Source organism: Clostridium pasteurianum, assembly GCF_001705235.1.
Taxonomy (GTDB): domain Bacteria; phylum Bacillota; class Clostridia; order Clostridiales; family Clostridiaceae; genus Clostridium_S; species Clostridium_S pasteurianum_A.
This window is the reverse complement of record NZ_MCGV01000001.1, coordinates 1,557,131-2,018,503: the sequence shown is the minus strand read 5'-3', so window position 1 is coordinate 2,018,503 and position 461,373 is coordinate 1,557,131. Positions and strand designations below refer to the sequence as shown.

General features: G+C 30.9%; 393 protein-coding genes, 6 tRNA genes, 9 rRNA genes, 4 riboswitches and 2 other annotated features (1 of these 414 running past the window's edge). Of the genes, 347 read left to right on the top strand and 61 right to left on the bottom strand.

The features are described from left to right. Positions 1-281: 281 nt before the first annotated feature. From BEE63_RS08800 to BEE63_RS08635, 35 genes are all read left to right on the top strand, one after another. Entirely contained in the window at positions 282-1,415 is a 1,134-nt protein-coding gene (locus tag BEE63_RS08800; RefSeq protein WP_066021029.1) for a pyridoxal-phosphate-dependent aminotransferase family protein, read from the top strand. Positions 1,416-1,498: 83 nt separating this feature from the next. After that, entirely contained in the window at positions 1,499-2,008 is a 510-nt protein-coding gene (locus BEE63_RS08795; protein WP_066021028.1) for a methyl-accepting chemotaxis protein, read from the top strand. Positions 2,009-2,153: 145 nt separating this feature from the next. Further along, entirely contained in the window at positions 2,154-2,906 is a 753-nt protein-coding gene (locus BEE63_RS08790) for an exodeoxyribonuclease III (RefSeq protein WP_066021027.1), read from the top strand. A 15-nt stretch (positions 2,907-2,921) separates the two neighbouring features. Next, the gene (locus BEE63_RS08785; RefSeq protein ID WP_066021026.1) at positions 2,922-4,043 is read left to right on the top strand and encodes a THUMP domain-containing class I SAM-dependent RNA methyltransferase; all 1,122 of its coding nucleotides are present in this window, start codon (positions 2,922-2,924) and stop codon (positions 4,041-4,043) included. A 161-nt stretch (positions 4,044-4,204) separates the two neighbouring features. Continuing rightward, positions 4,205-4,723 carry a GrpB family protein gene (locus BEE63_RS08780; protein WP_066021025.1) on the top strand — a complete coding sequence of 173 codons (519 nt, stop codon included), beginning with the start codon at positions 4,205-4,207 and terminating at the stop codon, positions 4,721-4,723. An 18-nt stretch (positions 4,724-4,741) separates the two neighbouring features. After that, positions 4,742-5,221, top strand: a complete 480-nt coding sequence (locus BEE63_RS08775; protein WP_066021024.1) for a GNAT family N-acetyltransferase — start codon at positions 4,742-4,744, stop codon at positions 5,219-5,221. 143 nt (positions 5,222-5,364) lie between these two features. Next, positions 5,365-6,030, top strand: coding sequence for a helix-turn-helix domain-containing protein (locus BEE63_RS21215; protein ID WP_081312502.1), 666 nt, complete (start codon positions 5,365-5,367; stop codon positions 6,028-6,030). An 87-nt stretch (positions 6,031-6,117) separates the two neighbouring features. Next, complete coding sequence (locus BEE63_RS08765; RefSeq protein ID WP_066021023.1) at positions 6,118-6,789, top strand: response regulator transcription factor; 672 nt, start codon at positions 6,118-6,120, stop codon at positions 6,787-6,789. Further along, positions 6,786-7,805 carry a sensor histidine kinase gene (locus BEE63_RS08760; RefSeq protein ID WP_066021022.1) on the top strand — a complete coding sequence of 340 codons (1,020 nt, stop codon included), beginning with the start codon at positions 6,786-6,788 and terminating at the stop codon, positions 7,803-7,805. Before BEE63_RS08765 ends, BEE63_RS08760 begins: the two co-directional genes overlap by 4 nt. Beyond that, the gene (locus tag BEE63_RS22310) at positions 7,786-7,911 is read left to right on the top strand and encodes a hypothetical protein (RefSeq protein ID WP_278326948.1); all 126 of its coding nucleotides are present in this window, start codon (positions 7,786-7,788) and stop codon (positions 7,909-7,911) included. Before BEE63_RS08760 ends, BEE63_RS22310 begins: the two co-directional genes overlap by 20 nt. Further along, positions 7,899-8,669, top strand: a complete 771-nt coding sequence (locus BEE63_RS08755; RefSeq protein WP_066021021.1) for an ABC transporter ATP-binding protein — start codon at positions 7,899-7,901, stop codon at positions 8,667-8,669. Before BEE63_RS22310 ends, BEE63_RS08755 begins: the two co-directional genes overlap by 13 nt. Continuing rightward, a complete protein-coding gene (locus tag BEE63_RS08750) occupies positions 8,656-10,560 on the top strand; it encodes an FtsX-like permease family protein (protein ID WP_066021020.1) in 1,905 nt (634 codons plus the stop codon). Before BEE63_RS08755 ends, BEE63_RS08750 begins: the two co-directional genes overlap by 14 nt. Positions 10,561-11,028: 468 nt before the next feature. Further along, positions 11,029-12,533, top strand: a 16S ribosomal RNA gene (locus BEE63_RS08745). A 97-nt stretch (positions 12,534-12,630) separates the two neighbouring features. Next, positions 12,631-12,706: transfer RNA gene (locus BEE63_RS08740), tRNA-Ala, on the top strand. Between the two features lie 5 nt (positions 12,707-12,711). Next, a tRNA-Ile gene (locus BEE63_RS08735) sits at positions 12,712-12,788 on the top strand. Positions 12,789-12,884: 96 nt separating this feature from the next. Continuing rightward, a 23S ribosomal RNA gene (locus tag BEE63_RS08730) occupies positions 12,885-15,791 on the top strand. A 164-nt stretch (positions 15,792-15,955) separates the two neighbouring features. Then, positions 15,956-16,072: ribosomal RNA gene (gene rrf, locus BEE63_RS08725) — 5S ribosomal RNA — on the top strand. The 16S, 23S and 5S rRNA genes sit together here with 3 tRNA genes alongside, the layout of an rRNA operon. A 5-nt stretch (positions 16,073-16,077) precedes the next feature. Beyond that, a tRNA-Phe gene (locus tag BEE63_RS08720) sits at positions 16,078-16,153 on the top strand. Positions 16,154-16,297: 144 nt separating this feature from the next. Beyond that, entirely contained in the window at positions 16,298-17,725 is a 1,428-nt protein-coding gene (locus BEE63_RS08715) for a TldD/PmbA family protein (protein WP_066021019.1), read from the top strand. Continuing rightward, positions 17,725-19,029, top strand: a complete 1,305-nt coding sequence (locus BEE63_RS08710; RefSeq protein WP_066021018.1) for a TldD/PmbA family protein — start codon at positions 17,725-17,727, stop codon at positions 19,027-19,029. Before BEE63_RS08715 ends, BEE63_RS08710 begins: the two co-directional genes overlap by 1 nt. A gap of 226 nt (positions 19,030-19,255) precedes the next feature. Beyond that, positions 19,256-20,020: a DeoR/GlpR family DNA-binding transcription regulator gene (locus BEE63_RS08705; RefSeq protein ID WP_066021017.1), complete on the top strand. Its 765-nt coding sequence runs from the start codon at positions 19,256-19,258 to the stop codon at positions 20,018-20,020. Between the two features lie 14 nt (positions 20,021-20,034). After that, positions 20,035-20,964, top strand: a complete 930-nt coding sequence (gene pfkB, locus BEE63_RS08700; RefSeq protein WP_066021016.1) for a 1-phosphofructokinase — start codon at positions 20,035-20,037, stop codon at positions 20,962-20,964. 3 nt (positions 20,965-20,967) lie between these two features. Continuing rightward, on the top strand, positions 20,968-21,411 hold the full coding sequence (locus BEE63_RS08695; RefSeq protein WP_066021015.1) for a PTS sugar transporter subunit IIA: 444 nt from the start codon (positions 20,968-20,970) through the stop codon (positions 21,409-21,411). 63 nt (positions 21,412-21,474) lie between these two features. Further along, positions 21,475-22,845, top strand: coding sequence for a PTS fructose transporter subunit IIC (locus tag BEE63_RS08690; protein ID WP_066021014.1), 1,371 nt, complete (start codon positions 21,475-21,477; stop codon positions 22,843-22,845). Positions 22,846-22,987: 142 nt separating this feature from the next. Beyond that, positions 22,988-23,920 carry an ABC transporter ATP-binding protein gene (locus tag BEE63_RS08685; RefSeq protein WP_066021013.1) on the top strand — a complete coding sequence of 311 codons (933 nt, stop codon included), beginning with the start codon at positions 22,988-22,990 and terminating at the stop codon, positions 23,918-23,920. A gap of 21 nt (positions 23,921-23,941) precedes the next feature. Beyond that, on the top strand, positions 23,942-25,006 hold the full coding sequence (locus BEE63_RS08680) for an ABC transporter permease (protein ID WP_066021012.1): 1,065 nt from the start codon (positions 23,942-23,944) through the stop codon (positions 25,004-25,006). Further along, positions 25,003-26,073: an ABC transporter permease gene (locus tag BEE63_RS08675; protein WP_066021011.1), complete on the top strand. Its 1,071-nt coding sequence runs from the start codon at positions 25,003-25,005 to the stop codon at positions 26,071-26,073. The genes BEE63_RS08680 and BEE63_RS08675 overlap by 4 nt, the downstream gene beginning before the upstream one ends. Positions 26,074-26,085: 12 nt before the next feature. After that, positions 26,086-27,195, top strand: coding sequence for a sensor histidine kinase (locus BEE63_RS08670; protein WP_066021010.1), 1,110 nt, complete (start codon positions 26,086-26,088; stop codon positions 27,193-27,195). Then, positions 27,176-27,802 carry a response regulator transcription factor gene (locus tag BEE63_RS08665; RefSeq protein ID WP_066021009.1) on the top strand — a complete coding sequence of 209 codons (627 nt, stop codon included), beginning with the start codon at positions 27,176-27,178 and terminating at the stop codon, positions 27,800-27,802. Before BEE63_RS08670 ends, BEE63_RS08665 begins: the two co-directional genes overlap by 20 nt. Positions 27,803-28,054: 252 nt before the next feature. Continuing rightward, on the top strand, positions 28,055-28,987 hold the full coding sequence (locus BEE63_RS08660; protein ID WP_066021008.1) for an ABC transporter ATP-binding protein: 933 nt from the start codon (positions 28,055-28,057) through the stop codon (positions 28,985-28,987). Positions 28,988-28,999: 12 nt separating this feature from the next. Continuing rightward, on the top strand, positions 29,000-30,136 hold the full coding sequence (locus tag BEE63_RS08655; protein WP_066021007.1) for an ABC transporter permease: 1,137 nt from the start codon (positions 29,000-29,002) through the stop codon (positions 30,134-30,136). After that, positions 30,133-31,242, top strand: coding sequence for an ABC transporter permease (locus BEE63_RS08650; protein ID WP_066021006.1), 1,110 nt, complete (start codon positions 30,133-30,135; stop codon positions 31,240-31,242). Before BEE63_RS08655 ends, BEE63_RS08650 begins: the two co-directional genes overlap by 4 nt. Positions 31,243-32,043: 801 nt before the next feature. Continuing rightward, on the top strand, positions 32,044-33,201 hold the full coding sequence (locus tag BEE63_RS08645) for an ABC transporter permease (RefSeq protein ID WP_066021005.1): 1,158 nt from the start codon (positions 32,044-32,046) through the stop codon (positions 33,199-33,201). Beyond that, the gene (locus tag BEE63_RS08640) at positions 33,194-33,865 is read left to right on the top strand and encodes an ABC transporter ATP-binding protein (RefSeq protein WP_066021004.1); all 672 of its coding nucleotides are present in this window, start codon (positions 33,194-33,196) and stop codon (positions 33,863-33,865) included. Before BEE63_RS08645 ends, BEE63_RS08640 begins: the two co-directional genes overlap by 8 nt. A 110-nt stretch (positions 33,866-33,975) precedes the next feature. Then, the gene (locus BEE63_RS08635) at positions 33,976-34,338 is read left to right on the top strand and encodes a sulfite exporter TauE/SafE family protein (protein ID WP_066021003.1); all 363 of its coding nucleotides are present in this window, start codon (positions 33,976-33,978) and stop codon (positions 34,336-34,338) included. Between the two features lie 87 nt (positions 34,339-34,425). Here the strand turns inward: BEE63_RS08635 and BEE63_RS08630 are convergent, their stop codons facing one another. Further along, entirely contained in the window at positions 34,426-35,379 is a 954-nt protein-coding gene (locus BEE63_RS08630; RefSeq protein WP_066021002.1) for a substrate-binding domain-containing protein, read from the bottom strand. Positions 35,380-35,930: 551 nt separating this feature from the next. On the opposite strand from BEE63_RS08630, the gene nifH reads away from it, so the two are divergent. From nifH to BEE63_RS08525, 21 genes are all read left to right on the top strand, one after another. Further along, a complete protein-coding gene (gene nifH, locus BEE63_RS08625) occupies positions 35,931-36,749 on the top strand; it encodes a nitrogenase iron protein (RefSeq protein ID WP_066021001.1) in 819 nt (272 codons plus the stop codon). 135 nt (positions 36,750-36,884) lie between these two features. Next, positions 36,885-37,211: a P-II family nitrogen regulator gene (locus tag BEE63_RS08620; RefSeq protein ID WP_066021000.1), complete on the top strand. Its 327-nt coding sequence runs from the start codon at positions 36,885-36,887 to the stop codon at positions 37,209-37,211. Positions 37,212-37,223: 12 nt separating this feature from the next. Further along, a complete protein-coding gene (locus BEE63_RS08615; protein WP_066020999.1) occupies positions 37,224-37,601 on the top strand; it encodes a P-II family nitrogen regulator in 378 nt (125 codons plus the stop codon). A 20-nt stretch (positions 37,602-37,621) separates the two neighbouring features. After that, complete coding sequence (gene nifD / locus BEE63_RS08610) at positions 37,622-39,217, top strand: nitrogenase molybdenum-iron protein alpha chain (RefSeq protein WP_066020998.1); 1,596 nt, start codon at positions 37,622-37,624, stop codon at positions 39,215-39,217. Further along, positions 39,217-40,581, top strand: a complete 1,365-nt coding sequence (nifK, locus tag BEE63_RS08605; RefSeq protein ID WP_066020997.1) for a nitrogenase molybdenum-iron protein subunit beta — start codon at positions 39,217-39,219, stop codon at positions 40,579-40,581. Before nifD ends, nifK begins: the two co-directional genes overlap by 1 nt. Before the next feature lie 188 nt (positions 40,582-40,769). Continuing rightward, the gene (gene nifE / locus BEE63_RS08600) at positions 40,770-42,149 is read left to right on the top strand and encodes a nitrogenase iron-molybdenum cofactor biosynthesis protein NifE (RefSeq protein WP_066020996.1); all 1,380 of its coding nucleotides are present in this window, start codon (positions 40,770-40,772) and stop codon (positions 42,147-42,149) included. Between the two features lie 14 nt (positions 42,150-42,163). Continuing rightward, positions 42,164-44,827, top strand: a complete 2,664-nt coding sequence (gene nifB, locus BEE63_RS08595) for a nitrogenase cofactor biosynthesis protein NifB (RefSeq protein WP_066020995.1) — start codon at positions 42,164-42,166, stop codon at positions 44,825-44,827. After that, on the top strand, positions 44,820-45,662 hold the full coding sequence (modA, locus tag BEE63_RS08590) for a molybdate ABC transporter substrate-binding protein (protein WP_066020994.1): 843 nt from the start codon (positions 44,820-44,822) through the stop codon (positions 45,660-45,662). Before nifB ends, modA begins: the two co-directional genes overlap by 8 nt. 26 nt (positions 45,663-45,688) lie before the next feature. Then, positions 45,689-46,546, top strand: coding sequence for an ABC transporter permease (locus BEE63_RS08585; protein ID WP_081312501.1), 858 nt, complete (start codon positions 45,689-45,691; stop codon positions 46,544-46,546). A gap of 69 nt (positions 46,547-46,615) precedes the next feature. Further along, complete coding sequence (locus BEE63_RS08580; RefSeq protein WP_066020993.1) at positions 46,616-47,140, top strand: flavoprotein; 525 nt, start codon at positions 46,616-46,618, stop codon at positions 47,138-47,140. A 56-nt stretch (positions 47,141-47,196) separates the two neighbouring features. Then, positions 47,197-48,234, top strand: coding sequence for a homocitrate synthase/isopropylmalate synthase family protein (locus BEE63_RS08575; RefSeq protein WP_066020992.1), 1,038 nt, complete (start codon positions 47,197-47,199; stop codon positions 48,232-48,234). A gap of 25 nt (positions 48,235-48,259) precedes the next feature. Then, positions 48,260-49,069, top strand: coding sequence for a homocitrate synthase (locus tag BEE63_RS08570; protein WP_066020991.1), 810 nt, complete (start codon positions 48,260-48,262; stop codon positions 49,067-49,069). A 60-nt stretch (positions 49,070-49,129) separates the two neighbouring features. Beyond that, complete coding sequence (locus BEE63_RS08565) at positions 49,130-49,627, top strand: TspO/MBR family protein (RefSeq protein ID WP_066020990.1); 498 nt, start codon at positions 49,130-49,132, stop codon at positions 49,625-49,627. 160 nt (positions 49,628-49,787) lie between these two features. Beyond that, positions 49,788-51,182: an amino acid permease gene (locus BEE63_RS08560; RefSeq protein WP_066020989.1), complete on the top strand. Its 1,395-nt coding sequence runs from the start codon at positions 49,788-49,790 to the stop codon at positions 51,180-51,182. A gap of 984 nt (positions 51,183-52,166) precedes the next feature. Beyond that, the gene (locus tag BEE63_RS08555; protein ID WP_066020988.1) at positions 52,167-52,910 is read left to right on the top strand and encodes an HAD-IB family hydrolase; all 744 of its coding nucleotides are present in this window, start codon (positions 52,167-52,169) and stop codon (positions 52,908-52,910) included. A gap of 849 nt (positions 52,911-53,759) precedes the next feature. Beyond that, positions 53,760-54,512: a hypothetical protein gene (locus BEE63_RS08550; protein ID WP_066020987.1), complete on the top strand. Its 753-nt coding sequence runs from the start codon at positions 53,760-53,762 to the stop codon at positions 54,510-54,512. A 49-nt stretch (positions 54,513-54,561) separates the two neighbouring features. Then, entirely contained in the window at positions 54,562-54,927 is a 366-nt protein-coding gene (locus BEE63_RS08545; RefSeq protein WP_066020986.1) for a GntR family transcriptional regulator, read from the top strand. Between the two features lies 1 nt (position 54,928). Beyond that, a complete protein-coding gene (locus tag BEE63_RS08540) occupies positions 54,929-55,633 on the top strand; it encodes an ABC transporter ATP-binding protein (protein WP_066020985.1) in 705 nt (234 codons plus the stop codon). A 287-nt stretch (positions 55,634-55,920) separates the two neighbouring features. After that, the gene (locus BEE63_RS08535) at positions 55,921-56,862 is read left to right on the top strand and encodes an L-lactate dehydrogenase (RefSeq protein ID WP_066020984.1); all 942 of its coding nucleotides are present in this window, start codon (positions 55,921-55,923) and stop codon (positions 56,860-56,862) included. Positions 56,863-57,096: 234 nt separating this feature from the next. Continuing rightward, the gene (locus tag BEE63_RS08530; protein ID WP_066020983.1) at positions 57,097-57,831 is read left to right on the top strand and encodes an ABC transporter ATP-binding protein; all 735 of its coding nucleotides are present in this window, start codon (positions 57,097-57,099) and stop codon (positions 57,829-57,831) included. Then, the gene (locus BEE63_RS08525) at positions 57,815-59,464 is read left to right on the top strand and encodes a putative ABC transporter permease subunit (RefSeq protein ID WP_242874754.1); all 1,650 of its coding nucleotides are present in this window, start codon (positions 57,815-57,817) and stop codon (positions 59,462-59,464) included. Before BEE63_RS08530 ends, BEE63_RS08525 begins: the two co-directional genes overlap by 17 nt. Positions 59,465-59,806: 342 nt before the next feature. Here BEE63_RS08525 and BEE63_RS08520 read toward each other — a convergent pair whose 3' ends face one another. Beyond that, complete coding sequence (locus BEE63_RS08520; protein WP_066020982.1) at positions 59,807-60,544, bottom strand: hypothetical protein; 738 nt, start codon at positions 60,542-60,544, stop codon at positions 59,807-59,809. 370 nt (positions 60,545-60,914) lie between these two features. Here BEE63_RS08520 and BEE63_RS08515 point away from each other — a divergent pair, with 370 nt between their 5' ends. From BEE63_RS08515 to BEE63_RS08470, 10 genes are all read left to right on the top strand, one after another. Next, the gene (locus BEE63_RS08515; protein WP_066020981.1) at positions 60,915-61,334 is read left to right on the top strand and encodes an acyl-CoA thioesterase; all 420 of its coding nucleotides are present in this window, start codon (positions 60,915-60,917) and stop codon (positions 61,332-61,334) included. Between the two features lie 146 nt (positions 61,335-61,480). Next, positions 61,481-63,340 carry an APC family permease gene (locus tag BEE63_RS08510; protein ID WP_066020980.1) on the top strand — a complete coding sequence of 620 codons (1,860 nt, stop codon included), beginning with the start codon at positions 61,481-61,483 and terminating at the stop codon, positions 63,338-63,340. Positions 63,341-63,466: 126 nt separating this feature from the next. After that, positions 63,467-63,722: a binding site (T-box leader), on the top strand. 73 nt (positions 63,723-63,795) lie between these two features. Beyond that, a complete protein-coding gene (gene leuA, locus BEE63_RS08505) occupies positions 63,796-65,472 on the top strand; it encodes a 2-isopropylmalate synthase (RefSeq protein WP_066020979.1) in 1,677 nt (558 codons plus the stop codon). An 850-nt stretch (positions 65,473-66,322) separates the two neighbouring features. Further along, positions 66,323-67,123, top strand: a complete 801-nt coding sequence (locus BEE63_RS08500; RefSeq protein ID WP_066020978.1) for an alpha/beta fold hydrolase — start codon at positions 66,323-66,325, stop codon at positions 67,121-67,123. Positions 67,124-67,297: 174 nt separating this feature from the next. Then, on the top strand, positions 67,298-67,765 hold the full coding sequence (locus BEE63_RS08495) for a GNAT family N-acetyltransferase (RefSeq protein WP_242874752.1): 468 nt from the start codon (positions 67,298-67,300) through the stop codon (positions 67,763-67,765). 554 nt (positions 67,766-68,319) lie between these two features. Beyond that, positions 68,320-69,717 (top strand): aspartate ammonia-lyase, encoded by a 1,398-nt coding sequence (locus tag BEE63_RS08490; protein ID WP_066020977.1) that lies wholly within the window; start codon positions 68,320-68,322, stop codon positions 69,715-69,717. A 683-nt stretch (positions 69,718-70,400) separates the two neighbouring features. After that, positions 70,401-71,905: ribosomal RNA gene (locus tag BEE63_RS08485) — 16S ribosomal RNA — on the top strand. A 176-nt stretch (positions 71,906-72,081) separates the two neighbouring features. Continuing rightward, positions 72,082-74,989, top strand: a 23S ribosomal RNA gene (locus tag BEE63_RS08480). Positions 74,990-75,153: 164 nt separating this feature from the next. Then, positions 75,154-75,270: ribosomal RNA gene (gene rrf / locus BEE63_RS08475) — 5S ribosomal RNA — on the top strand. A 5-nt stretch (positions 75,271-75,275) separates the two neighbouring features. Next, a tRNA-Lys gene (locus BEE63_RS08470) sits at positions 75,276-75,351 on the top strand. A gap of 73 nt (positions 75,352-75,424) precedes the next feature. Here BEE63_RS08470 and BEE63_RS08465 read toward each other — a convergent pair. Next, complete coding sequence (locus tag BEE63_RS08465; protein ID WP_242874751.1) at positions 75,425-75,691, bottom strand: hypothetical protein; 267 nt, start codon at positions 75,689-75,691, stop codon at positions 75,425-75,427. Positions 75,692-75,828: 137 nt separating this feature from the next. Here BEE63_RS08465 and BEE63_RS08460 point away from each other — a divergent pair, with 137 nt between their 5' ends. The 4 genes from BEE63_RS08460 (at position 75,829) to BEE63_RS08445 (ending at position 81,488) form a co-directional block, all read left to right on the top strand. Beyond that, a complete protein-coding gene (locus tag BEE63_RS08460) occupies positions 75,829-76,950 on the top strand; it encodes an HD-GYP domain-containing protein (protein WP_066020975.1) in 1,122 nt (373 codons plus the stop codon). 223 nt (positions 76,951-77,173) lie between these two features. Beyond that, a complete protein-coding gene (locus BEE63_RS08455) occupies positions 77,174-78,097 on the top strand; it encodes an AraC family transcriptional regulator (protein ID WP_066020974.1) in 924 nt (307 codons plus the stop codon). A gap of 19 nt (positions 78,098-78,116) precedes the next feature. Further along, on the top strand, positions 78,117-80,468 hold the full coding sequence (locus BEE63_RS08450) for an excinuclease ABC subunit UvrA (RefSeq protein WP_066020973.1): 2,352 nt from the start codon (positions 78,117-78,119) through the stop codon (positions 80,466-80,468). Next, the gene (locus BEE63_RS08445; protein ID WP_066020972.1) at positions 80,469-81,488 is read left to right on the top strand and encodes a serine hydrolase domain-containing protein; all 1,020 of its coding nucleotides are present in this window, start codon (positions 80,469-80,471) and stop codon (positions 81,486-81,488) included. A gap of 47 nt (positions 81,489-81,535) precedes the next feature. Here the strand turns inward: BEE63_RS08445 and BEE63_RS08440 are convergent, their stop codons facing one another. Further along, positions 81,536-82,387: a polyphosphate kinase 2 family protein gene (locus BEE63_RS08440; protein ID WP_066020971.1), complete on the bottom strand. Its 852-nt coding sequence runs from the start codon at positions 82,385-82,387 to the stop codon at positions 81,536-81,538. A gap of 95 nt (positions 82,388-82,482) precedes the next feature. Further along, the gene (locus tag BEE63_RS08435) at positions 82,483-83,796 is read right to left on the bottom strand and encodes an aspartate kinase (protein WP_066020970.1); all 1,314 of its coding nucleotides are present in this window, start codon (positions 83,794-83,796) and stop codon (positions 82,483-82,485) included. A 376-nt stretch (positions 83,797-84,172) separates the two neighbouring features. Here BEE63_RS08435 and BEE63_RS08430 point away from each other — a divergent pair, with 376 nt between their 5' ends. The 18 genes from BEE63_RS08430 to BEE63_RS08345 all read left to right on the top strand — a co-directional run bounded on the left by BEE63_RS08430 (position 84,173) and on the right by BEE63_RS08345 (position 103,211). Further along, positions 84,173-84,916, top strand: a complete 744-nt coding sequence (locus BEE63_RS08430) for a peptidylprolyl isomerase (protein WP_066020969.1) — start codon at positions 84,173-84,175, stop codon at positions 84,914-84,916. A gap of 114 nt (positions 84,917-85,030) precedes the next feature. Then, positions 85,031-85,774, top strand: coding sequence for an NAD-dependent protein deacylase (locus BEE63_RS08425; protein ID WP_066020968.1), 744 nt, complete (start codon positions 85,031-85,033; stop codon positions 85,772-85,774). Positions 85,775-85,909: 135 nt separating this feature from the next. Next, the gene (locus tag BEE63_RS08420; RefSeq protein WP_066020967.1) at positions 85,910-87,103 is read left to right on the top strand and encodes a Y-family DNA polymerase; all 1,194 of its coding nucleotides are present in this window, start codon (positions 85,910-85,912) and stop codon (positions 87,101-87,103) included. Between the two features lie 293 nt (positions 87,104-87,396). After that, the gene (bglS, locus tag BEE63_RS08415) at positions 87,397-88,134 is read left to right on the top strand and encodes a beta-glucanase (RefSeq protein ID WP_066020966.1); all 738 of its coding nucleotides are present in this window, start codon (positions 87,397-87,399) and stop codon (positions 88,132-88,134) included. A 319-nt stretch (positions 88,135-88,453) separates the two neighbouring features. Continuing rightward, a complete protein-coding gene (locus BEE63_RS08410; RefSeq protein ID WP_066020965.1) occupies positions 88,454-88,861 on the top strand; it encodes a PTS sugar transporter subunit IIA in 408 nt (135 codons plus the stop codon). A 23-nt stretch (positions 88,862-88,884) separates the two neighbouring features. Next, a complete protein-coding gene (locus BEE63_RS08405) occupies positions 88,885-89,370 on the top strand; it encodes a PTS system mannose/fructose/N-acetylgalactosamine-transporter subunit IIB (protein ID WP_066020964.1) in 486 nt (161 codons plus the stop codon). Between the two features lie 12 nt (positions 89,371-89,382). Continuing rightward, complete coding sequence (locus BEE63_RS08400; protein WP_066020963.1) at positions 89,383-90,204, top strand: PTS mannose/fructose/sorbose/N-acetylgalactosamine transporter subunit IIC; 822 nt, start codon at positions 89,383-89,385, stop codon at positions 90,202-90,204. Continuing rightward, entirely contained in the window at positions 90,188-91,006 is an 819-nt protein-coding gene (locus BEE63_RS08395) for a PTS system mannose/fructose/sorbose family transporter subunit IID (RefSeq protein ID WP_081312499.1), read from the top strand. The genes BEE63_RS08400 and BEE63_RS08395 overlap by 17 nt, the downstream gene beginning before the upstream one ends. A gap of 95 nt (positions 91,007-91,101) precedes the next feature. Beyond that, on the top strand, positions 91,102-92,376 hold the full coding sequence (locus BEE63_RS08390) for a neutral/alkaline non-lysosomal ceramidase N-terminal domain-containing protein (protein WP_066020961.1): 1,275 nt from the start codon (positions 91,102-91,104) through the stop codon (positions 92,374-92,376). An 84-nt stretch (positions 92,377-92,460) separates the two neighbouring features. Continuing rightward, the gene (locus BEE63_RS08385; protein ID WP_066020960.1) at positions 92,461-94,440 is read left to right on the top strand and encodes a BglG family transcription antiterminator; all 1,980 of its coding nucleotides are present in this window, start codon (positions 92,461-92,463) and stop codon (positions 94,438-94,440) included. A gap of 438 nt (positions 94,441-94,878) precedes the next feature. Further along, positions 94,879-96,383 (top strand): 16S ribosomal RNA (locus tag BEE63_RS08380). 176 nt (positions 96,384-96,559) lie between these two features. Next, positions 96,560-99,466: ribosomal RNA gene (locus tag BEE63_RS08375) — 23S ribosomal RNA — on the top strand. 164 nt (positions 99,467-99,630) lie between these two features. Next, positions 99,631-99,747 (top strand): 5S ribosomal RNA (gene rrf / locus BEE63_RS08370). A 6-nt stretch (positions 99,748-99,753) separates the two neighbouring features. After that, positions 99,754-99,829: transfer RNA gene (locus BEE63_RS08365), tRNA-Phe, on the top strand. A 6-nt stretch (positions 99,830-99,835) separates the two neighbouring features. After that, positions 99,836-99,909 (top strand) — tRNA-Cys (locus BEE63_RS08360). A gap of 146 nt (positions 99,910-100,055) precedes the next feature. Next, a complete protein-coding gene (locus BEE63_RS08355; RefSeq protein WP_066020959.1) occupies positions 100,056-101,021 on the top strand; it encodes a hypothetical protein in 966 nt (321 codons plus the stop codon). A 149-nt stretch (positions 101,022-101,170) separates the two neighbouring features. Beyond that, a complete protein-coding gene (locus BEE63_RS08350; RefSeq protein WP_242874749.1) occupies positions 101,171-102,991 on the top strand; it encodes a bifunctional homocysteine S-methyltransferase/methylenetetrahydrofolate reductase in 1,821 nt (606 codons plus the stop codon). Positions 102,992-102,995: 4 nt separating this feature from the next. Further along, entirely contained in the window at positions 102,996-103,211 is a 216-nt protein-coding gene (locus tag BEE63_RS08345; RefSeq protein ID WP_066020958.1) for a DUF3006 domain-containing protein, read from the top strand. A 571-nt stretch (positions 103,212-103,782) separates the two neighbouring features. On the opposite strand, the gene BEE63_RS08340 is transcribed toward BEE63_RS08345, so the two are convergent. The 3 genes from BEE63_RS08340 to BEE63_RS08330 all read right to left on the bottom strand — a co-directional run bounded on the left by BEE63_RS08340 (position 103,783) and on the right by BEE63_RS08330 (position 106,926). Then, positions 103,783-104,700, bottom strand: a complete 918-nt coding sequence (locus tag BEE63_RS08340) for a S66 peptidase family protein (RefSeq protein ID WP_066020957.1) — start codon at positions 104,698-104,700, stop codon at positions 103,783-103,785. Positions 104,701-104,716: 16 nt separating this feature from the next. Further along, complete coding sequence (locus BEE63_RS08335; protein WP_066020956.1) at positions 104,717-105,664, bottom strand: magnesium transporter CorA family protein; 948 nt, start codon at positions 105,662-105,664, stop codon at positions 104,717-104,719. 119 nt (positions 105,665-105,783) lie between these two features. Beyond that, the gene (locus BEE63_RS08330) at positions 105,784-106,926 is read right to left on the bottom strand and encodes an amidohydrolase (RefSeq protein WP_066020955.1); all 1,143 of its coding nucleotides are present in this window, start codon (positions 106,924-106,926) and stop codon (positions 105,784-105,786) included. Positions 106,927-107,089: 163 nt separating this feature from the next. Between BEE63_RS08330 and BEE63_RS08325 the strand changes: the two genes are divergently transcribed. The 14 genes from BEE63_RS08325 (at position 107,090) to BEE63_RS08260 (ending at position 118,601) form a co-directional block, all read left to right on the top strand. Then, positions 107,090-107,305, top strand: a complete 216-nt coding sequence (locus BEE63_RS08325) for a sigma factor G inhibitor Gin (protein WP_066020954.1) — start codon at positions 107,090-107,092, stop codon at positions 107,303-107,305. 19 nt (positions 107,306-107,324) lie between these two features. Then, a complete protein-coding gene (locus tag BEE63_RS08320; RefSeq protein ID WP_066020953.1) occupies positions 107,325-108,770 on the top strand; it encodes an aminotransferase class I/II-fold pyridoxal phosphate-dependent enzyme in 1,446 nt (481 codons plus the stop codon). 20 nt (positions 108,771-108,790) lie between these two features. Continuing rightward, positions 108,791-109,387 (top strand): guanylate kinase, encoded by a 597-nt coding sequence (locus tag BEE63_RS08315; protein WP_066020952.1) that lies wholly within the window; start codon positions 108,791-108,793, stop codon positions 109,385-109,387. Positions 109,388-109,823: 436 nt separating this feature from the next. Next, a complete protein-coding gene (locus tag BEE63_RS08310; protein WP_066020951.1) occupies positions 109,824-110,153 on the top strand; it encodes a cyclic-di-AMP receptor in 330 nt (109 codons plus the stop codon). A gap of 16 nt (positions 110,154-110,169) precedes the next feature. Beyond that, positions 110,170-111,114 (top strand): DNA polymerase III subunit delta', encoded by a 945-nt coding sequence (locus BEE63_RS08305; RefSeq protein ID WP_066020950.1) that lies wholly within the window; start codon positions 110,170-110,172, stop codon positions 111,112-111,114. A gap of 2 nt (positions 111,115-111,116) precedes the next feature. Then, positions 111,117-112,028, top strand: a complete 912-nt coding sequence (locus BEE63_RS08300) for a PSP1 domain-containing protein (RefSeq protein WP_066020949.1) — start codon at positions 111,117-111,119, stop codon at positions 112,026-112,028. Between the two features lie 14 nt (positions 112,029-112,042). Then, a complete protein-coding gene (locus tag BEE63_RS08295; RefSeq protein ID WP_066020948.1) occupies positions 112,043-112,246 on the top strand; it encodes a heavy-metal-associated domain-containing protein in 204 nt (67 codons plus the stop codon). Between the two features lie 113 nt (positions 112,247-112,359). Next, positions 112,360-112,530, top strand: a complete 171-nt coding sequence (locus BEE63_RS08290) for a DUF362 domain-containing protein (RefSeq protein ID WP_066020947.1) — start codon at positions 112,360-112,362, stop codon at positions 112,528-112,530. A 251-nt stretch (positions 112,531-112,781) separates the two neighbouring features. Next, on the top strand, positions 112,782-113,570 hold the full coding sequence (locus BEE63_RS08285; RefSeq protein WP_081312496.1) for a motility protein A: 789 nt from the start codon (positions 112,782-112,784) through the stop codon (positions 113,568-113,570). 2 nt (positions 113,571-113,572) lie between these two features. Then, on the top strand, positions 113,573-114,334 hold the full coding sequence (locus BEE63_RS08280) for an OmpA/MotB family protein (protein ID WP_066020946.1): 762 nt from the start codon (positions 113,573-113,575) through the stop codon (positions 114,332-114,334). Between the two features lie 168 nt (positions 114,335-114,502). Next, positions 114,503-115,237 (top strand): tRNA1(Val) (adenine(37)-N6)-methyltransferase, encoded by a 735-nt coding sequence (locus BEE63_RS08275; protein WP_066020945.1) that lies wholly within the window; start codon positions 114,503-114,505, stop codon positions 115,235-115,237. 9 nt (positions 115,238-115,246) lie between these two features. Then, positions 115,247-116,092, top strand: coding sequence for a 16S rRNA (cytidine(1402)-2'-O)-methyltransferase (gene rsmI, locus BEE63_RS08270; protein ID WP_066020944.1), 846 nt, complete (start codon positions 115,247-115,249; stop codon positions 116,090-116,092). A gap of 211 nt (positions 116,093-116,303) precedes the next feature. Next, positions 116,304-117,395 (top strand): NlpC/P60 family protein, encoded by a 1,092-nt coding sequence (locus BEE63_RS08265; RefSeq protein ID WP_066020943.1) that lies wholly within the window; start codon positions 116,304-116,306, stop codon positions 117,393-117,395. Positions 117,396-117,470: 75 nt separating this feature from the next. Next, positions 117,471-118,601 (top strand): NlpC/P60 family protein, encoded by a 1,131-nt coding sequence (locus BEE63_RS08260; RefSeq protein WP_066020942.1) that lies wholly within the window; start codon positions 117,471-117,473, stop codon positions 118,599-118,601. A 139-nt stretch (positions 118,602-118,740) separates the two neighbouring features. Here BEE63_RS08260 and BEE63_RS08255 read toward each other — a convergent pair whose 3' ends face one another. Then, positions 118,741-118,986: an AbrB/MazE/SpoVT family DNA-binding domain-containing protein gene (locus BEE63_RS08255; RefSeq protein WP_066020941.1), complete on the bottom strand. Its 246-nt coding sequence runs from the start codon at positions 118,984-118,986 to the stop codon at positions 118,741-118,743. Positions 118,987-119,441: 455 nt separating this feature from the next. Between BEE63_RS08255 and BEE63_RS08250 the strand changes: the two genes are divergently transcribed. From BEE63_RS08250 to BEE63_RS08240, 3 genes are all read left to right on the top strand, one after another. Beyond that, complete coding sequence (locus BEE63_RS08250; RefSeq protein ID WP_066020940.1) at positions 119,442-120,809, top strand: HD domain-containing protein; 1,368 nt, start codon at positions 119,442-119,444, stop codon at positions 120,807-120,809. 723 nt (positions 120,810-121,532) lie between these two features. Next, complete coding sequence (locus BEE63_RS08245; protein WP_066020939.1) at positions 121,533-121,976, top strand: MarR family transcriptional regulator; 444 nt, start codon at positions 121,533-121,535, stop codon at positions 121,974-121,976. 422 nt (positions 121,977-122,398) lie between these two features. Further along, positions 122,399-123,082, top strand: a complete 684-nt coding sequence (locus BEE63_RS08240) for a DUF4386 family protein (protein ID WP_066020938.1) — start codon at positions 122,399-122,401, stop codon at positions 123,080-123,082. Positions 123,083-123,252: 170 nt separating this feature from the next. Here BEE63_RS08240 and BEE63_RS08235 read toward each other — a convergent pair whose 3' ends face one another. The 3 genes from BEE63_RS08235 to BEE63_RS21645 form a co-directional block, all read right to left on the bottom strand. Next, the gene (locus BEE63_RS08235; RefSeq protein WP_066020937.1) at positions 123,253-123,909 is read right to left on the bottom strand and encodes a DUF1292 domain-containing protein; all 657 of its coding nucleotides are present in this window, start codon (positions 123,907-123,909) and stop codon (positions 123,253-123,255) included. Between the two features lie 11 nt (positions 123,910-123,920). Then, positions 123,921-124,577, bottom strand: a complete 657-nt coding sequence (locus BEE63_RS08230) for a PspA/IM30 family protein (RefSeq protein ID WP_066020936.1) — start codon at positions 124,575-124,577, stop codon at positions 123,921-123,923. A gap of 90 nt (positions 124,578-124,667) precedes the next feature. Next, a complete protein-coding gene (locus tag BEE63_RS21645) occupies positions 124,668-124,925 on the bottom strand; it encodes a hypothetical protein (RefSeq protein WP_175400839.1) in 258 nt (85 codons plus the stop codon). A gap of 492 nt (positions 124,926-125,417) precedes the next feature. Here BEE63_RS21645 and BEE63_RS08220 point away from each other — a divergent pair, with 492 nt between their 5' ends. The 8 genes from BEE63_RS08220 (at position 125,418) to BEE63_RS08185 (ending at position 133,960) form a co-directional block, all read left to right on the top strand. After that, on the top strand, positions 125,418-126,011 hold the full coding sequence (locus BEE63_RS08220) for a DUF1836 domain-containing protein (protein ID WP_066020934.1): 594 nt from the start codon (positions 125,418-125,420) through the stop codon (positions 126,009-126,011). A gap of 13 nt (positions 126,012-126,024) precedes the next feature. Further along, positions 126,025-126,555, top strand: a complete 531-nt coding sequence (locus tag BEE63_RS08215; protein WP_066020933.1) for a GNAT family N-acetyltransferase — start codon at positions 126,025-126,027, stop codon at positions 126,553-126,555. A gap of 504 nt (positions 126,556-127,059) precedes the next feature. Beyond that, entirely contained in the window at positions 127,060-128,061 is a 1,002-nt protein-coding gene (argF, locus tag BEE63_RS08210) for an ornithine carbamoyltransferase (RefSeq protein ID WP_066020932.1), read from the top strand. 536 nt (positions 128,062-128,597) lie between these two features. Then, a complete protein-coding gene (locus BEE63_RS08205; protein WP_066020931.1) occupies positions 128,598-130,088 on the top strand; it encodes a sensor histidine kinase in 1,491 nt (496 codons plus the stop codon). Positions 130,089-130,103: 15 nt separating this feature from the next. Continuing rightward, positions 130,104-131,282, top strand: a complete 1,179-nt coding sequence (locus BEE63_RS08200; RefSeq protein WP_066020930.1) for an efflux RND transporter periplasmic adaptor subunit — start codon at positions 130,104-130,106, stop codon at positions 131,280-131,282. A 21-nt stretch (positions 131,283-131,303) separates the two neighbouring features. Continuing rightward, on the top strand, positions 131,304-132,002 hold the full coding sequence (locus tag BEE63_RS08195) for an ABC transporter ATP-binding protein (RefSeq protein ID WP_066023196.1): 699 nt from the start codon (positions 131,304-131,306) through the stop codon (positions 132,000-132,002). A 1-nt stretch (position 132,003) separates the two neighbouring features. Next, positions 132,004-133,203, top strand: coding sequence for an ABC transporter permease (locus tag BEE63_RS08190; RefSeq protein WP_066020929.1), 1,200 nt, complete (start codon positions 132,004-132,006; stop codon positions 133,201-133,203). 64 nt (positions 133,204-133,267) lie between these two features. Continuing rightward, positions 133,268-133,960: a response regulator transcription factor gene (locus tag BEE63_RS08185; protein WP_066020928.1), complete on the top strand. Its 693-nt coding sequence runs from the start codon at positions 133,268-133,270 to the stop codon at positions 133,958-133,960. An 801-nt stretch (positions 133,961-134,761) separates the two neighbouring features. Here the strand turns inward: BEE63_RS08185 and BEE63_RS08180 are convergent. After that, positions 134,762-135,334: a TetR/AcrR family transcriptional regulator gene (locus tag BEE63_RS08180; RefSeq protein ID WP_242874747.1), complete on the bottom strand. Its 573-nt coding sequence runs from the start codon at positions 135,332-135,334 to the stop codon at positions 134,762-134,764. A 200-nt stretch (positions 135,335-135,534) separates the two neighbouring features. Between BEE63_RS08180 and BEE63_RS08175 the strand changes: the two genes are divergently transcribed. Together BEE63_RS08175 and BEE63_RS08170 are read left to right on the top strand one after the other, a co-directional pair. Then, a complete protein-coding gene (locus BEE63_RS08175) occupies positions 135,535-136,926 on the top strand; it encodes an NADH:flavin oxidoreductase (protein ID WP_066020926.1) in 1,392 nt (463 codons plus the stop codon). A 16-nt stretch (positions 136,927-136,942) separates the two neighbouring features. Further along, a complete protein-coding gene (locus BEE63_RS08170; RefSeq protein WP_066020925.1) occupies positions 136,943-137,965 on the top strand; it encodes an amidohydrolase family protein in 1,023 nt (340 codons plus the stop codon). Between the two features lie 203 nt (positions 137,966-138,168). Here BEE63_RS08170 and BEE63_RS08165 read toward each other — a convergent pair whose 3' ends face one another. Next, entirely contained in the window at positions 138,169-138,930 is a 762-nt protein-coding gene (locus tag BEE63_RS08165; protein WP_066020924.1) for an SDR family NAD(P)-dependent oxidoreductase, read from the bottom strand. A 541-nt stretch (positions 138,931-139,471) separates the two neighbouring features. On the opposite strand from BEE63_RS08165, the gene BEE63_RS08160 reads away from it, so the two are divergent. The 6 genes from BEE63_RS08160 to ilvD all read left to right on the top strand — a co-directional run bounded on the left by BEE63_RS08160 (position 139,472) and on the right by ilvD (position 148,688). Then, a complete protein-coding gene (locus BEE63_RS08160; protein ID WP_066020923.1) occupies positions 139,472-140,710 on the top strand; it encodes an EAL domain-containing protein in 1,239 nt (412 codons plus the stop codon). Positions 140,711-141,072: 362 nt separating this feature from the next. After that, positions 141,073-143,043, top strand: coding sequence for a sensor histidine kinase (locus BEE63_RS08155; protein WP_066020922.1), 1,971 nt, complete (start codon positions 141,073-141,075; stop codon positions 143,041-143,043). Between the two features lie 109 nt (positions 143,044-143,152). Then, positions 143,153-144,535, top strand: coding sequence for an NADPH-dependent glutamate synthase (gltA, locus tag BEE63_RS08150; protein ID WP_066020921.1), 1,383 nt, complete (start codon positions 143,153-143,155; stop codon positions 144,533-144,535). Positions 144,536-144,731: 196 nt separating this feature from the next. Next, a complete protein-coding gene (locus BEE63_RS08145; RefSeq protein ID WP_066020920.1) occupies positions 144,732-146,000 on the top strand; it encodes a serpin family protein in 1,269 nt (422 codons plus the stop codon). Between the two features lie 81 nt (positions 146,001-146,081). Then, the gene (locus tag BEE63_RS08140) at positions 146,082-146,765 is read left to right on the top strand and encodes a FadR/GntR family transcriptional regulator (RefSeq protein ID WP_066020919.1); all 684 of its coding nucleotides are present in this window, start codon (positions 146,082-146,084) and stop codon (positions 146,763-146,765) included. Positions 146,766-146,987: 222 nt separating this feature from the next. Next, complete coding sequence (ilvD, locus tag BEE63_RS08135) at positions 146,988-148,688, top strand: dihydroxy-acid dehydratase (protein WP_347464722.1); 1,701 nt, start codon at positions 146,988-146,990, stop codon at positions 148,686-148,688. Positions 148,689-149,518: 830 nt separating this feature from the next. Here the strand turns inward: ilvD and BEE63_RS08130 are convergent. Further along, positions 149,519-150,394 (bottom strand): AraC family transcriptional regulator, encoded by an 876-nt coding sequence (locus BEE63_RS08130; protein ID WP_066020917.1) that lies wholly within the window; start codon positions 150,392-150,394, stop codon positions 149,519-149,521. 186 nt (positions 150,395-150,580) lie between these two features. On the opposite strand from BEE63_RS08130, the gene BEE63_RS08125 reads away from it, so the two are divergent. After that, on the top strand, positions 150,581-151,993 hold the full coding sequence (locus BEE63_RS08125; protein WP_066020916.1) for an MFS transporter: 1,413 nt from the start codon (positions 150,581-150,583) through the stop codon (positions 151,991-151,993). Positions 151,994-152,125: 132 nt separating this feature from the next. Next, positions 152,126-152,728, top strand: coding sequence for a hypothetical protein (locus BEE63_RS08120; protein ID WP_066020915.1), 603 nt, complete (start codon positions 152,126-152,128; stop codon positions 152,726-152,728). Between the two features lie 289 nt (positions 152,729-153,017). On the opposite strand, the gene BEE63_RS08115 is transcribed toward BEE63_RS08120, so the two are convergent. Beyond that, positions 153,018-154,331 (bottom strand): replication-associated recombination protein A, encoded by a 1,314-nt coding sequence (locus BEE63_RS08115; RefSeq protein ID WP_066020914.1) that lies wholly within the window; start codon positions 154,329-154,331, stop codon positions 153,018-153,020. A gap of 434 nt (positions 154,332-154,765) precedes the next feature. Between BEE63_RS08115 and BEE63_RS08110 the strand changes: the two genes are divergently transcribed. Continuing rightward, a complete protein-coding gene (locus BEE63_RS08110; protein ID WP_066020913.1) occupies positions 154,766-155,470 on the top strand; it encodes a M48 family metallopeptidase in 705 nt (234 codons plus the stop codon). A 545-nt stretch (positions 155,471-156,015) separates the two neighbouring features. Here BEE63_RS08110 and BEE63_RS08105 read toward each other — a convergent pair. After that, positions 156,016-157,821: a peptidoglycan D,D-transpeptidase FtsI family protein gene (locus tag BEE63_RS08105; RefSeq protein ID WP_066020912.1), complete on the bottom strand. Its 1,806-nt coding sequence runs from the start codon at positions 157,819-157,821 to the stop codon at positions 156,016-156,018. Between the two features lie 305 nt (positions 157,822-158,126). On the opposite strand from BEE63_RS08105, the gene lgt reads away from it, so the two are divergent. Together lgt and cas6 are read left to right on the top strand one after the other, a co-directional pair. Continuing rightward, positions 158,127-158,891: a prolipoprotein diacylglyceryl transferase gene (gene lgt, locus BEE63_RS08100; protein WP_066020911.1), complete on the top strand. Its 765-nt coding sequence runs from the start codon at positions 158,127-158,129 to the stop codon at positions 158,889-158,891. A gap of 357 nt (positions 158,892-159,248) precedes the next feature. After that, positions 159,249-159,998 carry a CRISPR-associated endoribonuclease Cas6 gene (gene cas6, locus BEE63_RS08095; RefSeq protein WP_066020910.1) on the top strand — a complete coding sequence of 250 codons (750 nt, stop codon included), beginning with the start codon at positions 159,249-159,251 and terminating at the stop codon, positions 159,996-159,998. Positions 159,999-160,169: 171 nt separating this feature from the next. On the opposite strand, the gene BEE63_RS08090 is transcribed toward cas6, so the two are convergent. Next, complete coding sequence (locus BEE63_RS08090; RefSeq protein WP_066020909.1) at positions 160,170-162,977, bottom strand: sigma 54-interacting transcriptional regulator; 2,808 nt, start codon at positions 162,975-162,977, stop codon at positions 160,170-160,172. A 557-nt stretch (positions 162,978-163,534) separates the two neighbouring features. Between BEE63_RS08090 and BEE63_RS08085 the strand changes: the two genes are divergently transcribed. The 18 genes from BEE63_RS08085 (at position 163,535) to BEE63_RS08000 (ending at position 180,104) form a co-directional block, all read left to right on the top strand. Further along, positions 163,535-164,008, top strand: coding sequence for a PTS sugar transporter subunit IIA (locus BEE63_RS08085; RefSeq protein ID WP_066020908.1), 474 nt, complete (start codon positions 163,535-163,537; stop codon positions 164,006-164,008). Between the two features lie 29 nt (positions 164,009-164,037). Further along, positions 164,038-164,328, top strand: coding sequence for a PTS sugar transporter subunit IIB (locus tag BEE63_RS08080; RefSeq protein ID WP_066020907.1), 291 nt, complete (start codon positions 164,038-164,040; stop codon positions 164,326-164,328). A gap of 125 nt (positions 164,329-164,453) precedes the next feature. After that, positions 164,454-165,815, top strand: a complete 1,362-nt coding sequence (locus BEE63_RS08075) for a PTS galactitol transporter subunit IIC (RefSeq protein ID WP_066020906.1) — start codon at positions 164,454-164,456, stop codon at positions 165,813-165,815. Positions 165,816-165,857: 42 nt separating this feature from the next. After that, positions 165,858-166,523, top strand: coding sequence for a class II aldolase/adducin family protein (locus BEE63_RS08070; RefSeq protein WP_066020905.1), 666 nt, complete (start codon positions 165,858-165,860; stop codon positions 166,521-166,523). 90 nt (positions 166,524-166,613) lie between these two features. Beyond that, the gene (locus BEE63_RS08065) at positions 166,614-167,615 is read left to right on the top strand and encodes a dihydroxyacetone kinase subunit DhaK (protein ID WP_066020904.1); all 1,002 of its coding nucleotides are present in this window, start codon (positions 166,614-166,616) and stop codon (positions 167,613-167,615) included. 17 nt (positions 167,616-167,632) lie between these two features. Continuing rightward, positions 167,633-168,256: a dihydroxyacetone kinase subunit DhaL gene (gene dhaL, locus BEE63_RS08060; protein ID WP_242874745.1), complete on the top strand. Its 624-nt coding sequence runs from the start codon at positions 167,633-167,635 to the stop codon at positions 168,254-168,256. 31 nt (positions 168,257-168,287) lie between these two features. Then, positions 168,288-169,235 carry a class II fructose-bisphosphatase gene (gene glpX, locus BEE63_RS08055; RefSeq protein WP_066020902.1) on the top strand — a complete coding sequence of 316 codons (948 nt, stop codon included), beginning with the start codon at positions 168,288-168,290 and terminating at the stop codon, positions 169,233-169,235. Between the two features lie 191 nt (positions 169,236-169,426). Next, on the top strand, positions 169,427-170,047 hold the full coding sequence (locus tag BEE63_RS08050) for a TetR/AcrR family transcriptional regulator (protein ID WP_066020901.1): 621 nt from the start codon (positions 169,427-169,429) through the stop codon (positions 170,045-170,047). Positions 170,048-170,099: 52 nt separating this feature from the next. Further along, positions 170,100-170,981, top strand: a complete 882-nt coding sequence (locus BEE63_RS08045; RefSeq protein WP_066020900.1) for an ABC transporter ATP-binding protein — start codon at positions 170,100-170,102, stop codon at positions 170,979-170,981. A gap of 5 nt (positions 170,982-170,986) precedes the next feature. Continuing rightward, entirely contained in the window at positions 170,987-171,790 is an 804-nt protein-coding gene (locus tag BEE63_RS08040) for an ABC transporter permease subunit (RefSeq protein WP_066020899.1), read from the top strand. Positions 171,791-171,826: 36 nt separating this feature from the next. Next, a complete protein-coding gene (locus BEE63_RS08035; RefSeq protein WP_066020898.1) occupies positions 171,827-172,618 on the top strand; it encodes an ABC transporter permease subunit in 792 nt (263 codons plus the stop codon). Positions 172,619-173,083: 465 nt separating this feature from the next. Then, complete coding sequence (locus tag BEE63_RS08030; RefSeq protein ID WP_242874743.1) at positions 173,084-173,581, top strand: MarR family winged helix-turn-helix transcriptional regulator; 498 nt, start codon at positions 173,084-173,086, stop codon at positions 173,579-173,581. A 77-nt stretch (positions 173,582-173,658) separates the two neighbouring features. After that, entirely contained in the window at positions 173,659-174,849 is a 1,191-nt protein-coding gene (locus BEE63_RS08025; RefSeq protein WP_066020896.1) for an ArsA family ATPase, read from the top strand. Further along, the gene (locus BEE63_RS08020; RefSeq protein WP_066020895.1) at positions 174,842-175,048 is read left to right on the top strand and encodes a hypothetical protein; all 207 of its coding nucleotides are present in this window, start codon (positions 174,842-174,844) and stop codon (positions 175,046-175,048) included. The genes BEE63_RS08025 and BEE63_RS08020 overlap by 8 nt, the downstream gene beginning before the upstream one ends. Positions 175,049-175,063: 15 nt before the next feature. Next, a complete protein-coding gene (locus tag BEE63_RS08015; RefSeq protein WP_066020894.1) occupies positions 175,064-176,227 on the top strand; it encodes an ArsA family ATPase in 1,164 nt (387 codons plus the stop codon). Between the two features lie 20 nt (positions 176,228-176,247). Then, on the top strand, positions 176,248-176,760 hold the full coding sequence (locus BEE63_RS08010) for a thioredoxin family protein (protein ID WP_157797105.1): 513 nt from the start codon (positions 176,248-176,250) through the stop codon (positions 176,758-176,760). A 605-nt stretch (positions 176,761-177,365) separates the two neighbouring features. Then, positions 177,366-177,761 carry a DUF1284 domain-containing protein gene (locus BEE63_RS08005; RefSeq protein WP_066020892.1) on the top strand — a complete coding sequence of 132 codons (396 nt, stop codon included), beginning with the start codon at positions 177,366-177,368 and terminating at the stop codon, positions 177,759-177,761. 189 nt (positions 177,762-177,950) lie between these two features. Then, the gene (locus BEE63_RS08000; protein WP_066020891.1) at positions 177,951-180,104 is read left to right on the top strand and encodes an Ig-like domain-containing protein; all 2,154 of its coding nucleotides are present in this window, start codon (positions 177,951-177,953) and stop codon (positions 180,102-180,104) included. Positions 180,105-180,155: 51 nt separating this feature from the next. On the opposite strand, the gene BEE63_RS07995 is transcribed toward BEE63_RS08000, so the two are convergent. The 5 genes from BEE63_RS07995 to BEE63_RS07975 all read right to left on the bottom strand — a co-directional run bounded on the left by BEE63_RS07995 (position 180,156) and on the right by BEE63_RS07975 (position 187,202). Beyond that, on the bottom strand, positions 180,156-181,784 hold the full coding sequence (locus BEE63_RS07995; protein ID WP_066023195.1) for a glycosyltransferase 87 family protein: 1,629 nt from the start codon (positions 181,782-181,784) through the stop codon (positions 180,156-180,158). Positions 181,785-182,027: 243 nt separating this feature from the next. Next, complete coding sequence (locus tag BEE63_RS07990; RefSeq protein ID WP_066020890.1) at positions 182,028-183,569, bottom strand: glycoside hydrolase family 28 protein; 1,542 nt, start codon at positions 183,567-183,569, stop codon at positions 182,028-182,030. A 32-nt stretch (positions 183,570-183,601) separates the two neighbouring features. After that, a complete protein-coding gene (locus tag BEE63_RS07985; protein ID WP_066020889.1) occupies positions 183,602-184,243 on the bottom strand; it encodes a lactate utilization protein in 642 nt (213 codons plus the stop codon). A 155-nt stretch (positions 184,244-184,398) separates the two neighbouring features. Then, positions 184,399-185,943 (bottom strand): MFS transporter, encoded by a 1,545-nt coding sequence (locus BEE63_RS07980; protein ID WP_066020888.1) that lies wholly within the window; start codon positions 185,941-185,943, stop codon positions 184,399-184,401. Positions 185,944-186,116: 173 nt separating this feature from the next. Then, a complete protein-coding gene (locus BEE63_RS07975; RefSeq protein ID WP_066020887.1) occupies positions 186,117-187,202 on the bottom strand; it encodes a glycoside hydrolase family 88/105 protein in 1,086 nt (361 codons plus the stop codon). Between the two features lie 422 nt (positions 187,203-187,624). Between BEE63_RS07975 and BEE63_RS07970 the strand changes: the two genes are divergently transcribed. Further along, positions 187,625-188,632 carry a LacI family DNA-binding transcriptional regulator gene (locus tag BEE63_RS07970; RefSeq protein WP_278286429.1) on the top strand — a complete coding sequence of 336 codons (1,008 nt, stop codon included), beginning with the start codon at positions 187,625-187,627 and terminating at the stop codon, positions 188,630-188,632. A 257-nt stretch (positions 188,633-188,889) separates the two neighbouring features. Here the strand turns inward: BEE63_RS07970 and BEE63_RS07965 are convergent, their stop codons facing one another. Together BEE63_RS07965 and BEE63_RS07960 are read right to left on the bottom strand one after the other, a co-directional pair. Further along, on the bottom strand, positions 188,890-189,948 hold the full coding sequence (locus BEE63_RS07965) for an alpha/beta hydrolase family protein (RefSeq protein ID WP_081312490.1): 1,059 nt from the start codon (positions 189,946-189,948) through the stop codon (positions 188,890-188,892). A gap of 33 nt (positions 189,949-189,981) precedes the next feature. Beyond that, on the bottom strand, positions 189,982-191,469 hold the full coding sequence (locus tag BEE63_RS07960; RefSeq protein WP_242874741.1) for an MFS transporter: 1,488 nt from the start codon (positions 191,467-191,469) through the stop codon (positions 189,982-189,984). 337 nt (positions 191,470-191,806) lie between these two features. Between BEE63_RS07960 and kduD the strand changes: the two genes are divergently transcribed. Then, on the top strand, positions 191,807-192,589 hold the full coding sequence (kduD, locus tag BEE63_RS07955; RefSeq protein ID WP_066020884.1) for a 2-dehydro-3-deoxy-D-gluconate 5-dehydrogenase KduD: 783 nt from the start codon (positions 191,807-191,809) through the stop codon (positions 192,587-192,589). Positions 192,590-192,744: 155 nt separating this feature from the next. Next, on the top strand, positions 192,745-193,152 hold the full coding sequence (locus tag BEE63_RS07950; protein WP_066020883.1) for a hemerythrin domain-containing protein: 408 nt from the start codon (positions 192,745-192,747) through the stop codon (positions 193,150-193,152). 91 nt (positions 193,153-193,243) lie between these two features. On the opposite strand, the gene BEE63_RS07945 is transcribed toward BEE63_RS07950, so the two are convergent. Beyond that, positions 193,244-194,692 (bottom strand): MDR family MFS transporter, encoded by a 1,449-nt coding sequence (locus tag BEE63_RS07945; protein ID WP_066020882.1) that lies wholly within the window; start codon positions 194,690-194,692, stop codon positions 193,244-193,246. A 170-nt stretch (positions 194,693-194,862) separates the two neighbouring features. Continuing rightward, the gene (locus BEE63_RS07940; RefSeq protein ID WP_066020881.1) at positions 194,863-195,315 is read right to left on the bottom strand and encodes a MarR family winged helix-turn-helix transcriptional regulator; all 453 of its coding nucleotides are present in this window, start codon (positions 195,313-195,315) and stop codon (positions 194,863-194,865) included. 215 nt (positions 195,316-195,530) lie between these two features. Between BEE63_RS07940 and BEE63_RS07935 the strand changes: the two genes are divergently transcribed. From BEE63_RS07935 to BEE63_RS07860, 16 genes are all read left to right on the top strand, one after another. Continuing rightward, positions 195,531-199,046: an efflux RND transporter permease subunit gene (locus BEE63_RS07935; protein WP_066020880.1), complete on the top strand. Its 3,516-nt coding sequence runs from the start codon at positions 195,531-195,533 to the stop codon at positions 199,044-199,046. A gap of 182 nt (positions 199,047-199,228) precedes the next feature. Further along, the gene (locus BEE63_RS07930; RefSeq protein ID WP_066020879.1) at positions 199,229-199,462 is read left to right on the top strand and encodes a hypothetical protein; all 234 of its coding nucleotides are present in this window, start codon (positions 199,229-199,231) and stop codon (positions 199,460-199,462) included. Positions 199,463-199,476: 14 nt separating this feature from the next. Continuing rightward, positions 199,477-199,740, top strand: a complete 264-nt coding sequence (locus BEE63_RS07925) for a hypothetical protein (protein ID WP_066020878.1) — start codon at positions 199,477-199,479, stop codon at positions 199,738-199,740. A 257-nt stretch (positions 199,741-199,997) separates the two neighbouring features. Beyond that, positions 199,998-200,684, top strand: coding sequence for a response regulator transcription factor (locus BEE63_RS07920; RefSeq protein ID WP_066020877.1), 687 nt, complete (start codon positions 199,998-200,000; stop codon positions 200,682-200,684). Between the two features lie 27 nt (positions 200,685-200,711). After that, positions 200,712-201,722, top strand: coding sequence for a sensor histidine kinase (locus tag BEE63_RS07915; protein WP_066020876.1), 1,011 nt, complete (start codon positions 200,712-200,714; stop codon positions 201,720-201,722). A 103-nt stretch (positions 201,723-201,825) separates the two neighbouring features. Then, positions 201,826-202,593 carry an ABC transporter ATP-binding protein gene (locus tag BEE63_RS07910; protein WP_066020875.1) on the top strand — a complete coding sequence of 256 codons (768 nt, stop codon included), beginning with the start codon at positions 201,826-201,828 and terminating at the stop codon, positions 202,591-202,593. Then, on the top strand, positions 202,583-203,908 hold the full coding sequence (locus BEE63_RS07905; protein ID WP_066020874.1) for an FtsX-like permease family protein: 1,326 nt from the start codon (positions 202,583-202,585) through the stop codon (positions 203,906-203,908). Before BEE63_RS07910 ends, BEE63_RS07905 begins: the two co-directional genes overlap by 11 nt. A gap of 93 nt (positions 203,909-204,001) precedes the next feature. Beyond that, on the top strand, positions 204,002-204,808 hold the full coding sequence (locus BEE63_RS07900) for an ABC transporter substrate-binding protein (RefSeq protein ID WP_066020873.1): 807 nt from the start codon (positions 204,002-204,004) through the stop codon (positions 204,806-204,808). 24 nt (positions 204,809-204,832) lie between these two features. Continuing rightward, a complete protein-coding gene (locus tag BEE63_RS07895) occupies positions 204,833-205,957 on the top strand; it encodes an alanine/ornithine racemase family PLP-dependent enzyme (RefSeq protein ID WP_066020872.1) in 1,125 nt (374 codons plus the stop codon). 116 nt (positions 205,958-206,073) lie between these two features. Beyond that, positions 206,074-206,349, top strand: coding sequence for an ArsR/SmtB family transcription factor (locus BEE63_RS07890; RefSeq protein WP_066020871.1), 276 nt, complete (start codon positions 206,074-206,076; stop codon positions 206,347-206,349). A gap of 25 nt (positions 206,350-206,374) precedes the next feature. Next, positions 206,375-208,819, top strand: a complete 2,445-nt coding sequence (locus tag BEE63_RS07885; protein ID WP_066020870.1) for a DsrE/DsrF/DrsH-like family protein — start codon at positions 206,375-206,377, stop codon at positions 208,817-208,819. 117 nt (positions 208,820-208,936) lie between these two features. Next, entirely contained in the window at positions 208,937-209,500 is a 564-nt protein-coding gene (locus BEE63_RS07880; protein WP_066020869.1) for a GNAT family N-acetyltransferase, read from the top strand. Between the two features lie 21 nt (positions 209,501-209,521). Next, entirely contained in the window at positions 209,522-210,436 is a 915-nt protein-coding gene (locus BEE63_RS07875; RefSeq protein ID WP_066020868.1) for a helix-turn-helix transcriptional regulator, read from the top strand. A 40-nt stretch (positions 210,437-210,476) separates the two neighbouring features. Continuing rightward, positions 210,477-211,067, top strand: a complete 591-nt coding sequence (locus BEE63_RS07870; RefSeq protein WP_066020867.1) for a DJ-1/PfpI family protein — start codon at positions 210,477-210,479, stop codon at positions 211,065-211,067. A gap of 67 nt (positions 211,068-211,134) precedes the next feature. Then, positions 211,135-211,665 carry a PadR family transcriptional regulator gene (locus tag BEE63_RS07865; protein ID WP_066020866.1) on the top strand — a complete coding sequence of 177 codons (531 nt, stop codon included), beginning with the start codon at positions 211,135-211,137 and terminating at the stop codon, positions 211,663-211,665. A 100-nt stretch (positions 211,666-211,765) separates the two neighbouring features. Beyond that, positions 211,766-212,224, top strand: a complete 459-nt coding sequence (locus BEE63_RS07860; protein WP_066020865.1) for a hypothetical protein — start codon at positions 211,766-211,768, stop codon at positions 212,222-212,224. 312 nt (positions 212,225-212,536) lie between these two features. Here the strand turns inward: BEE63_RS07860 and BEE63_RS07855 are convergent, their stop codons facing one another. After that, positions 212,537-213,358 carry a methyl-accepting chemotaxis protein gene (locus BEE63_RS07855; protein ID WP_081312489.1) on the bottom strand — a complete coding sequence of 274 codons (822 nt, stop codon included), beginning with the start codon at positions 213,356-213,358 and terminating at the stop codon, positions 212,537-212,539. Between the two features lie 337 nt (positions 213,359-213,695). Between BEE63_RS07855 and BEE63_RS07850 the strand changes: the two genes are divergently transcribed. Genes BEE63_RS07850 through BEE63_RS07840 form a run of 3 tightly spaced genes read left to right on the top strand, consistent with a single transcriptional unit; the run spans position 213,696 to position 214,676 of the window. After that, the gene (locus BEE63_RS07850; protein ID WP_066023193.1) at positions 213,696-213,989 is read left to right on the top strand and encodes an ArsR/SmtB family transcription factor; all 294 of its coding nucleotides are present in this window, start codon (positions 213,696-213,698) and stop codon (positions 213,987-213,989) included. After that, positions 213,986-214,306, top strand: a complete 321-nt coding sequence (locus tag BEE63_RS07845) for a rhodanese-like domain-containing protein (protein ID WP_066020863.1) — start codon at positions 213,986-213,988, stop codon at positions 214,304-214,306. Before BEE63_RS07850 ends, BEE63_RS07845 begins: the two co-directional genes overlap by 4 nt. Positions 214,307-214,319: 13 nt before the next feature. Next, a complete protein-coding gene (locus tag BEE63_RS07840; RefSeq protein ID WP_066020862.1) occupies positions 214,320-214,676 on the top strand; it encodes a C-GCAxxG-C-C family (seleno)protein in 357 nt (118 codons plus the stop codon). 830 nt (positions 214,677-215,506) lie between these two features. On the opposite strand, the gene BEE63_RS07835 is transcribed toward BEE63_RS07840, so the two are convergent. Further along, complete coding sequence (locus BEE63_RS07835; protein ID WP_066020861.1) at positions 215,507-218,215, bottom strand: sigma 54-interacting transcriptional regulator; 2,709 nt, start codon at positions 218,213-218,215, stop codon at positions 215,507-215,509. A gap of 247 nt (positions 218,216-218,462) precedes the next feature. On the opposite strand from BEE63_RS07835, the gene BEE63_RS07830 reads away from it, so the two are divergent. The 13 genes from BEE63_RS07830 (at position 218,463) to BEE63_RS07775 (ending at position 234,027) form a co-directional block, all read left to right on the top strand. Beyond that, positions 218,463-218,789 carry a PTS lactose/cellobiose transporter subunit IIA gene (locus BEE63_RS07830; RefSeq protein WP_066020860.1) on the top strand — a complete coding sequence of 109 codons (327 nt, stop codon included), beginning with the start codon at positions 218,463-218,465 and terminating at the stop codon, positions 218,787-218,789. 18 nt (positions 218,790-218,807) lie between these two features. After that, complete coding sequence (locus tag BEE63_RS07825; protein ID WP_066020859.1) at positions 218,808-219,119, top strand: PTS sugar transporter subunit IIB; 312 nt, start codon at positions 218,808-218,810, stop codon at positions 219,117-219,119. A gap of 37 nt (positions 219,120-219,156) precedes the next feature. Next, entirely contained in the window at positions 219,157-220,563 is a 1,407-nt protein-coding gene (locus BEE63_RS07820; protein ID WP_066020858.1) for a GH1 family beta-glucosidase, read from the top strand. Between the two features lie 63 nt (positions 220,564-220,626). Next, complete coding sequence (locus tag BEE63_RS07815) at positions 220,627-221,985, top strand: PTS sugar transporter subunit IIC (protein ID WP_066020857.1); 1,359 nt, start codon at positions 220,627-220,629, stop codon at positions 221,983-221,985. 135 nt (positions 221,986-222,120) lie between these two features. Then, positions 222,121-222,399: a hypothetical protein gene (locus BEE63_RS07810; RefSeq protein ID WP_066020856.1), complete on the top strand. Its 279-nt coding sequence runs from the start codon at positions 222,121-222,123 to the stop codon at positions 222,397-222,399. Positions 222,400-222,576: 177 nt separating this feature from the next. Then, positions 222,577-223,830: a nucleotide disphospho-sugar-binding domain-containing protein gene (locus tag BEE63_RS07805; protein ID WP_066020855.1), complete on the top strand. Its 1,254-nt coding sequence runs from the start codon at positions 222,577-222,579 to the stop codon at positions 223,828-223,830. Between the two features lie 16 nt (positions 223,831-223,846). Continuing rightward, complete coding sequence (locus BEE63_RS07800; protein ID WP_066020854.1) at positions 223,847-225,127, top strand: lanthionine synthetase C family protein; 1,281 nt, start codon at positions 223,847-223,849, stop codon at positions 225,125-225,127. A 61-nt stretch (positions 225,128-225,188) separates the two neighbouring features. Further along, the gene (locus BEE63_RS21640; RefSeq protein WP_157797104.1) at positions 225,189-225,356 is read left to right on the top strand and encodes a hypothetical protein; all 168 of its coding nucleotides are present in this window, start codon (positions 225,189-225,191) and stop codon (positions 225,354-225,356) included. A gap of 91 nt (positions 225,357-225,447) precedes the next feature. Beyond that, complete coding sequence (locus BEE63_RS07795; RefSeq protein WP_066020853.1) at positions 225,448-226,329, top strand: glycosyltransferase; 882 nt, start codon at positions 225,448-225,450, stop codon at positions 226,327-226,329. A 12-nt stretch (positions 226,330-226,341) separates the two neighbouring features. After that, positions 226,342-229,479, top strand: a complete 3,138-nt coding sequence (locus tag BEE63_RS07790; RefSeq protein WP_066020852.1) for a lantibiotic dehydratase — start codon at positions 226,342-226,344, stop codon at positions 229,477-229,479. 25 nt (positions 229,480-229,504) lie between these two features. Continuing rightward, entirely contained in the window at positions 229,505-231,691 is a 2,187-nt protein-coding gene (locus BEE63_RS07785; protein ID WP_066020851.1) for a peptidase domain-containing ABC transporter, read from the top strand. A gap of 190 nt (positions 231,692-231,881) precedes the next feature. After that, positions 231,882-232,910, top strand: coding sequence for a LacI family DNA-binding transcriptional regulator (locus tag BEE63_RS07780; RefSeq protein WP_066020850.1), 1,029 nt, complete (start codon positions 231,882-231,884; stop codon positions 232,908-232,910). Between the two features lie 166 nt (positions 232,911-233,076). Then, the gene (locus BEE63_RS07775) at positions 233,077-234,027 is read left to right on the top strand and encodes a sugar kinase (protein WP_066020849.1); all 951 of its coding nucleotides are present in this window, start codon (positions 233,077-233,079) and stop codon (positions 234,025-234,027) included. A 272-nt stretch (positions 234,028-234,299) separates the two neighbouring features. Here BEE63_RS07775 and BEE63_RS07770 read toward each other — a convergent pair whose 3' ends face one another. Beyond that, the gene (locus BEE63_RS07770; protein ID WP_066020848.1) at positions 234,300-237,545 is read right to left on the bottom strand and encodes an Ig-like domain-containing protein; all 3,246 of its coding nucleotides are present in this window, start codon (positions 237,543-237,545) and stop codon (positions 234,300-234,302) included. Positions 237,546-237,741: 196 nt separating this feature from the next. On the opposite strand from BEE63_RS07770, the gene BEE63_RS07765 reads away from it, so the two are divergent. From BEE63_RS07765 to BEE63_RS07685, 17 genes are all read left to right on the top strand, one after another. Continuing rightward, the gene (locus tag BEE63_RS07765) at positions 237,742-239,676 is read left to right on the top strand and encodes a serine/threonine-protein kinase (RefSeq protein WP_242874737.1); all 1,935 of its coding nucleotides are present in this window, start codon (positions 237,742-237,744) and stop codon (positions 239,674-239,676) included. 10 nt (positions 239,677-239,686) lie between these two features. After that, on the top strand, positions 239,687-239,932 hold the full coding sequence (locus BEE63_RS07760) for a hypothetical protein (RefSeq protein WP_066020847.1): 246 nt from the start codon (positions 239,687-239,689) through the stop codon (positions 239,930-239,932). A 26-nt stretch (positions 239,933-239,958) separates the two neighbouring features. Further along, positions 239,959-241,416: an FHA domain-containing protein gene (locus tag BEE63_RS07755; protein WP_066020846.1), complete on the top strand. Its 1,458-nt coding sequence runs from the start codon at positions 239,959-239,961 to the stop codon at positions 241,414-241,416. Between the two features lie 104 nt (positions 241,417-241,520). Then, positions 241,521-242,300, top strand: a complete 780-nt coding sequence (locus tag BEE63_RS07750; protein WP_066020845.1) for a PP2C family protein-serine/threonine phosphatase — start codon at positions 241,521-241,523, stop codon at positions 242,298-242,300. Positions 242,301-242,326: 26 nt separating this feature from the next. Next, the gene (essC, locus tag BEE63_RS07745; protein ID WP_066020844.1) at positions 242,327-246,904 is read left to right on the top strand and encodes a type VII secretion protein EssC; all 4,578 of its coding nucleotides are present in this window, start codon (positions 242,327-242,329) and stop codon (positions 246,902-246,904) included. Between the two features lies 1 nt (position 246,905). Then, a complete protein-coding gene (locus BEE63_RS07740) occupies positions 246,906-247,169 on the top strand; it encodes a hypothetical protein (protein WP_242874735.1) in 264 nt (87 codons plus the stop codon). A 17-nt stretch (positions 247,170-247,186) separates the two neighbouring features. Beyond that, positions 247,187-247,459, top strand: coding sequence for a WXG100 family type VII secretion target (locus tag BEE63_RS07735; RefSeq protein ID WP_066020843.1), 273 nt, complete (start codon positions 247,187-247,189; stop codon positions 247,457-247,459). Between the two features lie 246 nt (positions 247,460-247,705). Continuing rightward, positions 247,706-248,008, top strand: a complete 303-nt coding sequence (locus BEE63_RS07730) for a WXG100 family type VII secretion target (RefSeq protein ID WP_066020842.1) — start codon at positions 247,706-247,708, stop codon at positions 248,006-248,008. 54 nt (positions 248,009-248,062) lie between these two features. Next, positions 248,063-249,154, top strand: coding sequence for a hypothetical protein (locus tag BEE63_RS07725; RefSeq protein WP_066020841.1), 1,092 nt, complete (start codon positions 248,063-248,065; stop codon positions 249,152-249,154). 20 nt (positions 249,155-249,174) lie between these two features. Further along, positions 249,175-250,281 (top strand): tetratricopeptide repeat protein, encoded by a 1,107-nt coding sequence (locus tag BEE63_RS07720; RefSeq protein WP_066020840.1) that lies wholly within the window; start codon positions 249,175-249,177, stop codon positions 250,279-250,281. A 62-nt stretch (positions 250,282-250,343) separates the two neighbouring features. Then, the gene (locus BEE63_RS07715) at positions 250,344-251,669 is read left to right on the top strand and encodes a tetratricopeptide repeat protein (protein WP_066020839.1); all 1,326 of its coding nucleotides are present in this window, start codon (positions 250,344-250,346) and stop codon (positions 251,667-251,669) included. After that, entirely contained in the window at positions 251,670-252,020 is a 351-nt protein-coding gene (locus BEE63_RS07710) for a hypothetical protein (protein ID WP_066020838.1), read from the top strand. A 34-nt stretch (positions 252,021-252,054) separates the two neighbouring features. Beyond that, the gene (locus BEE63_RS07705; protein ID WP_066020837.1) at positions 252,055-252,351 is read left to right on the top strand and encodes a WXG100 family type VII secretion target; all 297 of its coding nucleotides are present in this window, start codon (positions 252,055-252,057) and stop codon (positions 252,349-252,351) included. 53 nt (positions 252,352-252,404) lie between these two features. Further along, complete coding sequence (locus BEE63_RS07700) at positions 252,405-253,139, top strand: hypothetical protein (RefSeq protein WP_066020836.1); 735 nt, start codon at positions 252,405-252,407, stop codon at positions 253,137-253,139. A 92-nt stretch (positions 253,140-253,231) separates the two neighbouring features. Next, complete coding sequence (locus BEE63_RS07695) at positions 253,232-254,527, top strand: tetratricopeptide repeat protein (RefSeq protein WP_066020835.1); 1,296 nt, start codon at positions 253,232-253,234, stop codon at positions 254,525-254,527. Between the two features lie 27 nt (positions 254,528-254,554). After that, on the top strand, positions 254,555-255,688 hold the full coding sequence (locus BEE63_RS07690; RefSeq protein WP_066020834.1) for a tetratricopeptide repeat protein: 1,134 nt from the start codon (positions 254,555-254,557) through the stop codon (positions 255,686-255,688). 166 nt (positions 255,689-255,854) lie between these two features. Then, positions 255,855-256,205, top strand: a complete 351-nt coding sequence (locus tag BEE63_RS07685) for an arsenate reductase family protein (RefSeq protein WP_066020833.1) — start codon at positions 255,855-255,857, stop codon at positions 256,203-256,205. Between the two features lie 11 nt (positions 256,206-256,216). Here the strand turns inward: BEE63_RS07685 and BEE63_RS07680 are convergent, their stop codons facing one another. Together BEE63_RS07680 and BEE63_RS07675 are read right to left on the bottom strand one after the other, a co-directional pair. After that, positions 256,217-256,582, bottom strand: coding sequence for a hypothetical protein (locus BEE63_RS07680; protein ID WP_066020832.1), 366 nt, complete (start codon positions 256,580-256,582; stop codon positions 256,217-256,219). Between the two features lie 452 nt (positions 256,583-257,034). Next, positions 257,035-257,688, bottom strand: coding sequence for an HAD family hydrolase (locus tag BEE63_RS07675; protein ID WP_066020831.1), 654 nt, complete (start codon positions 257,686-257,688; stop codon positions 257,035-257,037). Positions 257,689-257,773: 85 nt separating this feature from the next. Here BEE63_RS07675 and BEE63_RS07670 point away from each other — a divergent pair, with 85 nt between their 5' ends. From BEE63_RS07670 to BEE63_RS07625, 10 genes are all read left to right on the top strand, one after another. Next, entirely contained in the window at positions 257,774-258,898 is a 1,125-nt protein-coding gene (locus BEE63_RS07670) for a hypothetical protein (RefSeq protein WP_066020830.1), read from the top strand. Positions 258,899-258,909: 11 nt separating this feature from the next. Continuing rightward, positions 258,910-259,605 (top strand): response regulator transcription factor, encoded by a 696-nt coding sequence (locus BEE63_RS07665; protein WP_066020829.1) that lies wholly within the window; start codon positions 258,910-258,912, stop codon positions 259,603-259,605. A gap of 76 nt (positions 259,606-259,681) precedes the next feature. Continuing rightward, positions 259,682-260,605: an ATP-binding cassette domain-containing protein gene (locus BEE63_RS07660; protein ID WP_066020828.1), complete on the top strand. Its 924-nt coding sequence runs from the start codon at positions 259,682-259,684 to the stop codon at positions 260,603-260,605. Next, positions 260,598-261,350 carry an ABC transporter permease gene (locus BEE63_RS07655; RefSeq protein WP_066020827.1) on the top strand — a complete coding sequence of 251 codons (753 nt, stop codon included), beginning with the start codon at positions 260,598-260,600 and terminating at the stop codon, positions 261,348-261,350. The genes BEE63_RS07660 and BEE63_RS07655 overlap by 8 nt, the downstream gene beginning before the upstream one ends. 18 nt (positions 261,351-261,368) lie before the next feature. Then, entirely contained in the window at positions 261,369-262,136 is a 768-nt protein-coding gene (locus tag BEE63_RS07650) for an ABC transporter permease (RefSeq protein WP_066020826.1), read from the top strand. Between the two features lie 6 nt (positions 262,137-262,142). Continuing rightward, entirely contained in the window at positions 262,143-263,051 is a 909-nt protein-coding gene (locus BEE63_RS07645; RefSeq protein WP_242874731.1) for a sensor histidine kinase, read from the top strand. A 253-nt stretch (positions 263,052-263,304) separates the two neighbouring features. Beyond that, complete coding sequence (gene licT / locus BEE63_RS07640) at positions 263,305-264,153, top strand: BglG family transcription antiterminator LicT (protein ID WP_066020825.1); 849 nt, start codon at positions 263,305-263,307, stop codon at positions 264,151-264,153. Positions 264,154-264,277: 124 nt separating this feature from the next. Beyond that, a complete protein-coding gene (locus BEE63_RS07635; RefSeq protein ID WP_066020824.1) occupies positions 264,278-266,155 on the top strand; it encodes a sucrose-specific PTS transporter subunit IIBC in 1,878 nt (625 codons plus the stop codon). A gap of 153 nt (positions 266,156-266,308) precedes the next feature. Then, a complete protein-coding gene (locus BEE63_RS07630) occupies positions 266,309-267,775 on the top strand; it encodes a glycoside hydrolase family 32 protein (protein WP_066020823.1) in 1,467 nt (488 codons plus the stop codon). Positions 267,776-267,872: 97 nt separating this feature from the next. Continuing rightward, the gene (locus tag BEE63_RS07625; RefSeq protein WP_066020822.1) at positions 267,873-268,703 is read left to right on the top strand and encodes a CPBP family intramembrane glutamic endopeptidase; all 831 of its coding nucleotides are present in this window, start codon (positions 267,873-267,875) and stop codon (positions 268,701-268,703) included. Between the two features lie 453 nt (positions 268,704-269,156). Here the strand turns inward: BEE63_RS07625 and BEE63_RS07620 are convergent, their stop codons facing one another. Then, positions 269,157-269,702, bottom strand: coding sequence for an ECF transporter S component (locus tag BEE63_RS07620; protein ID WP_066020821.1), 546 nt, complete (start codon positions 269,700-269,702; stop codon positions 269,157-269,159). Between the two features lie 298 nt (positions 269,703-270,000). Between BEE63_RS07620 and BEE63_RS07615 the strand changes: the two genes are divergently transcribed. The 3 genes from BEE63_RS07615 (at position 270,001) to BEE63_RS07605 (ending at position 272,157) form a co-directional block, all read left to right on the top strand. Further along, positions 270,001-270,870 (top strand): AraC family transcriptional regulator, encoded by an 870-nt coding sequence (locus BEE63_RS07615; protein WP_066020820.1) that lies wholly within the window; start codon positions 270,001-270,003, stop codon positions 270,868-270,870. Positions 270,871-271,400: 530 nt separating this feature from the next. Further along, on the top strand, positions 271,401-271,901 hold the full coding sequence (locus BEE63_RS07610; RefSeq protein WP_066020819.1) for an HD domain-containing protein: 501 nt from the start codon (positions 271,401-271,403) through the stop codon (positions 271,899-271,901). Continuing rightward, on the top strand, positions 271,885-272,157 hold the full coding sequence (locus tag BEE63_RS07605) for a hypothetical protein (protein ID WP_066020818.1): 273 nt from the start codon (positions 271,885-271,887) through the stop codon (positions 272,155-272,157). Before BEE63_RS07610 ends, BEE63_RS07605 begins: the two co-directional genes overlap by 17 nt. A 735-nt stretch (positions 272,158-272,892) precedes the next feature. On the opposite strand, the gene BEE63_RS07600 is transcribed toward BEE63_RS07605, so the two are convergent. Further along, positions 272,893-273,768, bottom strand: coding sequence for a YitT family protein (locus BEE63_RS07600; protein ID WP_066020817.1), 876 nt, complete (start codon positions 273,766-273,768; stop codon positions 272,893-272,895). A gap of 383 nt (positions 273,769-274,151) precedes the next feature. Here BEE63_RS07600 and BEE63_RS07595 point away from each other — a divergent pair, with 383 nt between their 5' ends. Next, the gene (locus BEE63_RS07595) at positions 274,152-275,168 is read left to right on the top strand and encodes a PocR ligand-binding domain-containing protein (protein WP_066020816.1); all 1,017 of its coding nucleotides are present in this window, start codon (positions 274,152-274,154) and stop codon (positions 275,166-275,168) included. A 148-nt stretch (positions 275,169-275,316) separates the two neighbouring features. Here BEE63_RS07595 and BEE63_RS07590 read toward each other — a convergent pair whose 3' ends face one another. From BEE63_RS07590 to BEE63_RS21635, 3 genes are all read right to left on the bottom strand, one after another. Next, the gene (locus BEE63_RS07590; RefSeq protein ID WP_066020815.1) at positions 275,317-276,645 is read right to left on the bottom strand and encodes a methyl-accepting chemotaxis protein; all 1,329 of its coding nucleotides are present in this window, start codon (positions 276,643-276,645) and stop codon (positions 275,317-275,319) included. A 39-nt stretch (positions 276,646-276,684) separates the two neighbouring features. Then, positions 276,685-277,152 (bottom strand): 2-C-methyl-D-erythritol 2,4-cyclodiphosphate synthase, encoded by a 468-nt coding sequence (ispF, locus tag BEE63_RS07585; protein ID WP_066020814.1) that lies wholly within the window; start codon positions 277,150-277,152, stop codon positions 276,685-276,687. 126 nt (positions 277,153-277,278) lie between these two features. Beyond that, on the bottom strand, positions 277,279-277,455 hold the full coding sequence (locus BEE63_RS21635) for a hypothetical protein (protein WP_175400837.1): 177 nt from the start codon (positions 277,453-277,455) through the stop codon (positions 277,279-277,281). 325 nt (positions 277,456-277,780) lie between these two features. On the opposite strand from BEE63_RS21635, the gene BEE63_RS07580 reads away from it, so the two are divergent. Beyond that, positions 277,781-278,665, top strand: a complete 885-nt coding sequence (locus BEE63_RS07580; protein WP_066020813.1) for a polysaccharide deacetylase family protein — start codon at positions 277,781-277,783, stop codon at positions 278,663-278,665. A gap of 277 nt (positions 278,666-278,942) precedes the next feature. After that, on the top strand, positions 278,943-280,841 hold the full coding sequence (locus BEE63_RS07575; RefSeq protein ID WP_066020812.1) for a sensor histidine kinase: 1,899 nt from the start codon (positions 278,943-278,945) through the stop codon (positions 280,839-280,841). A 52-nt stretch (positions 280,842-280,893) separates the two neighbouring features. On the opposite strand, the gene BEE63_RS07570 is transcribed toward BEE63_RS07575, so the two are convergent. Then, on the bottom strand, positions 280,894-281,136 hold the full coding sequence (locus tag BEE63_RS07570; protein ID WP_066020811.1) for a metal-binding protein: 243 nt from the start codon (positions 281,134-281,136) through the stop codon (positions 280,894-280,896). A 208-nt stretch (positions 281,137-281,344) separates the two neighbouring features. On the opposite strand from BEE63_RS07570, the gene BEE63_RS07565 reads away from it, so the two are divergent. Both BEE63_RS07565 and BEE63_RS07560 read left to right on the top strand, forming a co-directional pair. Further along, positions 281,345-282,217, top strand: a complete 873-nt coding sequence (locus BEE63_RS07565; RefSeq protein WP_066020810.1) for a DegV family protein — start codon at positions 281,345-281,347, stop codon at positions 282,215-282,217. A 98-nt stretch (positions 282,218-282,315) separates the two neighbouring features. Further along, on the top strand, positions 282,316-282,609 hold the full coding sequence (locus BEE63_RS07560; protein ID WP_066020809.1) for a hypothetical protein: 294 nt from the start codon (positions 282,316-282,318) through the stop codon (positions 282,607-282,609). A gap of 53 nt (positions 282,610-282,662) precedes the next feature. Here BEE63_RS07560 and BEE63_RS07555 read toward each other — a convergent pair whose 3' ends face one another. After that, the gene (locus BEE63_RS07555) at positions 282,663-283,130 is read right to left on the bottom strand and encodes a BON domain-containing protein (protein ID WP_242874729.1); all 468 of its coding nucleotides are present in this window, start codon (positions 283,128-283,130) and stop codon (positions 282,663-282,665) included. Positions 283,131-283,295: 165 nt separating this feature from the next. On the opposite strand from BEE63_RS07555, the gene BEE63_RS07550 reads away from it, so the two are divergent. Beyond that, entirely contained in the window at positions 283,296-284,054 is a 759-nt protein-coding gene (locus tag BEE63_RS07550) for a YdcF family protein (RefSeq protein ID WP_066020807.1), read from the top strand. Positions 284,055-284,586: 532 nt separating this feature from the next. On the opposite strand, the gene BEE63_RS07545 is transcribed toward BEE63_RS07550, so the two are convergent. Beyond that, entirely contained in the window at positions 284,587-285,924 is a 1,338-nt protein-coding gene (locus BEE63_RS07545; RefSeq protein WP_066020806.1) for a chloride channel protein, read from the bottom strand. A 163-nt stretch (positions 285,925-286,087) separates the two neighbouring features. After that, positions 286,088-287,269 (bottom strand): cation:proton antiporter, encoded by a 1,182-nt coding sequence (locus BEE63_RS07540; RefSeq protein WP_066020805.1) that lies wholly within the window; start codon positions 287,267-287,269, stop codon positions 286,088-286,090. A gap of 57 nt (positions 287,270-287,326) precedes the next feature. Then, positions 287,327-287,382, bottom strand: a sequence feature (sodium ion sensor (DUF1646 type); this cis-regulatory element may regulate processes involved in with the transportation of sodium ions). Positions 287,383-287,579: 197 nt separating this feature from the next. Here BEE63_RS07540 and BEE63_RS07535 point away from each other — a divergent pair. From BEE63_RS07535 to BEE63_RS07495, 8 genes are all read left to right on the top strand, one after another. Next, positions 287,580-288,338 (top strand): DUF2087 domain-containing protein, encoded by a 759-nt coding sequence (locus tag BEE63_RS07535; RefSeq protein WP_066020804.1) that lies wholly within the window; start codon positions 287,580-287,582, stop codon positions 288,336-288,338. Between the two features lie 929 nt (positions 288,339-289,267). Next, the gene (locus tag BEE63_RS07530; protein ID WP_066020803.1) at positions 289,268-289,885 is read left to right on the top strand and encodes an NUDIX hydrolase; all 618 of its coding nucleotides are present in this window, start codon (positions 289,268-289,270) and stop codon (positions 289,883-289,885) included. Between the two features lie 341 nt (positions 289,886-290,226). Continuing rightward, entirely contained in the window at positions 290,227-290,451 is a 225-nt protein-coding gene (locus BEE63_RS07525; RefSeq protein WP_066020802.1) for a FeoA family protein, read from the top strand. 2 nt (positions 290,452-290,453) lie between these two features. Continuing rightward, positions 290,454-292,214, top strand: a complete 1,761-nt coding sequence (gene feoB, locus BEE63_RS07520) for a ferrous iron transport protein B (protein WP_066020801.1) — start codon at positions 290,454-290,456, stop codon at positions 292,212-292,214. Between the two features lie 220 nt (positions 292,215-292,434). Next, positions 292,435-292,743 carry a PTS sugar transporter subunit IIB gene (locus BEE63_RS07515; RefSeq protein WP_066020800.1) on the top strand — a complete coding sequence of 103 codons (309 nt, stop codon included), beginning with the start codon at positions 292,435-292,437 and terminating at the stop codon, positions 292,741-292,743. A gap of 79 nt (positions 292,744-292,822) precedes the next feature. Then, a complete protein-coding gene (locus tag BEE63_RS07510; protein WP_066020799.1) occupies positions 292,823-293,302 on the top strand; it encodes a DUF3189 family protein in 480 nt (159 codons plus the stop codon). A gap of 972 nt (positions 293,303-294,274) precedes the next feature. After that, positions 294,275-294,958: a response regulator transcription factor gene (locus BEE63_RS07500; RefSeq protein ID WP_066020797.1), complete on the top strand. Its 684-nt coding sequence runs from the start codon at positions 294,275-294,277 to the stop codon at positions 294,956-294,958. Further along, complete coding sequence (locus BEE63_RS07495; RefSeq protein ID WP_066020796.1) at positions 294,959-296,209, top strand: sensor histidine kinase; 1,251 nt, start codon at positions 294,959-294,961, stop codon at positions 296,207-296,209. It abuts the gene before it with no gap. A gap of 427 nt (positions 296,210-296,636) precedes the next feature. Here the strand turns inward: BEE63_RS07495 and BEE63_RS07490 are convergent, their stop codons facing one another. Then, the gene (locus BEE63_RS07490; protein ID WP_066020795.1) at positions 296,637-297,815 is read right to left on the bottom strand and encodes an MFS transporter; all 1,179 of its coding nucleotides are present in this window, start codon (positions 297,813-297,815) and stop codon (positions 296,637-296,639) included. A gap of 526 nt (positions 297,816-298,341) precedes the next feature. On the opposite strand from BEE63_RS07490, the gene BEE63_RS07485 reads away from it, so the two are divergent. The 5 genes from BEE63_RS07485 (at position 298,342) to BEE63_RS07465 (ending at position 304,538) form a co-directional block, all read left to right on the top strand. Continuing rightward, positions 298,342-299,025 (top strand): ABC transporter ATP-binding protein, encoded by a 684-nt coding sequence (locus BEE63_RS07485; protein ID WP_066020794.1) that lies wholly within the window; start codon positions 298,342-298,344, stop codon positions 299,023-299,025. Further along, positions 299,022-301,526: an ABC transporter permease gene (locus BEE63_RS07480; RefSeq protein ID WP_066020793.1), complete on the top strand. Its 2,505-nt coding sequence runs from the start codon at positions 299,022-299,024 to the stop codon at positions 301,524-301,526. The genes BEE63_RS07485 and BEE63_RS07480 overlap by 4 nt, the downstream gene beginning before the upstream one ends. 138 nt (positions 301,527-301,664) lie before the next feature. After that, the gene (locus tag BEE63_RS07475; protein WP_066020792.1) at positions 301,665-302,381 is read left to right on the top strand and encodes a hypothetical protein; all 717 of its coding nucleotides are present in this window, start codon (positions 301,665-301,667) and stop codon (positions 302,379-302,381) included. A gap of 96 nt (positions 302,382-302,477) precedes the next feature. Next, positions 302,478-303,131, top strand: a complete 654-nt coding sequence (locus BEE63_RS07470) for a response regulator transcription factor (protein ID WP_066020791.1) — start codon at positions 302,478-302,480, stop codon at positions 303,129-303,131. After that, on the top strand, positions 303,132-304,538 hold the full coding sequence (locus tag BEE63_RS07465; protein WP_066020790.1) for a sensor histidine kinase: 1,407 nt from the start codon (positions 303,132-303,134) through the stop codon (positions 304,536-304,538). Between the two features lie 76 nt (positions 304,539-304,614). On the opposite strand, the gene BEE63_RS07460 is transcribed toward BEE63_RS07465, so the two are convergent. Next, positions 304,615-305,826, bottom strand: coding sequence for an MFS transporter (locus BEE63_RS07460; protein WP_066020789.1), 1,212 nt, complete (start codon positions 305,824-305,826; stop codon positions 304,615-304,617). Positions 305,827-306,136: 310 nt separating this feature from the next. On the opposite strand from BEE63_RS07460, the gene BEE63_RS07455 reads away from it, so the two are divergent. Further along, positions 306,137-307,045 (top strand): ROK family protein, encoded by a 909-nt coding sequence (locus tag BEE63_RS07455; protein ID WP_066020788.1) that lies wholly within the window; start codon positions 306,137-306,139, stop codon positions 307,043-307,045. A 268-nt stretch (positions 307,046-307,313) separates the two neighbouring features. Here the strand turns inward: BEE63_RS07455 and BEE63_RS07450 are convergent, their stop codons facing one another. Next, on the bottom strand, positions 307,314-308,354 hold the full coding sequence (locus tag BEE63_RS07450; RefSeq protein ID WP_066020787.1) for a S1C family serine protease: 1,041 nt from the start codon (positions 308,352-308,354) through the stop codon (positions 307,314-307,316). Positions 308,355-308,477: 123 nt separating this feature from the next. On the opposite strand from BEE63_RS07450, the gene cutA reads away from it, so the two are divergent. Further along, on the top strand, positions 308,478-308,810 hold the full coding sequence (gene cutA / locus BEE63_RS07445) for a YqfO family protein (RefSeq protein ID WP_066023190.1): 333 nt from the start codon (positions 308,478-308,480) through the stop codon (positions 308,808-308,810). Here the strand turns inward: cutA and BEE63_RS07440 are convergent, their stop codons facing one another. Continuing rightward, positions 308,811-309,602: a helix-turn-helix domain-containing protein gene (locus BEE63_RS07440; RefSeq protein ID WP_066020786.1), complete on the bottom strand. Its 792-nt coding sequence runs from the start codon at positions 309,600-309,602 to the stop codon at positions 308,811-308,813. It lies immediately after the preceding gene. A 164-nt stretch (positions 309,603-309,766) separates the two neighbouring features. Between BEE63_RS07440 and BEE63_RS21395 the strand changes: the two genes are divergently transcribed. The 8 genes from BEE63_RS21395 (at position 309,767) to BEE63_RS07400 (ending at position 315,562) form a co-directional block, all read left to right on the top strand. After that, on the top strand, positions 309,767-310,561 hold the full coding sequence (locus BEE63_RS21395; RefSeq protein WP_066020785.1) for an aminoglycoside adenylyltransferase domain-containing protein: 795 nt from the start codon (positions 309,767-309,769) through the stop codon (positions 310,559-310,561). 23 nt (positions 310,562-310,584) lie between these two features. Beyond that, positions 310,585-311,394 carry a lipid II flippase Amj family protein gene (locus tag BEE63_RS07430; RefSeq protein ID WP_066020784.1) on the top strand — a complete coding sequence of 270 codons (810 nt, stop codon included), beginning with the start codon at positions 310,585-310,587 and terminating at the stop codon, positions 311,392-311,394. Between the two features lie 16 nt (positions 311,395-311,410). Continuing rightward, entirely contained in the window at positions 311,411-312,118 is a 708-nt protein-coding gene (locus BEE63_RS07425; RefSeq protein WP_066020783.1) for an HAD-IA family hydrolase, read from the top strand. A gap of 30 nt (positions 312,119-312,148) precedes the next feature. After that, entirely contained in the window at positions 312,149-312,703 is a 555-nt protein-coding gene (locus tag BEE63_RS07420; RefSeq protein ID WP_066020782.1) for a 2'-5' RNA ligase family protein, read from the top strand. Between the two features lie 34 nt (positions 312,704-312,737). Then, positions 312,738-313,268, top strand: coding sequence for a GNAT family N-acetyltransferase (locus BEE63_RS07415; protein ID WP_066020781.1), 531 nt, complete (start codon positions 312,738-312,740; stop codon positions 313,266-313,268). Then, positions 313,195-313,773: a GNAT family N-acetyltransferase gene (locus tag BEE63_RS07410; protein ID WP_066020780.1), complete on the top strand. Its 579-nt coding sequence runs from the start codon at positions 313,195-313,197 to the stop codon at positions 313,771-313,773. Before BEE63_RS07415 ends, BEE63_RS07410 begins: the two co-directional genes overlap by 74 nt. Positions 313,774-313,855: 82 nt before the next feature. Continuing rightward, positions 313,856-314,746, top strand: coding sequence for an AraC family transcriptional regulator (locus BEE63_RS07405; RefSeq protein WP_066020779.1), 891 nt, complete (start codon positions 313,856-313,858; stop codon positions 314,744-314,746). Positions 314,747-314,842: 96 nt separating this feature from the next. Further along, complete coding sequence (locus BEE63_RS07400; RefSeq protein WP_066020778.1) at positions 314,843-315,562, top strand: MBL fold metallo-hydrolase; 720 nt, start codon at positions 314,843-314,845, stop codon at positions 315,560-315,562. Between the two features lie 146 nt (positions 315,563-315,708). Here BEE63_RS07400 and BEE63_RS07395 read toward each other — a convergent pair whose 3' ends face one another. Next, positions 315,709-318,054 carry a transglutaminase domain-containing protein gene (locus BEE63_RS07395; protein ID WP_066020777.1) on the bottom strand — a complete coding sequence of 782 codons (2,346 nt, stop codon included), beginning with the start codon at positions 318,052-318,054 and terminating at the stop codon, positions 315,709-315,711. A 260-nt stretch (positions 318,055-318,314) separates the two neighbouring features. On the opposite strand from BEE63_RS07395, the gene BEE63_RS07390 reads away from it, so the two are divergent. Both BEE63_RS07390 and BEE63_RS07385 read left to right on the top strand, forming a co-directional pair. Next, complete coding sequence (locus BEE63_RS07390; RefSeq protein WP_066020776.1) at positions 318,315-318,890, top strand: nucleoside recognition domain-containing protein; 576 nt, start codon at positions 318,315-318,317, stop codon at positions 318,888-318,890. Between the two features lie 17 nt (positions 318,891-318,907). Further along, positions 318,908-319,426 carry a spore maturation protein gene (locus BEE63_RS07385; RefSeq protein WP_066020775.1) on the top strand — a complete coding sequence of 173 codons (519 nt, stop codon included), beginning with the start codon at positions 318,908-318,910 and terminating at the stop codon, positions 319,424-319,426. 147 nt (positions 319,427-319,573) lie between these two features. Here the strand turns inward: BEE63_RS07385 and BEE63_RS07380 are convergent, their stop codons facing one another. Together BEE63_RS07380 and BEE63_RS07375 are read right to left on the bottom strand one after the other, a co-directional pair. Next, on the bottom strand, positions 319,574-320,365 hold the full coding sequence (locus BEE63_RS07380) for a sulfite exporter TauE/SafE family protein (RefSeq protein WP_081312485.1): 792 nt from the start codon (positions 320,363-320,365) through the stop codon (positions 319,574-319,576). A 24-nt stretch (positions 320,366-320,389) separates the two neighbouring features. Beyond that, the gene (locus BEE63_RS07375; RefSeq protein WP_066020774.1) at positions 320,390-320,956 is read right to left on the bottom strand and encodes a TetR/AcrR family transcriptional regulator; all 567 of its coding nucleotides are present in this window, start codon (positions 320,954-320,956) and stop codon (positions 320,390-320,392) included. Between the two features lie 226 nt (positions 320,957-321,182). Here BEE63_RS07375 and BEE63_RS07370 point away from each other — a divergent pair, with 226 nt between their 5' ends. The 14 genes from BEE63_RS07370 to nrdG all read left to right on the top strand — a co-directional run bounded on the left by BEE63_RS07370 (position 321,183) and on the right by nrdG (position 340,210). Beyond that, complete coding sequence (locus tag BEE63_RS07370) at positions 321,183-321,845, top strand: ABC transporter ATP-binding protein (protein WP_066020773.1); 663 nt, start codon at positions 321,183-321,185, stop codon at positions 321,843-321,845. Further along, positions 321,838-322,590, top strand: coding sequence for an ABC transporter permease (locus BEE63_RS07365; RefSeq protein WP_066020772.1), 753 nt, complete (start codon positions 321,838-321,840; stop codon positions 322,588-322,590). The genes BEE63_RS07370 and BEE63_RS07365 overlap by 8 nt, the downstream gene beginning before the upstream one ends. 20 nt (positions 322,591-322,610) lie before the next feature. Continuing rightward, the gene (locus BEE63_RS07360; protein ID WP_066020771.1) at positions 322,611-323,531 is read left to right on the top strand and encodes a LacI family DNA-binding transcriptional regulator; all 921 of its coding nucleotides are present in this window, start codon (positions 322,611-322,613) and stop codon (positions 323,529-323,531) included. Positions 323,532-323,934: 403 nt separating this feature from the next. Beyond that, positions 323,935-324,510: a nucleotide exchange factor GrpE gene (locus tag BEE63_RS07355; RefSeq protein WP_242874723.1), complete on the top strand. Its 576-nt coding sequence runs from the start codon at positions 323,935-323,937 to the stop codon at positions 324,508-324,510. 2 nt (positions 324,511-324,512) lie between these two features. Then, positions 324,513-326,168, top strand: a complete 1,656-nt coding sequence (locus BEE63_RS07350) for an Hsp70 family protein (RefSeq protein WP_066020769.1) — start codon at positions 324,513-324,515, stop codon at positions 326,166-326,168. Positions 326,169-326,182: 14 nt separating this feature from the next. Then, positions 326,183-328,261, top strand: a complete 2,079-nt coding sequence (locus BEE63_RS07345; RefSeq protein WP_066020768.1) for an Hsp70 family protein — start codon at positions 326,183-326,185, stop codon at positions 328,259-328,261. Positions 328,262-328,277: 16 nt separating this feature from the next. After that, the gene (locus BEE63_RS07340; protein WP_066020767.1) at positions 328,278-331,208 is read left to right on the top strand and encodes a double zinc ribbon domain-containing protein; all 2,931 of its coding nucleotides are present in this window, start codon (positions 328,278-328,280) and stop codon (positions 331,206-331,208) included. Positions 331,209-331,240: 32 nt separating this feature from the next. Then, on the top strand, positions 331,241-332,296 hold the full coding sequence (locus tag BEE63_RS07335; RefSeq protein WP_066020766.1) for an HD-GYP domain-containing protein: 1,056 nt from the start codon (positions 331,241-331,243) through the stop codon (positions 332,294-332,296). 24 nt (positions 332,297-332,320) lie between these two features. Beyond that, complete coding sequence (gene pepT / locus BEE63_RS07330) at positions 332,321-333,547, top strand: peptidase T (protein WP_066020765.1); 1,227 nt, start codon at positions 332,321-332,323, stop codon at positions 333,545-333,547. 180 nt (positions 333,548-333,727) lie between these two features. Beyond that, positions 333,728-335,032 (top strand): ectonucleotide pyrophosphatase/phosphodiesterase, encoded by a 1,305-nt coding sequence (locus tag BEE63_RS07325; RefSeq protein WP_066020764.1) that lies wholly within the window; start codon positions 333,728-333,730, stop codon positions 335,030-335,032. A 188-nt stretch (positions 335,033-335,220) separates the two neighbouring features. Continuing rightward, positions 335,221-335,490 (top strand): ACT domain-containing protein, encoded by a 270-nt coding sequence (locus BEE63_RS07320; RefSeq protein ID WP_066020763.1) that lies wholly within the window; start codon positions 335,221-335,223, stop codon positions 335,488-335,490. Between the two features lie 16 nt (positions 335,491-335,506). Next, a complete protein-coding gene (locus tag BEE63_RS07315) occupies positions 335,507-336,862 on the top strand; it encodes a PFL family protein (RefSeq protein WP_066020762.1) in 1,356 nt (451 codons plus the stop codon). Between the two features lie 307 nt (positions 336,863-337,169). After that, the gene (gene nrdD / locus BEE63_RS07310; protein WP_066020761.1) at positions 337,170-339,278 is read left to right on the top strand and encodes an anaerobic ribonucleoside-triphosphate reductase; all 2,109 of its coding nucleotides are present in this window, start codon (positions 337,170-337,172) and stop codon (positions 339,276-339,278) included. A 470-nt stretch (positions 339,279-339,748) separates the two neighbouring features. After that, a complete protein-coding gene (nrdG, locus tag BEE63_RS07305) occupies positions 339,749-340,210 on the top strand; it encodes an anaerobic ribonucleoside-triphosphate reductase activating protein (protein WP_066020760.1) in 462 nt (153 codons plus the stop codon). 3 nt (positions 340,211-340,213) lie between these two features. Here the strand turns inward: nrdG and BEE63_RS07300 are convergent, their stop codons facing one another. Continuing rightward, positions 340,214-340,849, bottom strand: coding sequence for an MBL fold metallo-hydrolase (locus tag BEE63_RS07300; RefSeq protein WP_066020759.1), 636 nt, complete (start codon positions 340,847-340,849; stop codon positions 340,214-340,216). Between the two features lie 184 nt (positions 340,850-341,033). On the opposite strand from BEE63_RS07300, the gene BEE63_RS07295 reads away from it, so the two are divergent. From BEE63_RS07295 to BEE63_RS07220, 16 genes are all read left to right on the top strand, one after another. Continuing rightward, positions 341,034-341,966, top strand: a complete 933-nt coding sequence (locus BEE63_RS07295) for a CPBP family intramembrane glutamic endopeptidase (protein ID WP_066020758.1) — start codon at positions 341,034-341,036, stop codon at positions 341,964-341,966. A gap of 69 nt (positions 341,967-342,035) precedes the next feature. Beyond that, positions 342,036-343,382, top strand: a complete 1,347-nt coding sequence (gene glmM, locus BEE63_RS07290) for a phosphoglucosamine mutase (RefSeq protein ID WP_066020757.1) — start codon at positions 342,036-342,038, stop codon at positions 343,380-343,382. 248 nt (positions 343,383-343,630) lie between these two features. Continuing rightward, a complete protein-coding gene (locus tag BEE63_RS07285; protein WP_066020756.1) occupies positions 343,631-344,476 on the top strand; it encodes a YihY/virulence factor BrkB family protein in 846 nt (281 codons plus the stop codon). A 105-nt stretch (positions 344,477-344,581) separates the two neighbouring features. Next, complete coding sequence (locus BEE63_RS07280; RefSeq protein ID WP_066020755.1) at positions 344,582-345,187, top strand: hypothetical protein; 606 nt, start codon at positions 344,582-344,584, stop codon at positions 345,185-345,187. 269 nt (positions 345,188-345,456) lie between these two features. Then, positions 345,457-345,795, top strand: coding sequence for a DUF6514 family protein (locus tag BEE63_RS07275; RefSeq protein WP_066020754.1), 339 nt, complete (start codon positions 345,457-345,459; stop codon positions 345,793-345,795). Positions 345,796-346,291: 496 nt separating this feature from the next. Continuing rightward, positions 346,292-346,666 (top strand): holo-ACP synthase, encoded by a 375-nt coding sequence (locus BEE63_RS07270; protein WP_066020753.1) that lies wholly within the window; start codon positions 346,292-346,294, stop codon positions 346,664-346,666. 1 nt (position 346,667) lies between these two features. Further along, positions 346,668-348,179 carry a bifunctional ADP-dependent NAD(P)H-hydrate dehydratase/NAD(P)H-hydrate epimerase gene (locus BEE63_RS07265; RefSeq protein WP_066020752.1) on the top strand — a complete coding sequence of 504 codons (1,512 nt, stop codon included), beginning with the start codon at positions 346,668-346,670 and terminating at the stop codon, positions 348,177-348,179. 37 nt (positions 348,180-348,216) lie between these two features. Then, positions 348,217-348,852 (top strand): germination lipoprotein GerS-related protein, encoded by a 636-nt coding sequence (locus BEE63_RS07260; protein WP_066020751.1) that lies wholly within the window; start codon positions 348,217-348,219, stop codon positions 348,850-348,852. Between the two features lie 130 nt (positions 348,853-348,982). Then, positions 348,983-350,143: an alanine racemase gene (alr, locus tag BEE63_RS07255; RefSeq protein WP_066020750.1), complete on the top strand. Its 1,161-nt coding sequence runs from the start codon at positions 348,983-348,985 to the stop codon at positions 350,141-350,143. Positions 350,144-350,261: 118 nt separating this feature from the next. Then, positions 350,262-350,582 carry a CopG family ribbon-helix-helix protein gene (locus BEE63_RS07250; RefSeq protein WP_066020749.1) on the top strand — a complete coding sequence of 107 codons (321 nt, stop codon included), beginning with the start codon at positions 350,262-350,264 and terminating at the stop codon, positions 350,580-350,582. Next, complete coding sequence (locus tag BEE63_RS07245) at positions 350,542-350,910, top strand: type II toxin-antitoxin system PemK/MazF family toxin (protein WP_066020748.1); 369 nt, start codon at positions 350,542-350,544, stop codon at positions 350,908-350,910. The genes BEE63_RS07250 and BEE63_RS07245 overlap by 41 nt, the downstream gene beginning before the upstream one ends. A gap of 145 nt (positions 350,911-351,055) precedes the next feature. Continuing rightward, positions 351,056-351,895: a YitT family protein gene (locus tag BEE63_RS07240; RefSeq protein ID WP_066020747.1), complete on the top strand. Its 840-nt coding sequence runs from the start codon at positions 351,056-351,058 to the stop codon at positions 351,893-351,895. A gap of 122 nt (positions 351,896-352,017) precedes the next feature. Further along, complete coding sequence (gene ftsE / locus BEE63_RS07235; protein WP_066020746.1) at positions 352,018-352,704, top strand: cell division ATP-binding protein FtsE; 687 nt, start codon at positions 352,018-352,020, stop codon at positions 352,702-352,704. Beyond that, complete coding sequence (ftsX, locus tag BEE63_RS07230; RefSeq protein ID WP_066020745.1) at positions 352,694-353,596, top strand: permease-like cell division protein FtsX; 903 nt, start codon at positions 352,694-352,696, stop codon at positions 353,594-353,596. The genes ftsE and ftsX overlap by 11 nt, the downstream gene beginning before the upstream one ends. Positions 353,597-353,868: 272 nt before the next feature. Then, complete coding sequence (locus BEE63_RS07225) at positions 353,869-355,077, top strand: S41 family peptidase (protein WP_066020744.1); 1,209 nt, start codon at positions 353,869-353,871, stop codon at positions 355,075-355,077. Between the two features lie 153 nt (positions 355,078-355,230). Next, positions 355,231-356,553, top strand: coding sequence for a PDZ domain-containing protein (locus BEE63_RS07220; RefSeq protein WP_066020743.1), 1,323 nt, complete (start codon positions 355,231-355,233; stop codon positions 356,551-356,553). Between the two features lie 419 nt (positions 356,554-356,972). Here BEE63_RS07220 and BEE63_RS07215 read toward each other — a convergent pair whose 3' ends face one another. Continuing rightward, positions 356,973-357,797: an undecaprenyl-diphosphate phosphatase gene (locus BEE63_RS07215; protein WP_066020742.1), complete on the bottom strand. Its 825-nt coding sequence runs from the start codon at positions 357,795-357,797 to the stop codon at positions 356,973-356,975. 253 nt (positions 357,798-358,050) lie between these two features. On the opposite strand from BEE63_RS07215, the gene BEE63_RS07210 reads away from it, so the two are divergent. From BEE63_RS07210 to BEE63_RS07110, 21 genes are all read left to right on the top strand, one after another. Continuing rightward, entirely contained in the window at positions 358,051-359,391 is a 1,341-nt protein-coding gene (locus tag BEE63_RS07210) for a helix-turn-helix domain-containing protein (protein WP_066020741.1), read from the top strand. A 314-nt stretch (positions 359,392-359,705) separates the two neighbouring features. After that, positions 359,706-361,706 carry an excinuclease ABC subunit UvrB gene (gene uvrB / locus BEE63_RS07205; protein ID WP_066020740.1) on the top strand — a complete coding sequence of 667 codons (2,001 nt, stop codon included), beginning with the start codon at positions 359,706-359,708 and terminating at the stop codon, positions 361,704-361,706. Next, positions 361,703-364,522 (top strand): excinuclease ABC subunit UvrA, encoded by a 2,820-nt coding sequence (gene uvrA / locus BEE63_RS07200; RefSeq protein WP_066020739.1) that lies wholly within the window; start codon positions 361,703-361,705, stop codon positions 364,520-364,522. The genes uvrB and uvrA overlap by 4 nt, the downstream gene beginning before the upstream one ends. Before the next feature lie 87 nt (positions 364,523-364,609). Further along, positions 364,610-365,071, top strand: a complete 462-nt coding sequence (locus tag BEE63_RS07195) for an FHA domain-containing protein (RefSeq protein ID WP_066023188.1) — start codon at positions 364,610-364,612, stop codon at positions 365,069-365,071. A 10-nt stretch (positions 365,072-365,081) separates the two neighbouring features. Then, positions 365,082-366,287, top strand: coding sequence for an FtsW/RodA/SpoVE family cell cycle protein (locus BEE63_RS07190; protein ID WP_066020738.1), 1,206 nt, complete (start codon positions 365,082-365,084; stop codon positions 366,285-366,287). 1 nt (position 366,288) lies between these two features. Further along, positions 366,289-367,740 carry a peptidoglycan D,D-transpeptidase FtsI family protein gene (locus tag BEE63_RS07185; RefSeq protein ID WP_066020737.1) on the top strand — a complete coding sequence of 484 codons (1,452 nt, stop codon included), beginning with the start codon at positions 366,289-366,291 and terminating at the stop codon, positions 367,738-367,740. 7 nt (positions 367,741-367,747) lie between these two features. Then, positions 367,748-368,356: a metal-dependent hydrolase gene (locus BEE63_RS07180; RefSeq protein ID WP_066020736.1), complete on the top strand. Its 609-nt coding sequence runs from the start codon at positions 367,748-367,750 to the stop codon at positions 368,354-368,356. A gap of 16 nt (positions 368,357-368,372) precedes the next feature. Beyond that, on the top strand, positions 368,373-370,244 hold the full coding sequence (gene uvrC, locus BEE63_RS07175) for an excinuclease ABC subunit UvrC (RefSeq protein WP_066020735.1): 1,872 nt from the start codon (positions 368,373-368,375) through the stop codon (positions 370,242-370,244). A gap of 4 nt (positions 370,245-370,248) precedes the next feature. Continuing rightward, positions 370,249-370,983 (top strand): phosphatase, encoded by a 735-nt coding sequence (locus tag BEE63_RS07170; RefSeq protein WP_066020734.1) that lies wholly within the window; start codon positions 370,249-370,251, stop codon positions 370,981-370,983. Between the two features lie 53 nt (positions 370,984-371,036). Next, positions 371,037-371,954: a UDP-N-acetylmuramate dehydrogenase gene (gene murB, locus BEE63_RS07165; RefSeq protein WP_066020733.1), complete on the top strand. Its 918-nt coding sequence runs from the start codon at positions 371,037-371,039 to the stop codon at positions 371,952-371,954. Between the two features lie 118 nt (positions 371,955-372,072). Then, positions 372,073-372,957, top strand: coding sequence for an RNase adapter RapZ (gene rapZ / locus BEE63_RS07160; RefSeq protein WP_066020732.1), 885 nt, complete (start codon positions 372,073-372,075; stop codon positions 372,955-372,957). Beyond that, positions 372,954-374,309 carry a gluconeogenesis factor YvcK family protein gene (locus tag BEE63_RS07155; protein WP_066020731.1) on the top strand — a complete coding sequence of 452 codons (1,356 nt, stop codon included), beginning with the start codon at positions 372,954-372,956 and terminating at the stop codon, positions 374,307-374,309. Before rapZ ends, BEE63_RS07155 begins: the two co-directional genes overlap by 4 nt. 1 nt (position 374,310) lies before the next feature. Next, positions 374,311-375,264, top strand: coding sequence for a DNA-binding protein WhiA (gene whiA, locus BEE63_RS07150; protein ID WP_066020730.1), 954 nt, complete (start codon positions 374,311-374,313; stop codon positions 375,262-375,264). A 3-nt stretch (positions 375,265-375,267) separates the two neighbouring features. After that, positions 375,268-376,575, top strand: a complete 1,308-nt coding sequence (locus BEE63_RS07145) for a DRTGG domain-containing protein (RefSeq protein ID WP_066020729.1) — start codon at positions 375,268-375,270, stop codon at positions 376,573-376,575. A gap of 16 nt (positions 376,576-376,591) precedes the next feature. Then, a complete protein-coding gene (locus BEE63_RS07140) occupies positions 376,592-376,876 on the top strand; it encodes a Dabb family protein (RefSeq protein ID WP_066020728.1) in 285 nt (94 codons plus the stop codon). 17 nt (positions 376,877-376,893) lie between these two features. After that, positions 376,894-380,382 carry a DNA polymerase III subunit alpha gene (locus BEE63_RS07135; protein WP_066020727.1) on the top strand — a complete coding sequence of 1,163 codons (3,489 nt, stop codon included), beginning with the start codon at positions 376,894-376,896 and terminating at the stop codon, positions 380,380-380,382. Between the two features lie 266 nt (positions 380,383-380,648). Beyond that, complete coding sequence (gene pfkA, locus BEE63_RS07130; protein WP_066020726.1) at positions 380,649-381,608, top strand: 6-phosphofructokinase; 960 nt, start codon at positions 380,649-380,651, stop codon at positions 381,606-381,608. A gap of 95 nt (positions 381,609-381,703) precedes the next feature. After that, positions 381,704-383,125: a pyruvate kinase gene (pyk, locus tag BEE63_RS07125; protein ID WP_066020725.1), complete on the top strand. Its 1,422-nt coding sequence runs from the start codon at positions 381,704-381,706 to the stop codon at positions 383,123-383,125. 316 nt (positions 383,126-383,441) lie between these two features. Continuing rightward, positions 383,442-384,719, top strand: a complete 1,278-nt coding sequence (locus tag BEE63_RS07120) for a dihydroorotase (RefSeq protein WP_066020724.1) — start codon at positions 383,442-383,444, stop codon at positions 384,717-384,719. A gap of 114 nt (positions 384,720-384,833) precedes the next feature. Next, positions 384,834-385,205 carry a DUF1540 domain-containing protein gene (locus BEE63_RS07115; RefSeq protein WP_066020723.1) on the top strand — a complete coding sequence of 124 codons (372 nt, stop codon included), beginning with the start codon at positions 384,834-384,836 and terminating at the stop codon, positions 385,203-385,205. 709 nt (positions 385,206-385,914) lie between these two features. After that, positions 385,915-386,322: a hypothetical protein gene (locus BEE63_RS07110; protein ID WP_066020722.1), complete on the top strand. Its 408-nt coding sequence runs from the start codon at positions 385,915-385,917 to the stop codon at positions 386,320-386,322. A gap of 189 nt (positions 386,323-386,511) precedes the next feature. Here the strand turns inward: BEE63_RS07110 and BEE63_RS07105 are convergent, their stop codons facing one another. Beyond that, on the bottom strand, positions 386,512-387,306 hold the full coding sequence (locus BEE63_RS07105; protein ID WP_066020721.1) for a Cof-type HAD-IIB family hydrolase: 795 nt from the start codon (positions 387,304-387,306) through the stop codon (positions 386,512-386,514). 152 nt (positions 387,307-387,458) lie between these two features. Between BEE63_RS07105 and rlmD the strand changes: the two genes are divergently transcribed. From rlmD to BEE63_RS07020, 19 genes are all read left to right on the top strand, one after another. Further along, on the top strand, positions 387,459-388,841 hold the full coding sequence (gene rlmD / locus BEE63_RS07100; protein ID WP_066020720.1) for a 23S rRNA (uracil(1939)-C(5))-methyltransferase RlmD: 1,383 nt from the start codon (positions 387,459-387,461) through the stop codon (positions 388,839-388,841). A 159-nt stretch (positions 388,842-389,000) separates the two neighbouring features. After that, the gene (locus BEE63_RS07095; RefSeq protein WP_066020719.1) at positions 389,001-389,561 is read left to right on the top strand and encodes a TetR/AcrR family transcriptional regulator; all 561 of its coding nucleotides are present in this window, start codon (positions 389,001-389,003) and stop codon (positions 389,559-389,561) included. 151 nt (positions 389,562-389,712) lie between these two features. Continuing rightward, positions 389,713-390,141, top strand: coding sequence for a hypothetical protein (locus BEE63_RS07090; protein ID WP_066020718.1), 429 nt, complete (start codon positions 389,713-389,715; stop codon positions 390,139-390,141). 167 nt (positions 390,142-390,308) lie between these two features. Continuing rightward, the gene (locus BEE63_RS07085; protein WP_066020717.1) at positions 390,309-390,566 is read left to right on the top strand and encodes a hypothetical protein; all 258 of its coding nucleotides are present in this window, start codon (positions 390,309-390,311) and stop codon (positions 390,564-390,566) included. Between the two features lie 347 nt (positions 390,567-390,913). After that, positions 390,914-391,135, top strand: a complete 222-nt coding sequence (locus BEE63_RS21200; protein ID WP_347464720.1) for a DUF6985 domain-containing protein — start codon at positions 390,914-390,916, stop codon at positions 391,133-391,135. A 374-nt stretch (positions 391,136-391,509) separates the two neighbouring features. Next, positions 391,510-393,696: a hypothetical protein gene (locus tag BEE63_RS07080; protein ID WP_066020716.1), complete on the top strand. Its 2,187-nt coding sequence runs from the start codon at positions 391,510-391,512 to the stop codon at positions 393,694-393,696. 12 nt (positions 393,697-393,708) lie between these two features. Continuing rightward, entirely contained in the window at positions 393,709-394,266 is a 558-nt protein-coding gene (locus BEE63_RS07075) for a hypothetical protein (protein ID WP_066020715.1), read from the top strand. Between the two features lie 249 nt (positions 394,267-394,515). After that, positions 394,516-394,896: a site-specific integrase gene (locus tag BEE63_RS07070; protein WP_242874720.1), complete on the top strand. Its 381-nt coding sequence runs from the start codon at positions 394,516-394,518 to the stop codon at positions 394,894-394,896. 357 nt (positions 394,897-395,253) lie between these two features. Then, a complete protein-coding gene (locus tag BEE63_RS07065) occupies positions 395,254-396,345 on the top strand; it encodes a hypothetical protein (RefSeq protein WP_066020714.1) in 1,092 nt (363 codons plus the stop codon). A 24-nt stretch (positions 396,346-396,369) separates the two neighbouring features. After that, entirely contained in the window at positions 396,370-396,699 is a 330-nt protein-coding gene (locus tag BEE63_RS07060; RefSeq protein WP_066020713.1) for a hypothetical protein, read from the top strand. A gap of 305 nt (positions 396,700-397,004) precedes the next feature. Beyond that, positions 397,005-397,214, top strand: coding sequence for a hypothetical protein (locus BEE63_RS07055; protein ID WP_066020712.1), 210 nt, complete (start codon positions 397,005-397,007; stop codon positions 397,212-397,214). 27 nt (positions 397,215-397,241) lie between these two features. Then, complete coding sequence (locus BEE63_RS07050; RefSeq protein WP_066020711.1) at positions 397,242-398,651, top strand: hypothetical protein; 1,410 nt, start codon at positions 397,242-397,244, stop codon at positions 398,649-398,651. Between the two features lies 1 nt (position 398,652). Next, complete coding sequence (locus tag BEE63_RS07045; protein WP_066020710.1) at positions 398,653-398,901, top strand: hypothetical protein; 249 nt, start codon at positions 398,653-398,655, stop codon at positions 398,899-398,901. An 88-nt stretch (positions 398,902-398,989) separates the two neighbouring features. Continuing rightward, a complete protein-coding gene (locus BEE63_RS07040; RefSeq protein WP_242874718.1) occupies positions 398,990-399,163 on the top strand; it encodes a hypothetical protein in 174 nt (57 codons plus the stop codon). 352 nt (positions 399,164-399,515) lie between these two features. Continuing rightward, complete coding sequence (locus tag BEE63_RS21950) at positions 399,516-399,641, top strand: TetR/AcrR family transcriptional regulator (RefSeq protein WP_198507936.1); 126 nt, start codon at positions 399,516-399,518, stop codon at positions 399,639-399,641. Between the two features lie 129 nt (positions 399,642-399,770). Further along, positions 399,771-400,088 (top strand): hypothetical protein, encoded by a 318-nt coding sequence (locus BEE63_RS21945; protein ID WP_198507935.1) that lies wholly within the window; start codon positions 399,771-399,773, stop codon positions 400,086-400,088. Further along, positions 400,081-400,845 carry an SDR family NAD(P)-dependent oxidoreductase gene (locus BEE63_RS07030; protein ID WP_066020708.1) on the top strand — a complete coding sequence of 255 codons (765 nt, stop codon included), beginning with the start codon at positions 400,081-400,083 and terminating at the stop codon, positions 400,843-400,845. Before BEE63_RS21945 ends, BEE63_RS07030 begins: the two co-directional genes overlap by 8 nt. Next, the gene (locus tag BEE63_RS07025) at positions 400,842-401,348 is read left to right on the top strand and encodes a hypothetical protein (RefSeq protein ID WP_139111558.1); all 507 of its coding nucleotides are present in this window, start codon (positions 400,842-400,844) and stop codon (positions 401,346-401,348) included. The genes BEE63_RS07030 and BEE63_RS07025 overlap by 4 nt, the downstream gene beginning before the upstream one ends. A 116-nt stretch (positions 401,349-401,464) precedes the next feature. Further along, entirely contained in the window at positions 401,465-401,803 is a 339-nt protein-coding gene (locus tag BEE63_RS07020; protein ID WP_175400816.1) for a hypothetical protein, read from the top strand. 191 nt (positions 401,804-401,994) lie between these two features. On the opposite strand, the gene BEE63_RS07015 is transcribed toward BEE63_RS07020, so the two are convergent. Then, positions 401,995-402,405: a hypothetical protein gene (locus tag BEE63_RS07015; protein ID WP_066020705.1), complete on the bottom strand. Its 411-nt coding sequence runs from the start codon at positions 402,403-402,405 to the stop codon at positions 401,995-401,997. Between the two features lie 402 nt (positions 402,406-402,807). After that, on the bottom strand, positions 402,808-403,365 hold the full coding sequence (locus tag BEE63_RS07010) for a TetR/AcrR family transcriptional regulator (protein WP_066020704.1): 558 nt from the start codon (positions 403,363-403,365) through the stop codon (positions 402,808-402,810). A 158-nt stretch (positions 403,366-403,523) separates the two neighbouring features. Here BEE63_RS07010 and BEE63_RS07005 point away from each other — a divergent pair, with 158 nt between their 5' ends. The 3 genes from BEE63_RS07005 to BEE63_RS06995 all read left to right on the top strand — a co-directional run bounded on the left by BEE63_RS07005 (position 403,524) and on the right by BEE63_RS06995 (position 409,077). After that, a complete protein-coding gene (locus BEE63_RS07005; RefSeq protein WP_066020703.1) occupies positions 403,524-406,625 on the top strand; it encodes an MMPL family transporter in 3,102 nt (1,033 codons plus the stop codon). A 781-nt stretch (positions 406,626-407,406) separates the two neighbouring features. Next, a complete protein-coding gene (locus tag BEE63_RS07000) occupies positions 407,407-408,102 on the top strand; it encodes an N-acetylmannosamine-6-phosphate 2-epimerase (RefSeq protein ID WP_066020702.1) in 696 nt (231 codons plus the stop codon). A 258-nt stretch (positions 408,103-408,360) separates the two neighbouring features. Beyond that, entirely contained in the window at positions 408,361-409,077 is a 717-nt protein-coding gene (locus BEE63_RS06995; protein WP_066020701.1) for an alpha/beta hydrolase, read from the top strand. A 77-nt stretch (positions 409,078-409,154) separates the two neighbouring features. Here BEE63_RS06995 and BEE63_RS06990 read toward each other — a convergent pair whose 3' ends face one another. After that, the gene (locus tag BEE63_RS06990; protein WP_066020700.1) at positions 409,155-411,137 is read right to left on the bottom strand and encodes a methyl-accepting chemotaxis protein; all 1,983 of its coding nucleotides are present in this window, start codon (positions 411,135-411,137) and stop codon (positions 409,155-409,157) included. 234 nt (positions 411,138-411,371) lie between these two features. On the opposite strand from BEE63_RS06990, the gene BEE63_RS06985 reads away from it, so the two are divergent. The 5 genes from BEE63_RS06985 (at position 411,372) to BEE63_RS06965 (ending at position 416,403) form a co-directional block, all read left to right on the top strand. Then, positions 411,372-411,995, top strand: a complete 624-nt coding sequence (locus tag BEE63_RS06985; RefSeq protein ID WP_066020699.1) for a TetR/AcrR family transcriptional regulator — start codon at positions 411,372-411,374, stop codon at positions 411,993-411,995. A 126-nt stretch (positions 411,996-412,121) separates the two neighbouring features. Beyond that, complete coding sequence (locus BEE63_RS06980) at positions 412,122-413,483, top strand: MATE family efflux transporter (protein WP_175400836.1); 1,362 nt, start codon at positions 412,122-412,124, stop codon at positions 413,481-413,483. Positions 413,484-413,684: 201 nt separating this feature from the next. Continuing rightward, complete coding sequence (locus BEE63_RS06975) at positions 413,685-414,371, top strand: GTP pyrophosphokinase (RefSeq protein ID WP_066020697.1); 687 nt, start codon at positions 413,685-413,687, stop codon at positions 414,369-414,371. Further along, a complete protein-coding gene (locus tag BEE63_RS06970; RefSeq protein ID WP_100369877.1) occupies positions 414,352-415,023 on the top strand; it encodes a response regulator transcription factor in 672 nt (223 codons plus the stop codon). The genes BEE63_RS06975 and BEE63_RS06970 overlap by 20 nt, the downstream gene beginning before the upstream one ends. A 150-nt stretch (positions 415,024-415,173) precedes the next feature. Next, positions 415,174-416,403, top strand: coding sequence for a sensor histidine kinase (locus BEE63_RS06965; RefSeq protein WP_066020696.1), 1,230 nt, complete (start codon positions 415,174-415,176; stop codon positions 416,401-416,403). 431 nt (positions 416,404-416,834) lie between these two features. Here BEE63_RS06965 and BEE63_RS06955 read toward each other — a convergent pair whose 3' ends face one another. Both BEE63_RS06955 and BEE63_RS06950 read right to left on the bottom strand, forming a co-directional pair. After that, entirely contained in the window at positions 416,835-418,235 is a 1,401-nt protein-coding gene (locus tag BEE63_RS06955) for an amino acid permease (protein ID WP_066020694.1), read from the bottom strand. Positions 418,236-418,332: 97 nt separating this feature from the next. Continuing rightward, positions 418,333-418,419, bottom strand: a riboswitch (glycine riboswitch). 367 nt (positions 418,420-418,786) lie between these two features. After that, positions 418,787-419,677, bottom strand: a complete 891-nt coding sequence (locus BEE63_RS06950) for an AraC family transcriptional regulator (protein WP_242874716.1) — start codon at positions 419,675-419,677, stop codon at positions 418,787-418,789. A 131-nt stretch (positions 419,678-419,808) separates the two neighbouring features. Here BEE63_RS06950 and BEE63_RS06945 point away from each other — a divergent pair, with 131 nt between their 5' ends. From BEE63_RS06945 to BEE63_RS06915, 8 genes are all read left to right on the top strand, one after another. Further along, the gene (locus BEE63_RS06945; RefSeq protein WP_066020693.1) at positions 419,809-420,696 is read left to right on the top strand and encodes a PHP domain-containing protein; all 888 of its coding nucleotides are present in this window, start codon (positions 419,809-419,811) and stop codon (positions 420,694-420,696) included. Then, on the top strand, positions 420,693-421,865 hold the full coding sequence (gene nagA, locus BEE63_RS06940) for an N-acetylglucosamine-6-phosphate deacetylase (RefSeq protein WP_066020692.1): 1,173 nt from the start codon (positions 420,693-420,695) through the stop codon (positions 421,863-421,865). The genes BEE63_RS06945 and nagA overlap by 4 nt, the downstream gene beginning before the upstream one ends. Positions 421,866-421,877: 12 nt before the next feature. Continuing rightward, a complete protein-coding gene (gene nagB, locus BEE63_RS06935; protein ID WP_066020691.1) occupies positions 421,878-422,603 on the top strand; it encodes a glucosamine-6-phosphate deaminase in 726 nt (241 codons plus the stop codon). Positions 422,604-422,673: 70 nt separating this feature from the next. Beyond that, positions 422,674-423,021, top strand: a complete 348-nt coding sequence (locus BEE63_RS06930) for a DUF4064 domain-containing protein (RefSeq protein WP_066020690.1) — start codon at positions 422,674-422,676, stop codon at positions 423,019-423,021. A 106-nt stretch (positions 423,022-423,127) separates the two neighbouring features. Beyond that, positions 423,128-423,265, top strand: a complete 138-nt coding sequence (locus tag BEE63_RS21630) for a hypothetical protein (protein ID WP_157797102.1) — start codon at positions 423,128-423,130, stop codon at positions 423,263-423,265. A 57-nt stretch (positions 423,266-423,322) separates the two neighbouring features. Beyond that, positions 423,323-424,591 (top strand): M48 family metallopeptidase, encoded by a 1,269-nt coding sequence (locus tag BEE63_RS06925; protein ID WP_066020689.1) that lies wholly within the window; start codon positions 423,323-423,325, stop codon positions 424,589-424,591. A gap of 276 nt (positions 424,592-424,867) precedes the next feature. Next, positions 424,868-425,359, top strand: coding sequence for a hypothetical protein (locus tag BEE63_RS06920; protein ID WP_066020688.1), 492 nt, complete (start codon positions 424,868-424,870; stop codon positions 425,357-425,359). Positions 425,360-425,591: 232 nt separating this feature from the next. Further along, a riboswitch (cyclic di-GMP riboswitch) is annotated at positions 425,592-425,674 on the top strand. A 706-nt stretch (positions 425,675-426,380) separates the two neighbouring features. Further along, a complete protein-coding gene (locus BEE63_RS06915; protein ID WP_066020687.1) occupies positions 426,381-429,065 on the top strand; it encodes a glycoside hydrolase family 9 protein in 2,685 nt (894 codons plus the stop codon). 382 nt (positions 429,066-429,447) lie between these two features. On the opposite strand, the gene BEE63_RS06905 is transcribed toward BEE63_RS06915, so the two are convergent. Then, positions 429,448-429,954 (bottom strand): hypothetical protein, encoded by a 507-nt coding sequence (locus tag BEE63_RS06905; protein ID WP_066020685.1) that lies wholly within the window; start codon positions 429,952-429,954, stop codon positions 429,448-429,450. A gap of 274 nt (positions 429,955-430,228) precedes the next feature. Here BEE63_RS06905 and BEE63_RS06900 point away from each other — a divergent pair, with 274 nt between their 5' ends. The 6 genes from BEE63_RS06900 to BEE63_RS06875 all read left to right on the top strand — a co-directional run bounded on the left by BEE63_RS06900 (position 430,229) and on the right by BEE63_RS06875 (position 437,068). Further along, positions 430,229-430,933, top strand: coding sequence for a response regulator transcription factor (locus BEE63_RS06900; RefSeq protein WP_066020684.1), 705 nt, complete (start codon positions 430,229-430,231; stop codon positions 430,931-430,933). After that, complete coding sequence (locus BEE63_RS06895; protein ID WP_066020683.1) at positions 430,917-432,419, top strand: sensor histidine kinase; 1,503 nt, start codon at positions 430,917-430,919, stop codon at positions 432,417-432,419. The genes BEE63_RS06900 and BEE63_RS06895 overlap by 17 nt, the downstream gene beginning before the upstream one ends. A 156-nt stretch (positions 432,420-432,575) precedes the next feature. Next, a complete protein-coding gene (locus BEE63_RS06890; RefSeq protein ID WP_175400835.1) occupies positions 432,576-433,661 on the top strand; it encodes an Ldh family oxidoreductase in 1,086 nt (361 codons plus the stop codon). Positions 433,662-433,913: 252 nt separating this feature from the next. After that, positions 433,914-435,926: a methyl-accepting chemotaxis protein gene (locus tag BEE63_RS06885; RefSeq protein ID WP_066020681.1), complete on the top strand. Its 2,013-nt coding sequence runs from the start codon at positions 433,914-433,916 to the stop codon at positions 435,924-435,926. 286 nt (positions 435,927-436,212) lie between these two features. After that, complete coding sequence (locus BEE63_RS06880) at positions 436,213-436,545, top strand: PadR family transcriptional regulator (protein ID WP_066020680.1); 333 nt, start codon at positions 436,213-436,215, stop codon at positions 436,543-436,545. 1 nt (position 436,546) lies between these two features. Further along, a complete protein-coding gene (locus BEE63_RS06875) occupies positions 436,547-437,068 on the top strand; it encodes a DUF6609 family protein (RefSeq protein WP_066020679.1) in 522 nt (173 codons plus the stop codon). A gap of 125 nt (positions 437,069-437,193) precedes the next feature. Here the strand turns inward: BEE63_RS06875 and asd are convergent, their stop codons facing one another. Beyond that, complete coding sequence (asd, locus tag BEE63_RS06870) at positions 437,194-438,273, bottom strand: aspartate-semialdehyde dehydrogenase (RefSeq protein ID WP_066020678.1); 1,080 nt, start codon at positions 438,271-438,273, stop codon at positions 437,194-437,196. A gap of 208 nt (positions 438,274-438,481) precedes the next feature. On the opposite strand from asd, the gene BEE63_RS06865 reads away from it, so the two are divergent. The 8 genes from BEE63_RS06865 (at position 438,482) to BEE63_RS06835 (ending at position 446,152) form a co-directional block, all read left to right on the top strand. Continuing rightward, positions 438,482-439,306 (top strand): PRD domain-containing protein, encoded by an 825-nt coding sequence (locus tag BEE63_RS06865; RefSeq protein ID WP_066020677.1) that lies wholly within the window; start codon positions 438,482-438,484, stop codon positions 439,304-439,306. 187 nt (positions 439,307-439,493) lie between these two features. Further along, complete coding sequence (locus tag BEE63_RS06860) at positions 439,494-441,509, top strand: glucose PTS transporter subunit IIA (RefSeq protein WP_066020676.1); 2,016 nt, start codon at positions 439,494-439,496, stop codon at positions 441,507-441,509. A gap of 267 nt (positions 441,510-441,776) precedes the next feature. Beyond that, complete coding sequence (locus tag BEE63_RS06855) at positions 441,777-442,091, top strand: PadR family transcriptional regulator (RefSeq protein WP_066020675.1); 315 nt, start codon at positions 441,777-441,779, stop codon at positions 442,089-442,091. 1 nt (position 442,092) lies between these two features. Beyond that, positions 442,093-442,668: an HAAS signaling domain-containing protein gene (locus BEE63_RS06850; protein ID WP_066020674.1), complete on the top strand. Its 576-nt coding sequence runs from the start codon at positions 442,093-442,095 to the stop codon at positions 442,666-442,668. An 11-nt stretch (positions 442,669-442,679) separates the two neighbouring features. Beyond that, complete coding sequence (locus BEE63_RS06845; protein ID WP_066020673.1) at positions 442,680-443,591, top strand: DUF4097 family beta strand repeat-containing protein; 912 nt, start codon at positions 442,680-442,682, stop codon at positions 443,589-443,591. 40 nt (positions 443,592-443,631) lie between these two features. Next, positions 443,632-443,772 (top strand): hypothetical protein, encoded by a 141-nt coding sequence (locus BEE63_RS21625; RefSeq protein WP_157797101.1) that lies wholly within the window; start codon positions 443,632-443,634, stop codon positions 443,770-443,772. Positions 443,773-443,933: 161 nt separating this feature from the next. Continuing rightward, positions 443,934-445,115, top strand: a complete 1,182-nt coding sequence (locus BEE63_RS06840) for an MFS transporter (RefSeq protein ID WP_066020672.1) — start codon at positions 443,934-443,936, stop codon at positions 445,113-445,115. Positions 445,116-445,249: 134 nt separating this feature from the next. After that, on the top strand, positions 445,250-446,152 hold the full coding sequence (locus BEE63_RS06835) for an alpha/beta hydrolase (protein WP_198507934.1): 903 nt from the start codon (positions 445,250-445,252) through the stop codon (positions 446,150-446,152). Between the two features lie 98 nt (positions 446,153-446,250). On the opposite strand, the gene BEE63_RS06830 is transcribed toward BEE63_RS06835, so the two are convergent. Both BEE63_RS06830 and metH read right to left on the bottom strand, forming a co-directional pair. Beyond that, on the bottom strand, positions 446,251-447,747 hold the full coding sequence (locus BEE63_RS06830) for an Ig-like domain-containing protein (RefSeq protein WP_066020671.1): 1,497 nt from the start codon (positions 447,745-447,747) through the stop codon (positions 446,251-446,253). A 190-nt stretch (positions 447,748-447,937) separates the two neighbouring features. Beyond that, entirely contained in the window at positions 447,938-451,570 is a 3,633-nt protein-coding gene (gene metH / locus BEE63_RS06825; RefSeq protein ID WP_066020670.1) for a methionine synthase, read from the bottom strand. Between the two features lie 73 nt (positions 451,571-451,643). Further along, positions 451,644-451,746: riboswitch (SAM riboswitch) on the bottom strand. A gap of 159 nt (positions 451,747-451,905) precedes the next feature. On the opposite strand from metH, the gene BEE63_RS06820 reads away from it, so the two are divergent. The 6 genes from BEE63_RS06820 (at position 451,906) to BEE63_RS06795 (ending at position 459,588) form a co-directional block, all read left to right on the top strand. Then, entirely contained in the window at positions 451,906-453,828 is a 1,923-nt protein-coding gene (locus BEE63_RS06820; RefSeq protein WP_066020669.1) for a PrkA family serine protein kinase, read from the top strand. Between the two features lie 4 nt (positions 453,829-453,832). Continuing rightward, a complete protein-coding gene (gene yhbH / locus BEE63_RS06815) occupies positions 453,833-455,002 on the top strand; it encodes a sporulation protein YhbH (RefSeq protein WP_066020668.1) in 1,170 nt (389 codons plus the stop codon). After that, positions 454,999-456,381: a SpoVR family protein gene (locus BEE63_RS06810; protein ID WP_066020667.1), complete on the top strand. Its 1,383-nt coding sequence runs from the start codon at positions 454,999-455,001 to the stop codon at positions 456,379-456,381. Before yhbH ends, BEE63_RS06810 begins: the two co-directional genes overlap by 4 nt. Before the next feature lie 562 nt (positions 456,382-456,943). Next, entirely contained in the window at positions 456,944-457,885 is a 942-nt protein-coding gene (gene cbiB, locus BEE63_RS06805) for an adenosylcobinamide-phosphate synthase CbiB (protein WP_066020666.1), read from the top strand. Positions 457,886-458,269: 384 nt separating this feature from the next. Continuing rightward, entirely contained in the window at positions 458,270-459,145 is an 876-nt protein-coding gene (locus BEE63_RS06800; protein ID WP_066020665.1) for a response regulator, read from the top strand. Next, entirely contained in the window at positions 459,127-459,588 is a 462-nt protein-coding gene (locus BEE63_RS06795) for a chemotaxis protein CheX (RefSeq protein ID WP_066020664.1), read from the top strand. The genes BEE63_RS06800 and BEE63_RS06795 overlap by 19 nt, the downstream gene beginning before the upstream one ends. Before the next feature lie 188 nt (positions 459,589-459,776). Here BEE63_RS06795 and BEE63_RS06790 read toward each other — a convergent pair whose 3' ends face one another. Then, positions 459,777-460,592, bottom strand: a complete 816-nt coding sequence (locus tag BEE63_RS06790) for a biotin--[acetyl-CoA-carboxylase] ligase (protein ID WP_066020663.1) — start codon at positions 460,590-460,592, stop codon at positions 459,777-459,779. A 418-nt stretch (positions 460,593-461,010) separates the two neighbouring features. Further along, positions 461,011-461,125, top strand: a riboswitch (FMN riboswitch). 118 nt (positions 461,126-461,243) lie between these two features. Between BEE63_RS06790 and ribD the strand changes: the two genes are divergently transcribed. Beyond that, positions 461,244-461,373: the 5' end (the start) of a bifunctional diaminohydroxyphosphoribosylaminopyrimidine deaminase/5-amino-6-(5-phosphoribosylamino)uracil reductase RibD gene (ribD, locus tag BEE63_RS06785; protein WP_066023185.1), read on the top strand. The gene runs 953 nt beyond the window's last position; 130 of the gene's 1,083 nt are visible here — the first part of the coding sequence; the start codon lies at positions 461,244-461,246; the stop codon falls past the right edge of the window.

Below are 461,373 nucleotides of genomic sequence, written 5' to 3'. Positions count from 1 at the left end.
TAGTGCTTCACTCGTCAGCAGGTGATAGGTTTATCTGCGGTAGGAGTTATGGTCGATTTTCTTTTGCTAACGGCTGCTGAAAGTTTAGAATTAAAAGCTTTCCGTAGAGAAGTGGAGGAAAGGTGTCATTAATTTTTTGTCACAGGCAAAACCCCGTACCTATTAACGAGCGCAGCAAAGTTAATACCCCACACTTCGGTTTTAGCCGATTATAGCCTTTTTCGTCTCAATAGATGACGAAAAACCCATAGTTTAATTTTAATTTATGAGGAGTGATAATGATGAAGACACCTATGGTAATGACACCAGGACCTACAAGTGTAAGGGAAAATGTTAGGTTAAGTAGAGCTCAAAAGACTACTAATCCAGATTTGGATTTGGAATTTTACGATTTTTATAAAGAAACCTGTGAGAAAATAGGAGAATTTCTTAAAACAAAAAATCAAGTGAGAATTTTATCAGGAGAAGGAATATTAGGACTTGAAGCGGCTTGTGCATCATTAACTGAAAAAGGAGATAGAGTTCTTGTAATAGAAAATGGTATATTCGGTGAGGGCTTTGCCGATTTTGTTAAGATGTACGGTGGTGAACCTTTCTTTTTTAGAGGAGATAGAAAACATAAAATAGATGTAAAAGAGCTTGAAAAGTTTCTAGAGAAGGACAGCAATTTTAAATATGCTACAGTAGTTCACTGTGATACTCCTTCAGGAATGTTAAATGATATAGATAAAATATGCCCATTATTAAAGAAAAAAGGCATTTTAACAGTAGTGGATAGTGTATCCGCAATGGGAGGAGAAGAAGTAAGAGTTGATGATTGGAACATAGATATTGTTTTAGGTGCATCACAAAAATGTATCTCTGCTCCTCCAGGACTTACGATTGTGAGTATAAGTGATGATGCTTTTAATGTTATGAAAAACAGAAAAACACCAATAGCTTCTTTTTATTGTAATTTGCTTTCATGGGAGGATTATTATGAAAAAAAGTGGTTCCCATATACTCCGCCTGTAAGTGATATAGTTGGACTTAGAATAGCAATTGAAAATCTTATTCAGGATAAAGATATAATAAAAAGGCATGACAAAATAGCATCGTCAACAAGAGCTGCCGTGGTTCTTGCTGGACTTTCTCTATATATAGAAGATGGATTTTCAAATACGGTTACAGTAATTAAAGTACCCCATGGGATGAACGGTGATAAAATAACAAACTTCATGAAGGAAAATTATGATGTTATGATAGCAGGAGCATTTGATTATCTTAAAGGTAAAGTTTTGAGAATAGGACACATGGGAGAAAATGCGTATCCTGACAAGGTAAGTTATACCTTATTCGCTTTACAAAAATCTTTAGAACATTACGGTTTTGAGTGCCAGCATAATATGACAGAAACTTTTTTGCAAAAAATTTAGATTATTATGATATTGGTAGATATGTTTTACAAAAAATGTTCGATAATATAGTATGTATTAAGTTTTTATAAAGGAGAGATCTTATGGACGATTATAAAGAAAATATTAACAAGGAATTAGATGAACTTAATAATTCAATAAAAGAGGTTTCTAAAAATGCAAATCACATGGCTAATTCGTCTGTTAAGCTTGCAGAGAATCAGCAGAACGTAATGAAATTAGCTAAGGAAACAGTAAATACTGTAGCTCAGACTGATAAGGTTTTGGAGCTTATTAAAAGCATTGCAGATCAAACTAATTTGCTTGGATTAAATGCAGCAATAGAAGCAGCAAGAGCAGGAGAAATGGGAAAAGGATTTTCTGTAGTTGCTGAGGAAGTAAGAAAGCTTGCAACTCAAAGTAAAGATTCTGTTGCTACAATAGAAGAAATCATAGGTAAAGTTAATAAGTCAATAAATGACATATCAGAGGCTATTAAAAATACAGTTGAAGTAAGTGAGGAGCAGGCAGCATCTACAGAGGAAATTAATGCTTCAATAGAGAGTGTTACTGAAAAGGTTGAGTCATTAAGAGATAAGGCAAATAATATATAAAATATTATATGATAAATTTACAATTAGGGGTATAGATGAAAGTTCAAAACGGGAAAGCTTATTTTTCCGTTTTTTATTTTGCCCAAATGTGAGATAATAAAAGAATATTAATAATAGCTTATTTTAAATAGAGGGTGATATCTATATGAAATTAATTTCGTGGAATGTAAATGGCCTAAGGGCATGCATAAATAAAGGTTTTTTGGATTATTTTAAAGAAGTAGATGCAGATATTTTTTGTCTTCAAGAAATTAAACTTCAGGCAGGGCAGGTGAATTTAGACTTACCAGGATACCATGATTTTTGGAATTATGCTGAGAAGAAAGGATATTCAGGAACTGCAATATTTTGTAAAAAGGAACCTATAAGTTATTCTTATGGAATAGGTGAAGAAAAGCATGATAAAGAAGGAAGAGTTATAACTCTTGAATTTGAAGACTTTTATATGGTTACAGTATATACTCCTAATTCAAAGGAAAAGCTTGCAAGGCTTGATTATAGAATGGAGTGGGAAGATAGTTTTAGAAATTATTTGAAGGGTCTGGATGAAAAGAAACCTGTCATTGTGTGTGGTGATATGAATGTAGCACATACAGAGATAGACCTAAAAAATCCTAAAAACAATACAAAAAATGCTGGATTTTCTCCAGAGGAAAGAAGCAAATTTACAGAGCTTTTAGCCTCAGGTTTTGTTGATACATATCGTTATTTTTATCCAGATAAAGAAGGAATATATTCCTGGTGGTCTTATAGATTTAAGGCTAGAGAAAGGAATGCTGGATGGCGTATAGATTATTTTTGCGTGTCGGAGAGATTTAAAAGCAGACTTGTAAGTGCTGATATTCATACTGAAGTCATGGGATCAGATCACTGCCCTGTAGAGCTAAATATTAAATAATAAGGAGAATACAAAATGGATTTTACAATAATAGCAACCTCAACCTTTGGACTAGAATCTGTGGTTGCAAAAGAACTTAAGGAACTTGGATATGATGATTTGAAAATTGAAAATGGAAAAGTTACCTTTGAAGGTGACGAAATGGATATAGTAACTTGTAACTTGTGGCTTAGAACTGCGGATAGAGTACTTATAAAAATGGCTGAATTTAAAGCAGAAAGCTTTGAGGAATTATTTCAAGGTACATTAAAAGTAGGCTGGGAAAACATAATGCCTCAGGATGCTTATATGCATGTTACGGGAAAATCTATAAAATCAAAACTTCACAGTGTTCCTGACTGTCAGGGAATAGTAAAAAAAGCTGTAATTGAAGCGATGAGAAGAAAATTCAATCTTGAAAGATTCACGGAATATGGTGCAGAGTACAGAATAGAGGTTGGAATACTTAAGGACATAGTTACCTTAACTTTAGATACTTCAGGAGAGGGCTTACATAAAAGAGGGTATAGAGAAAATTCAGGTGGAGCGCCTATAAAGGAAACTTTAGCTGCTGCAATGGTACTTTTAAGTAAATGGAATCCAGAAATTGAACTTGCAGATCCTATGTGCGGTTCGGGAACTATAGCAATAGAAGCTGCTATGATAGGAAAGAATATGGCTCCAGGACTTAAGAGAAAATTTGTGTCAGAACAGTGGGATATAATACCTAAAGATTTGTGGAGCGATTTAAGGAAGCATGCCAGAAGTTGTATAAATGATAAAAAATTCAATATTCTTTGTTCAGATATAGACGGATGGGTAATAAAGACGGCTAGAGCTAATGCAAAAAAAGCAGGTGTAGATGATTGTATATCTTTTCAGAGGATTCCTATGCAGGATTTTTCATCAAGTAAAAAGGGCGGCTTTATAATAACAAATCCTCCTTATGGTGAAAGACTTGGAGAAATACAGGAAGTAGAAAAACTTTATAGAGATATGGGAAGAGTTTTTAGAAAACTTAATAATTGGTCATACTTTGTGATTTCTGCACATGATAAGTTTGAAGAATGCTTTGGACAAAAGAGTGATAAGAATAGGAAACTCTACAATGGAAGGCTGAAATGCTATTATTACCAGTACCATGGCGGGATGAAGTAATAGTATTTTGAAACATTAAATAAAACTCATAAGACTAAGCTCCAAATTATAAAAATACTAAGAAATTTTAATAACTCGTTGAAAAGAAGCTCAGGCAAATTAAAATTTCTAAGTCTTTTTATAATTTTAATTTGTGAAGTATTAATGTGGGGGATGAATAGATGAGAACAAAACGCGTGATTGTTGTTCCATATAATTCTGAATGGAAGCACCAATTTGAAAGAATAAAATTATACTTAGAAAAAACACTTAAGGATAGTATTATTGCTATTGAACATGTAGGAAGTACTTCAGTGGAGGGGTTAGCCGCTAAACCGATCATAGACATTGATGTTATTATAAAAAACTATGATAATTTTGAGGATGTTAAATCTCGTTTGGAGACTTTAGGTTATTATCATGAAGGAAATTTGGGAATAAAGGATAGGGAAGCATTTGCATATGATGAAAAGCAAAAGAATGAATTTATGACTCATCACTTGTATGTTTGCCCACAGAATTCTAGTGAGTTAAAACGTCACATCGCTTTTAGAAATTATTTAAGAACTCATGAAGAAGAGGTAAAGAAATATAGTGAAATTAAATTACAGGCAGCAAGGATGTATCCAACAGATATAGATAGATATATAGAAACTAAAAGTCCTTGTATTAATGAAATTTATCGTAAAATTGGCTTGTAAAAATAGGGGGAGCGGCTTATGTGTAGTTTAAGAGTTTCATCAGATGATGATTATAAATTATTAAATACTGATAGCAATAATATTGATTTTATTAAGCTCATAAGACTATTGGATGATGATCTTAATGAAAGATATGGAGAGTTGCAAAAGAAATATGATAAGCATAATAAAGTTGATTTTATAAATGATGTAGTTGTTATTTATAAGGATGGAAAAGCCGCTGCATGTGGAGGCTTTAAGGAACATAATACTGATTCTATAGAATTAAAGAGGATATTTGTAAGAAAAGAATGTAGAAGACAGGGGTTATCAAGATTAGTAGTTAGCGAACTTGAGAAGCTAGCAAAAGATAAAGGATATACATATGCAATACTTGAAACAGGAAAAAAGCAGTATGAAGCAATTAATTTATATAAAAGTTGTGGATATGAAATAATAGAAAATTATTCACCTTATTCAGGAAACACAAATAGTATATGTATGAAAAAGAAACTGTAAATTTTTACTTAAAATCCAGTATGCAACTGATGGTTGCTAAAATTCAAAGCACAATTGGTAGTAGATTATTATTCTCGTTGATATGCTTTATAGGGAACTAAAGTTGGTGTTCCCATAGAAGAGCAAGGGAGGAATTATTCATTATGAGTTTAGGTGAAAAGATACAGTCACTAAGAAAACAGAATAATCTATCACAAGAACAATTGGCAGAAAAGCTTATGGTTTCAAGACAGTCAGTATCTAAATGGGAGCTTGATCAATCAATTCCTGATGTGCATAAGATTATAGAGATAAGCAATTTATTTGAAGTTACGACCGATTATTTACTTCGAGAAGATATGAAAGTACCAATGGAGCAAATAGTAGAAGATACTGTTTCAAGTGCTTATAGGCAATTCATAGGAAGATGGGTAAAAATATTTTTAGATGATAGAGGATTTGGAGGACTTTATCAAGTGGCTGTGCTTGATGTTAATAATGACTATATCTTATTTCAAAACAGGAAGGGCAAAAAAGGAATATTGACGGCTAAAAGTATAATTTCTATTTCTGATGCTGATGTGTATAAAAAAAGTTCAGATAAAATACCTGAAATTGTTTTGAGGGATGTGACTGAAATTAATTTTTTTGAATACTTTAAAGGTAAGCACTGTACTGTTCACTTTATCTGTAAATCAATGTTTGCTGGACCGCAAGGCTGCTTTGATGCTTTAGTTAAAGAGATAACAGACGATGAAATTTTAATAATTAATCGCAAAAGAAATAGTGTAATAAAAATTGAAAGAATTCTTATGATGGTTGAAAGATAATTATCAATATGCATTTATTCTATGCAGTAACTTTGCACATGAACTTCTTATAAATAATCTAATTTGCATATATTAGGGGGCTTATTGATGTATAAGATAATGATTGTTGAGGATGAAGAAAAGATAAGAGATATTTTAAAAAAATCATTAGAAAAATGGTCTTTTGAGGTTTGTGCAGTAGAAGACTTTAATAATATTTTTGAAGAATTTATAAAAGCAAAACCACATCTTGTTTTAATGGATATAAATCTTCCTGTTTGTGATGGATTTTATTGGTGCAGCAAAATAAGAGGAATATCAAAGGTTCCTGTAGTATTTTTATCATCAAGAAGCTCTAATATGGATATAGTTATGGCAGTTAATATGGGCGGAGATGATTATATAACAAAACCATTTTCTATGGAGGTTCTTATGGCAAAGGTAAATGCTATTTTAAGAAGGACATACTCTTATACTGAAACCAATATGGATACATTGGAATTTAAAAATGTTATAATTTCTCTAAAAAATAATACGGTTTATTATAATAACAACAGTATAGAACTCACGAAAAATGAATTTAAAATTATCTATGTACTTATGAAAAATCATGGCAATATAGTTAGTAGAGATGAAATAATGCAGGAACTTTGGCAGGATGAGAGCTTTATAGATGATAATACACTTACAGTGAATGTAAATAGGCTCAGAAAAAAGCTTAAGGAAATAGGCATTGATTTCATTAAGACTATAAAAGGCCAGGGGTATGCTATAAAATGATGTTTATTAGATATTTAAAGGATAATTTTAGATTTATACTACTGTATGTTTTTTTAGGGGCATTTGTGGCCTCTTTTACATATTTAGACGAAAAAAATAGAATGCTCTCATCTAATATTAAGTATATGATTTTTGTTATGGTAGTACTTTTAATGATTTTTATCTGTATAGATTACAATATAAAAAAGAAATACATAAAAAAGCTCATTTTAGATTTTAAGGCAGATGATAAAACGCCTATTGTACCTAAGCCTATGGAATATAAGGACGAAGTTTATGGCGAAGTTATAGAAAGCTTATATGAAACTTATAATGAAAAATTAAAAGTTTTAGAAAAAGAGTTTGAGGATAACAATGAATTTGTTGCAACCTGGATTCATGAAATAAAGACTCCAATTGCTACTTCAAAACTTCTTCTTGAGAGCGGTGAATTTAATCTCCAATCATATGAAGAGGAAATAGAAAAGATTGAGGATTATATAGAAAAGATATTGTATTACTCGAGAAGTGATAATTTTTCAAAGGATTATGTTATTTCAGAAGTAAATATAAATAAAGTCATTAATGAAAGCATAAAAGGCAATTCTAAAATATTTATAAAAAAGCATATAAAACTTAATTTAGATGTTAAAAAAGACTTATGTGTTGATACGGATAAAAAATGGCTTTTATTTATAATAAATCAGATTATTGTTAATGCACTTAAGTATACTAATGAGAGAGGCAGCATAACAATAAAGTCCTTAGAAAGTGATGATGAGAAGACAATAATTATAGAGGACAATGGTGTAGGTATAAAAGAAGAAGACTTAAATAGGATATTTGATAAATCATTTACAGGATATAATGGAAGACACGAGAATTCAAAATCTACAGGTATGGGATTGTATTTGGCTCATAAACTTGCAAAGAAGTTAGGGCATAATATTACCATAGAATCAGAATATAACAAGGGAACTAGGCTGTATATACATTTTCCAAAATGGTGTGACTATTATGATGTTACAAAAATGTAAGGTTAAAAAGCAAAATGTAAGTCAGAACGATGGCTGTACATTTTGCTTTTTTGTACAATTTAAGTATAAAGTGAATGATGTGGAGGTTTTAGAATGGAAGTTTTAAATATACAAAATCTAAAGAAGGTTTATGGCTCTAGATTTGGAGGAGTTAAATATACAGCACTTGAAGATATAAATTTAAAGGTAGAAAGTGGCGAGTTTGTTGGAATAATGGGACCATCTGGTTCAGGGAAAACAACGTTTTTAAATGTAATATCAACAATTGATAAACCAACAGCAGGTAAGGTTTTTATTGATGGAAAGGATATAGTGAGGCTTAAAGAACCTGGATTATCAAAATTTAGAAGAGAAAAGCTAGGGTTTATATTTCAGGATTTTAATCTTCTTGATAATATGACCATTAAGGAAAATATAGTTTTGCCTTTGGCTCTAGCTAAAATACCGTATGATGTAATCGAAAAAAGGTTAAACGATATAACTAAAAAACTAGGAATAAGTAAAATACTGAGTAATCACACATATGAAGTATCAGGTGGCCAAAAGCAGAGGGCAGCAGCCGCAAGAGCAATGATAACAAATCCATCTCTTGTTTTAGCAGATGAACCTACAGGAGCACTTGATTCAAAAGCGTCTAAGGAGCTTCTAAATTCCTTGAAATACTTAAATGAAAATAACAAGGCAACAATTCTTATGGTAACACATGATGCTTTTGCTGCATCGTACTGCAAAAGAGTAATATTTATTAAGGATGGGAAGTTATTTAATGAGATATATAAAGGAGATAGAGACAGAAAGAGTTTTTATGACAGCATATTAAAAGTGCTTTCAGTTATTGGAGGGGATACAAATGACGCTATGTAAAATGGCATTAAGTAATATAAAAAGTAATTTTAAAAATTATTGGGCGTATTTTTTAAGTTCTTCCTTCAGTGTTTTTGTAATATATTTATTTACAGCTATAACATATGATAAAAATGTTCACAATACATTAGGAACTATGAGATCTGCTGAAATGTTGTTTGATATGGGTTCTTGGCTAGCAATACTGTTTTCGGCTTTCTTTATATGGTATTCAAATTCCTTTTTTACAAAAGCAAGAAAAAAGGAATTTGCAACATATATGCTATTAGGAATGTCTAATAAACAGGTGTCACGCCTTAATTTTATTGAAAATTTAATAATTACAATTATGTCATTCTTAGTAGGAATTATTTTAGGAGTTATTTTTAATAAGTTTTTTATAATGCTTTTATTTGTACTTATAAAAACTCAAGGTAAAGCACAATTTCAATTTAGTCTTAAAGCCTTTAAGTTATCTGCTGTAGTGTTTGCAGTAATATTTGTAATAATAAGTATACAAAGTTATCTTATAATATGCAAAAGTAAATTAATAGATATGTTCAATGCATCTAAGAAAATTGAAAAAGGATTAAAAATATCTATTATAACGGTTGTACTTGGGGTAATATCTTTAACTTGCATGTGTTATGGATATTATATATCGATTAAGAAATTAGGTGATAATATATTGTTAGCACCTAAGGCGATTATAACGATTGTAATTGGCACAATACTATTTTTTACTGCAGTTACAGCTATAATAATAGATGCTATTAAAAGGAATCAAAAATATCTATTTAAGGGAACTAGGCTTATATCTGTATCACAAATTCACCAAAGATACAGGGGTAATGTGGGAAGCTTAAGTGTAATAACAATAACAACTACTATTGCATTATGTGCGCTTCTCTTTTGTTGGGGCAGTTTCAACAAAGCAGTAAAAGAAGCAAGAATTTTAAATCCACTTTCTGTAGAATATATTAACGGAAATGCCAATACTGATAAAATTTTTAATGATATATTAAATAAACACAAAGAGATTTCTATTAAAAATAAAGCAAACATGGAGTTTGTTTATGTAAGTGCTAAAGTTCCATTTACAAAGGAGTACGATAATATTTTATTATTAAATCAGAGCATGTTTAATAAGGTTAATTCATATGAGAACTCTAATAGGAAAGTAAATTTAAAAAGTAATGAATGTTATTATGTGCAGATTCAAGATTTAATGGGAGATCCGAAGAATGCAATAGGTAAAAATATAAATTTTAAATTTGCAGATAAAAGTTATAATGTAAAAGTAAAGAATACTGATAATAAATATTTCATATCAATAGATCATACTGGACCAGCTATTATTGTAAATGATGAAGTATATAATAGCATAAGAAAAGTTGCAAATGCAGAAAGTATTTATAAGATTACAGGATATACGCTTAAAGATGATTTCAAAGCAGAAAAGTTTACAAATGACCTCAGTAAAAAAATACCTAAGGAAAATAAGGTTGCAACGTTTTATGAACATTATACTGGTGGCATGAAGGTAATAGGTGTTATGGCATTCATAGGATTATTTATAGGAATCCTATTTATAATGGCGACAGGAAGCATAATATATTTTAAAATGTCAATGGAGGCAATAGAAGATAAAAGGAACTTTGTGATTTTAAGAGAGATAGGTGTAAGCAAAAATGAAACAACAAGTTCTATAGCAAAGGAAATTCTAATTCTGTTTGGGGTACCATTTTTGGTGGCATCTTTAAATTGCTATGTTGCATCCTTCTCTATAAGTAAATTCTTTTATATGAAAGTCACTAAAGAATTTATTATTATAGAAATAATTTATTTACTAATTTACAGTATATATTATCTAATAACGTTAAGGAAATATGTAAGAACTATAAGTGAGTAAAAATATATTGAGCATTATAAAAAATTAGCCATTAATATATCAAATGGCTAATTTTTTTGTGACATTTTATAAATATGTGCTTTACTTTTATCAAGATTAGAAGCTAAAATGTCGCAAAAATGGTTATTGACATAATAAACTTTTCCTATAGTATCATTATGCTTAAAACGTAGAAAATAAAAGAAAAGAGAAGTAAAATGGGAATAGTTGCAATTAAGTGGTATAATAGTATAAAACACATGTAAAAAAAAATGATATTATATTCAACGTTGTCGACGTTTTAGATTATTAGAAAATATATAAATGATAATGTTGACAATAATTAATAAAAGTGATATTATATAAAAGCTGCATGAGTGCAGTGAGAAATTGAACTTTGAAAATTAAACAGAGAATTAAAAACCAGCAATTCTTTTGAATAGAATTTATTCTATTTAATAAAATAGCGATGAGCTAACATCAAACTTTTAAATTGAGAGTTTGATCCTGGCTCAGGACGAACGCTGGCGGCGTGCTTAACACATGCAAGTCGAGCGGGGAACTTCGGTTCCCAGCGGCGGACGGGTGAGTAACACGTGGGTAACCTGCCTTACAGTGGGGAATAGCCTTCCGAAAGGAAGATTAATACCGCATAATACTCAGAGATCACATGATCTTTGAGCCAAAGGATTTATTCGCTGTAAGATGGACCCGCGGCGCATTAGCTTGTTGGTGAGGTAACGGCTCACCAAGGCTGCGATGCGTAGCCGACCTGAGAGGGTGATCGGCCACATTGGAACTGAGACACGGTCCAGACTCCTACGGGAGGCAGCAGTGGGGAATATTGCACAATGGAGGAAACTCTGATGCAGCAACGCCGCGTGAGTGATGAAGGTCTTCGGATCGTAAAACTCTGTCTTATGGGACGATAATGACGGTACCATAGGAGGAAGCCACGGCTAACTACGTGCCAGCAGCCGCGGTAATACGTAGGTGGCAAGCGTTGTCCGGATTTACTGGGCGTAAAGGATGTGTAGGCGGATATTTAAGTGAGATGTGAAATCCCCGGGCTTAACTTGGGGGCTGCATTTCAAACTGGATGTCTAGAGTGCAGGAGAGGAAAGCAGAATTCCTAGTGTAGCGGTGAAATGCGTAGAGATTAGGAAGAATACCGGTGGCGAAGGCGGCTTTCTGGACTGTAACTGACGCTGAGGCATGAAAGCGTGGGGAGCAAACAGGATTAGATACCCTGGTAGTCCACGCCGTAAACGATGAATACTAGGTGTAGGAGGTATCGACTCCTTCTGTGCCGCAGTTAACACAATAAGTATTCCGCCTGGGAAGTACGGTCGCAAGATTAAAACTCAAAGGAATTGACGGGGACCCGCACAAGCAGCGGAGCATGTGGTTTAATTCGAAGCAACGCGAAGAACCTTACCTAGACTTGACATCTCCTGAATTACTCGTAACTGAGGAAATCCCTTCGGGGACAGGAAGACAGGTGGTGCATGGTTGTCGTCAGCTCGTGTCGTGAGATGTTGGGTTAAGTCCCGCAACGAGCGCAACCCTTATCATTAGTTGCTAACATTCAGTTGAGCACTCTAGTGAGACTGCCTGGGTTAACCAGGAGGAAGGTGGGGATGACGTCAAATCATCATGCCCCTTATGTCTAGGGCCACACACGTGCTACAATGGTGGGGACAAAAAGATGCGAAACCGCAAGGTTGAGCCAAACTCAAAACCCCATCCCAGTTCGGATTGTAGGCTGAAACTCGCCTACATGAAGCCGGAGTTGCTAGTAATCGCGAATCAGAATGTCGCGGTGAATACGTTCCCGGGTCTTGTACACACCGCCCGTCACACCATGAGAGTCGGCAACACCCGAAGCCCGTGAGGTAACCTTTTGGAACCAGCGGTCGAAGGTGGGGTTGATAATTGGGGTGAAGTCGTAACAAGGTAGCCGTAGGAGAACCTGCGGCTGGATCACCTCCTTTCTAAGGAGTCGACGTGGAAATGTAATTTCCACGAAGGTTTTTAATTCTCTGTTTAATTTTGAGAGTTCAATTATTTTTTGTTAATAACTCTTAATGTGGGGGATTAGCTCAGCTGGGAGAGCACCTGCCTTGCACGCAGGGGGTCAAGAGTTCGAATCTCTTATTCTCCACCATTTGTGGGTTTATAGCTCAGCTGGTTAGAGCGCACGCCTGATAAGCGTGAGGTCGATGGTTCGAGTCCATTTAAACCCACCATGTACTTTGAAAATTGCATAGTAATGAATAAGAGTAATACTCTAAAGCAAGGCAAAGTTAATTCTTTGTTGTTTGAATTTAAATATATTTACTTAAGGTCAAGCTACAAAGGGCGCATGGTGAATGCCTTGGCACTAGGAGCCGAAGAAGGACGTGATAAGCTGCGATAAGCTTTGGGTAGGCGCAAATAGCCTGTGAACCAAAGATTTCCGAATGGGGAAACCCCCATGGATTGTATCCATGGACTGTATACTGAATTCATAGGTATATAGAGGTAAACCCGGGGAACTGAAACATCTAAGTACCCGGAGGAAGAGAAAGAAAAATCGATTTCCTTAGTAGCGGCGAGCGAAAGGGAAAGAGCCCAAACCGGAAACTTGTTTCCGGGGTTGCGGGCAGATCATTAAAGCTTTATATCTTAACCGAAGATTTCTGGAAAGTTAAACCGTAGAAGGTAAAAGTCCTGTAGGTAAAAAGAGAAAAAAGCCCGATCTGTTCCAGAGTACCACGAGACACGTGAAACCTTGTGGGAAGCTGGGAGGACCACCTCCCAAGGCTAAATACTACCTAGTGACCGATAGTGAAGCAGTACCGTGAGGGAAAGGTGAAAAGAACCCCGGAAGGGGAGTGAAATAGAACCTGAAACCGTGTGTCCACAACCGATCAGAACACATTAACGTGTGATGATGTGCTTTTTGTAGAACGAGCCAGCGAGTTACGGTATGCAGCAAGGTTAAGCACTTAAGGTGTGCAGCCGAAGGGAAACCAAGTCTTAATAGGGCGCATAGTTGCATGCTGTAGACCCGAAACCGGGTGACCTATCCATGGTCAGGGTGAAGCGGAAGTAAAATTCCGTGGAGGTCCGAACCACAATGGTGTTGAAAAACCATGGGATGAACTGTGGATAGGGGAGAAATTCCAATCGAACTCGGATATAGCTGGTTCTCCTCGAAATAGCTTTAGGGCTAGCGCTGTGAATGAGTACCGGAGGTAGAGCACTGAATGAGGTAGGGGCTGACAACAGTTACTGAACTTTATCAAACTCCGAATGCTGGATACTTGAATCACAGTAGTCAGACTGCGAGTGATAAGATCCGTAGTCAAAAGGGAAACAGCCCAGATCACCAGCTAAGGTCCCAAAGTATAGATTAAGTGGTAAAGGATGTGGGATTTCTAAGACAACTAGGATGTTGGCTCAGAAGCAGCCATACATTAAAAGAGTGCGTAATAGCTCACTAGTCAAGAGATCCTGCGCCGAAAATGTCCGGGGCTAAAATCTAACACCGAAGCTGTGGACTTGTACTATGTACAAGTGGTAGAGGAGCATCCTGCATGGGTTGAAGTCGTACCGTAAGGAGCGGTGGACTGTGCAGGAGAGAGTATGCTGGCATAAGTAGCGAGAACTAAGTGAGAATCTTAGTGGTCGAAAACCTAAGGTTTCCTGGGGAAGGTTCGTCCGCCCAGGGTAAGTCGGGACCTAAGCCGAGGCCGAATGGCGTAGGTGATGGACAATCGGTTGATATTCCGATACCGCAAAACAACGTTATGAGAAATGGGATGACGCAGAAGGATAGGATATGCGTATGTTATTGGAAGTGCGCTTAAGCATTGAGGATGGAAAGCAGGAAAATCCGCTTTTCGTAAGTCTGGGATGTAATGATGAGGTAGTTTACTACCGAAATATCTGATTTCATGCTGCCAAGAAAAGTCTCTATCCAGGAGTTTTGTGCCCGTACCGCAAACCGACACAGGTAGGTGAGGAGAGAATCCTAAGACCATCGGAAGAATTGCTGTTAAGGAACTCGGCAAATTGACCCCGTAACTTCGGGAGAAGGGGTGCCTGCGAGAGCAGGTCGCAGAGAATAGGCCCAAGCAACTGTTTATCAAAAACACAGGTTTCTGCTAAAGCGAAAGCTGAAGTATAGGAGCTGACGCCTGCCCGGTGCTGGAAGGTTAAGGGGAATGCTTAGCGCAAGCGAAGGCATGAACTTAAGCCCCAGTAAACGGCGGCCGTAACTATAACGGTCCTAAGGTAGCGAAATTCCTTGTCGGGTAAGTTCCGACCCGCACGAATGGCGTAATGATTTGGGCACTGTCTCAACAGCAAATCCGGCGAAATTGTAGTGCAAGTGAAGATGCTTGCTACCCGCGATTGGACGGAAAGACCCCGTAGAGCTTTACTGTAGCTTAGCATTGAATTTCGGTATTGTCTGTACAGAATAGGTGGGAGACTTGGAAGCAGTTCCGTCAGGGATTGTGGAGTCACCTTTGGGATACCACCCTGACAGTACTGAGGTTCTAACCGGAGGCCATGAAACTGGTCACGGGACATAGCTAGGTGGGCAGTTTGACTGGGGCGGTCGCCTCCTAAAATGTAACGGAGGCGCCCAAAGGTTCCCTCAGCGCGGTTGGAAACCGCGCGTAGAGTGCAAAGGCAGAAGGGAGCCTGACTGCGACACAAACAAGTGGAGCAGAGACGAAAGTCGGGCTTAGTGATCCGGTGACTCCTCGTGGGAGGGTCATCGCTCAACGGATAAAAGCTACCTCGGGGATAACAGGCTGATCTCCCCCAAGAGTCCACATCGACGGGGAGGTTTGGCACCTCGATGTCGGCTCGTCGCATCCTGGGGCTGAAGTAGGTCCCAAGGGTTGGGCTGTTCGCCCATTAAAGCGGCACGCGAGCTGGGTTCAGAACGTCGTGAGACAGTTCGGTCCCTATCCGTCGCGGGCGAAGGAAATTTGAGAGGAGCTGTCCTTAGTACGAGAGGACCGGGATGGACTGACCTCTGGTGTACCAGTTGTCTTACCAAAGGCACGGCTGGGTAGCTATGTCGGGACGGGATAAACGCTGAAGGCATCTAAGCGTGAAGCCCACCTCAAGATAAGATTTCCCATAACATAAGTTAGTAAGACCCCTGAAAGAACAACAGGTTGATAGATCAGAGGTGTAAGAGTGGTAACATTTTAAGCTGACTGATACTAATAGGTCGAGGGCTTGACCAATAAAGAGTAAATATATAAGTTACTATGCAATTTTGAAAGCACATACAAGTTTCTTTACGAAACTTAACTTGTACTTGTTCCAAAATACTAGCTTCAAAGTATTATGGTACATGTGGAAGTTAGTAGTTGAGTAGAAAGCTTGACTTTCAAAAACAAAATGTAAATCCGGTGATCATAGCTTGGTTGCAACACCCGTTCCCATACCGAACACGAAGGTTAAGAACCAAAGCGCCGATGGTACTGCAGGGGTTGCCCTGTGGGAGAGTAGGTCATTGCCGGGTATTTTGGCCAGATAGCTCAGTCGGTAGAGCAGAGGACTGAAAATCCTCGTGTCCCTGGTTCGATTCCTGGTCTGGCCACCAAAACTCAAGCAGATGCTTGAGTTTTTTATTTTTTTGTTTTTAATTTTAAGGGGTGTTGTAGTTTACCAAAGACATTATATGTTTCAATTTATACCTTTTTATACTATAATATATACATAAAATTCATTAAAGGTGGGAGTAGCAATGAAAGTTAAGATGTCTGAGTTTTTAATGGAAAAAAGAAAAATTATAAAAAAACTGATACAAATATTATCAAAAGATTTCAAATATGTATCTGTACTAGGAACAGATTCTCATGGTAAAAAATATTTAGTACAAAGAACTGGTGTGGATATCTCTGATTCATTTTGGAATGAAAGAGGATTTGTCGTAAGAGTCTATAACGGCATAGGATATTCTGAATATTCTTTTAATGAATTGGATGAAGATAATATTGATAAATTAGCTCAAAGCATAAAAAGTAGAGTAAATGAGCAAATAGCAAAACTAAAGAATAAAGTTTCCATAACGAATTATGATGTTATTAAGGAGAAAAAAATAGAAGATAGCCTTTTAGAAGAAGTTAAAATGCTTCCTGAAGATTGCAGTGATAAGTATATAATTGAGAAACTTAACAAGGTAAAGGATAAGGCACTTTCATTCTCTGAATTAATAATAGAGGCAAAAGCAATATTTCATGAAGTCCAGGTATCGAAAATATTTATTTCAAACGATAAAGATTTATATCAATCTTATATATGGAGTGAAGGTTATATAACAGTATTAGCAAGAAAGAATAATGTTACTAGATTTAATTATTCTGCATGTTCTGGGTTAAAGGGTGCAGAACTTTTGGACGAATTAGATGACAAAGTTAAAGATACTTGTGATATAGGAGTTAAACTTTTAGATGCTAAACCTGTTAATCCTGGCGAATATGATGTTATATGTTCACCTGATGTATCTGGAATAATTGCCCATGAAGCTTTTGGTCATGGAGTTGAAATGGATATGTTTGTAAAGAACAGGGCTAAAGCAGTTGAATATATAAATAAGCCTGTAGCCTCTAAGCTCGTAACAATGTACGATGGAGCTAAAAGTGCACATCATGTATCTTCATATTTATTCGATGACGATGGTGTTATAGGCAAGGATACAGTAATAATAGAGAATGGAATATTGAAAAGAGGAATGTCCGATATACTTTCTGCCATGAGGCTTAAAACTAAGCCAACTGGAAATGGAAAGAGATTTTCTTTTGAAAGAAAGGCATATACAAGAATGACAAATACATTCTTTTCAGCTGGAAAAGACAAGGTTCAGGATATGTTGGCATCCATAAAAGATGGATATCTATTAGATTGCCCATCAAGTGGTATGGAAGATCCTAAAAACTGGGGTATACAGTGCATGGTCAATTATGGAAAAGAAATTAAGGATGGAAAATTAACGGGAAAAATTGTTTCTCCAGTAGTTTTGACTGGATATGTACCCGATCTTTTAAAGTCTATTTCTATGGTTTCAGAAACTGTTGAGCTTGGTGGTAGTGGAGCTTGTGGAAAGGGATATAAGGAGTTTGTAAAAGTTTCTAGCGGCGGACCATATATTAAAGCGAAAGTGAGGTTGGGATAATGATAGAGAATATAAAAAACATACTACAAAAAGAAAGTATTGCTGGATATAAAATAATAGAAAAAAGAATAAGCTCTGAAGAAGCATTTTTTGTTAAGAAAGAGCTGGATATGAGCAGAAGTAAAGATGTACATCATTTTGAAGTAACAGTTTACAAGGATTTTGAAGAAAATGGAGTTAAATATAGAGGAAGTTCCACTTTTAATATAGAGCCAACTATGAGTGAAGCTGAAATCAAAAAAACAGTGGAAAATGGTATTTTTGCAGCTGGTTTCGTAAAAAATGAATATTACGAGTTGCCACAAATAAAAAGTGAAAAAGTAAATAATATTGAAAGTAAATTTTCTGAAAATAAACTTTCAGATTGGATGCCAAAGCTAGTTGAAGCTTTATATAAAAATGATAATGAAGAAAAAGGCTGTGTCAATTCTTCAGAAATATTTTTAAATAAAAATTATAAAAGAATTATTACATCTTATGGTGTTGACTCAAGCTATGAAAGTTATGATGGAAGTATTGAATTTATAACTACATGGAAGGAAACTCAGGAAGCGGAAGAGATAGAATTATACAAAATGTTAACTTTCTCAGATTATGATCCTAGTTATATATCAGATTCTGTTAAGGAAATGTTATTCTTAGCTAAGGAAAGAGCTAAGGCTAAAGAAACTGTTAAATCAGGAAAATATAAAGTTATATTAAGAGGTAGTCCTGTAAAAGAAGTTTTAAGTTATTATGTAAGTAGAACAAATACTTTTAACGTATATAATAAAATATCAACTTTAAAATTAGAAGAATCAATTCAGGGAAAAGAAGTTAAAGGTGATTTAATAAACTTAGTGCTTGATCCTGATATTAAAAATTCTATTTATTCAGCACCTATAGATAAAGATGGTTTACCTTTAAGCAAGCAGGAAGTTATTAAAGATGGTAAGGTAAAACTTTATCATGGAGATATTAGAAGCAGTTATTATTTAAAGACTAAACCTACAGGTGAAATTAGAAATTTCGTTATAGATGGTGGAAGTAAGAATATAGATGATATGAAAAATGAACCGTACTTAGAACTAGCAGCTTTTTCTGATTTCCAAATGGATTCAACTACTGGTGATTTTGGAGGAGAAATAAGATTAGGATGGTATTTTGATGGAGAGAAAACCATCCCTGTAACAGGTGGTTCTGTAAATGCTAACATAAGTGATATACATGATAATATTTTTCTGTCAAAAGAAATGCAGAATGAAAATGGGTTCATAGGACCTAAAGCAATAGAAATGCATAATGTAACTGTTGCAGGTAAATAATTTAATATAATATGGGGGCGTGGCGTTAATGCAATGCCCCTTATTTTTGCTTTGTAGGTAAAATTTAAATTTTTGCGTTTATGTTTGTTTGTGCATGTATGTTTGCTTATTTTAAAAATATTAAAAAAAAACATATTGACATTATGTTTGAATTCGTTTACAATATATTTAAACAAACAAATATAAACACAAACAAAACTGAATAAATGCTTGGAAGGTGGTTTATATGTTTGCAGAAGAAAGACAAAGAGAAATAAAATCAATTCTCGATAAAGAGGGCAGTATAAAAGTAAATGAAATATCAAATTATTTTAATGTTTCAGAAGCGACAATACGAAGAGACCTTCAAGAGATGGAAGAAAAAAGAGTTCTTAAGAGGACTCATGGTGGTGCCGTAAAAATAGATATAACAAATTTTGAGCCATCTTTTGTTGATAAAAAAGATGAAAAACAAAATGAAAAATTATCTATAGGAAGATATGCGGCTAATATGATTAAAAATGGGGATACTATAATTTTAGATTCAGGAACTACTACACTTGAAATAGCAAAAAATATAAATGCAGAAAACGTAACTGTTATAACTAATTCTATTGATATAGTATCAGAATTATCCAATAAAAAGGATAAGAGAATAGAGTTAATAGTAGCAGGTGGAATTCTTAGATTTAATACTAGAGCTATGGTAGGAAGCTTATGCGAAGATATTTTTAAGAACTTTAGAGTTGATAAAGCTTTTATCGGAGCGAATGGTATAACTTCAATTGAAGGCATAACTACACCGAATTTTACTGAAGCTCAAACTAAGAAGGCTATGATGGGTTCAGCTAATAAAGTAATAATAGTGGCAGATAGTTCTAAATTTCAAAAAGTATGTTTTTCAATGATTTGCAAGGCACAAGAGGTTACCTCTATCATTACAAGTGGGGATTTATCAAATGAAGTTGTAAAGGATTTTAATGATATAGGTGTAGAAATTGTAATTGCATAATTGGAGGTGAAAACGTGGTAATAACAGTAACATTAAACCCTGCAATGGATAAAACACTTAAAATTGATAATTTCAATGTAGGGATTGTAAATAGAGTTCAAAGTATAAGATATGATATTGGCGGTAAAGGAATAAATGTATCAAAAGTATTAAAAAACTTTAATATACAATCAAAGTGTACCGGCTTTATTGGAGGCATGTGGAAGGATAGCTTTGAAAATGAATTAAGTAAAAGGGAAATAGAAAATGAATTCATAAATATAAAAGGTAATACAAGGACTAATACTAAAGTTGTTGATGATTTAAATAGGGTATACACCGATATAAATGAATCTGGACCTGATATAACAAGTGAAGAACTTAATATGTTTATGAATAAATTTGAAGCCATGTGCAATAAGGATGACATTGTTGTTTTATCAGGAGGTGCGGCTCCTAAAATTCCTAAGAATATATATGGAACCTTGACTAAGATAGCTAAGAAACAGGGAGCACGTGTAATACTAGATGCGGAAGGAGAGCTTTTAAGTGAAGGAATAAAAGAAAAGCCACAACTTATAAAGCCAAATGATGCAGAATTTGAACTTCTTTTAAATAGAAAGTTTAAAAACAATGATGAGATGATAGCTGCGGCTAAAGAAGTAGTTAATTCAGGTGTTTCAAACATTATAATTTCGTTAGGATCTAAGGGCGCTCTACTTATTGACAAAGACAATGCATACTACGCTAAAGGATTGGTAGTACCAGTTAAAAGTACAGTTGGAGCGGGAGATTCAATGGTATCAGCTTTTGTATATGGAATGATAAATGGTTTTGATAAAAAGGAAATTTTAAGATTTGCAGTTGCATGTGGAGCAGCATCAGTATCAACAGAAGGAACTGAGGCATGCAGTTTAAATAGTGTAAAAGAATTATTAAAGCAAGTAAAAATTGAGGAGGTATAAAATATGGCTACTAAGGACATGTTTTCAAGAAATAGAGTTACATTTGATTTAAAAGCAAAAACTAAAGATGAGGCAATAGATGAACTTATAGAAATATTATATGCAGACGGAAAGGTTACAGACAAGGAAGAATTAAAAAAGGCAGTATTAAAGAGAGAAGAGGAATTCTCAACTGGAATAGGTATGGGGATAGCTATTCCACATGGTAAATGTAATGCAGTTAAAGAACCTACTATAACATTTGGATTAAGCAAAGAAGGAATAGATTATAAATCAATGGATGATAAACCTGCACACTTGTTTTTTCTTATAGCAGTTCCAGAAGAATCAAGCGATATCCATCTTAGAGCATTAAGTGAAATATCAAGAAAACTTATGCATGCAGATGTAAGAGAAGGACTCAAAAAGGCACAGAATTTTGATGAGTTCATAAAAGTTTTTGAATAATATTTAGTGTGTTAGTTTAAATTAATCATATAAAACAATTAACCAAGAGGAGGATATCAAAAAATGAAGAAATTAGTTGCTATAACGTCATGTCCAACAGGAATAGCTCATACCTATATGGCCGCAGAAGCACTTCAAATGGCAGCTGAGGAGATGGGCTATAGTATCAAAGTTGAAACTCAAGGTTCAGTAGGTGCAGAGAATGTAATAACAGACGATGAAGTTAAAGAAGCAGATGCGGTTATTATAGCAGCAGACACTAATGTTGATAAGTCAAGATTCGAGGGAAAAGTATTAACAGAGGTAGGAGTTCAAGAAGCTATAAAGGATCCTAAAGGACTTATAAATAATGCTCTTAATTCACATACTGTATATGGTGACAGCAAAAAAGCTGAAGTTCAGGAAACTAAAAAAGAAGAAAAAAGAACTGGTGTGTATAAGCACTTAATGACAGGCGTTTCTTTCATGATACCATTTGTTGTAGCAGGCGGAATATTAATAGCACTTGGCTTTGCCATTGGCGGAATTTATGTATTTAAAACTCCAGGTACTGTAGGTGAAGTTCTATTTAGTACAGGAAAACAAGCTTTTGCACTAATGTTACCAGTTTTAGCAGGATATATTGCATACTCAATTGCTGATAGGCCAGGACTTGTACCAGGATTTGTCGGTGGAGCGTTATCCAGTACTATAGGTGCAGGATTTATCGGAGCACTACTTTCAGGATTTATAGCAGGATATGTTGTTTTAGCACTAAGAAAATATATTAAACTACCTAAATCACTTGATAGTTTAATGCCAGTACTCATAATACCAGTTATTTCAACAGCAATAATGGCATTGTTAATGGGATTTGTTATAGGAGCTCCAGTAAAAGCACTTAATGATGGACTTACAGCTTTCTTAAAAGGATTAAGTGGAGCAAATGCAGCAGTTTTAGGTATAGTTCTAGGTGCTATGATGGCATTTGATATGGGAGGTCCTTTCAACAAAGCGGCTTATGTTTTTGCAACAGGAACAATTACAACAGCAGGAACAACTATAATGGCAGCTACAATGGCAGCTGGAATGGTACCACCTCTTGGAATAGCACTTGCAACAGTAATTGGAAAGAAAAAATTTACAGAGCAAGAAAGAGAAGCAGGAAAAGCAGCTTGGGCACTTGGAGCATCATTCATAACAGAAGGAGCAATACCATTTGCAGCAGCAGATCCTCTTAGAGTAATTCCATCAATCATGGCTGGCTCTGCAGTAACTGGAGCGCTATCAATGATATTTGGAGCTACACTTGCAGTACCTCACGGTGGAATATGGGTTCTCTTTATACCACATGTTGTTACAAAATTAGGTGGTTATATAATTTCAATTATTGCAGGAATGATAGTATCAGCATTATTGTTAGTTGCTTTAAAGAGAAATGTAACTGAAAAGTAAAATTTGTTTTAAATACCCTGTAAAACTATTTAAGGTTTTACAGGGTATTTTTTATGTTAAGAAAAATAAAAGAATTAATACTAATGTAAAAGTGGGCTTTATTTGATAAAATAGATTTATAAATATAAAAAGGATGGTAAGTATGCTGCTTGAAATAAAGAATTTAGTTAAAAGATATGGTGATTTTTTGGCTCTTGACAATGTTAATTTAAGCATAAAAGAAAAAGAGATATTTGGATTACTGGGTCCTAATGGAGCTGGAAAAACAACTATTATAAATTGTATTATAGGACTTAATAAAGTAGATTCTGGAAGTATAAAAGTTTTTGGTATGGACTTAGAAAAAAATAAGATGGAAGTAAAAAGACAGATAGGGATAGTTACTCAAGGAATATCTGTTTATGATGATTTAAAAGTGTATGATAATGTTATGTATTTTGGTGGTATATATGGACTTAAGGGAAAATATCTAAAAGAATGTACAGAGGAAGCACTTAATTTCACGGGACTCTGGGAGGAAAGAAAGAAATTCCCTAAAGAACTTTCAGGTGGAATGCTTAGAAGACTTAATATAGCTTGTGGAATTGTACATAGACCTAAACTTATAATTATGGATGAACCTACAGCAGGAATAGACCCTAAATCAAGAAGTAATTTAATGGATTCCATAGAAAAACTAAATGAGGACGGAGCAGCAATAATTTATACTTCACATTACATGGAGGAAATTGAAAGACTTTGTAGTGATGTAGCTATAATGGACAGGGGAAGAATTATAGCAAGAGGTACTAAGGATGAACTTAAAGACTTAGTAAAAAAAGACGAAAAAGTAAAATTAAAATTATCCTCACTGAATTATACTATTGTAGATGAAATAAGAAAAATATATGGTGTTAAGGAATGCAATGTAAATGGTGATTATATAGATGTAATTTCAGATAGTAACAGTAAAAATCTTGCTAAAATAGTTGATAAAGTAGTAAACAGTGGTTTGGAGGTTATGGATGTTATTATAGACAAGCCTAATATAGAAACAGTATTTTTAACTCTTACAGGTAGAAACCTTCATAACTAAAGGCTTTGGTGGTGATTAAAATTGAGAATATTACATATAGCATATTATACAATTAAGCAAAAATTTAAATATGGAATTGTAATGATGATTATATTTCCTTTAATTCTTATAGGTGGAATTGGAAATTCTCTTAAAGAAGTATATAAGGGAGGAAACATTTATTCGGAGCATGTAGATGTATTAGCATTTAACAAAAATGACTATGTAAGTATTACTAATTATTTAAAATCTAATTCTGCTTTTAAAGATAAAATTATTATAAAAAAAGTTAATAGTGAGAAAAGTGGAACTAACAATTTAAAAAGTGGGAAAATAGATGCGTACATATGTATGAGAGATAGAAATGATATTAAATTGTATTTAAAAGAAAAAATCGATGACTCTAGTGATTCAATAGTGAAAAGTTTTGTATATGCTTATAAAGCATCATTAGTTGAAGGAAAGCACACTTATAATATTCCAGCCCAAAAGATCTATGTTAATAATGTAAAAGGTTCAGCTATTGAGTATTATTCTGTTACAATGCTGGTCATGATAATTTTGTATGGAGCCGAGTTTGGAATTAAAGCTGCAGCAAATGATATGGAAAAAAGCATTGAACCAAGAGTTAAGAGCCTTCCGATAAAGACGTGTACTGTGATTATTGGAAGAATCGTAGGATTGGTTGCTATAATGGTAATAGACTGTTTAGCTATAATAATTGCAGCTAAGTTTATTTATAGAATGGACTGGGGAAATAACTATGCTTTAGTTTTGTTTGTTATAGTGTTTTTTTCTACATTTGCGGTTGCTTTAGGAATGTGTTTTCAGTTAATTTTTAGGAATAATCGGGTGTCAAGTTATATTGTACAGGTATTAGTTCCTATTTTTACTTTTTTAGCTGGAGGATATATGGATAGAAGATTTATGGGAGATGAACTCCGGAAGATAAGTGTTATTTCACCAAGTTATGCTGCGCAAAATTTGATTTTTCACTCAGTATATGGTGGCGAAGCTAATGTTCAAGGGTTTTGCCTAGAGATTATAATATTAGATGTAGTATTTTTAGGAATAATACTTATATTAGCGAGGAGGTCTTCAAATTGAGTATTATATTTTTTGGTATAAAAAGAATGCTTAATAAAAAAAGATCTCTTATAGCTATTTATATACTGCCTGCTATATTCTCTCTTTTTTTTATAAACATATATATATCAAGCTCAAAAATTGGTGTTATAGATAATGATAATACAAGGTTAACACAAATTTTGAAGAAAGGTATAGAAAATAATTATAAAATGGTTTATATACAAAAGAAGAATATCAAAAGTGAATTACAAAATGAATATGTTTATTCTGTTATTTCCATAGATAAAGGATTTACTGATGTTGTATTGAACAATAAGGAAGGCGTTAAATTAAAAATATATGGTGATAAAAACAGTGCGATTTATAATGTTTTTAATGAATATGTGAAAGCATTTATAACTAATTCTCAGAAAGAAAATTTAAATTCTAAAGGAAATACTGAAACCTTTTATAAAAATATGGGTAATAGTATATATGGGAATGAAATATATTTTTCTAATAATTCATCTTTAAATAAAATGAAAATTTTAGTTATGCTAAGGTTTTTAATTATGTTTATGCTTTTGGGATCACTTACTTTTGTAAAAGATTTAATGAATGATAATACAAGAACCTTTGCAGCGCCTATTGATTTAAAGAGCTATATTTTACAGAATTCGGTTGTGCTATTTATATTTGAAATGTTTCAGGTAATCTTAATATTTATTGAAACCACTGTATTATGTGGAGGCTTAATATTTAAATATTTGCTGCCACTTTTAATATTATTTTCAGCAGCAATCATTATGATTATTAATTTTAGTATATTGATTAGGTACAGATTTAAATATGGTCTTGTGAGTAATGCTGTGGTTATTATACCTATGTGCATGTTTGGAGGATGTTGGTGGAATATGGATTCCATGCCTCAAATATTTCAATTTATATCTCAATTTACACCTGTAAAATGGGTTGTAGATGGAATAGAAAATATATTATTTAATGGAGAGCCTAAAGCACTATTTATTGATATTTGTATGATTTTATTGTTTTCAGCTGCTTTTTTATTTATTGGTACAGTAAATAAAAAAGATTTAATGAATTAGAAGAGGTTCAATATGGAAAATAAATTTTTAATAATTCTAAAATTAATATTTTTCTTTTATATTGTGATAGAATTTGGCTTGAATAATGTACAAGGATATGTGGTTGTTGCGTTATTTTTAATTAATCTAATTGTATTTACTTTGAGAGAAAGATTTTATCGTTTTAAGTATATGGATATTATTGAGTTAATAACTGTTTCGGTAGCCAGCTTTTTTTATTCTGATTTTATATTTTTATTTCCGGCAGTTATACTTGATTTTGTTTATGATGAATTTTATTTGGGATTAGTTCTTGTACTTATAGCTGTTTTTTATTTCTTGAGTCATACTGTTAATTTAGTATTTATGATATTTTGTTTGATTTATGCTATGATTGCATATTATTTAATGCTTATGAGAAAGCGTGAAGATGTTTATAAAAGTACATTTGACGATGAAAGAAGACTTATATATGAACTTGAAGCAGCGAAAACAAAACTCATGCAATCTTCAATTGAAATAGCTCATATGACAGAAATAAAGGAGAGAAACAGAATTGCAAGAAGCCTTCATGATAATGTAGGACACAGTATTGCTGGAACTTATATGCAGCTTCAGGTTGCTCTAAAGTTATATGGAAAGAATGATGAGAAAGCAAAAAAGATTTTAGCTGAAAGTACAGAGAGAATTTCTGAGACTTTGACACTTATGAGAAATACAGTACATAATATAGTACCAAAAGAAGAGGTTGGAATTGAATACATAAAGAAAATAATTGATAATTTTAAATTTTGCAAAGTGAAGTTTGAATGTAATGGTGATGAAAGTTTAATATCTCCGGTTAATATGCAAGTAATGGCACTTAATATTAAGGAAGCACTTACTAATGCTTTTAAGTATTCCGGCGCTGATGAAATGAAAATAATTATAGACATAAATGAAAAGTATATTAGGCTTTATATAAAAGATAATGGTATGGGATGTAATAAAATTAAAGATGGACTAGGCATAAGCGGTATGAGAGATAGAGTAAAAAGTGTTGGTGGAACTATATCTACAAATGGTGATAATGGATTTTTAATAGTTTGTATAATTCCGAGAAATACCGATGGGGGGAAGATATTTGAAGGTACTAATAGTTGATGATGATGGATTAATACGAGAAAGCTTAAGCATATTGTTAGACTTAGAGGAAGAAATAGAGATTGTAGGTACATGTTCAAATGGAAAGGAAGCCTTTGATTTTTGTCAAAAGGAGCAGCCAGATATTGTACTTATGGATGTTAGAATGCCAGTTATGGATGGAGTTCTTGGAACAAAGATGATAAAAGGAAGTTTTAAGGATATAAAAGTTGTAATATTAACAACTTTTAAGGACGATGAATATATAAAAGAGGCCATTAAAAATGGGGCAGAGGGCTATATTTTAAAGAACCAATCCTCAGATAGCATAATTGATAGTTTAAAAACAGTTGTAAAGGGCAATATGGTATTTGAGAAAAATGTAGCTCAAACTATATCCAATTTTATCAAGAATGGAGAAAATAAAAGTGATTTAGAAAAGTACAATCTAACGGATAGAGAAAGAGATATATTGAAACTTATAGGTGACGGACTTTCTAATAAAGAAATAGCCGGAAAACTATATTTAAGTGAAGGAACTGTTAGAAATTATATTACAAATTTACTTGAAAAGCTTGAACTTAGGGATAGGACTCAACTGGCTATATTTTATTTGAAAAATAGCTAAGATCATAGATAAAGAATTTAAGAAAAAAGCAATACATCAAAATATTGCTTTTTTTGTGCTATAAAAAATAAATTAATTGCACTATGTTTGTAATTGCAAAAGTTACTATCTGTACATATTTTATGACAAATGTCATCTATGATTGTGATGAAGCTCACTATTTTATCTTGACAATATTTAATATTATAAAAGCATAGGAATTATTAAAAGGTTTCTGCATTTTTTATAAAATTTTTGTTGGAGGAAATAAGTATGATATTAGAGATTAAAAATCTTAAAAAGAAATATAAGGATTTTACAGCAGTAGATAATTTAAATCTTAAAATTGAAGACGGTGAAATTTACGGACTTTTAGGGCCTAATGGAGCAGGGAAATCTACAACTATAAATGCAATAACAGGACTTACTAAAATTGATAGCGGTGAAATTAAAATATTTGGCAAGAGCTTTAATGGAAATGATACTGAAATAAAAAGAAATATAGGGGTTGTCCCTCAAGACATAGCAGTTTTTAATGATTTATCAGCTTACGAAAATGTAGTGTTTTTTGGAAAAATTAATGGACTTAGAGGTAATCTTCTAAAAGATAGAGCTAAGGAAGCACTTGACTTTACAGGATTATGGGACAGAAGAAAGGATAAACCTAAGCAGTATTCAGGTGGTATGCAGAGAAGACTTAATATTGCATGCGCTATAGTTCATAGACCTAAGCTAATTATAATGGACGAACCTACAGTAGGAATTGATCCACAGTCTAGAAATCATATTTTGGAATCTGTTAAAAAGTTAAATGAACTTGGTTCTACAATAATATATACCTCGCACTACATGGAGGAAATAGAAGCTTTATGCAGCAAAATTACAATTATAGATAATGGAAGAGAAATAGCTACGGGAACAAATGATGAGTTAAAAGAAATGATTTCTAATGAGGAAAAAGTAGAAATTGAATTATCAAAAGTCTCAAAGGAGCTAATTTCAGCTTTAGAAGAAGTTAAAGATGTAAAAAAATGCAATCAAAATGGCAATTTACTGGAGATTATATCTCAAAAGAACAGCGAAAATATAAGCAGCATTACAGCAAAGATAGCTGAATTTAAAAGCAAAATTGTTTCGATTAATGTTGAGAAACCTACTCTTGAAGGTGTATTCCTTACACTTACAGGCAAAAAGCTTAGAGATTAGGGGGGAGTACTTATGAATATATTTTATATCGCATTTAACACTATTAAAATAAATTTATCTGATAAAAAAGTTCTTATTATGATGCTTTTAATGCCCATAGTTACAATATTAATTCTTGGGAATGCATTAAAAAGTGTAGACTCGTTTTCGGTAAAGGATATAGGTAAAACTAAAGTATATTATTATAATGCTGATAGTGGCAAGATATCTAAGAGTTTTGATGATTTCCTCAAAAATAAGAGTATTAAGGAAATATTAGATGTTAAAAAAGTAAGTTCTTATAACAAAGGCAAAAGTTTAGTTGATAAGGGAGAGGGAAATGCTCTTTTATATATAGACAAAGATTATTCTAATAATGTTGAAAAAGATAAAAAAAGCAAAATTCAAATATATGAGAGTCAGAGTAGTAAGGTTAGAAATGAAATTGTAAAAAGTCTTGTAGATAGCTTTAATGATGGTGCAAACACGGTTATGGTTTCATCAAAAATAGCTAGGATGAGAACAAATTATATTGAAAAAGATAATGTAAATGAAAAATATATTAGCGTACAGGGAAAATCTCCAAGGGCTATAGATTATTACTCTATAACAATGCTTGTGATGATATTACTTTATGGCGCTAATTACGGAAGTTCAGAACTTCAAAACATGTTTTTTGATAAAGTCGGAAGGAGAATAAAAACCTCAGCGGTTAAGACGTATGAACATTTAGCTGGCGTTGTACTGGGGGTTATATTTACACTTATACTTCAGTCAGTAGTTCTTATACTTTTTACAAAATATGTGTATGGAGCGAACTGGGGCGGTCATCCATTTATAGTTTTGGGTGTAATTTCAAGTTTTGCGGTATTAGCTGCATCTATGGGAATTTTCTTTATGACTTTAACAGGTGATGATAAGAAAGCATCAATGCTTATAAGTATAGTTGCACCGGTATTTACCTTTGTATCAGGTGGATATTTTAAATTTCCATTTGCTGATAGTAATTTAGTAAAGTATGTTCCAAATAGTCTTGCACAATCAGGATTATTTAATATGATTTATAAGGGTACTACTGTGACGGCAGAGAATTCAATAGCAATCTTGTTTGTAATGGCAATAGTAGTTTTAGCAGTTTCGTCTATTTTGGGAAGGAGAAAAATGGCATGACTATATTTTTTAATAATCTGAAAAGGATATTTAGAAGAAAAGCAAACATAGTAATTATGTTTATATTTCCTATAGTTTTTATTTCTGCTATAGCAGCATTTTCTAATGCTGGATCTGGACTTTCAATAGGAATAATAGATAATGATCATACTAAGCTTACATCTATTTTGAAAACAAAGCTTAAGGATAAGGGAACTATAGAGGTCATTACTAAAAATGATATAAATAATTATATAGTAGATAAAAAAATTGATACAGCAGTTGTCATACCTAAAGGATTTACTGAGAGTATTATAGATAGCTCTAAAACTACCAATATTGAGATATACGGTATAAAGGGTGTTTCAAATGATTCTTCAATAAAATATTATATAAATAGTTTTACAAATGCGGCTCAAAATATAGGAGCAGCAGCTAAGGGTGATAAAACTAAATTTTATAATGGAATTAAAGATTATGAAAAAGGAAATTTTTCGTCAATAGTAAAAAGTGCAAGTAGTGAAAAAAGTAAAGAACAAACTTCATCTACTGCAATTGGATTTCTCATTGCCAGCATTATATATTTAAGTACTATGATAACTACTCTTATTCTTGAAGATAAAAAGGATGGAGTATATAACAGAATGTTTGCAAGTGGTGTTAGCAGAAATAGTTACATTATTCAATGTGTATTAAGTTTTGTAACAGCAAATATAGTACAAATATTAGGTGTGTTCTTAGTTATTAAGTACATGTTAAAAGTAGATTTAGGTCCATCTCCAGCATCGTTATTTGTAGTACTTGTAGTATTTGGACTTGCATGTACAGCACTTGGAATATTAATTTCTAACAGAAGCAAAGATTTAAAACAGGCTAACTCTATGACAGTCCTTGTAAGCACACCTGTTGCTATGCTTGGAGGATGTTATTGGCCTAAAGAGGTTATGGGAAAAACTCTCCAGCAGATAGGGAACTTTGTACCTTCAAGTTGGGCTATGGATGCCACTAGTAAGCTTATAAGTGGAAATTCCTTTGCGAGTATTTATAAAGAAATAGGTGTAATGTTTATATTTGTTGTAGTGTTCTTTGTATTAGCAGTAGTAAAAAAAGTAGACGTTGCGAAGTAACAATATTTTGAAACATTAAATAAAATTAATAAATCTAAGGGTGATATTTTAAAAATCCTAAGAAATTTCAATAACTCACTAGCGTTCAAACAAATTGAAATTTCTAAGTCTTTTTAAAATATCACCCTTAGATTTATACAATTTTATTTAAACAGTTTTCAAAATACTGTTACTTCGCATAAGGGTAAAGGCAAGGAAGATTTTCTTCCGTTTGCATTGCGGAAAATCTGGAATAAAAGATTATATAAAGTAATGCTTAATATATGAAAATCCTAAGAAATTTCAATAACTCACTAGCGTTCAAACAAATTGAAATTTCTAAGTCTTTTTAAAATATCACCCTAAGATTTATACAATTTTATTTAAACAGTTTTCAAAATACTGTTACTTCGCATAAGGGTAAAGGCAAGGAAGATTTTCTTCCGTTTGCATTGCGGAAAATCTGGAATAAAAGATTATATAAAGTAATGCTTAATATATGAAAATCCTAAGAAATTTCAATAATTCACTAGCGTTCAAACAAATTGAAATTTCTAAGTCTTTTTAAAATATCACCCTAAGATTTATACAGTTTTATTTAAACAGTTTCCAAAATACTGTTACTTCGCATAGAGGTAAAGGCAAGGAAGATTTTCTTCCACTGGCACTGCGGAAAATCTATATTTAATTTATTAATTATAATTTAACATGAAAAACTATATATTTATATTGCAATTAAAGTTAAAATATAATAAAATTAAATAAATTATATTAAATAATAATAAATATTAATTACGAATTAGTACATAAAGGAGGGATAAAATGCTGGAATTCAAAATAGCTTCGAGATTTTTAAAATCAAGTAAAGGCCAAACTATACTTATTATATTGGGAATTGCCGTAGGTGTGTCTGTTCAGGTTTTTATAGGAACGCTCATTCAGGGGCTTCAAAAAAGTCTTGTAAATAAAACTGTTGGAAATTCATCTCAAATAACTATAACATCAACAAACAGTGATGGTACTATTGATGATTGGAGAGAAAAGGTTGATAAAATTAAAACTTTAAATACAAGCATAAAAGATATTTCTCCAAGTGTGGATTTTTCGGCTTCCATAGATAAGGATGGGAAAATGTACCCAATTTCAGTGAGGGGATTTGAAGTATCTAATGCTGAAAAAATATACAATATAAAAGGCAGTATTGTATCTGGAAGTGAACCCAAAAACGAAGATGAGGTAATGATAGGAACTGATTTAAAGAATGATATTTCTGCAAAGGTAGGGGATAACATTACAATATTTACACCAGATGGTTCTAAAAAAGAAGTTAAGATTTCAGGTATATATGATCTTAAATCATCAAATATAAATGATAGATGGGTAATAACGACAATGACTTCTGCACAGGATATTGGGGGTCTTGAAGATAAAGCAACTACTATAGAGATTCAGGTTAACGATGTATTTGACGCTGATTCCATTATGAATAATATTAAAAACGTAATACCGACAAATGAAATAAAAATTTCTAACTGGAAAGCTTCAAATTCTTCACTTTTAAGTGCACTTAATGGGCAAAATGCTTCCAGTATAATGATACAAATTTTTGTACTTATTTCTGTAATTTTAGGAATAACAAGTGTACTTGCTATAACTGTTATTCAAAAGTCAAAGCAAATAGGAATATTAAAGGCTATGGGTATAAGAGATAAAGTTTCAAGTAGAATATTTTTGTATGAAGGGCTTATTTTGGGGATCTTCGGAGCAGCTCTTGGAGTTACACTAGGGATATTATGGACGTATTGTTTTACAAAATTTGTGCTAAATCCAGATGGCACGCCTGTTGTACCTTTATATATAGATTACAAGTTTATAATATTTTCAGTAGCTATAGCGATATTTTCAGCTTGTATAGCTTCTATAATTCCAGCTAGAAAATCTTTGAAATTAGATCCTATTGAGGTGATAAAAAATGGATAACATAATAGAACTTAAAGATGTAACAAAAAGTTACGGTAAATTGGTAAAAACAGAAATACTTCACAATATAAATTTAAATATTGAAAGACATTCATTTAATTCTATAATAGGTGCATCTGGAAGTGGAAAAAGCACTATATTAAATATTATGGGAACTTTGGACAGACCAACTAATGGACAAGTTCATATAAATGGCAAATGCACTAATAGTATGAAGAAAGATGAACTTGCAGAGCTTAGGAATAAAACTATCGGGTTCATATTTCAGTTCCATTATCTTTTACCTGAGTTTACGGTGCTTGAAAATATTCTTATGCCATATCTTATTTCAAATTCAAAACCTGATGAAAAAATACTAAAAAGCGCGGAAGAACTTTTATACATGGTTGGTATAGATAAGGTTAAGAATAATATGGCAACTAATTTGTCTGGTGGACAGCAGCAGAGGGCGGCTATAGCAAGGGCATTAATAAATAATCCAGATATTATATTGGCAGATGAACCAACTGGAAATTTAGATTCAAAGTCCACGGAAAGCGTTTATGAACTTTTAAGGGAGATTAATAGAAAATTTAAAACGACTTTTGTAATTATAACGCATGATAGTAGGATAGCTAAAAGAACGAATAGGATTATAGAAATAAATGATGGTAGAATATGCTAAGAAAATAGTTTAAAAATATAAAACGTAATGAGATTTATATTAAAGTATATAAAAAATGCATATTTAGGGTATAATTACTGTATATTTATTAAATCAAAGGGGGCTAAATAATGATTGATTTTATAATTTATGCGGTAGTTGGCATTTTAGCAGGAATTTTAAGTGGATTATTTGGTATAGGTGGTGGAATAATAATAGTTCCTGGGTTAATTTTTTTAAAGGGATTTTCTCAAATAAAGGCTCAAGGGACATCACTTGTAGCAATGCTTCCACCAGTTGGCATTCTTGCATTTATGCAATATTATAAAAAGGGCAATGTAGATATAGTGGCAGGAATAATCATATGTATTGCTATGGTTATAGCAGCAAAATTTGGGGGACAGCTTGCTAATCAGCTGCCTGTAAGTACAATGAAAAAAGCTTTTGGTATATTTATAATTTTAGTTGGGATAAAAACTTTTTTTGGTAAATAGGTAAGAAAGTTATTTTAAATTGTAAAGTTTTATAAGGAATATAGATGTTTTGGGAACGCCATAAAAAGGCGTTCTTTTATTTTAATGCTATAATTCTGCTATTATGTTTCCCGTTTCACTTAAATCGTAACCACCTATGCCAGTTAATTCTGATTTAAAGGCATCAGATTTAATTATTTCTAGGAGTGCTCTAAAAGGCGGTTTTTCTATATCTTCTTTTCTGATAACCAAATCATATCTTTCTTTTTGAATTGGTATGAAGTCAATGTTTTTTACTTGAAGTCCTGTATTTTCATTTCCTATTCCAATATCAGCACCATTCCTTGAAATTATGCTGGCTATAGCCAAATGTGAAAGGCTTTCTCTTTCATAACCTTTTATTGAATTTTTATTTATACCAAGTAATCGTAAGTGTTCATCTAGAAGAATTCTTGTACCGCAACCTTTTTCTCTATTTACCATAGTTATGTCGTCACGCTTGAAATCTTCCCAGCCAGTGATTTTTTTTGGGTTTTCTTTTGCAACATAAAAGCCCATTATTCTATAGACTAAATTTATTGTTACAGTATGAATTCCTGGAATTAATCGTCTTATATATGGTATGTTATATTCTCCAGAGTCACCGTCCCACAAATGGGCAGTAGCAACTTGTACTTTGTTAAAATAAAGACCTAGTAAACCGGTATAGCTTCCAACATATGAGCGCAGAGCTGTTATTCCGTATGGATGAATTTGGAGGTAACGAGATAGTATATCTAAAAGTATATCTTGTCCACAAATTATAAATTCGTTTTTTGATGACTCATGTTGAAAGCCAAATAGACTATTATTTGAGGTGTTAAAGTAGTTATTACTGGTATCCTTTTTTGAATTAGTTCTAGATCTATACTTGTACAAATCAACGTCTCTTGAATCAATCCTTATTTTTTTACCAACTCTATAGCAATTTAAATCTCCACGTTTTATCAATTCGTAAACCGTGTTCTTTGAAATTCTAAGAATTTGTGCTACTTCTAGAGGAGTTAATATCTTATTCTCCAATTTAATCAACCTCTTTCTAAATTAACATATTATATATTAATATGGCAATATAAGTAATATTTTAATATAAATATAATAAAAATTCAATATGAAAATATTAAAATGATAATAGGGCGCAAGAGAGTAACAATTAAAAGTAAATTTATTTATATAATACAAAAAAATTAAAAAAATAAAAAATTGTATAGAATCATATGTAAGTAATTAAAACAATTCTAAAATAGGCTTTGCACTTAAAGAAAGGATAAAACGAATTAAAACTGAATAAAACACATTGATAATGTAAAATTATAACATTCTAAATAAGTGTTTAATTTAACAAAACTAATTATACTGTGCAAAATGATAGAGACTACTGAATTACACATTTAATAAAATACAACAAAATGAAATAATAAATTGTTAAATAAAAGGTAAAAATATTAACATTTAGTTAACAAAAACGTTGACTTTCAATATGTTTGTGATATAGTTGTACTTAAATATACCAATAAATTATGTTATTGGGATATATTGAACTTAATTACAGTTAATATAAAGGAGGAATATGAATGAGACAAGTAGCTATTTATGGTAAAGGTGGAATAGGTAAATCTACTACTACTCAAAATCTTACAGCAGGACTCTCAGAAATGGGCAAAAAAGTAATGGTAGTAGGTTGCGATCCTAAAGCTGATTCAACAAGACTTCTTTTAGGAGGTTTAGCACAGAAGACAGTTTTAGATACTTTAAGGGAAGAAGGAGAGGATGTTGATTTAAGTACAATAATGAAAACTGGGTTTGGAAACATTAAATGTGTCGAATCAGGAGGACCAGAACCTGGTGTCGGATGTGCAGGAAGAGGTATTATAACTTCTATAAATATGCTTGAACAGCTTGGAGCATATGACGATGATTTAGACTATGTATTTTATGATGTATTAGGTGATGTTGTTTGTGGAGGATTTGCAATGCCTATTCGTGAGGGTAAAGCAAAGGAAATATATATTGTTGCTAGTGGAGAAATGATGGCAATGTATGCAGCAAATAATATATCAAAAGGTATAAGCAAATTTGCAAACACAGGTGGAGTAAGACTAGGTGGAATTATATGTAATAGCAGAAAGGTAGAAAATGAAAAGGAATTGCTTGAGGCTTTTGCGAAAGAACTTGGAACACAACTTATTTATTTTGTTCCACGAAGTCATGAGGTGCAAAAAGCAGAAATAAATAAGCAAACAGTTATACAGTTTAATCCTAAAGATAAACAGGCTGATGAATATAGAGCATTAGCAAAGGCTATAGATGGAAATGACATGTTTGTAATTCCAAAACCAATGGCTCAAGATAAACTTGAAGGTATACTAATGGAACATGGATTATTGGACTAATAAAAGTATAAAAGATATCTTAGATTAAAAAATGTATCTCTTATGTTTTGATGGGACAAAAGAGGTACATCTAACGGTTAATTTAAAAATTATTAAGTTACCATATTATAACATAGGATAGGAGTTGATTCAATAGTGGTAATGATAAAGGCTGTTATAAGACCAGAAAAGACAAATGCTGTTTTATCAGAATTAGCTGATGCTGGATTTCCTGCTGTTACTAAATTTAGTGTGGTTGGAAGAGGAAAGCAAAGGGGAGTAAAGGTAGGAGATATTTACTATGATGAAATACCTAAGGAAATGTTATTAATTGTTGTAAATGACGATGATAAGGATGATATTGTAAATATAATTTCTAAAAATGCTAAGACAGGTAAAAAGGGAGCTTTCGGAGACGGAAAAATATTTATAGTCCCAGTAGAGAAAGCTTATACTATAAGTTCTGGAAACAATGGATTATAGGAGGCCTTAGCTATGAAAGAAATAATGGCTGTTATTAGAATGAATATGGTTGGCAAAACTAAGGAAGCACTTCTTAAAACAGGTAATCCAGCAGTTACTTGCTTAAAGGTTCTTGGACGTGGAAAGCAGAAGGTTAATTTTTCTATGATAGAAGATTATGTACCTGAGCTAGCAAATGAAAAAATAAGTGAAGAAATATCAGAAATTCATAGATTAGTATCTAAAAGGTTACTCATTATTTTAGTGAAAGATGAAGATGTTAAAAATATTATAAATATTATTATTGAAACAAATAAAACTGGAAGTCCAGGAGATGGAAAGATATTTGTTACAAATGTGGCTGATACTATAAAAATAAGGACAGGAGAAACGGGTGAACAAGCTATTTAATTTTATGAAAGGATGGTTTTATGAAAAAATTACCTGAACAGATTTTTGAAAAATATCCTGCGAAAACATTTAAAAATAGAAAGCAGCATATTGTAGTGAAAACAAAAGATAATAAAAAACCAGTAATACAGGCAAATGTAAGAACAATACCAGGAATAATAACTAATAGAGGCTGCTGTTATGCAGGTTGTAAAGGTGTTGTAATGGGACCTATAAAAGATATGATACACATAACTCATGGACCTATAGGCTGTTCTTATTATACATGGGGTGTTAGAAGAAATAAGGCGAGAGCAGAAAATGGTGGACAAAATTTTATAGAATATGTTTTTTCCACTGATATGCAGGAAAGAGATATAGTTTTTGGTGGTGCAAACAAATTAAGAAAAGCTATAGACGAAGCAGTAGAAATATTCCATCCAAAAGCCATAGGAGTTTATGCTACATGCCCTGTTGGCTTAATAGGTGATGATATAAACGCAGTAGCAAAGGAAGCAAGTGAAAAATATGGTATACAGGTACTTGCTTTTAACTGTGAAGGATACAAGGGAGTAAGCCAATCAGCAGGACACCATATAGCAAATAATAATATACTTGATACAGTTATTGGTACAGGAGATTGGGAGCATAAAAAATACTCAGTCAATATACTAGGTGAGTACAACATAGGCGGAGATGCGTGGGAAATTGAAAGAATATTAAAAAAAATTGGCTATAATGTTGTCGCAAGGCTCAGTGGAGACGGTTCATATGAGAGAGTAAAAAATGCTGATACAGCAGATTTGAATTTAGTACAGTGCCACAGATCAATAAACTATATTGCTGATATGATGAAGACAAAGTATGGAATACCATGGATAAAAGCAAATTTCATAGGGGTGAGTTCTACAGTAGAAACCCTTAGGTATATGGCAAAAGTTTTTGATGATCCATATATATACAAAAGGACAGAGGAAGTAATAGCTGAAGAACTTTCTGATATCGAAGGTGAAATAAATTATTATAAGGAAAAATTACAAGGTAAAACTGCATGTTTGTTTGTTGGGGGTTCGAGAGCACATCATTATCAGATATTACTTAAGGATTTAGGTGTAAAAACTGTGCTTGCGGGGTATGAATTTGGACATAGAGATGATTACGAGGGAAGAGAAGTCATACCTACTATAAAGCCTGATGCAGATAGTAGAAATATACCCGAACTTCATGTTGAAAAGGATGAAAAGAAATATCGTATCATAATTCCTGAAGATAGATATGAAGTATTAAAACAGCAAATTCCTTTAGAGTATTACGGTGGAATGTTTAAAGATATGCAGGAGGGGGCAGTAGCAGTAGATGATTTAAACCATCACGAGACGGAAGCATTTATAAAGTTATTAAAACCTGATATGTTTTTCTCCGGCATAAAGGATAAATATGTAGTACAGAAGATGGGAATACTTTCAAGGCAGCTTCATTCCTATGATTATACTGGACCTTATGCTGGTTTTAGAGGTGCTGTAATATTTGCAAGGGAATTAACTGCGGGTGTATTTACACCATCTTGGAATTATGTAATACCACCATGGAAAAAAGAACCCATGCTTGAAGGAAAAGTAGTAGGAGGTGAAGAGTAATGTTAGATGCAACTCCTAAGGAGATAAAAGAGAGAAAAGCTTTGAGAATAAATCCAGCAAGAATGTGTCAACCAATTGGAGCTATGTATGCAGCACTTGGCATACATAATTGTTTACCTCATAGTCATGGATCACAAGGCTGCTGTTCATATCACAGAATGCAATTAACGAGGCACTTTAAAGATCCAATAATGGCTTCAACTAGCTCTTTTAATGAAGCATCCAGTGTTTTTGGTGGCAGAGCTAACTTTGATACTGCTATGAAAAATATATTTTCCATATATAATCCTGATATAGTAGCGGTTCATACAACTTGTCTTTCAGAAACACTTGGTGATGATTTAGTAAATTATATTGCAGATGCAGATATACCTGAAGGTAAAATAGTAATTCATGCTAATACTCCAAGTTATGTTGGCTCACATATAACTGGTTTTTCTAGTATGGTTAAAGCTATGGTAACATACCTTTCACAGAATACAAATAAGAAGAATGGAAAAATAAATATTATGCCTGGTTTTGTTGGACCAGCCGATATGCGAGAAATTAAAAGAATATTTAATGTAATGAAAATTCCTTTTATAATGATGCCGGATACAAGTGGGGTAGTAGATACACCTATGACAGGAGAATATAAAATGTTCCCTAAGGGCGGGACAACTATTGATGAATTAAAAGATGCGGGTAATTCAGATTATACACTAGCATTAGGAAGTTTTGCGTCTGAAGATCCTGCGATTGCAATGGAAAAGAAATGCAAAGTACCTTTTAGTGTTTTAAGTACTCCTATAGGCATAGATGCTACTGATAGATTTATAATGGAGATTTCAAAAATAACAGGAAAAGAAGTTCCATATGAAATAGAGGAAGAAAGAGGCCAACTTGTTGATTTAATGCTTGATAGCTATCAATATTTTCATGGCAAGAAAGTTGCAATTTCAGGTGATCCAGATACTGTAATAGCATTAACGGAATTTGTTATTGCACTTGGAATGAATCCTAAGTATGTTATAACGGGTACTCCAGGAGAGCAATTTGAAAAGACTATAAATGCCATGCTAGAGAAAAATGGCATCGAAGGATCAAAAGTAAAAAGTTTCTCTGATCTATTTGAATTGCAGCAGTGGATAAAAAATGAATCGGTGGATTTGCTTATTGGAAATACACATTTAAAACATATATCAAGAGCTGAGAATATTCCACTTGTTAGATTTGGGTTCCCAATAATGGATAGGTACGGATATTACTATGTATCTAAGGTTGGATATAAAGGAGCAATAAATTTAATGATAAAAATGTGCGATGCCATACTTGATAGAATGGATAAGGATTGCGCTGATGAGGATTATGAATTAGTAAGATAAAAACAAGACACCCCTTAATAATTTTAGTTTATATAAAGGAAGGAGAAGGCTGTATTAATAAATTAATTTAAATTTTTTAACACGAGATATGAAATACTATTAGAAAATTGAGTTTATTTAATGCAGCAGTCCCTTCTAGTAATTATTATAAGAAATATTTTTGGTATTAAATTTGGAGGTGAATATTCATGGAAAATAAGACAGAATCCCTAGATAATATTAATTTAGAAGGCAATTTAGATGCTCAGGAAATAATAGAAGAGAGAAAGGGTTTTGTTTGCTATAATTCCCAAAACAAAGCTATTAAACTTCGCTGTGATGAAAATAGTGTTTCGGGAGCTGTAAGTCAGAGAGCTTGTGTTTATTGTGGAGCACGTGTTGTGTTAAACCCTATAACAGATGCATTTCATCTTATTCACGGTCCAATAGGATGTGCAAGCTATACGTGGGATTTGCGTGGGAGCTTGTCAAGTGGTTCGGAGATTTTTAGAAATAGTTTTTCTACCGATTTAAGTGAAACAGATGTTATATTTGGAGGAGAAAAAAAGTTAAGGGCAGCTATTGATGAGATTGTAAAAAGATTTAGTCCCAAAGTTATTTTTGTTTACGCAACCTGCATAGTTGGTGTAATTGGTGATGATATAGATGCAGTATGTAAGGATGCTGAAAAAAAGTATTCAGTAAGAGTTATACCAGTAAAATCTCCAGGATTTTCTGGAAATAAGGCAATGGGATATAGAGCGGCGTGTAATGCTATTCTAAAGCTTATGGGAAATAAAAAAGTAAGTAAAAAAGTTAATGGAATTAACTATTTAGGAGACTTTAATTTAGCAGGTGAAGTTTGGGTTGTTACAAATTACTTGAAAAAAATAGGAATTAATGTTGTCTCTAAGTTAACTGGTGATGGTAAATGTGAAGAAATTATGAGGGCACCGGGAGCCAATCTTAATATTGTACAATGTGCAGGTTCAATGGAATATTTAGCTAGAAAAATGGAAGAGATTTATGGAATCCCGTACATAAGAATTAGCTTTTTGGGGATACAGGATACGGAAAATTCTATTTTGCAAATAGCTCATATATTAGGAGATAAGAATGTTATTGAAAAAGCCGAAAAGCTCATTAAAGCTGAAAAGAATAAAGTTAAAGATAAAATTGATTATTATAGAAATAGACTTAAGGGTAAAAAAGCTGCGATATATGTTGGAGGAGGTTATAAAGCTATATCACTTATAAAGCAATTCAAAAATTTGGGTATTGAAACTGTTATGGTTGGAACTCAAACAGGTAAACCAAGAGATTATGAAATAATTAGAGAGATAACTGAACCAGGGACTGTAATACTTGATGATGCTAATCCTTCAGAACTTGAAAAGTTCATGCTTGAAAAAGGTGCTGATGTATTAGTAGGTGGAGTTAAAGAAAGACCTCTTGCGTATAAACTTGGTGTTGCATTTTGTGACCATAACCATGAGAGAAAACATATACTTTCTGGTTTTGAAGGTGCTGTAAATTTTGCAGAAGAACTAGACTTAACCGTAAATAGTCCAGTTTGGAAATATGTATAGGGGGAGATGGTGTTATGTCAAATAAAAGTTTAGTTAATGTGGATATAAATCCGTGCAAAATGTGTATGCCAATGGGTGGAGTCATGGCTTTTAAGGGAATTGAAAATAGTATGGTTATTTTACATGGTTCTCAAGGGTGTAGTACTTATATAAGAAGGCATATGGCTACTCATTATAATGAGCCTGTTGATATAGCTTCCTCTGCACTTACAGAAAAGGGAACAGTATATGGTGGAGCTGAGAATTTAAAAAAGGGATTAAAAAATATGATTAAACTTTATAATCCATCTACTATAGGAGTTATGACTACATGTCTTGCTGAAACTATAGGTGAAGATACAAATAGAATAGTTGAAGAATTTTATGAAGAAGAAAAAGAAAATGCAAAAAACTTAAAAATAATAACAGTTCCTACTCCAGGATACGGAGGAACACAGGCTGAAGGATATTATATTACATTAAGAAGAATAGTAGAACAAGTCTGTGAAAGAGTGGAGAGGAATAATTATATAAATATCATATGTGCAAACTTAAATCCAGGTGATATCCGAAATATAAAGAATATTTTGAATTGTTATAATATGCCTTATGTGCTTTTACCAGATGTATCGAATACGTTAGATTCCCCGCATAATGAAAAATACAGAAAGATTCCTGCTGGTGGAACCAAAATAGAAGATATAAAGAAAATGTCTGGTGCGGTAGCTACTATTGAAATGGGTGTAACTATAGATGAAGATAGATCACCAGGAGTATTTTTAGAAAAAAAATTTGGTGTACCTCTTTATAAATGCGGAATACCTATAGGAATTAGAAATACAACTGAATTTATTTCTATGTTATCTAGGCTTAGTTGCAAGAAAATACCGCAGGAACTTTTAACTCAAAGAGGCAGATATCTTGATGGAATGATAGATGATCATAAATATGCGGGTAAAGCAAAAGTAATAATATATGGGGAACCTGAACTTGCTCTTGCACTGGCAAAGTTATGTTTGGAAAACGGTGTACTTATAAAACTTATAGCTCTTGGTACTAAGAATAAAGTTGTAGAAGATGAGCTTGAGGATGAAATAAAAACTCAAAGAGAAGATGCAATTATTTTAGATGATACGGATTTTGAAACCATAGAAAAGTATGCTAAAAAGCTTAATATAAATTTGTTTATAGGAAATTCGGATGGGAGAAGAATGGCAAAAAGATTAGGAATAGAAATAATTAGAGTTGGATTCCCTATCCATGATAGAGTCGGGGCACAGAGACAGATAATAACGGGATATAATGGTTCAGCATTTTTAATAGATAGTATATCAAATGCTATGCTTAAAATAACAGAAAGTAACTTTAGGAAAGATGCTTATGATAAGTATTATTTAGGAAATGATGAAGAAATTAAGGATAAAGATGGTATAGAGAACATGAGTGAAGAAAAGACCCGTACTCATCCTTGTTTTGGTGATAATGCGTATAAATTTGCAAGAATGCATATACCGATTGCACCTAAATGTAATATTAGTTGCAATTATTGCAGCAGAAGATATGACTGCGTAAATGAGAGCAGACCAGGAGTTACGAGTGAAGTATTATCACCTTATGAGGCTCTTGAAAAATTTAAAATAGTAAAAAGCAAGCTGCCTAATTTGACAGTTGTGGGTGTGGCAGGTCCAGGAGATGCTTTAGCTAATTTTGAAGCTGTTAAAAAAACCTTTCAATTAATAAGAAGAGAGGATGCTCAGATAACATTTTGCCTTTCAACTAATGGACTTATGCTTCCTTTTTATGCTAATGAAATTATAGCTTTAGGGGTGTCACATGTTACCATTACGGTTAATGCTGTAGACAAAGAAATAGGAGCCAAGATATATGGAGAAGTAAACTATCTTGGAAATAAATATTATGGAGTAAAAGGAGCAGAAATATTGCTTAATAATCAACTTACAGGCATAAGGTATTTATGTTCTAAGGGTATCGTATGTAAAGTCAATATAGTTATGCTTAAGGGTATTAATGATAAGCACATAAAAGATGTTGTTAAGAAAGTTAAAGAGTGCGGAGTCTATATGACTAATATAATGCAGATGATTCCTGTTAAGGGGAGTAAATTTGAAAAGCTTCAAACAGTTACTAATAAAGAACTTAATAAGATGAGAAAAGAGTGCGAGACTGACATAAAACAAATGTATCACTGTAGGCAATGTAGAGCAGATGCAATAGGTACATTAGCTGAGGATTGTTCTATTAATTTTAGAAATATATCATGTGGTGGCTGTAGTAGAATTTGTAATAGTTTAGATGAAAATAAAACTAAAGAAGTATATAAATTTGCCATTTCAACGAGGACTGGTATTAATGTAGATCAACACTTTGGTCATGCTACTGAATTTTATATTTATACGTACAATCAAGGAAAAGTAGAATTCTTAGAAAAGCGAAATATTGAAAAGTATTGTGGTGGAACGGATAAATGTGATGAGGCTGAGGAAAGGATAGCTAAAATATTAAATGCTGTTTCGGATTGTAAAGCGGTACTTGCTTTAAGGGCAGGAATCGGGCCTAAGAAAAGGCTAAAGGAAAATGGAATAGAAATCTTTGAGATGTATGAAACAATAAATGACGGAGTGAGAATAGCGGCAGAAAAGATATTAGAATACGAGAAAAGAGGTGTTCTAAATGAATAATTCACATAACAAGGATAAGAACTTTTTATGTTATGTGCTTAGTATATTTATGGCCGTATTTTTATTAGTAGGATGTACAAAGGTAGATGAAAGTTCCAAAAGTTTAGTTGAGAAAAAAAGCAACAAGTCTCAAAAAATAATAGTACTTGCAGCAGCTAGTCTTACAGAATCTTTTAATGATATAGGTAAAAATCTTAAGAAGGACAAAAATATAGAGGCTTCTTTTAATTTTGCAGGAAGTCAACAGCTTGTATCATTAATAGAACAGGATGTTAATGCAGATGTCTTCGTTTCGGCAGATAACAAAAATATGAATAAAGTAATTGATGAGAAAAAGGTGAGTAAGTCTGTAATATTCACAAAAAATGAATTAGTTATTGGTAAATATAAAAAAAGTTCTGCAAGTGTAAACTCACTTAAGGACCTTGCTAAACCTGGAATTAAAATTATTGTTGGTGATAAATCAGTACCATGTGGAGCATATTTTTATAAGGCACTCCAAAAGGCACTACAGGATAAGACTATTGATAAAGCTGAGCACGATAAAATTTTGGCAAATATAAAAAGTAATGAGTTAAATGTAAAGGACATTGTAAGTAAAGTTAATCTTGGGGAAGCTGATGTTGGAATTGTCTATAAAACTGATATAAATAAGAAGAACAAAGATAAAATCCAGATAATAGAGGATAGGGAATTTTCAAAACTTAAAGTAGAGTATCCTATTGCGGTAATTAATGTTTCAAAGAATAAAAAAGCAGCTCAGGAGTTTATTAATTATGTAACTTCTACAAAGGGTAAAAGTATACTAAAAAGTTATGGATTTAGTGTGGAATAAAAATTGTTAGTAGGAGGAGAAGAGATATGGTTCAGACTAATGTGAAACTTAATAATAAGGAATATGAACATAAAAGGATAAAAAGTATTATTAATTATGATTTTGGTGAAAAGACATTAGCTCCTACTTTTATTATTTTAACCGTTATTTATTTTATGGTCTTGATAGCTCCCATAGCATTTCTTGTAAAGTATTCAGGAATTATAAATATAGTTAATACTATTTGTGACAGTGAAAATATAAAATGTATAGGACTAACGCTTTGGACGTCTTTAGTTTCGCTTGCACTTACATTTATATTTGGTACTGCAACTGCTTTTTATATAAGTGGTATATCTAATAAATTTATGGTTAAGCTTCTTGACATAATGGTTGAAATGCCAGTGGTACTCCCACCAGCAGTAGCTGGTATATCTCTTCTTTTAGTGCTTGGAAATAACAGTTTTATAGGAAAGCTTTTATCTTATTATAATATAAACATAGTCTTTACACCAATTGCGGTAGTAATTGCTCAATTTTTTGTATCTTCAGCTTTTTATGTGAAAGCTTTAAGAAATTCAATAAGGGATGTCCCAGATGAAATTTTTGAAGCATCATATGTCTTTGGAGCTGGAAAACTTCAAACTAATGTTATGGTTATAATACCAATGCTTAAAAGAACAATTATATCGGGGCTTATATTAGCATGGATAAGATCTATGGGTGAATTTGGAGCAACTTTAATGTTTGCTGGAAATATACTTGATAAAACAAGAACAATATCTCTTCAAATATATACATATATGCAATCAGATATTAAGGAAGCTACAGCTTTTGCTGCAATACTATATTTTTTATCCTTTTCAATGCTTTTAGCTATAAAAACAACTCAAAATGATGATTAATAATAAGTTTATAAAATAAGCAAATAAGAAAGTGTAAGTTAAATAAAGAATGGGGGAGGCTAATTTAGAATGTTATCAGGAAAAATAATAACTTTAGGAATTACGGCTTGCAGTACAGCAAATCAATCACTTATGTTAATTAGAAAATTAAAAAATGGGGGAGCGCAGGTACATGTAATTATGACAGCAAATGCAGTTAATTTTGTTACACCACTTATGGTACAAAGAGAAGCAGGTACACCTATTGAAATTGAACAATTCGAACTTCCAAAAGCATATGACATGAATCATAATGCATTATCAATTAAGTCGGATTTAATGCTTGTTGCACCAGTTTCAGCTGATACTATTGGAAAAGCAGCAAATGGAATAGCAGATAATTTACTCACTACTAAGTTATTATCGGCAAGAACACCTATCGTTTTTGCAACACATATTAATCCGGTAATGTACAATAAAGCAAGTGTACAGCGAAATATAAAATTACTTAAAGAAGACGGTGTGATTTTTGTTGAAAATAATGATAACCAGTATCCAAGTCTATTTCCAGGTGTAGAAAACATTATGGAAACAGCTGAGGAAGTAATGAAATAATATTGATATAAAAAGTAATATTAAGTATTGCGGCGAATACCAAGGGGGATGGTGTAATGTCAGTTATACTAAGTAGTAGAAGAAAATTTATAATAGACAAGACATTAATTAATGACAAAGAGTTGATCTGCAAAAATAGAAACCAAATTGATTGTTTTTTAACTTTACTCAATAAAATAGGTGCTGATTTGATTGAAATAGATAGAAATGTAGTTGAAAAAATTAATATAGAAGGAAATATTACGAATTTCGCTTATTTAGTAAAGGATGAACAAGATATGCCTGTTATAAACGACTATGATTTTAAATATCTTATTTTAGATATTAAAATTGCTAAAAATTTTGATAACAGTTCTATAAATAGTATGAATAGGTCAAAAATAATACTAGAAGTTGATGTCAAAGATTTGAATGCAATTTTTAGTGATATAAACTATGAAATTTTTAATAACTTTAATGTGTTTTCTATAAGGGTGAAAAATGTTAAGAAGTGTAATATTAATGGCTGGTGTAATATTATAAGAGAAATAAAAAATGAATTAGGTGTACTTGTTGATTTCTGCGCTGACGATGATTATTATATGGCAACAGCTATTGTAGTTGAAGCATGTAATGATGGAGCAGATTTCGTAACAACAGCTTTCAATGGAGAGGAGTATAACCTTGCTTCTCTTGAGGAGTTTATTTTAGCCTGCAAGATAATCAATAATGCCGAAGTGACAGGAAATTTAAAAATGCTTAAAGTGATTTCTGAAGTATATGAAAAATTATCAAATAGAAAAGTATCAGGTATGAAACCAGTTATCGGACAAGATATATTTAAATGTGAATCGGGGATTCATGTAGATGGTATAGAGAAAAAATCAATTACTTATGAACCATATGGACCTAATGAGGTTGGAATGGAGAGAGAACTTATTATAGGAAAACATTCTGGCAGTAAGGCAGTTGAAGTTAAGTTAAAACAGCTTAATATAAAGTCTGATAATCTAGATATTGATAAGTTTTTACTTAAGATAAGAGAAAAAAGCATTGAACTTCACAGAAATATTTTTGATGATGAATTAAAGGATATGTATGAAAGCTTTAAATGAATTTTATTGAAAGATGGTATGTATAATGAAAATTAATTTAGTTGATACAACCTTGAGGGATGGTGAACAAAAGGCAGGGATAGCTTTGAATGTACAGCAAAAAATAGAAATTGCAAAACTACTTGATTCTATGGGTGTTTTTCAAATTGAAGCTGGTGCAGCCATAATGGGTGGATATGAAAAAACAAGCATTAAAAAAATTGTAGAGCTGGGACTTAAAAGTAAAATATCATCTTGGAATAGAATGAATTTGAAGGATATAAAACAATCTATTGATTGTAACGTAGATATAATCCATATATCTGTTCCAGCTTCGGAGATACAGATTAAATATAACTTGAAAAAGAGCAAGAAATGGATAATGGACAATTTAAAAAGGTGTATATATTATGCTAAAAGCAGTGGATATGAAGTAACAGTAGGATTAGAAGATGCTTCTAGAGCCGATATAAAATTTTTAATTAAATTATGCAACATTGTATATAAGGAAGGGGTAAGAAGGGTTAGATATGCAGATACTGTTGGGATATTATACCCAAGAAAAGCGTATAAGAATATAAGCACGATAATTAAGGAAGTGCCTGTAGAAATAGAAATGCATGCACATAATGATTTTGGTATGGCTGAAGCAAATTCAATTGGTGCAGTAAAAGGTGGAGCTAAATACATTGATACTACAATTGGAGGAATAGGTGAAAGAGCGGGAAATTGCAATTATATTAAATTTTTAAAAGCATTTGAGATACTGTCAAAGCACCGTATGGTAGGAAATGAATTTTTTAAGTTAAAAAAGCAAGAGAAAAGTATAATAAATTTACTTAAAATAAGTATATAAAAAATAAAATTAAAGTAGAATAATTATGAAGTAAGTAAAAATCATATAAAAGGAGCGAATATGTGTAATATCTTTAAAGTAGATGGTAAAGTTTATTTGAAAAATCTTATATTCAACATTATTATAGCAGAAGGTGTAGGACTATTAAGCGGATTTTTAGGAATGTCAAATGCCAATTCTTATAGCAATTTAAATAAACCATCATTTTCTCCACCGGGGTTTATATTTCCTATAGTTTGGATTATTTTATATTTCTTAATGGGATTAGCAGCATACAGGATAAGTATTAAGGGAAAACAAGGTTACGATGTAAAAAAAGGATTAACTTTTTATGCAATTCAACTTTTTTTGAATTTTATGTGGACTATAATATTTTTTAGATTTAAACTTTATGGATTAGCTTTTGTTGAATTAATGGTTTTAATTATATTTATAGTGCTTACTACCTTTGAATTCTATAAATCAGATAAGATATCGTCTTACTTAATGATTCCATATTTATTATGGGTATCATTTGCAGGGATTTTAAATTATTCTATATGGGCTTTAAATAGTTAAAATAATAATATACGTTTTTAACAAAATGGTAGATCAAAAGGATTCTACCATTTATTTTTGTAATTAAATACTATATTATATAATAAAAGTGCAAAAAAGTGATATAATTGTTATAAAACATATAATAAACAACAAATGAAAGTAATGGGGGCAATTACAGATGAATGACATTTTTAAGACTAAATCAATTAAGGAGTTAATTGACGAAACTAAGGGGAAAAATTCCCTAAAAAAGGCTCTTGGAGCAAAAGAACTAACTTTACTTGGAATTGGGGCAATTGTTGGTGCTGGAATCTTTGTAATAACAGGATTAGCAGCAGGTAGATATTCAGGACCTGCACTAGTTATTTCATTTATAATTTCTGGTATTGCGTGTGCTTTTGCCGCTTTGTGTTATGCAGAATTTGCATCGATTGTACCAGTAGCTGGAAGTGCATATACATATGGTTATGCATCACTTGGTGAGGTATGGGCATGGATTATAGGTTGGGATTTGATACTTGAGTATACTGTTTTTATTGGTACCGTTGCAATTGGATGGTCAGGATATGCAGCAGATATGCTTAAACAAATAGGAATTAATATACCTAAGCAATTTTTAAATTCACCAGCAGAAGGCGGTATAGTAAATTTACCAGCTGTAATTATTATTTTAATCATAGGGGCACTTCTCATAAGGGGTGTAACTGAAGTTGCAAAATTCAATAATATTATAGTAATGATAAAACTTGCAGTTATTGCTTTATTTATAGTTTTAGCTGTGGGACATGTAAAGACTGCTAATTGGCATCCTTTTATGCCATATGGATGGAAAGGCGTGTTTAAGGGAGCAGCTTATGTATTTTTCGCATATATAGGATTTGATGCGGTTTCTACTGCGGCAGAGGAAGTTAAAGACCCTAAACATGATTTACCAAAAGGAATTGTGGGTTCACTTCTTATATGTACTGTACTTTATATAATTGTCGCTGCACTGCTTACAGGGATAGTTCCATATTATAAGTTTAAATATACATCTGCACCAGTAGCATTTGCACTTCAACAAATAGGTTATAATTGGGGTTCAGCAATGATATCAGTAGGAGCACTTTTTGGATTGACTTCAGTTTTGCTTGTTATAATGTTTGGACAAACTAGAATATTTTTCGCGATGTCAAGAGATGGACTTTTCCCTAAGTTTTTAGGTGCTGTGAATCAAAAGACCAAAACGCCTGTTACAAGTACCGTAATAGTTGTAATAGCAGCAGCATCTTTATCTGGATTTTTGCCAATAACAGTTGTTTCTGAGCTTACCAATATAGGTACGCTTGCAGCATTTATAATAGTTTCTATAGGAATTATAGTTTTGAGAAAGAGAAAACCGGATATTGATAGGGGCTTTAAGTGTCCGCTTGTACCAGTAATTCCAATAATTTCTGCAATCATTTGCTTTTATTTAATAATGAATCTTACGTATTTCACAAAGATGAGATTTGTAATCTGGTTTTTAGTTGGAATAGTAGTATATATTGTTTATGGATATAAGCATAGCACTATGCGCAATGCTGTGAAGTAACAGTATTTTGAAACATTAAATAAAGCTCATAAGACTAAGCTCAAAATAATGAAAATACTAAGAAATTTTAATAACTCGCTGAAAAGAAGCTCAGACAAATTAAAATTTCTAAGTCTTTTCATTATTTTGAGCAAAGTCTTATTGAGCTTTATTTAAATTGTTTCCCAAATACTGTTACTGCACATGAAAAGTAAGGGCAAGGAAGATTTTCTTCCGCTCCGCTACCGAAAATCCGAATTAAAAGCCTATATGGAGGTAAGATTTTAATAATGAAAATACTAAGAAATTTTAATAACTCGCTGAAAAGAAGCTCAGACAAATTAAAATTACTAAGTCTTTTCATTATTTGGAGCAAAGTCTTATTGAGTTTTATTTAAATAGTTTCCAAAATACTGTTACTTCACATGAAAGGTAAAGGCAAGGAGGATTTTCTTCCGCTCCGCTACCGAAAATCCGAATTAAAAGCCTATATGGAGGTAAGATTTTAATAATGAAAATACTAAGAAATTTTAATAACTCGCTGAAAAGAAGCTCAGATAAATTGAAACTTCTAAGGATTTTTATAATTTTAGGCAAAGTCTTATTGAGTTTTATTTAAATAGTTTCCAAAATACTGTTACTTCACATGGATGGTAAGGGCAAGGAGGATTTTCTTCCGCTCCGCTACCGAAAATCCGAATTAAAGGCTTATATGGAGGTAAGCTTTTAATAATGAAAAGACTATTAATTCGATTAGATTAAAGGCAAGGTGGATTTTTCTCCGATTCTCTATGAAAAATATCATTTAAATAAAGAACACTAAATGTTCAAGGATAATATAATGAAATAATAAAGTTTAATAAATGCTAAGATAGCACTTATAATTTGGTTCACTGTTTTTTAATATTTTAAGATATATAAAAAAGTTGAAAGTTGAAGATAATAAAATTATAATAGAAGGAAAAATATTATTAGAACAGGAAATTATAGAATGGAGGGAAAGAGATGAAATGTAAAGCAGCTTTTTTTGATATAGATGGTACTTTATATAGAGAGGGTTTAATTTCAGAGATTTTTAAAAAACTTATAAAATATGAAATTATTGATGCAGAAAAATGGTATAAGGAAGTAAGACCGGAATTTACAAAATGGGATAACAGACAAGGCGATTATGATAATTACCTTTTAAAAATGGCGGACATATATGTAGATGCGCTTAAGGGGCTTCACAAATCCCAGGTGGAGTTTATTGCAAGACAGGTAGTTAGTCAAAAAGGTGAAAGAGTATATACTTATACCCGCGATAGGATAAAGTGGCATAAGGAACAGGGACATAAGATAATAACAATTTCAGGAAGCCCTCTTGAGCTTGTGAGAAAAATGGCAGAGAAGTATGGATTTGATGATTATAAGGGTGCGGAATATTTAATGAATAATGATGGAATTTATACTGGTGAAGTTGTACCTATGTGGGATAGTGAAAGTAAAGAAAGTGCAGTAATTGAAATGAAAAATAAATATGATATAGACTTAGACGAAAGCTATGCTTATGGTGATACATCAGGTGATTTAGGAATGCTCAAAATGGTGGGAAATCCAGTATGTATCAATCCAACGCGTGAGCTTGTTAAAGAAGTATTAAATTATGATGAAATTAAAAGCAGAATGAAAATAGTTATAGAAAGAAAAGACATGATATATAAGCTTTCACCTAAATGCTTGGAATGTGACTGTGAGTTTGTATTATAATTCAATAAAATTAGGATATTTATAATATCTAAAAGAACTAAAACATAAAACAAGTACCAAAATTGTTTGAAGATTGCGATTTGAATTGAGGCTGAGAAAAAATATAGGGGCAGTATGTGGGATATTTATAATATCTAAAAGAACTAAAACACAAAGCAAGTACCAAAATCGCTTGAAGATTGCGATTTTGATTTGAGGCTGAGAAGAAATATAGAGGCAATATGTGGGATATTTATAATATCTAAAAGAACTAAAAACATAAAGCAAGTACCAAAATCGCTTGAAGATTGCGATTTGAATTGAGGCTGAGAAGAAATATAGAGGCAATATGTGGGATATTTATAATATCTAAAAGAACTAAAAACACAAGGCAAGTACCAAAATCGCTTGAAGATTGCGATTTGAATTGAGGCTGAGAAGAAATATGGAGGCAATATGTGGGATATTTATAATATCTAAAAGAACTAAAAACACAAAGCAAGTACCAAAATCGCTTGAAGATTGCGATTTGAATTGAGGCTGAGAAGAAATATAGAGGCAATATGTGGGATATTTATAATATCTAAAAGAACTAAAAACACAAAGCAAGTACCAAAATCGCTTGAAGATTGCGATTTGAATTGAGGCTGAGAAGAAATATAGAGGCAATATGTGGGATATTTATAATATCTAAAAGAACTAAAAACACAAAGCAAGTACCAAAATCGCTTGAAGATTGCGATTTTGGTACTTGCTTTGTGTTAAGTTCTTTACAGATATTATATAATTGACATTTAATCAGTTTTAGTGTACTATAATCATAGTACACTAAAACTGATTAAATAATTGAACTTTGGAGGTTGTGTTAATATGTTAAAGCTTATAAAGTATGAATTTAAAACAATATATAGAGAGTTCTTATTGGTTATGCTTATATCAATAGCTCTTAATATAGGACTTATGACGAGAGTGAATGTGTGGGAAAATGGTGCGATAATTGCACTTTCTGTGCTTATACTCACATCTATTTGTGTAGCTACTTTTATTATGAGTATACGAATTTTTGTGAGAGATTTAAAGAGGGATACTAAGTATCTTATTTTTACTGTCCCTAAGAGTGGGTATTCAATAATAGGTGAAAAACTTATATGTTCTTTGGTTATGATGATATTGAGCCTTATAGTAGGTGGATGCTTTCTACTGAATTTTGCATATACTTTAGGCGCTAAGATCAGTTTCTCACAAATTTTTGATTCAAGAGTTATATTTTATACGATATTTGGACTCATGGAATATATTGGAACATTAATAATAATTTATTTTAGTATTTTGTTAGCTAGAATGATAACTAAAAATGGTAGGTTTTCAGGGATTCTGTCACTTGGAGTATTTGTAGCATTTAATTGGATATGGTTTGAAATTTGCAAAGTTATTGATAAATTATTTCCGCAGCAAATTGTGTTTAATAATGTGTTAAAAGCATTCACGGTGTCATCGGTTAAAGTTACTGTGCATGCGGGAGGACCATCAATTTTTGTTGTAAGTACAATACTTGAATTTATTTTGGCCATTATATTATTTGTTATTTCGGTGAAAATACTTGATGAAAAAATGGACTTATAAGAATATGAAATAAATATTATTTAAAATTTAATTAGAGGAAGTTGGTAATATGAAATTTGATAATAAGATACCTATTTATATACAGATAATGAATGCCATAAAAATCGATATAATAAATGGAAGCTTAAAGCCTGGAGATAAACTGCCATCTATAAGAGATATGGCGGTTAAATTTAAGGTTAATCCTAATACACTTCAAAGAGTGTATCAAGAACTTGAAAGAGAAAATATAACTTATACACAAAGAGGTACAGGAAGTTTTATTATGGAGGATGCTGATATGATTAATAATTTAAAAAAAGAGATGGCAAGTGAGCTCATTGAAAATTTTATTCAAAATATAAAAAAGTTTGGATTTAAGGATGATGAAATAATAAATGTAGTAAAAAATAGGCTTAATAAGGAGGAAAAGTAAAATGGAAGATTGTTTATTAAAGGCTACAAATTTAAGTAAAAGTTATTTAAAAAAGAAGGCACTTGATGATTTCAATGTAGAAGTTAAAAAGGGCCGTATATTAGGATTATTAGGCCCAAATGGTAGTGGAAAAAGTACATTTATAAAAATAGTAGCAGGAATTCTAAAAAAGAGTTCAGGAGAAATTTTAATAGATAACCAGAAGCCATCAGTTTATACAAGATCTATAGTTTCCTATTTACCAGATGTGAATTATTTATATAAGTGGATGAGGATAAAGGATGCTTTAGAATTTTTTAAAGACTTTTATGCTGATTTCGATTTTAATAAAGCAGTAGAGCTTTTAGATTTCATGCGTTTAGATAAAGATAGCAAAGTTACTTCTCTTTCTAAAGGTATGCTTGAAAAACTTCAGCTAACTTTAGTTTTATCTAGAAAAGCTAAGATTTATATGCTTGATGAGCCTCTTGGAGGGGTAGATCCTACTACAAGAGAAAAGATACTTGATACTATAGTAAATAATTTTTCGGAAGAAAGTTCTATGGTTATAACTACTCATTTAGTAAATGATATAGAAAGATTATTTGATGATGTAGTATTTATATCCGAAGGCAAAAATATTTTGAGTGGGAATGCAGAAGATTTGAGAAACGAAAAAGGGACTTCAATAGATGAATTATACAGAGAAGTATTTAAAGATTTTTAGGCTAACTTAATATGATTTAAAAAATCTGCAGAGAATGCAGATTTTTTTATATAAATAATTTACTTGATAATTAATATTAATTAGTATATTATATTAATAGATAATAAATCCACAAATATATAAATTATTAGCAGTGAATAAAAAACATTTGTTTAAATAATACTATTAAAAGAAAACTAGTGAGAAACTTAGGTTATAAGTGTTACAAAATGCTAATGTCAAAAGCTTTTTGTGTGAATAATTTAATAGATGAACTGTTTTCTATATGTTAGTTTGGAGGGTCAATTATGAATAAGAATACTAAGATTTCAGTGATTGGAGCAGGATTTGTTGGTTCTTCTACAGTTTTTGCTTTAATGAATGGTGGACTTGCATCTGAAATAGTTATAGTGGATGTAAATAAAGATAAAGCAGAAGGGGAGGCTATGGATTTATCCCATGGAAAAGCTTTTGTAAAACCTGTAGATGTTAGAGCAGGGGAATATGCGGATACTAAAGATTCAGATATAGTTATAATAACTGCGGGTGCAGCACAAAAACCAGGAGAAACGAGGCTAGATTTAATTAATAAAAATTATAATATATTCAAATCAATAATTCCTGAAGTGGTAAGGTATAATCCAAATGCTATTTTACTTGTAGTTTCAAATCCCGTTGACGTTTTGACATATATAACGTATAAACTTTCAGGTTTTCCTAAGGAAAGAGTAATAGGTTCTGGAACAGTGCTCGATACATCTAGATTTAGATATATGCTAAGTGAGCATTTTGACATTGATGTAAGAAATATTCACACGTACATTATGGGAGAGCATGGTGACTCTGAAATAGCTACTTGGAGTTTAACTAATATAGCAGGAATGGACGTAAATGAATATTGCAGAGTGTCCTGCAAAAAATGCGATGGTTCACTTAAATATAAGTTATATGAAGATGTAAAAAATGCCGCATATGAAATTATAAAAAGAAAAGGAGCAACTTATTATGCAGTCGCATTAGCAGTGAAAAGAATCGTAGAAGCAATATTAAGAGATGAAAATTCAATTTTGACAGTATCAACTTTACTTCAAGGCCAATATGGAATAAATGATGTATATATGGGAGTTCCATCAGTTGTTGGAATTGATGGAGTAAAGCAAATTATAGAGGTTCCACTGAGTGAAGATGAAAAGAAAAGATTGAATGATTCTTCAAAAACGCTAAAAGATTCTTTGAAAAATATAAATTAATATAAATATGTAATAATGATTCAAGATTTAAATCTAAATAAAGGTTTAAATCTTGAATTTTTTATTTACATTTTTACAGTGTATGTAAAAGCCCGCGCCTATTTAAAATATAACTCATAAAGAAACAGATAAATTTAAATGAGTTCGATTACACTCTTAATTATATAAAATATTATATTGAAATTTAATTACGTATGTTATATCATGTATATAACAAATGGTGGAGGTGTTACTGTGATTGAATTGATGAATGTAAATAAAAGTTATAATGGTAAAAATAAAGCCGTTGATAATTTAAACTTTACTATAAATTCAGGAGAAATATTCGGATTTTTAGGACCTAATGGTGCAGGAAAGAGTACCACAATAAAGATGATTACGGGTATTATAAAAAGTGATTCTGGTGCTATAAAAGTAGATGGACTAGATATTAACGAGAAGCCAATTGAGGTTAAGAAAAAAATTGGATATGTTCCTGACAGTCCTGATATGTTTTTAAGACTTAAGGGTATTGAATATTTGAATTTTATGTCAGACATATATGATGTACCGACTGATATTAGAAAAGAAAGAATCAATAGTTTAAGTAAATATTTTGATATGGAAAGTGCTTTAAACGATAAAATACAAAGCTATTCTCATGGAATGAGACAGAAGATGGTTGTAATGGGAGCTCTAGTACATGATCCAGATGTTTGGATTCTAGATGAACCTATGACAGGTCTTGATCCTAAAGCTTCGTATAATTTGAAGGAAATGATGAGAAGGCATGCCGACAGTGGGAAAACAGTATTTTTTTCAACTCATGTGTTGGAAGTTGCTGAAAAGTTATGCGATAGAATTGGAATAGTTAGTAAAGGGAAACTTATATTTTGTGGAACTATACAAGAGATGAAACAAAAACTTCAGGAAGAAGGTAGTTCACTGGAAAAAATGTTTTTGGAGTTGGTTGATGATGAGAACAAATAAGTTTTGGATTTTAACTAAATATCTTCTTATGGGCGGAGGATATAAAAGCAGAAGTAAAAAGAAAAGTATATTTACAGCAAATGCAGTGGCGGCAGTTATCCTTAGAATCTTTTTATTTGTCATGTTTGCAGGACTAGTAGCCTTAATAGATGCACCTTTTTATTTTGGACTTAAGATGTTTCATGCAGAGTATTTAATGCTTCAAATGAATTATGCAGTAATTACTTTTATAATCTTTTTCTTTGGAATATTTTATACTATGGGAACATTTTATTATTCAAATGATATAAATTTTCTCATTCCAATGCCGTTAAAACCGGAAACAATCGTTGCAAGTAAATTTACAGTATCACTTATATATGAATACTTTATTACAGCTATAGTTTTAGTTCCATGTACATTAATATATGGAATAGGATCTGGGATGGGAGTTCCTTTTTATATATTTAGTATTATCCTTATAATATTTGAGCCAATACTGCCTTTAGCAGTGGCTTTGTTAATAAGTATATTTATTATGCCGTTTGTAAACAGGTCTAAGAAAAAGGATCTTTTTAAAACTTTAGGTGGTATTTTAGCAGTAGCTTTTGGATTAAGTATAAATGTTATTACGAATAGTATGAGCTCTTCAAATAGTAAGCAGATGCTTAGTAGTGTGACGAAGGCAAATTCTGTAATGAAAGATTTTTTCCCTCTTGGTAATATAGCCAGTAAGGCCTTGGTAGGAACTGATTTAGTGTACCTTGGTATATTTATTCTAATAAATGTAGTAAGTTTCATAGTTATAATGTATCTTGGAAAGCTTTTGTATTTTAAAGGAGTTCAAGGACTTTCAGAATCATCTTCTACAAGGAAGAAAATAGATAAGAAGAAGATGGAAAAGGAAGTTCAAAGAAAATCTGTTTTGTTTGCATACACAATGAAGGAAATTAAAATTTTATTTAGAACACCAGCATATTTTGTGAATTGTGTAATGTCCAGTTTTATATTTCCAATAGTTATTGTGGTTCCAGCTATGGTTAATAAGAGACAAAGAACAGGTATAAGTGAGCTTATGAAATATATGAATGGTACAGAAAGTTTTAGAATTTTAATAACTGCGGCTATCGTATTTGGACTTTTAATGGGTGCTGTAAATGCTGTTACATCTACGGCAATTTCAAGAGAAGGAAGCAATTTTTTTGTAATGAAATATTTACCTATATCATATGCAAAGCAAATAACAGCAAAATTGCTTTGTGGAATATTGGTTGGAGGTATTTCTATAGTTCTTGTAGATATAGTTGCGCTATTTGCATTTAAGTTTCCTATATATATACTTCTATATATGATAATAGCAGGAATGCTTGGAATAATATTTGCATCAATTATAGGAATGTATATAGATATCAATACACCTAAGTTGGAATGGGACAATGAGCAGAGAGCAGTTAAATCAAATGTAAATTCGTTTATAGATTTTTTGATTTCAATCATACCTAGTGTTATTGTGATAATTATGTGTATATTTGTAAAGATAAATTATAATATATTCTTTATCCTATGCGTATTAGTATTTACAATATTGGATTACTTATTGTACAAATTCGTATGTAAAAGCGGAGAAAAGAAAATTGCCAGCTATGAAAGCTAGAATTGCAGCAATGAATATTTACAGGGATAAGTTTATATAAGTTGAAGCTAGTGTTTTGCTTGCGGCAAAGGGATAAACGATTTTTTTCTCTGACGCTCCCGAAAATTTAAAGTTAAAAGCTTTTCGTAGTGAAACGAAGAAAAGGTATCATTGTTTTGACTTTAAGTTAAATAACAGTATTTTGGGAACGGTTTAAATAAAATTCAATAAGTCTTGCCGCAAATTATAAAGATACTTAGAAATTTTAATTTGTTTGAACGATAGTGAGTTATTAAAATTTCTTAGCATTTTTATAATTTGTGGCTTAGACTTATGATTTTTATTTAATGTTTCAAAATACTGTTATTTGAACTTAAAATTTTCTTTAAGTACATGCAAGCTGAAGCCCATTGATTTTGCTATTTTTCTTGAAAAGTCATTATCTTCGGAAAATCTATATTGTAATATTTTATTTTTTTTGAAGCAGACTCTGCCTAAATCAATTATCATGGCTTTAGAGATTATAATATCATCTTTAAAAGCAGGATGAGTTATAAGTTTTATGTCAGCTATATCATTTTTGAAATAGAATAGACTTGCAGCTGAAATTAATTCTTTATTGTAAAAGCAACCTAAAGTTATTGGTAAATCTATATTAGGAAGATTTTCTTTCAGTTCTGAACGAAAATATGATTTTTTAAAATTTTCTAACAATTTAGTATCGCTATTTGTAAGATTTCTTATGTAATAGTTACTACCTAAAATGTCTGAAACATCTTTGCATTTAGCAAGATAAGAAAAATAATAGCTGTTTTCTTTTTCTATGGAAGTTGTAAAATAATTTTGGAAGTCTTTTAAATACACAGGTTTGTATGAGTAGTAGCTATTTACAAAATCAGCTATCTTCCCAAATATATTTTCATCTGTTTCAACAAAAGATTTATCGTTTATATGGTATATTGATATTTTACTTGAATTCTTAAAGGAAGTTTTAGGAACAACTAAAGATTCAGTATCTTTATCATTTGGTTTGAAATCAAATATATTTTGCCAGTAAAAATTTATTTTTTTTAATTGGTCATTGGGTATAATATTAGCCATTATTACCACCACCTTATGCTTATGATAGCATAATTAACAATGTATTACAAATGATATAGATACTAGCTTAATTTGCCTTTGAATATTTAGTAAATTGGTGGAATATATTGAAGCTTTGTGGCTTTTTTTGACTTCAATTTATAAATTTTTTTTGATGCTATAAGTTATTACTAGTTTGTGTTATTTATATAGTTGTACATAAAATATAAAACGCATAAAAAATATATGTGTACATAAACTAAAAATATTTTTAGTTTATATATAATAGTTTTTATGCATAATAACTTTCTACATAATTGTGATATAATAATGTGAAAGATACATATTGTGGTACTTGTTTTAGTATTTACATAGAAAGGAAATAATAATTATGAATAAAAGTGTTACGAAAATCAGAGTTAGATATGCTGAAACAGATAAAATGGGAATAGTACATCATGCAAATTATTATGTATATTTTGAAGCTGCTAGAGAAGATTTTATAGAGGCAGTTAATTTGAAATATAGTGATATGGAAGATATGGGTATAATGATGCCTATAGTAGAGACAGAGTGCAAGTATCATGAAGGTGCAAGGTATGGAGATGATATTCTTATAGAAACTTCTTTAGAAAAACTTAGTCCCATAAAAGTAGAACTAAATTACAAGGTTATACGAGCTTGTGATGGAAAAACTTTGGCTAATGGCAAAACTGCTCAGGTATTTGTAGATAGCAAAAGTTTTAAGATAATAAGATTAAATAAGAAGTACCCAGAAGTGTGGAAAAAATTCGAAAAAATCGAGTTATAGGAAGTTACTACATAATGTCGAAAAGTTTTTTCAGTTACACATTGATATTATTTGTAAATATATTATAATAATTCTTATGACAAAATAACTTAAATTGAATATTAATATAGATTATTAGTATAGTGATACTAAGGAGGATTGAAAAATTGGTTAATAAATTTTTTGATATGCTCATTGGAAGACCCTTAGCAAATGAGCAAAGTTCTAGCGAAAAATATAATGTTCCATTTGGGCTTGCGGTAATGGCTAGTGATGCTATTTCTTCAGTTGCATATGCATCACAAGAAATTCTAATAGCACTTGTACCCATTATAGGAGCATTATCATATCAGTGGTTGGGTAATATTTCACTTATGATTATAGGGCTGCTTTTTATACTCACCGTTTCATATGTACAAATTATAAAGGCTTATCCTCACGGTGGAGGAGCATATGTAGTTGCTAAAGAAAACATAGGTGTATTACCAGGACTTACAGCAGGTGCTGCTCTTTTGCTTGATTACATTTTAACAGTAGCTGTTAGTGCAAGTTCTGGAGTCGCAGCAATAACGTCTGCATTTCCAAGTCTTGCTAAGCACAGTGTTTTGCTTGCAGTAGCTATTATAACTATCCTAACTATTCTTAATTTAAGAGGTGTAGGTGAATCTTCTAGAATGTTTAGTATTCCTACGTACTTATTTATTATTAGTATGCTATTTATGATAGGTTATGGGATAGTAAGATACTATATATATGGAGCACCAAACATGCATATGATAAATCAAACGCTTAAACCAATGGGGGATGTTAGTATATTCCTTATCTTAAAGGCGTTCTCTTCTGGATGTTCAGCTCTTACTGGACTTGAAGCTGTAAGTAATGCAGTTCCTAATTTTAAAGAGCCAAGTCAAAAAAATGCTACAAAAGTAATGGTATTACTTACATGTATTATACTTCTTATATTTGGAGGAACATCGATACTTGCTAGAATATGCAGAGTTGTTCCTAATGATAATGCTACTGTACTAGCACAAATTGCATTTGGAGTTTTTTCTGGAAAGACATTTATGTTTTATGTTATACAGTTTACTACGGCTATCATACTTATAATGGCATGTAATACTTCATTTACAGGTTTCCCTATGCTTATGTCTGTAATTGCAAGAGACGGATATGCCCCTAGAAGTTTTGCTACAAAGGGTAAAAGATTAAGTTTTTCAAATGGAATAATTTTTTTAGCCATAATTGCAGGTATATTAGTTATTATATTTAAAGCTGATGTGCATTCTCTTATACCTTTGTATTCTGTAGGTGTTTTTTTGTCATTTACATTAGCACAGACAGGTATGGTTATTCATTGGGATAAGACAAACGAAAATGGAAAAACTAAAAGAAAAATTATAAATGGTTTTGGAGCTTTCGTTACACTTGTAACAACATGTGTAATAGTTAAAGAAAAATTTGCATTAGGAGCATGGGTTATAGTTATACTAATACCTATCATTGTGCTTATTATGCAGCATATTAAGAAGCACTATAATTATGTTGCAAAAGGGTTAAAAGCTGATGAAGAGTATGTTAAAAACTGTGGTATTGGAGAAAACTTCAATCATATAATAATAGTTCCAATAGCTAGTTTAAATAAAGCAACACTTGGAGCGTTAAAATATGCAAGAAGTATAACTAGTGATGTAATAGCACTTAATGTATCACCTAATAAGGAATATATGGATAAACTTAAAAAAAGGTGGAATGAATTAGATACTGATATGCTTTTAGTTTCTAAATATTCACCATATAGAGCAATAGTTACTCCACTTATAGAGTATATTGGAATAATATCAAAAGCTGCAGCACCTGATGAAAAGATAACAGTTGTATTGCCTCAATTTATAACTAGTGATAAGTCAGGACAATTTTTACACAATCATACTAGCTTTTTGCTTAGGGAAGCACTTTTGAGATATGATAATATAGTAATTGCTACTTATCCATTCCATTTAGCAGCGGAAGATGATGATAAATAAAAAAATGTATATTCTAAATGGTAAATTGTTAAACTGGAACTGACAAAATAATCAAATTTATAAAATTTCCAACTTTATATTTACATTTAGGAGATAATATAGTAGTATATAGACAATCAAATAAGAAAAGTTGCTATGAACAGAAATAGTAGAAGCCGAATAAATTTTCAGAGAATCGGGATTGCTGTGAACCGATAGTTTTTAGACTTTGAACTCGTCTGCGAGCAGTCACCTGAAAGTTATTTTGTAGGGTAGAACGGAATTCCACCGTTATAAGGATAGATAGTATAAACCAGCTTTAAGTGGAATGCTATTGAAAAAGTGAACTTTAGTTTAAGTTAAGTTAAATAGAGTGGTACCGCGAGTAATCCTCGTCTCTTTCGTATTGTTAGAGACGAGTTTTTTATTTACAAAAAATTATTAGAAAATTAATTACATTTAAAGGAGTGTTTTTTATGATATATACAAAATATGCCAAATATCCTAAGGTAAATATTAAAAATCGTGAATGGCCAGACAAGCAAATAGAAAAGGCACCAATATGGTGCAGCGTAGATTTAAGAGATGGAAATCAAGCTCTTCCACAACCTATGAATGTAGATGAAAAGATTAAAATGTTTAAGATGCTTGTAGATATGGGATTTAAAGAATTGGAGATTGGATTTCCATCTGCATCAGATACAGAATATGAATTTACACGTAAGCTAATAGAGGACAATCTAATACCGGATGATGTTACGATTCAGGTGTTAACTCAAGCAAGAGAGCATCTGGTGAAAAAGACCTTTGAGGCTTTAAAAGGAGTAAAGAGTGCTGTCGTACATGTTTATAATTCAACTTCTGTACTTCAGAGAAAAGTTGTATTTAGAAAAGACAAAGAAGAAGTTAAGAATTTAGCAGTTTATGGTGCCGAATTGGTAAAAAAATATAGTGAAAATACTGAATATAAAGAAAGTAAATTTATTTTTGAATATTCACCTGAAAGTTTTACGGGAACTGAACTTGACTATGCTCTTGAAGTGTGTGAAGCTGTGCTTGATGTTTGGAAACCAACGAAGGAAAATAAAGCAATAATAAATCTTCCTTCAACTGTTGAAATGGCGACACCTAATATATATGCAGATCAGATTGAATGGTTTTTAAAACATCTTAAAAATAGAGAAAGCGTAATATTAAGTCTTCATACGCATAATGATAGAGGAACTTGCACAGCTGCTAGTGAACTTGGAGTTCTTGCAGGGGCAGATAGAGTAGAAGGAACACTTTTTGGAAATGGCGAAAGAACAGGAAACCTTGATATTATGAATATGGCGCTTAATATGTATTCTCAAGGAATAGATCCTGAGCTTGATTTTTCAGAGTTGAATCATGTGGTTGAAGTTTATGAGGAATGTACTAAGATGACTGTAAATGACCGTCACCCTTATGCCGGTAAGCTTGTATTTACTGCTTTTTCTGGTTCACATCAGGATGCTATACGTAAAGGACTTAAAGCATTAAAGGAAAGTAAGAGTGAGCGTTGGGAAGTTCCTTATCTTGCAATTGATCCACATGATTTAGGCAGAGAATATGAAGAAATCATACGTATTAACAGTCAGTCAGGTAAAGGTGGCACAGCTTATATAATGGAAAGTGATTTTGGATTCATACTTCCTAAATCAATGCATCCTGAGTTTGGTAAGATAATAAAACAGAAGTCTGATGAACTTGGTACTGAGCTTACGCCACAGCAGATTTTTGAATATTTCAAAGCTGAATATTTAGAGATTAAGGCTCCATATTATTTGAAAAATTATAAGATTCACTCAATACAGGATATGGAACAGGATCAGAACTCCGTTGATATGGAAGCTATTGTAGCAGTAAATGGTGTAGACAAGAGAATCGAAGGAATAGGAAATGGTCCTATAGATTCGTTTTTCAATGCAATGCACAACAATGGTTATAACGGTGCTAAATTTATATCTTATGATGAACATGCATTAAATGTTGGTTCACATTCAAAAGCAGTTGCATATGTACAAGTTGAAAATAATGATAAGAGATATTTTGGAGTTGGCATATCTGATAATATTGATACGGCATCACTTAATGCTCTTGTAAGTGCCCTAAATAGAGCAGCTGCGAAGTAACAGTGATTTGGAACATTAAAAGGAATCCATAAATCTAAGGCAGAAAAATCGTAAAATCCTAAGATATTTCAATAACTCGCTGAAAAGAAGCTCAGACAAATTGAAATATCTAAGTATTTTACGATTTTTCTACCAAGATTTATTGGATTCCTTTTAAATCGTTCCTTCATCACTGTTACTTCGCTTGGAAGGTAAAGCAAGGAAAAAATTCCTCCGTGCCTACGGAATTTTGGCCGTAAACAATGTGTAATTGTAATAATTAGTTTGCAGGGTGCTGACATTGCTTCGCTCGTCGGCATGCGATGTTCTCAAGCAAACATTGTGTATTATAATATCTCAGCATTTTACGATTTTTCTACCAAGATTTATTGGATTCCTTTTAAATTGTTCCTTTATCACTGTTACTTCGCTTGGAAGGTAAAGCAAGGAAAAATTCCTCCGTGCCTACGGAATTTTGGCCGTAAACAATGTGTAGTGGTAATAGTTGGTTTGCAGGGTGCTGACATTGCTTCGCTCGTCGGCATGTGATGTCTTCAAGAAAACATTGTATATTATAATATCTAAGTATTTTACGATTTTTCTACCAAGATTTATTGGATTCTTTTTAAATCGTTCCTTCATCACTGTTACTTGGCTTGGAGGGTTAAGCAAGGAAAAAATTCCTCCGTGCCTACGGAACTTTGGGCGCAAACAATGTGTAATGGTAATAATATTAGTTTGCAGGGTGCTGACATTGCTTTGCTCGTCAGCATGCGATGGGTTCGACCAAATCGCCCATATGGATAATACTTAGAAAATTGAATAAAAGACCAATTATAAAATATGGTAAATTAATGGGGGGTGATAATTGATGTATACAGACGGTTTTGCTAAAGTAAATAACACGAGACTGTATTATGAAGTGACTGGAAAAGGAGAGACTATAGTTTTAATCCATAGTGGTCTTACCGATTTAAGACAGTGGGATGACCAATTTGATTTTTTAGGAAAGCACTTTAGAGTCATAAGATATGATATAAGGGGATTCGGAAAGTCTGATATATCCAATAAATCATTTTCACATTTTGAAGATTTAAAAGCATTATTTGACTATCTTAATATTAAGAAGGCACATTTGATTGGTGTGTCTATGGGTGGAAGTATTGCAATTGACTTTACTCTTCAATATCCAGAATTAGTTAATAGTCTAATATTGAGTGGTCCTTCTTTAAATGGATATAATTTTACTGTTGATGATAAAAGTAAACTAATGTCTTTAGCTGTAATGTCAATAGCAAGGAGAGATAAAGATTTTAATAAATCGGTAGAGTTTATGCTTAATACTCCTGTGTGGAGACAAAGTAATCCAAAGGCTCATCAACGCTTAAAAAGTATGCTTTTAGATACATCATTAGAATGGGCTCTCAAGGATATAGCGGAAATAGCTAAGCCACCTGCAGTAGAAAGACTTTCGGAAATATCCCAGAGAACATTGCTAATTATAGGTTCAGAAGACTCTGAACCTATCAAAGAAATAGCAGGGGTATTAGAGTCGGATATTACTACAGTAAAAAAAGTTGAAATAAAGGATACTGGACATCTACCTAATTTAGATAAACCAGATGAATTTAACAAAATTGTGTTGGAATTTTTAATTAATAGCAAAGAATGAAATTAAATTGGAAATGCTTCATATTATTGAAACATATGAATTAAAGAAATTTTTTTATGATTGTTAATAAGTTTAGGGGTTTGCTTAGGACAAAAGATTATGGTTGTATATTTGTGGATGTGTAGTATATAATTAGACAAAAGAGCGATTGTAAATTACTACTAAGCAAGGGGGATGTTCATCATTCTTATTATTGAGCATTTAGCAGATCACAAGGAATATATTGATACAGTGACAAATTGGATTTGGAGGGAATTTGGAAACGAAAATAATTATGATTTCTTTGAAAGTATAATAAAGAACAGTTTAATAAAAAATAAACTACCATTAACATTTGTTGCACTTGAAGATAATGAATTAGTTGGAACTGTCGGATTGTGGAGAAGTGACTTAATGAGTAGACAAGACCTTTTTCCTTGGTTGTCAGCATTGTTTGTAAAAGAAGATTCTAGAGGAAAAAAGATTGGACAAAAATTACAAAGCTTTTTAGTTGAGTATTGCAGAAAAGCAGGTTTTACAGAACTATTCCTTTATACTGATATTTGTGACTATTATGAAAAAACTGGATGGGAATACATTGAAGATGGTGTTGAATATTCAGGGGAATACATAAAGATATATAAGAAGGAAATAAACAAGTAATACATAATAAATTACGAATAGGTAATATTGTAACTAGGAGTTCAGCGGTAGTATTTTTAACCGCTGAACTCCTAATTTAATTTAATTAAAGTTTTTTCTAGGGCTTTATTTTGATTCATATGTTAGGTTAAGATAAAAAAATTAAAGTTCTAATTATCTGTAATATGAAAGAAACCATGTACTGCTCTTACATATTTGAAAGATTTAATGAAAGATAATATGCATATACTAGATTTATGATAAATGAAATGACTTTCATCATAATAATTAATTCATATTGTGCTTCCAGTACTAAAGATATCTTTTCTATTGTACAAATTGCATATGGAATTTAAATTAATAATATGATAATATATAGGTATTAAAATTTTAAAAGCATTAAAATGAACCTATGATTTTTAAAATACTATTAAAAAAGTTCGACTTATTTGTTATGATTTTACAGATAACAAATAATAACTTTAAAAGAATAATTGAAACTGCAATTTTATATGCTATGAAATTATTTATGCATCAAATAATGATATCTATAAATAACTAAGGAGGTATTTAATATGGATTTTAGAGTCGAAAGTGATTCTATAGGAGAAAAAATGGTTCCGAAGGATGTGTACTATGGTGTTCAAACTTTAAGGGGTGCAGATAATTTTAGAATAACAGGTTTGAGACTCAATGTAGAGTTCATAAGGAGTATTGTTCAAGTAAAAAAGGCTGCAGCAATAACAAACTGTGAAATTGGAACATTAGATAGAAACATTGAACAGGCTATAATTAGAGCATGCGATGAAATAGTAGATGGTGCGCTAAAAGAAGATTTTATAATTGACCCAATTCAAGGTGGAGCAGGAACATCTATAAATATGAATGCCAATGAAGTTATAGCAAATAGGGCAATAGAAATTTTAGGAGAAGAAAAAGGAAATTATAGTATAGTTCATCCCAATGATCATGTAAATATGGGGCAATCAACTAATGATGTAATACCTACAGCAGGAAAGATAACAGCATTGAGATTAGTTTCGAAAACTATAGATAAATTGAAAGAACTTGATTCAGCACTTGAAAAAAAGTCAAGAGAATTTAAGGATGTTATAAAAATGGGAAGAACACAGCTTCAAGATGCTGTACCAATCACATTGGGACAGGAATTCAAGGCTTACAGTGCTGTAGTAAAAAGAGATATTATAAGAATTGAAAAAGCTAAAGAAGAACTTAAAGTTGTAAATATAGGGGGAACAGCAGTAGGAACAGGAATTAATGCAGATAATAGATATGTAGAAAGAATAGTGCCAAGGCTCTCATTCGTTACGGGATTAAATTTAAAGAAGGCAGAGGACTTAATAGATAGCACTCAAAATTTAGATGGTTTTTCTAGTATATCATCAGCTATAAAAACGTGTGCGGTAAACTTATCAAAGATCGCTAATGACTTAAGGCTAATGTCATCGGGACCTAGAACAGGTTTAGGAGAAATAAATCTTCCAGCAAAACAAAATGGCTCTTCAATAATGCCTGGGAAAGTAAATCCTGTAATACCAGAGGTTATAAATCAAATAGCTTTTAATATTATAGGAAATGATGTTACTGTATCAATGGCAGTAGAGGCTGGACAATTAGAATTAAATGCATTTGAGCCCGTAATATTTTATAATGTGTTTGAATCAATTGAAACCCTAACAAATGGTGTGGATACTTTAATTAAAAATTGTATTGTTGGTATAACTGCAAATGAAGAAAAATGCAGTGAGCTTGTAAATAACAGTGTTGGAATGGTTACTGCTCTTTGCCCGTATGTAGGATATACAGAGGCGGCTAAGATAGCTAAGATGGCCATAAGAACTGGAGATTCAGTTAAAAAAGTAATATTAAAAGAAGGCATTTTAAAGGAAAAAGATATTAATAATATTATTAACCCATTTAGAATGATTACACCGGGGATTGTAGGAAAGTAGATGAATAATTAATTAGAATATACATGATACTGAATTCTTTCTAATAAGAAGGAAGTACATGTATGTTTTTTTTATATGTAAATATTTATTATAAATTTTTATTTCATAAGAGGTGTTTATATATTTATATATAATGTAAGAAAAATATTAAATACATTATATATGGTACATAATCGAAAACATTTTATAAATTAGTCTCATATATAATAAAAATAAGAAATATGAAAATTTGAAGATTGTATGTTAATATGTAGAGCATAAAAAGTATTTATTTATGGTTATAAAACTGTAATAATGCTAATATTTAACTCCTAAAGCATGTACACATTTCCTAGAGTATCTGTATGAGTAAAATGAAGAATTTAAACTATAGAATAAGCATAAATAAAGTATTCTGCTGTAATAAGATATCGAGTAATAAATGAAAGTAAAGAATATGTTACTATATTAAACGTTGTCGCAAGACAGCAGCATTTAATGAGTACAAATGATAACACTTAATAAGCTTTGAAAAACTTAAAAAAAGTGTTGACATGAAAGCTCATAGGTGATATTATATAAAAGCTGTCTCGTACAGCAAGGAATTGAACTTTGAAAATTAAACAGAGAATTATAAACCAGCAATTCTTTTGAATAGAATTTATTCTATTTAATAAAATAGCGATGAGCTAACATCAAACTTTTAAATTGAGAGTTTGATCCTGGCTCAGGACGAACGCTGGCGGCGTGCTTAACACATGCAAGTCGAGCGGGGAACTTCGGTTCCCAGCGGCGGACGGGTGAGTAACACGTGGGTAACCTGCCTTACAGTGGGGAATAGCCTTCCGAAAGGAAGATTAATACCGCATAATACTCAGAGATCACATGATCTTTGAGCCAAAGGATTTATTCGCTGTAAGATGGACCCGCGGCGCATTAGCTTGTTGGTGAGGTAACGGCTCACCAAGGCTGCGATGCGTAGCCGACCTGAGAGGGTGATCGGCCACATTGGAACTGAGACACGGTCCAGACTCCTACGGGAGGCAGCAGTGGGGAATATTGCACAATGGAGGAAACTCTGATGCAGCAACGCCGCGTGAGTGATGAAGGTCTTCGGATCGTAAAACTCTGTCTTATGGGACGATAATGACGGTACCATAGGAGGAAGCCACGGCTAACTACGTGCCAGCAGCCGCGGTAATACGTAGGTGGCAAGCGTTGTCCGGATTTACTGGGCGTAAAGGATGTGTAGGCGGATATTTAAGTGAGATGTGAAATCCCCGGGCTTAACTTGGGGGCTGCATTTCAAACTGGATGTCTAGAGTGCAGGAGAGGAAAGCAGAATTCCTAGTGTAGCGGTGAAATGCGTAGAGATTAGGAAGAATACCGGTGGCGAAGGCGGCTTTCTGGACTGTAACTGACGCTGAGGCATGAAAGCGTGGGGAGCAAACAGGATTAGATACCCTGGTAGTCCACGCCGTAAACGATGAATACTAGGTGTAGGAGGTATCGACTCCTTCTGTGCCGCAGTTAACACAATAAGTATTCCGCCTGGGAAGTACGGTCGCAAGATTAAAACTCAAAGGAATTGACGGGGACCCGCACAAGCAGCGGAGCATGTGGTTTAATTCGAAGCAACGCGAAGAACCTTACCTAGACTTGACATCTCCTGAATTACTCGTAACTGAGGAAATCCCTTCGGGGACAGGAAGACAGGTGGTGCATGGTTGTCGTCAGCTCGTGTCGTGAGATGTTGGGTTAAGTCCCGCAACGAGCGCAACCCTTATCATTAGTTGCTAACATTAAGTTGAGCACTCTAGTGAGACTGCCTGGGTTAACCAGGAGGAAGGTGGGGATGACGTCAAATCATCATGCCCCTTATGTCTAGGGCCACACACGTGCTACAATGGTGGGGACAAAAAGATGCGAAACCGCAAGGTTGAGCCAAACTCAAAACCCCATCCCAGTTCGGATTGTAGGCTGAAACTCGCCTACATGAAGCCGGAGTTGCTAGTAATCGCGAATCAGAATGTCGCGGTGAATACGTTCCCGGGTCTTGTACACACCGCCCGTCACACCATGAGAGTCGGCAACACCCGAAGCCCGTGAGGTAACCTTTTGGAACCAGCGGTCGAAGGTGGGGTTGATAATTGGGGTGAAGTCGTAACAAGGTAGCCGTAGGAGAACCTGCGGCTGGATCACCTCCTTTCTAAGGAGTCGACGTGGAAATGTAATTTCCACGAAGGTTTTTAATTCTCTGTTTAATTTTGAGAGCTTAATTCTCTCTAATGTACTTTGAAAATTGCATAGTAATGAATAAGAGTAATACTCTAAAGCAAGGCAAAGTTAATTCTTTGTTGTTTGAATTTAAATATATTTACTTAAGGTCAAGCTACAAAGGGCGCATGGTGAATGCCTTGGCACTAGGAGCCGAAGAAGGACGTGATAAGCTGCGATAAGCTTTGGGTAGGCGCAAATAGCCTGTGAACCAAAGATTTCCGAATGGGGAAACCCCCATGGATTGTATCCATGGACTGTATACTGAATTCATAGGTATATAGAGGTAAACCCGGGGAACTGAAACATCTAAGTACCCGGAGGAAGAGAAAGAAAAATCGATTTCCTTAGTAGCGGCGAGCGAAAGGGAAAGAGCCCAAACCGGAAACTTGTTTCCGGGGTTGCGGGCAGATCATTAAAGCTTTATATCTTAACCGAAGATTTCTGGAAAGTTAAACCGTAGAAGGTAAAAGTCCTGTAGGTAAAAAGAGAAAAAAAGCCCGATCTGTTCCAGAGTACCACGAGACACGTGAAACCTTGTGGGAAGCTGGGAGGACCACCTCCCAAGGCTAAATACTACCTAGTGACCGATAGTGAAGCAGTACCGTGAGGGAAAGGTGAAAAGAACCCCGGAAGGGGAGTGAAATAGAACCTGAAACCGTGTGTCCACAACCGATCAGAACACATTAACGTGTGATGATGTGCTTTTTGTAGAACGAGCCAGCGAGTTACGGTATGCAGCAAGGTTAAGCACTTAAGGTGCGCAGCCGAAGGGAAACCAAGTCTTAATAGGGCGCATAGTTGCATGCTGTAGACCCGAAACCGGGTGACCTATCCATGGTCAGGGTGAAGCGGAAGTAAAATTCCGTGGAGGTCCGAACCACAATGGTGTTGAAAAACCATGGGATGAACTGTGGATAGGGGAGAAATTCCAATCGAACTCGGATATAGCTGGTTCTCCTCGAAATAGCTTTAGGGCTAGCGCTGTGAATGAGTACCGGAGGTAGAGCACTGAATGAGGTAGGGGCTGACAACAGTTACTGAACTTTATCAAACTCCGAATGCTGGATACTTGAATCACAGTAGTCAGACTGCGAGTGATAAGATCCGTAGTCAAAAGGGAAACAGCCCAGATCACCAGCTAAGGTCCCAAAGTATAGATTAAGTGGTAAAGGATGTGGGATTTCTAAGACAACTAGGATGTTGGCTCAGAAGCAGCCATACATTAAAAGAGTGCGTAATAGCTCACTAGTCAAGAGATCCTGCGCCGAAAATGTCCGGGGCTAAAATCTAACACCGAAGCTGTGGACTTGTACTATGTACAAGTGGTAGAGGAGCATCCTGCATGGGTTGAAGTCGTACCGTAAGGAGCGGTGGACTGTGCAGGAGAGAGTATGCTGGCATAAGTAGCGAGAACTAAGTGAGAATCTTAGTGGTCGAAAACCTAAGGTTTCCTGGGGAAGGTTCGTCCGCCCAGGGTAAGTCGGGACCTAAGCCGAGGCCGAATGGCGTAGGTGATGGACAATCGGTTGATATTCCGATACCGCAAAACAACGTTATGAGAAATGGGATGACGCAGAAGGATAGGATATGCGTATGTTATTGGAAGTGCGCTTAAGCATTGAGGATGGAAAGCAGGAAAATCCGCTTTTCGTAAGTCTGGGATGTAATGATGAGGTAGTTTACTACCGAAATATCTGATTTCATGCTGCCAAGAAAAGTCTCTATCCAGGAGTTTTGTGCCCGTACCGCAAACCGACACAGGTAGGTGAGGAGAGAATCCTAAGACCATCGGAAGAATTGCTGTTAAGGAACTCGGCAAATTGACCCCGTAACTTCGGGAGAAGGGGTGCCTGCGAGAGCAGGTCGCAGAGAATAGGCCCAAGCAACTGTTTATCAAAAACACAGGTTTCTGCTAAAGCGAAAGCTGAAGTATAGGAGCTGACGCCTGCCCGGTGCTGGAAGGTTAAGGGGAATGCTTAGCGCAAGCGAAGGCATGAACTTAAGCCCCAGTAAACGGCGGCCGTAACTATAACGGTCCTAAGGTAGCGAAATTCCTTGTCGGGTAAGTTCCGACCCGCACGAATGGCGTAATGATTTGGGCACTGTCTCAACAGCAAATCCGGCGAAATTGTAGTGCAAGTGAAGATGCTTGCTACCCGCGATTGGACGGAAAGACCCCGTAGAGCTTTACTGTAGCTTAGCATTGAATTTCGGTATTGTCTGTACAGAATAGGTGGGAGACTTGGAAGCAGTTCCGTCAGGGATTGTGGAGTCACCTTTGGGATACCACCCTGACAGTACTGAGGTTCTAACCGGAGGCCATGAAACTGGTCACGGGACATAGCTAGGTGGGCAGTTTGACTGGGGCGGTCGCCTCCTAAAATGTAACGGAGGCGCCCAAAGGTTCCCTCAGCGCGGTTGGAAACCGCGCGTAGAGTGCAAAGGCAGAAGGGAGCCTGACTGCGACACAAACAAGTGGAGCAGAGACGAAAGTCGGGCTTAGTGATCCGGTGACTCCTCGTGGGAGGGTCATCGCTCAACGGATAAAAGCTACCTCGGGGATAACAGGCTGATCTCCCCCAAGAGTCCACATCGACGGGGAGGTTTGGCACCTCGATGTCGGCTCGTCGCATCCTGGGGCTGAAGTAGGTCCCAAGGGTTGGGCTGTTCGCCCATTAAAGCGGCACGCGAGCTGGGTTCAGAACGTCGTGAGACAGTTCGGTCCCTATCCGTCGCGGGCGAAGGAAATTTGAGAGGAGCTGTCCTTAGTACGAGAGGACCGGGATGGACTGACCTCTGGTGTACCAGTTGTCTTACCAAAGGCACGGCTGGGTAGCTATGTCGGGACGGGATAAACGCTGAAGGCATCTAAGCGTGAAGCCCACCTCAAGATAAGATTTCCCATAACATAAGTTAGTAAGACCCCTGAAAGAACAACAGGTTGATAGGTCAGAGGTGTAAGAGTGGTAACATTTTAAGCTGACTGATACTAATAGGTCGAGGGCTTGACCAATAAAGAGTAAATATATAAGTTACTATGCAATTTTGAAAGTATATACAAGTTTCTTTACGAAACTTAACTTGTACTTGTTCCAAAATACTAGCTTCAAAGTATTATGGTACATGTGGAAGTTAGTAGTTGAGTAGAAAGCTTGACTTTCAAAAACAAAATGTAAATCCGGTGATCATAGCTTGGTTGCAACACCCGTTCCCATACCGAACACGAAGGTTAAGAACCAAAGCGCCGATGGTACTGCAGGGGTTGCCCTGTGGGAGAGTAGGTCATTGCCGGGTATTTTGGTTTATTAGCTCAGTTGGTAGAGCACATGACTTTTAATCATGGTGTCCGGGGTTCGATTCCCCGATAAGCCACCATAAAAGCAGAACACTTGCTATAGCAAGTGTTCTTTTTCACATAAGTTTTTATAGAGAGTTAATAATTAAGTTTTTAGCAGCAGTCATTATTATCCCTATGCTTATGATGACAACATTCATCCCTGCATATAGGAGTGACAGCGCAAATACAACATATTTTTATATATATGCATCTAGTATGATGTCTTTTTACTAAAACTACATCCTTGCATACTCTTTTAATTTTTACATTTCTTAATTGTCTGCATTCACCGTGCTGTAAGGTTATATTAACTCTTCTTCTTCTATACCTTCTCAAAACTCTTCTCATGTTGTTCATGTGTCTACATCTGCTCATCATTATCGCCTCCTAGTAACATAATATGTGTTTCCGGCGATAGTGACACTAAAAATTAAATATAAAATTATTAACTTTACTATTTTAATTATAAAGGGTTATAATATATGTACAGAGAAAAACTATGAGGTGTTTTATATATGAGATTGGCTCAAATAGAAAATGTAAAAGAAGGAAGTATTTTAGGTAAAACATTATATGATGGAGAAGGAAGAACTCTTTTAGCCAGAGGTGTTGTACTTAAACAAAGTACAATAGAGAGAATAAAGGACCTTAATATATATACTATATATATTGACGATGAATATAGTAAAGATATTATAGTTGAAGATGTTATAAAACCTGAAATTAGAAGAAATGCTATTAAGATGGTAAGAAATACTTTTTACAATATTAATAAGTATAATAATAAAGAAAATTATACTGGAAGAAATCTTTATAAGGAAAGTGAAGAAGATTTTAAGTCAATATATTACATAGCGACAGAAATTATTGACGAAATTTTGTCGCAAAAGAATGTTATGTTGGGTTTAGTAGACATAAAAAGTTTTGATGATTATACATATCAACATTCTGTTAATGTAGCTGTAATATCACTTATTATAGGTATAAAACTTAAATTTCACAAGTATGAATTGTTCGATTTATGTGTAGGTGCACTTTTGCATGACATTGGTAAGGTATTTATACCTAATGAAATATTAAATAAGGAATCCAAACTTACAGAAGAAGAAAATAAAATATTGCAGCAACATACAGTAAAGGGGTATGAATATTTAAGAGGACTTTATGAAATATCTGTTCCAGCTAGGATAATAGCACTTCAGCATCATGAAAGAATAGGCGGCCAGGGGTATCCAGAAGGTAGAGCAGGCGATAAAATTAGTACTCTTTCCAAAATAGTTGCGGTAGCAGATGTTTATGATGCTATGACTTCTGATAAGGTTTATGAAAGAGCAGTTGCTCCGAATGATGCCGTAGAATACATAATGGCGAATAGCGGAAATAGGTTTGAGCATAGAGTAGTACAAGCTTTTGTAAAGTCTGTTATACCATATCCTGAAGGAACAATTGTAAATCTAAGTAATGGTGAAATAGGTTTAGTAGTAAAAATATATGAAAACTTAACTTTAAGGCCAGATGTAAAGTTAATTTATAGTGAAGATAGTAATAGAATAAATGAAACTATAAAGCTAATTGAGGAAAATTCCATAGTAATAGAGGGCATTGCAAAAGATGTGCCTGAAAAGGAAAAAAATTAATCGTTAAGATGTTTTTCAATATAGAAATTATAAAATTTAATAAAACAATGTAAAAAAGAGGCATATTAAAAGTTGGGAAGAATTGTTTGCTGCTGATAATTTAATGTGCCTCTTTTAGTATTGCAAAATATAAATTAAATAGAGAAGGGAGGAAGCTTGCCAAATGAAGTATGTTTAGCATAAAATTAAACATGCTTTATAAGGTTTTGGTAACAGAAAATATATGATAAATGCTGAAAGCAAAAAAGAATATTTACGTCGTATTTATAAAGTACAGGATTATTTAGAAGCTCATTTACATGATTCCATTTCTCTTGAAGAGCTTTCTAATGTTGCAGGTTTTTCAAAATTTCATTTTCACAGAATTTTTAAAGCAATAGTAAATGAATCTTTATCTCAATACGTAAATCGTTTAAAGCTAGAGAAGTCAACTCAGATGCTTATTCATCGCAAGGATATGACAGTTACAGATATTGCCTATCACTTTGGTTTCACTGATTCTGCAGTATTTTCGAGGTCATTTAAAAATCACTTTGACATAAGTCCAACTTGTTATAGAAATCACTATAGCAAGAATTGCAAAGACCTTTACAAAATTTCTAAGTATAATGAGTATGTACCAAAAATTGAATGTAAAAATAAGCACACTTTGGGTGAAGTAAGTACTGAAATATTAATGCTTTCAAGTATACATGTTGCGTATGTTAGACATATGGGTTCATATAAAAATCTAGCCATTAACTTTTCAAAACTTCTGGAAAAACTATATAAGTATGCAGCCAAACAAAAGCTTATAGAAGCTGGAAGAACAAAGTTTTTAGCTATTTATCATGATAATCCTGAATTCACAGAAGCAGATAAGCTTAGAACCAGTATTTGTATTATAATTCCAGATGATGTGCTTGTTGAAGAAAACAGTGATGTTGGCAGTATGATACTTTCATCTGGAAAATATGTTGTAGGTCATTTTAACATTTTTCAAGATGAGTTTAGTGATGCCTGGGACTTTATGTATGGTGAATGGCTTACAAATAGTGGCTTTAAACCTCGTGATTCATTTCCTTTTGAAGTATACCTTAATGATCCAAATACTAATCCAGAGCATAAAATTTTAGTTGATATATACCTGCCTATAGAACCACTGTAAAATTGAGGTGGATGATTTAATGGAAGAAATAAAAATTAAGGGAGCAAGAATTCATAATCTGAAAAATATAAACATTTCTATTCCGAAGAACAAACTTATAGCTATAACAGGGGTAAGTGGTTCAGGTAAAACTAGTCTTGCCTTTGACATTATATTTGAAGAAGGTCGCAGACAATACCTTAAGTCACTAGGAATACTTACAGAGATTGATAATGAAAACAAATTTGACAGTATTCAAGGTTTAGGTCCTGCTATAGCAGTTAAGCAGAACATTGTCCGTCAAAGCAATCCTCGCTCAACTGTAGGGTCAAGAACTGGTATTCTTAATATGCTAGCATTTCTTTATTCAGGTGAAGGAAAGATACTTTGTTCTGTATGCAAATCATCAGTAAATAATAATCTCATTTGTAATAACTGCGGCAATGTAGAAGAACGTTTAAATCCAAGCTTTTTTTCGTACAACTCTTCAGATGGAATGTGCATGAAGTGCTCTGGACGTGGAACATATTTTGAGATTAACCTTGAAAAGCTAGTTCCAAATAAACTCACAACTTTAAAACAAGTTTTTGATAGCGTGAAAGTGACTCCAGGCTTTATGAAGTTATTGGAGAAAAAATTCAAACAATATTTTTCAATTGCATTTTTACAATTGCCTCTAGAAGTTAAAAATGAAGTGATTTATGGACATTATGAAAATGGAAAGCAAAGCTACTCTTTAACAAGAATCTTTCAAAGTCGTTATGAAAAAGGTGAAGACTTGGACGACATTTATACTATGGTTACTTGCTCTGATTGCCATGGCTTTAGGGTAGGAGATGAAGCTCACAGAGTTCTTTTAAATGGAAAGCATATTGGAGAACTTGGGAAAATGACAATTTTAGAAATGCACGATTTTCTAAAAACTTTATCAAATGAAAAAACATTAACACAGTTTGGGCAAAATCTATTTAAAGATATTCTCAGTAAAACAAGGAATCTAATTAAATTTCGTTTAGGTCATTTAAGTCTCTACAGAGAAATGTCAACCTTAAGTGGTGGAGAAATACAGAGACTTTTTCTAAATGAACATCTAGAAGCAAAGCTTAATTCACTTATCTATGTACTTGATGAACCAACAGCAGGTTTGCACGAAACTGAAAAAATTGAAACTCTAAAAGCTATCAAGGAACTAAAAGAATTAGGCAATACAGTTATTGTAGTGGATCATGACAAAAACACTATCAAAATGGCAGATCATATTATTGATATTGGTCCTAAAGCTGGTGCTTCTGGTGGTCAAGTAATATATCAAGGTGATTTGGAGGGATTACTTAAGTGCAGCGAGTCAATAACAGGTAAGTATCTTTCAGGAAAAATCACTATGCCAGAAAGAAAAACACATCAAAAAATTAACCTCAACGATAAAAGACCATGTCTGACTATTCATAATGCAAACACAAATAATCTTAAAAATGTGACTGTATCACTTCCTTTAGGAGCAATGGTAGGAATAGCTGGTAAATCAGGAAGTGGAAAAAGTTCACTTGTAGAGAATACCCTCTTACCTCTCTTAAAAAGTTATTTTCATAATCAAAGTAATAAGGATAAATTAGAAGGCATAAAAAACATATCTGGATATGCAGAAATATCTCAGGCTCCCATTGGTAAGAACATGAATTCAAATCCTGTCTCTTATATAGGCATCTGGGATAAAATACGCAGCTTGTTTGCCAATGAGCCAGAAGCAATTAAGCAAAATTTTACTGCTGGCCATTTTTCTTTTAATTCAAAGGGGGCTTGCAGTGCATGTGGTGGAAGTGGTTATGAAAAAATATGGCTTACAAGTAACCTGAGTATAGACAAAATTTGCAGTAAGTGTGATGGAAAAAGATTCAATGATGAGGCTCTTTCAATTAAATATAAAGGCAAAAATATATACGATGTCCTTGAAATGAGCGTATCTGAAGCAGTGAATTTTTTTAGAGATGGTCTAGGTATAATAAAAACTTTGAAGGTATTAGATCAAATCGGTATGGGTTATATGAAACTAGGTCAACCTACGCCTACTTTAAGCGGCGGTGAAGCTCAAAGAATAAAACTTGCTAAAGAAATTGGCAAATGTAAAAAAGGAAATATTCTTTATGTGCTTGATGAACCAACTACAGGGCTTAGTGCATACGATACTGCAAAGCTTATTAGCTTATTAGATAAGCTTATAGCAAATGGAAATTCTGTAATTGTTGTTGAACATAATATAGAAGTTTTAAAAAGCTGTGATTGGATTGTTGAGCTTGGACCTGAGGGAGGCGAAAAAGGAGGGCACATTATTGCAGAAGGTTCGCCAAAAATGTTAAAAGAAAACTCAAATTCTATAACTGGGAGGTATTTATAAATGGAAAGCATAGATATTAAAGATGCAGGAATGAACCCCAAGAAACTTTTAGAGCTTGATTCAATTGTAAAAGCTCAATATAAAGATATAGAAGGAATAGTTGTTCTTAGAAAGGATTGCATTGCTTTTGAAAGATACTATAATGGTTTCAAGCCTTCTGATACTTTACATGTAGCATCTGTTACGAAGAGTATTATATCAGCGCTAATTGGAATTGCAATAGACAAAGGGTATATTAAAAGTGTAGATGAAAAGGTACTGGATTTCTTCCCTGAATATGATTTTAATTCTGCTGATACGCAGAAACAGGCAATAACACTGAGGCATCTTCTCACAATGACTGCTCCATATCCATTTAAAGCCTGGCATGAGCCCTTTGAGAGATTATGCAGGCAGACAGATTGGGTAAAATACACACTTGATTGTCTTGGACGTGGTGGAAAAATTGGAGATTTTAAATATTCCTCTGAAGGAGTCCATTTGCTTTCAGCTATTATTACTCGAAGTACAGGGAAATGTGCCCGTGAGTTTGCCAATGAGTATTTATTTAAGCCTATTGGTATGAGGAAAATTCCAGATTGTAAAATGAAGGGATTTAGAGTTAATGATTTATTTGGAAACGATATAAAGGGATGGGTCAAAGATCCAAATGGTAATTCTATAGGTGGCTGGGGGCTTACACTAACGCCCGTAGATATGGCACGATTTGGACTTTTATATATAAATGATGGAGTTTGCAATGATAAACAGATTATTTCTAAAGGATGGATTCGTGAATCGATAGATCTTCATTCAGAAGTAAAGTTTAAAAACACAATTTTAAAATACGGTTATCTCTGGTGGCTTAAAACTGAAGATGGAGTTTTTTCATATGCAGCCATAGGTGATGGTGGTAATATTATCTGCTGTATACCAGAGAAAAAATTAGTTGTATCAATTATTGCTAAGTGGACACCTAAGGCCCCCCCTGATAGATGGAAGCTCATTAAGAAAGGGATTCTTCCTGCTATAATAGATTAAGATTAAAGCTTAATAAAGTAGACAACAATTGTAGGGGGATATACCCACTACAATTGCTTCCTGTATTCATCTAAATTAGTTATTTCAGAGTCACTTAATTTAGGATATTCTAATTTTAGATTCTCTAGGGTTTGCACAATTATATCTGATATTAAAAGTCTTGCAAACCACTTTTTATCAGATGGAATCACATACCAAGGAGCAATTTCTGTTGAAGTTCTTGAGATTGTTTCTTCATAATATTTCTGATAAGTATCCCAATATTTACGTTCCCTTATATCCGCTCCTGAAAATTTCCAATTTTTTGATTTATCATCTATTCTGGCAATAAGCCTTTTTTTCTGTTCATCTTTTGATATGTGCAAAAATAATTTAATTGGAATTATTGCGTTTTCAAATAGATATTTTTCGAAGTTATTTATGTGATTATAGCGTTTTTCCCATATGTCTGATGTGATAAAATCATCTGGCAGATTTTCATTTTTGAGAAGGTTATGTACTCTTACAACCAGTACCTCTTCATAGTAAGAACGATTAAAAATCTGTATTTGGCCTCTTTCTGGTAAGTGTACTGCTGCTTTTCTTAAATAATCGTGTTTAAGATCTTCTGATGAAGGCTCCTTAAAACTAAAAACACCTGTACCCTGAGGATTAACACCAGACATTACATGTTTTATAGCACTATCCTTTCCTGAAGTATCCATGCCCTGAAGGATAATTAAGATGCCATAATGACTTTGAGAATATAGCTTATCTTGAAGTCTTGCCATTGTTTTTATGTTTTCCTCAAGAAGAGCTTTGGCAGTTTCCTTTGAAGTTATATCATATGTATAGTCTGTTTTTATATCCTTTAATTTGAAATCATTCTTTGAACTTATTTTAAAATTAGATATATCCATAATCAATCACCTCTTGAGATAAATTATAACATAATAAAAAAAGCTGCCCCATAATAATTTTATCGTGGAGCAGTTTTTGCTATTTAAAATCAAAGTTAATTAAAAGCATTATATATTGACTTTACAGCCTTTTCAAAATCAGCCGTTTCAATACCTACAGTTACATTTATTTCACTAGAACCTTGATCTATCATTCTTATATTTATGTTTTCTTTTGCAAGAGCACTAAATATTTTTGCAGCAGTTCCTTTAGTCTTTGCCATTCCAGTACCTACTGTTGATATTAATGCCATGTTAGGATGAACTTCTATTGAATCAGGATTACACTGCTTTTTAATTTCATCTATTACTTTATCGCATTTTCCATCTAATTCGGAATCCTCTAAAACAAGAGAAACGGAATCCACACCAGAAGGCATATGTTCAAATGATATTCCATACATTTCAAGCACAGAAAGCAGTCTTCTGCAAAAGCCTATTTCACTATTTAAAAGAGCTTTTTCTATAGCTATTACTGTGAAGTTCTTTTTACCAGCAATACCTGTTATTGTGCCTATGTTAACTTCCTTATGGATATCACTTAATATAAGAGTTCCTGGATCAGAAGGTTTATTTGTATTTTTAATATTTATTGGTATTCCAGAATCTTTTACAGGAAATATTGCTTCCTCATGAAGAACAGTGGCACCCATGTAGGATAACTCTCTAAGTTCTTTGTAAGATATTCTTGCTATAGTTTTTGGATTATCAACTATTCTAGGGTCTGCCATTAGGAAGCCTGAAACATCAGTCCAGTTTTCATATAAATCGGCATTAACGCCAGCAGATATTATGGAACCTGTAATGTCAGAACCACCTCTTGAAAAAGTTTTAACTTCACCATCAAAGGATGAGCCATAGAAACCAGGAATAACAGCTTTATCACAGGCTAAAACTCTTTCTTTAATCTTAGCATAGCTCTTTTGTTCATCGAATGTACCTGACTTATCAAAGAACATAACCTCAGCAGCATCTATAAATTCAGCACCTAAATATTTTGATAAGATTAATCCATTTAGAAATTCTCCTCTACTTGCTGCGTAGTCACTTGAAGCCCCATTTTCAATATTTTCTTTGATTTTTGTAAGATAATAGTTAATATCAATATCTATGTTTAGCTCGTTTACTATTTCTATGTACCTTTGAGAAATTAATTTAAAGACATCATCAAAAGGTATACCATTTTTGACATGAGCATGACACAAATAAAGTAGATCAGTTATTTTGTAATCTTTGCTGTTTCTCTTTCCAGGTGCAGATGGAATTATGTATTTACGACTTTTATCTGCATCTATTATTCCTTTTACTTTTCTAAATTGATTAGAATCGGCGAGAGAACTGCCCCCAAACTTTGTTACTACAATTTTCATGTTAACCACCCTTATTATTTATTATTATGTATAATTTTAAGTAAACCACTTTTATTATATACTAAGTGTTATTAAAAGTTCAATATTGTGAGAGATTTATATGCAAATTTAGACATAATTATAGCACTTGCTTTAACGGATATATAATTCCGCATGTCAATATTTATGTGGAAAGATTTTTTCATATTTACTAAAAAACCATTGAACAATTTATGAAAACGTTATACAATGGTATAAAAGGTAAAAAGTAGATTTAACATAAAATATGCTGTAGATAAAGGACACCTTTAGTGTTATGATTAAACGTATAATATAATGCTTTAAATTAGGATTATAAGGTATATACGTAATTTTTTTAGAAAAAAGGAGAATTTAAATGGAAAATAAAGTTTTAGCTGTTGTTAATGGCGAAGAAATAACAGAAAATGATTTAAACGCTACAATAAATAGTTTCCCAGAGGAGAGGAGACAATATTTTTTAAATGAAAACGGAAGAAAACAACTTCTTGATGAAATAATATCCTTTGAACTTGTTTATAATGATGCAAAGGATTCTGATATTAAAGATCAAAAAGATGTAAAAGCCCAATTAAAAAATGCAGAAAAGCAAATTTTAACACATGCAATTCTTGATAGAGTATTTAAGGATGTTGTAGTGGCTGATTCTGAAGTTGTAAAATATTACGAAGTTAACAAAGATAAGTTTAAAGATCCTGAAAAAGTTTCTGCTAAGCATATTTTAGTGTCAACAGCAGAAGAAGCATTAAAGATTAAAAAGGAAATAGAAGAAGGAAAAGAATTTGAAGAAGCTGCACGTCAGTATTCAAGCTGTCCATCAAAAGAAAGAGGCGGCGATTTAGGCGAATTTGCCAGAGGACAAATGGTTCCCGAATTTGAAGATGCTGCTTTTTCGCAGGAGATAGGAGAAGTAGGTGATCCTGTAAAAACTCAATTTGGATATCATTTAATTAAGGTAGAAAGAAAGATTGAACCTACTGAAAAGGAATTTCCAGCTATAAAAGATACTATAAAAAATATGCTAATTCAAGAAAGACAAAGAATGAAGTATACCTGGTATGTTGACCAGTTAAAAGACAAGTATAAAGTTGAAATAAAATAGAAATTATAATTGGACTGATATTTATTTAAATGTCAGTCCTTTAATATATTTAGGCGAATACAGTTCAAATAACTTTCATTATGATAAAATATAAGTAATAAATTTTATAGGGAGATGTTGTTATTGGATAAGATAGAAGAGTTAAAAAAGATAGTTGATAACAGCTCTAATATAGTGTTCTTTGGAGGGGCTGGAGTTTCTACTGAAAGTAACATACCGGATTTTAGAAGTTCAAATGGTTTATACAGTAAAAAATTAAAAATCAATTTCACTCCAGAGCAATTAGTTTCACACACATTTTTTATAAGATATCCTGAAGAATTTTTTAATTTTTATAAATCTAAGCTTGTTTATCCTGATGCAAAACCAAATGCAGCACATCTAGCTCTTGCAAAGCTTGAGAAAATGGGAAAACTTAAAGCAATAGTTACTCAAAATATAGATGGTCTTCATCAAGCAGCAGGCAGTAAAAATGTATTTGAGCTTCACGGCTCAGTTCTAAGAAATTATTGTATGCAGTGCCATGCTTCTTATGATGAGAAATTTATTTTGGAATCTAAAGGAATACCTACTTGTCCCAAATGCGGCGGAAGGGTTAAGCCAGATGTGGTTTTATATGAAGAAGGTTTAAACGAAGCTACTATTGAAGGTGCAGTTAAGGCTATATCTGAAGCTGATACCTTAATTATCGGTGGAACTTCCCTTGTAGTATATCCTGCTGCAGGGCTTATTAATTATTTTAGAGGAAATAACCTTGTTCTAATAAATAAAAGCACAACTTCTGCTGATAGCAGGGCGGATTTAGTTATTCATGAGGCTATTGGGAAGGTTTTAGGGGAAGTTGTTAGGGAATTATAACATATGAGAATAGGAACTGTGAAATTAGTGATTCATAGTTTATAAGTTTTTGTAGTGGAGCGGAGAAAAAGTTACATCCATTCTTAAATCTTCACTCTTAATTCTTAATTTTTATTTTGTTTTGAGGGGTGTACAGTGAGTAAGGTAATATTTCATGTTGATGTAAATTCAGCATTTCTTTCATGGACTGCTGTAGAAAAGCTTAAAAATGGCGAAAAAATTGATATAAGGAAAGTACCGTCTGTTATTGGTGGAGATGAAAGTACAAGGCACGGTGTAGTGCTTGCAAAATCAACTCCAGCTAAAAAGTATGGCATTGTAACAGGAGAAAGTCTCTATCATGCCAGAAAAAAATGCCCTAGTATTCTAGTTTTTCCTCCGTGTTTTGATATTTATAGAAGATCAAGTGATAGCATGATGGACCTACTTAAAAGGTATACTCCTGATGTAGAAAAATATTCAATTGATGAGTGCTTTCTTGATATGACAAATCATTTAAGGGGAATGGAAAGCGTAGAAGTTGCAAATATTATACGTGATAGAATAAAAAATGAATTGGGCTTTACAGTTAACGTAGGGGTTTCTACTAATAGACTTTTGGCGAAAATGGCATCAGAATTGAATAAACCTGATAAGGTAAATACTTTGTATAAGGATGAAATTAAGGAAAAAATGTGGCCGCTTCCTGTAGGAGAGCTTTTTATGGTAGGAAGAAGCATGAAAAGAAAATTAAATGCAATGTATATAAATACCATAGGCGAGCTTGCAAATTATGATGTTAATATACTTAAACTGAAATTTAAAAGTCATGGGAAACTTATATGGGAATATGCAAATGGAGCAGATAATTCAGAAATAAGCAGATACAGGGATGAAATGAAATGCATAAGTAATGAAACTACTTTGTCTAGCGATGTTAACAATATTGAAGAAATTCATAAGGTGCTTATTGCTTTGTGTGAAAAGCTTGGCAAAAGGCTTAGAGATTCTAGCAATTACTGTACATCAATTTCAGTGAATATAAGAACTTATGATTTTAAAAATTATTCCCATCAGAAGAAACTGAAAACTCCAATTAACAGCACCAAGGATATAATGACAATTGCAAATAAAATATTTCATGAGATGTGGAAGAGGGAGCCTATACGGCTTTTAGGGGTTCAGCTTTCAGGTTTCTGTAAAGAGAAAAATACTCAAATTTCTATATTTGATTATAATAAAATCAATCCTAAGAATGAAGCATTGGATAAAGCACTGGATTCAATAAGAAAAAAATATGGTGAAAATTCTGTAATGAGATCTGTTTTACTGCCTAAAAATAAAGAATAAATTTTATATGTAGGAGTTCATTTATAAATATAATTAGTGAACTCCTTTTTGGTGTAATTATTATGATGATAATTTGACGGTTAAAGTAAGGAATTCAAGGATATTGTAGGATAAAAACAGTTTTAGGCTTTAAATTCAATGCTATTTTTTCTAATGTTAAATTTATAGAAAAAATACAAATAAAATATAATTGACACACTTGTTACCAGAGAATACAATATATATACAACAAGTTATGTAAAACGTTTACATAGCATAAAAATAAGCAAGTTTATTGTATGAGGAGGAATAGTATGTTAAAGAAAAAGTTAAAAACTACAATTTGTGCTGTATTGACATTTGGTGCTTTGGTTTCAACAAGTTTATTGTCAACAAATGTTTTTGCATCAACTAGGTTTACGGATAACTTTGATTTTTACAATACAAGTATATGGTCAAAGTCTGATGGTTGGACAAATGGTAATATGTTCAATTGTACTTGGAGAGCTGGCAATGTAAACTTTGGTGGAGGAACAATGACACTTTCTATAAATAGGGATACACAAGGAGGAACAACACCTTATTCAGGAGGGGAATACCGTTCTGTTAATAGATATGGTTATGGACTTTATCAGGTAAACATGCAGCCGGCAGGTCATAGCGGAGTAGACTCTTCATTCTTTACTTATACAGGTCCTAGCGACAATAATCCATGGGATGAAATAGACATAGAATTTTTAGGAAAAGATACTACAGAAGTACAGTTTAATTATTTTACAAATGGAGTAGGAAATCATGAACATCTTTATAGATTAGGGTTTGATGCATCAAGGGGGTATCATACTTATGCTTTTAATTGGCAGCCTAACTATATTGCATGGCTAGTTGATGGAAGAGAAGTATATAGAGCAACAAATAACATTCCAACACATTCTGGCAAAATTATGATGAATTTATGGCCAGGAACTGGTGTAGATTCTTGGTTAGGTAGGTATGATGGAGTAACACCAATATATGCACATTATAATTGGGCATCATACACTTCCAATTAAGCAAATAGCATGATTTCATTTCTAAAAAATAAAGTTATGCACAAAAATAAACTTTCTACATTAATTATGAACAGAAAGCTTAAAAAATAAATGTGAATTGTGGATAAAATAAGCCCGCTCTTAATAAGTAGAGCGGACTTTTTGTGTTTGAAGGAATTGCACAGAGGATTTTGCAAAGTAGAAAAAAGGATAAAACCAATATAATGAAGACTGAATTAGTTTAGTCTTCATTTATAATATTACCGTTATATAAGGGAAATTAAATTTGTTAACACAAAAATGAAAACGTTATATAATTTATACATAAGGAGGGATGAAAGTGAGAAAATACTTAATAATTTCCCATAATAAGCTGGCAGAGGGAATGAAAAATACAGTGGAGTTTTTTTCAGGAGAAAACAAGGAATTATATTTTATTAATTGTTACATTGATAATGAACCAGTAGGTGAAAAGCTCAAAAGGTTTATACAGAAACTTAATTATGGTGACGAACTTATAATATTTACAGACTTAATTGGAGGCAGTGTTAATCAAGAAGCTATAAAATTATTAGGTCAGGATAAAATTCACGTTATATCAGGTTTCAATTTAGCGTTGGTGCTTGAGGTACTTTTACTTGATAAGGATAGCAAATTAGATGAAGAAATTCCATTAATAGTGGAGAAGGCAAGAAAAAATATATGTTATATGAATACTTATAAATTTGAAGTTGAAGATGAAGACTAAATAAAAAATGAGGAGGACTTTATATGATTATACATGTAAGAATTGATGAAAGACTTATTCATGGGCAGGTTGCTACTATGTGGACTAATAATCTCAAGGCTTCAAGGATTATGGTTGTTGATGACAGTGCAGCAAAGGATGATATGGTTAAAATGTCACTTAAGCTTGCAACACCTGATGGCGTGAAATTATCAATATTATCTGCAAAAAAAGCAGCGGCAAATATACTAAATGGCAAATATGAAGGTCAGAGAGTTTTCCTTATAGCAAAGAGACCGGAAACTTTAGTTAAATTAATAGAATTAGGCGTAGAACTTACACAGATTAATGTTGGCAACATGAGTCACAGTGAAGGAAAACAAAAGATTACAAATACAATATCTGTAACAAAGGAAGACGTTGAGGCATTTAAAAAACTTGAAGGTATGGGGATTAAACTTACAGCACAACTTGTACCGTCGCATCCATCAGAAAATTTTATGGAATTACTAAAGAAAAATACAAAGTAGGGGGGAATAAATATGAATATTACTATCATACAGGCACTATTAATTACCTTGATGGTTATAATAGTTGTTTATGATTCAATGAACCTTCAGTGGCTTATATTTGCGTCATCTCCAGTTTTAGGAGGATTCCTTACGGGACTTATATTAGGTGATTATAAAACTGGACTTGCAGTAGGAGCGACACTTCAACTTATGTCACTTGGAATAGGTGCTTATGGAGGAGCATCAGTGCCAGATTATTTTACAGGTGCGGTAATTGGAACAGCATTTGCAGTTGGAAATGGTCAGGGAGTTAATGCTGGAATAGCAGTAAGTGTACCAGTATCACTTTTAGCAATGCAGCTTGATATTTTATATAGAATAATAAATACATTTTTTATACACAGAGCAATGAAATATGGAAACGATTTAAAGATGAAAAAAATGTACACGAACATGTTATTTGGTATAATTCCTCTCGTGTTATCAAAAGCGCTGCCTGTATTTATAGCAGTTACACTTGGAAAAGGTGTGATAACAGATGTTTTAAACATGCTTCCTAAATGGTTTACAGGAGGAATGAGCGTAGCTGGCGGATTACTTCCTATAGTTGGTATTGCAATTCTTCTAAGATATATGCCTACAAAAGAAAATATAGCATTTATGATAGTTGGTTTTGTATTAGTAGCATATCTTAAGGTTCCAATGTTAGGAGTAGCCTTAATTGGATTATCAGCAGCTATTATATCATTTAAATCAAACATAAGATTTCAAAGTTTAAGCAAAATGAAGGCGGCTGTGCCTGCTGTAGGAAGTATAGAAGAGGAGGATGATGACGATGGATACGAAGACTAATGAAAAGGATTCCAGTATAACTAAAAAGGATGTTAGAAAAGCAGCTATTAGATGGATTACACTTGACCAATGCTGTTGGAATTATGAAACTATGCAGAGCGCAGGAGTTGTAACGTGCCTTGGACCTGCCCTTGAAAAGATATATAAAAATGATAAGGAAAAATTAAAAAAGGCTCTAAAAGCACATTTTCAGTTCTTTAACACTAATCCTATTACCGGTGGAATTATTATGGGCGCTACTTTAGCGATTGAGGAAAAGCAGCAAAATCCTGATAGTAATACTGCAAATAGTATAAAAACAGGACTTATGGGACCTCTAGCTGGAGTAGGTGATTCAGTATTCTTTGTAATACCATTTACAGTGTTCGGAGCCCTTGCAGCTTATATGGCGAAATCGGGAAGCCCGCTTGGAATGCTTATAGGACTTGCATTTGGTACAGTAATGCTTTATATAAGATATTTATTATTTACACTTGGATATAAAGAAGGTATAAAATTTATAACTTCATTAAGTGATCAGCTTAAGAATATAACTCAGTCAGCAGGGATACTAGGTCTTACAGTAATAGGAGCACTTATACCTAGTACTGTAAAAGCAAATGTTCCACTAGTTATTAAAGTTGGAAAAGCTACTTCAAAGATTCAAACAACATTAGACATGGCTATGCCTTACCTTGTACCAGTTTTATTAACTTGGTTAGTTTACTGGCTTTTAGGAAGAAAGAAAATGACATCAACAAAGATAATTTTAATAGTCATAGTGTTTGCTATTGTCGCTTATAACCTTCAGATATTGGGATAAAAATTTAAGAAGCTGCCGTATTGAATTAAAGTAACATGTACAATACCTGTATATTGTTTAATGCGGTAGTTTTTTTACAAAGGAGAGATTTTGATATGCTTAATATTTCAACACATAATTTTAAAATAACACCTAGTTTTCCTTCAGCACTAGCTGGATATGTCAGAAGTCAAAAATCTAATGGAGTACATGACGATTTATATACTAAGATGCTTCTTCTTAAAGATGATAATTTTTGCAGCATTTTTATACAATTTGATTTGTGTATGGTTGAAGAAAAATTGTCTGATCTTATTAAGAAAAACATTTTAGATTTATATCCAGAACTTAATATTAATGATATAAATTTATTTACAATTCATACACATTCTGGACCGAGTGAATTTGTATTTGATCCTTCAAAACCTCAACTTTTTAATAAGAATGTTACTGTACTTGAGGAAGATATAAATACTTATAAGGAAGAAATAATAAGCGAGATCCTAAAAGGTGTTAAAGAATTATTTAAAAATTTAAAACCGGTACATGTAAAATATACAAAGGGAACTATAGATGGTCTTTATAGCAACAGAAATTATAAGGATAAAGTAACAGATAAGAGATATACATTATTTAAATTTTATGATAATGAGAATAAAATTCAAGCAGAGGTACTAAATATATCATGCCATCCAACGATTTTGGGACCTAATAATTTACTTATAAGTGCAGATTTGTTTGGTGAATTAAGTAATAAAATTAAAGAAAAGCATAAGGTAGTTCCTATGTTTATGAATGGTGCATGTGCTAACATAAGTACCAGAATGTGCAGAAAAGGAACAGATTTTAGCGAGGTTAAAAGAGTTGCAAATGAATTATTTGATCAGATAAGCAGTAATACTGATGAACATGAGCTTGTTTTAAGCTACAAGAAAAGTTTTAGTATATCTGAAAAAATAGATTTCATTCCGGATATAGATAATCTTATGAGTAGAAGGAAATACCTTGAAGATAAAATTAAAGGGAGAGGAAAACCAGATCCGACAAGGGACAAGGTTCCAATATCAGAAATAGAAGCTATAAACAGCAAAATTAATGGAGGGGAATTACATTTTACTGCCAATATAAAAGTAGAAGTATACGGAGAACTTTGTATTGTTTATTTTCCAGGAGAATTGGACTCGAATTTGGGACTTAAGATAAAAAATGCTAGCCCATATAAAAACACAATAATAGTTTGTTATGCCAATGGTTATAATGGTTATTTTGTAGGAAAAGATGAATACGGCAAAACTTTTGAGACTTATGTAAGTAATGCACCATGTGGAAAAGCAGAAGAGATAGTTGATAATATAATAGATACTATAATGAAAAGCAAGGATAAATTATAAGATTTGTGTTAAAATAAAAAATAATATCAATAAAAATAGAGTGAAGTTTAATTTGCTCTATTTTTATATAAAGGAGTAAGGGGTATGGATTTATATCATATGAATAAAAGACAAACCAAAATATTAAAAATACTTCTTTATGAAAACAATATTGTAGCCAGTGATATTCTTGCAAATATAAGTGGTGTTACAGCTAAAACCGTACGTAAAGATATTAAAGTTATTAATGAGATACTTAAGGATAAAGGTGCTGTTATAAAGTCAAAGATGAGCTATGGATACTATATTCAAGTTATAGATGAAGTGGCATTTTCAAAATTTAAAGACGATATTAACGATAAAAGTAAAAGAACAATATTTTTTATGACTAATAAAAATGCAATAATTTATTATATTATTAGAACTATAGTATCCGTCGATGGCTTTATAAAATTAGACGATATAGCAAATGATTTATTCATGAACAGGACAACCATAAGCTTATATATGTCCAAGGCTAGAAAGATCCTTAATAAATATAGATTAAGAGTAGTAAATACTCCTAAGTATGGAATAAAGGTAGTTGGAGATGAATTTAATATTCGTATGTGTCTTGTGGATTCTCATCTTTATTATAAGGAAGGTGAATTTAGTGAGGTTAATTATGAAAAATTCATACAGGCAAATGCAGATACTGTGGAGAAAATAAGTGAGTTTATTGATATACTGTGCAGTGTAAATGAAATTTCTATACCACTTATGGGAATAAAAAAGATTTCTCTTTATATAATGTTTCAAATAAACAGAATAAAGGCTGGAAAGTTAATTGAAAAATTTGATGATTATGGAATATATACGCTGATCAGTACATCATCGGTTTTCAAAAACATGAATACAATTAAAAAACTAATTTGTAATTTATATTGTATGGATATTAATGATGCAGAGATAAAAACTTTATATTCGGTTATATTTTCATGTATGAATTATAATATTGAGATATTTAAAAATGCTAATAATTATGATTTCTATTTAAAAATTACTGTGGAAGCTTTTAAGTATATAGATGATAAGATTAATATAAATATGCTTGAAAATGAAAAATATATTGATGAATTTCAAGCTGCTATATTTCAAATGATATATAGAGATAAGGTTGGAGTAATAAATTTTCAGTTTGATATAAAAGCAATAAAGTGTGACATTATAGGATATAACGTAGCGGTACTTTTTTGTTACTATATATGGGATAAATATAATATTAAATTGAATGAAAACGAGTTAATTCACATAATAGGTTTTGTTGGAAGTAAAATATCAGATTACAGTGATGAAATTAATAAGAAAAAGGTGCTAATAATTTCATCTATAAGGGGTGTAGCCATAAGTAAAAGTATAGAACTAAGATTAAAATCTGGTATTCATCCATTTAATGTTGATGTTGACATTAAAGATATTAATAAATTGAACTTTTTACACAATGACTATGACTGTGTAATTGCAGATTGTGATCCAGAAGATATGAGAAACTTAAAAAATACTGTATACATAAGTAAATTGTTTAGCCAACAGGAGGTATTAAACGTAAAAAGAATATTATTAAATTTGGATGAAAAGTCTTTGTATATTAATAATATTTTTACGGAAAAATTATATTTTAAAGATGTTGATCTAAATACAAAGGAAGATGTTTTGAAATTTTTATGTACTGAATTGTTAAAGAGGAATGTTGTAGATGACAGATGTTATAAGGATATTGAAATAAGAGAAGCTATAAATAGCAGTGAGACAGATAGCAATGTTGCTCTCCCTAATTTTTTGCGAGAATATTCAGAGCATGGTTTTGCAGTTACACTTTTACTGAAAAAGCCAATAATATGGGATAATGAGTTTGTTAAAGTTGTATTTCTTATTCAATACGGTTATAAAACCAATATTGAAGATATTATGTTTTTAAATAATTGTGTAAGGGAATTATGTAGAAATGAAAATATAAGTATGTTTTTAAAGCAAAATGATTATGAAGATTTTAAATGTCTTATCAATAAAATAGTAAATGATCCACAGGCATATCTTTTTTATTGATTCAAAACTTCAAATTTAAAGGCTAACTAACTAAATATAACGATATAATTCCAGTATTTACAAGCAATGACATGTACACATTTCCTAGAGTATCTGCATAAGTAAAATAGAGAATTTGAAGTGTATAAGTAAGTATGAATAAAGTAGTTTTGCCTAATAACATGTACAATAATAAATGAAAGTAAAGAATATGTTACTATATTAAACGTTGTCGCAAGACAGCAGCATTTAATGAGTACAAATGATAACACTTAATAAGTTTTGAAAAACTTAAAAAAAAGTGTTGACATGAAAGCTCATAGGTGATATTATATAAAAGCTGTCTCGTACAGCAAGGAATTGAACTTTGAAAATTAAACAGAGAATTATAAACCAGCAATTCTTTTGAATAGAATTTATTCTATTTAATATATAAGCGATGAGCTTAAGTCAAACTTTTAAATTGAGAGTTTGATCCTGGCTCAGGACGAACGCTGGCGGCGTGCTTAACACATGCAAGTCGAGCGGGGAACTTCGGTTCCCAGCGGCGGACGGGTGAGTAACACGTGGGTAACCTGCCTTACAGTGGGGAATAGCCTTCCGAAAGGAAGATTAATACCGCATAATACTCAGAGATCACATGATCTTTGAGCCAAAGGATTTATTCGCTGTAAGATGGACCCGCGGCGCATTAGCTTGTTGGTGAGGTAACGGCTCACCAAGGCTGCGATGCGTAGCCGACCTGAGAGGGTGATCGGCCACATTGGAACTGAGACACGGTCCAGACTCCTACGGGAGGCAGCAGTGGGGAATATTGCACAATGGAGGAAACTCTGATGCAGCAACGCCGCGTGAGTGATGAAGGTCTTCGGATCGTAAAACTCTGTCTTATGGGACGATAATGACGGTACCATAGGAGGAAGCCACGGCTAACTACGTGCCAGCAGCCGCGGTAATACGTAGGTGGCAAGCGTTGTCCGGATTTACTGGGCGTAAAGGATGTGTAGGCGGATATTTAAGTGAGATGTGAAATCCCCGGGCTTAACTTGGGGGCTGCATTTCAAACTGGATGTCTAGAGTGCAGGAGAGGAAAGCAGAATTCCTAGTGTAGCGGTGAAATGCGTAGAGATTAGGAAGAATACCGGTGGCGAAGGCGGCTTTCTGGACTGTAACTGACGCTGAGGCATGAAAGCGTGGGGAGCAAACAGGATTAGATACCCTGGTAGTCCACGCCGTAAACGATGAATACTAGGTGTAGGAGGTATCGACTCCTTCTGTGCCGCAGTTAACACAATAAGTATTCCGCCTGGGAAGTACGGTCGCAAGATTAAAACTCAAAGGAATTGACGGGGACCCGCACAAGCAGCGGAGCATGTGGTTTAATTCGAAGCAACGCGAAGAACCTTACCTAGACTTGACATCTCCTGAATTACTCGTAACTGAGGAAATCCCTTCGGGGACAGGAAGACAGGTGGTGCATGGTTGTCGTCAGCTCGTGTCGTGAGATGTTGGGTTAAGTCCCGCAACGAGCGCAACCCTTATCATTAGTTGCTAACATTCAGTTGAGCACTCTAGTGAGACTGCCTGGGTTAACCAGGAGGAAGGTGGGGATGACGTCAAATCATCATGCCCCTTATGTCTAGGGCCACACACGTGCTACAATGGTGGGGACAAAAAGATGCGAAACCGCAAGGTTGAGCCAAACTCAAAACCCCATCCCAGTTCGGATTGTAGGCTGAAACTCGCCTACATGAAGCCGGAGTTGCTAGTAATCGCGAATCAGAATGTCGCGGTGAATACGTTCCCGGGTCTTGTACACACCGCCCGTCACACCATGAGAGTCGGCAACACCCGAAGCCCGTGAGGTAACCTTTTGGAACCAGCGGTCGAAGGTGGGGTTGATAATTGGGGTGAAGTCGTAACAAGGTAGCCGTAGGAGAACCTGCGGCTGGATCACCTCCTTTCTAAGGAGTCGACGTGGAAATGTAATTTCCACGAAGGTTTTTAATTCTCTGTTTAATTTTGAGAGCTTAATTCTCTCTAATGTACTTTGAAAATTGCATAGTAATGAATAAGAGTAATACTCTAAAGCAAGGCAAAGTTAATTCTTTGTTGTTTGAATTTAAATATATTTACTTAAGGTCAAGCTACAAAGGGCGCATGGTGAATGCCTTGGCACTAGGAGCCGAAGAAGGACGTGATAAGCTGCGATAAGCTTTGGGTAGGCGCAAATAGCCTGTGAACCAAAGATTTCCGAATGGGGAAACCCCCATGGATTGTATCCATGGACTGTATACTGAATTCATAGGTATATAGAGGTAAACCCGGGGAACTGAAACATCTAAGTACCCGGAGGAAGAGAAAGAAAAATCGATTTCCTTAGTAGCGGCGAGCGAAAGGGAAAGAGCCCAAACCGGAAACTTGTTTCCGGGGTTGCGGGCAGATCATTAAAGCTTTATATCTTAACCGAAGATTTCTGGAAAGTTAAACCGTAGAAGGTAAAAGTCCTGTAGGTAAAAAGAGAAAAAAGCCCGATCTGTTCCAGAGTACCACGAGACACGTGAAACCTTGTGGGAAGCTGGGAGGACCACCTCCCAAGGCTAAATACTACCTAGTGACCGATAGTGAAGCAGTACCGTGAGGGAAAGGTGAAAAGAACCCCGGAAGGGGAGTGAAATAGAACCTGAAACCGTGTGTCCACAACCGATCAGAACACATTAACGTGTGATGATGTGCTTTTTGTAGAACGAGCCAGCGAGTTACGGTATGCAGCAAGGTTAAGCACTTAAGGTGCGCAGCCGAAGGGAAACCAAGTCTTAATAGGGCGCATAGTTGCATGCTGTAGACCCGAAACCGGGTGACCTATCCATGGTCAGGGTGAAGCGGAAGTAAAATTCCGTGGAGGTCCGAACCACAATGGTGTTGAAAAACCATGGGATGAACTGTGGATAGGGGAGAAATTCCAATCGAACTCGGATATAGCTGGTTCTCCTCGAAATAGCTTTAGGGCTAGCGCTGTGAATGAGTACCGGAGGTAGAGCACTGAATGAGGTAGGGGCTGACAACAGTTACTGAACTTTATCAAACTCCGAATGCTGGATACTTGAATCACAGTAGTCAGACTGCGAGTGATAAGATCCGTAGTCAAAAGGGAAACAGCCCAGATCACCAGCTAAGGTCCCAAAGTATAGATTAAGTGGTAAAGGATGTGGGATTTCTAAGACAACTAGGATGTTGGCTCAGAAGCAGCCATACATTAAAAGAGTGCGTAATAGCTCACTAGTCAAGAGATCCTGCGCCGAAAATGTCCGGGGCTAAAATCTAACACCGAAGCTGTGGACTTGTACTATGTACAAGTGGTAGAGGAGCATCCTGCATGGGTTGAAGTCGTACCGTAAGGAGCGGTGGACTGTGCAGGAGAGAGTATGCTGGCATAAGTAGCGAGAACTAAGTGAGAATCTTAGTGGTCGAAAACCTAAGGTTTCCTGGGGAAGGTTCGTCCGCCCAGGGTAAGTCGGGACCTAAGCCGAGGCCGAATGGCGTAGGTGATGGACAATCGGTTGATATTCCGATACCGCAAAACAACGTTATGAGAAATGGGATGACGCAGAAGGATAGGATATGCGTATGTTATTGGAAGTGCGCTTAAGCATTGAGGATGGAAAGCAGGAAAATCCGCTTTTCGTAAGTCTGGGATGTAATGATGAGGTAGTTTACTACCGAAATATCTGATTTCATGCTGCCAAGAAAAGTCTCTATCCAGGAGTTTTGTGCCCGTACCGCAAACCGACACAGGTAGGTGAGGAGAGAATCCTAAGACCATCGGAAGAATTGCTGTTAAGGAACTCGGCAAATTGACCCCGTAACTTCGGGAGAAGGGGTGCCTGCGAGAGCAGGTCGCAGAGAATAGGCCCAAGCAACTGTTTATCAAAAACACAGGTTTCTGCTAAAGCGAAAGCTGAAGTATAGGAGCTGACGCCTGCCCGGTGCTGGAAGGTTAAGGGGAATGCTTAGCGCAAGCGAAGGCATGAACTTAAGCCCCAGTAAACGGCGGCCGTAACTATAACGGTCCTAAGGTAGCGAAATTCCTTGTCGGGTAAGTTCCGACCCGCACGAATGGCGTAATGATTTGGGCACTGTCTCAACAGCAAATCCGGCGAAATTGTAGTGCAAGTGAAGATGCTTGCTACCCGCGATTGGACGGAAAGACCCCGTAGAGCTTTACTGTAGCTTAGCATTGAATTTCGGTATTGTCTGTACAGAATAGGTGGGAGACTTGGAAGCAGTTCCGTCAGGGATTGTGGAGTCACCTTTGGGATACCACCCTGACAGTACTGAGGTTCTAACCGGAGGCCATGAAACTGGTCACGGGACATAGCTAGGTGGGCAGTTTGACTGGGGCGGTCGCCTCCTAAAATGTAACGGAGGCGCCCAAAGGTTCCCTCAGCACGGTTGGAAACCGCGCGTAGAGTGCAAAGGCAGAAGGGAGCCTGACTGCGACACAAACAAGTGGAGCAGAGACGAAAGTCGGGCTTAGTGATCCGGTGACTCCTCGTGGGAGGGTCATCGCTCAACGGATAAAAGCTACCTCGGGGATAACAGGCTGATCTCCCCCAAGAGTCCACATCGACGGGGAGGTTTGGCACCTCGATGTCGGCTCGTCGCATCCTGGGGCTGAAGTAGGTCCCAAGGGTTGGGCTGTTCGCCCATTAAAGCGGCACGCGAGCTGGGTTCAGAACGTCGTGAGACAGTTCGGTCCCTATCCGTCGCGGGCGAAGGAAATTTGAGAGGAGCTGTCCTTAGTACGAGAGGACCGGGATGGACTGACCTCTGGTGTACCAGTTGTCTTACCAAAGGCACGGCTGGGTAGCTATGTCGGGACGGGATAAACGCTGAAGGCATCTAAGCGTGAAGCCCACCTCAAGATAAGATTTCCCATAACATAAGTTAGTAAGACCCCTGAAAGAACAACAGGTTGATAGGTCAGAGGTGTAAGAGTGGTAACATTTTAAGCTGACTGATACTAATAGGTCGAGGGCTTGACCAATAAAGAGTAAATATATAAGTTACTATGCAATTTTGAAAGCACATACAAGTTTCTTTACGAAACTTAACTTGTACTTGTTCCAAAATACTAGCTTCAAAGTATTATGGTACATGTGGAAGTTAGTAGTTGAGTAGAAAGCTTGACTTTCAAAAACAAAATGTAAATCCGGTGATCATAGCTTGGTTGCAACACCCGTTCCCATACCGAACACGAAGGTTAAGAACCAAAGCGCCGATGGTACTGCAGGGGTTGCCCTGTGGGAGAGTAGGTCATTGCCGGGTATTTTTGGCCAGATAGCTCAGTCGGTAGAGCAGAGGACTGAAAATCCTCGTGTCCCTGGTTCGATTCCTGGTCTGGCCACCAAAATACGGCGCTATAGCCAAGTGGTAAGGCAGAGGTCTGCAAAACCTTTACCCCCAGTTCAAATCTGGGTGGCGCCTCCATTTATTTAGTATCGGTAATTAAAATAACTTATGCATTAATTTTTTGTAAATTAGTGTATAAGTTATTTTTTATTTTAAATTATTGGTATTGGAGTTATATAGTATAATTACAAAGTATTTAAGAATTTACAAAGGAGGAAGTTTCATTGGAGAAGTATGATGTCCCATTTTTTAGAAAATCAAATTTGAAATTAGGTAAAAGCATAGGTTATTTATTTCTTATGTTACTCATGGCTGGTTTTGCAATTTTATTTTTATTTTTTATTATGAAAGATGATTTTATTATTGGACTACTTGGTGGATTATTTATGCTTGTATTAAGCGTATTTATTGCATATTTTCTTGTAACAGTAGTTATTTTAAAAAAGTTTTATATTGAAATTACATCAGAGTATATAAAATTTTCTTCACCATTTAAGTGTAAAATAGCTTATTGGGGAGAAATAGACAAAGCAGAAGCATATAAATATAATAAAAATGTTGCACTTGCAATATTACTTAAAAAAGATGTAAATAAAAAGAGATCTATATCCAGTAGCTTTAATTCATTAGTTGGTGTACCAGCGTATTCTTTTCAGATACCAATAATGTATTTTAATGATATAGATATTGTAAAACTATCATTAACTGTTGAAGATCAAATAAATAATAGTGAAGCTGTACAGAAAGATAATGATGATATTTTGAATGAAAACTCTGAGAAACAAGATAATAATATGGGTAAAGCAATATTAATTGCTTTATTAATTTGTGCCATTTCGAGTATTATTTATGGGCTTTCAATATATAAATTAGAAAAGAATTATATGGTTATACCGGTGTTTACCAGTATGCTTATTATTTCAGGCTTTAACAAATATTATATAGAAAAAATTTTTAATATAAATATAAGAATTTTATTAGGACTTATATGCCTAATTCAGGTTCCTATTGCTGTTATTATAGCGGCTATAGTTTCATTAGGTTTGGATTTTACAGCTAGTAATATGGTGAGTGTAATTATTGAATATTTTAGGTATACAACTAGTAATCCATTAAGTCAGATAGGAATTATAATTGTTGCAATTGTTTGCTTTTCTATCGGTGCATTTACTGGACGTACAAGCAAGTGATTAATTAATTTAAATGATTGAACAAAGAGTAAGAAGGTTTACCTAAAATTACGAACATTAAAATACAATAATAGAAAGGGAGCAGATATGCTTCTTTTTTTATTTAAATAGTCAATAAATTATGAAAAGTTTTGACTATATATGATAAAATGTATTTAAACAATTTAGAAGTTGGGGTGATGAATGCAGTGATACGTGAATATTTAAAAGACAATATTTTGGTTACAGATGGGGCTATGGGTACATACTATTCTAAAGTTACTGAAGATTATAATTCTTTTTGTGAATTTGCCAATATAGATAATCCTAATATAATATCCAATATTCATGGGGGATATATCAAGGCTGGAGCCAAATTGCTTAGAACAAATACTTTTTCAGCTAATACATTAACTCTTGATGTATCAAGGGAGAAACTAAAAGAAATAATTACAAAAGGGTATATGATAGCTAAAAAGGCGGCAGCTGGTAAGAATGTATTTGTTGCTGCAGATATTGGGCCAATAAATAGGTTCGAGATGGAGAAACCAATAGAGTATGTAATTGACGAATATAAGTTTATAGTAGATGTTTTTATGGATTTAGGTGCAGACATTTTTGTATTTGAAACATTGAGCAGTGCCGATTATTTGGAAAAAGTTTCTGAATACATAAAAAGTAAAAATAGGGATGCGTTTATATTAACTCAGTTTGCAGTTATGCAGGATGGATTTACAAGAGAGGGAATTAGCATAAAAAGAATTATAGAGGAGATTAAAGAAATAAAAAGCATAGATGCTTATGGCTTTAACTGCGGTTCAGGTCCAACACATTTATATAAAATTGTAAAGAATTTAAAGATAGATGGGGATATAGTATCTGTTTTACCTAACGCAGGATATCCAGAAATAGTTAATGAGCGTATGGTTTATGTAGATAATCCTGATTATTTTGCAGATAAAGTGGCAAGAATTAAAAACATAGGAGCAAAAATATTAGGAGGATGCTGTGGCACTACCCCTAAACATATAGAAAAGTTGGTTTCAAAACTTAACAGAAATTTTGGTGTATTAAATCATGATATCAAGGTAAAAGAAGAAAATACCATAAAAAGAATTAAAGAAAATAATAAATTTTGGGATAAATTACTTAATGGTGAATGCCCTGTTGCAGTCGAATTAGATCCACCTTTTGATGTTAATACAGAAAAGATTATGCATGCGGCTAGAGTGTGCAAGGAAAATGATATTGACCTAGTTACTGTTGCTGATTCACCAATGTCAAAGGTTAGAGTAGATTCAATTGCTATTGCAGCTAAAATTAAAAGAGAAATAGGTATAGATGCAATGCCGCATATGTGCTGCAGAGATAAAAATATAAATGCAATAAGATCGAGTCTTTTAGCTGCTCACATAGCAGGAATAAGAAATATACTTGCAATTACAGGAGATCCCGTTACCGGAATTGATAAAGTAAATACAAAAAGTGTTTTTAATCTTAATTCTTTTAAGCTTATGAATCTCATAAGTGGGATGAATAAGGAAGTTTTTAAAGGTGATGAGATAAGCGTAGGTGGAGCTTTAAATTTAAATGTGTTAAATAAAGAGCATGAAGTGGCCAGGATGAATAAAAAAGCGGAAAATGGAGGAAAGTTCTTTTTAACACAACCTATTTTTGAGGATAAAACTATTGATTTTCTATCAAATATGGGAAAGCATGAAGATGTGAAGATAATTGGTGGAGTTCTTCCATTAGTAAGTTATAGGAATGTTCAATTTATAAACAATGAGCTCTTTGGGGTTAATATTCCTGAAGAATATGTTGAAAGATTTAAACCTGATATGACGCGTGAGGAAGCAGAAGAAGTTGGTGTGAATTTATCAGTAGAGCTTATAAATAAAATTAAAAATTATGTGGATGGTATATATATTGTCACACCTTTTAACAGAATTGAAATGGTCATAAAAATATTAAAAAAGTCAGGAATGTGATTTTATGAAGGTTATAATTGATAGATTTGAAGGGGAATTTGCTGTTTGTGAAAAAGAAGATAGAAAGATGATTAACATTTTAAAGGATAAAATTCCCGAGGGGGCTAAAGAAGGAACTGTATTAAATTTACATGATAATGGTAAAATTGGAATAGATGTTGAAGGAACAGAGAGAAAGATAAAGGAAATAGAAAAGTTAATGAAGGATTTATTTAATTAGCGGTAGGTAAGCAACAGTATTTTGGAACATTAAATAAAGATCATAAGTCTAAGCTCCAAATTATAAAAATACTAAGAAATTTTAATAACTCGCTGAAAAGAAGCTCAGACAAATTAAAATTTTTAAGTCTTTTTATAATTTGGAGCAAGACTTATTGAGTTTTATTTAAATCGTTCCCAAAATACTGTTAATTCCCTTAGAATAAAGGCAAGGAAGATTTTCCTACGTTAACTCTTCGGAAAATCTGAAATTAAAATCCTATAATGCATTAATTTATATAAATGATAAATAATATAGATATGAAAGTAAATCAACTATTTAATCTATACAGTTCATGCTTAAAATTCCGTAGGTACGGAGGAATTTTTTCCTTGTTTTACTCCTAAATTAAAGTAACATTGATGAGGTAACGATTTAAAAAAATTCTAATAAATCTTGATGAAAAAGTCGTAAAATACTTAGAGTTTTTAATTTGTTTGAGCTTTGCGAGTTATTAAGAACTGTTAGTATTTTACGATTTTTTTATCTTAGCTTTATAGGATTTTTTTAATGTTACCTCATCAATGTTATTTTATACGACAACGGCTTCATTTATTTTTATGGTACCTTTATTTGCATCCATAAGAGTATAAGCTCCGATGGGTAAGGTTAATTTTGGGTAATCATGTCCGCTCATAAAGTTTGTTAAAGTAGGCTTGTTCAAACTTAAAATTTTATCTTGGAAAACCTCATCAAGGGTCAAGCTTCTTTCATAGTGAGGTAGAGTACAGTTTTTAAACTGACCTAATATAAAACCACTGCACTCATTGAGCTTGCCTGATAGTTCAAGATGTGTAAGCATCCTATCAAGTGCATAAGGTTCTTCATGGACATCTTCGATGAAAAGTATATTGTCTTTAAAGTCAACTTCATAGGGCGTTCCTAAAGTGTTACTTATTAATGATAAATTTCCACCAACTAAATGACCCTTAGCTTTGCCTTTTACAGCACAATTTAACTTAACTTCAGGAGGATTTGATATTTCGTAAGGAGCTATCCCTTTCATTATGGTGTTAAAAAATGATTCAACAGTATAGTTATCCTCAAAGCTAGAAGTAAACATAGGACCATGAAAGGTTATAAGACCTGTCCTAGAATAAAAACTATTTAAAAATGAAGTTATATCACTAAAACCTATGAATATTTTTGGATTGCTTTTTATTAGGTCAAAATCTATATATGGGAGAGTTCTCATGGATCCATAACCGCCGCGTGCACATAAAATTATGTCTACATCCTTATCTTTAAACATATCCATAATATCTTCTGCTCTATCTTCATCTTTTCCAGCAAGGAAACCTCGCTTATCATAGACATGTTTTCCAAGTTTAATTTTAAATCCCTTACTAGTAAAAAAATCCGTGGCATTTTTTATTGCATCGGATTTTTCGGGACTTGAAGGAGCAATAATTCCAATTGTACCTCCTAGTTCAAGCTTTTTTCCTATCAAATTATCACCTTCCATATTAAAAAGTATTTTTTTTATGCAAAATTATGCCTGTTAAGCATACTATTACTGCTATAATTGCGCATATTGCCCAAAATCCATACCTATAGGTTGCAAATGGTATTCCGGCTACGTTCATGCCGAATAAATTTGAAACCATCGTAGGAATTGCCAGTAGTATTGTTACTGAAGCTAAAAACTTAATTACTACACTTAAATTATTTGATATTATTGATGCAAAGGCATCCATTGTTCCGCTTAAAATATCACTGTATATGCTTGCCATTTCAATTGCTTGCTTATTCTCTATTATTACATCCTCTAGAACATCTTGATCTTCAGGATATTTTTGCATTATTTGTAACTTTAACATTTTCTCTAGAGTTATTTCATTAGATTTAAGTGAGGTTGAAAAATATACAAGAGACTTTTCAAGAGATAAAAGTTGAATTAGCTCCTTGTTTTTTAAAGATCTATGAAGGTGTTTCTCAACCATAACACTTTTTTTGTCTATTTGCCTTAAGTATAGAAGATAATATGTAGCTACCTTGTATAGTATTTGCAGTATAAATCTTGAACGCTTAAAGGAAAAAAATGTTTTGACTTTTCCGTCTATAAAATCTGTTAGTACCTTGCTATTTTTAAGACATATTGTTATTATTTCTTTTTCTGTATGTATTATAGCAAGTGGATAAGTGTCATAAGATAAAGAGTTATCTTCCATTTCAGTGAAAGGTATATCTACAATAATTAAAATATTATTATCTTCTATTTCAAGTCTTGAAGTTTCCTCATCATCCATAGCGGCATTTAAAAAATCCATTGGTACATTTGTTTTTTTCTGTATTAAAGTGAGTTCTTGCTTAGTTGGGGCTGTTACGTCTATCCAGCAGCCGGGTTCAATATTTTCAAGCCTCTCAATTTTTGATGGATTATTAAGGTCCATGCTTTTATAAATGGATATCATGCTTAATGGTCCTGCACAAAGCTCAAAGTCTTTATACAGTTCCTCCCTTCTTTTAATCAAATTTATAATTATAAGTATATTATAACTGTTAAAGGGTTTAGAATTCAATTCATAAGTTTTTATTTGTGAGTTAATTCACTTTTGGCTTCAAATAATAAATTTTTATTTTCGATTAAATCGAGGGCAGTAAAGGCTAAAGCTTTTGCGGATTTCATGAAAGTATCATGAGCATAGTGAGTTATAGTTTCATCAGCAAATCTTTTTGTTCCGTATTTTATTGAAGAATCTTCTGTTATTGACACATATGGGTGTATACATGGTATTGAGTGACTGACTATACCCAAATTGAGGCATGAGTAAATGTTATTAACCCCATCTATATTTATTATTCCATTTTCCTTTAAATTATGAGAGAAAAGCCTTGAAATTGTACAACTTGTTATTAGCTCTTTACAGGGAACGTCTGTTAAATGATATTCATAATTTATATTTAGTAGAGAACTTAAAACTTTTACAAAATCCTTAATCTTGCTAGCCAGTTCCATAATATCTTTTGAAGATGCAGATCTTATAGAAAAGGTTATTTCTGAACTTTTTGAATTTAAGTCTGTCGAACTTGATAGATTCAGATTATCTATAATACAATTATGATCTAGATTATTTATCAAAGCATTCAGGGTATTAAAGGTAATTAAAGATGTATTAAGGCATGGAGAGACATTCTTTAAATCCATAGAAGTATCATTTGCCTCAAATTTAAATTGAATTGGGAGTGTTGCCATTGAGCTTCCACTTTGTGCGGTTACAACGTGAGGTTGAACTGCTAAAACTGCATCTATGTCGTTAAAGGTTCCCTGCTTGAACATTGTTGTTTTTGAGCCATGCAATATTTCACCGGGGCAACCAAGAACTATACAGGTTCCACTAACTTTGGAAATTATTTTTGAAAGCATAATTGCAGCAGCGATAGATATTGTAGTTTTACCGTTATAACCATATATGTGCCCTGAATTCTCATCAGCATCATATTCACATATAAAACATATCTTTGGATGACCTTCTCCTAATTTAGCTAAAAATGAAGTTGGTATGTTTAGATAGTTTTTAGAGACATTAAAATTATAGTCTTGTAAAAGTTTAATTATGTAGTTATATGATTTATATTCATGAAAGCTTTTTTCAGGATTATCATGCAGGTATTTTGTAAGGTCAAAAAGTCTATTTTCAATTGTGCTCAAAAATGAAATCATTTCCTGTTTCAATTTTATTCACTCCTCTTTTAGTGTGTAATAGAATTTATGCATTGTATTTAGTATTTACTTAAAAATAAAAATATATTAAAAAAATATGTTGGACAAAATAAAATTACGGGACATTGTGAATAATATATAATATACTGGTTTCTTTGTATGGGAGGTGTGATTTATGAAAAGGGAGTGTATTATATGCAGAAAACCTCTAAAAGATGGTATAATAATAAAGGGCAAAGGTATTTGTAAGAACTGCGAAAAGAGATTAATAAATCTTGAGTGTGGAAATGATTTTTATGAATATTATAAAAACCGTATAAAAATAGGAATAATTAACAATTTGGGAGAAAAGTATAAAAATGGAGTTAGTAAATGCATAAAAAATCCATGATCAGGAGAGTGAAACACTATTGTCTAAGGTACCAATTTTAGATGGAATGATGAAGTATATAAATAAAAAAAATAGTTTGTTTTGTATGCCAGGACATAAAGGTGGAGAGGGATTTTTAGCTACAGAAAAAGGTAGATGGTTATACGAAAATATTGTAAAAATAGATTTAACCGAAGTTGATGGACTTGATAATTTTCATGCTCCACATGGAATTATAAAGGAAGCTGAAGAAAAGCTTAGGGATTTGTATAAAAGCAAAAAATCATATTTTCTTGTGAATGGAAGTACAAGTGGCAATCTTATCATGATATTTTCATGTTTTAATGAAGGAGATAAGGTAATAGTGGAAAGAAATTGTCACAGGTCTATCTTCAATGGAATTGTGCTAAGAAAACTTAATCCTGTATATATAAGAAACTATTTCAATGATGATATGAATGCTCCTTTGTCTATTGATGAGGAGTATTTTTTGAGAATTATAAAGGAAAATAAGGATGCAAAGGGGATAATAATAACCTATCCAAATTATTATGGTGTATGTTGTGATTTAAAGAACATAATAAATGAAGCAAGGAAATACAATATGAAGGTTTTAGTTGATTCTGCACATGGAGCTCATTTTGGAATAAGTGACAAATTACCACAAAGTGCTGTTAAGCTAGGTGCCGATATGGTAGTTATGAGTTCTCATAAGACTTTGCCAAGCTTAACACAAACTGCATATTTACATTTATGTACTGATAGAATAGATGTAAGTAAAGTAGATTTTTACACGAGTGCATTTTTAAGTACAAGTCCTTCATACATATTCATGAGTTCTATGGACTATGCAAGATATTACCTAGACGAAAAGGGAAAACAGGATTATGATAATCTTGCAGATTTATGCACGGAGTATTCTAAGAAGATAAGTGATATTAAGGGACTACATGTTTTAAATAGTAATGATTTAAATGTGAATGGAAAAACACTTGATTTTGACGTTACTAGATTAGTAGTTAATGTTTCTGAAGGGCTTAGTGGTTTTAAGCTGGATGAATATTTAAGAAAAAATCATATACAACCTGAGATGTGTGATGAAAGAAATGTAGTTTTAATATGTTCGCCTTTTAATGCAGAGACGGAGCTTAAAAATTTATATGATGTGCTTAGAAGATGCAATGTTGTAAAATTAAAGAATAATAAAAAGGAAGTAGTTATTTCATCTATACCAGAAAGTAAGCTTAATCCGTATGAAACTCTAAATGCGAGTTATAAAAAAGTGAAATTGGAAGACAGTAGGGGCAAGGTGTCTAAAAGTGCTGTGGTGCCTTATCCGCCTGGTGTTCCTATAATTATGCCCGGAGAAGTATTTAACTTAGATGTTATTAAGGATATTAAAAAATGTATTGAAAATAATGTGGAAGTATTAGGAGTAAAAAATAACGGTAAAGATATTATAGTAGATGTTATCTGTAAAGATTAAATAGCAAATTGGAGGAAAATATGAGTAAAATATTTTGTCTACTTGGTAAAAGTAGTTCAGGAAAAGATACTGTATTTAAAAAACTTAGAGGAGATGAAACTTTAAAGTTAAAGCCAATTATACCGTATACTACACGGCCTAAAAGAGATAAAGAAACTGATGGAGTTGAATATTATTTTATAAATGAAGATGAGCTTAAGGAGTACGAGCAGAAAGGTAAGATAATAGAAGAGAGAATATATGATACCGTAAATGGAAAATGGCATTATTGTACTATAGATGATGGACAAATCATATTTGAAACTTATAATTATTTGCTTATAACGACTCCAGAAGCCTATAAAAATATAAGAAATTATTTTGGAGAGGATAAGGTAGTTCCATTCTATATTAATGTAGAAGATGGTGCCAGACTCGAAAGGGCGCTTAGACGTGAAAGGCACCAGTATAAACCCAATTATGAAGAGATGTGTAGAAGGTTTTTAGCTGATAGTAGTGATTTTAGTGAAGAGAAGTTAAGAGAATGTGGAATAAAAAAATATTATGATAATTATAAGCTTAGTAAATGTGTAAAAGAAATAAAAAATGATATAATTCTAAATATTGCGAAGCAATAGTATTTTGAAATATTAAATAAAACTCATAAGTGTAAGTTCCGAATTATAAAAATACTAAGACATTTTAATAACTCACATATGATAAGAGTGCTTTTATATGGTTAAGAAGGATAATGGGCAAAGCCCAAACCTCGCATATGATAATACTCAAACAAATTAAAATTTCTAAGTCTTTTTATAATTTGAAACAAGACTTATTGAATTTTATTTAAACCGTTCCCAAAATACTATTACTTTGCTAAAAATAAAAGCAAGGTGAATTTTTCTCAGCTTCCCTACGAAAAATACATTAACATATTTAAAAATCAGATAATATAGATATCAGAATAATTTGCAATATTTTAATATTATGCATTAAAGAAATCGTAGTATTTACCTTAAAATGTGATAAAATAAATGTAATAAAAGTTTTATGTGTTGTGAGGGAGGGGTAAAAATGAAATTAATTATATGTATAGTTCAGGATGATGACGCAGGTGATCTGATTGATGTTTTAACTGATAAAGGTTTAAGAGTTACAAAACTTGCTACGACAGGTGGATTCTTAAAATCAGGAAATACAACCCTTATGATAGGTGTAGATGAAAAAGACGTTGATGATGTCATAAAGTCAATAGAAGATGTATGTAAAACGCGTCAGCAGGTTGTAACATCTCCTTCTCCAGTTGCAGGCTCTACAGGTGTGTACGTACCGTATCCAATTGATGTAGAGGTTGGAGGGGCTACTATATTTGTAGTTGATGTAGATAAATTTATTAAGATTTGATAGAGGAAGAGTTTCTATGAAATTTGAAGAGATACTTGGACATGAAGAAATTAGAAAACAGTTTGATAGTTTAATTAGTAATGGTAAACTTTCACATGCAATTATATTATGTGGTGAGGATGGAATAGGAAAAAGCCTTATAGCTAAGGAAATTGCTGCGAAAATTTTAAATAAGAATGAAATAAAGGAATATGCGGACTTAATTGAGTGGAAAATATTAAAGGGTAAAAAAAGCATATCTGTTGATCAAGTCAGAAATATAATAGAAGAAGTAAATAAAAAACCTTATGAAGGCAATAATAAAATAATAGTGGTTCATGACATGGATTATATGACAGTTCAAGGACAAAATGCTTTTTTAAAAACAATTGAAGAACCACCAAATGGCGTATATATAATTCTATTGTGCCAGTTTCAAGGTAAAGTCTTAGATACTGTAAAATCAAGATGCCAAGTTTTTAATTTGAAAAGACTTAGCGAGACAGATATGAAGAAATTTATATATAAGAAATATAATATTACAAATGATGAGAAAATCAGGACTATATTGGCTTTTAGCGACGGTGTTCCGGGTAAAGCAGATGAATTTTTGACAGATGAATCATTGAAAGCTATAAGAGATATTACTATAGATAGTATTTTGAATATAAAAAAGATAGGTTCAAAGTCAATAATAGACTATTCATATAAATTTTCAGAATATAAAAATTTATGGCGTGAGGTTTGTAACTGTTTTCTTTCTTATGTAAGGGATGCTCTTATATATAAAGAAACGGGAAATAAAAAGCTAGTAATAAATCTTGATAAAATGGAAGACATAAAGAAAATAGCTGCTCAATTTTCGATGAAGCAGTTAAATAAAATAGTAGAAGCAATAGATTACGGTCAATTCAATTTAGAAAGCAATGTCAACATGCCTTTGACTTATGTTGAAATGTTGTTTAAAATACAGGAGGTCTAAATATGGTAACAGTAGTTGGAGTAAGGTTTAAAAAGGCCGGAAAGATATATTATTTTTCTCCTGGTGATCTCCATATAAATAAGGGAGACGATGTTATTGTTGAAACAGCGAGAGGGATTGAATATGGAACATGTGTTATAGGTTTAAAAGAAGTAAGTGAAGATACCATAGTTTCTCCACTTAAAAATGTCATAAGAGTAGCAACACATGAAGATAATATACAATACAAAAATAATAAAAACAAAGAAAAAGAGGCATTTGGGATTTGCCTTAATAAAATAAAGAAGCATAACCTTGTAATGAAGCTTATAGATGTAGAATATACATTTGATAATAATAAAATAATATTCTATTTTACAGCAGAAGGAAGAGTTGATTTTAGAGAACTTGTTAAAGACTTAGCATCAGTTTTTAGAACTAGAATTGAGCTTAGACAGATAGGAGTAAGAGATGAAGCGAAAATGATAGGTGGTTTTGGTGTGTGTGGCAGGCCTATGTGTTGTGCACTTTACCTTGGAGATTTTGCACCTGTATCAATAAAGATGGCAAAGGAACAGAGTTTGTCACTTAATCCATCTAAAATTTCAGGGGTATGTGGTAGATTAATGTGCTGTCTTAATTATGAGCAGGAAACTTACGAAAGTATAAGGAAGAGAATGCCTAAGATTGGCTCTATAGTAAGCACAAAAGAGTATGGAAATGTAGAAGTTACAGGTAACAATATAATAAAGGAAACGATTAAAATTAAGTATACAGCAGATAAGGAACAAAATGTATGCGAAGTTGAAGTGCCAGTTAAGGATGTAAAGCTTGTGTCAGGTTCATATGAAGGAAATGTAGATGAATCACAAATAAAACTTGAACTTCAAGATGCAGATTCCAAAGAAGTAAAGGAACTCTTTAAAGCTGATTAGGAGGCACTTTTAGGATGAAGTCTATTTTAAAAATAAGTAATATGAATACTTCAAGTGATATAACAAAAGTTAGAAATTCTATATCAAGAAATGAAGGAGTAATTGCTTTTTATATAGATAAAGAAAAATTGCAAGTTGAAGTAATATACGATGATAAACTTCTAAATCTAGAAGATATGATTGATTCTATAGAAAAATTAGGCTATATAATAATCTGAATATGTAAATTATTGTTTTATACAAATTATATAAAATTGTTTGAAATTTATCAAAATCATGTTACAATGGACATGTAGTAATATCGCCTAAGTGTAAGGAGGTGTGTTTTAGTATGGCATATAAAATAACAGATGCTTGCGTTAGCTGTGGTACATGTGCTTCAGAATGTCCAGTTAGTGCTATAAGCCAAGGAGATACTCAGTTTGTAATTGATGCAGATACTTGTATTGAATGTGGAAACTGTGCTAATGTTTGCCCAGTAGGAGCTCCAGTTCAAGAATAAATAAAAATAATTAAAAAGTTCGCATACATAAATAAATAGGATGCGGACTTTTTAATTTCTAAGGATATAATTAATTAATAATTTGTGGTAAATACTCAAAATTCTTTTATTAATAAGTTTTAAGATAATTGTAAATTAATTAGAGAGGCATACGATAATATATATGAGTTGCTTATTTGAAATAGATATTTTATTATACATATAAAGTTAAAAGAGTTTTTTAATTGACCGGTATTAAGGAGGAGAATGGTTTGGAGAGTATTATATTTATGTTAGTGGCATTTGCATCAGTTATAGGAGGGTTTATTATTGATGAAGGTAATCCAATAAATCTTCTAGGGCCTGCACCAGCACTAATAGTTATTGGAGGAACAATAGGAGCGGTATGTGCGTCAACTCCAATTGGTGACATAAAAAAACTGGGCAGTGCTGTTAAAATGGCATTTAAAAAACCAAATATTGATTTACCTGAACTTATAGGATATTTTAAACAGATAGCATTTAAGACTAGAAAAGAAGGTTTACTTAGCATAGAGGAAATGATATCTGGAGATGACGTAGATCCTTTTATAAAGAAGGGACTTCAAATGGTAGTTGATGGTATAGAGCCACAAACAGTAAAGGAAACGCTTGAATTAAGTGTTGACCTTATAGATGAGAGACATAAAGTTGGTATAGGTATAATGGAGATGGCCGGCGGATATTCACCTACACTTGGAATTATAGGTACTGTTTGTAGTCTGGTTGTTGTTCTTGCTAATCTAGGCAGTGATACATCACAAATTGGAAAGTCAATATCATCTGCATTTATAGCTACTTTATACGGTATAAGTTGTGCTAACTTAATATATTTCCCTATAGCTAATAAATTAAAGAGATATAATAATATTGAAATGCAAGAAAAGAATTTAATAATAGAAGCAATACTATGCATACAGGAAGGTATAAATCCTAATACCCTTGATGAAAAGTTAAAAGGATTTTTGGACAAGAAGGAACTTGAGAGATATGAAAGCATGAGTGGAAAAGAGGGTGAATAAATTTGAAAAAAAAGCAGCAGGCAGAAAAGGATAACTCCGAACGTTGGATGCTTACATATTTGGATTTAATAACCCTTCTTATGGCGTTCTTCGTAGTCCTATATGCTTCAAGTACAATTAATAAACAAAAATTTCAACAGGTTGCTGAGTCACTCAGAGTTGCTTTTAATGGAAGCGGTAAATCTGTTGTAGGCGAAGATGATGCTGTTGATATAAAATCGAGTAAAAATTATGTCACACAAGAGGCTAGTAAAGACAACGCTTCCGCGGAAAAGGCAGAGGAAAATAAATTAAAGGACGTAAAACAAAAAATTGATCAATATGTAAAACAGAATAATATGCAGGGCAGTGTTAGTACTAATCTTGAAGAAAAAGGATTAGTAGTTAGTATAGTTGATACACTTATGTTTGATGAAGGAAAAGCCGATGTAAAACCTGATTTCCAAAATAAACTTGTTTCAATAGGAAATATATTAAAAACTATTAATAATTACATAAGGGTTGAAGGACATACAGATAATAAGCCTATACAAAATTCACTCTTTCGCTCAAATATTGAATTAGGTTCTGCTAGAGCTAATAATGTTGAGCATATTTTGATAGACAATGCTAAAATACCTGATATTCAAATGTGTACAGTAAGTTATGCGGCAACAAGACCGGTATCAGATAATAATACTGATGCTGGAAGAGCACAAAATAGGCGAGTTGATATTGTAATATTGAATAGTAAGTTTAATGCTGTTGAGCAAGAAAGTAAGTAGTAATTTTAAGAAATAAATGGTTACAGAGTTAACATATTTAAGGGTTTGCAAGTTTAGTTTGATGTATGTATAAATCAAATTAAATTTGTAAACCCTGTGTTTTTGTAGAAAAAATATTTAGAGTGTAATATAATTAAAGCAGTTTAAAATAATTTAGGAGTGAAGTACATGAGCTTAGTTAAACTAGATGAGACACTCGATGATTTGCAAATAGAAAATATACATATAATACAGAAGAAAAGTGGATTTAGATTTGGTGTAGATGCTGTTTTACTTGCAAACTATGCTAAAGTAAAGAAAAATCAAACAGTCATCGATTTATGTAGTGGTACAGGTATAATACCATTTATTATAGAAGGTAAAGAGTCACCGGGTTTTATTACGGGGATTGAAATACAAGAAGACATGGTGGAAATGGCCAGCAGGACAGTTCTGTACAATAAATTCCAAGATAAAATGAAATTTATTAATGAGGATATTAAGAATGTGGAGTTTTTAAAGAGTATAAAAAGAGCTGATGTTGTAACGGTAAATCCACCCTATAAACTAAAGAATTCTGGAATTGTAAATAGTTTTGACAAAAATGCAATTGCACGTCATGAGATATGCTGTACTTTGGAGGATGTTATTAAAGCTGCTAGGATTGTGCTAAAGGATAATGGAAGACTATTTATGGTTCATAGACCAGAAAGACTTGCAGATATTCTTTGTTTAATGCGAGAATATAAAATTGAGCCAAAATCCATAAAAATGGTATATCCTAATACTAAAAAACCGCCTAATATACTCCTAATAGAAGGTCAGCGTGATGGGGGAAAGTTTTTAAAATGGGAAAAATCCTTGTATATACATAAGGATAACGGAGATTATACGGAAGAATTAAATGAGATATATGGAAGGTAGGAAATTATTATGAGTGGAAAGTTGTTTTTAGTTGGAACACCTATAGGAAATTTGAAGGATATAACTCTTAGGGCCTTAGAAGTTCTTCAAAATTGTGATGCTGTTGCAGCGGAAGATACAAGGCAGAGTTTAAAACTTCTAAATCATTTTAATATAAAAAAACCACTAATAAGTTATCATAAATTTAATGAAAAAGATAGAAGCCCTGAGTTACTTAATATGGTTAGAAGCGGAAAAAACATAGCATTAGTAACAGATGCTGGGATGCCAGGTATTTCTGATCCAGGAAGTGTTGTTGCGGAGGAATGTATAGAAAATAATGTTGAGTTTGAAGTTATACCTGGACCAACTGCACTCATAACAGCGTTAGTATATTCTGGACTTGATACTTCGAAATTTTTATTTAGAGGCTTTTTACCTAAAGAGACTAAGGATAAGAAGCAAATTATCGAAGAAGTTAAAAATGCAAGAGAAACTTTGATATTTTATGAAGCACCTCATAAGCTTCTTAATACTTTGAAATTCTTACTTGATAATTTGGGAAACAGGAAAATATCAATATGCAGAGAGCTTACTAAAATTCATGAGGACATAAAAAGAATTACATTAGAAGAAGCAGTTAAATTGTATGAAAACGGAAAGCCTAAGGGGGAGTATGTACTAATCATTGACGGAAAAAGTGAAGAAGAAATATTAAAAGAAAAATTATCTGAATGGGAAGATATAAGTATTAAAGAGCATATAATTAAATATATAGATGAAGGATTATCTAAAAAAGAAGCTGTAAAAAAGGTAGCAAAGGATAGAAATATTCCTAAATCAGAGGTATATAAATATTCAATAGACATAAAATAATTTATATTTCTCTAATACACTTGAATAATCTTTTTATTGTTAGGTATGCTTTTAAAAACTTAAATATAGTATTAAACATCTATGTTGTAAATTAAGCAAATTTAATGTTATAATATAAACAATATGATAAAATAAAATAAAAAGTTGTATAACTTTTTTTTTTAGGGCAAAGCTGAAAATATTTACATTCTAATTAAGGGGGAGATATATAGTGCACAAGAAAATAGCAATGATTGTAGTTGCGTTAGGTGTAATAACATCTATGGGAACTACTACCGTCTTAGCGACACCACTAGATGATAGTCAGGCAAAATACAACCAATCACATGAGAGTGTGCTTCAGTTAGAAGATAAGATCCAGCAAATGGACAACAAAATTGAAAACATTATGAATGACCGTGATAATAATAGCAAAAAAATAGACCAAGCACAGAAGGACATAGATCAAGCACAAAAGGACATAGGAACAGCTAAAGAAAATATAAAAGAGGAAAAAGATAAATTTGGTGAAAGAATGAGAGCATTATACATAAGCGGAAGTAATCAAAGTTACATAGACATTCTTCTTAAATCCAAAAGCTTTAGCGATATGTTAGCAAGGGTAGAAGCTATAAAGCAAGTTACAGATTATGACAATAAACTTATTGGTGAATTAAAAGATTCACAAGATAGAGTACAAGCTAAGAAAGATAAAATTGTGTCGGAAAAGGAAAAGCTTGTTGCTTTAAATAAAGAAAATGATTCTAAACTTAAGCAGATCAATGACGACAAGGCTAAAGAGAACGTTGTCGTAGCTCAAGCAAAAGCACAGGAAAGCAAAGATGCATCTGCTCTTAAATCTCAGCAGGATGCACAAAATGCAATAAAGGCATCAGCACAGGCTAAGCTTTTAGCAGATAATAAAACTACTACTACTAGTAATAGTAGTAAGCCTATACCAAGAGGCGGCGGAAACTTTACTGACATTGTAAGTTTTGCAGAGCAATTCTGTGGTGTTCCATATGTGTCAGGCGGAACATCGCCAGCTGGATTCGATTGTTCAGGCCTTGTACAGTATGTATATGCTCATTTTGGAGTTAGTCTTCCAAGGACTACATATGATCAAGTAAATGTGGGAACTACAGTTAGTTTAAATAGTTTACAGCCAGGTGATTTACTATTCTTTGGAAGCGCATCAGCACCACATCACGTTGCTATGTATGTTGGTGGTGGACAGATGATAGAAGCACCTCATACTGGAGCATTTGTAAGAGTTACATCAGCTAATAGGGGAGATCTTAGTATAGCTAAAAGAGTAAGATAAAATTGAAAAATAAAAGGGCGCAATTTATTGTTGCCCTTTTATAATTTAAATTTTGTATAGAAGGGGAGAAGTGGAATGCATAAAAAATTTTTAACTGCACTTGTAGCATTGAGTGTTGTAGTGACTTGTAGTGGCAATGTATTTGCGAGCCCACTTCAGGATCAATATAATCAAAGCTTACAGCAGTATGAAAATGCACTTAAAGGTGTACAAGATATAGAAGGCAAAATATCAGTATTAGACAATCAAATAGGACAGCTTAATGAGAGTATGGCAGGTACCGATAAGAAAATAGCTCAAAGTCAGTCAAATATTGATGCAACACAGAAAAAAATAAATGAAACTAAGAGTGATATTAGCAGTGAACAGGAACTTTATGGTCAAAGATTGCGTGCTATGTATGTAAATGGTACTACTACGCAGTATATGGATGTTATTTTAAATAGCAAAAATTTTAGCGACCTTATTTCGAAAATAGATGCAGTTAAAAGTGTAGCGGATTATGACAAGCAGATTATTACAAATTTTAAAACACAGCAGGATGATGTAGAAAAACAGCAGAAGGTTTTATCAGATGAAAATGGTAAACTTCAAGCACTTCAAAATGAAAATAAAAAGAAATTAAAAGATTTAAATGATAAAAAAGCCCAAGAAGACAAGCTTATAGCAGATGCTAAGGCGGAAGAAGCAAAGCACAGTGGCGAAATGCAAAAGATTCAGCAGGCTATGGATGCTGAAAAGAAGAAGATAGAAGCTTTAAATGTTCCTACTAATGTTACTGCAAAGCCTTCAACTTCATCATCACAAGGGTCTTCTGGAGGAACAAATGGAGGCACTATATACACCGGTGTAACCGGAGAGGCTATAGTTAGTTATGCAAAGAATTTTCTAGGAGATAAATATGTTTGGGGTGCAAAAGGACCTAATGAATTTGATTGTTCTGGGCTTGTTTGGTATGTATATAAACATTTTGGTATTACATTAGGCGAAGATACATATTCGCAAGTTAATGATGGAGAAGCTGTCACTGGTTCACTTCAACCGGGTGATTTGGTGTTCTTTTATCCATCAGCTAAAGGACCTGATCATGTTGGAATTTATGTAGGAGATAATGCTTTTATACAAGCACCTCATACTGGTGATGTTGTTAAAATTTCACCGTTATATCCAGGTTCATATTGTGCAGCGAGGAGAATATTACATTAATAAAAACATATAAAATAAATAGACTGTCTTTTAAGACAGTCTATTTATTTAAGGTGATTTTTTAGAAAATGCATTTAAATTATAGGGGATTATAAATTAGTTATCCTATAATTTATTTGAGTTTAATATGGTTAAAACATTATCTACCTTCTTTTAATTCCTGAAGACAATGTTTACAAATATTTTTACCTCTGTAATTAACAACATCACTTGCATCTCCGCAGAAAATACAAGCTGGTTCATATTTCTTTAAAATAATCTGTTCTCCATCTACATAAATTTCTAAAGCATCTTTTTCTGCTATATTTAGAGTCCTTCTTAATTCTATAGGTATTACAATTCTACCTAATTCGTCTACTCTTCTAACTACTCCTGTTGATTTCATTTCAAATTCCTCCTTAAATTACATCATCCGACAAACATTGCAATTAAATAATAACAAATATTACATTAAAAGTCAATGAATAAATTATAATGTTTTAAATATAGTTACATTTTTTTTAGTAACTTCCATCTAATAGATAATATACTACCATATAATTGAAAAGTCAATGCTTTTTTTATATTAATACAAAATTTTTCCATGCCCTCAAAGCTAGAAATATCAATGTAAATGAAAAAATTTAAGTGATATATAGTACAAATTACTGTAAAAAGTAGCTATTAGTTGGAATATGTCAATATTAAAATACGTTACAAAACAAAAAAGTAATTATATGGTTTAATCTTGGCAAGATGTCGAAAAGTCAGTTAAAAAATATAAATAGGAAAATTAGTTTTTCGACTTATTATGTATATCATTAAAAGCAAAATGATATAATTATTTAAGAGGTGATTACTGTGAGAGAAATTATAAAATTAGTAAAAAGCATAATCTGTAATACAGATATACAAGCATATTTAGTTGGTGGATATATAAGAGATAAACTTATTAATATAAAAAATGAGCCTAATGATTTAGATATAGTTTTATCAGGGAATATAGAAAAAGTGTTAGATGTATTTCAAGAGAAGGGGTTTAAAGTATTTGTACTTAGAGGTGAATGTAATATTTATAGAGCTACTTTAAATAATTATGTTGTAGATATATCTGAAATGAAAGGACAAAGTATAGAAGAAGATTTGCTTAAAAGAGATTTTACTGCAAACGCTATAGCATTAGATTTAAGAAATAATAAGATTATTGATCCACTAAAAGGTAGGCTGCATATTAAAAGAAGAATTCTTCAATCAGTAGATGAAGATAGTTTTAAGGACGATCCAGTAAGAATACTTAGAGGCATAAGATTTTATATAAAGTATGGTATGCATTTTAGTGGATATACCGAAGAATATATAAGATCAGAAGCAAAAAATATATTGAAGTTTCCTGCAGATAGAGTACTAGATGAATTTATCCATGGTATACATGATGATGAAAATGGAATCTTTTTTGAAGTTATGGATCAATACATGGTTCTAAAAAATATATTACCGTACATGGAGGAGTTAAAAACAGTAGGAAAATGTAAATATCATTTGGTAGATGCGTTCACACATATGAATACTGCATATCATGTATTTAAAGATCTTCAAAAGGGAATTATGCAGGTTAAGAATTTAGACATCGAAATATTTAACAAAAAAATAGGCATATATGATGAAAGTGATTATTTAGCATTTGCAACATTTGTTCATGATATAGGTAAATATGTAAGCTATAAAAAAGAAGAAGATAAGGTAAGTTTTAAGGGGCATGATGAGAAAGGGTTTGAAATTATTGAAAAAGTATGCGACAAATTAAAGTTTCCGGGCGATGCAAAAAAAATGGTATGTTCAGTTGTTAAAAATCATATGTATCCACTCATGCTTTTTAAATTGGATAATAGTAATCTGAAATCAAAAACTTATGATTTCTTTGTAAAGTTTAATAAGTATGTTCCATATATTATAACGGCATCATTTTGTGATGTTTATGCAACTAAAATGTATATGGATGCTCAGAAGGATAAAGATAAATTTAAAGAATTTATTTCAGATTTAATTAATACTTATGAAAACTTTTGTGATGTAAAAAATAAAAGGTTAATAGATGGAAATGATTTAAAAGAACTTGGTTTTAGTGGACAAAGAATCGGTCAAGTAATTAAGGAACTTGATAAGCAGATTTATTTAGGAAAAGTTAAAAGTAGGGATGAACAGTTTAATTTTGTTTTAGAAATGAAGTAGAAAAAACATATCAACATGTATTCACAGAAACTGTGTAAAATCTTATAAAAGTTTTATTAACATGCTGTTGATAATGTGTATAGAAAATAAAATAAATAGTGATATACCATAAATAGTAACAATTATACTGTGCATTATACACAAAAGCTGTGGACAATATTGTGTACAATGTGGATAAGTTGTGCTTTAACATAAAAAATCACACAAAAACTGTGCATAAGTGGATAAAATCGAAGTAACAGTCTGTTGGGACATTAAATAGAATTCATAAGACTAAGCTCCAAATTATAAAAATCCTAAGAAATTTTAATAACTCGTCTTTAGACTCATACAGATTAAAGTCTCTAAGTATTTTTATAATTTGGAGCAAGACTTATTGAATTTTATTTAAATCGCCCCAACAGACTGTTACTTCGATTAGAGAAAAGGCAAGGAAGATTTTCTTCCACTAGCGTTCTAGAAAGTCTAAGGTATAAATTGTAAAATACTATAAGCCTTATTATAAATGGGGCTTGGGTCATATTTTGTTACCAATAATATTTAATATATTATATTTGGTAAAAAAGGATAATAGGATAAAGCCCAAACCTCGTGTATGATAATTTTATGATTTTTACATCAAGATTTATTAGGATTTTTTTAAATCGTCACATAATATATTTTAGCTACTAAAACATATTGACATTTTTGTTTAGCTACTATAAAATAATATTGGTGATAAAAATGAAAGAAGAAATGGAAATTATAGAAAAGGCTGAACGGTTGTTAAATATTATGAATCAAGGTAATAAAAAGCCTAGAGATTATGGGACTGGTGATGTTCTTTATCATTCTGAAATTCATACTATTGAAGCAATATACAATCATAAAAATGTTAATGCCAGTGAAATTTCAAGTATTCTTGGTATAACAAATGGTGCTGTTAGTCAAGTTACAAACAAGCTTATAAAAAAGGGACTTATTGAACAATATCAAAGTCCTGATAATAAAAAAGATGTTTTTTATAAGCTTACTGAACATGGCCAAAAAGTAAATGCACTGCATAATGAATATCACAAAAAACTTTATAACAAAATACATCAATATTTCAGTGCTTCAAGCGAAAATGACATTAAAGTTATAAATAATTTTTTGGATTGGACCATTGAAAATTGGCCTACGAAATAACAATGCTTCGTCGCATTAAAACAATCCCATGAATTTTATCATAACTGTGGTTTGGAATATAATCCTATTATCCTTCTTTATAAAATACAGCCTATCTTAATGTTTACAATTAACAAATTAGATCTTTTAATTAAGAATTGTACAATGTAGAGAGTGCTTATATTGAATTAAGAAGAATAATGGGCAAAGTCCAAACTTTGTGGATGATAATTTTACAATTTTTGAACCAAAGTTTATTAGAATTTTTTAAATCGTTTCTCTAGCATTGTTACTTCTCCCAATGGTAGTGCAATGGAAAAAATTCCTCCGTATCTACGGAATTTTAGGCCAGAATCTTTGTAGTACATTATTCAAATAATTTATCACTATTAATTTATGTCAAATTATGTTTTAGTTACTAAAACATTTTAGGGGGATTTATTATGGATTTAATTACATTTTACAAATTATCAGGTATTTTTATTATCTTAGTTGCTTTAGGTTTTAGCATAAGCAATATAGGAATTGCAAAACTTTTTAATTATCCTGGCATTCTTAGAGAACCAGTAGATTCAATTTTAAATAAATATCAAAGTTGTGGAAAAACATTAAGGTTTTTTTGGATGTTATTTGTTTTAAGTTCTTTAATGCTTATTCCTGTGTCTACAATATTTTATAAAATTTTGAATACCAATAAAACGCCATATTTAATTATTGGAGCTTCCTTTGGTATTGCATCATCAATTTTTTATTGTTTAGGGCTTATGAGATGGGTTTTTTTAGCTGATACTTTATCAAAGACATATACAAGGGAAAATACTGATTTAAAAACTAAAGATACCATTGCTCTTATTTTTAATTCATTTCATGTTTATGCCGGAAACTCAATTGGAGAAACAATGGGATTTTTATGCATGGGAATATGGATTTGTATTTTAGGAGCTTCTATAATTTGTACTTCTATGTTTCCTTTAATAATAGGTATAATTTTTATTATTTCAGGTATTGGAATAATCTGTGGGCCATTAGAATGGGTAGGCTTTAAGTGTGGAAATAGAATCAATAAAATATCAATGAAAATATGGTCAATATCCCTTTTGTTTTGTGGAATCATATTAATAAAATAAAAGAAATCGAGCTACTGCATTAATAAAAGAAGTAGAAATTAACTTTAGTTTGAGGTTTTGGTAAAAGGTACTTTACAAACTAAGGGTTATTAATTCTTTTAATAAATACAACAGCTCTTTAAAATAAAAATTTAGCCAAGAAATTTTTGTATATAATTTTATTTATACTACTAGCGTGATAAATTTTCATAAGCAGATGCTGCGAAATTGAAGTCATCCTCATTTGTTATTTCACCATAGGAATCTTCGGAAATTCCAGGTGTATAGTATAGAATAAATCTTTCGGAGTTAATTAGATTTTCAATTAGTATATAGCGCTTGTCCTTTAGAATATCCTGAACTAAGGCTAAAACTGAATACCTATCATCTTCTCCAGTGGAATTGTTGGTTAAATTTAAAATTTTGTTCTTCCATAGTACTACGTTTGTGCGTTTATGATCGCAATATGCAACTCGCCTACCATCACAGCATCCATTACAGGAATCAAATTTACATTCAGAGGTACATCTTAGACATTCACAGGTTGAACAATTTTCAAGTTGATTAAAATCTTTTAAGTTGTCACTTTTGTAACTTTCAATAAGATCTATATACTTATTTCCGTTAAAAACGTTATTAAAGAAACCACCTTTTTTACTTTCGGAATTGGCTGAGTCTAAAATTTCCATGTATTTAGACAATACGGGTACTCTAGATACATATTTTCTGTTATGCAGTGTATTTTTATCTAGGAAATCAGATATATCATTTATTGCAAATGATATATCTGAAAATACTTTCCCATAATGATCTTTCTCTGATTTTATAAAATCTTCTGTTTTACTCATAAGCTAGCTCCTTATTTAGTGTCATTTTTGTATTTTGCAAGTTCATCATCAAGATTTACTTCATTTAGTTTTTCAAATTCTTTATCTAATGAATCTTCTTCCTTTAAATCTCCTAAACCTTCTGCCATAGATTCTTTCTTTTCAATTTTTCTTTCTATATCATCAAGATTTATGTTGTTTGAACCTGTGTCTACATTAGCTATAACTTCATTTACTTTCTCTGTAGCTTCAGCATTATTATATCTTGCAGCAGCTTCGTCCCTGTAAGCTCTTGTTTTTTCTATTTCATCTTCTAGAGATCTCAATTTATCTTTTAAAACTTTGGCTTTTTGTGAAGCATCGTTATAGCTTTTGGTTAAAGCTTCTGAACGTTTGTCAGCATCTAGTTTTCTTTCTAAAGCTTTTTTAGCAAGTTCATCATTGCCAGCTTTTACAGCAAGTTTTACTTTAGCATCATAATCGCTTGATTCAAGTTTAGCTTTTTGAAGTTTCTTTTCTATTTCATGAACATTTCCAAGTATTTGTGCTGAAGAAATCTTGGCATTATTAAGGCTTTCTTCCATATCCCTTATTTTTTGATCAAGTAATTCAATTGGATTTTCCATTTCGTCTAGTGTATTGTTTACCTTTGCCTTCATCATATTAGATACTCTTTTAAATATTCCCATAATTTTTTTCCTCCTAATAATTTTATTATCTTCGCATTTTTTTAATGAATCTATATATAAATATTACCACTATTATAAATAATATAAATTTTATAATGCGGAATACAAAAAATGATCCCATTCCATAACTGCCTCCGTAGTAATGATGTCCAAATATAGGGATTGGTATTGGTATGTAGCTTCGCTTTTGTGAGTAACTAGAGCTGGAACCTTTATTACTGGAACCTCCAAACAATCCTGATTTAGAACTTTTTGAGCTACTTGAATGAGAGTTACTAAAGCTGCCTGATTTAAATCCTCCACTGCTAGAACTTGAGTGGGAACTGAAACTTCCCGAGTGAAATCCACCTCTTGGAGAGGCATATACTATATTATTTTGCAGCGTGTAATCTTTTATATTTGATGGAATAAATATATTTGCAGTAAAAAACATAAAGATAAAAAGAAAACACGCTACTATATTTTTTCGTTTTATTTTAAACACCCCCTAAAGATATATCTATATATCTAATTATATAATAAAATAAATCCGTTGAGTATGTATTTTTAAAGGTTATTTAAGTTATGAGTAAATTATATAATATTAAATACCATATTACAATATATAAATAAACTTATTTTAGGGTTTAAATAATTATTTAAAACAAAAAAAGTGTACAAGCACTGTTTATCTCGAAATATCACTAATTTACAGGCCACTTTAGATAAAAGATAACTTGTAATAGGGTTATATTTAACTTATAATGTAACTAAAAGATTCATATATTTTAAACATAATAAGCTTATGGCTATATATTATGATTTTTGTAAATAAATTTAATAATGATGGAGGTACTTATCATGAAAGAGGAATTTGATATAAATACTATAAAAAAACTAGTAGCAGGTATAGCAGCAGATAGCATAATATCTTATGATGAATTACCGAAGCTAGATTTATTTTTATCACAGGTTATAGATTTCTTAAACGATAAATTTAAAAGCGAAAAGTATACTAATAATATAGTACAAAATTATATTAAGAGTGGTGTTATATCAAAACCTGAGGATGGCAGAAAAAAAGGTTATACAAAAGACCATATAGCGCAGCTTTTACTTTTAAGTTATATGAGGCCTGTCCTTAGTACAGATGAAATAAAAAAAGTTTTTAAGTTAGCTTTTAATGAAATAAATGACAGCAGTGATGACATAATATCATGGGAGCAAGCGTATAAAGTATTTTCTGATGTTCAAAAAGATTATTTTGATACTGTGTTTGCAGAGCAATATTTTAGTAAAGAAAAACTTAAAGGTATAACGGAAAAATTTGATTTAAATGAAAAAGATGAAGATAAAATAGTTGTGTTTACCATAGTGATGACTTTGATAGCACAAGCTAGTGTCATAAAAAATATTGCTAAAAAGATAATTGATGATTATACAGAGGAAGAATAGGAGAACAGTCAATATGGATAATAACATAAGACTTGTAGAACCTTCCTTAAAATATAGAGAAGCATTTCAAAATATGGTCAAGCAATATGAAATATACGGAGAAAAAGAATATTTTGATATGTACAGTAAGGCCTTAGAGGATTTTCATAGTTATGTTATAAAAATTCAAAATGAAGCTAGGGGTATAAATCTCAAAGAGGGCTGGGTACCATGCTGTAATTACTGGTTAGTAGATAAGAATGAAGATATACTAGGGGTAGTAAGGATACGAAAAGAGCTTACAAGTAAATTTCTAAAAGATATAGCAGGAAATATAGGATATGATATAGCACCGCTTCAAAGGAAAAAGGGATATGGCAAAATTATTTTGAAGTTGGGACTTAAAAAATCTAAAGAGCTTAATGTTTCTCCAATTCTTGTGACTTGTGCTTCCTCAAATATAGGATCTAAAAAAATTATTGAGGAAAATGGAGGAACTTTTGAAAAAGAAATAGTAGATGAATGGAAAAAAGGACTAGTTAGAAGATACTGGTTCTTCAAATAAATAAATACTGTTACTTCCCATAGGAGAAAAGCAAGGAAGATTTTCTTACGCTCTGCTGCGGAAAATCTGGGCGAAAAGTTTGTGTGTGGCCAAATGTTTAATAACTTGCTGAAAAAAAAGCTCAGACAAATTAAAATTTATAAGTCTTTTTATAATTTGAAGCAAGTCTTATTGAAAGTTTACTTGTCTAAATAGTAATTTACTAATTTAATCTATGCATAAAATTCCGTATATTTATAAATCAAAGTTATTAATCGTAAATATTAAGATAGTCTGTATTTTATACAAAGGGATAACGGGTCTTTGACCCAAACCCCACATATCATAAGATTTATATAATTTTTTTAATGTTGCAAATCAATGTTAGTTCGCAATATTTATAAATTATGAATTGAATCTCCTAAACTATAAAGGTTGAATTATTATTAAATTAATGTTATAATTATTCAAAACAATGAATATTTATAACAAAATAATATTTGATCATAGATTAGGAGGATTAATATGGGGTATTTAAATAATAAAAACTTCTTATCTTTGCTTGATTTTTCTCCAGAAGATATAAAATATTTACTTGATTTGGGTAAAAAATTAAAGGAAGATAAAAAAAAGGGTGCGGAAATACAATATTTGAAGGGAAAGAATATAGCTTTAATATTTGAAAAAGATTCTACTAGAACTAGATGTTCTTTTGAAGTTGCAGCACATGATCAGGGAGCTCATGCTGTTTACATAGGCTCTACGGGAAGTCAAATAAGTAAAAAAGAATCTATAAAAGATACAGCAAGAGTGCTTGGGAGAATGTTTGATGCTATTGAATATAGAGGTTACGGTCAAGAAATAGTTGAAACATTAGCTAAATATTCTCATGTCCCAGTATGGAATGGACTTACGGATGAGGAGCATCCAACTCAGGTTATTGCAAACTTTATGACTTTAAGAGAAAAGTTTAATAAACCACTTAATGAAATAAAATTTGTATATTGCGGCGATGGAAGAAATAATGTATCAAATGCTTTAATGATTGGGGCAGCTAAAATGGGGATGGATTTTAGAATTGCAGCGCCTAAAAAGTTATTCCCAAGTGATGATTTAGTGAAAAAATGTATTGAGATAGGAAAGACAACAGGGGCAACAATAACACTTAATGATAACGTAGATGAAGCTGTACTTGGTGCGGATGTATTATATACAGATGTGTGGGTTTCAATGGGAGAGGACAGAAAAGTGTGGTTGGAAAGACTTAAAATGCTTAAACCATATCAAATAAATATGGATATGATTTCTAAGACTAAAAATCCGAATGTAAAGTTCATGCATTGCCTTCCTGCATTTCACGATTTTAGTACAGATGCGGCAAAAGACATTTATGAAGAATTTAATGAGCTTCCATTTGAGGTTACAGATGAAGTTTTTGAAAGTGATTATTCGTTAGCATTTGATGAAGCAGAAAATAGACTTCATTCAATAAAGGCTATTATGGTTGCAACACTTGGAAATGTATAAAGATATGTTGTAAATAATATTTATGAAAATTTGTACCATTTAGGGGTAAGGGGAAGTTATGCTTTAAATAAGTGTGTAAATAAGCGGTTATTTAAAGTATAGCTTTTTTAAAAATAGAAAACTAATATAAATTTGAAACTGAGAAGCAGTGCATATTAATTTGCACTGTTTTTTTAGGTCTTGAGTTTCGACAGCCTTAGCGGAAGAAAATTTTCCTTGCTTTTGTTTCAACCGAAGTAATAGTTTTGGGAAACGATTTAAATAAAGCTCAATAAGTCTTGCACCAAATTATAAAAATACTTAGAGATTTTAATTTGTCTGAGCCTAAAGGCGAGTTATTAGAAGCTATTAGCATTTTTATAATTTGGTGCTTTCATTTATGAGCTTTATTTAATGTTCCTCAAAATTATTACTTCGCAATATTTATGCAATATTTATATTTAATTTATAGTGGTTTAAGAATAAGAGAGTAAGATAAAATATATAAAGCAGGATATACTTTGGTTTATTAAAAAATTATAGAGAGGAGCTTACAATTGTCAATAAAAACTAAACTTGTTTTATCTAATATTGCAATGTGCGTAATTCCGCTTGTTCTGTGTATATTTACCTTTGTTGGATTAAATAATTTATATAATAAAAAGTTATATTCCTATTATAGTATAGACACTAGAAGAGAACGACCTTTCTTAAATCCGTATATGGAATTAAAATTTATTGATATGAAACAGTTTGATTATATACAAAAACAATTGGATGCGGTTCCCGATGACTTTTTAAATGGAAATTTTTTGAAAGATCTAAACAAATCGCTAGTACAGAAAAATTCGTATATTATTGTAGAAAAGAATGACAAAATTATTTTTAATGGTGGTTCAAAAAATAATAAGAAGTTGCTTAATGAAATAGTTAATGCTAATTACAGTACCCGTAAAGAAAAATTCAGGGAATCACAAAATATTTATGATGATAGTAATTTGATTGTAAAACAGATTAAATTTGTGTTTTCAAATGGAAAAGAGGGAAACTTATTTTTCATAATAGATTCGAGTAAGTTATTGGAGATATCAAAGGAATTTGTTATAGCTATTATAATTTCAATAATACTAATAGTGTGTTTGACAAGTGGTTTTATAACATTTTTGGTATCAAGATCTATAATTATTCCCTTAAAACAGCTTAAGGTAGGTACAGAACAGATTAGGGATGGAAATTTAAATTTTGAGGTTAAGGCTGAATCGAAGGATGAAATAGGAGAAGTATGTGAAGCTTTTGATGATATGAGAAAAAAATTAAAGGAATCAATTGAACTGCAAATACAATATGAAGACAATAGGAAAGAACTTATATCAAATATATCACATGATTTAAAAACTCCATTAACGGCAATAAAGGGATATGTTGAAGGAATAAAGGATGGTGTTGCAGATACCCCTCAAAAAATGGATAAATATATAAATACTATATACAATAAAACTCAAAGCATGGATCATCTTATAGAAGAACTTCTAACTTATTCTAAATTGGATTTAAAAAAGCTTCCATTTCATTTTATTGATATAGATTTTGTGAAATACATGAGTGACATTATGGAGGAATGCAGATTTGATGTTGAAAAGAACGGCATGGAATTTTATTATAACAATTTAGCAAAGGGAAAAATAATTACCCATATAGATGTTCAAAGTATAAGCAGAGTAATAACAAATATAATTTCAAACTCGATTAAGTATATGAATAAGGCGGAAGGTAAAATTAGTGTGGAAATGAGCAGTGATGATGAGTATGTGACTGTAAAAGTTAAGGATAATGGCAAGGGAATATCTGAAGAAGCTCTTCCATATATTTTTGATAGATTTTACAGAGAAGATTCATCAAGAAATACTTTACATGGTGGCAGTGGGTTAGGTCTTGCAATATGTAAAAAAATAATAGATGAACACGGAGGCAGAGTAGGAGCAAAAAGTAAGAAAGATATTGGAACTGAAATATGGTTTTCTATAAAAATTAATAAATTAGAAAGTTAATAGGAGGTTTACGCTATGAATAAAAAAGTTATTAATATAATAGTTGGTGTTTTTATAGTTTGTCTTGCAGGTGGAGGAGCATATTATTTTTATAAAAAATCTGTAAGTGCTAAAAGTTTGACGAATAATAGATATTATGCTGTAGCTGCTAAGAAAAGTAATATAGATGTTACAGTATCGGGTACAGGAACGGTTGGGGCAGCGCAGACAAAGGATGTAGTGGCAAATAATACAGGAACTATTGAAAATTTAAATGTAAATGTTGGGGATACCGTTACATCAGGTCAGACAATTGCGTATGTTGGAAGCGATACTATAAATCAGCAGGTTAATAAGGAAAATTTAGCTGTTCAGCAGGATCAACTTGCGGTAAACAGTGCAAAAGTTGATGCAGATAAACAAAAGGCAGAACTTACACTTGAGTCGGATCAAAGTGCTCTTCAAAGTGCGCAGGATCAGCAAAATGCGATGACATTAACGGCTCCAATAGGAGGACTTGTTGTTGCTAAAAATAATAATAATGGAGATACTGCTCAGCAGGGAAAAGCTCTTATTACAATAGCTGATACAAGTTCGTTAAAAGTAAATCTTTCGGTAGACGAACTTGATATATCAAAAGTACAAGTTGGACAAAAAGCAGATATAAAATTTGATGCTATAAGTGGTAAAACATATTCAGGAACTGTACAAACTATATCTCAGCTTGGTACTACTACTAATAATGTAACTACATATTCTGTTGTTGTAAATGTTGATAATGCAGATTCAGCTATAAAATTAGGTATGAATGCCAATGTAAATATAAAAGTCACATCAAAACAGAATGCATTAGTTATTCCAGTTGAAGCACTTGTAGAAAGAAATGGAAACAAATACGTAAGAGTTCAAAGCAGCAATGGTTCAAAGGCAGATTCTCAGGAAAGTTATAATAAATCAAGTTCAAGAAGTGAAAACAGTGGATCAAGAACTAATATGGCTGGAAACTTAGTTCAGGTTCAAACAGGACTGGAAAATGAAAATTATGTTGAGATAACTTCAGGTATAAATGAAGGACAAAAGGTTATGATTCAGCTTCCTCAAACTACAAGTACTAATTCACAAAATAGTAGAGGTGGTTTTGGATCAATGGGCGGATTTGGAGGAATGAGCGGTGGCAGGCAGTCCCAAGGGGGCAATAAATCATCTAACAAATAATGTATGAAAGAAGGTGTAAGAATGCCTTTATCAATTAAAATGAAAAATTTAGGTAAGGTTTATAAAATGGGTAAAAATGAATATAGAGCCTTAAGTGATATTAATTTAGAGATTTCAAAAGGTGAATTTGTATCTATTGTAGGTCCATCAGGAGCTGGAAAATCAACACTTATGAATATTATAGGATGTCTTGATAATGCTAGTGAAGGAGAATATCTTTTGGATGGAGTTAACACCAACTGTAGTGATAATAAGCTTGCAGAAATAAGAAATAAAAAAATAGGATTTATATTTCAAAACTATAACTTGCTTCCTAAATTAAATGTTAGAGAGAATGTAGAATTACCTCTTATATACCAGGGAGTAGGTTCTAGCGAAATAAGAAGTAAGTCTATGGAAGTTATTAAGAAGGTTGGACTTGAAGAACATATAAATCATAAGCCTTCAGAATTATCAGGAGGTCAGAAGCAGAGAGTAGCTATTGCTAGGGCGCTGGCTTCTAACCCTGAAATTATATTGGCAGATGAACCTACGGGAGCACTTGATAGTAAAACTGGTATAGAAGTTATAGAGATGATTAAGAAAATAAATGAAGAAGGCAATACGATTATTCTTATAACTCATGATATGAATATAGCTAAAGAAGCGAAGAGAATAGTTACGGTAAGGGATGGAAGGATAATTTCGGATGAAAAGAATACTCAGGAAGGGAGGAAATAGTATGGAATTTGCGAGACTTGTAAGTATGTCTATAAAATCCATTTGGTCAAATAAAGTGAGATCATTTCTTACTATGCTTGGTATAATAATAGGTATAGCATCTGTAATAGTTCTTGTGGGCATAGGACAGGGAACTAAGGACAGTGTTTCTAGCCAAATTGAAAGCCTTGGGACAAACCTTATATCAGTAAATATAATCGGAAATAGAAATAAGGCTATATCGCAAGAGGAATTAAATGTATTGAAGACAAAGCCTGGCATAAAGGATATAGCACCAGTTTTAACTGGTAATGTTAATGTCAAAGCAGGCGATAATACGGCATCAACAAGTATGGAGGCAAGTACAGCTAATTATGCAAGTATAAGAAATGTTTCAGTGAGTTCTGGAAGATTTATAAATAGCAGAGATGTTGATGATAGATATAAGGTTGCTGTAGTTGGTATAGATGTTGCAAATGAACTTTTTAATTCCACAGATGTTGTTGGTGAAACAATAAATGTAAATGGAGTTGATTTTACCATAGTGGGAATACTAACTTCAACAGGAAGCTCAATATCTGGTTCTAATGATGATCAGATAATAGTACCATTAAGTACAGCTGAAAGGCTTATGCAAACAACACAAATAAAAACATTCTATGCAGAAGCTCAAAGTAAGGATACAGTAGATGAGGCTATGGGATATTTACAGCTATTTCTTAACAACAAGTATAGAGATGTAGAGGAAAACAGCAGTAGTAATAATACTGCCAATAGCAACTATAGAATTTTAAGTCAATCCAGTATTTTAGATACTGCTACTAAAACTACTAGTAGTATGACAACAATGCTTACAGGCACAGCTGCCATTTCACTTATAGTTGGTGGTATAGGGATTATGAATATTATGCTTGTTTCAGTAATAGAGAGAACTAGAGAAATAGGAATAAGAAAAGCAATTGGTGCAAAAAGAAGAACTATACTAATACAATTTTTAATTGAAGCGGCTAGTTTGAGTGCTATAGGAGGAATAATAGGAGTTGCTATAGGGTGTGGAGGATCAAGGCTTTTAGCAGTAGTATTAAAAACCAATGTTGCTATTTCAACTAATGTGGTTTTAGGCTCGTTCTTATTCTCTGTTCTTGTAGGTATAGTATTTGGTATATATCCTGCAAACAAAGCATCAAAATTGAGTCCTATGGAAGCATTAAGATTTGAATAAAGTAACTCATAAGGATATAATTATAGGAAAATGATATGAGACTATTATATTTGGGGGTATTAAAATGAAAAAGATTTTAATTATTGAAGATGAAGTTAGTATAGCAGAACTTGAAAAAGATTATCTAGAACTTAGTAATTTTAAAGTTGATATAGAGACTTCAGGAAAATCTGGACTGGAAGCTGCAAAAAACCAAAATTATAATCTTATTATACTTGATTTAATGCTGCCTGAATTAGATGGTTTTGAGGTATGTAAGCAAATAAGAAAAATAAAAAATATCCCTATTTTAATGGTATCTGCAAAGAAAGAGGATATAGATAAGATAAGAGGTCTGGGAATTGGGGCTGATGATTATATGACAAAACCTTTCAGCCCTAGTGAGCTTGTGGCAAGAGTTAAGGCACATATAAGCAGATATGAGAGATTAGTAAATAGTAATGGTGACGATTTGTATAATGAAATTGAAGTGAGAGGTCTTAATATAAATAAAGCATCTAGAAAGGTTTTTGTAAATGACCGTGAAGTACAATTTACAGCTAAGGAATTTGACCTTTTAGTGTTCTTGGCTCAAAATCCAGATAGAGTTTTTAGCAAAGAAGAGCTATTTGATAAGATATGGGGAATGGATTCTTTAGGTGAAATAGCTACAGTTACGGTTCATATAAAAAAGATAAGAGAGAAAATTGAAAAGGACACTTCTAATCCGGAATATATTGAAACTGTTTGGGGTGCCGGATATAGATTCAGGGGTTAAACTGCCAAATAACGGTATTTTGGAAACATTAAATAAAACTCATAGAACTAAGCCTCAATTAATAAAAAGCCTAAGAAATTTTAATAACTCGCTGAAAAAAGCTCAGACAAATTAAAATTTCTAAGTCTTTTTATTATTTGAGGCAAAGTTCTATTGAGTTTTATTTAAATTGTTTCCAAAACACTGTTATTTGGTTTAGAGTAAAGGCAAGGAGGATTTTCTTCCGCTGGCGCTGCGGAAAATCTGGAATAAAAGATTATATAAGATAATGCCTTAAGATATGAAGCTCCTAAGAAATTTCAATAACTCACTAACGTTCAAACAGATTGAAATTTCTAAGTCTTTTCAAAATATTACCCTAAGATTTATACAATTTTATTTAAACAGTTTACAAAATACTGTTACTTTGCATAGAAGTAAAGGCAAGGAAGGTTTTCTTCCGCTAGCGCTGCAGAAAATCTGGAATAAAAGATTATATAAAGTAATGCCTTAAGATATGAAGCTCCTAAGAAATTTCAAAATATCACCCTAAGATTTATACAATTTTATTTAAACAGTTTACAAAATACTGTTACTTCGCATAAAGATAAAAGCAAGGAAGATTTTCTTCCGCTGGCGCTCCTGAAAATCCCAATTTACTATAAGAATTAGTCAATTATAAAGATTAAGAGTGTCTGCCAAAACATTATTTTAGCAGACACTCTTAATTTTTACCATATATTCAGCTCATGAATTTCAATAGTTGAAACAGCTTATTTTTAATAAGGTTGATATTTAGCAATTCTTAAACATTACTTTTCATTAAGCGATAGTTAACCTGTGGAGAATTTTTTCTACTTCTTTAATTAATTCTTCTTCTGATATTCTATTTTTTTGCATGAGCCAACATCCAATTGTATGAATTATTGCACCAGTGAAAAAAGATGCGACTATTTCAGGAGATGCGGACACAGCTATACCTTTTTTTATGCTAATTTTAATTTTTTCTGTAATATCAGAAATAATTTGTTCTGAAAGTATGTTAAGGAGAGTAGGAAGTAAATTACTACTTAATACCATGTGGACAAACTTTTCATGGTGATTTAAGAAACTAAGAACATCACGAGTAATACTGATATAAAAAGAATATGGGTCACTATAGTCAGTTGAAGCAGGATTTATTGCATCAAAATCAGTTTGTAGGCGCCTGACGAAAAAACCAAAAAACTCATATTTATCTGCAAAATGTTTGTAAAATGTCGTTCTTCTAATCATTGCCCTTTCACATAATTCATTTATTGTTATATTTTCAAAATGTTTTTCACTCATAAGCTGTAAAAAAGCTTCTGTCAATGATTTGTATGTACGGATAACTCGTAAGTCATTTTTATTCATAATTTTAGTCTCCTTTTTAGAAACAGATTAGTACATTCTGTTTTTTATTTATCAAAACCAGCTATTTTGACTGTTGAACTAACAATAAAAGTATTTTATACTTAAAAATAACAAATGTCAATTATCTAACAAATGTGTTAATAATATTATAAATATGTTAAGGATACGACAATTGTTAATAAATTAAGGAGGGTATCTAAATGAATACAGATATATTATTTGAGCCAATTCAAATTGGTAATGTAGAACTGAAGAATAGAATTGCGATGTCACCAATGAACATGGGTTACACTGGCCCAGAAGGATATGCAAGTGAAGAATCAAATGCATGGTATGCGACTAGGGCAAGGGGTGGTTTTGGTCTTATCATCACTGAATGTGTAGTAGCAAACCCTTATCCATGGCGTGGCAGTGATTCACTTAATCCGCTACTATGTGACAGCCCAAGGAAATACCGATATTTGAGCCAAATGGTCGAAGTTATTCATTCATATAAGGGGACAAAAGTGTTTATGCAGCTTTCTCCTGGTTGGGGACGACAAGGGCATCCAGATATGATGCACGATAACGTTGCTGCGGGTGCTCCTTCAGCTATCCCTATGGAAACAGATTTGCGTAACCTAAACAGTGGATGGGCTAAACAATTCAAGCGAATAGGAATAACGCTGATTGATGATCTTGGCGGAATTGAAAAATTAAAGAGTCTTAGTGATGAAGAGTATGAGGATGTTAGGGCTAAAGCCTTTAGCTACTTAAAAAAAGATTGTCCCGAATTTTTTCATGTACTCAAAGGACATACTCCACGAGAGCTTACTATTGAAGAAATAGAGAAGATAGAAAAATTCATGGTAGAACAGGCATGTGCTGCTTATAAGCTTGGATATGATGGTGTGGAACTTCATACACCACATGGATATCTTTTGCACCAATTCTTGTCACCACGCTCTAATCATCGTACAGATTTGTATGGTGGAAGTACTGAAAATCGTGCACGTATAGTTACAAATATCATTGAGCGTATCCGTAAAAAAGTTGGTCCGGAGAAGGTATTGGGTTGCCGCCTTTCTGGTGATGAATTAATGCCAGGTGGTTTAGGACATGAAGAAGTTTGTAAGCTAGTCAAGATTTTTACTGATGCAGGCGCAAATTATTTTAATGTATCACAAGGATCTTATGAAAATCCGGGAGCTGCATTCGCACCTGATGGTGAAAATGATTTTACTCGATGGGCGCCTGGTTTTAAAAAGGCAAGTGGAGGTTTAACAGTTATTACACCCAATTTTATTAACCCAGAGACGGCAGCTGATGCAATCAATAGTGGAATGACAGACATTATTTCACTAGGGCGTCAATCTATTGCTGATCCTTACTGGCCTGCAAAGGTGAAAGCTGGGCGTTATGAAGATATTGTAAAATGTATCCGCTGTCAACAATGTTACATGAACTTATTTGAGCCACGTTGGATTCGCTGTTCTGTAAATCCTACTGCAGGTTTTGAAAAATACTATCCACAGCTTTGGAAAGACAATGGTTTGATGGATGTACGTGCAAAAAAGTTTATGGATAAACGAGAAGGTTTACCTCTCATATAAGAAAGGAGCAACTAAAATGAGTGAAAAATATTTTGATGATAGTTTCTTTAAAATAGATCCAGAATGCCATTTAATCGGCAATATGGAACCAATTAATCATTTCCCAGGTGTGCAAATGTGGTGGAAAGCCATTGATGGCATTACACGTCCCATATTACAGGGGTCACCGAAAGAGTTAAAAGATATGCTGGAACCTTGGGAATTTCAAAAAAGTACTGATCCTGAAAATATCCTCCGTGCAATGGATAAATACAGTGTGGATATTGCATGTCTTTTACCTGAATCAATGATGGATACTACGGGGTATTCCAGTCGTTGGTGCACTAATGGTGATACTTGGGAGGTTGTTCAAAAACATCCCGACCGCTTTATTATTGAACCAAATCTTTCTCCTATTAAACATAGAGGAGTAGATAATGCTATATGGGAGATGGAATATTGGGTAGAGCGTGGTGCAAAGATATTTAAATACTATCCACCAGAGGATACCTATATTAATGATCCGGAACTATGGCCATTTTATAGGAGAGCTGAGGAACTCGATATCGTGTTAGATATTCATACAGGTTTTTGTTGGGTACCACCTGGGAAGAGCAAATATTGCTTGCCTATCCAACTTGATGATGTTGCTCGTGATTTTCCAAACTTAAAGATTGTAGCTTTTCACATGGGCTATCCATATTGTGATGATCTAAATATGGTAGCAATGGGGCATCCCAATATATACTTATGTTTAAGTCTGCTTGTACCTTGGGCATTAAATGCACCATATAAATTTGGAAAAATCCTTGGGGAAGCAATGCGATTTGTGGGCTCAGACCGTATTATTTGGGGTACAGACAGTGCTGGATTTGGAGCTCAAATTGGTGCAGCGGCCATAGGATTGCGCAATTTCCAAATTCCTGAGGAATTACAATGGCAATATGGCTATTTACCTTTGACGGATGATGATAAGCGTAAGATTTTTGGTGGTAACTTAGCTAAACTTCTAGGAATAGATACAACGGTACGACGAATAGGTAAGAAAGCTTCTAATTAAAATTCTATGACGCCATTATAAAAATAAGCAAAAGAACAAAGATTATGGATTAAACAAATGAGATAATTAATTGTATGGGATAAGGCTTATATAATCTCTAAAACTATTTTAAATATTAGGAGATTATATAAGCCTTATTAAATTATTATTTAGGGCCGTACAATTATAGGTTTCTGCTACTGGTGGTAGTAAGTGCGTTATTTTCAATTCATGAATACTCCTCCATTTACATCGATACTGCATCCAGTGATGTAATTTGAATCATTACTAGCTAGAAATGCTATAACTCCACTACAATCCTCAACTTTTCCGAATCTACCTAACGGAATGATTTGTTTAATTAAAGTTTCCGGAGCACTTGTGTAAGTGAAATTAGCAATCATATTTGTTTTAATGGCTCCTGGACAAATACCATTTACATTAATATTATAAGCACCATATGCTTTTGCATAACATTTAGTAGCAGTAATCATTCCACCTTTTGATACAGAATAAGCTATAGATGATTCAATACCACCAATTCTACCTGAGGCAGAAGAAATGTTGATGATCTTTCCATATTTCTGAGGTTTCATAAATTTAAGAGCCTCTAATATACATAGGTGAATACTTCTTAAATTAATGTTCATTACTCTGTCCCATTCTCGCGCATCAACATTTTCAATTGGCATTGATGGACATATTCCAGCACCATTTACTAAAATGTGAATAGTAGGGAACTTCAATCTTGCTACTTTAAATAAATTTACTATATCCTCTGGTTTTGAGACGTCAGTTTGCACATAATAACACTCACAACCTGTTAAATTTTTGATTTCTTCAGCAGCTTTTATACCTCGCTTTTCATTTCTACCAGCGATTATAGCACCACTTAATCCTTCTCTTCCCATACGAATAACACTTTCCTTTGTAATGCCATCTGTCCCACCTGTAGCAATAGCATATTTACCTTCGAATCTATGCATGTTTTGAGCTCCTTTCATAAAAATTAAATTTTAAGCTAGAGATTTTCTATTATATAGTGCCAATTTGAATTAACTTAAACAGCCTATTTGTAATAGTTTTGATTAGTAACCTTATTTATAAGTATTTGTTAAATAATTCATATTTGTTATTCCTAAGTGTAGAATATCTTTATCATCATTTCAACAGTCAAAACAACTAGTTTTGATATATAGGAAACAAAGTATACTAATTTGTTTTCGAAAAGTAGAATAAAATGGTAATAAATATGACTTACAAATTAGATGTACATACATATAAATTGAATTTTTAGAGGAAAATTAAGGAGTGTACATAGACACTTTAATGAACATTATGCGTCACAAGATTGACAATTTTATTTACACGATGACTAGGATTAAACATATTGTGCTTATTGACATTCTTTTAAAACATGTACCTAAATATTTAGAAAAGTATAAATATGTAACTTAAGATTTATTGTTTTATTTATAAATATACTGTATAATTCTAAGTATATTTATTAATGGAGGGTGGTCTATAATGGAGACAAAAAAGGTTGATATGAAAAACATATTAGCTGATAAAAATTTAATTATAAAATTTCAACCCGTTGTATCTGTAATAAAAAAATCTGTAATTGGTTTAGAGGCAATTTGTTTAGGAGCTTCAGATGGTAATGGGGGAGTTATTTCCGCATCAAAGCTTTTTAAGACTGCCGATGAGCAAAATGTTTCCATAGAGCTTGACAGACTTTATAGGGAAAAATCAGTTAAAGAATTTTTAAAAGTCTATAAAAAAAATAAAGAATTGCTTTTGTTTATAGATGTAAATATATCTGTAATAGATAAGTATATTGGTTCAGGTGCAATAATGAATTTAATTTCAGATTCAGGCATTGCAAGTAAAAACGTTGTACTTCAAATTATAGAAGGGAAAATGACTAACTTAGAAGCACTTAAAAAATTCATATACTTGTATAGAAGCAATGGATTTTTAGTAGCACTTAAAAATTTGGGTACAGGTTTTGCAAATATGGATAAGATATCTTATGTGGAGCCTGATATTATAAAAATAAATAGTGTTCTAACTAAAGGAATAGAAGTTGATTATTACAGACAAGAAGTGTTTAGATCACTTGTTAATTTATCTAAAAAAATTGGAGCACTTGTTGTATGTGAGGATATAGTATCTGAACAGGAAACTATGACTATCATGGAGCTTGGTGCTGATATGCTTGAAGGAGCTTATTTCGAAAATGATTCTGATTTAGGTGAAAAGTTCCTAGAGTCAAGTAGAAAGCTTGTATATGGTACGGCAGAAAAATATGGAAGATATATAGAAGAAGAAGTAAATGCTAAAGAAATGATTTATAGTGGTTACAATAAGGTTATTAATGATGCTTTAAATAAACTTTCAGATTTAAAGGAAGAACAATTTGATGAATCTATAAATGGTGTTATTAATAAAAATAGTAAACTTGAATGTGTATATGTTTTAGATGAAAATGGTATCCAGGTAGGTGATACAGCTACTAAATTTACAGATATGATATCTCAGAAAGCACTCATATTCAGACCTGCTAAAAAGGGAACAAATCATTCTTTGAAAAAGTATTATTATTTCTTAAAAACTATGGAGCTTAATAAATATGTTACGGAACCGTACATATCTTTAGCTACGGGTAATTTATGTATAACTATAGCAGCAACATTTAAGAATGTGGAAGGTAAAGAGTATATACTTTGTGTTGATTTTAATCCAGATTATATGAATATGTAACGTGTATAATACTTAATATAAAAAAACAAACTAGAAGTTTTATGAGTTTAAATTCGTTAATAGGTATAGAGTAAGTTTTTATGTGAAAGATTCTTATTTTAGGATATTAACGGATAGGGCTAATTTAACTTCTAGTTTTTTTTGCTTTTCTAATTTTTGGTTATATTATTATGATAAATATACAATAAAAAAATATTTTTAGATTATTTGGGTTTAAATTTATATTTTGTTAATTATTATGATAAAATATAATGTGTGTAAAGTAGGAATTTTACAGGCATAAAATTGCACTTAAATGTATTGATTTTACATATGGTGAATAATATAGCATAAATGATGATAACTAATTGGAGGGGGTTAAATTGAATAGTCTTAATGTGAAGGAGCTTGAAACTAATTATAATAAGGACAAGTTTTTTAGAAATCTTTTTTTCATTTTAGCATTTGGATTATATGTCGTTTTACAAGTTGTATTTTTAAATTATAAATTTTCTATAGAAGTGAACGAAGTTTTTAAAGCATTGTTTAATATGTTTGTGCTATTTTCGGCTGTTATAACTTATAAGATTTTACATAAAACATATATTTTTTATATTATTATAGCATGTTCTACTATTACCTGCATTGATATAATTTGTTTAACTAGTATTATTAAATATATTGCTGTATCTGATGAGTTTTTAAATTTAATAGTCAACATTAACTCAGCAACGGATTGTATTACATATGCGTATATTTATGGTACTTTTATTGTACTGGGAAGAAAAAAAGCAAATATAAATATAAAAATTACTTATTCTATATTTTTTGCAAGTATAGGTATAGTTGTTGCTTTTATTATGTGCATGGCAAGATTTAATGTTAACTTTAAGTATTTACCTATAGTTACATGCGTAATAATAACTTTAATTTTTCTTTATACTTTATTCTTAAAAGGCCAATATATAAAGAAGAAAAATTTGGTTAAGGAATACATATTTTTGTATTTAATTATAATGATGGCTAACATATTTTGCATTAATAGGGCGTTAGTGTTTTTTAGTCTTTTTATGGAGCTTATATCTTCAATATTAATCTACATTATGGTGTCCGAAAAAATATTTTACAAAAGTTTGCGTAAAGTATTTTATGATACAAAGCAAAATATTAATAAAATAAAGCTAGAAAAAGAGTCATATAAAAATGTGCTTGAAAAATTCAAGGATGGAATTATAATACAAGAACAAAATAAGATAATATTTATGAATAAAGTTCAAAGGAATATGTTTGATTTATCTGCTAATGAAATTGTTAAAGATAAAGGTATAAGCGATTTTATACACAAAGGGTATTCTGATGATAAAAAAGATACTGATGGGAAAGTAACTACAGTTAAGGGCAAAGAATTATATTTAGAGGTTAATAAATTTGATATACTAGTTGATGGAAAAAAGTTAGTTTTGAATGTAGTAAAGGATATTTCTAATATAAAGCATGCTGAAAAAATTGAGACTGAAATTGTTAAGATGAGAGAAAATGATAAGGCTAAGGGAGAATTCTTTGCCAATATATCTCACGAACTTAGAACACCTATAAATGTTATATATAGTGCATTGCAGGTCATGCAAATAAGAATTGATAAAATAGATTTTGGTAAGCAAATTGATGAGAAAGCTGGTATAGATAAGTATATAAAGATATTAAAGCAAAATTGTTATAGGCTTCTTAGGATTATAAGTAATTTGATTGATATAACCAAGATTGATACGGGATTTTTAAAACCATGTGTTAGTAACAGGGAAATAATAAGCTTAGTAGAAAATATAAGTATGTCTATAGTACCTTACCTACATCAAAAGGGAATGGAACTGATATTTGATACTGATGTGGAAGAAAAGTATGTTAAATGTGACCCTGATATGATAGAGAGGATAATGCTAAATTTATTATCTAATGCAGTAAAATTCAGAAGAGAGAATGGAGAGGTACTTATTAATATGCATGATAAGGGTTCTAAAATAGTACTTGAGGTAGAGGACAATGGTATAGGAATTCCTAAGGAAAAACAAAATATAATATTTAAAAGATTTAAGCAAGTTAATCCATCTCGCACAAGTTCATGTCAGGGGAGCGGAATAGGTCTTTCATTAGTGAAATCCATAGTAGAGATGAATAATGGGAAAATAAGTGTAGAAAGCAAGGAAAATGTGGGGACGAAATTTACTATAGAGTTTCCAGCAATACAGAATGAAATTATGAAGGAATATGTAAATGTGAAAAAAGTAGATGATAATAACATTAAAAATATTGTGGAAAAAGTAAATATAGAGTTTGCCGATATATATATTGATTAAAATTTATGATAAAATATATTTTAAGAAAAGGTATTATGATGTAGTATTTATAGGAGAGATTAATTATATATAAAATAGTTAAATTACTGAAAGAATAGGGGTGCTAGTTTTGGATAGAATGAAAAGAACGCCAATAAGAGAGCAAAAGGTTGAAGATAGAATTAAAAATTTTGAAGAGGTTTGCCTTGGATATAGTGAAGAAGAAGCTAAATTAGAGGCTAATAGATGTCTTCAATGTAAAAAACCAGGATGCATGAAAAAATGTCCAGTATCAAATAATATACCCGGTTTTATAAAAGCTATAAGAGAAGATAATTATGCTGAAGCAGCCAAGATAATATCTAATACAAGTTCACTTCCTGCAGTATGTGGAAGAGTATGTCCTCAAGAGCTTCAATGTGAAGGTGGATGTGTGCTTGGTATAAAAGGTGAGCCTATGGCAATAGGAAAACTTGAAAGATTTGCAGCTGATTGGTGCAGAAAAAATGATGTTTCTTTTAATGAGAAGGGAGAATCTAACGGTAAAAAAGTTGCAGTAATTGGGAGTGGCCCAGCTGGACTTGCATGTGCTGGAGATCTTGCAAAGTTTGGATATGATGTTACTATATTTGAAGCAGCACATGAAGCAGGCGGAGTCTTAACATGGGGAATACCAGAGTTTGTACTTCCTAAGAACATTGTAAAACATGAAGTAGAGAATTTAAAAAAATTAGGCGTTAAAATTAAAAAAGATGTTGTTGTTGGAAAAACAGTAACAGTAGATGGACTTTTAAATGAAGAGAATTTTAAAGCTGTGTTTTTAGGAACAGGAGCTGCAGTGCCAAACTTTATGGGTATACCTGGTGAAAACCTAAAGGGAGCAGCATCTGCAAATGAATTTTTAACTAAAATAAATTTAATGAAGGATTATAAAGATGAATATGATAAGCAACTTATTTCAGGTAAAAAGGTTGTAGTAGTTGGTGGAGGAAATGTTGCTATTGATGCTGTTCGTGCAGCGTTAAGACTAGGATCAGAAGCTCACATAGTATACAGAAGAACTGAAAAAGAAATGCCTGCAAGGGTTGAAGAAATTAAGTTTGCTAAGGCAGAAGGAATAGAGTTTCATGTTTTAACTAATCCAGTTGAGATATTAGGTGATGAAGAAGGATGGGTTAAGGGCATTAAATGCATAAAAATGGAGCTTGGAGAACCTGACGATTCTGGCAGAAGAAGACCTATTCCAATAAAAGGTTCAGAATTTATAATAGATGCAGATAGAGTTATAATGGCTATAGGAACAAGGGCAAGTACTTTAATATCCGATACTACAAAGGAAATTAATGTAAATAGAAAGAACTGTTTTGTAGTTGATGAGGAGACAGGAAAAACTTCAAAGCCTCATGTATATGCAGGTGGAGATAATGTAACAGGACCTGCTACAGTAATACTTGCAATGGCGGCAGGTAGAAGAGCTGCTAAGGCCATTGATGAAGAGATAAAAGCTGAATAAGAATAATGTTTTATGAATAGAAAATAATGCATTAAACTAGGGGGCTTAGCGGTAGTATTTTTACTGCTAAAGCCCCTAGTTTAGTATAGTGGCCATATATATTATAATTAAGAAATTATTTTTTTCTATATGAACAATAAAACTGGTTTAATGTGGTAATATGTATATAAGATTTTATTTTGGGAGTGGGGATAAAATGAAGGCTAAAAGCAAAATATTGATAGTATTTATTTTAATATGTATTGGCTCAATTTCAATTGCCTTTTTTAATAAATATAGATGTGGCAAAGCAGAAGTAACGCCTAAAACACCGAAGATCCAAGCAGAAAGAAAAATAAATACTGATTTTGCGAAATCGGCATCAGATTTTTCTGTTGAAATTTTTAAAAGGACTGCATTATCAAAGGAAAATGTAAGTAGTTCACCTTTATCTGCGTACATAGCTTTAGGATTAACTTTAAATGGAGCTGATGGAAATACAAAAGAAGCACTGGAAAGTGTACTAAATGAGTACAAGCTTAATGACGATGAGCTCAATTTGAATTATAAATATTTAATTGGTAATCTCACTCAAAACATGGGAAATACAAAATTTAATATAGCAAATTCATTGTGGTATTCAAAAGATTTTAAGATAAAAAAGGAATTTGTCCAAAAAAATCAATTATATTTTAATGCAGAAGCTTATGGTATAAATTTTGGTAATAAAGATGTAGCAAAGAAAATTAATGATTGGGTGAAAAATAAAACTAATAATTTAATAGATAAATTAATTGATAAAGTAGAGCCTGATGCAAAAATGTACTTAATAAATACAGTTTGTTTCAAAGGAAAATGGAAAGATCCTTTTAAAACTAAAAATACTTTTAAGGATGATTTTAAAGATGAAAGTGGAAATACAAAAGTAAAGTTTATGAAGAATTCTGTTTTTATAAATTTTATAAAAACAGAAAAAGAAGAAGCAGTTGAACTTCCATATGATGATAATCGATTTGATTTTATTGCTGTAATGCCAGCTTCTAATATAAACTTAAATGATTATATTAATAGTTTTGATGAAAATACAATAAAGAATATGCTAGGTAACATGACCGGCGGTGAAGTAACTGTAATGCTACCTAAGTTTACATCCGAGTTTCAAATGTCTTTGAATGATGTTCTTAAAAGTATGGGACTAGATAATTTATTTAATAAGAATGAAGCTGATTTTAGTAAAATGTACTATAGGGCGAATGATATAGACAATAATCTTTATATATCAGATATTCAGCATAAAACTTTTGTTAAAATTGATGAAAGTGGAACGGAAGCAGCGGCAGCAACAGAAATAAAGCCGAAAGAGACATTATGTAGACCTACTAAAGATAACATAGAAATTAAGTTTAATCGTCCATTTGTTTATATGATTATAGATACTAAAACATCAATTCCCGTGTTTATGGGAGTTATGAGAAATCCATCTTAATTTCAAATTGTGCCTGCTTTAGATAAATGTAAAGTAAATTTGGTATAATATAAAGAGCTTATAAGGGGAGAGATTGATTATATGGAAGATGGTAGAACAAGCGATAAGGTTCTAAAGAAAATACAAGAAAAAATTTTTAGTGGGGAATGGAAACCTGGCCAAAAAATTATGTCTGAAACTAAACTAGCCGAAGAGCTAAATGTAAGCAGAGTATCTGTAAGAGAAGGCATAGAAAAATTAGCTGCGTTTAATATTTTGAGCAAAAAGAAAGGTGGAGGTACATACATAAATGATTTGGGGCCTTCAGTGTATTTAAATAGTTTACTGCCAATGCTCATTTTAGATAAGGATAATTATTTAGATATATTAGAATTTAGGTTAATTATGGAGCCAGAAACGGCTAAATTATGTACTGAAAGATGTGATGATAAATTAATTGAAGAACTTGAAATAACATATAAAAATATGATGGATTATAGAAATGATATAAAGAAATTCACCGAAGAGGATTTAAAGTTTCATACTAAAATTGCAGAAGGAAGTGAAAATTCTTTAATAATAAAAATAACTGAGCTTCTTGCGAATATACTTAACTGTCATCAAAGAGGATTATATGAATGTCTTGGTCCTAAAGGGGGAATACGTGAACACAGACTTATCTTAGATGCTATAAAAAATAGAGATCCAGAATTGGCTTTTATTTATGCAAAAGGTCATGCACTTAGAACTATAGATGATTTAAAAAAATTGAAGAACTTAAAATAGAAAGTTAAAAGTACTTTCTATTTTTTTTATAAAAGATTGAAAAATATTATGTGGGCATATTGACTAAGAAACGTTTTCAGGGTATTATATCCTTAAAGTTGTATTACAACTTTAAGGATATAATTAATAATAAAAGAATAAAACTCTTTTAAACAGATAATATTCATAAACCTGTAATACAAATAGAAATAAGAGGTGATTAATTTGTTAAGAAGTCAAGAGATGAGAAAGAAAGCTCCCGAAATTGATTCACTTAGATTGGGATCTGGTTGGACACTTGAAGAATTGGAAAAACCACAAATAGTGATTGAAAGTAGTTTTGGTCATAGTCATCCTGGTAGTGCACATCTTAATACTTTAGTTGATGAAGTGTTTGATATATTAAAAGATAATGGAGGCAGAGGTGCTAAATATTTTGCTACAGATATATGTGATGGGGAGACTCAAGGACATGATGGCATGAATTATTCACTTGCTTCAAGAGATATAATGGCAGATCTTATGGAAATTCATGTGAAAGCTACTCCCTTTGATGGGGGCGTATTTATAGCAAGTTGTGATAAAGCAATGCCTGCTCACTTGATGGCAATGGCAAGGTTAGATATGCCAGCTATAATGCTTCCAGGTGGAATTATGAATGCAGGACCTAATATGCTTACACTTGAGCAAATTGGTACTTATGCTGCTCAATATGAAAGAGGAGAAATAACAAAGAAGCAATATGATTATTATAAATGTAATGCATGTCCAAGCTGCGGTGCTTGTTCTTTTATGGGAACAGCTTCTACGATGCAGATTATGTCAGAAGCGCTTGGGATGGCTCTTCCTGGTACAGCTTTAATACCAGTAACTTCAAAAGAATTAAAAAAAGCTGCTGAAAAAGTTTCAAAACAAATATTTAAGCTTATAGAATTGGATTTAAAGCCATCAGATATAATGACAAAAGAAGCATTTGAAAACGCAATAATGGTACATGCAGCTATTGCAGGTTCAAGTAATGGAATTTTGCATCTTCCAGCTATAGCTCATGAGCTTAACATAGAAATAAAACCAGAATTATTTGATGAAATTCACAGAAGGATTCCATATATCCTTAATGTAAGACCAAGTGGATTTTATCCAGGTTCATATTTCTGGAATGCAGGTGGAGTTCCAAGAGTAATGGAGGAGATTAAGGAATTTTTACATTTAGATGTTATGACGGTTACTGGAAAAACATTAGGTGAAAATCTAGATGAAATAAGAAAAAGTGATTATTATAGGGAACATGAAAAATTAATACAAGCTTTGGGAGTAAAAAGGGAAGATATAATAAAACCTAAAGAAAATCCAATTCAAAAACAAGGAGCTTTGGCTATTTTAAAAGGAAATTTAGCCCCAGAAGGAGCAGTAGTAAAGCATTCCGCAGTATCTAAAAAATTAATGAAGGTAACTTTAAAGGCAAGAGTATTTAATTGTGAAGAAGATGCAATTAAGGCTGTACTTACTAAAGATATAAAACCCGGTGATGCTGTATTCATAAGGTATGAAGGACCAAAAGGATCTGGAATGCCAGAGATGTTTTATACAACAGAGGCTATTGCATCTGACCCAGAATTAGTGGAATCTATAGCTCTTATTACTGATGGAAGATTTTCAGGGGCAACTAGAGGCCCAGCAATAGGACATGTTTCTCCAGAAGCAAGTGAAGGTGGACCCATAGCACTTGTTGAAGAAGGAGATTTAATTAGAGTAGATATACCGGCAAGAAGGCTTGACATAATAGGAGTGGCTGGCACAGAAAAAACAGAAAAAGAAATTGAAAGTATATTAAAAGAAAGAAAGAAAAATTGGGTAAAACCTGCACCAAGGTATACTAAGGGAGTTTTAGGACTTTACACTAAATGTGCTGTATCACCTATGAAGGGTGGATATATGAAGTAACATTGATGAATTAACGTTAAAAAAACTCTATAAATCTAAGGTAAAAAAATTGTAAAATCCTAAGAGTTTTAATAACTCGCTAAAAAATGCTCAAACAAATTAAAACTCTAAGTATTTTACGATTTTTTCACCAAGATTTATTAGAGCTTTTTTAAACCGTTAATTCATCAATGCTACTTCATTTTTAGGATAAGGCAAGGAAAAAATTCCTCCGTACCTACGGAATTTTAGGTGTGAATAATATGTATTAGATATCATTAGTGCTGACATCGCTTCGCCCGTCAGCAGGTGATGAGGGGGGCCAAAAACTCATATATGATAATTATCATTCTTTATGAAATACAGGCTATCTTAATGTTTACAAATAACAACTTTGATTTAAAAACTTATCTAAACCTCCTATAAAGAGAGAGTGCCCTTTTGAAATAAAGAAGGATAACGATCATATACGGGGTTTGGGTCAAAGACCCATTATCCTTCTTAACTATAAATAGGCACTTTTTACATTATGACCAACAACTTCATATAAGCATTTTCTAAATTGCCCAAACCTCGTGTATAATAACATTCATTAGAGTTTTTTTAAATTGTTAAGTCATCAATGCTACTTCATTTTTAGGGTAAGGCAAGGAAAAAATTCCTCCGTGCTTTTATTATAAGCGAAGTAAGAGTATTTTGGGAACGATTTAAATAAAACTCAATAAGTCTTGCTTCAAATTATAAAAAGACTTAGTAATTTTAATTTGTCTGAGCTTCTTTTCAGCGAGTTATTAAAATTTCTTAGTCTTTTTATAATTTGGAGCTTAGACTTATGAGCTTTATTTAATGTTTCAAAATACTCTTACTTCGCTTCTTTTTTGAGAAGGTGACATTTTTATATTGTTTTTAAAAACTCTACTGAAGTAATTTGCATCGTTAAAGCCGCAGGATAGGGCTATTTCAGTTATATTTAGTGTGCTGTCTTTTAAAAGCAGTATAGCTTTTTTTAGTCGCAAGTCATTGATATATTCTATTACTGTTTTACCGGTAGATTGTTTAAAAAGTCTACAAAAATGATAATTACTGATGTGGGCTAGATTTGCCAGTTCATTTATAGTTATTTTTTTAGTGAAATTACTTTGTATATATTTCAATATATTATCAATTTGTTTTAGTTTGGTTACTTTAAAATCAAATTGTTTTTTGGTATAAATTTTTTCAATGTAATTTCTGAGGAGTATGACTATTAATCTAAGCACGTATGATTTTATGGCAAGTTCAAAGCCTATTTTCTTTGAAAAGTATTCTTTTATAATGCTTTCAGAACATTTCTCTATCTTAGTATTATTTCTAACTAAGTTTTTAAATGAAATCAGATTATTTGCAAGAGGTGTCATAAATTTGGTTTGGCATGAGTCAGCTTGATTACTAAAGAGGAATGATAAATCTATTCTAAATACATAGTATGTTAAGTTATTACACAGGCTTTTCATATAATGAAGTTCATTACTGTTTATGACAATGAAGTCTTTTGCACAAACCTGTATTTCTTTAGAATCACATCGAAGTAGTGCGTTGCCCTTAATAAAATAAAAAAATTGGAGATGCTCATGCCAATGTGCATTCATTACAGTACCTTTAGTATTATGACTTTTTTTAAATATATCCACAACAAAATTTTTATCTGGCATTTTCTTATAAAAGTAATTTTGATTATTTCTCTCCATAGTTCCTCCTTATATAGCAAAATAGTGCTAATGTTTAGCAAGATAATTAATGAATTATAACAACTATATTGTTAATATATAGGCGTAAGTTTTATCTATATAAAGCAGAATGTAATAGAATTTATGCATTATATAACAAAATTTATTATATCAATAACATGCTAAAAAAGGAAGGCGAGTTTAATAATGAATTTAGTAGAAAATAAACATTACAGCAAATGGACTATTTTATTTGTTGTAGTAATGATGTCCTTTATATCTTGCGTTGACAGCAGTATTGTAAATGTAGCATTACCTGTAATGGCGAAAAAGCTTTCAGTGAGTATGGCTGAAATAGAGTGGGTTGTTGCTAGCTATGTTATGGTTATATGTGCTAGTCTTTTGATATTTGGAAGATTGGGTGATATGAAGGGAAAGTCAAGTATATTTAAAATTGGTACTATAGTGTTTACTGCTGCTTCACTTATGTGTGGATTTTCAAGCTCTTTAATAATGCTTTTGATTTTTAGAGTATTGCAGGGTATAGGAGCTGGAGCCTATATGGCTAATAATCAAGGTATTATAACTCAAATTTTTCCTAAAGAGGAGAGAGGAAAAGCACTTGGAATTTTAGCATCAGCAGTTGCACTAGGAACAATGATAGGTCCTCCAGTAGGTGGCTTCATCATAAGTTTGTTTAGTTGGAATTATATATTTCTTGTAAATGTTCCTATAGGAATAATAGCTTTTATAGCAGGATTATTAGTGCTTCCAAAAGGTAAAAATATTGATGAAAAATTTGATACAAAAGGATCAGTATTATATTTTATGGTAATAATACTCTTATTTGGGTCTTTAATTGGCGAGCAGCAGCTTGGATACAAAAATCCAATAATTATAGTGAGTTTTGTTTTATCAATAATTTGTTTAATAGTATTTATTGCATTACAAAGGAAAACTAAGTTTCCACTTTTGAATCTTGAAATTTTTAAGAATGATTTATTTTCATTAAGTTTGTTTTGTGCTCTCGTATCTTTTGTCTGTATAAGTGCTTCAATAATTATAATTCCATTTTATTTACAGGATACATTAAAAATGTCTTCTGCAAATTCAGGACTATTTATGATGATTCAGCCAATAATTATAGCTTTAATTTCCCCTATTACAGGCAATATGTCAGATAAGCTAGGGGCAAAAATATTAACACTCGTAGGACTTATATCTATGTCAGGCGGTTTTTTACTTATGTCATTTTTGAATGAACATTCTCTTTTAATAAATGCAGCATTGTGTATAGTTTTAATAGCATTAGGACAAGGCTTTTTTCAACCAGCTAACAATTCGCTAATAATGTCTACGGTTTCTAAAAATAAGCTTGGAATAGCAGGCAGTATTAATTCTCTAGTAAGAAATTTAGGACAAATGATAGGGATAACATTATCTACAACTATTTTATACAATTTTATGAGTATTAAGATAGGACATAGAGTAGTAGACTATGTTTTCGGAAGAGATGATGTTTTTGTTTATGGAATGAGATATGTGTATATGACTTTGGTATTTATATGTTTGTTTGGAATATTTTTAACTACATTTAGAATATATAGGAAGCGTTTTTAAAAAATAATTAAAATAAATTATAGTTAATATTAAAAGTGTCATATTTTATATTGATTTTTTGAACATAAGTAGTACAATGAGTATATAAGCATAGTGTGTATACGTTTGATGCGAGAATAGGAGGTATAAATTATGACACAGACAAATAGAAAGAATATATATATTGCTGATGAACAGGCAAAAATTTATGATGAAGCAGAGGACTTTGCTAAAGATCATAATATGTCGTTATCTTCTTTAGTTGGTAAGGCGTTAGAAAGTTATATACAGAGCAATGAAAAAAGTAATAAGGAAGTATGTCTTACGATTAAAAATTATAATAATAGCATTATAATACCTACTATTAGGCAAATAAAATTTATGGGTAAAGAAATAGCTAATAGTGGGTGGATTAATGATAATAAATTTATAAAGAAAACTTCAAATGGTTATTTTGCTGAAAATGGAGTTTTATGTGATGCAAGTAATTTTCAAAGAGATGATGTACTTCAGCATTCATATACTGTATATAAAACTGAAAAGGGAAAGTTTTTAGTATATATAAATAAAAGTCATATGAGATATTCAAAACTTAATCTTGATTTTGAAAGAGAGCTGTATATTATAAAAGAGGAGCTTTCTTATAAATTATACAGTACAGTAAAAGAAATAGTACGAAATTTAAGCGATATACCAGATGAAACAATAGAGGAAATTGTGAAATTTGACAGCGAAGTTGAGGTACTTAATATATAATCATCCAGGGGCTTGGGTAAAAAAGACCCATTATCTCGTAACCCTATACAGGTAATCTTAATAGTAACGGCATAAGCCGTAATTAAACTGCAGGAATCATATATGGGTTTGGATCTGTCATATTAAAATAAAAATTAAGAATGAATGATGATTTTCTGACGCTTTGCTTTGGAAAATCTACTAATTTAGAAAAGAACATTTCCATTAGTTGAAATGAAAAAACTTATAAGTTTAAGAGTTTTCATAGTGAAATTGAGAAAAAGTTACATTCATTCTTAATTTTTCTTCCTTAATTTTTGATTTTTTTCAAATACTCCATTCTGCTTTTAAATTTTTTCTCATTACCTTCTTCTGTTGGAAAATAGTATTTCTGATTTTTTAAATTATCAGGCATACACTGCATGTTTGTTACTTTATTTTCAAAATCATGTGCGTATTTATAGCCTTTTGAATAACCCAAACTTAACATTAGTTTCGTTGTGGCATTTCTGAGATTAAGAGGAACACCTTCGGAGAGAGTTTCTTTTGCATCCTTTTTTGCTTTTTCATATGCAGCATAAAGAGAATTTGATTTAGGGGCTAAGGATAGATAAACTACAGCTTCTGTAAGGTTTACGCTGCATTCAGGCATGCCTATATAGTGACAGGCATTATAAACATTTACCGCTACATTCAAAGCATTAGTATCAGCAACACCTACATCTTCAGAAGAAAAACGTATAAGTCTTCTTGCTATATACAGAGGATTTTCCCCACCTTCCAGCATTCTAGCAAGCCAATAAATTGCAGCATCAGGGTCACTATTTCTCATGGATTTGTGCAAAGCAGAAATTAAATTATAATGCTCTTCGCCGTTTTTATCATACAAAAGTGATTTATTCTGCATACAGTCTTCTAATATATTTTTAGTTATGGTCATAGTTCCATCTTTTGATTTGCTGCTTAGCACCGCCATTTCAAGAACATTAAGAGAAGTTCGAGCATCTCCATTTGAGTATATTGCTATTGAATTTAAAAGCTTATCTGAAATTCGTATTTTTTTGTTTTTAAAGCCTCTTGAATCATTAAGGGTATTTTTTAAAAGTTCAACTATATTTTCTATAGAAAGTGGCTTCATAACAAAAACTCTACACCTTGAAAGTAATGCGGAATTAATTTCGAAGGACGGATTTTCTGTAGTTGCACCTATTAGAACTATATCTCCATTTTCGACATGAGGCAGAAAAATATCCTGTTGAGATTTGTTGAATCTGTGAATTTCATCTATAAAAAGTAAAGTGCGTATTCCAAAACGTTTATTATTTTCAGCCTTTAGCATAACCTTCTTAATTTCATTTATTCCTGAAGTTGCTGCACTAAATTCAATAAATTCGTATTTAGTCATAGCAGCTATTATCATGGCCAGAGTTGTTTTACCAACACCTGGAGGCCCCCAGAATATCATTGAAGTAATGTTATCGTTCTTGAGCATATTTCTAAGAGCTTTTCCTTTTCCTAATATATGCCCTTGACCTATATATTCATCTAAAGTTCTTGGCCTCATGCGTTCAGCCAGGGGAGTACTATTTTTGTTCTCAAATAATGAACCTTGATTATAGTTCATGTTAATATCTCCTTTCAAAATACGAACATATGTTTCAAACAATTATAGCATTAAAATATATTCAATGCTATAGATAAAAAATAATGAACAGATCTAATGTTACTTTTACAATGTTAAAAAAATGTACTTACCTAGATTAAAACGAAAATAATAATTAATGATGAAATATGTAAAAAAATAAATATTATGTTATAATAAACTTATACAAATACGTAAATTAAACTTATAACCTTCAAGATAATGTTAAAATAATAGCTTATATCATTAAAAATAGAAAAAATTGTAGGAAAATCATGGTTAATTTATAAAACTAAACTGATGAAACGAAATTTTAAAATATTTAAATGTGGGGGGAGGGATACTTATGGGAATATTATAAATTTAGTATCGTAATAAAATATTTAAATTTTAAATGAAAAGGGAAAGAAAGCGCCATGAATATTGAGTATATGAATCAAAAAATTGAATTTTCACTGGTTCGTAAGGAAAGAAAGAGCATAAAAATTTCTGTTAATAAGAACTTCGGTATAGAGGTAACTGCTCCCCAGAATGTATCAGATGAATATGTAAAAGAAGTTGTATATAAAAAAATGAAGTGGATATTAAAGCAGATGAAGAGGATAGAAAATATTATTGACGTAAATGAAGAAATCAAATATTCAGATGGTGACACATTTTATATTTTTGGAACGCCATACAAGCTTATAGTTAAAAAAGGCATAAAAAATAAAATGAGGATTTTTGGGAATAACATATATATGTATGTAAAGGAAAAAGATAATTTCAAGTATAAAAAAAGTTATGCAGAAAAATGGTACAAGAAGGTTGCCTCGATAGAATTAAAATTTTTGTATGATCAAGTATATAAATTATTTAGTGGAATGTATGATGAAAAGCCACAGCTAAGTATAAGAAAAATGAAATCAAAATGGGGGAGCTATAGCCCATCACAAAATAAAATAGTTTTAAATACCCAGTTAATAAAAACTCCTAAAGTATGCATAGAATATGTTATAGTTCATGAATTATGTCATGTAAAATATAGGAATCATAGAAAAGAATTTTATAATTATGTAAGCAATTTTATACCAGATTGGGAAGCAAGAAGAGATGAATTAGACAAGTACGTGAATGTTTAAGAAAGAGAAGAAACAGTGCTTTGGAACATTAAAAAAATTCTATAAGTCTAAGGCAAAAAAAATCATAGAATACTAAGATATTTCAATAACTCGCTGAAAAGAAGCTCAGACAAATTGAAATATCTAAGTATTCTATGATTTTTTTACCAAGACTTATTAGGATTTTTTTAAACCGTTCCTTCAGCACTGTTTCTTCTCTTTAAAGGTGAAACAAGGAAAAAATTCCTCCGTGCCTACGGAATTTTGGGCGTAAATAATGTGCATTGAATATAGTTAGTTTGCAGGGTGCTGACATGGCTTTGGTTGTCAGCATGCGAGAAATTTGTTTTTAGCATTAGAATTTTATATTAGGAAAGTACTGGTGTTGGGTTAAGAACAATAATTGGCATAACCCCAATATCACGTATGATAATATCTAAATATTCTATGATTTTTTACCAAGGTTTATTAATAAAAAAATCCAATTAAGCATTGAATAAAATATTAAGAATGCTTAATTGGATTAATAAAGATAGTGAGCTAAAACTCAAATCTGGTGTATGATGTTATTTAGTTGCAGGTAAATTAAGTTTTCCGTTTATTATCATATAGTTAAAGATTTTTTGATAAAGATCCTTAACAACAGGTGCTGCTGTATCTGAGGCATAATAACTTCCAGTACCAGGCTCGTCCACTGAAACAAGCAATGTAATTTGAGGATCGTTGGCTGGTGCCATACCTGCAAAAGAAGAAATATATTTTCCAGGAGTATATCCACCTGTTTTTGGATCTGCTTTTTGTGCTGTACCAGTTTTACCGGCTATGTCATATTCAGGAATATCTGCATTCTTACCAACACCATCTTTGTCACCAACTACTTTTCTGAGATAACCTCTTAATTGTGCAGCTATATTAGGATCTAGTATATTTTTTTTGTAATCAGCATATGGTGTAGTTACAGGATGTCCATTTTTCATTCCTGTTACGTCCTTCATTACGTGAGGTCTTATCCAGGTTCCGCCATTTGCTACAGCATTGAAAGCGGCCATGTATTGAACAGTGGTAAGGCCAATACCTTGTCCAAATGCTATATTTGATAAATCGACTAAATTGACCTTATCGCTTGGTCTTACGAGTCCTGAAACTTCTCCAGGAAGATCTATGCCAGTTTTATGACCAAAACCAAACATGTCAATGTACTTAAGAAGATTATCCTTTCCGATTTTTTGACCAAGTTCTACGAAACCAACATTGCATGAATGTTTTAAAATATCAATGAAGCTTTCGCCACCATGTCCAGACAGTTGCCAACAATGAATAACAGTTCCGTTTACGGATATGCTTCCATCACAGCTATAATCTACAGCGGTTGGATCTTTTACTGTTCCGGTTGCGAGTCCCGTGTAGGCAGTTATAACTTTAAAAATTGATCCAGGCTCAAAAGTTTTTTGAACTGCACTATTTTGAAATAATTCATCCGTAGACTGTGATATTCCCGGTTGTTTTACATACGGGTTGTTAGGATTATAATCAGGTTTATTTACCATTGCTAGGATTTCGCCTGTTTTTGGGTTCATTACGGTTATTGAAACAGCTTTAGCTTTATTATCAGATAATGCCTGTTCGGCAGATTGCTCAGCATAGTCTTGTATAGATTTATCTATAGTTAAAGTTACATCCTTACCGTTTTTTGGAGCTACATATTCAGAATTACCATAAGGAAGCTGCTTTCTTGTAACGTCAGTTTCAATAGTTTTATAACCAGGTGTTCCTGCAAGAACTTTATTGTAGGATAACTCTACACCAGCTACTCCATCTCCATTAGAATTTGTAAATCCGAGTACTTCTGCAAGAAAATTGTTATTCGGATAAACTCGTAAGGTGTCATCTGAAGCAACAAAACCGGTTATGCCAAGTGCATTTATTTTATCAACTTTTGTTTTCCCAATTTGTCTTGCAAGTGTTACAAATTTTACAGGCACTCCATTAGAAGATTTAGCTGATAGAATTGAATAAATTTTATCAGAAGGTGTACCTAAAATCTGTGATAATTTGTCGCAAAGTGTTTTTAGTGTCATTTTATTGTTTTTTAAAGATAAACTTAAGGTGTTCATATCGACATCTATTTTATAATCACTTATACTTGTGGCAAGTTTATTACCATTTCTATCAAGTATATCTCCGCGCTTAGGATAAATTGTAACTTGATTTACCCGTTGTTTTAAGGCTTTCTCCTTATACTCATTTGAATGCGTGAACATTATAGAGAAAAGTTTAAACATTAATGCGGAAAATACAATAAGAAAAATAAAAAAAACTGCAAACAATTTTCTGCCTAAAATAAGCCTTGGATTAATATGCCTTTTTTTCAATTTAGATTCTCCTCTCATTTAACCTAATAAAAGGATTAAAAACATACCTTAAATTATATCATATTTGATTTTTAAAATAAATTAGATATAAGTGTAATTATAAGGTTTTAATACTTAAACTGTATAATAAATTTAATTATAACGTTTCATAATGCTTTATAATGGAATTATTACCATGACTTATTTTTAATGGGACTGTTATTCACACTTATTTAAAACATAACCATTAAAAAAGTTAAAAGTTTATGTTAAAATAAGACTATCGCGTTTATAGTAATATATAGATAAAAGAGGAAGTGATTTTTTTGAATCCTATTGCATTTACATTATTTGGACTTCAAATAAGATGGTATGGAATTTTTATAGCTACAGGGGTGGTTTTAGGCCTTTTTATAGCTTATATAAATTCAAAATGGAGGGATGTTGATTATGAGTCTGTACTAGATGTTGTGCTTATATCCCTACCTATAGGTATAATTGGAGCAAGACTTTATTATGTTATATTTCAGTTTAAAACATATAACGGTAATGTTTGGGATATGATAAATATAAGAAATGGTGGTCTCGCTATTCATGGTGGCTTGATATTTGGGCTTTTAGCAGCTTATTTGTATACGAAACGCAAAAAATTAAGTTTTCTAAAAATGGCAGATGTAGCGACACCTTCTATAATATTGGCTCAAGCTCTTGGAAGATGGGGAAACTTTTTTAATGGTGAAGCACATGGAGATGCTGTTACTTATAGTTTTATACATAAGTTCCCTGCATTTATTCAAAAAGGTATGACAATAGATGGTATGTATTATAATCCAACATTTTTATATGAGTCTACCTGGGATCTAATAGTATTTTGCATATTAATGTTTACTATTAGGAAAAGTAAAAATAAAGGCATTGTATTTTTTGCATACATTGGATTGTATTCCTTGGGAAGATTTTTTATCGAAGGTATGAGAACAGACAGCTTAATGCTTGGACCTATAAGAGCTGCCCAACTGGTTAGTATCTTAGGTGTTGTTGTTTTCATTGCATTTTTAATTTATTCTCATGCAAAAGGAAAAAATAATTAGAGAATAATTATTGTTAAATTTCCAAAAAGAATATATAATATAGATGTTATATAAACCTTTATTATAGAATCCAGGTTTTATTTGGAACTTGTGAATGCTATAACAAAAATCAATCCCTTAGATAAAGAAGCAGTTGTGAGCTGCTTCTTTATTATGTTGAACAAAAATCAATCCTATGAGTTTTCCACTCAATACTTTTTCGTATTATATTAAATAAAATTTATACATAGTATGTTAAAAAGTTATTGTATTATAAAATAATGTTATATTAAATTTCATAATTTACCAGCAAAAGCGACAAAAACAAAAAATGGTTTTGTAATATATTGTATATATAGTAAATAGAGGTTGATAAAAATGAGGGTAATAACAAATTTTGTTTTTGATAAACCTATAAAATTAAATTTACAGTATAACCACATAGTACAAGCTGTAATTTTAAAATGGTTAAGTGATGAAAATTATACAAAGTTTATACATGATACAGGATATAAATGTGGAAATAGAACGTATAAGTTATATACATTTTCTAGGCTTCAAGGTAAATTCTCAATTAACTCAAGGGAAAAAACTATAACTTATTATAATGAGGTAAAACTTGAAATTTCAGCTGTGGATGATAAGTTTTTAAGCTACCTTGTAAATGGAATAATTATGAATGATGAGATTAGACTAGGAAATAATATAGTAAGTGTCAAAGAAGTTAAATGCACTAAAAATGTTTTGAAGTCCGGAGCTAAAGTGTACACTAAATCGCCTATTGTAATGTACAGTACTTTTGAAGATAATTGCAAGAAAAAAACTTATTATTATAGTCCGTTTGAAAGTGAATTTTCAGAACTTATACGGAAAAATCTTATTAAGAAGTATAATGCTGCTTATGGCACAAATCCTGAAAATTGTGATTTTAGTATAGAAGCTGTACATAATTCTAAACTTAAAGAAAAGGTATTAGTATATAAAAAGACCGTAATAAAAGGTTGGACCGGTGAGTTCATTTTGAAGGGTTCAGATAAGCTGATTAACATAGGATATAATTCGGGCTTTGGATCAAAGAATTCACAGGGCTTCGGTTGTGTTGAGAAGTGTAATATACAAATTAAGTAAAGTGGAATTTTGAAATTAAAGTATCTGTGAGGAATTGACAATGAGTGTAGAGGTCAAAATGCAATCTGCGACAAGTAAATAGGGATAATTGGTGAAATAAATTAAGGCTGCTGCATTAATTTATATGAGCTTTTGACAAAAAACTTAACTCAATTAATGCAGCAGCTTAAACTATCTATTAAGTATTTTAACTATATAACATATTTCATCATCACTTATTTTTATTCTAAAATCGCCTTCAATAACAGATATAGACTGTTTAACTTCGTCAAATTGCTTCCTGTTTGAGTTTTTAAAACTATCTAAATCTTTGAATTTTACCATATCTCCATGAATACATCTATCAAGCATACATCCCATATGAATAATTAAGTCAATTATATAATCATCTGATTCAATTCTATTTGGTAAATCTAATTTAGTTATAAACTTTTTTATTGAAGCTATTGCTATTTTGGGATTAACGTATTTTATATATTCTTCAAGCATTTCTTTGGAGATTTCATATATACTTTTCTGAGTATTTTCTTCTTTTGAGTCTTCAGATGATGATGAAATTAAATTTGCATCTAAAAGTTTTGTGAATTCATTTTGAAAGTTTTTGTTTAGTATTTTATTTATAGGGAAGTAAGGTATATTGATACTTGGCTTTAAGCTTCCTATGCAAGCTAAAATATCATACTTTTCCTGTAAATCATTTATGTTATTTTCCATATCAAAGTAGTTGATATTTATTATTTCGATTGCATCATTATATTTATCTTTTATTAAATCCTTAATTATATTTTTAGATATTAATCCAACTCCCTGACCTGTTGTACATACTGTTATTATTGCTTTTTTCTTGCTTTTTATTGCAGTATGTTCTGCTTTTATATCTTTAACTAAAGAATCATAGAGAGTATCTATATCGTATTCCTGATATAAAACACTTCTTAAAATATCTAAGACAAAAAGTGTAGATATATTGTTTATAGTTCTTACTTTTATACCGGTTTCGTCCATTATTCTTTCACCGAATTGACATAGAGAACCCATATCTACAAGCAGAAACACACCCTTATCGCTATTTGCATTTATTACTGCATTTTTTACTTTTTCATAGGTATCTGGCACCGTAGCATCAAGAGGCATATCTATAGCTTTTATATTATTTACATTAAGAAGTTTATTAGCAACAGCTCCCATACTTGAAGCAGTGCTATCTCCATGACATACTAAAACAACTCCAATGAGGTCCGTAGTTTTACTAGAATGGTTATTGTTTGCAAGGAGTACAGACAAAAAGCCTTTTTCATCCTCAGGTATAAGTACGGCAAATTTTTCATCTAGTATTCTTAATAATTCTGATGAGACTTCAAATTCTTTTTTATATTGTCTTTTTATAATTGCCATGTTTGGATTTACTATAGGCTTATTTTCTTCAATTCTTTTTAAGAGTGAATATATGTGAAAAGTAAAACCAAAGAAAAATTTATTGCTAAACTTAGTGCCTAATTTTGCTTGAGCTACGTTAATTAAGTTTGTACATGTATCTACAACCTGTTTAGGAACAACGCTGTACAGTTTTCGTATATTTAAACTATTAGGATTAAATTTATTTATTACATTGTTGAAGGTATCTTCTAGAGTATTGGTTATTTCATTTTCTATTTCGCTGATGCTGAGTCCTTCATCTTTTAGTTCTTCTAATTTTTTATTTATGGAGTCGTATATATCTATATCTTTACTTATAATTTTTAGTTTAGTATCTTCATTAGCCGTTACATGAGGATTTATTATTAAATTTTCACTGTACATATTTAAAAATGTCTTATCACTAGATGAAATGTGCATATCATTAAATAAATTTTCTCGTATTTCGGAATTCAACGTTTTAAATTCTATGACTAATTCTTTGTTACTTTGAAGATGTTCGAAAAAGGCTTTTGCACATAGAAGCTTAATTTCAGAAGTTAACTGACCTATATTACCATCTATAAATTGATATAAAGCCAGTGCTTTAAGTACTTCTGGTGGGATTTTAATAGGCATATTAAGCTTTATTGATTCATAGTGAAAAAGTGTTTCTATAACTTCAAATCTCTCGTCTAAAGTCTTATCCCTGAAAGCAGGTAAAGTAATGGTAACCGGAATTCTCCTTAAAAATGTATTAAGAAAGGTATCATCTGGATTTTCTGTGGTTGCAGCAATTATAAGTACATTACTTTTTCTAGGCTTTGAAGTTTCACCAAGCCTTGAAAATTCACCTTTGTCCATAAGATAAAATAGCATTTCTTGACCGTCCGGCGGCAGTCTGTGAACTTCATCTAAAAATAAAATACCATTATTGGCTTTTTCAACTAATCCTATTTTATCACTATCGGCTCCGGTAAAAGCTCCTTTTATATGACCGAATAGCTGGGATATTAAAAGTTGTGGAGCGTTGTAATAATCTGAACAATTGAAGGATATAAAGGGGAAACTTTCTTCTGTTTTCTTTTTTTCTTGAAGAGCATACTTGTATATCATTGACGCAAAAGTTGTTTTACCAACACCACTTTCTCCAAGAAGTAAAATATGCAGTCCGTTGTGGGGATACATTACAGCTGCTTTTGCCTGTTCAATCTGATGAAGAAGACTATTGTTATATCCTATTAAAAATGTAAATGGATCTACAAAATCATTATTCTTCTTATTAATATTTAATATATCTTTAAATTCTTCAGGCGAAAAAGCATCCTTAGTTATATTTATGTTCATTTTTTCTAAAGTGACTTTTGGAAAGAAGGTAACAGGCCTTCCGTTTACCTTTATTAATTTTCCTGCCTTTAAAAGATCATTTAAAAGAGTACTTGCATTATTTCTTACAATATTAAATTCATTTTGAATTTCTAAAGCCCCTATGCCTAGATAGGTGTCAGATTCAATACATTTTTTTATATAATTACAATTTATTTTCTCACATATATAGTTAAAAACGATTTCAGATTTTTTCAAATAATCACCTACTTTATTTTGAATAGTCCATTAGAAAGATATGATTGCTAATTCTTGTTTGCAAATTTCAGCTTGCTGAGTACTAAAACCAATATAAAGTTAAAGGCAATAAGATATATATTCCTATAAAATAGTAGTAAAAAGAAAAGAACAATACAGACTAACACTAATAAGTAAAAAATTAAATTTTTCATAATGTCTCCTCTTAGAATTAGATTTTTGATTGTAAAGGGTAGAGTAAAGGAATAGGTGCTTATATTAAAATTAGGGAAGAACTAATTTATATAATTACTTTATTATAAAATTAAATAAAAATCAACAAAAATAAATCAAATATGGATATATGTCGAATGCAATAGCAAACTAAGTACTATGCAGAAACTATTTTTAGTATGAAATATAGCTATAAAAAATATGCACTTCACATTTTGAATTTTTTTAGTGCATATTTTTTCGCTTTTGTGCAAGAGAATGTAAAGGTTTTAATACTATGCACTAAGTTGGCACGCAAATTGCTATATAAAATGGTGTAAAGGTTTTAGTAGGGAGGAAGAAAAATGGAGGAGACTTTATTACATGAAGAACTAATCTTTTTAGATTACAAAGCTGATAGTAGAGAAGAACTATTAAAAAAATTAGCTTCAGAATTACAGCAAAGGGGGTATGTAAAAGAATCATATATTAAAGGTGTTTTAGATAGAGAAAAGGTTTTTCCAACAGGACTTAATACTGCAGGAGTTAAAGTTGCTCTTCCACATACTGATGCCATACATGTTAACAAAGCTGCCATAGTAGTGGCAAAGTTAAAAAATCCAGTAATATTTAAAGAAATGGGCTTTGGAGAAAAAGATGTAGAGGCAAAATTAATTATAATGATGGCAGTTAGAAAACCTGAAGATCAAGTAAAAACCTTAAGTAAACTTATGTCAATATTATCTGACAAAGAAACACTTATAAGCTTATATAATTGTAAAGAGAAAACGGAAGTAATTACCATATTAAATAAAGTTTTATATGGGGATAATAAATAAAATTAAAAAACTTTGAGGAGGTATTTATTATGAGTGGTGTTAGAAAAAAAGTTTTTGTTGCTTGTGGTTCAGGGGTTGCTACGTCTCAAACGGTTGCATCTAAAATTGCTAGTATGTGTGAAGATGAGGGAATTCCAGTAGACGTTGAAGCAGTTGACATAAAGTCTCTAGAAAGCATCATAGATCAATGCGATATATACGTGTCAATAGTTTCAGCAGGACATGATTTTGGAAAGCCAACAATAAACGGAATTGCATTCTTAACTGGAATTGGAATAGATGAGGAGTTTGAAAAATTAAAAGAATATCTTGGTGCATAAAAAAATCCCAGTAGGTTACTGAAAAACCTATTGGGAAAAAGATAAATAAATAATCGTATTTAGGTAATTATAACACAGATCATGGAAATAATATATATAAAATTTATAAACGGGAGGAATTAAAAATGGCAGTTGTTAATTATATATTGGGATTAGGAGCCGCAATATTTCTACCAGTAATTATGATAATCCTTGGATTATTCATGAAGATGAAACCTAAAAAAGCAATTATTGCCGGCATCACACTTGGTGTAGCTTTTACAGGAATGAACGTAGTACTTAGTTTTATGTTTAATGCTATAAGCCCTGCCGCTTCAGCATTTGTTAAAAATACAGGAATAACTTTAAACTCTATAGATGTTGGTTGGGCCCCTATGTCAGCCATAGCTTGGGCATGGCCATATGCGGTACTTGTTTTCCCTCTTCAAATTGGAATAAATATTTTAATGTTAGCATTTAAGTGGACAGACTGTCTTAACGTTGATTTATGGAATGTTTGGGGAAAAATTTTCACAGCAACTATGGTTGCAGCAGTAACTAAGAGTGTACCTTTAGGATTCTTTGCAGCATCAATTCAAGTTATTTTAGAGCTTAAAAGTGCAGATATATCACAAAAACAATTATACAGAATTACTAAAATACCTGGAGTAGCATGTTCACACTATATGTGTATACAGGCAGCGTTACTTGCACCTATAAACAGACTTTTAGATTTTGTGCCTGGAATAAATAAGTCAAATCTTAATGCAGAGCATTTAAAAGAGAAAATTGGAATATTCGGTGAAAACAGTGTAATGGGATTTATCGTAGGTGGTTTAATAGCAGCATGCGCTGGATATAGCGTTAAGGATATTTTAAATACTGCTATGCAGGTTGCAACGGCTCTTGTTCTATTCCCTATGGTTGCTAAATTATTCATGCAGGCTCTAGCTCCAATAGCTGATGCTACAAGTGCAGTTATGAAAAAGAGATTCAAAGGAAGAGAAATATACATTGGTCTTGACTGGCCGTTCTTAGCTGGACAATCAGAAATATGGGTTGCATCTATAATACTAGTACCTTTTGAATTAATTCTTGCTGTTGCTATGTCAAAAATGGGATTAAATAATGTTATACCATTAGCAGGCATAATAAACGTTGTAGTTTTCGTACCAGCACTTATCGTAACTGGTGGTAACTTAGTAAGAATGCTTATTTTAGGATTCATTGCTACACCTATTTATTTAATGGTTTCAACAAGTTTCTCACCAATAGTAACTAACCTTGCTAGATCGGTTTCAACTATAAAAGTACCTGCTGGACAGTATATAACTTACTTTGGTGTAGAAATGCCAGAATTAAGATGGTTATTAGCACATGGACTTAATGTAATAAACGGTGAATTTATACCAGCAATTCTTTTAGTAGGCTACTTTGGATTGTTCTTCTGGTATGCAAAATACATGAAAAAAATTGATGAAGCAGCAGAAGCAAAAGCTGCAAAATAGTAAATTTCATCAATTAAATATTATTCGAATGGAGTGGTAATTGTGTTAGAAGATTTAAAAAAGAAAGTAGTAAAAATAGCATTAGAAGCTGATAGATCAGGACTTTGTAAACACAGATCAGGAAATTTCAGTATAAGAGATAAAGAAACTGGATATGTTGTTGTAACACCTACAGGAGTTGATAGAGAGTTATTAACTTATCACGATATATGTGTAGTTGATTTGGATGCAAACGTTATTGAAAACGTTACAGGGTTAAAGCCTACAAGTGAATTGTTAATGCATCTTGCAGTTTATAAAACAAGATCAGACATATTTGCCATTGCACATACACATTCACGTATTGCTACAGCTTTTGCAGTACTTAGAAAAGAAATACCTGCAATAATATATGAATGTGCAAACCTTGGACTAAAGGATGCAGTAATCCCTGTAGCTCCATATGGTAGACCTGGTACAACAGCTTTATCTGATAGTGTTGTAGAGCCTATAAAAAGAGCAGATGTAATACTACTTGAAAAACATGGTGTAGTTGCAGCTGATAAAGACCCAGATGAAGCATTATTAAAAGCACACTATGTAGAAGAATTAGCAGAAGTTTATTATAGAACACTTGTTATAAATGGAGGCAAAGAGCCAGAAGCATTTGGATCTGAAGAACTTCAAAAGTGGGAATATCCTTCACAAATTAAATTCCCTAACAAGTAAAATACAAAGTTATTAACTTATGCACACTTATATTTTTATAAGTTGTGCATAAGTTAAAATTTCTACAGAATTACACGGAGGTTGAATAATATGAAAAAGTTAATGAATAAAGCTGAAGATTTTCCAAGAGAGACTATAGAGGGAATTGTGCTTGCTCATCCTGAAAGCTTAAAAATGGTTAATGATAATTTTAGATGCATTGTTAGAGCAGATGAAAGGAAAAAAGGAAAGGTTGCCATAGCAACAGGGGGAGGTTCAGGACATCTTCCTACTTTCTTAGGCTATGTTGGTTATGGCCTTGCTGATGGAGTAACAGTTGGAAATGTATTTGCATCTCCAAGTGCAGAGTGTATGTATGAAGTTGATAAGGCAATAGATAATGGAGCAGGAGTTCTCCACCTTTATGGAAGATACGGCGGAGATATTATGAATTTTGGAATGGCAGCTGATCTTGCTTCCATGGATGATATAGAAGTTGAAGAAGTTTTGGTTACAGATGATGTTGCATCAGCACCAAAGGGAGAAGAAGATAAGAGAAGAGGAGTTGCTGGATTATTTTATGCTTACAAAATAGCTGGAGCAGCTGCAGAAAAAATGTATTCTCTTAAAGAAGTAAAGGAAGTTACTCAGAAAGCAGTTGATAATACAAGAACTATGGGAGTTGCACTTACTCCATGTACAGTGCCAGAAGCAGGAAAGCCAACTTTCACTATTGCAGACGATGAAATGGAAATAGGAATGGGAATACACGGTGAGCCTGGAATTGAAAGAGGAAAATTAAAAACAAATGATGAAGTTGTTGAAATAATGCTTAATAAAATAATTGAAGACCTTCCATATAAAGAAGGGGATGAAGTTTCAGTACTTGTTAATGGACTTGGAGCTACACCTCTTGAAGAATTATATATAGCTTATAGAAAAGTAAATGAAATATTAACTTCAAAAGGAATAAAAATATATAGAAACTATGTAGGTGAATTTGCAACTTCTATGGAAATGGCTGGTATGTCTTTAACACTTCTTAAATTAGATGACGAATTAAAAGAGCTTCTTGATTTTAAAGCATATTCACCATTCTTTAAGCAATTTTAGGAAACGGAGTGATAGATATGAACAAACAATCTTTAAAGAAAATGCTTGGTGAAATAGTAAAAGTAATGAATGAAGAAAAACAATATCTCATAGAACTTGATGGAGCAATGGGTGATGGAGACTTAGGACTTACAATGACTTCTGGCTTCACAGCTGTTTATAATGAAATTGACAACATAGATTCAGATGATATAGGTGTAGTGCTAATGAAGCTTGGAATGAAAATGAACTCCGTAGTACCATCTACTATGGGAACTCTTATATCAACATGCTTCATTAAAGCAGCCAAAGAAGCTAAAGGCAAAACAGAGATAGATCTTTTAACTGCTTCAAAAATGGGAAGAGCTGCTGTAAATGGAGTTATGGAAAGAGGAAAAGCTAAAGTAGGACAGAAAACCATGCTTGATGCTTTAGATCCAGGAGTTAAAGCTCTTGAAAAGGCAGCAGAAGAAAATGTAGATGCAAAAACTGCTTTTAATAGTGCATATGAAGCAGCTAAACAAGGCGTTGAAGATACAAAGAAAATAAAATCCGTTCACGGTAGAGCAGCATACTATGGAGAAAAATCTCTTGGCAGACCAGATTCGGGCGCTACGGCTGTTATGTTCATATTTAAAGGTATGGCACAGAGTTTCGAGTAGAAATATCATCATGTTGGAAGGGTGATTAGCATTGATATATGAATTTATGGAACTTGGGCTTGTGAAAGTAACAGAAGCGGCAGCCATTGGATCATCAAAGTTAATAGGAAGAGGAGACAAGAACGAAGCGGATCAAAAAGCTGTTGATGGAATGAATGAAGCCTTCAAGTCTATGCCTATAAGAGGAACAGTAGTAATAGGAGAAGGAGAATTAGATGAAGCTCCCATGCTCTATATAGGGCAAAAAGTTGGAATGTGGCAAGATGATATGCCTAAAATGGATATAGCAGTTGACCCTGTTGACGGCACTACGCTTATAGCGAAAGGATTATCTAACGGTATAGCCGTAGTTGCCATGGGAGCAGGTGATTCCCTTCTTCATGCACCAGATATGTATATGAAAAAGATTGCTGTAGGGAAAAAAGCTAAGGGTGCAATAGATATAGATAAATCACCTGAGGAAAATATAATAAATACAGCAAAAGCTTTAAATAAAGATGTAAGAAATATTACTATTATAGCTCAAGATAGGAGTAGACATAAGGATATAGTAAATGCAGCAAGAAAACTTGGAGCATCAATAAAACTTTTTGGAGAGGGTGATGTTGAAGCAATAGTATCCTGTGGACTTCAAAATCAAGGCGTTGACATTTTTATGGGAACAGGAGGAGCACCTGAAGGCGTTATAGCAGCAGCTGCAATTAAATGCATGGGCGGCGATATGCAGGCTAAACTTATACCTCACACAGATACAGAAATTGAACGATGCAAAAAAATGGGCATTGATGATGTTTCTAAATCGCTTACCTTAAACGATCTTGTGAAGGGTGAAGATGTATATTTTGCAGCTACAGGCATTACTAATTGTCAGTTCTTGCACGAGGTTAGATTTGATGAGTGCAGCTGCATAACAAATTCTGTTGCAATGAGCCTAAAAGCTCAAAATATAAGGTTTATAAAAACTGTATATAATGTATGATTGATTTCCCTGTTAAAAAGAGTGCATATCCTTGTGGAATGCGCTCTTTTTTTATGTTTTATTAGTATATTGATTTTATATGCTTAAGTGTTCACAATAAGTAAAAAATAAAAAAAACTATTGACCGAATCGGTTTATCATGATATATTCAAATAAACCGATTCGGTCGACTAGTTTATGAGGTGATTATTTTGGAAAAATTTTTGAGTTTACCAGTAGAAAAGCAAAATATAATTATTGATGGGGCACTCAAGTGCTTTGGTACTAATGGTTATAAAAAAACCTCTGTTAGTGATATTGCTTCTGCTGCTGGCATTTCAAAAGCCATGGTGTTTCACTATTTTGGTACCAAAAAGGCTTTGTATCTTTACTTGATTGATTTATGCAGCAAGCTTATTATGGATGAAATTTATGAGAAATTTGATAAAACTATTGCTGATTTTTTTGATAGGATAATGGTTTCAGGTGATATTAAAATTTCAGTTATGAAAAAGCACCCATCTATATTTTCATTTTTAACTAATGTATATTTCGAAACTGATGAAGAAGTTAAAAAAGATATACAAAATATTTTTTCAAAAGGTGAGGGATTTAGAAATAAAATTGCTTTTGATGGAACTGATACTTCAAAATTTAAAGATGGCATTGATGTAAAGCTTGTTATGAAAATGCTTGTATGGTTAGCTGAAGGATATACTAGTGAGCTATCAAATAAAATTAATACAGAAGCTGATTTTGATGAACTTTTTAAGGAATACTACAAATGTGTGAATTTGATTAAAAATAATTTTTATAAAGAGGAATATATATAATAATTGTCCTGTGCTTTAAAAATGAATAATTAAAATGTGGGAGGATACATCCATGAGCGTTATTGAAATTAAGGATCTTACAAAAAGTTATGGAAAAGCAAGAGGTATAAGTAACGTAAATTTAAATGTAGAGCAGGGTGAGATTTTTGGTTTTATAGGTCCTAATGGTGCGGGAAAATCTACAACGATTAGAACACTTTTGGGGCTAATTCATCCAACAAGCGGAAGTGCAACTATCTTCGGTAAAAGCTGCTTTGAATACCCTGAAGTTAGAAAAGAACTTGGTTATGTGCCATCGGAGGTTTTTTATTATGACAATATGAGGGTTATAGATTTACTTAAATATTCTGCTAGCTTTTATAAAAAGGACTGTACGAAGAGGATAAATGATCTTGCAGAAATAATGAATTTGGATTTAAAAAAGAAAATAAATGATCTTTCTTTCGGTAATAAGAAAAAAGTAGGAATTGTTCAGGGACTACTTCATGAACCAAAGTTAATTATATTAGATGAACCTACAGGTGGTCTTGATCCATTAATGCAGCAAAGATTTTTTGAACTCCTTGAAGAGGAAAATAAAAAGGGTGCTACTATATTTTTTTCGTCACACATTCTTAGTGAAGTGCAAAAGATGTGCAGTCGTGTTGCACTTATTAAGGAAGGGAAAATTATAAAACTTGAAAAGATGAGTACTCTTCATGAAAATAGTTACAAGAAAATCAGTATTGAAGGCAAAGATCCAATTAACAAAGATATTTTTAACATTAGCGGTATAAGTGCTTTTAAGTTAAAGGGTAATACTGCAAGTTTTATGTTTAAAGGAGATATAAATTCTGTTATAAAGAGAATAGCTGCAATGGATATTCGCAATATATCTATTGATGAACCGGATCTTGAAGAAATCTTTATGCATTACTATGTAAAGGAGGATTGATCACTGTGAATATATATCTTCATGAGCTTAAGTCATTACGAAAATCAGTTGCTATCTGGGTATGTGCGCTAGTTGCCTTGGCTGCACTGTTTCTTTCAATTTATCCTAGTATGGCAAGTGACTCAGCGGAATTTAAAAAGCTTCTGAGTAACTATCCAGCATCAATTAGAGCAATGCTTGGCATTAATATTGATTACATTACGTCAATTTTGGGCTTTTATTCAATGATCTTCTCTTTTATTGTACTTTGTGGAGCTATTCAAGCTATGAACATGGGAATTTCAATACTTTCAAAGGAATCAAGGGAACGTACAGCAGATTTTCTTCTTGTTAAGCCAATTTCACGCTTCACCATAGTAACTGCAAAACTTCTTGCAGCTTTCACTATGCTTATAGTTACAAATGTATTATTTTGCGCAGCATCTACCATTATAGCTAATGCTATTAAAACAGTAGATTACAATGTAAGGATATTTTTAATGATAAATCTTACTTTATTTTTTATACAGCTTATTTTTCTAGCAATTGGTGTTGCTATTTCAGTATTTTTTAATAAGCTTAAGTCAGTTCTCCCAATATCGCTTGGTGTGGTTTTTGGATTGTACATGGCTGGAGCTTTCATTTCTACTGATAAAAATAGTGAGGTGGCTCGTTTTATCTCACCTTTCAAATATTTTGATATAACGTACATTATTAAAAACGCAAGCTATGAGACTAAATATCTTATTACCGGTGCAATTATTGTGATTGCTGCTATAGCTTTAAGTTATATTATTTATACGAAAAAGGATATACACGCTGTAAGCTAATAAGTTCTAAGCTTTAATTATATGGAGGATATCATTATGAATGTTTTTTTAAGAGAATTAAAAGCTAATCGAAAAGCGTTAATAATATGGAGTTTGTGCATGTTTTTATTAGTTGTAAGTGGTATGAGCAAGTATACGGTTTATTCTTCAGGAAATAGTAATGAACTTTTTAATAAGATGCCATATTCACTAAAAGCATTATTTGGAATTGGTTCTTTTGATGTGTCAAAAATGAGCGGCTTTTTTGCATTTCTATTTCCTTATATCGAGATTACAGCTGCTATTCATGCTGTGCTTCTTGGAAGTGGAATTATTGCAAAAGAGGAGAGAGATAAAACTACTGAATTTCTTATGGTGAAGCCAATCTCTCTAAATACTATATTAACTTCAAAACTACTTGCTGCGTTTGTAAATGTATTAGTTTTAAATATAGTTACTTTAATTTCTTCTATAGTTATGGTTAATGCCTATAATAAAGGAAAAGATATTTCAAGTGAAATAATGATGTTTATCTTGAGCATGCTTATTGTTCAGTTAATATTTTTATCATTAGGAGCTTTGCTATCTGTGTTTATAAAAAATTCAAAAGCTTCAGGTTCCGCTGCAGCAGGAATACTATTTGGTTCATTTATGATATCAAAAATAACTGATTTCACCGATAAAATAAATGCAATTAATATACTGTCTCCTTTTAAATATTTTAGCTATCAAGATATTGTAAATGGGAATGGAATAAGTGCTGGGGTTAGCATTATTTCGCTTGTGCTAATTGCTATTTTTTCTATTTTGACGTACTTTTTTTATAGGAAGCGAGACTTTAATGTGTAGATATACTATTGAGTAGCAAAAATACAAATTTTATTTTAGAATGATGAAGATATTATAATTGAATGATCGATTAAAATTGTCGTCGACCTTGAGTAGGGTAAAAACATCGGGGGGGGCGACGATTTTTAGGTTTGGCTTAAAATAGCGGGTTGGGATTGATTTTTGACAGTGTAAAGTGAGTTTTGGCAAATGTTGACTTTTTGCTGGAGGTAGGAGTATTCTATAGTTGATAGGGTTTTAGAATAACTATAAGGGATTGAAAGTGACGTGAATTAATAGATTGGCTGTATGGGGTTAAGAATGATAATTATCATATCTGGGGTTTGGGTTGAAAACCCATTATTCTTCTTTGCCTTTATTCTAAGCGAAGCATTGTTACTTCGCAGCCTAACTATTGACAAAACAATACTTCGATGATAGAATAAAAATATACTTCGAGAAGAGAACTAAATGGAGGAATGCATTGTGGGATTTAATGAAAACATCGATTTTGAAGGGATAATTTTTTCGTGTATTGACGAGTTTAAATTCTTAGTTTTCCCAGATAAATGGAATAGTACTTTTATGGATTACTCCAAAAATGAAATCATGGTACTCATATTTTTATATAGATGTAAAACGGCTAATATGACAGAAATATCAAAGTATATAAATGCTCCACTCAATACAACTACTGGAGTGGTAAATAGATTAGAAAAGAAAAAGATGATTCAAAGGATAAGAAATAAAGAGGACAGAAGAATTGTAGAAATAATTTTAACTGAAGAAGGTAGCAAATTTATAGACGAAGAAAAACAAGTAATAATAAAAATTATAAAAAAGATTTATAAAGAGCTTACAGAGGATGAAAAGACTGCTGCAGTAAGTATTTTCAGCAAAGTAAGGAATGTTTTGATAGAACAATTATATTCTAAAGATGAAAAAAAGCAAAAGAAAAAGATTAAAAAAATAGAAATAGAGTGAGAATTATCGCACTTTATTTTTAAAATAAATACTTCGATGCAAGAACAATTCTTAAAAAGAATAAATGGAGGGATAATATGTCCAGAATTATAATTTTCACAGGTAAAGGTGGAGTTGGAAAGACCAGTACGGCAGCAGCACATGCAGCTAAAGCGGCAAGAGAAGGCATGAAAACTTTAATAGTCAGCACAGATATGGCTCATAACTTAAGTGATATATTTATGAAAAATCTAGAGAAGGAACCTAAAGAAGTAGAAAAAAATCTATGGGCGCTTGAAATAGATCCAAATCATGAAATGGAATTTTACTATGGTACTATTTCCGAGGCATTTAAGAAAATGTTAACCTTTGAAAGCAGTGAAGATAAAGAAAGTTTTGATGATATAGTAGTATTTCCAGGTATGGAGGAACTGTTTTCTCTTTTGAAAATTAAAAAAATTTATGATGAAGAGAATTATGACCTTATAATTGTGGATTGCGCGCCAACGGGAGAAACACTTTCACTTTTAAAAATGCCAGAAATGTTGTCCTGGTACATGGAAAAGATGTTCCCAATAGGCAAGATAGCCATGAAAGTTTTAAGACCTATTTCTAAAGCTGTGTTTAAACTTGAACTTCCAAGTAATGCGGCGTTAAATGATATAGAAAAATTGTACGTTAAGCTTGGAGAACTTGAAGGATTGTTAAAGAATAGAGAAGTGTGCAGTATCAGGCTTGTAACTATTCCTGAAAAAATGGTTGTAGATGAAACAAAGAGAAATTATATGTACTTGAATCTTTATAATTTTAATGTGGATGGACTATATGTAAATAGGATTTTACCAGAGAAAATTGACAACAGTTTTTTTGATAAATGGAAAGAGGTTCAGAAAAAATATGTGGAAATCCTTAAAGAAACTTTTTCAAATATACCTATTTATAAAATCAAATGGTATCCTACCGATATAAATGGGCTTGAAGGGCTTTATAAAATAGCAGAGGATTCTTTGAATGATAAAAATATATTTAAAGTTTTAAAGTCGGAAGAAAATGAAGTATTTAGAAAAATAGATGATGGTTATAGACTTGATATAAAAGTACCATTTGCAGAAAAAAATGAAGTTGACCTAAGTGAGGGCAATGATGAACTCATAATTAAGATAGGAAATTTTAAAAGGAATGTTCCAATGCCAGAGGTTTTAAGAAAATACTCTGTGAATAGGGCTAAGCTTGATGGTGGAATTTTATCTGTATATTTTGAGAATGAGGAGAGTGATTTAAATGAATAAAGAATTTGTAAAGAAAATGATAAAATCGGAAATGCTTAGATGCAGTGCAATCAAGGAGATACTGCCGGAACCTATAAAAAATAGAGTTGACGATTTTGAGAGAGAAGCTGCTGGCGTTTTAAAGGAAATTATACTTGAGACATTTGAGGATAAGCCGGAAGGTAAAGCCAAGGAATGTAAAAAGGTTAATATAAATTAGGAGGGTGATGGGAAAATGAGAATTATATTATATACGGGTAAAGGCGGAGTTGGAAAGACAAGTATATCTGCTGCAACGGCTTTAAAAATGGCAAGAGAGGGTAAAAAAGTTCTTATAATGAGTACAGATCAGGCACACAGCCTTGGAGATTCTTTTGAGAAAAAGCTTTCCAATAAACCTCTTGAAATAGAAAAAAATCTGTATGCCGTTGAAATAGATACCGTTTTGGAAAATGAAGCTAAGTGGGGTAAGCTTAAAGGTTATTTGAAGAAGATTATGTTTTCAAAAAATGACGATACTATAGAAAATGAGGAGCTACTTGTATTTCCTGGCTTTGATGAATTGCTTTCATTAATTAAAATGAAGGAAATTAATGACGAAGGAAATTTTGATATTTTAATTGTGGATTGCGCTCCAACAGGTGAAACTATGTCACTTTTGAAATTCCCTGAGCTTTTTAAATGGTGGATGGAAAAAATATTTCCTATGAAAAGAAAAGCAGCTAAGATTGCAAAACCTGTAGTTGAAAGTACCATAAAAATTCCTGTCCCAGATGATGAAACCTTTGATGAAATAGATCTTCTATATTCTAAAATCGATGAACTTCATAAATTTATGCTAGACAAAACACAGGTGAGTATAAGAATAGTAACAACTCCAGAAAAAATAGTTGTAAAGGAAGCTAAAAAAAGTTTTTCCTATTTTCATTTGTTTGGTTTTAATGTAGATGCTATTATAGTAAATAAGATATTTTCAAAGGAAGGTGCTTCTGGATATTTTCAAAAATGGTTTGCACTCCAAAATGATAGTATACAAGATATATGCCAGAGTTTTAATCCGATTCCAGTTTTTAAGGTTGAACTTATGAATGATGAAGTAAGGGGATGTGAAAAACTTTTTTACCTTGGAAATCATATTTATAATGAAGTAAATCCATGTGATATATTATTTGAAGGAAAGATATTTGAAATAGAAAAAGCTTCTGATGATAGCTGGAATTTCTCTATAAGTGTGCCTTTCATTGATAAAAAGGATATGGATTTGTATCAGCGCAGCGATGAACTCAGCATATCCATAAAGAATGAAAAGCGAAATTTTGTACTTCCTCAAAAACTTCACTCCAAAGAAATCTCTGGTGCAAGTTATAAGGACGGAAAATTAGTTATTAACTTTAAATGAAAAAAGGTGGAGATATAAAATTGGGTAAAGTATATTTAAAAGAAGAAATAGAAGGCTTAATAAATGACAATGAAATTTTACTTTTATACTTTTCAAGTAAAAGCTGCGGCGTGTGCAAGGTTATAAAGCCAGAACTAGATAAAGTGCTTAAACTATATCCGAATATTAAAACAGTTCAAATCGATGTAGAGGGAAATATAAAGTTAGCTGCATCATATAGTGTGTTTACACTTCCAGCTGTTATCGTATTTGTGAATGGTAAAGAAACTATAAGGGAAGCAAGATATATAAATGTTGAAGAAATAAAAAATAGGCTTGATAGATATTATAAAATTATATATGAAAATGATTTAAAGGCACTTATGGATTACAGGGCACAAATAAAAGCAACTGAGAGAAATGGAAGAATAGAAGGGGATTTTCAAGCAAGGCTAAGTATAGCAAGAAATTTTTTGGATGTCTTAGATGATGAAACCATAGCAATGAAAGTAGGACTTTCTATTGATGAAATAAAGAAATTGAGAAATAAGTGAACAATAGTTTTAGGTTGATATATTTAACTAGATATTAATGTAAAACTTTAATAGAGCCATATACAAAAGAATTGAAAAGAGTCGTCCACCTTTAGTAGTGTAAAAACACGGGGGGTCGACGATTTTTAGGTTTGGCTTAATATAGCGGGTTAAGATTGATTTTTAATAAAGTGAAGCAAGTTTTGGAAAATGTTGACTTTTTGCTGAAGGTAGGAGTATTGTATAGTTGATGGGGTTTTAGAATAACTATAAGGGATTGAAACGATGTCTTATATAGGAAACAACTTAATAATAATTTTAGGTTTTAGAATACCTATAAGGAATTGAAACTAAACTTTGCTGAATTATAATTATTATCTAATGTAAGTTTTTAGAGTACCTATAAGGGTTGAAAGTGACGTAGATTAAGAGATTGACCATATGAAGTTAAGAAGGATAATTATCATATACGAGGTTTGGATATATTATATGATAGCCGATATTAAATTAATGGGCTTGAATTTAAAGATATACTGTATTTAGTAAAGAAGGATAATGAGCTTCGCTCAAACACCGAGTATGATAATTTATATAGAATTAACAAGATAATAGTTAGGAGGCAAAGTATGTGCAAAGCAAAATTAAGATTAAGAGCACATCATTTTTTGTGTATGCAGGGATTTCAGGGATATGGATATAGTGATGATTTTGTAAAAAACATGACGGAGGTAGTAGAATACTTAAAGAAAAATGAAGGCTCTAATATAGTATTGGTTGATGAATGTGATGATATTTGTAGAGCATGTCCTAGAAATGCAAATGGGAAATGTAAAGATTCTGATAAAGTACATACTATAGATAAAAAGGTTTTAGAGAAATTAAACTTACAAGCAGGGAAAGAAATTTGTACAGGTGAGTTAATTGATATGGTGAATAAAAGACTAAAAAATAAAAAAGAGGCACAGGATGTTTGCGGGGAATGTTCGTGGCATAAGAAATGTTTATGGTTTTTAGGAGCATAGTATTATTTAAAATGTTTATAACAAGAAGAGCATGGCAGTGAATGTGCTCTTTTATTTTGCCTAAAAAATAGTTGACAGAATATTTGTACATATTCATAGAACTTTTGTAATTTAGTATATAATATTACAAAAATATATAACGATAACTATAATTGTAATATTTAAAATTAATAAAACATGGAGGAAATTATGAATAGGATTAAACAAGTATTTATGAATGTACTTATTGCTGCTATTGGTTTAGGCATTGGAGTAACAGCTCCTAATTTAAGCATAAATAAAGATGGTCATGTTTCTTTAAAGGACAACCTTAAAGTTTATGCTGCTGAAAACACCATAAATAATATGTCTGCTGGAGGAGGATCTTTTGTTGTAAAGGCAGACGGAAGTCTTTGGGGATGCGGACGTAATGATTATGGGCAGCTAGGTGATGGCACTAAGATTGATAAAGCATCATGGGAACAGTTAGGCTCTGGATTTATTAAAGTTTCTTCTAGTAGATATGACACGATAGCACTAAAGGCAGATGGTACACTTTGGGCTTGTGGAGCTAATCACTGGGGAGAACTAGGAGATGGAACCACAGATTGTAAGACATCATGGGAGCAAGTGGGAACAGGATTTTCAGATGTTGATTCTAAAGGTAATCATTCACTGGCATTAAAGGCAGATGGCACTCTTTGGGCTTGTGGATTTAATTCAGACGGAGAATTAGGCGATGGAAGTAAAACTTATAAAACATCGTGGGAACAGGTAGGTTCTGGATTTTCAAAAATTTCTTGTGGTGAAGCTCATTCATTAGCTCTAAAGACAGATGGTACTTTGTGGGCCTGTGGATTTAATAACTATGGAGAATTAGGTGACGGTAGTACCATAAATGAAACATCATGGGAGCAGGTAGGCTCAGGCTTCACTAAAATTGTGGCTGGATACTATAGTTCACTTGGAATAAAAACAGATGGAAGCCTTTGGGGCTGTGGATTTAATGGAGATGGAGAATTAGGAGATGGCAAGAGCAATGGAGAATCAAGCAATAGAATATCATGGGAACAAATAGGTTCAGGTTTTTCAGAAATTTCTATTGGTGATACTCATTCATTGGCTGTAAAAACAGATGGTACTTTGTGGAGCTGTGGGACAAATCATTACGGAGAATTAGGTGATGGCTCTACAGATGGTAAGTCTATATGGACGCAAGTTGGAATTGGATTTTCAAAAGTTGCTTGCGGTAATGATCATTCATTGGCATTGAAAGCAGATGGTACACTTTGGGCTTGTGGTTGTAATTATAATGGACAATTAGGAGATGGCTCTAAAAAGTATAAGTTGTCATGGGAACAGACTTTAACAGGAAGTGGTGCACCTGTAGATACAACGGGACCAAGTAAGCCAACCATTACTGTAGACAAAGAAATGCTAACTATTGCCGACGGAAGTGATTTTGAGTCAGGCGTAAAAGAAACTGATTATCAGATAAACGGTGGGGATTGGATTAAGTATGCTCATCCTGTTACATTGGAAGAGGGCACATATACTATAAATGCTAAAACTATTGATAATGCAGGAAATTCAAGTGACATTGCTACGGAAAAAGTAACTGTTGGACCAATACCAACTGGAATTAATCTAAATGTAAGCACATATTCTTTAACAGTTGGACAAACATTTAATTTAATACCGACAATTACTCCTGAAAATGTAACAGATAAATCGGTGGAGTGGTTTTCAAGTGATTCTAGTGTAGTAAGCGTAGATGCAAATGGCAAAATAACAGCATTAAAAGCAGGAACAGCAATAATAACAGTATCACTTCAGGATGGTAACTTAAGCAATTCGTGCCAGATAACAGTAAGTGATAAGGCTCCAACTTCAACAATAACTTTAAATAAACTAGTAGATTCATTGGCAGTAGGTGGGTCAGATACTTTAACAGCTGAGACTACTCCAAAGGATGCGGCAAGTCAGGGAATAAAGTGGAGTTCAAGTGATTCTAGTGTGGCAAGTGTGGATGCAAATGGTAAAGTAACAGCATTAAAGGCAGGAACAGCTGTAATAACAGCAGTGCTTCAGGATGGAAGTAATGCAAGTGCATCATGTACAGTAAATGTAGAAAGTGTAGAAGTTAAAACAGTAATGCTTACAATAAATATGACTAATAATACATCAAAGCAATTTAAAATTTCAGAAGATGTATTCAATGATTTTTTAAGCTGGTATGATGCTAGATCAAATAATGAAACAAAAAAATCATATTACACATTTACTATTCCAGCAACTGAATCATCACCAGAAAAGAGGAGTTTTATTCCATTTACAGCGATAGAAGATTTTGATGCTGAATAACATAAAAAGTTTTTATTAAAATTTGTCGATCTTAAGGAGTATACAAACTCCTTAAAGGTCGATGAATTTTTTGTTTTTTATACATATGTCTATTGAAACTTTTACGAGATAGATAAATGCTATTACATTTAAAAGAGATATTATTGTTGTAATTATAAAGGTATTTGAACCAGTTCCAAGTGATAAAGCTCTACTAAATAGTACTATATGCATGTTTAAATAGTTTGTAATACTTAAGATTACTGACAAAATTAAAAGTCTCTTGTCTTTAAGGTATATAAATGATAATATGCTGGCAAAAACAGCTGTAAACATGTATCTTTCATGCATTCCAACTGAGAATACAAAAACACCAGTTATTTGGATAAAAGCAGCTAAAATTATAGTGTATCTATTTTTGCTCTTAAAGTACAGTATGCCTGAAAGAATCGTTATAAGAACAATGAAAATCATTCCCCAGGTATGGTAGCTAAATAAAAACAGTGTTGTTGAGTCCTTTAATTTATTTGCTCCTATTAAATTGTAGAAGTTAAAAGCGTTATCAGAAGCATAAGGGTATTCTGAAACTTCTTTCATATAGAGATTGAAAATCCAGGTGATGCTGCCCTGTGCTATTGAAAATGGAGCGATTATTATTAAAGCTGTAATTATTCCTGAGGCAGCTGATTTTAAGAAGCTCTTTAAATTTTTTTGCTTTATGTACCAGAATAGAAGTAGTGGAAGAAATATTATTCCCTGAGGCTTCATAAGCACTGATATAGCAAAGAAAACAGAGGACTGTATAATCCTATCTTCAGATAAAAAGTATACAGCTAAAATAATTAAAAGTGTAAAAAACGAATCTGCCTGGCCCCATATAGTTGAATCAATTAATACTGCTGGATTAAATAAGTAAAAAATTGATAGTAATCCGCTTACTTCAAAAGAGAAATACTTTTTAGATATTTTGTATATAAAGTAAGCTGATGCTATGTCTACCAATATAGATGGAAGTTTAAGCAGAAGTACATAGTACTTACTCATAAATGATAAAGATGCTAGTTTGCCAACTATAAATAGAACATAAAGATATACAGGAGGATAATCTACAGTGCTGTCGCTATTATATATAGTTAACAAATTTTTGGCTGCTGAAGAAGCCCAATTTTGATATAAATTTAAGTCCATAGAGTAACCTGTTATATTGAGTCCAGCTTTAATTCTAAATAGTAAACCGATTATCAAAACTCCAATGATGATAAAGCCGCGATTTTCATTACTTATTTTTATCTTTTTACGGATTAAGATTAAATATGCTGCAATAATTAGTACAAAGAATGCTAAAGCATAAGCTAATATTACATGAGAATAGTTTGTATTTGAGCTTGAACTCATGCTATTTGGCATGCCCATTCCGCCACTGTTGGGCATTTGACCCTTGAATGAATTTTTCACATTTCTAAAACCGTTATTTGGCGATTTTTTATTAGAACTACTTTGTTTCATATTAGGCACAGCCTTATTAGCACTTCTGTTAGGCTTATAATTAGGTGAAAAGTTAGGTCTGTTTTTATTAAAAGTACTACCAGTCATATTTAAACTAGTAGTATTGTTTTTGTATGTAGCTAAAGAGTAAATGCATACAATTGATAAAACAAATATTATAAAAGATATGATTATTTTAATGGCATTTTTTTGCATAGTATTCACGTTAGACAACCTCCATTTAATAACATATAAAATTGTAGTTATTTAGTATTGATAATCTATTCTATGCTTATATAGTAAAGATAAATTATTGTTTTATTATCAAATTGTTATGTGAAAACTATGTGAAATGTAAAAAACTGTGCTATGAAATATATTAAATAGCACAGTTTTACTATATATAAAAAGAGTGAACTGAATTTTGCGTATAAATTATTTATTAGGTTGTCTAGATGTTTAGCCAATATTTAATTTGGTAAATTCATCTGTTAAGGCATTTTTTACAGTAACATTTTCAAGATTAAGGGTTTTTATGTTGTTAAAATACATGCCGCTTCTCTTCATTGGTTCAAGGAAACTCATCATATCAGGATAACCTTCCTCAGCATTTTTATCAAAGTCTACAGATACATTCTTCATTTGAACTTTGCCGATTTTCTGCTCTGGAAGACCGTACATAAAAGCAGCACAGACTTTGGCATTAGTACAGGTAATATCTTCAGCGTAGATACTTCCGATGTAAGGTGTTCTATCATCAACAGGAAGTTTTTCTTTACTCCATACATATTCTGTCTTTCCGTCTGCATCGCAGTAGTAGAAAGAGTTAATTGCAAATGGGGTCATTACTTTATTCATTTTTATATTTTTCATATGGATTTCATCTATAATGCCTTTAGAACCTCTACCACGTCTTGTTTTTACTCTAAGACCTCTATCAGTAGAATTAAATATGCATTTTTCTATAAATATTGATTTTATACCGGATGACATTTCGCTTCCTAGTACTACAGCGCCATGACCAAATTGCATGTTGCAGTTTCTTATATGAATATTTTCAGAGGAAACTGGATTTTTTTTGCTTATGTCTATCTTGCCGGATTTTATTGCTATGCAGTCATCTCCAACTGAGAATGTGTTACCTAAAATAAGAACATTTTTACATGATTCAGGATCTAGTGCATCGGTGTTTGGTGCATCAAATGGATTCTGTATACTTAAGTTTACGAATTTTAAGTCACTAGACATTAAAGGATGGATTGTCCATGAAGGAGAATTTTTAAGAGTTATGCCTTCAATTGTAACATTTTTACATGCATTAAGGAATAAAGTTCTTGGTCTCCAGGCTATTCTCTTTTCTTTAGCCTTAAACCACCATGTAGTAGTATCTGCATTTCCATCTAAAGTTCCTTTTCCAATTATATTTACATTTTGAACTTTAATGCCTGTAATTAAGCTTGCAAATGAGTCAGCTTCATTGCCTTCCCATGAGCCAAGGTAAAAGTCTTTATTATTAATAGTAATATTTGCTTTTAATATAGGGTAATCTTTTCGGTCTTTTAATCCTAGAAGTACAGCGCCTTCTTTAAGCTCTATAGTTATATTATTTTTAAGAAATAAAGGGCCTGTTAAGTAAGTTCCTTCTGGAATAACAACTCGTCCAAAATCAGGACATATATTTATAGCAGTTTGTATAAAAGCAGTGTTGACGATTTTTCCATCGCCTACAGCACCAAAATCTAAGATGTTTATACAAGCAGATTCATGTTCTGTTTGTATGTTTACGATAGGACTTTTACACTTAGTTTCAGTATCTTCTACAAATATATCGTAACTTGTGTCTGGTTTTAAGTCATTCATAGTAAATACATTTTGTGAGGCTTCTAAAACTTTTTTATTATTAATATATACATTAGCCTTATTTTTTAAGTAAAAGCATTCGTCGTTTTCTATTTCAAATGAAGCAGACGTAGAAGTTGTTGCGATTAAATTAAAATTCATGTTATCCATCCTCCATTCATCTTTAAGTTTAATTAGTATCCAAGTTCATCAGCTACTATTATGATTTTTATTCTTCCTTCAAATTTTATTCCGTCATGAATAATTGTTGTGTAGTTACAGATTCTTTTTTTGCAATCACAGTTTTCACAAAAACCAGTTTGAACACATGGAGTTTCATGACCAATTCTCTTTGAATTCATTGGCGCAATTTCACGAATTCTCTTAAAGGCTGCATCTATATTATCTACGATTTTATTTACTCCAGCCACGATTATAACATTTTTAGGTCCAAAGATCATTGCAGCTACTCTATTACCTGTGCAATCTGTGTTTACTAGCTCACCGTTTTTAGTTATTGCATTAGTTCCAGTGATTAAGTAATCTGCGAGTAAAGATTGTCTTTCTATTTCAACTATATCAGGATCAAAAGGAAGGTCTTGATATCTGTCAAAGAATTTATAGTTGCCATTTCTTAAGACATCTACCATACCCATGTCGCTTAGTGTAGTAGAACCTCCAATTGCGACACTTGAACCCTCTTTAATCATTGATATGAGTTTAGTCTTAGCTTCTTCAAGAGTTTCTACATAACATGCCTTAAAGTGCTTTTTATTTAATACTTCGGTTATTTTTCTTGCTTTACATAAATTTTTCCATTTTACTATTTTATTCATTAAACTTCGCCTCCAGATTTATTAATATTGTGGGTATTATTCATTATATATGTAAAGTCATATAGGGTTTTTGGCAAGTGTATGTATTACATTTGCAAAAACCCCATATGACGTTTAGATGTATGGTAACAATTTATTTATATTAGTTAAATTATTTAAATATTAGCGTTAGTTCCAGCTGAAGCGGACTTGTTTACATATGCAACGTTATTATTTCCGAAACATTTATCATAATCCCAACCTGTTAATGCTTCAACAGCTTCTTTTGCTTCTGGAGTTACATCAGCTTTTGAACCACCAGCTTTAATTCTTTCTACTTCATCTACTAAAGCTTTGTGAGTTTCTTTTGTAAGTTTAAATCTTGAAGCAGCAATCCAAGTTATTGTAAGTAATACTATTGGAAATACAATTGTAACTACGGAAATACCAGTTATTGCGCTAGCAGGCTGCTTAGGGAAGTGCTTTGCTTTTGCACTTGTGCTTATGAAACCGAAAGCAGATAATCCAATTCCAAGTACCATAGATTCTATTGAAGTTGCAAGTTTTCCAAATAAACCATTAATTCCGTTGTAGATACCTTCTCTTCTCTTTAATGTAATTGCTTCATCGATATCTGCAATGAAACCCATTTGATAAGTTGGTACATAGTCAACAGCAGCTTTACCAACGATATTAATGATAGAGAATATTGTAAATAAAGTTAATGTCAATGAATTATGTCCTGTAAATACAAGGTATACATAACCCAACAGTGAAGCAAAGATTATTACAATACCTAATTTAAAAGTTTTAGGGCCACCAAATTTATAAGCAAGTAATATATATACAAATACGGCTACAAGTGAAATTCCTGAAGAAACACTATTTACGGCTGATACGTTAACAGTTGTTAAGCTTAAAACATAGATTGCAAAGAAAGTAAGAACTCCTCCTGCAAGTTGTTTATAAACACTTCCTAAGAACCACATTGTACTATGAAGTCTAAAAGCTTTATTTCTCATACATGAAATTAAATCAACTCCAAGCTTTTTAAAAACTTCACCAAGGGAATTAGCAGAATCTTCGTAAACAACTGTTTCAGGATCTCTTTCATATACATTAAATATGAAGAATAATAAAGCTACAGTGTTTATGGCACCCCAAGCAAGTCCTATATATAAGAAGGATTTAGCTGAAGTTTTGCCATAAGTTGCGAAGATATAAGCAGTTAATAGACCTGAGATAAAACCAGCTATAGTACCACAGTATTGTTTGCCACCTATAAGTTTTGCTTTTTCACCAGCATCCTGTGTCATTTCAGCAGGAAGAGTTGTTCCAGGTACGAATATTAATGTGTAAGATACTTCATATATCATATTAACAACAAAGTAATAAGTAAATGTTTTCCTTGATATCCATAAGCAAGGAAATATAATAGCTATACCGATTATTCCAATGGCGATTATTGGTTTTCTTCTACCAAATTTTCTACCAAAACTTGTTTGACCTAAGCTGTCACTTATAAAACCTAAGACTGGATTTCCAACAGCATCTATAAGTCTTGCAATTGCGAAAATAGAAGCTGCCTTTACTGGACTAATTCCACAAACAGTAGTATAAAAGAATAATAACCATGCTGACATTAGACCTTGAGCACCACTGCCTAGAAAGTTTATACTTGAATAACCAAGTATATTTCTTAATTTTATTTTCTCTTTCATAATTGGTTCCCCCTAAATGATTTAAATATATATTATAAATTAATAACATTATTTGTGTGCAACGTGATTTGTATAACTTTATTCTTTACATTAAATTTTAAAAAATATTAGTGTGGTCAATTAAAATGATTTAAGGTAAGTTGAAGCATCTAAATTATATAGAAAAGGTATTTTTAAAGCGCTTCATATTCAGCAGATGCAAGTAAAAATGGTCCTAAGCCTTTTGGTTCATTACTTACTATTGGTTCGCTTATGTAGTAAGCAAAGCTTCCATCTCTTCTTTCTTGTCCACCAAGGCCAGCAACATAACAAATTTTATTTAAATTAATAAGTCCGTCCTTTGTTTCAAGTACAAACTCATCTACAAGTCCCTTGTAAGCTTTTTTTGCAGTATCCTTAAGTGATGAAGGTAGATATCCATTTTTTACACCTTTAAGTAGAGCATAAACTATCATAGAAGAACCAGAAGCTTCTAAATAATTTCCTTTTCTATCGCCCTCGTCTAAAACTTGGTACCAAACTTTGCTGTTTTTGTCTTGAACTTTAAGAAGGGCAGTTATGCAGTTGTTTAATATCTTAATTAAAGTAGCTCTATCTTTGTGATTTTCAGGTAAAACTTCAAGAGTATCAACTAAAGCCATAACGTACCATCCCATTGATCTTCCCCAGAAGTGAGCTGATAAACCGGTTTCCTTATTTGCCCAAGGTTGAACTTTTGCTTCGTCATAAGCGTGATAAAGAAGACCTGTTTTTTTATCTTTTAAATTCTTTTCGGCTACTATAAATTGATGAGTTATATCATCGAATTCTTTTTCATCGCCAAACTCATGAACATATTTAGCATAAAATGTAGCTCCCATATATAATCCATCTAGCCATATTTGGCTTGGATATATTTTTTTATGCCAAAAAACGTTTTCTTTAGTTCGTGGATGAGTATCAAGTTGTTTTCTTAAATGATCAACAGCTTTTTTATATTTCTGATTACCTGTTTTGCTCAATAGTGTTAATAATATTTTTCCGTTATTAAGATGGTCTATATTGTATTCTTCTGCTTTGTATCCATTTATTGTGCCATCTTCATTTATAAAAGTGTCCATTGTTTTTACAATAAAGTCTAAATATTTTTTATCTTTTGTCCATTCATAAACTTTAGCAATACCATCTAAAGTTAATCCATATTCATAACCCCAATGGTCAGTTAAATTTACTTTTTTTGATATAATAGAATCTGCCATCCACTTAGAATATTTCTCCATAATTAACACTCCTCGTATTCTTTATATATTTGTGTAATCGTTTGAATAGTTTTGTTCACGTTACCAAGGTAGCGTAAACAAAGCACACGATGTTTAACATTAATAACAAACATTAATTAAATATAATAGATAGTGTTTAACATAATTAATTTATAAGTATAATAAATTATTACGTTAACGTTAACAACTCTATAGTAGCATTATAAAGAATCATTGTCAATAATTCGCAAAATATTTTTTTGAAGCGAAAATATATAGCATTTAAAAGTGTTGATGTATAAGGTTTTGTGTATAAAAAAGTATAATCATATGGTATAATTTTTATATTATTTATGAACGTTTACAATGAAAAGGCAGGTGGGTTAACGATTATATATAGAGTTTCTAAATAAACACTTGTATATAGAAATTTTTTACAATATATTAATCGGAAAAATATGGTTAGTATTAAGGATATAGCAAAGTACTGTGGAGTTTCAGCAATGACTGTTTCTAGAGCTTTAAATAATAGGAGTAATATAGCAGACGACACTAAAAATAAAATATTGAGAGCATGTAAGGAGTTAAATTATAAGCCTAATTATGCTGCTAAAAGTTTAATAACAAAAAAAACTATGATGATAGGACTTGTTATTCCAGATATTGCAAATCAGTATTACGCTAATATTAGTAAGGGTGTAAGTTCATATATTGAGGATAGGGGTTATGGACTCATATTGTGTAGTAGTGATAGAAAAAAGATAAATGAAATTAAGTATTTAGATTTTTTGGTCGGAGGACGGGTTGATGGAATAATAATTTTACCTGTAAAACCACAAAAGGAAGATTATAAAGATATAATGGAACAAGTGCCTATAGTTATGGCAGATAACTTTGTTAAAGGATTAAGAGTGAATTTTGTTGGAAGCGATAACTATATTGGTGGCTATAAAATTGCTCTACATATGTTAAAACAGGGTTATAGAAAAATTGGTATGATATTAGGTGATAAAAAGTCAACTGCATCTAATGAAAGACTTAAAGGTTACAAGAATGCTCTTAGTAAGTACGATATTAAATACGATGGTAGCATAGTGATTCATAGTGATTCAATGTTTGAAGATGGATTTAAAATTGCGGGGAAACTTATAAAAAAGGGAGTAGATAGCATATTTTGCATAAATGATACTGTTGCTATGGGTGTTATGAAATATTGCTATGAGAATAATATAGAATTGCCTAAAAAGCTTGGTATTGCTGGATATGATAATATAGAACAATCATCTATGCTTACAATTCCACTCACAACTGTTGATCAAAAGCATAAGAAGATTGGTACAATAGCGGCTAAAATGCTTATAAATTGCATTAAGGAAAAATCTAATAAAATTGAAAAAGTCGTACTTGAACCTACTTTAGTTGTAAGAAAATCCTGTGGAGAAGGAAGATAAAAATTAAGAATTATCATTGCTTTTATTCTAAACGGAGTAACAATGCTGAAGGAACGATTTAAAAAAATCTAATAAATCTTGATGAAAAAATCGTAAAATACTTAGATATTTCAATTTGTTTGAACGCTAGTGAGTTATTGAAATATCTTAGGATTTTACGATTTTTCCATCTTAGATTTATTAGATTTTTTTAATGTGATGAAGCATTGTTACTTCGCAGCCTTAATTCTTAATTTTCTAAAGTTAGGTTGTTTTAACTATAAAAATTCCTTGAAGAAACTATTCATTTTTTCACCATTAAATTCATGGATTCCTTCAAATATATGATGATATAATTTGTTTTCGCAATTTAAAAGGTTATAAGCCTTTCTAGTTATGGCAAGTTGTTCGTTTACATCAGTCATACCCCTGCTGCCATTTAGGGGATCATTAGTTCCACTTTCAATTAGTAATGCTTTTGGAGCAACTAAAGCACCTAAATCACCCATTTCGATTAATTTCCATAATCCTGGTACAAAGTTACATCCGCAAAAGTTAGTTTTCATGAGAGCATCTTTAAAACTATGAAAATAACCACCTATATAAGCTGCTTTTATTCTATCGTCTAGTGCTGCGAGCCATATTGATTGAAGACCACCACCTGAAAATCCAATACAGCCTACATTATCAGTATCACAATAATCTAAAGTTTCTGCGTAATCGATTATTCTAATTAAGTCCCAGGTCATCATGCCAAGTAGAGATTTTCCTAAAGATATCGCAGCATTATTAATTGCATTGCAAGAATTCTTTATAAGATCTTCGTCTGAATCCCCTTGATTCATCCATTCACGTCTTTCACCAAAACCTCTTGCATCGTTGCAGAATACAATGTAACCTTGTTTTACTAATTTTAATCCGTAATCGCAATTATATTGTTCAACACTCTTTTTTACTGCTGGAATTTCATATCTTCCTGCTGTTGAATCTTTTGCGCAGCACCCATGTCCATGAGCTGCTATTATGCATGGCCTTTTTTCTCCAGGTTTTATGTCATTAGGAATAAGTACATACATAGGCATAAAAACATTTTTTTCTGTCTCAAGTATAACTTTTTTTCTTGTGTAACCATCAAGTTTTTGGGTTTCAAGGGTTTGAGGATTTAAGCCACATTTTTTTATAAGTGTTATGCCAAGTAGTTTTTTCAATCGTGGTATAAGATCATTTTTCCAGGCTTCTAATTCTGCCTTGCTGGCTGAGTCTAATTTATATTGCCTTGAATTTAGATTATATGTTTCTATTAAACTATCCATTGTACAATAATATTTTTGTATCATACTAATGCATCTCCAATTAAATATTTATTTGTTTTATTCATTTTTGTAGCCTACGTTGTTATGTCCCCAACATTTTTCGTATTCCCATCCTGTTAATTCTTTAAATACTTTTTTAACTTCTGGTGTAGCATCATTCATTGAACCGCCGTTTTTTAATCTACCTATTTCAGTTACAAGTATCTTATGATTTTGTGTATTTAATTTTAGCTTAACAGTTGCAATCCAAGCTATTGCAAGTAATACAAATGGAACAACTACTGTTACAATCATAATTCCCATTATTGCACTGTGGGATTGTATGCTAACACCTTTTTTGAATCCAAAAGCACTAAGTACTATTCCAAGAACGGCTGCTTCTACGGCTGCTGCTACTTTAGAAAGTAAACTGTTAACACCTGTAAATATACCTTCTCTTCTATGAGCAGTTACAGCTTCATCGATGTCTGCCATAAATGTTAACTGGTATGTTGGTACGAAATCAATACCAGTTCTACCAAGTGTATTTATCATAGCAAAAATAGTTAATAAAACAACTGTGTATGAAGAATGGCCTGTAAGTGCTAAAGCAGTATAGCCTATAAGCGATATGAAAACTATAACGGTTGATATTCTGAAAGCCTTAGGTCCACCTTTTTTATAAGCTATTGATATATAGGCAACTAAACCTATAGCTGATATTAATGTTGCAGCACTTGATATATATGATGTTGTTACTGAAGAAAGCATAAGAACAAATATTACATAGTATGTAAAAACGCCAGATGTAAGCTGCTTAAAAATTCCGCCAAGTCCCATCATTACACAATGAAGTCTAAAAGCTCTTATTCTTAAACTTGATGTTATATCTAAAATTAATTTTTTGAAAATCTGACCTATAGAAGTTGCAGAGTCTTCATAGCTAATGTCTTTTTGTTCAAATGTTAATGCGTATTCAACTAATAGGGCTAAGCTTATTACAATAGCGTACATTAATCCAGTAAGAAAAAACGATTTAGGAGAATTTTTTCCGTAAGCTAAAAACATTCTTCCAGGTATGAAAGCGGATAAAGTACTTGCTAGGATTCCAACATATTGTTGAGCACCAATTAATTTAGATCTTTCACTTGCAACTTTTGTCATTTCAGTTGGTAAAGTAGCTGAAGGTACTATTATCATTGTGAATATTGCTTCGTAAACTAAGTTTAATATAAAATAAAAACTAAAAGGATGACCGGTTGTCCATAATATAGGGAATATTACCAATATTAAAGGGGCACCGATAAGTATAAAGAATCTTCTTCTTCCAAATTTTTTACCTAAAAACGTTTTCCCAAAGTTATCACTTATAAATCCCATAACTGGATTACAAACACCGTCTATAAGTCTTGCACATGAGAAAATCAAACCTGCCTGAACAGGACTTAAAACACATAATGTTGTATAGAAGTACATGAGCCATGCAGATATAAGAGTTTGTGCTCCACCACCTAAAAAATTTACACATGAATAACCTATAATATTTTTTAATTTTAACTTTTTCATCAGTAAAAACTCCTTTTACTTAATATTTAAGGGTTTGCTTCGTGTTAACGTTAACATTGTAAACGATATATCATTGCCACTAATATATATTAAATAAACTATTATGTCAAGGTTTAAATTTTGTTTTTGAAGTATGGAAATATACTAACATATAAGTTTTTTATTATCATAAATATAAAATAAATTTTAAAATGTAAATTTATTAATTATAAATATTTGTTGACTCAAAAAAATACATGATATATAATTTAAGTAAAGTACGTTAACGTTAACATTAAGTATATATATGCGATTAATCATTTATATATGTAAAATGATGAAGGGATGTTATAATAATATGGATTTTTCAATAAAGGATTTTTCAATGGACTTTTTTTCGTTAAAAGGGGAAGTTGCGATAGTTACAGGTGGAAATACAGGACTTGGACAAGGATATGCCCTTGCACTTGCTAAGGCAGGAGCAGATCTTTTTATAGTTACCCATGGTACTAATTGGGATGAAACTAGAAAGCTTATAGAGGACGAGGGAAGAAAAGTTCACTTTTATCAAGCTGACTTATCTAAAAAAGAAAATATAGCTGGCATAGTAGATAAGTGTATGGAAGTCTACGGAAGAATAGATATACTTGTTAATAATGCAGGAACTATAAGAAGAGCTCCAATTGAAGAATACAAGGATGAAGATTGGGAGTATATAATAAATACAAACTTAAATTCAATTTATTATTTAAGCCAGAAAGCTGTTAAAGTAATGTTAAAACAAGGTTCAGGTAAAATAATAAATGTTGCATCAATGCTTTCATTTCAGGGCGGAAAATTTGTGCCACCATATACTGCTTCAAAACATGGTGTTGCAGGATTGACTAAGGCATTTGCAAATGAATTAGCTGAGAAAAATATTCAAATAAATGCAATAGCTCCAGGTTATATAGCAACTAAAAACACTAAGCCTATAAGAGAAGATGCAGAGAGGAATAAAGAGATATTATCAAGAATACCAGCAGCAAAATGGGGTTATCCATTTGATGTAATGGGAACTGTAGTATTTTTAGCTTCAAGAGCATCTGATTATATAAATGGTCATATTTTGGCTGTAGACGGTGGCTGGTTAGTTAGATAAAGAAAAATAATTAGGATAAGAAGTTTTCATAATGGAGGCTTCTTATTTTTATATTAAAAAATTTTAAGATTGGTAACATAAGATACAGAAGTTTATGGTTATGCTGGGTTACAATGTATGTATAAAATTTAAAACATGATTAGGAGTGATTTATAATGTATATTGATAATCTTAAAAGACAGCATACTGATATATATGAAAATATAAAAAGTCTTAAAAATTTTATAAATGGTAATGTTAGTGAAGAGAATGCCGCTGAAATAGCTAGAGATGTAAGTGTTTTGGCGGGAATTTTAAAGGTACATTTACAAGCTGAGGATAAATTTTTATATCCTGATTTATTAAATAGTGATGACAAAAATATAAATAAAGTTGCAAAAGAATATATAGATGATATGGGCAGTCTAGGAAATGAATTTGAGCAATATAAAAATAAGTATAATACAAAAAATAAAGTTTGTGAAAATATCGTAGATTTTAAAAATAATACCCATAGAATAGTAAACTTAATTCAGAATAGGCTTGATAAAGAAGACAAATATTTATATCCACTAATAGGATAAAATAGAAAGTGTATTTTTATATACATAGCGAAGAATCTATTATAGGATTTAATACTGAAAAATGAATTTCGGTATTAAATCTTTTAAATTGTTAAGCTTTAGCAGTAGGTTCTTTTTTATTTAAATTCTTTATAAATAAAGATAGTATTAAAGCAGCGACAAGAACAAAAGTTTCAATTAAAAAAGTATTGTGTACTCCAAATACTAAACTTAAGGCTTGTTTATTTTTAACTGTACTGCTTGCATTAAGTAGATATTTATTTTGATAAGAACACATAATAGCAACAAATAGAGAAGTACCAAAAGCTCCTGCTATTTGTTGAAGAGTATTCATTATAGCAGTACCATGAGGGTAGTATTTTGGGGATAATTGATTTAAACTATTTGTTTGTACTGGTGTATTTATAAGTCCAACGGCTATTAGTGATAAGCAATGTAAAACTATAATTGTTGGAATTGCTATACTCAAGGATACAAAATGTGAAAGTAACAAGAAAGCAATAGTTGATAGAGCAAATCCAGGTATAATTAAAGCCTTAGGTCCAAATTTATCATATAAGTGACCTGAAATTGGTGATATTACTCCGTTGATAAATCCACCAGGAAGCATAAGAAGTCCTGCAGTAAAGGCAGTAAGACCTAAAGCTCCTTCAAGAAACATTGGTAAAACAAGCATAGTTGCAAAATTAATCATGTGCATGATTATCATAAGTATGCAGCCAAGACTAAACATAGGTTGCGCAAAAGGTTTCATATCTAGCATAGGTTCACTCATTTTTATTTGTCGCAAAACAAATCCAGCTAAGGCTATACAACCAATAATTATAGGTAGTGCTATTAAATATGCATGAATGCCTCCAATATTACTAACACCGTATATGAATCCACCAAAACCAATAGTAGATAGTACAATGGAAAGAATATCTATAGGTGGTTTTGTAAGAGTTGTTACATTTTCAATATACTTAAATCCTAAAATTAATGATACAACTGAAAAAGGCAATACTATAAGAAATAACCATCTCCAATTGAGTGATTGAATAATAAGACCAGAAACTGTTGGACCGATAGCTGGTGCGCAGAACATTACAAGATTAAATATTCCAAGTGCTTTTCCACGTTTTTCTATTGGATTTATAATTAATAAGGTATTAACTATAGTTGGTATTAAAATACCAGTTCCAATAGCTTGTATTAATCTAGCAATTAGTAGAACTGAAAAGCTTGGTGCTATAGAACTTATAATTGTTCCAAACAAAAATATTGTTACAGAGCTTAAAAAAAGCTGCCTTGTAGTGAAAGTTTGAATTAGTAATGCTGAAACGGGGATTGCTATACCCATAATAAGCATATATCCGGTACTGAGCCATTGAACGGTGTTTGCGGATATACTGAATTGAACCATAAGGCTTTTTAATGCCATGTTTAATAGAGTTTCATTAAGCATACATAGAAAGCCAGCTAATATAAGTGAAATGCTTATTGGCACTACATTATATTTGGGCTCATTATAATTTTGTTCATCTAAAAGTTCTTCCATTAAATCATTCCTCCATATTATATTTAAATTAACTTTCCGCAAAATTTTATAGTAGAAGTGTGGGTAAATTTATAATATCTTAATAAAAAATAATCAGACCAATTGCCCATATACAGCTTTATATTTTATATATGGGAGATTGATGAATTATAAAATTTTGTAGAAAGATTTTAACTGTTTGAATTAAGGTTCTTTTCTTCTATGTCTATATTTTCTTCAATTGTCTTTAGGGTATTTATAAATAAATCTAGTTGTTCTTTTGAAATATTGTTTATGAGTTTTTTAAATAAACTTTCAACGAAAGGATATACCTCTTCTTTTAATTTTTTTCCTTCTGGTGTGCCATAGATTAAAAATGAACGTCTATCTTCAGCACATTTTTTTCGTAGTATTAAGTTTTTTCTTTCAAGAATATCTAATATCCTTACTAGTGTAGCTTGATCTTTATGAACTTTGATGGCTAATTGTTTTTGATTTATACCATCTTGATCTAATAGATAAAGCAGCACTGACCACTGTTCTGTGGTTATATTATATTTTTTCAGATTTAAAGACAAAAATCGTAATATCTTTCTATTTATGTAGTTTATATTCATGCCAACGGATTTATCGAGAGATGTCATGAGCTTATACCTCCTAAAATATATGATATACATTTAATTATTGCACATATAGTTAGTACACTAATTATATGCTAACGTAATAAAAAAGTCAAATTTTATGATTAGACTTACAACTTTGTAAGCTTTTTTTAAGCATAATAAATTCAACAAGTTTATCTTCTTATATAAAATTATATTTAGAATTAATTTTATATAAGGAGAGGGATGATGAAATTTTGAATAGATTAACTAAATTTTCCCTAAAAAATGCTTTTGTAATATTTTTAATAATAGTACTTATTACTATTGGAGGCTTGTATTCAGCAAAGAATATAAACATGGAATCCATGCCTAATATAAATATACCAGTGGTAACAGCTGTAACCGTGTATCCAGGGGCATCACCAGAGGAAATTAACAGTGATGTATCTAGTCCAATTCAAAAATCAATTTCAGGTATTGCGGGAATACAGGATGTAAAAACTACTTCAAATCAAAATGTATCTATTGTAGTAGCTGAATTTGATTATTCAGCAGATATGGATAAAGCAGAAAAGGACGTAGAAGATGCAGTGAATAGGGTTAAACTTCCAACTTCTGCACAAAAAACCACAGTATCAAGAATAAGTATGGGAAGTACACCTATAATGACCTATTCCATAGAAAGCAGCAAGGGTATGGACGAGATAACAAAGTTGGTAAATGATAAAATAGAGCCAAAGCTCAGTGGAATTTCTGGTGTTTCCAGTGTAGATATACAAGGAACATCTAATGGTGATATATATGTAAATGTGGATAATGATAAGTTAAAAAGTAATGGACTTACACTATCAGATGTGAAAACAGCTCTTCAAGGTAATAATATATCTTTTCCAGCTGGAAGCGTTAATATAGGAAATAACACACTTCCTATACAAATGACTAAAAAGCTTTATACAATTGCTGATATAGAGGCGATGCCAATAGCGGTACTTCCAAATCAAAATCAGGTAGTTGGTGATGCTTTTCAAAAAGTGCAGAATGGAATGAATCAATTAGGACAAGCAGTTGGGCAGTTAGGACAAGGAATGGGACAGATGGGGCAGTCCATGGGGCAACTAGGACAATCCATGGGACAATTAGGTCAGGCGGTTGGGCAGACAGATCAGATGGTTGGAGGAAATACAGAGGCTATTGCTGTACTTGGACAAATGCAGAAGGCAGAGGCTCAAATAATTTCAGAGCAGCAGGTTTTAGCAAATCCAAAGTTATCGGCTAAAGATAAGGAAGAGGCACAAAACGTAATATCAGGAGCAGAAGCTGGACTTCAGGCTGCACAAGTTCAATTAAATAAAATAATGGGTGAACAGCAGCAGAATAGCAAAAATTTATCTAGCATGGCCAAACCATCAGCTTCATCATCTATGGGAAACCTACAGGAAAATAGCGGCCTAAAAAATGTAAATGCTACTTCTAATAATACAGAAGCTTCACCACAGGTAAAAGTTGTATATCTAAAGGATGTAGCAGCAGTAACAAAAGGAAATGTTAATGCGACTTATTTTGTTAGATCAAACGCTAAAAATTCTGTGGTAATGAACATTTACAAAACTGATGATGGAAATACTGTAGATATTGCAAAGAATGTGGAAAGTGCTCTTAGCGATTTGGAAAAATCCAATAGTGGGGTTAAATTTAACAAGATAAGTGATTCTTCTTTAGATGTTAAACAGTCCGTAGATGGAATGGTTAGAGAGGGAGTTTTAGGTGCACTTTTCGCAGTAATAGTTATAGCTTTGTTTTTGAAAAATATGAGAGCGACTGTAATAGCTGTGATTTCAATACCACTTTCAATACTTATAGCACTTATATTGCTACCTAGATTTGGAATAACCTTAAATATAATGTCTCTTTCAGGAATGGCAGTGGCTGTAGGTCGTATAGTAGATGATTCTATTGTTGTTATTGAAAATATTCACAGAAGAATCTTAAAACATGATACAGAAAAGGAAAATGTTATTCAAACAGCGGTAAATGAAGTTGGTTCAGCAATAACATCATCTACAATAACAACTGTTGCAGTATTTTTACCACTAGCAATGATAAGCGGAATGGTTGGAAAAATATTTGTGCCTTTTGCTGTGACTGTTGTAACATGTATTTTAGCATCTCTTCTAGTTGCACTAACGGTTGTTCCGGTGCTTAGTAAGGTTATGATATTGAATGAGAAGCCAAGAATTGAGAAGGGTGAAGGTACTGTAGTTAGGTTATACAAAAAGATATTAAATGGTGCCCTTAATCATAGAGTATTAGTTATGTCAGCTTCAGTTATATTATTTGTATTTTCACTTTTGCTTGTAAAGGGCATTGGAATTCAATTTTTACCATCAGATTCATCTAATACATTAAATGCAACGATAACTACGTCTCCAGGAACTTCAGCAGAAAAAACTAATGAAGAGGCGATGAAGTTTGAAAAATACGTATCAGGCAGGAAGGATGTAAAAACTATAGCAAGTACAATTGGAGATAACAGTTCAAGTTCAACTTCGCCTTTGTTTATTCAAGGTAGTAATTCCGGTAAATTTACTATAGTACTCAAAGATGGAGTTAACTATGATAAGGTAGGAAATGAAATAATAAAAAAAGCTCAGCAGATGTCTAACAGCAAGGTTCAATTTTCTGTCACTGCTAAAAGTTTTACTAGTATGAGCAAGGATAATGTTGAAATATTAGTAAATGGAAATAATATTAAAGATATAACTACAGCCGCCGATAAGGCAACGGATGCGCTTAAAGGTATGAGCGAACTATCCAATGTAACCAATACGCTTTCAGCAACAAAGCCAGAAGTTTCTGTTTCAATAGACAGCAGTAAGGCAGCGGCAGAGGGGCTTTCACCGCTTCAAGCAGCAGGAATGGTTAGTGGCATGATGAACTATACTAATGTGACTACAATACAATCTGGAAATGATGATATAAATGTATATTTAGGATATGACAATAAGGATATTACTTCTTTAGATAAAGTTAAAAATATTCAGCTTCAAGGAGCACAAGGGAGTTTTAACTTAAGTGATATAGCTGACGTTAAAGTTGATAATGGACCTGTAAGTATAGCTGAACTTAATGGAAATGAATATGCTTCTGTTACTGCTGATATAAATATAAAAGATACTAATGCAGCATCACAAAAAGCCATGGATAAAATAAAGTCACTTAAAGGGATGCCTAGTGGTGTTACATTTACACAAAATGGGAGTGCTAAAAATATAAGCGACAGTTTTTCACAGATGGGAATGGCAATACTTGCAGCTATATTTATGGTTTACATGGTAATGGTGGTTGCCTTTGGAGAACCTAAAGCACCTTTTGCAATATTGTTTTCGCTTCCATTTGCAGCTATTGGAGCAATATTTGCATTATTTATAACAAGACAGCCATTAGGAATTCCGGGACTCATAGGAATGCTTATGTTAATAGGAATAGTTGTAACTAATGCAATAGTGCTTCTGGATAGGGTACAAAACAATAGGAAAAAAGGAATGAAGGTAAGGGAGGCTTTACTTGAAGCAGGTTCCATAAGAATTAGACCTATATTTATGACGGCAATAGCAACGGTAATGGCACTTATGCCGCTTGCAGTAGGTTTTTCTGAAGGAGCAGTAATTTCACAGGGACTTGGCATAGTAGTTATAGGTGGGCTTGTAGTATCTACAATTCTTACACTTATAATAGTTCCGGTAATGTACAGCATTTTAGAGAGAGACTAAAAAAAATTTGAATTTAATGGGGAACAGCAGGTGTAATTTTGACCTGCTGTTTTTGTGATTGAAAAAGTTTAAAACATATTTTTAATCTAAATAAATTTTACATTTAAAATGGTTGCTTTTATAATATAAGTTGTAACATACATATATTGCGAAAATTAATTTTCAAGGGTAAGGAGGAAAAGATGATAAAACTAGGAAATGCACTTATTATTTTAGCACTTATAATGGCTTTAGTTTTTGCTGTTATTGCAATAGTACAGGGATATAAAGGTATGAAGATGAGTAAAAGTTTTGATACATCTGGTAAAAAAATAAAATTTGGTTATTGGCTACTTTCAGCGATACATATGTGGGCGGGTATTATAATAGCTTTGTGTTTTTTGATTGTAGGAGTATTGATTTTAAATAATTTATAAAGGAGGTAATCTAAATGCTATTTTTGCTTGCTTTGTCATTTGTTCTAGCTATAATTGGAATCATTATTGGTGCTATTTGTTTTATAGGAATATGTCTTATAATTATTGGCGGTACAGGTATAGCAATGAATAAAATATACTTGAAACAGATGAAAACTCAAAATACAGTAACAAAATATTTATTTAATAAAAGTTCAATAATTTTAGGAATTATGTTTATGTTATTTCCGTTAGGATATGTTTTAGCTAAGATTATTTTTTCATTATCATCAAAATAATTATAGTTTATAGTATAAACATAATCTATAGTAAATTTAATACATAATATTGTTTTTGTATTTTAAAAGCTGTACAGCATTGGTGCTGTATAGCTTTTGTTGGCTTTATACCATACAAAAATAATAAATTAAAATTTGTAAAAAATATAGATAGCGTAAAACTTAAATCACCATCTCCAATTTAAAGTTGTTTAACAATATTCTGAAGTTTATAATATAGCTATAGAATTACGGAGAGCTTAAGTTTGGAGGAAACTATGTATAAAATTTTATTAGTAGAAGATGATAAAAAACTTTGTGAGCTTACAAAAGAATATCTTACAATGTACGGCTATGAGGTTTTTGACATAAAAAATTTTAAAAGAATAGAAGAAGAATTTGATGAAATAAAGCCAGACCTTGTTCTTCTTGATATTAATTTGCCTTATTATGATGGTTATAATTTATGTAGAATATTTAGAAGGAAATCAAAAGCACCAATAATATTTATATCTGCTAGAAGCAGTGAAATTGAGCAAATAAGAGGGCTAGAAATTGGAGCGGATGATTATATAACAAAGCCTTTTAGCTTTGAGCTTCTACTTGCCAAGGTTCAGGCATCTATTAGAAGAATATATGGTGAATATTCTGAGGATAGTCTTCAGGTTTTTACGGTTAATGGTATAACTATAGATAAAAATACTTTTAAAATGATACATGGTGATAAATCTGTAGATGTTACTAAAAATGAACTTAAACTCATAAGCAAGCTTTTAAAAAATGTAGATAAGGTTGTCACTAGAGAAGAACTTTTGGAAGAGCTTTGGGATGAGTCTTCATTTGTGGATGACAATACACTTACAGTGAATGTTACAAGAGTAAAAAATAAATTAAGTGAAATAGGGGTAGAAGGTGCTGTTAAAAATAAACGAGGCATTGGATACTATATAACGTTTAAAAAATAATTATAATATGAGGGTAGGAGTTTTTAAATGTATAAAAAAATCCTTAAAAACTTTTTAAAGGAAAATTTTCTTTATAGTATAAGCTTTTTTTTAAGTGCTGGAATAATACTTTTTTATTTTTATGTTTCAAAGGATTTGACTGATTTTTTTTATCCGCTCATCCTTGTGTTTTCTATATATATAATCTTTATGGTTATTCAATGGTTCAAATATTATAGGTTTAATATTAATTTAACTAGAGGTATAGAAAAAGAATACTATGACCTTGAAGCAGCAACTCCGGAGCAAAAAATGGTTCAAGAAGTTATGTTTAAAACACATAAAGAATATGAAAAGGAAATAAGCAAAATAGAATATAAAAATTCGGATATAAAATATTTTGTTTCTCAAGGAGTTCACAATATGAAGACTCCAGTTTCTGTAATAAATTTAATAATTCAAAGAGAAAAAGACAATATAGATAAGGAAATTATAAAAAATATTGAAGAAGAAAATTATAAGATAAAAAATGGTTTAGAGCAGGTACTTAATGTAATAAGGCTAGATGAATTTTCGAGAGATTATGAACCAGAAGTAGTTGATCTTGTTAGTCTTATTAAGTCAGTAATAAACTCAAGGAAAAACCAGTTTATATATGGAAATGTGTTTCCTAAACTTCAATTTAATATGGAAGAGGCTTTAGTGCTTACTGATAAAAAATGGAGCGGTTTTATAATAGACCAAGTGGTTTCAAATTCAATAAAATATTCTAAAAGGGATACCAAAAGCTATGTTTATTTTAATATAATTCAGGAGAATGAGAAAACCCATATGATTATAAAAGATGAAGGGGTGGGAATACCGGAATATGATTTAAGTAGAGTTTTTGAGCCATTTTTTACAGGCGAAAATGGGAGACAGTTTGAAAATTCTACTGGCATAGGTCTTTATATGTGCAAAAAAATAGCAGATAATCTTGGACATGAAATATCTATTAAATCGGAACTAAATAAAGGCACCTCGGTTAAAATTACATACATATCTAAAGTGAATCTTTAATGCTTACAAAAATGTAAGTGAAGATTAATATAAAAAGATTTTTCATGGTTATTAGTTTTCTTATAATATAGATATAAGATTTTCTATATAGGTGGTGAAATTCTTGAATGTACTTCAAGCAGAAAATATAACAAAGGTCTACGGCGGTAAGTTTGAAATTAATTCAAATAATGCTTTAAATGGAATAAGCTTAAACATTGAAGAAGGCGATTTCACTGGGATTATGGGGCCTTCTGGCAGCGGAAAAACAACTCTTTTAAACATATTAAGTGGAATAGATGAACCAACTCTTGGAAAGGTTAAAATAATGGGCAAAGATATAGCAAACTTTACAAAGGATGATATGTCTATTTTTAGAAGAGAAAATTTAGGCATTATATCTCAGGATTTTAATTTGCTTGAGGACTTGACCTTAGAAGAAAATGTTGTTTTGCCTCTTTTTATAAAAGATAAAGTTGATGAAAAAAGTATAAATTATAAGGTAGAGGAGCTTTTTAAATTTTTTAATATATGGGAGCAAAAAGATAAATATCCTTATAATGTATCAGGAGGACAGCAGCAGAGAGCAGCGGCATGTAGAGCACTAATCACAAATCCTAAAATAATAATGGCGGACGAACCAACTGGAAATTTAGATTCCAAGGCAACAACAAAATTTATGAAATATATGCAGATGATAAATGAGAATAGAAACAGCACTATAATTATGGTTACACATGATTCTTATGCGGCAAGTTTCTGCAAAAAAGTTCTTTTTATAAAGGATGGAAAAGCGTATACAGAGCTTTACAGAAAGGAAGGGAAAAGGGAATTTTTTAATAGGATATTGGATTGCCTTGCCATAATTGGTGGTGAAACAGATGAAATATGAGAAGGTTTTATTTAAGAGTCTAAAAATTAATTTTTTTAAGTACGTAAGTTTCATATTATCTTCTGGCTGCGCTGTAATGATAAATTTTATATACTCTACAGTGATTTTAAATAATTATATTATACATAATAATGAAAGTGTTTTGATAAATTATGTAGTAAGCTTTTCGGTAATATATATAATGATGAGTATAGGTATATTTATTGTATACTCATATGATAATTATATGAAATGGAGAACTAATGAATTTACAGCATTTATTATACTTGGAATAACCAAGAAGGAATTAAAAAGGTTACTTTTAATAGAAAGTTTTCTATTGCTTACTACAGCACTTTTATTAGGAACTTTTTTTGGTGTGATATTTTCTAAAATATTCTTTCTTTCAATAGTTAAATTATGCAAACTTAAAAATGTATATTTTCAAATTACATATAAAAATTACCTTAATGTATTGGTACTGTTTTTTTGGATATTTATGTTGATGGTTTATAAGATACACAGTATTTCAAAGCTTCTTGAGGTTAAGGAAATAATAAAATATAAAGATAAGCCTATGAATGTAAAAAGTGAAAATAGAAAAGTTAAAATTCTAATATCAATATTAGTAGCTTGTGCGATTTATAAAAAAATGTCAGTAAGCTTTTCTAAAAGTATGGAATTTTATGTTACAAATATTTTTATAAGCATGGTGGTAGTGTTTTTATCTGTTAATCCATGTACGTGGTTTATAAACAAATTAATCAAAAAAATAAGATTTGGATCATACATAAAAATGAAAAGCATGAAAAGTGCATTCTATACAGGAAGAAAGCTGACATTTCTATTGACGTTTTTAAGTTTTATGATTATATCCTATGTTAGAATAAATTACACATATAACTTGCAATATAAAACTATTGGGAATCTATTAGTTGTGAGTAAAGTGAATTTCTTGTCTTTTATATATATTTTTACTACTCTTTTGTGTTTCATTATTTTTTCAACGACAATTTTTTTTAATACTTCTTTCAGTATACCTATGATGAAAAGACTTTATAATAGGTTATTCAAAATAGGCATTACTAAAAATGAATTTAAAAAACTCATTAAATTTAAGTTGTGCGCAGCTTTTTTTGAGCCGCTTATATTAAGTTTAATTATGAGTATAGTATATATTGAGATTTCTAATTTAAAGTTTCGATTTTCTTTTGGAACATTTCTTATTTACTTAGTTTATTTTTTACTGCTTCTAGTTGGATATTTTTCCGCCCAAAGAAAATATAATGATGAAATTTTGAATAAATATTCATACAAATTGTATAAAAGTACTTGATTATTTCTCTGGTTTTTTGTATAATACAACTAGTTTAAGAAGAAAAATGCGTGGATTATACTATGAATAAAAATTCAAAGAGGTGTTTATTTAATGAATAAGACAATTAAAAAAATAATGGCAGTAGCAGTAATGGGAGTAATTAGTTTAGGTATTTTAGGTGGATGTTCACAAAGTAAAAGTACGGGTGATGATTCACTTCAAAATGTGAAGAAAGCGGGAGTTCTTAAAGTAGGACTTTCTGATGATTATCCACCAATGGAATTTAGAGATAGCAATAACAAGGTTGCTGGTTTTGATGTTGACATGGTAAATGCTATAGCTAAAAAAATGGGAGTAAAGGCTCAAATAGTAACTAATTCTTATGATGGTATATTTGTAGCACTTAAGTCAAAGAAATTTGATATGATTCAATCTTGTGTAAGTATAACAAATGAAAGAAAAGGTACAACATTGTTTTCAGAGCCATATATTTATGGAGGAGATGCAATATTTGTAAAGAGCAGTGATACGGCTATAAAGAAACCGGATGATTTAAAAGGAAAAGTAGTTGGATGTCAGGCAGGAACAACAGCTGAAGAAGCATTAAAGAAATTTCAGGGATTAAAAGAAACTAAGAAATATCAACAGACTACTGATGCATTTTTAGATTTACAAAATAATAGAATTGAAGCAGTAGTAGCAGATCCAATGGTAGGAGATTACTATAATGTAAAGAACCCAGGTAAGTTTAAGAAAGTTAAAGAGTACATGGGAAAAGAACCAGTTGGAGCTGCATTTAGAAAATCAGATAAAGCACTTAGAGATGCATACCAAAAAGCTTTTGATGAATTAAAGAAAGACGGAACAATGTCAAAGTTATCTAAGAAATGGTTTGGTTATGACGTTTATGCAAAATAGTTAATGATAGGAGGCATCACAGCCATGAATATAGATTTTAAATACCCTGCACTGCAAATTAATCTTGATAAAATATATGAAAATGCTAAGAATATAGTAAAACTATGTAGTAACAACAATATAAAAGTTGCTGGAGTTGTAAAGGGAATAAATGCTATACCTGAAGTTGCAGATGAATTTGTAAAAGCAGGAGTAGATTACATGGCTGATGCCAAACTAAGTAATATAATAAAGCTTAAGGAGCACGGAATAAATCTTCCCATGATGCTTATAATAACGCCAATGATGAGCGAAGTTCATAATGTTGTTAAATATGTTGATATAAGCGTAAATTCAGAAATTGAAGTGCTAAAGCTATTAGATAAGGAATCTCAAAAACAAAATAAAAAGCATAAAGTAGTTTTGATGTATGATGTTGGAGATTTAAGAGAAGGAATATTTAAAAGAGACGAATTTGTTAACTTAGCCTTATATGTAGAAAAAAATTTACACAACATATGTTTATATGGCATGGGAACTAATGTAGGCTGCTACGGAGCTATAAAGCCTACAGAAAAAAATATTGGAGAATTGGCTGATATTGCCTCAGAAATAGAGGATAAGATAGGTAGAAAATTAGATATGATTTCAGGTGGAGCAACTACATGTATTTCACTTTTACTTGATAATAAAATGCCTTCAGAAATAAATAATTTAAGAGTTGGAGAAGCTATACTTTTATCGAGAGATTTACCTGATATTTGGGGATATAATATGAATTATATGAATGAAGATGCGATTAAATTGCAGGCTGAAGTTATAGAAGTACAGAGAAAACCTACATTCCCTATAGGTGAAAGAATTGTAGATTCATTTGGGCTTACCCGTGAATACGAGGATAAAGGCATAAGAAAAAGAGCACTTTTAGCTGTTGGAAGACAGGAATATGCTTTTGAAGACAAGCTGATACCATTAAAAGAAGGTGCAAAAATCATCGGCGGAAGTAGTAATCATTTGATTGTTGATGTAGAGGATTGTACTGACGAGGTTAAAGTTGGAGATATTCTTGAATTTGAAATGTTTTACGCTCCAATGCCATATTTAAGTCAAAGTAAGTCTGTTAAAAAGATATTAGTGAAAGATGGAAGCGTTTTAAAAGAATGTATTTAATGTTTATAGGGAAAAATTCTTTCTGATTTGCGGAAAGAATTTTTTATTGACTTATATATTTAAATATCGTAATATATAAATATATTAATAAATGAATATAGTGAAGAGGTAATAATATGGATAATAATATTTCAAGTTATAATGCTGCAGCAGAACTTTTAAAGGTTATTGCGCATCCTGCAAGGCTTTGTATTGTAAGAGGACTTTTGAAAAAGGGAGAATGCAATGTTAGCTATATGACAGAATGTATGAATTGTCCTCAATCTACTATGTCACAGCATTTACAGAAGCTTAAATCTGCTGGAATAATAGAAGGAAGAAGAGAAGGTACTGAAATATATTATAAAGTCTGTAACGAGAAAGTTGCTGAAATAATTAAAATTTTATTTTGAAAATAGATAACGGAGGGAAAATAATATGAAAAAGGTAGTTATAGTTGGTGGAGTTGCTGGTGGAGCATCAGCGGCAGCAAGACTTAGAAGACTTGACGAAGAAGTCCAAATAGTAATGCTAGAAAAGGATAGCTATATATCTTTTGCTAATTGTGGCTTGCCGTATCATATAGGTGAGACTATAAAAGATAGGGATAGACTGATAGTTCAAACACCTTCAAGTATGAAAGAAAGATTTAACATAGACGTAAGAATTAACAGCGAAGTTATTTCTGTTGATACTAAAAATAAAGTAATCGAAGTAAATAGTAAAGACAAAGGAATTTACAAGGAAAGTTATGATAACCTCATTTTGTCTCCTGGAGCAAGAGCATTTAAACCACCTATAGAAGGAATAGACAGTGATAAAATATTGACTTTAAGAAATATTCCCGATATGGATAGAATAAAATCTTTAGTTGACAGTGGTAATGTAAAGGATGCTGTAGTAATAGGCGGCGGATATGTTGGAGTTGAAATGGCTGAAAATCTAAAGGATAGAGGACTTAATGTAACTTTAGTTGAAGCAGCTCCGCATATATTAGCCCCTTTTGATACAGATATGTCCGTTATCGTTGAAAAAGAGTTATATGACAATGGTGTAGATCTTGTTTTAAATGATGGCGTTAAAGCTTTTGAGGATAATGGAGATTACGTTGAAATATCACTTGCAAGCGGAAATAAATTGAAGTCACAGCTTGTAATACTTTCTATAGGGGTTGTTCCTGAAACTTCTTTCCTAAAGAATACTGGAATTGAACTGGGCAAAAAAGGTCACATAATAGTTAACGATAATATGGAGACAAATATAGAAGGTGTTTTTGCAGTAGGAGATGCAGTAGAGGTAGTTGATTTCGTAAATAAGAATAAGACTGCTATAGCCTTAGCAGGACCAGCAAATAAACAGGGAAGAATAGCTGCTGACAATATATGCGGAATTAAATCTATTTTTAAAGGCTCTGAAGGAACTGCCATAATTAAAGTTTTCAATGTTACAGCAGCAAGTACCGGAAACAATGAAAGAACTTTAAAAAGGTTAGGTATTCCATACAAAGTAGTAGTTGTTCATCCAGCCTCCCATGCTTCTTATTATCCAGATTCTCATCCTGTGTCAATAAAATTGATATTTGGAGATGATGGAAAAATATTTGGAGCTCAGGCTGTTGGCTATGATGGTGTGGATAAAAGGATAGATGTGATTGCTTCAACTATAAGGCTTAATGGAACTGTATATGATTTGACAGAGCTTGAACTTTCATATGCACCACCATACTCATCTGCAAAAGATCCTGTAAATATGGCAGGCTTTGCAGCAGAAAATGTGCTTACAGGAAAGGCAGAGGTAATAACAGCTGAAGAGTTTCTTGATATGAATAGAGAAGATACTTTAGTTATAGATGTTAGAACGAAAATTGAGTATGAGAATGGGAACGTAGCTGGAGCAGTTAATATTCCTGTAGATAGCTTACGTGATAGAATTGACGAGATAGATAAAGATAAGGAAATAATAGTTTATTGTCAGGTTGGACTGAGAGGGTATATAGCACAGAGAATTTTAAAGCAGAAGGGATTTAAGGTTAAGAACTTGACAGGTGGATATAAATCCTTATCAGTTTTAAGTTTTAAGCCAGAAGTAGCAAATAGAAATGATAATAATGATGCACAAAAGGAGGCGGCTGTGGATATAGATAAAAAGTATGATAAAGCTCTTGATGCCTGCGGATTATGCTGCCCGGGACCTTTAATGCAGGTAAAAGCTTGCGTTGACAGTATTGAAATCGGCAAAATTCTTAAAGTTACGGCTTCAGATCCTGGATTTTATGAAGATATAAAAGCATGGTGCAAAAGAACTAATAATGGACTTTTAGACCTAAAAAAAGATGGTGGCACCATAACAGCGTTTATAAAAAAAGGCAGTGGGATTGTAGTTTCAGAAAATTTGAATTCAATTGAGGATTCAAAGGATAATAAAACTATGGTAGTATTTAGCGGAGATTTAGATAAGGCAATAGCTTCTTTTATAATAGCTAATGGAGCGGCATCAATGGGCAAAAAAGTAACTATGTTCTTTACATTCTGGGGATTAAGCATCTTAAGAAAACCTGAAAAAGCGGATATTAAAAAGGGACTTGTGGAAAAAATGTTTGGAATGATGCTTCCACGAGGCAGCGAAAAGCTTAAGTTATCTAAAATGAACATGATGGGCATGGGTACTAAGATGATTAGAAAAGTTATGAAGGACAAGAACGTATCATCACTTGAGGAGCTTATAAAAGCAGCAATAGATAGCGGAATACAGATAGTTGCCTGCCAGATGTCTATGGATATAATGGGTATAAAAAAAGAGGAATTAATTGATGGAGTAAAAATAGGTGGCGTTGGATACTATCTCGGAGAGGCTGAAGATTCTAATGTAAATTTATTTATTTAGCATATATATTGCTTGATTAAATTGTAGAATATGATTAAAAAAATTATAACAATGACACACTGTTGTCATTGTTATTTTGCTATAATTAAGAAAAATATGAATGGGGGGGTAAAAAGTATGAAAGATGTTTATGGAACATGCCCTGTACTAGAAAATACAAAATATTTATTAAGATTTATGGAAATAAATGATGCTAAGGATTTATTAAAGTTATACAGTGATAAAAATGCCGTTCCATATTTTAATAGTGATAATTGCAATGGTGATAAATTTTTTTATGAAACTCTTGAACAAATGGAGAATGCAATTAAATATTGGATTTTTGAGTATGAGAGAAAAGGATTTGTTAGGTGGTCGATTATAGATAAAAAAAGTAGTGAGGTTATTGGAACAGTTGAGTTGTTTCATAGAGTTTCTAAAGATTATTTTAATTCTTGTGGAATTTTAAGATTAGATTTAAGAAGTGATTATGAAAAGAAGAATTGCATTTCTGAGATATTATCTATTATAGTTCACTCTGCATATAAGTTATTTCAATGTAATATTATTGCCACAAAAGCAGAACAGTTTGCGACAGAGAGAATTGAGGCATTACAGCTTATGAATTTTAAACTATCACAAGAAAAATTAATGGGACATGATGGCTTGGAGTACGGAAATTATTGGACTCGTTTAGAATGATAATGGGGAGTATTTTATAATATGAAAATTGATCGTTTACTTAAAGAAACAATTTATTTATTAAATCATGGTCGAACATCGGCACAGTTTTTTTCACAGTACTTTGAAGTTTCAATCAGAACAATTGTGAGAGATATTGATACCTTGTGTATGGCAGGAATTCCTGTAGTATCAATCTGTGGCGCAGATGGCGGATATGAGATTATGAGTACATTTAAGATGCAGCAACAGGTAGCTGGAGAGATGGACTATAACTATGTTATATGTGCTTTAGAGGGGCTAGTATCTGCGTATACGAATAAAGATATTGAGACTACTTTAGAAAAAATGAAAAGTTTGACTACAGACATAGATAATACCATGATTATGGATCTTAGTGTCGTACATGAGAACAGAAATATTAATGAAATATTATTGATACTTAATAGGTCTATTCAAATAAAACATGTCATTAGTTTTTTATATACTAATAATAAGGATGAGCAAAAACAAGTTAAGGTAGAACCTGTTGCTGTGATTTATAAATGGTATAGTTGGTACCTCATAGGATACTGCTTAAAGTATCAAGATTATCGTATGTACAAGCTAGTTCGGATGGAGAAGCCTAAAATATTAGAAAAGAAAAATACAAAAGTACATGATTTGAAAATGGTAAGAGAAATTCTAAAAAATACATCAGACGACAGAAAAAGAATTAAGATTGTTTTGTATTGTAGGGAAAAATTAAAATCAAAATGCTGTGAGTATTTAAAAGGAAGAGTCTGCAAGGAATACAGCAGTGGTGATTTTGAATATGAATTTGTAGTACCAGAAGACGAGAAGTTTTGGTATGGGGTAATACTTTCTTTTGGCAAGGATGCTAAAGTGGTATCCCCGATATGGCTTGCTAAGAGGATAAAGGAAAATTGTATGGATATTATAGAAATGTACAAATAAAGATGTACTGGTAAGTAGAAATTTTTTGGAGGGAAAATATATGAAGGAAATTTTAATATTTATATCAAACGAATATGCTGATTGGGAAATTGGATATATTAGTACTGAAATAAGAAAATCAAATAAGTATAAAATAAGTACTGTTTCAATATCTAAAGAAGTTATTATTTCAATGGGAGGATTAAAAGTAAATCCAACGTATGCTATAGATGATATATTAAATAATGGCATTGAAAACTTTGAAATGCTAATATTGTGTGGTGGCTGCAATTGGAGAAAAGAAAGATATGAAAATGAAGCGGTTAAAAAACTTGTAAATATGTTTAAAGAAAATAGTAAGTCTATATCGGCTATATGTGATGCAGTCACATTTTTAGCGTTTAATGGATATTTGAACCAAGTCAAGCATTCAGGAAATTCCTGGGAGTATATAAGTTCTGTTTGTCCAAATTATACAGGAAAAAATAATTATATTGAAAAACAATGTGTAAGAACTGATTCCTTTATAACAGCAAATGGAACAGCAACATTAGAATTTAGCCGTGAGATTATGAAGGGCTTGGGATTAAATACTGAAGATGAGATAGACAATTGGTATAAACTAAATAAGAGTGGATTTTATTCTGAGTAATATATTGTTGACATTATTAAAAGGTAGGGTATAATTATAGTCAGCGCTGAGTATAAGGAGATTACAAATGAAAGTACAATTATATATCCTAGGGATTCTCATGAGATATGGTCCAAAACATGGATATAGTATTAAACAAATAGTATCAGATAATATAGCTGACTTTGCTAAAATTAAACTCCCTACAATTTATTATCATTTAGATAAACTTGCCCAAAAAGGCTATATAAATTATGTTGTAGAAAGGGATGGAAATAGGCCTGAAAAAACAGTATATTCTATCACTGATTTAGGAGTTACATATTTTAATTCCCTAATTAATAAAATTTTAAATGAAAATTATAGTGTGGAATTTGACTTTGATGGAGTATTATACTTTTCTGATTTTGCTAATAAAAAAGCTGTTATTAAAAATTTAAATAAGCAAAAGGATTACATAGAAAATAAGCTGAAAGAATTAGTAAATGATAAAGATAATACAGTGAATAAGTTGTTGCCTGAGTATAGAATTTATTGTATTAGCATATTTAATCATCATATATATCATTTGGAAACTGAATTGAAATGGATAAATGAAACATTAAGGGGACTCTATTAAGAGTTCCAAAAAAATCTCATTATAGTCAGTACTGAGTATAATGAGCATTACTGTAACATTGTAAAATAAATATTATTTACGTGAGGAGAGAAGTAAAACTATGGCTTATAAATTAAAAGGAATAACAGTAAGAACAAATAATTCTGGAGAGGGAGAAAAAGTAATTGGTGAGATTTGGGGAGATATTGAGAGTGGAAAATTGCCCGTTCTCTTTAATACTGAGAATGTGTTCCAACAAGGCGTTTCCCCAGTTTCAAAATACAGTAATTATTCCAGTGACGAAAAAGGAGATTATGACCTTACTATAATGGCTGTAACAGCTCATTTCTTTAAAAAAATGGAAGCAGCAGTACATAAAGGCTTATATAAAAAGTATGATGAAAAAGATGAAAGTGGACAAATAGGCATATGTACAAGAAAGGCATGGCAGAGAGTATGGCTTGATCAAAAATTGGGTAATATAAAGAGAGCTTTTACTGAAGATTATGAAAGCACTGTTCCAGGTGAATATACGAAAGATTGGAAACCGCATTGCTATTTATATATTGCAATACATTAAAGTTTATAAGCTAGTCAAATTGTTTTTGATTTTTCTCCCAGGTGAGTTGCTCTCAAGCTGACGGGCGAAGCGATGTCAGCGTCAATTTTTCGTAGAGCAACGGAGAAAAATTTTCCTTTAACATTCCAATTGTAGAAAAGTAATAACTCGGAACAATTAAAAAGAAAGTCAATAAATCTTGAGTGAAATTGTAAATAGTCTTAGAAAATTTAATTTGTCTGAACGATAGTGAGTTATTAAATTTCCTTAGAATATTTACAATTTCACTCTTAGATTTATGACTTTCTTTTTATGTTCCGAGTTATTACTTTTCTACAGTGTTTTTGCAGTTTCTTCAACTGTTTTCGCATTTATATTTATTTCTTGAACAGAAGCTGAGATTTCTTCAAAAGAAGCAGCTTGTGTATCAAATGATTCATTAGAAGCTTTGATTTTATCTGCTATTCCTTCAACAGATTCTTCTATGTTCTTTAATACATCATTTATTTGTTTTATTGAATCACTTGTAGAATTAGAAAGTTTTCTTATTTCTTGTGCTACAACACTAAATCCTTTTCCAGCTTCACCAGCTCTAGCAGCTTCAATTGATGCATTTAGGCCTAGAAGATTAGTTTGCTTTGCTACATTTTGTACAAATTTAAGTACGCTTCCACTGTTTTTAGTGTTTTCTGTAGCTTTATCTACATTTAATAATATGTTTTTACTAGTTTCACTTAGTGTTTGAATATTTGCAGTTGATTCTTGTATAGCAGCAGATATATTTGATATTGAATCTGCTAAATTTTCTGACAAACCAAGTATTTTAACTTTTGCTTCAACGGTCTTTACAGATGCGATAGCACCTATAGTTTTACCTGAACTTTTTATAGGTATAATATATTCTTTAAGAGGAATACCATATTTATTTTCATCAATATCATGTGTTTCAGGAACACCCGCATTGATAGCATATTTTATTGAATCTGGTATAGCATATCCAACGGAAATATTTATTGGTAGGCTAGTATTTCCAGATACCTTAAGAACTTTTTCAGTATTGCTTAAACATAAAATTGCTTTATTATCAAAAAGTTCTGGCATGTACTCTAAAATATTTTCAGCAATAGTTAAAACATCTTCATTTGAAATTTCCATGATAAATTCTCCCCTTTTGTTTTATAAAATAAAATTTCTTATTTAAAGTTTAATACTAATGTTAAATAAAAGCAATTGTATTTTTATTTTGGTTTGAACCATAAATATCTATAAAATGGTTAAAAAAGGGTAAAAAATTTGATAGAATTGCCTTAATAATTAGTCATGTTTAGATAATACAGGAATAATAATTTGTTTAAGACTATATTATGCATTTTGGGCAAAAATAAAATCAATGATAATAATAATTTATGTTGACAACATTAAGGTATATACTTATAATATAAGTATATTAGAAATTACTTATATAGTTTGAGGTGATGTAATGATAGATGATATGATATTAAAAAAGTCAAAGGAAATCTCTGAAATTCTTAAAGTACTAGCAAATGAAAACAGGCTTATGATACTTTGCTATTTAATTAATAAACCAATGAATGTCAGTGAGCTTCATGAAAAAATGCAAAATTTGACTCAATCAGCTTTGTCGCAGCATTTATCTATTTTAAAATCAAACGGCATACTGGATAATAGTAAAAAAGGACTTAACATTACTTATTTTATAAAAGATAAGAAAATAATAAATGTGATGGAAACTTTAAGAAAGAACTATTGTGAGGAGGAAAAATGATGTTTTTCTTTGGTAAAAGTAAATTTAAATCTATAAATGTTAATGAAGTGGATAGTATTTCAGGAAATATAAATTTAATAGATGTGAGAGAACCAGATGAATATAAGAGAGGGCATTTACCTAAAGCTAAAAATATACCTATGAATTCTATAATTGAGAATTCTATAAAGTATCTCGATAAAAACAAAGAATATCATATTATATGTCAATCAGGTATGAGAAGTAAGCGAACTTGTAATGAACTTTATAAAAAAGGATTTAATGTAGTTAATGTTGAAGGTGGAACAGGTTCATATAAAGGAAAATTAATTAAATAAAGGAGCGTAAAAAATGAAAGCATCTGAATACTTAAAAGAAGGCTTTAATTGTGCAGAGTCTATAATAAAGGCTTTTAATGAAGAACATAATACAGATATACCGGTTAAAATAGGAAGTGGTATGGGTGGAGGCTTTTCATCAGGAAGCCTTTGTGGAGCAGTAGGAGCTTCTGCTATGATAATTGGATATTTAAAAGGCAGAGAAAATAATGACGAAGAGAATAATGCTAGAAAGTATGTAAAGGAATTTATGGATGAAGTAAAGGAAGATTATGGAACTGAAATTTGCAGAGAGCTTAAAAGAGATAAAGTAAGCTGCGGTGACATAGTAGATTATTCGTATATGAAGCTCAATGAAAAAGTGAAGTAACAATATTTTGGAACATTAAATAAAATTAATAAATCTAAGGGTGATATTTTAAAAATCCTAAGAAATTTCAATAACTCACTAACGTTCAGACAAATTGAAATTTCTAAGTCTTTTCAAAATATCACCCTAAGATTTATACAATTTTATTTAAATCGTTCTCAAAATATTGTTACTTCACTTTGAGGGTAAAGCAAGGAAAAAATTCCTCCGTGCCTACGGAATTTTGGGCGTAAATAATGTGTATTAGCCATTATTAATCTGTAAGGTGCTGACATTGCTGTGCTCGTCAGCAGGTGATATGTTTTGCCAAAGCCTGGCGTATAATAACATTGAAGTATCTAAGGATTTTATGATTTTTATATCAAGATTTATTAGGATTTTTTTAAATCGTTCATTCAGCACTGTTATTTCACTTTAGGAGTAAAGCAAGGAAAAAATTTCTCCGTGCCTACGGAATTTTGGATGTAAATAATGTGTATTAGCTGACATTGCTGTGCTCGTCAGCAAGTGATAGTTTTGACAAAACACTATGTATAGTGACATTGAAATATCTAAGGATTTTATGATTTTTATATCAAGATTTATTAGGATTTTTTTAAATCGTTCATTCAGCACTGTTATTTCACTTTAGAAGTAAGGCAAGGAAAAGATTCTTCCGTGCCTACGGAATTTTGGACGTAAATAATGTGTATTGGATATCATTAATCTGTAAGGTGCTGACATTGCTGTGTTCGTCAGCAGGTGATAGGTTTTGCCAAAGCCTGGCGTATAATAACATTGAAGTATCTAAGGATTTTATGATTTTTATATCAAGATTTATTAGAATTCTTTTAATGTTCCTTCAGCACGATTCCTTCTCCCTGTACACCTAAAAAGAAACTTGTAATGTAGCATAGTTCACTATCTGAAAATTCAATTAAGTACTTATTATATAGATAAACAAAGTTTTCTTTTATAATCGAATAGATTTCAGCATTGTTTTTGATAAAATTATCCTTATCTGGATATTCAACAGAATGATTTCCTTTCTTTAATCTGCTTATGGCAAAGGCTATATGAAGTACCAGTCCTGTAAATGCATCGTCATCTACTTTTAGTTTGAGTTTCATTTCTACTCTTTTTATAAAGGCATATATATCATCATATAATTGTTTACCGTCTATATTGTCTATGTTTTCTTTTAAGATCAATGAAAGTTTTAATACTACAGATTTTGTGTCAACAAGATCTTGAAGTTCATTTAGTGCACTCATGCTTAAAACATCATGCATACTATACTGTTTTATATTTAAATTTACAGGGAAAGATGAAACTAAAAATAAAATTTCTTTTTGTTCACTAAGAGCTATAAGTTTCTTTTTAAAATGATTTTTATCGAGGCAGTTTAATGATACTATTTCAAATAAATCTTTATCATATTTTAAGTTGCTATTTAGAAAACTTTTTATAGCTAGAGAACCACCTTCACCTGTTAAGCAAGCAGTTACTATAGCAATCTTCTTTTTTGATACTTTTACAGGTATCTCATTTGAGTGCTGAGTTATATGCTTATATGAATTTATTGTAAGTATACTGTCAAAGATTTCATCTATTGAAAGCCCAAGCATAGATTTTCTTGCGGCTTCTATAACATGTAGTGTTGATACAAGTGGAAAAACTTTTACAGGGATGTTGAATTCTTTTTTTATAATATCACCAAAAGTTGTGAGAGAGCCCATATCCACAAGAAGAATGTAGCCACTTGTAGAAAAGTTCTTCTTTACGGTTTCCTTAAGCTCACCTAAAACAACGGATGGTTTTACATCGAGGGGGCAGTTTAGCCCTATTACTGAATTTTCCTCAAGCAAAGTGTTTGCAACATCAGCCATAGAAGTAGCAGTTGATTTACCATGTGCAATTATAATTATTTTTACAGTATCAATAACTTTTGCAGGAGATTTTTCATCATTATTTACTATAAATAAGGCTATATATCCGGCTTCATCATCGGGAATAGAATGATTTACGTAATTCTCAATTTGTTTTTTTGCATCTAAAGCTATCTTGTATTCTTTAGGATATAAAGTTTTAATTTTTTTCAGTTCTGGATTTATAATAGTTTTATTATTGTTTATTCTAGTTATTAAAGTGTTTATATGAAGAGCAAGAGCGGTATACACATTATTGCTTATATTTTTTCTAAGAGAAATAACAATTTGATAGATTAGTTTATCTACAAAATTTAGGGTATCTTCTCCTAGTATATTAACAAGATTTTTTTTGTTTAATTCTTCTGAAATTCCGTTTATATATTTGTTAAAATATTTTGTTATATCTTTTTCAATAATATTTTCTATATTTATATTAGGAATTCCCTTATCTTTTAGAGTTTTAAGCTTTTGCTCTATATATTCGTATATGTTAATGTTGCTTGCATCATGATTATCTTCATTTGATTCATCTGATTCTTTACTTGAAAATTTAAAATATTCTATTTCATCACCCATTAATTTATTCCATAGTATTCTGTGCTCTTTTTCTTTATAAAGCCCTTCTTTTACATATAGAGGTATTAATTTACTACTTACTCTAACATCACGCATAACGCCAGTGAGAAATTCGGAATAAGCTCTTGCACATACTAGTTGGACATCACTTTTAAGTTGTCCTATATTATTTGGACAATCATATGAAAGAAAAGCTCGCATGGTATTAAGTGAAACAGAAATATCTCTATTTAATTTTTTGCTTTCATTTTTGAAGAAGGTCTTTATGAGATAAAGTCTTTCCTCAAGTGTTCTTTCTGAAATAGATGGGATAGTAATTAGCATAGGAATTCTACGAGTAAAAGTTTTTAAAAGTGCTGAATTAGGATTTTCTGTTGTAGCGGATATTATAAGGACGTTTGATTTTCGTAATTTATCATCACCCATCCTTCTAAAAGTACCTTTGTCTAAAAAAGTGAAAAGTGCCTCCTGACCCTCTGGAGGAAGTCTATGTACTTCATCTAAAAATAAAATTCCACCATTTGCCTTTTCTATTAAACCAACTCTATCACTGTCGGCACCTGTATAAGTCCCCTTTTTAATACCAAATAATTGCGAAGTAAGTAGTTGAGGATTATTAGTATAATCAGCACAATTAAAAGTTATAAAAGGAGAATCTTTTTCTTTTACATTCATCTCTATAGCGTATTCGTGCATTAAAGATGCAAACATTGATTTACCTACACCAGTGTTACCAAGTATTAAACAGTTCATACCGTTTGGAGGGTACAATATTGCAGCTTTTAATTGTTCTACTGCTTGTTTTAAACTTATGTTGTGTTTTACAAATTCATCTAGTTTATTTTTTTTCTTAGTGTTTATAGTGTTTGAAACAAAAAATAGAACAGGCCTTCCAGAAGTCTTATATATTTTGCCTTCTTTACATAAATTGTTGAGTTCATGACTTACATTAGATCTGCTTATATCTAGCATTTGAGCAAGAGCTTGAGCTGAAATTTTAGTGCCTTTTTCCATTTTTAATAATTTATTATATATCTGTTCTCTTCTGTTCATAGTACGCCCCCACAATATAATTAATACATAAATTATACAATAAAATTTCCTAAAATTCTATGGAATGTAAAAAAAGTGTTTCAACACTATAATATTTACATATAAACACTAGTTTTACAACTTAAACACTAAAAAGGTATATTAATAAATGTCGATAAATAAAGGGTTTTGAATAATAATAAGTGTTTGGCACGGCGTTTGCTATAGAAAATAAGTGTAAAAAAGTATTTGTATGGAGGGGTTAGGTATGGACATAGAACAAATAATAATGAATATAATAATTTATTCCGGTGATGCTAGAAATTACATGTATGAAGCACTTACTAAGGCGAGAGAAGAAAAATATGATGAGATAGATGGTTTGATAAAACAGGCTAACGATGCAATAGGAAATGCTCATGATATACAAACTTCAATGCTCCAAAAGGAAGCAAGCGGTGAACCTTTAAAGGTCTCAATACTATTTGTACATGCGCAAGATCAACTCATGACAACGATATCAGAAAAAAATCTGATTACTGAAATGATAGAAATGACAAAGTCAATCAATGCATTATCAAATAAATTAAAATAAAAACTAGGGGGAATAGAAATGATTAGAATATTATTATTCTGTAGTGCTGGTATGTCAACAAGTATGTTAGTTACAAAAATGAAAAAGGCTGCTGAAAAAAATAATGTAGAGGCTGAAATTGCGGCTTATCCACAAGCTAAAATGATTGATTATGCTGATAAGACAGATATAGCTCTTTTAGGACCTCAAATTAAATTTCTTTTACCAAAAGCAAAGGGAATATTTGAACCAAAAGGTGTTCCTGTAGAGGTAATTAATCCTGCAGATTATGGAATGCTCAATGGAGAAAAGGTTTTAAAACATGTATTAAAGGTTTTAGGTAAAAAATAAAATTACTTATAGATAATATAGTTTAAGGAGGCATAAAATGAAATTTCCAAGAGATTTCTTTTTAGGTGCTGCATCTGCTTCATACCAGGTAGAAGGTGCATGGAATGAAGATGGGAAGGGAGTATCTAACTGGGACGTATTTACTAAAATACCCGGTAAAACTTTTGAAGGTACTAATGGAGATGTTGCAATAGATCATTACCATAGATATAAAGAAGATGTAAAGTTGATGGCGGAAATGGGGCTCGATTCATATAGATTTTCTGTTTCATGGCCAAGGATAATACCTAATGGCGATGGAAAGGTTAACAAAAAAGGACTTGAATTTTATAACAATCTAATTGATGAATGTTTAAAATATGGAATTGTTCCTTTTGTTACATTGTATCACTGGGATATGCCTCAAGCATTACAGGAAAAAGGTGGTTGGATAAATAAGGAAACTATTGATGCCTTTGTAGATTATGCTAAGACATGTTTTGAATCATTCGGCGATAGGGTTAAGCATTGGATTACGTTTAATGAAACTATAGTATTTTGTACTAATGGATATATATCAGGGGCTCACCCTCCAGGGATATCAGGTGATGTTAAAAAGTATTTCGAGGCAACTCATAATGTATTTGTTGCCCATGCAAAATCTGTTATTGAGTATAAAAAACTAAAACAGTATGGAGAAATAGGAATTACAAATGTATTTTCTCCAGCATTTAGTGTTGATGATAAAGAAGAAAATAAGGCAGCTGCTCATCATGCAAATCAATATGAAATTGCATGGTACTATGATCCAGTACTAAAGGGAAAATATCCTGAATATGTAATCAAAAACATTGAGAAAAAAGGATGGCTTCCTGATTGGACTGATGATGAATTAGCTATATTAAAGAAAGCAGCACCGATGAATGATTTCATGGGACTTAACTATTATCAACCACAGAGAGTAATTAAAAATCATGACACAGGGGAATTTAAAAGGACAAGGGAAAATTCGACAGGAGCACCAGGAAATCCGTCATTTGATGGATTCTATAAAACAGTAAAAATGGATGATAAGGTATACACCAAATGGGGATGGGAAATATCACCTGAATCATTAGTTGAGGGACTTAAGAAACTAAAAGCTGAATATGGGGATGTTAAGCTTTATATTACTGAAAACGGTCTAGGGGATAAGGACCTAATTGTAGAAGATGAAATTTTAGATATGCCTAGAATTAAGTTCATAGAAGCTCACTTAAAAGCACTAAAGCAGGCAATAAGTGAAGGCATAAATGTAAAAGGCTATTATGCTTGGTCAGTAATTGACCTTCTAAGTTGGCTTAATGGATATAAAAAGCAGTATGGTTTCATATATGTAGATCATAAGCATAATTTGGATAGAAAGAAAAAATTATCATTTTATTGGTACAAAAATGTAATTAAGGAACGAGGAGAGAATATATAATTAAATGGGACATAATTAATATTTATATATACTAGATAAAAAATATGAGGAGGAATTATAATAATGAGTAAAGTAGATACTATTCAAGAAAAAATTATTCCGCCGATAATGAAATTTGCAAATTCAAAAATCATTACGGCAATTAAAGATGGTATTATAATTACAATGCCATTAACTCTTATTGGATCAATATTTTTATTGATAGCTAACTTCCCAATTCCTGGATGGAACAGCTGGATGGCAGGAATATTTGGAGCAAACTGGTCAGTACCATTAACTCAAGTTTCAAGTTCAACTTTTGATATATTGGCACTTGCGGCAGTAATAGGTATAGCTTCTCAATATGCAAAAAATGAAGGACAGGATGGTGTTACTTCTGGACTTCTCGGACTAGTAACTTTTTTAATTATCATGCCAGGATACACATTTGTTAAAGCAGGAACTAAATATGGTTCTTTAGTATTAAAGAATCCAATTAATGTAACAGCTTCTATTGATAAGGGTTGGACCGGTGGTAAAGGAATGATAGCCGCTTTGATTATTGGTGTACTCGTTGGATATACTTATTCATGGTTCTTAAACCATGATATAAGAATCAAACTTCCTGAGAGTGTACCAGCTGGAGTTTCAAATGCTTTCTCAGCTTTAATACCAGGTGCTGTCATTATGGTAGTAGCTATGCTCGTATACATTTTCTTCAGTGTTGTTACTGGTGGAACTGCACTTGAATGGATTTATAAAGTATTGCAGATTCCATTACAGGGAATTACAGATTCATTTGGCGGAGCAATAGTAATACCATTTGTTATATCTTTCTTCTGGTGGTTTGGTGTTCATGGTGCTACTCTTATTGGTGGTGTTATGAATTCAATATATCAAGCAAACACACTTGCAAATGGTGAAGTTGCTAAAACTGGTGCTAAATTAATAGCTTCAGGAGCTGGAAAAAATGCTCACATAGTATGTCAGCAGTTCCAAGATAACTTCTTAACAATGACTGGTTCAGGAATAACTATAGGCTTTGTTGTAGCATGTGTATTATTTGCGAGATCACAGCGTTTAAAACAATTAGGTAAATTAGCATTAATTCCAGGAATATTTAATATTAATGAGCCAGTTTTATTTGGTCTTCCAGTAGTATTAAATCCACTTATGTTTATACCATTTGTAATTGTCCCAGTAATGTCAGGAATTCTTACTTATCTTTCTATGTATGTTGGTCTGGTACCTTGCTTTACAAATGTTCAGGTTGCATGGACGACGCCGCCGATAATATCAGGATTTTTAGTTGCCGGTTGGCAAGGTGCAGTACTTCAAATTGTAATAATACTATTAGCATCAGTAATATATTTCCCATTCTTCAAAGTACTTGATAAACAGTATGCTGAAGAAGAATTAAATGGTGATGCTGAAGAAGAATAGAAGAATACTAATAATATAGTTGCTTCAGTTAAACATATGTGAATAAGGTTTAACTATAGAAATTTTACAAGTTAACCCGACTTTTAAACTTGATTGTTGGGTTAACTTTATGTTTTGTACACAGGGGGTTTATAAATGAAATTATTTAAAATAAAAGTTGTTGGTAATGTAGAAGAATTTAAAATAGAATATACTTATTCTACAGATTATTTTAATTATAAGGATTGTCCATATGAAGGAACGGAACAGGAAAAATACACTAAATTTTGTGAGGACTTAAAAGCAGATAAAGGATCTCAGCCATTAAATGTAAAGCTTAAAATGTCAAATGGAGTAGCAGATAGAGCTTTACCTAAAAAGGAAGCTTTAAAAATAACGGATGTTAACGAGTTTGTGAAAAGGTTAAATAAATAATGATTGAGACATAATAAACCCTAGATATAGTATATCTGGGGTTTATTTCCCGTAGTTTGATAAATTATTTAAATAAATTAGTAAAATAAACTTTACAATGGATAAGAAAAGGTTTACAATACAATTAAAGGAATTAATGTAATAAAAAATATATTATGGAATATTGGAGGGGCAAAATTGAAAAAGATAGTTTTTTTTGGATGGAAAGCTAAAAGTAATTTCAATGAAAGCTTATCCATATTAGAAAATATTATTAGAAATGATGTTAGAGTATATTATTTTGGATTTGAAGAGTATAGACAGGCTATAGAAAACATGGGTATTAAATTTTTTCAATATAAAGATATTAGAAAAAATTTAGAGGATATTTATAAAAATGAGACAAGACCTAAATTTACAGTAGAAGATATTGTTAATAGGAGCAGTGTATTTAATAGAAAGTTATTAGAGATGTTTAAGGAAATGGCTGAATATGATTTGGAAAAAGTTAAAATGATTTTGCCTAATATTATTTTTAGAGATAATGCTGCTGTAAATGGAAAAATAGTTGCAAGTAAATTGAAAAAAAGAACAGTAGGAATTAATTGTTTAATTACAATGCTTAATGAGGATGTTAAGAGTGATCCGGTGAAGTTATTTGGATTATTTAATTCAGTTGATTTTACGAAAGTAAAGGGAATAAAAGAAAGTGGTTTTTATTCTAGAATAATAAATAGGCATATAAAAAACAGTGAAGAATTGGAAGTGCCATATATAAATCCTGTTCATGTAGTAGATGGTGAAGATGATATAAATATATCCTTTGGAGGCAGTTTAATACAGCCGGATGGTAAATTTAATAATAAAGAATACATAGTTGCAAAACCATTATTAAGAAATATGTGTCAGGATTTAGGTCATGACGTGAGATTGCAGGAATTTATTGATAGTAAAGAAAAATTAATTTATTTTGCAACGGGATCTACCATAAGGGCTAGTAACAAGTTTTATAATATCGTAATTAATACTGTGCGTAGAACAAATTATAACTTAATTATTTCAGTTCCAAATTTAAGTAATAACTATAACAAAAAATTTCCACAGAATGTATTAGTAAGAGATATGATAAATCAGCAAAAAATTTTAGAGAGGGCTGATTTGTTTATAACAGCTGGAGGATATAACAGTGTTTGTGAGGCTGTACATAACCTAGTTCCTATGATGGTGAGACCAATTATTAACGATCAAGCAGTTAATGCATATAAGATAAAGGAATTAGGTATTGGAGAAGTTATCAAGACTGATGACATAGATAAAGAATCGTTATTAAATTATATTAATATATTAATTAATGATCAAATGTATAAGAGCAATTTACAGAAAGTCAAAAGAAATTTTCAAAAGTCTAAAGATATAGAAAAAATTTTAAATGACATACTTATTAACGTATAAAAAGAGGTGCTTCAGAATGTATAGTGGGGAAGTTAACGATTTGATTAGAGAATTCTCAAAATTAATAATCGATGTTGATATGTTTGAAGATAAAATTGAAAAATGTAAAACATGGAATGTTTTTTTCTTATGTTCAGGATATCCAGAGATAATATTTTACATATTAGAAGCTAGAGAATTAAATAATGATCTAAATTGGAATAAGGCATTAAAAGAATACATAAAAAGATTTAGAAGCAATTTATATGTTAGTGAGCCATATTTAAATCAAGGTTCAGGAATTTTGAACGGATATTGTGGAATAGGGTATATGCTTTTATATCTATCTAAATATGGAGTTAATGTAGAAAAAGCACTTAATTCTGTAAATAGAAGAGTAAAAATAGTATTAGAAAAAAAGCTTGAAAGTGCAAAAAATAATATTAAAAGCAACAAGGTCCACTATTCAGACTATGATGTAATTGAAGGATTATCATCATCACTTAGGTATTTATTAGAATTTAAGAATCTAAGTATATTTAAGGATTTAATAAATGAAATTATTTCATATTTAATAGAAATAACTAAGACTAATAATTCAAAGTATCCTAATTATTATATTAGAGCAGATAAAGTAAGAGATTCTGGAAGAAGTAAAAGATGTCCTAATGGTTTTGTTGATTTTGGAGCTGCACATGGTATAGCAGGTATATTAAGTGTATTATCTATAGCATTATCAAATAGAATAAAAGTCGAAGGAATAGAAAAAAGTATAGAAACGCTCTTAAATAAATTTAATCAATTTATGATTGTAGACGGGAAAATAAGTTACTGGCCGGGTATTTTAGGAATAGAAGACTATTTAAATAATACTAAAGGCGTTAATTATAATAAATATGGTTGGTGTTATGGAACATCAGGAATTACAAGAGCAATATATTTAGCAGGACAAGCATTAGATGAAAAAAAGTATAAGGATGTAGCTATAAATATTTTATCAGATTTTTGTAGGAATATTAATAACGCCGATGTAAATGGTTACAGCTTATGCCATGGTTATTCAAGTATTTTATTAGTATTAAATGAAATGTATGCAGATACAGATGTAGGCTTATTTAAGGAAACCTCAGATATAATTGCAGATAAAATTGTCAAAGACATTAGAATGGATGAGATTTTAAATTTTAAAGAAGATAAAGTGAATTTAGCTCAAAATAATATAGGTATTTTAGATGGAATTATAGGGATTATTTTTTCATTGATAAATTATAGTGATAAGAACAGAAACTTGGTATCTAAAATAATGTGTATTAAATAGTATATAGTAATAACTTTTAGTTGTTATTTATATAAATATTAAATTTTCAGGAGGTAAGACAATGAATAAAAAAGATTTAATGGAAATGGAGCTAGACCTTGATTTTGAATTAGGAACTGAGCTTACAGACAATGAGAAAATAAACATAGTAGGTGGATATGGTGATAGCACACATTCAGCTGCACATACTTATAGTAGTTACTGTACTGGGGATACATGGTGCTACTAAAAAATAATTGATATAATTATTAAAATTTTATTAGGGACAAAAGAATAAATTCTTTTGTCCCGTAACACTTTATGAAATTGTGGAGGATAGAATGAGTTATTTGGCTTCAGTTATTATACCTACATATAACAGATCAAATTTGCTATACGAGACTTTATATAGTTTAAAAAAACAAAATATCAACAATAAAAATTTTGAAGTCATAATATGTGATGATGGATCAAGTGATGATACAAGGGAGATAGCTAATTCGTTTAATAATAGTTTAAATATAAAGTATTTTTATCAAGAAGATAAAGGTTTTAGAGCTGCCAAAGCTAGAAATATTGGAATTGAAAATGCTAATGGAGATATTTGCATTTTTATTGATTCTGGATGTATAGTAGCGGAAAATTTTATTCAAGAACATATTAATACATATACAAGTGAAAAAGATGTGGTTATTGGGTATGCTTTGGGCTTTAGTCAGTTTAATGATGATAAAAAAGAAGCTATTTTGAAAAGATATGATAGAAATAATATAAGTGGAAGTATAGAAGAACTTAAAGAAGCTAAAGTATATGATGTAAGGGAACAAATGTATCATTATTTGGGTGATTATTTGAAATTATGGGAAGCACCGTGGACTGTATTTTGGACTGTAAATGTATCAGTTAAAAGAAAATTTTTAAAATCTTGTGGTGGCTTTGATGAATGGTTTAATACATGGGGAGGAGAAGATACAGACTTAGGAATAAATTTATATGTTAATGAGGGAATTTATAAATTAAATAGGAATGCTGTAGCAATTCATTATCCTCATGAAAAAATTAATAATTTTAATAAAAATCCATTTTTGGCATACAGGGAGCAAATAAGGAAGAGAAGATACATTCATAATAAATATAAGTTGCTTCAAACTTTAGCATATATTTATATAGATACAAATAATATTAATAATTTTCTCAAGGAATATAAGTATTTAGAAAAATAGAAGGTGGTATTTGTGAATAAGGAAGATTATTATGATGTATTAGATGAATTTATTACAAGGGTGCCTACATTATCATTCAATAATTGTACAAACATTGGAGATATGAACCATATTAAGAATATTATAGCACAAGAAAGTTTTAGGGAAGCTATAAAAGTAGCTAGTACTAGTTTATATGAAAGTATTGATAAAAAAAGATTTAATGATAAGGTCATAAAATCTATTATGAAGTATTATAGCAGAATTATGACAAGAACAACTCCATTTGGATTATTTTCAGGAGTATCTATTGGTAGATTTGGAGAAAAGTCTAGAGTAGCTTATAACGAAAAAAATATAAAAAAAAGAATGAGAGTAGATTACGAATGGTTATCTAAACTTATAAAAGAGATTGAGGTAAAATATGAAGGATATAAAAAGTTAACATTATATTCTAGTAAACTTATTGAAAAGTATGGTAATAAGGTAAAAAATCAAATGCTTACATGCTTCAATTTTAATGATAAGGTAAGAAGAATTGGACAAGCATGCTACATTAATAATACTCCTAATGTTATTTTTATACTAAGTCTTTTAAGAAATGGTGCAAAGTATGAAGATATTTTAAATGCTTATAAATATAAAAATATAAACATACAAAGTGAGGTTATAGATAAGTTTTTAGTTCAATTAATAAAAAATGAATACATATATACAGAATTAAGGCCGCCTCTAAGTGAATTTAATACATTAGAATATGTAATCAGTAGAATAGAATCAAATAATATAAAATGTGATAAATTACAGGAATTAAAAAAGATAAGTTCATTAATTAATAAATATAACAAGTTAGGTAAAGAAAGTGGAACAAGTACATTAAATGAGATAGAGATTTTAATGAAAAAAGTAGTAGTGGATGCTAAATCATTAATTCAGGTTGATGCAACTAATCCGTTTGAAATATCATTGGATGAAAATATTAGAAGAGAAGTAATAGATGTTAGTAATTTCTTAGTAGCATTTGCTAAGAAATTTCATTCTAATGATAGTTTAGACAGGTTTAAAAATGAGTTTATTGAAAAGTATGGACAGTATAGAGAAATACCAATATTGGAAGTAATGGATCCAACGTTTGGCATAGGATATGAGTGCGATGATGGGGAAAATGATTATAGATATATATCTGATGAGCTTTTAAAGAATAATTTTATCAAACAGAAAATTATAAATGCAATTAGTAGTGGTGATGATGCAGTATTTACAGAAGAGGATATTGAAATATATGGCAATAAAAATATTGATACTAGGAAGTTACCAATTTCAATGGAGATGTATTGCTCTGTGATTTCAAAAGATATTTCTCAGCTAATGAAGGGAAAATATAGATTAAGGATTGGAGCTAATTTAGGTTCTTCAGGGGCAGGAAAAAGTTTAGGAAGATTTTCAGATTTGTTGGATGATAGCAAATTAATGTATAAAAATATTAAGAAAAAAGAAAATGCATTAGTGGACAATGAATTTATTCAATGTGAGCTATTTAATTTGGATATTAATCCAAGGTTGACAAATGTATCAGTTACTAAAAATTTTAGAGATTTTCAAGTTAATGCCGCTAATACTGTTATGGATAGTACAGTAAAAAATATAGATATAAGTGATATTTATATTGGCCTTGATGAGGAAAATTTATATTTGAAAAGCAAGAAGTATGATAAAAAAATAAAAGTAACTACTAACCATATGTTAAATGCTTCAAAATTAAACAAAGTAACTAAATTAATGAGAGATATAAGTGATGGAAATGAAGTATTGTCGCCATTTTCATTCATAAGTTATGTTAAGTCTCAAGAAATTGAATATATGCCTAGGATTAGATATAAAAATACAATTCTTGTTGATAGAACGTGGAGGATATATAAATCTAAGTTTAAGTCAACAAATATAACTTATGGTGAGTTTACAAGATTCTTGGAAGAATTTAGAAATAAGTATATGATGCCTGATTTAGTATATATAAAAAATTCAGATTTACTTTTGCTAATTGATTTATCTGTGGATAAGTTTAAACAGATATTGTTTGACGAATTTAAAAAGGAAGATAATTCTATAATTTTGCAAGCGGCAGATTTAACAAGTAAATGGTTAAGTAATAATAAGAAATATTATACTAATGAATTTGTGTTTCAATTTGTTAAGAATACTCAAGCAACAATTCCAAATGAAAAATTTGATAGCATGATTAATAGAGTATATCCAACTAAGAGTAATTACAAAAAGCTAAGAATAAATAATGTTAAACCAGAAGTTAGAAGTTTTGGAATACTAAGTAATTGGATATATTTAAAAATTTATAATAATATTGAACGTGCAAATGAATTGTTAGGAATAGAATTAAACAAGTTCATAGTGCATTTAGAGAAGAAAGGTTTAATAAAAAAATGGTTTTACATCAGATATAGAAATGATAAGGATCATATAAGATTAAGGCTAAATATTTGTGCTTTAAATAATTACATAGAGGTATTAAAAGAAATAAGCATTTTAAGATATGAACTTAAGCAAAAAAAATTAGCTGATAAGATTGTATTGGATGAATATGAAAGAGAAATAGAACGGTATGGAGGAGAAAAACTCATAGATTCTGCAGAGGAGGTATTTGAAACTCACTCAATAATTATATCTGAATTCTTTAGGTTAACTAAAAATAAGCAATTAAAGTTTGATGAGACGGAATTTGCCGTATGTAATGTGATAAATTTGATGAATTTAATTGGAATTAAATATGACACACAATTAGCTATTTTTAATTGTATTATTAATAAGGATTTTATGAGAAAAGAATTTTCAGCTAACAGAAGGCGATATGTAGATTTATTTAATTGTGACAATGAATGGTCTAATCTGAGGAAAGATAATAGCGGAGAATTAGTATATTCTATGCTAAACATTAGAAAGGATTCTGTTATTAAGTTTGGTGAGCTGCTTAATGAAATTGATGAAAGAGGAGAACTTACTAACTCTAAGTTTGATATACTCATGAGCTTAATTCACATGTTCTGTAATAGGTTATATGGTATTGATAAAGAACAAGAGAACAAAGTAAGAGCATTTACTAGACATGCATTGTATGCATTAAGATATATTAAGAAAAATAAAATAATTGTAAGCTAAAAGGTCTTTAAAGGAGATTTTTTATATGAAAATATTTAAAAAATATATTTGTGTGAGACAACATGATTCAAGCGACTGTGGAGCAGCCTGCTTGGCAACAGTGGCTAAGGAATATGGTGCAGACATACGTATATCAAAAATAAGAAAATTTGCAGGAACAGATAAAGGCGGAACTACAGTTTTAGGGTTAATCAAGGCAGGTGAAAAGCTAAATTTAAAGAGTAAAGCAGTAAGATTAAAAAATTATGATGATATTAAAAAAAATTTTCCTAAGCCTGCCATAGCTCATGTAACAAAAAATAGACTACAACATTATGTTGTTATTCATGAGGTTAGAAAAGATACTGTAGTAATAGCTGATCCTGCAAGGGGAATAGTGAAATGTAGTTTGAAAGAATTTTTTGATATATGGAAAGGGATACTTATTACTTTCGTACCAACCAAGGAATTTAAACCACAAAAATCAGATAATATTGTAATTAAGGGATATTTACAACTCATAAAAACACAAAAAAAGTTTTTTATAAGTATATTCATGGCATCATTATTTACGACACTATTAGGTCTTGTTGGAACTTTTTATTACAAATTTATAGTGGATAATGTAGCTAATGGAAAATCAAGGAACGGTTTATTATTGATATCATTAGGTGTTATAGCTCTTCTTGTATTTAAAGCTATAACAGAATTTATGCGATCAGTACTAGTACTTAAGGTGACACAGAATTTAGATAAATCTATACTAATGGGTTTTTACAAACATGTTATTAGGTTGCCTATGAATTTTTATAGAACAAGAGGAGTTGGAGAAATAGTTTCTAGATTTAATGATGCAACTAAAATAAGGGATATGATTTCATCTGTAACTATAACAGTAATGATTGACTCCATTATGGTTATAGGCGGGACGATAATTCTTTATAGTTTTAATAAAGAATTATTTTTTATATCTTTTATTCCACTTGTGGCATATTTATTGATTATAATTTTTTTTAAAAATCCTTTAGAGAACGGGAACCATAAGTTAATGGAAAGCAATGCAAGGTTTTATTCATATTTAGTTGAGTCTTTAGAAGGAATGGAAATGGTAAAGGCGGTAAATGGAGAAAATACAGCTACTGAGGAATCAGAAGGAAGATTCTCGAAAGTCTTAGAGAATATGTTGAAATTTGGGTATATTAATAATTTGCAATCAAGTATTAAAGATAGTATATCACCAATATTTACTGTGATAGTTCTATGGGTTGGGGTTGTTGAAGTATTAAGTAAGCAGATTACTATTGGAACACTAATAAGCTATAGTGCACTATTAACATATTTTATTGGACCAATAGAAAGATTAACGGGACTACAATCACAAATACAAAGTGCTATGGTTGCATCAGATAGACTATTTGAAGTGTTGGAAGTAGGTGAGGAGAAGGTAGCAAATGAAAGTACAACTATTACATCACTTTTAGGTGAAATTAAATTTAAAAATGTTGATTTTAGATATGGTATAAAGAAAAAGATATTAAATAATTTAAACTTTGAAATAAAAGCAGGAGAGAAGGTAGGTTTTGTAGGAGAAAGTGGATCAGGCAAAACAACAATTGCAAAGCTATTAATGGGCTTTTATGATATAGAAAATGGTGAGATAAGCATAAATTCATATAATCTGAAAAACATAGATAAGCAGATTTTAAGGGATAAAGTAGCTTATGTATCGCAAGAATCCTTTTTCTTTTCAGGTACAATAAGAGAAAATTTTGAGTTTGTTAAGCCGGGAGTCGAATTTGATGAAATAGTTAAAGTATGCAAGATTGTTCGAATGGATGATTACATAGATAGTTTACCATACAAATATGGAACTATGCTTCAAGAAAATGCTTCTAATCTATCAGCAGGACAGCGGCAAAGATTATCTATTGCTAAAGCTATTTTAAGAAATCCAGAGATATTAATTATGGATGAAGCTACATCTAATTTGGATTCTATAACAGAGATAGAAATAGAGAAGGAATTAGAAACTTATAATATCAATAATACTAGAATAATTATTGCCCATAGGTTGTGTAATGTTGTTAAGTGCGATAAAATTTTTGTGTTTAAAAATGGTGAAATAATTGAACATGGAACACATGAAGAATTATTATCGTTTAGGGGATACTATTTTGAATTATGGTGCAGACAAGCAATGATTAGTAGCCAAGATGTTAAGGTGATATCTTGATTATAATAAATTTAATGTTATAGTTTGATTAAGTGGAAATGCGATAAAAGTTATATTAAAATTTTCTTGGGGGTGCAGCTTTTCACTGATTTAAACATGTTATAAATTGAAAGTTGAATCAACATATTGATAACTCATCATAATAATAGTATGATATTTTTAAGAAACCAGTTACTAAGGGTGGTAAAACATGGAAGAAAATAAAAAGGTTGTAATAAGCGATGTGGCAAAATTAGCTGGGGTATCTAAAGCAACTATATCAAGATATCTAAATGGTAAGTTCGAATATATGTCGGAAAAAACCAGAGCTAGAATAGAAAAATCAATAAAAGAACTTAATTATAGACCTAATAATATAGCTAGAAGTTTAAAATCAAATAAAAGTAGATTAGTTGGTGTTATTATAGCTGATTTAACCAATCCTTTTTCGTCTATTATGATTAAGGGCATTGGAGATATGTGCAAAGCTAAAGGATATAATATGCTTATTTCAAATTCTGATAATGACGCAAAAGAAGAAGAAGATTATATTAAATCTATGATGGATCAAAGGGTAGAAGGTATCATAGTAAATGGCACAGGTTATAATGAAGAACTTCTATTGAATATTAAAAACAGTGGAATACCAGTAGTAATGGTAGATAGAACTTTGGCAAATGAAAGTTTTGATTCTGTTACAAGTAACAATTATGATATGACAGTTGAAACTACTAATTATCTTATAGATGCTGGATTTGATAGTTTGTGCTTTTTTAATGAGAGAATAGACAATGTTACACCAAGACGTGAAAGAGAAATGGCATTTTTGGAGGTTTGCAGAAAAAGGCTTAAAGATGAAAATTATAATGTCTCTATTGTAGATTATAGTAAGACTGGGAATTTAGAAATAAGTTTATGCAAGTTCTTAAATAATTACAGCGGAAAAAAAGCTATATTTGCAGTTAATGGAGTTGTTCTTTTAAATACGTTAAGTGCAATTAATAAATTAAATATAAGCATTCCAAAGGATTTGGGAATTTGCGGTTATGATAATTGGGGATGGGCTTCTCTTATATCTCCAGGTATTACGACTATTTCTCAACCATCATATGAAATGGGATACGAATCGGCAAAGGTTTTGATAGATAGACTTGAAAATGAGAGCACACTAGGAACTATCCATAAACAGTTAAGTTCAAAATTAGAAATAAGGGGCTCCACAATACCTTTAAATATGTAGTTTGCGTTTTAAATTATTTAAGTGATTTTTTATGCTAAACTAAGTTGTGCTAGTTATTGAAACTACTGCAATTTAGTTATATGATTTTTAGAAACCGGTTTACAAACTTATGTATTAGTGTTATATTAAACAGAGAAAATTTTATAGATAGGAGGTAGTTTGTAGTATGAGTGAGCTTATAACAATCGGAGAACCTTTAGGAGTGTTTGCTGCCGATGGTGAATGTGAAAATGATAAAAAATTGAGTGAAACTACGCATTTTAAGAAGTTTTTGGCTGGTGCAGAGGTTAATGTTTCTGTTGGAACATCAAGACTTGGACATTCAGTTCAATACATAACTAAACTTGGTAAAGATCCTTTTGGCGAATTTATTAGAGAATGTCTTAAAGTTGAAAACGTGGGAACGGAATATATAGGTTCAACTGATAAGTACTTTACGGGAGTTGAATTTAAATCGAAAGTAACAAAAGGTGATCCAGATACATTTTATTTAAGAAAAAATTCTGCTGCTTCTAATATTGGTTTAGATGATCTGAAAAAGTTAGATTTAAATGGTGTTAGGCATATTCATCTTACTGGGATTTTTGCGGCATTATCGAGAAGTACGAGAGACGTTTCATATAAATTGCTTGAACTTGCTAAGGGAAAAAATATACGAACTACCTTTGACCCAAATTTAAGACCTGCACTATGGCAGAATAAAGAAGATATGATTAATACATTAAATAATATGGCTTTTAGAAGTGATATTGTACTTCCAGGTGTAAATGAGGGGAAAATTTTAATGGGTAGTGACAATCCAGATGAAATTGCAGACTTTTACCTGAAAAGGGGAGTAAAGCTTGTGATAATAAAGCTTGGTTCTAAAGGTGCTTTTGTTAAATCAAAAGACGAAAAATTTGTTTTAGAAGGTTTTAAAGTTAAAAAGGTAGTAGATACAGTTGGAGCAGGAGATGGATTTGCAGTTGGAGTAATAACTGGACTTCTTGAAAATTTGAGCATTAGAGATACAGTTCAAAGAGCAAATGCCATAGGAGCTATGGCGGTAATGTCACCTGGAGATAATGATGGATATCCTACACATGAAGAATTAAAAAGGTTTTTAGAGAATAAATAAGTGATGCAAACTAAAAGATGAAAAGAAGTTATAATAACTTACTTTACAATTTTTATGAATTGAGAAGTAAAATAATAAGATTATTAGGAATCATCATAATCGGATTACACACGTATTTTGCATGATTTTTTAATATAAACACACAAAAAAAGTTCTAAATAAGTTAGTTATTTAGAACTTTTTTTATTGAATAATATCAAGTGTTTTTTTCAATGAAAAGATTTATTTAGTACATAAAAGTGCCTTTAAATAAGTTTCCATGAAATTTAAAGTTAAATATCTTCACTATCACTATCAGATGGTTTTTTATGCTTTTTAAATTTGTATATTATAACGCCAGCAACACATATTATAACAACCCAAATAGCAGCTGTTAAAAGATAAAGTATTTTAGTATCCTTTTTTGTTTTAGCTGGAATAATTTTATGAATTATTGTGTTTATTTTTGAAGATACTGTACTGCCACCGTCTGATGCAATAGAAAAATAGACTTTTTTTACAGTTTTATTGCCGTAATTATCTTTAACTGAAATAATCAATTCATGTTTTCCTACTGAAGATATTTCATCGCCTATATTATACGGCTTTCCATCCAATGTTATACTGGTATATGAGTCAACAACATCTTTTGAGAAGGAAATCTTAGGTGTTATAGCATTCTTATAAGTTTTTCCGCTTTCTACTCCAGATACATATATGTCTGGTGGAACAGCTTTTATAAAGAATTTATAAACTTTCTTTGATACATTTCCTGCCTTGTCTACAACTTCTACAATAAGTATGTGTTTACCATCCTCAGTTATAAGACCACCATGATAATCATGACCATCAAGAAGAAGTATTGACATAAGAGGATTGTTATCACTTATGTATACATAAGGATTTAGAAAGTAATTGAAAACACCATCATCAGTAAGACCATTAATTGAAATGGATGGAGCAGTCTTATCAATAACAAATGTTAATGTTTTTTCTGAAATATTGTCTGCTTTGTCCTTAGAAATTATAACTAATTGGTAATTGCCCTCGTTAGTAATTTCACCTAAATTATAGTCAGAACCATTTAATAGCATTTTAATGTATGATAAATTTGCATCTGTAACTGATATTGATGGATTAACTGACGTATTGTAATAAAAATTATCAGTAAGGCTAGTAACATTTATATTTGGTGCCATAGTATCTACTATAAATTTCAAGTGATACAGTGCGCTTAGATTACCAGCCCTATCCTTACCCTGAGCCTCAAGATCGTATGTTCCATCATGAAAATAAGGCAAATCATTAAATAAATATGGATTGCCATTTACAAGCAATGTTGATATAAAGTCATTGATATCTTTAGTCTTTACTATTGGCTTAAAATCCTTATTAATATATTGACCATCAATAAAATTAAAATCAAGTAAAGGTGAAGTTTTATCAATAACAAAATTTACAGGGGTGGAAGTAGAACTATTTCCGCTTTTATCGTAAGCAGTTACTGAAAAAGAATAGCTACCTTCAGCGCTAACGTTAAAATATAATGAACCATCTAAACTTTGTTTTAATGCAACCGGTATTACAACTCCATCTTTTCTTACGGTAAGAACTGTTCTATCAATATCGAGATTGGAATCTTTAATATTAATGTGTGGAGTTACGTCTGTATTAACATAATCATTGTTATTAATACCTGAAATATTTATCTCTGGGGCAATGGTATCTACTGTGAATTTTAAATGATACATCTCACTTAAATTACCAGCGTTATCCTTACCCTGAGCTTCAACGTCATATGTTCCATCACCGAAAAACGGTAAATTGTTAATCGAATATGGTTTACCATTTATAATTAATGTAGAAATAAAGTCGCTGCTATTTTCGGTATTTATAACCGGTTTAAAAGGCTTATTAAAATATTGACCGTCATTAAAATTAAAGTTTAGTGAAGGAGGAGTTTTATCAATAACAAAATTTATAGGAGTTGATGTAGAGCTGTGTCCACATTTATCATAAGCAGTTACTGAAAAAGAATAGCTTCCCTCATCACTAACATTAAAATATAATGAACCATCCGAGTTTTTCTTTAATTGAGTAGGTATTGAAACACCATCTTTTTTTACATCGAGAGTTGTTTTATCAATATCAGGGTTACAATCGTCAATGTTAATTTTAGGCGTTACATCTGTATTAACACAATCATTGTTATTAATTCCTGAAATATTTATCTCAGGGGCAATGGTATCTACTGTGAATTTTGAATGATACATTTCACTTAAATTACCAGCGTTATCTTTACCCTGAGCTTCAACGTCATATGTTCCATCACTGAAAAAAGGTAAATTATTAAATAAATATGGGTTACCATTTATAGTTAATGTAGAAATAAAGTCGCTGCTATTTTCGGTATTTATAGCTGGTTTAAAAGGCTTATCAAAATATTGATTGTCATTAAAATTTGAATTTAGTGAAGGAGGAGTTTTATCAATAACAAAATTTATAGGAGTTGATGTAGAGCTGTGTCCACATTTATCATAAGCAGTTACTGAAAAAGAATAGTTTCCCTCATCACTAACATTAAAATATAATGAACCATCTGGGTTTTTCTTTAATTGAGTAGGTATTGAAACACCATCTTTTTTTATATCGAGAGTTGTTTTATCAATATCAGGGCTACAATCTTCAATGTTAATTTTGGGCGTTACGTCTGTATTAACACTATCATTATTATTAATTCCAGAAATACTTATATTTGGAGCAGTATTATCTAATATAAATGTTCTTGAAAATGTAGAAGTATTTCCAGCAGAATCTTTAATATTAATAGATAAATTGTAATTTCCATCAGAAGAAATAGGAGTTCCTTCAAAAGTAATATTACCATCTTTATCATAAGAAACTTTACCAGTGTAAGGTGCGCCATTAAGGTTTATGGAATAATTAGCAATACTGTAATTATCACTTAATTTTATTACAGGATTAATTTGTCCAGTATAATAGCCACCATCTTGTATATTTATGCCATTTTTTTCACTAAAGGAAATAGAAGGTGCTTCTGAATCTATTGAGAAATTAACAGAGGCAGTTTTTTCACTTGTAGTTCCATTTGGATTAAGTCCCTTAGAATATATTACAAGTGTATTTTTCTGGCCTTTTACTGTATTTTGAGAGATTTTATCACCTTTAAGCGTTAATATATTATTTTTTTTACTGATAAGTGCAAGGTTATAAGGTTGACCATTTAAGGTGGCATGTACAGCTTTATTCTCACCAATATCAGAAACATTTAATGAAATATTATTAATTTTAATTATAGGTTCTACAGAACTATTGTAGATTGAGTTATTGGCGACATTTACTATAAGTGGTGTTCCATCTGTAGGAGCATTAATATCGTATTCATCGTAATTGTTAAGCGGCTGGTTGATGTTATTTTGTGTATTACTAATTTGATCTGCTCTTACTGTACAGTATGAATGTGTAGAAGAAATAATAGCAACTGACAAAATTAGTGAAGTTATCTTTTTGTAATTCAATATTTTACCTCCTATGTATATTAAGTATAATATAATGCTAAAATATACATTAAATTAAAATACAAAAAAATTCAAGTAATTTATTAAAAAAATTTAATACAAAATTTAAGTAAATCAATTTTATTTAAAAAAAACTAGAATGTTATGGGGAAAAGTGATATTATTGTAATGAAAAAAATTTCATGAGGTGTTTTACTTGGATTTAGTAAATCAGATATTTGAAAATAAGTATAAAATTGTAGACGTGCTTGGAAAAGGTGGTATGAGTACAGTTTACTTAGCTAAAGATATAAAACTGCAAAAGTTTTGGGCAATAAAAGAAATATCACGCAGGTTAAATAATAATGGAAAAGCAAAAATAGATTTATTAGCAGAAACTAACATATTAAAGAAATTGGATCATCCTGCTTTGCCTAGAATAGTGGATATCATTGAAAATGATGAAAGCATATATATAGTTATGGATTTTATTGATGGTATTTCGCTGGATAAGTATATCTCAAAACATGGAGCTATAGATGAAAAGACTGTTATAGATTGGGCGAAGCAAATATGTGACGTTCTTATATATTTGCATTCTCAAAAACCTAATCCAATAATATACCGTGATATGAAACCAGGAAATTTAATGCTTACTAGTAATGGTAGGATCAAACTTATAGATTTTGGTATTGCACGTGAGTATAAGAAAGAAGTTTCAAAAGATACAACTTATATTGGTACAAGAGGATACGCTGCACCTGAGCAGTATGGAGATTGTCAAAGTGATGCTAGAACAGATATATATAGTTTTGGTGTTACATTATATCATATGCTTACAGGGAGAGGACCAAATGATTATCCTTTTGAATTGAAACCAGTGCGCGAAATAAATCCCGCATTTTCTGAAGGAATTGAATTTATAATAGAAAAAAGTACAAGGCAAGATCCTGATATGAGGTACCAAACTGTAAAGAATATGCTTTATGATATTCAAAATATACATAAATTAAATTCTAGTTACAGAAGTAGACTTTTAAAGAAATATATAAAAATTGCTGCAAGTATTTGTTTATTTGTTTTTTCTGTATATTTACTTATTTCAGGTGCTGCAGGAATACGAAATGAACGAATAAATGAGTACAATAATACAATTGATAAAGGCGATAAGCAAAACAATTTAAATCACAGTGATAGAGCAATAAGTTGCTTTAAAGAAGCTCTTAATGAAAATCATAATAATCCTAAAGCTTATGTGAAAATTATAAATACATATTTGAATAATGGACAATATGATCAGGGCGTAGATTTTATTGAAACGAATCTAATAAATAAAAAAGCCGAGCTGCTCAAAAATAATGAGTTGCTTTACAGTATTGGGATGACTTACTTTGAAAATGAAAATTATAATAAAGCATATGAATATTTTAAAAAAATAAATGGAGCTGACAATAGTATAAACGAACCTTTAAAATATTATAAACTTGTTGCAAAACAGCTATCTAAAATAGATTTGAAAAATAAAAATAAAATTGTAGATGCTGTAGATAAGCTTGGGAAATATGTAGATTCTAAAAGTGATATTAATTATAAAGTTAAATCATATATAACATTATCTGAATTGTATAGAGATAATCCTCAAATATTCCCAAACAATACGGACGATGAAATATCGGTACTTGAAAAGGCAAAATCTGTTTTAGATGATAAAAATAATATTTTTTTATACGAGCAATTAGGACAAGCATATTATGATAAAGCAAGTGAAAGCAAAATAGATCAAAATCAATATACTTTTTATTTAAATAAAGCACTAGAAAATTATAAAAATGCTATAAACATGGGAAGTCAGGTATCTGATTCTTACTGTCAATTAGGAGTTATATATAAATATTTAGGAAATTTAAATGAAAGTAAAAATGTATTCCAAAGGGAGATACATTTATTTAATGATGATTATAAGGGATATATGGAACTTGCACTTTTAGAGTATGATATGGAGCAAAGTAAACCTTCAGAAAATCGTAATTATAGTGATTTTAGCAAAAATTATAATAGTGCAAGCTCAAAGAAGCATAATGAAAATGATGTTGATTTTATGGATTTAAAGCAGAAATATCAAGATCTCAAAGGACAAGGAGTTATAAAGTAGGAGGATGTAAATGCAAGTAGATATTATTAAAATAATTGTTGGTATATTTGGGATTATTGCTAGTATAGTATTTTTATATTTTTCAATTATGTATAGTCCTGAGACAAAAGAAAAAATAAAAATTTCTGACACTAATGGAATTGCTCAAAAGTTTGAAGTAGCTAATAGTGATGATACGGCTGTTATTCTTGATGATGTCTGTGATACATCTGTACTTGGTGAAAATAAAAATAAAGACGATACGGTGTATTTATGATTGTATTTTAAATGGAGGAAGTATATATGAGTGATTACAGTGATATAAAACTTTCGGAAAAAACAGTGGAAAGAAAATTTGCTGTGTTAAAAATTGATGATACATCTAAGATTGATGAAAAAGAAATTTTTAAGATAAGCAGTTTAAGTAAAAGATTAATCCCTATGGAGATTAATAAAAAAGACAATTCAGAGATTTTGTATCATATTACAGGAAAAATAAATCTTGAAGCCTGTTTAAAATGTAGAAAAATAAGAACTTCTGAATTTTGCAATATGCTTCTTAAAGTAATTAAAGAAGCAACAAAGATAAATAGTATTTCTTTACAAAACGGAGTTGTTGCTGTAAATGCTAGATTTATATATGTAGATGCGAAAATGAATGAAGTTTATTTTCTTTATATACCAACTGGGGAAGCAGAAAAAGTAGATGTTAATGAAGAGCTCAAGGTTTTAGTAAAAAAGTTAATAGTTGACGTGGTAAATATTGAAGATAATGACGGCTTTTTATTAGGACTTTTAAATTCTCTTAGAAGTGATAAATTTAATGATTTAGAAGAATTCATTAGAAAATATGCGGTCAGTGAAGATGAAGTTAAAGATAAGGACATAGACATTAATGATATTAGAGTTTCAGACAGCGAGGAAGAAAATACATCGCAAGAGACTCAACATAATTTGCCTACGGAAGGGATTAATATAAATAAAAATTCCATTGTAAAACCAATATCTGAACCAAGTGAATTATTAAATCCTAGGACAGAGTTCATTATGGATGTTAAGAATGTGAAAGAAAATAAACCAAATACCTATGAAAATAAAATAGATAATGATTTAAAAGATAAAATTAAAAGTTTAAAAAACAAAACTATATTTCAAGTTGCAGCAGTTCAAGTAGTAGCAGCAGTAATGATTATTTGTATATTAATCCTTTTTCATGATTATGGTGCTCTTGAGATTTTTATTATTTCTTGTTTAGTTGGTATAGACATAGTTTTGACACTTATCTCTGTATTGAATTTTAAAAAGAAGAAACAGAAGTTTACCGTTAATGTGCACACTATGAACACAGGGAATATGCCAGTGAAAAAGGAAAGTAGTGCAGCTAACACTACAAATAATATAAAATTATCGAAACGTGAAATATTAACTCAAATGTCATACTCAACTCAGATTATAGATGAAAAGGTTCCTTATTTACTGTCAAATAAGAATGGTGTTGTGGAAAAAATATTTATAAATAAGAACATTTTTAAAATTGGACGGTTAACGGGCAGTGTTGATTATGTAAGTGATAACAGAGCAATTGGAAAGATGCATGCGGAAATAAGAAAAATGAATTCAGAATATTATGTTATGGATTTGAACTCTAAAAATGGAACTTTCATTAATAATAAAAGATTAAAAAGCAGTGAGCTATATAAAATATCGGAAAATGATGTTATAAAATTTGCTAACAGTTGTTATACTTTTAAGTTTAATTAAATGGAAAGCGTTGGAGAACTTAAATTAAAAAATAAGTATTAATAAAACATTATGGTACATGCTTAAGTTAATGGTTAAGCGAGTTTTTCTATAAGAGGTGAGATATGGATAAGTTTGTTTTAATGGCAGCAGCTCTTAGTGATAGAGGAAATTTTAAAAAAATAAATGAAGACAATATATTAGTTAAAATCGGAGAAGATAAAAACGGTGATTTTGGAATGTTTGTTGTTTGCGATGGACTCGGGGGACTTTCCTCTGGTGAAGTAGCAAGTAATATGGCAATAATGAGGCTTAAAAGATGGTGGGAAGACGAACTAATAGATTTAATAAAGAAAAAGCAAGAAGATCAAATAATGTACATCTTATCACAAGTACTCATGGAAATAAATGAGAGCATAATTGATTATGGTATTAGAAATAAGAAAAGATTAGGAACTACTATATCGTTAGTTTTTATGTATAAAAATATGTATTATATACTTCATGTAGGTGACAGCAGAATTTATAGTATACAAAATAGAATCCTAAAACTTACGGAAGATCATTCTTATGTGGCATATAAGGTGAAAAATAAAATGATGACACTTGAAGAAGCTAAGGTTAGCCCTGAAAGACATATACTTCTTCAATGCTTGGGAGTAAAGAAGGACGTTAATATATTTACTACATATGGTGAACTTGTAAATAATGAAATTTTTATGATTTGTAGTGATGGTTTCTACAACCAACTAAAAGAAGAAGATGTTATGACAAATATTAAAAGCAATACAGATTTTGATGATGATGCACTACAATGTTCAGCCAGTAAGCTTGTAAGTATAGTTAAGAGCCGCGGTGAAAGTGATAATATTTCTGTAATTTTGGTTGGCATAAAGAAATTGTAAGATTGTGAAAAAGGGTGAATACATAGATGAATATGAAGTTACTTGTATATTCTAATGAGAAATTATACGAAGTCCTTTTAAGTGCTTCCAAGACTTCAGTGAGTATTGGAAATAGAAAAAGATTTAAATATTATATAAAAACTAATGAGAAAAATTGTATTAAGATTAAGATTAAATCTAATAAAAAGAATGAATTTATTTTGATGAGTAAACAGTTTATAAGTTCAGGTGGCAAAGAAACAGAAATTTTATTAGAGCATGGTAAAATAATGCAATTTGGATTAAATGGAATAATGAGCATTACTATTATAGCTTTTTCTATGGATAAGCTAATAAATACAGTTAAGATACCTCTTAAAGAAAATATAAAATTTACGATAGGTAGAGCTAAATTTAATGATATAGTATTTGACGATATAAAAGTATCGGAAAAGCATGCTGAAATTTTTGAGGATAATGGAAAGTATGTAATTGTAGATTTAAATAGTACAAATAAGACTTATTTAAACGGGAAGATGATTACACGAGCAATATTATCAAAGGGTGATAAAGTCGACATATGTGGATACATAATAATTTTCAATAAAGAATTTATTATTGTGGAGGGTGCATTAAAGAACATAAAAAAGGCATCTGGATTTGAAAAGCTTATTAAGGAATATCCTTTTGTTCAAAAAGCTCCTAGAATATATCCTGAAATAAAGAAAGAGGATTTAAAGATTGAAAATCCGCCATCATTACCTACAAAACCATCTTTATATGGGTTAATGACGTTTTTACCATCAGTTATTTTTTTAGCAGTAACAGTAATAACATCCTTAAAAGATAAGAGTGGAAGTTCAAGCATGATATTTGCTGTAGGTACTGGAATAAGCGGCTTAATGTATGGATTTAGCTACTTTGGTCAAAAAATTGTATATAACAAAAAGAGTAAAAAACGAAACAGAAAGTATATTTCTTATATAAGAGAAGTAGATAAGAAGCTTTTAAAAGCAGAAAAAAATCTGAGAGAAGTTCTTTTTGAGCAGAATCCCGATTTAAATGAAAGTATAGAAATAGTAAAGAATTCTACAATAAGATTATGGACAAGAAGCTATGGAGATGAAGATTTTTTGCTCCTTAGAGTTGGCCTTGGAAATGAAGATTTTCCTCTTAAAATTGTGAAGGAAAAGAGAAATTTTTTTGATGAAGATCATCTTTTAGATGAAATGGATAAAGTTACAGATAAGTATAATTTAGTAGATAATGTACCTATTTGTGCACCTATAAGGGACAACCAAATAACAGCGGTTATTGGAAACAGAGATAAGGCAATTGAAACTATAAAAAATATGATTTTGCAAATTTCTATAAATCATACGCCTGATGAAGTTAAACTGGTTGTAATATTTGATGATAAGGAACTTAAGCATTGGGAATGGGTTAAATGGCTTCCACATGCATGGGATGATAATAAAAGTATTAGATTTATGGCAGAAAATAAGGAGCAGACACATAGGCTGCTGTCAACATTGTATGATGTGTTATCAGATAGAAAAAATAAGCTTGAAGATAAAAATAATTATGAAAGTTATAGATTTAGTCCGCATTTTGTATTTGTTCTTGCATCTAGAGAACTTATAGAAAATGAAGCTATTTTAAAGTTTTTATTGAATGTGGATAGTGACATGGAAATATCAACTATATTTTTATCAGATAAGCTTGGTAATGTTCCTAGGAGCTGTAATAACATAATACAGTTAAATGAAGGAGAAGGAGTAATTTATAATATACAAAATTCATCAGAAAAATCATATTTTACTCCAGATAGAATGGATAGTAAGCTTCTTATGCAATATTCAAGAATAATGGCTCCTTTAAGACTTGAAAAAGATTCATATTCAAATAAATTACCTAATTCTATTTCGCTATTTGAAGAGCTTGATATTAAAAATGTTGATGAAATAAACTTCGGTGATATATGGAGTAAAGCTGTTCCATACAAAAGTTTATCTGTGCCTATTGGAATAAGAGAAAATGGAGAAAAATTTTATCTCGATTTGCATCAGAAGCAGCATGGCCCACATGGACTTGTAGCAGGAACTACGGGTGCAGGGAAAAGTGAATTATTGGAGACTATTATTGCTGCTTTGAGTTTTAAAATTAGTCCTGAATATGTTAATTTTCTTTTGATAGATTACAAGGGTGGAAGTATGTCAAATGTATTTAAAAATCTGCCTCATGTAGTTGGAATTGTGACAAACCTTGAAGGAAATGGCTCAAAGAGAGCAATAATTGCAATAGATAGTGAGATAAAAAGAAGAGAAAAAATTCTTACTGAAAACTCCTATAACAATATAGATGAATATGAAAAAAATTATAAGCTAAAAAAGCATAAAATGTCATTACCACATTTAATAATTATAGTTGACGAATTTGCACAGCTTAAGAAAAATGATCCTGATTTTATAAGTCAGCTTGTAAATGTAGCCGTAGTAGGAAGAAGTCTTGGTGTACATCTTATTCTGGCAACTCAAAAACCATCAGGTATAGTTGATCCTCAGATTGAGACAAACACTAATTTGAAAATTTGTTTAAGAGTTCAGGATAATGATGATAGTAGAACTGTTATTGGCAAGCCAGATGCTTCAAGTATATCAAATCCTGGAAGAGCCTATATAAAAGTTGGAAATGATATGGTATATGAGCTTATACAAACAGCATTTGCGGGAGCAAAATATAAAAAAACATTGGTTTCCAAAGATAAAAAAGTTCTTATGGTTGATATTGATGGTACAAGATTTGATGTTATAGAGAGAGCAAAGGAAACTCAGAGTGAGAATGTAACTCAGCTTTCTAAACTTATTGATGTAATTAAAGATTATTCTGATTTAAATATGAATTATGAGAAAAAGCTTCCATGGCTGCCACCCCTTATAAATTCTATATATTTAGAGGATTTTATAAGTGATACTAAAGATGAATTTAAAGCAAAAATGGGAATATATGATGATCCTTATAATCAGCTTCAGGATGTTTTTGAAATTGATATACAAAAAGAAAATTATATTGCTTTATATGGAATGGCTGGTACAGGAAAAACAATTTTCTTAGAAACATTTATTTTAAGTCTTGCAGGTTATAATTCACCTAAAAATATAAATTTCTATATAGCTGATTGTGATAAGGGAACTTTGAATATGTTTAAGAATCTTGTTCATGTAGGAGAAATTGCTTTAAGTGACGATGCTGACAGAATGAAGAAACTTCTTAAATTTATTATAAAACAAATTGATAAAAGGAAGGCAGCACTAACTTCAATTGGGGCCGTGAGTATAAATGACTACAATTATAAAACGGGAAAAGTTCTTCCTCAAATAGTATTCATAATAGATGATGTAATTTCGCTTATTTCTTTAGATGAAAACTTTAGAGACGATCTCGTAAAGATAGTAAGAGAGGGAGGAAGTCTTGGAGTACATGTAGTTTATACTGCTAGTACAAGTGGTTCTGTGCCTATAAAGATAAAAGAAAATGTATCTTTTTGTGCAGCATACAGCTTAAATGATTCTTCAGAATACCGTGAGATTTTTGGGAGAAATAATGGTATTGTACCGGATAAGATTGCAGGACGTGGTGTTTTAAGAAACAAAAACTTATTGGAATTTCAGACAGCACTTCCCGTAAAAGCTGAAGAGTTTGATTGGAGTATCAAAATCGGTGAAAAAATAGAGAACATAAATAAAACTTATCCAAACTTTAAAGTAAAGGGAATACCCGTATTAAAAGAGGTTCTTCCTTTATACGACTTTATTCATGATGGTGAATTTTTAGATTATGGAGATGAAGATTTTAGATATAACAATGATGTACCAGTTGGCGTAGATATAGATGAAATGGAAAGTGTTTTTGTTGATTTCTCGAGTGTAGATAGCATGCTTATTTCTGGTGATATTGGCTGTGGAAAAACTAATTTCTTAATGGCATTTATAATGACACTTGCGGAGACACGAAGCAGAGAGAAAAATAAGATTTTTATTATAGATTCACCTGAAAATAATATGCTTATTACAAAAAAGCTAAATTGCGTAGATGGATATCTTGAAGATAAAGATGGAGTATCAAAATGCCTCACATCTATAAGAGAAGATATAGAAGAGAGAAAGAAAGAACTTAGAGATCTAAGGATGGAATACGGAGTAGATGCCAATAAAAAGATAATTGAAAACAAGGGGAATTTGTTCCTTATAGTAGATGTTATAAATAAGTTTAAAGAACGTTTTTCAGATGAAGCGGCAGTTAATTTAGAGTGGATAATGGCAAATAATAAAGGTACAGGTGTCCATGTAATAGCAGCTGATAATATAAATTTATTTACACGCGCATGGGAAGGAATTGAAAAGACCATAAAATCTTGGGAGACAGGAATTATATTCAGTACAAATGTAGATTCTGTGTTTAGTAATGTAAACATTGGTTTTCAGTATTCAAAGAAGATATTAAATTTAGGTGAGGGCTTCCTCATCGTAAATAGAAAGGCAACACCTATAAAAATACCTACTCCATATGAAGGAAAGGTTAAATTTATAGATTATATAGATAAATTGAACAGAAAGTTGAATTGAGGTGTTTGATATTAGTAAGGTTAATAATATTATCATAACCGTTAGAATTAGAGATAAAAACAGACAAGCAGACTTCGATTTACCCTTAGATGAAAGCCTCCAGAACATAATGAATTTAGTTTATCCTTCCCTGCTGCAAATGAGCAGTACTGATAAACAAATTTTAAAAGATAAACAGTTTTATGTTAATGGAAAAAAGCTGGATAAGAATTCAACTTTAAGAGAAAACGCTATTTGGGATGGAAACATCCTGGAAATATATTAAAAAATGAGGTGTTATAAATGGCTTTAATAAAAATTACGCCAGAAGAATTAGAATCATTAGCAGGACAATTTTCACAATCAAGTGAGGAATCACAGCAGATGGTAAGTAGATTAGGATCAGGTATAGCAGGTGTACAACAAAACTGGGCCGGTGTATCTGCAACAAAATTCTTTGGAGAATACCAAGAGTGGAGCAAAACTATGACAGGATATGTCCAATTACTTCAGCAGATATCAACTGAGTTAAAACAACAAGCTCAGAAGTTCAGAGAAGTAGATGCAAGGGGTTAATTAGATTTATATATCTAATTAGCAGTTATAAATATTGCGAAGCAATAGTATTTTGAAACATTAAATAAAAATCATAAGACTAAGCTTCAAATTATAAAAATACTAACAAATTTTAATAACTCGCTGAAAAAAAGCTCAGACAAATTAAAATTTCTAAGTCTTTTTATAATTTGAAGCAAGTCTTATTAAATTTTATTTAATGTAATAAATACATAGTTTTAATTATAAAGAAAGTGAGATGATTTTGTGGCTGGAAGAATTAAAATGCAGGAAGAGCAGGTGAGTGCTGTCGCTTCTGATTTTTTAAATGATGCTAAAATTGTGCAGGAAGTGCTTAACAAATTTCAATCAAAATATGTCCAAAGCCTGAATGAAAACTGGGAAGGTGATTCTAAAACTAAGTTTATGGATGAAGTTCAAAATAATACTGTAAAACTTCTTCAAAGTTGCGTTGATAATTTAAATAATACAGGAAATAGCCTTAAACAGATTGTAGAGATGTTTGAGCAAACTGATAATGATTTAAGTGGAAAATCAACCATACAGTAAATTTAATTCGGAATTATATATCGGCAATAATTACATATGGTGGGAGGCTAGATTATGGGTGAAATATTACTAAATTGCAATGAATTAAATGCGAAAGCTTCATCGGTAAATAAACTGAAGAGTGAAATAGATAGTATTCAAAATGAAATAAAGGCTGCTGTGAATCAGTTCGATAGTGACCAAGCGGGAAAGTTTGTTAGGGATATAACCGACAGAATGTATGATGTACATAAATCAGGTCAAGCATTATCAGCAAGCATGATGGAAGTAGCTTCTATACTTAATGAGGCAGTTAAGGTTTTTAGTCAGGTGGATCAAAGTGTTGGAAGCAATATGGATGCAATTTATGCCGATCCTTCTAGTGCTAAGGCGATAAAAAAGAAACTTAGAACAAGTGTAAAAAAAGAAATAAAAAGTGACTTTGTTACAATTAATAAAAAAGCTGATACGATAAAGAGTCAGAGTTTTGAAAGACAAAAAAATTACGGCGTTATAGGAGCTATATGGAATGCAGTATATAATAACCCTTATATTGGTGATGTAGCAGGTATAGTTACAGCACTTACATTTATTGCAGCTGGAGGTCCAGTTGGTTGGGTTGTAGGAGTTTCGATGCTTGCAACGAGCGGATCAGATTTTATTGGAGATGTTGAGGGAAAAGAATCGCCATTAAAATCATTAGCTGAAAGTAAACTTGGTAAATGGGGAACGAGAATATATGATGGTACAGAGATTGCAGATTCTACAGCAGCATTATTTATAAATCCTGGATCTTTGGCAAGTAAAGCAGGAGCTCTTAGCAGTAAGATTAGCAAAAGTGAAAGTATTGTTTCAAAAGTTAAATCATGCGCTAATTTTGAAAAAGGAGGAGACTTTAAATACCTCGCTCATCCAATTCAAGGGGTTAAAGAAACCATGGGCATTTATAAGAGTGATTTATTAGGTGGTAAATATGTAAATAATGCATCGAAGATAATCAGGTATAAGCCAGGAAAGGCATTACCTTTAGGAATCTCTGCTGCGGAAAAAGTAAAAGCTGTAGATTATGTTAAAGGTTTTTCATATTGCAATTCTATACCTTTGTATCCACCGATGTCAGATTTAAGAACTATATATAATAGTACAAATGATATTATAACTAATTAATAATAGAAGGAGAGTGTACTATGTCTAATAAATATGTAGACAGACAATATTTTAATATAGAAAATTTAAAGTATTGGTTAAAGAAGCCCTTTAGAGTTTCAGCTTATTTTTCATATTGGTGGATTATTGAAGAAAGAGTCCCGGCTTGGGCATTTTTTGCTATTGATTTAATTTTAACTATATTAATAAGTCTTATACTTTTTTCATTGGCTTTATTTAGAGAATTACATTATGGTATTGATGTATTTAAAAATGATTTAGCTACTTTTCAAACTATATTTATTACTATATTTATGGGATTTGGCGTTTCATCAGCATTACTAGCAATACCTGCAACTATAATATGTGCTACAGATTTTCCTTTGCTTAAAGTTTTTCAGATAATGCCCAAAAAGATACATAAGCAGGTTAGAAAAGCAATAAAAAACAATAATAGCTTAAAGGAAAAATTTAATGTACATGATGCATTTGAAAAACAGGATGAAAAAGTTAAGCCATATTTAATTATGGCTATGGATTGCGAAAAAAATGGACAATATGATGAAGCTATTAAGATGTATTATAAGGTTCTTGATATGGATTTAAATAATGGATATGCATATGGAATGCTTGCTAGATTATTATACTATTTGAAAAGATATAGAGAGGCTATTCATGTGTATGATGATTTATGCCTGAATTTAAATTGTATTGATGAAGCTATCGCTTTTAGAGCATATATAAATAGATACAATTGTTTTTATAGAACATCAGAATATATTAAATGTGGAAGAAGGTTAAGTAAAAATAGATTTAACAATGAGGCTATAGAGATTTTATTTACAATATACGAAGATGTAACCTGTATAAATATAAGATTAGAAGTTATTATGCAATTAGCGTATATATATATAGAAACTGGTGATTATGAGTATTTTAAAGGTGTTGATACATTTCTTAATGAAGTTATGGACAATGCAGAAGAACCTGAAAATTTAGAGTTTGCAAATATACTTTTAGCCAAAGTATATTTAGTTGTAAATAATAGGGAAGAAGCAGTAAATAATTTAATAAAGGTAATTGACATTGGTGACCGCTATTCAAAGATAATAAGCAGTAAAGTTGAAGATTATTTGAAGTATAAATAAGAAATGGTAGAAAGTTTACTATTGAAAAAGAATAGGAAATAGAATGTAAGAGGTGATAATTTTTGAAAGAGACTCAGGATAAAGTTGAAAATTATGTTGTCATGGCACTTAGATTAAATGCAATAGAAAAATACGATGAGGCTTTGAAATATTTGAAAAAGGCTCTTGAAATAGATGAGAACAATGTAAATGTTAATACAGCTATTGCAGCATGTTTATGTAATATGAATAAGTATGAAGAAGCTTTAAAAGTGTATGACAATGTGCTTAACATAAATAATAAAAATGATTTTGTTACTGTTGAAAAAGGAAATGTACTATTTATCCTTGAAAGGTATGAAGAAGCACTTACTTGTTATGATAAAGCAAAATATATAAATCATGATAATAAGATTGCGTATTTTAATAAAGCTTTGTGTCTAGAAAAAATGGATGAAAAGGAAAAGTCAATAAGGGCTTATGATGAATTGATTGAAAGAGATAAAATGTATTTTGATGCGTATTATGGTAAGGCAAGGGTATTTGAAGAAAGTGGAAAGCATAAGGATGCTATAAATACTTATGAAGAGCTTGCGGGTGTAAAAGAGGGAGATAGCGATCCTTTTGTTTATATAGCAGGTATTTATAATAAAATAGGATTTTATGAAAAAGCTATAGAAAGCATAAATAAAGTTATAGAAATAAGCCCGGAAAAAGTTATAGGATATCTTGATAAGGGACTGCTTTTAAATTCATTAGGAAAGTATGAAGAGGCTCTTGAATGGATTGAAAAAGCGCAAGAAGTAGACAAGAACAATGCAGAGGTCTATTACAGAAAGGGAAATACTTATTCCAATTTAAAAAATTATGAAGAAGCTATTAAAAATTATGATAAAGCTATAGAAATAGATGGGAAGTATTTTGTGACGTATATAGCAAAGGCAAATCTATTTATGAAATTAGAAAAATATGAAGAAGCAGCTAAGTGTTATGAAGAGCTTATAAAAAAGGATGAATCAAAATATTATGCATCCGTTGCTAGGGCCCCATATAAACTGTTCTTAGCTTACAAGAAGTCAGAAAATAAACTTAAGGTTGAAGAAAATTGTAGAAAAGGAATAAAGGAATTAGATGTATACATCAATATGTGGCAGTTTGTTCCTGATTATTATTCTCTTAAAGCAGAGCTGCTTGTATTTGCTAACAAAAAGGCAGAAGCTAAAGAGTTATATGATTATGCCGTGGAATTAGATCCTTCTTATGCTGAAGGTTATTATCTAAGAGGTAAATTTAGGATTTCAGAGGGTAATATAGAAGAAGGACAAAAGGATATGAAAAAGTGCGTAGATCTCGACGGAAAATTTCGTGAAATAATAAAAAATAATGAGGGGATTGAAAATATACTATAAATGAACAGCGAAATAGATGAAGTTAATAAAAAGTTTAAAAGAAATGTTTCTATATGTATAGCCATTATTATTTTAGAATTAGTGTTTTTTTTAGCGAATCCATTTGAAATATTGCAAAAGATGGGAGCTGGTATTTCCTTTGTAATGTTTATGGTAGGATTTATGTCACCAGCAATATGTATTAGTTTACAAATACAAAAGAGAGAGAAAGCTATTGTTAAGTTATATAATGAGGGAAAAGCATCTGAAAGTGAATTTAATAAGGGAAATAAGTTGCTTGGTACTATCAGAAATATAGGAACTGTACTTATAATTTTAAGTGTTATATGTAAATTTTTAAGCAATCATTAATAGATGAGTGAACAAGGTTTGGAGGAGATTTAATATGGATTGTGGATATGGTGGAAGTAATCAAGAAATATTAGTCCATGCTGAAGAGATAGAAGGCATAGCAGCAAAATATAAAAAAATGAGTAGTAAGACTACAGACATAATGAATTCTTTAGATAAGCTAATGACTGAAGTTTGTGAGGACTGGAAGGGAAAGTCTGGTTCAAAATTTGAGAGTAGTTATGGAAGCTTAAAGAGCAAGGGGAGACAATATGCTAGTGATTTACAGAATATCTCAAATCAGCTGAAAGATAAGGTTAACCAATATAGAAATGCTGATGAAGTATACTAGAATAATATAGGACATGGTATGTAAAGATCAATTTAAAACAGGGAGGGAAGCCTATGAATGAGATATTTTTAAAATGGGACGAATTAAGTGGTCGTATGACCGACATGAAAAACATTAAAGGACAAAATAGCAATTTTAAATTAGAATCACCCGAAGACAGTTGGCAAAAGAAGAGTCTAAGTGTAGAAATGAACATGAAAAGCAATTTTGAGGATGTTGATAAAGAAGTACTAAAAATACGTAGGGATACATTTAAACGTGATATACCAGAGCTGTCGTCTAAAAAATTAGAAAAGTTTTTTAACGAACCTAAGATTCAAGTCATGGTTACACTTGTGGGTGGTGGATTTCTAATTACATCAAAGGTTTTACAAAAGATATTGAAAAACAATTTTTATCGATATGAAGTAAAGGATGAAAGCAGTAAATTAAAACGATGTGAGTTAGAAGTTACTAGGAAAGGCATTAATATGAAGAAAATTAGCGATTTGTCCAGGTCCGGGAAAGAGTATTACTTTTATAATGTTTTGGGGAATAAGCCTAATTTATATAATTCGCATAAAAATCAAGAAAAATTTATTGCAGATAATTATGTGTATATGGCAAATTCACTAAAAGGTGTAGATAGTGTTGAAATAAAAAAGAATATAAATTTTTCGGAAAAGTATATAAAACTATTAGGTAAAGAGTTTGAAGGACGTGATATTAAGGATATTGCTGAACTCATGGCTAAAAATAATTCTTCATATGGAAAAAGAAGAAATTCCCCAAAAGATACGTTCGAGTAATACGGAAATTAACTTTGATTTAGATATTGTAACTAGAGAATGTAATTTGTTTTAACTAAACTTTATTTAAAATTTAATTGAGGTGTTTGTACGTGAAAGAATTCGGGATAAATAAAGAGGATAAATATAAAAAACTCGCCGATAATCTTAAAATAATGGGAAAGTATAATGAAGCTATAGAATATTATAAAAAAGCTTTGGAAACTAGTATAGATAAATTTGATGTATATGCTAATCTTGGAGATTTATTTGATAAAACGGGTAAATATGAAGAGGCATCTGAAGCTTATGGACATGCAATAGAGCTTCAACCGAAGAATGAATTACTTTTAAATGAAAAAGGAAACATGCTATTTAAACTGCAAAAATATTCAGATGCTTTAAGGTATTACAGTAAGGCTATATATGTTAATTGCAGGTTTGTAGTCCCATATTATAATAAGGGCTTAGTATATGAAATATTTGATGACACTGATCAAGCTATAAAATGTTATAATTTGGCTATTGATATTAATCCTAAATATGAAGATGCTTACACAGCAAAAGCAAGGCTTGAAGAAAGATTAGGGAACTATGAGGAATCATTATCAACTTATAGTAAGTTTATGAATTTATCTAGTAATTCTAATAAAGTATTTTCCGACATAATAAAATTGTATATTGATATGAAGGATTATAAATCAGCGTTGAAATATGTGGAAAAGCTTATAGAGATAAATCCAGAAGAATCTTCAGGATACTACGTTAAGGGTGTTTTGGTAAACTATCTTGGTAAAAGTGACGAATCACTTGAACTTATGAATAAGGCTATAAAACTTGATAGAAAAAATCCCAAAATGTATTATGAAAAAGCACTTATATATAGTAACGTAAAAAAGTATGAAAAATCACTTATGCTTTTGGATGAAACTTTGAATATAGATCCTGATTTTTATGAAGCTTATATCTTGAAAATAAACATTCTAATGAATCTGAAAAAGTATAAAAAAGTTATTTATTATTGCAATGTTCTTATAGAGCGGGATAAGACAAAAATGTATGCTTCCTATGGTAAAGCACCATATAAAATGTATTTGGCATATAAAGAAATAGGAAACAAGGATGAAACAGATAAGGCATGTGAATATGCTATTACATATTATGATGATATTATAAGTTCCAGTGGATTTATACCGGAATTTTATGTGGTTAAAGGAATATTGCTTACTCACTTTTTAAGATATGATGATGCTAAAGAATGTTACGACTATGCAATAGCTTTAGATCAAAATTATGCAGGAGCTTATTACTATCGTTCCAAGTATTACGAGTATCAAGGTATGAAAAAAGATGCAGAAAAAGATATGGAGAGATGTAAGAAAATTGATAAAAATTATAATGAATTATAAACAAGATAGGTTTATAGGGGTGGTATAATGTCAAATAAGAATTTGGACAGCGCGGATAAATATAAGAAGATGGCATTAAATTTAAATCTTGTAGGTAATTATGATAAGGCAATAAAATATTTTAAAAAGTCTCTGGAATTTAATAAAGATGATTTTGGGGTGCTTATAAATATAGCTGCAAATTATACTGTTTTAAAAAATTATGATAATGCAGTAGAATATTATGATAAGGCACTTCATATTATGCCAAATGATGAGCTTGCAATGAGTGAAAAAGCAAATGTTTTATTTCTACAGGGTGATTTTAAAAAAGCAGCAGATCAATTTGATATGGTTATAAAGAATAATGAAGATAACAAAACAGCTTTGTATAATAAGGGAATTTCACTTGAAAAAGCAGGTGAATTTGCCGATGCAATTTACTGCTTTCAGTTACTTATTGATAAGGACAATAAATATATAGATGCATACTATTCGAAAGCAAGAATTGAAGAAAAGCTAGGTAAAACTAAAGAAGCTATAAATACATATATTACAATTGCAAGTTTAAAGGAAGATGATGGAGATCCTTATCTAAGAATTGCAAGCATTTACAACAGAAGATGCCTTTATGATAAAGCTCTTATTTATATAGAAAAGTTCCTTGAAGTTAATCCTGAAAGGGTAATAGGATATGTAAATAAAGCTCTTATTCTGATGAGCAGTAAAAGATACAATGAAGCTCTGGAGTGGATTAATAGGGCAATTAAAATGAAAAATGATGATCCTGATATATATACAGTAAAAGGAAGCTTGTATAGAAAAATAGCAGAATATGAAGAGGCCATTAGATGGTATGATGAGGCAATAAAAATTGATAATAACTGCTTTAAAGCTTATGTATTTAAAGCAGAGGTTCTTATGAAAATTAAGGATTATTATAAAGCGGCTGAGTGTTATAAATTTTTGATAAAGAATGATAAATCGAAATTGTATTCTTCTTTTGCAAAAGCCCCATATAAATTGGTTTTAATTTATAAAAAATTAGGTGAATATGATAGGGTAAAGGAAACCGGCGAAAAGGCTATAAAGTATTATGAGGAGCTTATTTGTATAGCAAAAGAAAACAATGAGTTTGAGGAAATAATAAAGAAAATAAAAGAAATTTTAAATAGTTTATAAAAGTAAAAGGCAAGGTTCTGTTTTGAATGAATCTTGCTTTTTATTTGAAAAATTATTAATAAAATTGTATATTTAAAGTACAAAGTTAGTCTGTAGATAGGGTAGAAATTACTAATGCTAAAGACAGTGGTTAATGAAAACTAATTAAGAGTGAGGTTTTATATACATGAACATTCAGATTTTTGGTACAAAAAAATGTTTTGATACAAAGAAAGCAGAGAGATATTTTAAAGAGAGAAAAATAAAATATCAATTCATAGATTTAAAAGAAAAAGCTTTAAGCAAAGGTGAATTAGCTAGTGTTAAAGCTGCTGTTGGTTTAAATAATTTAATAAATACCAAGGCAAAAAAATACAAAGCTTTAAATCTTGATAACATAAGAACTGATTCAGTTAAAGAAGAAATATTATTAAATAATCCTGAAGTATATGTTACACCAATAGTTAGGAATGGAAAACAAGCAACTGTCGGATATAATCCAGAAACATGGCAAAAATGGATAGTGGGGGCTAAGTAATATTAAGGCAACTATCTGCATTTAACATTAAAATCCCCAATAAACTTATTGTAATTTACTGGAAATTTGTATTTTCCAGTGCTATTTAATGATATCTCTTCGGTATAATTTTTATTGGTTTTGAATTTCTTTATTATTTTCCCATTTGGGTCAATTAATATTATATTTAAAACACCATGATTAATTTTAGAGTTACAAAAGAATTTAATTTTTTCATGCTTTTTCCCATTAAAACTCCCATTGGAACTGCTGGATTCTATGGAAGTAATATTATCTTTCATAGTTACTAAATAAGAAAAATCCGAAATAAATTTGTAATAATAAATTCCAGCAGCACATACTATGATGATGGCTGCGGCAATAATACTTTTTTTCACTTTTATCATTCCTTTTATATAGAGTTAATGAAATTTAATGGGGCTGGTTCATTAAAAGTTGATAATCCGTAATATATAAAAATTGCGAAGCAAGTTTGGGGTTTTTCGTCATCTAACGAGACGAAAAAGTTGTAATCGGCGCAGCCGAAGTACGGGGTATTAACTTTGCTACGCTCGTTAATAGGTGAGGGGTTTGCCTGCGGCAAAGGTTATGGATGATTTTCTTACGCTAACACTCCCGAAAATCTAAAATTCAAATTAAAAGCTTTCCATAGTGAAACGGAGGAAAGGTAGCCATAACCTTTTGCCGAAGGGGAAACCCCGTACCTGCTGACGGGCGAAGCGATGTCAAGCACCCCACACCTCAGCGTCAGCTGACCCCAAACTTTTTAGCGGTGTATTTTTCCGCTAAAACCCCCAACTTAGTTCTCAATATTTTTATAATGTGACAATTACCTATTTAGTAAGACGATTTTTTGCAAGAGCTCGTCCACAGCGTCTACAACATAAGAAGCACCAGCATTTTTTAGTTCCTCAGAGGAGCCAAAGCCGTACGTAACACCTATTGAGTTAATATTATTTCTTGAAGCGCCTATCATATCGTGCTCTCTGTCTCCAATCATTATTGCATTATTATTTTTTATGTTTAGTTCATTTATGGCATATTTTATTATATCTTCCTTTTTGCAGAGTGTTCCATCAAGAGTGCTTCCAAATACACCATCAAAGTAGTCATATAGGTTGAAATGCTTTAATATTTCATTGGAAAACACAGTTGGCTTTGAAGTGGCTACAACCAAATGAAATCCTTTCTCTTTTAAAGAACTTAGTAAAATTGGGATTCCATGATACACTTTGTTTTCAAACATTCCCTTAGCTTTAAAGTATTCTCTGTAATAGGAAACAGCCTCATCTACATTATTTTCATTAAAGTTATAAAAATCTATAAAAGAATCCTTAAGAGGTGGTCCTATAACTTTGCGCAGAGAACTTAAATCTTTTACATCAATGTTAAATTTTTTGAGTGCATAATTAAATGAATTTATTATACCTTCTCCAGAATCTGTGAGTGTTCCATCTAAATCAAATAATATGTGGGTATACATTTTAATTCCGCCTCCGTTTTATTGTATAATAATATTATTATAACATTATTCTAAGTTAAAATAGGAAAGCTTGAGAGGTTAATAAATGAAAAAAATATTAAATAATTTTATGGTTATTATTCTAGCTGTATCTATATCTATAGGTATTATTGTGCTTAAAATAGGTTTTTTAGATATAGCTAAGTTTTTAATTTATATAATTTTATCTGTTGCAACATGCATAATAGTTCAGGAATTAAGTTATGTTTTAATTGGCAAAATGTATGGCATTATTTCTCGGGTAATATGTATGGGACCATTTGCATTTTTTAAGGAAGACGGTAAAATCAAAGTTAAATTTAAAATGGTAGGGTATCCAGGATTCTTTGGAAACATAGAGGGGATTCATATGCCATCTGTAAGTTCTAAAGAAGATTTTCAAAGGGTCAAAAAGAATTTAGCTAAGGTATTTTTTTCGGGATTTTTTGGAGATTTAATAATTTGTGTAGTGTGCATGATTCTAATTTTTACAATAGCTATTAATAAGCCAGGTATTAAAGAATTTTTAATAATAACTATTGTTATGGCAGAGATAATGGCGTTTGTTTCAGTTGCATGGGGTAATGTAAAGAATGCAGTAAACATGAAAAAAAGTCCTGAAGGAAGGATTATAGACAACATATTATTTTTAGCAATATATTATGATGGAATAAAAGAAGTACATAGATTCAGTTATCTAATTGAAAAGTATATTGAGCTTGATAAAAATTTAAAGTGTGTAGACTGTGAAGATAGTATTATGATAGATAAAATGAATTACAGCCTTGAAGTGCTTTATTTATATTTAGGTGGAGTAATAAATGAAATGCCAGCTAATTCTAAGAAATTTATAAAATATGTAGTTAGTAGAAAAGATGAATTTATGAAACGACCTAAGTTAACGAGGAGTGTTTTAAATATTGTCTATAGGTATATTTTATACCTTGCACTTGTTGATAAAAATAAAGAAAAAGCCCTTGAACTATACAATTATTTTAAAAAGTTTTTAGCTAATAAAAACAATAAATCAGAAAATTATACTAAAATATTTTTGGAACACATTCTAGACATAAAGGATAATTATGATTATTTAATTAATATGAATAACTTAGTTGAGGCCAAGGGTGGTATGTGGTTTGGAAAAGTTGTTCATGAAATGGATTTGCATATGATTAATCTAAAAAATAGTTAGGGGAATTTTATATGAATGAAAATGTAAGTATTTTAATAGCAGAAGATGATGTGGATATAAACAAATTACTTTATAAAATACTGTCTAAAAAAGGTTATAACGTAAGATGTACATATTCTGGTTCTGAAGCAGAAATGTGCATAGAAAGGTATAACTTTTCTCTTATACTTCTTGATTTAATGTTGCCGGGGATTACAGGGGAAGAGCTAATAGGCAGGATACGTGAGACTAAAACTATGCCAATTATAGTTATATCGGCAAAGCCAGGTCAGGATGTTAAGATAGATGTACTTAAAATGGGAGCAGATGATTTTATATCCAAACCCTTTGATGTGAACGAGGTTTTAGCTAGAGTTGAGGCACAGCTTAGAAGATATATGCTTTTTTCTAAGGGTACCCATGAAACAACTATTTTAAAACATAAGAATTTAGTATTAGATGAAGAAACCCTTAAAGTTAAAGTTAATGGAGAAGAGATATATTTAACTGCAAAAGAATTTGCAATACTTGAAATACTTATGACCTATCCTAAAAAAGTATTTACTAAATCTAATTTATTTAAAGAGGTATGGAAGGATGATTATTTGGGAGATGACAACACTGTAAATGTTCATATGAGCAAAATCCGTTCAAAGATAGCAGAGGCCGATCCTGATACTGAATATATTCATACCGTATGGGGCATTGGTTTTAAAATGAGTGAATAAATTAAGACTTTTTTAAGACTTTCTTTAAGCTTTCTTGTATTATTTATTTTAATATACAAGAAAAGGGGATGATTAAATGGATGAGGTGATTTTTAAGGCTAGAAATTTAAGCAAAAAGTACGGTAAGGAATATGCTCTTAAAAATGCAGAACTTCAAATAAAAAAAGGTGAAATTTATGGACTTGTAGGTAGAAATGGAGCAGGGAAAACTACTCTTTTAAAAATTATAAGTGGTCTTATACATAGTACGGAAGGAGAAATTGAATTATTTGGTGAGACTTCTAATGAAAAACTAAGTGAAGTTAGGCACAGAACTGGAAGTATGATTGAGACACCGGGATTTTTTTCATATTTATCTGCTAGAAAAAATCTTGAATATTATAGGATTCAGAGGGGTATAGCAGAGAAAAATGCAGTAGATATTTCCCTTGAACTTGTTGGACTTCAGAATGCAAAAGATAAAAAGTTCAAGAATTTTTCCATGGGTATGAAACAGAGATTAGGCATGGCACTGGCTATTATGGGTAGTCCTGATTTTTTAATACTGGATGAACCTATAAATGGGCTTGATCCGGAAGGAATTGTTGAAATAAGAAAAGTATTAATGACACTTAATAAGGAAAAGAACACAACCATAATTATCTCAAGTCATATATTAAGTGAATTATCATATCTTGCAACTTTTTATGGATTTATTGATAAAGGAAAGTTTATAGAACAGGTATCCTCTAAGGCTTTGGAGAAAAAATGCAAAAAATGCCTTTTGCTTAAAGTTAGTGATACTTCAAAGGCTTCTGTCATAATAGAAAATGAGTTTAAGTGCAGTGAATATGAAGTATTAAATGATGGTGAAATAAAGATATATCAAAATTATGATAAGCCGGAAGTTATATCTGAAATGCTTATAAAAAGTGGTGTGAAATTATTTTCTATGAATCAAATTGGATTCAATTTAGAAGATTATTTTATTAATTTGATTGGTTCTGATAAAAATGACTAATTATATAAAAGCAGAGCTTTATAGGATTTTTAATAAAAAGAGCTTTTATGTTTTTATTGGCGTACTAATGGCTGCTTGTGTAGGTTTTAATATTTTTCTAAAAGTTGATGAAAAAAGCAGTGTATATCTATTTGATCTTATGAAACTTGGTATCGATAAAATTTCGTTATTATTACCTGTAGTATTAATTTTTATAATAATAGATATGGTTAATTGTGATGAATATAAAAACAATACTTTAAAAAATATGATTTCCTTTGGGATGCCAAAAGATAAACTCATTATCTGCAAATTTATAATTAGCATTGTAGTATTATTTGTAATTGAAATTGTTATTTTATTTGCTTTTTATGGAAGTGGTGCTCTCATTTTCAATATGGGAAATGGAATTACAGAATTTGTTCCAATTTTTATTTTGAGAATATGCTTAGTTTCTATACCATGGATGTCAATTATAGCTTTAGGTTTACTTTTAAATAGTATATTAAATGACTTTAATATGTTTTTTTATGCTTATAGCAGCGTGTTTATAATCATACCGATAATAATTAAGCTGTTTTCATTGTTCTTCGGTAGAAGAATCTTTATATTTAATAGTTTTTTTATAACTAGTTTAATTATGACTTTTGGAAATTTGCATGCAGGGATATTTAAATTAGTTATTGCAGATGCCTTAAGTTTAATATATATAGTAGTATTTTTGAGTATGAATATAAAGTATTTTTCTAATAAGGATATTAAATAATATTTGGGGGGAATAAATATGCTTAATTATATAAAATCGGAATTTTACAGAAATTTCCATAAAAAATATTTTATACTGATAACAGGATTAGTTTCCTTATTTTTACTTGGATTAAATATATTTATGCTTGGAGTTGGGATACAAAAGGGTGTTGGACTTATAGATTTCATGGCAGCATGTGTACAGGATTTTGGCATGATAGCTCCATTAGTACTCATTCTTTTTATAGTAGATATGGTTAGTGCTGACGAATACAAAAATAAAACTTTAAAAAATACGATTGCATTTGGAATGACCAGAGTTAAATTAGTTATTTGTAAATTTATAGTCATTTTAGCACTGTTTTTTTTATCTATGTTTATTATATTGTTTACACTTTTAGGAAGCTCATTAATATTTTTTGGACCGGGAAAGCATTTTACCTGGAGCATAGTGTTTAAGTGTATTTTTAGGTGGTGTGCGGCGGTTCCACTTTGGATTTCGGCAATACTTACAGGAATGTTTTTTGTAAGCATTGTGAATAAAGCAGCTGGTTTTATTTATCTATATATTGCTGTATTTGCAGGATTTCCAATATTAATTTTAACTATATGTGATTTTTTACAAGATGTTTTTATAGAAAATTTAATCATGCCTCCATCTGTAACTTTGATGTTAATGATGATTTCGGAAAAGGAAATTGGCATTAATGATAATACTATTCTGGCAGAGATAATAGCAGTTATATATATTGTTTTGTTTTCTGTTTTAACTTTAGTATTTTTCTCAAAAAAAGATATTAAATAAAATGAGGTGATTTTGCTGGATATATTAATAATTATTATATTGGTAGTTTTACTAATAATATTTTTTATTGTAGATATATTATTAGTTAAAGGTATTGGTGATTTAACATATAAACTTAAGGAAATCAATAGTACTGAGACTAATTCGAAATTACTTCTAACAGTGCCATTTAAGAAATTAAGTGATCTTACTTTGGAAATTAATAGGAATATTGAAAGAAAAATAAGTACAGAGGCAAAGTATAAAAAGAGTAATTTAGAAATGAAAAAGGCAATTGCAAATATATCTCATGACTTAAGAACTCCTCTTACCTCAATAATAGGATATATCCAGCTTATTGAGGATGAAACTTTACCTTATGATGAGAGAAAAGAATATATTAAAATAGTTAGAAATAGATCACTAAATCTTCAGAGTTTAATATCCAGCTTTTATGATTTATCAAGGCTTGAGTCAAAGGAGCAGAAGTTTGAGCTTAAGCCTATTAATTTATATGATATTTTATGCGAAACGGCAGCTTCATTTTATAATGATTTTTTAAATGCAGGAATAGAACCTGTAATGAAAGTAGATGAAAATGCTCCTAGTGTAATTGGTGATGAAAATGCTGCACGCCGTGTATTTTCAAATTTGATTTTAAATGCAATAAGACATGGCAAGGGAAATTTTGAAATTAGTTTGAAGAGTGAAAATAAGTTTGTAATTACGGAATTTAAAAATGCAGCACCTGAGCTTACAAGGGAGGATGCAGTTCATTTATTTGATAGATTTTTTATGGCTGATAGAACAAGAAATGGAAATAATACAGGACTTGGACTTACAATAGCAAAGGAGTTAGTTGAACAAATGGGGCATTCTATTTTTGCTGAGCTTAAGAATGGTAAATTAAATATAATAATAAAGTGGAAATTATAAGTGCGGGTTAATCTCTAGTTCATTATGTCTTTAGAGGCATTATTTTTTATTAAAAAATTTGCGCAAAGTATTGACAATAAACAATGAAAATGTTATCATAAATTTATGATATGAATAATCGGGATTGTAACTGGTAAGCAGGCAAAACCCAAATTAAAGTAAATTATTTTAGTTTATTTTAATTTGGGTTTTTATTTTTTTTACTTCATATATGTTACAATTTAAGTTATATATATCTTGTGGAGTGATAGAAATGGTTATAAAAAAGATACTAAATAATAATGTAATTACAACTATAGACGAAGTTACGAATCTTGAAAAAGTCATTATGGGAAGAGGTGTTGCTTTTCAGAAAAAGGTTGGTGATGTAGTTAATAAAGATAAGATAGATAAGGTATTTGTAATTGAAAATGAAAGTGAAAATTTGAAGTTTCAAGAGCTTATTCACGATATCCCAATGGAATATGTAAAAGTTTCAGAAGCAATAATAAGTTATGCGGCTAGAAAACTAGAGACTAAGTTTGATGAACATATATATATAGCATTAACTGATCATCTGGCTTTTGCTATTAAAAGGCATAAGCTCAAGATTGAAATTAAAAATAATATGCTTTGGGATATACAAAGAATTTATAAAAATGAATATAATGTTGGATTATGGGCTCTTGAATATATTAAAATGGAGCTCGGAATAAAGTTTAATATTGACGAAGCGGGTTTTATTGCAATGCATCTTGTTGATGCATCTCTTAAAGAAACTATGAACAATACTATGAGTATAACAGAAATAGTCGAAAGGATTTTAAACATTATAAAGTATTTCTTTTCAATAGAATTCAACGAGGATGATATATCTTATGATAGACTGCTTACTCACCTTAAGTTTTTTGCACAAAGAGTTGTATCTAAAAAGAATGTGTATGATGATGGTGATGAGCACTTTTTAAAAGTTGTAAAGCAAAATTATAAGGAAGCTTATAAATGTGTAATTAAGATTAAAACTTATATAGAAAAAAATTATGATTATGATGTGAATGATGGAGAGATGGTTTATTTAACCCTTCACATTCAAAGAATACTATCAAGCTTAAAACATAGATAAATTTAATATGCGAGGGATTGTTACTGTGCATCAGGCAAAACCTAAATTGAATTTGTACTTTTATGGTACATATAATTCAGTTTAGGTTTTTATTTTTTATATAAAATAATAGGAGGAAAAAACCATGGATTATAGTAAAGTGGCAAAAGAGATATTAAGTTTACTTGGAGGAGAAAAGAATATTAAAAGTGCATCACACTGTGCAACTAGACTTAGATTGGTTTTAAATGATGATAAAAAAGCAAATATTAAAGCTATAGAAAAAATTGACGATGTTAAGGGGACATTTAAAAATTCAGGGCAACTCCAAATAATAATAGGTCAAGGAAAAGTTAATAAAGTATATGCAGCTTTTATTGAAGGAACAAATATAAAGGAAGCAAGTTTAAGTGATAATAAAAAAGTAGCTATGTCAAAAATGAATATATTCGAAAGATTTGCACGAATGCTTTCAAATATATTTGTACCGATAATACCAGCCATAGTTGCAAGTGGACTTTTAATGGGTGTTTTAGGACTTTTACAAAATTTCCATTTAGTAAATGATAAAAGTGGTATTTATATAATGTTAAATATGTTCTCAAATGCTGCATTTCAATTTTTACCAATGATAATCGCGTTCAGTGCAGCAAGAGAATTTGATACTAATCCATTTCTAGCAGCAGCTTTAGGTGCAATAATGATTCATCCTGATCTTCAAAATGCATGGACATTAGGTGAAACTGCAACAAAGACAATTTCAATTTTTGGATTACATCTTGGAATGGTTGGATATCAAGGAACAGTTCTTCCTATACTAATTTCGGTATGGTTTATGGGGCATGTAGAAAGAAATCTTAGAAAAATAGTTCCAAATGCGTTAGATATATTATTAACTCCGTTTCTTACATTAATGATAAGTGGCTTTTTTGCAATGATGATAATAGGACCAGTTGGAAGGTTCTTAGGAGATGAACTATCTTTTGGATTACAAGCACTATACAATGCAGCAGGTCCAGTAGCAGGATTTGTATTTGGAGGACTTTATCCATTTATAGTTATTACAGGAATACACCACAGTTTTCAGGCTGTTGAAGCAGGACTTTTAGCTAATCCAGCAATACACAAAAACTTTCTTTTACCAATATGGTCTATGTCAAATGTAGCACAAGGTGGAGCAGCAATAGCAGTTTATTTTATTACAAGAGACAAGAAAGTTAAATCAATAGCACCTACAGCATCATTGTCATGTCTTCTTGGAATAACTGAACCAGCAATTTTTGGTGTTAACTTAAAGTATACAAAACCATTTATAGCTGGTGCAATTGGAGGAGCTTTTGGAGGAGCATATGTTGTATTTATGAAAGTAGCTATGAATGGTATTGGAGTTTCAGGAATACCTGGTTTAGCAATTGTAAGAGCAGGTTTTATGATTAATTATATAATAGGAATGATAATAGCTTTTGGAGTAGCTTTTGGAACAACTTTTTTACTTGGGATAAAGAAAAATGGTGAAGATGAAACTTCTGAAGATGAAACTGATGAGAAAAGTTATAAGCTTTCAAATGAAACTGAAATACTAGCAGCACCAGTTAATGGTAAAGTTATTCCTTTAGAAGATGTTCCAGATCAAACTTTTGCAGACAAACTTCTTGGAAATGGAGCTGCAGTTGATCCAAAGGATGGAGTAGTTGTTTCACCAGTAGATGGAACTGTAGTGCACTTATTTGAAACTAAACATGCTATTGCAATAAAAACAGAGAGTGGACTGGAAATTTTGGTTCACATAGGAATAGATACAGTTAAAATGAACGGAGAAGGTTTTGAGGGTTTTGTAGAAGATGGTGATGTAGTTAAAAAAGGACAAAAGTTAGTTGAATTTAATCTTGAACTCGTAAGGGAAAAAGCGGTATCTCCAATTACTATGGTTATAGTTACTAATTCAGATGACATGAGTTTTGTAGAGACAGAAAAGACCGGAGAAGTTAAAAATGGTGAGGATTTAGTGAAAGTAGGACTTTAATATTACTATGCTGCTCAAAGGTTCTTGTAATTTAAGAAACTTTGAGCAGTCTTATATTATATTAAAATAAATTATGATAATATAAAGTGTAGTAAGATCAAATATTGAAGACAATAAACATATATAAATATAAAAAGTTTAGTTGGTGATTGTATGAATAATAAGGAGTTTTTAGATTTAGTTAAAAAAACTGAAAGTAAATATGAAAAAGAAGTGCAGGATGATTATTACAGACAAAATTATCACCTGATGCCGCCAGTTGGCTTTATGAATGATCCCAATGGGTTTATTGAGTTTAATAATGAGTATCATTTGTTTTATCAGTATAATCCAGTTTATCCTGAGCCTAAAAAAGTATGCTGGGGGCATGTTAAAAGTAAAGACTTAGTAAACTGGAAGAAGCTGCCCGCTGCCTTGGCGCCTATTGATTGGTATGATAGTCATGGTTGTTATTCTGGAAGTGCTGTAAATAATAATGGAACATTTACTTTAATGTATACGGGAAATGTAAAGGATTCAGATGGAAATAGAGAAACATATCAATGCTTGGCTAAGACAGTAGATGGCATGAATTTTGTCAAAGATGAAAAAAATCCAATTATAAATAATCAGCCAAAGGGATATACGAGGCATTTTAGAGATCCGAAATTATGGAAGCATGACGATTTGTGGTATATGGTACTTGGAGCTCAAACGGAATCAGAGAAGGGGACTGCAATAATATACAAATCTAAGGATTTGTATTCGTGGGATAAAATTGGAGAGGTAGCAGGCTCTAATTTGAACGATTTGAGTTTTTTAGGATATATGTGGGAATGTCCAAATTTATTTAGTATAGGGAATAAAGATATACTTTTATTTTGCCCACAAGGTGTTGAAGCTAAAGGGAATCTTTATAATAACATATATCAGTGTGGATATTTAGTGGGAAATTTAGATTATAATACAGGTAAATTAAGTTATGGGAGTTTTAATGAAATTGATAGGGGATTTGAATTTTATGCACCTCAAGTAACTAAAGATAGCAAAGGTAGAATACTTATGGTTGGATGGATGGGCCTTCCTGATGAAGAAAACAGCCCGACTATTAAAAACCGTTGGCTTCACTGCTTAACTATTGCTAGAGAACTTAAGCTTAAAGGTGACAAGATAATTCAAAGTCCTGTAGAAGAGATGAAACTTTTAAGAAAAGAGAAAATAAGCTTTGATGATATAGTTTTAAATAATGCTCAAGAACAGTTTGAAAATGTAAAAGGAGACAGCTATGAACTCCTGTGTGATTTTTCTTATGGGGATGTTCAAAGTTTTGGAGTGAAGTTAAGATGCAGCAAGAATAGACAAGAAGATACTTTGATTTATTATAATGTTATAGAAGAAAAACTCATTTTGGATAGAAGTAAGGATGGCTTTCATGAAACAGGTGTTAGAAAATGTTGCATTGAAGATAATGGGAAATTAAGGCTTCATATATTTATGGATAAATCATCTGTTGAGATATTTGTAAATGAAGGAGAAGAAACTTTCACTTCAAGAATTTATCCACATGAGGGAAGTGAAGATATAATTTTCTTTGCTAAAAGTGGAGAAGTAAAATTAAATATGGAATTTTGGAAAATTTAAATGAATACAATTATAAAAGATCGGAAATTCGTGAGAAGCATATTACTTCTCACGAATTTTTACATTAATGCTATAATTATGTATGGAGGTGTAGCAAATGACTTCTAAAGAGCCATTGTGGCAAAGATATTCGAAACTTAAAAGTGGATATAAAGTTGCTATTTGTTTTGCAATTATTATTGTACTAAGTATTCTATATCAGATAGTAGCTTTCAATCGTACTAGTAGTTTGTATGTTCAGGAAGTCTTGTTTATTTTAGTTCCGATTTTAATATGGAAGTTTGGAGAAAAGAAGCCACTTTACAAGATGGGATTTACAAGTGGAAAAGAATCGCTTAGGCATTTTATAATTGGATTAATTTTAGGAGCAATTTCCATGAGTATTGTTTTTATTATGCTTTTAGCGGTGGGTAATGTTTCAATTTTGGGGAATATACTTAAACCAAATTTAAATGCTAAGTTATTAAGTGATTTAGTACTTTTTATTATGGTTGGATTTGCAGAAGAGACATTTTTTAGAGGGTACTGTCTTAAAAGCATAAGTGAAAGAAATGGGAATTTAAAGGCCATAATTATATCATCCGTATTATTTTCGGTTGTTCATTCACTAAATCCTAATGTAGCACCGTTATTTTTTGTAAACGTAGTTTTAGTTGGAATCCTTTTTTCATATATGGCATTGAAGTTTAGTATATGGTTTTCCATAGGTTTTCATGCTATGTGGGACTACTTTGAGGGAAACATATGGGGACTACCTGATAGCGGCATAGTTGTCAAAGGAATGTACAGTGTAAAATTTATTAAAAATAATATTATTAATGGAGGGTTAGTGGGTCCAGAAGGTGGTCTTGTAGTAACTCTTGTTCTTTTAGTATGCATTTTGATTGTGCTTGGAGTAAAACAAGGGAAAAATTTTTGTGCCTACTGAATTTTGTAATTTAGATTTTCGGTAGCGTTAGGGGAAGAAAATCTTCCTTGCTTTTATTTTAAGCGAAGTAACAATGCTGAAGGAACGATTTAAAAAAATTCTAATAAATCTTGATGAAAAAATCGTAAAATACTTAGATATTTCAATTTGCCTGAACGTTAGTGAGTTATTGAAGTATCTTAGGATTTTACGACTTTTTTATCTTAGATTTATAGGATTTTTTTAATGTGATGAAGCATTGTTACTTCACAACCTTGCTTTTACTCTCTATGCGAAGGAACAGTATTGGGAAACTGTTTAAATAAAACTCAATAAGACTTTGCCATAAATAATGAAAAGACTTAGATATTTTAATTTGTTTGAGCCGATAGGCGAGTTATTAAAATATCTTAGTATTTTCATTATTTGGGGCTTAGTCTTATGAGCTTTATTTAATGTTTCAAAATACTGTTCCTAAGCATCTAGGGATTTGTTTTTTCTTAATATAGTTATTATAATAACAGCGATAATTCCACCTATTAAGGCTGTTATAAGTTGAGGCGTAGTCATAGATTTTAGGAGAATTTTATTGAACATTTGTCCTTTTTGACCTGAGGGTCCTATGTGTAGCATTTTAACTACTTTTGTAGCCGATAAATCTAAGAATAAGAATTTTACAATAGAAGCAATTATAATACCTATATAACTGAATATTATATTTTTATTCTTAAGTAAGCCAAAGCAAAGTACATATAAAGCATTTCCAATCATTATAAAAGGTATAAATGGTCCAAGTATTGGATTAAGCTGACCAAGTACAAAAGCCAGTAGGGGAGTAAATACACCAACCATTATTCCGTATCCAGTACCTGCGATAAAAGCGGCTAAAATTAAAATAGCATTTACAGCTGGACCAACAAAAACTTGGCTATCCGGAAAACTCTTACCTATAAATTGAAATACAATTGCGATTGCGAGCAGTAAGGCAGCTCGTACTAAATTTTTAGTGTTTTGTTTCATTATTAAACCTCCTATGGTATTATTTGAGAATCAATATCATTGATTAAGTCCACTAACAATTATAACAGTTAATCAAACATTTTCAAATATATAATACTATAATGTGTTTACAAATATAACTTAAATTGATTTGATGATAAATGTATTTTAATTTTGGAGAAGTATATGTTCTCTAGAATTTGTTGCTAGACTATGTAATAATTTATTATATGAATAGCTAGCCTATCAGTATAAAGCAATATAAGACAGGATTAATAATGGTTTGGCTTCTATAATTATCTTGAAAGGAAGATGGTAAATGAACTGGATAGGTGATATGAATAATGCACTTTTTTATATCGAAGATAATATTGAAAAGGATATTGATTCTAGTGATATAGCAAAGGTAGCTCATATGTCAAAATTTCATTTCCTTAGAACATTTAAAATTTTAACGGGTATAACTGCTAGCGATTATATACGTGAAAGAAGATTGTCACTTTCAGCTAGAGATGTGATTTCTAGTAAGCTCAAAATAATAGATATAGCGTATAAGTATGGATATGAGACACCAGAAGCATTTACAAAAGCATTTAAAAGGTTACATGGAATTTCCCCGTCTGACGCTAGAAAAAATAGAAAAGTTCTTAAGGCTATCCCACCGTTGTCCTTTCAAATAACTGTAAAGGGAGAAGAAAAAATGAATTATAAAATCGAAGCCAGAAAAAGTTTTAAAATTTCAGGGATATTGAGGCATTTTAACAGTAAAAATGAGGAAAGTTTTAAAAAGATACCTAAGTTTTGGAATGAAATCTGCAAAAATGGTCAGTATGATATCATACAGAAAAATCGGGGTAGTCTTGGTGTTATGGGAGTTTCATTAAATTTTAATGATGAGACACAAGATTTTGACTATGGCATAGCAGTGGAAGGGGATAAGCTTAAAGGTATTGACAATTATAGTGTTATAGAAATACCAGAGTTATCTTTTGCAGTTTTTGAATGTGTTGGACCAATGCCAGATGCCATGCATAAACTTTATAGAAGAATTTTTTCCGAATGGTTTCCTGCTACTAAATATGAGCATGCAGACGGTCCTGAATTTGAAATTTATTTATCAGGTGACATGAGTGCAGATGATTATAAAAGTGAAATTTGGATACCTGTAATTGAAAAAGGTGTGAAGTAACAGTATTTTGAAACAGTTCTTAAAATACTGTTACTTCACAGAGAGTAAAGGCAAGGAAGATTTTCTTCCGCTGACGCTGTGGAAAATCTCAATTAAAAGCTTATATAGAGTTAAGCTTTTAATAACGAAAAACCTATTGAAGATAAATTAGAAGAGTTTCAATAAAATTAAGTATATGAAAAGTTAATGTGTTATAAACTAAAAAATTACAAATATTAAAAAATGGGATTCTAAATGATGGAATTCTATTTTTTTAGATCAAAACTTAATTTGTGTAAATATAAAATAAGTTTAAGGCTTTTGTATAAATCTATTTTATTATATTACAAATTGTAAAATATGGTACTATGTATACATAGATAAATTAACTGTTATGTAGAAGGTGAAAATTAGTATGTTTTTACAATTAAATACTATAAGAGATACTACCTTATGGAAGAAATTGAAAAATGGGTTTACAGGAGCAGAAGGCGTTGAGGCAGAAAAGTTAGCAAATAATAGAGCAAATTTGTGATGATGCAGTGAAGAGAATGAAAGGCTTTAGACAATTACATACACAATATACTCTTCATGACGAAGTACATTTACTTAATGTTACAGAGATTATGACTTACTTAGTATCAGAGGATGTTATAAATGAACTTAATCCAGCTGAAATTTCATTGTTAATATTATCAGCTTTTTTTCATGATCAAGGAATGGTACTTGATGAAGAGAAGATGAAAGAATTAAAGCATGATGATAACTTTAAATTGTTTAAGGAAAATTGGATATTAAATCATCATAATTTTTCAGATATAAAACAAAGAATTAGTGACTTAAATGTTAGTGATGATGCAAGAGAAAGATGTATGCAATTATATAATGAATTACGAAGTGCATTGTTAACAGATTATATTAGGATAAATCATGGTGAAGAATCAAAAAAATATATATGCTCAAATTATTCCAGAACTTATACGATACGACATGAAATGCATTCATCCCATTTATCAAAGAGTTCCATTGCAATTTATGGATTGGATAGATAGTGAATTAGCACGAGCACATGATTTAGGGTTTTCGTTATCTAGAGATGAAATTGTAAAACTATTAATGACTGATAGTTTATATGAATCTTCATCAATTTGCATAAGGGAATTATTACAAAATTCATTGGATACATTAAGATATAGAAAATCTGTATTTAAAAGGGATATAGAAACTGATTGGATTAAAGGGAAAGCAGTGTTTAAGCATACACTAGATGAATATAATCGAGAAGTAGTAATATGTATTAGAAAATGAAGAAGCATTGTGGAAAAAGAGGACAAAAGATTTTCTTAAATGGGCAGAAACAAAACCTTCTAACTTAAATAATAAATATTAAATGGTAGCAGGTATTTTTTGTTTTTAATTATAGCCGTGTTGATGAAATTCGATGAGATATTTTTATATTTAGAATATCATAGATTTTACATGTGGTTCCTGAAAGCTTATATCTATAGTAGAAAAAAGGAAAAATTCAATATAAAACAGGAACGGGTTTGACAACCATAACTATAATATATTGCAGGCATGTTCAAAGTGGGCAATAGTAGTTTAGACATTATTTTGATTATAAAACTGCACGTTTCACAATATTGGAATACATAGAAGCTTGGTGATAATAGAAGATTACATGGAAGTATTGGATATACAACTTTTTTGGAAAGGTGGAGAGCTATCAAAAATAATGGCATAAAAAGTTATACCTTTTGTGTCTAAAATATTGGCATTGATACACTTGTGATTCTGTGGCATTCTAAAATTCCGTAGGAACGGAGGAATTTTTTCCTTGATTTACCCTTTAAATTGGGTAACAGTGCTGAGGGAACTATTTAAAAAAATGCTAATAAATCTTGGTAAAAAAATCGTAAAATACTTAGAGTTTTGAATTTGTTTGAACGTTAGTGAGTTATTCAAAACTCTTAGTATTTCACGATTTTTTTACCTTAGATTTATAGCATTTTTTTAATGTTCCCTCAGTACTGCTACTCAATTTTAGCTAAAGACATTTCCTTTAAAGCCATTACCATGAACCTCAGAAATATCAAGTATAGACATGAATGAAGATTCATCTGTATTTCTTACTATTCTTTTTAGCAGTGGGAGCTGTTGAGTTGTAACAACACAGTATAAAACTTTTTTATCTATTTTAGTGTAAGCACCTTCACCATATAGAAATGTCACTCCTCTATTTACGTGTTTCATTATATTAACGCTTAGCTCTTCTTCTTTATTTGTTATTATCATAACGAGTTTTTGCTTGTTAAAACCAATCAAAACCTTATCTGTTATAAAATAAGCTATGTAAATAGAAAAAAGGGTATATAAGGCACTTGAAATTCCGAAGAAAATTGCTCCAAAAGTAATAATGACTATGTTTATTACAAAGGAACTTGTTCCAAATTCAAAATTCTCATGTTTCTTTTTAATTGCTGCGGCAACAATATCAAGACCTCCCATGGAACCATAGTTGCTTAAAACTATACCAGTACCAAGTCCATTTAAAACTCCGCCATATACACATAAAAGAATAGGATCATTTATACTTAATAAATTTTTGAATGGTGCGGTTAAATTAAAAGCAATGGAGAATGTAAGGGTTCCAAGAACAGTCATTATAGTAAATCTTTTTCCCATTACTTTATAGCTTAAAAGAAAGAGTGGTAGATTCATTAGTAAATATGATATACCAGCAGGTATTTTAAATAAATATTGAAGTATAAGTGCTATACCAGATACACCAGGACTTAAAAGGTGCGCATGAACAAGAAAAAGATTTAGACCAATAGAAGAAAGGAAACAGCCGAGTATTGTATAAAGTACGTTTAAAGTGGTTTGCTTTGTGATTTTTATTTTAGTATCTTCAGACATTCTATTCACCTCATTATATTATTCATAAGGACTATGTATTTAAAATAATATTTATATATTATAGTATGTGAAAAAATTAGGAATAAAATTCTAAAAGAGTAAAAGAACAAAAAAATGCCACATGAACAATCATGTGACACAGGGGAGTAGGGTTATTATTGTGATAATAAATTAAAAGTTAATTTGTTATCAACAAAATTCGACTTAACTTACATTTTTATTTTAGCAATTAATTGTATTAAAGTCAAGAAAAATTGATGTTCTTTATACCATAATATTGTCATTAATAGTAGAATTATAATATAGACTGGAGGTAGGCTTATATGCTATAATCAAGATGGTTTATATACAATAAAAGATATGAGAAAAGGGGTAGATTGATTATGGCGTCAGGTGAGTTTCAAAATGTACTCATTAAAGATGTAATTGACATTGATTTCTTACAAAGTTTTCAAGATAATTTTTCAGAGAGTATGGGGATTGCGGCAGTAACTGTAGATAATGATGGTAAGCCAGTCACTAGACCTAGCAATTATATGGGATTTTGTAATATGATTCAAAGTACAACTGAAGGAAAAAATAGATGTGCATCTTCACATAGAATGGGTGGGGAGGAAGCAGTAAGGACGGGAAAACCATATATATATACTTGTAAATCAGGATTAATTGATTTTGCTGCGCCTATAATAATTGGTGGACAGCATATTGGAACTGTTTTAGGTGGACAACTTGTAAATTCAAAAAAGGACAAAGAAAAGACATTGCAGATTTTGAATAATTTAGGTGAGGATGAAAGCAAATATTCAAATGAATTGGAAAAGATAACCATTATAGAAGAAAGAAGAGTTACAGCAGCAGCAGAAGTATTATTTAATGTAACCAATACATTAGGACTAGTAGGATACCAAAAATTAAAATTAGGTACTGCAACGGGTACGTTTGTTGATAATTTTAGTCAAATTTCTGCAGCAATGGAGGAGTTAGCAGCTTCTTCCATGGATGTAACGCAAAATCAAGAGACACTTAATAAGGAAATTTTGAATGTAAAAGATGTTGCAAATGAAATAAATAGTATTTTAGCAGAAATCAAAAGTATAGCAGATCAAAGTAAAATGTTAGGCTTAAATGCTGCAATAGAGGCTGCACGTGCAGGAGATCTTGGGAAGGGTTTCGGAGTAGTTGCAGCTGAAATGAGAAAGCTTTCAGAGAGTTCAAAGGAAACAGCAGTTAAGGCGGATAAACTTACTGGGGAGATAGTAAAATCTGTAGACAAAACTTTAGAAGTTTCAGGTGCAACAGTGAATACTACATCACAGCAGGCAGCTGCTATAGAAGAAACGAATGCAAGTATTGAAGAAGTTACAAGTATGGCTGATGAATTAAGAAATTTAGCATTATAAATTATAAATAAAATGGCTACCGCATTTAATTTAATGCAGTAGCCATTTTGGAGTTTATGATATTAAAGTATTGAATTTCAAATAAATATTAAAAGACCTGCATAATGATAAAAAATCATCATGCAGGTCTCGGTTTGTATATCTTAAATTATTTCATGTTTTTAAAATCAGAAAGTTCACTTTCAAGTTTTTTTGAAAGATCTTCAAGTTTTACTGAAAAATCTGATACGTTTTTCATAGCTGCTAATTGTTCCTCTGCACTTGCGGCTACTTCTTGAGTTGATGCAGAAGTATCATCTGCTTTTGATGATATATCAGATATAATCGATGTAAGTTCAGTTTTTTCACCATCCATTTCCATGTTTGCAGATTTAATTTCTCCTACTACTGCATTCATTTCAAATAAGACATCTGAAATATCATTAAATATTTTTTTAGTGTCAATAGAAGAATTGTGCTCAGCTGCAACTATGTTAGAAGCTTCAGAAATTGCAGTAACGGCTTCACCTGAATGAAGCTGTATTTCATTTATTAGAGCCTCAATTTTACCTATGGATTCGGTAACTTCTTCTGCCAGTTTTTTAACTTCTTCTGCAACAACGGAAAATCCTTTTCCTGATTCACCAGCACGGGCAGCTTCAATAGCTGCATTTAACGCTAATAAATTTGTTTGCTCTGCTATTTCAGAGACAGTTTTCGTTATAGTACCTATATCATTTGAATTTTGATTTACCTTTGAAACAATATCACTAACTCTTGATGTTGATTCAAGAGCTTTTTGAGATTGATCATTAAGAATATTTATAGTCTTTAACCCATTATTTATGAGTTCATTAAATGAATCAGCTTCAGTATTCATTACTTCAGTACCACTTAATACTCTATTTATTTTGTCTGATAAAGAATTTGCTTTATTGTAACATTCTTCAGCATTTTTTGCTTGTACAGAGGCGGCTCTTGCAATTCCGTCAGTAGCTAAGGCTATATCTGAAGCGGATTTGTCTGCTTTATCTATTAGATTTTTAAGTGATACAGAGGTATCTAAAACTGTTTTGGATGAATATCTTATTTCAGCTATAAGTTTTTGAATTTTATTAGTAGTTGATATAAAAATATCTGATAAATCTTTAGCAGGGCCTTTTAATTGTAATTTTTTTACGGCGTCACTGGAAAAATTGCCATTGACAATTTCTTTAAAAATGTTTCTTAAATTATCCAAATTGTTTGAAATCATTTTGTACGACATAAGAGAGAGAATGTAGAATACTATACAGAGAACGATAGTAGCTATTATTATTATGTTTCTTATAGAAGAAAGCTGAGAACTGGTATTACTACCAGATTTTAAAATGCTAGAGCATGCTGTGTATAGGATTACACCATATACACAAAATATAATTACAATAGATGATATAGCTAATGATATAAATCTTGCTTTTAAATTAGAAGATATCTTTAAATTTGACTTTGAATCCATAATAAACACCACCTAAAAGTTAATCTTAAGTTAAAAATATTAAACTAGTAAACAAACACTTTGACTTGATATTCCTTCACCAGTTCCTGTAAATCCGAGACCTTCTTCTGTTGTAGCTTTTATATTTATATTGTTTAGACTAATGTTTAATATATTACTTATATTTGCTCTCATTTCTTCTATATAGGGTGAAAGTTTTGGACTTTGAGCTATTATTACAGAATCAATATTGCCAACTGTATACCCCTTATTGTTAATAATAGTACTAACTTTTTCTAATAGCTTTAGACTTGAAATTCCCTCGTACTTTTCATCAGTGTCAGGAAAAAATTTCCCTATGTCTCCAAGCCCTGCAGCGCCTAAAATACTGTCCATTATAGCATGGATAAGTACATCAGCATCCGAATGACCTAATAATCCTTTGGAATAGGGAATTTTAACACCACCTAAAATTAATTTTCTGTTTGCTACTAATTTGTGAACGTCGTAACCAATGCCGATTCTCATGTACAATTCTCCTTTGTAAGATTAAATATGATATAAACCTATAATAATATTATAGATATATTTTTGCAAAAAAGAAATAGTTTTAAAAAAAATCACTTCATATTTAATAATGAAGTGATTTTTTTATTAAAGTATACGTCTATTTCTATTATCAAAATTACCGCCGTCATTTTTTGGATTCGTATTAGATTTATTAAATTTAAAGGCAGATTTTAAAATATTTAATATATTATAAATCAAGTTTAGATGATTCCTTTTTCTACATCTCCTTGAAAAGTCTACATATATAACATTCTTTTTCATACTATCCACCTACCCTTTAAGATATCGTTTTCATTTTCTATATTTTAAGTATAACATATGATTTCACAATTGTTAATAGACTTTAAATAGTAATTAAAAGGTTTTCATTAATTTTACAACTTATATCTTGTAGTATTGCAAAATTAATACTTATTAAATGACTTTCATAATGATATAATTAGTAATCATAATAAAAAATATTATATTCGCAAAAATGCTTTGAAGAAAAATGAAATGTTTTATTTAAAAATGTTTTATGTTTTTATTTATTAGAAGTAATATTATATATAAGAATTTATTAATAAACATTGAAAGGATGAATAGGTTGAACAAAATAAAGAAAATTCTACTGATTATAGTTACTATAATAGTAATATTAATTTGTCTTTATGTAGTAAAAAATTATTATAAAAACTATAAAAATGTTGCATATAGTAAGGAAATTACAAGTGAGAAAGTAAAGAAAACATTGAATAACAGCAAAGAAATTCCGGTACTTATGTACCATTCGATAAACAGTGATAGTAGTACTAACTTAATGAAAGTCAACGTAAAGCAGTTTGACGAGCAAATGAAATATTTAAAAGACAATAAATATAATACTCTTACAGCAGATGAATTTTATGATTGTATTGTGAATAATAAGAAGGTACCAGATAAATCTGTTTTTTTAACTTTTGATGATGGATACCAAGATCATTATGAAAATGTATACCATATACTGAAGAAATATAATATGCATGCAACTATGTTTATTATAACTGGTTATTTGGACAAGGGTACATATTATCTTAAGTCCAGTGAGCTTAAGGAAATGAGCGATAATGGAATAGATATAGAAAGTCATACCGTTGATCATCCTCAGTTGGACAAGCTCAGCTATGACAAGCAATTTAGTGAATTGCAGCAGTCTAAGAGTAAATTGGAAGGTATATGTAAAAAGTCGGTAAGATTTATTGCATATCCTTATGGTTCATATAATATTAATACAATTAAAGCAGCTAAATCTTTAGATTATATAATGGGGTTTACAACCAAAGGAAAATGGGCAAGTTTAAACAAGGGCGTATATGCAATGAATAGAATATATATATTTCCACAATATGATTTGAATAATTTTAAAGATAGGATAGATAATCCTAATTATAATAATTTTGTACATCCAATTAATACAATCAAAGAGGCATATTATAGTATACCAGGAATGTAACTACAAGTGTATTAAATATATAAATCGAGTAATAATATACAAAATGACCATAATATGCAATATATTAAAAATATTTTTTATATAAAAAGTACGACAGATATTAAATTTAAACGACAATATGCAACAATACAGTACTTGAAATTTTTGCGATAATATTTATTTGTATGTATGTGTAAAAGATTATGTCATATTTTGAAAAATAGTTATTATTGTATTTTATTACAAATAGTACGATAATAATTATTGTTCGTAGTACATAAAGGGGAAAGTGAAGTTTATGAGTTATTTATTCGAAAACCTATATACAAATGAGGAAAAAATATATGTAGAAGTATCTAAGCTCTTTGATAAGTATAAAATTAGCTTTAAAAGTAGAAATAAAGAAAATTGGATTGAATTTATAAGGAGAATTGATGAATTATTATCAGAAGAAAAAGAAAATAAAGATAATAAGCTAATTCTTAAATTAGTAAATTATATTATTAATAGTAACTTTTCTTATGATTCAATTTTTAAGAAAATGAAGTGCATAGAAAACGCATATATAAATTATACTGTTAAAAATATTGGAAATTTAAAATGCATTTCAGAGACTTTAGTATTATTGAACAATTTTTTCTACGATATAGAAAAATCTATTATTGAGAATAAAAAATATTGTTTGAATAAAATAAATTTTAAATCTATGCGTGAAAATTTAAGTACATTAGTTGATAATATTCCATTAATAATGATTATTGAGGATGAAAATGGAGAATGTATTAAAATTAATAAGGCTGCAAGGAAGTTTTATGGCTTAAAAAGTGTTAACGATAAACTAAATTATTCTAATAATGATAAAATTAATATTACTCAAGATAATTACGAGGAAATAGTAGTTAAAGATAATAAAAAGCTTTTTTTTGATGTAATAAGAATTCCGATGACTTTACAAGATGGACAAAAGATCGTTGTTTTAATTAAAAATGATATTACCCTCAGTGTAGAAGCAAGGCATGAAAATGTTGACATGATGCTTAAAAGCATTTTTGAAGAAATGTCTCAGTTTATCTTTATGCATGATAATGGAAAGATATTATATGCTAATAAGGTGTTATTAGATTTTCTTGGGTTTAATAATATGGAAGATATTAGAGGAAAAAATTATAATGATTTTATAAGTATAAAATATGGGATGGATAATAAGAACAAAAAGTATGTAGGACATGCAGTCATGGCTAGAAGAAAGGATAACAAGGAACTTGATGTAAAATTAATAGATAAAAGAATTTCATGTGGCAAAGATAAAATGGATTTAGTTATAGCATGTTATGAGAATGAAATTTCAGAATTAAAAAGTAAAATGGATAAAAAGAATGATGTACTTAATAAAGTTTTATATTATAGTAATGCTAAGACACAATTTATGGGAACTATATCTCATGAATTAAGGACACCACTTAATATAATTTTAAGTGCACTTCAAGTTATTGATTTATATGCCAATTATGGCGATCTTGAGGAAAGATGTAAGGTCTATGAAAAATATTCTGTTGTTATGAAACAAAATAGCTATAGATTATTAAAGATGGTAAATAATTTTATGGATATTACTCAAATAGAAGATGGTACAAGTAAACTTAATTTTATTCAAGGGAATATAGTCAGTATTATTGAAGATGTTACTCTAGCGGTGGAAGCATTTTTGAGGGATAAAGGAAAAAATATAATATTTGATACTGATGTTGAAGACAAAATAATGATTTTTGATAAGGAAAAAATAGAGAGAATAATATTGAACCTTTTATCAAATGCAGTAAAGTTTACAGGAAAAGATGCTCATATTAAAGTTAAGGTTCATGATTTAGGAGAAAATATACAGATATCGGTTATAGATGATGGTATGGGTATACCTGAAGACAAAAAGAAGATGATTTTTGAAAGATTTTTTCAACTTGACAAAACTTTTACGCGTAAAAATGAGGGAAGCGGTATAGGTTTATCTATAGTTAAGATTTTAGTTGAACTTCATGATGGAACCATAGATGTTAAAAGTAAGGTTGGAAGTGGAAGTGAATTTATTATAAAACTTCCTGTTAGAAAATCAAAAGATTGGAAGAAAGATTATTCTGACAATCTTATAAGAATGTCAAGTAAAGACAAGGTGGATATGGAATTTTCAGATTTGTTAATATAGAGAAAGAGTATAAAGAAAAATAGGAATTGTTATGTTAAACAATTCCTATTTTTTAGTTGAATTTTTTATTTATTTTTTCTTTTGGAAGTTCTATTAAAAAAGGTGCTGCAAATTCAAAAATTTTTTCATGACCGCATTTTTTGCAAGCGCATTCACATATATCGTAAGGTTCATTATTTATAAAACATATTCCTTCTTCTGAAGCTTCATAGTTTCCTCCGCAAATTTCACAAGGTGTGTTATCTATTATTGAGTATTCGCTTTCAACATATTTCATTATATCGTTTATTATCATTTTAGGTTCCCCCCTAGTTGCAAGTTCATAATTAAATGTTAGCACGAGGACGAAGCAAATTCAATAAGTTAGCAGCAATTATTATTTCCTTATAAGGTTATTATATTATGTATTAAATAAAGTTTGTCTAAAATGTTATTGGATGCTGTATTTTGAACTTTTACATGGTATAATGTGTTTGATATTTTTAAGCAAAGGAGATGAATTAATGCAAGTAGTGATCTTGACTGATTCAAGTTGTGATTTGCCAATTGGACTTATAAAGGATAGTAATGTAGAAGTAATAGGATTAATGTGTAATTTTAATAATAAACAGTATGAAGATGATTTGGGACAAACACTTCCGTATAAAGAATTCTATGATGGTATAAGAAATGGAGAAATACCAACTACATCTCAGGTAAATGTATATAGATTTTATAAAAAATTTGAGAAACTTATTAAAGAAGAAAAGGCTGTTATTTATATAGGATTTGATTCTAGGATAAGTGGAACTTTAAATAGCGCATTTATTGCAAGACAGCAGATAATTGAGAAATATAAGAATGCAGACATAACTGTTATAGATACCAAATGTGCAAGCATTGGTGAAGGTCTTTTGGTATATGAAGCTTTAAATGTGCTAAAGAATGGGAAAAGTAAGGAAGAAATTGTCCAAGAAATAGAGGATATTAGTCATAAAATGAATCATTGGTTTATAGTTGAAAATTTGTTTTATCTCAAAAGAGGGGGAAGACTTTCATCTACCAAGGCAGTTGTGGGAACTATACTTAATATGAAACCTATTATATTTATAAATGATGATGGAGAACTTATAAATGTATGTAATATAAGAGGTAGAAAAAAAGCTATAAGGTATCTTGCTAGTAGATTTAACGAGATGCATGGTTTTGAAAATAAGGTTATAGGAATAAGCCATGGTGATTGCGTGGAAGATGCAGAGTACCTTGCTGAAATTATGAAAAGTGAATTTGGAGTGAAAAAAGTACTAATAAATTATGTTGGACCTGTAATAGGATCTCACGTTGGTGCAGGTATGCTTTCATTGTGTTTTCTAGCTAAAAATGATAGAAATATTTGATTAACTTCAAAAAAATATTGACTCCCGAACAGATGTTCTATATAATTATTATAGAACATCTGTTCGGGAAATTTGTATTTTATTTGGAGGATGAAAACATGGATAAAAATAATATATTTTTGAGAATAAGTTATTCAGCTGAAGAAATAAAAGATATGTGCGATAATCAATTTGCTGTGGATATTAAAAATAAAAAGACAAGAATTAGAAACCATAAATCTGAATCTAAAAAATACTTAATTGCCGGAGGTGTTTATAATAGAAAAGGCGGAACAGTGTTTTTTAGTGTTAAAAATATGAATGATATTGGGAAAGTTACAACAACTGACAAACCTTTTGTGAAAAATTGCTTTATGAAATATGATGTATATATAATTCCTGAGTCTTTATAATAAAAGTAGGATGAATTAAAAATAGATTCATCCTACTAGTAATATTTAAAAGGCTAAATTTTTGCTCGGCCTATATTTATGTTGTTTACCACATCTTTAATTCCAAAAGTTTTAGCAGCTTCATTTATAGCTAATTTCTTATCATCAATAGTGTCCACTTCACCTAAAAGAAGCGCAGAACCTCCATTGACTTTTCCGGTGATGCCATTTATCTTTTCAGAGTGTTCGCATTTTCTTAGATTTTTATTTAAAACTTCTGTGAGCTCCTTGTCAGAAAAATTCCCATCCATACTTATAGTTATGTCATTTTCAATATTCTTAACTCCCTGGACTTTTTTGCAAATTTCTTCTGCTTTAAATTTTTCTGCTAGAACATTAACGCAGCCACTTAAAAATACATTATTATCTTGTACGTTAACGTGTATATCCTGTGAAGTGTCTTTCATGCTATCATCTATTAAGCTTTTTATTGAACAAGATATAGAATCATCAGAAGCAACCATTAGGATACCTTCTTTCATTTTTTTTATTAGCTTACCTACATTATTATTTTGTCCATATATAGAGCATAATATATTATTAAAAGTGCTCTTATTATTCTATAAAAATACTGTTAAGGTAAAGTTAATCTTACAAATTTTGTGATATAATTTTGTTATATAATTTAAAAATGTAAAGGAGACAAAATGGAAAAATTAAAATCGAATACAGCAGGAAATTTATTTATAATATTTGGCATAATTAATATTTTATATTTTTTAGTATGTACAATTACTTATAGAATGTACATAAATTTTACTGGATTTTTTGTTGCTTTAGGAGTTGTTTTCATATTATTAGGGCTTATTTATAAAAAATGTAAATTTAAAAAAGCATATTATGTTTTTAGAGTAATACTTTGCTTAATTTTATGTGTCTTTGTTTTTACGGAAGCAATTTTGGCTTACAATGGAAAAATAGAGTATAAAGGAAAGTTAGATTATATAGTGGTTTTGGGGGCTGGACTTAGGGGAAAAACAATGCTTTCAACACAATATCAAAGGGCTCAAAGAGCGATGGAGTACGTTAAAGATAATCCTGATATTAAAATTGTAGTTTCTGGAGGCAAAGGATCTGGAGAATCTATAACTGAAGCTGAATCTATGAAAGAGTATTTTTTAAATAAGGGCGTAAAAAATGAAAATATAATAGTAGAAGACAAGTCTAAAAATACTTTCCAAAATTTAAAGAACACTAAAAACATTTTGGACAAGATTTCTAATGGGAAAAACATAAAAGTAGGGGTAGTTACAAGCAATTTTCATATGACACGTGCTAAGCTTTTAGGTAAGAGAGTAGGCTTAAAGCTATATGGTATTCCCGCACCTATAAAGATACTAGTAATACCTCAGTGCTATGTGAGAGAATTTTTTGCCATATATAAGTCTTTGATTTTTGATAGATGAGGGAATTAACATTGATTCGTAACATTAAAAAAGCTCTATAAATCTAAGGCGAAAAAATAATAAAATACTAAGATATTTCAATAACTCGCTGAGAAAATGCTCAGACAAATTGAAATATCTAAGTATTTTATTATTTTTTCACCAAGATTTATTAGAGTTTTTTTAAATTGTTACTTCATCAATGTTAATTCCCTTTTGGGTAAATCAAGGAAAAAATTCCTCCGTGTCTACGGAATTTTAGGCGTAAAATTTATCTGATATTTTGTATAGGCATTAAGTAAAAGAAATAATAAAATCCTAAGAGTACTTTTATATGGTTAAGAAGGATAATGATCATAGCTTTTACTCTCTAAATGAAGTAATAGTAGTTTGGAAACGATTTAAATAGAACTCAATAAGACTTGCTTCAAATTGTAAAAAGGCTTAGAACTTTTAATTTGTCTGAGCCGAGAGGCGAGTTATTAAAAGTTCTTAGCCTTTTTACAATTTGGAGCTTAGTCTTATGAGTTTTATTTAATGTTTCAAACTACTGTTACTTCATTTTATCTATTATTTTCAAAAGTTTATGCTTTTTAGGGGAGATATCTGAACCATCAATATCATTTATCTCTGTATTTGTATCAACTTTTAAAGAAGGGGTCTTTGAGGTTACTACAAACTGTGTTGGATAAATGCTCGTATGACCTACTATTAAGTAGCTTACACCAATAGCAATAGAAGCATACAAACCGATATTTCCACCAAATAGTTCTAAAGATATTACAATTGATGATATAGGAACATTTGAGCATGCGGCTAAAAATGATACCATTCCTATTGCAGAATAAAAAACTAAACTTGAATGGGTAAGTTGTGCCCAGACATTCCCAAGGGCTGAACCTATAAATAGCATAGGAGTCAAAATTCCACCGCTTCCACCACTGCCTAGTGTTATAGAGGTTGTCAAAGCTTTTACAAGAAATAATTGAGAAGGAGTCTTAGTTCCCATAACAGCTTTCGTAAAAGTTTCATCTCCTATTCCAAGTGCAGCAGGAGAGTTAGTTATTATGATTAGGGCTATTATTATAAGTCCACCTATTATTCCTTTTAGGGGTGAATAGATTTTTAATTTCCTGAAGAGTTTATCAATAGTTCCTACTAATTTTATAAATAATATAGATGCAATTCCAATTATAAAACTAAAAATAAGGACACCAATAAAGGTTTTTATATGATTTTTAGGGACATACGATATTGGAAATTTCAAAGGCTTATTTCCAATATATAAACCTGTATAATAACTTACAAAAGATGAGATAAGTGATGGCAAAAGAGATATATATGATAACTTTCCTATGTATAGAACTTCACATGCAAATATTGCAGCACCAACAGGGGCGTTAAATACAGAAACAAATCCAGCACTTATACCACATACTACAAGACGTCTTTTATCAGCAATATTCATTTTAAATAAAGAACCTAAAAATGATGATATAGCACCACCTATTTGAGTTGCGGGACCTTCAAGTCCTACAGAACCGCCAAAAATAATTGTTATTAAAGTGGTTATGAGCTTTACAGGTACTACTTTAATATCCATATTACCATTATCTTCATTGACACTTTTTATTGCTTTTTCAGTACCATGTCCTTTTGCAGCGGGTAGTAAATTTATTATAAAGTTGCTTAGAAAGAGACCAAGGGGAAGAAGCAAGTAGTAATAATGAAATTTAAAAGCAAAGCCTGTACTAATATAAATTAGTTTGACAAATAAAGTTGTAAATGCACCGACTACAGCGCCTATTACTACAGACAGAAATATCCACTTTAAAGCACTAGCAATTAAAATGGATTCCTCAGTTATAAATTTTTTAAAATAATAATTCAAATAAATCACCTCATGTTGTAATTACCTATTTTATAGTACAACTTTATTTTGAATACTACAAATTATAATGAAAGAATTGGGTACGTTAAACTTAACATAAAAATGGTACTGCATTGCAGGACAGTGCAGTACCATTATAAAATAGAATATAGATTAATTTATTTTAGGCAGTGACTTTATCTATATTTTTATCCGTTTTATGTGAAAATACTATTTTGAGCAGCACTGGAGTTATTATAGTAGATAGTATTACTACAATTAAAGTAGGTAAAAATACTTCCTCAGAAATTATCTTAGCTTGAAGCCCCATATTAGCAGTTATTATAGCAACTTCTCCCCTTGAAATCATACCAACTCCAATTTGCAGTGCCTCGCTTTTTTTGAATTTAAAGCCTAGAGCAGCACCGCCGCAGCCTACAACTTTTCCTATTACTGCAATTACAAACATAGCTAAAGTTATTAGTAAAGCTTCAGTGTTAAGTCCTTTGATGTTGGCTGATATACCTACTGAAGCAAAGAATATAGGTGATAATAAGGAACCTGATATAACCTTAATTCTTTTTTCAATGTATTCTTTGTGTTTTATAGGTGAAAGTACAAGTCCACATATATATGCACCGGTTATTGCTGCTATTCCCAGTTTTTCAGCGGCAAAAGCACAGATAAGTGCAGCTGCTATAGCAAAAAGTGCAAGTCCTCTCTGTGGTTTGAATTTCTGTGTTAATTTATCAATAGGCTTAGGCAAGAAAAGTATTGCTAAGATTGATACTACACAGAATATAGCTATGTTTATAAAAGTCAATAGAAGCGATGAACTTCCACCAGCTTTAGCGCCACCTGAAGCTGCAAGTACTACTGTAATTAGAATTAGTCCTAAGACATCATCTATTACGGCAGCACCAAGTATATTTATACCAGCGCGTGTGTTTAATTTGCCTAGTTCTGTAAGTGTCTGTACAGAAATACTGACACTTGTCGCTGTAAGTATTACTCCAACAAATAGGTTTTCCCAGAAGTTTGAGAAAAACATATAAGCAGATAAGGTTCCAAGTATTAAAGGAACAATTACGCCTCCACAGGCAATAAAAAATGAAGTTTTACCTGCTTTTTTTAATTCTTCTAAGTTTGTTTCTATACCGGCTAAAAACATTAGAAATATAACTCCCAAATCTGACAGAAGTTTTATATCTGCATTTTGCTGAATAAGGTTTAGAACAACGGGACCTAAAATCACACCGGCTATAAGTTCTCCAAGCACACCAGGCATTTTAAAATGTATGCTGATTAGGGAAGCTATTCTAGTAAAAATTAATATTAATGCAATATTTAATAAGATTTTTTCCAAAACCCACACCTCCAAATAATATTTTGTATGCAAAAAGGGCAGGAAATCCCTTTAAGGAATTTCCCACCCCAGAAATTCAAACGCTCTTGAAACAAAACTGAATTTGTTCAACCGAAATGTTAAAATATTAAAAAAATATTTAATTTATTATCATAATAGCAGATTATTGAGTGAATATCAACATAAATTTACATTTCAATTAAATAATGTTTATGCAAAACAAGCGATTACGCAAACAATACGCGAGATAGTTGACATATATATAAACAAAAAGATATAATGTTTATAATAAAATTAGGAGGAAGATTTTATGGATATTTCACAAATATTTTGGAATTCAAAAGTAGAAGATATAGAAAGAGGATACATATATGATGATAAAAAAGAAGTATACATATGCCTTATATGCGGTAAGACATATGATGATGGGGTAGTATATAGAGAAGGTGAAAAGTTTTATGATGCAAAAAAATATATGAAAATTCATATAAAAGATAGCCATAAGTCGGTTTTTGACTATTTAATAAACATGAGCAAAGTGTATACTGGCATAACGGATATGCAAAAACAGTTTTTAATGCTTTATGAAAATGGTTTATCAGATAAAGAAATAGCAGAAAAGATGATGACAAGTAATTCTACTGTTAGGAATTATAGATTTAAGCTTAAGGAAAAAGAGAAGCAAGCGAAAATTTTTATGGCAATAATGAACATAATTGATGATAAGAAGAATAAAAGTAATAATGATACCTTGATAGCGGTTCATAAAGGTGCTACTATGAATGATGAAAGATTTTTAGTAACGGAGAAGGAAGAAAAGAGTATAATAAAAAATTGTTTCGATAAAAATGGTCATCTTAAGGAAATTCCATCGAAAGAAAAAAAGAAAGTAGTAGTGCTTAAGCATATATCACAAAATTTCAGATATGGCGAACAGTATACTGAGGCGCAGGTTAATCGAACTATTAAAAGGATACATGATGATTATGCTACTATAAGGCGATCGCTTGTTGAGTATGGCTTTATGGACAGAAAAGATGACTGTAGTACATATTGGCTAAAAGAGTGAAGTAATTGTGTTTTGTAACATTAAATTAATTCAATAAATCTAAAGTTGCATTTTTAAAAATCCTAAGAAATTTTAATAACTCGCTGAAAAAAAGCTCAAACAAATTAAAATTTCTAAGTCTTTTTAAAAATGTAACTAAGATTTATAAGAATTAATTTAAATCGTTCCTTCAACACAATTACTTCACTAGGAAGGTCTAAGGAAAATTTTTCTCCAATGCTCTACGAAAAATTGGTGGATTTTTATTTAAATGGAGTAGAAATGAAAGTGTTTTGTAACATTAAATTAATTCAATAAATCTAAAGTTGCATTTTTAAAAATCCTAAGAAATTTTAATAACTCGCTGAAAAAAAGCTCAAACAAATTAAAATTTCTAAGTTTTTTTAAAAATGTAACTAAAATTTATAAGAATTAATTTAAATCGTTCCTTCAACACAATTACTTCACTAGGAAGGTCTAAGGAAAATTTTTCTCCAATGCTTTACGAAAAATTGGGAGATTTTTATCTAATGAAATAGAAATGAAAGTGTTTCAGAAGGTTAAATTAATTCAATAAATCTAAAGTTACATTTTTAAAAATCCTAAGAAATTTTAATAACTCGCTGAAAAAAAGCTCAAACAAATTAAAATTTCTAAGTTTTTTTAAAAATGTAACTAAGATTTATAAGAATTAATTTAAATCGTTCCTTCAACACAATTACTTCACTATGGAGGTCTAAGGAAAAATTTTCTTCAATGTTTTACGGAAAATTGCGGGATTCTGAGAATTACAATAGGTTACGACTAAAATCATGTGTAATCATAAAAACATATATTGCATTTCTATTAAATTGGTGTAATATTAACTTTGGTTTACCTGTTAATAATGATGCATGTAGTTTCGTCTGCTGTGAAAAGCTAGAGCTTGGCTTATGGTAGGAGTTGATTAAATATTGAAAGAGTGCTTAGATATATTTGATGAGGATGAAAATTTAATAGGAAAGGCCTTGAGAGAGGACGTACATAAGAATGGATATTGGCATAGGACTTTTCAATGCTTTATTATAAAAAAAGAAAATGGTAAGACTCTTATGTTGTTTCAAAAAAGGCATCCATTAAAGGATACTTCCCCTAATTTATTTGATATAAGTTCTGCGGGGCATCTTGTAAGTGGAGAGAAGATTGAGGATGGAGTAAGGGAACTTAAAGAGGAACTTGGAATAGATGTGAAATTTAGTGAGCTTATTCCGGCTTTGGTCTATAAAGAAGAGTATGATGGCAAAACTTATATGGATAGAGAGTATTGTCATGTCTATTTTTATATGAGTAATGAAAAGGTTGAAAATTATATTTTGCAACCGGAAGAGGTTGTGGGACTTGTAGAAATAGAACTTGATGGACTTATAAAATTACTTAATGGCGATATAGAAAGTGTGCAAGCTAATGGCTTTGAAGTTGATGGTGAAGGAAATAGGCATGAAGTTATTAGAAAACTTTCTAAGAATGAATTTGCACCACATGGTGATGAATACTATAGAAGGATTTTTGAGAAAGCACAAAGATATTAGTTTTTATTGATATTTTTAAAGAAAAGTTTCATATGTAAGGGAGCATTGTAATATATTTATAACAGCGAAGATAAAATTGATTTACATGTTAATATAAAGTAGACGAGCTTATGAGGTTGACTTTAGTAAGTTACAATCTTTTTAAGCTCGATATATGATGAAAAAACCATAGTCTCAATTTACCAGTCACTTTTATTCAGTTGAGTTGCAATATATTTACATATAGCAGTCTTATTTTATAACGAGGTAGTGAATATAAATGATATTGACAATCAATATCATTTATAATATAATATTGGTAGGAAATGAAAATACTTATTAATTGATATGGAGGTATAGATATGAGTTTATACGATTTGAGACCGAGAGAGAAAGGTATAATAAGTATTATTAAAGGTGATAGTAGATTATCAAAAAGATTGAGTGCTTTAGGTTTCATAGAAGGCACTGAAGTAGAAGTGAAAATTATGGCTCCGTTTGGGGATCCCATGTTAGTCAGTGTCAGAGGGTTTAATATAGCCATTAGAAAGAATGACGCTAAAAATATTTATCTTAAGGAGGCATAAAGATGGCAGTAGCCGCACTAATCGGAAATCCTAATGTGGGCAAAACTTCTTTGTTTAATGTTCTTACAGGTTCTAACCAGTATGTTGGTAACTGGGCAGGAGTAACTGTAGATAAAAAAGAAGGATATTTAGATGAAAATATTAAAATAGTAGATTTACCAGGTATTTATGCAATGGATACTTATTCAAATGAAGAAAAAGTATCTAAAAACTTTTTGGAGAACGGAAATGTAGATGTAATTATAAATATAGTTGATGCATCGAACTTAGATAGAAATTTATATCTTACTATGCAGCTCAAAGAATTTAAAAAGCCCATCATACTTGTTCTAAACATGATAGATGTAGCAGAAAAGAAAGGTGTACAAATCGATTGCGATAAACTATCAAAAGAACTTAAAGTCAAAGTTATCCCTATAGTAGCATCAAAGAATAAAAATGTAGAAGAAGTTAGACAAATACTTAAAAAGGAAAGTTTTTTAGAGTTTAAGGATGATAATGAATATCATTTTTCTTCAGAGAAAGAAACCTACGCTTATATAGAAAATGCTTTAAAAAAGTGTGTAAATGGTACACTTAAGAATGTAAATATAGTTACAGAAATTATAGACAAAATATTGCTTGATAAATTTTTAGCTTATCCTGCATTTGCACTTATAATATTTATTATATTTAAAACAACATTTTCATGGGTTGGTGGCCCTCTTCAAGATTTAGCTAATACATTTGTGAATGATGCCGTAATACCATATCTACATAAGGCACTTTCATTCACTAGTCCATGGTTCAATTCATTTCTAATTGATGGTGTATTTGGTGGAGTTGTTTCAGTAGTAGTATTTTTGCCAATAATACTAACTTTATTTTTCTGTATATCTATTCTAGAGGATAGTGGATACATGGCAAGAGCAGCATTTTTAATGGACAAGTTGATGAGAAAGATGGGGCTTTCAGGTAAAGCATTTATACCTCTTGTAATGGGCTTTGGTTGCAGCGTTCCAGCAATAATGTCAGCTAGAACTTTAGAGAGTGAGAAAGATAGAAAATTAACGGCACTACTTGTACCATTTATGTCATGTAACGCTAGATTACCAATATATGCACTGCTAACAGCAGCATTTTTTCCAAAAAATCAAGGTCTTGTTATAGGTTCGTTATATTTAATAGGAATTATAATTGCGTTTATTGTAGGAAAGACTTTTAAAAGCACATTGTTTAAAAAAGGTGAGGAGCCTCTTGTAATAGAGCTTCCTGAATATAAACTTCCGGAACCTAAAAATTTATTTTTACATACATGGGATAAGGGAAAGGGATTCCTAAAAAAGGCAGGAACAATAATATTCTCTATATCAGTTATAATGTGGGCACTATCAAACTTTGGATTTTACGGTATGGTTGATATAAAGTACAGCTTTTTATCATATATTGGACGTGTATTGGTTCCATTTTTCAGACCTCTTGGTTTTGGAACATGGCAAAATTCAGTTGCTCTTTTAAGTGGAGTTGCTGCTAAAGAAGTAGTTTTGAGTACAATGGGAGTAATTTATGGAGCAAATTTGACAAAGATTTTACCTACTTTATTTACTCCACTTACTGCTTATGTATTTTTAATTTTTGTACTTTTATATCCACCTTGCATTTCAGCACTTGGAACAATGAAAAAAGAGTATGGAACTAAGATGATGCTTTTTTCAATTACATTTCAAACCTGCGTTGCATGGATAGTTGCTTTTATAGTTTATAATGTTGGAATATTAATTTGATTATATATAATATCTAAAAGCTGGGCTGTTGCACTAAAAGTTAGTGTAACGGCCTTTTAGCATGAAAATAAATGGTTAATTTAAAAGAATAAAAGATTTATGGTAAAGGAATTTGTTAGAAATATAATTTTATTGAAAAGATCATGCATCTTAAGTTATAATTAGTATATCAAGTAAACGTTATCTATATGAAATAGAAATGTCATAAGGAGGACTCTAATTGATTAGGATTTCATTATTTTGTGGAGCTGGTATGTCTTCAAGTATGTTAGTACCTAGAATAAAGAAAGCGGCGGAGAAAAGGGGGATAGAGGTTGCTGTTGATGCTTTTTCTGAAGTGCAATTTTCTAAACAATTAAACAAATGGGATATTGCATTAATAGGTCCTCAAATAGCTTTTAAGCTTCCTAAGCTGAAAAAATTATGTAACGATAAAATTCCAATTGAAATTATACCATCACGTGCTTATGGAATGATGGATGGAGAAAAGGTTTTAGAATTTGCATTGAAAGTGCTTAATAATGAATAGTTTTTTTCAAACTAAGTAAACTATATGTAAAGCTCATTAAAAGAGTTTTATGTATAGTTTATTTTAGTAGGTGATAAAAATGATAATTATATATCATGATGTTGGAGGAACACATTCTACGGCAGTAGCTGCTAATATACATATTAATAAACTACCGATAGATACAGTGCCATCAAAGGAAGAGTTATTAAAACTTAAAACCTTTGATAAGATTGATAAAGGCGATATGGGACATTTAATTTATATAGGAAAAGATGAATATAAAAATAAAATATACACTATAGGAAGGCAATATGTTGCTAATTTAGTTATACCCGCAATTGAGGATATGTATACTATTCTTAAGGGGGATAACGAAGAGCTTATGATAGTTGATACAAAACCATCAATAAATACGCTTATGAAAATTGGAGGCTTTACATCAAGAAGACTCCATCTTGTAAACATAGGAAGACCAATTGTAACTTATGGAACATTAAAGGCATATATGGATATTGCGAATATTGTTAGGGGTGTAAAAAATAATCTAAAGAGAAGTAACAATGCTTCAGAACATTAAAAAAATCCTATAAATCTAAGAATTAAAAATCATAAAATCCTAAGATATTTCAATAACTCGCTGAAAAGAAGCTCAGACAAATTGAAATATCTAAGTATTTTATGATTTTTAATTCAAGATTTATTAGAATTTTTTTAAATCGTTCCTTCAGCATTGTCACTTCTCTTTTTAAGTAGAGCAAGGAAAAAATTCCTCCGTGCCTACGGAATTTTGGGCGTAGACAATGTGAACTAGCCATTAGTAATTTATGAGTGTTGACATTGCTTTGCTCGTCAGCAGGGGATAGACTTTGCATAAGCCTTATGTGTGAGATAATATCTAAGTATTTTATGATTTTTAATTCAAGATTTATTAGAATTTTTTTAAATTGTTCCTTCAGCATTGTTACTTCTCTTTTTGAGTGAAACAGGGAAAAAATTCCTCCGTGCCTACGGAATTTTGGGCGTAAATAATGTGTATTAGCCATTAGTAATTTGTATAGTTGACATTGCTTCGCTCGTCAGAAGGTCAAGGGAAAGGATGATTTTCTTTTGATGTCACTGAAAAAAATTTAAAATTGAAAGTTTTTCGTAGAGGAGCGGAGAAAAAGTTTCCTTGCTTTTCTGACATAGTGAAATAATGTTGATTTGGGATGGTTTAAATAAAGCTTTATAAATCTTAGATGATAAATCGTAAAAGTCTTAGAGAATTTAATCTGTTTGAGTGATAGCCAGTTATTAAATTTCCTTAGATTTTTACGATTTATTGTCTTAGATTTATTAGTTTTATTTAATATCTCGAATCAACATTATTTCACAACGTAGGTTTTAAGTTAAACATTTTATTTAAGCATGTACCAAAATGTTTTGAAGATTAGCACTTTGGTACATGCTTAAATAAAGTTTAACTATTAAAACCTATACTTGATACCTTTAATAAAGTATATTAGTATTATAATAGTGTTTAAATAATTTATTTAAAGGAGATAAGGTTATGGCAAGAATACTTCTTGTGGAAGATGACGAAGCACTTTCAATGGGAATAAAATATACTCTCTTAAGTGAAAAATTTGAGGTTGTATCTGCAAGTAATATTCAAGATGCAAAGGAAGCGTTTAAAAGAGAGAAAGTTTCACTTGTACTTTTAGATTTGATGCTTCCGGATGGAAGTGGATATGATTTATGTAAAGAAATAAGGAAAAGTTCAGATATTCCAATAATATTTTTAACTGCCTGCGACGAAGAGGTAAATGTAGTTATGGGATTTGACTTAGGAGCAGATGACTATATATCAAAGCCGTTTAAGATAAAAGAACTTATATCAAGAATCAAGGCAGTTATGAGAAGATGCTCTAATAATGCTCAAAGGTTAGAGCTTAAGTCACGTGATGTATTAATTGATAAGAAAACTTTAAAAGCGTATAAAAACGGAGAAGAAATAATACTCACTCATATGGAACTTAAACTTCTTATTTTATTTATAGAAAATGCTGGACAAACTCTTGAAAGAAATCTGATACTTAAAAAATTATGGGATATTTCTGAAGAGTTTGTAGATGACAATACATTGTCTGTTTATATTAAAAGACTTAGGGAAAAGCTTAAGGATGATTCCAAAGATCCGTATATAGTTACGGTTAGAGGTATCGGATATAGATGGAATGGAGGGGAAGTTTAAGTGAGGAAGGCTTTTAGAAATCCGGAAATTGCAAAAAATGTAGAACTTAATATCATAGTTACAATAGTATGTGCTCTTATATTATATGTTTTTTCAACTATGATGTTAAGACAGGTTAATGGAGAACTTATAAGTAGTAATGGTGCTGCTATTGAGACATTAATAAAAAGTCATCCCGAAATGAAGAACGAAATAATAACGGATTTTACCCAAAAGTATGATAAGGGTACAATTGAAAGTGGAATTGGGATGCTAAAGCAGTATGGAATTGAGAAAAATACATATGATCTTAATGATTCACTTAGTAGATTTCATGATAGCTTCATAACTTTAACTTTAATGATATTCATTTTATTTGTCATATTTCATATGATAATATCACTCAGACAATTTAATAGTATTTTTACTAAAATAAATGAGGTGTATAATGGTGCGGAGAAAATAATAAAGGGTGAATATTCCTTAAGATTAAGTGAATATAGAGATGGCGAACTTGGAAAATTAAGTACTTCTTTTAATAAAATGAGTTCTATAATAGAAAATACATTTGATACCCTTAAAAAGGAAAAAGGTTTCCTTAAGAATACTATGCAGGATATATCACATCAATTAAAAACTCCTCTTTCTTCCCTTAAAATTTTTAATGAACTTCTTTTAAATCAAAGTGTTAAGGATGAAAAAACGTTAAATGAATTTTTACATGAAAGTCAAAAGCAACTTGATAAAATGGAATGGCTTATAATAAATCTTTTAAAAATGGCAAAATTAGATGCAGGTGCTATTGAGTTTAGAAATAGAGATTCGTCAATTGAAGAAACAATAGATGAAAGTGTAAAATTATTAAGACCTATGTATACTGTGAAAAATCAAAAAATGATAGTTGAAAGCAGCGATAAGGCATACTTTGCTCATGATAGAAAGTGGTTAATTGAAGCTTTTAGCAATATAATAAAAAATTGTATTGAGCATACGGATGATGAAGGGAAAATAAAAATTACAATTTACAACTCGCCTATTATGGTCAAGGTTACCATTGGCGATAATGGAGCAGGAATTTCTAAGGAAGATTTGCCTCACATATTTGAGAGATTTTATAAAGGAAAAGGGGTTTATAATAAAAACAGTACTGGTATTGGGTTATCACTTGCAAAAAGCATCATAGAAAATCAAGGAGGATTCATTACAGTTAAAAGTGTTATTGGAGTGGGAACTACTTTTAATATTGTGTTTTTATATGATAAGGAAAAATAACAGCATTGCTTTTTTTCTTGAGTAAAGTAACAATATTTTGGAACGATTTAAATAAAGCTCAATAAGATTTGCTTAAAATTCTAAAAAGATTAGAGATTTTAATTTGCATGAATGCTAGTAAGTTATTAAAATATCTTAGTATTTTTAGAATTTTTATTACTTATATCTGTACTTTTATACCTATTTTCCGTAGTGAAGCGGAGAAAAATTTTCCTTGCTTTTATTTTAGGCGAAGTAATAGTATTTTGGGAACGATTTAAATAAAGCTCAATAAGATTTGCTTAAAATTATAAAAAGACTTAGAAATTTTAATTTGTCTGAGCTTTTTTTCAGCGAGTTATTAAAATTCCTTAGTCTTTTTATAATTTGGAGCTTAGTCTTATGATTTTTATTTAATGTTTCAAAATACTATTACTTCGCAATATTTTTATGCTGCAGTATTATTAATGTGTAACTTTTTTGATTTTAACAGGTATTTAAATGAAACAGATATTATATAAACATAGAAAATTATCTGTATTAAGAAAGCGTAAGTTATTTTAACCCCGGCTGCATAGCCTATAAGGTAAGTCAAAAAAGTAGCTCCAAAATTATTGAATATGTTTATAATAGCAGCGGCAGATGGAACATCGCGCTTTGGAACATGCTGTACTATGTATCCTTGAAGAGCAGGATATATCATAGATATTGTTATGCCTATAATGGCAACACCTAATAAGGCAAAAAACTTATTTGCTTTTGATAGTATTATAAATATTCCTAATATAGATATAATAGGCGAAAATGATAAAAATCTAAGTTGTCCAATTTTGTCAAGAATTTTATCACCAACAGCTCTTCCAATTGTAAATAAGACCCAAAATCCTAATAGTATATTTGGGACATCTGCTCTGCTTATACTATAATATCTCTCTAAAAAAGTACCTGTCCAACTGGTAGTAGAAATTTCAGCACCTACATAAAAGAATATAGCAAAAGATAAAGTAAGAACTAAAGGATTTTTTAATACTGAAATTATGGATGAACTATTATTATCAGAAGAAGTTTCTTCTGTATGTATTGATACATCTTTAACGCCTAATGCTAAAATGAAAAATAAGCATATTGTAACAACATGAATTAAATAAGCATAATGAAAACTTATGCCATTTTTTAAGAAAAATTTATCTATTGGTAAAATCAAAATTCCACCAAGTCCAAAACAAGCATTGAAAAGACTAAACTTTTGATATTGTTTTGGTAAAACCGATATTATAGTACTTGATATAAGGCAGCCTAAACCAACTGCAAATCCAGAGAAAAAATAACCTATTAAAAGTACATAAAAAGAATTTGCAGTAAAAATTATAATGCTAGATAAAATTACAAATGAAAATCCTAAATAAAGTGATTTTTTTAAATCAAGTTTATTCATAATCTTAGCACCAAGTATACTCATTATAAATGAGGCACCATAAACGGTTGAAGGAAGTATTGCAATTATTGTGTTTGAAACGTGGTAAGTATTTTGTATAGTAGTTATAAAAGGGGATAAAGTATTAGAAAATAGTGACATAAAAAATGCGCCTATAAAAGCTATAAGCATGTTTCTAAAGTTTTTGTTCATAGTTTTTTGAATGCGTAAAATTTATAAAACTATAAATATGTTTTATAATGTGGGTATTTTACACATATCCTCCTCTCAAAGTTTTAAATTATCCTGCATGGTATTATTATATAAATCTATATAGTATGTTTTAATACGTATGACAATAGATACAATAGTATGTAAAAATATTATTATAGAATGCTGCAAGTGAAAATTTTAACAAAAATAAATATACTAAAAGCTTTAATATATTTATTATCTGTTAGTGGGATTATTATGTGTTAATGTTTACAATTAATACTAAGCATATTGAAATCTATTGTACTGTGACCATGTTTCACATACTATTAAAAATAACAATTTTAAAGTTTAATAAAAACATATTATATTTTATCATAAAAGCATAAGTAAACCAAGTCCAAATTTAAGCTATATTTGGAACTTAAATGTATAAAAAGTAAGAATATATTACACAAATAATTAAGATTCATTTATTAAAATTTAAAGTATAATATATATAGTAATTTAATATTTGGAGGTACATATGGGGATAGCTGTTACAAGTGATCTTTGTAAGACATATGGAAAAGGTATTACAAAGGTAGAAGCTTTAAAAAATATAAATCTTGATATAAAAAAAGGTCAGTTTACGGCAGTGGTAGGAGCAAGTGGTTCAGGTAAAAGCACACTGCTACATATGCTTGGAGGTATTGATAAACCGTCATCGGGAAAGGTTATCATAGATGGAAGCGATATATATTCTCTTAATGAAAAAAAGCTTTCTGTGTTTAGGAGAAGAAAGATAGGAATAATATTTCAGTACTATAATCTTATTCCTGTACTCAATGTAGAGGAGAACATAAAGTTATCTTTTATGTTGGATGATATAGAACCTGATCAAAAGTATGTTGATGAATTAATAGAAATATTAGACTTAAAAGACAGAAGATATCATTTCCCGGAGGAACTTTCTGGTGGACAACAGCAGAGAGTTGCTATAGGACGAGCACTTGCTTATAGACCATCAATAATACTTGCAGACGAACCTACAGGAAATCTTGATACAAAAAACAGCAGAGCAGTAGTAGAACTTTTAAGACTTTCTGTTGAGAAATTCAATCAAACTTTAATTATGATAACACATGATATGAATATAGCTTCATCGGCAGATAGAATAATTAGGATGGAAGATGGAAGTGTAATAAGTGATGAGGTGATACGAGGATGAATGTATCCAAGATTCTTGCTTTTAGGTATATTAAACGCCAAAAAAGAAGAACAATTATTACTATATTGGGCATAATACTTGCAGTTGCACTTTTTACAGCTATTTCAGTGATGCTTGATAGTATTGAGTATTCTCAAGCTAAGCAAAATATAAATGTAACTGGAAGCTATGATGTTTTATATGATGGGCTTGATATGAATAATATTAACTATCTTAAAAGCAATTATTCTGTAAGTCAGGTTGGAATAAGTATTTACGTTGGAAATGGTTTTTTAAAACAGGACCAAATTAGTAAATATACTTTAGGTGATAGAACTATAAGGGCTTATGAAATATCCTTTTATGAAGATAATGTAATAAAAATGAGAAATGTAAAATTGCAAGAAGGAAAATTTCCTAGAAATGAAAATGAAGCTGTAGCACCTAAAATGCTTATGAAACAAGGATATAAGCTCAATGATAAAATAAAATTATATATATCAGTTAATGACTCAAAAAATGTAGCTCAAAAAGAATTTACTATTTCAGGTTTTTCTAAGGAAACAAATAATATGTTTTTTATTTCACAGAAAGCAGCGGATAATATTATGGCTGGAAAATCAAAATATAGTGCCTACGTTAATTTGAAAAATAAGGCTGATTTCAAAAAAAGTTTTAAAACAATTGAAGCAAAAATAAAACCTAAATTTAAAAACTATAATGATGGTGTACTTTTACTTAAGGGAAAAAGTATAAATAATTATAATGATATTGGAAATTTAATAGTGATGATAATTCTTGGAGGTATAATACTCATATCTTCAGCTCTTGTTATATACAGTGCATTTAATATGTCTATTTTTCAGCGAATAAAGGAATTTGGTGTACTAAGGGCTTTGGGAGCTTCATCTTATCATGTAAAAAGTATAGTATTTATAGAAGCCTTTATAATGATAGGCATAGGAATTCCTCTTGGTATTTTATGTGGTATAGGAGTAATAAAAATTATTTTTCTAATAGTAAATGTGAGTAAATTCTCTATATTTGATAGTGCGGGTATGGCAGGTGTATATATATCCTTAAAGACGATTAGTATATGTGCTGGATTTGGAATCTTATGCATTATTTTTTCGTCAGTTGTTCCTGTATATAAAAGCAGTAAAATAACACCTATGGAGGCTATAAGGGGATATAGCAAAGGTAGTGGAATTGCAAAGTATAAAAAGCGTTATAATCCTATAAAAAAGAAATTTAGATTTGAAACATTTTTAACATTTAGAAATATGAAAAGAAATAAAAAAAGTTTTAGGCTTGTTGTTTCTTCGATTGCAGTTAGTATAGTTATTTTTGTGTCATTTTATGCCTTCTTATATAGGATGCTTCAATACTTCAATTATGGTGGATTTATAAAAGATTTGCATATATATTCAAATGATATTAGTTTTAAAAAGGAAGATGTGTATGGGATAAAAAAGATAAGTGGCGTAAAGAATATATATCCACTAGAGGAATCAAGTTTTATGATATTATGTCCTAAAAGTAATATTTCTCCTGAGTTTAAAAGTGTAAATAAAAGAGCCTTGAGTTATTATGGGGGATATTTTTATGATGTTAATGATGTTCTGACAGGATATGATTTAAATGAAATTAACCTTTTAAAAAATGTGGTTATAGATGGAAAAATCGACACTGAAAAACTTAACAGCGGAGAGGAAGTACTGATATTTGATGGGATAGATTATGAAGCTAATGGAAAAACAATTAGAGAAACTAATCTAAAACCAGGTGATGAGATTTATATAGATAACAATAAAATTTATGATAGAGGTAATGTTAAAAAAGTAAATTTTGAAAAATTGCGAAAAGTTAAAGTTGGAGCTGTATTAAGTAGAGAAATTTCTTATTATAAAAATCTCAATGGTATTTCTGCTATAACATCTGCTGAAGGATACAAAAATATAACTGGTTTAGAGGGATTTAGCGAATTTCAAGTTGAGCTAGATAAAAATGCAGACAGGAAAAAGGTTAAAACTGAGATAGGTGATAAACTTGGAGTTAATTATCGATATAAAATTGATGATTCAGTAGAAATTGAAGAACAAGCTAAACAGTATAAAATAGAAATTTATGCACTTGTATATGGATTTATAGGAGTAATAAGTTTGATTGGAGTGTTAAATATAATTAATACTGTAAATACAAATTTGATGCTAAGATTAAAAGAATTTGCATGTCTTAGAGCTGCTGGAATGAGTATGGGTAGTCTTAAAAAAACTTTATTAAGCGAAGGACTTTTATATGGCGTTTATGGTATATTTTATGGAACTATTTTCAGCAGTATACTTTATTATTTAATTTGCAAAAGTATAAACAACATTAGCGGTCTTAATTGGATACTATTTTGTAAAGAGATAGTGGTTTCTAGCATTGGCGTATTTGCTGTAATATTTCTTTCTATGATGTTCCCTATAAAGAAAATTGAGAAGATTAATATTGTGGAGATTATGGGGGTAGAAGAATAAAAAGTTATTTTTATAAGTTGGGAGATATTTTACAACTTGTACACAACTTTGGTAGATTTAGAGTAAAAGTTAAGTCCATAATAATCATTGAAAAAACAATTTCGTGCACGAAAAAATATTTTGTGGAGGTAATTTTAAATGAATACAAGAAAATTAATAGGACTTACTTTGACAGCTGTAGTTATAATATCAAGTACATTTGTTATCAATTTTGAAGGAAAAAATACAGAAAAAGCGACTAAAAATGTTGTTAAGGTAGCTAGTAGTAATTTAAGTGAAAATAGCAATAGTAATGTTGATGAACTAAAAACTAGTGATAAGAAAGCAATTGACCTTGCAAAAAATTATTTAAAAAAATATATGAATGTAGATATGGATGAAAAAATGAAACAAGATCATTTAAGAGCAGATGTTGGTAGAGATAAAGATGCTTCGAAAGTAGTATATGTATTCTTTGATCCAATTGATGCAGAAAAATCATACGAAACCTTTAACAAGACTAATACAATTTATGATGATTATAATGTTATGATATACTTAAAAGATGGCAAGGTTGCAAGTATAAGAGCATTAGATGGAATAAAAAGCACGAAGGGTTTAAAGTGTGATAAAGAAAAAGCTAAAGCAGCAACTGAAAAGTTTTTAAAGGATAAAGGAATTTTTGATGGTATTGCATCAATAGATTTAATTGGGGATAGTGATGCAGGTAAAGAGTATGGTAGAGTTATGATGAATTGTAAAGATGCAACTGGAAATGAAATTTTTTATGTAGAAGTAGATCTTAATACTTACTCTGTAGTTGGTTTTGATGAAATAAAAGAAGGTAAAAGTGAAGGATTAATGCCTAATAAATAAAACCTTTGAATGTAAATTAATTAAAAATATCATAATAATGAATCGGCTAAAATTAGTATTTTAGCTGATTTGTTAAGGCTGAAAGGTGATTTAGCAATGATAAAAATATTAATTGTAGAAGATGATGCTGCAATTTCTAATTTAATAAAACTTAATCTAAATATGGCTAATTATGAAAGTACGCAGGTTTATGATGGCGAAGAAGCTTTAAAGGCAATAAAAAATGAGAAATTTGATTTGCTTCTTCTTGATGTTATGCTTCCTAAGATTGATGGATTTACTGTATTTTCAAAGATTAAAAAAAGAAATATTCCAACTATTTTTTTAACAGCTAAAGTTTCTGTTGCAGATAGAGTATATGGATTAAAATTAGGTGCGGATGATTATATAACAAAACCATTTGAAGGGGTTGAACTTTTAGCTAGAATTGAAAATACATTAAGGCATTACAAGAAAAAAAGCAATATATTATGCTATAAAAATATAGAAATAAATACTGATGAGAGAAGCATCAGGATAGATGGTAAAGATGTAGAGCTTACTTTGAAAGAATTTGAATTGTTTTTGTTTTTAGTTCAAAATAAAAATATTGTTCTTACAAGGGAAAAACTAATTGAAAATGTGTGGGGATATGATTATTGCGGGGAAACACGAACGGTAGATAACCATGTGCAGCGTATTAGAAGGAAACTATCTTTGAAGAAGGAAATAAGAACTATATTTGGGTTAGGATATAAATTGGAGGGTTAGATGAAGCTTTGGGAGAAAATTTTTATATGCACATTAGTTGCTTTTGAATTTTTTTTTGTTCCATCGACTATGTATTTAATAAATAGAAGTTTTAAATTAAATTTGGAGAGTGAAATTAATTCTGGAATAAACGAACAAAATAGATTTTGTGAATCTATGCAGCTGTATGTGCGACTTAGTGATAAAATTTATATTGCTGACAATAAGGCCAAGATAAACCAGGCTATTAATTCATACATGGAATCTGTAACTAATGGAGAAATATATTTTCAGATATTAGATAACAGTAACAGGAAAATATATGACGACTTTAAAAAAGGAGTATCAAGAAACGAAAGCAATGGTAATTTTTCTAAAGATAAAGTTAGTTATGAAGTTCGAGATATAACTGGCAAAAGCTATTTATATATAAATAAAAAAATTTATATATATAATAGATATTATAAAGTTTCATACATAAAAGAAGTATCATGGGTATATAAGAATTACAGATATTTGTACAATATTCTTATGAAATTGAATTTTTTTGTATGTATAGCGTTAGCTGTAGTTATGATAATTATAAGTAAAACAATTGTGAATCCTATTAATCAACTTATAAAATCAACTCACAAAATATCAGAAGGAAATTTCAGTGAAAGGGTTAAGATTACAAATAAAGATGAGATTGGTGATTTAGCAGAGAATTTTAACCATATGGCAGATGTAATTGAAGAAAATATAAAGGAATTAAGAGAGAACTCAATGGACAAGCAAAATTTTATAGATAATTTATCACATGAAATTAGAAGTCCACTTACATCAATTATAGGTTATACTGATTATCTTATAACAAATAAAAGTTTTGATGAGGAAACTTTTAACTGTTTGAATTATGTTTATAAAGAAGGAAAGAGATTACAAAAAATGTCTTCAAAGTTAATGGACTTAATTATGCTAAGAGAAGAAAAACCTAAAATGCAGGTTAGTAAAATCAAAAGTGTAATTGAAGAAATAAAAAATTCTATAGTACCGAAGTTAAAGGATAAAAATATAGAATTAGTAACTTCAATTGAAGATTTTAGCTTAACTATGGATAGAGAGCTTATACGAATACTTATAAGCAATTTGGTAGATAATGCAATTAAAGCTTCTCAATGTGGAAGTAAAATATATATAAATTCATATATAGAGTCAGATCATATAGTACAAATTAAAGATAAAGGAGTTGGAATACCTAAGGAGGAGATTAAAAAAATATTTGAACCATTTTATATGGTTGATAAATCAAGGGATAGAAGTAATAATGGTGTTGGACTTGGACTTTCTTTATGTTCTCAAATTGCTAGAATACATAATATTAAATTTGATGTGGAGAGTGAACTCGGTGAAGGAACAACAATAAAAATAAGATTTAATTCAAAATAGGAAAATGATTATAGATGATTCAATAAAAAATAAGGCAGCTGTTCATCCATAAATATCAATGGATAGACAGCTATTTTTAAAAGTTGGATTTGTAAACTAGAGAATATACTATAGTTAAAATTATTGCTACAAGGCCAGTAGATAGAAAGCCAAGTCTTCCCCCGCCCATATTCATTGCTGTACCTACAAGTAAGTTCCCTATAGGAGTTGTACCAGCATTTACAAGGGTATATATACTCATAACTCTTCCTCTGTATTCGTCTGAGGTGTTAAGCTGAAGTATTGAATTACTTCCATTTAAAAAACATAGGTTGCAAAAGCCACTTCCAAGTACTAATAAGGCACAAAAATAAAGATTGCCAGAGAAAGCCGCTATTATCTGAAAAGTGGCAGTTGAAAGGGCAACAATTTTTAAAAGCTTAAAATTTAGTTTTTTTCGTCTTAAATTTGCCATTTTTATAGTTCCAAGGAGTGAACCTACTCCCATTGCAGATAATATAAATGTATATCCGCTCGATTCTTTATGTAGAATAGTTTTTGAAAATACAGGAGCTATTACATCTATATTCATAGCAAAAGTACAGATTATTGCCATGAAAATCAAAGTTTTTGTAAGTATTTTATTTGAATAGATATATTTAAAGCCTTCTTTTACTTCCTTAAGCAGAGCACCCTTTGAAGTGTTTGCAGCTGTACTTTTTTGTTTTATAAAGAATAAACCGGTGAGTACGGCAGCGAAGCTCAAAAAGTTTATAAAAAAGCAAAAACTTATACTTGTCTTTAACATTATTATACCTGCAATTGACGGTCCTATTATTTTGGCTATGTTAAAAATAGAGGAATTTAGTGATATAGCATTAGGCAAATCTTTTTTCCCAACGAGCTCAATGAAATATGATTGTCTTGTTGGCATGTCCAAGGTTGTTCCCAAACCTGCTATTACAGCTAAGAGGAAAATCAACTGATAAGTAATGTGGTTTGTGTAAACTAGTATGAATAGTACTAAAGCTTGAAGCATACCTACAGTCTGAGTTAAATAAAGCAGTTTCTTTTTAGGAAATCTATCAACGATTGCTCCACAGAAGGCTGAGAAAAGAAGTGTTGGACCAAATTGAAAAACGCTGAGTAGACCTAAAAGAAAAGGTGATTTTGTTAAAGTATATAATAACCAGACTTGTGCAGTTCTTTGAAGCCAAGTACCTATCAAAGAAATAGACTGTCCAATTATAAAGCATTTAAAATCTCTATGTTGTAGTGAAGAAAATGTAGTTCTATTTAATAATACCATTATAATACCTCCGTAAGTTCATAATAAAGTGCATTAATTGCGCAGCGAATAGTTCTACTTGTCTTATAAAATTCATATATCAAAAAATAGAAAATCGATTTTAATATGTAATGTAGAGAATATAAATTACGGCCTAAAATATGTATGAATTAAAGATTTGTGTATGTTGCATGAATAATTATTATGTGTAACAATATTATAATAAACTTGAAAATTAAAAATTACAAGTTGACTTTAATTTTATTGAAAAACATGATAATATTAAGTATAATTTTGTAAACGATATTATTTAGATTGGGGAGTGTTTTTTATGGAATTTTTAGTAATTGATGTAGGTGGAACTTTTATAAAATATGCAATTATGAATGATGAAGCTGAATTTATTGAGAAAGGTAAGGAGAAAACTCCTAGTGATAATATAGAAAATTTTGTAGACACTATTGGTAAAATCTTTGATAAGTACAAAAGTAGAATTAATGGAATAGCTATGAGCATGCCTGGACGTATAGATAGTGATCGGGGATATTTGTATTCTGGAGGAGCGCTGCTATACAATAATGATAAAGATATGGGAAAAACACTTAGCGAAAGATGTCCTGTCCCAATATCAATCGAGAATGATGGAAAATGTGCAGCTTTAGCAGAAGCGTGGAAAGGAAATCTTAAGGATTGTGATGATGGATTAGTTGTTGTTTTAGGGACAGGCATTGGCGGCGGAGTTATTAAGAATAAAAGACTTCATAAGGGAAAGCATTTTGTGGCAGGAGAATTTAGTTTTATTCTTACTAGTGATGCAGTGCCTGATCCAAGGGATAAATATGCAAATACCTGGGCTACGCGTGGTGGTACAAAGGCATTATGTAAGATGGTGGCTGATGCTAAAAACTTATCTATAGAAGAGGTGGATGGATACAAAGCTTTTGAATATATAAATAATGGTGATGAAAGTGCTATTGAAGCACTTAATAATTACTGTTACAGGATGGCTATACAATTGTATAATTTACAATACATTTACGATCCTGAAAAAATAGCTATTGGAGGCGGAATAAGCAAGCAGAAAGTACTTATTGATTGTATAAGAGAAAACATAGAAAAACACGCCAAAGATATAGCTCCAGCAATTTTATTAAAGCCAGAGATTGTTCCTTGTAAGTTTTTTAACGATTCAAATTTAATCGGAGCACTTTATAATTACATGATCAAATATAATATATAAAATTAAAAATTAAGAAAGAAGAATTAAGAATGAATGACGATTTTCCGCCGCTTTGCTTTGGAAAATTTACCTTGTTTTTATTTTGAGCGAAGTAATAGTATTTTGGGAACGATTTAAATAAAATTCAATAAGTCTTGTTCTAAATTATAAAAGGACTTAGAAGTTTTAATTTGTTTGAGCTTTTTTTCAGCGAGTTATTAAAATTTCTTAGTCCTTTTATAATTTGGAACTTAGATTTATGAGTTTTATTTAATGTTTCAAAATACTATTACTTCGCTCTAGTATTAACACTAACGTTAGTTTCACCTGAGCTAGTTTGAAGTTTTAAATTTATAGTTTTATTGACACCGGTATTGTATATGGCTTCCCTTAATTCATTCATAGTATTAATATCATTTCCATTAACACCTAATATTATATCTCCCTTTTTTATTCCAGCTTCAGATGCACCGCTGTTTTTAGCTACGTTATAAACATAAATGCCTTTTTTAAAATTTATATTTAGGTATCCGCTCATTGATTTATCAAGACCTATTATACCTATTACAGGAGTTGTAAATGATCCAGTTGATTTTAAGCTTTTTATAACTGGCTTAATTATGTTTACTGGAACGGCAAAGCCTATACCTTCAGCACTTGTTATTTTTGCAGAGTTTACACCTATTACTTTTCCATTTGTATCTATAAGTGGACCACCACTGTTACCTGGATTTATTGAGGCATCCGTTTGAATTAAGTCCTCCATAAATACACCTTCTCCAGCCTCAACTGTTCTGTCAACGGCACTTACTATGCCAGAAGTTACTGTTCTTTGGAAATTTAGCCCAAGAGGATTGCCTATGGCTATAGCTGTTTCACCTATTTGTACTTTTGAAGAATCACCAAGCACAACAGGTGTTAGATTTTTAGAATTTATTTTTAATATCGATAAATCCAAACTATCATTAGCCCACATTGGCTTTGCATCAACATCACCACCACCATACAAGGATATTTTTATGCTCTTGCTATTTTTATTAGCTACATGATTGTTAGTTAAAATGTATCCAGAACTGTCAATTACCATTCCGGAACCGACACCTTGTTTGGTTTCATTATTTTCAACAAAAGTTGTGGTAACGCCGACAACTGAAGGGAGAACCTTTTTTGATGCAATAGTTACAGGAGATTCAGCATTTGTAGTAGTATCTTGTGCAATTGCCTTATTAGAATGCATATTCGTTTTATTGTTGTTTAATTTACAGCCAGTAAAAGTAGAAATAAAAATAGTATCTACTAAAATTAAGGATAATAATTTATGTGTTTTCATAATATCGCCACCAATGTTTTTGATAATATTTTGACACAAAATTGCATATATTATTCTTGCTGTTTACATATAGAAAACATTGGTATAAAATTATTTAAAAAGATAATTCCGGGAGATGGTTACATGCAGATGAGAGAATTTAAAATTGAAATTTATATTCCAAAAGGGTATGTTAAAAAATTAGGGGATGAGCTCAGTAAAGTTAATGTAGGTAAGATAGGAAATTATGATCATTGTATGTCTATAAATAAAGTTCAGGGATACTGGAGACCACTTGAAGGAGCTGATCCATTTGATGGAGAAGTGGGGAAACTTTGCAAAGGAGAAGAATGCAAAGTTGAAGTTAGATGTAAACGTGAATATGTAGAGGCTGCTATGAAAATCATAAGAAAAGTACATCCTTATGAAGAACCAGTTATAAATGTAATTCCTCTATTAAATGAATTATTTGAATAATTAATATGAAGATGAAGTGTTTAAATTAACTATAAAATCATAGACATTTTCGTCTTCATATCTTGAAATTTTTATATTTCCAAAATTATTATTTTCAGCTGAAAAGCTCAAAAAATTGCTTAAGGAATCAAAGTTAACTTGTCTATCAATTTGTGTGTTACTTATTACTATCTTCTGGCAACATGGCTTGCTGTTTGCATCAGAAGGAAGGCACAGCATTGCAAGTCCACCAACATATCTGCTTTTATTTAAGCTAGGTCTAATCATTGTTATGTAAGCATAACCGTCTTTTTTACTGTAAAGATTAAAAAAAACTAGATTGTCTGAAATTTTGTAATCTCCCTTGAATTCTTTAATAATTTGACCTTTGACAAATATCTCAAAAGTGCTGCTGTTTTTAAGTATTTTTAGTTTTGACTCATGAATAGCTTCTCTTTTGCCGGAGTTGGTGACAAAAAAATAGCAGAAATAGTTTTCGGCAAAAATATTATGGAGCTCTGAGTCATTTTCAATTGATTCTTCAAAAAAAGAAGCGTTTAAAGGTACGGTTAAAAATTTATCTATATCTATATGATATACATTACAAATATATAAAATTGTTTCTATTGATGGAAAGGTATCTCCGGATTTATATTTTGATAGCAAATCTTCAGAGACGCCTATTTTTTTTGCTAATTTTTTTTGAGTCCCTTCAAGTTGAATTAATTTTTTTAAGTTATGCGTAAATATATCACATGTCTTTTCGTAGATTTTATTTTTTGATATTTTTATTTCAAGATTATTGTTTTTCATTATTTATCCTCCTGAAAGTTGATTATTATTCAAGATTATATTCTAATATTATATTTAATATACCATAATGTTCAAGATTATGTTTGAATTTTATATAAATATTGAGTTTGGAAATGTTATGAATTATATTTATAAATAAGTTTTGAGTTGGAGATGAAAGAAGTATGGATAATAAAAAATTAATTTATGATGTTAAATCAAAATTTTATGAGTATGAGTTTCAGCTTAAAATATATTTTGAGGATAAAATTTATGGCGTTTATATATATAAAAATAATACTTTAAAGGAAAATAAGTGTATTGAATTTATGACAATTATAGCAGATGATTTTACAAAAGAAGAATTTTGCATGCTTGAGAGTATACACAAGAAACTTAAATTTACAAGCATGGTGAGAGGAAATTATATAACTTTAAAAAACATAGGAAAATCTGATTTGCACATGAAACCATACATTTATTTACAAAACGAAACTTTGAAAAAAGGATATTCCCATATAGATAATTTTACATGGTGGGCGTTAAAAAATTATGGTGTGGGTGTTAAAAGTCCGTCAGTTGATAAATTAAATATTAGGATAAGTTATAAGGAATTACTTGAAAATATAGATTATAATTTAAATTGTTACTGGGGTGAAAAAGTAAAATCTAAAATTATATTTCTATCTGATTATTGGGTCCAATTTTCAGTTCTAGCTGTATGTAGAATTTTGTATTTTGTTCAAAATAAAAAAGAACTATCCAAAATTAATTCCATGGATATAATTGCAGATTACATTCCAAGCGAATTTAGAAATATAGTACTTGAGGCTATAAGGATTAAAAAGCATAGTGGAAAGTCAATATATTCTTCTAGATTAAAAAGGCAAAATGACACCAAAAAATTTATAAAATTCGGAATTACGTTTTTTAACAGCAGATATTTCATAAATAGAAATTCAAATATAATGTTTCTTTAAATTTAAGAGAGAAGGAGTATAACTTGACATTACAGATTTTATTGATTTTAGTTTTTAATTTTATTATTACATTTATTGGAACACTTGCATATTCTACTAGATTAGTTGGAGTAAGGACAGGTAAGATAGCAATCTCATTTACAGTGTTTAATATTTTAACCTTAATATCAAGAACTGCGGTAACTTTTCAAGAACCACTTTTAACAAATTATGTTGAGAAGAATTTATACTCCAGCAATTTACTTCATATATTTAATCTCATAATTTTAGTTTCTGGTATAGCTGCAGCTGTTGGGGCTATTTTAATACCTACATTTCAAAAAATGTTTTCTAAAGGAGTTTTTTTCTTTTCAGCCCAAAGATCTATTCCAAGACTTATATTACATAGTATGTCAAAGCAGGGCATGCATTCTATGAAAAATTGTGTCGTTGCTCCTTCAAAGGAAAGCATAAAGGAAATGAATTATAGAAATTTACCTAAAAAAGTTGTAGTGTACAATTTTATATCAGTTGCAATTATTACAGTTGGAGCTTTGGCACCTATATATGCATGTAAGATGGCTCCTGATTTAAGGGCAACTTGTGTTACTTTATCTTCTGTTGTAAATGGTATTGCACAAATACTTATGACAATTTTTATAGATCCACAGATGTCTGTTATGACAGAGGATGTAATGGATGGGAAATGCACTGAAAAAAGTTTTAAAGACTGTGTCATGGCTATGGTAGGAAGTAAGGTTACTGGAACCTTTGCGGCTGTATTTCTTTTACTTCCAGCTTCTTCAGCTATTGTGCTTGCAGCAAGAGGCGTTGATTTTATATCAAGAATTTAATATATTGGAGGACTTTATGATTAGAACCATTTTATTTGATTCAGGACGCGTTTTAAATAGACCTGTTTCAGGGAGCTGGTTTATACCACCTAATTTTTTTAAGTATGTGGATAGAAAAAGATTTTATGCTGTACCGGTTTTAAAAAGGAAATGGGCTTTTAAGAAAGCTGGAGATTATATAAATAAGCAAAATTTAATTCTTAATGAAAAAGATGAATATATATGTTTTGTAAAATACTATAGTATATTTTCAACTAATATTCCTGAGTTAAAGATGGGAAATAAAGAAATTGGAGCTGCTGCGCAGGATTTGGTATATTATTATAATAAATATAGTTTTTATGATGATGCTGTTAATTTAATACCGAAATTAAGTGAAAAATACAAACTTGCAGTAGTTTCTGATGCATGGCCATCACTTGAGAGTGTTTTTAAAACAGCTGGATTTAGAAAGTACTTTTCTTCTTTTGTAATATCATCAGTACATGGAGTAACAAAACCTAATAAAATTATGTATAATACTGCACTTCATGAACTTGGAGTTTTGCCAGGGGAAGCTGTGTTTATTGATGATAATGTAAAAAATTGTGCTGGGGCAAAAGAGCTTGGACTTCAATCAATTGTTCTGTGTAGGAGTTTTAGTATGTATATGTATAATAAATTGTTTTGTAGGAATTATAGAATTATTAGAAATTTGAATGGATTAGAAAGATATATAGTATAAAGCTTAATGGTTAAATGAGGAGATGCGCAAATGAGATATGTTATAATCTGTAATATAGAGGGAGAAGCTGCAAAACTAAATGCAAAATTGGCAGCTGATTTAAAGTACAAATTTAATGCTGGCCGCTCTAAATTGTCAGCACATTTTACTATAAAAGCTCCATTTGAAGCTGATGAAAATAACATCATGGAATTAGAAAATATTTTAGAAAAGTTTCAAAGTGATTTTAAAGGTTATGAAATAAGTATAAATGGATTCGATAAATTTAGAAAAGATGTTATATATATGCCCGTTAAGTTATCAAAAGAGGCAAGAAACATTTATGACAAATTAATTAATGAACTAAAAAAATTAAACTGGCTGGAGTGGAAGGGCAATGAAAAGGGGGATAAGGTTTTTCATTGTACAATTGTAAGTAAGAGAGTCAAAAATAACTTTGAAGAAATTTGGGATTATGTAAATAAATATGATTGTAATTTTAAAGCTAATTTTGATAATATAACTTTATATAAATGGGAAAAAAACAATTGGATTTTGTGTAAAAAATATACAAATGATGTATTATGTTATAATAAGCCAAAATAATTCAAATATATATTTTTGTAGGAGATGATATGAAGTGTATTATGGAGAAAAAGTTTGTTTAAGAGCATATAAGGAAGAGGACATAGAATTAGCTACGAAATTTATGAATAATGAGGAGCTGCAAAAGTTTTTGAATCCAAGAGTTCCATTCCCAATGAGTAAGTTGGGAGAAGAGGAATGGATAAAAGCCCAGAAGGCAAATGAAAATGGTCAGTTTAATTTTGCCATAGAAGATATAAAAACGGAGAAATATATAGGAGGTTGTGGTATTAATGAATTGAACTGGCTTGTGCGTACAGCAGAAGTTGGAATTTGGGTTAGCAAAGAGTATTGGGGAAAGGGCTATGGAACTGATGCAATGAGGGTACTCTTGAAGTTTATTTTTCAAAATATGAATATAAATAAAGTGAAATTAAGTGTATTTTCTTTCAATGAGAGAGCCATAAAATCTTATAAAAAATGTGGATTTAAAGTGGAGGGTACTTTAAAAGATGAAATATTTAAAGATGGAAAATACTATGATGAAATACTTATGGCAATATTTAAAGATGAATTTCAAAAATAGGGATGATATTATGATAAGCATATGTAGAGCAAACCCTAATAATGCAGATGAAATTAAAAAATTATTGAATTTGGTATGGATTGATACTTACAAAGATTTTTTTTTACAGCAAACTGTGGATTATATTATAAATGAGTCACAAACAGTGGATAAGTTTAAAGCTGAAATTCAGGATGAGAAAATATTATTTCTTATAGCTAAAGATGATGAAAATAAAATAGTTGGACTAGCCACTGCTCAGAAAAAGGAAGATAAAGTGTTTTTAAAGAGGCTATATATAAATCCCAATTGTCAAAGAAAAGGAATTGGCAGAAAACTTTTAGAGGGAGTTATTGATAGCTTCAAAGCTGCTAATAGAATTTATTTAGAAGTGGAAAAGGATAATATTAAGGGAAGCAATTTTTATAATAAGTATGGTTTTAAAGTTGTTCGTGAAAACAAGTATGACCTTAATGGCGACAAATTTAGTACAATGCTTATGGAAAAAGTAATTAACACAAAATAATTGTCTTGCAATATCCTGCATAAATTGCAAGGCTTAAATTTATTTTTGCTTGTATACTTTTTAATTGAAGGAAGTGATATAAGTGGATTGGCTTAAAAGAATGAATAATGCAATAAACTATATTGAAAGTAACCTTGAAGGTAAAGTTGATTATGAAAAGGCTGCAAGAGAGGCATGTTCATCTGTATACAGTTTTCAAAGAGCATTTTCATTTATAGTTGATGTTACTTTGGCTGAATATATAAGGCGAAGGAAAATGACACTTGCAGCATTTGAACTTCAAAATAGTGATGTAAAGGTTATTAATCTTGCACTTAAATATGGGTATGAATCGCCAGAAGCTTTTACCCGTGCATTTCAATTACTTCATGGTGTTACACCTACACAGGCACGTAATACTGGAGTTGAACTTAAAGCTTATCCACGCATATCCTTTAAAATTTCAATTAAAGGAGTGTTTGAAATGAATTATAGGATTGAGAAAAAAGAATCATTTAGAGTTTATGGCATTGAAAGGATTTTTAATACAGTAAATGATTTTGCTTCAAATGAAGTGCCAAAGTTTTGGGATGAGCTTTTAACAAATGGTGAGTATGATGAACTTGCTGAGTCTTCTGGCAATTATCCAGAAAGTGATAAAGGATTATGCTCTGTTAATGCAATTTGTGATTACAGAAAAACTGGGGGAGCTACATTTCCGTATATGTTATGTGTAGTAGAAAATCCAAAAAGCAAAGTTGGAAAATACAAGGTAGTAGAAGTTCCAGCCTCTACATGGGCTATATTTACAACTGAGCAGTATGAAGTTAATAATGATAGTGGAAAAAGTATTCAATCTTTAAATGAGCGTATATATTCTGAATGGCTTCCAACTTCTAATTATGAAAAAGTTGATGGATATGATTTGGAAATGTATTATGGAGATGGAAACGGAAAAGGGCACTGCGAAGTGTGGATTAGAGTAGCCAAGTAAAAATGCTTCGTCGCGTTAAAAAAACTCCTCTGTATCTGCATAGGATTAATAAAGATAAACTTTGGGAAAATTAAAATATTAGAAAGGGGAAGTTTTGTGGCAAAACTAAAAAGGGTAAGCAAAAGTTCTACAGTATATATTTTTGATGAATTGCAAGAATGTTTAACTAATGTATTTGTAATTGAAAAAAAGAATAGAGTATATATAATAGACACATTTTGCGGTGCTGAATATATGAAACCTATATTAAAAACACTTGGAAATAAAGAAATCGTAGTTATTAATACTCATTTTCACTGGGATCATGTACTTGGGAATTGCTCCTTTAATGGTTGTAAAATAATAAGTCATAAAAAATGCAGAAGTTTGTTAGATAAGTGCTGGGATGATCAATTAAATCAAAATAAAGAATATGTTTTAGGTGCCACAGTTAAGAAACTTCCCAATATGACTTTTGATAGTAAAATTTATTTTGAAGATGATAGTCTTGAACTTTTTTATAGTCCGGGACATACAATAGACAGTATTTCAATATATGACCGCGAAGAGGAAATACTATATGTTGGTGATAATGTTGAAAAACCAATAATATACCTTGAAAGCAGCTGCACTGAAGAATATATAAAAACACTTGAAAAGTATATTGAATATAAACCTAAAAAAATTATGGGTGGTCATACCTTGAACTTAACAAAGGGAGATATATTAAATACAATTGAATATTTAAAAGGTTTAATGAATGGTAAAAATTTTAGTTTTAAAACAGAATATGAAAATAAGGTACACAGCGAGAATATAAAATACGTATTGCATTAAAAATAATTAACTCAACTTTGTACGTAAAAAGTTGAGTTAATTATTTTTTATAGTCTAATTTATTTTTTCCTAATTAATAAAACCTTCCTAATAGAGTAATTTATATTACATCAGTTTTCGAGGTTTATACAATTTTATGATATATCCTATTTTACAAGTACCTCTACGTAGTTCGCTAGAGATCTTATACGGGCTCTAGAGAGTTTATCTTTTGCGTTATCATAAAATGATTTTGCTGTGGCGTCGGTTACTTCATCTTTATTGAATTTATTAGAAAATCTCAAAATTATATAATGCTTATTTGTTTTTACAAAGTCGCTTATTTTAGATGAATATTGAGATACATCGTTAACTTCAAGACCGTTTTCAACATAATAATCATTTTGATTGTTGGTACCTGCATAGTTTTCAATATCTTTATCTAGGCAAAAATCATTATCCTCAACATAAGTCAAATTTGATGCAGTTTGGTCGTTACTTTCATAAAGCATGTATGGTATTCCACAGTTCGTTTGATTGTTAGTATTGTCGGTATTTAGCCAATCACTGTCTATTTTAACCTTATTCCATGCATGAGGGCAATTATCTATTGTTCCAGTAACCACAATACATTTTACTTTTGCCAGATCACAAAGTAATTTGTAAGTGTAGGCGTAACTCATGCAGACGCCTGATTTTTTTACCAGTATCCCATAAGTTGTAAAAGCATCATTATATTTTGAATCCGTATATCTATAATTGTTCTTTTCAGCATCCTTTAGAGCTGCATCATCATATTTGGTATTTTTATTTAAATAATCGTATAGAGCTTTACGCTTTTCTTCATCTGACATGCTTGAGTTTGTAGTTGAAGAAACTATTTTCTTAGCCTCAGTAAGTATACTTTTTTGCTTTTCCTTCATAGTACTAGGAGTATCATTATATGTGATGTTAAGTGTTAAAGTAGAATAACTATATGAATATCTTTTTACACCTAATATAATAGGATTTTGATATATTACTTCTTTCAGTGTATCTGACAATGTATCCATATTTTGAGCTTCAGGGAAAGCTTCTAGAGAAATACTTGAATCTCCATTTATAAGTTTTAAGGCCAAATATTCTTCAAGTGGTGATGAAGCGGATATTTTCACTGCTCTTGATATATCAGAAGTAGGAACAAGTGCTTTATCAGCTTTACTTATATGGCTTTTAGTATTTTTCTTTTGATCATCAATACTAGAATCTTTACTATTTGATTTATTTTTATTGTTTATTATAGTAGGTACATTTGGGTTTGGTACACTGTCACTTGTATCTGTTGGTTCAACGTATCCATCAGATATATCTTTATCCTTATTATAAGTATTTAATACTGTTTTATCAGAATTTTTGAAGTCTTCTACGTAAGTATAACCTTTTAGTGCAGTGCCTTTTATTTTATAGTTTATAAGAGTTGTGTCATCTTCTTTATGTATGTTTTTTGTATCATAGATAACTTTTAAGTTTTTAACACTTCCGCCAACAAATTTTATTGGCACAGAATGTGGAAGGTCGGCTGCGGTTTTAAATTTTTTGGTGAAAGTTTGCACGTCATCTAATCTATTTGGCATCTGAGAAGATAAATTAGATGTACAAACAGGGGTACTGAAATTTGATTCTTTATTGCCAGCTACAGCAGTAACATAATAATCTCCATTTATACCAGAATTTTCTTCACTTATAGTTTTTGAGTAACCTAGAAGACCGTCTTTACCATCATTCATAAAGTCCTGCCATTTTGTTTTGGTAATTGTTGCTTCAAGTAATGGATAACCTTTATAGCCATCTTCTGCTCCGCTAGTAGGTGCATTAGAATCATTTCCTATTTCAGGTGTAATTACATGGTATACATTGTATTTTTTAGCGCCCTTTACCTTATCCCAAACTAATTTAAGTCTGCCATCAGCACTTATTTCTTTTCTAAGATTTGGAACTGGTAATTCCGATTTAACAGTAAAAGGTATAATTATAGGCTTGTCCAATTTTTTTACAGTTGTTGAATTCATATCATAATTTATTCTTATATAATACATTGGTGCATTTCCCCAAAGTGCATTATTGTTAGTATCCATATTGCTTTTAGAACTTAATACAGAACTTAGGGGTTTTATAGTAACGTAAGTTTGATTGCTTGCGTTATTTTTGAGCCATTCAAAGTCTAAAATTCGGCTCTGATCTAAGCATTTTGAATCTGTGTGAACAGAAACTATATCTTGAGCATTTAAATTATTTAGATTAGATTTAAATTTAAGATCGAATTTTTTATTGTTTGGTACATTATACATTGGCATTATAGAATTGCTATTTTGTGTTTGATATTTTTTTTTAATACTTTGTATGGTTACATAATTTGTTTTATTAGTAGATTTAATATTGAGATTCTTAGATGCAATTTCACTTTTATTGCAGCCTGTAAGTACACTACTTACAATAAGTGAAAATATTACAATAGTTGAAATTAATTTTTTCATTAAAAGATATTCCTCCTGTATAAAATTAAAATATTTAATATAAAATTTAATATAATTATAATATACATTACAACATAATCACATAAAATAGTCAAGCAAACAAATTTTAATACTTTGTGGAATAATATACATATATATGTGTACAGTTTTTTATTCTAAATGAAATAATAGTATTCGAGGATGGCCTGAATTTATGTATTTTATTTAATGTTTTGAAATACTATTATATATATCTATTATGTATTTGTGGGAGGAATAAATTGATAAATTATATATGGTTTGTTTTTGTATTTGTGGGAACTATTGTTGGTGTTTTTTCGGGAAAAGGTGATGGCCTTTCAAAAGCTATTATAGGTTCTACGGAAACTACTGTTAAACTTATGTTTTCGCTTGTAGGGATAATGTGTTTGTGGTGTGGAATTATGAGAATTGCAGAAAAAAGTGGACTTACGGACAAGCTTGCTGTGGTGTTAAGACCTATACTTAAAATAGTGTTTAAAGATATAAGTAAAGATAAGGACATAATGGGTCCCATGATTATGAATATAACTTCAAATATGCTGGGACTTGGAAATGCTGCAACACCTTTTGGAATAAAAACAATGGAAGCCATGGAAAAGGTCAATAGAAAAAAAGATACAGCAACTAATGATATGGCAAAGTTTCTTGTTATAAATGCAGCCTGCATACAGCTTGTACCTACGACAGTTATATCCATAAGAGCCGCCTGTAGTTCTTCTAATCCAGCGGTGATAATAATTCCAACTATTATTACCTCATGTACAGCAGCGGTGATGGGCATAATTTATTGTAAGATTCTAGAAAGATATTTTTAAAAGGGGTGAGGGGATAAGTGAATTACATATCAAGGGCACTAATACCTATTATAATATTTTCTATAGTTTCGTATGGAATGATGAAAAAAGTAAAGGTATATGAGTGTTTTGTTGAAGGTGCTAAAGATGGAATTAGAATATGTATAAATATATTTCCGTATATCCTCGCTATGCTTCTTTCGGTTGCCATATTCAGAGAGTCTGGAGCAATGCAGTATTTTATAAATTTTGTTAAACCAGTAGTTAAGATTTTAGGTTTTCCACCAGAACTTGTACCTCTTGTTGTGGTTAAGCCTCTTTCTGGGAGTGGAGCACTTGGAGTTTTTGCAGAAATCCTTAAAAAATATGGAGCAGATTCTTACATAGGAATAATTGCTTCTGTAATTATGGGGTCAACAGAAACTATATTTTATACAATAACCGTTTATTATGGAGCGGTTAAAATAAAAAAAATAAGACATACGCTTTGGGCTGCTGTTATGGCAGATTTGACTTCTATTATTGCAGCGCTGCTCATTGTTAAATTTCTGATTTGATTTTAGTACAGAAATTTAAACTATAAGTTTATTGGGGGGTCACATTAGCATAAAAAATATGTTTAATATGCTCACTTCTACGGACAAATTTTTTATTATTTTACTTGCCTACCTAGAAGGTAGCATATCATTCTCAAAGTAATTAATTTATTTCATTATTTCTATTACAATCATTACTATTCCCATTGCCATAAAGCATATACCAACAATTTTTTGTAATGTCTTTTCATTAACCTTATTAGCATAGCGTGAACCTAGAATACCGCCAAGGACTGACCCCACAGATAACAAACTACCTACTCCAAAGTCTATATTACCTCTAGTTGCATAACCGATAGTAGAGGAAAAAGCCGTTATAGCCATTATAAGAGTAGAAGTTCCTATAGCCTTATGAAGTGGAAATGACATTAATGTTATTAAAGCTAAAAGTATCATAACTCCACCGCCAGCTCCAAATATTCCGCTTAGTATTCCGATACCTAATCCTATAACTAAAGCAGCTAATATTTTTTGCCATTCAGCTTTAAAATGAATAAATTTACTTAAATTATCTGACGAATCTTTTTTTTGTTTATAGCTCTTACGAATCAGTGATACACCTGCAATAACTAGTACAATTCCAAAACTTGAGGATAGGTTGCTTGCACCTATTTTATTTGCAAATGATGCACCTATTTGAGCCCCAATAATAGAAGTTAAAGCTATCCAAATGCTTGACTTAAGCTCAATATTGCCATTTTTGTAGTAAGAATAAGATACAGTTAAAGAAGATATAACATCCACAAAAAGACTTGTCCCTATTGCGGAATGAACATTAATCTTAAAGATCATAGTCAAAATTGGAACTATAATCATAACTCCACTAGCACCTATAAGACTTGTAATACCACCAGTAATAACACCTGTAATTATTGCTAATAAATAAAATATTAAATTCATAAAAATATATCTCCTTTGCTGTTTCTATTTCATAGATAAGTTTGCAAATTCAACTAAAAAATTTATATTGTCTTTTTTATCATTCGGGTGAAATTCTAACATTACTAATGTGGATACTAATAAAGACTCTGCTAATCTAGTATTAATGTTAGGGCATTTACTAAGGGTTTCTACCTTATCAAGACAACTTAAGAGATTTTCTGTCCTTAAAATCAAGCTGTCTTTTAAATAATTAATTTCTTTATTATCTTTTAGCTCAACAGCAGGAGTATTTATCAAAGCTTTTCCTAAACCATTCCTTGATTCTATATCTTCGTAAAGCGTACTTATGAATTTTCTGAGCTTTTTTTCTGGAGAAATAGTAAGATTATTTATAGAATCTAGTTTGTTAAATGTATTTTCCCAACTTTCTTTAAGTATGCTTACATAAAGTTGCTCCTTATTTTCGTAGTAATTATATAGAGTTCCAACAGCTACACCAGATTTTTTAGATATCATTTTCATATCTACATCAGTATAACTAAGCTCAACAAATAATTGTAAAGCACAATTTCTAATAGTTTTCTCAACATCTTTTATTATCTTTGGCATAACATCACCTCTTATTATGAATGGCGGTTCATTTAAAATGTAATATCATTATATGCCATTCTTTTCTATTTGTAAATAAATTTTCATTGCATTTTAAAATTTATTGGATTAAATATATTTCAATATTATAATTATAAGTAGATTAAAAGTAGGAATAAAAGATATTTGTAAAAAAATAATTCTGTAAAAATAAAATTTTTAGGGACTTTTGACGGAGGTATGTGAATTGAATTTGCTTGAATTTAAAGAAGTTTCATATGTAAACGGTAGTAACACCATATTAAAAAATATAAATGTAAATATCGATAGTGGTGATTTTGTTTCAGTAGTAGGGCATTCTGGAAGTGGAAAAAGTACTTTTTTTAAAATGTGTGCAGACTTAATAAGCCCAACAGAAGGCAGCATAATTTATAGGAATAAGGAATATTCAAAATACAATCCAATGGAACTTAGAAAAAAGATTGTATATTGTTTTCAAATTCCTCATTTGCTTGGTGATACTGTTTTAGATAATTTTAAATTCCCATATAATATAAGAAGTGTTTTAGTGGATTATGATAGAATTAATGAATTAATGGATGATTTTAAGTTTACTCATGATTATTTAAATAAGGATGTAAGAAATTTATCGGGTGGTGAAAAACAGAGAATAGCACTAATAAGAAGCTTACTATTTAAGCCAGATATACTGCTGCTTGATGAGGCTACTTCTGCACTTGATGCTGATAATACAATAATTGTGGAAAATGTAATTAAAGGTTTAAATAAAGAAGGAATTACAATAATGTGGATAACACATAATAAAGAGCAAAGCACAAAATATGCAAATAAAGTTATTACTCTAGAAGACGGAGAAATTAAATCTATGGAGGTGCTTAAAAATGAATAATATAAGTACATCATCACTTTTAATAGCCTCATTCCTTGTAGTAATTTCTCTTATTTTTTCATATACACAAAAATTAAAACTAGAAAAGGAGACATTAATAGGAGTTGTAAGGGCTGTAATTCAATTATTTGCAGTTGGATATGTGCTAGATTACATATTTAAGCTCAAAAGTGTTCTATTTACTACGATGTTACTGCTATTTATGACTTTTAATGCAGCATATAATGCAGGAAAAAGAGGACAAGGAATAAAGAATGTTAGGGTTATATCATTTGTATCAATAATTATCGGCACAATAATTACACTTTTTATACTTGTGTTTGCAAAAGCAATAAAATACGAACCCAACCAAATAGTTCCTGTTGGTGGAATGATTATAAGTAATGCGATGGTAGCTATAGGACTTTGCTATAGGCAGATGAAAGCGGATTTTAAAAACAAGAGGGAAGAAGTAGAAACCAAGCTTTCACTTGGTGCGGATATAAAGACTTCTTCTATTGAAATAATAAGAGATTCAATTAAAACTGGCATGCTGCCGACTATTGATTCAGCAAAAACACTTGGAATCGTGTCTCTTCCAGGTATGATGACAGGACTTATATTGGCAGGTGTTTCTCCTGTAAATGCAATTAAATATCAAATTATGGTAACATTTATGATGCTTTCTACTACGGCTATAGCTTCTTTTATAGCATGCTATTTAGGATATAGGGGCTTTTTTAATGAAAGAAAACAATTGAGTTAACTTTATGGAGGTGAAAATATATGGGTAAGGTTACAATGAAGGATATAGCAAGGACAGCAGGAGTTTCAGTAGCAACAGTTTCATATGTACTCAATAACAATGAAAAAGAAAAAATTCCAGATGAAACAAGAGAAAAAATATTTAAGATAGCAGAAGATATGGATTATGTACCCAATCTTGCTGCAAGATCACTTGTAAAAAGAAAATCATATCTTATTGGAATTTTAGTTGTGAGAGATTATAAAAATGAAACGCCATGGAAAAAGTTTTGTTATTCTGAGTTTATAAATATTTTAGAGCATAAATTCTCAAAAGAAGGATACCATGTCATAATGTCAAATATTGATACCTCCGATCCACAGCTCGATATAATAGCTGAAAGAGAACTTGATGGTGTTTTCATAATAAATGTTAAGAAGGATTTCTTTTATACAATATCAAATAGATTTACTGTTCCTATAATAATAGTAGATAGTTTAATTGATGATATTATATTTCATAAAGTGCTGCCAGATTTAGAGCAGTGCATAGAGAAGTCTAAAAATGTTCTTGGCAGGGGGGAAATGTTTCTTATAACAGATGTTTATAATGATGAAAATATGATGAATTCAATAAGATTTTCTTTTGGGTTAGATAAAAATAATATATGTGAAGCTCATTCAAGGGACGAAATAATAAACTTTGTTACTAATCATAAGGGCGGAAAATTTATAGTTATAAATGAATTTATAGCATTCCTTATTGAAAGATATGTTAATGAAGAGGATATGGTTGTAATATGTACTTCTGGAAGTTCATTTATGCTTAAAAATGGAATTAAGAAATTTATAATAAGTAACGAAAGAAAAGCTGAAGCGGCTGCTGTAACTATGATAGACTACATAAATAAAAATTATTATAACTATAAATACACGTATATACAACCAGAAGCTGCGGATTAACATTGATTTGTAACATTAAAAAAACTTTATAAATCTAAGGTAAAAAAATCATAAAATCCTAAGAGTTTTAATAACTCGCTAAAAAAAAGCTCAAACAAATTAAAACTCTAAGTATTTTACGATTTTTTTACCAAGATTTATTAAAGTTTTTTTAAATCGTTACTTCATCAATGTTAATCCGCTTTTGGAGTAAAGCAAGGAAAAAATTCCTACGTGCCTATTAACAATATGTTATGGTATTTTTGTAGGGAAGATGAGAAAAGGTTACCTTGTTTTTATTTCAAGCGAAGTAATAGTAGTTCTATTAACAAAATAGAGAATAAAAGTTATAATTGAATTATGATTTTTAAATAATTAATTTAGGGAATTTTCAAAAAAATACTAAGGTATAAATGAGGTATGAATGATGGAAAAGGAGATTTCACAAAATTTTGATATGGAAGATTTAATTAAAAAGGTTGATGAAAAATCAGAAAAGTTCATGGAGGAATTTGAAAAACTTAGAGAAGAATTTGAGAGCAAAGTAAAATATGATAAACACAAGGACAAAATTATAGATGATCTGCATGAGGAGCTTCAGAATTATAGAAATGACTTAATAAGCAAAATGATAAAGCCACTTATTACAGATATAATTTATACTATCGATAATAATAATAAGACAGCAGAAGCACTTAAAGAAAAGGATATTTCTGAGTTAAGTCAGGAAAAGATACTTGGAATTGTAAGAGGCTTATCGGAAGACTTAGAGGATATTTTATACAGGCAGGGGGTAGAAGACTTTACGTGTAAACTTCCAGAGTTTGATCCTAAAAAGCAGAAAATAGTAAAAACAGTTGAAACAGATGACAAGGATAAGGATAGAACTGTTGCGAGAAGTATAAAAAAAGGATATGTTTTAGAAGGTAGAGTCATACGTCATGAGCTTGTAGAAGTATATGTTTATAACAGTAATAAGAACGAAAGTCAGGAGGGATAACAGTGAATGAAATTTTTGGAATAGATTTAGGAACTACGTATTCATGCATATCTTATGTTGATGAGTATGGTAGACCTGTAGTTGTTCCTAATGCTGAAAATGAAAGAATCACTCCATCAGTTGTATTTTTTGATGGAGATAATGTCATAGTTGGAGATGTTGCAAAAGAAAATTCTAAGATGTATCCAGATGATGTTGTGTCTTTTGTAAAACGTTCTATGGGTGATGAAAATTTCTATTTTGAGCATGGTGGAAAGCAGTATCATGCAGAGGAGATATCTAGTTTTATACTAAGAAAACTTGTAAGTGATGCTGAAAATAATTTAGGACAAAAGGTAAACGATGTGGTAATAACGTGTCCTGCTTATTTTGGTATAAACGAGAGAGAAGCTACAAAACTTGCAGGAGAAATAGCTGGACTTAATGTAAAAGCCATAATAAATGAACCAACAGCTGCAGCAGTTTCATACGGTGTTGATTACGATAAAGATAAAGTAGTTCTGGTTTATGACCTTGGTGGAGGAACTTTTGATGTAACTATGATTGACGTGAAAAAGGATTCCATAAAGGTTATATGTACAGGAGGAGATCATAATCTAGGAGGTAAAGATTGGGACGATGCACTTATCGCATATATGGCTGAGCAATATAAAGAAATTACAGGAAATGATACGGATATTTTAGATGATCCTGAAACCTGTCAGGAACTTGGACTTCTTGCTGAAAGAGTTAAAAAAACATTATCTCAAAGGGAAAAAGCTCCTATATCAATTAACTATGAGGGCGAAAGAGCAAAAATAGAAATAACAAGAGAGAAATTCAATGAATTAACTTACGATTTGCTGCAGAGAACGGTAAATCTTACTGATGATATGCTTAAGGAAGCAGAAAAGAAAAATTATACAAACTTTGATGAAATACTTCTTGTTGGAGGCTCATGTCGTATGCCTCAAGTTGCGGAAATAATAAAAAATAAATATAATATTGAACCTAAATTATTTGATCCAGATGAGGCAGTTTCAAAGGGAGCGGCACTTTACGGTTGGAAGCTTTCTGTAAATGATGAACTTATTAAGAGGATTTCTGAGGATACTGGAAAAGATGTTGAAGATGTAAAGAAAAGCATTTCTGAAAACAATATAGATGAGGATGTAGTTGAAAAGGCAGCAAAGAAAGTTGCAGATGATACTGGATATACGCTTTCAGCGGTTAAATCTTCAAATGTAAAGGTTGTTAATGTAGTTAGCAAAAGTTTTGGAGTCGTTACTTATAATAATGAAGACAAGGAAGTTATATATAATTTGATAATTAAAAATTCTGAGGTTCCATATGAATTTACTGAAAAGTTTGGAACTAAAGAAGAAAATCAAGAAAACGTAATGATAACTATAGTTGAGGACGAGCTTACAGATAGAGTAGTAGAAAAAGAATATGGCAGCAAAATAGGAGAAGCTGAACTTGTACTTCCTGAGAATTTACCTAAAAATTCTCCTGTTGATATAACTTTTAAGCTTAATTCTGAAGGTAGACTTGAAATCAAAGCGGTTGAGGCTGCGGAAGGAAAAGAAGTAAGTACATCTATAGAGACAAGTTCTGTTATAAAGGGCAAAGATCTTGAAGAAGCTAAAGAAAGAAACAAAAATATTGAAGTATCGTAAGGATTGAGGTATGTATGAAATATAGTTTAGGTATAGATCTAGGAACTACATTTTCTGTAGTTTCCATAATCGATGAAAATGGAATTCCTAAAGTTTTAAATAATGCAGAAGGAAATACATTAACTCCTTCAGTTATATATTTTGGCGATGATGAAATTATTGTAGGTGACGGGGCAAAAGAAATGCAGGCAATGGGAGATAACAACATAGCCTGCTTTTTTAAAAGAAATATTGGAGATGAAAACTATGTACTTCAGTTTGGTGAGAAGTATTATAACGCAGAGGATTTATCTGTAATAGTTCTTAAAAAATTAAAGAAGGATGCAGAGGCTTTTCTTAAATGTGAGGTTTCAGATGCAGTTATAACTGTGCCGGCTTATTTTAATAATTTACAAAGACAGTCTACTATAAATGCAGGTAAGAGAGCTGGTTTTAATGTTTCAAGTATATTAAATGAGCCGACTGCAGCAGCTATAGCTTATGGAATGAAGGATGTAAAAGATAAGAAAAATATTCTTGTATACGATCTTGGTGGTGGTACTTTTGATGTAACCCTTGTTCATATAGAGAAAGAAATTATAAAGGTTTTAAGTACTGATGGAGATCATGAATTAGGTGGCAAGGATTGGGACGATAGGATTGCCATGTATATAGGAGAAAAGTTCTTTGAGAAGTTTGGAGTAAATCCAATGGATGATGTTGAATATTACAATGACATTCTTGTGAAATGTGAGAATGCAAAGAAACATCTTTCTAAAAGGGATAGTACGGATATAAATGTTTACTACTGTGATCTCAATGAAAAATTCACAATAACAAGAGAAATGTTTATGTCCCTCACAGGAGATTTACTTCAAAGAACAAGAAGTTTAAGCGAAGATGTCATAAAAAGTGCTGGACTTTCTTGGGAGGATATAGACGGTGTTCTTCCAGTTGGCGGCTCAACTAGAATGCCAATGGTACTTGAATTTATCAGAAAAGTAAGTAAAAAGGAGCCTATAACGGGAATAAATGTGGACGAAGCAGTTTCTATTGGTGCGGCAATTACGGCATCTATGGAAAATAAAAGTACTAGTGATAAAGTTATATTTACACTGGGAGGATACAAAAAAACTGAGGATGTAATGAGTCACAGTTTAGGAATGGTGGCTTTTGATAGTTCAGGGCAAAAATATATAAACAGTATAATAATAAGCAAAAATAAAAAAATACCATGCAGCGAAAAGAGACCTTATGAGATTAGGACTGGTAAAAACAGAAATAATGTTCTCGAAGTGTATATGCTTCAAGGTGAGAGCGAAGAAATTTCAGATTGCACTGTTTTGGGGAAATATGTATTTTATGATATAGATTATGTTGGAAGAAAACCTTCAGTTATAGATATTGAGTATGCTTATAATAAGAATGGTGTTGCTAAGGTTTTTGCAGTTCAGAGGGAAACTGGTAAAAACCTTCCACTTAGAATAGATAAAATTCCGGAAAACTTTGAATGGGATGAAGAATTAAAGGAAGAAGAGGAAATAGTTCATAAAAGCATAGTTATATCTATAGATTTATCTGGAAGTATGAGGGGAGTACCCCTTAAAGAAGCAGTAGAGGCTTCAAAGACTTTTATAGATAATATAGATATGGATAATTCTTCTGTGGCACTTGTTGCTTTTGCTGATAGAGTTCAAACCTTAATGAAATTAACAAGTAATAAGGAAGAAATATTTGAAGCAATAGAAGGACTTAAAAAAGCTGATGTAGGAACATCAACTTTATCTGAACCTTTTGGCGAAGCATATAATGTTTTAAAGGATGCATATGGGGACTCATTTGTTGTAGTTCTTACTGATGGTCAGTGGTATGGCAAAACTGATATAATGGCAGAAGTTAATAAGTGTAAGGAAAGTGGAATTGAAATTGCAGCAGTTGGATTTGGTGATGCTAAGAAGGAATTTTTAGATAAAATAGCTACTTGCAAAGAAAATTCTATTTTTACTGAAGTTTCAAACTTAAAACAATCGTTCTCAAAAATTGCAAGGGTTATTTCAGAATCGGAAAGTGGACTAAGAATGTTTCAAAAAAATGGTTCAATAAAGATGCATTAATTATGAGGTGAATAAAATGCAGAGAAGGGAAAATTTCTATACCCTTTTGAAATTATCTATAGAGCCTAAAGAGCAGGATGAAGAAAAGATTAGAAATGCAATAAATAAAAAAAGAAGTGAATGGTCAAAACTCAGAAATCATCCAACTAAAGCTGTTAAGGCAAAATTGTATTTAAGTATGATTCCGGAGATAGAGAATGTCATGCTTAAGAGTGAGTATTCTAGAAATGAAGAATGGAAAAGGGCAATTAAGGAAAAAAAGGAGAAAGAGAAGCATAGATATAATATTTTAGATGAAGCTATAAAATTTTTATGTTCAAAAGGTTATATATTTGATACAGAAAAAGATGCTCTTAGAAAAAAGTTTAAAGAATTTAATGATTCAGAGATAAACATTAGAATTAAAGTTCCAGTAAAAAGATACGAAAAGAGTAAAAAAGAACAAATTAGTGATAATAATGCTTTTGATATTACGAGAATGAACAAAATAAAATCAAATCTTGAAATAGTCGGCAAAAAGTCTTTATATGATTTCCTTAATGTTTCTATGTCAACAAATCTAATTGCTATAAAAATGGCATCTAAAAGAAAGTATGAGGAGATAAAGAAATCATCTTTAAAGGATGCGTTCGTAACTGCAAGTTCTATACTTCAAGGTATGTGTGATGATATTTTTAAAGATGAAGAAAATCGTGAAAAATATGATGCTGCTTTAAAAAATGGTAGCACAAAGGGTTTATCTGAAATAATAGATATTCTATCTTCAAAAGGATATATAGCTTGCGAAGAGTTTGATTCTATAATTAAAGAACTTACTACAAGGGGAATGGATACAGCTAAAGCCAAGGGATACATAAAAAGTTTGTGCTTTCAAAGAAAAATATCTGTTGAGGTTCCTAAACATTTATCCGTAGAAACAATGGAAAGATGCGGTATATGTGGGTGCTTAAATTATAAAATATCTAGATTTTGTTATAATTGCGGATTCCCATTGAAAGTAACTTGTCCAAAATGCCATAGAGTTATAAGTTCTTCTGAAAAGGTATGTACTAATTGTGGTTTTCATGTAGAAGATATGAATATAGCAGCTGATCTTCTAAGAGATGCTGAAAATAAGATTGCATACAATGACGTTGAAGGCGCATATTCTTTATTAAAAAGAGCTCAAGAGTTATGGAGTGATAACTCTAGAATAAAAGATATGATAAAAGTAGTTGAGCATAAGAGAAATATAATTGTTGATAGGGAAAATAAGATTCTTGAACTTATAGATAGGAAAGCTTATTACACTGCAATGAAAGAAATTATAGCATTAAAAGGTATGAACTTTTCGTATTTTATAGAAACCTATGAGAGAATAATAAGCATTAAGATAGAAGAATCAGAAAAAGTCATAGAAAAAATTAAAGATGTAAAAGATGAAGAACATATAACAGAGATTTGTACTGAGGCACTTAATGTTTGCAGCGATTGTGAGTACGCTTTAAGGTGGCTTTCAAAATATCCACCGCAGCCTCCATATAATTTAAAATATGAGATTTTGAATGATAGTGTGAATCTAAAATGGGACAAGGGACAGAACAATAATATTAAATATAGAGTAATAAGAAAGCTTAGAAATGAGCCAGAGTCCATTAATGATGGCAAAGTAATAGGAGATACATTAAAAAATGAAATTACAGATTCTGCTGTAGAAGCAGGACAAATTTATTATTATGCTGTTTTTTCGTGTAGAGGAGATATTTATTCAAAAGCCTTCTCGTATGTTGGACCTGTTATGCCTATATTTGAGGTTGACAATATTGAAGTAGAAAGTGGTAGTAAAGAAATAATTTTGTCCTGGAGTATCCCTGTAAAGGCAAAGGCTGTAGAGGTATGGAGAAAAGAAGGAATGCTTCCATCGAAAGAAGGAGACGGTACAAAGCTTAGGGATGTATCTTTATTTGGAGCCGAAGATAAGGGGCTTATAGATGGAAAGAATTATGGCTATTTAATAATTACAAAATATAGAGATATTAAAGGAAAGGAAATAGCAACTAAAGGTGTTACTTGTTTTGGAAAAACTATAAAGCCTCCAGAAACAATTGATAACATTAAACTTTCGATTTCAAAAGAACATAATTTGAAAGTGGAATGGAAGAGGAAAGATTATAAAGGTAAGGTTCATATATTTTATTCATCCAATCCTTTTGGTTTTGAGGAAGGGCAACTTTTACAAAAGAACAAATTAAATAATTTAGCTAATAAAGCTCTTATAAAGAATGAAGGAGAGTGTGAAATAAAAGATATTGATGCTGGAACAATCTTTATATTGCCAGTGGTATCTGAGGGTAATACGGCTTGCATTGGAAGAGAGCAGCACATATCAATTTTAAATGAAGTTGAAAAACTTACTGGATATATTTTTGACAAAAAACTATATCTCCAATGGAGATGGCCAGCTGGAATAGAAAAAGTTTTGGTTGGTTTGAAATTCAATGGTTATTGTGATGGTATAAATGATAAGGAAACGCTATATAGAGAAATTTCATTAGAGGAATATAATAATAATGCTGCATTTGTAATTGAAAATTTGCAGTATAAAGAGTATTTTTTTACGGTTTTTTCTGTTTATGAGACATCGTATATAAAAAGGTATTCCTTTGGAATGAGATGTAAATTGGGTAATTTAGGTATTGAGGAAATTCACTACGAAATAAAAAGGTCAAAGGGTATATTTGGGCTTAATAGAGGAATTTTGTTTTCATTAAAAGATCATGGCAGTACTGTGGTTCCTGACTATGTTTTAGTTGTAAATGAAAAAAAGGAACCTACTTCCATGATGGATGGCAAAATAGTTTATAGTGGTAATGAAAACAGGGCTTTTATAAACATTGAGAATGTTGATATTTTCGTGAGACCATTTTTTAAAGTTAGTAGTGATAGATATAAATTCGTAAGAATATAGAGAATAAATTTATGAGAGGGAAGTGGCTATTAATGAAAATGGTTTTTATTAAGGACCTTAAGCCTGACGATATAATTGCAAAGGATATATATGACGATACTGGAAAGCTTTTAATAAAAGAAGGAACTAAGATTGGCAGAGGAAGCATTAACTTTTTAAAGAGTAGAAATGTATTTATGGTACATGTAGAAGATGAAAAATTAGATGATATTAAGGTTGATAAAAAGTTACAAAAAGTTAAAACAAATACACTTACAAAGATGCCGCTAGTATTTAATAATTTAATAACTGGTGATTATGAAAGTTGTAAGGAAGCAATGGAAACTGTTGATGAACTTGTTGATTATATAGCAAAAAAAGGCACTATAAATACTAATCTTTATGAGGTTAAGATGTACGATAATTATACTTATATTCATTGCCTTGATACTGGGATTATGGCGGCTTTTCTAGGATTATCTATGGGAATGAGTACTTCAAGATTAAAAGATTTAACCATTTCAGGTATACTTCATGATATTGGTAAGACCAAAATTCCAAGTGAAATTATAAATAAGCGGGGTAAATTAACCGATGAGGAATTCAAAATTATAAAACAGCATCCTCAATATGGAAAAGATATATTAAGGAAGTTAAACGTTTTAAGTGATGAAGTTATGGATGGCGTTTTTCAGCATCATGAAAGGTATGATGGAAGTGGGTATCCAAAAGGTTTGGCAGGAAAAGAAATATCACAGTTTGGCAGGATAATAAGTATATGCGATGTTTTTACAGCCGTAAGTGCTAATAGGTCATATAGAGATAGATTTAAGCCAAATGAAGCATATGAACTTATATTATCTGGGGCCGGAAGTATGTTTGATCCTGAATTGGTAGATCAATTTAGAAGTGTGTTTTTCGTTTACCCATTAGGTTCTTGTGTTAAGCTTTCAAATGGTATTGAAGGTTACGTTGTTAATCAAAATGAGCATTTTCCAGACAGACCTATCATAAGAGTTGTTTATGAAGGTGCTGATAAAAAATCAATTTCACCATATGAAATAGATTTATTGCAGCATAATGATATAATTATACAAGAGGTTATTTAATATTTAAAGAAAAGAGTGATTTTTATGGAGGAAGTAATAAATAGATTTTTGAAATATGTAAAATTCGATACACAATCTGATGAAAATTCTGACACTACACCTAGTACTGCAAAGCAGCTTAAACTTGGAAATGAACTTGCAAGTGAATTGAAAAGCTTAGGACTTTCAGGTGTATCTATTGATGAAAAGGGATATGTCATGGCATATTTACCTGCTAATACAGACAAAAAAGTACCAGCAGTAGGTTTTATATCTCATATGGATACAAGTCCTGATATGAATGGCGAAGGTGTTAATCCACAATTTGTAGATAATTATGATGGAAAAGATATTGTACTTAATAAGGAAAAAAATATTGTATTGTCTCCAAAGGATTTTCCTGAGCTTTTAGAATATAAGGGAAAAACTTTAATTACAACAGATGGAACAACATTACTCGGTGCAGATGATAAGGCTGGTGTTGCAGAAATAATAACTGCTGTAGATTATATTATAAAGCATCCAGAGATAAAGCACGGAAGAATTTGTATAGGATTTACGCCTGATGAAGAAGTGGGTAGAGGTGCAGATTATTTTGATGTTAAGAAGTTTGGAGCAGATGTTGCCTATACTCTTGATGGTGGAGATTTTGGAGAACTTCAATATGAGAATTTTAATGCTGCTGAAGCAAAAATTGTAATAAAGGGAAGAAGCGTTCATCCTGGTTCAGCTAAAAATAAAATGATAAATTCTATCAGTATTGCAGAAGAATTCATGAATCTTTTACCTAAAAATGAAGTTCCAGAGCATACCGAAAATTATGAAGGATTTTACCATATAGTTGGTATACAGGGAAGTATTGAAGAAACTAAGTTGCATTACATAATAAGAGATTTTTCTAAAAAGGAATTTGAGAATAAGAAAAAATTTATGCTCAAAGCTGCTGAGTTTATAAATAGTAAGTATGGAAGCGAGATATTGAGTATAGATGTTAAAGATCAATATTATAATATGAAAGAAAAAATTGATTTGGCTAAGCATGTTGTAGATATAGCATATAAAGCAATGAAAAATGCTGATGTTGAGCCACTAGTAAGAGCTATAAGAGGAGGCACTGATGGTGCTAGATTGTCTTTCATGGGGCTTCCAACACCTAATTTATTTACCGGAGGAATGAATTTTCACGGAAAATATGAATATATACCTACATTTGCTATGGCTAAGGCTGTAGAAGTAATAGTTAATATAATTAAATTATATTCAGAAAAATAAAATTTAACATAAATCAATTAATTATAACAAGTTAATGTGAAACTATGTAGTATTATATAAGTATGTATTATTATATAAGTAGGATTGCATTAGCTTGTTTTTATATAGTTCACAGTGTAATAGGATAGTAGTATAATAATATTACATATAAAATTTAATTGTATGGAGGACAAAAACATTATGAAAACTAAAGCAAAGCATCTTGTGGTTATTTCTGTTGATGCGTTAAATTCACAAGATTTTGATTTTATAAAAAAACTACCTAATTTTTCAAAAATAATAAATACGGGCTCTTATGTTAGAAATGTTACGGGGATATATCCATCCACTACTTATCCGGCACATACATCTATAATTACGGGGACATATCCTGAAAGACATGGTATATTTAACAATGAAAGAATGGAAATTGGAGTAAGGAAGCAGCATTGGTACTGGCAAAAAAAATATATTAAGGTTCCAACTTTAGTCGATATTGCAATTGAAAATAATATGAAGGTTGGTAATATATTTTGGCCGGTTATGGCGAAATCTAATATTCAATATAATTGTCCTGAAATTTGGAATGTAAAAAAGTATGGAAGTCATATTATAACTTCTCTTATGAATGGTACACCTTTATTTATAATAAGTCTTGGTTTAAGATTTGGAAAGATATTAAACAAGATAAATCAGTTTAATTTAGACAATTTTGCGTGTGCGTGTGCATGCTATACTATAAGAAAAAAGAGAACTAATTTAACATTAGTACATTTAAATGAAATAGATTATACAAGGCATAAATACGGATTTGCATCTAATGAGGTATATGAAGCTTTAAAACATGAAGATGAGCGGATTGGTAAAATAATAGAAGCTTCAAAAAAAGCTAATATATATGAAGATACAGCTTTTATTGTTTTAGGAGATCATGGGTTTTCAGATGTGGATTATAAAATTTGCATTAATACTGCATTTGCTCAAAAAGGACTTATAAAACTAAATAAAAAAGGCAAAATAATTAATTGTAAGGCATATTCGAATTATTGTGATGGTTCAAATCAAGTAAAAGTAATGGGTAATAAGAATAAAGATAAAGTTTTAAAACTTTTGATGGATATGAAAGAAAGTGGAAAATACGGTATAAAGGCTGTATATACTAAAGTGCAAGCTCTTAAAAAGAGAGTTAAAGGTGATTTCGATTTTATGCTAGAGGCAGAAGATGGATATTATTTTGATAATAATTGGAATGAAAAAGATGTTGTTGTTAAGATAAAAAAGTCAAAAGCAAGGGTAAACGAATTTGGATATTATGCTGCAACTCATGGATATGATCCATTAAAAGATAATTACAAGTCGTTTTTTGCAGCCGCAGGATGTGGAATAAAAAAAGGATTTAGGCTAGAATCAGCTAAGCTTGTTGATGAGGGTCCTACTATGGCGGCAATTCTTGGACTTCAAATGAAAAATGTAGATGGAAGAGTGTTAAGCGATATTTTAATATAATTGATAAAATTTTTTAGTGTTTTTATAATTTGGAGTTTAGTCTTATGATTTTTATTTAATGTTTCGAAATACTATTACTTAACAATATTCATAAACTATCAATTGGGGTTAAAAAATTTTGTTGTATTCACAATAAAATTTTTGTATTATAATTAATATTGTATATTTATAATTAAGGAGGCTATTTTATGAAAGCTATTATTACAGTTATAGGAAAAGACAAAGTTGGTATCATTGCAGGAGTAAGTTCAATTCTCGCAGAAATGAAAGTTAATATCCTTGATATAAGTCAAACTATAATGCAAGAATATTTTACTATGATAATGCTTACAGATTTGTCCTGTTCAACTGTTCCTTTTGATAAAGTTAAAGGTGAACTTGATGAGAAAGGTAAAAAACTTGGGGTTTCAATAAAAATACAGGATGAGGGTATATTTAACTCAATGAACAGGGTGTAAAGGAGATTGAAAATCAATGAATACGAATGAAATTATGCGTACAATAAAAATGATTGGGGAGCAGAATCTGGATATACGTACGATAACTATGGGGATATCTTTAAGAGACTGCTCTAGTTTTAATGGAAAAGAGTCCAGAAAAAGGATTTATGATAAAATAACTAAATATGCTGAAAACCTTGTAAAAGTAGGAGAAGAAATAGAAAGAGATTATGGTATTCCGATAATTAATAAAAGAATATCTGTAACTCCTATTTCAATAGTAGCAGAATCATCTGATGATAAAGATTATGTTGAATATGCTAAAACATTAGATAAGGCAGCAAAAGCCGTTGGGGTCAATCTTATAGGTGGATTTTCTGCACTTGTACATAAAGGATGTACTAAAGGTGATAAGATTTTGTTAGCATCTATTCCTGAAGCTTTAAATAGTACAGATATTGTTTGTTCGTCTGTAAATGTTGGGAGTACTAAAACAGGAATCAACATGAATGCTGTCAAACAAATGGGACATATAATAAAGGATATTGCAAATTTATCTGCTTCAACTAATGGACTAAACTGCATGAAGCTTGTAGTATTTGCCAATGCTATAGAGGATAATCCTTTTATGGCAGGTGCATTTCATGGCATAGGAGAAGCAGAATGCGTAATAAATGTTGGAATAAGTGGACCAGGAGTTGTTAAGGCGGCACTTGAGAATGTAAAAGGTGAACCATTTGATGTAGTTGCTGAAACGATAAAGAAAACTGCTTTTAGAATTACTAGGGCAGGTCAGCTTGTGGCAAGAGAAGCTTCTAAAAAATTAAATGTTCCTTTTGGAATAATAGATTTATCACTTGCACCGACACCAGCAGTTGGAGATAGTGTTGCGAGAATAATAGAAGAAATGGGAGTTGAAACTTGCGGTGCACCTGGAACAACAGCAGCACTTGCAATGTTAAATGATGCTGTTAAAAAAGGTGGAATAATGGCTGCTTCTCATGTTGGAGGACTTAGTGGTGCTTTTATACCTGTAAGTGAAGATGAAGGTATGATAGCTGCTGTAGAAAGTGGAGCACTTAACCTAGAAAAACTTGAAGCTATGACATGTGTATGCTCTGTTGGACTTGACATGATAGCAGTACCTGGAGATACGCCTGCTGAAACTATTTCAGGAATAATTGCCGATGAAGCTGCAATAGGAGTCGTAAATAATAAGACTACAGCAGTTCGTATAATTCCTGCAATAGGTATGGGAGTAGGAGATAGTGTTGAGTTTGGGGGCCTTTTTGGAAGAGCACCTGTAATGCCTGTAAGTAAATTTTCTTCAGCTGATTTTATTAATAGAGGTGGAAGAATTCCATCACCAATACATAGTTTTAAAAACTAGTGTTGAAAAAGTTGCATTAATAGGAAAATTAGTGCAGCTTTTTTAAATGATATTCAAACATAAATAAATAAAGAATAAATATTCTAATAATTAGGTTTACATATAGTTATGAAAGTAATATCAGAGGATTTAGTGTAATATTAAAAATATCAAATACAATAAAGGCTTAAAAAAGATAGAAAATAAAGTTCATAGCGATTAGAAATTAAATTACAATCCAATATGTATATTTTAAAATTTTGATATAATAATTTACCTAATGTATAATAAGCAAAGTACAATATATAGTATATTGGAGGGTAATTATATGCTAAATGTAGTAAAAAGAGATGGTAGGCAAGTAATATTTGACTCTAGCAAGATATTCAATGCCATAAAGGGAGCAGCAGAAGAAATAGGCTTTGGTATTAAAGAGAGCGATATTCTTGAATTAACTCAAAAAGTTATGGGTAGACTTGAAGAATTAAAATTAAAAAAGGTTACAGTAGAGGAAGTACAAAATATAGTAGAGAAAGTCCTTCTTGAAAATGGAAATAAAGAAATAGGAATGGCTTATTGTGCTTATAGAAAAGAAAGAACTAAGGTAAGAGAGATAAAATCAAACCTTATGAAGGTTATAGAGAAAATAGGAATAGAAACTGATAGAGATAATGCTAATGTTGGAAATAACTATAGTTCTAAACTTCTTAGAATAGCAAGTGAATCTAATAAGTGGCATAATCTTGCTGCTATGCCTAAAAAAATATCAAGGGCACATGAAAATGGAGATATATATTTACATGATCTTGATAGTTATAATTTAAGTATAAATTGTCTCCACATTCCAACTAAAGAAGTTCTACAAAAAGGATTTAATACAGGATATGGATACATAAGACCGCCGAAGAGAATAGAGTCAGCGGCAGAACTTTCATGCATACTTTTGCAGTCAACGCAAAATGATATGTTTGGAGGTCAAGCTCACCCGGATTTCGATAATGATATGGGTGAATTTATAGAACCTACAAGGGAACAAATACGTGATGAATATAGAGAACTAGGTGTTGATCCAAGTAGGATAGAAGAATTCACTGAGAAAAAATTAATGAAGATTATTGCACAGTCTATGCAGGGTATAGTATATAATTTAAATACTATGCATAGTAGGGCAGGTTCACAGGTACCTTTTTCATCTATAAATATTGGAATTCCAAGATCTAAGGATGCAGCACTTGTATGTGAGATATTTTTAAAGGAGTATGAAAAAGGACTTGGAAATGGTGAACAGCCAATTTTCCCTAATATAATTTTTAGGGTTAAAAAAGGTGTAAATAGGGAAAAGGATGATCCTTATTTTTACTTGTTTAGATTAGCATGTAGAGTTGCAGCTAAGAGGATGAATCCTACTTTTATGAATATAGATGCTGATTTTAATAAGGAATATTATGATAAAGGATACCTTCCAGCAACTATGGGATGCAGAACTTATATAATGTCTAACATTAATGGAGAACCTGGAGTTAAAGGAAGAGGAAATATAGCACCAACTACAATTAACCTTCCTAGAATAGGTATTCTTGCAAAGGGAAATATAGATAAGTTTTTTGAGCTATTAGATTCAAGACTTGAGATTGCAAAAGAAAGTTTGCTTGATAGATATAATGTGCTTAAAAAACTAAGGGTTAAGGATTTGCCATTTGTAATAGGTCAAAATCTTATGAAAGGTTCTGAAGGTTTGAAGTCTGACGATTCAATAGAGCCGATTCTTAAACAAGGATCATGGGCAATTGGATTTATAGGACTTGCTGAAACACTTGTAGCACTTACAGGACATCATCATGGTGAAACTGCGGAGGCAAGGGAGCTCGGCGTTAAGATAGTTACGTATATTAGGAATTATCTTGACAACTTAAAGAAAGAGATACGTCTTAATTGGAGCTGTTATGCTACACCGGCAGAAGGATTATCTGGAAAGTTTATTGTGAAAGATAAGGCAATTTTTGGTGAGATACCTGGTGTTACGGATAAGGATTACTACACTAATAGTTATCATATACCAGTTGGTTTCAATATTTCTATTAAGGATAAGATAAATATAGAGGCACCTTATCATAAGTTATGTAACGGAGGCCATATATCTTATATAGAGCTTGATGGTTATGGTGATGAGGAAACTATAATGAATATAGTTAAGTACGCTTATGAAAAAACTAATATAAGTTATATAGGAATAAATTTTCATATAAGATATTGCAAACATTGTGGAGAGTATTTAGAAACATCTGAAGCAAAATGTCCGAAATGCGGAAGCTATGATATTCAAGGTATATCAAGAGTTACAGGATATTTGAGCTTAGATGAAAGATTCGGTGTAGGAAAGTCAGCTGAGAGGGCTGATAGAACAGCTCAAGGAACAGGGAAACACTGCTACAAGTAATAGTATTTTGAAACATTAAATAAAACTCATAAGACTAAGCTTCAAATTATAAAAATACTAAGAAATTTTAATAACTCGCTGAAGAAAAGCTCAAACAAATTAAAATTTCTAAGTCTTTTTATAATTTGAATCAAGTCTTATTGAATTTTATTTAAATTGTTCCCAAAATACTATTACTTTGCTTAGAATAAAGGCAAGGTGAATTTTTCTCCGCTTCCCTACGAAAAATAATATAGGCATTAAGCTAAATCAGTTATTTAAATTTTGTAAGCTTCGTAGAATTATTGAAAGTTTACTTGTCTAAATAGCGATTTACTAATCTAATTTATATAATTTATGCCTAAAATTCCGTAGGCACGGAGGAATTTTTTTAAAATGTTACAAATCAATGTTAATTTGCAATATTTATAAATTATTAATTATTACGGAAACAACTTATATGTTTTTAGTTTTAGTAGGGAGAGGTTTAAATGAACTTAAGGGTTGCTGGATTTTTAGATAATTCAATGGTGAATGGCGAAGGTATGAGATCAGTATTATTTTTATCTGGTTGTAGGCGAAGATGTCCAGGATGCCAAAATGAAGCTATGCAGGATTTTAAATATGGGGAAGACATTTCGGTTATGGAAGTGCTAGAGAGAATAAAAGATAATATGCCTATTATAAAGGGTGTTACATTTTCCGGAGGAGATCCATTAGAACAGGCTGAAAATTTAATTGAGCTTTCAAAAGAAATAAAAAAGCTTGGGCTTAATATATGGTCATATACAGGGTATACCCATGAACAGATTTTAGAGGAAAGTGACCCCAATAAGCTTGAACTACTTAAGTACATAGATGTTCTTGTAGATGGTGAATTTAAGCAAGATTTAATGGAAAATGCACCCAAGTATGCGGGTTCAAGCAATCAAAGGGTTATAAGGTTAAAATAAAAACTACTTAAGGGAAAGCATTTTAACCTTATTTTTTTTATCAAAATTATTATCTACAGTAAATACATTACTTGGTAGGCGTTCTGCATTTTGCATCTCTATTATAAACTTTTCAGCACCTTCTAAAGGAAGAATGGTGAAAGTAGTTTTATAATGCATTGGCAGTATTATACTACTGTTTATTTTTTTACATAATATAGCGGCTTCCTTTCCATCAATTGTAAAGTTGCCTCCAACAGGAATCATGAGTATATCAATATTACCTAAAGATTCTATCTCAGAAGATGATAATATATAACCTATATCTCCAAGATGGCATATTCTTGTACCGTCTATATCAAATAAAAAAATTGTATTTTTGCCACGGGCAGCACCTTTTACGTTATCGTGAAAAGATGGCAGCCCTTTTATTTTAATATTTTTGATTTCATAAGTTCCAGGCTTATCTATTATTGCAGGGGAATTGGTAACACAGTCAGTATAGTCGTGATCAAAATGATGATGACTTACAGTTACTATATCAGCTTCACCTTTAAATGGAGTGTAACCTATAGAATCATCAAAAGGATCTAATAAAATTTTTATATTGTTATCAGTTTCAATTAAAAAGCATGATTGACCAAACCAGGTAATCTTCAATAATATCACCACTTTCTTATTTATTATTTTACACTTATTTAAAGTAATTATAGTATTAGTATGTAAAGTTTTCAATATATTTAATTATAGATTATTTTATTAATGTATATTAATGGTATAATTAAAAGAAAAATAATGATAATGGGAAAAGCTCAAATCCAAGGTGTAATAAGGAGGAAATAAATTGAAAAAAATCACAAAGGCCAATATATTTTTTTTGGTTTTAATAATTATGCAGTTATTAGGTAGTGCAGTTATACAGGTAGTCAAAGCTAATTTTAAGTTTAATTTTCCTAGTGCACTTGTCATTTCGCAGATAATACTTTTGGTGATACCTAATATAATCTATATTTTAGTGACTAGACAATCATTTAAAAAAACTTTGAGAATTAATTCAATCAACATAAAAAGCGTTGGTATTGTAGTACTTATAGCAATATTCTTTTTGCCAATTGCATCTTTTTTAGCAAATTTAACGGGGCTAGTATTTAAAAATAATGTAGAGACTGTAATAGGATACATGAAAGGTACACCTTTAATAATAATGGTTATTGTGCTTGCTATAGTTCCTGCACTCTGTGAAGAATTTCTTGTTAGAGGTTCTATTTTATCTGGATATAGAAGTATTTCGATAAAAAAGGCAGCATTAATAAATGGTTTTTTGTTTGGGGTACTTCATCTTAATCCACCTCAATTTTTATATACTTTTGCCTTAGGTATAATACTTTCATATCTTGTATATTCATGTGATTCCATATTTGCATCCATGACTGCTCATTTTACTTTTAACAGTTTTAGTGCAGTTGGATCGTGGTATTCAATGAAGTATGGTATACAGAATACAGGAAAAAGTATAAGAGATTTATCTACGAATGGCAAAATAGTAACATTGCTTATAGGAGCTATTTTAGCAGTAGTTGCTTGTTATATAATAATTGTATTAATTAAACAGCTTATGGATATAAATAAGGATAAAATAAAAGTTGAGCAGCTTGAGGATTTGGAAAAAAAAGAAAATTATACTGCCGAAGATAAGTTTGTATCAGTTATACCCATTGTTTTATCATTAGTGCTTTTTACTGCTTGTGTTTATCAAAATTTGCATAAGATAATGTAATGTGCAGATAAATTTAAAGTATGATATAATATTTCAAGAATACTCGCTTAGAAAGGTAGGATATATAGTATGAGTAGAATGTTTGGAACTGATGGAGTAAGAGGAATAGCAAATAAGGAACTTACAGCAGAAACTGCATACAAGCTTGGTAGAGCAGGTGCATATGTACTTACAAGTGAAACACACAGACCTAAGATTTTAGTTGGAATGGATACTAGAATTTCAGGGGATATGCTTGAAGCTGCTCTTGTTTCGGGAATACTTTCAGTTGGTGCAGAAGCAGTTTGTGTTGGTATAATACCTACTCCTGCAGTTGCATATTTAACTAGGAAATATAATGCGGATGCTGGTGTAGTAATATCTGCGTCACACAATCCTGTAGAGTATAATGGAATAAAGTTTTTTAATGGTGATGGATACAAACTATCGGATGCACTTGAAGATAAAATTCAAGAAGTTATTGAGAGCAATTTTAAAGGGGTGCCTCTTCCAACTGGAGAGTGTATTGGAAAGAAGATTGTTGAAAATTCTGCTGTGGATGATTATGTTGAATTTGCAGAGAGTACTGTAGATATTAGCTTAAAAGGATTAAGGGTAGCCCTTGATTGTGCGAACGGAGCATCTTATAAGTGTGCAGTAAAGACATTTAGAGAATTGGGAGCTCATGTTAGAGTTATAAATAATGATCCCGATGGTATAAATATAAATAACAAGTGTGGTTCTACACATCCAGAAGAGTTAATGGATTATGTTGTTAGAAGAAAATATGATTTAGGTCTTGCTTTTGATGGAGATGCTGATAGATGCCTTGCTGTTGATGAAAAGGGAAATCTAATAGATGGCGATTTTATAATGGCTATATGTGGAAAGTACATGCAAGAGAATAATAAACTTGATAAAGATGCTGTAGTTGTTACTGTTATGAGTAATATGGGACTTTTCTTAGCACTTGACAAAGTAAATATTAAAACTGTTAAGACAAGAGTTGGGGATAGATATGTTCTTGAAGAAATGCTTAAAAATGGTTATAAACTTGGAGGAGAACAATCTGGACATATTATATTCTTAGATTATAATACAACTGGAGATGGTCTTGTAACTGCCCTTCAGATATGTTCTATAGTTAAGAAAAGCGGTAAAAAGTTATCAGAGCTTGCTTCCATGATGCACAAGCTTCCACAAGTGCTTGCTAATGCAAAGGTTCCAAATTCTAAGAAAGATATATATCTTAATGATAAGGAAATAATGGGTGAAATTAAAAAAATAGAAGATGAACTAGATGGTGTAGGTAGAGTTTTAATAAGACCTTCAGGAACAGAGCCTCTTGTTAGAGTTATGCTTGAAGGTGAAGATCAAGAAAAATTAAATACTCTAGCTCATAATCTTGCACAGCTAATTGAGCGTAAGGCGAACTAATAAAGAGTATAATTAAATTTAAATAATAGAGTGACAAGTTAAGATTAGTTTTTTGTCCAACTCCGAAAAATTTTTAAAATTAATATTATTATGTTTTTAAAACATAATAAGTTATAGAGTTTTCGGTAATGGACGAGTATGAGAAGTCATCATAGAAAACCATCCTAATTTGTCACTGTTTTTTATTTTCATAAAAGTGAATATACTATAATATATTTTAAAATTATTTTTATGGAAGGGAATGTATTATGTATAAAAAATTAGGTTTAAAAGATTGCGCGTCTATACTTATAAAAAGGCTTATTAAAGATGATATATTTGCGTTAGCATCTCAACTTGCGTATAGTCTTTTATTTGCTTTTTTTCCGTTTTTAATATTTTTAATGACACTTGTTGGATTTAGCAGCATCAAAAGTAGTGATGTATTAGTAGTTATAGGAAGACTGGTGCCAGAACAAGTATACAATCTTATAAAGAGCACAATAACAGAGGTAGTGGATACAAGAAATGGTAATTTGCTTTCGTTTAGTTTGATTATAAGTATATGGGCATGTGTTTCTGGGTTTAGTGCTGTTATAAGGGGACTTAATAACTCATATGAGGATAGTGAAAGAAGAAGTTTTTTAAGAGTACAGTTTGTATCATTGATTTTTACTTTTGGACTCATAATAATAATCTTATCTGTAATGCTGCTAATAGTTTTTGGGGATGTTAATGAGGCTATAGTAGTTAGACGTTTTGGAGTTCCTAAATTTTTTGGATATGCAATTTGGGATTTTATAAAATATCTTATTTTAGTTATGACAATGGTATTTACTTTTGCGGAATTATATAGATATACGCCAGCTACAAAACACGATTGGCAGGATGTATTCCCAGGAGCTGTAGTAAGTACTGCGGGTTGGATAATTTCTTCTCTATGTTTTACATATTATGTTAACAATTTTGGAAATTATTCAAAAATATATGGAAGTATAGGAACGGTTATAGTTCTTATGATATGGCTTTTTATAATATCATTTGTAATAATTTTTGGTGGGGAGGTAAATGCTGTTTATTTCGAAATAAAGAATAACGACAAGTATATTTTGTAAAATTATAATAAATTGGCAAAGCTATATGTATTTACATGATGTTCGTTTTAGTGTAAAATTTAAAATTGCAGAATACAATAATAATTTTAGAATAGAGGTAAAGTTGTGAAAAGCTTTTGGTTTAAATTTGTTGTAATATGTCTTATATTTTTGAACATTTTTTTACTATTTGGATGTAGTAAGGAAAGTAAAAATGATAGTAAAAATAAAATTGATAAAGAAAATTCTATTAAACCAAAAGAATTTGTTAGCAATTATTACAATAGTGAGGTTAATAGGGATGAAATTTATTTAAGCAAGTTCTATAATAATCCCAATCAATCAAATACGAAAGAGATGAAGAAAAAGTTTAAAGACTTTGGCATAACGAAAATGGAATTAATTAATGTGTATAATATTAAGTCTTATGATAGATTAAAAGTAATGGTATCAGCTTTTAACGTGTATTTTCAGAATATAAAAAAGCCACGCCCTGATGTAGAAATAATAGTACTTATTTATAAAAATAATTCATGGTATTTTTTAAATGATGCTTCAGTAACTACGGATAAAGAATATGAATGGCTTCAAAATGAGAAAAAGAATCAAGAAGAGTTTATTGTTAAAAACAGAACCATACAGGATATACTTAAAAATAATACAGAATTTGATAATGAAAACAGAGATTATATGAAAATGTGTGAACAGAGATTTCAATCGGATGTGAAATAAATTAAGGCATTAATTTATGTGATAAAAGCAAAAAAATATACAACATTATGACATAGTTCTACAATAATTACGGTGAAAAAATAAATTTAATTATTTGCAAACGAATGCACACAATCATGATATATGAAAAAAAGCACAATTTATAAAGTATTATTTAATTATATAGCAAAGTTTGAAATATAAAAATTTCACTTTCATTTCATATAGTGACACAATTTTTCTGAAAATTATGATAACATGTAATTATAAGGTTGATTGGAGGGTATGATATGGAAGTGATTGAAACTTTAAACAAGGAAGTTACTACAAAGGATAAAATTTATGAGTATGAATATAGGCTCATAAAAGGAAAGTTTTCTATGGTTTATGGATATGAAGTAAACGTAATGCAATCATATGGTATAGAGGTTGAAAGAAAAGATATTATTGACAATAAAGTTGTTAATATTGAGAGAGATAATATAAAAAATATAAGTGTTGATAAGAATAAAGTACATAATTTGATGGAAATTTTATACAATAATATAGTTTCTCCTATACACTTTATAGAAGTCATTGGAGAATACGTTGATCAACTTGTACTGGATTTTGATGTAAACTGCAAATAAGTGGAATAAAAACATATAGGGGTATAAAATTTCATCTTAAACGAAAGTGGAAAATTAGAGGTTTTAGTTAAATGATTTTTTGAGAAATACATTTAATTTAAAATGAAAAACCTTTAATTTTTCACTATTTTTATTCGTAATATAAAAATATTGCGAAGTAATAGTATTTTGAAACATTAAATAAAAATCATAAGATTAAGCTCCAAATTATAAAAATATTAAGGAATTTTAATAACTCGTTGAAAAAAAGTTCAGACAAATTAAAATTTCTAAGTCTTTTTATAATTTGAAGCAAGTCTTATTGACTTTTATTTAAATCGTTCCCAAAATACTATTACTTCGCTTAAAATAAAAGCAAGGTAAATTTTTCTCTGCTTTTCTGCGAAAAATAATATATATATTAAACTAAATCGGTTATTTAAATTTTGCAAGCTTCGTAAGAATAGTATAATAAAATGTATACTTAATATTTTTATTTTTGATAAGAGGTGTAGTCATGATTAAAGGAGTAGGTGTTGATATTATAGAAATAAATAGAGTAAGGAAAGCCGTACAAAGAAATAATAATTTTATTAAAAAATTATTTAGTGATAAAGAGATAGAATTTGCGAAGAAGGAAAAGTTGAGGGATGAATATTTAGCTGGAAGATTTTCAGCAAAAGAAGCGGTCTCAAAAGCTTTAGGTACTGGGTTTAGGGGATTTGAATTTAAAAATATAGAAATTTATAAAGATGATTTAGGAAAGCCTATAGTTGTATTAAGTGGAAAAGCAAAAAATATTGCTGAAAAGATGGGAAAATATCAAATTCAGCTCAGTATTTCACATGATAGAGATAAAGCTATTGCCTACGCGGTTATGGAGGTATTTTAATATGCGATTAGGTACTTCAAAAATTATGAACAATATTGATAAATTTTGTATTGAAACTTTAGGAATATCAGGAGTCATTCTTATGGAAAATGCTGCACTTAAGGTAGTAAGTAGCATAAGTAAAGATTATGATAATGTTGTTATAGTATGTGGCACAGGAAATAATGGTGGAGATGGAATGGTGTGTGCAAGGCATTTCAAGGCAAAAGGTAAAAAGATAAGGGTATTTTATGTTGGAAATATAGAAAAAATGAGCCATGATTGTAAAATTAATTACAACATACTTATAAATATGGGAATAAATGTAACGAAAATAAATAGTGAGGATGATACAAAAGAATTTATAACTTATATAAAAGAAGCAGACATTGTTGTAGATGCTGTATTTGGTACTGGTCTCAATAGACAAGTTAAAGGTATATATAGCAAAGTAATTTCATGCATAAACGAAGAAGCAAAGTACATTGTAGCTGTAGATGTGCCATCAGGGATGAATGGTGATACTGGAGCTATAATGGGAAATTGCATAAAGGCTAATAAGACTATTTCTTTTGAGATGTATAAAAAAGGTTTTTTAAGCTACAACAATGAACAGTATACAGGTGAAATAGTAATAGAGAATATAGGAGTACCTGAATCTATATTAGACAAATTTCACGAAGATGAGTATATAACGGACGAAGAAATGATTTTAAATAATATAAGAGTAAGGGGGAGGTATGAACATAAAGGCAACTTTGGAAGAGTTACTATATTTGCAGGTTCAAATGGTTATTCTGGCGCAGCTTATATTGCCACAGAAGCTGCTGTAAAATGCGGTTCAGGGCTTGTGACTTTGTGCACAGCAGAAGAATTGCAGGCAATATTAAGTAGCAAATTAGTGGAAGCTATGACTGTATCAGTTGATAACAAGAATAGGATTGAAGAACTTATCAGTAAAAGTGATGCTGTAGCTGTAGGACCTGGAATGGGAAACACCAAAGAAACCTTTAAAACACTTGAAAGTATCATATCGAAAGTTTCATGTCCTATTGTAATTGATGCAGATGGATTAAATGTTCTTAAAGATAAACTTAACATATTGAAGCTCAAAAAAAATAAAATAATACTTACTCCGCATCCAGGCGAGTTTTCTAGAATTTCAGGCATTACGGTTAAAGATATTGAACAAGATAGAATAAATATTTCTAAAAAGTTTGCAAGGGAAAATGATGTTATATTGGTTTTGAAAGGATACCATACGGTAGTAACGGATGGTGAAAGTGTATATGTGAATTCTACAGGAAATAGTGCTATGGCTTCAGGGGGAATGGGCGATTGTCTTACTGGAATGATAGTATCATTAATCGGACAAGGCTATTCACCAATTATGGCAGCTGTATGTGGAACTTTTATCCACGGTTATTGTGGAGACATTTTATCTGAAAAAATGTCTAATGTAACTGCATCTGATATTATTTACGCAATACCTTATTGTATAAAAAATATTTATAATAAAATTCATAAGTTGTGAATATTAATTAAGTAATAGAAATTTTAAGGGGAATTGCATGAATAAAAACAAAAAAATACTCATCCCTATAATCATTGCTGTTACTGTGACACTTTTAATAGCTTTTTTTATGGCTTACTACTTTATGAATAAGAAAGAAGAAAAAGATGTTGCTGAGTATTTAAAGGGGTTAAAAAGCTACACTTGTAGTATAGATATAGAAGTGAAAAATAGTAAGCAGCGCATTAGTTATACGGGAAAACAAATGTATAAATTAGGTAAGGGGTACAGGCTAGAATTAAATAAGAAAAAAAGAATTATGATATACAAAGAAAATAAGATATATGTTTATGATGCAGAGAACAATAAGTCATATATTCTTCCTTTAAAATTTGATGATGTATATAATATGAGCTTTGTGGGTGAATATATTGGCATGCTATATACAAATGAGAACATAAATTACTCTATAAAGAATATAAATGGAGTAGATTATGTCCTGATTAAGATATCAATACCAAATCAAAATAAGAATATGAATTATGCTGTACTTTATGTAGATTTAAAGGGTAAGTTTCCGACTGAACTTAGGATATATGATATAAAAAATGAGGAAAAATTGAAAATAAAATATGAAGAGTTTCAGCCAAATGTTCAAATGGATGAAAAGATATTTGAACCAGTTAAGATGTAAATATAATTGTGAGTGGTTCTTGATATAAACATTTATTTTATGTATCATTTGTAGAAGTATAAGTTTTTAATTTTATAGTTTATATATTGTAATATTTGTTTTTAGTAGATTTATTAGGATGGTGGTAAAAATGTTTAGACATATAAGACCTGTATGGGCTGAAATAAATTTAGATAATCTTGCATATAATATGCAACAAATAAGAAAGTGTTCAAAAAGTGATGAAATAATAGGGGTAGTTAAAGCGGATGCATATGGCCATGGAGCAGTTGATGTAGCACCAGTTCTTCTGCAAAATGGAGCAAATCGTCTTGCTGTTGCTGTTATAAGTGAAGCTGTTGAACTTAGAAAAGCTGGTATTGAATGTCCTATAATGATTTTAGGATATACTCCTATTAGCTTAGTTGATAGTATTATAAAATACAATATAGAACAAACTGTTTTCTCCTATGAATATGCAGCAAAATTATCTCAAGCAGCTAGGGAAAATAATATAAAGCTTAGAGTTCATATAGCACTTGATACAGGAATGGGGAGAATAGGATTTTTACCTAATGATGATAGTGTAAATGAAGTGGTTAAAATAAGTAAGCTATCTAATATAGAGATAGAAGGATTATTTTCACATTTCTCAACATCGGATGAAAAGAATAAAGAATATACTTACACCCAATTTGAAAAATTTAATTGGTTTTATGATGAGCTTAGAAAGAATAATGTGAAAATTAATATAAGACATATAGCTAATAGTGCTGCAATAATGGAACTACCTAAAACACATTATGAAGCATCAAGACCAGGGATTATATTATATGGATATTATCCATCAGATGAAGTTGATAAAAATAAGCTTAAATTAAAACCTATTATGACCCTTAAAACCAATGTAGTTCACATAAAGAAAATGTTACCAGGGCAATATGTTAGTTATGGTAGAAAATTTAAGTGTGAAAGGGAAAGTGTTATAGCTACACTTCCAGTTGGTTATGCAGATGGTTATACGCGAATGCTCTCTGGCAAAGCTAAGGTAATAATAAATGGTAAGTTTGCACCAGTTGTTGGCAGGATATGTATGGATCAATGCATGATTGATATTACTGATATCCCAGGAGTTAAAGTTGGAGACGAGGTCGTAATTATGGGAGAAAGTGATGGAAAAAAATTTACAGCTGATGATATTGCAGAGATTATAGGAACAATAAATTATGAAGTTATTTGTATGATAAGTAAAAGAGTACCACGTGTTTATATAAAAAATAAGAACGTTGTAAAAATAAGGAATTACGTGTAGCAAATTTTATAAAAAAGAATTGAAGTTTTGACGAATCCTTTGACATATTGACACTTGTTGAATTATAATCAGTATATACATATATTCGTTATAGTTGATAGGAGGTATTAATTTTTGTATGTCAAGTTCAAAGAGATTAGTTGTCAACCTCTCAGAAAAACTTTATGACGAGTTTAATAAAGCTCTCAAGGAAGATTGCAAAAAAAGAAGTGAATTTATTAGAGAAGCTATAATACTATATATAGAGGAGAGAAAAAAACTTCAACAGATGGAACTTATAAAAAGAGGATATAAAGAAATGACTGAAATAAATATGGAAATTTGTGAGCTCGGTTTTTCCTCTGATTTGGAAGATTTAAATCAATATGAAGTTATGCTATCGGAGAGTGATTTGCTTGATGACAATAGTAGTAAAAAGAGGAGATATATTTTATGCTGATTTGAGTCCAGTAGTTGGCTCTGAACAAGGAGGAATAAGACCTGTTATAATTATTCAAAATGAGATGGGTAATAAATACAGTCCCACAGTAATTGTTGCAGCAATTACTTCGCAGATAAATAAAGCAAAACTCCCAACACATGTGGAAATTTCGTCAGAAGATTATGGTTTGAATAAGGATTCAGTTGTTTTGCTTGAACAGATAAGAACTTTGGATAAGAGAAGACTTAAGGAAAAAATAGGTCATATGACGGATACTGATATGAAAAAAGTGGACGAAGCGCTTTTAATCAGTATAGGTCTTCAGAGCATGTTTGAAAGTGCGTAGATTAAATGGCACATTAGTTTTTGTTTCAATTACTGGATATTAAGTGATAAATAAATAAGCACTATTCTTATTGAATAGTGCTTTATCTTTGTGATATTATATGTGAAGCAATAGTGTTCTATAATTAGATTTTGGAGGTCATCTTATGAAGAAATTTAAGGAGTATTTTTACATAACAATAGGTTTTTTAATAGTAGCTGCTTCAGTTAGATTTTTCTTTGAGCCAAATAGCATAGCCGGAGGCGGAGTAACGGGATTTGCAATCATTATAAATAAATTTTTTCACTATATTTCTGTAGGTTTAATTACATTTATATTGAATGCAGTGCTATTTGTGCTTGCGATGATATTTGTAGGTGGAAACTTTGGTATTAAAACTTTATACTCAAGTTTTGGACTTTCTATTTCTTTATGGGTCATGGATAAATATATAGTTTGTCCTCCTTTAACTAAAAATTTACTTTTGGCAACTTTGTTTGGAACACTTATATCAGGTGTAGGAATGGGAATCTGCTTTAACCAAAACGCATCAACGGGTGGTACGGATATAATTGCCAAAATGATGAATAAGTTTCTTCATATGGACATAGGAAAATCACTTCTTTTGGTGGACTTTGTTATAACTCTTTTTGCTGGTTTTACTTTAGGTGCAGATTTAGGTATGTATTCTCTTTTATCTGTTATTATAGGTGGCTTTGTTATAGATAGTGTTATTGAAGGACTTAATGTTTGTAAAAAAGTCATGGTTATAAGTAACAAGAATAAGGAAATAAGTGATTTTATAATAAATGAACTGGAAAGAGGCTGTACCATTTTTGATGGGAAGGGTGGTTATACTGGTAAGGATACGTACATATTGTATACAGTTTTGAGTAGAAAAGAGTTTATAAAACTTAGAATTTTTATAAAGGAAGTAGATAAAAATGCATTCATAACCATAAGTGATGCTAAAGAAGTTCTAGGAGAGGGATTTAAGGAAATATAGAAAACTTAATAATATGTTAATAAATGGAGTTTTGTATATTTAATATATTATGCTATAATAATAATAGTTTTGTTACTTTTCGATAATTAATTTGTAGAAAAAGGTAAATGGGAGAGAGATAAATGATAGAATTTAAGAATGTTAATAAGACGTACGGAAATGATGTAAAAGCTCTTTCGGATATAAATATTTCAATAGACAGGGGAGAATTTGTTTTCCTTGTTGGTGCTAGTGGTGCAGGTAAATCAACTTTTGTAAAATTGTTAATGAAAGAAATAGAGCCAACTTCGGGTGAGATAATAGTAAATGATGTAAATATATGCGACTTGAAAAGAAAGCAGGTACCATACTATAGAAGAAAAATAGGAATGGTATTTCAGGACTTTAGACTTATACAAACCTTAAATGTCTATGAAAATGTAGCATTTGCAATGAGAGTTGTTCAAGCTAGTCATAAGGAAATAAGGAAAAGAGTGCCTATGGTATTGTCTCTTGTAGGACTTTCTAATAAAGCAAGTGATTTTCCTACTCAGCTTTCAGGAGGAGAGCAACAGAGGGTTGCACTTGCAAGAGCAATAGTAAACAACCCATCCGTTTTAATAGCTGACGAGCCTACAGGAAATCTTGATCCTGATACAGCAGACGAGATTGTAAGTATTATGGCTGATATAAATAAAGCAGGGACAACAGTTCTTATGGCAACTCATGCTAAAGAAATAGTAAATTATATGAAAAAAAGAGTTATAGCAATTGAAAATGGTGTAATTGTAAGAGATGAGCGAAGGGGAAGATACGATCATGAGAGTTAGTACATTAAAATTATTTTTTATAGATGCTCTTAAGAGCTTAAAGAGAAATAAAACAATAAGTACAGCAGCAGCAGCTACAGTAGCAGCGACTCTTTTTATACTTGGAATATGTCTGCTTGTTCTTTTAAATGTAAGGACTGGAATAAGTGATGTAAGATCTAAGGTTCAGGTTCAAGTGTATTTTAAGGATGATATAACAATAGATCAGCAGAAGGACGTTTTAGATAAGTTAACTAAAACATCTGGAATAACAAGTATAAAATTTGAAAGTAAAAGTGATGCTTTATCAAAGTTTAAAAATCAGCTCGGAAGTGAAAACAAAAGTTTAATTGAAGGTATGGATAGAAATCCTATGCCTACTTCATATGTAGTAAGTGTTTCGGATGCTGACTATGCATCAAATGTAGTTAAGGCTCTTAAAAATAAAAATGGTGGCACTTTAGATGGAATTGAAAAAGTACAGGATGGAAGAGAGCTTATTAACAAGATAACAACAATAACTAGTACGGTTCAGGGTGTAGGAATTGCTATATTTATAATTTTAGCAGGTGTATCCTTATTCCTTATAGGAAACACTATAAAGCTTACTGTATATTCAAGACGTAGAGAGATAGGAATAATGAAATATATAGGGGCTACCGATTGGTTTATAAGATTTCCATTTATAATAGAAGGTATGATTATAGGTATAGTTGGATCCGTTATTACAATTATTGTTACTTATAATTTATATAAAGTAGCATATAATAAAATGAATAGTAGTTTCTTAACTATGAATATAGTAAGCCCTTCATATGTATTGGTATTTATGTCATGGGAATTTATACTTGCAGGAATGTTTATTGGAGCGTTAGGAAGTATTGTAGTTATAAGGAAATTCCTTGATGTTTAATCTGCGATATATAGCTGAATTTTAACATAGATATGACCACTTTAAACTTTTAATGTGATTTAGAGCTTGTTTATATAAGCTTTAAATTATGTTTTGAGTATGAAGTGGTTTTATTTAAATCATTTTACAAATTAATATTTAATAGTGATATAAATATTTAATAGTGCTATAATAAATAATATTTGTTGTTTATGAAAATACTAACATTATGTGCATAATTATATAACTGAAATTTTTTATATTTCAGAAATTTTTTTGGGACGGTGAAAATTGTGGATAATAAGAAGAAAAAGTGGATTGCAGCCACTGTGGCTATCGTAATTGTGACTAATTTAATATCTTTATTTTTAGGAGGTAGATTTTTAGTCTTTGCAGGCAAGGATAGAGTTGCAGTAGATAGAAAAACTTATGATACTTTTACAAAATTTTCGAAATTGCTTAGTGTAAGAGATCAGCTTTATAAATATTATGATGGCAAAATAAGTGATAGTACATTGCTAGATGGTGCTATAAAAGGAATGACTTCATCTTTAAATGATCCATATACAGTTTATATGGATAAATCTGAAACAAAGTCTTTTAACTCTGAAATGCAGGGACAGCAGTATGTTGGTCTTGGAATGGAAGTTCAATCTAAAGACAATAAAGTAATGGTGTCTACTGTATTTGATGATTCGCCAGCTGAAAAAGCAGGAATGAAGGCAGGAGATATAATTGCTAAGGTAAACGGCAAAGATGCACCAAGCGATCTTAATAAGACAGTATCTATGATAAAAGGTAAAGAGGGAACAGAAGTAACACTTACATTATACAGAACTACTAAAGGCATGTTTGATATAACAGCTAAGAGAGAAAAAGTTGCTGTAGATATGGTAAAGGGTGAAATGCTAAGTAATGGAATAGCATATATAGATATAAGCATGTTTGATGAAAATACAGGAAAGAATTTTAATAAGAAAATAGATGAATTAAAGCAGCAGGGTATGAAGGGTCTTATTCTCGATTTAAGATCAAATCCAGGTGGACTTCTTAGCTCATGTATAGATGTAACTTCAAATTTTGTCACTAAGGATAAGGTTATAGTTTCTACAATAGATAAATATAATTCTAAAGAAGAATATAAATCAAAAGGTGGAAATTATATAGGATTACCTCTTGTTGTTTTAGTAGATGGAAATACAGCAAGTGCGTCAGAAATTTTTTCTGGGGCTATAAGAGATTATAAATTGGGTACCCTAATTGGTGAGAAGACATTTGGAAAAGGTGTCGTTCAAGCTCCTTTTGATATGAATGATGGCACACAGTTAAAAATAACAATATCAAAATATTATACACCAAGCGGCGAGAACATACAGCATAAAGGTATAAAGCCAGATATAGAAGTAAAATATCCTGATGCTTTGAAGGATAAACCTTATGATAGAAATACAGATCCACAATTTCAAAAAGCACTGGAACAAATAAAGAGTAAAATTAAGTAGAAATAGCTTCTAGTTATCCATAATATTTAAAAACATATTTATAAGTACTGAAAAAGCTTTATCTCAACAAGTGCTAATTTTTACACTTGTTAAGGTAAAGCTTTCAAAGTAAATTATTGATGATTGTTTAAAGGAGAGGGGAATTTTGAGTACATGAGTATTGCAATTCAGACATTAAGAGCATTGGCGCAGACTATAGTTATGCCATCGTATCTCTTTACACTTGTGATTATAATGATAATGTTTTACATAAAGAATAGAAAAATATCTTTTATGCAGAAAATGATAATCGGTCAGGATATTGAGTCACCCCTTGAGCTTACATTATCACAGGTAACGCTAAGTATAATTGCTGGAGCACTTGGTAGTGTGATCTTAGCATATCTTGGTGTTGCTTTTCAGGATAACAGTTCGATTGTTTTGTTATTTTTGATTTCTATAATTTTAACATTTGCCGGGAGTAGATTTATATGCTTTTCTTATTCGGGAGCTGTACTTGGAGTTGCAAGTGTAGCAGTTCAATTTTTAGCAGCAAACAATATGATAAATGTAAATTCAGTAAAATTTCTTGAGGTTGATGTTGTAATGCTTATGTCACTTGTTGGAGTTTTACATATTATAGAGGGAATATTGGTAATGTTTGATGGAAAGTCTGGAGCTATTCCGGTTTTTACCAATAGAAATAATAAAATTATCGGAGGCTTTGCATTTAAAAGATATTGGATATTACCTGTAACTTTATTTATCATTATAAATAGCCCTAATTTAAATGGAACTGTTAATGTTGCTACACCAGGGTTTTGGCCTCTCATAAGAACGAATTTAACTGATATTGCTAAGAATGTAGTTATGTCTTTTGCTGTATTTTATGGAGTGATAGGATACAAGAGTGTTACGTTTACAAAAACTAAAAGAAAAAAAGCACTTACATCTGGATTAGGTGTAGCATTGTATGGATTAATTCTTTTGGGGTTAGCACAGGTATTAAAATATAATCTTGTAGAACAGCTTGTTTTAGCTATTCTCGCACCGTTAATGCATGAAACTATGCTTAGATTGGAAGCGTATTCTGAATTAAAGGGTGAACCTAAATTTATAAGTGATGATGGAATCATGGTTTTAGAGGTAGCGCCTAATTCTCCAGCAAAAGAAATGGGAATAAAGAGTGGAGATTTGGTTTTGGAAATAAATGACACGAAAATTTTGACAGAGGAAGATATTTCAAAGTCAATTCAGAATGTAAGTACATATGTATGGCTTAAAATAAAAGATGTACAAGGCAAATTAAACGAGGTAAGTTACAATAAATTCGATAGGAATAAGAAGCTTGGATTGGTTTTTGTACCAAAGGATATGCCTAAAGAGAGTAAAGTAGTAAAATTTGATCATAAAAACTTTGACGATGTCTTAGATGATGCAACGAAAAATGATGAGAAGCAAGATGAGAACGAAAAGGACGATAATAAAAAGATGTAAATTAATAGTATTTTGAAACATTAAATAAAACTATTGCGAATTAACATTGATTTGTAACATTAAAAAAATTCTATAAATCTAAGGTGAAAAAAATCATAAAATACTAAAAGTTTTCAATAACTCACTAGCGTTCAGACAAATTGAAAACTTTAAGTATTTTATGATCTTTTTACCAAGATTTATTAGAGTTTTTTTTAATTGTTACTTCATCAATGTTAATTTGCTTTTGGAGTAAAACAAGGAAAAAATTCTTCCGTGCCTACGGAATTTTTAGTATAAATAGTTGATTTAATTTCATATCTATATTATTTGATTTTTAAATAGGTTGGTATATTAGTTATCTTTAATTTATTAATAATAGAATCATACACGAAGCTAATATACTTCCATAATAATTTTTTAGTTCAGCAGCCTTTTCATTATACTACAAATAAGAAGTACCCTAATACTCCACATCCCAAAATAATTCTGTACCATCCAAATGCTTTAAAGTCATGTTTTTTGATGTATACCATAAGAAATTTGATTGCAAGTATTGATACTAGAAAAGCAATACTTGTACCGGTAAGAAGTATGATTGTTTCATTAAATGTAAGGTTAAAACCAAATTTTAATAATTTAAGAAGGCTTGCACCAAACATTACAGGTATGGCGAGGAAAAAGGTATATTCTGCGGCGACTGTTCTTGATACACCAATCATGAGTGCACCTACAATTGTTGCACCAGAGCGTGATGTGCCAGGAAATACAGCCGCTATTAACTGAAATATTCCAACCATAACGGCAGTTCCATATGTTATTTCAGAAATAGATTTGATTTTTGGGTATTTGCCTTTATTATGGTTTTCAATAATAATAAATAGAATTCCAAATAAGATAAGCATAATTGATACTGTTTGATAGTTGTAAAAAAGAGCATCTATTTTATTATCAAATAGAACTCCAACAATAGCAGCAGGAATACAAGAAACTATTATTTTAAACCACATTGACATAGTATCTTTTTTTATGGAAAAACCGTTATGTAAGGAAAAAGGTATGAGTTTATTCCAATACAATACAACAACAGATAAAATTGCTCCCAGTTGAATTACCACTAAAAACATTTCTTTAAATTCATTAGTTACATTTAGTTTTAGAAATTCATTGACTAATATCATATGACCCGTACTGCTTATTGGCAGCCATTCTGTAATACCTTCAACTATTCCTAGAAAAGCTGCTTTTAATATTTCTAATTCCATAACATCCTCCCACTTTATATTTTATTTGAAGTAAATCGTTGGCAATGCAGTGCTATAATTTTTAATTTACTGTATTTTGAAATATACTATCTATAAAAAGGTTATATGCATACATGTATTATTATAAATTAAATTAAATGTAAAATTTTTTATTAAAATCAAAAAAAAAAAAATGTTAACAAACACTGGAATATATGGTACAATAAGCGTAAATAAAATATTTTACAAGTTAGCTTAATAAAGGAGAATTACTATGGGTGGTTATGAAATACTGTCAGTAGGTAGCAAACTTAAAAAGTTAAGAGAAAAGTATAATGTAAGACAGGATGATTTAGCTGGCGGAAACAGTGGTGATATAACTAGAAATCTTATAAGTCAAATAGAACACGATAAGGCAAATTTAACCAAACATGCTGCTGAAATTATGATGAATAACTTGAAAAAAATTTGTTATAAAAGGCATATAGCAGTTGATGAGACTATAGAATATTTAATGGAAGATGAAAAATCACAGGCTGGTAGGATGCTTGACGATTACATAAAAGATCTTAAAGATATGAGTGTTTATAAAAATACTAGTTTTCTTAATAAATTGAATGAAGTTGAAGATTTTTTAGTTAACTGGAATTTAGTTGACAAAAAAATAATCATTTTTGAGCTAGCTGGTGACTATTTTTCTAATACTAACGATTTTTATAACAGTTCATTATATTACGAAAAAGCAAGAGCATTAATGGATATTAATGTTTATAATGAACATACTATATCCATCTTAAGAAAATTATCTATGATTTATATTTATATGGGCAAATACGACGAAGGTATAAGATGCTGTGATTTTGCATTAAATCAGTTTAAAGATAACATAAGCGAAAAGTATCGTTCTATATTCATTTTTAATAGTGCAGTGTATTATATGGAACTAAAAGAATATAGTGCTGCTCTTACACGATTGAAAAGTCTTGAGAATACAATTAAAGAAATAAATATGAACAAGTATTATGAAGTGCTAGCGCAAGAAGGCGTTTGCTTAGGTTTTCTGGGGAAACACCAAAAAGCTTTAAACATATTTAATAAAGTACTTGATTTTGTAAGTAAAGATAACATTGAAGTGTATATACTATTACGACTTAATATAGTAGATGCTTATATTAATCTCAATGAGGTTGATACGGCTAAACAATATTTGGAGGATATATTAAAAGATATAGATAGTATTTCTTATGTACCGCAGCAAGGTTCTAAAATATATTATGAAATTGGAAATTCGTATAAAAAAATAAATGATATTTTGCATGCAAAAGTATATTTTATGAAATCTTTAGACTATGCTAGAACTTATAAGCAATTTAGTATAGTAAGGAATACATTAAATGCTTTACTTGATATATGTATTGCTAACGATGATAATAAAGAAATCAATGATATTAAGGACATGTTTTTATTGAATGTAAATAGGGAACAAAAGATGGATGTACACTTTGTAAATAAACTTGTAGAATACTATTTGAGCAAAAAAGATTGTAAAGCATTAGAGGAAATTCAAAAATTTATTGGATTATATATGAAAGGTCGTGGATATGATGTTTTATAAAAAAGATAAATGGAGTATGAAAGTATTACTCTTAACTTTAATGGTAGTAGGTGTGTGTGCAGCTTTACCATACCTTAGTTCTATAATTGCGTATTGTCCTTTTTTTACATGGTAATTGATAACGTTTCACATGTTAAAATGAAAAAGAGTTGCAATGCTAAACTAATATTGCTTAGTATTGCAGCTCTTTTGGTTATAATATTTTTTAGTTTTGGGCAAGAATTAAAATATAGTGTTTTATGATTGACAATGAACATAACTAATATTAAAATTATATATTATAATACGAACAAATGTTTGATGGAGATGTTACTATGGGTGTTTTTAAAATTAACTCGGCATTTAAACCTACTGGGGATCAACCTAGAGCCATAGATAGTATAGTTAAGGGAATAAAAGATAATGATAAGTATCAGACACTTTTAGGTGTTACCGGTTCAGGAAAGACATTTACTATGGCGAACATAATAGAAAAAGTACAAAAACCAACACTTGTTATTGCACATAATAAAACTTTGGCAGCGCAGCTTTGCAGTGAATTTAGAGACTTTTTTCCAGACAGTGCAGTAGAATACTTTGTATCTTATTACGATTATTATCAGCCAGAAGCCTATGTTGCACAGACGGATACATATATAGAAAAAGACGCTTCCATAAATGATGAAATAGATAAACTTAGACATTCTGCCACATCTGCTCTTTTTGAGAGAAGAGATGTAATTGTTGTGGCATCAGTCTCCTGTATATATGGACTTGGTGATCCAGAAGAATATAAGAAACTTTCTATATCCTTGAGAGCTGGAATGACTAAAGATAGAGATGAAGTATTAAAAAAGCTTGTAGAAATGCAGTATGAACGAAATGATATAAATTTTGTAAGAGGAACTTTTAAAGTAAAAGGTGATACTGTAGATATTTTTCCCGCAGGATCAAGTGATAAGGCAATAAGAGTTGAATTTTTTGGAGATGAAATAGATAAAATAAAGGAATTTGATGTACTTACAGGAAACACAGTGTCTTCATTAAAACATGCAATAATTTTTCCAGCATCGCACTTTGCAACATCCAGTGAAAAGCTGGAAGCTTCAATAAAGCAAATAGAAATTGAACTGGAGAAAAGATTACAAGAACTTAATTCAGAGGATAAACTTCTTGAAGCACAAAGGCTGAAACAGAGAACGAATTACGATATTGAAATGATGAGGGAAGTTGGGTATTGCACAGGAATAGAAAACTACTCAAGGATTATAGATGGAAGGGCCGCAGGAGAGCCTCCAAAAACATTAATTGATTATTTTCCGGATGATTTCCTCATGTTTATTGATGAAAGTCATGTCACACTTCCTCAGGTAAAAGCCATGTACGGAGGAGATAGGTCAAGAAAAAATTCTCTTGTTGACTATGGCTTTAGGCTTCCAAGTGCTTATGATAATAGACCGCTTAAGTTTAACGAATTTGAAGATAAAATAAATCAAGTTGTGTTTGTAAGTGCTACGCCAGCAGATTATGAATTAAAGCATTCAGAGAATATAGCAGAGCAAGTTATAAGACCTACGGGACTTCTTGATCCTGAGATTGAGGTAAGACCTACTAGGGGACAAATAGATGACCTTTATAGTGAAATACAAACAGCAATAAAGAATAATTCAAGGGTATTAGTTACTACGCTTACAAAGAAAATGGCTGAGGACTTAACAGATTATTTTAAAGAGCTTGGAATAAAAACTAGATACATGCATTCTGATATAGATACTATAGAGAGAATGAAAATTATAAAGGGTCTTAGAACTGGAGAATTCAATGTACTTGTTGGTATAAATCTTTTAAGAGAAGGACTTGATATTCCGGAAGTTGCTTTAGTTGCAATATTAGATGCAGATAAAGAGGGATTTTTAAGATCTGAAAGGTCACTTATCCAAACCATAGGAAGGGCAGCTAGAAATGCAGAAAGTAAAGTAATAATGTATGGTGATACAATAACTGATTCTATGGGAAAGGCAATAAGTGAAACGAAGAGAAGAAGAAAAATTCAAATGGAGTACAACAAGAAGAATGGAATAACTCCTACTACTATTAAAAAGGCAGTAAGAGATGTTATAGGTATAAGCGAAATAGCAGAAGGAAAAGCAGAATATAAAACTATGAATGAAGCTGTAGAAGCTGATAGTAAGAATACTGATAAATTGATAAAGGAACTTGAAAAGAAAATGAAAAATGCTGCAAAGGAACTACAATTTGAAGAAGCAGCGTATCTTAGAGATAGAATAGGTGAGCTTAAGAAAAAATTAAATGAAAACAAAGAGGTAATAAAATGAAAGATAAGATAGTTATAAAAGGAGCTAAAGTTCACAATTTAAAGAATATTGACCTTACAATACCAAGAAATGAGTTTGTTGTTTTTACTGGACTTTCAGGCTCTGGTAAATCATCCCTTGCATTTGATACATTGTATGCAGAAGGACAGAGAAGATATGTAGAATCTCTGTCATCATATGCAAGACAATTTTTAGGTCAGATGGATAAGCCTGATGTTGAGTACATAGAAGGATTATCTCCAGCAATATCAATAGATCAGAAAACTACAAGTAGAAACCCACGTTCAACTGTTGGAACTGTAACTGAAATATATGATTATTTAAGACTTTTGTATGCTAATATAGGTGTGCCACACTGCCCTAAGTGTGGTAGAGAAATTTCGCAGCAGACAGTGGATCAGATGGTAGATAATATTATGGAGCTTCCTGAAAAGACTAAAATTCAAATATTAGCACCTGTTGTAAAGGGAAGAAAAGGTGAACATACAAAGTTAATTGCCAAAATTAAAAAAAGCGGTTATGTAAGAGTTAGAATAGATGGAGAAATGTATGAAATCGATGAAGACGAAATAAAGCTTGAAAAAAATAAGAAGCACAATATTGATGCTGTAGTTGATAGAATAATAGTAAAAAAAGAAGCAGAAGGCAGAATTACTGATTCTCTTGAAACTGCACTTAAACTTGGAGAAGGCCTTGTTATTGTTAATATAATAGGAAAAGAAGATATGATTTTTAGTGAAAATTTTGCTTGTCCTGATTGTGGCATAAGTATAGGAGAAATTTCACCTAGAAAGTTTTCTTTTAATGCGCCTTTTGGAAAATGTGATGTCTGTGATGGATTAGGTACGCTTCTTGAAATAGATGAGGATTTAGTTATTCCCGATAAATCCAAAAGCATAATGGAAGGGGCAATAGCACCTTGGGGAGAGGGAAGACTAAAAGAAGATTCGTGGACATTTAGTGTACTTAAAGCACTATCAAAAAAGTATAAACTTGATATAAATAAACCTATCGAAGATTTTGATGAAAAGACCTTAAATATACTTTTATATGGTGCACCAGATAGGTTAAAGGTAAGTTATGTTAAGGACTCACAAAGGATGGAGTTCAATCATACGTATGAAGGTATAATAAATCAGATGAAAAGAAGGTACATGGAAAGTAATTCTGATTATATAAAGGCAGAAATAGAAAATTATATGAGCAATAATCCATGTCCAGAATGCAAAGGTGCAAGATTAAATAAAGAAGTGCTTGCAATTACTGTTGGCGACAAAAATATATTTGAATTATGTTCGATGCCAATAAGAGATGAATTAAAATTCTTGCAGGGGCTAGAGCTTTCGGAAAAAGACAAAATAATAAGTGATCAAATAATTAAAGAAATAGACAGCAGACTGCAATTTTTAATTGATGTAGGCTTGGATTATTTAAATCTTACTAGGGAGGCAAGAACCTTATCTGGAGGAGAATCACAAAGAATAAGGCTTGCAACGCAGATAGGTTCAAGTTTAGTTGGTGTGCTTTATATTCTTGATGAGCCAAGTATAGGTCTGCATCAAAGGGACAATGATAGACTTATCGCAACTATGAAACATCTTAGAGATATAGGAAATACGCTTATTGTTGTTGAACATGATGAAGATACCATAAGGGCAGCTGATTATATAGTTGATATAGGTCCTGGTGCTGGAGAACATGGCGGAAATGTAGTTGCCGCTGGAAAATTGGAAGATATAAAAAAGTGTAAAGAATCTATAACGGGTCAGTATTTAACAGGAGCTAAAAAAATAGAAGTACCTAAAAAAAGAAGAAAATCTGGTAAACAATTTATAGAAGTAATAGGCGCAAAAGAAAATAATCTTAAAAACATAAGTGTTAAATTTCCAGTTGGTTTATTTACTTGCGTTACAGGGGTGTCAGGTTCAGGAAAAAGTACTCTTGTAAATGAAATATTATATAAAGGTTTAAACAAAAAATTAAATCATTCAAAAATCAATCCTGGTAAATATAAGACAATTAATGGTATAGAAAATATTGATAAAATTATAGATATAAACCAAAGTCCTATAGGAAGAACACCAAGGTCAAATCCTGCTACATATACGGGAGTTTTTGATATAATAAGAGAACTTTATGCATCTACCAAAGAAGCGAAAATGAGAGGATACAAACCTGGAAGATTTAGCTTTAATGTAAAAGGCGGAAGGTGTGAAGCCTGCAAGGGAGACGGAATAATAAAAATTGAAATGCAGTTTTTATCAGATGTATATGTGCCTTGTGAGGTTTGTAAGGGAAAGAGATATAATAGAGAGACATTAGAAATAAAATATAAAGACAAAAATATAGATGATTTATTAAATATGACAGTGGAAGAAGCACTGAAGTTCTTTGAAAATATTCCTAGAATAAAGAATAAACTTCAAACTTTAATGGATGTTGGGCTTGGATATGTAAAACTTGGTCAGCCATCTACTCAGCTTTCAGGTGGTGAAGCACAAAGAATAAAGTTAGCTTATGAACTGTCTAAAAGAAGCACAGGAAAAACCTTATATATACTCGATGAGCCAACTACAGGACTTCATACAGATGATGTTAAAAAACTTGTAGGTATACTGCAAAAGCTAACTGATATGGGGAATACAGTAGTTGTAATAGAGCATAACTTGGATGTTATAAAGTGTGCAGATTATATAGTAGATTTAGGACCTGAAGGAGGAGAAAAGGGAGGAAATATAGTTTGCAGTGGGACACCTGAAGTTGTAGCTGAAAATACTTCATCATATACAGGACAATATTTAAAAAAGATGATATAATTATGTGTATTGTATATAATAAAATGCGCAGGTTATGCTTGAAATTATAACGTTAGAGGGTGTGAAATATTGTTTTCTGTATATAACATGTATAGTTTAGCAGTGATTGGTTCAAGCTTGAGTAATTTGAGTACAATTTTTAAATTTATAATAATAGCAATTGTTTATTTGATAATCTTTACTGCTTTTAGAATAATGTATAAGGACATGAAGAATAGTGGTAGTAGGAAAGCTCCAAAGAGGGGAAAATCCTTTGGACTTGAAGTTGTAGATCCAGGAATGAATAGAGCTATCAGAAAGGGAGCAGTAATTCCAATAAATAGAGAAGTAACAATAGGAAGAAGAGAGGATAATTCTATTACGCTTAATGAAGGGTATGTTTCTGGTCATCATGCCAGGGTCTATCTTAGAAATAATCAATATATCCTTGAAGATTTGAATAGTACTAATGGTACAGCTTTAAATGGGCAGAGGGTGGAAAATAAGGTCTATATAAAAAATGGTGACGAAATAAAAATAGGCAGCAGTCTTTTTAAAGTAATAGGATAGGGTGAATTAAATGGATAATAGTTTAAAAGACGAAAAGAAACTTTTAAGATACACTTATTTTTTCTGTTTTATATGTTTTTTGAATATATCTTTGCTTAAGAACCCATTTGATAAGGGCTCACTGGTAATGTTTGGCGTAATATGTTTTCTGATGGGATATTCTCATTTTATACTTAGAAAGTTTTTTCCAGATGGAGATAAATATTTGCTTATATTCGCCTGCATTCTTTCTTCTATAGGTATAGTTATCTTATATAGAATAAATTCATCATATGCAATAAGGCAAATAGTATTTTTTATAGTAGGCATTGCAATTTTTATATTGATTGTAGTACTTTTACCAGAATTAAAAAAATATGACAGATATAAATATGTATATATGGTCATATGTCTTTTATTTATGGCTATGGCAACATTTAAAGGGACAGAAAAAAATGGTTCTAAAAACTGGGTATACATAGGTTCTATGGGATTTCAACCGTCAGAATTCGGAAAAATATTTTTAGTGGCATATCTTGCAGCTGCACTTAAGGAATATAAAAACTTTAAGCAGCTTATAGAACCAGCTTTTATAGTAATGGTTTCACTTGGTTTTATGGTTCTTCAAAAGGACTTAGGATCAGCACTTTTGTTTTTTGCAATTTCTGTAACTATGCTTTATATAGCTACATCTAAAAAAAAGTATGTATTGGTATGTTTTATTCTATTTGCAGTAGGTGCTTATATAAGTTATAAGCTTTTTGCACATGTTCGGCTTAGATTCACAATATGGCAAAATCCATGGCCGTATAAAAATGATAAGAGTTATCAAGTAGTACAGTCAATGTATTCTATAGCATGGGGAGGATTATTTGGTACAGGACTTGGTCTTGGGTATCCTCAATTCGTACCAGTAAGTGAGTCGGACTTTATATTTTCAACTATATGTGAAGAAATGGGAGCACTTATGGGATATGCTGTAATGATTCTTTATTTTTTACTTTTCTATAGGTGTATGAGGGCAGCAGTACTTGCAGAGGACAATTTTTCAAGACTTCTTGCCGTTGGCTATAGCGCGATGATTGGTGCTGAAGTTATAATCATAGTCGGAGGAGTCACAGGGATGATTCCACTTACAGGAATTACTTTGCCTCTTGTAAGTGCAGGAGGAAGTTCTATGATAATAATGTTTGTAGCACTTGGTATTTTACAGAAGATATCGGAAGGTGGAAGGTAATTTGGATGATATATCGAGTAATATAAAAAAAGTAATGTTTATTTTTTTAGTTATATTTTTTATTACTATATCCTATATAACATATTTTGAACTTGTAGTTTCACCTAAGATAATTAATAATACTGATAATAAAAGGTTATGGGCTAAGCGAAATGAAGTTTTACGTGGAACTATTTATGATAGAAATAAGAAAGCGTTAACTAAAAGTGATAGAGTAAATACATTGACACAAAAAAGAGAATATATTGATGGACCTATGTTTGCAAATGTACTTGGATATGTTAATCCTCAATACGGTTTAACAGGACTTGAGGCTAAGTATGATCAGTATTTAATGGGCGCAGAAGATCAAACAATAGGTCAGTATTTGAATCAGCTTATAAAAAACAAAGGAAAAATTTCATCTGAAAGTAAACAGGGGGAGGATTTAGTTACAACTCTTGACTATAATATTCAACAGGCTGCATATAATGCTCTTGGCAATAATAAAGGTGCGGTTGTAGCACTTAATCCTAAGACTGGTGAAGTATTAGCAATGGTTTCAAAACCATCTTATGATCCTAATGCTGATGCACTTAAGGCAAATTGGAAAGCACTTAATAGTGATTCTGCAAATAGGCCTCTTATAAATAGAGCGGTGTCAGGCTTGTATCCACCAGGATCAACCTTTAAAACGGTGACAGCCGTTAGTGCACTTCAGAATATACCAGGTATCCAAAATCTATCTTTTGATGATCCCGGAGTGCTTGTATTTAATTCCAGTCAATCATTAAGTGATTTTGATGGTGAACATTTTGGAACTATAGGTTTTAAATATGCATATGTTGTGTCTAGTAATGTAGTCTTTGGTAAAATAGGGCTTCAACTTGGAAATAATGAGCTTAAGCAAACAGCAGAATCCTTTTATTTTAATAAGAGTATTCCATGTGATGATATTACTATCAGTAAGAGCCAGTTTCCAACTTTAAAAAGTTATGAAAAAGGTAATATGGCTCAAAGTGCTATAGGTCAGGCAAGTGTAGTAGCTACACCTATGCAAATGGCCCTTGTAGCAAGTACTATTGCTAATAATGGAGTAATGATGAAACCTTATTTAGTAAGTCAGATTTTATCACCAGATGGAGATAAAGTAAAAACTACTTCACCTCAAAGTATAGGAACTATAACCTCTGCAGCTAATGCCGCTACAATGAAAGATTTTATGGCAAGTGTTGTATCCGAGGGTACAGGAGTAAATGCATCAGTAGATGGAGTACAGGTTGCAGGTAAAACAGGTACTGCTGATAATAAAATTAATGGAAAGGATGCAACTCCACACTCATGGTTTATTGGATTTGCGCCATGTGACAATCCTCAGGTCGCTGTGGCAGTAGTAGTAGAAAATGGAGGCCAAGGGGGAAAGGCAGCAGCTCAAATTGCATCTACTGTAATTAAAACTGCTTTAGGGAAATAGGAGTATAATGAATGGAAAAACTCATGCTGGAATTGCTGCAGCAGTTGGAGTAGCGTTGGCAGATAAAATACCTGGTGGATTTACTGCGGTTGGATTAGGTGTTATTATTACTGCTTCACTACTTCCTGATATAGATCATCCTAAGGGAATATTAAATCAATATATATTGCCTATAAAAAATAAGCTTATAAAAACTTTTGTTTATGGTTCTTTTGGTGCTCTTATTATTTTTGGCAACTATTATAAATTTCATATGTTTATTTTGTATATTGTTGGAATCTTGCTTCTCATGATCGCTGTTTCTTCTCATAGAACAGGGCTTATGCATAGTGCTGCTGGTATGATAATATTTACTATAGTTGTTGGCTATGCTGCCAATAATTATAATATGCATAGTATTATTTACTATTTTATGATAGGCTATGGATTACACCTTTTATGTGATATGAGTACTTCTAGGGGTATTCCACTTTTATATCCATTTAAAAAGAAAAATTATAAATTCTCTTATAATTTTAGAGTTGGCTCCGCTAAAGGTAACTTTATAGAAGATTTTTTGATAATAGTAAGTTTAATATATATAATTTATAAACTTCCAATTGTTTTGAAAACTTAAAGGAGGAAATAACTCTATGTTTGATTTTGAATATCAATTAAAAAATCTTCCGGATAAGCCCGGGGTTTATATAATGAAGAATTCTCTTGGAGAAGTAATATATGTTGGGAAAGCTAAGATACTTAAAAATAGAGTAAGGCAATATTTTAGAAAATCTAAAAACCATTCAGAAAAAGTAAAAGCTATGGTTAAGAATATTTCTGAATTTGAATACATAGTTACAGACTCTGAAGTTGAAGCTCTGATTTTAGAGTGCAATCTAATAAAAAAATATAGACCAAGATATAATATACTGCTTAAGGATGATAAGCATTATCCGTTTATAAAGGTAACTGTGAATGAGGATTTTCCAAGGTTAATTGTTACGAGAAATATGGTTAAGGATGGAGCAAAATATTTTGGACCTTATCCTGATGTTTCGGCAGTTCATGAAACTGTTGAACTTATTAGAAAGATTTTTCCAATAAGAACCTGCAAAAAATACATAAAAGAGAACGACGATAAGATAAGGCCATGTCTTAATTACCATATAAAAAGATGCAATGCACCGTGTGCAGGACTTATAAGTAAAGAAGAATATGGGAAAGTAATAAAAAAAGCCGTTGATCTTATAGCTGGAAGAGACAACCTGGTGATAAATGAGCTAAGGTCTGAAATGGAAAAGGCTTCAATGAATTTGGAGTTTGAAAAAGCTGCTGATTTTAGAGATAAAATGCTGGCAGCTGAGAAGGTTCGGGAAAAACAGAAGATAATAATAGGGAATTTTGAAAATGAAGATTTTATAAGTTTATACAGTGATGAAAAAGACAGCTGTGTTCAGATATTCTTTTTAAGAGCTGGAAAAATTGTGGGGAGAGAGCATTTTATATTTGAAAATACTTTTGGAGAAGCAGAGGGTGACATAATAGGAGAATTTATTAAGGAATTTTATATTGGAACAGCATATGTTCCTAAGAATATATATGTTTCTTCTGCTGAGGATTTGAATCTTCTTGAAAATTGGCTTACAATGAAAAGAGGTTCAAAGGTACAAATAAGAATTCCTAAAAAGGGTGAAAAAAAAGACATAATTGAAATGGTAAAAAGAAACTCAAAAATAACCCTTGAAAAATTCAAAATAAAAATTTTAAGTGATAAAAGGCTCAATGAAAACATACTTATAGAATTGATGGAGATTTTAGGAATGGATGAAGTACCACATAGAATTGAAGCTTATGACATTTCCAATATTCAAGGAGTCGATTCTGTAGGGTCAATGATTGTATTTGAAGATGGAAAACCTAAAAATAGTGATTACAGGCGTTTTAAGATAAAGACTGTAAAGGGTGCAAATGATTATGATAGCATGAGAGAAATTTTAACAAGAAGATTTAAACATGGTTTGGAGGAGGTTAATTCTATAGTTAATAACAACCTTCCACTTAGTGCTGGAAAGTTTTGTGCTTTTCCTGATTTGATACTTATGGATGGTGGAAAAGGACAGGTGAATATAGCACTTGAAGTACTTAAGAAATTTAATATACAGATACCTGTGTGTGGTATGGTTAAAGATGATAAACACAGAACAAGAGGACTTATATATAATGATATTGAATTGAACATAAAGTCAAATACAAAAGTAATTAATTTTATTACAAGGATTCAGGATGAAGTACATAGATTTGCAATTTCATATCATAGAAGTCTTAGAGATAAGAGGATTCTTCATTCTGTGCTTGACGACATCCCATATATTGGAGACAGAAGAAGAAAAGCCCTTCTTAGGACTTTTGGAAGTATAGAAAACATTAAGAAGGCAAGTTATAGCGAACTTATGAAAACACCTTCTATTGACAAGAAAGCTGCCCAAAGTATTGTCGATTATTTTAGTGAGAAAAGAGGGAAATGAGATTTTGAAATATTTTATAGATTTACATACCCATACTATAGTTAGTGGTCATGCGTATACTACATTACTGGAAAATGTAAAACAGGCATCAGAAATTGGACTAAAGATTTTAGGTACATCTGAACATGGACCTAAAATGCCAGGGGCTCCACATATATGGTATTTTGGCAATGAAACTAAAATACCAAGAAAGATAAAAGATGTTATTGTATTGAGGGGTTGTGAGGCTAATATACTTGATTGTGATGGCAACATAGATATTCCTAGTGAAGTACAGAATAAATTAGATTATATGATTGCTAGTTTGCATGATGTTTGCATAGAACCAAGCAGTGTAGAAAATAATACGAAAGCTCTTCTTAGTGCAATGGATAATCCTAATATACACATTTTAGGACATATCGGTAATCCGATTTTCCCAATAGATGTAGAGGCTGTAGTTGACAAAGCAAAACAAAAAAATGTTCTAATAGAGTTAAATAATGGTTCTTTAAATGGAGCAAGAGAGGGAAGCTTTGACAACTGCAAAAATATAGCTCAAGTTTGTAAGGAAAAGCAGGCTAAAGTAATTCTTGGAACAGATTCACATATAAGTTTTGACATAGGAAACTTCAGTAAGGTGCAGAAAATGCTTGATGCTGTTAATATGCCGGAAGAACTTATTATGAATACAGATGAGAAAAAAATAGTTGAATACTTAAAGGGAAAAGGCAAACTTGAAAATTTTAACCTTGAATAAGCCTAGATTTTAAATTATACTAACTTTATATTAATAATTTGAGGAGATGTACTATGGATTACTTTCAGGATTTTGTAGCATCGTTAAGCAATTTTATAAAAAAAGATAATCTTCAGATTAATGTTCCAATGAAAAAACACACTTCTTTTAAAGTTGGTGGACCTGTAGATGTTTTAGTGATGCCAGAAAAATACGATGAAGTTATTAAGATTATAGAATTATGCGAAAGATATGACATTAATTATTATATAGTAGGAAATGGATCTAATTTGCTAGTGAAAGATGGTGGAATACGCGGAGTAGCAATAAAACTATTGAGATTAAATAAACTGCAAATTGGAAATGATAAAATTATTGCAGGATGTGGAGTTCCGCTTGGATTTTTGAGTAGAAAAGCCAGAGACAAATCACTTACTGGATTGGAGTTTGCATGTGGTATTCCGGGAAGTGTTGGAGGAGCTGTTGCTATGAATGCAGGAGCCTATAATGGAGAAATTTCAAGTATAATTGAAAGTGTACTTGTTATTGATAACAAAGGTAATATGAGAAGAATAAACAAGGATGAACTTGAATTTGGATATAGAACAAGTATTATATTGAAGCAAAAATATATAGTTCTAGAAGCTACATTTAAGTTACAAAAAGGTGATAAAGAAAAGATATCCACTAGAATTAATGATTTAATGAGAAGAAGAATTGAAAATCAGCCTTTAGAATATCCGTCAGCTGGAAGTACTTTTAAAAGACCTGCGGGGCACTTTGCCGCAAAACTTATACAAGATAGTGGACTAAAGGGTAAATCTATAGGTGGAGCTCAGGTATCAGAAAAACATTCTGGCTTTATCATAAATAAGGAAAATGCAACAGCAAAAGATATATTGGATTTAATAAATTTTGTAGAGAGTACTGTGAAATCAAAATTTAATGTTAATCTTGATCCAGAAGTTAGAATTATAGGTGAAGATAAATAGATGATTAAAAGTGACTGTGAATATAATAGACATTTGCAGTCACTTTTATGCTATAATAATTAGAAGATAAATTATATATTTTATTATTAATATAGACTAATAAAGGAGGCAAGATTTTATGAGATTTGTTATTGTTACAGGATTATCAGGTGCAGGTAAAACGCAGGCTATAAGGAGTCTTGAAGATCTTGGATATTTCTGCATTGATAATTTACCTCCAACACTCATACCTAAATTTGCACAGGTTTGTTATGAATCGGAAAGTAAGATTAATAAGATAGCTCTTGTTATTGACATAAGAGGAGGAGAATTTTTTGACGATCTTTTTGAAAGCTTAAAATATCTCAAAAATGCAGGATACAAATATGAAATTTTATTTTTGGATGCGGATGATGAAGTTTTAATAAAAAGATTTAAAGAGTCGAGAAGAAAGCATCCTCTTGCTCCTAATGGTAGAATACTAAATGGTATACAACTTGAGCGTAAAAAACTTAAGAAATTATATGATATAGCTAATAATGTAATAGATACTTCCAAATTAGCCACACGAGAGCTTAGAGAAAAGATAAATTCAGTTTATCAGGAAGATGGTCAAATTGAGAGTAAGCTCATAGTTACTGTAGTATCTTTTGGATTTAAATATGGAATACCGGTTGATTCTGATTTGGTATTTGATGTTAGATTTTTACCCAATCCTTTTTATATACCAGAATTAAAACGCTTCTCTGGAATTGAAAAACCAGTTAGAGATTATGTTATGTCTTTTAAACAAACACGTGAGTTTGTGGATAAAGTGGAGGATTTGCTTAAATTTTTAATGCCAAATTATCTAAAGGAAGGAAAAAGACAGCTTATAGTCTCTATAGGATGTACTGGTGGAAGACATCGTTCGGTTACTATTGCAAATGAAATTTATGAGAGACTTAAAAAAGGTGGAGCGGTTGTAAACATAGATCATAGGGATATACAAGAGGATATTAATAAAGGTGGTAAAAAACTATGAAGTTTATTGATTGGATAAAGCCTGGTATTAAAGTTAAAAGGTGGATTATGCTAGGAGGAATGGGAGTTCTATTTATTTCATTTGCCTTAGCTGAACTCATTACAAAGGGAAGTTATTATTCTGTTTATTATAAGGCTTTCTATATATTCTTAATTATAACAGGTGCGTTTATCCTTTATATTTCCTTGAGCCAGGGAATGAAAGCTATAATATCTCTTATTAACAAAGGATATTTAAATGTTTCTTTAGATTCACGAAAGCTCGGAAATCTTATATATGAGAAGAGATTACTGGTAAAAGGACCTAAAATAGTAGCTATAGGTGGTGGTACAGGACTATCAACTATGCTTAGAGGTCTTAAATATTATACTTCTAATATAACTGCAGTTGTTACAGTAGCAGATGATGGTGGAGGTTCTGGAGCTTTAAGAGAGGATCTTGGAATACTTCCACCTGGTGATATAAGAAACTGTATTTTAGCATTATCTGATACAGAGCCTCTTATGGAAGAACTTCTTCAATACAGGTTTAAAGATGGAAGACTTAAAAATCAAAGCTTTGGTAATTTGTTTTTAGCAGCTATGGATGGAATATCAACTAATTTTGAGGAAGCTGTTCATAAAATGAGTTCGGTACTTGCTGTAACGGGAAGAGTACTGCCAGTTACTTTAGACAATGTTGTTTTAAAAGCAAAACTAAAAAATGGTGTTGTTGTTGAAGGTGAATCTAATATACCAGAACAGGCAATAATTTATGAGAGTCCAATTGAAAAAGTATTTATAGATCCTCAAGATGCAAAGGCACTTCAAGAAACTGTTCAAGCGATAAAGGAAGCAGATGCTATAATACTTGGACCTGGAAGCTTGTTCACAAGTGTAATACCTAATCTTTTAGTAAAAGATATAAGAAATGCTCTTTTAAAAACCAAAGCTCTTAAACTTTATGTTTCAAATATAATGACTCAGCCGGGAGAAACAGATAATTTTACTGCTTCGGATCATGTAAAAGCCATAATGGATCATGTTGGAGGAAAAGTTGTAGATTATACACTTGTTAATACTGGAACAGTAAGTGAAGAACTTAAAGGTAAATATTTTGAAAAGACATCTGAAATTGTTAAGGTAGATAAAGATAAACTTGATAAAATGGGAGTAGGTATAATAGAAGGAAACTTTATCAAAATAAGCAATGGGCTTGTTAGACATGACTCAGACGAAATTGCAAAGATTTTAGTAGAAACAATAATGGATAAAAAGTTATTCTATGATAGAAAGAAAATAATAGAATATTTCTATTTATCTCAAAGACTTAAAGAAAATAAAAAACTAGAAAAGGAAAATAGAGGTAATTAAAATGTCATTTTCATCTAAAGTTAAAAGCGAAGTTTGCAGATATAACGAATACACTAAAGAAGAGGCAATTGCCATTTTATCTGCACTTATGAAAGCGAGTGGAACATTAGCTCTAGAAGGAAATAGAAAAATAAGTTTTAAGATTATAACTGAAAACCCAGCTATAGCAAGACTTGTTTTTAAGCTACTGAAAAAGTATTTTAATATACATACAGAAATAATAGTGAAAAGGAGCAATTCTCTTAAAAAAAATAATGTTTATATTGTTTGTATAACAGAAGATATGGGAGTAAGAGATTTACTAAAAACTGTTGGAGTTATGAAAAACGAGGATGGAATTGTGACCTTAAATTATAAAATTCCAGAAGAGATAGTTAGTGATACTGAAAGTAAAAAGATGTACATAAGAGGTGCATTTTTAGGCGGTGGAAGTGTAAGTAATCCAGAAAAAATGTATCATCTTGAATTTGTAACGCATAATGAAGAATACGCTGTTAATCTTATGAATTTAATTAATACCTATGATTTGAATTCCAAGGTTATACAGAGAAAGAATAGCTATGTGGTATATATAAAAGAAGGAGAACATGTTGTCGATTTACTTAATATAATAGGTGCACATTCCAGCCTACTTGAGCTTGAAAATATAAGAATATTAAAGGAAATGAGAAATAATATAAATAGACTTGTGAACTGTGAAACTGCAAATTTAAGTAAAACCGTTAATGCTTCTGTAAGACAGATAGAAAGTATAAAACTTATAGAAAAAAGAATAGGACTTTCAAGGTTACCTGAAAATCTTAGGGAGATTGCTAAGCTTAGAGTAAATTATCCAGATGAATCACTCAAGGAGTTAGGGAAAATGCTAGAGCCGCCAGTTGGAAAATCAGGGGTAAATCATAGACTTAGAAAAATAGAGAAAATAGCAGAAGAACTGCGAAAAGAGGGGATATAGTAGATGTCAAAGCATGAAGAGATAATAAATTATATTATGTCTTTAAAAGCTGGTACTAAAATATCTGTTAGGGGAATAGCAAACGATTTAAGTGTTAGTGAAGGTACGGCGTATAGAGCAATAAAAGAATGTGATAATTTAGGATTAGTAACTACAGTACCAAGAGTTGGAACAGTAAGGATAAAAAAAGTTGAGAAAAAGAATATAGAAGCTCTTACATATAGGGAGATTGTAAGTGTAATAGAAGGTACTATAATAGGTGGAAAAAACGGTATAGATAAAGTTTTAAAGAAGTTTGTAATAGGTGCTATGACAACAGATGTAATAGGCAAATACATCGATCCAGGAAGTCTCATGATTGTTGGAAATAGAGAAGATGTCCAAAAACTTGCTATATTAAATGACATGGCAGTTTTAATAACGGGTGGTTTTGACTGCAGTGAGGAGATAAAGAAGCTTGCAAATGAAAGATGCTTGCCGGTTATATCTTCTAATTATGATACCTTTACAATAGCAAGTATAATAAACAAAGCTATATCTGAAAATCTTGTTAAGAAGGATATAATCTTAGCAGAAGATATAATGAATGAGAACCCTAAATTTTTTAGGGCTTCTGATAGTGTAGGTAAACTTAGAAGTTACGCTCAAGACTTTGAAATGAAAGTATATCCTGTAATTGATAAAAATAAAAAATTAATAGGTATTATATCTAAAAAGGATATATATGATAGTGTGACTGATAATGAATTAATAGATAAATACATAAATAGGGAGCCTGTAAAGGTAAATTATAAGACTACAGTTGCTTATATTGCACATGTTATGGGATGGGAAAATATATCTATGTGCCCAGTTGTGGACAATAATAATAAACTAGTTGGAATAGTTACAAAAATAGATGTTATAAAAGCTCTTCAGTATATTTTAAGGCAGCCTCAGGTTGGAGAAAAATTGGAGGATTTGGTGCTTAAAAAGTTTCAATATTCCTATGTTAAGGATGGCATGAAATTTTCAGGTAAAATAGTTCCTGAAATGCTGGAAACTATAGGAACAGTATCATGGAACGCATTAAATATGCTCCTTTCTACTGCGGGAGTCATGACATTAAAACAGCAAAATAATACTAACATTTCAATAGATAGTATGTCTACTTACTTTTTAAAGCCTGTTCAGATGGATAATATTATAAACATATATACTAAAATTCTTGGTACAGGAAGATATTTTGGAAAAGTAGAAGTAGATATGTTAAATGAAAAGGAAGAAATTATAGCTAAGGCTATACTTTCTGTAAAATTATTAAAAGTATAAGGGGAGGGTTAATTAAATGTTAACACATATTGTATTTTTTAAACTTAACAATAAGGGAAAATTAAATGAAGTCAGAAAGGTACTTGAATCAATTGAAGGAAATGTAGATTTTGCAAGAGAAGTTAAAGTTGGATGTGATGTGGTTCATTCAAAAAGAGCATATGATATAGCTTTAATAATAAAATTTGATTCTTTAAAGGATATGGAGGCTTATCAGGTACATCCATACCATGTTGATGTAGTTATGAAGAATACAAAACCTTTTATCGAAGGTTCTGCTTCGGTAGATTTTGAAGACTAAAGAGAAGGGATGATCTAATGGAGGCTGAATTTAAAAATTTTGTTCATCTTCATGTCCATACCGAGTACAGTCTCCTTGATGGTTCTGGCAAAGTAGAGAAGTTAATTCAGCGTGCTAAGGAACTTGGTATGAAGAGTATAGCAATAACAGATCATGGTGCTATGTATGGGTGTGTTGAGTTTTATAAAGCAGCAAAAGAAGCAGGTATAAAGCCCATAATAGGCTGTGAAATATATGTAGCAGGCAAATCAATGTACATAAAAGAACCTAATCCGGACAATAAAACTTATCATTTAGTTTTACTTGTAAAAAATGAAACTGGATATGAAAATCTCATGAAAATTGTTTCAAAGGCCTCTATAGATGGTTTCTATTATAAGCCTAGAGTTGATCATGAGTATCTTAAAAGTCACAGCGAAGGATTAATAGCCTCAAGTGCATGTTTTGGAGGAGAGGTTCAGTCATATATTTTAAAAGACAATCTTGAAAAGTCAAAACAGGCAGCACTTTTTTATAAAGATACATTTAAAGACGGATTTTATCTAGAACTTCAGTATCATGGACTTGAAAATGATATGAAGGTTAATGATACTCTTGTAAGCATGTCTAAAGAACTTGACATACCTTTAATAGCGACAAATGATGTTCACTACATAAATAAAGAAGACTCAAGGTCTCATGATATACTTTTATGCATACAGACTGGTAAAACTATAGAAGACGAAAATAGGATGAGATATGCCCCAGAGCAATTTTATCTTAAAAGTCAGGAAGATATGTATGAACAGTTTTCTTATGCAAAAGATGCTCTGCTAAACACAGCTAAGATAGCTGATGAGTGTAATTTTGATTATAAGTTTCATGAATCTAAGCTGCCTAATTTTCCACTGGCTGAAGGAACAGATCATTATGAATATCTTAAAAATTTATGCTATTCAGGATTAAAGAAAAGGTATGAAGATATGACGGATACTCTAAAGGACAGGCTTGAATATGAGCTTGGCATAATAAAGAGGATGGGCTATGTAGATTACTTTTTAATAGTATGGGACTTTATTAAATTTGCAAGAGAACATGATGTTCCAACGGGACCTGGAAGAGGTTCAGCTGCTGGTTCAATTGTAGCGTATACCCTTGGAATAACTAAGATTGATCCTATAAAATATAATCTGATATTTGAAAGATTCTTGAATCCAGATAGAGTTTCTATGCCGGATATAGATAGTGATTTCTGCTATGAAAAGCGTCAAAAGGTAATTGATTATGTTGTAAGAAAGTATGGAAAAGACTGTGTATCACAAATTGTAACCTTTGGAACAATGGCAGCTAGACTATGTATACGTGATGTTGGAAGAGCTATGAATTATTCCTACGGTGAAGTGGATAAAATAGCTAAGATGATTCCAAATGTACTCAATATAACCATAGACAAAGCTCTTGAAATGAACCCTGAACTTAAGGCTGAATATGATAATGATGATAGAGTAAAAGAGTTAATAGATATCTCAAGAAAGCTTGAGGGACTACCTAGGCATACTTCTACACATGCTGCAGGAGTTGTTATATCTTCACAGCCTCTTGTAAATTATGTGCCTCTTCTGAAAAATGAAGATTCTATAGTAGCTCAGTTTACAATGGGAATACTTGAAGAGCTTGGATTACTTAAGATGGACTTCTTAGGGCTAAGAACGTTGACAGTTATAAGTGATACCATAAAAATGGTTAAGCAGAACAGAAATGTTGATATAGATATTGATAATATAAATTTTGATGATAGCAGTGTATATAAAATGATAGGGGAAGGCAGAACAGTAGGCGTATTTCAGCTTGAATCTTCAGGCATGACTAGTTTCATGAAGGAGCTCAAACCGGATAACCTAGAGGATATAATAGCTGGAATAAGTCTTTATAGACCAGGGCCTATGAATGAAATACCACGTTACATAAAGAATAAAAACAATCCAGAAGACATAAAGTATGTAACTCCAGAGCTTAGACATATTCTAGATGTAACTTACGGATGCATAATATACCAGGAACAAGTAATGCAGATAGTAAGAGATTTAGCAGGATATTCTATGGGTAGAAGTGATCTTGTAAGGCGTGCCATGTCTAAGAAAAAGCATCATGTTATGGAAGAAGAGAGACATAATTTTATCCATGGAATTGTAGGTGAGGATGGAAAAGTTGAAGTACCTGGCTGCGTAAGAAATGGAATTTCAGAAAAAATAGCTAATGATATATTTGATTCTATGATGGATTTTGCAAGTTACGCATTTAATAAATCTCATGCAGCTGCATATGCAGTAGTAGCTTATGAGACAGCATATCTTGTTCATTATTATCCTGGTGAATATTTAGCTGCTATGCTCAACAGTGTAATGGGCAACAATGAAAAAGTGGCTTTTTATATAAGATGTGCAGAGGAGCTTGGAATTCAAGTTCTTCCACCAGACATAAATGAAAGTTACTCCAAATTCACAGTAAAGAAAGATACAATAAGGTTTGGTCTTGCTGCTATTAAAAATGTAGGAGTAAATGTAATTGAAAGTATAGTTAAAGCAAGAGATAGCAAAGGCAATTTTGCTTCCTTTACCGATTTTTGCAATAAAATTGATACTTCTGAAGTAAACAAAAGAGCTGTTGAAAGTATAATAAAGGCAGGTGGATTTGATACTTTGGGAGTATATAGGTCAAAGCTTCTTGCTGTATTTGAAAAGATAATGGATGGGATTTCAGGACAGAGAAAAAAGAATATAAAAGGTCAGATGAATTTATTTACAGACTTTGGACAGGAAGAATACAAACAAGTTGAAATTCAATATCCAGATATAAAAGAGTTTGATAAAAAATATTTACTTGCAATGGAGAAGGAAATGACAGGATTATATCTTTCAGGTAATCCACTAGAAGATTATGAAGAGACTTTAAAAAATGTAACAAGCGTGAAAATATCTGATATAGTAGTAAATGAGTCTCTTGAAGATAATGCAGGAATAGATGAAAACTCTAAGATAAAGGACGGTACTCGTGTTATCATAGGAGGAATAGTAACGTCTGTAACTAAAAAAGTAACTAAAAACAATACTATGATGGCTTTTATTAAAATAGAAGATATGTATGCAGCCATTGAGGTTATAATATTTCCTAAAGTATTAGAACGAAATGCTTCTTACATAAAAGAAGATGAAATGGTGATAATAAAAGGGAGAGTAAACAAGAGAGAAGACGAACAACCTAAGATAATATGCGAGGAAATATCACCTCTTGTAGGTAATAATGAGAAAATATATATACTTGTTGAAGATGAAGCTGAAGTGAAAAATTCAATAAAAAATATGAGGAAAATGTTGCTTTTATATAGAGGAGATACTCCAATATATTTATGTACTAAAAAGGAAAGAAGAAAATTTCTTATTGATAAGTTTTTATGGGTTCAAAATGAACCAGATTTAATAAAATTTTTGAAGGATAAATTTGGCGAAAGTAACGTAAAAGTGTTATAATAAAAACGGAAATTCATATAATTTAAAATAGTATTATAAGTTAAAAATATTTGAGCATGGTTTTACAGAAAAATGTTAACTTATATGTTATTAAATTAATAAAATTAGCATATTTTTTATAAAGGCATTGAATATTTTTGACTTTTCTATTAAAATTATAGACGAGGAATTTTAAAAGTTGTTGTTTTAGGTTGGAATTTATATACTTGTTTCTATAAATAGCGCGGGACACATTAAGTCCCTGCGGTCATGGGAGGTATAATAATATGAAAACAATAGCTGTTTTAACAAGTGGTGGAGATGCACCAGGAATGAATGCTGCAATAAGGGCAGTAGTAAGAACTGCCATAGACAAAGGCCTTAAAGTTAAAGGAATAGAACGAGGCTACAGCGGTCTTATAAATGGCGAAATATTTGATATGAATAGGCACAGTGTATCAGATATAATACAGCGTGGAGGCACTATGCTAAGAACAGCACGCTGCAAGGAGTTCTTAAAAGAAGAAGGCAGAAAAAAAGCTGCAAATGTACTTAAAGTTTTTGGTATTGATAGTCTTGTCGTAATAGGTGGAAATGGTTCTTTTATGGGAGCACAAAAGCTTTCAAAACTTGGTGTAAAAACAGTTGGTTTGCCAGGTACTATAGATAACGATCTTTCTTACACTGATTATACAATAGGATTTGATACTACACTGAATACAGTACTTGATGCAATAAATAAATTGAGAGACACATCTACTTCTCATGAGAGAGTAAGTATAGTAGAGGTTATGGGAAGAGATTGTGGTGATATAGCTCTTTTTTCTGGAATAGCAGGAGGAGCAGAAAGTGTCATATTACCTGAAAAGGGATATGATTTCAATGAATTATGTAAGAATATACTTGAAGGTAAACTAAGAGGAAAAATGCATAATCTCATAATTTTGGCAGAGGGAGTTGGAGGAGCAGCCGAGCTTGCCAAGAAAGTTCAGGAGGTTACTGGAATAGAGACTAGAGCTACAATACTTGGACACATTCAAAGAGGTGGAAGTCCATCAGCTTTTGATAGAATGCTTGCTTCTAGAATGGGAGTAAAAGCTGTAGAAGTTTTACTTGAAGGAAAAACTTCTAGAGTTATAGGTATAAGAAATGGAAAAATAATCGATCAAGATATCGATGAAGCACTAGCAGTTCCAAGAAAATTTGATGATAAATTATACGATATAGCTAACATGCTTTCAAAATAGGAAAGTAATTAATCATATGATTAATTAACATATATATATAAATGATTTTTTTTAATTCAAATCACAATTTATATAAAAGATGAGGAGATAATATAATGCAAAAAACTAAAATGATTTTTACAGTAGGACCAGCAAGTGAGACAGAAGAAATTGTAACAGCTTTTGTAAAAGCAGGAATGAATGCTTCAAGACATAATTTTTCACACGGTGATCATGAAGAGCACGGTAGAAGAATAGCATTAGTAAAAAAGGTTAGAGCAAAGTTAAATAAACCTGTAGCTATTTGTCTTGATACTAAGGGACCAGAAATAAGAACTGGAGATTTCAATCCTTCAAAACTTGAGCTTAAAAAAGGTTCAAAATTCACAGTTTCTTGTGGCGATGATATAGTTGGAGATGCTACAAAATGTTCAGTTTCATATAAGGGATTATATAAAGATGTAAAACCTGGAAACAATATATTAATAGATGATGGTTTAGTTGGACTTACAGTAGAGTCAATAGAAGGTAAAGATATACACTGTAAAGTTGATAACACTGGTTTAGTAGGAAGTCACAAAGGAGTAAATGTTCCAAACGTATCTATACAACTTCCAGCAATGACAGAAAAAGATAAGGGCGATTTAATATTCGGATGTGAAGAAGAAATAGATATGGTAAGTGCATCATTCATAAGAAAACCAGAAGATGTAATTGCAATCAGAAAAGTATTAAAAGAGCATGGTGGAGATAACATACAGATATTCCCTAAAATAGAAAACCAAGAAGGCGTTGATAACATAGATGCAATCATCGAAGTTTCAGACGGAATAATGGTTGCTAGAGGAGATATGGGAGTTGAAATTCCTATACAAAGAGTTCCACTAATTCAAAAAATGATAATCAAAAAATGTAATGCAGCAGGAAAACCTGTCATAACAGCAACTCAAATGCTTGATTCAATGATAAGAAATCCAAGACCTACAAGAGCAGAAGCTTCAGATATAGCAAATGCAATATTTGATGGAACAGATGCTATAATGTTAAGTGGTGAAAGTGCTAATGGAGCTTATCCTATTGAAGCTGTAACTACAATGGCTAAAATAGCTCAGGAAACAGAAACACAAATCGATTATACAAAATTCTTAGAAGATAGAAAAGCAAATGAAAGAAAAAATACAGCAGATGCAATAAGCCTTGGAGCTTGCGTAGCAGCATCAGACTTAGATGCAGCAGCAATAATAACAGCAACTCAAACTGGAAATACAGCAAAAACAGTTTCAAAATACAGACCAAAGACTCCTGTAATTGCAGTTACTCCATCTGAAAAAGTAGCAAGAAAACTTGCAATGAACTGGGGAGTATATCCAATAATATCTGATAAATTCGGTTCAACAGATGAACTTATACAAACTTCAGTAGCTAAAGCTCTTGAAGCTGGATATGTTAAAAAGGGAGATCTTGTAGTAGTAGCTGCAGGTGTACCAACAAATGTATCTGGTACTACTAACATGATCAAAGTTCACGTAGTTGAATAAGATATTTAATAATTATGATAATATAAATAACTTTATATTATAAATTAACTAAAACCCAATGAGAAGAAGGGGTTGCTTGACGTAGGGGCTTGCAACCTCTTTTTTTATTATGCTTAAAAGTTTATTATCAGCTTTATAGTGGTGTATTATAAAAATATTATAACAAATTGTTTAAAATTGGTTATTATGGTTATAATAATAAAATGGTAAAATATAAGAAATATAAATAAAATGGCAACCTTTTTTGTTTTGCACCTTCGGGTGCTTTTTTGTTGTATAATTATATATATTAAAAATACTTATAAAGGAGTATATTATGATACTTATAAAAAATGGATATTTAGTTGATCCCTTAAGTAAAAGAGAAGGTAAATTTGATATTTTAATAGAGAATGAAAAGGTAATTAAAATATATGAAAATATAAAAGAGGAAGAAAATGTGCAAGTAATTGATGCATTAAATTGCATAGTAGCACCTGGATTTATTGATATACATAGTCATTTTAGAGATCCTGGCTTTACAGAAAAGGAAGACATAATAACAGGATCTTACGCAGCAGCAAAAGGAGGATATACTACTGTAATATGTATGGCTAATACTAAACCAGTAGTTGATAATGTTGAAACTTTAAAGTATATATTAGATAAAGCTAAATCTGCTGAAGTAGAAGTACTTCAAGTTGGCTCAATAACAAAAGGAATGCAGGGCGAGGAACTAGTAGATATGACAGTATTAAAAGATAATGGAGCTGTTGGATTTTCTGATGATGGAAAACCTATAATGGATGCAAAAATTGTATTAGAAGCCATGAAGCTTGCGAAAAAGCTAAATGTTCCATTAAGTTTTCATGAAGAGGATCCTAGTCTAATATGTCAAAGTGGAATAAACATGGGTAAAATAGCTAAAAAGCTTAATATTAAGGGTGCTTTAAGTGAAGCGGAAAGTGTTTTAACAGCCAGAGATTCAGTTTTGGCTGTATCGACTAAAGCAAAAGTTGATATACAGCATATAAGTTCAAAAGATTCAATAGAAATTATAAGATGGGCGAAAAAAATGGGAGCTAACATAATAGCTGAAGCTACACCACAGCACTTTAGTATCACTGAAGACGAAATACTGAGAAGTGGGACTAATGCCAAGGTAAATCCTCCTCTTAGGACGGAAGAAGATAGGAAAGCAATAATAAATGCCATGAAAGATGATACTATAGAAGTAATAGCAACAGATCATGCGCCTCATACTAAACTTGAAAAGCAAAGAGAATTTTCAAAAGCACCAAGTGGTATGATAGGGCTTGAAACTGCACTTTCTTTGGCAGTAACCAATTTAATAAAGAAACATGAATTAAATTACATGGAAGTAATATCTAAGCTTACAGTAAATCCAGCTAAATTTTATAATATTGATAGAGGATATATAAAAGAAAATCATAGAGCAGATATTGTAATATTCAATCCAGATGAAAAGTATGTTGTAAGTGAAGATGGATTTGCGTCTAAAGCATCAAATTCTCCATTCATAGGCAAGGAACTGTCTGGAAAGATAAAAGTAACTATTTGTAAAGGCAAAGTAGTATATCGAGATAAAAAATGAGAAAGTAAATAAAAAACTCCAATATATATGAATATAAATTAAGCAATATGTAGAAAATAATGTTATATCATATAGTGCTTTGAATTAAGGCACGTATAATTGGAGGAGGATATTATGTCAACATCGACAAAGTTAATGTGTAGTGCAGGGACATGTGTAAACAATATGAATGGGTTATGTACGGCTAGTACAATTAATGTACATGGAATAAAAGCAAATGCTGCTGTAGATACTGAATGTGAAACATTTGCAGAAAAAGGTGTAAAAAATGCGATATCAAATTTAGTTAATATGAATATTTCCGGGGAAATAAGGCAGGTATTCAATAAAGATTCAATAGTTATGAGTCCAAGAATAAAATGTGAAGCAGTTCATTGCAATTATAATGATCACAAATTATGTTCCGCAAGGAATGTTCAGATATATGGACCAGGAGCTGCGACAAGTGAAGGAACACAGTGCGATACATTTTCAGATAAGAAGTAACAGTACATAAGGAACATTAAAAAAAGTCTATGAATCTTATCATAACTGGGGTTTGGGTCAGGGACCCATTATCCTTCTTTATAAAATATAGGCTATCTTAATGTTTACGGCTAATAACTACAATTTATTAACTCAAAATCTTAAAATACTAAGATATTTCAATAACTCGCTGAAAAAAAGCTCAAACAGATTGAAATATCTAAGCATTTTAAGATTTTTTTCACCAAGATTTATTAGACTTTTTTTAAATCGTTCCTTATGCACCATTACTTCCGTTAGGGGGTAAAGCAAGGAAGAAATTCCTCCGTGTCTACGGAATTTGAAAATACTATCGTACATGAAATTTGGGATGTAATCTCATTAGCATTCTTTAATTTGTATTAAGCATCTATATATTTGCCAAAGCCTTGTGCATGATAAGATTGAAATATCTAAGTCTTTTACGATTTTTTCACCAAGATTTATTAGACTTTTTTTAAATTGTCCCTTCTGCATTGTTACTTCTTTTAGGGGGTAAGGCAAGGAAGAAATTCCTCTGTGCCTACGGAATTTGAAAATACTATTGTACATGGGATTTGGGATGAAATCCAATTATTAAGCAGAACTAGGGATATTGGATATTCTCCTAGAGATAGACAATGAACCACTTTTGTGATATAGTATAACAAGAAAATTGGAATTTGTTTAAGAAAAAGGTGGAAAATGTTTAATGGGAGTACTATACATAGAAGGTTTATCAGATGAGTATAAAAAAAAGATAAAAAAAAGAGAACTGTCACTAAAATCGATAGATAGCATATTTCATTCAATTAAGGATACGTATCATCAAAGAAAAAAAGGTATGTTATGTGCGTCAATTATGTTGACAGCAATATTTCTAATCATGGATGTGATGACTGCACTTAATGAATTAAAGACTAATCAACTAAATATGTCTACTCTAGTCTTTCCTATTGTTATAATTCCTTTTATATTAGCACTTTGTTATTTTTTATGTGTAAGTAGAATTCCAAGACAATTTAATAAATGTCTTAAGATTGGATATCCAGAATTGATGGATCAATATGGATATGATGCTATTAAAGCACCTAAAATAAAGAATAATAATAGAAAATAGATAAAGTAATTCATAAAAGTGACTTTCTATCTTGTTTTAAATATGTATGTCAAGGACGCCTTTGAAAACAGGCGTCCTTGACATATTAAGATTTTTATTCGGTAAATCGACCCTCAGATACAATGAATAATTCACCGTACACGGTATTTTGTGCTTTTTTACTTCTACCAAAATATTAAGACTCAATCATTATTGTACTGCCAGTACGTTATTTTTTATAACCTGTAGTACGCCGGCTTCATCATTACTTTTGGCTATAAATCTGCCATGTTTTTTAACTCCATCAGGAGCATTGTCCATTACATAACTATGGTACACACTTTTTAGCATGGATACATCATTATAATAATCTCCAAAAGCCATGGTTTCAGTTTTATTTATTTTAAATTTGTTCTGAAGAAATTTTATTGCCATTCCTTTATTTACATCATTTCTTCCAATATCAAGCCATATGTCTCCAGAAACAACAAGCTGAAATGATTCACCCCATTTTGAAGATAAAATTGGGCTGCAATTATTAGCAGAGCCTCTAAAATCGCATACAGCTATTTTGAAAAATTCATCATCGATGTCTTCAAAATTGTCTACTATAGTGTTTTTATGATAATATTTGTTTACTTCACCTATAAAATCAGGATTTCTGTCTAGTACATAGGCACTTTTTTTGCCACATAAAATTGGAAAACAGTCGGGGATCTTTTTTATATCTTCTATAATTTCTGTCATCATATTTTTATCTAGTGTTCTTGAAAATAATTCTTTTCCGTTTTTAACTATAAAGGCACCATTTTCAGCGATAAAAATAACTTTATTTGAAAACTTACTCATATTATCTTTTAGGGTAAAATACTGACGTCCGCTTGCAATACAAAACATGATTTTCTTACCAATTAAATTATTTAAAACCTTGGGGAATTCATGGGGAACCTCTCCATTACTTTTAAGTAATGTGCCATCCATATCTGTGGCAATTAACTTTATCATGAGTTTAACACCTCCGGGATTCATATAAATTACGATATATATTATAGCATACTTGTATTAAGATTAAGGTATGAAGTATATAGATATGTTATAATATATTGAAATCAGTTTATATAGTGAAATATTAAATTTAAGGATGAAAGGTGAAATTTATGGATAAGGTTATTCCTGTAGAGAAAAATAAAGATTATGAAATTTATATAGATAGTTTTGGAAATATGGGTGAAGGTATTGGAAAGATAAATAACTTTACGGTATTTGTAAAAGGGGCGGTAAAGGGTGAGAAGGCAAAGATAAAAATTGTTAAGGTAAGTAAAAATTTTGCTTTTGGAAAACTGCTAGAGGTAATTGAAAAATCAGATAAAAGATGTGAGCCAATATGTTCAATTTATAAAAACTGCGGAGGATGTCAGCTTCAACATATATCATACAGTGATCAGCTCCAATTTAAAAAGCATAAGGTTATAGACTGTCTTCAGAGAATAGGAAAAATTGATATAAATTCAATAACAGTACATGACACAATAGGAATGGAAAATCCATATTATTATAGGAATAAAGTTCAGCTGCCTGTTGGCGAGGTAAATGGAAAAGTGAAAATTGGATTTTATAGAGAGAGAAGTCATGAAATAATAGAGGTAGATAAATGTTTTATACAAGATGAGGCTGCAAATCAAATAATGTGTGTAATAAAAAAGTGGATTGAGGAATTTAATATAACTGGATACAATGAATCACTTGGCAAAGGCACATTAAGGCACATTATGATAAGGAAAGCTTTTAAAACAGGAGATATAATGATAGTTTTAGTAACTAACGAAAAAAATCTTCCACATAAAGAAGAACTTATCCACAGTTTAACCACAGAAATTAAGGGGATAATGGGGATAATTCAAAATATAAATAACAAAAAAACCAATGTGGTGCTTGGAAAAAAGGAAATAACACTCTGGGGCAAAAATACCATACAGGATTATATAGGCGAATTTAAGTTTAACATTTCTCCAAAATCATTTTTTCAAGTGAATCCAGTACAAACTGAAAAGCTTTATTCTACTGCTATGAAATATGCAGGTCTTACAGGGAAAGAGATAGTATTTGATGCTTATTGCGGAACGGGAACAATTTCTCTTTTCTTATCGCAAAATGCCAAAAAGGTTTATGGTGTTGAAATAATACCAGAGGCCATTGAAAATGCCAAAATAAATGCAAAGCAAAATAGTGTAACAAATGCGGAATTCATAGTTGGAAAGTCTGAAGAGGAGATACCAAAACTCATAGAAGAGGGCATAAAGCCAGAAGTTGTTGTAGTAGACCCGCCAAGAAAGGGCTGCGAAAAGTCTCTTCTATACTCTATTGCAGAGGCTTCACCACGAACTATAGTTTATGTTTCTTGTGATCCGGCAACCTTAGCACGTGATTTGGCTGTACTTCAAAAAGAAGGATATGAAGTAGTAGAAGTTCAGCCTGTGGATATGTTCCCGATGACTGGGCATGTGGAGAGCTGTGTGTTAGTAAAAAAAGTTGAAAAATAAGTGGAGAACTCCTAAGATCTATAAGAGATTTTAGGAGTTCTATCTTTTTTAATTTCTATAAGTTTAACAAATTAGTATGAATTAGGTAAAAGAGTGTTGACAAAATATACCGACTGGTTTATTATGAAATAAATAACTTTTATGGAAGGAATATAAAGAATGAGATCAACTAAAGGTGAACAAGCAAAGCAGTGCTTAATAGAAATAGCTTCAAAATTATTTTTAAAAAATGGATACTCGAATACAGGAATAAATGAGATATTGCAAGAAGCTAATATGTCAAAGGGCTCATTTTATTTTTATTTTTCGAGTAAGAAAGAGCTTGGAATTGAAGTAGCAAAGTATTACGGAAAAACTCTATTAATTAATTGGTTAGGGCCTCTATCAAATAATCCTTGGGAAATATTTGTGAATAAAATGGTATCTGATATAAAAAGCTCTGTATCGGAAGGTAACTATTTTGGATGTCCAATAGCTGTATTAGGTTTAGAAGTAGCATTTATTGAAGATAATCTTTCAGAAGCATATGCAACCGCAGTTACAAAACTAATTAATATTTTTTCAAAGTCTCTACAAGTATCAGGATTAGCAAAAGATAAAGCTGGTATTATTGCTAGAAAAGCATTTGCTCTTTATGAAGGACACATACTTTATTATAGAATATGTAAAGATGAAAGTGCCTTTGACTGTATTCTTAATGATTTATTATCATTAGTATAATAGAGAATAAATTCATAGTTAACTTTATTTGAAATATCATTTTGTTAACTATGAATTTCCATGAAGTTATTTTTTATATTATATAAACCAACTGGTCTAATACACAAGTGGCAATAGTCTAATAAATTAATTAAAAGAAGGGGAGATAAACATGCCATATGCAGAAGTGTCAATGACTAAGAATTTTATTACAGATGAGGAAAAGTCCACTTTATCAAAGAAGTTGACAAAAATACTTATTGAGTCAGAAGGCTTACAAGATAATCCTATCTCACATTCAATCGCTTTACTGGATATTAAGGAATTTGATAGTTTATATGTTGGAGGTGAAAGAGGTAATCAGGATAAAGTTGTGATAAAGATTTATGGATTTTCAAACGCTTACAGTGAAGAAATAAAAAAGAAATTATTTTTACAAATTACCAATGCTTTTATTTCTGTTAGTGATAAAACACGATTGCAGAAGGGGAGAAATATATGGTGTATGATAATTCCTTTGGGTGAATTTGATTTTGGTGTTGGTGGAATACCAATAACTTTAGAATTGACAAGGAAACTTGTTTCATCGCATATGAAATGAAAATATGCATTAATGTAGATTCCTAGTATTCATAAAGCGGCTTATTGATAAATGTTTAGATAATAAAGTATAAAATATCTATATGGCAAGTTTGTATATTTCTAAACATTATTGATAAGTTGTGAATGTTTGGGTATAATATATTACGCAAACAAAGGAGGATATAAATGAGTAAATTGACAAATTGTAAAGCATGCGGTAAAGAAATGACCAAGAGGAGTATATGCCCTAATTGTGGTAAAGATCAAAGAATTTTTTTCGTAAGGCATAAGATATTAACAGTATTAGCAGTATTAATTATAGCCTTAATTGGTTTTGTTACAAATGCTTATGTGGCAGGACAAGCAACTGTGTTGGTATTAATTATTATGTGCATTATTGGTTCTGTTGTTGATAAGGTACAATCCAAGAAAGTTGCAAGATAAGATAAACTTGATTCAAATACTAATTCACATAGTTCTGCAATTAAAGGCAGTTAGCTATATGTACAATTAAATTAAGAAACAAAAACGAACTCAATTAACTGGGTTGGTTTTATTTTTTGTTTAACAAAGAAAAGCCTTCATGGATTTATATTATAAAATAATTGAGAAGATGACTGTGTATCAGGAAAACAGGATTATTGTAGCATTGATTTAAGGAACTGAGATTGAAGTTGTAATTGAATAAAGCATTTTAAAAATAGCCAGATAAAGTGATAGGTAATTACTTTATCTGGCTGTTTTGTTTTTTTTGTATATTAATTTTATAGTCTAGTTAAGTATGCGATAAAATTAATATTGAAAATTATGAAAAATATCCTTTAATTAAAAATATACAAAATTTACTCAAAAATATAACTTTAGTTGGAATAGTTATTCCATATTCAGGAGTTTATGATGGAAGAGGGTGTGGGTTAACTTTTGATTGTACATGGGATAATGAAAATGGTATAGGAATTTGTCTTGTTGATGAAAAAGTAATAGAAGTAGGCTATCAAGATGTTGCAATATAAAACAACTTATTAGCAAGTATTTTAAATATATGGCGATATTTTATATACTTAAAAAAAAAATAAAAGTAATTTAGTCAGTGCAGAAAAGAGTTTCATTAAGGAGGACAAAATGAGTACAGAGCAAGAAATGTTTAATTTAATATTGAATGTGGCAAAAGTAATATACTAGTAATATTGGTAATGGTATGTTTGAGCCTTACAAGAAAAGTCTAAGTGATTTTAAAAAAATAGTTATGTGAGATAAAAATTTAATTTAATTAAAAAACATATTTAATTTAATAAAAGTATGTGATAAAATATTCATGGCAATCTAATAAGAAGTATAAAAGGAAAAAAATACTTAAGACTAAGGCAAAAAGCAGGTGGACACAACAGTGATTTCAGTGGATTTTGATAAATTGTCGCAGCTTTGTACATTTATAAGTACTGCCGCGGCGGGTGTAGAGAACACTATTAACAAGCTAAAAAGAGAAAGAGATAATTTTATATTTACCCCACAGGAAGCAAGTAGTATTATGGGAATAACAAGAGCAGAAAAATCAATGGTAGCAGCTATTAAAGCGGGAGATAAAATAGTATGTCATTGTGAGGAACTTATTTCCTTCATACGTGACGAAATGGCAAGGTATGAAGCAGTAGAAAATCAGCTGGTGCAGCTTGCAAATGCCATTAAGTTTGAGGCATCGCCAAGGGCCGGGGTAGACTATATACTGCAAAAGACATCTATGGGAATAGAATGTGGTGCTGCATCTATAACAGAACTTTCACCGGAATTGGAGCAGAGTCTTGAAACAGACGGTGATGATGAAAGTGATGACGATGAAACTTTTTTAGATAATGTAGCTTCCTGGGGAGAAGAAGAAAAGGATAAGCTATTTACAGAGGCTAAAGAAGATGCTAAGTATTTAAAAAATAAAGCAGAAGATGGGATGGAGAAACTAGAAGCAGAAGGAAATTGGATAGAAGGTAAACTAGCGGATGAAGAAAAAGCTTTAAAAACAAAAGTTAATAATATTAAGAATAAGATAGAAGAAGTTCAGCGGCTATTAGTTAAAATAGCGGAAGATTTGAGCAAGGATACAGATACTAGTAATATCGATAAGTTTCTTAATACTAGTGAAGAAACTGCACTAAACAAAGCACATAGCAGACTAAATGATAAAAAAGGAGTTTGGAGCAATTTTAAAAAGAATAATTCATTTATTGCTTCAAAAATAGAAGAAGAATGTGATTCAAAGATAGCTGAGGAGCAAGGAAAGCAGGACATAGCAATGGGGCTTGTTGAAACACCTTTGCAATTACCTCATTTAGCATTCGAAAGAGAAACAGAACTTTTTAGAAATCCTGTTGGAGTTATGAAGCATATAGTTAATGATGGCATAAGTCCATCAGATTTTATTATGGGCATAACACCCCAGGAAAAGCTTAAATTCTTAAATAATTCAGCTGAGGGTGTTATAAATACAGGCAAGCAGTTTTGGAATGCAAATCCACACAATAAGGAGAGAATGTCAATTGACATTATGGGCAATGCAGCTCTTTTTTTTGGAGGTTTAGGAGAAGCAAAGAGTGCTATAGAGGCAGAAAAAGTAGGAAGTGAAGCTGGTGTTATAAAAGCAGCGAAAGGAGAAGAATTTAAAGTACCTAAGTTTGAAACACCAGGAGACATATTTAAGGAGATAAAGAAAGTATTTGGATATAATGAGGAAGAAAATTTCTTATCGAAAACCATGAAATTATCATCAAAATTGACTGAAAGTCCTATGGTAAAAACTTTCCCCAAAGGATTAAAAAATGGCATGTCTGAAATCAAAGCTGAAATATCAGATTCTAATATAGTTAGGAAGGTAGAAGAAAAACCAGTTATCAAAGCAGTACAAGAGACAAAAAATGTTCCGAAAGAAATCAATGGTAAAGTAAAAAATGATATAATAAATAGAAAATCAGAAGCGTCATCAGAAGTTGCAAAAGTAAAATCGGTAAAAAATAAGGCAAGTGAGGGTGTAAAGACAACTGTTAATAAAAGTGACGGAGGAAAAGGAAATACTACGGGAGCGGCTGAAGCTATTGAGAGGGCTATAGCGAAGGGAACACCAAAAACTTGGGAAGAGTTTTTAGCTGTGAATTCAGAAAGAAGCGTAGAAGAGGTATCGAGTTCTTACATAAAACTTATTGAGGGACAGTCTCCATGGCCTGAAAACTTTGTACCACAACAAAAAATCCTCAAGCCAGGAGATACTTTTCAGATGGCACTAGATAGTACGCAACCGGTGACATCACCAGGTGGTTTCGCTACATTTGACAATATACCTAATGTTGATTATGTTAGAAATAATCTAGCGGTAAAATCAGATTGGAAAGTAGATTGCAGTAAAGTTGTTACTTACAGGGTTAAGCAAGGTGTAGATTTACATGTGCTTGAAGGACCAGTTGGACCACAAATAGACATAAATGCTGACAAGTACTTGCCCGGTGGTGGAACTCAGATACAAATGTTACTTGATAGAAGTGTTAACAAAATGGATTACTTGGAGGTTGTGTCAATACGCTCAATTAATTAAGGGAGGGAAAAAATGACTATTGAAAATTTCATTTGGGATAGCCAAAATCAAAGTGTAAGTTGGACATATAATGGAAAAATTATTAAAGAAACATATGAGAATGCATATTTTGCTACTGTTAATACACAGGAAAGTTTTGTGTATGTTGAGGCAGGACAAAATTATTCTCAAGACCAAGTATATCACCTTTCTTTTGATGGAAAACGAATATTTACACTTGATAAGTTAAGTGGCAAAGTTAGTTGGTTATATCAAGACAAAATGGTTGAAGTTGCTTGTGAAAGTATTGTAAATGCTCAATTCTATATTGAGAACGGGGTGATTATAGTAATTACAGCTTTAAGTCAATCTCATAGAAAGTTACAAGGTTTTGCATTAGACGGTATATTGTTGTTTGAAAAGGAGCCGCCACATGGGTATAGTTTTGTGAACTTATCAACCTATAAGAATAAACCTTCCGTTGTTTGTGATGGAGGAAAAACAAATGCTGATGCTTACGGCAGAAGTAGTTGGCATTTTGCTATTGATATTAAAACGGGTGATATGACTAAAGAAAATTTAGCATATTGAAGAAGTTCAAATTGGGAAGTGAATGCATTAAATAGGCTTTTCTGACTACATATTTCTAAGGGAAATCTACCAAGTATCAGACTTAATGATTCTCAAAGATTGTTGAAATGTAGGCAAGACAAAACTCGCTGCATAATTACAATAATGCAGTGGGCAGTAACTAAAAGAAAAGCTAAATATATATTATAAACGTGATAAGAGTCAATGTTTCTAATGAAGAAGCATTGGCTCTTTTTCCATGTAAAGAAATTGAAAGGAGTAAAGATGATGTGGCAATTAATTGAAGATTTCAAGATGAGCCTAATTGAGGATGGTAAGAGTGCTAAAACAATAGAAAGCTATGTTGGTGACATTAAGGCTTTTAAAGAGTTCTTAAAAGCTAAAGGAGTTGATTTCAATGGTACTTTACAACGATTCTATGTAGTAAGTTACAAAAACTTTTTAGTAGAAAGTAACTATGAGGTAGCAACAATCAATAAAAAGATTAATAGTATTCATGCATTAAATAGGTACTTAGTAACTACTGGTGATATGAAAGAAATAGTTGTAGAAAATTCTAAGGATAGGGTGAAAATAGCCTATAGTTTAGAGAAACAGGTGGATGTATACAATGATAAGGATATTTTATAGGATACTATTTACATTCAGAATGAGGATGAAGTTTAAAAGTATTGAATAAGGGTTAAATCAACTAATTTAATAGAAATTGGGAGGTGACTAAAATTTATTTAGAAACTCCTCAGCATAGGTATCTGCAAACGACCATCCTAATGTGGTAAATGAACTTAAAACTACAATAGTTAAAGTGGAAAAGCACTAGATCATGTAGAATGTATTATAAATCCAGCATGGCCTAAGACCAAGGAAAATCAAGAGATTTCTAAGAATTTCTATAAGTCTGTAGGTACATACATAGATAAGAATTTCATACATACAAGTGATTACAATAGAATAAAAAGCACAACAGAACTTATAGGAAACATTGTTTTGTGCTTTACTGGAGATGGAGAGTTAAAGGCAGCAGGCAATGCATCAAAAGTAAATGATGTGTTAGAAGCTGGGAAAACAGTAGATAAGGTATCCGAGGCAAGTAAAGCAGCAAAGGGTGCTGAAATGTTAAAAGGAGGAAATAATGCATTTAAACTGGATAAAGCATCTGAGATTGTAGAGAATATAAAGAGTGGATTTTCTGAGAAAATTAAAAATTTAAAGGGACTTCTTAAAGAAAACTTTTTTAATAGAGGTTTAGAACCTTCATTAGAAGGATTGGGGGTCGACTTATCAAAGATTAAGAGTACAGAAGGAAAAGCAGCACTTAATGATTTTAGGAGTAAGCTTAAACAAGCCCTCAAGGTGGATAACAAAAGTGAGACTCACGGAAAAACTGTAGATGATATAATAAATAAAAAGGCAGAAATTGAATCAGATGAAGCGAAAGTAAAATCGGTAGAAAATAAAGCAAGTGATGCTGTAAAGACGACTGTTAATAAAAGTGATGGTGGAAAAGGAGATACTAAAGGGGTAAGTAACCCTTTAAAGAATTATTCTTTAGAGGATTTTACCGAGGAAATGGCTAAACTCCCTCATGCTGAAATCTCAACAGAAATAAGAGATGAGATTATTGGAATACCTAAAGGACAGAAACCTGATCCTAGTGTGTATATGAGCAGCTCAGAAATAAAAAAACATTTATCATTGTTTGATGATGGGGCAGTGCGAATACAAAGCAAAGAATCCTTTGAAAAAGCAATACACTTGTATGGAAGTAATATCGGAGACCCTGCAACTGGTACGTTTGTACTTCCGAAAAGCATTGTTAGTAAGGCTGTAGAGGCATCTAATGGTAATCCACGAATTTTGGAGGAACTTTTAGGATTAGATCCGGGGTATTTAGGAGAGCATCCAATTATATTGGATATAAATAATCCATCTAATATTAGGATTCCATCAGGAAATGAAGCAGGTGCATGGCCTGAATACTGGAATCCTGGTGGATACACTAGTGGAGGTGTTCCAGAGGCTGTGATTGACCAGATTCCATTAGGAGGATATACAACATCTAGTGTTTATCCTAATTAGTAAATTTGAAGGAGGGAATAATTTATGGAAAAAATACATCATGGAAATGGTTTTGCTATTATCGAGAATGGAGAAAAAATTCAAATTACGTGGTCGGAAGGGCCATATGGGCAACCTGTTTTTTATGATATTTCAAGAGAAAATATGGAGAAGGCACTAAAATCAGAACAGGATGCTTATAAAGTAATGGTTTATGCGGAGACAGGAAAATGGCCTTCAGAAAAAAGTGAACAGATAGAAAAAAAGAAGGCATTTGTTAGACGCTTTCCTGAACTATTGATTAAATCACCAGAGAATCAAGATTTATTTGATGAAGAAGAATTAAAAATACTGCTTAAACAAATAAAAGAATGATTGTAAAAGTGAGAATTATTATTATAACAAAATAACTCGCTAGATAAATAATATTTATACTCACTACAGTATTTTTGACTAGATATATAGGGTAGTAGAAACATTAAAAAATACTGATATTTAATTTACTAAACTTTCTACATAATAATGCAGCGAAAAGATGAAATGAATCGGCTGAATTTAAGTAAGCTGGTTCATTATTTTTTTAGAAATTAATATATGATGTAAATTCATTTATTGCTTCAAAAATAGAAGAAGAATGTGATTCAAAGATAGCTGAGGAGCAAGGAAAGTAGGACATAGCAATGGGGCTTGTTGAAACACCTTTGCAATTACCTCATTTAGCATTCGAAAGAGAAACAGAACTTTTTAGAAATCCTGTTGGAGTTATGAAGCATATAGTTAATGATGGCATAAGTCCATCAGATTTTATTATGGGCATAACACCCCAGGAAAAGCTTAAATTCTTAAATAATTCAGCTGAGGGTGTTATAAATACAGGCAAGCAGTTTTGAAATGCAAATCCACACAATAAGGAGAGAATGTCAATTGACATTATGGGCAATGCAGCTCTTTTTTTTGGAGGTTTAGGAGAAGCAAAGAGTGCTATAGAGGCAGAAAAAGTAGGAAGTGAAGCTGGTGTTATAAAAGCAGCGAAAGGAGAAGAATTTAAAGTACCTAAGTTTGAAACACCAGGAGACATATTTAAGGAGATAAAGAAAGTATTTGGATATAATGAGGAAGAAAATTTCTTATCGAAAACCATGAAATTATCATCAAAATTGACTGAAAGTCCTATGGTAAAAACTTTCCCCAAAGGATTAAAAAATGGCATGTCTGAAATCAAAGCTGAAATATCAGATTCTAATATAGTTAGGAAGGTAGAAGAAAAACCAGTTATCAAAGCAGTACAAGAGACAAAAAATGTTCCGAAAGAAATCAATGGTAAAGTAAAAAATGATATAATAAATAGAAAATCAGAAGCGTCATCAGAAGTTGCAAAAGTAAAATCGGTAAAAAATAAGGCAAGTGAGGGTGTAAAGACAACTGTTAATAAAAGTGACGGAGGAAAAGGAAATACTACGGGAGTAAGTAATGCTGAGACTACTTTAGATCCTAAATTGGGGAAATATGTTCAGCACTCATTTGAAGGTTTAGGAAAAGAAGCGCAAGATAATTTCAATAAATATCTTAGAGAAAATGTTTGGTGCGATAAAACGTTATCTAATGCAGAAAAAATTGATATTATGAAAGCCAACTTTGATAAGTTAATACCAGAACAAAAAGTAAATTTTAATGTTTCAAATGAAGTAAGAGTACTTAAAAATCCTGATTATTCTAATTGGGGTCAATGGCCAGATATTGATTGGCCAAAATTCCCGGGATTAAATAAAGATACTGCAAAGAATGTATATAATGAGGCTACTGGAAAAATAGAAATTCCTAATAATGTAGATAGACTTGGAAGTCCTTATGGTAATAATTTAGGAGTGGTAAAAGATGGACATCATTGTACACAAGATGAACGCTCAATTTGCTATATTGAAAATAAATATGCAACCAATGGTTATCAATTTGATGGAACATATTATAAAGATGTGATTGATGCAGTAAAGGATTTTGATATTGATAATCCAGGAAAATCCGTTGATAAAATAAATTCTATTATTGATATACAAAATAAGATAAATGGAACAAACTTGGTTAAAGTAGATGCTGCAGATATTGTTTTATGGAAAGATGATTATATTAAATTTCAAAACAATCCTAATTTGATTGAGTTATGTAAAGAAAAAGGAATAGATTCTACTTATGGTGTTATGGGAAAAGCTGAGAAATGGATGGTAAATGGAGAGTTAATTACAAATGGTGGTGCAGGACAAATCAATACGCCAGTTTCAGTAAAAACTTTAGAGGATACTGCTTTAATTAAAAATGTTGGAGGATGGTAAGATGACATATACAGAATATTTAAGTAAAATTAAAGACAGTAACATAAATTTAGAAAGATTAAATATTGTGATTGGAAGAAAGACAAATGTACCATATTCTAAAGGATGCTATCAAGAAAATGATATTTGGTATTTTTATGATGTAAATGAAAGGCAAGATTTAGTTATTACTAAAACAGGAACAGAAGATGAAATTTTTGGTTATTTATATTTGATTACTAGAGCATTATTAAAACAATATAGAAGCTAAAAATATTGAATATATTAAGTTGATAATATGAAATGAATATGAAAATAAAATAAATGTTTTTGGCATAAATTTAGAACAACTAAATATTGTGATTGGAAGAAAAACAAATGTACCATTTTCCACAGGTTGTTACTTTGAAGATGGAAATTGGGTTTTGTATGGTGTAGACGAAATACAAAACTTTTCAATTGTTGAAAAGGGAGATGAAGATAGAATTTTTAAATTTTTATACATGATAACTTTGGGGAAAATAGGCAAATAGGTTTAGAAGCCTGCTAATGTACAATTTTAAATTACTACAAAGATATATATTAACTGGATTGATAAGTTGAATATTACAATTGATATACTAAACTATCAGATAATGCAACATATTTAGTTGAATTATAATAAGAATTCAGTGAGGAGAGGATAAAGTGAACTAGCTGAAAAATAAGTAGCTAGTTCATTGTTTTTTTGCAGTGATAAATAGTAGCAAGAAATGCATTAACAGAAGATAGCAAGGAATTACTTGATAGCAGTAATATTGATGACATAGCAACAGTCTCAGATATGAAGGATTTTTATGACAAATTCCAAAATCACAAGAGAGATGTCAGGAAATAAGAAAAGAAATGAGAGATAAGATTTTACATAAATCTATGTTGTACTTTGCTAGAAACGGATTTTTGGAAACTAAAATAAGTGATTTATCAAAATATATAGGTATTGGACAGGGAACGCTCTATTTGTATTTTTAATCTAAAGAGGAACTGTTTAATGAAATTGCTAAAAGAATAAATTATGAAGAAGATGTAGCAGAGCTAAAGCTGCTTACTATTCTGCCAATAACGGCAAAAAATAAGATACATAAATTAACTGAATCAATTATGAAGAAATTAGAGCAAGGTGAAAAATTTGCAGCAAAGGTGGCTTTGAATACACAGATGATGTTTGAGGAAAAAGAGTATGCTTCGGTGGATGCCACTTATCGCTCAGATTTATACAAGTATACTGCTCAGATCGTAAAGCAAGGGCAAAAGGAAGGCAGTGTTGTTCAAGGAAGTGAAATGAAGCTGACAGATTATTATTGGAGTACTGTATATCTGTATTCCCTAAAGAAGCTATTTACTGTTCAATATGAAAGCATATCAGTACATGATTTAGAAAGAATATTGCTAAAGGATGGTATAAGGGATAATGTGTAAAAAGATAGCTATTATTATTGGTGCAACAGGTGGCATTGGAAGGAAATTTACAGCTTTACTTGCAAAAGAAAATTTAGATGAAATATGGATTATAGCAAGAAATAAAGAAAAACTGGAATTATTAAAATCCCAATATGGAGAAAAAATTGTATCAATTTCGAAGGACTTAACTGATACAAAATCCCTATATGACATAGGCAAATTGCTTGATGATACAAAGCCGGTAGTGCAATATTTAGTAAACAATGCCAGTTTGGCAAAAATGGGATCGTATAAGGATTTTACATTAGAAGAAATTGAAAACACAATAAATTTAAACTGTAAAGCTCCTACTATACTGTCAAACTTATGTATTCCATATATGAAAAAAGGAAGTTGCATATTGAATATTTCTTCAGCAGCTGCGTTTCAGCCAGATCAATACATCAATCTCTATGCAGCATCTAAGGCTTTTGAAAGAAGTTATTCCAGAGCTTTAAATGTAGAGGTTCAGTCCCTTGGTATAGCGGTGATAGCAGTATGCCCAGGTTGGGTGAATACAGATATGATTACAAAGACGATTAATGGACACAAAGTTAAGTTTCCAGGCATGGTTACAGCAAAGAGGGTAGCAGAAAAGGCAATCAGCGATGCTAAGAGGGGGAAGGATATGTCAGTCTGTTCTTTATATGTAAAATGTCAGCATTTAAATGTAAAGCTGATGCCACAAAAGCTTACTATGAAAATATGGATGGAGGGACTAAAAAAGTATATATGAGCAAACAAATTATAACGGAACGGACAAACCTTTTTGAACCAAATGTATATATTGTTATATATGTAGAGATAGATGGAAAACCACCAGTTGAACGGCTGAAAGAAGCAATACAAAAAGCATTCCCAAGAAATGAACTTACAATGTCAAAGGTAACTATAGATGAAGCAGGACGAGCATATTATGAGAAATTAAAGGAAAGTGGATGCAAGGTCATAATCACGCAAAGTGACTGGAAAAGTATTATAGCAGAGAATGAAAAGCAGCCCTTTGAAATAAAGTGTGGAGAATTGATGCAGGTGTTTGTGAAGGAAAATGGTAAAATATTTTTTATGGCACATCATCTCGCAGGGGATGGAAAGTCAATCATTACACTTTTGCAGGATGCATTAATGATACTCACGGGAAATGAAATACAATGTAAGCCGGCAAATATTATCACAAAAGAATTTTTATATAAAAGGGGAAAACTAAGTTTTTTTATAAGAAATATGTATCACATCTAAATAAAGTATGGGAAAGAGAAATACAAAGTTATTCATGGGATGATTATGAGGCAATTCATAAAAGGATTCATAAAATGATAAATTCTCCGAAGCATAAATACTTTGTATTGCTTTTTATGGAAGAGCTTTGTCCAACATTAGTAGATGCTGTATTACTTGCCGCTCATGGACAAACCAATAATAAAATAGCTGGAAAAGCAGCATATGTTATGGGGTATAAGGAAACTAAGAAAACGGATTTGGGTGTCACCAATCTCGGTATTATTAAAATGCCAACCCAATATGGAAAATATAAGGTGAATAATATTATTTTTGTACCACCAGCGATATCATATGCCAAGAACATTATAGGGATATCTACAATAAATGATAGAATTACTATTACTTATCATGGAATCAAAAATGGTGAGGAAAACGGTTGGTTTAAAGAGCTAGTTTGTAGAATGAGTAAATAAATGGAACAATATAAAGTATAAGATTTGTATCAGAGGATGGTATCATTAACTTTGGTATGATATTAGAAGATTACATGAAAGTATTGGATATGTAATCTCCTAAATAATGTTAGGAACTATAAAGAAAATCTCATAAAAAGTTTGATTTTGTGTTTAAAATATTACCATAAACTTACATGTTTATGGTAATATTATCTATAGTATATGTGAGTTAATTTATAAAAATTTGGTCCGTGTGTAAACACAAAAGTTTTGGGTACAAACATAAATATAAGCTTGTCTTGACCTGAAACTTCCCCAGTCTGTATTACTGTCCATTGATTGATTGGTCCATGTCCAATTACGTTAGTTTTAACACCTTTATTAGCATATGGTATAAAAGTTGTAGAGTTCTTAGGAACCCAGAAGAAAACTTTCATATGAGGTAAATGGTCAGCTCCAATCATCCAACTGTGAACGGGAGTACCCCTCTTTTCAACTTCATTGGTAGCAATATAATTTGAAGTAGAGTTAGACGAAAGAAAAAGGGATGATGTTTTTACTAATACAAAAATACAAAAGGCTAAAACAAATATAGATAAAAATATCTTTAAACATTTCATTTTAAAACTTCCTGTCCTTAGAATTATTAATTAAACTGTAAATACATAGGCCGTAATAAAGTTTATACATGAATTTTGAATTATACATGTTAGTATAATAACATTAAATAAACATTACTACAATAATGATTTTGAGTTGACTTTCTTTAATAAGGATAATTTAGAAGATAAATTAAAGGAGTTGATGAAAGTGGATACAGATATAGAAAGAGTTGAAGAGAGACTTGAACATTTAAGCAAAAACTTATAATTAAATCATTAATAAAAATAAAACTATACCATATAAAATAACTAATGCAAAATCCAGTTTATAAATTATAGTTTTATGTATTCATATCTTGCTTCAATAATATTTTTAAATAAGTTCAATGATAATGTAATAAGTTTATTAACAGGTTTTATTTAAAATTTCTCCAATATTCTTTGAAGTATAACAGAAACATTTTCTCTTGGCATTACCATGCCGTCAGTTAACCAATCTTCTAAAACACCTATAACCCCTGAAACAATAAAATTAGCTTCTACTTTGTCATAATCAGTACCGTTAATATTTATAGGCCTAGAGAGTATTATACATTCATGTAAAACTTTGTCATAGAAATATTTTTTGAGCCTAGATAAAACATTTCCGTTGAAGTCGAGTTGAATGAAAAGTTTAAATATATCATGATGAAGTGATATATAATCCATAATATTATCTATTAGATCCATAAGATTTTTTTCATTAGTATATGGATTGGATTTTTCAAATAATTCACCAAGTCCAGTATACAATTCATTTTCAATATGACTGTATAGATCATAAACATCCTTGTAATGCAGATAAAAGGTGCCTCTTCCTAAGTAAGCTATTCTTGAAATTTCAGATACTGTAATTTGATTGAGTCTTTTTTCTTTCAAAAGTGATAAAAATGCTTCGCGAATTGCGGCTTCAGTTTTTACAAATCTTCTATCTTTCATGTTTCCTCCAGACAATAATACAAATATTTATTAAGTGTTCATTAATGTACAAAGTTAGAGTAATTGCCGATTGTGATACTACATATATCAAAGTATAATTTACACATATTAATTAGTCAACAGGTGTTCATGAAAAATTGCATAAGGAGGTAGATAATATGCAGAAACTTTTAAAACATCGATGGAAATTTTTTGTTTTATGGATTGTAATTATTGCAGGATCCATAATAATTCAACCCAATTTAAAGCAAATACTTAATCAAAAAGGAGAGGCCACAATACCAGATAATGAGGCATCAAAAATAGCATCAAAAATGTTAAATAGTATGGGTGAGAATTCTAAGGGAGATTCCCTTTTATTAGTGTTTAATGACAAAAATAAAATTTCAAATAATGATATGAAAGATATTAAAAATGGAATTGATAAGCTTAACAGAAATAAATCAAAATTAAAAATAACTAGTATTTTAGACTCATTTGATACCCCAGAAGCAAAAGATCAATTACTATCTAAAGATAAGACTACGTTATTAGCACAAGTTTATTTTGAAAGAGGAACTAGGGATAGTGATACTGTAATGAGTGATTTTAAAAGTACACTTAAGAGTGTTAAAGTAAAACACTACATAACTGGATCATTTCCAATAAACAATGATTACTTAAATGATGTGGGGGAAGGTGTTGATAAAAGCGGTCAAATTACGATTATATTCATATTAGTTGTTTTGATTTTTATGTTTCGTTCTTTGATTACACCACTCATAAGTCTTTTAGCCGTGGGCATTTCATATGGTTGTTCTATGGCAATTATAGGCATACTTATACATCAATTTAATTTTCCAATTACAGGTTTTACAGAGATGTTTGTAATTTTAATATTATTTGGAATAGGGACTGACTATCACATTCTTTTATTTAATAGATTTAAAGAAGAGCTTTCGCATGGGTTAAGTGTAGAAGGAGCAGTGGTAACAAGTTATAGAACTGCGGGTAGGACAATACTATATAGTGGAATAACTGTTTTAATAGCTTTTGCAAGTTTAACCTTTGTTAAGTTTCCGGTATATAAGTCGGCAAATGCAGTTGCTATAGCTATAGGGATACTTTTGATAGAAATTATGACTCTTACACCAATTATAATGAGAACACTTGGGAAAAAACTATTTTGGCCTTCAAAAAATAGGAGTGGACACAAAAAAAGTGTTTTCTGGGGTAAAATTGCGATAGCATCTGTTAAACATCCAATAGTTTCATTAATAATTGTATCAGCTTTAATTGCTCCAGTTATTATATTTAATACAACAAAATTATCTTTCAATAGTGTTAAAGATTTAAATCCTAAAGACCCTTCTATACAAGGTTTTAATCTCGTAGTGAATAAGTTTGGCGCAGGTAAAGTTATGCAGACAGATATTGTTTTGAAAAATGATAAGCCTATGGACAATAATGAGGATCTTGCTGTCATAGATAATTTAACACAAAAACTAAAAGGAGTAAAAGGCATAAAAGAAGTTTATGGGCCTACTCAACCTAAAGGAGCTATGATAGATGATTTGTATACAAATAACCAAACAAAAACTGTTATTAATGGTTTGGATGATGCAAATAGTGGTGTAAAGGAAATTAAAAATGGTATACTTACCATGAATAATAGCTTGCCAAATGAGGATTTTTCAGCAGTTGCAGAATTATCAAATGGAACAGGTCAGCTTCAAAGTGGTATAAATACTGTAACAGGTGTACTTCAAAAAATAAATAATGGTATTGAAAGTGGGGCAAATGGAGCGGATGACCTTGTTTCGGGCATAGGACAACTTAGGTCAGGAGTGAAAAGTATAAATGATGCAGCTAATAATATTTCACAAAGTATCGATGATATAAATAAAGGATATGATGCTCTTGGAGCGGGATACAAGGCTATACCTGCATCTATTGGGCAATTGAAACAAATGGTGCTTGCTATGCAAATAAATATTTCTAATATTAATGCAAAGTTGCCTAACGACCCGGATGTTGGACAAATGAAGACTATGCTTAATAATTTATCAGGAGCTTTAGATGAGGTTACAACATCTGTAAATGGGGCCAATGATAATTATGATTTATTAACATCAAATTTATCTAAAGTTAATGCTGGACTTAAGCTAATTGTTGATAATACAAGTGATCAATCAAAATTAGTTGAAGGAATAAATGAACTTGAAAATGGTGAAAAAGCACTTTCAAGTGGACTTAGGCAAGGAAGTGCGGGACAGACGCAGGTTATCCAAAGCATGTCGCAATTGAATGATGGGGCAGAAAAAATCAAGAACGGACAACAGGCACTAAATAATGGAATTAGTGGTCTTGGTAATGGAATTGGTGAATTAAAGAATGCATTAGGAAAGAGCAGCGATGGCCTAACAACTATATCTGATGGAATAAATAAAAGTAATGATTTTTTAACACAGCTAACAACGACCAAAAGTTTTTATATTCCTAAGGAAGTTTTCAAAACAAAAGATATAACTAAAATGCTTGATATGTATATGTCTAAAGATAGAAAAATGATAAGGTTAACTTTGACACTTGCTTCAGAACCTGATTCAGAAAGATCTGTTAGTCTTATAAATAATATTAATAGTTTTGTCAAAAGCCAATTAAAAGGTACAAAAATTCAAAATGTGGATATTGGAATAGCAGGAGATACTGCGGAAACTAATGATTTGAAAAATATAGCGACCCATGATATAAACTTTACACAGATAATTGTGCTAGCGGCTATCTTTTTATTACTTGTTTTAGTAATAAGATCTTTTTGGATACCAATATATATAATTGCTTCATTAATGATAGCATACTTTACCTCATTGGCATCAACTATGTTTATATCTAAAATATTATTTAGTAGTGCTAAGGATGGGTTAGCTTGGAATGTTCCTTTCTTTGCCTTTATAATGATAGTTTCACTTGGCGTTGACTATAGTATATTTCTTATGATGCGTTTCAAGGAGTATCCAGAGCTTTCAAAAAAGGAAGCAATTATTCTATCTGCAAAAAATATTGGAGGAGTGGTGATGTCTGCTGCTATAATACTTGCAGGAACTTTTGCTACTTTATATCCATCAAATATAATTGTATTAATGGAATTGTCTATTTGTGTTGTGATTGGATTGTTTATACTTAGTTTTATATTACTTCCGTCAGTAATACCAGCGCTTATTTCTATAAGTAAGAATAAGCAGAAAATTGAAGAAGAGGACATTAATTGTGCTGTTTAGAAAAAGTCATAAACTATTCAAAGCAGACGGTGATTTTGGTTTCGCAAAATACTTTGACGCAATAAATCATGATAAGCTGATAAGAATACTATCGAAGTACGTCTGAAATATATTCATTGAAGCATTAATTTATATTGAACCGCCGTGTACTGAAGGGTACGCACGGTGGTGTGAGGGGTCGCTGAATAAAACAATTATTCAGCATCTACTTGATTATGTTTAATTTTATATTATCTATAGTATATGTGAGTTGATTTATAAAAATTTGGTTCGTGTCCAATTACGTTAGTTTTAACACATCTATTAGCATAGGGTATAAAAGCTGTAGAGTTCTTAGGAACCCAGAAGAAAACTTTCATATGAGGTAAATGGTCAGCCCAATCATCCAACTGTGAACGGGAGTACTCCTCTTTTCAACTTCATTGGTAGCAATATAATTTGAAGTAGAGTTAGATGAAAGAAAAAGGGATGATGTTTTTACTAATACAAAAATACAAAAGGCTAAAACAAATATAGGTAAAAATATCTTTAAACATTTCATTTTAAAACTTCATGTCCTTAGAATTATTAATTAAACTGTAAATACATAGGCCGTAATAAAGTTTATACATGAATTTTGAATTATACATGTTAGTATAATAACATTAAATAAATATTTCTACAATAATAATTTTTGAGTGAAATATTACGAAATGGAACTTGACTTATTATCAAAATCACACCATTATATTAAGCATATGATTAGTAAATCTTTATAGAAGATATGAGAGGATGTAATAAGTTGAATATAGTTAATTATTTAAAAAACAAACTAATAGTATCTTGTCAAGCTTTGCCAGATGAGCCATTACACTCTTCCTTAATAATGGGGAAAATGGCATTAGCAGCAAAACAAGGTGGTGCCTCAGGAATTAGGGCTAATACGAAGGAAGATATATTAGAAATTAAACGTAATGTAGATTTACCTATTATAGGTATAGTAAAAAGAGATTATGCTGATAGTGAAATATATATTACTCCAACTATGGATGAAATTGAAGAACTAGTAGAAGCTAAGGTTGATATTATAGCTCTTGATGCTACAAGTTCTTTAAGACCCAATAACATATCTTTAGATGAATTTTTTTTAGAAATTAAGAGAAGATATCCAAAACAATTATTAATGGCTGATTGTTCAACTTATGAAGAAGCAATACATGCTGATGAATTAGGTTTTGATTTTATTGGAACTACATTAGTAGGATACACTAAACAGAGTAGAGGAATAAAAATAGAAGAAAATGATTTTGAATTAATAAGAAAAATATTAGGAAAAGTTAATAAACCAGTAATAGCAGAGGGGAACATAGATACACCTAAGAAAGCACGCCGCGTTTTAGAATTAGGCTGCTGCAGTGTTGTAGTAGGTTCGATTATTACAAGACCACAAATCATCACCAAGAAGTTTGTAGATAAAATAAATGATATAGGAGTGTAACTATAGTAAAAGCACTCTGTGAGTATTATAAAGAAGAAACAACAATTATTCCTTCAGTTCCAGTAGTAGTGTTATTTATTCTGATGAAAATAACTGCATATGGTAAATTAAAAATTAAGTATATTAATATAGATAAGAAACATATGCATAAAGATGCTACAATAATAGTTAATAAGGCAGCAGGAAGTGAATTATAGAACTAAATATTTTTATTGTGTCACTTTGTCACCGACTTATTCTATAATTGGAGGAATAAAAATGTGTAAAAAAAATGTGATTAAAAGATTGCTTATAGGTCCTATAGCTATACTAATTTTATTAATATGCGGGTTTTATGTATATACATTGAATTATTACAAAGCACAAAATACAGCAAAAGAAACTGTGGCTCAAAGTAATCATTATGCAGTGAAAGATGGTAGCATGATCATATTTTATCCAAAGTTTCGAGACAAAGATAAAACAGCAATTATATTTTACCCGGGAGCAAAGGTTGAATATATTGCATATGCGCCCATTTTAAAGAAGCTTGCAGATAGAGGAATTACTACAGTACTTTTAAAAATGCCTTTTAATTTAGCAATTTTTGATACAAATGCGGCAGATAAAGTATATAAAAAGCTGCCTAATATAAAGAATTGGTACATTTCTGGACATTCACTAGGTGGGGCTATGGCAAGTAAATATTCAGCTGAGAATGAAAGTAGGCTTAAAGGAATTATTTTATTAGGAGCATACAGGATTAAGAAAACAACGCTTAGAACTTTAATTGTTTATGGCAGCAATGATAAGATTCTTAACAAAACTAAATTGGATAAAACTTCGAAGATATTAGAGATAAATGGCGGTAATCATGCTGATTTTGGAAATTATGGTGATCAAAAAGGTGATGGAAAAGCGACTATAACTAGAGAAAGTCAACAAAATCAAACAGTTGAGGCAATTTTGAATTTTATTGATGAACAAAAAAAGTAAAATATTTGAGTATTAATATAACTGGAAATTTAGCTTTCCAGTTATATTTTCATATTGCAACAATTCCATACAAAGTCTTAACATTTAAATTTCGAAAATTCTTCATTAAGGCTTATTGAGATATTTTCAAGTTCCTTTGATGCAGTTTTAAGTTTTAAAAATACCTTTTCCTGATTGTTAACAGATTCCTCTGCTGATTCTGTATTTGCTGCCATCTCTTCACTTGCCGCTGACGTATTTGAAATAGCTTGATAGATATTTTCATTTTGATTTAAAAGTGTTTGTGCTATTTCAGAAACATTTGAACTAACGTTCTTTACTTTTTCAACTTGTTCTGATATTTTGTGGAATATTGTAGAAATTGAAGCCATAGAGGATGTTCCTTGTTCCATAAAATTTATACTTTCTTTCATAGTCTTAAATGCTTCAGATATTTGAGCTTGTACCTCACATATTTCTGTGGAAATTTCTTCACTTGAATTTGAAGACTGTTCTGCTAATTTTTTAACTTCATCTGCAACTACAGAAAATCCTTTTCCGCTTTCTCCAGCTCTAGCCGCCTCAATACTTGCATTTAATGCTAATAAATTAGTTTGTCCAGATATATCAGATATAGTAGTTGTTATGTTTGCGATATTTTTAGACCTTTCTGAAAGCTTAGTTATGACGTCACTAGAAACCAGTATACTTTTTTTCATGTCATTAAGTATATCAATTGTTTCTTTTAAATTTTTTGAACCAATTTTAGTGCTATCTTTAGTATCTTTTATCATATTATCTATATTTGTACTTATGCTAACCAATTCTTTTGATTGATTCTCCATGTCACTTACATATGTGGTTATGTTTGATATTTCTTTGGCTGTTACTCGAGTTCCTAAAGATAAGTTTTTAATACTCTCTTGAATATTTTCACCACCTTGAGCTATTGTTAAGCTTATGTCTGTACAATTTTTAGAAGATTTATTAACTACATTTGATACACCTTTTAACTTCAGAATGATTTCTTTTAGTTCCTTTGTCATTTTATTAAAGGTGGCATTAAGGCTTCCAAGTTCATCTTTGGATTCTGGTAAATAATTAGTCAAATCACCTTTAGCAACTTTTTCTGCTGCTAAAGATACTTGTAATAATTTATTAAAGAAATATTTAAGTATTATAACTAATACTATTATCAGTATTATTATTGCAAAAGCTGTAATGAAAGTAGAAAAATATAAAAGTGAATTTACGCTGCTAACATATTCTTTAGTGGGTACCTCGAGAAACATATACCAGTTGGTTCCGTCAATATGTGAAGAGAAAAGCTTTTTTGTTCCAGAAGTATCTTTAAATTCGCCATATGAATTTTCTTTGGATATGCCCTGTTTAAGTAAAGTTACATAATCTTTATTTGAATTTTTTAAAAAATTACTTTTGTTTATTAATGAATTATTTTTATGAAAAAGCACAGTACCATCTTTATTTAAAATATAAACATTATCAGTTTTTCCTAAATGAAAATTTGTATTTTCTTTAAAGACTGTTGAAACAAGACATGCGCCACTTACGAGTCCTTTTACTTTATTTGTATTAATGTCTTTTACAGGACATTCCATTGATATAATCCACTCTGATGGATTTTCTTTTGCTTGAAATGGATTTGATATAATTTCTTTTCTTTGCATGACTTCTGGAAAAGTATTTTCAGAACTTATATTTATTGTCGTATTATCTTGAAGTGTTAATTTTCCAGATGCATCGCTTATTCCTATACTGTTAAAAACTCCATTATAATTATTTTTTTCATGTTTAAAATAAGGTACTATTTTATTTGTATCCATGCTGTTTACTGTTTCTGTATTTGCCATTACTTCTACTTGTGATAATCTAGATTTTATCCATGAAGATAAATTTTGCGAATGAACAGCAATTGTTTGTTTTCCTGAGTTTTCAAGCGATGATAGAATTAATTTTTTAGAATTTGCATAACTAATTATTGTTACAAGACTCATTACTGCAGCAAAAATAATTGAAATTAATATAATTGCCTTGATTTGCAAAGAATTATTTCTTTTCATACAGTATCACCCCACCGAATTAGCATATAAATTTAAAATCCTATATAATAACATATTATCATTATTAATTCAATTTTCAAAATTTTAAATCAATATTTTGATTTTATAGAGTTTATTTTAAGTACGATTAATATTTATTATATTACACTTTACAAAAAGGCAAGATAGCAATAGTATTATATTATATTTTGTATAAATTATAATAGACAAAGTTTTGTATTGAGGTGAAAAATTATGACATTATCAGAAAATGAGAAGGAACGTTCTCACAAAATACGTATATCAAAAGAACCGGATGAACGTCGTCAAGAGATTATAGAAACAGCTTTAAAGCTTTTTTCTCAAAAAGGTTATGAAAATACTGCTATTCAAGACATAGCTAATGAAATGAAGGTATCGCCAGGTTTATGTTACAGATATTTTAAATCTAAAACAGAAATTTTTGCAGCGGCTTCAAAATATTATGCAATGAAAGCAGTAGAGGAAATGAAAATCCCAATACCTAAAAACATGTCTGCTGATGAAAAACTAAACATTGTAATGAATCGCATATTTAATTTTTCAAGTAATAATTATGAATTTGAAGCTAGATTTAACGAGGTGTCAAGCATTAGAGCAATAATACTTGATGATGTAGCAGCCGAATTTATAGCTATTATGGTACCAATAATAGAGCAGGGTATTAAAGAAAATATTTTTCATTGCAGTAATGCAGCTAGAACAGCTAGATTTTTAATTTCTGGATTAACTCATACTTTTCATGAGGAAATGCCAGAAGAAAATATTAAAGAATATATGAAGGAGTTTATTAATTTTATACATGAGGTACAGCCGCGTGTCTTAGGTATGAAGATATAATCAGAAATCTTTATTAAAAATGTCAATGAGTGAATAAATTTACTCATTGACATTTTTGACGTTATATTATATTATATCAATGAATAAATTTACTCATTCAAAAGATACAAATTTAGGAGGTTCATTATGAAGGATGAAAAACGTATTAAAATGCTTAGAGAAGCTCCAATTCCAAGGCTATTATTGACGATGGGATTTCCGACTATGCTTGGAATGCTTATTACAGGAGTATATAGTTTAATTGATGCTTATTTTGTTGGTGGGCTTGGCACAAGTCAAATGGGGGCAGTATCCATTACATTTCCATTAGGACAGGCTATTGTAGGTTTAGCTGTATTATTTGGTAGCGGTGCTTCATCGTATCTTTCAAGGCTTTTAGGTGCTAATGATAGGAAAGAGGCCAATCATGTAGCTTCAACAGCATTATATTCTAGTTTAGTAATTGCAGCTGTAGCTATTGCTGTTATAATATTATTACTGCATCCAATTTTATATGCACTTGGTGCAACAGATACTATTTATCCTTATGCTCGTATATATGCTGTAATTTATGTTATAAGTTCAATTTTTAATATTTTTAATGTGACAATGAATAATATTGCAACTAGTGAGGGAGCTTCAAAAATTTCAATGTTTGCTATGCTTATGGGGGCTGTCCTCAATGCGATTTTTGCACCTATATTTATTTACGTTTTAAAAACTGGAATTGCTGGAGCTGCAATTGCTACTGCAATTGCACAAGGTATCACTTCATTCATGTATTTAATTTACATATTAAAAAAGAAAAGTGTATTTAGTTTTTCACCAAAGGATATTCGTATAGATGGAAGTATTTATAAGGAAATATTTAAAATTGGTATTCCTATGTTAGTGTTTCAGCTCACAACAAGCGTAGCTATGGGACTTACTAATGCTGCTGCAAGCGAATATGGGGATGCTGCAATTGCTGCAATGGGAATTGTGACGCGTGTTACTTCTATGATTGCTTATGCTGTAGCAGGTTTTGGAAAGGGATTTCAGCCTATCGCTGGATATAACTATGGAGCAAAACAATATGATAGGGTTAAGGAAGCAACAAAGGTTGGACTTATCTGGACTAGTTCTTTTTGTATCATAGTATCAGTGCTTTTATTTGCATTTGCAACTCCTGTAGTTTCACTATTTACATCTAATGATCTTAAGGTTATAAAAATTGGAGAATTTGCACTTAGAGTTAATGTTGTTATGTTTATTGGAATGGGAGTAGAAACAATATATGGTATGCTTTCATTAGCACTTGGGAAAATTGCTGGGGGCTGGCTTCTTAGTATAGGTAGACAAGGTGTTTTCTTTATTCCCTGCATTTTAATTTTGCCTCATTTTATTGGTTTAAATGGAGTTATTTTTTCTCAAGCAATTGCTGATTTTATTACTATAACGGGCATGATTGTTTTAGCAGTTAAACTTAACAAGGATATAAGCTCACAAGCTTTTAATTTAGGAGTATAAATACAAAAAATCAGATAAAAGTTTTGCTTAATATTATAAATTAAGGTTCATTTAAGGTTGCAAGTATATAATTCATATCAATAGATAGCTTGCAGCCTTAAAATTTTAGTCTAATATTAAAAATTATGACTTAAGGCATGAAGTCATAACTAATGATTTGAATTTTTAAGGCCGCTTACTTAAATTATGGAGGAAATTATTATGCAGCAGGTTAAATATGATATTAAATGTAAAACTTTATCGCCGGAGCGAGAATTTTATAAAGAATCTTATGTACTACTAGAAGGAGCAATTACCGAAGTGATTTCAAGATTAGAGATTATTCGGAAATATAGAGCAATTGAACACAATGATGACCCTATAGAACACTGTAAAGCAAGAATTAAGTCAGCTGAAAGTATGAAAGAAAAATTAAAGAGAAAAAAGCTTCCTATTACTGCAAAGAGTGCTTTAACTGAAATACATGATGCAGCAGGAATACGCGTTATTTGTACATTTTTAGATGATATTTATTGGATTGTAAATATGCTTAAAAATCAGAAGGATATTAAAATTATTAAAGAAAAGGATTATATTAAAAATCCCAAACCTAATGGTTATCGCAGTTATCATATGATTTTACAGGTTCCAATTCATTTAGAAAATGGAGTTCAAATGGTATATTGTGAGATTCAAATACGTACCATTGCGATGGATTGTTGGGCAAGTTTAGAGCATCAGTTAAAGTATAAGAGAGATATTCCTAGTGCAAATATGATTATTGAAGAATTAAAAAGATGTTCGGATGAAATTGCCTCCACGGACTTAAATTTGCAGACTATTCGTGATATGATAGTAGAAATGCAAGATGGAGGTAGAAAGAATAGAGATGAGAATTTTATTAGCTGAAGATGAAAAAGAACTGTCAAACGCTCTTGTTGTTATTTTAAAGCATAATAATTATTCAGTTGATGCTGTGTATGATGGAGCAGAGGCATTAAACTTTGCACTTTCCGAAAATTATGATGTGTTAATTTTGGACATTATGATGCCTAAGATGAGTGGACTTGAGGTATTAGAGAAACTAAGAAAAAAGGGAATTTATACACCAGTTTTGATGCTTACTGCAAAGGCTGAAATTGAAGACAGAATTATTGGACTAGATAAGGGAGCAGATGATTATTTAAGTAAACCATTTGCTATGGGTGAGCTGCTTGCTAGAGTTCGTGCTATGACTAGAAGAAAGTCTGAGTTTACACCAAATTTAATTGAAGTGGGTAATATCAGCCTTAACAAAGAAAGTTATGAATTATCAAATGAAAAATCTTCACTGAGGCTTGGAAATAAGGAATTTCAGATGCTTGAGATGTTAATGAACAACCCTAAACGTATGATTTCTGCTGAGCAGTTTATGGAACGAATTTGGGGATATGATTCTGAAACTGAAATGAATGTGGTGTGGGTATACATATCTTATTTGCGTAAAAAGCTTGAATCTTTAGGCGCTAATGTAAAAATAAAGGCAGTTAGAGGTGTTGGGTATACATTAGAAGTAGAGTAATAAGTAATAATGCTTCGTCGCGTTAAAAGAATCCTATAAATCTAAGGAAAAAATTCCTCCGTACCTACGAAATTTTAGTGTGAATCTTTATAGTGCATTTTTGCAAGTATTAATTTTCATTTATCTACACATAGAAGGGAGGGTAAAACAATGATTAGAAAATTACAGAAAAAGTTTATTATGATTACAATGGGATCATTGGCTATAGTTGTGTTTATTCTTATTGGGGCCATTAATATAGTTAGTTATTATGAATTTGATAGTAAAATGAATGGAGTTATTAAAATTCTTTCACAAAATCAAGGTGAATTCCCCAAATACCAAAAGTCAACAGAGATGCACAGTGAGCAAAAATTTGGTTTTCAAATAAGTCCAGAAACTCAATTTCAAACACGATATTTTATAGTAAAGGTCAATAAAGATGGCAGCATTAAAAAAACTGATACTGAGCATGTTGCAGCCGTTACTTCAGAAGATGCAGTAGGATATGCAAATAAAGTACTTAAAAGTGGTAGAAAAAGTGGACACAAAGATATGTATAAATATGCTGTAGTTGATGAACCATATGGTTCTATGATTATATTTATAGACTACAGAATTCAGAGTCAGGAAATTACTGTATTTTCCCTTATTTCTTGTGTTGTTGCACTAGTTACTTTCTCACTTGTATTTATCCTGGTTTCTATTCTTTCTAAAAGGTTAATTAAACCAATTATTAAAAGTATGGAGAAGCAAAAGCAATTTATTACGGATGCAGGGCATGAGATTAAAACACCACTTGCAATTATTTCAGCTAATGCAGATGTTCTTGAATTGACCTCAGGTAAAAATGAATGGATTACAAGCATTCGAAATCAGACGAGCCGCCTTGATAAACTTGTGAAGAATCTTTTGATGCTTTCTAAAATGAATGAAGATGATATAGAATTGATGTTCTCTGATTTTAATTTAAGTGATGTAGTTTTTGAAACAGCAATGCCATTTAAAGTTATTGCAGAGAATCACAATAAGAAACTTTTAATGGAGGTTGAACCTGAAGTTAAATTCCGTGGTGATGAGGGCAGTATAAATCAGCTTGTTTCAACTCTTGTTGATAATGCCATGAAATATTCTAATGAGAATGGAGAAATTAAAATTTCATTATCATCTATAAAAAAGGGAATAAAGCTCGAAGTATATAATACTGTAGATAAAATAGATAAGGGAAAATTAGATGAATTATTTGATAGATTTTATAGGGCAGATTCTTCAAGAGCTAGAGAAACTGGAGGATATGGAATTGGACTTTCAATTGCAAAGTCTATTGTAGAAACACATCATGGAAAGATTTCGGCAAAAAGTGATGATGGAAAATCTATTCGATTTACTATCATAATTTAAAATAGTGGAAATTAACAATGCTTCGTCGCGTTAAAAAAATGCTATAAATTTTATCATACATGGGGTTTGGGTCAAAGACCCATTATCCTTCTTAACTATAAATAGGCACTTTTTACATTATCACCAACAACGCTATATAAGTATTTCCTAAATTGCCCAAACCTTGTATAATACGGAGAGTGTCCATATTAAGTAAAGAAGGATAATGGGCAAGCCCAAACCTCGTATATGATAATATTGAAAAATTTAAGTGTTTTACTACTTTTGAACCAAGATTTATTAGGATTTTTTTAAATCGTTCCTTCAGCATTGTTACTTCATTTAAAAGGTAAGGCAAGGAGGAAATTCCTCCGTACCTACGGAATTTGAAAATTCTATCATACATGCGATTGGGGATGGTTTAAATAAAGCTTTATCTATAATTATGTTGTTTATGCTAAAGTTTTTTCAGCATCCTCTTCATTTTTGGTTTTAGCCTTTGACTTAAGTATTTTGTAAAGAACTCCAAGCATTATAAACCATACAGGTGTTACAAATAATGCTACACGGGTTTCGCTATTAAGTGCCAGAGTAACTATTACAAAAGCAAAGAATATTAGGATTATGTAGTTAGCAACTGGGTAAAAAGGCATTTTAAATTTAGCTTTAGCTGCAAGTTTATGATTAGCTTTGCGGTATTTCAAGTGGCAAATAACTATAATTGCCCAAATAAATATAAAACAAAATGTTGATATACTTGTAATTAATACAAATACTCCTTCTGGCATAATGTAATTCAAAATAACTGCAATTAAAAGAACAGCTGCGGAGAATACAGTAGCATTAGCAGGTATTTTGCGTGATGTTAGTTTTTTCATTATTGAAGGCGCATTATTTTCATTTGCAAGAGAGTAAACCATACGGCTTGTGCTGAAAATACCGCTGTTACAAGCTGATGCTGCGGATGTTAATACAACAAAATTTACAATACTTGCTGCCGCTGTGATTCCAACTGCTGAAAATACCTGTACAAAAGGACTTTTATCTGCATTAATTGAATTCCAAGGATATATGCTCATAATAATGCCAAGCGCTCCTATGTAGAAAATAATAATTCTAATTGGAATATTATCAATGGCTCTTGGAAGAACATGTTCTGGATCTTCAGTTTCACCAGCTGTAAGTCCCACTAATTCAATTCCAGTAAAAGCAAATACAACCATCTGAAAGGAAAGAATAAAACCTTTCAATCCATTAGGGAAGAGTCCTCCATGTTTCCAGAGGTTTGCAAAACTAGCTGAACCAGCGTTTGTAGAAAATCCTTTAATGATCATAAATGTACCCACTACAATTAGTGATAATATTGCGACAACTTTAATTAAAGCAAACCAAAATTCCATTTCACCAAATAGTTTTACTGTAGCAAGGTTCATAATTAATAAAATTACAAGAACTATAAGACTTGGAACCCACCTTGGTACACTTGGAAGCCAGTATTGTACATAAAGTCCTGCGGCAGTAACGTCAGCCATGGCAAGTGAAATCCAGCAGAACCAATAAGTCCAACCAGTAATAAAAGCAGCTTTATCACCTAGATAATCTTGTACGAAGTCTACAAAAGAATGATACTTTAGATTAGAAAGTAGTAGTTCCCCAAGAGCACGCATAACTAAAAAGCAAATTCCACCTGTTATCATATAAGCAAATAAAATAGATGGACCAGCTAGATGAATAGACCTGCCAGAACCAAGAAATAATCCAGTACCAATTGCACCCCCAATTGCAAGCAGCTGGACGTGACGATTTTTTAGCCCCCTTGATAAATTTTCGTTTTGTGATTTTTGTTGATCCATTTTATCCCTCCATAGTAAGTGTTTTATGATTGGAGATACAAATGGGAGTAGATAAGATTCAAGTGAAGTAATTTATATATTACTCTTGAAAGATATGTTATCTGTCCCTGTCCTTTTACCTGAGAGTTTCGCCATATGGCTTGCTCCTTCGGTGCTCATTAAGAGTCTCTCCAAGGGTTCATCCAATAACGGTCATATCTATATTAATAGATACCTGAAAGATTTACTTCTTCGGTGCATGGCAACAGCCATAACTCTCCCACTATCTTCATCTGAACTATTTAAGTTTAATATTTATATATTAATATATATTTAACAGGGTTACAATGAGACACTTACTAGATGTTTGTTAATGAAATGCTAAGTTTAATGGTAAAATCACAATAACAAACTAAAAACATTAATAAATACATGATAATAATGATGATTTTTGCGATATTAATAATTATATCATGACTGCATTTTTATGATTTTTGAACTAATATTTTTACATTTGCAGCTATATAGAAACATTTCACGTTGATTCTGGTGAATAATTACTCAGGTCATATTTAGCAATTTTTTCTGTATTGAGATGGTGTACATCCCATATTTTTGCGAAATATTTCTGTAAAGTAACTAGAACCAGAAAATCCACATTTAAGTGCTATTTCAGTAATTGAAAGTGACGTGAATTTGAGTAGGTCAATGCTTTTTTCTAGTCTATATTCTGTAAGATAGGAAATGGGAGTCTTATTTAAAATAAGTTGAAAAATTTGAAAGCAGCTGCTGCGGCACACATTTCCAGCGGAAGCGATGTTACTTAAAGTGATTTTATTCTTATAATTTTTCTGCATATATCCTATCATGTCATGCATAGCTTTTAAGTTTTTATTATCATCATATTTTTTTTCAGTAACATTATTTTTCATATTGTGATATAAGATGTAAAATAATGAATAAAAAATACTCATGACATGCAATTCAAAACCATCTTTTTTTTCTCTAAATAAAGTATAAATATTTTTTAGCATTTCAATTATTTCATTTTGCCAACCAATGTAAGGATACAAAATAAAAAGTGGGTGGGATGTATCTTTGCATATTGGTAGCACATAGTTTTCTTTTATACGTTTTACTATAGAAATAAGTGAAGGATGTATTAAAATTGAGACAAAATTACAGTCCGAACCATCACTAGAGTAACCATAATGCATTTGATTTGAATTCACAAAAATACCTTGTCCTTCTTTCAATTTATAACTTTCTCCGTTTATTGAGTATGACATATGGCCTTTTAAAAGAATGGTAAATTCAAAGTCATTATGCCAGTGATTAGCGGAAGCCATGCCTGGATAGTATGATATCATGCACCGTTTTGCGTAGGCCTCAAAATCATTAAAATTGTAAGGAATAATTTCTGAATTATCATTTGACAGTTTTATCTTTAAAATATGTATCACTCCAATTTATGTACTATTGTTATAAAAACATGAGCTATTTTGATATATTATTTAAATTATATGCAGTATTATTATAATGTAAACAATATCAAAACACAAGCTGAAAAATATTTTTATGGGAGATGATTAAGGTGGAAAGTACTGTAGATTTGCATTTACATACAACTTGTTCAGATGGCGATGACACACCGCTGGAGTTGATTTTAAAATTATCTAAGTTAGGAATTAAATTAATTTCAATTACAGATCATGACTCAGTAAAAGCTTATAGCATGTTAAAAAGTGATAAAAGGTATCATATGAAAATAATAAATGGAGTGGAATTAACTTTTGTACATGATAATTATATAAGGCACATGCTTGCGTATAATTTTAATATTTCAAAAATGGAAGATGAACTTAACAAATTATATACAAGAGAAAAATTAATTGACCATGAGAACGGAATGTTAATGGACTTTTTTAAATGTTCTAAAAAGACAGGCCTTATAGTAGATAATGATTTAAAAATAGAAACGGGTAATAGGGGTGAGGCTTTTAATAAAGTTTATGATTCTCTAGTAAATACTCCTTTAAATTTAGAAATTTGTCCATCGCTTGTAAGTCATACTAAATTTTTTTGGCATGAATGTATGAATAAGGATTCCAAATTCTTTATTGATGCATCAAAAGGCATTCCAACTTTAAAAGAAGTTTTGAAAATAATTAAGGATTGTGAAGGGCTAGCAGTTTTAGCGCATCCGTTTCAATATCCAATTAAGGATAATTCATATAAGGTAAACAAAGAAGTTATAGATTTAGCTATAAAATACGGAATTGATGGAATAGAAGCTTACCACAAATCAGCTTCTAAGGAGCAATCCGAGGAAATTATTTCTATAGCTAATAACCATGACTTGTTTGTAACTGGAGGCAGTGATTACCATGGAAATAAACAAATATATGATACAGGTATAAATGAAAAACATATTGAAAAATTTTTACGACATGTAAATATAAAAGGAAGGAATAAATTATGAAAGCTATTATAAATGGAAAAATCATAATAAAGGATAGTATATTAGAGAACAATGCAGTTTTATTTGATGATAAAATCAAAGATATAGTTAACGAAGAGGAGTTTAAAAGTAGTATTGCAAGTGGGAAATATGGAGATATTGAAGTAATTGATGCCAAAGGAAACTATGTATCACCTGGATTTATAGATTTACACATTCATGGATCAGGTGGAAAGGATACTATGGATGGAACTGTAGAATCTTTAATGGAAATAAGTTCAGTTATTGCTAGAAATGGAGTTACGAGTTTTTTGCCAACAACAATGGCTATGAGCAGAAATAAAATATATAAGGCTTTAGATGCTGTAAATGATGTAATGAAAATTGAAAATACAGGAGCAAAGATTCTTGGGGCACACCTTGAAGGACCATTTATAAATGAAAAATATAAAGGAGCTCAAAAAAAAGATTACATAATAAAGCCAAATTATGATTTTATTAAAAAGTATAAAGATACAATTAAAATTATTACGTTTGCACCTGAGAAAGATGACAACTTTGATTTCATAAAAAGGGTAAAGAGAGAAACAAATATTGCTTTATCTATAGGACATTCTGATGCAAAATATGAAGAAGCCATAAATGCAATACGATATGGTGTAAGTAGAGCAACGCATCTATTTAATGCAATGAGTCCATTAAAGCATAGAGAACTCGGAGTTGTGGGAGCAGCATTAAATACTGATATAAGCTGTGAAATTATAGCAGACACTGTACACATTAATCCAGCAATGTTTAATATTTTACTTAAATTAAAAGGTAAGGATAATATAATACTTATTACAGATTGCATGAGAGCAGGATGTTTTAAAGATGGAATATCTGAACTTGGAGGACAGAAGGTTATAGTTACAAAAAACTCTGCAAGACTAGAGGATGGTACTTTAGCAGGAAGCGTTCTAACATTAAACAGGGCCGTAAAAAATATAGTGGAGAACACAAATTTAAGTATTCCAGAAGCAGTAACTATGGCTTCTTTAAATCCGGCTAAAGATATTAGTATTGATAAACAGAAGGGAAGCATTGAAATAGGAAAAGATGCTGATATGAATATTTTTGATGAAAAATTTGAAGTTAAACACACTATTGTAGGAGGAAAAACAGTATTTGAAAATAAGAAATCAAAATAGGGGGTGCTTTACATGAGAATAATAGAAGTAGAAAATTATGATGAAATGAGTGACAAGGCAGCAGCAATGATAGCAAGTCAAATAATTTTAAAGTCTAACAGCGTACTTGGATTGGCTACTGGAAGTACACCTATTGGTACATATAAAAAGTTAATCAAAATGTACAATAATAAAAAAGTGGATTTTTCAGAGGTTAAGACTTTCAATTTAGATGAATACTATGGGATAACAGATGAAAACAAACATAGTTACCATTACTATATGGTGGAAAATTTATTTAAGCATATTAATATAGATAAGAAAAATATAAATATTCCTAATGGTATGGCAAAAGATATAAAAGAAGAGTGTGAAGAGTACGAGAAGAAAATAAAAGCTTCAGGTGGTATTGATCTTCAAATTTTAGGAATAGGTATAAATGGACATATAGGTTTTAATGAACCAGATGCTAAATTTGAAGCACAGACACATTTAGTGAATTTAGATGAAAAAACTATAAAAGCAAACTCTAGATTTTTTAATTCAATTGATGAAGTACCTACAAAAGCCATTAGTATGGGAATAAAGACTATACTTAGTTCAAAAAAAATAGTGCTCTTAGCAAATGGAGTGTCAAAAGCAGAGGTTGTAGCTGAAGCAATCAACGGAAAAATATCACCGGAAGTTCCAGCATCTATATTACAATTGCATAAAGATATTACGATGATAGTTGACAAGGCAGCAGGTAGCAAATTGTAAATTATATGCATATAGTAAACCGTATTTTCGTATATTTAAATGAAGTAATATGGAAATGGGTGAAATATTAATGGAAGATAAAAGGACAGTAGAGTTTGTATTAGGCTTAATAGGAGGAATTTTTGGAATAATTTCAGGTATAGGTGCAATTGGTATTGGAGGGCTAGGCAGTGCGTTTGGTGTTAATGGGTCAAATGCTGTTGGAGGCCTTGGAATTGCTGCAATAATACTTTCAATACTAGGTATAGTAGGCTCTGTAATTGTTAGAACCAAGGGAAAATTAGGTGGAATTTTTATGACGGTAGCTGCAATTGGGGGCTTTATATGCATTTCATATTTTTATATTTTGCCAGGCATACTCCTTATAATACCAGGATTAATGGGACTGATAAAAAAAAGCCAGAAATCTGAAAAATAAAAAAATGTCCTCTGGAACATTCCAGAGGACATTTTTTTATACATAGTCTGGAAATATTTAATAAAAAAGTACATTGCTACATATAATATTTGTTAGTGATTATATTGTGGGGTGGATAAATAGAGGAGAAATAGAGAAAGCTACTCAATCTATTGCACAAAAAGCGGGAGAAGGTGCAGAGAAAGCTATGGAGATAAGTAAAAAAGCTAAAGAAACAATTGAAGGAGGCTGCTTTAAAATTTAAGATATAAAAATTATAATGAAGTAAAGTAAAATATATTGTTTTTAATGTGGAGGAAATATGAATAAAAAGAGATTAAACATTTGGTTTATGGTATTTATGTCTGTTATAGTCTTTTTAGTAAAGTCTAAATGTGGATTTCAAAATGGCTTTTCTCATATGATGTTAGCAGATGAAGGAATAAGACTCAGGTATTATAAGATTAATGTAATACTTGAAATAATATATACGGTTTTGGGAATTCTGGTTCCAATTTTAATTATGATTACAGGTATACATGTTAAGCTTAAGAACTTTTCATATAGGGCTAAAAAAATATGGCTTCCAGGTATATGTATATATGCATTTCTGTTTGTTGTAGTATACTATCTGTTTTATTTGCCATTAGATTTTTATTCTGGGTTTATAAATGAACATATTTTTTCTATCTCAAATCAAAGTATTTTAAAGTGGGTGTGGAATTGGGCTATTAGTATTTTAACTTCTGCAATTTTTCTAGCACTTATATTGTGGATTCCATATAATTTAATAAAAAGAGCACCTAAAAGATGGTGGCTTTATACATGGATTGCTTTTATACCAGTTGTGATATTTTCATATATAATTTCTCCTGTGGTTATAGATCCTTTATATAATAACTTTCAGCCTCTTAAGGATAAGTATATTGAAAATAGAATACAAAATCTTGCTCATAGAGCTGGCATATATAATTGTAAAATATATGAGGTTAATAAAAGTGTAGATACAAAAGAAGTAAATGCATATATGACAGGATTTGGAAACACAAAAAGGATTGTTATATGGGATACTGCAATAAAGAATTTATCTGAAAGAGAATTGGAGTTTGTTGTTGCCCATGAGATGGGCCATTATGTTTTAAGACACAATGCAATAAATTGTATAGGAACTTTAGGTGGTTTGCTTGTAATACTTTATATAATATATAAAATTGCACCTTATGTCATTAGAAAATATGGCAATATATTAAAAATAGATGATATTTTAGATGTTAAATCATTTCCACTAATTATACTGATAATAGTTTTATGTACAACTGTTTCAGATCCTTTGTACAATGCAGCAAGTAGAAATTTGGAGCATAATGCGGATGTATTTGCAGTGGAATTAACTCATGATAATGAAGCTGGTGTAAATATGTTTAAAAAACTAGCTGTTAAAAATTTATCTGTAATGCAGCCTGACAGGTGGTATGAGATTTGGAAGAGTACACATCCTTCTTTAGAGGAAAGAATTGATTTTGTAAAAGACTATGAACCATGGAAAGAAAATAAAACTTTAAAGTATGGTAAGTATATTAATAGAGATTAGAAGAGAAATGGACTACTGCATTTCTCTAAATTAAAAATAATACTCAAGTTTTAGAATGCAAGTCCAAGTGAAATATTTAAATATATCATATATTTATATAAAAATCAATACTCAATATAAATAAAATTTGCTCATTATCATTATTTATGCTATAATATTTAATATAAGGAGCAGTTATCTAAAACATTATCAATATTTAAGATAGAAACTAATTCAATAGAGTTCACCTTTATAGAGGTGTTTTTTTTAACTAATATATAAAAAGGAGAGTTTATATTGAGAGTAAATAATAGAAGAAAAACTACAATATCTATAAAAATGTTCATGTCGGAACTTGGTGAGCATTTTTCGGAAAAGGTTAAAAAGAGACTTACGGATTTAGACTTAAGATGTGTGTTATCAAGAAAAGATCATGAATACAATGTATTAGACTTAAAACATGTTGAGCACATTAAATACAATGAAAATAAGCTAATGAAATCACTTAAAGAATACGTGTATGCTGAATTTGCAGTTGTAGATGGTGTATTATATTTTGGCCAAAATTGTCTTGAAAATGATCAGGTAATGCAGTCAGGTGTAGTTGAAAAGATTTATAATTATCTTGACGGTGATGGCATGATCTTTTTAGAGAATAAAAACTTTAAGAAGATAGATGACAATAATATTGATTATGTTGTGGATAATATATTACTTAAATGTCCACAGGTTTCACAAAAATATATTGATGTTGTAAACGAAATGTTATCTTTAGCGGACAGAAAATAATACGTGCATTTTGTTCGCAGATTTATCCTGCTTAAACTTTTACTTAGTAATTTTATTTGAAATATACTAAGTAAAAGTTTAAGTAGGATTTTTTATTTGAGCAATTTTGTATCTGGAATTTATTGCATTAGCAATTAAATTTAAGAACAAAATTATAGTTATACTGATTTTAATCTAAACTTGATTTTAATTTACTTTTGTAGTAAAATATAGCTAAAATATAAGAAATATCCATTTGCTTGGAAGCAATGATAAATTTCTTTAGTATGGGCACTTAGGGAATTTGGAGCTAATAGTGCGACCGACCAACAATTAATTAGTTTTAGTTAATTGTTGGTTTTTGTTTGCTAGATAATTGTGGGAGGTGTTAGAAGTTATAATAAGGCAATTTTGCGATACTAGGATTAAAGAATCAAGAATATTGCAAATTATGGAATATATTATTTAATAAAATTTTCACATAGGATGTAAATAATATTAGATTAATTAAACATTTAAATGTTTTTTTGAAAAATAATTTAAATGGCAGTTAGTTACTTATGAAAATTATTCTATTTTTGAAAAATTCGTTTTTCAACTTTAATGGTACAAATTGAGAATTATGAAAAATAAGTATAGGGAAATTCAAATTTAATTTTACAAAGATAATTGTGAAATTAAATTTGAATTTCCCTATACTTATTTTTTGAAAGGTAAAGTAAGCAATTAACTTTAGTTAACATTCAAAAATAACTGTTTTTTGTTAAAAAATATATTACGCATATGTTAAGCAAAAATATTGCAGAAAATGTTCTTATAATAGCTAGAAAAATAAGCAATACTACGAATATTAAAATATTATTGATGAATTTGAATACTTTTATCAAGTAAATAAAAAAGTTTACTTATATATTGACATATAAGAGTAAATAATGTATTATAACAATGTAGGATATTTTATCCAAAATAGTAATAAAAGTTATATTATTCATGGTTTTGTATAAGATACCCTTGTAATCGATTTATTGAAGGGGGAAAAGTAATGTTAAGAAAAAAATTACTATCATTGATGGTAACTGCTTCAATTGCTGCAGGAATTGGTTTCGCTAGTACTTGTTATGCAAGGCCTATACCGACAAATCCAAACAGTAATTACGGAACGCATGATCTTTTAGACAATAGTACTTTTGAGGGTGGCATTGGTTTACCATGGACAGAAGTTGAAACTGCACCAGCCCATGGTGACTTTGACATTTCAGGTGGTACTTTCAATATTACTGTTACAAAAATAGGTGGCGATCCAGCGACAGGAACTCAGCCAAACATATGGGATGTACAATTCAGACATAGAAATTTAACACTTCAACCAGGACATAAATATCATATTGAATTTACAGTAACAGCAGATAAGGATTGCGAGATATATCCTCAAATAGCTATGCCAAAAGATCCATATACACAATACTGGCATTATGGTAATTGGGAGAATGTTAAGTTAAAAGCAAATGTACCTACGACTATAAAGGATGATTTTACTCCTAATATCAGTGAACCTACAATAGCAGAATTTGCATTCCATATTGGTGATCCAAATACTGTAGGTAAGGAACTTCCAGTAAAATTTAGTTTCGATAATATACATTTAACGGATCCAGAGTATACAAATAAAGATGCAAGTATATTCTCAACTTTTTATGATGATGGAATAAGAGTAAATCAGGTAGGTTATTATGCTGGACTTGAGAAAAAAGCAACAGTATCATCAGATTCTACAACTCCAATAGCATGGAGATTAAAAGATAGTACGGGAAAAGTTGTAAAATCAGGAAAGACACAAGTGTTTAATAATGATCAGGTTGATCATGCATCAGGAGATCAGGTTCATATTATTGACTTTAGTGATTACAATGTAGCAGGGAAAGGCTACACTTTAGAAGTAGACAAGGCTAAAGCGGCTACAAATACTAGTGTACCTTTTAATATCGAAAATGATATATATTCACAGTTAAAGCAGGATGCTATAAAGTATTTTTATCACTCTAGAAGTGGTATAGCAATACAGATGCCTTACTGTGGAAGGGATGACTTAGCACGTCCAGCAGGACATCCAAGTGATGTAATGGGTAATGCATCTGGAACTTGGTACAGTAATATAGGAAATTACACCAAGGACGTAACAGGTGGATGGTATGATGCAGGAGATCATGGTAAATATGTTGTAAATGGTGGAATATCAGTATGGACTATGATGAATCAGTATGAGCGTGCATTATATAATGGCGATGGAAAAGATAAGGATGAAACTACAAAAGCTCCTTTTGCAGATAAAACTATGAACATACCTGAAAGTGGTAATGGAACACCTGATATACTTGATGAAGCACGTTGGCAGATGGAAATGATGCTTAAACTTCAGGTTACTCCAAGTGAAAATTCTGATTATGCTGGTATGGTACATCATAAGGCATGTGATGAGTCATGGACAGGTCTTGGAATTCGTCCAGATCAGGATACTAAGAAACGTTATTTGCAGCCACCTAGTACTTCAGCAACTTTAAATCTTGCAGCAACAGCAGCACAATCATCACGTATATGGAAAACGAGGGATGCAGAATTTTCAACTAAATGTTTAACTGCAGCAGAAAGTGCTTGGCAAGCAGCACTTAAACATCCTAAAGTTGTTCCAGGCAAAAGCGATATAGGCGGTGGAGCATACTACGATGATCATTTCGATGATGAGTTTTACTGGGCAGCTTGTGAACTTTATGCTACAACAGGAAAACAAGAATATTTAGATTATATACAGAAGTCTCCATATTATTTAACAGTACAAAATACTCTAGATGGTGGAGAAGCTGGTGGACAAGCAGGATGCTTTGATTGGGGTAATACAGCAACTGTAGGAACAATAACTCTTGCAACTGTACCTAATAATTTACCATCAACTGATGTAGCTAAAGCAAAAGCTAACATAGAAGCAGAAGCAGACAAGTTACTTGCTGAACAGTCTAACCAAGGATATGGTACTTCACTTGCAGAATCAATGATTGATACAACTTATCATGATGTAAAAGGAAAAATAGTTAAAGGATATCCATGGGGTTCAAATTCATTTGTTGCTAATGATGCAATTGTAATGGCATATGCTTATGACTTTAGTAAAGATGCAAAATATATCAATGGTGTAGCTCAAAATATGGATTACTTACTTGGACGTAACCCTAATGTACAAAGTTATGTAACTGGATATGGAACTCATCCGCTCTTAAATCCACATCATCGTTTCTTTGCACATCAAGCTGATCCAACATTCCCTACTGCACCAGCAGGATGTTTATCAGGCGGACCAAATACTTCTCTTCAGGATCCATATGTTAAGAGTACAGGATGGCAGCCAGGTAGTCAGCCAGCAGAACAGTCATATATAGATAACATAGAAGCATGGTCAACAAACGAAATTACAATTAACTGGAATGCTCCTATGGCATGGTTATCATCATACATGGATGATGTTGCTCCAAATGTTAATCCAACTCCCGAAATTAAAAAAGGAGATTTAAATGGTGATGGAGTAGTTAATGTTTTAGATTTGATTACATTAAAGAGATATTTAAAAGGAACAATAACTTCATTCCCTAACGGTGTAAGTCTGTCAGTAGCAGATATTAATGGTGATGGAACAGTTAATGTATTAGATCTTATAGCACTTAAAAAGATGCTTAAATAGGAAATTTAATATATAAAAATTTAAGTCTCAAAATGATTAAAAGTCATTTTGAGACTTTTTTAAAGTTAGGACTTCATTTAAAAACAATTTCCCATATGAATATAAGATGAACTTGGAACTTCTTTTAGGAAACTGCTGAAAGAATAAATGCCAAAGCAGAAAAAAATCATTAAGATTATTAGTATAAAACTTATAAAATCATACTTTAGTGACACGTTCTTTTTTATTGAAATATGATTTAATACAAGAATTTCTATTCCCAAAAATATGAGTATAAGCGGCCATAAATTTAAAAGCATATTTTCTAAGGGTAGTTTAAAAATTGTAATGCATAAATAAAGTACACCCCAAACTATTAGTAAGATACCAAAGGTAAGGGTTCCTACTCGTCTTTGCTGCATGTCTTATCACCTTTTCCTACTTTTTTTCTTTTTAGTATCATGAATAAACCAACAACTATTAAAAATAAAGATATAAATGAATCTTTTATAATCCTTAAGATTTGATAATCCACGTATTGGTTTAATAAAGGTATAACTATATTGTCTAGCAAAGAAAATACACCAAGTATAATGAAAATGTATGCTATATATTTTCCTGCATTTTCGTCTTGTAGAGATTTACTGAAGTTTGTTGATTTAAATATTGGCAAATCTCCATCTTGTAAATTATTCATCTGAGAAGCTTTTTCTTTAACATCAAATACGCTGTAAAACCACATTATCGGAATTAATATATAAAATATAGATATATTAAAAACATTTGAAACAGCGAGTGTTAGAAAAAACAAAAACATGAGCTCTATACCTTGACGCATAAGACCAAGGTACATATGACCAGCACCAGGGATAAATGAAAAAAATATTGCTTTATTTCTTGAATGATTCAATTTATTAATCCTCCTCATAACTATTAGTACACTATATACTATACAAATGTATTCTTAAAATAAAATCTATAAAAATCTTAAATTTTTCTTAAGTTTATTATTTATAAAAGATTAAATATAGTAAAATTAAAGTTTGTTTTATATAATCAGTATATAGGGTTTCAAGGTAAACAGCCTATTTATAGATGTACCATAATTTTTGAATATTAGTGCTTTTAAATATGAGTAAGGAATCCTATAGAGTATTTTAAATTATTTTAAAAGGGATGAATTTATGGACAAGAAGACTATTTTAGTTGTTGATGATGAAAAGGAAATAAGAAATTTAATAAGTATATATTTGACTAATGAAGGGTTTGAAGTTTTGAAAGCTGAAAATGGTATTGAAGCTTTAAATATATTAAAGGATAAAGAAGTACAACTTGTAATACTTGACGTAATGATGCCTAAAATGGATGGTATAGAAACCTGCATGCAAATACGTAAGGATAATAATATGCCTATTATAATGCTTTCAGCAAAGGGAGAAGATATGGACAAGATATTAGGCTTAACAACAGGAGCGGATGATTATATATCAAAGCCATTTAATCCTTTAGAACTTATAGCAAGGGTAAAATCTCAAATTAGAAGGTATACGAAATTAAATAATTCGTATGATGCAGATGGTAGCAATGTTATTGATATAGGTGAATTAACTATAAATGCTGATACACATGAGGTTAAAGTTGAGGATAAAGTTATTAAGTTAACTAAAAGAGAATTTGATATATTAGAGCTGCTTGCTAGAAATAAGGGCATGGTTTTTAGTACTGAAAAGATATATGAAAGTGTTTGGAAGGAACAATTTTGTGATTCACACAATACCGTAATGGTTCACATAAGAAAAATAAGAGAGAAAATAGAGAGAAATCCAAGAAAGCCTGAGTATATAAAAACTGTTTGGGGAGTTGGGTATAAAATTGAAAAAAATCTTTAAACTATTGCCTCAAATATATCATTTTGGAAAAGAACATATAATTAGAAGCGTAAGACTTGAACTTGTGGTTACTTTTTGTATATGTCTTGTGGCGGCTTTTATATCAGGCAGTTGGTATAATGGATATTATAAAGAGAAGCATATGATAGCTGAAATTGATTATAGTTCAAGTATACAAAAAATTTCAGATGAAATGGTTTATATAAAATCTCAAGTGGATGGTAAAAGTACAAAAGATAATATAAATGAAATTTTAGATAATAACGTTAAAAGTAATACTAAGGTGTATTTAACTGACATTGGTGGAAAAGTTTTGTTTGAGTCTAGTAATGCAAAAGCTCAAAAACTTGATATATATGAATTGATAACTAAATCTGAAAATTTTAAAAGGGAATATGATGAAGCTACCATAATAGATACAGATAATGGTATAGTTCAGAAAAGAATATCGCTGGAGAAGGGTGTTGATTATACCAGGATAGATGGGATAACTTTAGAAAATAAAAAAGCATATTTAGTAGTCATGGGTACTCCTCAGCAAAAGATAACATACATACGACCATCGTATAGCCCATTTCTTTCTGGTATTATTGCTATATTTACTTTTATTTTTTTATTTTATTTTTTAACTAATAAGAAAATGATGTATATAGAGAAAGTTTCCAGGGGGCTTATGGAAATTTCAAAGGACAACTTAGATTACAGAATAGAGCTGCATGGAAAAGATGAGATTGCAAAATTAGCATATAATATTAATTTTATGGCTGGTGAGCTAAAAAAAAGAATTGAGAGGGAAAGGGCTGCTGAAAAAACTAAAAATGATTTAATAACAAATGTATCCCATGATCTTAGAACTCCACTCACCTCTATAAAGGGATATTTATTGCTCTTAAAAGATAAAAAGTATAAAGATTCTAGTGAGCTTAATGATTTTATTAATATATCTTATAATAAATCAGAGAAATTGGAAAGCCTTATAAATGATCTTTTTGAATATACAAAATTAAGTAATAGAGTAATAAAACTTAACAAAGAAAAGATATGTGTTGATGAACTTTTAGAACAGCTTGTAGAGGAACTGTATGTAATATGCAAGGAAAATAATGTAACTATTGAAAAAGATATATACAGTAAAAATATTTATGCTGAATTAGATGGGGATAAGATAGTTAGGGTATTTGAAAATTTACTTATGAATGCTGTAAGATACAGTTTAAAACCTGGAGTGATAAAACTGCGGCTCAGTGAAAATGAGAGATATATAGTAGTTAACGTGGGAAATAAATGTGAAAATGTAAATAAGGATGAGCTTACAAAAATATTTAACAGATTTTATAGAATGGATAAATCACGTTCTGAGGCAACAGGCGGAAGTGGATTGGGGCTTGCAATAGCAAAAAACATAGTTGAAATGCATGGTGGTAAGATATGGGCTGAGTGTAATGAAGATAATATAGTGTTTTTTGTGAAGTTGCCTAAAATGTAATTTTAATGATTTACATAAGTTTAAACACATAAATAAAAAAGTTCCTATAATATGGCGCATTTAATGGCAATTTGTTATATATATTCTAATAAATATGATAAAATATATAATGTAAGATGTTATATATATAAATGAGTATTATAGGGGGCTATGAAATTGAGTTACAAAAAATATCAATATGAAAAGTTAAGAAATCTTTGCAGAGATGTTTTTAGAAAATTTGGATATACTAGAGAGCAAAGTAATACTATTACGGATGTTCTGCTTTTAGCAGACTTGTTTGGAATAGAATCGCACGGGATACAGAGACTTGTACTTTATTATAGTGGTATAACAAATGGAAACATAAAAGTAAATAGTGAAATGAAAATAGTAAAGGAAACTCCTGTATCGGCTTTAGTTGATGGAAATGGTGGAATGGGGCAACTTATTAGTGAGAAAAGTATGAATATTGCGATAGAAAAAGCAAAAAAAACTGGAATAGGCATAGCAATTGTAAAAAATTCAAATCATTTTGGAATAGCAGGATATTATGCTAGAATGGCTGAGAGGGAAGGTCTTTTAGGAATTTCAATGACTAATACGAGAGCTATTGTATTACCTACATACGGAAAACAACAAATTTTAGGAACTAATCCAATTGCAATATCAATGCCTGCAAAACCAATACCATTTTTGCTTGATATGGCTACAAGTGTTATTACTCGTGGAAAAATAGAAGTTTATAATAAGAATAAGGAAAAGCTTCATTCAGGATGGGCAATGGATAGTGATGGCAAAGTAACAGATGATGCATATAAGGTTTTGGAAGCTGGAAGTAATGGAGTTACTGGAGGACTTTTGCCATTAGGAGGAGATTCAGAGATATTTGGCGGCCATAAAGGATATGGGATTGCACTTGCAGTGGAGATGTTTACATCTATAATCTCAGGTGGTCTTACAAGTGACAAAATACGTGGTAATAACAATACGAATGGTGTGTGTCATGCTTTTATGGCAATTGATTATGGCATGTTTGATGATAAAAGTGAAATTGAAAATAGGATGTCTAATTATTTGCAGAAACTTAGAGATTCTGAGAAAGCTTATGGTGCTTTAAGGATATACACTCATGGGGAAAAAGAGATTGAGGCTTATAAAGATAGAATGGAGAATGGAATTCCTATAAATGATAGTACGATGAAGGAAATAGATGGAATTTGTGAGCATTTGCATATTGATTTAAATAAATATTTGCAATAAATTGTGTAATTGAGTTGCAATTTTATACTTAACTTATACATTACACAATATAAATTAAGAAAATGTAAAAGCATTTTGAAAATATACTAAATTACAGTGAACTTCCAGTTAAAGAAAAAAGAATATGATTACGATATAGTAAAGTGTGTTTTACATACACAAGGAATTATTATATGAAAATCATAATTTTAAAAACAGTATTTGCTAATGCGATTACTGTTTTAATTTTGTTTAATTAAGGGAGGAAATCAAATGAAAAAAGTCCAAAGTACATCTATAAAGATGAAAATTTTAGTTATACCCATGATTTTAATGTTTATAAGTATAGCTATTATAGCTTCGGTATCGATTGTGATAGCAAAAAATAGCGTAATGTCACAAATGGAATCCGATGGGGTTAACTTGGCAAACAGGATTTCTAAAGATGTGGAGAACAACAGTACAGCAACTGATAACCTTAATAAATCTATTGAAGATAGAATAAGGACACTTGCAAATTTTATAATTGCTAATAAGGCTGGGGTAAATAATGATTACTTGAGAAATCTAGCAAAACAATTTGAAGTAGATGAAATAAATGTCTCAGATCCAACAGGGAAGGTGACAGCTTCAAATATTGACAGCAATATGGCAAGTCCATTTACAAGTCAGAATGCATCATATGCTATACTTGAAGGTAAAACAGATCAGGTGATGGAAGCAATAAGAAAAAGCACAGATAATGGCAATTATTATAAATATGGAGCTGTAAAAGATCCATCTGGTGGTTTTGTTCAAGTAGGAATTGTTGCAAATAAAGTTCAAAAATTAACTGATTCAATGAAAGTTCAAACTTTAATAAATGAGTTAACTAAGGCTAAATCTATAGAATATGCTTTATATGTGAATAAAGATTTAAAAGTTTTAGCTGATAGTGATAAAAAGGAAATAGGAACAACTCTAAAGGATAATTCAACTGTGACAGCGGTGAAAAATAAAAAGACATATTGCTCAAAGTATAAATACAATGGTAGAGATGTTTATGATATTATGGTGCCGGTATATAGTAATGGTAACTTTGTGGGATCCGTGGATGTTGGAATCTCTATGCAAAATATGTACAAGACTGTTTATAAAACTATGTTTATCATAATAATTGTGGCTATTATATTATTTATTTTACTTGGATTACTGCTCCTTAAAATATCAAAGGGAATAACTGATCCTTTGAATGAATTAGTCGATGTTTCAAAGAAAATAGCTGATGGAGAGCTGGATAATGATATAGATATAGACACTGAAGACGAAATAGGTGTACTTGCAACTGCATTTAAGAATATGTCTGAACACTTAAAAGATACTATCAGAAATATAAAAAATGGTACAGAAAATGTTAATTCAATGTCATCAGAATTAAGTTCTAATTCTGACGATATGAAAAATGCTGCAGACGGGGTGGCAAAAGCTATACAGGAAGTAGCAGAAGGAGCTACCGAGCAATCGAATGACTTAATAAATATTTCTAGTACAGTGTCTAAACTTGCAAAAGAACTTGACGATATGCATGAAAGCTTATTAAAAGTTAATGAAAGTTCAAGTTTTACTGAGACTAAGACTAAAGAAGGTCAAGAGAAAATAGGTGCCCTTCTAGAATCAATAAATGAAGTTAAGAATTTATTTGATGTAGTTGTAAATAAAATACAAACATTGGATTCTAGTGTTTCTAAAGTAGGGGAGATAACTCAGGCAATAGATGAAATTTCAGAACAGACTAACCTTTTAGCATTAAATGCAGCAGTAGAAGCAGCAAGAGCAGGTGAAGCTGGAAAGGGATTTTCAGTGGTTGCTGAAGAAGTTGGGAAACTAGCTGAACAATCTAAGGAGTCTACTGAAGAGATAAACAAGCTTATAGGAAATATAACAGTGGAAACTAAAAATGTTATTATGACTTCAAGCAATGTTAAAAAGGCTTTCTCAGATCAATCTGATATTATAGAAAATACTAAGCAATCTTATGAAGACATGCTATCAGCAATTAGGAATATAGCACCATTAATTAAAAATTCATATGGTTCTGTTGAAATAATTATGAAGTCAAAAGATGATATTCTAAATAAGGTGGATTCTCTTACAGCGGTATCAGAAGAAACTTCTGCTACTTCAGAAGAAATATCTGCTTCTTCAGAAGAACTATATGCATCTTCTGAGAATGTTTCTAGTTTTGCTGATAAACTCAATAAAGTTGCAAAGGGACTGGATGACAGTGTAAATAAATTTAAATTATAGAGTTTTAGTGTTACTATATAATTTCTTTATATCAGATTATATATATATGAATGAACTAGATAGAAGATTAAATAAAAAATAGTATAGAAAATACTAGGTGATATAAATATTGCCTGGCATTTTTTTATGTAGAACAGTAAGATAATAAATTTTTAATATTAGTGTTTGCAAAAAAACATATATAAAATAACAATATACTTTTGCAGACGATGTATATATGTATATAATGTAGTTAAAGTAATTTTACAATAAGAGATTTAAATAATATTAAACAGGAAGTGATACGATGTCCATAACTTCTGATATTATAAGAGGTCATACAGAAACTATAATTCTAGCAAATTTAGCTAAGGGTGACAGTTATGGTTATGAGATAAATAAAGAAATAAAGAAAAAAACTAATAATAAATATGAATTAAAAGAAGCTACGCTATATTCAGCATTTAGAAGGCTTGAAAAATCGGAGCTAATAACATCTTATTGGGGAAATGAAACAGTAGGGGCAAGGAGAAGATATTACTCTATAACTCCTCTTGGGTTAGAAGCACTTGAAAAAAATAAAAAAGATTGGGAAGATGCTAAGAATTTAATTGATAGTTTAATAAATGGAGGTATTTAAAATGAAGGATAATTTGTACTTATACCCACGCCAAAAAATATTTGGTGTATTTTTAGTTGCAATTGCAGTTACAATGTACCTTACAATAGCTTTTCCTTATAATGGGACTCCGAATGGAGCATTATTTGGATTGTGTTACGTTATTTCTATATTTGGAATCATGTTAAATCCTATAGTACGCAAAAAGTTTTCGGTGGGCAAAGCCAGTAATAAGCAGAAGATGATGTCGAATTTATCCTTGCTTATTTTAGTAATTGGAGCATTTATAATTTTTAAAGTATTTAAAACAAGTGATTACAGGACTATTTGGATATTGCTATTTGCATTGGTAGGAGTACACTTTCTTATATTTATACCTGTTCACGGAAAGCTTATAGGGATTCTTGGTTTAATATTGATTGTTAATGCAGTAATTGGGATTATATTGACATCTATTCCGCTGAATTTGGTTTTTATAATTGATGGAACTATAAAATTAATTTTTGGAATAATATATCTTAAGGTCAGTCCTATAAATTGGTGATTGAAAATAATGCTAGTTAATAGTATTTAAGAACATTAAAAAAAGAGCAATAAATCTTAGGGCATTAGTTCTTATATGCTCAGATTTATGCTCTTTCTTATGCATAAATTTATTTATAGTTTGAATTAATATAGGTAGCCTTCTTTGTATAATAATTCAGCAGTTAAAACGGCACCGCCGGCTGCTCCCCTTAGAGCATTATGAGAAAGTCCTACAAATTTATAATCGAAAAGAGAATCTTCCCTAAGTCTTCCAATGCTTATTCCCATACCTTTTTCAAGATTTCTGTCAAGCTTTGGCTGAGGTCTAAATTCATCTTCAAAATAAGTTATGAAATGATGGGGTGCAGTTGGAAGATCTAATTCTTGAGGCTTTCCTTTGTAACTTCTTAATTTCTCAATTATTTGTTCTTTAGTAGGTTTCTTTTCAAACGAAACAAATGTTGCAGCAAGATGTCCATCTGAAACAGCAACCCTTATGCATTGAGAAGTTATTATTGGCGATTTTGCAGAAACTATCTTGTTTCCTTCTATATGTCCCCATACTTTTAAAGGTTCATCTTCACTTTTTTTCTCTTCACCAGGAATAAATGGTATTGTATTGTCTAATATTTCTGGAAATTGTTTAAATGTTTTACCACTTCCAGATATTGCTTGGTAAGTACAAACTAATATTTTAGTTGGTTTGAATTCTAAAAGTGCACTTAATGCTGGGACATAACTTTGAATAGAACAATTTGGTTTTGCTACAATAAAGCCTTTTTTTGTTCCAAGTCTTTCTTTTTGTTTTGGAATTATTGAAAGATGTTCTGGATTTATTTCCGGAATTATAACAGGAACATCATCTGTAAATCTGTTTGCTGAGTTATTGGATACTACAGGAATTTCATGTTTTGCGTATGTTTCTTCTATTTTTTTTATCTCATTTTTATCCATATTTACAGCACAAAATACAAAATCAACTTGTTTTGCAATTTCATCAATGTCATAGATGTCTTTTACCACAAAGTCCTTTATATATTCAGGCATTGGTATGTCTAGTTTCCATCTGCCTTTTACAGCATCAGAGTACTTTTGACCGGCAGAACGTTTGCTTGCAGCTATACAAGTAACTTCAAAGTATGGATGGTTATCTAGTAAAGTTGCAAATCTCTGCCCAACAAGACCTGTTCCGCCTAGTAAACCAACCCTAAGTTTTTTATTCATTTAATATCCCTCCGTTAACAGTAAATGTCATATATGTATTAAAATGCAAAATGCATGATATTTATGCAGTGTTATTAAATTATTATACAACTTTAATGTAAGAATGTAAATTGTATTTAGTCTGTTTTAGTGATAACATTATATAAAATAGTAAATTTGTTTATGAAATGTTAAATGTATTGCGAAATTTGGAAGAGGTAGTACTTGTATGGTAAGTTATGTTGTTAAAAAGGTTTTGAATAATAATGTAGTTATTGCGGTGAAAGAGGAATGTGAATTCATATTAGTTGGAAAAGGTATTGGTTTTAACGCTAAGAAAGGAAGTCTTATTACTGAAAATAAGGTAGGGAATGTGTTTGTAAAACAATCATCTGATAAAAGTAAATTTGATGTGGTATTAAAAAGTATAGATAGAAAAATAGTTGGAATATCTGAAGAAATAATATCTTTATGTGAAAATGAGCTTGGCATTAAACTTAATGCTGCTATTCATACATCACTTCCAGATCATATAAATTTTGCATTTACTCGAATAAGAAAGGGTATAAAAATAGAAAATCCATTTTTAAATGAAATAATGGTGTTATACCCAAGAGAATATAAATTGGCACAGAAGGCTCTTGATATGATTAATGAAAGCTTTGATATAAAACTACCTAGAGATGAAGTTGGATTTATATGTATGCATATTAATGCAGCTATTGTGAGAAAAAATGTAAGTGATACGGTTGAATATACAAGAAAAATTGGAGATATAATGAAATTTATTTCCGTTATACTCAAAAAAGATATAGATAAAAGTTCTTTAGCTTATGAAAGGACAGTTACACATATAAATTTTGTTCTTGATAGAATAATGAAAAAGCAAACTATTAAAAACCTTTTGCTTGACAGTATAAAGAAGCAAATGTATAATGAATACGGTCTAGCATTAAAGTTAGCTATTAAAATTGAAAGTTTATTTTCTGTAAAGGTTCCAGAAGATGAAGTAGGTTATTTAGCTATTCATCTTAAAAGATTAAAAGAACTATAAGCAGTGTAACTATTAAATTAGGCACAAGCTTTATTAAAAGAAATTTGTTCTTACAATTTTCTTTTATTTAGCTTGTGCTTTATTTTTTTGTGAAAGTATAAAGATATGCAGATTATTTTTATGTATATCCTAAATACTAAAAGCTAACACTTATTAATATTAGTCAAAAAGTAAGGAGGAAATAATAATGAAGGGAAAAGGAAACGGAAAGGTTTTTGCAGTACTTCAAAGAGTTGGTAAGTCACTTATGCTTCCAGTATCCGTTTTACCAGCAGCAGGAATACTTCTTAGGATTGGTCAGCCAGATCTTTTAAATATTCCTTATATTGCAGAAGCAGGTAATGCTATTTTTAGTAATCTTCCAATGATTTTTGCAGTTGGAGTTGCTATAGGATTTTCAGGCGGAGAAGCTGTTGCGGCTCTTGCAGCAGTAGTAGGACAATTAATTTTAGAGGCTATTGAAAAATTAGCCAGTACAACAGCAGCAGCAAATCAGGCTCAGGCAGCAGCTGCGGCTAAGCATATGACACTTACAGCATTCAAGGCTACTCAAGCATACAGTAACATAGTTACTAAAACCACAGTAGATATGAGTGTATTTGGTGGAATAATAATAGGTATAACAGCAGCACTTTTATATAATAAATTTCATAATATTAAGGTACCACAAGTACTTGGTTTCTTTGGAGGAAAGAGATTTGTTCCAATAATTACATCCGTATCAGCTGTTATTATTGCTATAATCGGAGTTAATATATGGCTTCCAGTTCAGGGATGGATAAATAATTTTGCAACTTTTGCAAGCAGCTCAGCACTTGGACCTGCAATGTATGCAGCAGGTAAAAGACTTTTAATACCAGTTGGACTTCATCATATTTACTATCCAGTATTTTTGTATCAATTTGGACATTTTGTTTCAAATGGTGTTACTTATGTAGGAGATACAGCAAGATATTTTCATGGAGATCCTACTGCGGGACACTTTATGGCAGCTGAATATCCAATTTTAATGTTTGGTCTTCCAGGTGCAGCGCTAGCTATGATTGCAACTGCTAAAAAGGAAAAGAGAAAGCAAATAGCAGGTATGATGGTTTCAGCAGCTTTTGTAGCTTTTGTAACAGGTATAACAGAACCTATTGAATTTTCATTTATATTTGTTGCGCCAATTTTATTTGTATTTCATGTAATTGCAGCGTTTTCAGCAGGTATTGTTACAAGTTTATTAAAGATAAGACTTGGTTATACTTTTTCAGCATCTTTTATTGATTATGTATTAGGCTTTAAATATGCAGGTCATCCTTGGCTTATATGGCCAGTTGGAATTGTTTATTTTGTACTTTATTTTGTAGTATTTTATTTCACAATTAGGGCACTTAACATAAAAACTCCAGGAAGAGAAGACGAAGAAGATAATGATATAAAACCTATAAATGTTAAGGGAAGTGCAAAAGCAGCTAAAGTTCTTGAGGCTATAGGTGGAAAAGATAATATAAAAGTCTTAGATGCATGTATTACTAGACTTAGACTTAACTTAAATGATCCATCAGTTGTAGATAAAAATACATTAAAGGCACTTGGTGCAGCAGGAATAATGACATCAGGGGACAGCGTTCAGGTTGTTTTTGGTACTCAAGCAGAAAGTATTAAGGATGACATAAAGGCAATAATTGAAAACGGCGGTGTTGTAAAGGAAAGTGAAGCAGGGGCTGAGGAAGAAGAAGTTCAAGAAAGTAGCGGAGTAACAAAAGGCAAACATGAACTTCTAAGTCCTGCAGATGGTGAAATAGTTTCACTTGAAGATGTTCCAGATGCAACATTTGCTGAAAAAATGCTAGGTGATGGTTTTGCAGTAATACCTTCAGGAAATGAAATATACTCACCTGCTACTGGAGAAGTATCTGTTCTTTTCCCAACTAAACATGCATTTGCGATAACTACAGATAGCGGACTTGAACTTTTAGTTCATGTTGGAATTGATACTGTAGAGTTAAACGGAGAAGGATATACAGCATATGTAAAGCAGGGAGATAAAGTTCAAAAGGGAGACTTGATTCTAACTTTAGATACTGAATTTATAAAGGGAAAAGGTAAAAATCTTATAACACCTGTAATTGTAACTAATATGGATTCTGTAGAAAAGATAGATGTAAAATCAGGTGAAATCAAACATGGAGAGAAAGCAGCAGACGTTAAAGTAAAATAATATGTAAAATATACGTAGATGTATAATATTAAAGTTTCCAATATTTAACGAACTATTTTGAAAATAGAATGCTAAATATTGGAAATTTTTGCTTTGCATTAATAAATCAAAAAAGTAAATATGAGGTATTAATAAAAGATAGTTATGCTGTGGATAATAATTATTTAAAAAATGGAATATCTTAAAATATAGTACCTTGCAATATATAATACTAAGTGTTATACTATAGTTGCACAATAGAACTGGTATTTTTAAAGGAGCAATGATATGAATACTCAATTAAAGAAAGGAATTTTAGAATTATGTGTTCTTTCTATATTAGATAGAAAAGACTGTTATGGGTACGAACTTGTAGATGAAATTTCAAAAAACATAGAAATTTCCGAAGGAACAATATATCCCCTGCTCAGGAGATTGAGTAAGGAGGGGTATTTTACAACATATCTTCAAGAATCTACTGAAGGGCCACCTAGGAAGTATTACAAATTAACGGAATCAGGAAGAGAGATGAAGCATAAATTAGTTGATGAATGGCTGGAATTTGTTGAAGGTGTGAACAGTATAGTAGGGGGGGAAAAATAACATGAATAAAAATCAATTTTTAGATGTATTAAAATATTACCTTAAAGATTTCAATAAATCAGATATGGAAGATATTCTTTATGATTATGAAGAACATTTTAGGGTTGGAAAAGAAAAAGGAAAAAGTGAATATGAAATAGTTGAAGAACTAGGAAGTCCAAAGGATATAGCAAATCAATATAGAGAAGCAAGTGGTATGGAAAGAATAGACGATAATAGCAAACAAAAATCAATAGGGGCTTCAATCGTAAGTCTTATTGGTTTGCTTTTATTTAATTTGATATTTGTCTTGGGAGTATATATAGGAATGGCAGGATGTGTAATTGGACTATGCGCAGCTGCCTTTGCTATTACTTTTAGTGGTGCTGCTATTATGTTTGTTAGTATATTTGGAGGACTTTTTAGTAATTATTTCATCCTTCCAGATGCTGTTGCTAGAATTGGCATATTTTTCATAGGTGTAGGGACAGTGGCGTTAGGTTTACTTGCATGCATAGGAATGTTTTATGTAGTTAAATTCTTTGCCAAAGTAACTGTAAAATATGTAAAATGGAATATTAAGACCATTAGAGGATAGGAGGGGTAAAATTGAAATTTAATATTAAAAAAATAGTTATTGGACTTTTAGGTATCATGTTAATATGTTACGGAATAGGAGCAGCTATATTTAGTTATGATTATAAGAATATTCGTTTAAATAAGAGTAATTACAACTATAATACATCTAAAACTTTAGATGTGAATGGAATTAAAACAATATATGTAGATACGTCAGATTCTAGTATGAGTGTTGCATCAGGAGATGAAACTAATGCAAAGGTTGATGTAAAAGGTATAGTAACTACTAATAGCTATAATAGACCTAAGCTTAACTGCTATAAAAAAGGTGATACGCTATATATAGAATTTAAAAGAAAGCATAGTTTTATGATTGGGTGGTACAATAGTTCACAAGTAAAAATGAATATTACTATTCCTAAAATTTATAATAATAACATGGAGGTATACTCATCTGCTGGAGATGTTAGCTTAAGAAATCTTAAATTAGATGATTTATATAGCAAGCTAAGTGCAGGTAATCTTGATATGGGCAACTTAAATTTAAAGTCTTTAACTTGTAAAAACAGCGCAGGAAGGATTACAGGCGACAATATTATTTGTAATACATCCTCTGTGGATAGTTCAGCGGGAAATATAGGACTTACTAATTTTAGTGGAGATATAAAGTCAAGAAATTCAGCAGGAAAAACCAGTGTACAGTATAATAAATTTAATAATAATGTGGATTTGAAAAATTCAGCAGGAAATATATATTTAACTTTGCCTAAAGAGTCTAAGTTTAATATTGATGCTTCTGTTAGTGCTGGAGATATAAATTGCAGCTTTCCAATAACTGTTAATGGAACTAGGCATGAAAACAGTGTTATTGGAAGAGTCGGCGAGAGTAATAATACTATAAAGATAAGAAATTCAGCAGGTAATGTTGAAATTAATAACTAAAATATGGTAAGATAAAAATGTTAAAAGAGGAGGGTAGAATATGATGCATACATTTAGCAAAATAAGAAAAGACAAGAGTATTAATTATTGTTGTGCAGTCACAAAAAATGGAATTTACGATTTCTGTAGGGGAAGTCTATCCATTTTTAATAGTTTTGCCAATACATGTATGATATCATAGTGCCTTTTGTGAAATTTTTTTATTAAAATTTTCAAGAATGATTAGTTGAATCTATGGATCGTATGTTACTGTCCATAGATTTTTTTATTTGGTTTTATTAATATGGATAAACTCTCCATTGATATTTATGAATAAAAAAGCTATACAATGGAGGATTTATTATGAAAAATATAAATAGAAATATAAGGGTAAGTTATATATATAATTTGCTAATGAATTTTGATATGACATCAGCTATATGGGTACTTTATTTAAGCTATAAAGGGTTAAGTTTAGCTGAGATAGGTGTAATAGAAGCTATATTTCATGTTTCAAGTGTTTTAGGTGAAATACCTACAGGAGCCGCTGCAGATTTTATTGGAAAAAGAACAAGTATAATTTTTGGAAGAATAATGTCCGTAATTTCTGGAATTATTATGATATTTGGAAACAATTTTTTTGTGTTTTCAATAGCATTTGTGTTTTCTGCTTTAGGTCATAATTTAAATTCAGGAGCAGAGGAATCCTTGATTTATGATACTTTAAAGCAGTTAAAAAAAGAGGATGAATATAATAAAACCGCAGGAAAAATAGCAGTAACGATGGAAGTTGGAAATGGTCTTGCCGTATTTATTGGAGGGGTACTTTCGGATATTAAATTTGTGTATGCGTATATTTTGTCGCTTATTATTCAAATTGTAGCTTTTACTACATCAACTCTATATGTTGAGCCAGCACGTAAGTCTAAAAATGAAATTACCACATCTAATTTTTTAACTCACATTAATGAGAGTAAGAATATTTTCTTTAAAGATAAAAAAGTTTTTTATTTAATATTATTTTCTGAAATTACAGCGACTATAGCAATGACTATTTATTATTATAGTCAAAAGTATTTTGGAGATATGAAATATACTAAAACTATAATTGCTATAATACTGCTATCGGATAATGTTGTTCAAGCTTTTGCAGCTAAAATTTCATATAAATTAGAGAACAGGCTAAAAGAAAAGGGTATTGTAATATTGATACCTGCATTGTATATGGTATCAATTATTGGACTTTTCTTTTTCAAAGGGAATATAGTAATTGCATTTTTTCTTGTATGTTCCTTTAGTTGTGGAATCACATATCCTATATTTAGTAACTATATTAATTCATGCATATCATCTAAATATAGAGCTACAATACTTTCTTTTCAAAGTATATGTTACAGTGTATTTATGATTGTAGTGTTTCCGATTATAGGATTTTTCGGAGATAAATATGGGATTAATAATGCATTTTTGTTTATTATGCTTTTAATTATTCCAGTTGCCTTTATAGGGAAAGGAATAGTGAAAACTTCAATTCATAATTTATAGATAGTACGAAAATGAACGCCAATGATATATGTAAAAGTAATTATTGGCGTTTGCTAGTTACCAAGATGAAATTTGTTTTATAATACATTTAAGCTATAATATAAACTATAAATACAATTAAGGGGTTGATAATAGTGGAAGAAAGTTTGAAATTTACCAGCGAGGAAATTGATGTAGCTATAGATAAATTAGAAATTGAATTTATTTCAAATATTATATATTCTCAGCCATCTATATTCGGTTATAGTAATTTTCCTCTTAAGCTAGATATTTTAAAGCCAAAGGGTGACGAAAAATATCCAGCAGTAGTGTTTGTACCTGGAGGAGGTTTTTTTAGCTCAAATAAAGATAAGTATATTCAACAAAGACTTGCTATTGCGGAAAGTGGGTATGTAGTTGCAAGTATTGAATATAGAGTTGCACCAAGAAGTGTATTTCCAGCACCTTTAGAAGATGTTAAGTCGGCAATTAGATTTTTGAGAGCTAATAGCGAAAAATATAATATTGATAAAAATAAAATTGCGGTAATGGGAAATTCAGCAGGAGGATATTTGGCGGCTTTTACAGGAGTAACAAATGAAGTGAAAAAATTTGATAAAGGGGATAACTTAAATGAAAGCAGCAGTGTTCAAGCTGCTATTGATATTTATGGTTTATCTGATTTAAAACAAATTGATAGTGGTTATCCAGAAGAAATTAAAAAACTTCATGAATCAGAGGGGTCTCCAGAAGCTTTATGGGTAAATGGCCCATCTTTAAACGGTGATCATAATAATGATGGACGTAAAAAGTTTTCAGAGGCAAATCCAATAAATTATATTGATAAGGCTATACCACCATTTTTACTTATGCATGGAGATGAGGATAAGTTAGTTTCACCAGATCAAACTAAAATTTTGCATGAAGCTTTAATTAAAGCTGGGGCTAATTCAACTCGATATGTTGTTAGAAATGCTGAACATGGTGGTATTTATTGGGCTCAACCTAAAGTTAATAAAATCATAATAGAGTTTTTGAATGGAGCGCTAAAAAAATAAACAACGCTAAGTATAATAAAATGTACCCTATAGAGTAGACATTATAAAAAAGTCTACCTATAGGGTACATTCTATAAAACCTAGTGTTTTAATACTAACTATTCTACACTAAATATCAATATTTTATCGAAAAGCAGATAATCTTTTTTTGCTGAAGATGTCCCTTGTGACGGTACATTAATTATATAATATGCTTTGGTTGTCTGATTATTTGCTCTAGCATTGTACCAATTAATAAAATCATCAATTTCATTTTCAGTTAAATAATATTCTCTGGTAACCTCATTTCTCATATATACTGTTAATTTATTTTTGCTAGATTCTTGGTCTACTACAGTCACTGTACAAGTAGCAGTTTTACCATCAGCAGTTGTAGCAGTTACGGTTGCAGTTCCAGCTTTAACAGCAGTTAAGGTTCCATTTACTACTTTTACAGTTGATTCATCACTTGAAGACCAGGTTACGCCCTTACTTGCTATATCAGCAGGAGTAACTTTTGCAGTTAATGTATCAGTATCACCTACGGTTAAACAATCTGTAGTTTTATTTAAGCTTATTGTAGTTGGGTCTTTTACAGTTACCGTACAAGTGGCAGTTTTACCATCAGCAGTTGTAGCGGTTACGGTTACAGTTCCAGCTTTAACAGCAGTTAAGGTTCCATTTACTACTTTTACAGTTGATTCATCACTTGAAGACCAGATTACTCCTTTACTTGCTATATCATCAGGAGTAACTTTTGCAGTTAATGTATCAGTATCACCTACAGTTAAAGAATCTGTAGTTTTATTTAAGTTTATTGCAGTTGGCTCTTTTACAGTTACAACACATGAAGCACTTAAATCACTTCCATCTTGAGTGGTTGCTGTTATATTAACTTGTCCTGCCTTGAGTGCTGTTATTTTTCCAGTTTGATCGACTGTGGCAATTGATTCATCACTTGAAGTCCAAGCTATTGATTTGTTTGCTGTATTATCAGGAGTAACTGTAGTAGTTAATGTATCGTTTTGATTTGTTAATAATTCATCGGTTGTTTTACTTAGGGTTATACCTTTTGCTAATTGGATTAAATATCCTGTATCGTCTATATCAAGTGCATCAAGTGTTGAATTGTTTCCTAAATCGATTCTTAAAATGTGAATTCCTTCGTTAAGACCTGTTTTTTCAAATCCAATAGCTTGTACAACACTATCTCCAATTTCATTAAATTGTCCTAATTTAGTATTATCAACGTAAACAAAGTTATTGTTACTTCTATCAGGAAAATAATGCATTATAATTCTAAATTTTGAACCGTAAAATTTAATTAATACTGTGCCTTTTCCATATTTGATTGAACCATTATAATAACCTTTATCTGCCCAATTATAAAAATCTCCTTTGGATAGCATCCTTGTATCAGTATCGTCGTATCTTTTCCATCCTTTTTCAGGGTGATATAATGTGTTTCCAACTTTGGCGCTATTCTCTACAGTATTACCTAAATTAGCAGTACCTATCTCTGCACCATCATTATTAGCTGCCGCAAAAATACTAGTAAAACATCCTAGAACAACTATTAGAAATACTACCAAAGAAAATCTAAATTTGTTTTTCATTAATACATCCTCCCAATTTGTAATTTTATTAATTTTTATACAGTTAATTATCGTAATGTAGCTAATATGTATAATAGTAAAATAACGGTTAAAATAAAGTCGCAGAATTATTTGCAAAAAATAAAAAGGCTATATATTAATAAGTTGGGTTACTTACTAATTTATATAGCCTAAAAATAATTAATAAATCTTATATCAATGTATTCAATAATTTTTTAATTTCTTCGATGTTTTTACCACTTCGTTCAGTGTAGTCCTTAAGTTGATCCTCGTCTATTTTATTTATATTGAAGTACTTAGCATTTTCATTTGCAAAATATAATCCGCATACGCTTGAAACAGGCTCCATCATAAAGCTTTCCGTTAGATTTACTCCTATGGATTCATCTTTACATAATAGGTCAAATAATTTTGTCTTTTCGGAGTGATCAGGTAAACATGGATATCCGAAAGCAGGTTTTATACCTCGATATATTCCTTTAAATAGTTTATCTAAGGATAAATTTTCATCTTTAGAATATCCCCAATATTCTTTTCTTACCTTAAGATGAAGAAATTCAGAGAAAGCTTCAGCAAGTCTATCACATAATATTTTAACCATTGCAGAACCGTATTCATCGCCATTTTGTTTTAGCTTTTCAGAGTACTCTCTGGCACTAATTCCAGCAGTCACGATAAAGCCGCCTATATAATCTTTTATGCCACTTTCCTTTGGGGCTATATAATCTGAAAGGGATTTGCAAGTTTTATCTTTAAGCATTTGCTGCTGGCGTAAAGTGTTAAAAGTTATAGTTTGTTCATTATTATACACTTCAATATCATCGCCAATTGAATTAGTAGGGAATATACCAAAAATTCCGCTGCATGATATTATATTCTCTTTCTCTAGAATATCCAGCATAGCGTTTGCATCATTAAGAAGTTTTTTTGCTTCAGTGCCATATTTAGGATCATCCAATATTTTAGGATAATTCATTCCCATATCCCAGGCAGTGAAGAAAAAAGTCCAATCTATATATTTCCTAAGTTCAGCTATAGGAACATTAATAAGTTTTTTAATACCCGTGAAATTTGGAATGGCTATTTCTGATTTATTCCACTCAATATTAAATTTATTTTTTCGTGCATTATCCAAAGAAATAAATTTAGCTTTGTGAGTAGAAAAGGTCTCTCGTATTTTAGCGTATTCTTCATTTGATTTTTTTATATAGCTAGAGCTATTAGGTCCTACAAGATTTTTAGCTACAGTTACAGCATTGGAAGCATCTGTACTGTGAATTACTTTGTCATATTTAGTAGCAATCTTTAAAGCTGTATGAGTTTTTGAGGTTGCAGCGCCGCCAACTATAAGTGGAATATCTAAACCACGGCGTTTCATTTCTTCTGCAACATGACTCATTTCATTTAGCGATGGAGTTATTAAACCACTTAAAGCCACTATATCTGCCTTTTCTTTTATGGCAGTGTCAAGTATGGTTTCGCATGGTACCATAACTCCTAAATCTATAATCTCAAAATTATTGCAGGAAAGTACTACAGAAACTATGTTTTTGCCTATATCGTGTACGTCGCCTTTTACAGTTGCAAATACAACCTTACCAGCACTTTTACTATTGCCTTTTTCGGCATTTATATATGGAAGTAAGCATTCAACAGATTTTTTCATAACTCTAGCACTTTTAACGACTTGAGGTAGAAACATTTTTCCTTCGCCAAATAACTCTCCAACTTTTTTCATTCCGTTCATTAATGGGATTTCTATAATTTTTAAGGCACTTTTATATTCTTTTCTAGCCTCTTCTATGTCTTCTGCTATATACTCTATATTTCCTTTAACTAGAGCATAATTAAGTCTCTCACTACAGCTTTTAGTTCTCCAGGTATCTTGAGCTTTATTCTCAATCTTTTCTGAGTTTTTATAGGTTTCTGCAAATTCAAGAAGTTCTTCTGAGGCGCTGCTGCTCTTGTTTAATATTACAGCTTCTACTTTATCTAAAAGTTCTTTATCTATGTCATCATAAAGATCAATCATTCCAGGATTCACTATACCCATATCCATTCCAGCGTTTATTGCATGATACAAAAATACTGAATGCATTGCTCTTCTTATTACATTGTTTCCTCTAAAAGAAAAGGAAAGATTACTAACTCCGCCGCTTACTTTTGCATAAGGCAAATTTTCTTTTATCCATTTTACGGCTTTTATATAATTTACAGCGTAATTGTCATGTTCTTCTATACCTGTTGCAATGGCTAAGACATTTGGATCAAAAATAATGTTTTGTGGTGGAAAGTTTATCTTTTTAGTTAGCAAATCATAAGCTCTTTTGCAGATTGCAATTTTCCTTTCAAAGGTTTCAGCCTGACCGCGCTCATCAAATGCCATTACGACAGCTCCAGCGCCAAAGTTTTTAATTATTTTTGCCTCTTCTAAAAATTTGTCTTCACCAACTTTAAGACTTATAGAATTTACAATTGCCTTTCCTTGAATGGATTTAAGACCAGTTTCTAAAACTTCAAAGTTAGAAGAATCTATCATTACTGGAACTTTTGAGATTTCAGGGTCGCTGGCAATTAAGCGCAAAAATGTTTCCATTTCTATTTTGGCGTCTAAAAGGGCATCATCAAAATTAACATCTATGATTTGAGCACCATTTTCAACTTGATGTTTAGCAATTGTAAGAGCTTCTTCATAATTCTTTTCGCGTATAAGCCTTGCAAACTTACGTGAGCCCGCAACATTTGTTCTTTCACCAACATTTACAAAATTACTTTCTTTGTTTATTTTTATGGTTTCAAGTCCAGCATAAATTGTTTCTGGTTTTATTGTAGGGATTTTTCTTGGAGCGATACCCTTAACAGCTTTACTTATAGCTTTTATATGTTCTGGAGTAGTACCGCAGCAACCTCCAACTATGTTAATGCATCCTTCAAGTGCCAATTTCTTTACGAGAGAGGCAGTTTCTTCTGGAAGCTCCTCATATTCTCCAAGTGAATTTGGAAGACCGGCATTTGGGTAAAAAGATATATATCTATCCTCAGTTTCAGAAAGCTGTTTTATAAAAGGTACAAGTTCCTTTGCCCCAAAAGAACAGTTAAGACCTATGGCTATTATATTGTCGCCCTTCATAGTTTCTGCAAAGGCATCAAGAGTTTGACCGGATAAAATTCTTCCACTTTTGTCTGCTATAGTTCCAGATATTATAATTGGAAGTTGTTTGTTCTTTTTTTCAAATATAGTTTCTGCGGCAAAAATTGCTGCTCGTGCGTTTAGTGCATCGAATATGGTTTCTATTAATAAAATATCTACTCCGCCGTCAACTAGACCTTCAATTTGATGTTCATAGGCAGCTAATAAATCATCAAAGCTTGTGTTTCTAAAGCCGGGATTTTCTACATCAGGTGACATAGAAGCAGTTCTATTTGTTGGTCCAATAGAGCCAGCTACAAATCTTGGTTTATCAGGAGTTAAATTTGTATAATAATCTGCTGCCTCGCGGGCAAGCTTTGCACCATTAAAATTAATTTCATATATTTTATTTTCCATATGATAATCTTTTTGAGAAATTTCATTTGCGTTAAAGGTGTTTGTTTCTATTATGTCAGCGCCTGCTTCTAAATATTTTTTATGTATTTCTTTTATTATTTCAGGCTTAGTTAAATTTAGTATATCGTTATTTCCTTTTTGATTTGAATGACAGGCACAGGATAATTTGCCTTCAAAATCATTTTCCTCTAGGTTAAAAGATTGAATGCAGGTTCCCATAGCACCATCTAATACTAGAATTTTTTTATTAAGTAAATCCTTTAGTATTGAATTCATAAGTTAGCCCCCTTAGAATTAGGATAAAATAAAAAAGCCCTGGAAATAATCCCGGGCGTGATATTCGTGATTATTCTCATCTATCAGCATATCGCTGCAGGAATTAGCACCGCGTATAATTAAATACTGGTTGCCGGGTTTCAAAGGGCCAGTCCCTCCACCACTCTTGATAAGACTCTATGTTAAATTGATTTTATTATATTAGTTATATTAAAAAATGTCAATAGAGTAATTTTACAATAATAAATACATATATTTAATTATATATAATCCATTTAATACTTGGAAATTATTACTAGAATATAAAACTTATAAAAATGATGGGAGGTGCATTTATGGATTTTAAAGAAATCATAAAGAATGATAGAGTTAGCTCAAGAAAAGCGAAATTTGAAGGTACATTTATCGAATATCTTGATATAGTTAAGAAAAATCCTGAAATTGTTAAATTAGCCCATAAAAGAATATATGATATGATAAATGCTAAAGGATCACAAGTGCTAAAACCTGAGGAAAATCCAAGGATAAGAAAAATTTATGGTAATGAACAGATAAAAAAATATAATTTCTTTAAAAATGATTTCTTTGGTATAGACAAAGTTATCATGAAACTCATGAATTACTTTAATGCAGCATCGATGAAGGGGGAAGAGGCAAGGCAGGTATTATATCTTGTAGGACCTGTAGGTGCAGGTAAATCATCGCTTGTAGAATCTATAAAAAAAGCACTGGAAGAGGCAGAACCAGTGTATTACTTAAAAGGTTGCCCTATGAGAGAAGAGCCACTTCATCTTATTCCAAAACATTTAAGAGGAGAATTTGAGAAAATGCTTGGAGTGGAAATAGAGGGAGATTTATGTCCTGTTTGTAGGTATAGGCTTATGCATGATTATAATGGGGAATATGAAAAATTTCCTGTGGTAACCAGTGGATTTTCTATAAGATCAAGAAAAGGTATTGGTGTAGTGCCTCCTGTAGATCCTAACAATCAGGATACATCAATTTTAACAGGCTCAATTGATATATCAAAGATGGATTTGTATCCTGAAGATGATCCTAGAATTTTTTCACTTAATGGGGCATTTAATGTTGGAAACAGAGGTCTTGTAGAGTTTATAGAAGTATTCAAGAATGATGTAGAATACCTTCATACTATAATTACAGCAACACAGGAAAAATCTATACCATCACCTGGGAAAGGCGCTATGATATATTTTGATGGCTTAATAATAGCACATTCAAATGAGGCTGAGTGGAATAAATTCAAATCAGACCATACTAATGAAGCTATACTTGATAGAATTGTAAAAATTGAAGTGCCGTATTGCCTGGAATTAAGCGAAGAGAAAAAAATATATGAAAAGATATTAAGAAAAAGCAATTTTACAGCTCATATAGCACCGCATAGTTTAAGTGTTGCAGCTATGTTTGCCATATTATCAAGACTTAAACCATCGTCTAAGGTTGATTTAATAACAAAACTTAAAATATATAATGGTGAGGATATTGTAGAAAATGGTACTACTAAAAAAGTTGATATAAATGAACTCAGGGAAGAAGCAGGCATTATGGAAGGCATGAAGGGAATATCGACAAGATTTATAGTTAAGGCCATAGATAATGCTCTTTCAAACTCTCAGTATAACTGTATAAATCCATTGAGTATTATGGAGAACATTATAAAGTCGGTAAAGGATCTTGATATAGCAGAAGATGAAAAGAAAAAGTATCTTGGCTTTGTCCAAAATATAATAAGGAAAGAATATAATAAGGTTTTGGAAAAAGAGATAACAAAAGCCTTTATCCACAGCTACAGGGAACAAGCAGAGACTTTATTTAATAATTACCTTGATAATGCAGAGGCTTTTGTAAATAAAACGAGACTTAAAGATAAATCTACAGGGGAAGAGCTGAATCCAGATGAGAAATTTATGAGATCTATTGAAGAACAAATAGGAATATCTGAAAGCTCTGCTAAGGGCTTTAGAACAGATGTAACATCATATATGTTTTATGTAGTTAGAAATGGCGGAAAAATAACATATGATGCATATGAGCCACTTAAAGAAGCCATAGAAAAGAAACTTACATCTTCAGTTAAAGATTTGTCTAGAATAATAACAAAATCAAGGGTAAGAGATAAGGAACAGGATGAAAAATATAACACCATGGTAGAAGAAATGAAGAAAAATGGATATTGTGATTATTGCTGTGATGTAGTCTTAAAATATGCCGCAAACAATTTGTGGAAGGATTGATTGTATGGCGATTTTTAGAGATTATAGTATTACGCCTACGGAACATGACAGAACTATAGGAGACAGAAGAAGACACAGAGAGTTAGTTGAAAAAGCAATTAAAGATAACCTGGCAGATATAGTATCTGAAGAAAGTATAATTGGTCAAACAAAGAACAAAAAAATCAAGATACCAATTAGAGGTCTTAAAGAATATAAGTTCCTATACGGTAATAATGATTCTTATGTTGGAAGCGGAACTGGAAATGAAAAAAAGGGTCAAGTGATAGGAAAAGAAAGAATGAATGGACAGGGTGGCAGCAAAGGAGCTGGAAATGGTGAAGGTGAGGATATATATGAAACTGAAATAACCATTGATGAAGTTTTTAGTTACCTCTTTGAAGATTTAAATTTGCCAAACTTAGATAAGAAAAAATATTCTGAAATAGTAACGGATAGTTCTAAGAAAAGGGCAGGATATCAGAAGTATGGCATAAGACCAAGACTTGCGAAGAAGAGAACGGTTATAGAAAAAATAAAAAGAGAGCAGGGAAGGAAAAGAGCTATAAAGGAAACTGACAGCGGTGAAAAAATAGATAGATTTCCATTTAGGGATGAGGATTTAAGGTATCATAGGATAAAAGAAAAACCTAGAAAGGAATGCAATGCAGCAATACTGTGCATAATGGATTGCTCGGGTTCTATGGACAGTACTAAGAAATATCTTGCGAGGTCTTTCTTTTTTATACTATCTAGGTTTATAAGGATGAAATATGTTAATGTTGAGATAGCTTTTGTATCCCATTCAACAGTTGGACGTGAAGTAACTGAAACAGAATTCTTCCATAAAGTTGAATCTGGAGGAACATATATATCAAGTGGAATAAATAAAGCGATGGATATAATAAAAGAAAGATTTAATACAGCTTTATGGAATATTTATGGGTTTTATGTGAGTGATGGAGATAATTTTACCGAAGATGATGACAGGGCAATAAAATCCATGGAAAAGCTTTGTGAAATTTCAAATATGGTTGGTTATGCTGAAATTTTGCCATACACATATTCTGGCACGATGAAATACAAATTTGATTCGAATATCAAAAATAAGAATTTTATATCTTCAACGATAAAAGACAAAGAAGATTTATGGCCTGTACTTAAAAAAATGCTCATAAAAGAATTAAAGGGGTGATAGATATTGGGGATTATACATTAAAGGAACTTGAAACTTGGAATGAAAAAATTGAAAAGAAAGTCAAAGAATTAGGTTTAAATTATTATGAGCAGGAATTTGAGATTATAGGTTATAATGACATGCTGGCAGCTGAGGCATACACTGGAATGCCTTCAAGATATCCACATTGGAGTTTCGGAAAAGCTTATGAAAAACAAAAAACACTTTATGGTTATGATCTTGTTGGTCTTCCATATGAAATGGTCATAAATTCCGATCCGTGTATAGCTTATTTAATGAAAGAGAATACTCTTTTACTTCAAATTCTTACTATGGCTCATGTGTACGGTCATAATGATTTCTTTAAGAATAATAGACTCTTTAAAGAGGGTACAGACGCTGGAGAAACTGTTCAGATGTTTAAGAATCATGCGGATACTATAAGAAGCTATATAGATAATCCCTCTATTGGTGGTAAAAGAGTTGAAAGCCTTTTAGATGCAGCTCACGCAGTAAGATATCAAACTTCGAGAGTTCCAGGAGAAAAGAAACTCTCACAGAATGAAATAAGGAAAAAGGTTATTGAGGATTTTAATAGAAGTTATAAACCTAAAAGTGTAATTGAACCGTATGAAGAGAGAAAACAGCCCAATTTGAATAAGATACCTTTAGAGCCTGAAGAGGATATCTTATATTTTATGGAGCTGTATGGAAATTTTGATGAGTGGGAAAAGAATGTAATAGAAATTGTGAGATATGAAACGGCATATTTTATTCCACAAATTGAAACAAAAATAATGAATGAAGGATGGGCGAGTTATTGTCATTATACAATACTTAATGATTTAAATCTTCCACAGGGACTTCACTTAGAATTTTTAAAAAGGCATAATGATGTTTTAGCACCTCTTCTTGGTTCACTAAATCCTTATTATCTTGGATTTAAAATATTAAAGGATATAGAGAAAAAATACGGACGTGATAAGCTTTTTGAGGTTAGAGAAATTGAAAGAGATGAATCATTTATAAGAAAGTATCTTACAAGAGAACTCTGTGAAGAATTGAACCTATTTGAGTTTTCGAGAAAACATGGTGAATATATAATAGACAATGTATCAGATGAAGATGGTTGGAAAGAGATACGAAACGCTATATGTGGCAGTTGTGGTATGAATGGCATACCTGAAATAAAGGTAATAGATTTAGATAGAAAAGATAATAATTTAGTATTGGAGCAAACTTATGATGGACGTGAACTTAATATGCAGTATGCAGAAGAAACACTGAAATATATGGTTGACTTATGGAGAGGTAAGGTTACTCTTAAGACAGTCATTGATGGAAAAGAATATAGAATTTTATGTGATGAAAACAAAAAAATATGTGAAGTGAAGTAACAGTGCTTTGTAACATTAAAAAAATTCTATAAATCTAAGGTGAAAAAATGATAAAATACTAAGAATTTTGAATAACTCACTAGCGTTCAGACAGATTCAAAACTCTAAGTATTTTACAATTTTTTCACCAAGATTTATTAGAATTTTTTTAAATTGTTACAAAGCACTGTTACTTCACTTTTACAGTAGTACAAGGAAAAAAATTCCTCCGTGCCTACGGAATTTTGGGCGTAGACTTATTTGAACTTTAAATATAGTTACTGCAATAAATAATTGGAACAAGCTTAAGGAAAATTAAGAATTAAGAATGAAGGAGGATTTTCCCACGCTTTGCTTTGGAAAATCTACTAACTTAGAAAAGAACATTTCCACTGGGGAAACGGAAGCAGTTATAAGTTTAAAAGTTTTTCGTAGTAGAACGGAGAAAAAGTTACCATCATTCTTAATTTCTTTTGTTTAGCTTACTTCGCAGTATTTTGTGCTTGAGAATAGATGATTAATTTTATATACTTATTTTAAGAATAATATGTTATGTACTATTAATTAAGTTAGGAGTTTACAGATGATTGATATACTAATTGCAGTAATAATTGATTGGGTTATTGGAGATCCATATTGGTTTCCTCATCCCGTAATATACATTGGTAAGTTAATTAAAAGTTTAGATAAAGCCGGAAGGAAAATTTTTAAGGATGAAAGAAAACTTGTTTTATGGGGAGGACTTATTGTAGTAATTGTAGCAGGTATAAGCTTTCTCATTCCGTATGAGATATTGAAATTAATAAAATCTAGGAAAATTTTGTATCATGTAGTTAGTATTTTAATAATATGGACAACCATTGCAGCAAGGTGCCTTCACAATGAGGGGAAAAAAGTTTATGTATCGCTCAATAATAATGATATTAAAGATGCGAGAACTAAACTTTCATACATAGTTGGAAGAGAGACGAAAAATCTTTCGGAAAAGGAAATTATAAGGGCGGATGTAGAAACTATAGCTGAAAATACTTCAGATGGGGTTATAGCACCACTTCTATTTGCAATTATAGGAGGTGCTCCATTAGCTATGATGTATAAAGCGGTAAATACTATGGATTCTATGCTTGGATATATGAATAGCAAATATAGATATATTGGTTTTTTTCCTGCGAAGACTGATGATGTTTTCAATTTTATACCTGCCAGAATAACTGGAATTTTAATTTGCCTGGTTTCTCCAATTACTCAGGGCAATATATTTTATAGTTTTAAAATAATGATAAGGGATAGAAAAAATCATAAAAGTCCAAATTGTGCTTACCCAGAGGCGGCAGCTGCGGCAGCGCTTGGAACAGTACTTGGTGGTACCAATGTATACTTTGGAGAAATTGTTGAAAAACCTACAATGGGAGATAAAAAGCATGAACTTAAAGCAGAGCATATATTACAAGTTATAAAGCTTATGTATGCATCAGAAATTTTATTAATAATTATTTGTTCTATAATAAGCAGTTGTTTAATATAATAATATTAGGAAAAGATTTCTTTGAAAAAAACTATTTTTTATCTGTAAGTTTTGGGACAACATATAAAAAGACTATGGAGTGTACTTGTATTTTAAAGAAATAACTCAAGAAAAGTTAAATTATTACGAAATATTAAGGTGATACTATAAAAAATATGATCCTGTAAGATGAGATAACAATGTTTATGTGTCATGAGACCTTAAGTTATGTTAATTATTGGTATTACATTTTTAAAGTATTATATGAAAAAAATTTTTAAAAATGTTGTAATGGCTAATATAGAAGGCTTTCCCAGTATAGAAATATAACTTAAAATCTTGAAAAAAGGTTATAAATAGAATACAATTAATTGAATAGGCTATTAATTTTAGGGGGACTTTGTTATGGAAAATACAAGAATAGTAATTGTAGACGATTCGCCATTTTCAGTTTCAATTATAACAGACATTCTTATAAAAAATGGGTTCAATGTTGTAGGCAGCGCAGGTTCACTTGAGGAAGTTAAGGAAGTTGTAGAAAAGCTAAAACCAAATTTAGTAACTATGGATATGGTTTTGTCGGATAGTGATGGATTTGAGTGTACTAAAGCGGTACATGAAGTTGATCCTAATATAAAGGTTATAGCTGTAAGTTCTATGATGGATGACGAAATCATGAAAAAGGCTAAAAAAAATAATATAAGTGCTTATGTTCAGAAGCCTGTTGAAGAAGCAGATTTAATACTTGCTGTAAAGAGAGTATTATCAGGGGATGAGCTATTTATAGAACTTAAAAATGAATATTATGATATATTTAAGCAAGCATTTTCATATGCTTTTAATAAATTTATAAAAGAAGTACCAAGTTTTGAAGAAAATGATGGCAGTAAAATGGGACATTTAGAAAACGGAATTTCAGTGGTTATGGGAATTATAGGTAAATATACTGGCAGATTAATTATTAATGTATCATATGAAAATGCCAATAAATTTGCTAAATTATTATTGAAAAGGGATTGCAAAAATTTCCAGGAAAGCCTCAATGTTCTTGGAGAATTTTCAAATATAATTGCAGGTAATGCATGTTCTATGCTTAATAGAGAAAATAGGGTATTTGGAATGAGGGTAGCACCTCCAACAATAATTTATGGTGAATCTATTAATATATCTAAGAATAAACTTGATACAATAAAATTTTTGACGGTTAATACTGAATGCATGGAAATAAATATGAGTATTGGGTTTAGTAAGGGGGCAGTAGAATGGATGTCAAATATATAAATCCTTTTTTAAAGTCATTTATGAATGTAATGCCTCAGCTTGGATTGGCTGATATTAAAAGGGGTAAAGTGACAGTTAAGGGTAATTCAATTAATAGTTCTGGTGTCATGATTATAATAGGAATTGTAGGAGACATTAAAGGAAATGTAATGTATTCAACAACTATTGATGCTGCAAAGAAAATTGCATCTACAATGATGATGGGAATGGAAGTTACAGAACTTGATGAGATGGCCCAAAGTGCAGTTTCAGAGCTTACTAATATGCTTACAGCCAATGCTGCTACAAATTTTGCAGATGAAGATGTAAATATAGATATATCTACACCGGCGTTAATGTATGGCGATTTTACAGCTAGTGCAAGTTATGGTAAAGTTCTATGCATTGAAATGTTTGTCAACGATATGCCTTTTGAAATAAATATTTCTCTTAATGTTATGTAATTAAATTACATCTATTTGAAAATTAAAACATGTATAAACTTAATCTTTAATATAGTTATACATAAGTTAAAGAATCTTAAAAATAGCAAGTCCGTTGCGCAGTTAAATGTTCGCAATATGGGCTTGCTGTTTTCTTTGAAATGCCTAAATTCATATTTATAATTCAATTTTATAAGCTTTTAATTGATTTAGTAAAATTTATTTAAAGTTACTTCTCCAGATATTAAATTTTCAGTATGACCATCTTTAAACATAATAACTAATTCACCAGAATTGTTAATATCTACAGCCTTAGCTGATATAGTTTTATTTTTTCTAGTTATTTCAATATCCTTACCTATAAGAATTGAATTTTTTTTGCATATTTTTAGAAAGTTTTGAGAATCTTTTGTATGCATAAAATTATCATAGAATCTTTCAAAATCATTTAAAAAGTATGTCAATACAATTTCTCTGGATACAGGTTTATTTAATTCTATAGCAAGAGAAGTTGCTTTATTTGAGATTTCTTTTGAGAAGTCATCAAAATTTTGGCTTACATTTATACCTATACCTAGAATTATATTCGGTTCATTAAATGAATCTAAGGATAATTCAGTTAAGATTCCAACTAGTTTTTTGTTATTTAAAATTATATCATTTGGCCATTTAATAAAAGCTTTTATATCGTTTTGAGTGTTAAAAGAATATGTAATTGAAGCGGCAGCCAATTGGGTTATTAAAGGGAGTAAATTTGGCTCTATATGTGGTTTTAATATTAAAGACATCCACAGTCCTTTATACTTTGGTGAACGCCATTTCCTGTCTGAAAATCTGCATTTTCCTAAAGTCTGTTCTTCGGCTATTATAAGTGTTCCGTTTTCTATATCCTTGTTAATAAGTCTTTTAGCTTCTAAGTTTGTGGAATCTATACTTTCTAAAAATATTAAATTTTTTCCAATATATTTTGTTTTTAAGTTCTGCTTGATTTTTTCTATATTTAAAGGCGAATATGCGTTTTCCAAAGTGAAAAACCTCCTAATAAATTAACTTCGTATATTATAAATATTGCGAATTAACATTGATTTGTAACATTAAAAAAATTCTATAAATCTTATCATAACTGGGGTTTGGGTCAAAGACCCATTATCCTTGCTTTTATTTTAAGCGAATTAATAGTATTTTGGAAACAATTTAAATAAAATTCAATAAGACTTGCTTCAAATTATAAAAGGACTTAGAAATTTTAATTGTTTGAGCTTTTTTCAGCGAGTTATTAAAATTACTTAGTTTTTTTATAATTTGGAGCTTAGTCTTATGATTTTTATTTAATGTTTCAAAATACTATTAATTTGAATTATTTATATATTATGAATTATAGCATATTTGTCTGGTATTGACATAAAAAATCAAATGGGGTATACTGAATGCAATCGAATATGGAACATCCTTCAGGGATGGGTGAAATTCCCAATCGGCGGTAAAGCCCGCGAGCCTTTTGGCAGATCCGGTTAAATTCCGGGGCCGACAGTTAAAGTCTGGATGAAAGAAGGAATGACGTACTGCAGTACGTGTATTTTTGTTTATAAATCTCTGAAGAATTTCTTTGGAGATTTTTTGTTTTGCCGGCAATTATTAGTGAATTTAGGGGAGTGGGCAGATTGAACGAAAAGTTTATGAAAAGAGCATTATACCTTGCAGAAAAGGGAAGTGGATATGTGAATCCAAATCCAAAGGTTGGTGCAGTTATAGTTAAAAATGGCAAGATAATTGGAGAAGGCTTTCATGAAAGGTTTGGGGAAAATC

Excerpts from the sequence above, each read along its gene's own strand:
- BEE63_RS08800 (WP_066021029.1), top strand. The coding sequence starts at position 282 with ATGAAGACACCTATGGTAATGACACCAGGACCTACAAGTGTAAGGGAA.
- BEE63_RS08795 (WP_066021028.1), top strand. The coding sequence starts at position 1,499 with ATGGACGATTATAAAGAAAATATTAACAAGGAATTAGATGAACTTAAT.
- BEE63_RS08790 (WP_066021027.1), top strand. The coding sequence starts at position 2,154 with ATGAAATTAATTTCGTGGAATGTAAATGGCCTAAGGGCATGCATAAAT.
- BEE63_RS08785 (WP_066021026.1), top strand. The coding sequence starts at position 2,922 with ATGGATTTTACAATAATAGCAACCTCAACCTTTGGACTAGAATCTGTG.
- BEE63_RS08780 (WP_066021025.1), top strand. The coding sequence starts at position 4,205 with ATGAGAACAAAACGCGTGATTGTTGTTCCATATAATTCTGAATGGAAG.
- BEE63_RS08775 (WP_066021024.1), top strand. The coding sequence starts at position 4,742 with ATGTGTAGTTTAAGAGTTTCATCAGATGATGATTATAAATTATTAAAT.
- BEE63_RS21215 (WP_081312502.1), top strand. The coding sequence starts at position 5,365 with ATGAGTTTAGGTGAAAAGATACAGTCACTAAGAAAACAGAATAATCTA.
- BEE63_RS08765 (WP_066021023.1), top strand. The coding sequence starts at position 6,118 with ATGTATAAGATAATGATTGTTGAGGATGAAGAAAAGATAAGAGATATT.
- BEE63_RS08760 (WP_066021022.1), top strand. The coding sequence starts at position 6,786 with ATGATGTTTATTAGATATTTAAAGGATAATTTTAGATTTATACTACTG.
- BEE63_RS22310 (WP_278326948.1), top strand. The coding sequence starts at position 7,786 with ATGATGTTACAAAAATGTAAGGTTAAAAAGCAAAATGTAAGTCAGAAC.
- BEE63_RS08755 (WP_066021021.1), top strand. The coding sequence starts at position 7,899 with ATGGAAGTTTTAAATATACAAAATCTAAAGAAGGTTTATGGCTCTAGA.
- BEE63_RS08750 (WP_066021020.1), top strand. The coding sequence starts at position 8,656 with ATGACGCTATGTAAAATGGCATTAAGTAATATAAAAAGTAATTTTAAA.
- BEE63_RS08715 (WP_066021019.1), top strand. The coding sequence starts at position 16,298 with ATGAAAGTTAAGATGTCTGAGTTTTTAATGGAAAAAAGAAAAATTATA.
- BEE63_RS08710 (WP_066021018.1), top strand. The coding sequence starts at position 17,725 with ATGATAGAGAATATAAAAAACATACTACAAAAAGAAAGTATTGCTGGA.
- BEE63_RS08705 (WP_066021017.1), top strand. The coding sequence starts at position 19,256 with ATGTTTGCAGAAGAAAGACAAAGAGAAATAAAATCAATTCTCGATAAA.
- BEE63_RS08695 (WP_066021015.1), top strand. The coding sequence starts at position 20,968 with ATGGCTACTAAGGACATGTTTTCAAGAAATAGAGTTACATTTGATTTA.
- BEE63_RS08690 (WP_066021014.1), top strand. The coding sequence starts at position 21,475 with ATGAAGAAATTAGTTGCTATAACGTCATGTCCAACAGGAATAGCTCAT.
- BEE63_RS08685 (WP_066021013.1), top strand. The coding sequence starts at position 22,988 with ATGCTGCTTGAAATAAAGAATTTAGTTAAAAGATATGGTGATTTTTTG.
- BEE63_RS08670 (WP_066021010.1), top strand. The coding sequence starts at position 26,086 with ATGGAAAATAAATTTTTAATAATTCTAAAATTAATATTTTTCTTTTAT.
- BEE63_RS08660 (WP_066021008.1), top strand. The coding sequence starts at position 28,055 with ATGATATTAGAGATTAAAAATCTTAAAAAGAAATATAAGGATTTTACA.
- BEE63_RS08655 (WP_066021007.1), top strand. The coding sequence starts at position 29,000 with ATGAATATATTTTATATCGCATTTAACACTATTAAAATAAATTTATCT.
- BEE63_RS08650 (WP_066021006.1), top strand. The coding sequence starts at position 30,133 with ATGACTATATTTTTTAATAATCTGAAAAGGATATTTAGAAGAAAAGCA.
- BEE63_RS08645 (WP_066021005.1), top strand. The coding sequence starts at position 32,044 with ATGCTGGAATTCAAAATAGCTTCGAGATTTTTAAAATCAAGTAAAGGC.
- BEE63_RS08640 (WP_066021004.1), top strand. The coding sequence starts at position 33,194 with ATGGATAACATAATAGAACTTAAAGATGTAACAAAAAGTTACGGTAAA.
- BEE63_RS08635 (WP_066021003.1), top strand. The coding sequence starts at position 33,976 with ATGATTGATTTTATAATTTATGCGGTAGTTGGCATTTTAGCAGGAATT.
- nifH (WP_066021001.1), top strand. The coding sequence starts at position 35,931 with ATGAGACAAGTAGCTATTTATGGTAAAGGTGGAATAGGTAAATCTACT.
- BEE63_RS08615 (WP_066020999.1), top strand. The coding sequence starts at position 37,224 with ATGAAAGAAATAATGGCTGTTATTAGAATGAATATGGTTGGCAAAACT.
- nifD (WP_066020998.1), top strand. The coding sequence starts at position 37,622 with ATGAAAAAATTACCTGAACAGATTTTTGAAAAATATCCTGCGAAAACA.
- nifK (WP_066020997.1), top strand. The coding sequence starts at position 39,217 with ATGTTAGATGCAACTCCTAAGGAGATAAAAGAGAGAAAAGCTTTGAGA.
- nifE (WP_066020996.1), top strand. The coding sequence starts at position 40,770 with ATGGAAAATAAGACAGAATCCCTAGATAATATTAATTTAGAAGGCAAT.
- nifB (WP_066020995.1), top strand. The coding sequence starts at position 42,164 with ATGTCAAATAAAAGTTTAGTTAATGTGGATATAAATCCGTGCAAAATG.
- modA (WP_066020994.1), top strand. The coding sequence starts at position 44,820 with ATGAATAATTCACATAACAAGGATAAGAACTTTTTATGTTATGTGCTT.
- BEE63_RS08585 (WP_081312501.1), top strand. The coding sequence starts at position 45,689 with ATGGTTCAGACTAATGTGAAACTTAATAATAAGGAATATGAACATAAA.
- BEE63_RS08580 (WP_066020993.1), top strand. The coding sequence starts at position 46,616 with ATGTTATCAGGAAAAATAATAACTTTAGGAATTACGGCTTGCAGTACA.
- BEE63_RS08575 (WP_066020992.1), top strand. The coding sequence starts at position 47,197 with ATGTCAGTTATACTAAGTAGTAGAAGAAAATTTATAATAGACAAGACA.
- BEE63_RS08570 (WP_066020991.1), top strand. The coding sequence starts at position 48,260 with ATGAAAATTAATTTAGTTGATACAACCTTGAGGGATGGTGAACAAAAG.
- BEE63_RS08565 (WP_066020990.1), top strand. The coding sequence starts at position 49,130 with ATGTGTAATATCTTTAAAGTAGATGGTAAAGTTTATTTGAAAAATCTT.
- BEE63_RS08560 (WP_066020989.1), top strand. The coding sequence starts at position 49,788 with ATGAATGACATTTTTAAGACTAAATCAATTAAGGAGTTAATTGACGAA.
- BEE63_RS08555 (WP_066020988.1), top strand. The coding sequence starts at position 52,167 with ATGAAATGTAAAGCAGCTTTTTTTGATATAGATGGTACTTTATATAGA.
- BEE63_RS08550 (WP_066020987.1), top strand. The coding sequence starts at position 53,760 with ATGTTAAAGCTTATAAAGTATGAATTTAAAACAATATATAGAGAGTTC.
- BEE63_RS08545 (WP_066020986.1), top strand. The coding sequence starts at position 54,562 with ATGAAATTTGATAATAAGATACCTATTTATATACAGATAATGAATGCC.
- BEE63_RS08540 (WP_066020985.1), top strand. The coding sequence starts at position 54,929 with ATGGAAGATTGTTTATTAAAGGCTACAAATTTAAGTAAAAGTTATTTA.
- BEE63_RS08535 (WP_066020984.1), top strand. The coding sequence starts at position 55,921 with ATGAATAAGAATACTAAGATTTCAGTGATTGGAGCAGGATTTGTTGGT.
- BEE63_RS08525 (WP_242874754.1), top strand. The coding sequence starts at position 57,815 with ATGATGAGAACAAATAAGTTTTGGATTTTAACTAAATATCTTCTTATG.
- BEE63_RS08520 (WP_066020982.1), bottom strand. The coding sequence starts at position 60,544 with ATGGCTAATATTATACCCAATGACCAATTAAAAAAAATAAATTTTTAC.
- BEE63_RS08515 (WP_066020981.1), top strand. The coding sequence starts at position 60,915 with ATGAATAAAAGTGTTACGAAAATCAGAGTTAGATATGCTGAAACAGAT.
- leuA (WP_066020979.1), top strand. The coding sequence starts at position 63,796 with ATGATATATACAAAATATGCCAAATATCCTAAGGTAAATATTAAAAAT.
- BEE63_RS08500 (WP_066020978.1), top strand. The coding sequence starts at position 66,323 with ATGTATACAGACGGTTTTGCTAAAGTAAATAACACGAGACTGTATTAT.
- BEE63_RS08495 (WP_242874752.1), top strand. The coding sequence starts at position 67,298 with ATGTTCATCATTCTTATTATTGAGCATTTAGCAGATCACAAGGAATAT.
- BEE63_RS08490 (WP_066020977.1), top strand. The coding sequence starts at position 68,320 with ATGGATTTTAGAGTCGAAAGTGATTCTATAGGAGAAAAAATGGTTCCG.
- BEE63_RS08465 (WP_242874751.1), bottom strand. The coding sequence starts at position 75,691 with ATGATGAGCAGATGTAGACACATGAACAACATGAGAAGAGTTTTGAGA.
- BEE63_RS08460 (WP_066020975.1), top strand. The coding sequence starts at position 75,829 with ATGAGATTGGCTCAAATAGAAAATGTAAAAGAAGGAAGTATTTTAGGT.
- BEE63_RS08455 (WP_066020974.1), top strand. The coding sequence starts at position 77,174 with ATGATAAATGCTGAAAGCAAAAAAGAATATTTACGTCGTATTTATAAA.
- BEE63_RS08450 (WP_066020973.1), top strand. The coding sequence starts at position 78,117 with ATGGAAGAAATAAAAATTAAGGGAGCAAGAATTCATAATCTGAAAAAT.
- BEE63_RS08445 (WP_066020972.1), top strand. The coding sequence starts at position 80,469 with ATGGAAAGCATAGATATTAAAGATGCAGGAATGAACCCCAAGAAACTT.
- BEE63_RS08440 (WP_066020971.1), bottom strand. The coding sequence starts at position 82,387 with ATGGATATATCTAATTTTAAAATAAGTTCAAAGAATGATTTCAAATTA.
- BEE63_RS08435 (WP_066020970.1), bottom strand. The coding sequence starts at position 83,796 with ATGAAAATTGTAGTAACAAAGTTTGGGGGCAGTTCTCTCGCCGATTCT.
- BEE63_RS08430 (WP_066020969.1), top strand. The coding sequence starts at position 84,173 with ATGGAAAATAAAGTTTTAGCTGTTGTTAATGGCGAAGAAATAACAGAA.
- BEE63_RS08425 (WP_066020968.1), top strand. The coding sequence starts at position 85,031 with ATGTTGTTATTGGATAAGATAGAAGAGTTAAAAAAGATAGTTGATAAC.
- bglS (WP_066020966.1), top strand. The coding sequence starts at position 87,397 with ATGTTAAAGAAAAAGTTAAAAACTACAATTTGTGCTGTATTGACATTT.
- BEE63_RS08405 (WP_066020964.1), top strand. The coding sequence starts at position 88,885 with ATGATTATACATGTAAGAATTGATGAAAGACTTATTCATGGGCAGGTT.
- BEE63_RS08400 (WP_066020963.1), top strand. The coding sequence starts at position 89,383 with ATGAATATTACTATCATACAGGCACTATTAATTACCTTGATGGTTATA.
- BEE63_RS08395 (WP_081312499.1), top strand. The coding sequence starts at position 90,188 with ATGGATACGAAGACTAATGAAAAGGATTCCAGTATAACTAAAAAGGAT.
- BEE63_RS08390 (WP_066020961.1), top strand. The coding sequence starts at position 91,102 with ATGCTTAATATTTCAACACATAATTTTAAAATAACACCTAGTTTTCCT.
- BEE63_RS08385 (WP_066020960.1), top strand. The coding sequence starts at position 92,461 with ATGGATTTATATCATATGAATAAAAGACAAACCAAAATATTAAAAATA.
- BEE63_RS08350 (WP_242874749.1), top strand. The coding sequence starts at position 101,171 with ATGTATTTAAACAATTTAGAAGTTGGGGTGATGAATGCAGTGATACGT.
- BEE63_RS08345 (WP_066020958.1), top strand. The coding sequence starts at position 102,996 with ATGAAGGTTATAATTGATAGATTTGAAGGGGAATTTGCTGTTTGTGAA.
- BEE63_RS08335 (WP_066020956.1), bottom strand. The coding sequence starts at position 105,664 with ATGATATCCATTTATAAAAGCATGGACCTTAATAATCCATCAAAAATT.
- BEE63_RS08325 (WP_066020954.1), top strand. The coding sequence starts at position 107,090 with ATGAAAAGGGAGTGTATTATATGCAGAAAACCTCTAAAAGATGGTATA.
- BEE63_RS08315 (WP_066020952.1), top strand. The coding sequence starts at position 108,791 with ATGAGTAAAATATTTTGTCTACTTGGTAAAAGTAGTTCAGGAAAAGAT.
- BEE63_RS08310 (WP_066020951.1), top strand. The coding sequence starts at position 109,824 with ATGAAATTAATTATATGTATAGTTCAGGATGATGACGCAGGTGATCTG.
- BEE63_RS08305 (WP_066020950.1), top strand. The coding sequence starts at position 110,170 with ATGAAATTTGAAGAGATACTTGGACATGAAGAAATTAGAAAACAGTTT.
- BEE63_RS08300 (WP_066020949.1), top strand. The coding sequence starts at position 111,117 with ATGGTAACAGTAGTTGGAGTAAGGTTTAAAAAGGCCGGAAAGATATAT.
- BEE63_RS08295 (WP_066020948.1), top strand. The coding sequence starts at position 112,043 with ATGAAGTCTATTTTAAAAATAAGTAATATGAATACTTCAAGTGATATA.
- BEE63_RS08290 (WP_066020947.1), top strand. The coding sequence starts at position 112,360 with ATGGCATATAAAATAACAGATGCTTGCGTTAGCTGTGGTACATGTGCT.
- BEE63_RS08275 (WP_066020945.1), top strand. The coding sequence starts at position 114,503 with ATGAGCTTAGTTAAACTAGATGAGACACTCGATGATTTGCAAATAGAA.
- rsmI (WP_066020944.1), top strand. The coding sequence starts at position 115,247 with ATGAGTGGAAAGTTGTTTTTAGTTGGAACACCTATAGGAAATTTGAAG.
- BEE63_RS08260 (WP_066020942.1), top strand. The coding sequence starts at position 117,471 with ATGCATAAAAAATTTTTAACTGCACTTGTAGCATTGAGTGTTGTAGTG.
- BEE63_RS08255 (WP_066020941.1), bottom strand. The coding sequence starts at position 118,986 with ATGAAATCAACAGGAGTAGTTAGAAGAGTAGACGAATTAGGTAGAATT.
- BEE63_RS08245 (WP_066020939.1), top strand. The coding sequence starts at position 121,533 with ATGAAAGAAGAAATGGAAATTATAGAAAAGGCTGAACGGTTGTTAAAT.
- BEE63_RS08240 (WP_066020938.1), top strand. The coding sequence starts at position 122,399 with ATGGATTTAATTACATTTTACAAATTATCAGGTATTTTTATTATCTTA.
- BEE63_RS08235 (WP_066020937.1), bottom strand. The coding sequence starts at position 123,909 with ATGAGTAAAACAGAAGATTTTATAAAATCAGAGAAAGATCATTATGGG.
- BEE63_RS08230 (WP_066020936.1), bottom strand. The coding sequence starts at position 124,577 with ATGGGAATATTTAAAAGAGTATCTAATATGATGAAGGCAAAGGTAAAC.
- BEE63_RS08220 (WP_066020934.1), top strand. The coding sequence starts at position 125,418 with ATGAAAGAGGAATTTGATATAAATACTATAAAAAAACTAGTAGCAGGT.
- BEE63_RS08215 (WP_066020933.1), top strand. The coding sequence starts at position 126,025 with ATGGATAATAACATAAGACTTGTAGAACCTTCCTTAAAATATAGAGAA.
- argF (WP_066020932.1), top strand. The coding sequence starts at position 127,060 with ATGGGGTATTTAAATAATAAAAACTTCTTATCTTTGCTTGATTTTTCT.
- BEE63_RS08200 (WP_066020930.1), top strand. The coding sequence starts at position 130,104 with ATGAATAAAAAAGTTATTAATATAATAGTTGGTGTTTTTATAGTTTGT.
- BEE63_RS08195 (WP_066023196.1), top strand. The coding sequence starts at position 131,304 with ATGCCTTTATCAATTAAAATGAAAAATTTAGGTAAGGTTTATAAAATG.
- BEE63_RS08190 (WP_066020929.1), top strand. The coding sequence starts at position 132,004 with ATGGAATTTGCGAGACTTGTAAGTATGTCTATAAAATCCATTTGGTCA.
- BEE63_RS08185 (WP_066020928.1), top strand. The coding sequence starts at position 133,268 with ATGAAAAAGATTTTAATTATTGAAGATGAAGTTAGTATAGCAGAACTT.
- BEE63_RS08180 (WP_242874747.1), bottom strand. The coding sequence starts at position 135,334 with ATGAATAAAAATGACTTACGAGTTATCCGTACATACAAATCATTGACA.
- BEE63_RS08175 (WP_066020926.1), top strand. The coding sequence starts at position 135,535 with ATGAATACAGATATATTATTTGAGCCAATTCAAATTGGTAATGTAGAA.
- BEE63_RS08170 (WP_066020925.1), top strand. The coding sequence starts at position 136,943 with ATGAGTGAAAAATATTTTGATGATAGTTTCTTTAAAATAGATCCAGAA.
- BEE63_RS08165 (WP_066020924.1), bottom strand. The coding sequence starts at position 138,930 with ATGCATAGATTCGAAGGTAAATATGCTATTGCTACAGGTGGGACAGAT.
- BEE63_RS08160 (WP_066020923.1), top strand. The coding sequence starts at position 139,472 with ATGGAGACAAAAAAGGTTGATATGAAAAACATATTAGCTGATAAAAAT.
- BEE63_RS08145 (WP_066020920.1), top strand. The coding sequence starts at position 144,732 with ATGAAGGCTAAAAGCAAAATATTGATAGTATTTATTTTAATATGTATT.
- BEE63_RS08140 (WP_066020919.1), top strand. The coding sequence starts at position 146,082 with ATGGAAGATGGTAGAACAAGCGATAAGGTTCTAAAGAAAATACAAGAA.
- ilvD (WP_347464722.1), top strand. The coding sequence starts at position 146,988 with ATGAGAAAGAAAGCTCCCGAAATTGATTCACTTAGATTGGGATCTGGT.
- BEE63_RS08130 (WP_066020917.1), bottom strand. The coding sequence starts at position 150,394 with ATGGAGAGAAATAATCAAAATTACTTTTATAAGAAAATGCCAGATAAA.
- BEE63_RS08125 (WP_066020916.1), top strand. The coding sequence starts at position 150,581 with ATGAATTTAGTAGAAAATAAACATTACAGCAAATGGACTATTTTATTT.
- BEE63_RS08120 (WP_066020915.1), top strand. The coding sequence starts at position 152,126 with ATGACACAGACAAATAGAAAGAATATATATATTGCTGATGAACAGGCA.
- BEE63_RS08115 (WP_066020914.1), bottom strand. The coding sequence starts at position 154,331 with ATGAACTATAATCAAGGTTCATTATTTGAGAACAAAAATAGTACTCCC.
- BEE63_RS08110 (WP_066020913.1), top strand. The coding sequence starts at position 154,766 with ATGAATATTGAGTATATGAATCAAAAAATTGAATTTTCACTGGTTCGT.
- cas6 (WP_066020910.1), top strand. The coding sequence starts at position 159,249 with ATGAGGGTAATAACAAATTTTGTTTTTGATAAACCTATAAAATTAAAT.
- BEE63_RS08085 (WP_066020908.1), top strand. The coding sequence starts at position 163,535 with ATGGAGGAGACTTTATTACATGAAGAACTAATCTTTTTAGATTACAAA.
- BEE63_RS08080 (WP_066020907.1), top strand. The coding sequence starts at position 164,038 with ATGAGTGGTGTTAGAAAAAAAGTTTTTGTTGCTTGTGGTTCAGGGGTT.
- BEE63_RS08075 (WP_066020906.1), top strand. The coding sequence starts at position 164,454 with ATGGCAGTTGTTAATTATATATTGGGATTAGGAGCCGCAATATTTCTA.
- BEE63_RS08065 (WP_066020904.1), top strand. The coding sequence starts at position 166,614 with ATGAAAAAGTTAATGAATAAAGCTGAAGATTTTCCAAGAGAGACTATA.
- dhaL (WP_242874745.1), top strand. The coding sequence starts at position 167,633 with ATGAACAAACAATCTTTAAAGAAAATGCTTGGTGAAATAGTAAAAGTA.
- BEE63_RS08045 (WP_066020900.1), top strand. The coding sequence starts at position 170,100 with ATGAGCGTTATTGAAATTAAGGATCTTACAAAAAGTTATGGAAAAGCA.
- BEE63_RS08035 (WP_066020898.1), top strand. The coding sequence starts at position 171,827 with ATGAATGTTTTTTTAAGAGAATTAAAAGCTAATCGAAAAGCGTTAATA.
- BEE63_RS08025 (WP_066020896.1), top strand. The coding sequence starts at position 173,659 with ATGTCCAGAATTATAATTTTCACAGGTAAAGGTGGAGTTGGAAAGACC.
- BEE63_RS08020 (WP_066020895.1), top strand. The coding sequence starts at position 174,842 with ATGAATAAAGAATTTGTAAAGAAAATGATAAAATCGGAAATGCTTAGA.
- BEE63_RS08015 (WP_066020894.1), top strand. The coding sequence starts at position 175,064 with ATGAGAATTATATTATATACGGGTAAAGGCGGAGTTGGAAAGACAAGT.
- BEE63_RS08005 (WP_066020892.1), top strand. The coding sequence starts at position 177,366 with ATGTGCAAAGCAAAATTAAGATTAAGAGCACATCATTTTTTGTGTATG.
- BEE63_RS08000 (WP_066020891.1), top strand. The coding sequence starts at position 177,951 with ATGAATAGGATTAAACAAGTATTTATGAATGTACTTATTGCTGCTATT.
- BEE63_RS07995 (WP_066023195.1), bottom strand. The coding sequence starts at position 181,784 with ATGCAAAAAAATGCCATTAAAATAATCATATCTTTTATAATATTTGTT.
- BEE63_RS07990 (WP_066020890.1), bottom strand. The coding sequence starts at position 183,569 with ATGAATTTTAATTTAATCGCAACAACTTCTACGTCTGCTTCATTTGAA.
- BEE63_RS07985 (WP_066020889.1), bottom strand. The coding sequence starts at position 184,243 with ATGAATAAAATAGTAAAATGGAAAAATTTATGTAAAGCAAGAAAAATA.
- BEE63_RS07980 (WP_066020888.1), bottom strand. The coding sequence starts at position 185,943 with ATGAAAGAGAAAATAAAATTAAGAAATATACTTGGTTATTCAAGTATA.
- BEE63_RS07975 (WP_066020887.1), bottom strand. The coding sequence starts at position 187,202 with ATGGAGAAATATTCTAAGTGGATGGCAGATTCTATTATATCAAAAAAA.
- BEE63_RS07965 (WP_081312490.1), bottom strand. The coding sequence starts at position 189,948 with ATGATACAAAAATATTATTGTACAATGGATAGTTTAATAGAAACATAT.
- BEE63_RS07960 (WP_242874741.1), bottom strand. The coding sequence starts at position 191,469 with ATGAAAAAGTTAAAATTAAAAAATATTATAGGTTATTCATGTGTAAAT.
- kduD (WP_066020884.1), top strand. The coding sequence starts at position 191,807 with ATGGATTTTTCAATAAAGGATTTTTCAATGGACTTTTTTTCGTTAAAA.
- BEE63_RS07950 (WP_066020883.1), top strand. The coding sequence starts at position 192,745 with ATGTATATTGATAATCTTAAAAGACAGCATACTGATATATATGAAAAT.
- BEE63_RS07945 (WP_066020882.1), bottom strand. The coding sequence starts at position 194,692 with ATGGAAGAACTTTTAGATGAACAAAATTATAATGAGCCCAAATATAAT.
- BEE63_RS07940 (WP_066020881.1), bottom strand. The coding sequence starts at position 195,315 with ATGACATCTCTCGATAAATCCGTTGGCATGAATATAAACTACATAAAT.
- BEE63_RS07930 (WP_066020879.1), top strand. The coding sequence starts at position 199,229 with ATGATAAAACTAGGAAATGCACTTATTATTTTAGCACTTATAATGGCT.
- BEE63_RS07925 (WP_066020878.1), top strand. The coding sequence starts at position 199,477 with ATGCTATTTTTGCTTGCTTTGTCATTTGTTCTAGCTATAATTGGAATC.
- BEE63_RS07920 (WP_066020877.1), top strand. The coding sequence starts at position 199,998 with ATGTATAAAATTTTATTAGTAGAAGATGATAAAAAACTTTGTGAGCTT.
- BEE63_RS07915 (WP_066020876.1), top strand. The coding sequence starts at position 200,712 with ATGTATAAAAAAATCCTTAAAAACTTTTTAAAGGAAAATTTTCTTTAT.
- BEE63_RS07905 (WP_066020874.1), top strand. The coding sequence starts at position 202,583 with ATGAAATATGAGAAGGTTTTATTTAAGAGTCTAAAAATTAATTTTTTT.
- BEE63_RS07900 (WP_066020873.1), top strand. The coding sequence starts at position 204,002 with ATGAATAAGACAATTAAAAAAATAATGGCAGTAGCAGTAATGGGAGTA.
- BEE63_RS07895 (WP_066020872.1), top strand. The coding sequence starts at position 204,833 with ATGAATATAGATTTTAAATACCCTGCACTGCAAATTAATCTTGATAAA.
- BEE63_RS07890 (WP_066020871.1), top strand. The coding sequence starts at position 206,074 with ATGGATAATAATATTTCAAGTTATAATGCTGCAGCAGAACTTTTAAAG.
- BEE63_RS07885 (WP_066020870.1), top strand. The coding sequence starts at position 206,375 with ATGAAAAAGGTAGTTATAGTTGGTGGAGTTGCTGGTGGAGCATCAGCG.
- BEE63_RS07880 (WP_066020869.1), top strand. The coding sequence starts at position 208,937 with ATGAAAGATGTTTATGGAACATGCCCTGTACTAGAAAATACAAAATAT.
- BEE63_RS07875 (WP_066020868.1), top strand. The coding sequence starts at position 209,522 with ATGAAAATTGATCGTTTACTTAAAGAAACAATTTATTTATTAAATCAT.
- BEE63_RS07870 (WP_066020867.1), top strand. The coding sequence starts at position 210,477 with ATGAAGGAAATTTTAATATTTATATCAAACGAATATGCTGATTGGGAA.
- BEE63_RS07865 (WP_066020866.1), top strand. The coding sequence starts at position 211,135 with ATGAAAGTACAATTATATATCCTAGGGATTCTCATGAGATATGGTCCA.
- BEE63_RS07860 (WP_066020865.1), top strand. The coding sequence starts at position 211,766 with ATGGCTTATAAATTAAAAGGAATAACAGTAAGAACAAATAATTCTGGA.
- BEE63_RS07855 (WP_081312489.1), bottom strand. The coding sequence starts at position 213,358 with ATGGAAATTTCAAATGAAGATGTTTTAACTATTGCTGAAAATATTTTA.
- BEE63_RS07850 (WP_066023193.1), top strand. The coding sequence starts at position 213,696 with ATGATATTAAAAAAGTCAAAGGAAATCTCTGAAATTCTTAAAGTACTA.
- BEE63_RS07845 (WP_066020863.1), top strand. The coding sequence starts at position 213,986 with ATGATGTTTTTCTTTGGTAAAAGTAAATTTAAATCTATAAATGTTAAT.
- BEE63_RS07840 (WP_066020862.1), top strand. The coding sequence starts at position 214,320 with ATGAAAGCATCTGAATACTTAAAAGAAGGCTTTAATTGTGCAGAGTCT.
- BEE63_RS07835 (WP_066020861.1), bottom strand. The coding sequence starts at position 218,215 with ATGAACAGAAGAGAACAGATATATAATAAATTATTAAAAATGGAAAAA.
- BEE63_RS07830 (WP_066020860.1), top strand. The coding sequence starts at position 218,463 with ATGGACATAGAACAAATAATAATGAATATAATAATTTATTCCGGTGAT.
- BEE63_RS07825 (WP_066020859.1), top strand. The coding sequence starts at position 218,808 with ATGATTAGAATATTATTATTCTGTAGTGCTGGTATGTCAACAAGTATG.
- BEE63_RS07820 (WP_066020858.1), top strand. The coding sequence starts at position 219,157 with ATGAAATTTCCAAGAGATTTCTTTTTAGGTGCTGCATCTGCTTCATAC.
- BEE63_RS07815 (WP_066020857.1), top strand. The coding sequence starts at position 220,627 with ATGAGTAAAGTAGATACTATTCAAGAAAAAATTATTCCGCCGATAATG.
- BEE63_RS07810 (WP_066020856.1), top strand. The coding sequence starts at position 222,121 with ATGAAATTATTTAAAATAAAAGTTGTTGGTAATGTAGAAGAATTTAAA.
- BEE63_RS07800 (WP_066020854.1), top strand. The coding sequence starts at position 223,847 with ATGTATAGTGGGGAAGTTAACGATTTGATTAGAGAATTCTCAAAATTA.
- BEE63_RS21640 (WP_157797104.1), top strand. The coding sequence starts at position 225,189 with ATGAATAAAAAAGATTTAATGGAAATGGAGCTAGACCTTGATTTTGAA.
- BEE63_RS07795 (WP_066020853.1), top strand. The coding sequence starts at position 225,448 with ATGAGTTATTTGGCTTCAGTTATTATACCTACATATAACAGATCAAAT.
- BEE63_RS07785 (WP_066020851.1), top strand. The coding sequence starts at position 229,505 with ATGAAAATATTTAAAAAATATATTTGTGTGAGACAACATGATTCAAGC.
- BEE63_RS07780 (WP_066020850.1), top strand. The coding sequence starts at position 231,882 with ATGGAAGAAAATAAAAAGGTTGTAATAAGCGATGTGGCAAAATTAGCT.
- BEE63_RS07775 (WP_066020849.1), top strand. The coding sequence starts at position 233,077 with ATGAGTGAGCTTATAACAATCGGAGAACCTTTAGGAGTGTTTGCTGCC.
- BEE63_RS07760 (WP_066020847.1), top strand. The coding sequence starts at position 239,687 with ATGCAAGTAGATATTATTAAAATAATTGTTGGTATATTTGGGATTATT.
- BEE63_RS07755 (WP_066020846.1), top strand. The coding sequence starts at position 239,959 with ATGAGTGATTACAGTGATATAAAACTTTCGGAAAAAACAGTGGAAAGA.
- BEE63_RS07750 (WP_066020845.1), top strand. The coding sequence starts at position 241,521 with ATGGATAAGTTTGTTTTAATGGCAGCAGCTCTTAGTGATAGAGGAAAT.
- essC (WP_066020844.1), top strand. The coding sequence starts at position 242,327 with ATGAATATGAAGTTACTTGTATATTCTAATGAGAAATTATACGAAGTC.
- BEE63_RS07735 (WP_066020843.1), top strand. The coding sequence starts at position 247,187 with ATGGCTTTAATAAAAATTACGCCAGAAGAATTAGAATCATTAGCAGGA.
- BEE63_RS07725 (WP_066020841.1), top strand. The coding sequence starts at position 248,063 with ATGGGTGAAATATTACTAAATTGCAATGAATTAAATGCGAAAGCTTCA.
- BEE63_RS07720 (WP_066020840.1), top strand. The coding sequence starts at position 249,175 with ATGTCTAATAAATATGTAGACAGACAATATTTTAATATAGAAAATTTA.
- BEE63_RS07710 (WP_066020838.1), top strand. The coding sequence starts at position 251,670 with ATGAACAGCGAAATAGATGAAGTTAATAAAAAGTTTAAAAGAAATGTT.
- BEE63_RS07705 (WP_066020837.1), top strand. The coding sequence starts at position 252,055 with ATGGATTGTGGATATGGTGGAAGTAATCAAGAAATATTAGTCCATGCT.
- BEE63_RS07700 (WP_066020836.1), top strand. The coding sequence starts at position 252,405 with ATGAATGAGATATTTTTAAAATGGGACGAATTAAGTGGTCGTATGACC.
- BEE63_RS07690 (WP_066020834.1), top strand. The coding sequence starts at position 254,555 with ATGTCAAATAAGAATTTGGACAGCGCGGATAAATATAAGAAGATGGCA.
- BEE63_RS07685 (WP_066020833.1), top strand. The coding sequence starts at position 255,855 with ATGAACATTCAGATTTTTGGTACAAAAAAATGTTTTGATACAAAGAAA.
- BEE63_RS07675 (WP_066020831.1), bottom strand. The coding sequence starts at position 257,688 with ATGTATACCCACATATTATTTGATTTAGATGGAACACTCACAGATTCT.
- BEE63_RS07670 (WP_066020830.1), top strand. The coding sequence starts at position 257,774 with ATGAAAAAAATATTAAATAATTTTATGGTTATTATTCTAGCTGTATCT.
- BEE63_RS07665 (WP_066020829.1), top strand. The coding sequence starts at position 258,910 with ATGAATGAAAATGTAAGTATTTTAATAGCAGAAGATGATGTGGATATA.
- BEE63_RS07660 (WP_066020828.1), top strand. The coding sequence starts at position 259,682 with ATGGATGAGGTGATTTTTAAGGCTAGAAATTTAAGCAAAAAGTACGGT.
- BEE63_RS07655 (WP_066020827.1), top strand. The coding sequence starts at position 260,598 with ATGACTAATTATATAAAAGCAGAGCTTTATAGGATTTTTAATAAAAAG.
- BEE63_RS07650 (WP_066020826.1), top strand. The coding sequence starts at position 261,369 with ATGCTTAATTATATAAAATCGGAATTTTACAGAAATTTCCATAAAAAA.
- licT (WP_066020825.1), top strand. The coding sequence starts at position 263,305 with ATGGTTATAAAAAAGATACTAAATAATAATGTAATTACAACTATAGAC.
- BEE63_RS07635 (WP_066020824.1), top strand. The coding sequence starts at position 264,278 with ATGGATTATAGTAAAGTGGCAAAAGAGATATTAAGTTTACTTGGAGGA.
- BEE63_RS07630 (WP_066020823.1), top strand. The coding sequence starts at position 266,309 with ATGAATAATAAGGAGTTTTTAGATTTAGTTAAAAAAACTGAAAGTAAA.
- BEE63_RS07625 (WP_066020822.1), top strand. The coding sequence starts at position 267,873 with ATGACTTCTAAAGAGCCATTGTGGCAAAGATATTCGAAACTTAAAAGT.
- BEE63_RS07620 (WP_066020821.1), bottom strand. The coding sequence starts at position 269,702 with ATGAAACAAAACACTAAAAATTTAGTACGAGCTGCCTTACTGCTCGCA.
- BEE63_RS07615 (WP_066020820.1), top strand. The coding sequence starts at position 270,001 with ATGAACTGGATAGGTGATATGAATAATGCACTTTTTTATATCGAAGAT.
- BEE63_RS07610 (WP_066020819.1), top strand. The coding sequence starts at position 271,401 with ATGAAAGGCTTTAGACAATTACATACACAATATACTCTTCATGACGAA.
- BEE63_RS07605 (WP_066020818.1), top strand. The coding sequence starts at position 271,885 with ATGGATTGGATAGATAGTGAATTAGCACGAGCACATGATTTAGGGTTT.
- BEE63_RS07600 (WP_066020817.1), bottom strand. The coding sequence starts at position 273,768 with ATGTCTGAAGATACTAAAATAAAAATCACAAAGCAAACCACTTTAAAC.
- BEE63_RS07595 (WP_066020816.1), top strand. The coding sequence starts at position 274,152 with ATGGCGTCAGGTGAGTTTCAAAATGTACTCATTAAAGATGTAATTGAC.
- BEE63_RS07590 (WP_066020815.1), bottom strand. The coding sequence starts at position 276,645 with ATGGATTCAAAGTCAAATTTAAAGATATCTTCTAATTTAAAAGCAAGA.
- ispF (WP_066020814.1), bottom strand. The coding sequence starts at position 277,152 with ATGAGAATCGGCATTGGTTACGACGTTCACAAATTAGTAGCAAACAGA.
- BEE63_RS21635 (WP_175400837.1), bottom strand. The coding sequence starts at position 277,455 with ATGAAAAAGAATGTTATATATGTAGACTTTTCAAGGAGATGTAGAAAA.
- BEE63_RS07575 (WP_066020812.1), top strand. The coding sequence starts at position 278,943 with ATGAGTTATTTATTCGAAAACCTATATACAAATGAGGAAAAAATATAT.
- BEE63_RS07570 (WP_066020811.1), bottom strand. The coding sequence starts at position 281,136 with ATGATAATAAACGATATAATGAAATATGTTGAAAGCGAATACTCAATA.
- BEE63_RS07565 (WP_066020810.1), top strand. The coding sequence starts at position 281,345 with ATGCAAGTAGTGATCTTGACTGATTCAAGTTGTGATTTGCCAATTGGA.
- BEE63_RS07560 (WP_066020809.1), top strand. The coding sequence starts at position 282,316 with ATGGATAAAAATAATATATTTTTGAGAATAAGTTATTCAGCTGAAGAA.
- BEE63_RS07555 (WP_242874729.1), bottom strand. The coding sequence starts at position 283,130 with ATGAAAGAAGGTATCCTAATGGTTGCTTCTGATGATTCTATATCTTGT.
- BEE63_RS07550 (WP_066020807.1), top strand. The coding sequence starts at position 283,296 with ATGGAAAAATTAAAATCGAATACAGCAGGAAATTTATTTATAATATTT.
- BEE63_RS07535 (WP_066020804.1), top strand. The coding sequence starts at position 287,580 with ATGGATATTTCACAAATATTTTGGAATTCAAAAGTAGAAGATATAGAA.
- BEE63_RS07525 (WP_066020802.1), top strand. The coding sequence starts at position 290,227 with ATGAGTTTATACGATTTGAGACCGAGAGAGAAAGGTATAATAAGTATT.
- feoB (WP_066020801.1), top strand. The coding sequence starts at position 290,454 with ATGGCAGTAGCCGCACTAATCGGAAATCCTAATGTGGGCAAAACTTCT.
- BEE63_RS07510 (WP_066020799.1), top strand. The coding sequence starts at position 292,823 with ATGATAATTATATATCATGATGTTGGAGGAACACATTCTACGGCAGTA.
- BEE63_RS07500 (WP_066020797.1), top strand. The coding sequence starts at position 294,275 with ATGGCAAGAATACTTCTTGTGGAAGATGACGAAGCACTTTCAATGGGA.
- BEE63_RS07490 (WP_066020795.1), bottom strand. The coding sequence starts at position 297,815 with ATGAACAAAAACTTTAGAAACATGCTTATAGCTTTTATAGGCGCATTT.
- BEE63_RS07485 (WP_066020794.1), top strand. The coding sequence starts at position 298,342 with ATGGGGATAGCTGTTACAAGTGATCTTTGTAAGACATATGGAAAAGGT.
- BEE63_RS07480 (WP_066020793.1), top strand. The coding sequence starts at position 299,022 with ATGAATGTATCCAAGATTCTTGCTTTTAGGTATATTAAACGCCAAAAA.
- BEE63_RS07475 (WP_066020792.1), top strand. The coding sequence starts at position 301,665 with ATGAATACAAGAAAATTAATAGGACTTACTTTGACAGCTGTAGTTATA.
- BEE63_RS07470 (WP_066020791.1), top strand. The coding sequence starts at position 302,478 with ATGATAAAAATATTAATTGTAGAAGATGATGCTGCAATTTCTAATTTA.
- BEE63_RS07465 (WP_066020790.1), top strand. The coding sequence starts at position 303,132 with ATGAAGCTTTGGGAGAAAATTTTTATATGCACATTAGTTGCTTTTGAA.
- BEE63_RS07460 (WP_066020789.1), bottom strand. The coding sequence starts at position 305,826 with ATGGTATTATTAAATAGAACTACATTTTCTTCACTACAACATAGAGAT.
- BEE63_RS07455 (WP_066020788.1), top strand. The coding sequence starts at position 306,137 with ATGGAATTTTTAGTAATTGATGTAGGTGGAACTTTTATAAAATATGCA.
- BEE63_RS07450 (WP_066020787.1), bottom strand. The coding sequence starts at position 308,354 with ATGAAAACACATAAATTATTATCCTTAATTTTAGTAGATACTATTTTT.
- cutA (WP_066023190.1), top strand. The coding sequence starts at position 308,478 with ATGCAGATGAGAGAATTTAAAATTGAAATTTATATTCCAAAAGGGTAT.
- BEE63_RS07440 (WP_066020786.1), bottom strand. The coding sequence starts at position 309,602 with ATGAAAAACAATAATCTTGAAATAAAAATATCAAAAAATAAAATCTAC.
- BEE63_RS21395 (WP_066020785.1), top strand. The coding sequence starts at position 309,767 with ATGGATAATAAAAAATTAATTTATGATGTTAAATCAAAATTTTATGAG.
- BEE63_RS07425 (WP_066020783.1), top strand. The coding sequence starts at position 311,411 with ATGATTAGAACCATTTTATTTGATTCAGGACGCGTTTTAAATAGACCT.
- BEE63_RS07420 (WP_066020782.1), top strand. The coding sequence starts at position 312,149 with ATGAGATATGTTATAATCTGTAATATAGAGGGAGAAGCTGCAAAACTA.
- BEE63_RS07410 (WP_066020780.1), top strand. The coding sequence starts at position 313,195 with ATGAAATATTTAAAGATGGAAAATACTATGATGAAATACTTATGGCAA.
- BEE63_RS07395 (WP_066020777.1), bottom strand. The coding sequence starts at position 318,054 with ATGAAAAAATTAATTTCAACTATTGTAATATTTTCACTTATTGTAAGT.
- BEE63_RS07380 (WP_081312485.1), bottom strand. The coding sequence starts at position 320,365 with ATGAATTTAATATTTTATTTATTAGCAATAATTACAGGTGTTATTACT.
- BEE63_RS07375 (WP_066020774.1), bottom strand. The coding sequence starts at position 320,956 with ATGCCAAAGATAATAAAAGATGTTGAGAAAACTATTAGAAATTGTGCT.
- BEE63_RS07365 (WP_066020772.1), top strand. The coding sequence starts at position 321,838 with ATGAATAATATAAGTACATCATCACTTTTAATAGCCTCATTCCTTGTA.
- BEE63_RS07360 (WP_066020771.1), top strand. The coding sequence starts at position 322,611 with ATGGGTAAGGTTACAATGAAGGATATAGCAAGGACAGCAGGAGTTTCA.
- BEE63_RS07355 (WP_242874723.1), top strand. The coding sequence starts at position 323,935 with ATGATGGAAAAGGAGATTTCACAAAATTTTGATATGGAAGATTTAATT.
- BEE63_RS07345 (WP_066020768.1), top strand. The coding sequence starts at position 326,183 with ATGAAATATAGTTTAGGTATAGATCTAGGAACTACATTTTCTGTAGTT.
- BEE63_RS07340 (WP_066020767.1), top strand. The coding sequence starts at position 328,278 with ATGCAGAGAAGGGAAAATTTCTATACCCTTTTGAAATTATCTATAGAG.
- BEE63_RS07335 (WP_066020766.1), top strand. The coding sequence starts at position 331,241 with ATGAAAATGGTTTTTATTAAGGACCTTAAGCCTGACGATATAATTGCA.
- pepT (WP_066020765.1), top strand. The coding sequence starts at position 332,321 with ATGGAGGAAGTAATAAATAGATTTTTGAAATATGTAAAATTCGATACA.
- BEE63_RS07325 (WP_066020764.1), top strand. The coding sequence starts at position 333,728 with ATGAAAACTAAAGCAAAGCATCTTGTGGTTATTTCTGTTGATGCGTTA.
- BEE63_RS07320 (WP_066020763.1), top strand. The coding sequence starts at position 335,221 with ATGAAAGCTATTATTACAGTTATAGGAAAAGACAAAGTTGGTATCATT.
- BEE63_RS07315 (WP_066020762.1), top strand. The coding sequence starts at position 335,507 with ATGAATACGAATGAAATTATGCGTACAATAAAAATGATTGGGGAGCAG.
- nrdD (WP_066020761.1), top strand. The coding sequence starts at position 337,170 with ATGCTAAATGTAGTAAAAAGAGATGGTAGGCAAGTAATATTTGACTCT.
- nrdG (WP_066020760.1), top strand. The coding sequence starts at position 339,749 with ATGAACTTAAGGGTTGCTGGATTTTTAGATAATTCAATGGTGAATGGC.
- glmM (WP_066020757.1), top strand. The coding sequence starts at position 342,036 with ATGAGTAGAATGTTTGGAACTGATGGAGTAAGAGGAATAGCAAATAAG.
- BEE63_RS07285 (WP_066020756.1), top strand. The coding sequence starts at position 343,631 with ATGTATAAAAAATTAGGTTTAAAAGATTGCGCGTCTATACTTATAAAA.
- BEE63_RS07275 (WP_066020754.1), top strand. The coding sequence starts at position 345,457 with ATGGAAGTGATTGAAACTTTAAACAAGGAAGTTACTACAAAGGATAAA.
- BEE63_RS07270 (WP_066020753.1), top strand. The coding sequence starts at position 346,292 with ATGATTAAAGGAGTAGGTGTTGATATTATAGAAATAAATAGAGTAAGG.
- BEE63_RS07265 (WP_066020752.1), top strand. The coding sequence starts at position 346,668 with ATGCGATTAGGTACTTCAAAAATTATGAACAATATTGATAAATTTTGT.
- BEE63_RS07260 (WP_066020751.1), top strand. The coding sequence starts at position 348,217 with ATGAATAAAAACAAAAAAATACTCATCCCTATAATCATTGCTGTTACT.
- alr (WP_066020750.1), top strand. The coding sequence starts at position 348,983 with ATGTTTAGACATATAAGACCTGTATGGGCTGAAATAAATTTAGATAAT.
- BEE63_RS07250 (WP_066020749.1), top strand. The coding sequence starts at position 350,262 with ATGTCAAGTTCAAAGAGATTAGTTGTCAACCTCTCAGAAAAACTTTAT.
- BEE63_RS07245 (WP_066020748.1), top strand. The coding sequence starts at position 350,542 with ATGACAATAGTAGTAAAAAGAGGAGATATATTTTATGCTGATTTGAGT.
- BEE63_RS07240 (WP_066020747.1), top strand. The coding sequence starts at position 351,056 with ATGAAGAAATTTAAGGAGTATTTTTACATAACAATAGGTTTTTTAATA.
- ftsE (WP_066020746.1), top strand. The coding sequence starts at position 352,018 with ATGATAGAATTTAAGAATGTTAATAAGACGTACGGAAATGATGTAAAA.
- ftsX (WP_066020745.1), top strand. The coding sequence starts at position 352,694 with ATGAGAGTTAGTACATTAAAATTATTTTTTATAGATGCTCTTAAGAGC.
- BEE63_RS07220 (WP_066020743.1), top strand. The coding sequence starts at position 355,231 with ATGAGTATTGCAATTCAGACATTAAGAGCATTGGCGCAGACTATAGTT.
- BEE63_RS07215 (WP_066020742.1), bottom strand. The coding sequence starts at position 357,797 with ATGGAATTAGAAATATTAAAAGCAGCTTTTCTAGGAATAGTTGAAGGT.
- BEE63_RS07210 (WP_066020741.1), top strand. The coding sequence starts at position 358,051 with ATGGGTGGTTATGAAATACTGTCAGTAGGTAGCAAACTTAAAAAGTTA.
- uvrB (WP_066020740.1), top strand. The coding sequence starts at position 359,706 with ATGGGTGTTTTTAAAATTAACTCGGCATTTAAACCTACTGGGGATCAA.
- uvrA (WP_066020739.1), top strand. The coding sequence starts at position 361,703 with ATGAAAGATAAGATAGTTATAAAAGGAGCTAAAGTTCACAATTTAAAG.
- BEE63_RS07195 (WP_066023188.1), top strand. The coding sequence starts at position 364,610 with ATGTATAGTTTAGCAGTGATTGGTTCAAGCTTGAGTAATTTGAGTACA.
- BEE63_RS07190 (WP_066020738.1), top strand. The coding sequence starts at position 365,082 with ATGGATAATAGTTTAAAAGACGAAAAGAAACTTTTAAGATACACTTAT.
- BEE63_RS07180 (WP_066020736.1), top strand. The coding sequence starts at position 367,748 with ATGAATGGAAAAACTCATGCTGGAATTGCTGCAGCAGTTGGAGTAGCG.
- uvrC (WP_066020735.1), top strand. The coding sequence starts at position 368,373 with ATGTTTGATTTTGAATATCAATTAAAAAATCTTCCGGATAAGCCCGGG.
- murB (WP_066020733.1), top strand. The coding sequence starts at position 371,037 with ATGGATTACTTTCAGGATTTTGTAGCATCGTTAAGCAATTTTATAAAA.
- rapZ (WP_066020732.1), top strand. The coding sequence starts at position 372,073 with ATGAGATTTGTTATTGTTACAGGATTATCAGGTGCAGGTAAAACGCAG.
- BEE63_RS07155 (WP_066020731.1), top strand. The coding sequence starts at position 372,954 with ATGAAGTTTATTGATTGGATAAAGCCTGGTATTAAAGTTAAAAGGTGG.
- whiA (WP_066020730.1), top strand. The coding sequence starts at position 374,311 with ATGTCATTTTCATCTAAAGTTAAAAGCGAAGTTTGCAGATATAACGAA.
- BEE63_RS07145 (WP_066020729.1), top strand. The coding sequence starts at position 375,268 with ATGTCAAAGCATGAAGAGATAATAAATTATATTATGTCTTTAAAAGCT.
- BEE63_RS07140 (WP_066020728.1), top strand. The coding sequence starts at position 376,592 with ATGTTAACACATATTGTATTTTTTAAACTTAACAATAAGGGAAAATTA.
- BEE63_RS07135 (WP_066020727.1), top strand. The coding sequence starts at position 376,894 with ATGGAGGCTGAATTTAAAAATTTTGTTCATCTTCATGTCCATACCGAG.
- pfkA (WP_066020726.1), top strand. The coding sequence starts at position 380,649 with ATGAAAACAATAGCTGTTTTAACAAGTGGTGGAGATGCACCAGGAATG.
- pyk (WP_066020725.1), top strand. The coding sequence starts at position 381,704 with ATGCAAAAAACTAAAATGATTTTTACAGTAGGACCAGCAAGTGAGACA.
- BEE63_RS07120 (WP_066020724.1), top strand. The coding sequence starts at position 383,442 with ATGATACTTATAAAAAATGGATATTTAGTTGATCCCTTAAGTAAAAGA.
- BEE63_RS07115 (WP_066020723.1), top strand. The coding sequence starts at position 384,834 with ATGTCAACATCGACAAAGTTAATGTGTAGTGCAGGGACATGTGTAAAC.
- BEE63_RS07110 (WP_066020722.1), top strand. The coding sequence starts at position 385,915 with ATGGGAGTACTATACATAGAAGGTTTATCAGATGAGTATAAAAAAAAG.
- BEE63_RS07105 (WP_066020721.1), bottom strand. The coding sequence starts at position 387,306 with ATGATAAAGTTAATTGCCACAGATATGGATGGCACATTACTTAAAAGT.
- rlmD (WP_066020720.1), top strand. The coding sequence starts at position 387,459 with ATGGATAAGGTTATTCCTGTAGAGAAAAATAAAGATTATGAAATTTAT.
- BEE63_RS07095 (WP_066020719.1), top strand. The coding sequence starts at position 389,001 with ATGAGATCAACTAAAGGTGAACAAGCAAAGCAGTGCTTAATAGAAATA.
- BEE63_RS07090 (WP_066020718.1), top strand. The coding sequence starts at position 389,713 with ATGCCATATGCAGAAGTGTCAATGACTAAGAATTTTATTACAGATGAG.
- BEE63_RS07085 (WP_066020717.1), top strand. The coding sequence starts at position 390,309 with ATGAGTAAATTGACAAATTGTAAAGCATGCGGTAAAGAAATGACCAAG.
- BEE63_RS07075 (WP_066020715.1), top strand. The coding sequence starts at position 393,709 with ATGACTATTGAAAATTTCATTTGGGATAGCCAAAATCAAAGTGTAAGT.
- BEE63_RS07060 (WP_066020713.1), top strand. The coding sequence starts at position 396,370 with ATGGAAAAAATACATCATGGAAATGGTTTTGCTATTATCGAGAATGGA.
- BEE63_RS07055 (WP_066020712.1), top strand. The coding sequence starts at position 397,005 with ATGGGGCTTGTTGAAACACCTTTGCAATTACCTCATTTAGCATTCGAA.
- BEE63_RS07050 (WP_066020711.1), top strand. The coding sequence starts at position 397,242 with ATGTCAATTGACATTATGGGCAATGCAGCTCTTTTTTTTGGAGGTTTA.
- BEE63_RS07045 (WP_066020710.1), top strand. The coding sequence starts at position 398,653 with ATGACATATACAGAATATTTAAGTAAAATTAAAGACAGTAACATAAAT.
- BEE63_RS21950 (WP_198507936.1), top strand. The coding sequence starts at position 399,516 with ATGAGAGATAAGATTTTACATAAATCTATGTTGTACTTTGCTAGAAAC.
- BEE63_RS21945 (WP_198507935.1), top strand. The coding sequence starts at position 399,771 with ATGAAGAAATTAGAGCAAGGTGAAAAATTTGCAGCAAAGGTGGCTTTG.
- BEE63_RS07030 (WP_066020708.1), top strand. The coding sequence starts at position 400,081 with ATGTGTAAAAAGATAGCTATTATTATTGGTGCAACAGGTGGCATTGGA.
- BEE63_RS07025 (WP_139111558.1), top strand. The coding sequence starts at position 400,842 with ATGAGCAAACAAATTATAACGGAACGGACAAACCTTTTTGAACCAAAT.
- BEE63_RS07020 (WP_175400816.1), top strand. The coding sequence starts at position 401,465 with ATGGAAGAGCTTTGTCCAACATTAGTAGATGCTGTATTACTTGCCGCT.
- BEE63_RS07015 (WP_066020705.1), bottom strand. The coding sequence starts at position 402,405 with ATGAAATGTTTAAAGATATTTTTATCTATATTTGTTTTAGCCTTTTGT.
- BEE63_RS07010 (WP_066020704.1), bottom strand. The coding sequence starts at position 403,365 with ATGAAAGATAGAAGATTTGTAAAAACTGAAGCCGCAATTCGCGAAGCA.
- BEE63_RS07005 (WP_066020703.1), top strand. The coding sequence starts at position 403,524 with ATGCAGAAACTTTTAAAACATCGATGGAAATTTTTTGTTTTATGGATT.
- BEE63_RS06995 (WP_066020701.1), top strand. The coding sequence starts at position 408,361 with ATGTGTAAAAAAAATGTGATTAAAAGATTGCTTATAGGTCCTATAGCT.
- BEE63_RS06990 (WP_066020700.1), bottom strand. The coding sequence starts at position 411,137 with ATGAAAAGAAATAATTCTTTGCAAATCAAGGCAATTATATTAATTTCA.
- BEE63_RS06985 (WP_066020699.1), top strand. The coding sequence starts at position 411,372 with ATGACATTATCAGAAAATGAGAAGGAACGTTCTCACAAAATACGTATA.
- BEE63_RS06980 (WP_175400836.1), top strand. The coding sequence starts at position 412,122 with ATGAAGGATGAAAAACGTATTAAAATGCTTAGAGAAGCTCCAATTCCA.
- BEE63_RS06975 (WP_066020697.1), top strand. The coding sequence starts at position 413,685 with ATGCAGCAGGTTAAATATGATATTAAATGTAAAACTTTATCGCCGGAG.
- BEE63_RS06970 (WP_100369877.1), top strand. The coding sequence starts at position 414,352 with ATGAGAATTTTATTAGCTGAAGATGAAAAAGAACTGTCAAACGCTCTT.
- BEE63_RS06965 (WP_066020696.1), top strand. The coding sequence starts at position 415,174 with ATGATTAGAAAATTACAGAAAAAGTTTATTATGATTACAATGGGATCA.
- BEE63_RS06955 (WP_066020694.1), bottom strand. The coding sequence starts at position 418,235 with ATGGATCAACAAAAATCACAAAACGAAAATTTATCAAGGGGGCTAAAA.
- nagA (WP_066020692.1), top strand. The coding sequence starts at position 420,693 with ATGAAAGCTATTATAAATGGAAAAATCATAATAAAGGATAGTATATTA.
- nagB (WP_066020691.1), top strand. The coding sequence starts at position 421,878 with ATGAGAATAATAGAAGTAGAAAATTATGATGAAATGAGTGACAAGGCA.
- BEE63_RS06930 (WP_066020690.1), top strand. The coding sequence starts at position 422,674 with ATGGAAGATAAAAGGACAGTAGAGTTTGTATTAGGCTTAATAGGAGGA.
- BEE63_RS06925 (WP_066020689.1), top strand. The coding sequence starts at position 423,323 with ATGAATAAAAAGAGATTAAACATTTGGTTTATGGTATTTATGTCTGTT.
- BEE63_RS06915 (WP_066020687.1), top strand. The coding sequence starts at position 426,381 with ATGTTAAGAAAAAAATTACTATCATTGATGGTAACTGCTTCAATTGCT.
- BEE63_RS06900 (WP_066020684.1), top strand. The coding sequence starts at position 430,229 with ATGGACAAGAAGACTATTTTAGTTGTTGATGATGAAAAGGAAATAAGA.
- BEE63_RS06885 (WP_066020681.1), top strand. The coding sequence starts at position 433,914 with ATGAAAAAAGTCCAAAGTACATCTATAAAGATGAAAATTTTAGTTATA.
- BEE63_RS06880 (WP_066020680.1), top strand. The coding sequence starts at position 436,213 with ATGTCCATAACTTCTGATATTATAAGAGGTCATACAGAAACTATAATT.
- BEE63_RS06875 (WP_066020679.1), top strand. The coding sequence starts at position 436,547 with ATGAAGGATAATTTGTACTTATACCCACGCCAAAAAATATTTGGTGTA.
- asd (WP_066020678.1), bottom strand. The coding sequence starts at position 438,273 with ATGAATAAAAAACTTAGGGTTGGTTTACTAGGCGGAACAGGTCTTGTT.
- BEE63_RS06865 (WP_066020677.1), top strand. The coding sequence starts at position 438,482 with ATGGTAAGTTATGTTGTTAAAAAGGTTTTGAATAATAATGTAGTTATT.
- BEE63_RS06860 (WP_066020676.1), top strand. The coding sequence starts at position 439,494 with ATGAAGGGAAAAGGAAACGGAAAGGTTTTTGCAGTACTTCAAAGAGTT.
- BEE63_RS06855 (WP_066020675.1), top strand. The coding sequence starts at position 441,777 with ATGAATACTCAATTAAAGAAAGGAATTTTAGAATTATGTGTTCTTTCT.
- BEE63_RS06850 (WP_066020674.1), top strand. The coding sequence starts at position 442,093 with ATGAATAAAAATCAATTTTTAGATGTATTAAAATATTACCTTAAAGAT.
- BEE63_RS21625 (WP_157797101.1), top strand. The coding sequence starts at position 443,632 with ATGATGCATACATTTAGCAAAATAAGAAAAGACAAGAGTATTAATTAT.
- BEE63_RS06840 (WP_066020672.1), top strand. The coding sequence starts at position 443,934 with ATGAAAAATATAAATAGAAATATAAGGGTAAGTTATATATATAATTTG.
- BEE63_RS06830 (WP_066020671.1), bottom strand. The coding sequence starts at position 447,747 with ATGAAAAACAAATTTAGATTTTCTTTGGTAGTATTTCTAATAGTTGTT.
- metH (WP_066020670.1), bottom strand. The coding sequence starts at position 451,570 with ATGAATTCAATACTAAAGGATTTACTTAATAAAAAAATTCTAGTATTA.
- BEE63_RS06820 (WP_066020669.1), top strand. The coding sequence starts at position 451,906 with ATGGATTTTAAAGAAATCATAAAGAATGATAGAGTTAGCTCAAGAAAA.
- yhbH (WP_066020668.1), top strand. The coding sequence starts at position 453,833 with ATGGCGATTTTTAGAGATTATAGTATTACGCCTACGGAACATGACAGA.
- cbiB (WP_066020666.1), top strand. The coding sequence starts at position 456,944 with ATGATTGATATACTAATTGCAGTAATAATTGATTGGGTTATTGGAGAT.
- BEE63_RS06800 (WP_066020665.1), top strand. The coding sequence starts at position 458,270 with ATGGAAAATACAAGAATAGTAATTGTAGACGATTCGCCATTTTCAGTT.
- BEE63_RS06795 (WP_066020664.1), top strand. The coding sequence starts at position 459,127 with ATGGATGTCAAATATATAAATCCTTTTTTAAAGTCATTTATGAATGTA.